The 448,365-nt window shown below is 37.2% G+C and carries 545 protein-coding genes, 59 tRNA genes and 2 pseudogenes (1 of these 606 cut by a window edge); 295 read left to right on the top strand and 311 right to left on the bottom strand.

The window, feature by feature from the left end; genetic code table 11:
• The 16 genes from JOD82_RS11450 to JOD82_RS11375 all read left to right on the top strand — a co-directional run.
• Window positions 1–2,655 (top strand): valine--tRNA ligase (locus JOD82_RS11450; RefSeq protein WP_280921443.1); only part of this gene is annotated, 2,655 nt, incomplete at its 5' end.
• 38 nt (window positions 2,656–2,693) lie between these two features.
• Window positions 2,694–4,070 (top strand): bifunctional folylpolyglutamate synthase/dihydrofolate synthase, encoded by a 1,377-nt coding sequence (locus JOD82_RS11445; RefSeq protein WP_209949105.1) that lies wholly within the window; start codon window positions 2,694–2,696, stop codon window positions 4,068–4,070.
• A gap of 6 nt (window positions 4,071–4,076) precedes the next feature.
• On the top strand, window positions 4,077–5,456 hold the full coding sequence (gene murC / locus JOD82_RS11440) for a UDP-N-acetylmuramate--L-alanine ligase (protein ID WP_209949103.1): 1,380 nt from the start codon (window positions 4,077–4,079) through the stop codon (window positions 5,454–5,456).
• A gap of 186 nt (window positions 5,457–5,642) precedes the next feature.
• Window positions 5,643–9,560 carry a DNA polymerase III subunit alpha gene (dnaE, locus tag JOD82_RS11435; protein ID WP_209949101.1) on the top strand — a complete coding sequence of 1,306 codons (3,918 nt, stop codon included), beginning with the start codon at window positions 5,643–5,645 and terminating at the stop codon, window positions 9,558–9,560.
• Between the two features lie 173 nt (window positions 9,561–9,733).
• Entirely contained in the window at window positions 9,734–13,198 is a 3,465-nt protein-coding gene (locus JOD82_RS11430) for an RCC1 domain-containing protein (RefSeq protein WP_209949099.1), read from the top strand.
• Between the two features lie 220 nt (window positions 13,199–13,418).
• Window positions 13,419–16,343 carry a coiled-coil domain-containing protein gene (locus JOD82_RS11425; RefSeq protein ID WP_209949097.1) on the top strand — a complete coding sequence of 975 codons (2,925 nt, stop codon included), beginning with the start codon at window positions 13,419–13,421 and terminating at the stop codon, window positions 16,341–16,343.
• Between the two features lie 288 nt (window positions 16,344–16,631).
• Entirely contained in the window at window positions 16,632–17,270 is a 639-nt protein-coding gene (locus JOD82_RS11420) for a hypothetical protein (RefSeq protein WP_209949095.1), read from the top strand.
• A 477-nt stretch (window positions 17,271–17,747) separates the two neighbouring features.
• Window positions 17,748–17,894 (top strand): hypothetical protein, encoded by a 147-nt coding sequence (locus tag JOD82_RS11415; protein WP_209949093.1) that lies wholly within the window; start codon window positions 17,748–17,750, stop codon window positions 17,892–17,894.
• 55 nt (window positions 17,895–17,949) lie between these two features.
• Window positions 17,950–18,315, top strand: a complete 366-nt coding sequence (locus tag JOD82_RS11410; RefSeq protein ID WP_209949091.1) for a hypothetical protein — start codon at window positions 17,950–17,952, stop codon at window positions 18,313–18,315.
• Window positions 18,302–18,598, top strand: coding sequence for a hypothetical protein (locus JOD82_RS11405; RefSeq protein WP_245248996.1), 297 nt, complete (start codon window positions 18,302–18,304; stop codon window positions 18,596–18,598). The genes JOD82_RS11410 and JOD82_RS11405 overlap by 14 nt, the downstream gene beginning before the upstream one ends.
• A gap of 147 nt (window positions 18,599–18,745) precedes the next feature.
• A complete protein-coding gene (locus JOD82_RS11400; RefSeq protein ID WP_209949089.1) occupies window positions 18,746–19,051 on the top strand; it encodes a hypothetical protein in 306 nt (101 codons plus the stop codon).
• 210 nt (window positions 19,052–19,261) lie between these two features.
• Window positions 19,262–19,459 carry a hypothetical protein gene (locus tag JOD82_RS11395; RefSeq protein ID WP_209949087.1) on the top strand — a complete coding sequence of 66 codons (198 nt, stop codon included), beginning with the start codon at window positions 19,262–19,264 and terminating at the stop codon, window positions 19,457–19,459.
• 210 nt (window positions 19,460–19,669) lie between these two features.
• Window positions 19,670–20,095: a hypothetical protein gene (locus tag JOD82_RS11390; RefSeq protein WP_209949085.1), complete on the top strand. Its 426-nt coding sequence runs from the start codon at window positions 19,670–19,672 to the stop codon at window positions 20,093–20,095.
• Between the two features lie 140 nt (window positions 20,096–20,235).
• A complete protein-coding gene (locus tag JOD82_RS11385; protein WP_209949084.1) occupies window positions 20,236–20,436 on the top strand; it encodes a hypothetical protein in 201 nt (66 codons plus the stop codon).
• 66 nt (window positions 20,437–20,502) lie between these two features.
• Complete coding sequence (locus JOD82_RS11380) at window positions 20,503–21,087, top strand: hypothetical protein (RefSeq protein WP_209949082.1); 585 nt, start codon at window positions 20,503–20,505, stop codon at window positions 21,085–21,087.
• Between the two features lie 66 nt (window positions 21,088–21,153).
• A complete protein-coding gene (locus JOD82_RS11375) occupies window positions 21,154–21,711 on the top strand; it encodes a transglycosylase SLT domain-containing protein (protein WP_209949080.1) in 558 nt (185 codons plus the stop codon).
• Window positions 21,712–22,226: 515 nt separating this feature from the next.
• On the opposite strand, the gene JOD82_RS11370 is transcribed toward JOD82_RS11375, so the two are convergent.
• Together JOD82_RS11370 and JOD82_RS11365 are read right to left on the bottom strand one after the other, a co-directional pair.
• Entirely contained in the window at window positions 22,227–22,544 is a 318-nt protein-coding gene (locus JOD82_RS11370) for a hypothetical protein (RefSeq protein ID WP_209949077.1), read from the bottom strand.
• 83 nt (window positions 22,545–22,627) lie between these two features.
• Window positions 22,628–23,503: a YitT family protein gene (locus JOD82_RS11365; RefSeq protein ID WP_209949075.1), complete on the bottom strand. Its 876-nt coding sequence runs from the start codon at window positions 23,501–23,503 to the stop codon at window positions 22,628–22,630.
• Between the two features lie 351 nt (window positions 23,504–23,854).
• On the opposite strand from JOD82_RS11365, the gene JOD82_RS11360 reads away from it, so the two are divergent.
• Window positions 23,855–24,403 (top strand): CRISPR-associated protein Csx16, encoded by a 549-nt coding sequence (locus JOD82_RS11360; RefSeq protein ID WP_209949073.1) that lies wholly within the window; start codon window positions 23,855–23,857, stop codon window positions 24,401–24,403.
• 67 nt (window positions 24,404–24,470) lie between these two features.
• On the top strand, window positions 24,471–25,712 hold the full coding sequence (locus JOD82_RS11355) for a hypothetical protein (protein ID WP_209949071.1): 1,242 nt from the start codon (window positions 24,471–24,473) through the stop codon (window positions 25,710–25,712).
• A 160-nt stretch (window positions 25,713–25,872) separates the two neighbouring features.
• Here JOD82_RS11355 and JOD82_RS11350 read toward each other — a convergent pair whose 3' ends face one another.
• The 3 genes from JOD82_RS11350 to JOD82_RS11340 form a co-directional block, all read right to left on the bottom strand.
• The gene (locus JOD82_RS11350; RefSeq protein ID WP_209949070.1) at window positions 25,873–26,409 is read right to left on the bottom strand and encodes a DUF5698 domain-containing protein; all 537 of its coding nucleotides are present in this window, start codon (window positions 26,407–26,409) and stop codon (window positions 25,873–25,875) included.
• Window positions 26,410–26,697: 288 nt separating this feature from the next.
• Window positions 26,698–27,363 carry a hypothetical protein gene (locus JOD82_RS11345; protein WP_209949068.1) on the bottom strand — a complete coding sequence of 222 codons (666 nt, stop codon included), beginning with the start codon at window positions 27,361–27,363 and terminating at the stop codon, window positions 26,698–26,700.
• A gap of 40 nt (window positions 27,364–27,403) precedes the next feature.
• On the bottom strand, window positions 27,404–28,426 hold the full coding sequence (locus JOD82_RS11340) for a ParM/StbA family protein (RefSeq protein ID WP_209949066.1): 1,023 nt from the start codon (window positions 28,424–28,426) through the stop codon (window positions 27,404–27,406).
• Window positions 28,427–29,071: 645 nt separating this feature from the next.
• Here JOD82_RS11340 and JOD82_RS11335 point away from each other — a divergent pair.
• Together JOD82_RS11335 and nrdG are read left to right on the top strand one after the other, a co-directional pair.
• Entirely contained in the window at window positions 29,072–30,934 is a 1,863-nt protein-coding gene (locus tag JOD82_RS11335) for an anaerobic ribonucleoside triphosphate reductase (protein WP_209949064.1), read from the top strand.
• Window positions 30,931–31,407, top strand: coding sequence for an anaerobic ribonucleoside-triphosphate reductase activating protein (gene nrdG, locus JOD82_RS11330; protein WP_209949062.1), 477 nt, complete (start codon window positions 30,931–30,933; stop codon window positions 31,405–31,407). Before JOD82_RS11335 ends, nrdG begins: the two co-directional genes overlap by 4 nt.
• Before the next feature lie 39 nt (window positions 31,408–31,446).
• Here nrdG and JOD82_RS11325 read toward each other — a convergent pair whose 3' ends face one another.
• Window positions 31,447–32,322, bottom strand: coding sequence for a hypothetical protein (locus tag JOD82_RS11325; protein WP_209949060.1), 876 nt, complete (start codon window positions 32,320–32,322; stop codon window positions 31,447–31,449).
• A gap of 185 nt (window positions 32,323–32,507) precedes the next feature.
• Here JOD82_RS11325 and JOD82_RS11320 point away from each other — a divergent pair, with 185 nt between their 5' ends.
• Both JOD82_RS11320 and JOD82_RS11315 read left to right on the top strand, forming a co-directional pair.
• A complete protein-coding gene (locus JOD82_RS11320) occupies window positions 32,508–34,502 on the top strand; it encodes an ATP-dependent DNA helicase RecG (RefSeq protein ID WP_209949058.1) in 1,995 nt (664 codons plus the stop codon).
• A gap of 89 nt (window positions 34,503–34,591) precedes the next feature.
• Window positions 34,592–34,777, top strand: coding sequence for a hypothetical protein (locus JOD82_RS11315; protein WP_209949056.1), 186 nt, complete (start codon window positions 34,592–34,594; stop codon window positions 34,775–34,777).
• Window positions 34,778–34,968: 191 nt separating this feature from the next.
• Here JOD82_RS11315 and JOD82_RS11310 read toward each other — a convergent pair whose 3' ends face one another.
• On the bottom strand, window positions 34,969–35,649 hold the full coding sequence (locus tag JOD82_RS11310; protein ID WP_209949054.1) for a hypothetical protein: 681 nt from the start codon (window positions 35,647–35,649) through the stop codon (window positions 34,969–34,971).
• Window positions 35,650–35,668: 19 nt separating this feature from the next.
• Window positions 35,669–35,935 (bottom strand): hypothetical protein, encoded by a 267-nt coding sequence (locus tag JOD82_RS11305; protein ID WP_209949053.1) that lies wholly within the window; start codon window positions 35,933–35,935, stop codon window positions 35,669–35,671.
• A gap of 1,021 nt (window positions 35,936–36,956) precedes the next feature.
• Between JOD82_RS11305 and JOD82_RS11300 the strand changes: the two genes are divergently transcribed.
• The gene (locus JOD82_RS11300) at window positions 36,957–37,493 is read left to right on the top strand and encodes a hypothetical protein (RefSeq protein ID WP_245248995.1); all 537 of its coding nucleotides are present in this window, start codon (window positions 36,957–36,959) and stop codon (window positions 37,491–37,493) included.
• 77 nt (window positions 37,494–37,570) lie between these two features.
• Window positions 37,571–37,759 carry a hypothetical protein gene (locus JOD82_RS11295; RefSeq protein WP_209949051.1) on the top strand — a complete coding sequence of 63 codons (189 nt, stop codon included), beginning with the start codon at window positions 37,571–37,573 and terminating at the stop codon, window positions 37,757–37,759.
• Between the two features lie 536 nt (window positions 37,760–38,295).
• Here JOD82_RS11295 and JOD82_RS11290 read toward each other — a convergent pair.
• Window positions 38,296–38,502: a hypothetical protein gene (locus tag JOD82_RS11290; RefSeq protein ID WP_209949049.1), complete on the bottom strand. Its 207-nt coding sequence runs from the start codon at window positions 38,500–38,502 to the stop codon at window positions 38,296–38,298.
• 223 nt (window positions 38,503–38,725) lie between these two features.
• The gene (locus JOD82_RS11285; RefSeq protein WP_209949047.1) at window positions 38,726–39,325 is read right to left on the bottom strand and encodes a hypothetical protein; all 600 of its coding nucleotides are present in this window, start codon (window positions 39,323–39,325) and stop codon (window positions 38,726–38,728) included.
• Window positions 39,326–39,878: 553 nt separating this feature from the next.
• Here JOD82_RS11285 and JOD82_RS11280 point away from each other — a divergent pair.
• Together JOD82_RS11280 and JOD82_RS11275 are read left to right on the top strand one after the other, a co-directional pair.
• On the top strand, window positions 39,879–40,139 hold the full coding sequence (locus tag JOD82_RS11280) for a hypothetical protein (protein ID WP_209949046.1): 261 nt from the start codon (window positions 39,879–39,881) through the stop codon (window positions 40,137–40,139).
• 76 nt (window positions 40,140–40,215) lie between these two features.
• Window positions 40,216–40,404, top strand: a complete 189-nt coding sequence (locus tag JOD82_RS11275) for a hypothetical protein (RefSeq protein WP_209949044.1) — start codon at window positions 40,216–40,218, stop codon at window positions 40,402–40,404.
• A 305-nt stretch (window positions 40,405–40,709) separates the two neighbouring features.
• Here JOD82_RS11275 and JOD82_RS11270 read toward each other — a convergent pair whose 3' ends face one another.
• Window positions 40,710–40,919, bottom strand: a complete 210-nt coding sequence (locus JOD82_RS11270) for a hypothetical protein (protein WP_209949042.1) — start codon at window positions 40,917–40,919, stop codon at window positions 40,710–40,712.
• Between the two features lie 384 nt (window positions 40,920–41,303).
• Here JOD82_RS11270 and JOD82_RS29140 point away from each other — a divergent pair, with 384 nt between their 5' ends.
• From JOD82_RS29140 to JOD82_RS11205, 13 genes are all read left to right on the top strand, one after another.
• On the top strand, window positions 41,304–42,110 hold the full coding sequence (locus JOD82_RS29140) for a hypothetical protein (RefSeq protein WP_245248994.1): 807 nt from the start codon (window positions 41,304–41,306) through the stop codon (window positions 42,108–42,110).
• Between the two features lie 203 nt (window positions 42,111–42,313).
• Window positions 42,314–42,835 carry a hypothetical protein gene (locus tag JOD82_RS11260; protein WP_209949040.1) on the top strand — a complete coding sequence of 174 codons (522 nt, stop codon included), beginning with the start codon at window positions 42,314–42,316 and terminating at the stop codon, window positions 42,833–42,835.
• Between the two features lie 566 nt (window positions 42,836–43,401).
• Window positions 43,402–43,845 (top strand): hypothetical protein, encoded by a 444-nt coding sequence (locus JOD82_RS11255; protein WP_209949038.1) that lies wholly within the window; start codon window positions 43,402–43,404, stop codon window positions 43,843–43,845.
• A 63-nt stretch (window positions 43,846–43,908) separates the two neighbouring features.
• Entirely contained in the window at window positions 43,909–44,952 is a 1,044-nt protein-coding gene (locus JOD82_RS11250) for a 5'-3' exonuclease (RefSeq protein ID WP_209949036.1), read from the top strand.
• A 17-nt stretch (window positions 44,953–44,969) separates the two neighbouring features.
• The gene (locus JOD82_RS11245; RefSeq protein WP_209949034.1) at window positions 44,970–45,818 is read left to right on the top strand and encodes a hypothetical protein; all 849 of its coding nucleotides are present in this window, start codon (window positions 44,970–44,972) and stop codon (window positions 45,816–45,818) included.
• 13 nt (window positions 45,819–45,831) lie between these two features.
• On the top strand, window positions 45,832–46,197 hold the full coding sequence (locus JOD82_RS11240) for an aminoacyl-tRNA hydrolase (RefSeq protein ID WP_209949032.1): 366 nt from the start codon (window positions 45,832–45,834) through the stop codon (window positions 46,195–46,197).
• Between the two features lie 18 nt (window positions 46,198–46,215).
• On the top strand, window positions 46,216–46,428 hold the full coding sequence (locus tag JOD82_RS11235) for a hypothetical protein (RefSeq protein ID WP_209949030.1): 213 nt from the start codon (window positions 46,216–46,218) through the stop codon (window positions 46,426–46,428).
• Window positions 46,428–47,387, top strand: coding sequence for a hypothetical protein (locus tag JOD82_RS11230; RefSeq protein WP_209949028.1), 960 nt, complete (start codon window positions 46,428–46,430; stop codon window positions 47,385–47,387). The genes JOD82_RS11235 and JOD82_RS11230 overlap by 1 nt, the downstream gene beginning before the upstream one ends.
• A gap of 209 nt (window positions 47,388–47,596) precedes the next feature.
• Complete coding sequence (locus JOD82_RS11225; RefSeq protein ID WP_209949027.1) at window positions 47,597–47,947, top strand: hypothetical protein; 351 nt, start codon at window positions 47,597–47,599, stop codon at window positions 47,945–47,947.
• Entirely contained in the window at window positions 47,935–48,312 is a 378-nt protein-coding gene (locus tag JOD82_RS11220; RefSeq protein WP_312887683.1) for an ASCH domain-containing protein, read from the top strand. Before JOD82_RS11225 ends, JOD82_RS11220 begins: the two co-directional genes overlap by 13 nt.
• Window positions 48,313–48,508: 196 nt before the next feature.
• Entirely contained in the window at window positions 48,509–49,228 is a 720-nt protein-coding gene (locus tag JOD82_RS11215; RefSeq protein WP_209949025.1) for an MjaI family restriction endonuclease, read from the top strand.
• Between the two features lie 207 nt (window positions 49,229–49,435).
• A complete protein-coding gene (locus JOD82_RS11210; RefSeq protein ID WP_209949023.1) occupies window positions 49,436–49,912 on the top strand; it encodes a hypothetical protein in 477 nt (158 codons plus the stop codon).
• A complete protein-coding gene (locus JOD82_RS11205; protein ID WP_209949022.1) occupies window positions 49,902–50,123 on the top strand; it encodes a hypothetical protein in 222 nt (73 codons plus the stop codon). Before JOD82_RS11210 ends, JOD82_RS11205 begins: the two co-directional genes overlap by 11 nt.
• Before the next feature lie 85 nt (window positions 50,124–50,208).
• On the opposite strand, the gene JOD82_RS29135 is transcribed toward JOD82_RS11205, so the two are convergent.
• The 3 genes from JOD82_RS29135 to JOD82_RS11190 all read right to left on the bottom strand — a co-directional run bounded on the left by JOD82_RS29135 (window position 50,209) and on the right by JOD82_RS11190 (window position 51,510).
• A complete protein-coding gene (locus tag JOD82_RS29135; protein WP_245248993.1) occupies window positions 50,209–50,709 on the bottom strand; it encodes a hypothetical protein in 501 nt (166 codons plus the stop codon).
• A 4-nt stretch (window positions 50,710–50,713) separates the two neighbouring features.
• Window positions 50,714–51,019, bottom strand: coding sequence for a helix-turn-helix transcriptional regulator (locus JOD82_RS11195; RefSeq protein WP_209949020.1), 306 nt, complete (start codon window positions 51,017–51,019; stop codon window positions 50,714–50,716).
• Window positions 51,020–51,264: 245 nt separating this feature from the next.
• A complete protein-coding gene (locus JOD82_RS11190; RefSeq protein ID WP_209949018.1) occupies window positions 51,265–51,510 on the bottom strand; it encodes a hypothetical protein in 246 nt (81 codons plus the stop codon).
• A 744-nt stretch (window positions 51,511–52,254) separates the two neighbouring features.
• Here JOD82_RS11190 and JOD82_RS11185 point away from each other — a divergent pair.
• The 13 genes from JOD82_RS11185 to JOD82_RS11130 all read left to right on the top strand — a co-directional run bounded on the left by JOD82_RS11185 (window position 52,255) and on the right by JOD82_RS11130 (window position 59,711).
• Entirely contained in the window at window positions 52,255–52,554 is a 300-nt protein-coding gene (locus JOD82_RS11185; protein WP_245248992.1) for a hypothetical protein, read from the top strand.
• 15 nt (window positions 52,555–52,569) lie between these two features.
• On the top strand, window positions 52,570–52,776 hold the full coding sequence (locus JOD82_RS11180; RefSeq protein ID WP_209949017.1) for a hypothetical protein: 207 nt from the start codon (window positions 52,570–52,572) through the stop codon (window positions 52,774–52,776).
• Window positions 52,777–52,966: 190 nt separating this feature from the next.
• Window positions 52,967–53,182 carry a hypothetical protein gene (locus JOD82_RS11175; protein ID WP_209949015.1) on the top strand — a complete coding sequence of 72 codons (216 nt, stop codon included), beginning with the start codon at window positions 52,967–52,969 and terminating at the stop codon, window positions 53,180–53,182.
• A 227-nt stretch (window positions 53,183–53,409) separates the two neighbouring features.
• A complete protein-coding gene (locus JOD82_RS11170) occupies window positions 53,410–53,919 on the top strand; it encodes a hypothetical protein (protein WP_209949013.1) in 510 nt (169 codons plus the stop codon).
• A gap of 55 nt (window positions 53,920–53,974) precedes the next feature.
• Window positions 53,975–54,415 (top strand): hypothetical protein, encoded by a 441-nt coding sequence (locus tag JOD82_RS11165; protein WP_209949011.1) that lies wholly within the window; start codon window positions 53,975–53,977, stop codon window positions 54,413–54,415.
• 286 nt (window positions 54,416–54,701) lie between these two features.
• A complete protein-coding gene (locus JOD82_RS11160; RefSeq protein ID WP_209949009.1) occupies window positions 54,702–54,929 on the top strand; it encodes a hypothetical protein in 228 nt (75 codons plus the stop codon).
• A 698-nt stretch (window positions 54,930–55,627) separates the two neighbouring features.
• Entirely contained in the window at window positions 55,628–56,296 is a 669-nt protein-coding gene (locus JOD82_RS11155) for a TerD family protein (protein WP_209949007.1), read from the top strand.
• Between the two features lie 64 nt (window positions 56,297–56,360).
• The gene (locus tag JOD82_RS11150) at window positions 56,361–57,086 is read left to right on the top strand and encodes a TerD family protein (RefSeq protein WP_209949005.1); all 726 of its coding nucleotides are present in this window, start codon (window positions 56,361–56,363) and stop codon (window positions 57,084–57,086) included.
• A 184-nt stretch (window positions 57,087–57,270) separates the two neighbouring features.
• The gene (locus tag JOD82_RS11145) at window positions 57,271–57,474 is read left to right on the top strand and encodes a hypothetical protein (RefSeq protein WP_209949003.1); all 204 of its coding nucleotides are present in this window, start codon (window positions 57,271–57,273) and stop codon (window positions 57,472–57,474) included.
• A complete protein-coding gene (locus JOD82_RS29765) occupies window positions 57,474–57,605 on the top strand; it encodes a DUF6440 family protein (protein WP_397376027.1) in 132 nt (43 codons plus the stop codon). The genes JOD82_RS11145 and JOD82_RS29765 overlap by 1 nt, the downstream gene beginning before the upstream one ends.
• Window positions 57,606–57,621: 16 nt before the next feature.
• A complete protein-coding gene (locus JOD82_RS11140) occupies window positions 57,622–58,437 on the top strand; it encodes an AIM24 family protein (protein WP_209949001.1) in 816 nt (271 codons plus the stop codon).
• 64 nt (window positions 58,438–58,501) lie between these two features.
• Complete coding sequence (locus tag JOD82_RS11135; RefSeq protein ID WP_209948999.1) at window positions 58,502–59,248, top strand: hypothetical protein; 747 nt, start codon at window positions 58,502–58,504, stop codon at window positions 59,246–59,248.
• Between the two features lie 79 nt (window positions 59,249–59,327).
• Entirely contained in the window at window positions 59,328–59,711 is a 384-nt protein-coding gene (locus JOD82_RS11130; RefSeq protein ID WP_209948997.1) for a hypothetical protein, read from the top strand.
• Window positions 59,712–60,357: 646 nt separating this feature from the next.
• On the opposite strand, the gene JOD82_RS11125 is transcribed toward JOD82_RS11130, so the two are convergent.
• The gene (locus JOD82_RS11125) at window positions 60,358–60,693 is read right to left on the bottom strand and encodes a hypothetical protein (protein ID WP_245248991.1); all 336 of its coding nucleotides are present in this window, start codon (window positions 60,691–60,693) and stop codon (window positions 60,358–60,360) included.
• 135 nt (window positions 60,694–60,828) lie between these two features.
• On the opposite strand from JOD82_RS11125, the gene JOD82_RS11120 reads away from it, so the two are divergent.
• Complete coding sequence (locus JOD82_RS11120) at window positions 60,829–61,479, top strand: hypothetical protein (protein WP_209948995.1); 651 nt, start codon at window positions 60,829–60,831, stop codon at window positions 61,477–61,479.
• Window positions 61,480–61,483: 4 nt separating this feature from the next.
• Entirely contained in the window at window positions 61,484–61,723 is a 240-nt protein-coding gene (locus JOD82_RS11115) for a hypothetical protein (RefSeq protein WP_209948993.1), read from the top strand.
• 138 nt (window positions 61,724–61,861) lie between these two features.
• On the opposite strand, the gene JOD82_RS11110 is transcribed toward JOD82_RS11115, so the two are convergent.
• Window positions 61,862–62,548, bottom strand: a complete 687-nt coding sequence (locus JOD82_RS11110) for a hypothetical protein (protein ID WP_209948991.1) — start codon at window positions 62,546–62,548, stop codon at window positions 61,862–61,864.
• Between the two features lie 449 nt (window positions 62,549–62,997).
• Between JOD82_RS11110 and JOD82_RS11105 the strand changes: the two genes are divergently transcribed.
• From JOD82_RS11105 to JOD82_RS11095, 3 genes are all read left to right on the top strand, one after another.
• Window positions 62,998–63,273 (top strand): hypothetical protein, encoded by a 276-nt coding sequence (locus JOD82_RS11105; protein ID WP_245248990.1) that lies wholly within the window; start codon window positions 62,998–63,000, stop codon window positions 63,271–63,273.
• Window positions 63,274–63,405: 132 nt separating this feature from the next.
• Window positions 63,406–64,959 carry a hypothetical protein gene (locus JOD82_RS11100; protein WP_209948989.1) on the top strand — a complete coding sequence of 518 codons (1,554 nt, stop codon included), beginning with the start codon at window positions 63,406–63,408 and terminating at the stop codon, window positions 64,957–64,959.
• Between the two features lie 93 nt (window positions 64,960–65,052).
• Window positions 65,053–65,325: a hypothetical protein gene (locus tag JOD82_RS11095; protein ID WP_209948987.1), complete on the top strand. Its 273-nt coding sequence runs from the start codon at window positions 65,053–65,055 to the stop codon at window positions 65,323–65,325.
• Between the two features lie 28 nt (window positions 65,326–65,353).
• On the opposite strand, the gene JOD82_RS11090 is transcribed toward JOD82_RS11095, so the two are convergent.
• Window positions 65,354–65,794 (bottom strand): hypothetical protein, encoded by a 441-nt coding sequence (locus JOD82_RS11090; protein ID WP_209948985.1) that lies wholly within the window; start codon window positions 65,792–65,794, stop codon window positions 65,354–65,356.
• Complete coding sequence (locus JOD82_RS11085) at window positions 65,791–66,201, bottom strand: hypothetical protein (protein WP_209948983.1); 411 nt, start codon at window positions 66,199–66,201, stop codon at window positions 65,791–65,793. Before JOD82_RS11085 ends, JOD82_RS11090 begins: the two co-directional genes overlap by 4 nt.
• 739 nt (window positions 66,202–66,940) lie before the next feature.
• Here JOD82_RS11085 and JOD82_RS11080 point away from each other — a divergent pair.
• The gene (locus tag JOD82_RS11080) at window positions 66,941–67,621 is read left to right on the top strand and encodes a hypothetical protein (protein ID WP_209948981.1); all 681 of its coding nucleotides are present in this window, start codon (window positions 66,941–66,943) and stop codon (window positions 67,619–67,621) included.
• Window positions 67,622–67,694: 73 nt separating this feature from the next.
• Here JOD82_RS11080 and JOD82_RS11075 read toward each other — a convergent pair whose 3' ends face one another.
• Entirely contained in the window at window positions 67,695–68,378 is a 684-nt protein-coding gene (locus JOD82_RS11075; RefSeq protein ID WP_209948979.1) for a hypothetical protein, read from the bottom strand.
• A gap of 158 nt (window positions 68,379–68,536) precedes the next feature.
• On the opposite strand from JOD82_RS11075, the gene JOD82_RS11070 reads away from it, so the two are divergent.
• From JOD82_RS11070 to JOD82_RS10965, 22 genes are all read left to right on the top strand, one after another.
• Complete coding sequence (locus JOD82_RS11070) at window positions 68,537–69,403, top strand: ATP-dependent DNA ligase (protein WP_209948977.1); 867 nt, start codon at window positions 68,537–68,539, stop codon at window positions 69,401–69,403.
• A 202-nt stretch (window positions 69,404–69,605) separates the two neighbouring features.
• Complete coding sequence (locus tag JOD82_RS11065; RefSeq protein ID WP_209948975.1) at window positions 69,606–69,938, top strand: hypothetical protein; 333 nt, start codon at window positions 69,606–69,608, stop codon at window positions 69,936–69,938.
• Window positions 69,939–70,232: 294 nt separating this feature from the next.
• Window positions 70,233–70,814, top strand: coding sequence for a helix-turn-helix domain-containing protein (locus JOD82_RS11060; protein ID WP_209948973.1), 582 nt, complete (start codon window positions 70,233–70,235; stop codon window positions 70,812–70,814).
• Window positions 70,815–70,883: 69 nt separating this feature from the next.
• Window positions 70,884–71,291, top strand: coding sequence for a DUF4262 domain-containing protein (locus tag JOD82_RS11055; protein WP_209948971.1), 408 nt, complete (start codon window positions 70,884–70,886; stop codon window positions 71,289–71,291).
• A gap of 941 nt (window positions 71,292–72,232) precedes the next feature.
• Complete coding sequence (locus JOD82_RS29130; protein ID WP_245248988.1) at window positions 72,233–73,213, top strand: HNH endonuclease; 981 nt, start codon at window positions 72,233–72,235, stop codon at window positions 73,211–73,213.
• The gene (locus tag JOD82_RS11045) at window positions 73,210–73,458 is read left to right on the top strand and encodes a hypothetical protein (RefSeq protein ID WP_209948969.1); all 249 of its coding nucleotides are present in this window, start codon (window positions 73,210–73,212) and stop codon (window positions 73,456–73,458) included. Before JOD82_RS29130 ends, JOD82_RS11045 begins: the two co-directional genes overlap by 4 nt.
• 284 nt (window positions 73,459–73,742) lie before the next feature.
• A complete protein-coding gene (locus JOD82_RS11040; protein ID WP_245248987.1) occupies window positions 73,743–74,075 on the top strand; it encodes a hypothetical protein in 333 nt (110 codons plus the stop codon).
• A 121-nt stretch (window positions 74,076–74,196) separates the two neighbouring features.
• Window positions 74,197–74,589, top strand: a complete 393-nt coding sequence (locus JOD82_RS11035; protein WP_209948967.1) for a hypothetical protein — start codon at window positions 74,197–74,199, stop codon at window positions 74,587–74,589.
• 148 nt (window positions 74,590–74,737) lie between these two features.
• Window positions 74,738–74,938: a hypothetical protein gene (locus tag JOD82_RS11030; RefSeq protein ID WP_209948966.1), complete on the top strand. Its 201-nt coding sequence runs from the start codon at window positions 74,738–74,740 to the stop codon at window positions 74,936–74,938.
• 76 nt (window positions 74,939–75,014) lie between these two features.
• On the top strand, window positions 75,015–75,350 hold the full coding sequence (locus JOD82_RS11025; protein WP_245248986.1) for a hypothetical protein: 336 nt from the start codon (window positions 75,015–75,017) through the stop codon (window positions 75,348–75,350).
• Window positions 75,351–75,614: 264 nt separating this feature from the next.
• Window positions 75,615–77,717, top strand: coding sequence for an AAA family ATPase (locus JOD82_RS11020; RefSeq protein WP_209948964.1), 2,103 nt, complete (start codon window positions 75,615–75,617; stop codon window positions 77,715–77,717).
• Between the two features lie 139 nt (window positions 77,718–77,856).
• Window positions 77,857–78,480 carry a hypothetical protein gene (locus JOD82_RS11015; RefSeq protein WP_209948962.1) on the top strand — a complete coding sequence of 208 codons (624 nt, stop codon included), beginning with the start codon at window positions 77,857–77,859 and terminating at the stop codon, window positions 78,478–78,480.
• 124 nt (window positions 78,481–78,604) lie between these two features.
• Window positions 78,605–79,639 carry a PDZ domain-containing protein gene (locus JOD82_RS11010; protein WP_209948960.1) on the top strand — a complete coding sequence of 345 codons (1,035 nt, stop codon included), beginning with the start codon at window positions 78,605–78,607 and terminating at the stop codon, window positions 79,637–79,639.
• Window positions 79,640–79,861: 222 nt separating this feature from the next.
• Window positions 79,862–80,491 (top strand): hypothetical protein, encoded by a 630-nt coding sequence (locus tag JOD82_RS11005; protein ID WP_209948958.1) that lies wholly within the window; start codon window positions 79,862–79,864, stop codon window positions 80,489–80,491.
• Between the two features lie 87 nt (window positions 80,492–80,578).
• Window positions 80,579–81,298: a hypothetical protein gene (locus JOD82_RS11000; RefSeq protein WP_209948956.1), complete on the top strand. Its 720-nt coding sequence runs from the start codon at window positions 80,579–80,581 to the stop codon at window positions 81,296–81,298.
• A 548-nt stretch (window positions 81,299–81,846) separates the two neighbouring features.
• Entirely contained in the window at window positions 81,847–82,023 is a 177-nt protein-coding gene (locus JOD82_RS10995) for a hypothetical protein (protein WP_209948954.1), read from the top strand.
• A gap of 83 nt (window positions 82,024–82,106) precedes the next feature.
• Window positions 82,107–82,442 (top strand): hypothetical protein, encoded by a 336-nt coding sequence (locus tag JOD82_RS10990; protein ID WP_209948952.1) that lies wholly within the window; start codon window positions 82,107–82,109, stop codon window positions 82,440–82,442.
• A gap of 36 nt (window positions 82,443–82,478) precedes the next feature.
• Complete coding sequence (locus JOD82_RS10985) at window positions 82,479–82,844, top strand: hypothetical protein (protein WP_209948950.1); 366 nt, start codon at window positions 82,479–82,481, stop codon at window positions 82,842–82,844.
• 58 nt (window positions 82,845–82,902) lie between these two features.
• Complete coding sequence (locus JOD82_RS10980) at window positions 82,903–83,139, top strand: hypothetical protein (RefSeq protein WP_209948948.1); 237 nt, start codon at window positions 82,903–82,905, stop codon at window positions 83,137–83,139.
• 186 nt (window positions 83,140–83,325) lie between these two features.
• Window positions 83,326–85,710, top strand: coding sequence for a DUF2726 domain-containing protein (locus JOD82_RS10975; protein ID WP_209948946.1), 2,385 nt, complete (start codon window positions 83,326–83,328; stop codon window positions 85,708–85,710).
• 160 nt (window positions 85,711–85,870) lie between these two features.
• Entirely contained in the window at window positions 85,871–86,452 is a 582-nt protein-coding gene (locus JOD82_RS10970) for a hypothetical protein (protein ID WP_209948944.1), read from the top strand.
• Between the two features lie 104 nt (window positions 86,453–86,556).
• Entirely contained in the window at window positions 86,557–87,156 is a 600-nt protein-coding gene (locus JOD82_RS10965) for a metallophosphoesterase family protein (RefSeq protein ID WP_209948942.1), read from the top strand.
• 56 nt (window positions 87,157–87,212) lie between these two features.
• Here JOD82_RS10965 and JOD82_RS10960 read toward each other — a convergent pair whose 3' ends face one another.
• Window positions 87,213–87,728, bottom strand: a complete 516-nt coding sequence (locus tag JOD82_RS10960) for a dual specificity protein phosphatase family protein (RefSeq protein WP_209948940.1) — start codon at window positions 87,726–87,728, stop codon at window positions 87,213–87,215.
• 390 nt (window positions 87,729–88,118) lie between these two features.
• Here JOD82_RS10960 and JOD82_RS10955 point away from each other — a divergent pair, with 390 nt between their 5' ends.
• On the top strand, window positions 88,119–88,871 hold the full coding sequence (locus tag JOD82_RS10955) for a helix-turn-helix domain-containing protein (protein WP_245248985.1): 753 nt from the start codon (window positions 88,119–88,121) through the stop codon (window positions 88,869–88,871).
• A gap of 2 nt (window positions 88,872–88,873) precedes the next feature.
• Window positions 88,874–89,392: a toxin-antitoxin system TumE family protein gene (locus JOD82_RS10950; protein ID WP_209948936.1), complete on the top strand. Its 519-nt coding sequence runs from the start codon at window positions 88,874–88,876 to the stop codon at window positions 89,390–89,392.
• 335 nt (window positions 89,393–89,727) lie between these two features.
• Here the strand turns inward: JOD82_RS10950 and JOD82_RS10945 are convergent, their stop codons facing one another.
• A complete protein-coding gene (locus JOD82_RS10945; RefSeq protein WP_209948935.1) occupies window positions 89,728–90,267 on the bottom strand; it encodes an RNA polymerase sigma factor in 540 nt (179 codons plus the stop codon).
• A gap of 284 nt (window positions 90,268–90,551) precedes the next feature.
• On the opposite strand from JOD82_RS10945, the gene JOD82_RS10940 reads away from it, so the two are divergent.
• From JOD82_RS10940 to JOD82_RS10880, 13 genes are all read left to right on the top strand, one after another.
• The gene (locus tag JOD82_RS10940; RefSeq protein ID WP_209948933.1) at window positions 90,552–90,854 is read left to right on the top strand and encodes a hypothetical protein; all 303 of its coding nucleotides are present in this window, start codon (window positions 90,552–90,554) and stop codon (window positions 90,852–90,854) included.
• A gap of 86 nt (window positions 90,855–90,940) precedes the next feature.
• Window positions 90,941–91,360 carry a hypothetical protein gene (locus tag JOD82_RS10935; protein WP_209948931.1) on the top strand — a complete coding sequence of 140 codons (420 nt, stop codon included), beginning with the start codon at window positions 90,941–90,943 and terminating at the stop codon, window positions 91,358–91,360.
• Window positions 91,361–91,577: 217 nt separating this feature from the next.
• Window positions 91,578–92,087 carry a DUF6036 family nucleotidyltransferase gene (locus tag JOD82_RS10930; RefSeq protein WP_209948929.1) on the top strand — a complete coding sequence of 170 codons (510 nt, stop codon included), beginning with the start codon at window positions 91,578–91,580 and terminating at the stop codon, window positions 92,085–92,087.
• A gap of 34 nt (window positions 92,088–92,121) precedes the next feature.
• Entirely contained in the window at window positions 92,122–92,523 is a 402-nt protein-coding gene (locus tag JOD82_RS10925; RefSeq protein WP_209948927.1) for a hypothetical protein, read from the top strand.
• A gap of 280 nt (window positions 92,524–92,803) precedes the next feature.
• Complete coding sequence (locus JOD82_RS10920; protein ID WP_209948925.1) at window positions 92,804–93,010, top strand: hypothetical protein; 207 nt, start codon at window positions 92,804–92,806, stop codon at window positions 93,008–93,010.
• Window positions 93,011–93,511: 501 nt separating this feature from the next.
• Entirely contained in the window at window positions 93,512–94,171 is a 660-nt protein-coding gene (locus JOD82_RS10915) for a hypothetical protein (RefSeq protein ID WP_209948923.1), read from the top strand.
• A gap of 3 nt (window positions 94,172–94,174) precedes the next feature.
• Window positions 94,175–94,576 (top strand): hypothetical protein, encoded by a 402-nt coding sequence (locus JOD82_RS10910; RefSeq protein ID WP_209948921.1) that lies wholly within the window; start codon window positions 94,175–94,177, stop codon window positions 94,574–94,576.
• 87 nt (window positions 94,577–94,663) lie between these two features.
• Window positions 94,664–95,077: a YopX family protein gene (locus tag JOD82_RS10905; RefSeq protein ID WP_209948919.1), complete on the top strand. Its 414-nt coding sequence runs from the start codon at window positions 94,664–94,666 to the stop codon at window positions 95,075–95,077.
• 27 nt (window positions 95,078–95,104) lie between these two features.
• Entirely contained in the window at window positions 95,105–95,683 is a 579-nt protein-coding gene (locus JOD82_RS10900) for a hypothetical protein (RefSeq protein WP_209948917.1), read from the top strand.
• Between the two features lie 146 nt (window positions 95,684–95,829).
• The gene (locus JOD82_RS10895; protein WP_209948915.1) at window positions 95,830–96,249 is read left to right on the top strand and encodes a hypothetical protein; all 420 of its coding nucleotides are present in this window, start codon (window positions 95,830–95,832) and stop codon (window positions 96,247–96,249) included.
• Window positions 96,250–96,306: 57 nt separating this feature from the next.
• Complete coding sequence (locus tag JOD82_RS10890) at window positions 96,307–96,501, top strand: hypothetical protein (protein ID WP_209948913.1); 195 nt, start codon at window positions 96,307–96,309, stop codon at window positions 96,499–96,501.
• A 148-nt stretch (window positions 96,502–96,649) separates the two neighbouring features.
• Window positions 96,650–97,240 (top strand): hypothetical protein, encoded by a 591-nt coding sequence (locus JOD82_RS10885; RefSeq protein WP_209948911.1) that lies wholly within the window; start codon window positions 96,650–96,652, stop codon window positions 97,238–97,240.
• 155 nt (window positions 97,241–97,395) lie between these two features.
• Complete coding sequence (locus tag JOD82_RS10880; RefSeq protein WP_209948909.1) at window positions 97,396–97,647, top strand: helix-turn-helix domain-containing protein; 252 nt, start codon at window positions 97,396–97,398, stop codon at window positions 97,645–97,647.
• A gap of 79 nt (window positions 97,648–97,726) precedes the next feature.
• On the opposite strand, the gene JOD82_RS10875 is transcribed toward JOD82_RS10880, so the two are convergent.
• The 6 genes from JOD82_RS10875 to JOD82_RS10850 form a co-directional block, all read right to left on the bottom strand.
• Window positions 97,727–98,026, bottom strand: a complete 300-nt coding sequence (locus JOD82_RS10875) for a hypothetical protein (protein WP_209948907.1) — start codon at window positions 98,024–98,026, stop codon at window positions 97,727–97,729.
• A 205-nt stretch (window positions 98,027–98,231) separates the two neighbouring features.
• Window positions 98,232–98,387, bottom strand: a complete 156-nt coding sequence (locus tag JOD82_RS10870; RefSeq protein ID WP_209948905.1) for a hypothetical protein — start codon at window positions 98,385–98,387, stop codon at window positions 98,232–98,234.
• A complete protein-coding gene (locus JOD82_RS10865; protein WP_209948903.1) occupies window positions 98,380–99,702 on the bottom strand; it encodes a hypothetical protein in 1,323 nt (440 codons plus the stop codon). Before JOD82_RS10865 ends, JOD82_RS10870 begins: the two co-directional genes overlap by 8 nt.
• Before the next feature lie 585 nt (window positions 99,703–100,287).
• Complete coding sequence (locus tag JOD82_RS10860) at window positions 100,288–100,905, bottom strand: hypothetical protein (protein WP_245248984.1); 618 nt, start codon at window positions 100,903–100,905, stop codon at window positions 100,288–100,290.
• A 59-nt stretch (window positions 100,906–100,964) separates the two neighbouring features.
• Window positions 100,965–101,390 (bottom strand): hypothetical protein, encoded by a 426-nt coding sequence (locus JOD82_RS10855; RefSeq protein ID WP_209948901.1) that lies wholly within the window; start codon window positions 101,388–101,390, stop codon window positions 100,965–100,967.
• Window positions 101,391–101,407: 17 nt separating this feature from the next.
• Window positions 101,408–101,719: a hypothetical protein gene (locus JOD82_RS10850; protein ID WP_209948899.1), complete on the bottom strand. Its 312-nt coding sequence runs from the start codon at window positions 101,717–101,719 to the stop codon at window positions 101,408–101,410.
• 155 nt (window positions 101,720–101,874) lie between these two features.
• Between JOD82_RS10850 and JOD82_RS10845 the strand changes: the two genes are divergently transcribed.
• The 12 genes from JOD82_RS10845 (at window position 101,875) to JOD82_RS10790 (ending at window position 110,370) form a co-directional block, all read left to right on the top strand.
• On the top strand, window positions 101,875–102,396 hold the full coding sequence (locus JOD82_RS10845) for a nucleoside 2-deoxyribosyltransferase domain-containing protein (RefSeq protein WP_245248983.1): 522 nt from the start codon (window positions 101,875–101,877) through the stop codon (window positions 102,394–102,396).
• A 117-nt stretch (window positions 102,397–102,513) separates the two neighbouring features.
• Entirely contained in the window at window positions 102,514–103,935 is a 1,422-nt protein-coding gene (locus tag JOD82_RS10840; RefSeq protein ID WP_209948898.1) for an RtcB family protein, read from the top strand.
• Between the two features lie 240 nt (window positions 103,936–104,175).
• Window positions 104,176–104,448, top strand: a complete 273-nt coding sequence (locus tag JOD82_RS10835; RefSeq protein ID WP_209948896.1) for a helix-turn-helix domain-containing protein — start codon at window positions 104,176–104,178, stop codon at window positions 104,446–104,448.
• 128 nt (window positions 104,449–104,576) lie between these two features.
• A complete protein-coding gene (locus JOD82_RS10830; RefSeq protein ID WP_209948894.1) occupies window positions 104,577–104,993 on the top strand; it encodes a hypothetical protein in 417 nt (138 codons plus the stop codon).
• Between the two features lie 166 nt (window positions 104,994–105,159).
• The gene (locus tag JOD82_RS10825; RefSeq protein WP_209948892.1) at window positions 105,160–105,654 is read left to right on the top strand and encodes a hypothetical protein; all 495 of its coding nucleotides are present in this window, start codon (window positions 105,160–105,162) and stop codon (window positions 105,652–105,654) included.
• 16 nt (window positions 105,655–105,670) lie between these two features.
• A complete protein-coding gene (locus JOD82_RS10820; protein ID WP_209948890.1) occupies window positions 105,671–106,141 on the top strand; it encodes a hypothetical protein in 471 nt (156 codons plus the stop codon).
• A gap of 126 nt (window positions 106,142–106,267) precedes the next feature.
• Window positions 106,268–106,552, top strand: coding sequence for a hypothetical protein (locus JOD82_RS10815; RefSeq protein WP_209948888.1), 285 nt, complete (start codon window positions 106,268–106,270; stop codon window positions 106,550–106,552).
• A gap of 237 nt (window positions 106,553–106,789) precedes the next feature.
• Window positions 106,790–107,221 carry a hypothetical protein gene (locus tag JOD82_RS10810; RefSeq protein ID WP_209948886.1) on the top strand — a complete coding sequence of 144 codons (432 nt, stop codon included), beginning with the start codon at window positions 106,790–106,792 and terminating at the stop codon, window positions 107,219–107,221.
• Window positions 107,222–107,413: 192 nt separating this feature from the next.
• Complete coding sequence (locus tag JOD82_RS10805; RefSeq protein WP_209948884.1) at window positions 107,414–107,869, top strand: hypothetical protein; 456 nt, start codon at window positions 107,414–107,416, stop codon at window positions 107,867–107,869.
• A gap of 215 nt (window positions 107,870–108,084) precedes the next feature.
• A complete protein-coding gene (locus JOD82_RS10800) occupies window positions 108,085–108,642 on the top strand; it encodes a hypothetical protein (RefSeq protein ID WP_209948882.1) in 558 nt (185 codons plus the stop codon).
• A 37-nt stretch (window positions 108,643–108,679) separates the two neighbouring features.
• Entirely contained in the window at window positions 108,680–109,486 is an 807-nt protein-coding gene (locus JOD82_RS10795; protein WP_209948880.1) for a metallophosphoesterase, read from the top strand.
• Between the two features lie 17 nt (window positions 109,487–109,503).
• Window positions 109,504–110,370, top strand: a complete 867-nt coding sequence (locus tag JOD82_RS10790; RefSeq protein WP_209948878.1) for a CCA tRNA nucleotidyltransferase — start codon at window positions 109,504–109,506, stop codon at window positions 110,368–110,370.
• Window positions 110,371–110,540: 170 nt separating this feature from the next.
• Here JOD82_RS10790 and JOD82_RS10785 read toward each other — a convergent pair whose 3' ends face one another.
• The gene (locus tag JOD82_RS10785; protein ID WP_209948876.1) at window positions 110,541–110,957 is read right to left on the bottom strand and encodes a hypothetical protein; all 417 of its coding nucleotides are present in this window, start codon (window positions 110,955–110,957) and stop codon (window positions 110,541–110,543) included.
• A gap of 292 nt (window positions 110,958–111,249) precedes the next feature.
• Between JOD82_RS10785 and JOD82_RS10780 the strand changes: the two genes are divergently transcribed.
• The 7 genes from JOD82_RS10780 to JOD82_RS10750 all read left to right on the top strand — a co-directional run bounded on the left by JOD82_RS10780 (window position 111,250) and on the right by JOD82_RS10750 (window position 119,682).
• A complete protein-coding gene (locus tag JOD82_RS10780; protein ID WP_209948874.1) occupies window positions 111,250–113,352 on the top strand; it encodes an AMP-binding protein in 2,103 nt (700 codons plus the stop codon).
• A complete protein-coding gene (gene lplT / locus JOD82_RS10775) occupies window positions 113,349–114,500 on the top strand; it encodes a lysophospholipid transporter LplT (RefSeq protein WP_209948872.1) in 1,152 nt (383 codons plus the stop codon). Before JOD82_RS10780 ends, lplT begins: the two co-directional genes overlap by 4 nt.
• A 147-nt stretch (window positions 114,501–114,647) precedes the next feature.
• Entirely contained in the window at window positions 114,648–115,502 is an 855-nt protein-coding gene (locus JOD82_RS10770) for a Gabija anti-defense Gad2 family protein (protein ID WP_209948870.1), read from the top strand.
• 176 nt (window positions 115,503–115,678) lie between these two features.
• The gene (locus tag JOD82_RS10765; RefSeq protein ID WP_245248982.1) at window positions 115,679–116,092 is read left to right on the top strand and encodes a hypothetical protein; all 414 of its coding nucleotides are present in this window, start codon (window positions 115,679–115,681) and stop codon (window positions 116,090–116,092) included.
• Window positions 116,093–116,333: 241 nt separating this feature from the next.
• Window positions 116,334–118,550, top strand: coding sequence for an ATP-dependent helicase (locus tag JOD82_RS10760; RefSeq protein ID WP_209948868.1), 2,217 nt, complete (start codon window positions 116,334–116,336; stop codon window positions 118,548–118,550).
• 206 nt (window positions 118,551–118,756) lie between these two features.
• A complete protein-coding gene (locus JOD82_RS10755; protein WP_209948866.1) occupies window positions 118,757–119,431 on the top strand; it encodes an S-layer homology domain-containing protein in 675 nt (224 codons plus the stop codon).
• Window positions 119,432–119,466: 35 nt separating this feature from the next.
• The gene (locus tag JOD82_RS10750) at window positions 119,467–119,682 is read left to right on the top strand and encodes a hypothetical protein (RefSeq protein ID WP_209949224.1); all 216 of its coding nucleotides are present in this window, start codon (window positions 119,467–119,469) and stop codon (window positions 119,680–119,682) included.
• A gap of 84 nt (window positions 119,683–119,766) precedes the next feature.
• On the opposite strand, the gene JOD82_RS10745 is transcribed toward JOD82_RS10750, so the two are convergent.
• Window positions 119,767–120,909 carry a DNA sulfur modification protein DndB gene (locus tag JOD82_RS10745; protein WP_209948864.1) on the bottom strand — a complete coding sequence of 381 codons (1,143 nt, stop codon included), beginning with the start codon at window positions 120,907–120,909 and terminating at the stop codon, window positions 119,767–119,769.
• Between the two features lie 338 nt (window positions 120,910–121,247).
• Here JOD82_RS10745 and JOD82_RS10740 point away from each other — a divergent pair, with 338 nt between their 5' ends.
• From JOD82_RS10740 to JOD82_RS10705, 8 genes are all read left to right on the top strand, one after another.
• Entirely contained in the window at window positions 121,248–122,660 is a 1,413-nt protein-coding gene (locus JOD82_RS10740; RefSeq protein WP_209948862.1) for a hypothetical protein, read from the top strand.
• 154 nt (window positions 122,661–122,814) lie between these two features.
• Window positions 122,815–123,564 carry a hypothetical protein gene (locus JOD82_RS10735; RefSeq protein WP_209948860.1) on the top strand — a complete coding sequence of 250 codons (750 nt, stop codon included), beginning with the start codon at window positions 122,815–122,817 and terminating at the stop codon, window positions 123,562–123,564.
• 886 nt (window positions 123,565–124,450) lie between these two features.
• Entirely contained in the window at window positions 124,451–125,419 is a 969-nt protein-coding gene (locus tag JOD82_RS10730) for a DUF5677 domain-containing protein (RefSeq protein WP_209948858.1), read from the top strand.
• Between the two features lie 12 nt (window positions 125,420–125,431).
• Window positions 125,432–126,778: a DNA cytosine methyltransferase gene (locus JOD82_RS10725; protein WP_209948856.1), complete on the top strand. Its 1,347-nt coding sequence runs from the start codon at window positions 125,432–125,434 to the stop codon at window positions 126,776–126,778.
• 181 nt (window positions 126,779–126,959) lie between these two features.
• Window positions 126,960–127,364 (top strand): hypothetical protein, encoded by a 405-nt coding sequence (locus JOD82_RS10720; protein ID WP_209948854.1) that lies wholly within the window; start codon window positions 126,960–126,962, stop codon window positions 127,362–127,364.
• Between the two features lie 250 nt (window positions 127,365–127,614).
• Window positions 127,615–128,343: a hypothetical protein gene (locus JOD82_RS29125; protein WP_245248981.1), complete on the top strand. Its 729-nt coding sequence runs from the start codon at window positions 127,615–127,617 to the stop codon at window positions 128,341–128,343.
• A gap of 719 nt (window positions 128,344–129,062) precedes the next feature.
• Window positions 129,063–129,737 (top strand): response regulator transcription factor, encoded by a 675-nt coding sequence (locus JOD82_RS10710; RefSeq protein ID WP_209948851.1) that lies wholly within the window; start codon window positions 129,063–129,065, stop codon window positions 129,735–129,737.
• A 448-nt stretch (window positions 129,738–130,185) separates the two neighbouring features.
• Window positions 130,186–130,479 (top strand): hypothetical protein, encoded by a 294-nt coding sequence (locus JOD82_RS10705; RefSeq protein ID WP_209948849.1) that lies wholly within the window; start codon window positions 130,186–130,188, stop codon window positions 130,477–130,479.
• A 44-nt stretch (window positions 130,480–130,523) separates the two neighbouring features.
• Here the strand turns inward: JOD82_RS10705 and JOD82_RS10700 are convergent, their stop codons facing one another.
• Complete coding sequence (locus tag JOD82_RS10700; protein ID WP_209948847.1) at window positions 130,524–131,534, bottom strand: ADP-ribosylglycohydrolase family protein; 1,011 nt, start codon at window positions 131,532–131,534, stop codon at window positions 130,524–130,526.
• Window positions 131,535–131,692: 158 nt separating this feature from the next.
• On the opposite strand from JOD82_RS10700, the gene JOD82_RS10695 reads away from it, so the two are divergent.
• From JOD82_RS10695 to JOD82_RS10470, 46 genes are all read left to right on the top strand, one after another.
• Window positions 131,693–132,562, top strand: coding sequence for an alpha/beta fold hydrolase (locus tag JOD82_RS10695; protein WP_209948846.1), 870 nt, complete (start codon window positions 131,693–131,695; stop codon window positions 132,560–132,562).
• Entirely contained in the window at window positions 132,562–132,804 is a 243-nt protein-coding gene (locus tag JOD82_RS10690) for a hypothetical protein (RefSeq protein ID WP_245248980.1), read from the top strand. The genes JOD82_RS10695 and JOD82_RS10690 overlap by 1 nt, the downstream gene beginning before the upstream one ends.
• Before the next feature lie 386 nt (window positions 132,805–133,190).
• Complete coding sequence (locus JOD82_RS10685) at window positions 133,191–133,445, top strand: hypothetical protein (protein ID WP_209948842.1); 255 nt, start codon at window positions 133,191–133,193, stop codon at window positions 133,443–133,445.
• Window positions 133,446–133,980: 535 nt separating this feature from the next.
• Window positions 133,981–134,073: transfer RNA gene (locus tag JOD82_RS10680), tRNA-Ser, on the top strand.
• Window positions 134,074–134,078: 5 nt separating this feature from the next.
• Window positions 134,079–134,153: transfer RNA gene (locus JOD82_RS10675), tRNA-Cys, on the top strand.
• 63 nt (window positions 134,154–134,216) lie between these two features.
• Window positions 134,217–134,291, top strand: a tRNA-Glu gene (locus JOD82_RS10670).
• A gap of 7 nt (window positions 134,292–134,298) precedes the next feature.
• A tRNA-Leu gene (locus JOD82_RS10665) sits at window positions 134,299–134,375 on the top strand.
• A gap of 6 nt (window positions 134,376–134,381) precedes the next feature.
• Window positions 134,382–134,456: transfer RNA gene (locus tag JOD82_RS10660), tRNA-Pro, on the top strand.
• A gap of 101 nt (window positions 134,457–134,557) precedes the next feature.
• Window positions 134,558–134,631 (top strand) — tRNA-Trp (locus JOD82_RS10655).
• 88 nt (window positions 134,632–134,719) lie between these two features.
• A tRNA-Gln gene (locus JOD82_RS10650) sits at window positions 134,720–134,793 on the top strand.
• Window positions 134,794–134,799: 6 nt separating this feature from the next.
• A tRNA-His gene (locus JOD82_RS10645) sits at window positions 134,800–134,876 on the top strand.
• Window positions 134,877–135,033: 157 nt separating this feature from the next.
• Window positions 135,034–135,107, top strand: a tRNA-Glu gene (locus tag JOD82_RS10640).
• 8 nt (window positions 135,108–135,115) lie between these two features.
• Window positions 135,116–135,189 (top strand) — tRNA-Gly (locus tag JOD82_RS10635).
• Window positions 135,190–135,199: 10 nt separating this feature from the next.
• Window positions 135,200–135,275 (top strand) — tRNA-Asn (locus tag JOD82_RS10630).
• Between the two features lie 4 nt (window positions 135,276–135,279).
• Window positions 135,280–135,368: transfer RNA gene (locus JOD82_RS10625), tRNA-Tyr, on the top strand.
• Window positions 135,369–135,377: 9 nt separating this feature from the next.
• Window positions 135,378–135,452, top strand: a tRNA-Ile gene (locus JOD82_RS10620).
• A gap of 85 nt (window positions 135,453–135,537) precedes the next feature.
• Window positions 135,538–135,613, top strand: a tRNA-Ile gene (locus JOD82_RS10615).
• Between the two features lie 5 nt (window positions 135,614–135,618).
• Window positions 135,619–135,694: transfer RNA gene (locus JOD82_RS10610), tRNA-Asn, on the top strand.
• Window positions 135,695–135,698: 4 nt separating this feature from the next.
• Window positions 135,699–135,772 (top strand) — tRNA-Trp (locus tag JOD82_RS10605).
• A 131-nt stretch (window positions 135,773–135,903) separates the two neighbouring features.
• Window positions 135,904–135,980, top strand: a tRNA-Glu gene (locus JOD82_RS10600).
• A 5-nt stretch (window positions 135,981–135,985) separates the two neighbouring features.
• A tRNA-Gly gene (locus JOD82_RS10595) sits at window positions 135,986–136,059 on the top strand.
• Between the two features lie 56 nt (window positions 136,060–136,115).
• Window positions 136,116–136,188, top strand: a tRNA-Phe gene (locus JOD82_RS10590).
• A gap of 22 nt (window positions 136,189–136,210) precedes the next feature.
• Window positions 136,211–136,283, top strand: a tRNA-Arg gene (locus JOD82_RS10585).
• A gap of 7 nt (window positions 136,284–136,290) precedes the next feature.
• Window positions 136,291–136,365, top strand: a tRNA-Pro gene (locus JOD82_RS10580).
• Window positions 136,366–136,373: 8 nt separating this feature from the next.
• Window positions 136,374–136,458: transfer RNA gene (locus JOD82_RS10575), tRNA-Leu, on the top strand.
• Window positions 136,459–136,463: 5 nt separating this feature from the next.
• A tRNA-Ile gene (locus JOD82_RS10570) sits at window positions 136,464–136,540 on the top strand.
• A gap of 5 nt (window positions 136,541–136,545) precedes the next feature.
• Window positions 136,546–136,622, top strand: a tRNA-Met gene (locus tag JOD82_RS10565).
• 5 nt (window positions 136,623–136,627) lie between these two features.
• A tRNA-Ala gene (locus tag JOD82_RS10560) sits at window positions 136,628–136,703 on the top strand.
• Window positions 136,704–136,780: 77 nt separating this feature from the next.
• Window positions 136,781–136,855, top strand: a tRNA-Glu gene (locus tag JOD82_RS10555).
• Between the two features lie 144 nt (window positions 136,856–136,999).
• Window positions 137,000–137,074 (top strand) — tRNA-Lys (locus JOD82_RS10550).
• A 6-nt stretch (window positions 137,075–137,080) separates the two neighbouring features.
• A tRNA-Gly gene (locus JOD82_RS10545) sits at window positions 137,081–137,154 on the top strand.
• A 172-nt stretch (window positions 137,155–137,326) separates the two neighbouring features.
• Window positions 137,327–137,403: transfer RNA gene (locus JOD82_RS10540), tRNA-Pro, on the top strand.
• A gap of 3 nt (window positions 137,404–137,406) precedes the next feature.
• Window positions 137,407–137,487, top strand: a tRNA-Leu gene (locus tag JOD82_RS10535).
• 13 nt (window positions 137,488–137,500) lie between these two features.
• Window positions 137,501–137,577, top strand: a tRNA-Ile gene (locus JOD82_RS10530).
• 8 nt (window positions 137,578–137,585) lie between these two features.
• Window positions 137,586–137,660 (top strand) — tRNA-Asn (locus JOD82_RS10525).
• A gap of 4 nt (window positions 137,661–137,664) precedes the next feature.
• Window positions 137,665–137,738, top strand: a tRNA-Trp gene (locus tag JOD82_RS10520).
• 34 nt (window positions 137,739–137,772) lie between these two features.
• On the top strand, window positions 137,773–138,129 hold the full coding sequence (locus tag JOD82_RS10515; protein ID WP_209948840.1) for a toprim domain-containing protein: 357 nt from the start codon (window positions 137,773–137,775) through the stop codon (window positions 138,127–138,129).
• Window positions 138,120–138,194: transfer RNA gene (locus JOD82_RS10510), tRNA-Asp, on the top strand. The genes JOD82_RS10515 and JOD82_RS10510 overlap by 10 nt, the downstream gene beginning before the upstream one ends.
• Before the next feature lie 11 nt (window positions 138,195–138,205).
• Window positions 138,206–138,292: transfer RNA gene (locus JOD82_RS10505), tRNA-Tyr, on the top strand.
• Window positions 138,293–138,396: 104 nt separating this feature from the next.
• Window positions 138,397–138,469 (top strand) — tRNA-Lys (locus JOD82_RS10500).
• A gap of 10 nt (window positions 138,470–138,479) precedes the next feature.
• Window positions 138,480–138,553: transfer RNA gene (locus JOD82_RS10495), tRNA-Val, on the top strand.
• Between the two features lie 6 nt (window positions 138,554–138,559).
• Window positions 138,560–138,633 (top strand) — tRNA-Gly (locus tag JOD82_RS10490).
• A 4-nt stretch (window positions 138,634–138,637) separates the two neighbouring features.
• A tRNA-Phe gene (locus JOD82_RS10485) sits at window positions 138,638–138,713 on the top strand.
• A 7-nt stretch (window positions 138,714–138,720) separates the two neighbouring features.
• A tRNA-Thr gene (locus JOD82_RS10480) sits at window positions 138,721–138,796 on the top strand.
• A gap of 9 nt (window positions 138,797–138,805) precedes the next feature.
• Window positions 138,806–138,894 (top strand) — tRNA-Tyr (locus JOD82_RS10475).
• A 76-nt stretch (window positions 138,895–138,970) separates the two neighbouring features.
• A tRNA-Glu gene (locus tag JOD82_RS10470) sits at window positions 138,971–139,047 on the top strand.
• An 87-nt stretch (window positions 139,048–139,134) separates the two neighbouring features.
• On the opposite strand, the gene JOD82_RS10465 is transcribed toward JOD82_RS10470, so the two are convergent.
• Both JOD82_RS10465 and JOD82_RS29760 read right to left on the bottom strand, forming a co-directional pair.
• Window positions 139,135–139,386, bottom strand: a complete 252-nt coding sequence (locus JOD82_RS10465) for a hypothetical protein (protein WP_209948838.1) — start codon at window positions 139,384–139,386, stop codon at window positions 139,135–139,137.
• 66 nt (window positions 139,387–139,452) lie between these two features.
• Window positions 139,453–139,752 (bottom strand): GIY-YIG nuclease family protein, encoded by a 300-nt coding sequence (locus JOD82_RS29760; protein ID WP_209948836.1) that lies wholly within the window; start codon window positions 139,750–139,752, stop codon window positions 139,453–139,455.
• A gap of 92 nt (window positions 139,753–139,844) precedes the next feature.
• Between JOD82_RS29760 and JOD82_RS10455 the strand changes: the two genes are divergently transcribed.
• Together JOD82_RS10455 and JOD82_RS10450 are read left to right on the top strand one after the other, a co-directional pair.
• Window positions 139,845–139,926 (top strand) — tRNA-Leu (locus JOD82_RS10455).
• A 3-nt stretch (window positions 139,927–139,929) separates the two neighbouring features.
• Window positions 139,930–140,004: transfer RNA gene (locus JOD82_RS10450), tRNA-Thr, on the top strand.
• A 56-nt stretch (window positions 140,005–140,060) separates the two neighbouring features.
• Here JOD82_RS10450 and JOD82_RS10445 read toward each other — a convergent pair.
• Window positions 140,061–140,345 (bottom strand): hypothetical protein, encoded by a 285-nt coding sequence (locus tag JOD82_RS10445; RefSeq protein ID WP_209948834.1) that lies wholly within the window; start codon window positions 140,343–140,345, stop codon window positions 140,061–140,063.
• 153 nt (window positions 140,346–140,498) lie between these two features.
• Window positions 140,499–140,801 (bottom strand): hypothetical protein, encoded by a 303-nt coding sequence (locus JOD82_RS10440; protein WP_209948832.1) that lies wholly within the window; start codon window positions 140,799–140,801, stop codon window positions 140,499–140,501.
• An 89-nt stretch (window positions 140,802–140,890) separates the two neighbouring features.
• Between JOD82_RS10440 and JOD82_RS10435 the strand changes: the two genes are divergently transcribed.
• The 4 genes from JOD82_RS10435 to JOD82_RS10420 all read left to right on the top strand — a co-directional run bounded on the left by JOD82_RS10435 (window position 140,891) and on the right by JOD82_RS10420 (window position 142,150).
• A tRNA-Thr gene (locus JOD82_RS10435) sits at window positions 140,891–140,965 on the top strand.
• Between the two features lie 424 nt (window positions 140,966–141,389).
• Window positions 141,390–141,466 (top strand) — tRNA-Val (locus JOD82_RS10430).
• A 58-nt stretch (window positions 141,467–141,524) separates the two neighbouring features.
• Window positions 141,525–141,601 (top strand) — tRNA-Arg (locus JOD82_RS10425).
• 108 nt (window positions 141,602–141,709) lie between these two features.
• Window positions 141,710–142,150: a reverse transcriptase-like protein gene (locus JOD82_RS10420; protein WP_209948830.1), complete on the top strand. Its 441-nt coding sequence runs from the start codon at window positions 141,710–141,712 to the stop codon at window positions 142,148–142,150.
• A gap of 199 nt (window positions 142,151–142,349) precedes the next feature.
• On the opposite strand, the gene JOD82_RS29120 is transcribed toward JOD82_RS10420, so the two are convergent.
• Window positions 142,350–142,745 carry a helix-turn-helix transcriptional regulator gene (locus JOD82_RS29120; protein WP_312887689.1) on the bottom strand — a complete coding sequence of 132 codons (396 nt, stop codon included), beginning with the start codon at window positions 142,743–142,745 and terminating at the stop codon, window positions 142,350–142,352.
• Between the two features lie 164 nt (window positions 142,746–142,909).
• Between JOD82_RS29120 and JOD82_RS10405 the strand changes: the two genes are divergently transcribed.
• The 7 genes from JOD82_RS10405 (at window position 142,910) to JOD82_RS10375 (ending at window position 143,871) form a co-directional block, all read left to right on the top strand.
• Window positions 142,910–142,986, top strand: a tRNA-Ile gene (locus tag JOD82_RS10405).
• Between the two features lie 111 nt (window positions 142,987–143,097).
• Window positions 143,098–143,187: transfer RNA gene (locus JOD82_RS10400), tRNA-Ser, on the top strand.
• 8 nt (window positions 143,188–143,195) lie between these two features.
• Window positions 143,196–143,283: transfer RNA gene (locus JOD82_RS10395), tRNA-Ser, on the top strand.
• Window positions 143,284–143,290: 7 nt separating this feature from the next.
• A tRNA-Leu gene (locus tag JOD82_RS10390) sits at window positions 143,291–143,365 on the top strand.
• A 3-nt stretch (window positions 143,366–143,368) separates the two neighbouring features.
• Window positions 143,369–143,456 (top strand) — tRNA-Ser (locus JOD82_RS10385).
• A 5-nt stretch (window positions 143,457–143,461) separates the two neighbouring features.
• Window positions 143,462–143,553 (top strand) — tRNA-Ser (locus tag JOD82_RS10380).
• Between the two features lie 108 nt (window positions 143,554–143,661).
• Complete coding sequence (locus tag JOD82_RS10375) at window positions 143,662–143,871, top strand: hypothetical protein (protein ID WP_209948828.1); 210 nt, start codon at window positions 143,662–143,664, stop codon at window positions 143,869–143,871.
• Window positions 143,872–144,063: 192 nt separating this feature from the next.
• On the opposite strand, the gene JOD82_RS10370 is transcribed toward JOD82_RS10375, so the two are convergent.
• The 3 genes from JOD82_RS10370 to JOD82_RS10360 all read right to left on the bottom strand — a co-directional run bounded on the left by JOD82_RS10370 (window position 144,064) and on the right by JOD82_RS10360 (window position 144,981).
• The gene (locus JOD82_RS10370; RefSeq protein ID WP_209948826.1) at window positions 144,064–144,345 is read right to left on the bottom strand and encodes a hypothetical protein; all 282 of its coding nucleotides are present in this window, start codon (window positions 144,343–144,345) and stop codon (window positions 144,064–144,066) included.
• A gap of 1 nt (window position 144,346) precedes the next feature.
• Window positions 144,347–144,580 (bottom strand): helix-turn-helix transcriptional regulator, encoded by a 234-nt coding sequence (locus JOD82_RS10365; RefSeq protein WP_209948824.1) that lies wholly within the window; start codon window positions 144,578–144,580, stop codon window positions 144,347–144,349.
• 224 nt (window positions 144,581–144,804) lie between these two features.
• A complete protein-coding gene (locus JOD82_RS10360) occupies window positions 144,805–144,981 on the bottom strand; it encodes a hypothetical protein (protein WP_209948822.1) in 177 nt (58 codons plus the stop codon).
• A 168-nt stretch (window positions 144,982–145,149) separates the two neighbouring features.
• On the opposite strand from JOD82_RS10360, the gene JOD82_RS10355 reads away from it, so the two are divergent.
• Together JOD82_RS10355 and JOD82_RS10350 are read left to right on the top strand one after the other, a co-directional pair.
• Window positions 145,150–145,224: transfer RNA gene (locus tag JOD82_RS10355), tRNA-His, on the top strand.
• A 181-nt stretch (window positions 145,225–145,405) separates the two neighbouring features.
• Complete coding sequence (locus JOD82_RS10350) at window positions 145,406–145,636, top strand: hypothetical protein (protein ID WP_209948820.1); 231 nt, start codon at window positions 145,406–145,408, stop codon at window positions 145,634–145,636.
• A 77-nt stretch (window positions 145,637–145,713) separates the two neighbouring features.
• On the opposite strand, the gene JOD82_RS10345 is transcribed toward JOD82_RS10350, so the two are convergent.
• Window positions 145,714–146,001 carry a hypothetical protein gene (locus JOD82_RS10345; protein WP_209948818.1) on the bottom strand — a complete coding sequence of 96 codons (288 nt, stop codon included), beginning with the start codon at window positions 145,999–146,001 and terminating at the stop codon, window positions 145,714–145,716.
• A 580-nt stretch (window positions 146,002–146,581) separates the two neighbouring features.
• Here JOD82_RS10345 and JOD82_RS10340 point away from each other — a divergent pair.
• The 10 genes and pseudogenes from JOD82_RS10340 (at window position 146,582) to ssb (ending at window position 154,512) form a co-directional block, all read left to right on the top strand.
• Window positions 146,582–146,938, top strand: coding sequence for a beta barrel domain-containing protein (locus JOD82_RS10340; protein WP_209948816.1), 357 nt, complete (start codon window positions 146,582–146,584; stop codon window positions 146,936–146,938).
• 643 nt (window positions 146,939–147,581) lie between these two features.
• Window positions 147,582–148,169 carry a hypothetical protein gene (locus JOD82_RS29115; RefSeq protein WP_245248979.1) on the top strand — a complete coding sequence of 196 codons (588 nt, stop codon included), beginning with the start codon at window positions 147,582–147,584 and terminating at the stop codon, window positions 148,167–148,169.
• Between the two features lie 49 nt (window positions 148,170–148,218).
• Window positions 148,219–148,698, top strand: a complete 480-nt coding sequence (locus JOD82_RS10330; protein ID WP_209948815.1) for a hypothetical protein — start codon at window positions 148,219–148,221, stop codon at window positions 148,696–148,698.
• A gap of 267 nt (window positions 148,699–148,965) precedes the next feature.
• A complete protein-coding gene (locus tag JOD82_RS10325) occupies window positions 148,966–149,247 on the top strand; it encodes a hypothetical protein (RefSeq protein WP_209948813.1) in 282 nt (93 codons plus the stop codon).
• Window positions 149,248–149,326: 79 nt separating this feature from the next.
• Window positions 149,327–149,620 carry a hypothetical protein gene (locus tag JOD82_RS10320; RefSeq protein WP_209948811.1) on the top strand — a complete coding sequence of 98 codons (294 nt, stop codon included), beginning with the start codon at window positions 149,327–149,329 and terminating at the stop codon, window positions 149,618–149,620.
• 327 nt (window positions 149,621–149,947) lie between these two features.
• On the top strand, window positions 149,948–150,805 hold the full coding sequence (locus tag JOD82_RS10315; RefSeq protein ID WP_209948809.1) for a hypothetical protein: 858 nt from the start codon (window positions 149,948–149,950) through the stop codon (window positions 150,803–150,805).
• 252 nt (window positions 150,806–151,057) lie between these two features.
• Window positions 151,058–151,495 carry a hypothetical protein gene (locus JOD82_RS10310; protein WP_209948807.1) on the top strand — a complete coding sequence of 146 codons (438 nt, stop codon included), beginning with the start codon at window positions 151,058–151,060 and terminating at the stop codon, window positions 151,493–151,495.
• Between the two features lie 293 nt (window positions 151,496–151,788).
• Window positions 151,789–152,238: pseudogene (locus tag JOD82_RS29110) on the top strand (NucA/NucB deoxyribonuclease domain-containing protein); the annotation flags it as partial.
• Window positions 152,227–152,484 carry an excalibur calcium-binding domain-containing protein gene (locus JOD82_RS29105; RefSeq protein WP_245249018.1) on the top strand — a complete coding sequence of 86 codons (258 nt, stop codon included), beginning with the start codon at window positions 152,227–152,229 and terminating at the stop codon, window positions 152,482–152,484. The pseudogene JOD82_RS29110 and the gene JOD82_RS29105, both read left to right, overlap by 12 nt.
• A 1,551-nt stretch (window positions 152,485–154,035) precedes the next feature.
• Window positions 154,036–154,512 (top strand): single-stranded DNA-binding protein, encoded by a 477-nt coding sequence (gene ssb / locus JOD82_RS10300; protein ID WP_209948805.1) that lies wholly within the window; start codon window positions 154,036–154,038, stop codon window positions 154,510–154,512.
• 440 nt (window positions 154,513–154,952) lie between these two features.
• Here the strand turns inward: ssb and JOD82_RS10295 are convergent, their stop codons facing one another.
• On the bottom strand, window positions 154,953–155,762 hold the full coding sequence (locus JOD82_RS10295; RefSeq protein WP_209948803.1) for a type II toxin-antitoxin system SpoIISA family toxin: 810 nt from the start codon (window positions 155,760–155,762) through the stop codon (window positions 154,953–154,955).
• A 275-nt stretch (window positions 155,763–156,037) separates the two neighbouring features.
• Here JOD82_RS10295 and JOD82_RS10290 point away from each other — a divergent pair, with 275 nt between their 5' ends.
• The 35 genes from JOD82_RS10290 to JOD82_RS10120 all read left to right on the top strand — a co-directional run bounded on the left by JOD82_RS10290 (window position 156,038) and on the right by JOD82_RS10120 (window position 174,079).
• Window positions 156,038–156,760 carry a hypothetical protein gene (locus tag JOD82_RS10290; RefSeq protein ID WP_209948801.1) on the top strand — a complete coding sequence of 241 codons (723 nt, stop codon included), beginning with the start codon at window positions 156,038–156,040 and terminating at the stop codon, window positions 156,758–156,760.
• 205 nt (window positions 156,761–156,965) lie between these two features.
• Window positions 156,966–157,172 carry a hypothetical protein gene (locus tag JOD82_RS10285; RefSeq protein WP_209948799.1) on the top strand — a complete coding sequence of 69 codons (207 nt, stop codon included), beginning with the start codon at window positions 156,966–156,968 and terminating at the stop codon, window positions 157,170–157,172.
• Between the two features lie 71 nt (window positions 157,173–157,243).
• Entirely contained in the window at window positions 157,244–157,624 is a 381-nt protein-coding gene (locus tag JOD82_RS10280; protein WP_245248978.1) for a BC1872 family protein, read from the top strand.
• Between the two features lie 2 nt (window positions 157,625–157,626).
• A complete protein-coding gene (locus JOD82_RS10275; RefSeq protein ID WP_209948795.1) occupies window positions 157,627–157,794 on the top strand; it encodes a hypothetical protein in 168 nt (55 codons plus the stop codon).
• A 110-nt stretch (window positions 157,795–157,904) separates the two neighbouring features.
• Window positions 157,905–158,351 (top strand): BC1872 family protein, encoded by a 447-nt coding sequence (locus tag JOD82_RS10270; RefSeq protein WP_209948793.1) that lies wholly within the window; start codon window positions 157,905–157,907, stop codon window positions 158,349–158,351.
• Window positions 158,320–158,577 carry a hypothetical protein gene (locus tag JOD82_RS10265; RefSeq protein WP_209948791.1) on the top strand — a complete coding sequence of 86 codons (258 nt, stop codon included), beginning with the start codon at window positions 158,320–158,322 and terminating at the stop codon, window positions 158,575–158,577. The genes JOD82_RS10270 and JOD82_RS10265 overlap by 32 nt, the downstream gene beginning before the upstream one ends.
• A gap of 4 nt (window positions 158,578–158,581) precedes the next feature.
• A complete protein-coding gene (locus JOD82_RS10260; protein ID WP_209948789.1) occupies window positions 158,582–158,947 on the top strand; it encodes a hypothetical protein in 366 nt (121 codons plus the stop codon).
• Between the two features lie 36 nt (window positions 158,948–158,983).
• Window positions 158,984–159,412, top strand: a complete 429-nt coding sequence (locus JOD82_RS10255) for a hypothetical protein (protein ID WP_209948787.1) — start codon at window positions 158,984–158,986, stop codon at window positions 159,410–159,412.
• 56 nt (window positions 159,413–159,468) lie between these two features.
• The gene (locus JOD82_RS10250; RefSeq protein ID WP_209948785.1) at window positions 159,469–159,636 is read left to right on the top strand and encodes a hypothetical protein; all 168 of its coding nucleotides are present in this window, start codon (window positions 159,469–159,471) and stop codon (window positions 159,634–159,636) included.
• A 358-nt stretch (window positions 159,637–159,994) separates the two neighbouring features.
• Window positions 159,995–160,198 carry a hypothetical protein gene (locus JOD82_RS10245; protein ID WP_209948784.1) on the top strand — a complete coding sequence of 68 codons (204 nt, stop codon included), beginning with the start codon at window positions 159,995–159,997 and terminating at the stop codon, window positions 160,196–160,198.
• Window positions 160,199–160,223: 25 nt separating this feature from the next.
• A complete protein-coding gene (locus tag JOD82_RS10240; protein WP_209949222.1) occupies window positions 160,224–160,403 on the top strand; it encodes a hypothetical protein in 180 nt (59 codons plus the stop codon).
• 5 nt (window positions 160,404–160,408) lie between these two features.
• A complete protein-coding gene (locus JOD82_RS10235; RefSeq protein ID WP_209948782.1) occupies window positions 160,409–160,636 on the top strand; it encodes a hypothetical protein in 228 nt (75 codons plus the stop codon).
• 3 nt (window positions 160,637–160,639) lie between these two features.
• Window positions 160,640–160,888 (top strand): hypothetical protein, encoded by a 249-nt coding sequence (locus JOD82_RS10230; RefSeq protein WP_209948780.1) that lies wholly within the window; start codon window positions 160,640–160,642, stop codon window positions 160,886–160,888.
• Window positions 160,881–161,051 (top strand): hypothetical protein, encoded by a 171-nt coding sequence (locus JOD82_RS10225; RefSeq protein ID WP_209948778.1) that lies wholly within the window; start codon window positions 160,881–160,883, stop codon window positions 161,049–161,051. The genes JOD82_RS10230 and JOD82_RS10225 overlap by 8 nt, the downstream gene beginning before the upstream one ends.
• Before the next feature lie 17 nt (window positions 161,052–161,068).
• Complete coding sequence (locus JOD82_RS10220; protein WP_209948777.1) at window positions 161,069–161,236, top strand: hypothetical protein; 168 nt, start codon at window positions 161,069–161,071, stop codon at window positions 161,234–161,236.
• Between the two features lie 5 nt (window positions 161,237–161,241).
• Window positions 161,242–161,475 (top strand): hypothetical protein, encoded by a 234-nt coding sequence (locus tag JOD82_RS10215; protein WP_209948775.1) that lies wholly within the window; start codon window positions 161,242–161,244, stop codon window positions 161,473–161,475.
• Between the two features lie 3 nt (window positions 161,476–161,478).
• Window positions 161,479–161,694, top strand: coding sequence for a hypothetical protein (locus JOD82_RS10210; protein WP_209948773.1), 216 nt, complete (start codon window positions 161,479–161,481; stop codon window positions 161,692–161,694).
• Window positions 161,684–162,085, top strand: a complete 402-nt coding sequence (locus JOD82_RS10205) for a hypothetical protein (RefSeq protein ID WP_209948771.1) — start codon at window positions 161,684–161,686, stop codon at window positions 162,083–162,085. Before JOD82_RS10210 ends, JOD82_RS10205 begins: the two co-directional genes overlap by 11 nt.
• Window positions 162,078–162,515: a YopX family protein gene (locus tag JOD82_RS10200; RefSeq protein ID WP_209948769.1), complete on the top strand. Its 438-nt coding sequence runs from the start codon at window positions 162,078–162,080 to the stop codon at window positions 162,513–162,515. The genes JOD82_RS10205 and JOD82_RS10200 overlap by 8 nt, the downstream gene beginning before the upstream one ends.
• A 21-nt stretch (window positions 162,516–162,536) precedes the next feature.
• On the top strand, window positions 162,537–162,767 hold the full coding sequence (locus JOD82_RS10195; RefSeq protein ID WP_209948767.1) for a hypothetical protein: 231 nt from the start codon (window positions 162,537–162,539) through the stop codon (window positions 162,765–162,767).
• A 3-nt stretch (window positions 162,768–162,770) separates the two neighbouring features.
• On the top strand, window positions 162,771–163,007 hold the full coding sequence (locus JOD82_RS10190) for a hypothetical protein (RefSeq protein ID WP_209948765.1): 237 nt from the start codon (window positions 162,771–162,773) through the stop codon (window positions 163,005–163,007).
• A 54-nt stretch (window positions 163,008–163,061) separates the two neighbouring features.
• Complete coding sequence (locus JOD82_RS10185) at window positions 163,062–163,424, top strand: hypothetical protein (RefSeq protein ID WP_209948763.1); 363 nt, start codon at window positions 163,062–163,064, stop codon at window positions 163,422–163,424.
• 151 nt (window positions 163,425–163,575) lie between these two features.
• On the top strand, window positions 163,576–164,013 hold the full coding sequence (locus tag JOD82_RS10180; protein ID WP_209948761.1) for a hypothetical protein: 438 nt from the start codon (window positions 163,576–163,578) through the stop codon (window positions 164,011–164,013).
• A gap of 144 nt (window positions 164,014–164,157) precedes the next feature.
• On the top strand, window positions 164,158–165,042 hold the full coding sequence (locus tag JOD82_RS10175) for a hypothetical protein (protein WP_209948759.1): 885 nt from the start codon (window positions 164,158–164,160) through the stop codon (window positions 165,040–165,042).
• 803 nt (window positions 165,043–165,845) lie between these two features.
• Window positions 165,846–167,066, top strand: coding sequence for a hypothetical protein (locus JOD82_RS10170; protein WP_209948757.1), 1,221 nt, complete (start codon window positions 165,846–165,848; stop codon window positions 167,064–167,066).
• 7 nt (window positions 167,067–167,073) lie between these two features.
• Window positions 167,074–167,685 (top strand): hypothetical protein, encoded by a 612-nt coding sequence (locus tag JOD82_RS29100; protein WP_245248977.1) that lies wholly within the window; start codon window positions 167,074–167,076, stop codon window positions 167,683–167,685.
• 165 nt (window positions 167,686–167,850) lie between these two features.
• Entirely contained in the window at window positions 167,851–168,150 is a 300-nt protein-coding gene (locus tag JOD82_RS10160) for a hypothetical protein (protein ID WP_209948755.1), read from the top strand.
• Window positions 168,151–168,439: 289 nt separating this feature from the next.
• Entirely contained in the window at window positions 168,440–168,835 is a 396-nt protein-coding gene (locus JOD82_RS10155; RefSeq protein ID WP_245248976.1) for a hypothetical protein, read from the top strand.
• Window positions 168,832–169,122, top strand: a complete 291-nt coding sequence (locus JOD82_RS10150) for a hypothetical protein (protein ID WP_209948753.1) — start codon at window positions 168,832–168,834, stop codon at window positions 169,120–169,122. The genes JOD82_RS10155 and JOD82_RS10150 overlap by 4 nt, the downstream gene beginning before the upstream one ends.
• 90 nt (window positions 169,123–169,212) lie before the next feature.
• Window positions 169,213–169,875, top strand: a complete 663-nt coding sequence (locus JOD82_RS10145) for a metallophosphoesterase (protein WP_209948751.1) — start codon at window positions 169,213–169,215, stop codon at window positions 169,873–169,875.
• A 662-nt stretch (window positions 169,876–170,537) separates the two neighbouring features.
• Window positions 170,538–170,969 (top strand): hypothetical protein, encoded by a 432-nt coding sequence (locus tag JOD82_RS10140; RefSeq protein WP_209948750.1) that lies wholly within the window; start codon window positions 170,538–170,540, stop codon window positions 170,967–170,969.
• 408 nt (window positions 170,970–171,377) lie between these two features.
• Window positions 171,378–171,878 carry a hypothetical protein gene (locus JOD82_RS10135; RefSeq protein WP_245248975.1) on the top strand — a complete coding sequence of 167 codons (501 nt, stop codon included), beginning with the start codon at window positions 171,378–171,380 and terminating at the stop codon, window positions 171,876–171,878.
• Window positions 171,879–172,130: 252 nt separating this feature from the next.
• Window positions 172,131–172,610, top strand: coding sequence for a hypothetical protein (locus JOD82_RS10130; protein WP_209948748.1), 480 nt, complete (start codon window positions 172,131–172,133; stop codon window positions 172,608–172,610).
• 273 nt (window positions 172,611–172,883) lie between these two features.
• Window positions 172,884–173,183, top strand: coding sequence for a hypothetical protein (locus tag JOD82_RS10125; RefSeq protein ID WP_209948746.1), 300 nt, complete (start codon window positions 172,884–172,886; stop codon window positions 173,181–173,183).
• Between the two features lie 158 nt (window positions 173,184–173,341).
• A complete protein-coding gene (locus JOD82_RS10120) occupies window positions 173,342–174,079 on the top strand; it encodes a DUF1643 domain-containing protein (RefSeq protein ID WP_245248974.1) in 738 nt (245 codons plus the stop codon).
• 120 nt (window positions 174,080–174,199) lie between these two features.
• Here JOD82_RS10120 and JOD82_RS10115 read toward each other — a convergent pair whose 3' ends face one another.
• Window positions 174,200–174,685 (bottom strand): hypothetical protein, encoded by a 486-nt coding sequence (locus JOD82_RS10115; RefSeq protein WP_209948744.1) that lies wholly within the window; start codon window positions 174,683–174,685, stop codon window positions 174,200–174,202.
• A gap of 18 nt (window positions 174,686–174,703) precedes the next feature.
• Complete coding sequence (locus JOD82_RS10110; RefSeq protein ID WP_209948742.1) at window positions 174,704–175,222, bottom strand: hypothetical protein; 519 nt, start codon at window positions 175,220–175,222, stop codon at window positions 174,704–174,706.
• A 1,356-nt stretch (window positions 175,223–176,578) separates the two neighbouring features.
• Between JOD82_RS10110 and JOD82_RS10105 the strand changes: the two genes are divergently transcribed.
• Complete coding sequence (locus tag JOD82_RS10105) at window positions 176,579–177,520, top strand: DUF4046 domain-containing protein (protein ID WP_209948741.1); 942 nt, start codon at window positions 176,579–176,581, stop codon at window positions 177,518–177,520.
• Window positions 177,521–177,923: 403 nt separating this feature from the next.
• Here JOD82_RS10105 and JOD82_RS10100 read toward each other — a convergent pair whose 3' ends face one another.
• The 9 genes from JOD82_RS10100 to JOD82_RS29605 form a co-directional block, all read right to left on the bottom strand.
• Window positions 177,924–178,193 (bottom strand): hypothetical protein, encoded by a 270-nt coding sequence (locus JOD82_RS10100; RefSeq protein WP_209948739.1) that lies wholly within the window; start codon window positions 178,191–178,193, stop codon window positions 177,924–177,926.
• 229 nt (window positions 178,194–178,422) lie between these two features.
• A complete protein-coding gene (locus JOD82_RS10095; RefSeq protein WP_209948737.1) occupies window positions 178,423–178,584 on the bottom strand; it encodes a helix-turn-helix domain-containing protein in 162 nt (53 codons plus the stop codon).
• Between the two features lie 209 nt (window positions 178,585–178,793).
• Window positions 178,794–179,126, bottom strand: coding sequence for a hypothetical protein (locus tag JOD82_RS10090; RefSeq protein ID WP_245248973.1), 333 nt, complete (start codon window positions 179,124–179,126; stop codon window positions 178,794–178,796).
• A 351-nt stretch (window positions 179,127–179,477) separates the two neighbouring features.
• Window positions 179,478–179,933: a transition state regulator Abh gene (locus tag JOD82_RS10085; RefSeq protein WP_209948735.1), complete on the bottom strand. Its 456-nt coding sequence runs from the start codon at window positions 179,931–179,933 to the stop codon at window positions 179,478–179,480.
• Window positions 179,934–180,023: 90 nt separating this feature from the next.
• Complete coding sequence (locus JOD82_RS10080) at window positions 180,024–180,197, bottom strand: hypothetical protein (RefSeq protein WP_209948733.1); 174 nt, start codon at window positions 180,195–180,197, stop codon at window positions 180,024–180,026.
• 107 nt (window positions 180,198–180,304) lie between these two features.
• The gene (locus JOD82_RS10075; RefSeq protein ID WP_209948731.1) at window positions 180,305–180,481 is read right to left on the bottom strand and encodes a hypothetical protein; all 177 of its coding nucleotides are present in this window, start codon (window positions 180,479–180,481) and stop codon (window positions 180,305–180,307) included.
• A 142-nt stretch (window positions 180,482–180,623) separates the two neighbouring features.
• Window positions 180,624–180,860: a hypothetical protein gene (locus JOD82_RS10070; protein WP_013386224.1), complete on the bottom strand. Its 237-nt coding sequence runs from the start codon at window positions 180,858–180,860 to the stop codon at window positions 180,624–180,626.
• Between the two features lie 479 nt (window positions 180,861–181,339).
• Entirely contained in the window at window positions 181,340–182,623 is a 1,284-nt protein-coding gene (locus tag JOD82_RS10065; protein WP_245248972.1) for a hypothetical protein, read from the bottom strand.
• A gap of 700 nt (window positions 182,624–183,323) precedes the next feature.
• Window positions 183,324–183,755: a helix-turn-helix domain-containing protein gene (locus JOD82_RS29605; RefSeq protein ID WP_312887679.1), complete on the bottom strand. Its 432-nt coding sequence runs from the start codon at window positions 183,753–183,755 to the stop codon at window positions 183,324–183,326.
• A gap of 328 nt (window positions 183,756–184,083) precedes the next feature.
• Between JOD82_RS29605 and JOD82_RS10055 the strand changes: the two genes are divergently transcribed.
• Window positions 184,084–185,238 carry a tyrosine-type recombinase/integrase gene (locus tag JOD82_RS10055; protein ID WP_209948728.1) on the top strand — a complete coding sequence of 385 codons (1,155 nt, stop codon included), beginning with the start codon at window positions 184,084–184,086 and terminating at the stop codon, window positions 185,236–185,238.
• 109 nt (window positions 185,239–185,347) lie between these two features.
• Here JOD82_RS10055 and JOD82_RS10050 read toward each other — a convergent pair whose 3' ends face one another.
• The 4 genes from JOD82_RS10050 to JOD82_RS10035 all read right to left on the bottom strand — a co-directional run bounded on the left by JOD82_RS10050 (window position 185,348) and on the right by JOD82_RS10035 (window position 186,540).
• Window positions 185,348–185,566: an alpha/beta-type small acid-soluble spore protein gene (locus JOD82_RS10050; protein ID WP_209948726.1), complete on the bottom strand. Its 219-nt coding sequence runs from the start codon at window positions 185,564–185,566 to the stop codon at window positions 185,348–185,350.
• Window positions 185,567–185,653: 87 nt separating this feature from the next.
• Complete coding sequence (locus JOD82_RS10045; RefSeq protein ID WP_209948724.1) at window positions 185,654–185,797, bottom strand: hypothetical protein; 144 nt, start codon at window positions 185,795–185,797, stop codon at window positions 185,654–185,656.
• Between the two features lie 3 nt (window positions 185,798–185,800).
• On the bottom strand, window positions 185,801–185,992 hold the full coding sequence (locus tag JOD82_RS10040; protein WP_209948722.1) for a hypothetical protein: 192 nt from the start codon (window positions 185,990–185,992) through the stop codon (window positions 185,801–185,803).
• Window positions 185,989–186,540, bottom strand: a complete 552-nt coding sequence (locus JOD82_RS10035) for a hypothetical protein (RefSeq protein ID WP_245248971.1) — start codon at window positions 186,538–186,540, stop codon at window positions 185,989–185,991. Before JOD82_RS10035 ends, JOD82_RS10040 begins: the two co-directional genes overlap by 4 nt.
• A 295-nt stretch (window positions 186,541–186,835) precedes the next feature.
• On the opposite strand from JOD82_RS10035, the gene JOD82_RS10030 reads away from it, so the two are divergent.
• The gene (locus tag JOD82_RS10030; protein ID WP_245248970.1) at window positions 186,836–187,384 is read left to right on the top strand and encodes a hypothetical protein; all 549 of its coding nucleotides are present in this window, start codon (window positions 186,836–186,838) and stop codon (window positions 187,382–187,384) included.
• 184 nt (window positions 187,385–187,568) lie between these two features.
• Here JOD82_RS10030 and JOD82_RS10025 read toward each other — a convergent pair whose 3' ends face one another.
• From JOD82_RS10025 to JOD82_RS09870, 33 genes are all read right to left on the bottom strand, one after another.
• Window positions 187,569–188,876, bottom strand: a complete 1,308-nt coding sequence (locus JOD82_RS10025; RefSeq protein ID WP_209948720.1) for a WGR domain-containing protein — start codon at window positions 188,874–188,876, stop codon at window positions 187,569–187,571.
• A gap of 519 nt (window positions 188,877–189,395) precedes the next feature.
• The gene (locus JOD82_RS10020) at window positions 189,396–189,920 is read right to left on the bottom strand and encodes a helix-turn-helix domain-containing protein (RefSeq protein WP_245248969.1); all 525 of its coding nucleotides are present in this window, start codon (window positions 189,918–189,920) and stop codon (window positions 189,396–189,398) included.
• 27 nt (window positions 189,921–189,947) lie between these two features.
• The gene (locus JOD82_RS10015) at window positions 189,948–190,130 is read right to left on the bottom strand and encodes a hypothetical protein (RefSeq protein WP_209948718.1); all 183 of its coding nucleotides are present in this window, start codon (window positions 190,128–190,130) and stop codon (window positions 189,948–189,950) included.
• A 69-nt stretch (window positions 190,131–190,199) separates the two neighbouring features.
• The gene (locus JOD82_RS10010) at window positions 190,200–190,892 is read right to left on the bottom strand and encodes a hypothetical protein (protein ID WP_209948716.1); all 693 of its coding nucleotides are present in this window, start codon (window positions 190,890–190,892) and stop codon (window positions 190,200–190,202) included.
• A gap of 225 nt (window positions 190,893–191,117) precedes the next feature.
• Window positions 191,118–191,546, bottom strand: a complete 429-nt coding sequence (locus JOD82_RS10005; protein ID WP_209948714.1) for a hypothetical protein — start codon at window positions 191,544–191,546, stop codon at window positions 191,118–191,120.
• A gap of 103 nt (window positions 191,547–191,649) precedes the next feature.
• The gene (locus JOD82_RS10000; protein ID WP_209948712.1) at window positions 191,650–192,192 is read right to left on the bottom strand and encodes a hypothetical protein; all 543 of its coding nucleotides are present in this window, start codon (window positions 192,190–192,192) and stop codon (window positions 191,650–191,652) included.
• 137 nt (window positions 192,193–192,329) lie between these two features.
• Window positions 192,330–192,863, bottom strand: coding sequence for a hypothetical protein (locus tag JOD82_RS09995; RefSeq protein ID WP_209948710.1), 534 nt, complete (start codon window positions 192,861–192,863; stop codon window positions 192,330–192,332).
• Window positions 192,864–193,094: 231 nt separating this feature from the next.
• On the bottom strand, window positions 193,095–195,503 hold the full coding sequence (locus JOD82_RS09990) for a DUF4046 domain-containing protein (protein ID WP_209948708.1): 2,409 nt from the start codon (window positions 195,501–195,503) through the stop codon (window positions 193,095–193,097).
• 177 nt (window positions 195,504–195,680) lie between these two features.
• On the bottom strand, window positions 195,681–197,495 hold the full coding sequence (locus JOD82_RS09985) for a DUF4046 domain-containing protein (RefSeq protein WP_209948706.1): 1,815 nt from the start codon (window positions 197,493–197,495) through the stop codon (window positions 195,681–195,683).
• A 481-nt stretch (window positions 197,496–197,976) separates the two neighbouring features.
• Window positions 197,977–199,542, bottom strand: coding sequence for a DUF4046 domain-containing protein (locus JOD82_RS09980; RefSeq protein WP_209948704.1), 1,566 nt, complete (start codon window positions 199,540–199,542; stop codon window positions 197,977–197,979).
• A 125-nt stretch (window positions 199,543–199,667) separates the two neighbouring features.
• Window positions 199,668–199,994, bottom strand: coding sequence for a hypothetical protein (locus tag JOD82_RS09975; protein ID WP_209948702.1), 327 nt, complete (start codon window positions 199,992–199,994; stop codon window positions 199,668–199,670).
• A gap of 84 nt (window positions 199,995–200,078) precedes the next feature.
• Window positions 200,079–202,631 (bottom strand): adenine nucleotide alpha hydrolase family protein, encoded by a 2,553-nt coding sequence (locus JOD82_RS09970; RefSeq protein ID WP_209948700.1) that lies wholly within the window; start codon window positions 202,629–202,631, stop codon window positions 200,079–200,081.
• 812 nt (window positions 202,632–203,443) lie between these two features.
• A complete protein-coding gene (locus JOD82_RS09965) occupies window positions 203,444–203,830 on the bottom strand; it encodes a hypothetical protein (RefSeq protein WP_209948698.1) in 387 nt (128 codons plus the stop codon).
• A 48-nt stretch (window positions 203,831–203,878) separates the two neighbouring features.
• Entirely contained in the window at window positions 203,879–204,229 is a 351-nt protein-coding gene (locus JOD82_RS09960; protein ID WP_312887678.1) for a hypothetical protein, read from the bottom strand.
• The gene (locus JOD82_RS09955; RefSeq protein ID WP_209949220.1) at window positions 204,222–204,485 is read right to left on the bottom strand and encodes a hypothetical protein; all 264 of its coding nucleotides are present in this window, start codon (window positions 204,483–204,485) and stop codon (window positions 204,222–204,224) included. The genes JOD82_RS09960 and JOD82_RS09955 overlap by 8 nt, the downstream gene beginning before the upstream one ends.
• Window positions 204,486–204,517: 32 nt before the next feature.
• Window positions 204,518–204,883, bottom strand: coding sequence for a hypothetical protein (locus tag JOD82_RS09950; protein ID WP_209948696.1), 366 nt, complete (start codon window positions 204,881–204,883; stop codon window positions 204,518–204,520).
• Window positions 204,876–205,283 carry a hypothetical protein gene (locus JOD82_RS09945; protein ID WP_209948694.1) on the bottom strand — a complete coding sequence of 136 codons (408 nt, stop codon included), beginning with the start codon at window positions 205,281–205,283 and terminating at the stop codon, window positions 204,876–204,878. Before JOD82_RS09945 ends, JOD82_RS09950 begins: the two co-directional genes overlap by 8 nt.
• Entirely contained in the window at window positions 205,261–205,665 is a 405-nt protein-coding gene (locus JOD82_RS09940; protein ID WP_209948693.1) for a hypothetical protein, read from the bottom strand. Before JOD82_RS09940 ends, JOD82_RS09945 begins: the two co-directional genes overlap by 23 nt.
• A 6-nt stretch (window positions 205,666–205,671) precedes the next feature.
• Window positions 205,672–206,187, bottom strand: a complete 516-nt coding sequence (locus JOD82_RS09935; protein WP_209948691.1) for a phiTE_072 family protein — start codon at window positions 206,185–206,187, stop codon at window positions 205,672–205,674.
• 468 nt (window positions 206,188–206,655) lie between these two features.
• On the bottom strand, window positions 206,656–206,790 hold the full coding sequence (locus JOD82_RS29495; protein WP_280921442.1) for a hypothetical protein: 135 nt from the start codon (window positions 206,788–206,790) through the stop codon (window positions 206,656–206,658).
• A 362-nt stretch (window positions 206,791–207,152) separates the two neighbouring features.
• Window positions 207,153–207,599 (bottom strand): hypothetical protein, encoded by a 447-nt coding sequence (locus tag JOD82_RS09930; protein ID WP_209948689.1) that lies wholly within the window; start codon window positions 207,597–207,599, stop codon window positions 207,153–207,155.
• 65 nt (window positions 207,600–207,664) lie between these two features.
• Window positions 207,665–208,105: a hypothetical protein gene (locus tag JOD82_RS09925; RefSeq protein WP_209948687.1), complete on the bottom strand. Its 441-nt coding sequence runs from the start codon at window positions 208,103–208,105 to the stop codon at window positions 207,665–207,667.
• A 445-nt stretch (window positions 208,106–208,550) separates the two neighbouring features.
• On the bottom strand, window positions 208,551–208,733 hold the full coding sequence (locus JOD82_RS09920) for a hypothetical protein (protein ID WP_209948685.1): 183 nt from the start codon (window positions 208,731–208,733) through the stop codon (window positions 208,551–208,553).
• Between the two features lie 24 nt (window positions 208,734–208,757).
• Entirely contained in the window at window positions 208,758–208,925 is a 168-nt protein-coding gene (locus JOD82_RS09915; RefSeq protein WP_209948683.1) for a hypothetical protein, read from the bottom strand.
• A 30-nt stretch (window positions 208,926–208,955) separates the two neighbouring features.
• Window positions 208,956–209,147, bottom strand: a complete 192-nt coding sequence (locus JOD82_RS09910; RefSeq protein WP_209948682.1) for a hypothetical protein — start codon at window positions 209,145–209,147, stop codon at window positions 208,956–208,958.
• Window positions 209,148–209,174: 27 nt separating this feature from the next.
• Window positions 209,175–209,582: a hypothetical protein gene (locus tag JOD82_RS09905; protein ID WP_209948680.1), complete on the bottom strand. Its 408-nt coding sequence runs from the start codon at window positions 209,580–209,582 to the stop codon at window positions 209,175–209,177.
• 38 nt (window positions 209,583–209,620) lie between these two features.
• Window positions 209,621–210,112: a hypothetical protein gene (locus tag JOD82_RS09900; RefSeq protein WP_209948678.1), complete on the bottom strand. Its 492-nt coding sequence runs from the start codon at window positions 210,110–210,112 to the stop codon at window positions 209,621–209,623.
• An 80-nt stretch (window positions 210,113–210,192) separates the two neighbouring features.
• The gene (locus JOD82_RS09895) at window positions 210,193–210,336 is read right to left on the bottom strand and encodes a hypothetical protein (RefSeq protein WP_209948676.1); all 144 of its coding nucleotides are present in this window, start codon (window positions 210,334–210,336) and stop codon (window positions 210,193–210,195) included.
• Between the two features lie 73 nt (window positions 210,337–210,409).
• The gene (locus JOD82_RS09890) at window positions 210,410–210,727 is read right to left on the bottom strand and encodes a hypothetical protein (RefSeq protein ID WP_209948674.1); all 318 of its coding nucleotides are present in this window, start codon (window positions 210,725–210,727) and stop codon (window positions 210,410–210,412) included.
• Entirely contained in the window at window positions 210,727–211,371 is a 645-nt protein-coding gene (locus JOD82_RS09885) for a DUF5052 family protein (protein ID WP_209948672.1), read from the bottom strand. The genes JOD82_RS09890 and JOD82_RS09885 overlap by 1 nt, the downstream gene beginning before the upstream one ends.
• A gap of 70 nt (window positions 211,372–211,441) precedes the next feature.
• On the bottom strand, window positions 211,442–211,849 hold the full coding sequence (locus tag JOD82_RS09880; RefSeq protein ID WP_312887677.1) for a helix-turn-helix domain-containing protein: 408 nt from the start codon (window positions 211,847–211,849) through the stop codon (window positions 211,442–211,444).
• Between the two features lie 12 nt (window positions 211,850–211,861).
• The gene (locus JOD82_RS09875; protein ID WP_209948668.1) at window positions 211,862–212,128 is read right to left on the bottom strand and encodes a hypothetical protein; all 267 of its coding nucleotides are present in this window, start codon (window positions 212,126–212,128) and stop codon (window positions 211,862–211,864) included.
• 242 nt (window positions 212,129–212,370) lie between these two features.
• Window positions 212,371–213,003, bottom strand: coding sequence for a hypothetical protein (locus JOD82_RS09870; protein WP_209948666.1), 633 nt, complete (start codon window positions 213,001–213,003; stop codon window positions 212,371–212,373).
• An 857-nt stretch (window positions 213,004–213,860) separates the two neighbouring features.
• Here JOD82_RS09870 and JOD82_RS09865 point away from each other — a divergent pair.
• A complete protein-coding gene (locus tag JOD82_RS09865; protein WP_209948664.1) occupies window positions 213,861–214,724 on the top strand; it encodes a hypothetical protein in 864 nt (287 codons plus the stop codon).
• A 221-nt stretch (window positions 214,725–214,945) separates the two neighbouring features.
• Window positions 214,946–216,250, top strand: a complete 1,305-nt coding sequence (locus JOD82_RS09860) for a type IV secretory system conjugative DNA transfer family protein (protein WP_209948662.1) — start codon at window positions 214,946–214,948, stop codon at window positions 216,248–216,250.
• 75 nt (window positions 216,251–216,325) lie between these two features.
• On the opposite strand, the gene JOD82_RS09855 is transcribed toward JOD82_RS09860, so the two are convergent.
• The 12 genes from JOD82_RS09855 to JOD82_RS09800 all read right to left on the bottom strand — a co-directional run bounded on the left by JOD82_RS09855 (window position 216,326) and on the right by JOD82_RS09800 (window position 226,267).
• Window positions 216,326–217,696: a nucleotide-binding domain-containing protein gene (locus tag JOD82_RS09855; protein ID WP_209948660.1), complete on the bottom strand. Its 1,371-nt coding sequence runs from the start codon at window positions 217,694–217,696 to the stop codon at window positions 216,326–216,328.
• Window positions 217,677–218,807 carry an SAVED domain-containing protein gene (locus JOD82_RS09850; protein WP_209948659.1) on the bottom strand — a complete coding sequence of 377 codons (1,131 nt, stop codon included), beginning with the start codon at window positions 218,805–218,807 and terminating at the stop codon, window positions 217,677–217,679. Before JOD82_RS09850 ends, JOD82_RS09855 begins: the two co-directional genes overlap by 20 nt.
• 538 nt (window positions 218,808–219,345) lie before the next feature.
• Window positions 219,346–219,633 (bottom strand): hypothetical protein, encoded by a 288-nt coding sequence (locus JOD82_RS09845; RefSeq protein WP_209948656.1) that lies wholly within the window; start codon window positions 219,631–219,633, stop codon window positions 219,346–219,348.
• A 74-nt stretch (window positions 219,634–219,707) separates the two neighbouring features.
• Entirely contained in the window at window positions 219,708–219,878 is a 171-nt protein-coding gene (locus tag JOD82_RS09840; RefSeq protein ID WP_209948655.1) for a hypothetical protein, read from the bottom strand.
• Window positions 219,879–220,113: 235 nt separating this feature from the next.
• A complete protein-coding gene (locus tag JOD82_RS09835) occupies window positions 220,114–220,278 on the bottom strand; it encodes a hypothetical protein (protein WP_209948653.1) in 165 nt (54 codons plus the stop codon).
• A 131-nt stretch (window positions 220,279–220,409) separates the two neighbouring features.
• A complete protein-coding gene (locus JOD82_RS09830) occupies window positions 220,410–221,024 on the bottom strand; it encodes a metallophosphoesterase family protein (RefSeq protein WP_209948651.1) in 615 nt (204 codons plus the stop codon).
• Window positions 221,025–221,090: 66 nt separating this feature from the next.
• A complete protein-coding gene (locus JOD82_RS09825) occupies window positions 221,091–221,978 on the bottom strand; it encodes an SIR2 family NAD-dependent protein deacylase (RefSeq protein WP_397376026.1) in 888 nt (295 codons plus the stop codon).
• 32 nt (window positions 221,979–222,010) lie between these two features.
• On the bottom strand, window positions 222,011–222,535 hold the full coding sequence (locus JOD82_RS09820) for a hypothetical protein (protein ID WP_245248966.1): 525 nt from the start codon (window positions 222,533–222,535) through the stop codon (window positions 222,011–222,013).
• 162 nt (window positions 222,536–222,697) lie between these two features.
• Window positions 222,698–223,519, bottom strand: a complete 822-nt coding sequence (locus JOD82_RS09815) for a transglycosylase SLT domain-containing protein (protein ID WP_209948649.1) — start codon at window positions 223,517–223,519, stop codon at window positions 222,698–222,700.
• A gap of 177 nt (window positions 223,520–223,696) precedes the next feature.
• Window positions 223,697–224,032 carry a hypothetical protein gene (locus JOD82_RS09810; RefSeq protein WP_209948647.1) on the bottom strand — a complete coding sequence of 112 codons (336 nt, stop codon included), beginning with the start codon at window positions 224,030–224,032 and terminating at the stop codon, window positions 223,697–223,699.
• Between the two features lie 168 nt (window positions 224,033–224,200).
• Complete coding sequence (locus JOD82_RS09805; protein WP_209948646.1) at window positions 224,201–224,461, bottom strand: hypothetical protein; 261 nt, start codon at window positions 224,459–224,461, stop codon at window positions 224,201–224,203.
• A 753-nt stretch (window positions 224,462–225,214) separates the two neighbouring features.
• Window positions 225,215–226,267 carry an AAA family ATPase gene (locus JOD82_RS09800; RefSeq protein WP_209948644.1) on the bottom strand — a complete coding sequence of 351 codons (1,053 nt, stop codon included), beginning with the start codon at window positions 226,265–226,267 and terminating at the stop codon, window positions 225,215–225,217.
• Window positions 226,268–226,763: 496 nt separating this feature from the next.
• Between JOD82_RS09800 and JOD82_RS09795 the strand changes: the two genes are divergently transcribed.
• Window positions 226,764–227,633 (top strand): hypothetical protein, encoded by an 870-nt coding sequence (locus tag JOD82_RS09795; protein ID WP_209948642.1) that lies wholly within the window; start codon window positions 226,764–226,766, stop codon window positions 227,631–227,633.
• A 216-nt stretch (window positions 227,634–227,849) separates the two neighbouring features.
• Here JOD82_RS09795 and JOD82_RS09790 read toward each other — a convergent pair whose 3' ends face one another.
• The 12 genes from JOD82_RS09790 to JOD82_RS09735 all read right to left on the bottom strand — a co-directional run bounded on the left by JOD82_RS09790 (window position 227,850) and on the right by JOD82_RS09735 (window position 234,484).
• Complete coding sequence (locus JOD82_RS09790) at window positions 227,850–228,743, bottom strand: DUF7666 domain-containing protein (RefSeq protein WP_209948640.1); 894 nt, start codon at window positions 228,741–228,743, stop codon at window positions 227,850–227,852.
• A 106-nt stretch (window positions 228,744–228,849) separates the two neighbouring features.
• Complete coding sequence (locus JOD82_RS09785) at window positions 228,850–229,209, bottom strand: hypothetical protein (RefSeq protein ID WP_209948638.1); 360 nt, start codon at window positions 229,207–229,209, stop codon at window positions 228,850–228,852.
• 252 nt (window positions 229,210–229,461) lie between these two features.
• On the bottom strand, window positions 229,462–229,938 hold the full coding sequence (locus JOD82_RS09780; RefSeq protein WP_245248965.1) for a hypothetical protein: 477 nt from the start codon (window positions 229,936–229,938) through the stop codon (window positions 229,462–229,464).
• 2 nt (window positions 229,939–229,940) lie between these two features.
• Window positions 229,941–230,591, bottom strand: coding sequence for a dTMP kinase (gene tmk, locus JOD82_RS09775; protein ID WP_209949154.1), 651 nt, complete (start codon window positions 230,589–230,591; stop codon window positions 229,941–229,943).
• 914 nt (window positions 230,592–231,505) lie between these two features.
• Window positions 231,506–231,760, bottom strand: a complete 255-nt coding sequence (locus JOD82_RS09770; RefSeq protein ID WP_209948634.1) for a hypothetical protein — start codon at window positions 231,758–231,760, stop codon at window positions 231,506–231,508.
• 194 nt (window positions 231,761–231,954) lie between these two features.
• The gene (locus JOD82_RS09765) at window positions 231,955–232,356 is read right to left on the bottom strand and encodes a hypothetical protein (protein WP_209948632.1); all 402 of its coding nucleotides are present in this window, start codon (window positions 232,354–232,356) and stop codon (window positions 231,955–231,957) included.
• Complete coding sequence (locus JOD82_RS09760) at window positions 232,356–232,685, bottom strand: hypothetical protein (RefSeq protein WP_209948630.1); 330 nt, start codon at window positions 232,683–232,685, stop codon at window positions 232,356–232,358. Before JOD82_RS09760 ends, JOD82_RS09765 begins: the two co-directional genes overlap by 1 nt.
• 9 nt (window positions 232,686–232,694) lie before the next feature.
• Window positions 232,695–232,883: a hypothetical protein gene (locus JOD82_RS09755; protein WP_209948629.1), complete on the bottom strand. Its 189-nt coding sequence runs from the start codon at window positions 232,881–232,883 to the stop codon at window positions 232,695–232,697.
• The gene (locus JOD82_RS09750; protein ID WP_209948627.1) at window positions 232,883–233,125 is read right to left on the bottom strand and encodes a hypothetical protein; all 243 of its coding nucleotides are present in this window, start codon (window positions 233,123–233,125) and stop codon (window positions 232,883–232,885) included. The genes JOD82_RS09755 and JOD82_RS09750 overlap by 1 nt, the downstream gene beginning before the upstream one ends.
• Window positions 233,126–233,247: 122 nt before the next feature.
• Window positions 233,248–233,631: a hypothetical protein gene (locus tag JOD82_RS09745; RefSeq protein WP_209948625.1), complete on the bottom strand. Its 384-nt coding sequence runs from the start codon at window positions 233,629–233,631 to the stop codon at window positions 233,248–233,250.
• Between the two features lie 75 nt (window positions 233,632–233,706).
• A complete protein-coding gene (locus tag JOD82_RS09740) occupies window positions 233,707–233,916 on the bottom strand; it encodes a hypothetical protein (RefSeq protein WP_209948623.1) in 210 nt (69 codons plus the stop codon).
• A 28-nt stretch (window positions 233,917–233,944) separates the two neighbouring features.
• Window positions 233,945–234,484: a hypothetical protein gene (locus JOD82_RS09735; RefSeq protein WP_245248964.1), complete on the bottom strand. Its 540-nt coding sequence runs from the start codon at window positions 234,482–234,484 to the stop codon at window positions 233,945–233,947.
• A gap of 271 nt (window positions 234,485–234,755) precedes the next feature.
• On the opposite strand from JOD82_RS09735, the gene JOD82_RS09730 reads away from it, so the two are divergent.
• A complete protein-coding gene (locus JOD82_RS09730) occupies window positions 234,756–235,133 on the top strand; it encodes a hypothetical protein (RefSeq protein ID WP_312887688.1) in 378 nt (125 codons plus the stop codon).
• A 44-nt stretch (window positions 235,134–235,177) separates the two neighbouring features.
• Complete coding sequence (locus JOD82_RS09725; RefSeq protein WP_209948618.1) at window positions 235,178–235,438, top strand: hypothetical protein; 261 nt, start codon at window positions 235,178–235,180, stop codon at window positions 235,436–235,438.
• Between the two features lie 31 nt (window positions 235,439–235,469).
• Here JOD82_RS09725 and JOD82_RS09720 read toward each other — a convergent pair whose 3' ends face one another.
• The 17 genes from JOD82_RS09720 to JOD82_RS09640 all read right to left on the bottom strand — a co-directional run bounded on the left by JOD82_RS09720 (window position 235,470) and on the right by JOD82_RS09640 (window position 243,594).
• Entirely contained in the window at window positions 235,470–236,216 is a 747-nt protein-coding gene (locus tag JOD82_RS09720) for a hypothetical protein (protein WP_209948616.1), read from the bottom strand.
• Window positions 236,217–236,229: 13 nt separating this feature from the next.
• Window positions 236,230–236,730: a macro domain-containing protein gene (locus tag JOD82_RS09715; protein WP_209948614.1), complete on the bottom strand. Its 501-nt coding sequence runs from the start codon at window positions 236,728–236,730 to the stop codon at window positions 236,230–236,232.
• Window positions 236,731–236,796: 66 nt separating this feature from the next.
• On the bottom strand, window positions 236,797–237,201 hold the full coding sequence (locus JOD82_RS09710) for a hypothetical protein (protein WP_209948612.1): 405 nt from the start codon (window positions 237,199–237,201) through the stop codon (window positions 236,797–236,799).
• 38 nt (window positions 237,202–237,239) lie between these two features.
• Entirely contained in the window at window positions 237,240–237,647 is a 408-nt protein-coding gene (locus JOD82_RS09705; RefSeq protein ID WP_245248963.1) for a hypothetical protein, read from the bottom strand.
• Window positions 237,648–238,044: 397 nt separating this feature from the next.
• Window positions 238,045–238,431, bottom strand: coding sequence for a hypothetical protein (locus JOD82_RS09700; protein WP_209949218.1), 387 nt, complete (start codon window positions 238,429–238,431; stop codon window positions 238,045–238,047).
• Between the two features lie 7 nt (window positions 238,432–238,438).
• Window positions 238,439–238,987 (bottom strand): hypothetical protein, encoded by a 549-nt coding sequence (locus JOD82_RS09695; protein ID WP_209948610.1) that lies wholly within the window; start codon window positions 238,985–238,987, stop codon window positions 238,439–238,441.
• Entirely contained in the window at window positions 238,935–239,084 is a 150-nt protein-coding gene (locus JOD82_RS09690; RefSeq protein ID WP_209948608.1) for a hypothetical protein, read from the bottom strand. The genes JOD82_RS09695 and JOD82_RS09690 overlap by 53 nt, the downstream gene beginning before the upstream one ends.
• A 16-nt stretch (window positions 239,085–239,100) precedes the next feature.
• The gene (locus JOD82_RS09685) at window positions 239,101–239,712 is read right to left on the bottom strand and encodes a hypothetical protein (protein WP_209948607.1); all 612 of its coding nucleotides are present in this window, start codon (window positions 239,710–239,712) and stop codon (window positions 239,101–239,103) included.
• Window positions 239,713–239,898 carry a hypothetical protein gene (locus JOD82_RS09680; protein WP_209948605.1) on the bottom strand — a complete coding sequence of 62 codons (186 nt, stop codon included), beginning with the start codon at window positions 239,896–239,898 and terminating at the stop codon, window positions 239,713–239,715.
• Between the two features lie 185 nt (window positions 239,899–240,083).
• Window positions 240,084–240,578: a hypothetical protein gene (locus JOD82_RS09675; RefSeq protein WP_209948603.1), complete on the bottom strand. Its 495-nt coding sequence runs from the start codon at window positions 240,576–240,578 to the stop codon at window positions 240,084–240,086.
• Between the two features lie 105 nt (window positions 240,579–240,683).
• Window positions 240,684–241,055 carry a response regulator transcription factor family protein gene (locus tag JOD82_RS09670; RefSeq protein WP_209948602.1) on the bottom strand — a complete coding sequence of 124 codons (372 nt, stop codon included), beginning with the start codon at window positions 241,053–241,055 and terminating at the stop codon, window positions 240,684–240,686.
• 40 nt (window positions 241,056–241,095) lie between these two features.
• Window positions 241,096–241,647 carry a hypothetical protein gene (locus JOD82_RS09665; protein ID WP_209948600.1) on the bottom strand — a complete coding sequence of 184 codons (552 nt, stop codon included), beginning with the start codon at window positions 241,645–241,647 and terminating at the stop codon, window positions 241,096–241,098.
• A 141-nt stretch (window positions 241,648–241,788) separates the two neighbouring features.
• The gene (locus JOD82_RS09660; protein WP_209948598.1) at window positions 241,789–242,241 is read right to left on the bottom strand and encodes a hypothetical protein; all 453 of its coding nucleotides are present in this window, start codon (window positions 242,239–242,241) and stop codon (window positions 241,789–241,791) included.
• A gap of 21 nt (window positions 242,242–242,262) precedes the next feature.
• Window positions 242,263–242,415 carry a hypothetical protein gene (locus JOD82_RS09655; protein WP_209948596.1) on the bottom strand — a complete coding sequence of 51 codons (153 nt, stop codon included), beginning with the start codon at window positions 242,413–242,415 and terminating at the stop codon, window positions 242,263–242,265.
• A gap of 66 nt (window positions 242,416–242,481) precedes the next feature.
• Window positions 242,482–242,730: a hypothetical protein gene (locus JOD82_RS09650; protein ID WP_209948594.1), complete on the bottom strand. Its 249-nt coding sequence runs from the start codon at window positions 242,728–242,730 to the stop codon at window positions 242,482–242,484.
• Window positions 242,731–242,927: 197 nt separating this feature from the next.
• Window positions 242,928–243,380 (bottom strand): hypothetical protein, encoded by a 453-nt coding sequence (locus JOD82_RS09645; protein ID WP_209948592.1) that lies wholly within the window; start codon window positions 243,378–243,380, stop codon window positions 242,928–242,930.
• Between the two features lie 13 nt (window positions 243,381–243,393).
• Entirely contained in the window at window positions 243,394–243,594 is a 201-nt protein-coding gene (locus tag JOD82_RS09640) for a hypothetical protein (protein ID WP_209948590.1), read from the bottom strand.
• 584 nt (window positions 243,595–244,178) lie between these two features.
• Between JOD82_RS09640 and JOD82_RS09635 the strand changes: the two genes are divergently transcribed.
• The 7 genes from JOD82_RS09635 (at window position 244,179) to JOD82_RS09605 (ending at window position 250,019) form a co-directional block, all read left to right on the top strand.
• Window positions 244,179–244,325, top strand: a complete 147-nt coding sequence (locus tag JOD82_RS09635; RefSeq protein WP_209948588.1) for a hypothetical protein — start codon at window positions 244,179–244,181, stop codon at window positions 244,323–244,325.
• A gap of 220 nt (window positions 244,326–244,545) precedes the next feature.
• A complete protein-coding gene (locus tag JOD82_RS09630; RefSeq protein ID WP_209948587.1) occupies window positions 244,546–244,770 on the top strand; it encodes a hypothetical protein in 225 nt (74 codons plus the stop codon).
• Window positions 244,771–244,927: 157 nt separating this feature from the next.
• Window positions 244,928–245,881 carry a tyrosine-type recombinase/integrase gene (locus JOD82_RS09625; protein WP_209948585.1) on the top strand — a complete coding sequence of 318 codons (954 nt, stop codon included), beginning with the start codon at window positions 244,928–244,930 and terminating at the stop codon, window positions 245,879–245,881.
• Between the two features lie 132 nt (window positions 245,882–246,013).
• Window positions 246,014–247,834 (top strand): ATP-dependent metallopeptidase FtsH/Yme1/Tma family protein, encoded by a 1,821-nt coding sequence (locus tag JOD82_RS09620; protein ID WP_209948583.1) that lies wholly within the window; start codon window positions 246,014–246,016, stop codon window positions 247,832–247,834.
• A gap of 181 nt (window positions 247,835–248,015) precedes the next feature.
• On the top strand, window positions 248,016–248,726 hold the full coding sequence (locus JOD82_RS09615) for a ribonuclease H1 domain-containing protein (RefSeq protein WP_209948581.1): 711 nt from the start codon (window positions 248,016–248,018) through the stop codon (window positions 248,724–248,726).
• Window positions 248,727–248,770: 44 nt separating this feature from the next.
• Window positions 248,771–249,136, top strand: coding sequence for a hypothetical protein (locus JOD82_RS09610; protein WP_209948579.1), 366 nt, complete (start codon window positions 248,771–248,773; stop codon window positions 249,134–249,136).
• Window positions 249,137–249,398: 262 nt separating this feature from the next.
• Entirely contained in the window at window positions 249,399–250,019 is a 621-nt protein-coding gene (locus JOD82_RS09605; protein ID WP_209948577.1) for an SLOG family protein, read from the top strand.
• A 43-nt stretch (window positions 250,020–250,062) separates the two neighbouring features.
• Here the strand turns inward: JOD82_RS09605 and JOD82_RS09600 are convergent, their stop codons facing one another.
• Window positions 250,063–250,440, bottom strand: coding sequence for a hypothetical protein (locus JOD82_RS09600; protein WP_209948576.1), 378 nt, complete (start codon window positions 250,438–250,440; stop codon window positions 250,063–250,065).
• Window positions 250,441–250,604: 164 nt separating this feature from the next.
• Between JOD82_RS09600 and JOD82_RS09595 the strand changes: the two genes are divergently transcribed.
• Window positions 250,605–251,237, top strand: a complete 633-nt coding sequence (locus tag JOD82_RS09595; RefSeq protein WP_209948574.1) for a Bax inhibitor-1/YccA family protein — start codon at window positions 250,605–250,607, stop codon at window positions 251,235–251,237.
• 334 nt (window positions 251,238–251,571) lie between these two features.
• Here the strand turns inward: JOD82_RS09595 and JOD82_RS09590 are convergent, their stop codons facing one another.
• Window positions 251,572–252,102, bottom strand: coding sequence for a DUF6557 family protein (locus JOD82_RS09590; RefSeq protein WP_209948572.1), 531 nt, complete (start codon window positions 252,100–252,102; stop codon window positions 251,572–251,574).
• 156 nt (window positions 252,103–252,258) lie between these two features.
• Between JOD82_RS09590 and JOD82_RS29600 the strand changes: the two genes are divergently transcribed.
• From JOD82_RS29600 to JOD82_RS09575, 3 genes are all read left to right on the top strand, one after another.
• Window positions 252,259–252,813 carry a YwbE family protein gene (locus JOD82_RS29600; RefSeq protein WP_209948570.1) on the top strand — a complete coding sequence of 185 codons (555 nt, stop codon included), beginning with the start codon at window positions 252,259–252,261 and terminating at the stop codon, window positions 252,811–252,813.
• A 106-nt stretch (window positions 252,814–252,919) separates the two neighbouring features.
• Complete coding sequence (locus JOD82_RS29085; protein WP_245248962.1) at window positions 252,920–253,384, top strand: hypothetical protein; 465 nt, start codon at window positions 252,920–252,922, stop codon at window positions 253,382–253,384.
• 682 nt (window positions 253,385–254,066) lie between these two features.
• Entirely contained in the window at window positions 254,067–255,101 is a 1,035-nt protein-coding gene (locus tag JOD82_RS09575; RefSeq protein ID WP_209948568.1) for a DUF262 domain-containing protein, read from the top strand.
• A 64-nt stretch (window positions 255,102–255,165) separates the two neighbouring features.
• On the opposite strand, the gene JOD82_RS09570 is transcribed toward JOD82_RS09575, so the two are convergent.
• From JOD82_RS09570 to JOD82_RS09485, 19 genes are all read right to left on the bottom strand, one after another.
• Complete coding sequence (locus JOD82_RS09570; protein WP_209948566.1) at window positions 255,166–255,570, bottom strand: hypothetical protein; 405 nt, start codon at window positions 255,568–255,570, stop codon at window positions 255,166–255,168.
• A gap of 48 nt (window positions 255,571–255,618) precedes the next feature.
• Window positions 255,619–256,722 (bottom strand): DUF262 domain-containing protein, encoded by a 1,104-nt coding sequence (locus JOD82_RS09565; protein ID WP_209948564.1) that lies wholly within the window; start codon window positions 256,720–256,722, stop codon window positions 255,619–255,621.
• 437 nt (window positions 256,723–257,159) lie between these two features.
• Complete coding sequence (locus JOD82_RS09560) at window positions 257,160–257,558, bottom strand: hypothetical protein (RefSeq protein ID WP_209948562.1); 399 nt, start codon at window positions 257,556–257,558, stop codon at window positions 257,160–257,162.
• Entirely contained in the window at window positions 257,555–257,755 is a 201-nt protein-coding gene (locus JOD82_RS09555; RefSeq protein ID WP_209948560.1) for a hypothetical protein, read from the bottom strand. The genes JOD82_RS09560 and JOD82_RS09555 overlap by 4 nt, the downstream gene beginning before the upstream one ends.
• A 176-nt stretch (window positions 257,756–257,931) precedes the next feature.
• Window positions 257,932–259,089, bottom strand: coding sequence for an IS200/IS605 family element RNA-guided endonuclease TnpB (tnpB, locus tag JOD82_RS09550; protein WP_209948558.1), 1,158 nt, complete (start codon window positions 259,087–259,089; stop codon window positions 257,932–257,934).
• A gap of 343 nt (window positions 259,090–259,432) precedes the next feature.
• Window positions 259,433–260,254, bottom strand: a complete 822-nt coding sequence (locus tag JOD82_RS09545) for a metallophosphoesterase family protein (RefSeq protein WP_209948557.1) — start codon at window positions 260,252–260,254, stop codon at window positions 259,433–259,435.
• A 26-nt stretch (window positions 260,255–260,280) separates the two neighbouring features.
• Complete coding sequence (locus tag JOD82_RS09540) at window positions 260,281–260,421, bottom strand: hypothetical protein (protein WP_209948555.1); 141 nt, start codon at window positions 260,419–260,421, stop codon at window positions 260,281–260,283.
• A gap of 34 nt (window positions 260,422–260,455) precedes the next feature.
• On the bottom strand, window positions 260,456–260,920 hold the full coding sequence (locus tag JOD82_RS09535) for a hypothetical protein (RefSeq protein ID WP_209948553.1): 465 nt from the start codon (window positions 260,918–260,920) through the stop codon (window positions 260,456–260,458).
• Between the two features lie 34 nt (window positions 260,921–260,954).
• A complete protein-coding gene (locus tag JOD82_RS09530) occupies window positions 260,955–261,179 on the bottom strand; it encodes a hypothetical protein (RefSeq protein ID WP_209948551.1) in 225 nt (74 codons plus the stop codon).
• Window positions 261,180–261,228: 49 nt separating this feature from the next.
• A complete protein-coding gene (locus JOD82_RS09525; RefSeq protein WP_209948549.1) occupies window positions 261,229–261,525 on the bottom strand; it encodes a hypothetical protein in 297 nt (98 codons plus the stop codon).
• Between the two features lie 905 nt (window positions 261,526–262,430).
• Window positions 262,431–262,553 (bottom strand): hypothetical protein, encoded by a 123-nt coding sequence (locus JOD82_RS29485; RefSeq protein ID WP_280921441.1) that lies wholly within the window; start codon window positions 262,551–262,553, stop codon window positions 262,431–262,433.
• A 31-nt stretch (window positions 262,554–262,584) separates the two neighbouring features.
• Complete coding sequence (locus JOD82_RS09520) at window positions 262,585–263,241, bottom strand: hypothetical protein (protein WP_209948548.1); 657 nt, start codon at window positions 263,239–263,241, stop codon at window positions 262,585–262,587.
• A gap of 444 nt (window positions 263,242–263,685) precedes the next feature.
• Window positions 263,686–263,934 (bottom strand): hypothetical protein, encoded by a 249-nt coding sequence (locus JOD82_RS09515; RefSeq protein ID WP_245249006.1) that lies wholly within the window; start codon window positions 263,932–263,934, stop codon window positions 263,686–263,688.
• 198 nt (window positions 263,935–264,132) lie between these two features.
• Window positions 264,133–264,573 (bottom strand): hypothetical protein, encoded by a 441-nt coding sequence (locus JOD82_RS09510; RefSeq protein WP_209948544.1) that lies wholly within the window; start codon window positions 264,571–264,573, stop codon window positions 264,133–264,135.
• Window positions 264,574–264,628: 55 nt separating this feature from the next.
• On the bottom strand, window positions 264,629–264,823 hold the full coding sequence (locus JOD82_RS09505; protein ID WP_209948542.1) for a hypothetical protein: 195 nt from the start codon (window positions 264,821–264,823) through the stop codon (window positions 264,629–264,631).
• Between the two features lie 445 nt (window positions 264,824–265,268).
• Window positions 265,269–265,439: a hypothetical protein gene (locus JOD82_RS09500; protein ID WP_209948540.1), complete on the bottom strand. Its 171-nt coding sequence runs from the start codon at window positions 265,437–265,439 to the stop codon at window positions 265,269–265,271.
• 67 nt (window positions 265,440–265,506) lie between these two features.
• On the bottom strand, window positions 265,507–266,286 hold the full coding sequence (locus JOD82_RS09495) for a DNA polymerase beta superfamily protein (RefSeq protein WP_209948538.1): 780 nt from the start codon (window positions 266,284–266,286) through the stop codon (window positions 265,507–265,509).
• A 91-nt stretch (window positions 266,287–266,377) separates the two neighbouring features.
• A complete protein-coding gene (locus tag JOD82_RS09490; protein ID WP_209948536.1) occupies window positions 266,378–266,830 on the bottom strand; it encodes a hypothetical protein in 453 nt (150 codons plus the stop codon).
• A 562-nt stretch (window positions 266,831–267,392) separates the two neighbouring features.
• Window positions 267,393–267,881 carry a helix-turn-helix domain-containing protein gene (locus tag JOD82_RS09485; RefSeq protein ID WP_209948534.1) on the bottom strand — a complete coding sequence of 163 codons (489 nt, stop codon included), beginning with the start codon at window positions 267,879–267,881 and terminating at the stop codon, window positions 267,393–267,395.
• A gap of 167 nt (window positions 267,882–268,048) precedes the next feature.
• On the opposite strand from JOD82_RS09485, the gene JOD82_RS09480 reads away from it, so the two are divergent.
• The gene (locus JOD82_RS09480) at window positions 268,049–268,339 is read left to right on the top strand and encodes a hypothetical protein (protein WP_209949216.1); all 291 of its coding nucleotides are present in this window, start codon (window positions 268,049–268,051) and stop codon (window positions 268,337–268,339) included.
• Window positions 268,340–268,400: 61 nt separating this feature from the next.
• Here the strand turns inward: JOD82_RS09480 and JOD82_RS09475 are convergent, their stop codons facing one another.
• The 22 genes from JOD82_RS09475 to JOD82_RS09370 form a co-directional block, all read right to left on the bottom strand.
• Window positions 268,401–268,589, bottom strand: coding sequence for a hypothetical protein (locus JOD82_RS09475; protein WP_209948532.1), 189 nt, complete (start codon window positions 268,587–268,589; stop codon window positions 268,401–268,403).
• A 66-nt stretch (window positions 268,590–268,655) separates the two neighbouring features.
• Window positions 268,656–269,078: a hypothetical protein gene (locus JOD82_RS09470; protein WP_209948530.1), complete on the bottom strand. Its 423-nt coding sequence runs from the start codon at window positions 269,076–269,078 to the stop codon at window positions 268,656–268,658.
• A 454-nt stretch (window positions 269,079–269,532) separates the two neighbouring features.
• Window positions 269,533–270,771, bottom strand: coding sequence for a DNA polymerase IV (locus JOD82_RS09465; RefSeq protein ID WP_209948528.1), 1,239 nt, complete (start codon window positions 270,769–270,771; stop codon window positions 269,533–269,535).
• A 224-nt stretch (window positions 270,772–270,995) separates the two neighbouring features.
• Complete coding sequence (locus JOD82_RS09460) at window positions 270,996–271,226, bottom strand: hypothetical protein (RefSeq protein WP_312887687.1); 231 nt, start codon at window positions 271,224–271,226, stop codon at window positions 270,996–270,998.
• Window positions 271,227–271,253: 27 nt separating this feature from the next.
• Complete coding sequence (locus JOD82_RS09455; RefSeq protein ID WP_209949148.1) at window positions 271,254–271,586, bottom strand: type I-C CRISPR-associated protein Cas8c/Csd1; 333 nt, start codon at window positions 271,584–271,586, stop codon at window positions 271,254–271,256.
• A 185-nt stretch (window positions 271,587–271,771) separates the two neighbouring features.
• Window positions 271,772–272,464, bottom strand: coding sequence for a hypothetical protein (locus JOD82_RS09450; RefSeq protein WP_245248961.1), 693 nt, complete (start codon window positions 272,462–272,464; stop codon window positions 271,772–271,774).
• A 187-nt stretch (window positions 272,465–272,651) separates the two neighbouring features.
• Window positions 272,652–273,782, bottom strand: a complete 1,131-nt coding sequence (gene tnpB, locus JOD82_RS09445; RefSeq protein WP_209948524.1) for an IS200/IS605 family element RNA-guided endonuclease TnpB — start codon at window positions 273,780–273,782, stop codon at window positions 272,652–272,654.
• Between the two features lie 386 nt (window positions 273,783–274,168).
• Window positions 274,169–274,642 carry a hypothetical protein gene (locus tag JOD82_RS09440; protein WP_209948522.1) on the bottom strand — a complete coding sequence of 158 codons (474 nt, stop codon included), beginning with the start codon at window positions 274,640–274,642 and terminating at the stop codon, window positions 274,169–274,171.
• A gap of 214 nt (window positions 274,643–274,856) precedes the next feature.
• Window positions 274,857–275,288, bottom strand: coding sequence for a hypothetical protein (locus JOD82_RS09435; RefSeq protein ID WP_209948520.1), 432 nt, complete (start codon window positions 275,286–275,288; stop codon window positions 274,857–274,859).
• A 167-nt stretch (window positions 275,289–275,455) separates the two neighbouring features.
• Window positions 275,456–275,782 (bottom strand): hypothetical protein, encoded by a 327-nt coding sequence (locus tag JOD82_RS09430; protein ID WP_209949214.1) that lies wholly within the window; start codon window positions 275,780–275,782, stop codon window positions 275,456–275,458.
• 97 nt (window positions 275,783–275,879) lie between these two features.
• On the bottom strand, window positions 275,880–276,068 hold the full coding sequence (locus JOD82_RS09425; protein ID WP_209948518.1) for a hypothetical protein: 189 nt from the start codon (window positions 276,066–276,068) through the stop codon (window positions 275,880–275,882).
• A 343-nt stretch (window positions 276,069–276,411) separates the two neighbouring features.
• The gene (locus JOD82_RS09420; RefSeq protein ID WP_209948516.1) at window positions 276,412–276,774 is read right to left on the bottom strand and encodes a hypothetical protein; all 363 of its coding nucleotides are present in this window, start codon (window positions 276,772–276,774) and stop codon (window positions 276,412–276,414) included.
• Window positions 276,775–276,826: 52 nt separating this feature from the next.
• Window positions 276,827–277,042: a DUF3797 domain-containing protein gene (locus JOD82_RS09415; RefSeq protein ID WP_209948514.1), complete on the bottom strand. Its 216-nt coding sequence runs from the start codon at window positions 277,040–277,042 to the stop codon at window positions 276,827–276,829.
• Window positions 277,043–277,083: 41 nt separating this feature from the next.
• Window positions 277,084–277,341: a hypothetical protein gene (locus tag JOD82_RS09410; protein ID WP_209948512.1), complete on the bottom strand. Its 258-nt coding sequence runs from the start codon at window positions 277,339–277,341 to the stop codon at window positions 277,084–277,086.
• A gap of 40 nt (window positions 277,342–277,381) precedes the next feature.
• Window positions 277,382–277,744, bottom strand: coding sequence for a hypothetical protein (locus JOD82_RS09405; protein ID WP_209948510.1), 363 nt, complete (start codon window positions 277,742–277,744; stop codon window positions 277,382–277,384).
• 127 nt (window positions 277,745–277,871) lie between these two features.
• Window positions 277,872–278,063, bottom strand: coding sequence for a hypothetical protein (locus JOD82_RS09400; RefSeq protein ID WP_312887686.1), 192 nt, complete (start codon window positions 278,061–278,063; stop codon window positions 277,872–277,874).
• A gap of 130 nt (window positions 278,064–278,193) precedes the next feature.
• Window positions 278,194–278,652: a hypothetical protein gene (locus JOD82_RS09395; RefSeq protein WP_209948506.1), complete on the bottom strand. Its 459-nt coding sequence runs from the start codon at window positions 278,650–278,652 to the stop codon at window positions 278,194–278,196.
• 14 nt (window positions 278,653–278,666) lie between these two features.
• Window positions 278,667–279,368, bottom strand: a complete 702-nt coding sequence (locus JOD82_RS09390) for a metallophosphoesterase (protein ID WP_209948504.1) — start codon at window positions 279,366–279,368, stop codon at window positions 278,667–278,669.
• Between the two features lie 388 nt (window positions 279,369–279,756).
• A complete protein-coding gene (locus tag JOD82_RS09385) occupies window positions 279,757–280,200 on the bottom strand; it encodes a hypothetical protein (protein WP_209948502.1) in 444 nt (147 codons plus the stop codon).
• Window positions 280,201–280,248: 48 nt separating this feature from the next.
• Window positions 280,249–280,509: a hypothetical protein gene (locus JOD82_RS09380; RefSeq protein ID WP_209948500.1), complete on the bottom strand. Its 261-nt coding sequence runs from the start codon at window positions 280,507–280,509 to the stop codon at window positions 280,249–280,251.
• Between the two features lie 181 nt (window positions 280,510–280,690).
• Window positions 280,691–281,632 carry an SPFH domain-containing protein gene (locus tag JOD82_RS09375; protein ID WP_209948498.1) on the bottom strand — a complete coding sequence of 314 codons (942 nt, stop codon included), beginning with the start codon at window positions 281,630–281,632 and terminating at the stop codon, window positions 280,691–280,693.
• Window positions 281,633–281,668: 36 nt separating this feature from the next.
• Complete coding sequence (locus JOD82_RS09370; RefSeq protein ID WP_209948496.1) at window positions 281,669–282,085, bottom strand: NfeD family protein; 417 nt, start codon at window positions 282,083–282,085, stop codon at window positions 281,669–281,671.
• A 128-nt stretch (window positions 282,086–282,213) separates the two neighbouring features.
• On the opposite strand from JOD82_RS09370, the gene infC reads away from it, so the two are divergent.
• Complete coding sequence (gene infC / locus JOD82_RS09365; protein ID WP_209948494.1) at window positions 282,214–282,720, top strand: translation initiation factor IF-3; 507 nt, start codon at window positions 282,214–282,216, stop codon at window positions 282,718–282,720.
• A gap of 93 nt (window positions 282,721–282,813) precedes the next feature.
• Here the strand turns inward: infC and JOD82_RS09360 are convergent, their stop codons facing one another.
• From JOD82_RS09360 to JOD82_RS09345, 4 genes are all read right to left on the bottom strand, one after another.
• The gene (locus tag JOD82_RS09360; RefSeq protein WP_209948492.1) at window positions 282,814–283,440 is read right to left on the bottom strand and encodes a hypothetical protein; all 627 of its coding nucleotides are present in this window, start codon (window positions 283,438–283,440) and stop codon (window positions 282,814–282,816) included.
• A gap of 535 nt (window positions 283,441–283,975) precedes the next feature.
• A complete protein-coding gene (locus tag JOD82_RS09355) occupies window positions 283,976–284,938 on the bottom strand; it encodes a hypothetical protein (RefSeq protein ID WP_209949147.1) in 963 nt (320 codons plus the stop codon).
• 74 nt (window positions 284,939–285,012) lie between these two features.
• Window positions 285,013–286,623 carry an AAA family ATPase gene (locus JOD82_RS09350; protein WP_209948491.1) on the bottom strand — a complete coding sequence of 537 codons (1,611 nt, stop codon included), beginning with the start codon at window positions 286,621–286,623 and terminating at the stop codon, window positions 285,013–285,015.
• Between the two features lie 173 nt (window positions 286,624–286,796).
• Window positions 286,797–287,699: a hypothetical protein gene (locus JOD82_RS09345; protein ID WP_209948489.1), complete on the bottom strand. Its 903-nt coding sequence runs from the start codon at window positions 287,697–287,699 to the stop codon at window positions 286,797–286,799.
• A gap of 232 nt (window positions 287,700–287,931) precedes the next feature.
• On the opposite strand from JOD82_RS09345, the gene JOD82_RS09340 reads away from it, so the two are divergent.
• Window positions 287,932–288,666, top strand: coding sequence for a metal-dependent phosphohydrolase (locus JOD82_RS09340; RefSeq protein WP_245248958.1), 735 nt, complete (start codon window positions 287,932–287,934; stop codon window positions 288,664–288,666).
• Window positions 288,667–289,043: 377 nt separating this feature from the next.
• On the opposite strand, the gene JOD82_RS09335 is transcribed toward JOD82_RS09340, so the two are convergent.
• Both JOD82_RS09335 and JOD82_RS09330 read right to left on the bottom strand, forming a co-directional pair.
• Window positions 289,044–289,394, bottom strand: a complete 351-nt coding sequence (locus tag JOD82_RS09335; protein ID WP_245248957.1) for a DUF5362 family protein — start codon at window positions 289,392–289,394, stop codon at window positions 289,044–289,046.
• Window positions 289,395–289,646: 252 nt separating this feature from the next.
• Window positions 289,647–290,135, bottom strand: a complete 489-nt coding sequence (locus JOD82_RS09330) for a hypothetical protein (protein WP_209948485.1) — start codon at window positions 290,133–290,135, stop codon at window positions 289,647–289,649.
• Window positions 290,136–290,321: 186 nt separating this feature from the next.
• Here JOD82_RS09330 and JOD82_RS09325 point away from each other — a divergent pair, with 186 nt between their 5' ends.
• From JOD82_RS09325 to JOD82_RS09315, 3 genes are all read left to right on the top strand, one after another.
• Complete coding sequence (locus JOD82_RS09325) at window positions 290,322–291,143, top strand: TerC family protein (protein WP_209948483.1); 822 nt, start codon at window positions 290,322–290,324, stop codon at window positions 291,141–291,143.
• Between the two features lie 351 nt (window positions 291,144–291,494).
• On the top strand, window positions 291,495–291,767 hold the full coding sequence (locus JOD82_RS09320) for a hypothetical protein (RefSeq protein WP_209948481.1): 273 nt from the start codon (window positions 291,495–291,497) through the stop codon (window positions 291,765–291,767).
• A 297-nt stretch (window positions 291,768–292,064) separates the two neighbouring features.
• The gene (locus JOD82_RS09315; RefSeq protein ID WP_209948480.1) at window positions 292,065–292,526 is read left to right on the top strand and encodes an AbrB/MazE/SpoVT family DNA-binding domain-containing protein; all 462 of its coding nucleotides are present in this window, start codon (window positions 292,065–292,067) and stop codon (window positions 292,524–292,526) included.
• 188 nt (window positions 292,527–292,714) lie between these two features.
• On the opposite strand, the gene JOD82_RS09310 is transcribed toward JOD82_RS09315, so the two are convergent.
• From JOD82_RS09310 to JOD82_RS09300, 3 genes are all read right to left on the bottom strand, one after another.
• The gene (locus tag JOD82_RS09310) at window positions 292,715–293,011 is read right to left on the bottom strand and encodes a hypothetical protein (RefSeq protein WP_209948478.1); all 297 of its coding nucleotides are present in this window, start codon (window positions 293,009–293,011) and stop codon (window positions 292,715–292,717) included.
• Window positions 292,977–293,252 carry a hypothetical protein gene (locus tag JOD82_RS09305; RefSeq protein ID WP_312887675.1) on the bottom strand — a complete coding sequence of 92 codons (276 nt, stop codon included), beginning with the start codon at window positions 293,250–293,252 and terminating at the stop codon, window positions 292,977–292,979. Before JOD82_RS09305 ends, JOD82_RS09310 begins: the two co-directional genes overlap by 35 nt.
• A 216-nt stretch (window positions 293,253–293,468) precedes the next feature.
• Window positions 293,469–293,684: a hypothetical protein gene (locus JOD82_RS09300; protein WP_209948476.1), complete on the bottom strand. Its 216-nt coding sequence runs from the start codon at window positions 293,682–293,684 to the stop codon at window positions 293,469–293,471.
• 211 nt (window positions 293,685–293,895) lie between these two features.
• Here JOD82_RS09300 and JOD82_RS09295 point away from each other — a divergent pair, with 211 nt between their 5' ends.
• The 3 genes from JOD82_RS09295 (at window position 293,896) to JOD82_RS09285 (ending at window position 296,612) form a co-directional block, all read left to right on the top strand.
• Window positions 293,896–295,071 (top strand): RNA-guided endonuclease InsQ/TnpB family protein, encoded by a 1,176-nt coding sequence (locus JOD82_RS09295; RefSeq protein ID WP_209948474.1) that lies wholly within the window; start codon window positions 293,896–293,898, stop codon window positions 295,069–295,071.
• A gap of 687 nt (window positions 295,072–295,758) precedes the next feature.
• Window positions 295,759–296,178, top strand: coding sequence for a hypothetical protein (locus tag JOD82_RS09290; RefSeq protein ID WP_209948471.1), 420 nt, complete (start codon window positions 295,759–295,761; stop codon window positions 296,176–296,178).
• Between the two features lie 11 nt (window positions 296,179–296,189).
• A complete protein-coding gene (locus JOD82_RS09285; protein ID WP_209948469.1) occupies window positions 296,190–296,612 on the top strand; it encodes a hypothetical protein in 423 nt (140 codons plus the stop codon).
• Between the two features lie 522 nt (window positions 296,613–297,134).
• Here the strand turns inward: JOD82_RS09285 and JOD82_RS09280 are convergent.
• The 28 genes from JOD82_RS09280 to JOD82_RS09145 form a co-directional block, all read right to left on the bottom strand.
• Window positions 297,135–297,983: a hypothetical protein gene (locus JOD82_RS09280; RefSeq protein ID WP_209948468.1), complete on the bottom strand. Its 849-nt coding sequence runs from the start codon at window positions 297,981–297,983 to the stop codon at window positions 297,135–297,137.
• A 136-nt stretch (window positions 297,984–298,119) separates the two neighbouring features.
• Entirely contained in the window at window positions 298,120–299,415 is a 1,296-nt protein-coding gene (locus JOD82_RS09275) for a hypothetical protein (RefSeq protein WP_209948466.1), read from the bottom strand.
• A gap of 31 nt (window positions 299,416–299,446) precedes the next feature.
• Window positions 299,447–300,109, bottom strand: coding sequence for a hypothetical protein (locus JOD82_RS09270; RefSeq protein WP_209948464.1), 663 nt, complete (start codon window positions 300,107–300,109; stop codon window positions 299,447–299,449).
• A 118-nt stretch (window positions 300,110–300,227) separates the two neighbouring features.
• Window positions 300,228–301,523, bottom strand: a complete 1,296-nt coding sequence (locus JOD82_RS09265; protein WP_209948462.1) for a DHH family phosphoesterase — start codon at window positions 301,521–301,523, stop codon at window positions 300,228–300,230.
• 478 nt (window positions 301,524–302,001) lie between these two features.
• Window positions 302,002–303,477: a DNA cytosine methyltransferase gene (locus tag JOD82_RS09260; RefSeq protein ID WP_209948460.1), complete on the bottom strand. Its 1,476-nt coding sequence runs from the start codon at window positions 303,475–303,477 to the stop codon at window positions 302,002–302,004.
• A 147-nt stretch (window positions 303,478–303,624) separates the two neighbouring features.
• Window positions 303,625–303,954 (bottom strand): hypothetical protein, encoded by a 330-nt coding sequence (locus tag JOD82_RS09255; RefSeq protein ID WP_209948458.1) that lies wholly within the window; start codon window positions 303,952–303,954, stop codon window positions 303,625–303,627.
• Window positions 303,955–304,150: 196 nt separating this feature from the next.
• Complete coding sequence (locus JOD82_RS09250) at window positions 304,151–304,672, bottom strand: DUF262 domain-containing protein (RefSeq protein WP_209948456.1); 522 nt, start codon at window positions 304,670–304,672, stop codon at window positions 304,151–304,153.
• Between the two features lie 291 nt (window positions 304,673–304,963).
• Window positions 304,964–306,337 carry a type I restriction endonuclease subunit R gene (locus JOD82_RS09245; RefSeq protein WP_245248956.1) on the bottom strand — a complete coding sequence of 458 codons (1,374 nt, stop codon included), beginning with the start codon at window positions 306,335–306,337 and terminating at the stop codon, window positions 304,964–304,966.
• Between the two features lie 124 nt (window positions 306,338–306,461).
• Window positions 306,462–307,010, bottom strand: a complete 549-nt coding sequence (locus JOD82_RS09240) for a hypothetical protein (RefSeq protein WP_209948454.1) — start codon at window positions 307,008–307,010, stop codon at window positions 306,462–306,464.
• A gap of 190 nt (window positions 307,011–307,200) precedes the next feature.
• Window positions 307,201–307,794: a hypothetical protein gene (locus tag JOD82_RS09235; protein ID WP_209948452.1), complete on the bottom strand. Its 594-nt coding sequence runs from the start codon at window positions 307,792–307,794 to the stop codon at window positions 307,201–307,203.
• Complete coding sequence (locus JOD82_RS09230; RefSeq protein ID WP_245248955.1) at window positions 307,794–309,140, bottom strand: ATP-binding protein; 1,347 nt, start codon at window positions 309,138–309,140, stop codon at window positions 307,794–307,796. Before JOD82_RS09230 ends, JOD82_RS09235 begins: the two co-directional genes overlap by 1 nt.
• 581 nt (window positions 309,141–309,721) lie before the next feature.
• The gene (locus tag JOD82_RS09225) at window positions 309,722–309,901 is read right to left on the bottom strand and encodes a hypothetical protein (protein ID WP_245248954.1); all 180 of its coding nucleotides are present in this window, start codon (window positions 309,899–309,901) and stop codon (window positions 309,722–309,724) included.
• A gap of 206 nt (window positions 309,902–310,107) precedes the next feature.
• A complete protein-coding gene (locus JOD82_RS09220; RefSeq protein WP_209948446.1) occupies window positions 310,108–310,338 on the bottom strand; it encodes a hypothetical protein in 231 nt (76 codons plus the stop codon).
• A 39-nt stretch (window positions 310,339–310,377) separates the two neighbouring features.
• Complete coding sequence (locus tag JOD82_RS09215; RefSeq protein ID WP_209948444.1) at window positions 310,378–310,539, bottom strand: hypothetical protein; 162 nt, start codon at window positions 310,537–310,539, stop codon at window positions 310,378–310,380.
• Window positions 310,540–310,573: 34 nt separating this feature from the next.
• Window positions 310,574–310,891, bottom strand: coding sequence for a hypothetical protein (locus JOD82_RS09210; RefSeq protein ID WP_209948443.1), 318 nt, complete (start codon window positions 310,889–310,891; stop codon window positions 310,574–310,576).
• A gap of 110 nt (window positions 310,892–311,001) precedes the next feature.
• The gene (locus JOD82_RS09205) at window positions 311,002–311,331 is read right to left on the bottom strand and encodes a hypothetical protein (RefSeq protein ID WP_209948441.1); all 330 of its coding nucleotides are present in this window, start codon (window positions 311,329–311,331) and stop codon (window positions 311,002–311,004) included.
• Between the two features lie 58 nt (window positions 311,332–311,389).
• Window positions 311,390–311,941 (bottom strand): hypothetical protein, encoded by a 552-nt coding sequence (locus JOD82_RS09200; protein WP_209948440.1) that lies wholly within the window; start codon window positions 311,939–311,941, stop codon window positions 311,390–311,392.
• Between the two features lie 253 nt (window positions 311,942–312,194).
• Window positions 312,195–312,464: a hypothetical protein gene (locus JOD82_RS09195; RefSeq protein WP_209948438.1), complete on the bottom strand. Its 270-nt coding sequence runs from the start codon at window positions 312,462–312,464 to the stop codon at window positions 312,195–312,197.
• A 137-nt stretch (window positions 312,465–312,601) separates the two neighbouring features.
• Window positions 312,602–312,742, bottom strand: coding sequence for a hypothetical protein (locus JOD82_RS09190; RefSeq protein WP_209948436.1), 141 nt, complete (start codon window positions 312,740–312,742; stop codon window positions 312,602–312,604).
• A gap of 711 nt (window positions 312,743–313,453) precedes the next feature.
• The gene (locus JOD82_RS09185) at window positions 313,454–314,203 is read right to left on the bottom strand and encodes a DUF1385 domain-containing protein (protein ID WP_209948435.1); all 750 of its coding nucleotides are present in this window, start codon (window positions 314,201–314,203) and stop codon (window positions 313,454–313,456) included.
• Window positions 314,204–314,320: 117 nt separating this feature from the next.
• On the bottom strand, window positions 314,321–314,605 hold the full coding sequence (locus tag JOD82_RS09180; RefSeq protein WP_209948433.1) for a hypothetical protein: 285 nt from the start codon (window positions 314,603–314,605) through the stop codon (window positions 314,321–314,323).
• A 238-nt stretch (window positions 314,606–314,843) separates the two neighbouring features.
• Complete coding sequence (locus JOD82_RS09175) at window positions 314,844–315,506, bottom strand: hypothetical protein (protein ID WP_209948431.1); 663 nt, start codon at window positions 315,504–315,506, stop codon at window positions 314,844–314,846.
• 58 nt (window positions 315,507–315,564) lie between these two features.
• Window positions 315,565–315,894, bottom strand: coding sequence for a hypothetical protein (locus tag JOD82_RS09170; RefSeq protein ID WP_209948429.1), 330 nt, complete (start codon window positions 315,892–315,894; stop codon window positions 315,565–315,567).
• Window positions 315,895–316,052: 158 nt separating this feature from the next.
• Complete coding sequence (locus JOD82_RS09165; protein WP_209948427.1) at window positions 316,053–316,397, bottom strand: hypothetical protein; 345 nt, start codon at window positions 316,395–316,397, stop codon at window positions 316,053–316,055.
• 122 nt (window positions 316,398–316,519) lie between these two features.
• Window positions 316,520–317,020 carry a hypothetical protein gene (locus JOD82_RS09160; RefSeq protein ID WP_209948425.1) on the bottom strand — a complete coding sequence of 167 codons (501 nt, stop codon included), beginning with the start codon at window positions 317,018–317,020 and terminating at the stop codon, window positions 316,520–316,522.
• A gap of 162 nt (window positions 317,021–317,182) precedes the next feature.
• On the bottom strand, window positions 317,183–317,470 hold the full coding sequence (locus JOD82_RS09155; protein WP_209948424.1) for a hypothetical protein: 288 nt from the start codon (window positions 317,468–317,470) through the stop codon (window positions 317,183–317,185).
• Window positions 317,471–317,618: 148 nt separating this feature from the next.
• Window positions 317,619–317,831 carry a hypothetical protein gene (locus JOD82_RS09150; RefSeq protein WP_209948423.1) on the bottom strand — a complete coding sequence of 71 codons (213 nt, stop codon included), beginning with the start codon at window positions 317,829–317,831 and terminating at the stop codon, window positions 317,619–317,621.
• 95 nt (window positions 317,832–317,926) lie between these two features.
• On the bottom strand, window positions 317,927–318,619 hold the full coding sequence (locus JOD82_RS09145; protein ID WP_209948422.1) for a hypothetical protein: 693 nt from the start codon (window positions 318,617–318,619) through the stop codon (window positions 317,927–317,929).
• Window positions 318,620–318,815: 196 nt separating this feature from the next.
• Here JOD82_RS09145 and JOD82_RS09140 point away from each other — a divergent pair, with 196 nt between their 5' ends.
• Window positions 318,816–319,094, top strand: a complete 279-nt coding sequence (locus JOD82_RS09140; RefSeq protein WP_397376025.1) for a zinc ribbon domain-containing protein — start codon at window positions 318,816–318,818, stop codon at window positions 319,092–319,094.
• A gap of 114 nt (window positions 319,095–319,208) precedes the next feature.
• Here JOD82_RS09140 and JOD82_RS09135 read toward each other — a convergent pair whose 3' ends face one another.
• From JOD82_RS09135 to JOD82_RS09105, 7 genes are all read right to left on the bottom strand, one after another.
• Window positions 319,209–319,856 (bottom strand): regulatory protein RecX, encoded by a 648-nt coding sequence (locus JOD82_RS09135; protein ID WP_209948421.1) that lies wholly within the window; start codon window positions 319,854–319,856, stop codon window positions 319,209–319,211.
• 118 nt (window positions 319,857–319,974) lie between these two features.
• Complete coding sequence (locus tag JOD82_RS09130; RefSeq protein WP_209948420.1) at window positions 319,975–320,187, bottom strand: hypothetical protein; 213 nt, start codon at window positions 320,185–320,187, stop codon at window positions 319,975–319,977.
• Between the two features lie 3 nt (window positions 320,188–320,190).
• Window positions 320,191–320,376, bottom strand: coding sequence for a hypothetical protein (locus tag JOD82_RS09125; RefSeq protein WP_209948419.1), 186 nt, complete (start codon window positions 320,374–320,376; stop codon window positions 320,191–320,193).
• Window positions 320,377–320,510: 134 nt separating this feature from the next.
• Window positions 320,511–320,816: a hypothetical protein gene (locus tag JOD82_RS09120; protein WP_209948418.1), complete on the bottom strand. Its 306-nt coding sequence runs from the start codon at window positions 320,814–320,816 to the stop codon at window positions 320,511–320,513.
• Window positions 320,817–321,261: 445 nt separating this feature from the next.
• Window positions 321,262–322,122 (bottom strand): hypothetical protein, encoded by an 861-nt coding sequence (locus JOD82_RS09115; protein ID WP_209948417.1) that lies wholly within the window; start codon window positions 322,120–322,122, stop codon window positions 321,262–321,264.
• A gap of 653 nt (window positions 322,123–322,775) precedes the next feature.
• The gene (locus tag JOD82_RS09110; protein ID WP_209948416.1) at window positions 322,776–323,342 is read right to left on the bottom strand and encodes a hypothetical protein; all 567 of its coding nucleotides are present in this window, start codon (window positions 323,340–323,342) and stop codon (window positions 322,776–322,778) included.
• 250 nt (window positions 323,343–323,592) lie between these two features.
• A complete protein-coding gene (locus JOD82_RS09105) occupies window positions 323,593–323,859 on the bottom strand; it encodes a hypothetical protein (protein ID WP_209948415.1) in 267 nt (88 codons plus the stop codon).
• Between the two features lie 251 nt (window positions 323,860–324,110).
• On the opposite strand from JOD82_RS09105, the pseudogene JOD82_RS29835 reads away from it, so the two are divergent.
• Window positions 324,111–324,191 (top strand): annotated as a pseudogene (locus JOD82_RS29835) (zinc ribbon domain-containing protein); the annotation flags it as partial.
• Window positions 324,192–324,676: 485 nt separating this feature from the next.
• On the opposite strand, the gene JOD82_RS09100 reads toward JOD82_RS29835, so the two are convergent.
• The 14 genes from JOD82_RS09100 to JOD82_RS09035 all read right to left on the bottom strand — a co-directional run bounded on the left by JOD82_RS09100 (window position 324,677) and on the right by JOD82_RS09035 (window position 339,240).
• Window positions 324,677–325,477: a hypothetical protein gene (locus JOD82_RS09100; RefSeq protein ID WP_209948414.1), complete on the bottom strand. Its 801-nt coding sequence runs from the start codon at window positions 325,475–325,477 to the stop codon at window positions 324,677–324,679.
• A gap of 507 nt (window positions 325,478–325,984) precedes the next feature.
• Window positions 325,985–326,521, bottom strand: a complete 537-nt coding sequence (locus tag JOD82_RS29830) for a hypothetical protein (RefSeq protein ID WP_209948413.1) — start codon at window positions 326,519–326,521, stop codon at window positions 325,985–325,987.
• A gap of 112 nt (window positions 326,522–326,633) precedes the next feature.
• Complete coding sequence (locus JOD82_RS09090) at window positions 326,634–327,071, bottom strand: hypothetical protein (RefSeq protein ID WP_209948412.1); 438 nt, start codon at window positions 327,069–327,071, stop codon at window positions 326,634–326,636.
• Window positions 327,071–327,505, bottom strand: a complete 435-nt coding sequence (locus JOD82_RS09085) for a hypothetical protein (RefSeq protein WP_209948411.1) — start codon at window positions 327,503–327,505, stop codon at window positions 327,071–327,073. The genes JOD82_RS09090 and JOD82_RS09085 overlap by 1 nt, the downstream gene beginning before the upstream one ends.
• Before the next feature lie 38 nt (window positions 327,506–327,543).
• Complete coding sequence (locus JOD82_RS09080; RefSeq protein ID WP_209948410.1) at window positions 327,544–327,684, bottom strand: hypothetical protein; 141 nt, start codon at window positions 327,682–327,684, stop codon at window positions 327,544–327,546.
• Window positions 327,685–327,720: 36 nt separating this feature from the next.
• A complete protein-coding gene (locus JOD82_RS29075) occupies window positions 327,721–328,275 on the bottom strand; it encodes a macro domain-containing protein (RefSeq protein WP_245248953.1) in 555 nt (184 codons plus the stop codon).
• An 18-nt stretch (window positions 328,276–328,293) separates the two neighbouring features.
• Complete coding sequence (locus JOD82_RS09070) at window positions 328,294–328,698, bottom strand: DarT1-associated NADAR antitoxin family protein (RefSeq protein ID WP_209948409.1); 405 nt, start codon at window positions 328,696–328,698, stop codon at window positions 328,294–328,296.
• A 223-nt stretch (window positions 328,699–328,921) separates the two neighbouring features.
• A complete protein-coding gene (locus tag JOD82_RS09065; protein ID WP_209948408.1) occupies window positions 328,922–333,076 on the bottom strand; it encodes a S8 family serine peptidase in 4,155 nt (1,384 codons plus the stop codon).
• 414 nt (window positions 333,077–333,490) lie between these two features.
• A complete protein-coding gene (locus JOD82_RS09060; RefSeq protein ID WP_209948407.1) occupies window positions 333,491–333,862 on the bottom strand; it encodes a hypothetical protein in 372 nt (123 codons plus the stop codon).
• A gap of 47 nt (window positions 333,863–333,909) precedes the next feature.
• Window positions 333,910–334,080, bottom strand: coding sequence for a hypothetical protein (locus JOD82_RS29070; RefSeq protein WP_245248952.1), 171 nt, complete (start codon window positions 334,078–334,080; stop codon window positions 333,910–333,912).
• 122 nt (window positions 334,081–334,202) lie between these two features.
• Window positions 334,203–336,743: an AAA family ATPase gene (locus JOD82_RS09050; RefSeq protein WP_209948406.1), complete on the bottom strand. Its 2,541-nt coding sequence runs from the start codon at window positions 336,741–336,743 to the stop codon at window positions 334,203–334,205.
• A gap of 256 nt (window positions 336,744–336,999) precedes the next feature.
• The gene (locus JOD82_RS09045; RefSeq protein ID WP_245248951.1) at window positions 337,000–337,812 is read right to left on the bottom strand and encodes a hypothetical protein; all 813 of its coding nucleotides are present in this window, start codon (window positions 337,810–337,812) and stop codon (window positions 337,000–337,002) included.
• Between the two features lie 145 nt (window positions 337,813–337,957).
• Window positions 337,958–338,164, bottom strand: a complete 207-nt coding sequence (locus JOD82_RS09040; RefSeq protein ID WP_209948404.1) for a hypothetical protein — start codon at window positions 338,162–338,164, stop codon at window positions 337,958–337,960.
• A 98-nt stretch (window positions 338,165–338,262) separates the two neighbouring features.
• Window positions 338,263–339,240: a thymidylate synthase gene (locus JOD82_RS09035; protein ID WP_209948402.1), complete on the bottom strand. Its 978-nt coding sequence runs from the start codon at window positions 339,238–339,240 to the stop codon at window positions 338,263–338,265.
• A gap of 177 nt (window positions 339,241–339,417) precedes the next feature.
• Here JOD82_RS09035 and JOD82_RS09030 point away from each other — a divergent pair, with 177 nt between their 5' ends.
• Window positions 339,418–340,083 (top strand): hypothetical protein, encoded by a 666-nt coding sequence (locus JOD82_RS09030; RefSeq protein ID WP_209948400.1) that lies wholly within the window; start codon window positions 339,418–339,420, stop codon window positions 340,081–340,083.
• Between the two features lie 138 nt (window positions 340,084–340,221).
• Here the strand turns inward: JOD82_RS09030 and dcd are convergent, their stop codons facing one another.
• The gene (gene dcd / locus JOD82_RS09025; protein WP_209948398.1) at window positions 340,222–340,743 is read right to left on the bottom strand and encodes a dCTP deaminase; all 522 of its coding nucleotides are present in this window, start codon (window positions 340,741–340,743) and stop codon (window positions 340,222–340,224) included.
• A 154-nt stretch (window positions 340,744–340,897) separates the two neighbouring features.
• Between dcd and JOD82_RS09020 the strand changes: the two genes are divergently transcribed.
• The 5 genes from JOD82_RS09020 to JOD82_RS09000 all read left to right on the top strand — a co-directional run bounded on the left by JOD82_RS09020 (window position 340,898) and on the right by JOD82_RS09000 (window position 344,111).
• Complete coding sequence (locus JOD82_RS09020; RefSeq protein WP_209948396.1) at window positions 340,898–341,785, top strand: ADP-ribosylglycohydrolase family protein; 888 nt, start codon at window positions 340,898–340,900, stop codon at window positions 341,783–341,785.
• 121 nt (window positions 341,786–341,906) lie between these two features.
• Window positions 341,907–342,302 (top strand): hypothetical protein, encoded by a 396-nt coding sequence (locus JOD82_RS09015; protein WP_209948394.1) that lies wholly within the window; start codon window positions 341,907–341,909, stop codon window positions 342,300–342,302.
• Between the two features lie 383 nt (window positions 342,303–342,685).
• Window positions 342,686–343,186: a hypothetical protein gene (locus JOD82_RS09010; RefSeq protein WP_209948392.1), complete on the top strand. Its 501-nt coding sequence runs from the start codon at window positions 342,686–342,688 to the stop codon at window positions 343,184–343,186.
• 281 nt (window positions 343,187–343,467) lie between these two features.
• The gene (locus tag JOD82_RS09005; protein ID WP_209948390.1) at window positions 343,468–343,650 is read left to right on the top strand and encodes a hypothetical protein; all 183 of its coding nucleotides are present in this window, start codon (window positions 343,468–343,470) and stop codon (window positions 343,648–343,650) included.
• Window positions 343,651–343,778: 128 nt separating this feature from the next.
• Window positions 343,779–344,111, top strand: coding sequence for a hypothetical protein (locus JOD82_RS09000; RefSeq protein ID WP_209948388.1), 333 nt, complete (start codon window positions 343,779–343,781; stop codon window positions 344,109–344,111).
• 117 nt (window positions 344,112–344,228) lie between these two features.
• Here JOD82_RS09000 and JOD82_RS08995 read toward each other — a convergent pair whose 3' ends face one another.
• The 12 genes from JOD82_RS08995 to JOD82_RS08940 all read right to left on the bottom strand — a co-directional run bounded on the left by JOD82_RS08995 (window position 344,229) and on the right by JOD82_RS08940 (window position 355,545).
• Window positions 344,229–345,326, bottom strand: a complete 1,098-nt coding sequence (locus JOD82_RS08995; protein ID WP_209948386.1) for a hypothetical protein — start codon at window positions 345,324–345,326, stop codon at window positions 344,229–344,231.
• A gap of 60 nt (window positions 345,327–345,386) precedes the next feature.
• Window positions 345,387–346,262: a hypothetical protein gene (locus JOD82_RS08990; protein WP_209948384.1), complete on the bottom strand. Its 876-nt coding sequence runs from the start codon at window positions 346,260–346,262 to the stop codon at window positions 345,387–345,389.
• Window positions 346,263–346,294: 32 nt separating this feature from the next.
• Complete coding sequence (locus JOD82_RS08985; protein ID WP_312887685.1) at window positions 346,295–347,074, bottom strand: alpha/beta fold hydrolase; 780 nt, start codon at window positions 347,072–347,074, stop codon at window positions 346,295–346,297.
• 47 nt (window positions 347,075–347,121) lie between these two features.
• Window positions 347,122–348,465 (bottom strand): hypothetical protein, encoded by a 1,344-nt coding sequence (locus JOD82_RS29065; RefSeq protein WP_245248949.1) that lies wholly within the window; start codon window positions 348,463–348,465, stop codon window positions 347,122–347,124.
• A 255-nt stretch (window positions 348,466–348,720) separates the two neighbouring features.
• Window positions 348,721–348,900, bottom strand: a complete 180-nt coding sequence (locus JOD82_RS08975; protein ID WP_209948382.1) for a hypothetical protein — start codon at window positions 348,898–348,900, stop codon at window positions 348,721–348,723.
• Between the two features lie 36 nt (window positions 348,901–348,936).
• Window positions 348,937–349,278, bottom strand: coding sequence for a BC1872 family protein (locus JOD82_RS08970; protein ID WP_209948381.1), 342 nt, complete (start codon window positions 349,276–349,278; stop codon window positions 348,937–348,939).
• A gap of 225 nt (window positions 349,279–349,503) precedes the next feature.
• Window positions 349,504–349,917 carry a hypothetical protein gene (locus JOD82_RS08965; RefSeq protein WP_245248948.1) on the bottom strand — a complete coding sequence of 138 codons (414 nt, stop codon included), beginning with the start codon at window positions 349,915–349,917 and terminating at the stop codon, window positions 349,504–349,506.
• A gap of 87 nt (window positions 349,918–350,004) precedes the next feature.
• Entirely contained in the window at window positions 350,005–350,775 is a 771-nt protein-coding gene (locus JOD82_RS08960; protein WP_209948377.1) for a vWA domain-containing protein, read from the bottom strand.
• Window positions 350,776–350,913: 138 nt separating this feature from the next.
• A complete protein-coding gene (locus JOD82_RS08955) occupies window positions 350,914–351,480 on the bottom strand; it encodes a metalloprotease family protein (RefSeq protein ID WP_245248947.1) in 567 nt (188 codons plus the stop codon).
• A gap of 336 nt (window positions 351,481–351,816) precedes the next feature.
• The gene (locus tag JOD82_RS08950; RefSeq protein ID WP_209948375.1) at window positions 351,817–353,457 is read right to left on the bottom strand and encodes an RNA-binding protein; all 1,641 of its coding nucleotides are present in this window, start codon (window positions 353,455–353,457) and stop codon (window positions 351,817–351,819) included.
• A gap of 451 nt (window positions 353,458–353,908) precedes the next feature.
• A complete protein-coding gene (locus JOD82_RS08945) occupies window positions 353,909–354,232 on the bottom strand; it encodes a hypothetical protein (RefSeq protein ID WP_209949212.1) in 324 nt (107 codons plus the stop codon).
• Window positions 354,233–354,549: 317 nt separating this feature from the next.
• On the bottom strand, window positions 354,550–355,545 hold the full coding sequence (locus tag JOD82_RS08940) for a 3-oxoacyl-[acyl-carrier-protein] synthase III C-terminal domain-containing protein (protein ID WP_245248946.1): 996 nt from the start codon (window positions 355,543–355,545) through the stop codon (window positions 354,550–354,552).
• Window positions 355,546–355,814: 269 nt separating this feature from the next.
• On the opposite strand from JOD82_RS08940, the gene JOD82_RS08935 reads away from it, so the two are divergent.
• The 3 genes from JOD82_RS08935 to JOD82_RS08925 all read left to right on the top strand — a co-directional run bounded on the left by JOD82_RS08935 (window position 355,815) and on the right by JOD82_RS08925 (window position 359,027).
• Window positions 355,815–356,639 carry a ribose-phosphate diphosphokinase gene (locus JOD82_RS08935; protein ID WP_209948373.1) on the top strand — a complete coding sequence of 275 codons (825 nt, stop codon included), beginning with the start codon at window positions 355,815–355,817 and terminating at the stop codon, window positions 356,637–356,639.
• 143 nt (window positions 356,640–356,782) lie between these two features.
• Window positions 356,783–357,322 (top strand): hypothetical protein, encoded by a 540-nt coding sequence (locus JOD82_RS08930; RefSeq protein ID WP_209948371.1) that lies wholly within the window; start codon window positions 356,783–356,785, stop codon window positions 357,320–357,322.
• A gap of 133 nt (window positions 357,323–357,455) precedes the next feature.
• Window positions 357,456–359,027, top strand: a complete 1,572-nt coding sequence (locus tag JOD82_RS08925; protein WP_209948369.1) for a nicotinate phosphoribosyltransferase — start codon at window positions 357,456–357,458, stop codon at window positions 359,025–359,027.
• A gap of 57 nt (window positions 359,028–359,084) precedes the next feature.
• Here the strand turns inward: JOD82_RS08925 and JOD82_RS08920 are convergent, their stop codons facing one another.
• The 29 genes from JOD82_RS08920 to JOD82_RS08790 form a co-directional block, all read right to left on the bottom strand.
• The gene (locus tag JOD82_RS08920; protein ID WP_245248945.1) at window positions 359,085–359,957 is read right to left on the bottom strand and encodes a TIGR02452 family protein; all 873 of its coding nucleotides are present in this window, start codon (window positions 359,955–359,957) and stop codon (window positions 359,085–359,087) included.
• A 97-nt stretch (window positions 359,958–360,054) separates the two neighbouring features.
• Window positions 360,055–360,603: a hypothetical protein gene (locus JOD82_RS29060; RefSeq protein WP_245248944.1), complete on the bottom strand. Its 549-nt coding sequence runs from the start codon at window positions 360,601–360,603 to the stop codon at window positions 360,055–360,057.
• Window positions 360,604–360,777: 174 nt separating this feature from the next.
• On the bottom strand, window positions 360,778–361,311 hold the full coding sequence (locus JOD82_RS08910) for a DUF4200 domain-containing protein (protein WP_209948367.1): 534 nt from the start codon (window positions 361,309–361,311) through the stop codon (window positions 360,778–360,780).
• 154 nt (window positions 361,312–361,465) lie between these two features.
• Window positions 361,466–361,666 (bottom strand): hypothetical protein, encoded by a 201-nt coding sequence (locus JOD82_RS08905; protein ID WP_209948365.1) that lies wholly within the window; start codon window positions 361,664–361,666, stop codon window positions 361,466–361,468.
• A gap of 89 nt (window positions 361,667–361,755) precedes the next feature.
• On the bottom strand, window positions 361,756–362,040 hold the full coding sequence (locus JOD82_RS08900; protein ID WP_209948363.1) for a hypothetical protein: 285 nt from the start codon (window positions 362,038–362,040) through the stop codon (window positions 361,756–361,758).
• Between the two features lie 50 nt (window positions 362,041–362,090).
• Window positions 362,091–362,336, bottom strand: a complete 246-nt coding sequence (locus JOD82_RS08895; protein ID WP_209948362.1) for a hypothetical protein — start codon at window positions 362,334–362,336, stop codon at window positions 362,091–362,093.
• 245 nt (window positions 362,337–362,581) lie between these two features.
• Window positions 362,582–363,373, bottom strand: a complete 792-nt coding sequence (locus tag JOD82_RS08890; RefSeq protein WP_209948360.1) for a hypothetical protein — start codon at window positions 363,371–363,373, stop codon at window positions 362,582–362,584.
• Window positions 363,370–363,717: a hypothetical protein gene (locus JOD82_RS08885; protein WP_209948359.1), complete on the bottom strand. Its 348-nt coding sequence runs from the start codon at window positions 363,715–363,717 to the stop codon at window positions 363,370–363,372. The genes JOD82_RS08890 and JOD82_RS08885 overlap by 4 nt, the downstream gene beginning before the upstream one ends.
• Before the next feature lie 157 nt (window positions 363,718–363,874).
• Window positions 363,875–364,237: a hypothetical protein gene (locus JOD82_RS08880; protein WP_209948357.1), complete on the bottom strand. Its 363-nt coding sequence runs from the start codon at window positions 364,235–364,237 to the stop codon at window positions 363,875–363,877.
• A gap of 146 nt (window positions 364,238–364,383) precedes the next feature.
• A complete protein-coding gene (locus tag JOD82_RS08875; RefSeq protein ID WP_209948355.1) occupies window positions 364,384–364,827 on the bottom strand; it encodes a YopX family protein in 444 nt (147 codons plus the stop codon).
• 53 nt (window positions 364,828–364,880) lie between these two features.
• Complete coding sequence (locus JOD82_RS08870) at window positions 364,881–365,135, bottom strand: hypothetical protein (protein ID WP_209948353.1); 255 nt, start codon at window positions 365,133–365,135, stop codon at window positions 364,881–364,883.
• Between the two features lie 45 nt (window positions 365,136–365,180).
• Window positions 365,181–365,315 (bottom strand): hypothetical protein, encoded by a 135-nt coding sequence (locus tag JOD82_RS29480; RefSeq protein WP_280921440.1) that lies wholly within the window; start codon window positions 365,313–365,315, stop codon window positions 365,181–365,183.
• 31 nt (window positions 365,316–365,346) lie between these two features.
• Window positions 365,347–365,664, bottom strand: a complete 318-nt coding sequence (locus JOD82_RS08865; protein ID WP_209948351.1) for a hypothetical protein — start codon at window positions 365,662–365,664, stop codon at window positions 365,347–365,349.
• A gap of 73 nt (window positions 365,665–365,737) precedes the next feature.
• The gene (locus JOD82_RS08860) at window positions 365,738–366,403 is read right to left on the bottom strand and encodes a hypothetical protein (protein WP_209948350.1); all 666 of its coding nucleotides are present in this window, start codon (window positions 366,401–366,403) and stop codon (window positions 365,738–365,740) included.
• A gap of 112 nt (window positions 366,404–366,515) precedes the next feature.
• Window positions 366,516–367,028 (bottom strand): NADH dehydrogenase subunit 6, encoded by a 513-nt coding sequence (locus JOD82_RS08855; protein WP_209948348.1) that lies wholly within the window; start codon window positions 367,026–367,028, stop codon window positions 366,516–366,518.
• 265 nt (window positions 367,029–367,293) lie between these two features.
• A complete protein-coding gene (locus JOD82_RS08850) occupies window positions 367,294–367,485 on the bottom strand; it encodes a hypothetical protein (RefSeq protein ID WP_209948346.1) in 192 nt (63 codons plus the stop codon).
• Between the two features lie 41 nt (window positions 367,486–367,526).
• Complete coding sequence (locus tag JOD82_RS08845; protein ID WP_209948345.1) at window positions 367,527–367,769, bottom strand: hypothetical protein; 243 nt, start codon at window positions 367,767–367,769, stop codon at window positions 367,527–367,529.
• 278 nt (window positions 367,770–368,047) lie between these two features.
• On the bottom strand, window positions 368,048–368,179 hold the full coding sequence (locus JOD82_RS29475) for a hypothetical protein (protein WP_280921439.1): 132 nt from the start codon (window positions 368,177–368,179) through the stop codon (window positions 368,048–368,050).
• 36 nt (window positions 368,180–368,215) lie between these two features.
• A tRNA-Gly gene (locus JOD82_RS08840) sits at window positions 368,216–368,286 on the bottom strand.
• A 248-nt stretch (window positions 368,287–368,534) separates the two neighbouring features.
• Complete coding sequence (locus tag JOD82_RS08835; RefSeq protein WP_209948343.1) at window positions 368,535–368,774, bottom strand: hypothetical protein; 240 nt, start codon at window positions 368,772–368,774, stop codon at window positions 368,535–368,537.
• 122 nt (window positions 368,775–368,896) lie between these two features.
• Window positions 368,897–369,003, bottom strand: a tRNA-OTHER gene (locus tag JOD82_RS08830).
• A gap of 77 nt (window positions 369,004–369,080) precedes the next feature.
• A complete protein-coding gene (locus JOD82_RS08825; RefSeq protein ID WP_209948340.1) occupies window positions 369,081–369,404 on the bottom strand; it encodes a hypothetical protein in 324 nt (107 codons plus the stop codon).
• Window positions 369,405–369,440: 36 nt separating this feature from the next.
• Complete coding sequence (locus JOD82_RS08820; RefSeq protein WP_209948338.1) at window positions 369,441–369,731, bottom strand: hypothetical protein; 291 nt, start codon at window positions 369,729–369,731, stop codon at window positions 369,441–369,443.
• A 401-nt stretch (window positions 369,732–370,132) separates the two neighbouring features.
• The gene (locus JOD82_RS08815) at window positions 370,133–370,339 is read right to left on the bottom strand and encodes a hypothetical protein (protein ID WP_209948336.1); all 207 of its coding nucleotides are present in this window, start codon (window positions 370,337–370,339) and stop codon (window positions 370,133–370,135) included.
• 24 nt (window positions 370,340–370,363) lie between these two features.
• Window positions 370,364–370,448, bottom strand: a tRNA-Ser gene (locus tag JOD82_RS08810).
• A 762-nt stretch (window positions 370,449–371,210) separates the two neighbouring features.
• Window positions 371,211–371,732 carry a hypothetical protein gene (locus tag JOD82_RS08805; protein WP_209948334.1) on the bottom strand — a complete coding sequence of 174 codons (522 nt, stop codon included), beginning with the start codon at window positions 371,730–371,732 and terminating at the stop codon, window positions 371,211–371,213.
• A 67-nt stretch (window positions 371,733–371,799) separates the two neighbouring features.
• A tRNA-Gly gene (locus JOD82_RS08800) sits at window positions 371,800–371,870 on the bottom strand.
• Window positions 371,871–371,964: 94 nt separating this feature from the next.
• Window positions 371,965–372,141 carry a hypothetical protein gene (locus JOD82_RS08795; RefSeq protein WP_209948332.1) on the bottom strand — a complete coding sequence of 59 codons (177 nt, stop codon included), beginning with the start codon at window positions 372,139–372,141 and terminating at the stop codon, window positions 371,965–371,967.
• A gap of 143 nt (window positions 372,142–372,284) precedes the next feature.
• Window positions 372,285–372,367: transfer RNA gene (locus JOD82_RS08790), tRNA-Leu, on the bottom strand.
• A gap of 1,010 nt (window positions 372,368–373,377) precedes the next feature.
• Here JOD82_RS08790 and JOD82_RS08785 point away from each other — a divergent pair.
• Window positions 373,378–373,827: a hypothetical protein gene (locus JOD82_RS08785; protein WP_209948330.1), complete on the top strand. Its 450-nt coding sequence runs from the start codon at window positions 373,378–373,380 to the stop codon at window positions 373,825–373,827.
• Window positions 373,828–374,097: 270 nt separating this feature from the next.
• Here JOD82_RS08785 and JOD82_RS08780 read toward each other — a convergent pair whose 3' ends face one another.
• From JOD82_RS08780 to JOD82_RS08730, 11 genes are all read right to left on the bottom strand, one after another.
• Complete coding sequence (locus tag JOD82_RS08780; RefSeq protein WP_209948328.1) at window positions 374,098–374,811, bottom strand: hypothetical protein; 714 nt, start codon at window positions 374,809–374,811, stop codon at window positions 374,098–374,100.
• Between the two features lie 146 nt (window positions 374,812–374,957).
• Window positions 374,958–375,440, bottom strand: a complete 483-nt coding sequence (locus JOD82_RS08775; protein WP_209948326.1) for a hypothetical protein — start codon at window positions 375,438–375,440, stop codon at window positions 374,958–374,960.
• A gap of 112 nt (window positions 375,441–375,552) precedes the next feature.
• A complete protein-coding gene (locus JOD82_RS08770) occupies window positions 375,553–378,132 on the bottom strand; it encodes a M23 family metallopeptidase (RefSeq protein ID WP_209948324.1) in 2,580 nt (859 codons plus the stop codon).
• Between the two features lie 193 nt (window positions 378,133–378,325).
• Entirely contained in the window at window positions 378,326–381,685 is a 3,360-nt protein-coding gene (locus tag JOD82_RS08765) for a hypothetical protein (RefSeq protein ID WP_209948322.1), read from the bottom strand.
• Window positions 381,686–381,709: 24 nt separating this feature from the next.
• Window positions 381,710–383,608 carry a VirB4 family type IV secretion system protein gene (locus tag JOD82_RS08760; RefSeq protein WP_312887672.1) on the bottom strand — a complete coding sequence of 633 codons (1,899 nt, stop codon included), beginning with the start codon at window positions 383,606–383,608 and terminating at the stop codon, window positions 381,710–381,712.
• A 43-nt stretch (window positions 383,609–383,651) separates the two neighbouring features.
• Window positions 383,652–384,650, bottom strand: coding sequence for a hypothetical protein (locus JOD82_RS08755; RefSeq protein ID WP_209948318.1), 999 nt, complete (start codon window positions 384,648–384,650; stop codon window positions 383,652–383,654).
• Window positions 384,650–384,958, bottom strand: a complete 309-nt coding sequence (locus JOD82_RS08750; RefSeq protein ID WP_245248943.1) for a PrgI family protein — start codon at window positions 384,956–384,958, stop codon at window positions 384,650–384,652. The genes JOD82_RS08755 and JOD82_RS08750 overlap by 1 nt, the downstream gene beginning before the upstream one ends.
• A gap of 99 nt (window positions 384,959–385,057) precedes the next feature.
• Window positions 385,058–385,489 (bottom strand): hypothetical protein, encoded by a 432-nt coding sequence (locus JOD82_RS08745; protein WP_209948316.1) that lies wholly within the window; start codon window positions 385,487–385,489, stop codon window positions 385,058–385,060.
• Between the two features lie 505 nt (window positions 385,490–385,994).
• On the bottom strand, window positions 385,995–387,182 hold the full coding sequence (clpX, locus tag JOD82_RS08740) for an ATP-dependent Clp protease ATP-binding subunit ClpX (protein ID WP_209948314.1): 1,188 nt from the start codon (window positions 387,180–387,182) through the stop codon (window positions 385,995–385,997).
• 119 nt (window positions 387,183–387,301) lie between these two features.
• Window positions 387,302–388,048, bottom strand: coding sequence for a sigma-70 family RNA polymerase sigma factor (locus tag JOD82_RS08735; RefSeq protein ID WP_209948312.1), 747 nt, complete (start codon window positions 388,046–388,048; stop codon window positions 387,302–387,304).
• Window positions 388,049–388,274: 226 nt separating this feature from the next.
• Window positions 388,275–388,784 (bottom strand): hypothetical protein, encoded by a 510-nt coding sequence (locus JOD82_RS08730; RefSeq protein ID WP_245248942.1) that lies wholly within the window; start codon window positions 388,782–388,784, stop codon window positions 388,275–388,277.
• 151 nt (window positions 388,785–388,935) lie between these two features.
• On the opposite strand from JOD82_RS08730, the gene JOD82_RS08725 reads away from it, so the two are divergent.
• Window positions 388,936–389,553 carry a peroxiredoxin family protein gene (locus tag JOD82_RS08725; RefSeq protein ID WP_209948308.1) on the top strand — a complete coding sequence of 206 codons (618 nt, stop codon included), beginning with the start codon at window positions 388,936–388,938 and terminating at the stop codon, window positions 389,551–389,553.
• A gap of 127 nt (window positions 389,554–389,680) precedes the next feature.
• On the top strand, window positions 389,681–390,010 hold the full coding sequence (locus tag JOD82_RS08720) for a hypothetical protein (protein ID WP_209948306.1): 330 nt from the start codon (window positions 389,681–389,683) through the stop codon (window positions 390,008–390,010).
• 91 nt (window positions 390,011–390,101) lie between these two features.
• Here JOD82_RS08720 and JOD82_RS08715 read toward each other — a convergent pair whose 3' ends face one another.
• From JOD82_RS08715 to JOD82_RS08665, 11 genes are all read right to left on the bottom strand, one after another.
• Window positions 390,102–390,563, bottom strand: coding sequence for a prepilin peptidase (locus JOD82_RS08715; RefSeq protein ID WP_209948304.1), 462 nt, complete (start codon window positions 390,561–390,563; stop codon window positions 390,102–390,104).
• Window positions 390,550–391,113, bottom strand: a complete 564-nt coding sequence (locus JOD82_RS08710; protein WP_209948302.1) for a hypothetical protein — start codon at window positions 391,111–391,113, stop codon at window positions 390,550–390,552. The genes JOD82_RS08715 and JOD82_RS08710 overlap by 14 nt, the downstream gene beginning before the upstream one ends.
• A gap of 5 nt (window positions 391,114–391,118) precedes the next feature.
• The gene (locus JOD82_RS08705) at window positions 391,119–391,706 is read right to left on the bottom strand and encodes a hypothetical protein (protein WP_245248941.1); all 588 of its coding nucleotides are present in this window, start codon (window positions 391,704–391,706) and stop codon (window positions 391,119–391,121) included.
• A gap of 39 nt (window positions 391,707–391,745) precedes the next feature.
• Window positions 391,746–391,931 (bottom strand): hypothetical protein, encoded by a 186-nt coding sequence (locus JOD82_RS08700; RefSeq protein ID WP_209948300.1) that lies wholly within the window; start codon window positions 391,929–391,931, stop codon window positions 391,746–391,748.
• Window positions 391,932–392,136: 205 nt separating this feature from the next.
• A complete protein-coding gene (locus tag JOD82_RS08695) occupies window positions 392,137–393,015 on the bottom strand; it encodes a type II secretion system F family protein (RefSeq protein ID WP_209948297.1) in 879 nt (292 codons plus the stop codon).
• A gap of 17 nt (window positions 393,016–393,032) precedes the next feature.
• Entirely contained in the window at window positions 393,033–393,974 is a 942-nt protein-coding gene (locus JOD82_RS08690; RefSeq protein ID WP_209948296.1) for a type II secretion system F family protein, read from the bottom strand.
• Between the two features lie 126 nt (window positions 393,975–394,100).
• A complete protein-coding gene (locus JOD82_RS08685; protein WP_209948294.1) occupies window positions 394,101–395,501 on the bottom strand; it encodes a TadA family conjugal transfer-associated ATPase in 1,401 nt (466 codons plus the stop codon).
• A 59-nt stretch (window positions 395,502–395,560) separates the two neighbouring features.
• On the bottom strand, window positions 395,561–396,961 hold the full coding sequence (locus tag JOD82_RS08680) for an ATPase (RefSeq protein WP_209948292.1): 1,401 nt from the start codon (window positions 396,959–396,961) through the stop codon (window positions 395,561–395,563).
• An 84-nt stretch (window positions 396,962–397,045) separates the two neighbouring features.
• Entirely contained in the window at window positions 397,046–397,867 is an 822-nt protein-coding gene (gene cpaB, locus JOD82_RS08675; RefSeq protein ID WP_209948291.1) for a Flp pilus assembly protein CpaB, read from the bottom strand.
• 13 nt (window positions 397,868–397,880) lie between these two features.
• A complete protein-coding gene (locus JOD82_RS08670; protein WP_209948289.1) occupies window positions 397,881–399,500 on the bottom strand; it encodes a CpaE/TadZ family protein in 1,620 nt (539 codons plus the stop codon).
• Between the two features lie 316 nt (window positions 399,501–399,816).
• Window positions 399,817–400,692 (bottom strand): helix-turn-helix domain-containing protein, encoded by an 876-nt coding sequence (locus tag JOD82_RS08665; RefSeq protein WP_209948287.1) that lies wholly within the window; start codon window positions 400,690–400,692, stop codon window positions 399,817–399,819.
• 370 nt (window positions 400,693–401,062) lie between these two features.
• On the opposite strand from JOD82_RS08665, the gene JOD82_RS08660 reads away from it, so the two are divergent.
• The gene (locus JOD82_RS08660) at window positions 401,063–401,308 is read left to right on the top strand and encodes a hypothetical protein (protein ID WP_209948285.1); all 246 of its coding nucleotides are present in this window, start codon (window positions 401,063–401,065) and stop codon (window positions 401,306–401,308) included.
• Window positions 401,309–401,579: 271 nt separating this feature from the next.
• Complete coding sequence (locus JOD82_RS08655; protein ID WP_209948283.1) at window positions 401,580–402,893, top strand: replication-relaxation family protein; 1,314 nt, start codon at window positions 401,580–401,582, stop codon at window positions 402,891–402,893.
• Window positions 402,894–402,961: 68 nt separating this feature from the next.
• On the opposite strand, the gene JOD82_RS08650 is transcribed toward JOD82_RS08655, so the two are convergent.
• A complete protein-coding gene (locus tag JOD82_RS08650; RefSeq protein WP_209948281.1) occupies window positions 402,962–403,261 on the bottom strand; it encodes a hypothetical protein in 300 nt (99 codons plus the stop codon).
• A 113-nt stretch (window positions 403,262–403,374) separates the two neighbouring features.
• Complete coding sequence (locus JOD82_RS08645; protein ID WP_209948279.1) at window positions 403,375–403,947, bottom strand: cation diffusion facilitator family transporter; 573 nt, start codon at window positions 403,945–403,947, stop codon at window positions 403,375–403,377.
• Window positions 403,948–404,508: 561 nt separating this feature from the next.
• Here JOD82_RS08645 and hpf point away from each other — a divergent pair.
• Together hpf and JOD82_RS08635 are read left to right on the top strand one after the other, a co-directional pair.
• On the top strand, window positions 404,509–405,042 hold the full coding sequence (gene hpf, locus JOD82_RS08640) for a ribosome hibernation-promoting factor, HPF/YfiA family (protein ID WP_209948277.1): 534 nt from the start codon (window positions 404,509–404,511) through the stop codon (window positions 405,040–405,042).
• A 142-nt stretch (window positions 405,043–405,184) separates the two neighbouring features.
• Window positions 405,185–405,928 (top strand): nSTAND3 domain-containing NTPase, encoded by a 744-nt coding sequence (locus JOD82_RS08635; RefSeq protein WP_209948275.1) that lies wholly within the window; start codon window positions 405,185–405,187, stop codon window positions 405,926–405,928.
• Between the two features lie 41 nt (window positions 405,929–405,969).
• On the opposite strand, the gene JOD82_RS08630 is transcribed toward JOD82_RS08635, so the two are convergent.
• The 6 genes from JOD82_RS08630 to JOD82_RS08605 form a co-directional block, all read right to left on the bottom strand.
• Complete coding sequence (locus tag JOD82_RS08630; protein WP_209948273.1) at window positions 405,970–408,135, bottom strand: type IV secretory system conjugative DNA transfer family protein; 2,166 nt, start codon at window positions 408,133–408,135, stop codon at window positions 405,970–405,972.
• A gap of 14 nt (window positions 408,136–408,149) precedes the next feature.
• A complete protein-coding gene (locus JOD82_RS08625) occupies window positions 408,150–409,019 on the bottom strand; it encodes a hypothetical protein (RefSeq protein ID WP_209948271.1) in 870 nt (289 codons plus the stop codon).
• A gap of 219 nt (window positions 409,020–409,238) precedes the next feature.
• Window positions 409,239–411,614 carry a type IA DNA topoisomerase gene (locus tag JOD82_RS08620; protein WP_209948269.1) on the bottom strand — a complete coding sequence of 792 codons (2,376 nt, stop codon included), beginning with the start codon at window positions 411,612–411,614 and terminating at the stop codon, window positions 409,239–409,241.
• A 189-nt stretch (window positions 411,615–411,803) separates the two neighbouring features.
• Window positions 411,804–412,379, bottom strand: a complete 576-nt coding sequence (gene lepB, locus JOD82_RS08615; protein ID WP_209948267.1) for a signal peptidase I — start codon at window positions 412,377–412,379, stop codon at window positions 411,804–411,806.
• A 79-nt stretch (window positions 412,380–412,458) separates the two neighbouring features.
• Window positions 412,459–414,708: an SF1B family DNA helicase RecD2 gene (gene recD2, locus JOD82_RS08610; RefSeq protein WP_209948265.1), complete on the bottom strand. Its 2,250-nt coding sequence runs from the start codon at window positions 414,706–414,708 to the stop codon at window positions 412,459–412,461.
• 12 nt (window positions 414,709–414,720) lie between these two features.
• On the bottom strand, window positions 414,721–415,218 hold the full coding sequence (locus tag JOD82_RS08605) for a hypothetical protein (protein ID WP_209948264.1): 498 nt from the start codon (window positions 415,216–415,218) through the stop codon (window positions 414,721–414,723).
• A gap of 262 nt (window positions 415,219–415,480) precedes the next feature.
• On the opposite strand from JOD82_RS08605, the gene JOD82_RS08600 reads away from it, so the two are divergent.
• The 4 genes from JOD82_RS08600 to JOD82_RS29745 all read left to right on the top strand — a co-directional run bounded on the left by JOD82_RS08600 (window position 415,481) and on the right by JOD82_RS29745 (window position 418,552).
• Window positions 415,481–416,422 (top strand): response regulator, encoded by a 942-nt coding sequence (locus JOD82_RS08600; RefSeq protein ID WP_209948262.1) that lies wholly within the window; start codon window positions 415,481–415,483, stop codon window positions 416,420–416,422.
• 22 nt (window positions 416,423–416,444) lie between these two features.
• Window positions 416,445–417,197, top strand: a complete 753-nt coding sequence (locus JOD82_RS08595; RefSeq protein WP_209948260.1) for a S1 RNA-binding domain-containing protein — start codon at window positions 416,445–416,447, stop codon at window positions 417,195–417,197.
• Between the two features lie 79 nt (window positions 417,198–417,276).
• Window positions 417,277–418,197 (top strand): hypothetical protein, encoded by a 921-nt coding sequence (locus JOD82_RS08590; protein ID WP_209948258.1) that lies wholly within the window; start codon window positions 417,277–417,279, stop codon window positions 418,195–418,197.
• A gap of 4 nt (window positions 418,198–418,201) precedes the next feature.
• Window positions 418,202–418,552 (top strand): helix-turn-helix domain-containing protein, encoded by a 351-nt coding sequence (locus tag JOD82_RS29745; RefSeq protein ID WP_209948256.1) that lies wholly within the window; start codon window positions 418,202–418,204, stop codon window positions 418,550–418,552.
• A gap of 24 nt (window positions 418,553–418,576) precedes the next feature.
• Here the strand turns inward: JOD82_RS29745 and JOD82_RS08580 are convergent, their stop codons facing one another.
• Window positions 418,577–418,921, bottom strand: a complete 345-nt coding sequence (locus tag JOD82_RS08580) for a hypothetical protein (RefSeq protein ID WP_209948254.1) — start codon at window positions 418,919–418,921, stop codon at window positions 418,577–418,579.
• 1,000 nt (window positions 418,922–419,921) lie between these two features.
• Here JOD82_RS08580 and JOD82_RS08575 point away from each other — a divergent pair.
• A complete protein-coding gene (locus JOD82_RS08575) occupies window positions 419,922–420,572 on the top strand; it encodes a helix-turn-helix transcriptional regulator (protein WP_209948252.1) in 651 nt (216 codons plus the stop codon).
• A gap of 5 nt (window positions 420,573–420,577) precedes the next feature.
• Window positions 420,578–420,709: a hypothetical protein gene (locus JOD82_RS29470; RefSeq protein ID WP_013385931.1), complete on the top strand. Its 132-nt coding sequence runs from the start codon at window positions 420,578–420,580 to the stop codon at window positions 420,707–420,709.
• Between the two features lie 373 nt (window positions 420,710–421,082).
• Here JOD82_RS29470 and JOD82_RS08570 read toward each other — a convergent pair whose 3' ends face one another.
• Entirely contained in the window at window positions 421,083–421,409 is a 327-nt protein-coding gene (locus JOD82_RS08570; RefSeq protein ID WP_209948250.1) for a DUF2085 domain-containing protein, read from the bottom strand.
• On the bottom strand, window positions 421,406–421,636 hold the full coding sequence (locus tag JOD82_RS08565; RefSeq protein WP_209948248.1) for a hypothetical protein: 231 nt from the start codon (window positions 421,634–421,636) through the stop codon (window positions 421,406–421,408). Before JOD82_RS08565 ends, JOD82_RS08570 begins: the two co-directional genes overlap by 4 nt.
• Window positions 421,637–421,846: 210 nt before the next feature.
• Between JOD82_RS08565 and JOD82_RS08560 the strand changes: the two genes are divergently transcribed.
• Window positions 421,847–422,404, top strand: coding sequence for a metal-dependent hydrolase (locus JOD82_RS08560; protein WP_209948246.1), 558 nt, complete (start codon window positions 421,847–421,849; stop codon window positions 422,402–422,404).
• Window positions 422,405–422,599: 195 nt separating this feature from the next.
• On the opposite strand, the gene JOD82_RS08555 is transcribed toward JOD82_RS08560, so the two are convergent.
• Window positions 422,600–423,091 (bottom strand): helix-turn-helix domain-containing protein, encoded by a 492-nt coding sequence (locus JOD82_RS08555; RefSeq protein WP_245248940.1) that lies wholly within the window; start codon window positions 423,089–423,091, stop codon window positions 422,600–422,602.
• Between the two features lie 183 nt (window positions 423,092–423,274).
• On the opposite strand from JOD82_RS08555, the gene recJ reads away from it, so the two are divergent.
• The gene (recJ, locus tag JOD82_RS08550; protein ID WP_245248939.1) at window positions 423,275–425,008 is read left to right on the top strand and encodes a single-stranded-DNA-specific exonuclease RecJ; all 1,734 of its coding nucleotides are present in this window, start codon (window positions 423,275–423,277) and stop codon (window positions 425,006–425,008) included.
• A 49-nt stretch (window positions 425,009–425,057) separates the two neighbouring features.
• Here the strand turns inward: recJ and JOD82_RS08545 are convergent, their stop codons facing one another.
• Window positions 425,058–425,495 carry a hypothetical protein gene (locus JOD82_RS08545; protein ID WP_245248938.1) on the bottom strand — a complete coding sequence of 146 codons (438 nt, stop codon included), beginning with the start codon at window positions 425,493–425,495 and terminating at the stop codon, window positions 425,058–425,060.
• Between the two features lie 183 nt (window positions 425,496–425,678).
• On the opposite strand from JOD82_RS08545, the gene JOD82_RS08540 reads away from it, so the two are divergent.
• The 4 genes from JOD82_RS08540 to recA all read left to right on the top strand — a co-directional run bounded on the left by JOD82_RS08540 (window position 425,679) and on the right by recA (window position 428,202).
• A complete protein-coding gene (locus JOD82_RS08540; RefSeq protein ID WP_209948244.1) occupies window positions 425,679–426,203 on the top strand; it encodes a hypothetical protein in 525 nt (174 codons plus the stop codon).
• A gap of 12 nt (window positions 426,204–426,215) precedes the next feature.
• A complete protein-coding gene (locus JOD82_RS08535; RefSeq protein WP_209948242.1) occupies window positions 426,216–426,668 on the top strand; it encodes a hypothetical protein in 453 nt (150 codons plus the stop codon).
• A gap of 30 nt (window positions 426,669–426,698) precedes the next feature.
• Window positions 426,699–427,037 carry a hypothetical protein gene (locus tag JOD82_RS08530; RefSeq protein WP_209948240.1) on the top strand — a complete coding sequence of 113 codons (339 nt, stop codon included), beginning with the start codon at window positions 426,699–426,701 and terminating at the stop codon, window positions 427,035–427,037.
• 118 nt (window positions 427,038–427,155) lie between these two features.
• Window positions 427,156–428,202, top strand: coding sequence for a recombinase RecA (recA, locus tag JOD82_RS08525; protein WP_209948238.1), 1,047 nt, complete (start codon window positions 427,156–427,158; stop codon window positions 428,200–428,202).
• A 390-nt stretch (window positions 428,203–428,592) separates the two neighbouring features.
• Here the strand turns inward: recA and JOD82_RS08520 are convergent, their stop codons facing one another.
• On the bottom strand, window positions 428,593–430,011 hold the full coding sequence (locus tag JOD82_RS08520; RefSeq protein ID WP_209948237.1) for a tetratricopeptide repeat protein: 1,419 nt from the start codon (window positions 430,009–430,011) through the stop codon (window positions 428,593–428,595).
• A gap of 382 nt (window positions 430,012–430,393) precedes the next feature.
• Here JOD82_RS08520 and JOD82_RS08515 point away from each other — a divergent pair, with 382 nt between their 5' ends.
• The 4 genes from JOD82_RS08515 to JOD82_RS08500 all read left to right on the top strand — a co-directional run bounded on the left by JOD82_RS08515 (window position 430,394) and on the right by JOD82_RS08500 (window position 438,242).
• Complete coding sequence (locus tag JOD82_RS08515; RefSeq protein ID WP_312887684.1) at window positions 430,394–431,842, top strand: hypothetical protein; 1,449 nt, start codon at window positions 430,394–430,396, stop codon at window positions 431,840–431,842.
• A gap of 1,160 nt (window positions 431,843–433,002) precedes the next feature.
• A complete protein-coding gene (locus tag JOD82_RS08510) occupies window positions 433,003–434,208 on the top strand; it encodes a hypothetical protein (protein WP_209948233.1) in 1,206 nt (401 codons plus the stop codon).
• Window positions 434,209–435,259: 1,051 nt separating this feature from the next.
• A complete protein-coding gene (locus tag JOD82_RS08505; protein ID WP_209948231.1) occupies window positions 435,260–436,570 on the top strand; it encodes a PhoH family protein in 1,311 nt (436 codons plus the stop codon).
• A 25-nt stretch (window positions 436,571–436,595) separates the two neighbouring features.
• The gene (locus tag JOD82_RS08500; protein WP_209948230.1) at window positions 436,596–438,242 is read left to right on the top strand and encodes a stalk domain-containing protein; all 1,647 of its coding nucleotides are present in this window, start codon (window positions 436,596–436,598) and stop codon (window positions 438,240–438,242) included.
• 698 nt (window positions 438,243–438,940) lie between these two features.
• Here JOD82_RS08500 and JOD82_RS08495 read toward each other — a convergent pair.
• Window positions 438,941–439,867: a hypothetical protein gene (locus JOD82_RS08495; RefSeq protein WP_209948228.1), complete on the bottom strand. Its 927-nt coding sequence runs from the start codon at window positions 439,865–439,867 to the stop codon at window positions 438,941–438,943.
• A gap of 609 nt (window positions 439,868–440,476) precedes the next feature.
• On the opposite strand from JOD82_RS08495, the gene JOD82_RS08490 reads away from it, so the two are divergent.
• From JOD82_RS08490 to JOD82_RS08480, 3 genes are all read left to right on the top strand, one after another.
• Window positions 440,477–440,698 (top strand): hypothetical protein, encoded by a 222-nt coding sequence (locus tag JOD82_RS08490; RefSeq protein WP_312887671.1) that lies wholly within the window; start codon window positions 440,477–440,479, stop codon window positions 440,696–440,698.
• Window positions 440,699–440,715: 17 nt separating this feature from the next.
• Complete coding sequence (locus JOD82_RS08485) at window positions 440,716–441,750, top strand: stalk domain-containing protein (RefSeq protein WP_209948224.1); 1,035 nt, start codon at window positions 440,716–440,718, stop codon at window positions 441,748–441,750.
• Between the two features lie 191 nt (window positions 441,751–441,941).
• Window positions 441,942–444,869: an Athe_2463 domain-containing protein gene (locus JOD82_RS08480; protein ID WP_209948222.1), complete on the top strand. Its 2,928-nt coding sequence runs from the start codon at window positions 441,942–441,944 to the stop codon at window positions 444,867–444,869.
• A 138-nt stretch (window positions 444,870–445,007) separates the two neighbouring features.
• On the opposite strand, the gene JOD82_RS08475 is transcribed toward JOD82_RS08480, so the two are convergent.
• Together JOD82_RS08475 and JOD82_RS08470 are read right to left on the bottom strand one after the other, a co-directional pair.
• Window positions 445,008–445,388 (bottom strand): hypothetical protein, encoded by a 381-nt coding sequence (locus JOD82_RS08475; protein WP_209948220.1) that lies wholly within the window; start codon window positions 445,386–445,388, stop codon window positions 445,008–445,010.
• 131 nt (window positions 445,389–445,519) lie between these two features.
• Entirely contained in the window at window positions 445,520–446,200 is a 681-nt protein-coding gene (locus tag JOD82_RS08470; protein WP_209948218.1) for a MerR family transcriptional regulator, read from the bottom strand.
• A 568-nt stretch (window positions 446,201–446,768) separates the two neighbouring features.
• Here JOD82_RS08470 and JOD82_RS08465 point away from each other — a divergent pair.
• On the top strand, window positions 446,769–447,464 hold the full coding sequence (locus JOD82_RS08465; RefSeq protein ID WP_209948216.1) for a methyltransferase domain-containing protein: 696 nt from the start codon (window positions 446,769–446,771) through the stop codon (window positions 447,462–447,464).
• A gap of 757 nt (window positions 447,465–448,221) precedes the next feature.
• Window positions 448,222–448,365, top strand: the 5' portion of a protein-coding gene (locus tag JOD82_RS08460; protein ID WP_245248937.1) for a DNA cytosine methyltransferase. Its footprint extends 1,104 nt past the window's final position; only the first 144 of its 1,248 coding nucleotides appear in the window; the start codon lies at window positions 448,222–448,224; its stop codon lies off the right edge, out of view.

Below are 448,365 nucleotides of genomic sequence, written 5' to 3'. Positions count from 1 at the left end.
GACAACAAGACAACCTTGGAAATGCCAACAACGTACGATCCAAAATCAGCAGAACAAAAATGGTACAAAACGTGGATGGAGAAGGGCTATTTCCGTGCTGGACAACATCCAGAGGCAGAGCCTTTTACAATCGTTATCCCGCCTCCGAACGTGACGGGTATGTTGCATATTGGGCATGCCCTTGACTTTACGTTGCAGGATATTATTATCCGCGCCAAGCGGATGCAGGGTTATGATGCCTTGTGGCTGCCGGGCGCAGACCATGCAGGGATTGCTACCCAGACAAAGGTAGAGCAGAAGCTGCGTGAAGAAGGACTGACTCGCTATGATTTGGGGCGTGAGAAGTTTTTGGAGAAAGTGTGGGAGTGGAAGGATCTTTATCTGGACAACATCCACAATCAATGGGAAAAGATGGGCTTCTCTCTCGATTATTCCCGTGAACGTTTTACATTGGATGAGGGACTGTCCAAAGCGGTACGCGAAGTCTTCGTTAAACTGTACCAAAAGGGTCTGATTTATCGCGGTAAACGTATCATTAACTGGGACCCTGCTGCACGTACGGCGTTGTCGGATATTGAAGTGGAATACAAAGAGGTTAACGGAAATCTGTATCACCTGCAATATCCTTTGAAAGACGGTAGCGGATTTATTACAGTAGCTACGACTCGTCCTGAAACGATGTTGGGCGATACAGCAGTAGCAGTACATCCAGAAGATGAACGCTACAAAGAAATGATCGGTAAAACGCTTGTGCTTCCCATCATCGGGCGCGAAATTCCGGTTATTGCGGACGATTATGTAGATAAAGATTTTGGTAGCGGTGCGGTTAAAATTACACCGGCTCACGATCCGAATGACTTTGAAATGGGACAACGTCACCAGTTGCCGCAAATTACGGTGATGGACGAGACAGGAACGATGAATGCCGAAGCAGGCAAATATCAGGGACTGGATCGCAGCGATTGCCGTAAGCAAATTGTCGCTGATTTGAAAGAACAGGGCGTACTGATTTTCATTGAAGAGCATGTGCACCAAGTAGGACACAGTGAACGTACAGGTGTAGTTGTAGAACCTTATCTGTCCACACAATGGTTCGTGGAAATGAAGCCTCTGGCAGCTAAAGCGATTGAAGTGCAGAAGGCTGGCAACGGCGTAAACTTTGTACCGGATCGATTTGAACGTACGTATCTGCATTGGATTGAAAATGTACGTGATTGGTGTATTTCCCGCCAGTTATGGTGGGGACATCGGATTCCAGCTTGGTACGATGAGGAAACCGGAGAAGTGATTGTATCGGCGGAGGATCCTACAACTTTACCTGAATATGCTGGCAGAAAGCTCATACAGGATGAAGACGTACTTGATACTTGGTTCAGTTCTGGTTTATGGCCGTTTTCGACCCTCGGTTGGCCGGAGCAGACAGAGGATCTCAAACGCTACTATCCGACGAATGTCTTGGTGACAGGCTACGACATTATTTATTTCTGGGTGTCACGTATGATCTTTACCGCCCTGGAGTTTACGGAAGAGATCCCATTCAAGGACGTACTTATGCACGGGTTGGTTCGTGATGCGGACGGAAGAAAAATGTCCAAATCCTTGGGCAATGGTGTTGATCCACTTGACGTGATTGAACAATATGGTACTGATGCTATGCGTTATATGATCTCCACCAGCAGCACGCCTGGACAAGACCTTCGTTTCCGCTGGGAACGCGTGGAGCAGGCGCGTAACTTTGCCAATAAAATCTGGAATGCATCACGGTTTGCGCTGATGAATTTGGAAGGTATCACAGCGGTAGATATAAACATTACTGGTGATTTGAGTACCGTTGATCGCTGGATTCTGCACCGTCTAAACGAAACATCACGCGACATCACACGTCTTATAGATGCTTATGAATTTGGAGAGACAGGTCGTCTTCTGTATAACTTTATTTGGGATGATTTGTGTGACTGGTACATTGAGTTTGCGAAGATTTCCTTATATGGCGATAATGCAGAGGCGAAAAAGAAAACACAATCCGTGCTTGCCTATGTATTGGATCGGACGCTGCGCATGATTCATCCGTTCATGCCGTTTATCTCCGAAGAAATATGGCAGCACCTTCCGCATGAAGGAGAAACGATCACACTGGCTGCTTGGCCTGTCTACGATCCTGCTTTCGAGGATAAGGATGCAGTCGCTGAAATGAATTTGCTGATCGACGTGATTCGGGCTGTACGTAACATTCGCGCTGAAGTCAACGTGCCGATGAGTAAAAAAATTGAATTACTCATAAAACCCGGCGATCAAGCTGTTCTTGATATCATTAACCGCAATGGGGAGTATGTGCGTCGATTCTGTAATACGTCTGAATTCGATGCGGGATTGGAGTTCACCGTTCCAGATAAAGCCATGACATCGATAGTTAGCGGCGCAGAGCTATACTTGCCGTTAGCTGGACTGCTGGATATCACTCAGGAGATTAGCAGACTGGAAAAAGAACTTCAGCATTTGAACAGTGAAGTGGAACGCGTAGAGAAAAAGCTTTCCAACCAAGGTTTCGTGGCAAAGGCACCAGCCAAAGTTATCGAGGAAGAGAAGGCGAAGCAAGCCGATTACTCAGATAAGCGCGCTAAAGTTATCGCACGTATTGAAGAACTCAAGGGATAATTTCACTCACAATAATAATGACCTGAAGGTGAAAAAGGATGTCAGATACAAACAGGGGCAGCGAAGCTGCTCCTTTACACAGTTATGGTGAAGCAGTGGAATGGATTAACGGGTTGATTCCGTTTGGCATTAGACCCGGACTGGAACGGATTGAACAGTTAATGAGTAGGCTGGGTGATCCGCAACGACATCTGAAATTTATTCATATTGCGGGAACCAACGGTAAGGGCTCGACATGTGCCTTTCTAACCTCTGTACTACTGAAGTGTGGGTATGATGTAGGCACCTTTACATCTCCTTACATCACACGATTTACGAACCGTTTTCAATTCAACGGGATTGACATTCCAGATGAAACGCTGGTTTCGCTCGCCAACTGCTTGTTTCCATTGGTGAAAGAAATCGCTGATAGTGAGTTGGGTTCGCCTACGATGTTTGAGGTATCCACAGCATTAGCTATTTTGTACTATGCTACCGTAGCTTTTCCAGATGTTGTGGTATGGGAAACAGGTCTTGGCGGAAGGATGGATGTAACGAATATCGTGAATCCTGTCGTTTCGATCATTACGAATGTTGGTTATGACCATACAGATATTTTGGGAGATACGCTCGAACAGATTGCAGGTGAAAAGGCTGGGATTATCAAGCCAGGCGTACCTGTTATTAGTTGTGCAAGTCAGCCCGAGGCTATTCAGGTCATACGTGAAACAGCGGCAGAGCAAGGGGCGACCTTGTATCTGGCAGGAGAACAATTTACGTATGAACGGTTACACGGGGATGAAACAGGACAGACCTTTTCATTCGTTGGACCCTTCCGACAGATGGAAATCGATATTACCTTGTTAGGCGAGCATCAATGTTCTAATGCAGCAGGAGCTATGATGGCACTTGAAGTTTTACGTCAGTATATGGCTTTTGTGTTGGATGATGAAGCATTGTTAGAGGGCTTTAGACAAGCTGCCTGGGCAGGACGTTTTGAGCAAGTAAGTACCTCACCAAGGATTGTCCTTGATGGGGCTCATAATCCAGAGGGGGCACAGACGCTGGCGAAGAGCCTTCCTCAAGTATATTCGTATAAAAAATTAGTTTTGATGATGGGCATGCTGTCCAATAAGCATCATGAAGCATATTTGCAACATATACTTCCACTTGTGGACGTACTTATCTTGACCGAGCCTGATTTTCGCCGCAAAATGAATGCGGCTGAATTAGCTAATCACGTGGAGAAGTTGCAACCGTCTTATGCTAAAACAGATTTGAAAATTATTGTAGAAGGTGACTGGAAAAAAGCTTTGAGCCTGCTTCAGTCACATACGGAAGCGGAAGATCTGGGGGTGGTGTCTGGTTCGCTGTACCTGATTGCGGATGTACGGGCTACCCTTATGTATCAAACCGATTCGGAAAAGGGTTGGTGAAATTAGTTGATTACTTCGGAACATGTTCATTTTATCGGTATCGGCGGCTACGGGATGAGTGCGATTGCTCGGGTCATGCTGGAGATGGGTTATACCGTGACTGGCTCAGATGTGGCATCACAATCGCTTACAGAGAAATTGGCGGCAAAAGGCGCAAAAATATATATTGGACACACGCCTGAACATATTGTAGGCGCGGATATCGTCGTCTATTCAACAGCATTGTCACGTGACAATGTAGAGCGGGTGGCAGCGGAAGAATTGAATATTCCAACGCTGCACCGTTCGCAGATGCTGGCTCGCTTGCTTAACGAGCGTAAAGGAATAGCGGTTGCGGGTGCGCACGGGAAAACGACAACCTCTTCCATGATCGCTCTGGTGATGGAGAGATGTAACGTCGATCCAACGTATATTATTGGCGGCGAAATCACGAATTTGGGAACGAACGCCAAAGCGGGTAAAAGCGAGTTTGTCGTTGCCGAGGCGGATGAGAGCGATGGTTCTTTTCTGCAATATCACCCTTGGCAGGGCATCGTAACCAATATTGAAGCAGACCATCTGGAAAATTACGATGGTGACTTCAATCGCCTGAAAAGTGCCTACGTACAGTTTTTGAGTCAAATTCAGCCGGATGGAGCGGCTATTGTATGTTCCGATGATCAGAACATCCGGGAAATGCTGCCTCAACTCCAGACTCGGGTCATTACTTATGGGATAGAACGTGATGCGGATTATATGGCGACAAATATCCAATTAGGTGACCGTCGATTAAGCTTTACGATGAACCATAAGGGAACAGCACTTGGAACGATCGAATTATCTGTACCGGGTAAACATAACGTATACAATGCGATGGCTACTGTGATTTCATGTTTGGAAGCGGGGATTCCATTTGATCAAATCGCCGCAACGATTGTGGAATTTCACGGAGCAAAACGTCGTTTCCAGGTCATTGGTGAACTTCATGACGTTTTGGTGGTAGACGATTATGCTCATCATCCAACGGAGATTATTGCGACTTTACAGGCAGCAAAGTCCACAGGTAAACGAATCGTGGCTGTTTTTCAACCGCAGCGGTATACACGAACCTATTTTCTGCTGGATCAGTTTAGTCGTGCGTTTTCTGATGCAGATGAGGTCATTATACCTGATATTTATTCTCCTGCGGGTGAGGAGAGAATTGAGGGAATCGATTCACAAAAACTTGTCGAGTTGATAAAAATAAATAGTAATAAAAATGCAAGATATCTTCCATCCAAGGATGAAATTTTAAGTTATTTGCTTCATGCTGTTAAGCCTGGGGATATCGTTATTACGATGGGAGCTGGAGATGTGTGGAAAATATCTACTGCTTTAGTGGCTGCTCTAAATGAGTCATCCGTTTGAGAATAAGATGATCTAAAATGTCATAGCAAGTGAAAAAAGAGTAGTGAGAGATTTAAACCTCACTACTCTTTTTTTGTTTCACTACTCTATTTAAAAACACCCTCTCATTTTAAAAATAAGTTTTTAAAGTGGACTATAGGCAATAAAATGATTTATAATGACTATAGTTTTAAAGGGGGTTATCGGATGTGTAAGTTGAAGTCTCATATGATCGAAATACCAGCATCCAATATCGAAGTTGGTGACTTTTATGATGCGGAGTTAAATGGTCTCAACGTTATGATTTCAAACAACGGAATTCACGTGGATACAGTAGATGCTAAAGATGTTATGTGTGTGTTTTCGGGACGGAGAAAGCTAAAAGCGATCGTCGAAAAAAAAGAAGATGGTCTTGCAAAGTTGCAAATTTTAGATGATTATTTCGTTGACATGCTTGGCTTGGAGACTGAAGTTGGCGAGTTTTATAACGTTGAGTATAACCAAAATAATTTGATTCTCATGAAGGAACAGATTGTGGTTGGCATTGTGCATGCAGCAGATGTCGCTCCCATCTTTTTAAATAAAATGAAGCGTAAAGCGGTTGTGCGGAAAGTGCAGAACGGAGTCGCCATTTTACAAATCATTCGCTGGGCAGACCTTCATAGACACAGCGGATACAGTCTTTTGGATGGAGGAAGTAAGATTTCTGACATCGTTAGAAAAACGGAATATGCTGGAGCCATAACAGATCATGGCGCTATGTTTGGTACGCTGGAATATTACAAGCAAATGCGCAAGGCTGGAAAATTACCGATTCTGGGCTTTGAAGCTTATGCGGAAACGATTCATGGGGAGAAAAAAGGAAATCATTTATTGTTATTAGCTAAAAATGAAGAAGGATTTAGAAATCTTGTTAAACTTACATCGAAATCACAGGAGAATTTTTTTCGAAAACCACATGTGAATTATGACATGTTAGGGACATATGGAAAAGGTATCATTTCTTCAACTTCTTGCATGGGTAGCGAAGTTTCACAGTTGTTGCTTAAAAACAAATATGAAGATGCAAAGTACGTGGTTAAATCACTTGCAGAGATTTTTGGTAAAGATGATTACTATGTGGAATTACAGCGCCATGGATTTGACGAAGAAAGTATTGTGAATCCTCAGCTTATACAAATGGCAAGAGAACTGGATTTAAAGATTATTGGAACCACAGACAGTCATTATACGGAAAAAGAGGATGCTTACGACCATGAGGTTCTGCTTTGCATCGGAACAAGCAAGAAAATGACTGATTATGATCGAATGCAATTTCCGGGTACGGGATATCATCTTCATACTTCGGATGAAGTTGAAGAGCTGTTTGCCGATATGCCAGAAGCACTTGAAAATACCCTTGAAATTGCAGAAAAATGCAGTGGTCTTAAACTGGAAATGGATAAAGTTTACATGCCTAAGTTTAATGTTCCAGCGCCATTTGTGGATGAAATGGATTATCTGAAACACTTGACGTGGCAGGGATTTAAGGAGCGATTTGAGGGTACGGAGAAAGATAATGCTGAATACCGTGAACGCCTGACCTTTGAACTTGAAGTAATTAAGGGGATGGGGTTTCCTGGTTACTTCTTGATTGTATGGGACTTTGTTGATTTTGCCAAACGCAATGGTATCTTGGTAGGTCCTGGTCGTGGTTCTGTGGTTGGAGCATTAACGGCTTATTGTTTACACATCACAGATTTGGATCCGATTCCTCTGGGGTTGCTATTTGAACGTTTCTTGAATCCTGACCGTATTTCAATGCCTGATATCGATTTGGATTTTCCTGATGATCGGCGTGAAGATGTAATTAATTACGTTAAAAATAAATACGGTGAGCATGCGGTATCGAGAATTATAACATTTGGTACAATGGCGGCAAGAGCAGCGATCAAGGATGTAGGTCGTGTATTGGACTATCCTGTTTCGATGACGGCTAAGATTGCAAAGAGCATTCCCGCTGTGCCAAAAATGACGATTAAAAAGGCATTTAAGGAGTCGCCTGAGTTTTTAAAGATGTATGAGACGGAAGTAGACGTCAAGAAAATTGTAGACATTGCGATGAAACTGGAGGGGCTTCCTCGACATGCTTCTATGCATGCTTGTGGTGTCGTGATCGCTCCTTCATCCATTAGTGATTACATTCCAGAAATTTTAATGGAGAACAAGGAGACAAAGCTCAAAGAACGTACAACTCAATTCAACATGGCAGAATGTGAGGAAATGGGAATTCTAAAAATGGATTTCTTAGGACTTCGCACGATGACTGTTATTTCTAAATCGTTAGCCAATGTAAACCCAAGACGTATCACCGAGGGGAAAAAGCCTCTACATTACTTGGAGATCCCTTTAAATGACAAAAGGGTGTATCAAGATATCGCAAGGGGAGAGAGTTACGGTATCTTCCAGTTAGAATCTGGAGGCATGCGTTCTTTCATGAAAGAATTGTTCGAAGATGCTTTGCAAACAGAAGAAAACACGATGGAATTGTTTGAGCGGCTGATTGCTGGAGTAAGCTTATATCGCCCTGGTCCGCTTGATTATATACCTGACTACTTGAAGAATATGCGAAACCCTGAGCACATTCATTACGATCATCCCAAACTCAAAAGTATTCTTGAGTTCACTTATGGCGTAATTGTTTATCAGGAACAGTGTATGTTCATTGTTCGGGAATTGGCAGACTTCACGAAAGGCGAAGCCGATAATGTCCGAAAAGCATTTTCTAAGAAGAAAGAAGAAATGATTAAACCCCTTGGTGAACAGTTTGTCTCAGGATGTGTGAAAAAAGGAATTTCACAAGAAGTAGCTGAACGTATTTGGGGGAAGATGAAAAAATTTGGCGAGTATGCTTTTAATAAAAGTCATGCGGGAGCATATTCAGTGCTCTCTGTTGTTACAGCATGGCTAAAATTCTACTATCCTGTAGAATTTATGACGGCTGTATTGAACTCCTATATTAATAAAGCGGATAAGTTGAAGCTTTTTCTTTCAGTTGTAAAAAAGATGAAAATCGAAATTCTTCCACCCGATGTAGATCGTTCAGGTCAAATGTTTACGGTTGATGGAGATCGAATTCGTTTTGGTTTGCAAGGTATTAAAGGACTTGGGAAAGCGTCAGAGAATGTGATTGAAGAAAGATCTGCCAATGGCGTATTTGAAGATTTTCAAGATCTTGCTGAACGGATGGCTAAGCATTCAAAAGTTGATAAAAAGATTTTGGAAGCGATGGTGTATTCGGGTTCAGTAGATGCTTTTCCAGGGACACGTAGTGCAAAGCTTGAAATGCTTGATAAAATACTCACTTCTGCTTCTGATGAGAAAAAAATGCATAACTCAGGACAAATGGACTTATTTTCGATGTATGAAGAACTCAAAGTGTATAAAAAAATTCCCATACCAGATAAACAGGAATTTCACAAAAAATTTAAACTGGAGAAAGAAAAGGAGTATGCGGGGTTTTATATTTCAGAGCACCCCCTTGATGAATATGCGAGTTATTTTGTAAGAGAGGGTGTGTATGAAATTGGATTTATTAAACATGAAGAAGATGAGGATGAAACGATAGAGGTTGAAGGAGAAGTCCTTGGAGGAGCTACAAACTATGATGGAGAGTTTGTTAAAGTAGCTGGTATCATTACGGATTTGAAAACATTCTACACAAAGCGTGATCAAAAAGAATTGAAGGTCTTTACGCTTGAAGATCGGTCTGGCGAAATGAAAGTTGTTTGCTTCGCAGATCGGATCGACGCCAATCGAGAAAAATTAGTTGAGGGTAAAGTTGTTATGATTCAGGGTCAAGTCAAAGTAGATGATTATGATACACAAATTATTGTGAAAAATATGTTTGATATTGAACAAATTGCAAAAAGTGAAAAACCAAAATCGGTTTGGGTTAAATCCCATAATCAGAATCAAGTGAAATCTCTATTCAATTTCGTAAAAGAAAATAAAGGAAGTCTCCCTGTCTATGTGTTGTATCAGGGGAAAGCCTATCAAGCCAACCATAGTTTTGATCTTAACTTTGCTAATTTTGCCAAGTTACAAGATATGTTTGGAAACAATGTGAAAGTCTTATATGCTTAAAAGGAGAGGGGTAACAAATTTTGTTACTCCTTTTTTGAATTTAAATTAATACAACTATATATAATAATCCATTAAATTGTAAGGAGGTGGAAGGTAATTTAAATCATTGTAGAGAAACTTAATAATGGTGGATTTCGAGCGCAGTAAACTAAAAAACAAGGAGGGATTTATGAATGAGATTTATTATCACAAAAAAACTAAAAAAAGTATTAACAGCAGTCATGGTACCCTTAGTCATTGTTACATTTTTACCATTTTCTCAAAAACAGATTGCACATGCAAGCGAGCTTCCGAGTACATTCATCAGCATTGCCGCAGGCGATAATTTTGCAATGGCAATTGCGTCTGATAAGACGCTTTGGGCGTGGGGTTCAAACTCTGGCGGAGCATTGGGGATTGGTCGTGATAGCGGGTATGAGACTAAGCCAGTTCAAGTTTTAAATATGAATAATGTGAAAAGCGTGTCTTTAAGTGGTAGTCATTCCTTAGCCTTAAAGGAGGATGGAACGGTTTGGGGATGGGGGAGTAACCGCTATGGTCAAACAGGAGTAGATAGTGCCGATAGTCAAAAGATACCTGTGCAAGTTGCTGGATTGTCGAATGTTATTGCTGTTTCGGCGGGTTCATCCTATTCCTTAGCATTGAAATCGGATGGAACCGTGTGGGCTTGGGGAGCAAATAATTATGGTCAATTAGGCAATGGTACTATAGATGAAAGGGCCATAAATCCATCGCCGAGACCTCAAAAGATCCCATCTTTATCTGGTATTCAAATGATTTCCGCAGGAACTTACCATGCTTTAGCACTCACAAAATCTGGAACATTGTGGGGGTGGGGTAGGAATGAAGATGGTTCTTTAAATCGTCAGGGTGCTACAGCATCAGCTCCTACTCCATTCCAGTTGGCGAATGGTTTTGGTTATAATATTATTTTTGCTGAAGCTGGTCATAATAGTACGCTTTATGGTCTGTTAGGATCTGATATTTATAATCATGGAAATTATATTAACATGTTGCTTTCACAGGGTCGCAATCTTTCGTCCACAATTTACGATTACAAAGACGTTTCATCAAACTATCATACTCTGATTGTTAAATACGATGGAACATTGTGGGGATGGGGAGATAATGAATCGGGGCAAGTAGGTGACGGTACTTACAATAAACCATCTGAACCCGTTCAGTCTTGGCCAAACCTATTAAGTGATGTGAAATCAGCAGCAGCGGGATATAAATTCTCGTTGGTGTTAAAAAATGATGGTACGTTATGGTCTTGGGGAGCAAATGACCGAGGTCAGTTAGGAATTGGAAATACGAATAACCAATATAAACCTCAACCCGTTAAAATAGAAGAAACGGATACGGTTCCACCTAACATTGAACTAAAACTGTCAAATACAGATCCGACGAAGGAAGATTTGAAAGTTACAGTGAATGTTACAGACGAGAAGGGGATTGCTCAGATTAAATGGGCGATGGGTGAACAAACCGCAGCCTATTTCAAAAATGGTGGAAGTGATATTACCGCAACCCCATCGTTTATAGTGTCCGCTAATGGTGTATATACCGTATGGGCTAAGGACACGAGTGAAAATGAAAATGTTAAGAATATTGTTGTAGAAAACATTGATAAGACACCACCTACTAATCCTTCCGTTGTCGTTTCGGGAAATATAATGACAATTGTTCCAGGCAATGATTCATTCGGGATTGACAAGACATTGTATCAACTCAATGATGGTGGATGGATATCTTATACAGGGGTAGTTACTCTGGTGGATGGATCATACACGATTCGTGCAAAATCGGTTGATAAAGTCGGAAACGAGAGTGCTGTGACAACGATTTCAGCGACGGTAAATGAACAAGCTACGGCAGCAGTTGAATTAGCCGAAATGAATCCTACACAAAGCAGGGTTGATACAGCTCAGGCATTAGTGAATGCGCTTCCTAATTCAACAAATAAGACAGCTCTTCAAGCTCGTTTAAAACAGGTACAGTCCCATATTAATCAATACAATGCGATTCAGACGGAAATCAATACAATAAATACGACTGTTAATAAAGGAAGCCTTACAAAAGAAGTTGTTAATCAGTATAAACAACGTATTGATGAGTTATATGTTCTTGTTGATTCGTTGCCAACTACAATGGATATAGCATCGTTGAATAAACAATTGGATGAATTGAAAAACAAACTTATCCTAATTGGAAAAATTTTAGAACTTATCAATAATGAAAGTATTAAAGAAGTTGATCTTGGAAAATTGGAAGATGAAATCAAGAAATTACCTGATGGTGATTTGAAGGATGATCTCCAAACACACATCGATCAAGCTAAAAATCTGCAAGATGCAATTAAAAAGGTAGAGCAAGCTGAACAGTCAAAATCACAAAAAGATGTAGATAGCGCAAGGGATGCCGTTCATAAACTTCAAGATGGGAAAGTTAAAGATGAATTATTAAAACGTGTTGATGAAGTGCAGAATCTTATTCATGCTGGAGAAGCACTTGCAAAACAGATTGAAGAAGCAACAAAAAAAGTCGAAAAAGCCGAAGTCTCTAAAACACAAACCGATGTAAATGCAGCGAGAGATGCTGTTAGCAAGCTGCCAGAAGGTCAAGTAAAGAAACAGTTAAATGATCGTCTGGATGCGGTACAAGATTTGATTGATGATCAAGCACTTGAGGATCTGATTGCAGATGCTACTAAAAAAGTTGAAGCTGCTGAACAATCCAAAAGGCAATTGGATGTAGACGCAGCAAGAGAGAAAGTAAATCAACTTCCCACAGGGAAGATCAAAACTGAATTGAGTGATCGTTTGGATCTGATTCAAAAACAGATCGACGATGTGAGTGTTAATCCTATTGATGAAGCTGTTAAAAAAGCAGAAAAAACCAGATCACAAGTTGATGTTAACACGGCAAGAGATATCGTGAACACGCTTCCTAATGGTGCTGAACAAGATGCCTATCACAAACGCTTGGATGCTGTGGATGAAGCTTTGAAAGCAGCAACCGTAAAAGTGGGGCAGGCAGAAAACTATCAACGTGATCCGTATGTCACGGAAGCTCAAAATGTAGTAGAAGCACTTAAAGAATCGCCTGCTAAACAGACGTTGCAAGATCGTTTGGATACAGTAACGAAAGCGATATCGGACAAAGCGTACAAAGACCAGTTGGATAAAGCTATTCAGAAGGTTGAACAAGCAGAATTATACAAACGAGACCCATATATTAAAAATGCCTATGATGCTGTAAATGCACTACCGGATGGTACAAATAAGTCAGAATTACTTGACCGTTTGGATCAAATCGGAAAGGGAACGTCAAATCCTGGGGGCGAAAAGGATGGACAGTTCAACCCTGGAGATCATGTTGTAGATGTAGCCAAAACCATTAAAGATTCAGAAGCCAAAAGGGTTTATGTGGAATGGGCAGAATCAGTTGAACGTGCAGAAAAATACTTTTCTAAAGGAAATATTGTTTTTGCACTCAATAAGATGAATGCAATTCCTACTGCAATTGGCGAAAATTCGAAATATAATTCGTTGTATGTAGAGCTTAAAAATCGTTCAGAAATTCTAAAAAAACGGTATAACGACTCTCTTTCAAGTAGTAGTTTAGATTTAACATGAAGATTTTCTAATTCTTTATTTTCTATAAGGGCTTACCAGCTACATGGGGTAAGCTCTTATTATTTTTGAATACATATGTAAGACCGAATAGGAGTCTCTAAGACGGTCAGATTGGTTATGAAATTTATTCATCTGTATAGAATACAATTATCAAAAAATAACTAAGATATTAACTGTGATTTGAATCATTCTAAGAAGTTAAATATTAAAAGCGAAAGGTGTGAATATTTTGAATAAAAATATGAAAAAGACTTTATTGATTGCTTTATCTTCTTCCATGATTATGGGAGGTGCGATTCAGATTGGTCAAAGTTTCATAAATCCGATTGTTGCTAATGCAGCTTCATCCGATGTGGTAAAAGGTTCGGACGGATTAAACTATCAGGTCTACTTAAAGGACGATGGTAGTGCAAGTATTTCCAGGGATAATGGTGGAGCACTGAAAAGAATAACTTTTCCTTTGGATACTGGAGAAACTCCTGACAAAATTACGAGTCTCCGTTTTGTGGGTAATGATGTTGAAGTTGTGTTTGCAACCAGTAAAGGAAATACAAAAACACTGAATTTCGTGGATGTAATACACATGCCAGATGTTATCCCTGATTTCAAATATGAATCGAATCCTAAATGGGGAACCGCTGTGATCTATCTTCCTATTTTCTCTGAAAAGAGAGAATATAAATACCAAGTAAAAGTTGGACCGTATGGTCAGTGGGTTGATGAAGATCGAAATATTGATGTAAAAGAAAATATTACACATTACATTCGAGCTGTTGATTTCGATGGGAAGGTTTTTGCAGAGCGGACTGTAGGTATCAGTGATTTGTTATTTATGACGAATATGAGCATAACCACACCAGATGGCTTGTACAGTGTGGAATTCCGTTCTACAAATGGCGGACTTTCATTGAAAAATGCAGAAAATAAAACGATTGCTAATGATTATGCGTCTAAGCAGGAATACACGCCTACTCATATGGTGGGCTATGCTTGGGATGGAAACGATTTGCTTGTTAAGGTTGCGTTCAAGAAAATTTCCAATGGAATAACAACGACCGATAACGTACGTTTCTATAATGTTCTTAAAGCGGATGTTGCTCCTGTTAAACCAACCATTCAAGCTAACACAAGCAATCCTACAAATAAAAATGTCCAAGTTACGATCTCTTACTCTGCTGATTCAGCAACCAAAGAATACAAGATCGGTGAAAATGGTGAGTGGACAGCCTATGCTTCTTCTTTTGAAGTTAGCCAAAACACAAAGATTTATGCACGGGCAAAGAATTCGAAGGGGACATTGAGCGAAGAAGCTGTTATGACTATTAGTAACATTGATAAGAATGCTCCTCAGACAACAAATATCGTTGTAGATAAAAACAAATTGACTATTTCGGGGGGAGAAGATGCGGAAGGTTCCTCTAAGCTTATGTATAGATTAAATACTCAGGATTGGGTGATTTATACGGAGCCTGTTGTTTTGCCAAACGGGGACTATGAAGTCCAGTCGAAAGCAATTGATTTGAGTGGAAATGAAAGCTCTGTAACTTCGAAAAAAGCTACTGTTTTTGTCGTTGATTTAGCTCAAGCAACGGAAGCGGTTGTTAAAGCTGAAAATAAACCTTCTCAAACCAATGTAACTAATGCTCAGACGTTAATTAATGCTCTACCTCAAGTGGAAGGGAAGGATCAGCTCCAAGCGCGTCTGGACAAAGTGAAAGATGATTTGGCTAAGTATGAAGCAATTCAGAAAGAAATTAACGCCATGAATGACACTCTTAACAAAGGGAATGTGAAGAAGGACGTTGTTCTGCAATATCTAAAACGCGTTGATGAATTGTACGTTCTTGTGAAAGAATTGCCTGATACAATGGACAAAGCAACGCTAAACAAACAATTAGATGAATTGAAAAATAAACTCATTCTGATTGGTAAAATTTTAGAGCTTAATAGTGATGGAGACCATCAGGACGTTGATCTTGGAGGATTAGAAGACACGGTTAATAAATTGCCTGATGGTGAACTCAAGGATGATCTTCAGAAGCAATTAGATCAAGCTAAAGATCTCCAAGATGCTATTAAGAAGGTCGAACAAGCTGAACAGTCGAAGTCACAAGAAGACATTGACCGTGCCAGAGATGCTGTGAATAAACTTCCTGACGGAAAAGTCAAAGATGAATTAAATGATCGTTTGGATAAAATTCAAAAAGAAGTTGATGAAGCCAATAAATACGAAAAAGCTGTTAAAAAAGCAGAACAAACCAAATCTCAAAACGATGTAAATACTGCGAGAGATGTAGTAAACACACTTCCTAATGGTGCAGAAAAAGATGCCTACCATAAACGCTTAGATGCTGTAGATACGGCACTCAAAGAAGCAACCCTGAAAGTAGGACAGGCAGAAACGTACCTGCGTGATCCATATCTGACAGACGCACAAAAACGGGTGGATGCTTTAAAAGACTCACCTGCGAAAAGAGCTTTGCAAGACCGCTTAGATGCTGTGAAGAAAGCAATCACGGATAAAGCATATAAAGACCTGTTAGACAAAGCCATTCAGAAGGTTGAACAAGCTGAGCAGTATAAACGTGATCCATACATCAAAAACGCATATGATGCTGTTAATGCGCTGCCAGATGGTGCAGACAAGACAGGTTTGCTTGACCGTTTAGATAAGATCAACAAGGGAACAACGAACCCAGTAGATGATAAAGATGGTCAATATGTGCCAGGTGATAATATTGGTGATGTAGCGGATACGATTAAAGATCCAATTGCGAAAAAAGCCTATGTGGACTGGGCGAAAGCTGTAGAACGTGCAGAAAAATATTTTTCCAAAGGAAACATTGTATTTGCTTTGGAAAAAATGAATGAGGTTCCATCCAGCGTACGCGAAAATTCCAAATACTCGGCGCTCTACAATGAAATGAAGCAACGTTCAGAGGTTTTAAAACAAACCTACAATCAAATGCTTGCCGATAAGGATTTGGAACAAGCAAATAAGGCAGCAACAGATTCCGTAGAACAGTACGAAAAATTCAAAACGGATATCTTTAAAGAAAAAGCTCAAACAGCCGTGAATAAATTGCAAAATGGAACAGTTAAAACTGGACTTCAAGCACGTATCGACGCAGTAAATAAAAATTAATTGAAGAAGGGCATACACTTAAAGTGTATGCCCTTTTAATATTGACTATAGGCGTTTAAAAACATACTATATATTATAGACAATTAAATTGATTAAAGGAGAACCATAGTATCCTAAATTATAAAGAGCGAACTAACCCAATAGAATGTAAAAAAAGCTATAGATAAGGATGCGATGGGATGGGCGCTATAAAAATATCTATTTAGGAATTGTAAGCTAATTCAGAAGTATTAAGATCAATCTACTAATTGGAAGTCAAAAAATGTACTCTAAAAGGAGATCAACAAGTTGACAATTGAGAATGTAATTGAAGCAGGGAAGTTGATTGTAAAACCAGATTTACCTTGGTATTCAGAGATTGGAGTAGTTGGCTGGAGCGTCATAATCGGTTCTTTTTTTGTTGGAGTGTTGCTTTATTTTTGGGAGTTTATGAGTAAAGAAGAAAGTATTTATGGATGGAAACCTGGTTTAGGTAATCTATTTTTCGCAATCTCATTTGTAGCCATTGTTATATTTATAATGACATCTTTAAGCAAAGAACAGGATATTTATGATACGAAGGTTGAAACCTGGCGGCAAACCGTTGCAAAACCATTCATTGAGTCTTTACCAAAAGAAAAGAAAGAAATCGTATATATCAAAATTGATCCTGAACTAAGCCAAAAGGTAGACGGTTTTAGCTATTGGGGAACTGGTTATACCAGGAGCTCAGAGCTTGCCCAAACTCCTCTGGTCATTTCGTATAAGGATCAGGGAATTAGGACAAAAACCAATTGGTATGATACCTTTATGGAACTGACCAGTGATAAAAAACCATATATTGAATATCAAAGAGTTTCAAAAGACTTGGGTCATGGTATTAAGGCAGGCGATTATAATACAAAAATTTATCTGCCAGAGTCTTACGAGTTCATGGAAATTAAATAATATTAATCAATAATATACGAAACGGGGAGCCAAACGGCTGCCCTTTTTTGTTTATCTATTGAATAATAAAATAAAAACAATTAGAATAAATTTATTGACTATAAACAATTATTTTAAGTGTTGAAGTTTCTTGAATGTAACTTATCTGCATCTAATCACTCAAAGAATAAGGACAAACACGTTGTTGGAATTCCATGTTTTCAAAAATTATGAGGTTTTCTTGTAAAGAGGTGTGCATTAAATGGAGGAATTTGATAGCTCTAACTCTGATAATTCTTAATTTATCAGGTGTGGTATTTTGCCTTCTCGTACTGTTCATTGCATTCGAAGAAGGGCATGTTGGAGGTATTTATTTAGGCACGATTGGAGTTGTTGTTAATTTGTTAGCTGTTATTTTTTTGTCAGATTCGCATTATGATCAACTAATCAGATTATCCCTTATGTAACAGAAATACAAAAAATAAAGGAGTGCTTACCATGTTCCCAAATCATTACACATTCATTCAACATATCTGTGATGCTGACTATCGTGCAAAGGATAAAATGAATCCATTTATAGAGCAATATAGTGTGGAGTATTTAGTGAAACTCCACGAAGCAATGCTTCGTCGTGAAGCGCAATAAAGACTATTGGTATTTTAATTGTTCTACGTTTAGTTTTAAGAAAGGTAGGGGCTATATGTTTGAGCGGATGTTTGGTAAAAAAGATTCAGTAGATGTATATGAAAAACAGAGGTTGGTAGCAAGAAAACAAGAAGAGCAAGAAGAACGAAAAGATAAGCAGGCGCAGCCTCTGTACAGTGTGATGATTCATTTTACACCCATGGCTCCATTTGTGTACATTTTGAAGAATGATACTTTTATGACAGACGACGGAGTTGTCATTGTCGCGAATTCTTTGCATTCTGAGATGCGTGTGGGGGGCTCATTCATCTATCAAAATGAGCTGGGGGGTTTACAAGAAGTTGAGATGTTTTTAAAGGAATATCATATACAAAACCCGATTCGTATGAATATCTGGAGGAATGAGGATGAAATGGTTTAAACAGTGGCGAGCAGAAACGAAAAATAAGGCTTTGTTAGAAATGTCTTTTGCTAAGTTGGAATTTTTAAGTACAGAATTCTTAAATGATCGGGATCGTAAGGTAGACGTTGTTCATTGGCTAAAAGAACTTAACGATGCAGAGTTATACTGTGACGGATCCGTAATTACTCGCTATGCGATCCAAGCTTATTATTTGATCTTTAAGCTTTACAAGCGCAAGCACGGTTTAACACTCGATTTGGAGGGTGTCGAACAAGTTATTGAAGAAATAGTAATCTCCTAATCTAATAATTGTAATAGCTATGAAGTCGCCCAAAACATGGGCGATTTTTTTGTTTGAATAAAGATGTTTTCAAACAACTATAATCTAATACATTTAATAAAAAAGGTAAATACACGTTTTTACATCTTCGATTAGGGAGGACTTAAAATGTTGAGATCTATAATCGGAAAATTTTATTCTAAAAAGGAAGAAGCAGTTAAAATTGATATGGGTTCTGTTATTGACACGCTGTCTCGACGTCTTTGGGATTATGAAATTGTTAAGCCAAATGTTGTAGTGGTTAAAGAAAAATATCGTAATCATCAAAGAGACTACTCTCGATTGTTTTTGAACTTTGTGGGGGATGAAGTTCAATTTAAAGATGAAAGAGGTCAACAGATTACGAAAATCCCAAGCACAGTCAAGGTTGAGAATATGTATAGTGTGCTTAAAAACATTACGAACGTAATTTAACAACCCATTCCGTAGATTTTTTTAAGTCTACGGTTACATATTGGAATCAAAAAGGTCTCTTCTTTCTATGATGTATTAGCGTCGTAGGGGAAGAGACCTTTTAATAGCTGGTGCTCGAACGCTATAGACTACAGACAATATTGAATAAACTATTGACTATGTTAGACTATCACTACACTAAAGATATGAACTTAAAGGAGAGAGAAACTTATGATGATTACCGAAGAATTCATGGAATCAGAGGAGCTTGTTGAAAAAACAAAAGAGAAAAGTCTTCACCGTAAACGTCGAGAATCTAAAGTACGTGATAAACAGGGGAAGGAAGATTTCAAACAAGACAGAAATAAGAATCGTTCAGCTCGTAAAATGAAAAAATCATGGGATGATGAAGAGGATTATAGAGATTAAGCATAGCGAAGAGGGTGTCCAAGGGGATGCCCTTTTTTTGTTTATTTCATTCAATGTATATGGAATGAAAGGATTAGTTTATGAAGAAACGATCTATAATCTAAGAGGTGAATAAGAAAGGAGAAAATATATTTTTTCTTTGAAATGGTTTTAAAAGAAACAGGTTAAAAACGAAACAGTAAAGATATGAAGTCAAGGAGAGTGTGATCAATGATAAAAAAAGCGATTTTGTACATTATAGGTATTTTGGTACTTGGAACGGTAGTTTCGGTGGGGATGTCACTACTACTTAGTTCGTTGCCTTTTTTAATCGTAACTTTAATATGTGTAGCTCCTTTTTATGGCGCGATCAGAAGACATAAGGAGTGGAACAATGAAGCATTGGGCATGAAAGCTTGGTTGGCATGGTTTATGAAAGTATTTAAATTCGGAAAGCCGAGCTTAACTTTCTATCTAATCTTAGGGTTAGCCGTCTATTTCGTTCATGAAGAGATTGCATTTATGTTATTAGAGACCATTATGTATGCTGTCGGGGGAGCAGCGGTTGTCTTTATCGTATGGGAAAGTGTAAGAGTTGTCTTGTCAAAAAAAATGGATATTCCATCATTTAGCCAGGCAATTAAAGGCGTTTGGTAACTATTTTAAAAGAGAAGAATTTTTTCTTCTCTTTTTTTGTTGCTTATGACAAACAATTCATCAATTGTGTAGTCCAAATGTTGATTAAATTGACTATAGGCAATAAAAATGATAAAATTGACCGAAAAGGAGGCGGGAAAATGAATGATAACGGGCACAGCTACGGAATTGGCGATTACGTATATGTTCAGTACGGTATAGATCAAGAATGTCCTGGGGTTATTCGAGAAAAAAATAATAACGATTTCGTTGTCGAAATACGTATAAAGAAAAAAACAAACAAAGGAAATGATGTTGATCGGGTGGATTGTAAGATTGGTCAGTTGCGACCTATGTATTAGGGCGGGGCATTTCACTTTAAACCAATGAAAAGGACAGGAATCTCGCGTAGGTAAAGGAGACACACCATGTCACTCATTAATGAGCTTGCATTAAGCGGGATAGGGAAACATAGAATCACTTTTTCTCGTCCATATCTGAATAATGAAAAAGAATTGACCTTTTTATATTGTAGTGAATTCATTAAATGTCCAGCGCTTGAGTTTGTATTAAATGAAGAAAAAAAAGCTATTGAGATACGAGATTTAAAGGGTCAAAAAGTTCTTATTTTGCTAAAGGGTTCAAACACTACCTTTCTTGGGCAGGCGTTAAAAATGAAAGAAGAAATCTTGAGTAAGTTGAAAAAGTATACACAAGATTTAAAAACGGGTAAAGAAATCATCTTTATTTTTGAAACCACTGATGCAAAGTGTCCATATTTCTTTACTTCTCATTCACTTCTTGAAGCTGGGCAATATTCGATTAAATTTGAAGTGGGTTTGAATTACTTTTTAAATCAGCATGCGAGTAAAGATCTTCCTGACTTTATGGATGTACAGCGAAAATTTTCAAAGAAGTTTGCTCTTATTAATAAAGACCGATTTTTAGTACGAAATAATGATGAGATGTATTACAAGATGACTTTTGCAGAGCTATATCAGATCTGTTCATGAGAATGGAACTTTATACATGTGTATAGATATAGGAGCTACATAAGTCATTCCATGGAAGGAGAAGCGATGAATAAAATACAAGGAAAAAAACTTATAAATAAATGCATCGTTTATTTTATGATCATAGTGATGACAATAGGGGGAGTTTTGTTTCCACAAACGATCAAGGCTCAAACACCGAAGTCTTTTAAGTATGTTAAAGAGATTCCAATGCCCAAGCAGGAACAAAAATACTTATATCAAAAGGTTAAGGCACGAGGCTTAGACTATGAAGAAACGCTGGCGACGATTCTACAGGAAAGCTCTTTTCACTCCAATGTTGTGGATTCGGGGAATTATGGTTACTTCCAAGTAAACAAAGTGAATCATGCATACTTGGCGCAGACCTTGAAGACAGCAAATAAACCCTTAGATCCGTATATAAATATGAATTGGGGCACGTATGTGTTATCTAATTTATATAAAAAATACGCCGCAAAGGGCTTGAAAAATAGTGAACTGAAGGAAGCTGTACTCAGCACCTATAACAAGGGTGAAGGCGGGTATAAGCGAACAGGGAAAGCTACCAAATACATTAAGAAGCATGATCAATCTTTAAAATATATACAGAAAATAATGAACTAATGTTTGGGTAAGCTTTCAACTTAATGCTTGTCCACCAAAGGGAGAGTTCTGACAATCGAAGAAATTGAGGCAATGGGCTATACATGGAAATTGCTCACAATGGCCTAAATGTTTTGGGATCAAGCTACTCAGTCTGTAGGTTCGGACGCTATGCATATTTCTGATTCTCTAAATGAATGGGTAGCTGAAAATCTTGTGTGCTGAATGAATAAGGGGATTCCTTAATAGACCAGAAATCTTTAAAGTGAGAATGAGAAAATGCAATTCAATAAAACGAGAATAAACGAGGAATAAAAAAAGATAACAAACGTACAGAGCCCTTACGACGGAATCGTAAGGGCTCTGTACTATCAACTTGAAGCGTGTCTATGAAATCGTGGAGGTACTGCAACACAACCACCTAAAGAAATGACCGCCAGGTAAAGAAAAAGCCTTTTACGTCATCACCGTAAGAGGCTCAAAACACCAACGAGGTCGGGGCTTGTTTGTTATTGTAGCGGCATTGCTATGGATATTCAACTGCCACTCTTGGACGTTTGTTTCCTTATTTCTATTTCATTTTTAATAATAGATTGTATTCGGAACAACTCAACCATATGGAACTCATCTATTATTACCATCGATTCAATGTTTGTTTTCTTATCAACATGTTTATTAACGGATTCAAATGATGTTCGAATGAACTCATCCAATTTCTCATGAAGTCCATCAAGTACCTTTATATCAGCTTCATGGACTTGGAGAGCTGCCATTTGTGTTCTGCCGAGCATAAACCATCCTTGAAATACCATGGTTTGATATAACTGTTGTTCCTTTTCACTTAATATGGTCATATCTTTCATTCCTTTGTCGTTTGTTTGTAAGGGGCTTGATTCGTATTTTTAATAGGTAAAAATCACGTACAGTTGCAGTTTAATTAGTGAATATCCTTCTTTTTGAAATTCGCTCCTCGAACTTCACTTACATGTGAGATCGAAAGAAGGGCCGCTTCATCAATTTCTTCAATGATTGTTTTAAGTTTTGCTTCCTCCAGGCGTGAAATGTAACAAACGATAATTTTCTTTCCATCACCAGAAAATCCTCCTTCACCATAAATATAAGTGGCTCCACGTCCCAATCGTTGAGAGATGGCTTCTTTCATCTCCTCAGGACAATCACTGATGATCCATGCCGACTTCATTTCATCCAAACCTTCTACGACGATATCAATGACTTTAAACGCAATGAAATAAGCAATAAGAGAATACATGGCACGATCCCATCCGAAAACGAAACCACCGCTGCCCAATATAAACAGGTTCATAAACATGATGATCTCACCGACAGAGAAGGGGAGCTTTTTGTTGAAGAGAATCGCTAATATTTCAACACCATCTAAACAACCTCCATAGCGAATAGCGATTCCGACGCCAATGCCTCCAATAATTCCACCAAATACAGTTGCAAGGAGTACATCATTTGTAAAGGCAAGAGATCCGTGCAGAAAGGTTGTACTTATCGATAGTATGGATATACCATACCCAGTAGACAGTGCGAAGGTTTTCCCCATTTGTTTGTATCCGATATAGATGAAGGGGATATGCAGGATGAAGAGGAATAATCCTAAGCTTAAACCTGATACATGAGAAAGAATGATTGAAATGCCTGCGATTCCGCCATCAAATACTTGATTTGGAATCAAAAAGATGTTCAAGCCAACGGACATGAGTAGTCCACCTATGGTGATAGCAATGATCCGTTTCAAAATATGAAATAAAGTAAGACGTTTGTGGTTTTTTGTAAGTGTGGTCATATCTGAACCTCCTATGTGTTTTTACTTATGTTTAATTTTAAAGATAAAAAAACGAAAGGGGAGTGATGACGGGTTTGACTTGGTTCGAGCTATAAAAAAGACAAGAGAGTTTGCACCTCTCTTGTCTTTTTTAACTATTAGTAATCCCAATGAAACGATCTTACAGTATTCATTCAACTTTAATTAAAAGGTTTGTAACTGAATATGATAGAGTTGAAGATTAAAAAAAGATGTCATCAAGTGACATTTAAACAGGGTGGATTTCAATCGGAAAGTTATTCAAAGGACATCATCAAAACGATATAGTGTAAGACCTGACCATATGGCAGGCAGCTAAAAGGAGAAATTGTTATGACTACAACAATTAAAAATCTTATTGCCAATCACGAGATCATCGCTTCCGGCTTTCCAGCAATCGCTGATTTGTCTAATTACGGTACAAAAGGCACTCCAGTATACTTAACTTCTCTTGCTCCAACCATTTTGCTGGAGCAAGGTATAAACGAGTATTACGCCTTGGAGTTGCCTCGAAACACTATATTTAATAGTGCTGAAGAAATCATTGCTGCGGATCTTCCAGTGCGGCAATACTGCGTTAGCAAGGTAGATAATGTTGCTGAGCTGGATGCTGTAATTGTATCCCGTCACCAAGGCACGGTAAATATTCTCAAGGAGCAATATCCTGATGCTCCGGTGCTGGAGAGCATTATGCCAGCAGATATCGAAGGTAAACACGTTGTCGGTACACTACCGCCACACCTTATTTCATCGGCTGAAGCGTATACTCCAGTAACTATTAAGGGGTTTAATTATGCTGTTGACGGAGACTTGTCTGGACAAGAGTTGCTTGACCGTATGGTTATTTCAAACAAGGCAATTAAACTTGTAGAGGTAAAATAAATGTAAAGACCATCCGTCCAAATGGATAGATGGTCTTTGTTGTAGATCACCATAAGGAGGAAATCAAATGGATAAAATTATAGCAACAGTTATCAATGGAAGATCAGGTGAGCTTGTAGGCAGAGTTCACAATGGGGAGCAAACTGGCAAGATTGTTTTTTTGCCTAAAGGTCATGCCTATAAGTCGGGGGACTTTATGGTTATAAATAAATTTGTCGATAAAGGTAAATTTATTATTGCACAAGCGGCATATGTAGCCAAACCGGAAAAAAGACTCTTTTGCAATAATGGGGATTATTTCAAAAATTTCGCGATAGAAAGCGTAGAAATTGATATTATCAAGCGAGAGCGTATAGCTTCCACAAGTAGCTTTATATACCTGTTAGAGCAAGCTATAAAAAAGAATCCTAACAGAACAAAAGACTCCGTATGGGAAGACATACAATCCTCATCTACAGAGGGCTTATGCGAGGTTCTGGATTTTATGAATCCAATATTGAAAGAACAGCTTTATATTCGAGCTGAACGTAAAGCCCGGAAAGAGTTAGAGAACGAAGCTTTTCGAGCTAAGGCACTCGAAATATTTAAAAATGCTATTAAGGAAGCTGTTAATCAAGAACAAGTTACACCCCATTTTCTACTCGAACAATTAAAAGCTTCTCCTGTTGGTTCATTTATAGAGCGTACCAACTTGTTTGAGGTGTGGCTCGATAACTTGAGTTTCTCAATGACAATTCAAAAGGGGAGTTATCGATTTGAGCTGCGAGATCATCTCTCTATCTTGACGGTAGCTGAAAAGATAGAGGAAGTGGAATTTGATAATCGTGATCATCATATGATTACGGTTACGCTCAGAGGCGGGTTCAAGCTTAAAATTTACGAGGCTGAAACGATATATAAATTAGCACGCCACACCATGCATCCCGGTTTAGTTTCGGTAGCTTTAACGATTTCAAACTCCCGTAAACAATTGTTAATGGAGTATGAGAAGTACAAGCTTTACCAAGCCTATAAGACTGGCAATCCAAAGGTTGCCCACAATTCAAGCTATAAAACACGAAACGAGTGTGTATCAGAGTCGGCTGACGGGTATCGACCAGCCGGATACTTGAAAACCACATCTCTTATTCATACCTTTCAAACCACATTTTCTGACGGTATGGAGGACTTCGAATTATTCGAATATGAAGCTCCTGAGGACTATGTAGTGTATCGATTAAACAGCCTCAAGGAAGCGGTTATAAGAAGAGCTAAAGAGCTGCCCTTGTTTGACATGTCTCCAGAGGAACTTGCAGATACTATTTTTTAATTCTATATAAGCTACTTGTATTATGACGCGAGTAGCTTTTTTACATATCAAAATAAAGAGGTTCTTGATCATTTCATCTCTAATGAACCTTCGTTGAAAGTGTGATCTGGTGTGAACAAATTAAAAAGCAAGAGAATAATCGGATTCTCTTGCTTTTTACCTACGCATCAACGCTGCTGACTGTTATTTTTCCATGTATATTGGAAATATCCTTAACTTGCATCGTCGGATCGTCGATATTAAATTCCTTTAAAATTCGTTCTAATACAGGGAACTCTTTTCGTAATATCGTGACATCAACTTTGTACCGTTTCACACCTTTATATCCATAAGAAACAAAAGTATTGACGGTGTAGCCTTTGTCGCGTAGAGTATCTGCAACTTCGATCATACGGTCTTTGTCATTTAGGAAAATTTCGGTTTCCAAAATACCCAGTGCCAACCTATTTTCCACTACATCGGCAAGATATACTCCAATTACTTTTCCGATTGCAAAAGCGATTAGAAATTCAACCCCATTACCAGAGGCAATTTGTTTCAATGCTGTTGCAAATATAATTGCATCCAAAAAGGTGATGACATAAGCAGGTTTTAAATATTTTTTGGATATAAAAATGGTTTTCAATGTTCCAATGGAGTTACTTAGCGCGTTGACTGCAATAACACCCAATAATTCTAAAATCAATATTGTACTCATTCTTCATTTCTCCTTTTTACGCTGTTCGTTCGGTTTCCAGTTGAGTTTACTTCCGCTTTTAATCTATTCACATAATGTAAAAGAACCTCCAGTAATATAAAATTAAAAGTAAACGCCTGTTCGATTTAAATAATCTTTTATTATATGCACGGGGTGTTTTTTTATGAAAAAAAGTAGAGAACAATGGATTTTTTTAAGAGGGGATCTACGTAGTACAATATCACTGGAGAATAACGTTGAATGAAAAAAAGAGAGCTTTGGGTTTTCTACCCAAAGCTCTCTTACATGTTATTTGTCCGTCTGTCCTAAGGATTTTCTTATTAAAGCCTGACCAAAACCCGATTTTTTACGACGTTTTGGTGGCTCATCAACGGATGTTGCATTCATTCCTTCAGCCTGTACTTCTTCTTTTGAAGAGTTCGTTGACGCATCAACAGGGGGTTCCGATTCTTCATTAGCAACTTGTTGCATAGCGTGTTCCACGACTTGCTCTGCTGTAGGGAATTCTCCCTCACGTACAGGCGGTAGAGAAGGCGACGGTTGCGCCGGGCTTGCGTCGACATTCTCTTGCACTCCTGGTTGCATATATGACGGATACATAGGTGCAGATTGTTGCATTGGAACTTGCTGAAAAGGAACATTATAAGGCTGCTGTTGCATACCTTGAGCAGGGTATGGGGGAGGCGGAGTAAAGCCTCCCCCAAATCCTGAAATCATTTGCTGTAATTGCGTTTGCATGGCGAAAATTTGTTGAATTTGTTCGCCCATCCAATTGGGGTTATTTTTCACTTGATGATAATGTAAGATCGCTTCACAAACAAATCGCGACATTTCGTTATCAGGTAAACCATCTAACACGTCATGGACTTCTTTAAATCCTTTACTTACAGAGAAAGTTCGTCGGCTATCTTTACGCTTTCCACTTTCATTATTCGGTTGATTTTTATCAGCCACAGGTTACACCTCCCTGTAAGCATTATTTTTTTATTCATCATTATTCTTCAAATGCATCTTCTGTTGCTTGAGCGAAGCCTTCGGCATTATCCCAAACTGCATTGTCGCTAATCAGGGAATCTTCAAATACAGGGATGGCAAGAATATGTTTTTTGAATAATAGACTTCCGCCACCTACCCACGCAAAGTCGAGGGTTTCAACACTCCAGCTATGTGCTTTCATTTTCCCGCGAATTTCGTCCAGGTAAGCATCTGTAAATTCTTTGATGATTTTTGCTGATTCTGTTTTGTCTACTTTAATATAGCCACGTTTGAAATGTTCATCCATTTCATAAGTTTGAATGTTGAGTCCAAAACGTTTATTCAAAGCTTTAGCAAGCTCAGTCATAAACACATTTCCACCTTTGTTTAGGGTGAAAAAGGTATCTTCATTAGGTTCCAATAAACCATCTTCACCTGTTGGCTGATACACTACGCCATTAACGTTCAAGCCACCAATATCGACAACGGCAATACTTCGCCCAGCAAATTCTTCCTCATTTTTAATCAGGAATCCAGAGGTTTCTGGATATACAATCAAATGTTCGATTTCAAACTTAAATGGCTCGCCGTTAACCTCAAATTCAACATCGAATGGACCTTCGTTTGGATCACGAGGATCGTCTTTAGGAAAGTTTAACATAAAGCGTCTATAGTCTTCTCGAAGTTGAGTGTTGAACCACACTGAAAGTGGGCAGCCAATGCTAAGAACAACTGGTATTTTTTGATCGTTAGCCAATTTACTAACTGCTAAGTAAGTAGCGTTGCGATGAACTTCTTGTGCTTTTGAAGTGTCAAAGTTGTATTCTCCTCCGACACCACCAATTAAGCTTGATTTTCCATTTAAAGTGACCACATATGAGGAACGAGAAGTTGAGAATTTTTCTGTTGTAGTACCTATTTTAGTAGAAACTTCAAATTTTTCAATTATTTTACCATTTTCACGACGAACGGCTTTTGTCATAAATTTTCCGCTGTCTACCGTAATGAAGGTTCTCTTTGTTGTTTTTGCGGCATTTGCCATGAGTTCTATCTCTCCCTTACAACTTGTTTTGGTTTTGACTCGTTTCTCCGAGTTCTCTATTAACATGGATAATTTTATCATAGGGTTTCTTAATAGACAAGAGATTTTATGAATGATATCTGAGTGATGTATGAAGATATTCATAATGAGTTATGTATACTCGAACATGCTTCGGTTTACATCGCATTGAGATTTGCGAGAGGGGGATACTTCTTGAAGTATGTGGGTCAAGATAAAAAGAAAATGAACTGGCAAAAGGTTGTTGCATGGTGATTCTTATCACAATGGTTACAGCAACGATCGCTGCGTCTTTTCAAGTATTTTAAAAACATTGAATATTCATTGTTTAGAGAGGTTTTATAGAACCGTTGATTTTAATCAGTTCTGGGGTTATATATAAATTTTGTTTGCCCAAACAAGATTAAAGATAAAGGTTTAAGTTCTCTATCTGTAAAGGTTGAAGATGCTCTTACAGTTGGCGTAGATATGGTAGTAATGGCCTTCGTATAATCCTATCCGTTTAGGTGTGCTTTGTAGTGTTTGAATACATTGTAAACCATTGTGGTTCAAACCTAAGCATTAACCTATGAATGAAATCTATAATACATAGATTTCATTTTTACTTATGAAGGAGTGTGTTTAGGAATGTATAGAGAAGATAGCTTTCTATCCGAATTAGATGATGTTATTCAAGGCAGCAATAAGGATCTAATCAATGAGAATGCAAATATAGATGGAATGTCTCCTATGGGGATGATGTCATTAATTGCATCCATTACAGCGAAGCGGTATACGGAAGAGAAACTTCTTTCCAAGGAAGCATGGGAAGCTTATCGAAATGGGTATATTCACATCCACGATTTAGACTTCTATACAACAGGGACAACAACCTGTTGCCAAATTCCATTAGCGAAAATTTTAAAGAATGGATTTAATACAGGACACGGACATATGCGTGAACCCAAAAATATCATGAGTGCTATGGCATTAACGTCCATTATCTTGCAATCGAATCAAAATCAGCAACATGGTGGTCAATCGATCCCTATGTTTGATTATGATCTTTCCAAATATGTAAGATTGACATTTGAGAAAAAATTATGTGAAGTATCCGAGCTGCTTGAGGAATTCGGAGAAACAGACTATAAAGAAAAAGCAATTCAGATTGCTTGGGAAAAGACGGATCAAGAGGTTTATCAAGCGTGTGAAGCATTTATTCATAATAGCAATTCGATGCATAGTAGAGGGGGATCTCAAACTCCGTTTATCTCAATTAACTTAGGTACGGATACCTCGACCGAAGGACGGATGATTACGAAAAATATTCTGCTGGCAACGCAAGCGGGATTGGGAGATGGAGAAACTCCGATTTTCCCCATTATTGTCTTTAAAGTCAAAGAAGGTATTAACTTTAATCCAGAAGATAAAAATTACGATTTATATAAACTATCTTTGATTACAACATCCAAACGGTTGTTTCCTAATTACGTATTTTTAGATGCACCATTTAATCTTAAATATTATGATGGAACACCTGAAAGCGAAATTGCTACCATGGGTTGTCGAACGAGAACGATTGGCAACGTGAACGGAAAAGAAACGCCTGTGGGAAGAGGAAATCTATCCTTTACCTCTATCAATCTTCCTCTATTAGCGCTTGAATCGAAAGATGTTGATCAATTTTATCAAAAGCTTAATTACTATACAGATGTTGCCGTGAAGCAATTGTACGATAGATATCAATATCAAGCTCAGAAAAAAGTTTCGAATTTCAAGTTCTTGTATGGACAAGGAGTTTGGCATAATGGAGAGGAGTTGGATCAAGAGGAGACCTTAGGTGAAATTTTGAAGCAGGGTACTCTTTCGATTGGATTTGTTGGGCTGGCTGAAGCTCTTGTAGCACTAACAGGTCAACATCACGGAGAAAGTGAGGAAGCCTGGAGAATGGGCCACAATATGATTCAGTTCATTCGAGATAAAACAGATGTAGCCTCGATCAAATATCAAATGAATTTTACAACACTGGCTACTCCTGCGGAATCCTTTGCTGGTAAAGCACTAAGAACAACGAAAAAACGGCATGGAGTAATTGAAGGGGTAACCGATCGGGATTATTTCACAAACGGATTTCACATCCCCGTGTACTACAAGATCAGCGCGTTTGATAAAATTAAAAAAGAAGCTCCTTTTCACGAACTGACCAATGCAGGACATATCACTTACATTGAATTAGATGGTGATGCGAGCAAAAATATAGAAGCATTAGACACGATCGTAAGAACCATGAAAGAAAATGGAATCGGATATGGAAGCATCAACCATCCTGTTGATCGCTGCATGAAGTGTAAATACAAAGGAATTATTCATAACGCTTGCCCTAAATGTCAAAACGATGATGAAAAGAAGATTGAGCGGATTCGAAGAATAACGGGTTATCTCGTTGGGACGATGGACAAGTGGAATTCAGCCAAACGCGCAGAAGAATCAGATCGAGTGAAGCATTCATGAGAGTAATCAATATTATAAAAGATAGCATTGTAGATGGACCAGGACTAAGGACAACCATTTTTTTTGCAGGTTGTCCTCATCACTGTTTGGGGTGTCACAATCCAAAATCTTGGAGTGTGTGTTCTGGAATCGAGATGAGTTCGAACGAAGTTGCAGAACATGTTTTACAGAACCCCATCAATCATGTGACGTTCAGTGGGGGAGAGCCTTTTTCTCAAAATGAAAAAGAGTTGATCCACTTGGCAAAGGAACTTAAAAATAAGGGGAGAAATATTTGGTGTTATACAGGGTATGTATTTGAAGACGTTGTAAACAAGGAAGTTTTAAATTATCTCGATGTACTCGTTGATGGAAAATTTGAACTTGAGCAGAGAAATCTGAGTTTAAACTACAAGGGTAGTGAAAATCAAAGAATCATCGATGTCCAGGAGAGTTTGAAATCCGGTCATCTCGTTTTACTTGAATTAGAATAAAATCAACTACGATATAGCAAATAACCCTCATGATGAGGGTTATTTTATTGTGTATTCAACTTGATTTAACTGTTGATTGATGGTGTATGGAATGTGGTTTGAATTTAGCACTTGGATTAACTCCGCTTGTTGTTTTGTAGCCAGTTCAGTGTCTATTTGGGAATACTGCTGGATTAGACTGTAAGTGCTTCCGGTATCCGAAGATAGCAATTGGGTTATTTCTTTTGTGAAAGCCACGGATTGTAGCAACCTTTTTTCGGTCGTATTATAAAGATCCATCATATGTTCAGCAGAAAAAAATGTTTTGTAATCTGATAGTGTAATGTAGAGATTTTCTTTTTCGGCTAAACTGTTTGTCAACGTGTTGCTAAGAGCCACTTTGTTTGCTTGTTTATGTTGATACTGATCAACATAACCGATTTCATTGGATGTCATCTGAACAAGGGATGTATTCACTTGATTTGCTATATTCAACAATTCACCAATGGATTCATGAGCTGTTTCTTCAGGTGAATTTGTTTTTTCCGTAAGAGGGGCATTGGATTCCTTATTCGTGGTTGGGGAACCGCTTGATTTTTCAGTCAACGACGGCAACGGTGCATTATGATTCGTTGGAGCTGTGGTTTGATTTGACATTTCCTCGCCCGACGGAGTTATAAAGAAAACTTTGTAAATATCAACTAAAGCCAATAGAAAACATATAAACAGAAGTATCAACCCCATAGCTTTTAATCGTCTCAATGTAAAGAAAGACTTTGCCTTTTCTTTTGTTTTATCAACGATGCTGACGCTTTCTTTGAATTCTTGCGGATATGGTTCAATCGGTTTTTGTTTTTGTTTTTGCTCCACTTCGATAGAAATGATTTTTCCATCCTCAAACTTCATATATTCCTTCGTGTCTTTTCTCTTAAACATGGATTATTCCACCTCCCTTTGCTATCCAAAAGCATATTGTTTCTAATTATAGATCCTAAGATCCCAGATATATCATATGTATTGTGTTTAGTGTTTACTAAAGGGTTTCGTTCGTGCATGAATATATGCTTTTGTGAAAAGTAAAATACAAGAATAAAAAATGTAACAGGAAAGGAAGGAATGATATGAAACTTGATGCGTTGGGCATATCCAAAGCAAAACTAAATCAGTTTGAATCCAAAGGAATCATGACCGTAGAAGAACTTTCGAGATATTTCCCACGAAAATATCATGATTTCAGAACCATCACACCAATTAAACAGCTAAAAGATGGTGAGGTGGTTGCTGTTGTGGGAACGATCAAAGAGATCAAGCCCTACGAAAAGAAGTTTATTAAAGTCAAAGTTTCAGACGATTCGGGCAGAGTTTTGCATGTCATATGGTTTCATAAACCTTATGTTCATAAATGGCTTAAAGAAGGGGAAACCTATATTTTTTGCGGAAAGGTTCAAGAGGATTTGAAGTTTCATTCTAAACAAATGATCAATCCGCTTTACTTTAGTCATGAAATTAAGCACTTGCAAAGACTGGTTCCGGTCTATCCTAAAATTCGAGGAATGGCTGAAGAGTATCTCATGAATTCGATTCAATCTTCACTCTCGATCATGAGCCAACAAGAGAGCCTCGAACCCAGTGTACTTGCGACATTCGGATTAATGAAATCGGGGAAAGCCTTGAAAGCAATCCACCAACCTGAAAATGAAGACGAGCTGGAGAGGGCAAAAAATCGTTTTATGTTCGATGATCTTTTCGAGTATTCGATGCAAATGCAACAGTATGAATCTCTGTCCAGTTCGATGTCTCCCTTTTTAATGAATCGATTTTCGGTTGTTACTGATTTTATGAATCGATTGCCTTTTGAATTGACGGATGGGCAGCGGGAAGTGCTTCGATCGATTAGTTTAAAAGCGAAGTTAGGGCATCGTGTGAATGCACTTGTACAGGGAGATGTCGGTTGCGGAAAGACCATTGTAGCGATTCTATTGATGGTTGTAGCGGCAGAAAACGGCTTTCAGTCCGCGCTTATGGCGCCAACCAATGTGTTGGCAAGGCAACATTATGAAGAACTGGCGGAGAGATTGAAAGATACGCCATTTAAAGTTGCTTTCCTGTCAGGTGAGACCAAGATCAGGGAGAAGAAAGCGATCTTAAAAGGGCTCGATACGGGTGAGATTCATATGATTGTGGGGACGCATTCCATCATCGGTAAGGATGTAAAGATTCCTAATCTTGCACTCTCGATCGTTGATGAAGAGCATCGTTTTGGCGTTGTTCAGCGGAATCAACTACGTGAAAAAGCAAGACAAGGGGTTCATCACATTTCCATGTCTGCCACTCCTATTCCACGTACACTGGCTTTAGCCATGTGGGGTGACCAAGTGGATGTGTATACGATCAAGACGCTTCCGAAGGGAAGAAAGCCTGTTAGAACCGTATTATTAACCGATGAAAAGCGTTGTTTCAATGGAATAGAACAGCAAATCGAAAAAGGGCATCAAGCATATGTTGTTTGTCCATTAATCGAAGATTCGGAATCGGAATCCATGTCAGAAGTTGATTCTGTAGAAAAGACATCTGAGAAGATGAAAGAACATTTTTCGAAAAATCCCAAGGTGAAAATTTCACTCATTTCGGGCAAAATGAAGCCTGCTGAAATTGCGGAAGAAATTCTACGTTTCACTCGTAACGAAACCAATGTCCTCATATCAACGACCATTATTGAGGTTGGAGTGAACGTACCAAATGCTACGATGATGGTTGTGAAGAATGCGGAGCGATTTGGCTTGGCACAGCTCCATCAACTCCGTGGTCGGGTAGGAAGAGGAAATTTTGAATCGTTCTGTGTTCTGTTATCGGAGAAGGAGGGGAATCCCAAACTTCAAGCCATGGTAGAGACAACAGATGGATTTAAAATTGCAAAGCGAGACTTGGAACTTCGGGGTACAGGAGATTTTATTGGAACAAAGCAATCGGGTGATAATAAATATGTCATGTTGATGATGGCAAATATGGACCTATATCTTCGGGTGAAAGAAGAGGTTCGAGCTATTCATAACGATCCAAGAAGGCTCAGCTTTTACAAATACCTCAATGTTCTCTCCTATGAGGAGGGTGCGTAATACGTTTGGAAGGTCGTTTACGCATAAACACTGTAGCGATATAATGAAACTAACCAATCCATAAGGTAGAGGAAAGGAAGTATTTTCTGATGAAGGAGAAAGTCACGGCTAAACAGGAGAGGATTGCAGCGTCTGGGAAAGAAGTGTACTCCTTGGCAATACAGGACTTTATTAAAATGACTCGTAATAACCCGTCCTTTTTTAAGCTTTCTCCTGAAGAGCAAAAGCAAAAGGCTATGGAATATGTTCAAAAGGCAAAAGAAAAAACTCAATAATGAGATATGGTATAAAAAAAGAGCCCAGGACATCTTCCAGGCTCCTTTTGTTGTTTTAAGCTGCACTTTTTAAACCTGGCTCGTTCAGGAGACCCTGTTTTAAAAGCGCTTCTTTTAAAATGGATTCTACTTCATTGATTTGAAGGATTGCATCTAAACTTGTTTGTTTTGCGAACTTAGATAAAGGGAACTTATTTTGAATAGTACATTTGTTGGACAGTTGACATACCCTGTGGATTCATGCCTTGACCCTGATAAGAAGGATGCTTGGGAAACTGTTGGATCATTTCATTAAAAATTTGTCTCCCATTGTCGGGTGAACAGACGCTCCCTATGTATAAAACGAAGGGAGCAGCCTGTCCAAAAGTCTGATAATCAGCATTTGGTTTTGTTTCAAAAGTGCGTTCCAACTCCACAATTTGCTCCCGCATTTCTTGAGCAGATTGGTACTTGCGCTCACGTATAATTTCGTCAACTAATGTAATAGATGGATCAAGCACATGTATATTTTTATACACCAACCAGGCATGATGAAGGGGGATGCCATTAATAATTATCCATCCAACATAGGACTCATACTCTGACAGTTCATATCTATTAAATGATTCCAACATTTTTTCTGTATTTGTATAGCAGAATCCCATCTTATAGGTGTTTTCGTTAAAAGCTTTTTCTGCTATTGGGTCATTGTTAATTTGCTGAGTGTTCACATAGCTGTATATACTCATAGTGGGTTTATTGCGTAATGGAAACAGAGTAGAGGGAATTTCCATTCGGTAAGGTTCAATAATAGTTACCTTATGTTTGTTGACTTTAACTTGCGGGTAGTATTGTTCCAAAAAAAGGCGGGTGCTTTCTGTTATTGGCTTCAACTTACGTACCCTCCCTATTTTACGGTCTAACTTGATTTGAGATCAGTTTTTTTTCAGCATATTCGATACCTTCTTGCAAAGCCTCTTCGAACGAGTCGCATGAAATATTGTACATTAAATCTTCAAGTGATTCATCTGTCACTTCTACAGTGAATGTAACTTTCGGCATGATTCCTTTTTTGACCAGGCCCTCGTTCCCATTTGAAATTTGGTTGATGGCAAATACACAAATAATAATCCCCTTTTGTCTCAAGGCTTCATGTCTTGTAAACAGATCTTTATCCACTAATGTCACTCTCCTATGTAAAATATGATTTTCCGTTGGTTCAATTTATTATAATATATCAATTATAACACAGTAAATTATAATTTACAAAATATATACTTTCAATAAATATGCTCGTACAGATTAAGATAAAGGCTGTAAAATAAAATACAGTTTAAAAATTATTCTTCATATGATGGCAGTATATCTAATAAATAAAAAAAAGAGGTGAAAAGGTTTGCCAAAAACATATATAAAAACTTCATATTGTGAAGGAACAAAAACACGTCATCAAGCCCAAAATGAAAGGCGCTGTGATATATCAGGACATTCGAAAGAATCGCATCGATGGTATGATTCTAATAAATGAAGAGGGCGAAGCACCACTTGCTGAACATGAATATCTCATTTTTGACATTCCGGTTGAGATCGAAGATGAACATTTTTCAGAAATTTGCAAGAGGGGATGGGGGGAATAGGGTCATTCGTTGGTATCCAGGTCGGATTGTAGTTGCCTGTCATTCTCCACAAGTGTTGCACTGAGGACTCCTTCGAAAGTTAGAAGAATTAGCTATGAAAGTTGCAAAAGTGATGTTTATTTTATTCAAAAAAGAAGAGTCTCTGGATATCGCCAGGGACTCTTTTTTTCATAAGTAATCTTAATGTAAAACATTTATATGATTCCCATTTAAGCAGAAAAGATGAAAAAGTTGAGAAAAAGATCGTCGTTCAGGAAGCTGAAAATGAAAAGAGTGCATTTCCTCCGCGAAAGGAAACGCACCAAAAGCGTTAAAGCTTCTCACAAACTAAGGGGGATCGAAAGATGATTCCCTTAGAACACATTTACATAATAACATACCCGAGTGGATCATTCAATATCGGATACGTTTTGCTTTTACCTCGAACGTGGTTCGACATGTTGAAAAGGTACAGTTAAGAAAATTGAATGTACAATGAAGAAAAAACGTAAATATTCTATTTTTGATCTTATAAATGCATATCGTAAAGAGTTTAAAATTGATGCAAAGAGAGGTGCTTGAAATTGTCAAACACTTATAGAGAAATAAATCAATGGAATTCTGGAACGATGAAGCATTTCATCAAAGCGAAGAAAAAAGGAACGCTAATTTATCAAGAGGTACGAAACATTCAGATCCAAGGAATGATCGACGAAGAGGACGGAACGACACGCTTAGAGCAGGAATATCTGGTGTTTGATATTCCCGACGAAGTAGATGATGAACATTTTCGGGAATTTAGTAAGAACTGGTATCAAGTTGAGTTTCGTTGGTTTCCTGGATGGACAGAGGTTGCTTGTCATTCTCCACATGTATTTCATAATGGACTCCTTAGAAAGTTAGAGGAATTAGGCTATATTACGTACACGGTAAAGGTGTATCCGAATGCGAAAAATGAATACCCCTATTATGTGAATCCTAAAGGATGGAGACTTGTTTATAATTTGATCAATGCTGTAAGAGAGGCAATCCAAAAAGGAAAATTCAATGTTTTGAAGAGAGAACGTGGGGAAGCGAATTCAGAAGATGGTGTTGAAAGAAATGATACTTATAAACCATGATAATGATATATAAGAGAACAAATTGAAAATGTATGTTATACTATAGTCAAAACTATGATTAAGGGGGTTTATAGTATATGAACGTCGAGTCTCCAATAAACATTATAAATGAAGAAGACAAAGTGCGTATCGTAGATGGATGTTTTGAAGGGAAAGTTGGAACCGTTCGAGTGGTTCGTACTGATAAACATTATCCTTACTTAGTAACCTTGCCCGACCACGAACTGCTTCCCTTCTTGGAAGGACAAATCAAAAAATATAATTAAATCTTCCGATAAGGAGTTGGAAATATAGTGATTCTGATGTGGATAGGCGGTTACTTATTGGTAGGATTGATCTTTACCCTTGGTGTATATTTGTATTACAAATTGAGTGGGCGTGAAACCGATTCTGGATTGTTTCCAATTCCTGAATGGGTGGTGTTTACCACCGCAGTTATATTGTTTCCTTTAAACATGATGTTACAGCTTCATGAATGGAGATATCGGAGAGAATGTCGCAGAGTAAACTTGCAGCGAGACAAAGAATGTAAAAGTTCAGTTATAGAAAGATGAATCCCTTTGCGTTTTCAAGTAAGGAGGACGGGACAGCAATTGTACTCTCAAGACGCTGTTAACCTAACCTGAATGACAAAGGGATTCATTAACTTACCCATATGGTCGGAGAAAATCTCCTTCCTTGTGGATATGATACTATTTTCACTCATCTTTGTAAATTAGGACTTTATTGGTGTTACATGTGAATGCTTTTGCACCTAACATAAAAAGAGGGTTAATCTTTAACCCCCATAATAAAGAAAAAATTACAGAGTGACCCAGGAAGGACCTACATCAAATACGCATATTTGTTTTCCTTCTTGATTAAAGGCTTTTAAACTGTATGCCTTATTTTCGATTGCAAATCGCATAAGCTCACTTGTCAAAGAGAGACCTCCTTTAACTGGATATGGCTTTTCGGTCTCAACCTCGATTCCATTGATATTCGCTTTTAAGACGACCTTTAATTCCATCGTTCACTTCTCCTTTTTAGATTTACACAGTTGTATACCCAATGATTTTTATTATCTTTATTATAGATCAAAAAGCAATTAATGATTGATAATTCATCCATTAATTTCTCGATTTGCCCTATTCGTAGTATTAAGGTACTTAGAATATTCGTGAAGGTTTATGTGGATTATGAGTAGAGAGTACATTCGTCTCTCCTTGAAAGTTAATGATACTTCCTTTGAGTCAAGAGCTCAACCCTTTCAGAATGGTTTGAATCCGTTTTTGAGTGGGTCCCTTGCGAATTTCATCTGAGAACTCAATAAGGAGCAGAGTAATAAGATCGGCAACCTTAATGCCGATTTTTTCTTTTTCTTCATCATACAGATCCATTAACAGAACTTCACCTCTTAGAACATACTTTTTCTGTAGCTGAATCGGATAATAGACGAAAGAATGAGATCGCGGAATAGATTCATGGATCCGACTCATTTGGTTAGGAGAAACCAGTTTCCACGTTTCTCGCATTTTAGGTTCTTTGAGGTCTTTATACATAGAAAGAAGCTTGTCTGCAAAAGGACGATTTTTTAGTTTTCCTTTACGAGCGTCCTGAATCAAGTTGCTATATAAAAATGCAATTAGATCTTCCATTGTAAATTGGATATCACGATCTAATTCATTAATGTCGTCAATAAAGGTTTGAAGGCGTAACAACTCTCTTTTGGGAACTTCTAATGAAACCTCCATGTAGGGGCTCTTTTCCATAAACAACTGCTTCCACGACTCGAATAAACCTTGAGGCTTTTGTTCTGGATAGATAAGCTGAAGTAAATGGCTTTGACTCATATTAATCTTCCTTTCGCACCATAGTCTTATCTCTACTCTATGAGACAACTCTCTTAATGATGTATAGAATTATCACTTTGTGGCAAAAATATATACTACATTAACTATGATTGGTGAAGGAGTAATTTAGAGATATGGTGAAAGAATCAGGTTGGAAAAAGGATTTAGCTGTTGCTTTAGCAAAAGCAGCTAAACAATCGAATAAACATGGTGTCGTGTTAAAGAAAAAAAGACCCATAAAATGATAAAAAAAAAGACAATGAGTTGTTCCCATTGTCTTTTTTGCTGCCCTGGGTTAGATTGTGAGTGATAAGCCAAACGAATCTTTAAAAATATTTGTGATGGGGACGGCGGCTGCTCATTGAATTATGGATCATATAAGTAAAGAATACTTTACAAATAAATAAGCAAAAAGTACACTTAATGGAATAAGTGTTTAAGGAGTACAAAGGACTTTAGGTAAGATTGAAGTCGATCGATACGAATACTAATAAAACAAGGAAAAGTAACATAAAAGAAAAAATGAATATGTTACACAAAAGGAGATGCAGGTATGCATAATATTGAGAATGGTCAAGACAGAGAAAAAATTAAGACACAGGAACCTGAAAGTTTAGATGAATTGATAAGACAGATGGATTCGAATAGTGAAAGATTTGACTTCCCAGATGAATATCTTTTGGAAAAAGGTTATCCTTTGCCAGTTATCGGGGAATATTCGTATGGAGTTTCATACACGCCTACTGCATGGGTGATACCATATTTAAGAGAATTAAAAAAGTTCAAAGAAAAAGAAGTTGTCCGCGAAAAGTAAACACGATCATTTGAGTTACGAATTAGTAGCTGAGAAACGAGTATACAAGATAGAAGGCAAAGGAGCGTTTATACTCATGAAGGATGTCAATATAAAATTATCTAAAGAACAGTATAAGAATACCATGTTGTTGCTTCATAACTGGATTGAAATGATACCATATATGAAACAAAAGGTAGCTGACAATCCAGATTTAAACAAATATTTTGCTGATTTGGAAAGCAGTCTTGTACAGATACAGACAACTTTAAGTACAGACAGTTGAATAAGAAGTGTCGGCATCGGTATGTATTTAGGTTTAACAGAGAGCTACTTGAAATGATGAACATATGATTAGGTTCATGAATTCTATATCTTATTCTTCTTGTTTTGTTTGTATTGTCATTTCGCATATCTTTCAAATAATGATTTGACACCCCACGGCTTTGGTTGATGATACGAAAAGAGGTAAGCGCATAATGCTTACCTCTTTTTAATCGAAGCAAGAAAAATAACAGTTGTTGCGTTAATTTCAAGAGTTTTCGTCGTGTGTGTTTTAGTTTTAATATGCTGACAACATGAAGGCGTAAATTAGAGGCTTGTATTTAGGATATGATGAATGGCTTCTTTAGGCTTTGCATAATGCGGTTTGCTTAAATTATTCAATAACTCCGTATAACGAAACAGAACAGGTGTGTGTGCTTGAATTTCTACGCGGTCTTTGTTCGTGATCCCCTCGGTAATATGATCAATTTCGTTATTTATTAACTTGACGAGTTCTCTCATTTGTTCAAACTCCATTTTATTGGCCCCCATCTACGTTAAGTTAATTTATTTATTTAATTATTAGAATAATGGATGTGACTACTCCCGATCTGAATAATACATATCAGTAGAAAAAGAAGTGCCAACATAAATATGCATATGAATAGATTACATGTTTAGCCATGGACTTTCAAATTAAATCAAACTAATTATGTTATTTATAGTCATATAAAGTTTATTTTTGCTTTCTTTTTTGATCACAAAATGTAATCTTGCCTATAATAAAAGGTCTATTAAAAACAGGTGTTTGTTTAAAAACAAATCGAACAATATTAACGAAAGATCGAAGTGCAAAGAAGTCATTAGTTAGAATTTTTTTACATGTTCGGTTGTTAATTTTTAAAAAAAAGGATGATTGAGATGAATAACGATCAAGAAATACAGGAATATGTAAATGAAACATTCGAACATGGACATTTTTTTCTCCGAATTAATCAGAAAATAGGAAATGAAAGAATTGTCCTTAATATCGAGCAAGAACTTCTCCCCTATAGTCATAAAATGGTTGATTTACATTCGCCTTATGAGTTTCATAACCGTACTTTACTTTTCATGTATGTGGAAGAACTGATTGCTTTGCTTTCAAAATTGAAAGAGGAAAAGCTGATTCAAGATTCTCTATTGGCTGTGCTGGAGACGCTTTTGCTCGGGCTGGATTATGTAACACATGAGCGATTTACGCATACTTCCTTTGAGAAGAATCATCGGGAAGAGTTGTATAGCATCTTGCAAGATTGCTTTCAAAAAACGAAGCAGCATGGATTATCGGAATTTGCAAATCGACCTGTGCTTAACAAGTCCTCTTGGATCCAAAACGGTGAGGAGATTTACTGTTTAGATGAGAGGACGGATAAAACACGTATTTATATGGCTGCGGTGTACAGAAAGCCGAAGAATGCTATGGAGCATTTCAAGAATGTTGCCCATATCATCTCTAAAGTGGATTTCAAACCAACTACAGGTAAAGTGTCTTTTGAAGAAATGCTGGAAGGAAAAACGGATCATGGTATTCATCAAGATACGTTGTATTTCTTTGGTATGATTCAGCGTACGCTATCTTGGTTGCTGAATTCAACTTCATGGCGAAATAATCAATTATTTGTTTTTGATGAACTTGAGATTTGCTGCAAACTCGGTTTGAAACAGAATACAGTGGGCTGCATTTAGAAAAAGTGAGCAAATGAGTCGATTTATTAAGTATTTTATTTAGAAACGAAAAACATAATTAATGTAAAAATCGCAGGTGCTATACTTTACCCTGCTTTTTTTCGTTGAATTGATTGTTTAAAGAAATAGTTGTATACGATATAAGAGTTTTTATGAAGCAGGCATTTTTTTTGAAAAAATACTTGGTCAAAGGAGAATTGTATATGAAAAAGAAATTGGTAGTTGTGATTGCAACAGAAGCTGAAGCGAAGCGTAAAGAACAAGGGCTTTCCAGTGAAGAAACAATAAAGTGGTTTGTAGAACAAATGAAGGATAAAAAAATTTCAGTTGATGGATGGTTTACAATGGACGATGAACTTCGAAAGATAAGTGGACATGCAGACTGGTTTTGGATCATCCGAACTGTTCGCAACAATTTGGATAAGTACACTTGGAAAATTGAAAATTCCGTACAGAAACCTAAATTGCACGTAACGAAGCAAAGTGAAAATCACTGGCTGGTGTGGGGAGTGTTGAAAGGTGAAACCCGTTCAGCCGAGATCATCTCTTTCAATGAGTGTGGATTTCATGGGAGTAAAAAACGATACCGTGTTGATGTGGAGGGTTCTACCAAAGAAAGTTTAATTGAACACTTCCAGACAGCAAAAGCTATTGCAATGTTTGAAGTGAAAAAAGCATTTGCCATGAATGATGAAATAGAATCTATTGATTTTATATCTAAATAATAATTTACAGAGTGGATCAGTGAAGTTGACTTTTATTGAGAGTTGGTGGAAATATGTATCTTGTAATAACGCAATATAGTCATGAAACTGATTTTGAAGAGATGAAAACGAAAAAGCAGGTTAAAGAACACATAGAAAAGAATAAAAGGGATGCTACTTGGGTCGGCATATATAAAGTTACTAAAAAGTTGTCTGCTGATGATTTTCAAGACTAAATGAAAAAAGAATATATTTTGATCGAAGATGGTGGAATCGATATGGCAGCTCTCGATTCGGATGTTGTCCTCGAACGAGTTTTAGAATTAAACTTGAAATGAGATGTTTCTATGATAGGACATCTCTTTTTTTTATCTATGCTGATAGTCGAGTATAAGATACAGAGTAACTAAAAACAACAGGGCTTGTTGATGGAGATTACAGACACTTGAAGGAAGATAATAGTGAAAATTTATCGCCTATATTGCCTGTAGACTAATTTAGTATTATTATTGACTAAAGTGTAAATGGGTTAATACTTGGAGCTACTCTTATGTGCGTTGCATAAGTAAATTGGGGAGTGATAAATTATGAAAACTCAAAAAACAGATTGGACTGTCATTAAGGAAGCAGAAGAACAAGGTATGATGGTAGCCATGACCTACTTGGTGGAAAGGAATCGGACAGCATTAAACGAGGAATTATCGAGATATTTTAAAGAGAAGTTACCCTCTTATAAATCACTTTTTGAAGATGATGAAGGGGAAGAAGTGTTGATTGGTATTAATGACTATCTCGAAGAATCAAAGAGTGGCATGCATGAATTGGACTTCCCTCTTCATAGTGGAGAAGACGTTTACTTGATTCCTATCAATGAACATATTCAATTAAAAATCCTTATAGCAGATCAATACCACGGGGATGGAGAATATAGTAAATATGTTTGTATGGATTTTTTCTTAATTGATGATCAAGCAACGAAAGAAGATGTTGCCGTTCTAATCGAAGTTATTCAAAAGTATTTTTGTTCATAATCGAACGTTTGATACTATTTCTACAAAAAATCAGGTCATTACGTAAAAGTGGAGGAAAAATAAATGAATTCATTGCTCTTAATTGATGGTTCGTCTTTGCTGACCACAAGTTTTTTTGCGACAGCTCCTTTAGACTACCAAAAAGCCAAAACCCCTGAAGAAATGGCTAAGTCGAGTAAGAAGTTGATGCAAGTCGACGGGGTGTATACCAATGGCGTTTACACCATGATCGATAAGCTGCTGAAGATTATAAAAAATCAGAGCCCGAAATATTTGGCTGTTGCTTGGGACTTAAATCGACAAACGTTCCGTCGTGACATGTATCCCGAGTACAAAGCAAATCGTTCAGAAACAAGACCTGAGCTAAAATCTCAGTACCCACTTGCACAAGAAGTTTTAAATGAGATGGGGATTGCCCAATTCATCTATGAGGGATATGAAGCAGATGATATCATTGGTACCTTATCCAACAAGATGAGTCGTGAGGTTCCTGTTTACATTTTAACAAAAGATCAGGATGCTTTGCAGCTTGTAAATGAACGGGTTCGTTTGTGGTATATGACGAACAAAGCAGAGGAGATGTATGAGCAAGTTGGTCTTAACAGTAAAGAATTCAATATTCCTGAGAAAGTATTTGAGTTTACGCCGCTTTATGTACATGAATTTTATCATGTGGAGCCCATTCAAATTATTGACCGGAAAGCGATTGAGGGTGACACCTCAGATAATATTCCTGGAGTGAAAGGCGTAGGGGAGTCCAGCGTGGTTCCTCTCTTGAATGAATTTAAATCAGTTGAAGGAATTTATGATTTTCTTGAAAACAATGATGAACTCACAGTGAAAACCATGATTAAAGAACTTGGTATTAAGCGTTCTCCTGTTAAATTACTAACACAATCTTCGGAGTCCGAACTGGTAGGTAAAGAATCAGCCTTATTAAGCAAACGCCTTGCGACGATTGATGTAAATATGGCATGCCTGCAAGATGTCAAACTTGAGGATCTTTATCTGCAAATTAATGAAGAGCGGAAGAAAGATATTTTTAAACGGCTTGCATTTAACAGCTTACTTGATTCAGTCGAATCGACTCAGGCGAGAACGGCATAGAAAGGAGAGTATAAGCGATGAAGGAGAGAGGGAAAGTCCTCTCCCCTACGCTTTTTCTTGAAGCGATAGAGGGAGCAAAGAAAGACTTAGAGTTGCAATATGAATTCCTGAAACAAGCTATTCAGAACCCTAAGCTTTTGTTTCAGCAGGCAGGTTCGAACCTTGGAAAGCAGTCAATAATTTTTCATATCATGAATGGTTTCTTGTTCCATGATGATAAACTTCTTGCACATGACTTTCAGATATTGCTTGCTAATGTAATCAATCGTTTTGTTCATGAATGGGCGAGCCAGAAGGGAATTCATGAAAAAATTACAGTTAGAGTGCGTAATGAAAATCAGTATCCTTCAATTTTTGCAATTTATGTTGAAGATATGGAGCTGATTCAATTTAGTCTGTATGAGAAATTCTATGGAACCCGAAATAAAGTATTTGATGAGAATGCCAAACAACTGGAATACAAACATAGGGAAGAACAAGTAAATAAGAATATTGAACTTCTACTTACAATGGTTCAAAAATATGAAAAAATTTTAGCTCATCCTCACCAATATGTTCGAGATTGTTATCAAAATAAATGGATGAATAATGATAAGTTGAATATGGTTTGGAAATTACCTTTCTCGGAATTGCGTGAACATTTTTCGCTACTTGTTAAAAAAGAAAATGTGATGATCAGAGTTCAGGAGAAATTAGAAAGTACACAAGCAACGATTAATTTTGAGCGTAAAAGTCTTTTACGTTATCCTACAATTCAAGAATGTATGCAAGAAAATCGTCTGCGTGAAGAATTGACACGGAAGCTTATGCCCTTATTCGAAGAATGTGGATATCGTATGGAAACAGAACAATATAGATTATATTAAGAGGGGATATTTCATGCATAACGATGAGGAACTGGTTCAATATTATGTTGTTAATTCAGAATTAATCATGTCGGCAGCTAAAACTTCGGCACAAGTTGGGCATGTGGCTACTTTGGTAGCTGATTATTGTTCAAAAAATGAGAACACAGATAATGAAGAAGTGCGATTTTACAGAGCATGGCTGAATAACGACCAGAAAAAAGTGATTTTACGAGCAAAAGAGCGTGAATTACTAAAATTAATAGAACAAGGGTGGTTTTATGTTCGAGATAACGGACATACAGAGATCCCAGCGGGTTCTCTAACGGTAGTGGGTTTTTACCCAATGCCAAGACACCTTGTGAAGGCAGTTGTCAAGCGTTATCAACTTTTGAAATAGGTGGGGTGGATTTTACAGATGTTTAAAATGAAAAAGCGATCAGGTGACTTTCATCGAAACTTCAAAGTTTTGGGGCTGAAATGCACACATACAGAAAGGTCAGATGATTTAAATCCTCCGTTTCCTTTTTACTTGCATGTAGCAGGTATGCGCATGGGTACTAAACAAAAGAGAAAATTGTATCTGGCGGCAATCAAGTATCGTTGTGGCATCAAGGAGTGGTATAAATAATGTCATCTTTAGGTAGAGCATCATCTAACTCTAAAAATACAAAAGCAAACAAATTAAAACGTATGGATGCGAGTCATAAAGCATTTCTTCTTGAAGATGAATTGGTGAGACGGATTAATGAACTGAATATACTTATTCCAGAATTGGTCGCTCAAGGAAAGACGGATGAGCATATGATTGCTGCTCATCGTCTCAATGAATTGGAAGACTTGAAAAAATGGATTCAAGGTGAGATTTTTGGATTGAAAACGCTCGGAACAAGACGCCCGCTAAAAATATGGGATATCCTCAAATATGGAGAGCATGGTGAGATTTATCGAGCAACGAATACGGTTGATACATGGAATGGTTGTGAAGTTCAATTGAAGCAAACCCACGATAGAGATCCCAACCTTGTTCTTATCATTGCAAAATCTCCTAAGGTTCAGAACCCTTCAGTTAATGTTGGTAATATCGTGAAATTAGTTGGTGCAGTAACAAGAGCTGACTGGGTCTATGTAGGAAAGCGAGAAATCGTGACGGCACCAAAGAGAAGCCAGTTAATAACAATGGCAATTGAAATGACACGAATCCTGGAATACTTAAAAGATAAAAAATTGTTCATGGGAAAAAATCCTGATGTAACTATTCGATTTGATTTAGCTAAGACCGTAGGTGACGTCATAGAGGTGATTGAAAAACATCCAGATGATTTTTTATCGAGCATTCAAATTATGAATGGGGATTTATATCCGAAAATGAACGATTTTGAAGTCTATAAAAGTCAACTTAAATCTGCAAGAGATACCATCACTTACTTAGATGATGACGAATTAGCTATGAGGATCGAGGAACTTTTGAGCCTTACCTTTTTCTTTTATTCAAGATGGTGGGGGAATGAAGAATGGGATGATAGAATAGGAGATAGTCTTACGGATAAAGAAATGCTTGAGATTGCAAACTTATTATTGAATAACTGATGTATTTTTAAAAAAAAAGAGATTTTCATGCAAAGAATGATTAAATAGTATTTTTATAGGTGGTGATTATGCTCATCTTTTAAATCAATGAACTTGTACACATCTTCCTAAAAATCATTAATGGCATGTATTGAAATTAAAAAGTATCCATATATGATAAAGGCAATGATGTAACAGATAGTTAAACAAAGGTAAAGGTGATGACACAAATGATTTACATTAACCTGATATATGTTCATTATAACAGTGAAGATAAGACTTGGGCTTCTGAACTGTTATGGGATTCCTTACAAAAAGATCAGTCGAGAAAAGCAGAAGGAAAAATCAAAGGTGATTTTTTTGGAGCAATTAGTACGCATTATTTTGAGAAATCCCTTCAAGTTGCTGTGGAAGCTGTTTATCAATTGGCAAAAGCATTTGGTATTGCAGAGAGCAATGGATTTGCTGCACCTGTCATTTGCTACACAGAAGAACCTGAATTATTGGACAAATTTCCTTGCAGTGATGAAATTGAAGAAATGATTGAGTTGGAAAACCGAAGACGAGGGTGGGTAAACTGAAGGGATTAATTATTAGACGACCTTGGATAGACTATATTTTCGACGGATTCAAGACGTGGGAGATTCGAGGATCAAAAACAAAAATTCGTGGAAGAATCGCGCTCATTCAAAGTCAATCAGGACTAATTATGGGAACAGCAGATCTTGTCGATTGTAAGGAATTGTCGCTCGTAGAATATCAACAATCTGAAGCACATCATTGTATCAAGGATTGTACCATGGCTCCATATAAAAATATTTACGCTTGGGTGTTGTCCAATGCTGTTCGTTTTGAAACACCCATATCTTATGTTCATCCACAAGGAGCGGTCATCTGGGTGAATCTTGACGATCATGAAGGTCTATCACTATTAAATGTATCTTGATTAAATTGAATAAGTTTCAATAAAGACTTAAAAAGTCGATTATGGAGAGGTCAAAAGACCTCTCTTTTTTTTGTTGTCAAAAAGCTCGAACGTGGTTCGACACGTTTCCTATGTTCTGTGGTCAATATTAATGATACGTTGACTATAGACAATAAAAGTGGAGAGATTCTACTCCACTAAAGGAGACGTATACGACATGGAGCTTTTTCAGAATCTCATTGAACTAAGAAAATTTAGATCCACCAATGCCATGTGGAATTCACTACAATTAAATAGTCCAATGTCTGTGGGTTATGTAACCAATCTCATTGAATCAAGAACATTTTCAAATAAAGAAGAATGGCGCGACTTTTATTATCAGTCTGGTCATGAGCGCATTCGATTGGCAAGTATAAGAGGTATGTCTAAAGAGTTGAATCTAAACTATGGCAGAACGGAAGAAGAGTTAAAAGGATATGGTCAAAAGATGTATGCTGAATTACAAAAATGCGGGAACCCTTTGAATATCACTTTGGCTGAATGTGTATTCATGGTGAAGTATCGCGTCATGGGAGAAACCTGGAATGGCGTGATTATGAGAGAAAAAAATACCATTGAAAACATGACTAAAATCTTCCCTTACTGCTCGTTTGAAAAAGTGGATGGGGAAGCTGATTATAAATATGCGATTGATTATGAAATATGTCTGGAAGGTCGTTTGGTTTGTGCTTTGCAAATCAAACCGATGAGCTATGAAAAGGGGTTTTCTCCTGAAATTATGAAAGCGAAGCGTGCCAATAAAGCAAAAAATGATCTTTACGTGAAAGAGAAGGGTGTACCTGTTTACTATGTCTATTCTAAAGCTGACGGAACGATCATTAACCACGATGTTGTATCTTTATTGAGACATTCATTGCAAATGCCTTCCGTAGCATAAGGAACCAGCTCCGAGAAAATCGGGGCTTTTATTTTTTTCAGCACAAAGGAGCATTTAACCATGATGATTTGTTTCGAAGCTGCTTACAATATAAAGATTGTACAAGATAGGCGGTTTTACTACGAAATTTAAAGGAGGATCATTCACTATAGAGTTAATTATTAAAACAAATTGGGTTTACACAACGTAAAAGGGAGTTGCTTATATATGAACGCAGAATTAGAGGTACGCTTAGAAGGTTTAAGGGATGCTATCGGAGTCTTAGCCGATCAAGCACAGAAACGCCGAGACTTTGATGCTAAGAAGGCACAAGTAGCTAAGCACATGACTGGGTTGCCTTACTACTGGGATAAGTATAGCGGATTTATCCAGGAGGCGAAGAAAGCAACAGAGGTTGAGGTTCATCTGACTCATCAAATTACAGGAGATGTCACGATATGGACATTGGATGCTATTCATGTTTATGAACACCTCTTGACGATCCAGGACTTTTCTTCATGGGAAGCGTATTATGAGAATCAAAAATTAGGTTTTGCTATTTCAATAGAAGATCTGCTCCTACAAATGGGTTTGTCGCAGAAAGAGATCGAAGAGAAAATGGGTGAGTATTGTTCGAAGTTTAATATTCCTTATAAGTCGTATCGTAAGGTGAGAAAGCAGAGGAGTGAGACGGTTGTCTTCTAAACTTAAAACTAAAACGTATATCGTTCATCATAGAGGTCAAGCGGATCACGGTGGATATACAGTATTGGGAAGATATAAGATCGGAGCAAGAAATGAGAAAGAAGCCGAACAATTTTTGAGAGAGAAGGTTGGTAAGCATGCCAAAGTTAAAGTATATTATGAGGAAAAAAATAGTGTAGTATCTCATGGTAGCGTCGTTAAAGAAAGTTAAAAATCAAAAAGGCGAGTCATACAACTTTGTTGTACTCGCCTTTTTTTTCTGCAACCTTTTTGAATTATATTTTTACATGTTAGTTTTAAGCCTTATTGGTGACCAATTGAAATTGTTCTCTTTCAATTTTCCTTGCAGAACGAAATGCAGATAAATCGGATACTTCAAACAGTGCTCCATGAACGTCTAAGAGCGTAAAACCATTTTCCTTGATAGCTTCAATTTGATAGGTTTCTTTTTTTCGATGATTGTGAAGGTATAATCCTTTTTCATATTGAATTTCAGATTCCTTATAGAAATCAAGATAGATAACCTTTTCCTGATGGTTACCTTTTGAAATCATAGCTCCTCGAAAGTGACTACCGTCTTCAATGCTGTTCGAATCACAATAAATTTCGGTTACGGGGTGACCTATAAACTGGTTGAGCTGAGTAACAGCTTCCTCCAGATTTATATCCGTTGTAATATACACTCCATCATCACAAGAAGTGACATTGATCAATTCAACATTTAGTTTATTCGGCTCAAATGGAGGTAGCGATATTTGCTTGAAACCATCTTGGTAAATAAAGAACATCGGTGTCATTGCCTTATTCAGCTACCTCCCCTCCCTTTACAGCCATATTCTGATCCCATAAACGTAGTAACGTTTCGTTGTAATTTCGCTCCAGATTGAGCCAAAATGAATGACCTATTTCAAGGAATTGTTCCAATCGAGTTGCAATATCATGCGTGATTCTAACACTTCCTGTGAGCAATCCTTTTGTTAGTTCTTCATGAAGTTCAATTCCTTTAGCAAGGCTGCTGACTGTGATGCCTCGATCTTCAATAACCTCTTGAATGGTTTCTCCTGGGGCAATTGCGATCCCTGGTTTGTACTGGTTGGATAGATTCATTATTTTACTCTCCTTATAGTGTTATTTACATAACGAGATTTGTGACGATCATTTCTCCACCTACTATTGGAATTTTGAGGTCTTTGCCTTTTTTTCCTTCGCTGTCCTTCCAAATCTTAAACCCATCGAGAAGTTCAGGATAATCATCGTTCGGCGAATATTCGTAGATCTGTACATCTACATTTCCCCCTGATTCCTGATGAAGCGCGACTTAACCCCTCTGGATACATAGACTCGGTAGCGACTTACTGCCTGTTGTTAGAAGGTTTGAGAAAGCTCATAATTAGGTTTCTTTCCTCTTTATCGGTTGTTGTGAGTTTAAAATCAAAGCTGCATTTCTGAGGAACAATTCGACCCACTTTAACATAAAGTCTTAAATGATTCTTTAGCAGGAAAGATTCAAAATCAGTCAGAACCTGCTCCAGAAAATCTTCATTTTCACAAAACACAACATAGTTGTTTGGATGTGGATTCAACAGAAGTTTAATCATAACAATGACATCTCCTTTCTTTTCTAAAGATTACCTTCTTTGATCTAATGAAACTCGTTAAAAGCTCCTTATATATGAAATCAATTATTATGATAGCCTAACCATATTTAATTATAACTTAACTCACATATTGTTAATGTACTATGAACAAATCATATGTAAATTATAGTTTCCAAATAAATTGGGTTTTAACGATTTCAACTTCCATAAACTCAGAAATACAGAAAGGGATAAAACTCACAACTCATTGTTTTAATTTTTCTACAGTCTATATTCTAATAAAAATGACTATAAGTAAATGAAAAGGGGGATTAGCTTATGTATACGAGTAATATTTTCACAAACATTGTTGTATTAATTTTAGCAATACTCACCTACAGCATCATGAAACATGATTTGGCTATGCTGAAAATGGGAATTCTGGGACTCGTCATCGGGATTGTAATTGTCATAGTAATGTTTATTGTAGAGATCGTAAAAAATAGAAAACGTGAAAATTTGAAAAAAACAATTCTATAGACAACTATCCTAACTCAGGACTTGAGCAAAAAGACGCTAAGCATAGTGCATCTTCGAGACAATCGCATCTGCAAAAGCGGAATGATACACCCTACCTTATCGCAGGCTCACCGGCTCAGAGACGGGATGACGACAACAAACTTCGTCATGCGCCACTTCTAATTTGAAGGATTTACTTTATTGAACCCATATAAAGAGCCTGGTAAGTAAAAGCGGACTTTTTATATGGGTTCAAATTACACAGCTATAAACAAGGAGTTAACTCAGTACAATATAAAATTACAAGAGAAAAGTTCTTTAACTAAAGACTTTGAAAAGGGGCGGTATGAAATGGAAGATGTAAAAAGGGTATGGGATCAAATAACAACATTAGCCAGTGGTATGGTTTTGTGGCAATGGCTTTTACTCGGAGCTGTTATTTTATTTCTTTTGAAGAAACCTATTCAACGGATCGCAAAACGTCAGATACGTAAAGTCAAAAAGTTGGTCATACATTTAATTCGTTTGTACTTTATAGGAATGTAGAAAAGGAGAAGAATTATGCAAAAAATGAACTTGTTTAATGTATTGCTGACGGGCGGTTGCATTTTGTTTGTCTACTGTTTAGTTCGTTTTATTATGGGGGAGTTATCAGATGCGATTCAGCATCCGATGGCTTATCTTCATCATTTGTATGCAGAGGGCAAGAAAGGTCATACGATCTTTGACTTTTTAGGGGCTTTACTGGATCAAATTATATTAGACTGAATACTTTTAATCCGAACAGTTTAGTCCGTTCATCATACAAAGGCAAAAAAAATGTTAACGCGATAAGTCTTGTCATATTCGACAAGGCTTTTCTTAACATCATTTTATAGTGGAATCAGGCTAAACAAACATTGTATTGACTATAGTCAATGTTTAAGTAAAATGAAATAATGAAGAAAGGCGGCGAGGTATGACAAACATGATGAGATCCCAAATCGAATATTGGTTCAATAGTAAAGCATTATTAACCATGAAAATATTAAATGCCAAAGGTAAAGAAGACTCGTTACATGGAAGAATCATTAGTTATGAACCTGATTGTAACAACATTTTGTTTTATGAAGATGATTTTAAAAGAGTGGACAATATTTTGCTTACTGAAATTTTAAATGTTGAAACTTCCTGATCATTATTTATCTGTTACAGTATTTATCATTATGAACTAAATCAATGAAGTATACAGGATGATCAGACTCTCTCGAAACATTCGTTGAATGCGTTATAATAGAAAACGATGAAGGATACAATTAAGATACTAATATAAAAAAAGGGGCTTAATTGCTGAATCACTACAAGGGGATCACTATGTTAAAGACTTAAAGGAAACCACTTTATGAAGGGGTGTAATTATCAGTGAGGCTAAAAATCTTTGATTTGTACGAAGTAATAGAAGATATTGATGATGGCAATGTAAATAAAGTTATGAATGAATTAAAAGAATATTGCCTATATGTGCCTGATCAACAAGGCATGGCAATTTACTTAGATGAAAGGAAGCAAGATATTTTAAATGTGATACAAAGGCATGCTAAAGAACTTAATTTGAAAGCTCGGATACGAGGGAATTTTGTTAACCTAACTTCACAATTAATTAGTGATAATGTGGACTGGGGCGATCTTGTTGTTGGAGGAAAACTTGTTGATAGTCAGGATTTTTGGACAGAAGTCGTCTCCCTAATTGCTGCTTATGAAGATCAATTATTGGAATCTACCAATTTTTGTGGTGAATGGAATCGTATAAAGAAAGAAGCCTTGAAAAGTGTGCTGGATAAATGGTATAAACAGCAAATCAACAAAATTCAAAGTGAATATGATTCTCTTATAAATGAATGGGGCGAAATGGAAAGTGTCCCTCTTTTATAAAAAAAGCATATAGAATTAACTATGGATAATATGAATAAGTAAGGATGTGCTCAATTTGCGTTGTGAATTATGTGGACAGGATATGCATGAAGGGGAGCTCGGTGAAAAAGCGTGGGTTTGTGGTAATAAAGAATGTGAGCGTTCGGATCCAATGTGGTTAAGCGATAGTGAGAAACAAATTAGTGAACTATTGACTGAAAATGATGAAAAGGTTAAAGCTTTGACCACTACTACTGTTGCAGGGATGCGCTGCGAAATCGAATTCCACAAAGTAAGATTTATGGGGGAAGGCTCGGGAACGTTATTGTTTGAAAATGGGGAAAGGGTACCATTTATGAAATCAAATGGCGCCTATATATTTTATACCATTGAAGAATCTATGATACATGCGTTGCAGACTAATACATTTTTAGAATATATAGAAAATTTGCGACACCTCTCTATCGATAGAGTTTCAGAAATTCTCGAACCATTAAAAAAGAGGACAACCTTTTAAGCCGGGTTGTCCTCTTTTTGTTTGAGGGCTGAATTTTCAGTGGATGAGGTTATCTATCATTATTGAACTGTTAAATAATGGCTCCCAGTTAAGCGTGAGTACCACCAGGCAGATAAAGAAAAAAACGAAAAGCTTGAGAAGAGTTATTTACACAGACAAACAATAATGTTATATTGACTATAGGCAACAAACACATAGAGAAAACTGATGATTTAAAATGTAATTATGAAACTACAAACAACATTTGATTAAATAAATGGGAAGCTGAAAGGAGAAGTAAGTACGTATGGTTATTACGATGACTCGATTTAAGCGATGTGAATTAGAGGCGGCAGTAAAAGAAAAAGAGGCTCAGGGTTGGGTTTGTATTGGGCAAGGTATTGTTGAAATCGGAACAGAGAAGAAGATCTGGGCTTTCGAAAATAGAGGGAGATCCCAATATTATGGTCGAACAGGACAAAACAAATTTGTCGTAAAAATGAAAGCTCCCGAAGAGATGAAAAGACCCGCATAATAAAAAGAGGCGTCTGGAGTGTGAACAGAGCCTCTTTTTCATGGCATTTCCTTATATAAATGAAGAAATTTCGTATAGCTCAAATCGTATGTAAGTAATGCTGGATAATCGCTCTATAGGTTTTTAAATGATTTATAAAAAGATTTCTTCTCTATACATAATCATATTTCTCTTAGAAGAATAGGGAAATGGTATAAGCTACGCCAAGACCAAGGACAATAGCGAACAGGTCGCCAGGAATATCTTTAATCCATGATTTAATCATAATCTCACCCCTTTTTTAGTTGATACCAATGTATAAAAAAAATACCATATTCGGGGCATTACGTCAATAATAATTTACAATATATTCTATATGTCTTCACTAATTTGATTCTCGCTTCATAGTATAGTTGACGTTAGAGAAACTTTTCGTTTCTTCTTACTCATTTTTAAAATTTGCATTTCAAAGGGACACTCTCAGAGTGTCCTATTTTTGCTTTAGAGCAAGTTAATATCAGTATTTATTTGTTGACTATAGGCAACGAGTTATTGTAAAATTCAGTAGTAGTCAATTTAGTAGACAATTTTAATTTTTAATTGACTATAGTGCATTATTGAGTTGTTTTAATGAACGCTATTGCCAAGGTTCATGGTGAGAATAAGTGATGTATTGCTCTAAAAGAGTAGAAACATAATTCTAAGGAGGAACATAACAAATGGGTATCGAAATTGGTGGGACTAATCAGGGACAAGGTAGAACCCTTACCTTAGGAGGCGTCATTCCAGCAGCTCCAACAGCAACTCAACCAGTTGTTCCAATGCTTCAATTATCAAAAGGCGAGAAGTTGGCTTTGGTAAAAACAACGGGCGTAGTTGAACAAGTCCGTTTAGGAACGGGATGGGATCCAAATCAGATGCCAGGTCAAACATGGGATATTGATGTAACTGCCATCATTCTTGATGCAAATGGAAAATCCAGAATGGGCAAATTCGTTTGTTTTGATCAACGTTTTCGTCTAACCGAAGAAGGAGGAATTAAACATAACGGTGATAACTTGAGTGGCAAAGGTGAGGGTATTGATGAAACCATTGACGCATTCCTTACGAAATTGTCTCCTGGAGATGTAAAAATCAAATTCTTTGCCCATATTTTTAATGGTAAAGCAAAGGGGCAACATTTTGGTTTGATTCGTAATGCATTTATTCAATTGGATGAAATCAATACTGGTGAGAAACTGGCTCGATTTAGCCTTACAGAAAACTACTCTGGTTACACAGCTATTGAATTTGGTGAATTGGTCAGCCTTGGAACGGCATGGCAGTTTAATGCAACAGGGATTGGATTGAACGAAGAGTGCGATGAGACCATTAACCGCTTTATGTAAACAATCAAGTCGAAGTACCACACTTCGATAATTCAATATAAATAATTGAAATGGAGGCGTTTATATGTTCAGATTCGGAAACAATCAACAGCAAAATAATGGTGGACTGGGAAGTCCTCGAAGTTTTGGTTTGGGTGGAGGTTTAGGCGGTTCACAGGGAGGTGGATTTGGCGGTGGTGGTTTTGGTCAAGGAGGAAGCCTTTCCTTAGCTAAACAAGCTACGACAGGAGAGACGCTTTCGCTAACCAAAGACAATCCCAATTTGAACGAAATTTTGATTGGGTTGAAGTGGGATATTAGTTCTCGACCTGGAGTAACCTTTGATATTGACCATGCCATTTTGCTGCTGGATCAACAGGGTCAATCTCAAATAGGGTATTTTACTTGTTTTGATCGAAATCATAAGCGAACACAAGATGGTTCAGTATTCCAGGGAGCGGACAATCTCGTAGGCGGAACCAATGGAGAAAAATACTCTGAACAATCGACAATCAAACTTTCCAATGTAGATCCTAATGCTGTTCGCATTTTGATTGTAACGCATATCTATGATGCCCGTAAAAATGCTCAGACTTTTGCACAAGTATCGAATGCAAGTATCACGATTGAGGATGTGGTTAGCCGAAGAGAATTGATTAACTACAACCTGACAGCCAATTATGGTCAAAGCATTGCAATTGAAGTTGCAGAGTTGGTTCGTAATGGGCAGCACTGGGACTTTAAAGCCGTTGGACGGGGACTTAATGAGGAATATCCTGAAATCTTTCGCAGATATGGACTCCCCATTTAAAACTCGGATTATAGACAGATAGCTTAATAGGAGTGCTACACAGCACTCCTATTTTGATAAATAGATTAATCATTTGTCTTTCCCTAAATTGACAAGGCGCTGATGCATATCTTTTTCTTGGAGATAGGTGTGTTACTAATGGATATATTACGCCTGCAAAGCATGCTCAGGAGTTGTATGAAGAATGAAAAAGTTGCTCGGAATTTTAGCCTTACAGTTGTTCGGAATTATAGCGTTACTGTTTGTTGCTGTGATGTTGGGCTGTACAACTAACCATAGTCAAACTCAATCTATAGCTGAAATTATGCCAAAAGAGTATTCTGATCGTTTTATAGGAAGCAAATTGCATAAACACAAAGCTGGTGACCATATAATTTTCAATATGTAATCACGGATAAAGAAACGAATGCGCAATATTTAGTAATATCAACAGCCAGACGAAATTCTGATGGGGGTATAGCTTTAACCCCTATTATCGACGAAAACGGGAAGCCATATATCAACAAACAAAAAGATTGAAGGGGCGATAGATCATATGCCATTTGAATTTAAGACGAATGGGGAGTTGTTCCTTAAAGCAACCGGAAACGGTCAATTTTTTGCAAAAAAAGGTTCTATGGTTGCTTATCAAGGGCAGTTTAAATTTACTAAGCGTTTACTCGGTATAAATGAGGGAAACATTGTAGGACAAGTTGTTAACCATCTTGCTCGTCGTGTGACGGGAGAAAACCTTGAGATCATGGAGGTTAAAGGAGACGGAGACGTATATTTGTCTGATCAAGAAACTCATATAGCCATCATAACCCTTGAAAGTGATGGTCCTTGGCAGTATGTAAATGTAGAAAGTGAGGACCTTCTGGCATTTACAGAGCAGTGTCATTACGGAGTGACCCTGGTAGGAAAAGGAGTTTTGTCACAGAAAGGTTTGTTTACGTCAAAGCTTAGCTATAATGGGCAGGGTGCTCAAGTTGCCATTAAAACAAAAGGTAATCCGCTCATGTTACAAGCTCCCTGTCGGGTAGATCCAGATGCCGTAGTTGCTTGGACGGGTTCTGCTCCAGGAGTGAAACTGGATGTGAACTGGAAAACATTGGTTGGACAAACCTCTGGAGAATCTTATATGTATGAATTCAACGAGCCAGGACAAATCGTTATTGTCCAACCATTTGAGCGCGAAAGCGGCGTAAAATTCGGGATTGATGATAAACGTTACCAACCAGAAGAGCAAAGTAGTGCTTTTAAAAATACCTTCGGCGGCGGACTTGGAGGAATGGTTCAGGGCAGTCAACCACAAGGACAACAAAGTGGGATTGGTGGACTTATTGGTAACTTGCTTGGTGGAGGTAAATAGAAACGGGACGAAGAGGGGAGCCATCATCCCTTCTTTTTTAATACAAATGAAAGGTGGCGATCACATGAAGAAAAACTTTCATGACAGAGTGACAAATCGCTCGAAACCTACAAGTGATCAACCCATGTATCAATTTTTCGGAGAAGAAGTATCTCTACAGGAAGATAAAGCAAATGTAAGGCAAGAAATTGAGGAGACTGTTGTTCGAGTTTTGGATCATTCAAGGATGCAGAAAGCGGGATATTGGTTGATGGTCGGCGTTCTATCCATTTTGTTGATCCTATTTGTGATTAAAACGAATCTCTCCGCTACAGTCGGTTCAATCATGATGATTTTCTTATTTCTCTTGGGTGTTAGGCGAATCCCTTTTTCGTACAATGCTGATATTAATTTTTATTTAGCCAATGTAACCGTTACATTAAAAGCAATGTTTCAGCATTTTTCTATCACTTCAAAGCTAATAAAGCATGCGGATAAGATCTTGTTCGTAAGCGTAACTGCCATGTTAATAGAGCATTTAACGCTCAGATGGTTTTTATTCGCCCCAATCTCCAGCGCTATTTACACCGTGGGCTTTTATGGAATGTGGCTTGGATGTATCCTGTGTTTCGCTAATCGAGATACAAGCAAGGCTTACCGTGGTTTTGCCTTGGCATATATATATCATTTGATTGTTATTTTGTTTAACGGGCTATTCAACAATGATCTCTATATATTTACGGTTGTATCAGCATTTGTGATTTGGACAATAGCGGGATGGATGAAGAAATGTGCCATTGAGGATATACAGATAACAAGAAAATCAAGTTAATTAATACACAAAATTGACTATAGGCAATATAAATGATAAAATTGTCTGTAGTTATAGTGGTTTTTAGGAGGGAATTCTCTTGGATCATATCGTAGTGAAAGAGCATATCATTCATCATATACACAAATGTGGTTGGCTGAGTTACACTCAACTGCTTCGAGTTTTGGCAGCCGAAGGCATACAGGTCAATGGATTTTATGAATTAAAATGGAGTGCTAAAAATTTGATTTTGTGGGATGGGCTGTCTTCGACTGTTTTTAAAGCCCTTTCTGATTTACTTCAAGGAGGAATCTTGGAAGCACATCCTGCTCCCATGGAGTTGTATCGAATCGATGAAATCCAGTTGACTCGACCTATTATTTTTAAAATTCCAAAACGGAAACTTAGACATCCAGCAATGTATTTAACATACTTGCGTTATAACCCAAAGCCAACTCCTAAAGTGCTTCCATTTGTAGGCTAACGTATAGTTCGAGAAGGGAGTTTATGGTTTTGGACAAAAAATTAGTGCATGTTACGATCCTGCTTGTATTAGCAAATATGAGCAGATTCATATTTTTTGATACGGAAAACATGCAACATTTTTCAAATTCCCCTCTATTGATTCGCTTCATTATATCCTGCATGCAAGAGCCGATTTTGTTTATTATCGTAGCCACAGGAACATTCATTTTGCTTCTAACAAAACGAAGCACTATAAACACAGATCATAAAGATCAGAAGAGGCAAAATAGTGCCTATTTGGGCGTAATCATTTCTTGCATGATTGTATATCATCAAGCTGAACATATATGTCAATACATTAAACTGTTAGTGTGAATTGAGGGGAAGGAATGCTTAAAATAGATCAGGTGCATATGATACATTCACAACTGCCCAGGCACCAACCAGTGATAACAGCCAAAAAGGAAATCCAAAATGAAAAACTTACGTTTCGCGACATCCTAATGCAAACCATTGCAAAAAAATAAATCCTATGTCTTTTTATGAGGAGTGAGGAGGGTGCCTTGCTATATACAGGACAAACGGAGTCAAAAAGGAAGTTCTCTATGAAAAGGAGAGCTTCCTTTTTGTGTTGGTATCACTTGGAGATATTGAATCATAGTGATTTAAAGATTGGGGTGATATTTCTTTTGTAAACGTTCGACTCCATCTTCATATAAGGCATTTCCAATACGTTGTAAGTTCATTTTTTGCTTCATGCTTTCTAATTGTTCAAGCATCTTAATCAATTGCGATTTGATTTTAATTTCCTCAATTGCGTCTCGACAATCACAACGAGCGATACTAAAACACTCTTTTTTTCTGAAAGTAACGTCCCTAATGATTTGCGATCCGCAATAAGCGCAGTGGGTCTTATGTTGATGTGGGTAAGTCGTAGAAGATAATAGGTTCTCCGACTCAATAAGTTCATTGACGTCTGGAAACAGATTCATATCGATCATTCCTTTACTCCAAAGTCTTTACGTTTACGATAACGTTTTTCTGTACCATCATCTATACTTTTAGTGTTTAATCAGGTTTAATAGATTAATGGACAGCCTTATGAATTTTTAAAAAAAGCGAGGTATCAACAAATCGTGAATAAACATGATTATTATGAGAAGCGAGCCGAGGCTTTTGATATAAATAAACATTTCGATATATTGCAAACTCTTCTGAAGGAAGATCTGGTTGCAAAGGAGTTAATTTTGCGTTGGAAGGAAGTTATATTGTCGCTGATAAGCAAAGAAGGGTACCCGCCTCCCATGGATATTACTCATGAAATTTACTCGTTGGTTGTTGGATATGATTCTGGTTCATTTGAATATCGGTTTAACATTGATCTTGCAAACACACTCTTGCCAGCTATGAATAAGCTTGCGGTTGAACTTCCTGTTCGTGAAGCTATCAAGTATGTCGACATCGACAATCTGAGCATAAAGCGAGCTGTAAAAAACCATAATAATCCCATTCTTATAATGAAAAGCCAACTTTTTGATCAACCCCAATGTATTAATGGAAACCATCGTATTTTTAGTGCTTATGAGAAAGGCCAAGAAACGATAACTTTGTATTATATTGAGGACAATGAATGTATCCCATTTTTGTCAACCCGTATAGGACGTGCAATGTACATGATGAATACAGACTTAAATAATACACTCCATCTGCCAGGTAAATTAGACACCAATTCACTTTTGATTGAACGAGCTGATGAATGGCTATTCATAAATAAGGGAAGCAGGTGAGGCAATGATTCCAGTTGAAGAATTGAAAAAAGGAAGCATTTACATGGGCGAGACCTCATTGAACCGTAAAATTTTAGATTTTTACAGGGTTAGAATGGGCAAAAGACCATACAAGGTGAAAAGTCCTGTTAATTCGATTGTACGATACATTCGTGTTGCTGAAGATGGGAGTGAAGTAGGCTCTCCTTATTCGTGTGAAGGAGCTACATTTTCCAAATGGGCCATTGAGGAAGTCATAAACTGAAATACAAGCAAGAGAGCGCCAGGCATTCACCGAGGCGTTCTCTTTTTATTTATAGATCAAAGCTGTAATGATATCTAATAAACTATGTGAAAGTTAATATCTTCTGTTTATTAGATCGATTCAATCATTGTAAAGATTCTATAGGTTCTCCGTAATATTGTTTTCATCGACAAAGTAGATCCCAATTTTATTTATATATAAATCTTCAAATTTTGGCGGAATGACCTGTTCTGTTAATTGTTGAAGATCCAAGTGGAACATGTGCATAGCCATGCTCAAATGATCATACATCAAATGTAAGTAGTCCATGGCAAATAGATAGTACACAGGCATATTTCCTTTGTTAGCTTTATAGGATTCGACAATTTTGAGATTTCCGCTAATGCAGAAAGGCTGATTAAAAAGGGAAGATTCGAGTACAATCACAGGTGCATTTTTATCATAGTCCTCGAATCGATGAAGCGGATCAAGTTGCTGCTGGTCTACATATTTAAGGAGTGTACGAGTTTTTAATTTAATAGGCTGAATCGCATTATCTGCTAAATAGCTCTTGAATTTTTTAGGATCAAAAAGATAAGCAAAAAAGCCAGTAGGGAATCCAGCGATCATAGGATGTAAACCAGCGGGAATACTCCCATTGGATAATTTTAGTTTTTCTTGATCTATGAGTTTTTTTAGAATACGTCTCCACTTGACGATTATGTCAATGTTAAATGCGGTGTTTTTCACAATTTTATAAGCTTCATTCACATGTTTCATCGGATCCATTTCAGTTAATCGCATGTGGAATGCGGCATTGATTTCAGATGCATCTAATTTAGTCATAACAACCTCCCACTATTCTATTCTTTAGGTAGGTCTATTTTATCAGTTCAGACATGAATGAAAATCATTTACCTGTCGTATCAAGTTTAATAGAAAGGTGGAACCTAAAAGGATGAAAAACACTTTAATTCTGGATAAGAATTCTTATATTTGTCATGAAACTTTTGAGGTGAACGCTGGAAAGTGATTAAATTCATAGTTTTATATTGTACCGGCTGATGTTTTCAAAAGTTAACAAATTAGTGTTTACAAGAATTTTGCCAATTGGTATAATAGACCTACCCAATAAATGAGAACAAATGTTCTTGACTTTCGGTAATAACCCTTCTTTTTCCGCTTAATCAACCCATGCTGAGTTGAATTATTAGGCGGTTTTTAATCAGCTCAAAAGCGAACTTATGTTCTTGTATTGGGAATTATGCCTAAAAATATGAAATGAAGGTGACTGTATGATGAAAATGTTGTTCTTATCTCCGTCAGAATTGTCTCTAAAGTTGAAGCACGTTATTGAAAAAAAAGAGGGTACTACCCTGGATTGTGAAGTTGGTTACTCTGAAAAATTACAAACGGATGTTGCCGAGATTACATATTTACAAATGACGAAAGAAGTTCCACTTCAACACTTTGTTACTGATCTAAATCGTGAATTTGAAGTTGAAATTCTAAGCTACGATGTTATAGAAGTGGGCGATTTTGGCGAAGGATTTGCTTTTACGATTAGATAGATCATTGAAATACCCCCTCGAAAAGAAGAAGCTTCCTTTGGAGGCTTCTCTTTGAACCGGAAAAGTCGTTAAGTGTAATAGGTATCATACATATGTTAGAATGAAATATAGTTTGTGAGTGGAGGTATAGAAATGACAGAACCATCTGTGAATATTCGCCATTTTATGATTGTTTCATTGGGCGGAAATTCATTTTTACACACATACATAGATGAAATTTATAACCTGCGCAAATGGGAATATTATGAATGCTACCGCAAAAGCGAAATGTACAAAGATGCTCTCATCCCAAGACATGTTACAAAAAACGAAGAGAAAATGAAACAGGTGGCAGGCATCGTTGAATGGTGCTATATCAATAATGATTTTGATCTTATTTACCGTTTGATTAAACGCGGTTACAAGTTTGTATATCAATATGTACAACAACATCGAATCAAAGGTATAGAGTTCGATCAATTTGAAGTGGCTTTTTTAAAAAAATACGGAGGAGCTGATAAAGTCACTGATCTACAGTTATTTTATGGTGCTTCTATCGCTCTTTATATATGCGTGAAAGAAAATATCAGGTTTGCGCTGAATGAATATGGAAAAATGTTGATTGCAGGTATGCAAGGTTTAGAGTTTGAGATCGTGGCAAAAGAGTTTCGATTTTCTAAAGAGCACAAAGAACGATATGAAAAGCGAATTGATACTTTATTTCAACATTACGATATCCCACGAAATATGCGCCCCATGAGTATGGGGAAATTTCTGGAACTTTTTATTGAAAGAGAGATTAGCTCTAAAGAAGTGGGCAATATATTCATCTCCATGCAGGAAATTCGCAGTGAAGTGTTCAAGGAAGGGATCTCTAAATATATAGGTTCTTTAAGCAACTGGATAAAGCTTAATGGAATGAACGAGATGGATCTAACAGAAAACGTGATGGTTACTAAGACAGATATTGAGAATGTATTTCTTGAATTCATCATGTGTAAACAATATGACGGAAACCGATTATCAGATAACGATCGTGATTTATACATCATCTCGCTTTTATACATCCAGGCACTATCGTCGACTTATATGGAAACCAAACGTTTGTATTTAGATGATTCAAAAGAACAACATTATCTTGAGCTTAAACAGATGGAAGAACGATTAAAGGAAAATGAATCTATTTTAATAAAAGAAAAATTAGACCTCCAATCCATTGAAAAAAGCAGAGAAGATCGTATTGTTCAACTCGAAGAGGAATTGAGAAAAGCGCAACGTACCTTACAACAAACGCAATCTGAACTGGAAAAGAGAGAAGATCATCGCAAAGAAGTAGCAGCTCTTAGAGCCTATGTATATAATTTAGGTGATGATGAGCATAAAGTTCGAAACGAACTGAGTTTGAATGAAATGGTCTCTCGTATTCAGAAATGGAATGTGGCGATCATTGGAGGTCATCCCAATTGGATTGGTAAAATGAAAGAGGTATTGCCAAAAGTAACTTTTATTGAGATTGATCATATAAACCGCAAATTAAGCCATATTGATAATTATGATGCTGTTTTTGTATACTGGTCGGTCTTTAACCATTCCTTTTATAAAAAGCTTATGGCTTATATGAATACAAATAAGGTAGCCCTTCATTATATTGGGCGTGAAACGAATATAGAATTGAGTCTACAAAATATTGAAACTGCCTTACGTTAAGGGCGAAAAGGTAATAACCCATCTTGAAGAGTATAAAATATAAAAATTAAAAAGCAGGCGTTAAAAAACAAACGAAAAGGAATGAGTTATAATATGAGTAAGACGCTATACGTTATTGAAACAGTAAAAAAAACCTTTTTGAAAACGGAATTCGATGGGGAAGGTACAGAGTATGTTTATGAAGAGCCAAACCTTCATTGCGCAAATATATACGATTCTGGAAAAGAAGTTTTAGGAACTTTTTTAGGTATTGAAGAAGGGATTGGAGCCATTCAATATAAAAATTATGAAGGACTTTCACCATTGAAAATCAAGTCTGTTCAATTCGTAATGAATGATGTTGATGTGAACGATTTGATCGAATAAATTGGCATGAAAAAGAGAACTCTTAGAATTACAATGAGTTCTCTTTTTCAATGCGATAACGTAACGAAGAGAGATCGAAATGAGTCATATGAGGATATAATGATTTTAGCTTCTCATATGCTTCTGTAATACTCCATGAGACGATTAGATAGTCATCTGGTTTGCACATATATTCATCATGTAGGATTAACTCTTTATTCTGATTCCATGTCATTTCTTTTATATTGATAGGTGGGGGTAATTTTTTAGTACAAACTTCAAATTCATATAATTTACGATCATTACTTTTAACGATTGAATATCGGTTATCGAAAATCAAATATATAAAATCGTTTTTTAGAATTGCTTTCGTTTCTGCTTTAGCTATCCGTTTCGCTTCTTTAAATGAATAGTTATTTGCAATGACAATTTCAACGAATACATCCTCGAAATGAAAATATTTGCACGATTTATATTTTTCAGTTTTCATTTTTTTAATATCTCGATAATATTTTCAATATTATGGGCAAAATACTGTCCACCTTCATTAAACATGACTAACTCTACACCGCTCTCTTCATAAGATTCAATATGCTTTACGAAATCCGTCATAGGAAGCTTCATCGCATAGCATTTTCCTTCAGGATCTGAAAGACCATAATAGTGAGAAAAATTATAAGCAAGCTGGGCATCTGTAAATACATAAAAACATGGAATCGTTTCGTTATGGTAACCGACAAAAGGTTCCATATCCTCCGCATTTTCTTTCCACTGACATGCAACCCAATACTCGTTTTCCTTAAAGAAACTACGTACGAAACGGCGAATCGTCGTTTCCTTCTTATGAGGGTCATTTGCTGCGTCCTGTATGTCTTGAGCAAGATCTTCAAAATTCAAAACAAACACCTCTTTCTTCATTGTCTTTAGAAATAATGTACTGAATAATGGTCAGATTCATTCTCTTTAAGTGTTTTAGTCGAATCGAGAGGTAGTAACGCTTTTATAAAAGGCTATAAGTACAATTTGTTACGACTATACTATAAAAGCCTTTATATTTAAGGAGTTTAATAAAAATAAATTCAAAAGGATGGTGTTGATTTGTTCCAAATGAATTGGTATCTGAATGAACAAAAAAAAAGAAAAGGGATCGAAGGAATGCGAACGATATTGCTATAGTTAATCGGAAGCTAAAAGAGATCTTGCAAGGAATCTCGTATAAGATTGACCGATCAAAATATAAACAAGAAGTAAATCAAGCAGATCGGAACTTAGTAAGCTGCTCCATTTGGGATGTTCATTATCGGAATAACATGGAAAACGCAAATGTTGCACTTAGTCAAGCCTTATTGATCTCATGTATTTTCAAATACGAAGATGTGAGTGGCAACGAACATGTCCAGCATGAAGTTGATATTCTTATGCGTCGATTAGGAAATGTCAATTGGGGAATATACCTGGAGTATAGCAAATTAAGAGAACGTATCGTTAAATAAGTGAAAGGGTACTCTTGTTGACGGAGTAAACAAACTCAGTGATAATTGTAATGACTCAAATGGAAGATTTAAACTCGATGCAAATTAAAATGTAATACACATGTATAATTACACATCTACAATAATGCGAAGGACGTGTGAATATGTGGCAAACAGGTTTGATGGGAGAATTCTATAACTGGAAAGATGAAAACATTTGCGAAGTTGTTTTAATAACGGGTTATAGTGACTTTTTCTTGTCGAGTGGCATTGTTGACAAAAGAACCATAGATCAAGAGAAATTCGAATCCTTCCTCAAGGAAAAAATGAATCAAAACGTAATTCCGTTATTATATGAATCTCAATTAATACAATATGCTGATGATGATGTGAAAACTCCGTTGAAAGTGGAGATGATGGAAGAAAATATCGAGGAAATCAACGATTGGCTAAAACAAAAAGGTCTGCCTGAACTTTTCTTCCCCACTGTAAGAGAACCGAGTACAAAATGGGTCAAATCAACTGGAATGAATAATCAAATCGTATTTGTGAGGAAGACAGATGAACAAACTTACGAAACGGTACAAGTTTATGAGCATCAAGAAATTTATTCGATTTATTATCGAATAAATGACTTTTACAATGTTAAAGAAAAGTATTTAGATGCACTTGAATTCGTGAGTAAGGTTGGACGAAATCCGACCGATGATCTTGAAATAGAGGCATATGAGGTTTCTACACATGGTGCAAGTGGAATGGATAAAGTTCATTATGATCTTAAAAATGAACAAGAGGTTGAGGATATCCTCTTAACCGTTTATGGAATAGATCAATCATGGAAATAGCAATTTAATGAATGATCAAGAAGTTAGATCAAATTAACGCTTAAATTCATACGCCTACAAGAAAAGAAGACCACTATAAGGTCTTCTTTTTTAATAACTCTCCCATATAAGAATTATGCTGACTTATCCAATCTGAAACCGACATGTTTCGTCGTTTCGCCATCTGCTCTATATATTTGTTAACTGTTTTTTTGAGTTCGGGAAATCCTTTAAGAGTCATTTCAGGAGGGACTTCACCTAAAATGATAGGATAACTATTAAATCGAAAAAAACGTTCTTCTTGCTTGATACTTATATCAATAACTGCCTTACCAATCGTAATCCATGCATGATTTCCAAGATGCTCATTACCAAATACACTCGATATCCAATCTACGGCATCTGCTTTGTGATGATAATATCCTTGGACGTATTTCATTTCTTTATCGTCAGCAATTTGGTTGTAAATAATTAAGGCATACGTGAGAACTGATAAATAAACACAAAGTTTACCCTTTTGTTCATAATGGATGACTTCATCTACTGCTTCAGGTGGAAGGTGTTCATTTCCATAATCATATGCAGCTTCAAAAAGCTCTGATACATACGTTATGATCCATAGAAACGTTGATCTACCTTTAATTATATTTGAAAGTGGGGCTCCTACATAAGAGTGAAGTTCCGAGATATTCTTCAAATCACTAAACCATTCTTTTCGGTGATGAAGCACCACCTTTTTCTCAAAATCAGCTATGTTTTTTGTATATTCAAATTGCACTGGAAGCAACCTTTCTTCGTATATTTAAATTTTATTATAGCACTATTACAGAAACCATTGGAGGTAAAAAAGGTATATGTACGAACACTGGAATGGATGGGAATAATTAAGCATGTGATGAAATCTTCATTGATGGTATGTTGTAATGGGTGATTATAATGCTAAACAAACCTTTTCAACCAATGGTATTACAAAAGTCAGAAAAAGTGCCTTCAGATAGGAGGTTCTTGCATCAATATAAATGGGATGGTCATCGTTTGCTATTCCACTACGATCGAGGTAAGGTGAGATTGTTCACCAGGGAATTGAATGAATGTACTCACCAATATCCAGAATTACAATCCATTCAGTTGCCAGTTGAAAGCTGCATTCTGGACGGAGAGTGTATTGTACTGGATCCATTGTTATCTCCGCCCATGCCTTGTTTTGAGAGCGTCATGACCCGCTTCCATGCTTCAAAAGAAAGTTCCATCAAAAAATATATGAATTCCTTTCCTGCTCATTTTGTCGTTTGGGACATGGTTTTCTTGAATGGCAAACCTCTTCATCAACTTGCTTTAACGGAGCGAATAGAGTTGTTAGAAGATGTAGTAGCCCCTGACAGCCGAATTTCGATCACCCCTTCTTATGATGACGGAGAAATGCTCTTCGAAAATATTACTAAGATTGGTGGGGAAGGAGTGGTGTCTAAACCAAAGGAGAGTAAATACAAATTTGGTTCATGCTCGGATCATAACGCTTGGTATAAGACCAAGAACTATCAGTACGAGATTGTGGAAATCGGAGGTATCCGAAAAGCGAAGTTTGGCTGGAGTTTGCTTCATAAAGGGAAATATGTAGGGGAGCTTGAATTTCCTCCATCAAAAGAAATATCGAAAGCTTTCTTTAAGATTGCAAAACAATTAGCGGTCAGAGAAACAGAAGATTGGATTATCCTTGAGCCCATTCTGAAATGTAAAGTGAAATTTCAATGCTATTCAAAATCGGGAAAAATGAGATCTCCAAGCTTTATTGAATTTATATAGATTATAGTTCAGTAACCCAACTGTTAAACAGTTGGGTTACTGTTTGAGTTATTCGATTTCCTTATTCTACTTGCCTTTCTTAAAGTCATTGGTAAAATAGAGAAGAGAAGTTGAAATACATAATTTTGGAGCTCTGAAAGTTGATAAGAAAGTATTTAATCTGTCCTTGTAAATAATAAATAAATTAGTTAGGAGTGTTTTGATGGGAGACAGTTTTACTATAAAGACACAAGAAGAATTTGAAGCCTTAAAAGCGGATGAAAAAGCCATAAAAGTAAACTTCGATTATCAGTTTGAAAGAGTTTTCGAAGAAGGTCAGATTGTTTTTTTTACTACATCTGATGGTTATGGAACGATAAGCAAGAAGAAGGGTTTTGGTTTTTCGAAACCTAAAGCAGAAGTCTATATACTCGAATATGCAATAGGAGTACCTCAACGCTTGAAAAATCACGAATCGTCGAAATCTGCAAAAAAAATATTCAATGATTTCCATAAAGATGGTGTTGATTTCTTCTATATTGATGGTTTGCATTAAAGTGAAAAGAAATATGAATATAAGAAAGCCTCCTTCAAGAATTACACTTTAGAAGGAGGCTTTCTTATCTCCTGCGAGCTCTTTAACTATAATATAGGGTCTTATATATATCGGGAGTCAAGTAACGATTCAATTAAAAAGGAGAATTGTCTATGCAATGAATTGAAGCTATGTTTCTGGTACACACTGAATAATTAAAGGGAATCAATTCAATAGGAAGGCAAGATTCGAGTATATTGAGGTATGATGCTTTTTACCATCAATTATGGAGTAAGTGGATATGGAGGTTTCTTAATGAACCATACGAATCGTGACATGTCGTACTTTGAAAAATATCAAGAAGAAAATCCTGTGAAATATTTAGGTAGGGGCATTAAGGTAAGTAGGTTTCGAAAAACTAAAAAACAGATTAGAAATCGAATCTTATATGCAATACTATTATCAAAAGATATCAAACTGTCTGACCTCGCAAAAAAAATAGGTGTGTCTTCGAGACGAGTAAATGATTGGGTTATGGGTGGTGCTCAACCCAATGACCATAATATGAGCAAAATGTGCGATGTTTTAAATTATCCTCATCACATTTTATTTAATGAAGAGGTCATGAAAAATTCTCCTATCATATGCATTCCAAGTCGATCAAAATATTATAAACGAGTTGTTGCTGTATCTCCGGCTCAGAATAATATTTTGCATGGTCTGTTAGTTGTGTACGATATTTCACTTGGGGACTTTGCAACATGGTTGGATTTAGATCCCACTACGATACGGAAATACATTCACCGTAAATTTTTGCCTGATCCTCAAATACAAAAAAGAATGGCTGACTTTTTCAGAATACCAGCAAACATATTGTTTTATGATGCATTACGCTAAATTGTAATCATCGTTCATAATATGGAATCGATTATGAAAAAATATATTATTGAAATGAGATGAGTTTAATTGCAGAACCGATTAAAACAGGTACAGGAATTTAAAGAAAAATGTATTCAAAAGTATGGTTTTTATGTTGATCTCGATCCGTCTGAAGGAAAAGACCAATGCAACTATCATACACATGGCGTATTAGAAAGCTTTGGGCATTTGGATTTACAAATTGTATTTCCAATCGATCCAAAAATCGCAGGAGCGCTGTTTCATAGCGTTGTAGATGAAATTAGAAAAGGGCAAGTCTTTCAACCAGACGTTGAATATTTTGGAATGGTAGCCGATCCGAACATGCCGATGGTCTTTAAGGAGGTATGTGAAACCGATCGAAAGGTCCTTCGGATGTTGATTCCAGACCGTAAGGGGATAGTTCCGGGCAAACAGGGCTGCGATCCTGTATTTGACGTACAGTGGCGAGAATAGGAGGATGCGGTTCATTGTAACCAAGGAGAGATACACGGTAACATTGTTAATTGAAGACCTATTTAACGGGTCTTTTTTTTGTAGTATCCAACTATTTAGTTTACGCAAGTTATTCCGATGGATGTGATGTAGGCGTAACAAGCGCAAAACCCACCGCTAATGTTGGTAGCCTACGGTGGGTTTTGCTGTAATCACAGTAATATAATGCGCGCCGTTAGGCACTTCGTTGTTCTGAGAGAGGGTAGCGCCTCCCTCAATTTCAAAAACTTTACCGATGGCTACGTAAAAGACGTGACCATCGTAAAACTCACCTCTAAAGGTTAGCGAAGCCTTTAGCGGATTTTGTGGTGCAACACAGTGCGCATCGTGAAGCACTGTGTTGTTTTGAAGGAGTGTTGCGCCTCCCTCAATTTCAGAAACTTTATCGTTGGATCAGGTTGAAATGTAACAAGCTTGGTGGGCTTTGCTAAGATATTGCAGTGCGCGCCATGATGCACATCGTTGTTCTGGGAGGGGTAGTGACAATACCCCTCCCATTATAAGCAAAAACCCACCGCTAAAGGTTGACATCTTTTATGTTATCATATCCATTTTATTCAAACAAGAGTTAAAAGGTATAGCAGTACGATTTTTTTACTTCATCAGAAAAAGGTTATAATGGTAAGAGTAATGCTGAGGATGAAGGATAACGATGAATGAATATACGGAAGAAGCAACTTTTAGCTCATATATATTTATTAAAGGTGATGAAGATGATCGAGAATGAACAGCAAACTGACGAAGCGTCATGTATCTACGTTAAGTGTATCATATGTGGTAACCCAAGACCTTTGAGTCAAATTTTGATGTCGATATCAAAGTATAGAACTTCGTTTTGTTTGGAGTGTGATTCGATTTATCAATTGCAAAATCGAGATAAACAATTTTGGAGAATTAAGGTTATGGAATATCAATTTCGTGATATGGAGTTAGATCCAACCTTTCAAGATATAGAGGTTGGTTCAATTCATTACAGTTTTAGTAATATCTCGGTTATGCCTTATGACAAAGCGATTAAATATATACAAGAAAAATCGGCTATAGCGGTTACTGGAAAAAAGATTCTTTTGCTTTATACCGATAAATTGTTAAAATCTTTTGTTTTAGAAAGAGAAAATTCAGTTTGTTACTATTGCGGTGATCATGGTTTAGATGTAATAAGACTTATACCTAAAAGTGCTGGAGGAATTAAGTCTCCCAAAAATATGATTTGTGTCTGCAAAGAATGTAAATTGGCTGATGTAACGGAGCGTTTAAGACGTATGGATAAGAACCCTTTCCGTGATAAAGGATTACATAGTTGGCTCTATAAAAAGTGTCCACTTTGTCTTCGTCTTAACTCGCGCAGGAACTTTACTCAATCGATATGTAAAATGTGCTGGAAGAGTCAGCTTCTTAAAAAAGATGAGCTTTCGATTAAAAAAATTCCATTTGTTGAAAGATTGAATGTCCAGAATGTTATCCGTTCGATGACCTTTATCAAGAAAAATCATGTTTTGGTCGATGACCTTAGTTTGCTTGACCCAGATCATTATGCATTTCAGATTTACCATGGTAATAAAAGTGAAAAACAAAAATGGGCTTGGAAAATAGTTCCCTTTGAGGATGCAAAGCTTTTAGTAGAAGAAGGATTTTGCAAAATTATCCCCTATTACAAAAATATAATCGTTAATGTAATTAGTCAAAACTATCAAACATTTCGAAAACATATTTTACGAAGAGATAAATTCACTTGCTATTACTGTGGGAAACCAGGGGACACGATAGATCATAAAATACCACTTTCAAAAGGTGGGCTTACCTCACCGAAGAACTGTGTAGTTGCATGTAGCACCTGTAACGTTGAAAAAGGAGATACTCATCATGATCCAGAAACCTTATGAAAAAAAGATACGCCAGTGACCTTAGAGATATCCAAAAAGAGTTTGGAGAAGAGATTACATCCTTGGTTGCGTATAACATTGAAGACAAGAGTAAAACCTGGGAGGAACGAAAAGCACACACGATTGAACAATCGAAGAAGGGTACACTTGAACAAAAAGCACTCGTCGTAGTAGATAAATATGCAAATTTGCTTGAGATGATAGAGAATTACCAAATGTACGCTGACTATATGGGAATCGTTTAAACGGGGTAAGGAAGATCAATATTGGTATTTTTCTGGTGTTGCTAAAAGTGGTAAGGCAAACCTCACGGTAGGAGAAATTCCAGCCTTTTTTCATCAGTATGAAGAAGCTGTAGAAGCATTTTTTAAGTAATGAAAATTGTCATATTGAGCTATCCATGGTTTATCGAAAAGTAGACTTAAAGAGGTCTGCTTTTTTTAGTTTCAACGGTATAATTGACTCCCATTATAATGTGAAGTCATTGACAGTATCATATGTAAATGAAAGAAGGGAAGGTGATTTGTTGTTGAACATCCATAAAGTCTTGAAATGGGTGACATTTGGGTTTGAGGCTTTTTTAGCAATTCCGTTAATTGGCGGCGCTTTTATTTTAGCTAATGGCTGGACACCACTTTTGATTGTAGGTGTTTTGCATTTGATTTCAATTGTTTTACTTCTTGCGAACAGACAAAAGTTAGTTGTAGGGAATCTGATCGGCATTGTAGGTGCAATGTTAGGCGCAATACCCGTTTTGGGCTGGATTCTTCATGTTTTTACAGCAATTGTTTTGTTTCTTGAGTCGATGTATCTATCAAAGAAAAAGGATGAACAAAGATTCGAATATGAAGCAGACCTATAAAGGTTTGCTTTTTTACATAGAAAAGAATTAATTCTTATTTTCGGATTTGCACGTGTATATAACAAAGGATGATGAACGAAAAAGGTGTAATTATTTATATTTTGGGAGGAGTCGGTTTTATATGGCGACGGAAAAATATCAGTTATCGGATGCAGAAGAAACACTAACTATAGGTAAGTGTGATTTTTGTTATGAAGAGGGGCGTTACTTGAAACCCTTACATGATAAATACGGTGATCATGTACTTGACCAGTGTTTTTATGGTTGTGAAGATAAAAGAAGTGTTCCCAATGAACCTAAAGAAAATTTCGAGATAATATCCATTGTAGAAACATATCGTTCTTATTGCCATGATTCTAAGTGGAAGATAAGTATAAAACTAAACGATAAAGTGTTAACAATGAATTTAACCCGTTTACATTCTGAGAATGAGGCTTCACTTCGTGAAAAAATCGTGCATTGTCGTAACCGTCATGAGATTAAGCGACTAAATTTGTATGTCTTTCATAATTAGGACGAGTGCATTTTCTAAATTGTGCATAAAAATATGATACCGATTTAAGTAGATGGGGTTCATTTTATGATGAGAAAATATCGTCCTGTTTTTTAAATGTTATATAAAGGTTGACTTTAAGAAAATAAGAGAGGTAGATGAATAAGACATGAATCGAAAAGTTATTGCGACAATAGAAAATTACTGCGATGCAAACGCAATTAAGTTGACGGAAGACGAAATGAAAGTTGTTAATGAAAGAATACTTGACCATCTCGTTGAGAATTACTCTGAAGAAAATATTGAAGAATTGGACGATATAGTGATTGCTGATTATGTAAATTCTGTGATGTCGAAAGAAGATTGCTGATGTTTTCTCGGAGATGTAGTGAAATGATAAGTCCAAATCCTAAAATTTCGTAAAAACAGAAGGAGACAATAAAATTATGATCACTAAAGAAGTGACGGCTTTTGGGATGAAAGTGATGATTGGTTGTGATGCTAAATGTGATCGAGCATTTGGCATTAACGGTAGACCTAAAGAGCAGTTAAGTGACGATCCTGATGATTATGCGTTTTTATCTGATGACAAAGCAGGAGTAGCACCAGAGAGTGGAAAAACCAAAATTGTATCTGAAGGTGGAGATATGAAACCAGTAAAACCAGAAGAACGATTAAATCGTTGGTGCTGTCGGGAGTGTGAACGATGTGAAATGGGAGCTATTGGAGAAGAAATATGGCTTAAAGATTGGAGTAAACCTGTATATAACATGATGATATAACATGATGAAGCCAATTGAGGGTTGAAAAAATGTTTATAGTTATGCTACGGAAATACCGATGCTAATAAGAGGTTTTCTATATTGTTCATTTTCGTATCTATTTATAGTTTGAAATCAAGAGAAGTCGTGATAATGCGACTTCTCTTTTTGTTTTTTTTGATATTTTAAGTTGAACAACTGCATAAAACAAAATATGCGATAAAAGAAAGGGATTTTATTTAATACATTTCATAAACCTATCTGGTTAAAGGGAGAGATGTTGTGATGTCAACATTATTAAAGTCTTTTAAATTGATTCAATTGATAAAAGTTCAAGTACAAGGATTCAGGGGGTTCAAAGATGCTATAACCATACCATTTGATCTTGGGAAGAATGAATTTCTTGGAGACAATGGAAAAGGAAAAAGTAGTATTGGCGAGCTTCTTGCATGGATCATGACAGGTCGAAACATTGCTGGAAAACAGAAGGAAATCAATGTTATAAATAAAGACACCAAGTCTGTTGTGGGTATTTTAACTTTTATGGATCAGGACGGTAACATGCATGAGTTGGAGCGGAAGCAAACATCTTCAATGTCCATTAAACTGGATTATGAAACGATCCCGCAAAAACGTTTGGAAGAACTCATTCCTATGGATTTGTTCCTTAGTGCGTTTAATCCAATGTTTTTACTTTCACTGGATGAGACCATATTGCGCAGAACTGTTGCAAACTTATTCCCTAATCAAACCAAGGAGGAAATCCTTGCTGAAATGGATGATTTCAAGTGTGAAGTTTTGAGGGATGAAGTATTTCTTCCTGACCAAAGCAATGAATATCTCAAGAATCGGAATGCAGAACTCAAAGAATTGGATGATAAGCGAAAGTGGTTAGAGGGTTACATGGGGAAGTTGATTGAAAAAGTTTTGATTCCTGAGCCGCATGTTTTTGATGAGACCCCACTTATAGCAGTTCAAAAGCAATTGGAAGAATTGAATGCGCGCAAGCCATTATTAAAAGATCTTCGTGAAATCTTGAAAAAACGAAATGAAATTCAACAAAAGTTAGCTCAAGCACAACACCAAACCTTTGAGCAGCAGACACAAAAATCGGAGTTGCTCAAAGAAAAAGCGCTGCTTGAACAGAAGCTCGAAGTAGAAATGAGTAAACAATATACGCCTTTTAATCCTGCTCATATTGAAGCAAAACTAAGTATTTTACGATCAGATTATAAACATAACTTTAGAGATGGAAAATTGTTGGAAGAAGAAGCTAACAAGCTTAGCACGAGACATGTGCATGTAAAAGAGGGTGAACAATGCCCATACTGCAAGCAAACGATCTCTGAAGCGAGTCTGAAGGTTCTTGCTACCGAATTGGCAATGGAAGTAGCTAAAGAGACAAAACAATTAGAAATCAAGAAAAAGGAAAAGCAAAAAACGTTGGCAGAATTAGAGAAGGAAGGAAATAATCTTCTTTCAGAAATTAAAAAGTCAAAAGAAGAAGACGAAAAAAAACGCAAACAATTTGAAGAATGCAGAACTAAAGCGATACAAAACATAAATAACAGACTTAAAGCTATTTCGGTTGAAGTTAATTCTATTGCAAATGCCGAGAAAGCTTTTGAAGTGAATAAGAATTCACTGATTAAATCCTTACAAGCAGAAATGCATAATCTCGGAGTAGACAAGCTCGAAGCGGAAAATTCACGTATTGAGCGTGAGTTTAATTCTCAAGTATCCATTGAGAAAACGAAATTACAATCCGAGCTAAAGGTTTTGCAAAAACAAAAGGAAGAGGTTTTTGCTCATGAGGCAGAACGAAAAGCATTGCAAAAAAGCGCTGACGAACGTTTGAAAGATCTGCAAGTTCGTGAGAAAGAAATGAATGAGTATATAGAGATGGAACAGATCATTCGAAATAAGATTTATTGCATCAAAGAATTTAATGCAAAGAAAATTGAAATTCTGACCCGTAAAATCAAAAAGCATCTGAAAAACGTCGAAATTCGTTTACAAAGACCTGTTGAATCTACAGGTTTGTTGAAAGATTGCTTCGAGATTTATTATGAGGGAAAGGAACTGAAAATTTGCTCCAATTCTGAAATCATACGTGCTGGTTTGGAAATCTCTAATATGGTGAGTTCTTTGTCTAACGTGAAGTTCCCTGTCTTTGTGGATAATGGGGAGTCCATTACAAGCTATGAAGATCCAGGATTTCAAACCATTGAGGTGCGTGTTGTAAAAGATAAGCCTCTCACTATGATCAAAGGTGGAAAGGAAATTGTAATTCATTCAATTAAAACACCTGTCAAATCTTCGAAACCAAAAAAAATAGTTCATTCGCACAATGGATCTTCCCCCGGAAGTTCTGTAGCAGCCGTATAATTTGGAGAACATGGGCATGATTTAATGCCCATTTTTTTTATTGCACTTTTTATAACCGGATAACTTCAAGCATAAAGTATTAATGAATTCGTAAAAACAGTTTGTGTTATGCTACACATCATATTAAGGGGGCATATATATGCTGCAAGACTTTCAAGGAACAGATGAGATTGTAAGTTACTTTAAGGATTTAATGGAGCGTGAGAATGGGAAATATGCATTAGCACGTATTTTTGGAATGGCTAAGCGTTATGAAGAAGAGCAGAACAAGAAAAACGAAATTGAAAAAGAATTAATGCTCTCTATAGGTGAATGTGTTCTTGATACCACGATCGTAAATGATGACATTGCGATTGTCGAGATTCAACGTAAACAAAAGGAAGGAAATTGGGTATACTTTCAGCCTGTTATTCATGGAAGACGTTACCATGAGGTGTCTGAAACGTTTGACTATGCTTTGATCCTTGCACTCGGGAAAAAGTATGATGTAAGTTCATTTGCTCCTCAGGCAATTTGTAACATTCTTCAAATGGATGAGTATGAGAAGAAAAATCGTCCAAAAACGTTTATTGAGAGGGTTAAATCAGGCGAGGCTAAGCTTTGTCAGTTGGACGAAGCTATAGAGGAATGGAAAGAATCGAAAAGTAAGATTATGGAGCTTCACGAATATTTGGGGCTATCCATTTTTGAATATCAGGAAGTCATCTTGAAGGACCAACATGATGTTTTACAGAAAATTATCGATCTACAAAAAAATCTTTAATCAATATTAAAGAAACCAGTTTGAATGGTGATAAAACAGAGAGTGATAACAACTCTCTGTTTTTTTCTTATCTTCCGATATTGTTATGTAGAGAACATTATTTTTAACTATTAGAGGTGTGAAAATGAAAGCAGTGAATAAATGGACTGCTATATATTTAGCTATAACAGCCCTGTTTGGAAGTGTTTTAATTGGAGGCATTATTTTATCCTATTTGCCACCTCAAGAAAAAATAGAAAAAGTCAAAGAAGGAGGACTTGTAGATGTAAATCAATTCATCCAGTCTGAAACTTTGGGTGGAAAAGAAGTTCCTAATGCTCATTTCTATTTAACCTATGTCTATTCCAATTCCCCTAAGAATCGACTTGAAGAACTGCGGAACAGGTGGATGGGATATGAGGGAAGGGCAGCTTCTCCTCAAGCATGTAGTTCATTCAGCTATGATGATGAGCAGGAATATGGGCACAGGATTTTGCCCTATATGAGTCAAAATGCGATTGCTGCTGCTCTCCATACAGTCCATATTGAACCGAATGGTATTTGGAAGGAACCCGTTGTTTTGACAACCTCCTATCATAGTAAAATAGCAAAGCTTTTTGAACCTGGTGATAAATTGATATCACTGAATGGAGAAGAAGTGACAACAGGGGAAGACTTCAATCTTTTATTAAATGAACATCAAGAAGGGGATCGTGTAACCGTCTTGATAGAAAGAGAGGGAACAAGAAAAGAGCTTTCATTTATTGCGAACGAAAGAGATTGTAATCATCAATTGACTGCTGGAATTATGCCTGAAACCACCTTAGACATCACCAATGTGGATGAAGAGAAGGTTGTTAATACAAAAAAAATGAGTTTTGCGGGAAATTCGGCGGGGTTAATGATTAGCTTGGGGATTGTTCAGCAATTGAAGCCAGAAGTAAATTTGACACATGGTAAAAAGATTGCAGGAACAGGCTCTATTAATGTTGTTGGCAATGTGGGTCGCATTGGTTCACTGGATATGAAAATAAGAACAGCAATTAAAGAAGGTGCCGATGTCTTCTTATACCCAAAATCGCAAATGATGGACATTCCTTCAGAAGATCATGAGAAAATAGATCTTATTCCAGTTGAAACATTGGATGAAGCGATTGAACAGTTAACCAAGCTTAAATAAGTGTAATGCGATGCGTAATGACTTGCTATTGTGAAACTTTAACAAACCTCTTCATTGTTAAATGACAGAGGAATAACAAACGAAATGGGCACTTTAAAAAGCTAAGGAATCCCTTAGCTTTTTCTATCTTCTATTCTTATGAATCGACCCATCCATGCGTAAGATAAATTATCTTATATATATTTGGAGATGCGTGATGCATCACATGGGGAGGATGTTTATATGAGTTTAGTTGCAAGAAAACGCACCGAAATTGTGGGGACGAAATCGGGCACATCGTATGGAATTCAAGAAGTTACTGTTAAAACACGGCTAACTGGGGAACTGGAGACGTATAAAGCGTTAAACGGGATCTACTATAATGGGGAGACTCCTGATTCGCTAATTCGTGTACTCGATGATGCATATCGTGCAGGGACGCGGTGCAGATTTTTTTATGGGGATCAAGAGACGGGTTACGATATGGCAGATGAGAACCTTACCATCGGGACGATTGGTTGTTCCATGGGTGAAGTGAAGATTCCATTACTACTTGCAAACCGTCGTAGTTATGGTGGTAGCCGTTTGCTGGATCAATGTATTGTAAAAGTAGTATCCACGAAAAGTGGAAAAGTTCTTTGGCAACATCAAAGCTACAAAAAGCCGGAATTCGAGATTATACAGCGTGGTCAAACAGGGTTTCCAGATTTTCTACCTGAAAAATACACAACTGCTGTAATCCGAACTAATCATTCCGACGGTCGCCGAAACTATGCAAACTTCTGCAATGAACAACAGGCGAAAGGATACGTTGAGTTTATGTGTGGCGAACGGAATAGCAGGGCATATGGGCTGAAAATAGCTAAGAAATAAATAGCTTTAAAGATGGGGAGGCTTGAAAACCTCCTCTTTTTTTAAGGAAAAGTATAGTTAACAATACAACAAGGGGATGGATATGTAATGGACGTAATGCATTTAAGGAATGAAGCTGAAACAAAGGAACCCTACCAACAAATTAGGTTGGATGCTGATGGTGGTATTGATATTGATGGAGAATGGCAATTTTCAGGTACTTACTCTGTTCTTGTCCCTGTAAATACAATAGGAAATTCTTATCCTTATAAAGGGTCGGTATACAAACCGTCCTCAAGTAAAGGAAAATCTCGTTGGAAAGTTCGCTTGGAAGCATGTGGAGGCGAGTACGGCTGCCTAAGTTTGCAAATACTGCACGAATCAGCAACATCGCTCAAGGATGGCAGAAAAATGATAGCTAACTCCATTATAGCGTTTGAAGCAACAAACCGTTACAAAGAAGAGTTATGGCCTAAAATTCTTGATTCAGACCGTCTTGTTCTCATTTTTAAAGAAGTAAACGGGGCAGTTCGATGGGTTGCAACGACTTGGGTAGGAGCTTGGGCAGCTATCCAGGGAAAAACGACTTGGTATTCGTTTGAGCTTCCATGTGGAAGTGGACAATTCTATTACCGAGAAATGAAATGGCGAAATCAATATAAGCATAACACAGATGGAACGAAAGATTGGAGTAGTTGTAAGAGAGTCAAAGAGCCTCGTTATGGTAGCATTAAGGTTAGTGGCGGGTGTTGCACTGGCAATATCGTAGATGATCATGAAGTAATAAAGAAAATTAACCAAGCTATTCGTGATCTTCTTGAAAAGTAAAAGGGCTGTTCAAATCTGCATAGAGGAAGGATTTATTCTTCCTCTAACAATGCTATATATTTTGAATTAAAAAAAAGCTAAAATTAGCAAAAGGAAAGCCATGTCAAGGGTTTGGGTTGATTTCTATTTCGTAGATCGGTTGAGGCTAAGGAAAATCAACATCCTAATGATCTGGTGATGCTGAAATAAAAAAACTTGAACGCACCGAGAGAAAATACTTAAAAGGCTTATTGGCGGAAGTATGTTTTTTAGTAAGTTCAATAGATAGGAGAAGGTATAATAATGTCTTACGTAAAAATGTTTGAAATGGTAAAAAACGAAATGATAGAGGTCTTAGAACATACAACTTTAGATGATTTTAGTGCGAAAATTGATGTAATCTCAGCACATATAGACTTTATGCACTCGTTGACTCGTAAGAGATAGAATCCTCTGGTGATCGTAAGCGTTTCCTATACAGTCTTGCTAAACGACCAGAGGAAGTTGCTCCAACGGATCGAGTTCAAATTAGTTTATGCATGCTTAAATCAAAGGGGAGACAATTAATCGTGAGAGAAAGTATGGATTCGACTGGAGAAGAATTTTTTAAAAAACATCCTGATCTTGAATTTGTGATACAAGAGAGAGATATTGCAAGGTTGTCCCTCGAAGAAGGTGACCTTGTAGATATCGCCTTTTATGAAAGAAATATCGAAAGTCAAAGAGTGATTTGGGTGCATCACTAAGATTAAGTGCTTCGAATGAAAAAATTGAATTTATTCCAATGAAGAAGTTGAAGGACAATACTTAAAGAGATCGGAGTGAGAAAATGTTCTGGTATCACGGAACAACACAAAGGCGACAGAAGAGTATCCTAAATAGCGATTTTCAGTTGGGCAAAGGGCTATGGGGAACAGGGCTTTATCTTACTTCAAGTAAAGAAGCTGCCCATATATTTGGGGATGCCATTTTAAAGGTAAGCGTAGATGAAAGTAAAGTCTCAACAATAGATTTTGAAGATTTTATTGAAAAATACCCCTTGGAAGAAACTTGGAGCAAAGTTATTGCTGCAATGAACTTTAAGGCTCTTGTTATTTCATATATTACGGGTGAGAAAGAACTTTGCATCTTCGATACTGAAATAATTAAAGAAATCCAATATTAATTATTTGAAAATGTACATGTAAAGGAAGAGATCGTTATGCCATATATGAATCCGATAGCTGTTGATAATCCTTTTTATGCTTTGGGTGGTATGCATAAGATCGCCAGAGGCATCTCGGGTCATCTTGTAGAGGAGCCAAATAATAGTGTGTGCATTCCCGCATTTTACGCAATGGTGGCTGGAAAGGGACATACAGGACGTTTTATTGATGAACTTAAAGCGAAGTATCGTGTAGTGAGATTTCCATCCATCATTAATCCAATCCTGGAAGGTATGCTTGAGCGAAGAGGATTTAAAAAGAAGCGCCAGTATATTGAGGTGTTGAAAGGAAAAACGGAAGTGTATGTATGGAATGCTATTGACAAAAAACATATTTTAAAAGAAAATATCTGTTCAATATAATGAAAAATGAAATTAACATTTGGGATATTAAAAAAATGTTAATTTGGAAGGATCATATATGACATTAGAAGAAGTGATAGCAGTATTAGAAGCAAAGCCATTTTGGTTTAGCCGCATTCATGATTATACTTTAAAGGGAGACCACGTTTCGATGTTGGGATTGTTTGAAGAAAGTATGGAATACTTGCGGACTCTAATTGGTGAAGATTGGATTTTTGTAGAAAGAAGGAGAAATCCTGATAATTATTTTTTAAGAATTGATATTGTTAAATCAAAATCTTCTGATAAATTATGATTGTGCGTTTACTTTTTAGTCATTGATCTGAAAGAGCCTTCTTATTAGGAGGCTCTTTGTATTTAATATGTTTGAAAGCAAAATTGTAGGATTTAATTTAAGAGAAGTGATCACACGTTCCATCTTTTTTTCTTTTTTAGTATAATGGAAAAAGCTGAAAAACTTCGTTGTTAGAGGAGCTAAATGATGATTGAAACGAAATTAGTGGCGAATTACCCTCAAGATCTCATTTTAATGTTAACTCCCATCAGTCGAAAACAATATGATGGTGATTATGATGAATATCTTTCTCAATTTTACTCCGAAGAACACCTCTTTCCGATAGTTGATTATATCGTAGACCACTTACATGAGTTGCTAATAAAACCTGAAGTGAAAGAAAAGGGATACAGTTGGGGGATAGACGTAGTCTATGCATTAAAAAAAGCCCTGGTCAATGGGAATCATTATCTCTTGGCTACTCAAAAATACGATATATTTATGAGTAGTTACATAGAGTGGAAACTGAAACCAGAAAATAGTGCCTTAGATCGATATGATATATTATTTTTGATATTGGAATCATTTGCTCAGCAGAAAGCATGCGGAAAAATCGACGAGAAGTTGCTTGAAATTTGGAACAACTTCCCGAAAGAAGAATTGATAAATGCCGTCATTTATCCTGTCGAGCAAGTATACTTATTTGATGAATCTGATGCCCATCTCTATATAAACCATGAAGGGAAAAACCCAGAACTATATTATGAATCACCTGGTTATCTCGAAACATTAGATGTATATCTTGAGATCCTAAAACAATTGGATAAAACACAAATTGGCAAACGAGAATATATAGAGCACACTCTCACATTTTTAAAAATCGCATATGATACCTCGGAATACTTCTTGTTCGAAAATAAGACGAGAATATCCTCGTATATCGAAGAATTGTATGGGGTTATAGATGATTATATACCCACAGAACTCATTGGTTTGTTTCAATTTTTCATAGAACTTTATCTGGATGAAGGGCAAACCTTATTCACGATTAAGATGAATAAAACTCAAGTCAAAACATTTATTAAGCAATATAATAAATGTTTTGATTGGTGTATCGCTAACGAATTTTATATGCCGTTAGAAACGATTTGGAGCAATATTTATTTTACAACCGAAGAAGATAAGTATTATGACATTGTTAAGAATGTACATCAAAGATTGTTCAAAATAAGTCCAAACAAGGCAAACAAGGTCACCGATGGTCATATACATTTGAATCTACTGTTCAGTAATAAAGAATATGAGATGATCGTTGATTTTTACACGCAAGGATATCTGACTGATGCAGATCATTATTCCTTTGAAATAGCTTATTCTCTATATGAAATGAGTTACTACGAAGCAGCTAAAGAGATGTACCTGAAATTAGTTGAAGCGGGGAACGCTCCAGCCTCAGTATATAATAATCTTGGGCTTCTATATAATGATATTGAGAACAATGACAATAAAGCAATTGAATATTATAAATTAGCTATTGATCATGGATCAGAAAAGGCTAAAGAAAACTTAGCTATTTTAGAGAAGGAGATACAGAAAAGGACTGAAAGAAGTCGGCAAATCAAGGAAGACTACTTTAAATCAACAAATAAGTATCACAAAAAAGTGTTATTTACCTTGTATAAATGGGGGAATCGTCCCTTCACCATAGAGGAATTAGCGATGGCTACCAAACAAAGTTTTTCTTATACGGAAAAAAATATCACTGACTTAATCCATCTCGGGATGTTGGAAGTCCATCAGGATCATTATAAAATAGATCCAACCGTTGAAAAACTGGTAGCTGAATTTATTGATCCCAAATTAGAACGACAAATTATTCAGGCCGATCGTTCCAATATTTCAAGACCCATTTTCTTTCACGAGTCTGAGATTAATCTATATCGAGTGTTGTTAGAATTGTTTCCTCAACAATTTGTTTTTCCTAATATCAGTCTTAAAACGATCATGGATGTAGAGAAGCTTCGGGAGAACTTGTCAAGTGAACAACTGAATTACTTGTTTATGGCTCATGTTGATTTTGCAATCATAAGCACGTCCAGTTATATCCCTATACTTGCTATTGAGAAAGATAGCACTTATCATGACTCTGTCCATTCTCTAAAAAAGGATGAGATGAAAAACAGCATTTTTAAATTAAGTGGAATTCCGTTGATTCGTATTCGCTTTAACAAAGGGATGACTGCTGAAAAGTTGAAACAAGAAATTCGAAATGCGACAAAGGAGATGCTTATTCTTTCTCAAAAGGATTCAGAGAGAGACCTGAACATTTTAGATGAAATTGATCTTCGAAATTTTGGTATTTCGCTTCATTCGGATATCGATCTGGATGTTCTTCAGGGATTATGGGATGAGATTGTTGGAGAAGGGGTGTCGAAGAAGTCACGAATCATTGATTTGAATAATGGTAACCAACTGCACGTTTCCGTTGCTTCCGAATTAGAAACATTAATTGATTTTTCGAGAGAACAAATTGAAACCAAATTGAAATCCGCAATCCCTCAAATGAAAGAACTTTTCATTACGTATCATTAATGAACTGCACCTAAGAGTCAAATGAAGACTTCCTAAAAATAGGGGAGTCTTTTTTTTCATTCATAACGTGTAAATTATAATTTACAAAAAAGGTTGAAATCATGGATATGTCTGATATAATTTAGGTAACACTATATATAGGATAAGGGATGAGTTAAGATTGTATATTGTAGAAGTCGAAACCAACAAAGGAAAAATAAAAGGGATTGCCCTTCAAGATCAAGATGGTTCCATTGTAATAATTACTAATGTACATATAGAAATAACAAAGAAATGGTTTAGACGTAATGAAAAAGTCTGTTACGAAGTCATTCAATTGGAAAATTCCGATTATACCTCTTACACGATTATTAGTGAGTTAGGTTCTTATGAAAAAACATGTATGTATCAATTGTTAAATGATGATATGAAAAATACGTTTACTTCTTATTATAAAAATGAATTATTACAAACTGATTTGTTCTGGAATAAAGTGAAACTCTTGATTATGGAACAAAAGCTAACCTTAACGGAACTTAGCGTGGTACATGAACTGTTTAGAGATGGTTTTGCCAAGGAGAATATTGTCGGTCTTGAAGTATCAAACGATGATCGTCGGCTTTCCTTCAATTTAACCGAACAAGGGGGAGTCCAACATTTAATGCAGTTAATTCAAAAAGCCGTACAGCATGGAGAGTTGGTTGCAAAGGTTAAAAATGTAGAAATTATAGATGGAATATCATCACAGTTAAACATTTCATAATGAATAAATAGGAGCTGGCTTACGCCGGCTTTTTTGAATGATATCGAATGGAAAGGTGTATAAGAGGGATAAAGAGCCGTTTGGCAGTGAAAGGAGTGAGCAATGTGAAAATACTGATTTTATCGGATTTACAGGGAATAGAATACCGAGAATGGATGAGGTTTATGCAACTGGACACGTCCCAGTTTGATGTTGTGTTTTTTCTTGGTGATATCGACCATATGGAACTTAGTGCGATCGTTACCAAGTTTTCTTCTAAGCAACAAATTGGTGTTTTAGGAAATCACGATTATTATGGAGACTTAGAGGCTTATGGGATTACAAATGTTCATGGCAACCGTATATCTTTTATGGATCAAACTATCGTGGGTCTTGAAGGGAGTATCAAGTACAAAAAAGAGAGGGCCCCTATGTTTACACAAGAAGAAGCATTAAAAATATGCGAAGAGCTTCCGGAAGCGAATATTGTTATTGCTCACAATTCCCCAAAAGGAATTCATGATAAAGAAGATTTAGCACATGAGGGATTCTTAGGGTTGGAAAGATATATTAGAGAAAAACGTCCTACCTTTGTTTTTCACGGACATCAGCATGTTAACAAGGTGAGTCGGCTTCATCATACCTGGGTGGTCTCTGTTTATGGTGGAATTATCTTTGACACAGAGACCCGAGATATTCAGCACGTGCTAAAGGTTCTCGATTAAACAAAATATAAAAGAAGTGCCGCTTATCCATTGGAATTGAAGCAGCACTTCTTTTTTTAAGTTGAGATGGTTGTCTTGTGACCTTGAATGGACAATATATTCTGGGAAATGAACGTGAAAAACGCTTCGTCAGGTTCAATAGCAGGGCGTTTTAGCTTGAGTATGCCCCATGCTTTTTCTGCATCGCAGAGCTGTTTAGCAAGAATCCACCAGGCAACAACAACGGAACGACTAATGCCTGCTTGACAGGAAAGCACTACTTTTTCTCCAGCCTTTATAGAAAGTTCAATAATATCTTTTGCCTTGGAGAAGACTTGATCCGCCCTTGCAGCGTCACCGTCATTTATGGGGATTCGTATATAAGTGATGTGTGAGGGAATTTCCACAATTCGATTCCAAGCTCCTTCACTTCGCAAGTCTACCCAAACTTGTACCTGTGGGAACACTTCTGAGACATCTTCTTCTCCACCTAAAAATAATTCGTCTGTAACCTGTGTAATACCGATTTTGTATTCATCATCTGAAGGATGTCCTGTACCTGATTTAAAAGAAAAGTCGAGTAATGTTTTCAATGTGACTCACCTCTATCATTCGCATTTTTGTCATATTAGTATATATTATAGGGTGTAAAATATAATTCCCACAAAAATAACTATAGACATTTATATCTATGAAATGGAGATGTCATGCCGCTATAAAGCAATGTTTTTGTATGGGCAGTTGACGGTTCATGAAAATGGCGATTGCTAACAAACCTATAGAATCGAAATCGGCTAAACGGAATATACCAGACCTATGCGGAAATCAGACTCCTGGAGATCATTTTTAGGGGTCTTTTTATATGATTCTTTTTTTGGCTATGTATATAAAGTTAATGATTATCATATACTGTTAGTTAACGATATTGAAAAAACGTTAACTATATGCTAAAATGAAGGAGGAGACGAGGGGGGATGATGTATATGAGTGAAGCCATATATCAATATACGCAAGATCAAATACAAAAAGGGTTTCAGAGTCAGAATCAACTCATTATTGAAAAAGAAACAGACTTTATTTTCAACAAGCTCATTACAAACATGATATCCGTTTTTCAAGATAAAATAGATGGTATAAAAATTAGTAACACAGGATTTTCATTTTCAAGCGAATATCTCTTCTCTGAAAAACACAAAAATAACTTACTGAAATGGTTGGATCGTTTGGTGAAATTAGAAGTACCTGCAACGGATCTGGATTTCGGGAAGATTAAGATTGATTTTGAGAACTGGTATTACCATCTGGGAGGTGAACATATTGAGTTTATTTATCAAGATACTTATTTATTAACACCTAAAGAGGCTGCTGCTGCGCTTGGCGTTTCCAAAGTTACGCTGAACAAATACATCAAGCAAGGGTTAGAGTGTGTAGAAAATGGAACACACAATAAGATTCCTAAATATACAATAGAAATCATGCGTGATCCAATCTACTCCATTTTGATGCAAGCAATTGCACAAGAGAAAAAGATTCGCAATCAAACGCCTGCTGATCGTTTTGTAGAAATCAATCATGAGCTGTCTGAATTACAATTAAAGTACAAAACAACATCATTTGAAGAAGCATTCCGACATGAAAACGGGGATGAAATGGATGACCCGACAGACTACTATCGATGGAAAGATCTTTTAGAAGAAATGAATGAGATTTTAAAATTGGGAGGAGGGAGTATTTAACATTGGCAGAAAACGATCACAATCAATTACTTTACCCAGCGGATATTTCAGAAATATTAGAAGATTTTGGCCATTTGTTGGCTGTCTACGATAAATTGAAAGATCAAAGTTCTATTTTTGGAAGCTATAGAAGAACCAATAAACGTTTAGAAGTTACCTTTCCCTTAAAAGAACATCCTGTCCATGGAATCACAGGTTTAACAGCTATAGAGAAATATGATGAGGCTGGTTATATTGAACGATATAGTTATACATGGAGAAGGTTGTTACCTAAGCAAGGAATCCAAACAAGCCATATAACATCCTGGGGAAATGACCCTCATGACGCGAGTTGGACCCCCACTGCATATCAAGTCATAACAGAGCCTCATCATCATCACTACGACCCAGCGGATCGAAAGAAACGTAGAGAGAACTATAATGTAAGAACTCTCCGACAAGCTTTCACCTTCGTCGGAGCGTACATAGAATCAGGGAAAGAATACGCTGCTGAAACCATAGAATCGTTGGACTCCGTATAACAACAACACCCCACTTCAAGGAGTGGGGTGTTGTTGTTTTGTTATCCATAGGAAAAACAATGAATAGATATTATGAATATAGTTATGCATTATATATGATGAAGTGTGGAAAAAAGATGTAAGTATATATGATAATAAAATTTGGAATATATGGAGCAATAAGCGAACGACAACACCCTTTTTGGGGTGTGTTAGGAAGCGGTTTACTAATATTTTTATATCATAACGGAAAAGAATAGAGATCTTGTTGGGAGTAGAGTTTCGTTAGAAGAAGAAAAAGCAACTTAGGAGGAAGAGATGAAGTTAGCAACAATGATAAGGTATTTTTCTTATTGCTATCCAGTCATTTTATAATCACTGAGTAGCCCTCGGAGAGTATGCCTTGATCGATGTATAATGGATTTGATGGTGTTCAAAGGAAGCTTCATCTTATTCGCTATTTCATCATAGCTTTTATCATGTAAATGTCTCATGATGAAAACTTCCCTGTGTTTTTCCGATAGGGTGTCAAGAGCATTTAACAATTCGATCGAGAATTCTGCTTTTTCCATTTGCGTCTCCATCTTTTCATTCGATTGAAGTGTAAGTTCATCGTCACCCAACAACAAAACCTGGTGGTACCTTTTCCTGTAGTAATCAATGCAGAGATTTTTGGCAATTTGCGTAACCCATGTCATCAGCTTTGCTTTTGACTCATCCTGTTTATAGATATGTCGATAGATCCTTACCATTACCTCTTGCGTGAGGTCTTTTACATCTTGTTCGTTGGATACTTTAAACGAAATAATCCGGCTTATTTTGGGTTCCAGCTCTTTTAGAAGCGAAATTAAAGCTTCGGCATTTCCCTCTTTTATTTGGTTTAGCAATACGTCCAATGTATACCATCCTTTCAGCGGTACAGCTTAAAACTCCAAAAGAAATTAAAAGGCTATTAATGCCTTGAAACACGGTATAGTATGATCTAATTAAAACCGTACCTCTATATCATATCCTTTAAAATAACTCTAAAATTGACTAAAGTCAATATATGAAATAAATAGCCTAAACAGCACGATTTCTTTTAATATTTTGTAAAAAATAATTGACTGAAAATAATGAAACCAATATAATTCTTATATAATGAAGATGAGCGAAAAAAACGATAAGGAGTTGAATGTGTATGGGAACTACACTGGTGCAAGTGGTCAATACTTTAAATGAGAAGGGGCTTCGTTACAAAGCCGTTGAAAAAGAAGGTTTGGCGGTTTTCCAATTTGGATTACTCGTCCCTGATAGCAAGAAGAATCTCTTGACCAAAGAGGGTGTTCAAATCACACCAAATGATGAATCAGTTTCTGTTTTGTTTATGGGGAAAGAGAAGTCACTGGATACTGAAGGGTTTGAAAAATTTGTTGACAATGTGATCAAACTTAAAGCATGTCAAGAAGATGAATTGAAGTTGATTTCCGAATTGAGCGCGTAGTGCAGAGGTCAATGAAAGCAGAATTAACCTCCCATGGTTAATTCTGCTCTTTAAATTTTACATATGAACGGAAGAGGTGTACTGACATGTTGTTTGATATTGATTTTGATCATACCTTATTTTTAGAATACGTTGAGGAGCTACAGCGACATTTATTTGGTTCAGCATCGTTTGATGATCTCATGACTGACATCAATCAACATCATCAAAAGCATCACCTGGTCACTTTACATCTTATAAAAGACCGAGCTTTTTTTTATCATTGCTACAATGAACGAGAAAAGCTTGGTCTTTCCTCCATCTTTGATATTGTTATTGGAGCCCTCACGGAAAATACATATGGGGACAAAATCAAGGAACATTTTGTTACTTTTTTATCTCTTACTCCTGAAATGGCGAGAAGCGATGCGTCGAGTTATGAGAAAAAGGTATTTATGAAAAATTTGAAGTCTTTTATGATGTATGCCAGAAAGAAAAAAGGATTGTTTGATAATAAACTGGATTAAATAAACTGTTTCTACATAGATTTGGTTTTATGCACGAAGGCTGACCTTTAAGGTCAGCCTTTTTTATTTGTCTCCACGCAAACATCCCTCATAAAAAATTGTAGAGATTCTATAATATATAGATTTTAAAAGTTAGGATGCACATTGCGGTGTTATTTTAAGTTTTACACTTATAGATTTTAACAGGAACTCAATTTATGACAGGAGCGATTTTATAATGAATACAGTGAATGAAGTAATGGAGAATTTTTTGATGGCAGATCAATTCATTAAACAGGTATTTCCAAACTTAGATCGATTGGAATTAGTCATTGTGGGTGGCGCATCTTTCTTGTTGAAGGGGTTCGATAATAAGTTCACGCTTGATATTGATACAATTGCACAACTCGATAGCGATGTTTTAAATTACTTGGAATCTTTCTCTATCAATAATGCTTCCTCTGAAGTGATAACTCTATCAGAGACATACTATGAAAGAACTGTCGCATTGCCAAGTCATTGTAAGGTTCTCGATCTTCGTATGCTAAGTAATGAAGATCTGGTGTTGGCGAAAGTAGGACGTTCCAAAAGGTCAGATATTGATGATATTTTGGAAACTGGAATTCTTTATGAGACAAACTTAGAGTTGTTGAACACCATTTCAACGGAGTTAGAAAGTAAAAATTACGACAATTTCAAAAACAAGTGGAATGATTTCAAAAGAACGGTTCTCTATTCATTTGAATGATCATTGATGTGAAATGAATAAAAGGGTGATGGATATGAACTATTATCAGTATGTGTTTAATCAGTATATTAAGGAACTTCATAATCATTTGTTTGAAAATGAACCGATCGATAGTATATTGAGATCGATCAGGAAAAATCATCGTAAAAGAAGATTTATGAACATGTATGTATTAAAAGACAAGGAAACATTTCATTATTATTATGTAAGGCGCAACGAAATGGGTTTGGATGGGGCTTATAATCAAATAGTTTCAGCGTTGTTTCATGAAGAACAAAAACTGTTGATTAAAAGCAAATTCATTTACGAGATGAGCATAAAAAGGGAAATGATCTCTTCACCTGTGTTAATTGTGGAGATAAAGGAGTTTACAAAAGATTTACAATCATTTGTTTGGTATGCTACCAAAAAAGTCTTATCGACTCCAGTAGTATAAGTATTTGCTAACCTTAATCGGTTAGCTTTTTTTATTATTCAAGAGAGATTACCTGTCTCTACAAGTTTTGAAGAATGATTGAAATTATATTACATATAGGGTACAATTATAATATTATTGACTATAAACAATAATAAAATGATTGTACGGATTAGGAGTAACCTGAAGATGACCTTCCAGACGAAAACTCCTTGTCTTGGACACTGGACTCTGTATGACATTAACTGTTGATATGCAAGGGGAATATGGATGAAACGAATATTTGAAAAAATGATGGTTTATGGCAAAAATGATGCAGATTTTTATTTTTAATGCTTATGAGGTTTCCTTAATAGATGAAGAAGGAAAGACGATCCTGAGTGGGGACGATTACCATGACAAAATAGATGCAAAAATTGAAGGGTTTCTTGAATGTCTCCATTATCAACAAATTGATTATGAACTTCGAATCATTAAAAAGATTGATGCAGAATGGATTTACGGATGAGTAACCTGGACAACAATAAGCTTCTGCTCTCTTGTTTTGTTAATTATGGATGGAGAGTGTTTATTTTATGAAGTGTAGCTACTTTATGGTTTTTTAAATAAAAATATAACCAGGACAAAACTGGTTTGAAAGAGCTTATAACAATCTACTGATAATTGATTGGCAACAGGTCATTCAACTGACGATTGTCTTTAATATTATGATGTTTGGATTTATAGGGTTATCTTTTTTAATTGAAAAGTTGATTGAATGGTTGATTGAAAAGTATTGGTGAGTAATGATTTTTCAAAGAAAGGAGGAGGGACTTTGGATTCGATTTTTATTATGTCGTGGATCATTCTATTGGGAGGGTTAAGCTTTTTGATTTCAGCAATAGCTGCATTCATTGTTCCTATTTGCTGGTTGGTTATTTCGATCTATTGGTCAGGTCGTTATATGTATGAACAATTTCTATATTGGAGGAATTGGTTGAAAATTCGACATCAAAAGGAAGGAAACTGAATGAAAGAGAGCGATTTATTTGAACCAGTCAAAAAATTCTTAGTAAATATTGTGGGCTGTTCAGATGTATATGGAGAAGTGGGGAGTTGTGATGTATTAGGTATTACAGGGGTCATTAACATTATCGTTGAGTTAAAGACATCATTGAACTTCAAGGTTATTGAACAAGCAATAGATCGTAAGCATCTTGGTCATTACATTTATGTTGCAGTCCCCGAAATAAAAACAGTATCGCGACTTGCAAAGGAAATATTGAAGCAGCACAGAATTGGTTTGCTTTTTGTCGTTAATCATCAACATGTTGAGCAAGTCATTCCTGCAAGGTTTAATCGGACGAGAAGTTCAAACATTCGAAAAAACATTCGAGAATACCATAAGACGCAAGTTGGCGGAGTAAAGTCTGGAGAAAGTAAGACAGACTACTTCGTATCGATGAACAATGTGAAAGAGTATTTAGCATTAACTCGACATTTTTCCAGGACTGAAGGATGGGTAACTGTGGATCAGATTTTAGAACATTGTGAAACTCATTATTCGAACCCAAAGCCCAGTGTTATGGCTACTTTGCAAGCATCGTGGAATCAATCCTGGTGTGAAACCAAACTTGAAAATAGGCGAAGATATTTCAGGTTTAAATTTCCTGAAACGAAGGAGGAGTAGGTTATGGTTGAATTTTTAATGCCTATTGGAGATTGGTCTGGAGAAGGTCACGGAATGTGTAAATACTATATAATCTGTTCTAATAAGCCTTTTAAAGAAGTAGAACGTGCTCATCATAAAATTAAAGACAATACAGGCATTGATCTCGAATCGATCTGTGCAGATTATCAAGAAGACGAGATTTCGTGTGAAATGAAAGATATGTTAGATGAAGCTGGCTTTAACACTGCTAATCTAAAAGTAAATCCATTTGATGAAGAAGAATATGTCATGACGGCAGATGATCTGTGCCAACTATGGATTTTTTTGTTGATGAAAGCCGATCCCGAATTACAACTAACCGTCAAGTCATTGGAAACCTTATCTGGGAATGTTGGATATGGTGTCTTTTTTGAGAATCCGTGAAGACTCTGGTGGTTCGTTGAATATTTTAATCGTTCCATGAGCTCAAAAAAAGCTTAACAAGACACACGAAGCGAGGGAGATAATCAATTGAACGAATTCAAGTTTAAAATATGGGATCAAAAAGAACATAAAATGTATGAGTGGGTCGACGGTGAGCCACAAGAAGAACTAATTGAACACTTTTTAGAAAGTGTTGAGATGCTGGGACTAACATTTTTTAAACACCCGGATCAAAAATACCTGCTATATTCAGGTCAAAAAGACAAGCACGAAAAGGAATATTGTGACGGGGATATCGTAAAGGTAAATAAATTAACTTTTGGCAGCTCCGCTCCATTGCCTGAATTTTTAATAGTCAGATATTACGGAGGCATGTTCCAATTGTTTAGAGGAAATGAGAGCTTGATGGGTTTGCATTTATTATATATTGAGGACGGAGAGATCGTAGGTAATATTTACGAAAATCCTGAAATGCTTGAACTTTTGAATAAAAACGATTAATCACAACGAAAGAGAGAGGTGAACGATATGAAAGAGTTCTATTTAAACTCACTCTACGGTAAGAAAAGAAAATACCCTGGAGTCTATAAAGATTTGCAAAAAGATTTTTTCGGAAAGACAATGCCATGGAAAATAATGCAGGAACAAGATATTGATGCGTTAAGAAAATTCATGATTTTGTTTTCTGATTTTGTATTATTGCATGAGTCCCCAATTGATGTAGATAAGCTGACCAGGGCTTTACAACATTCTCGTAGCGGAATTGGCGGGTGTGCCATGACCCCATTTAGATGTCATTTCTGCGGGGCCGAGGAAGTTTGGACAAATACAGCAGTACCTAATATTTGCAGTAGCTGTGCAAGGAAAATGGCTGAGAACATAGCGAAAAATACAATGGACATATTAAAGGATGAAGTTCAAGTGAGTGTTGATGTCGATATTACGAAACTGAAAGATGATATCGACAAACAGCTTGATGATCTCATCATAAAAGAGAGTTCACCTAATGAGCACACTGAATTTCAAGCAGGGTCAAAGTACACCCTCGAATTATTGAAGGAGCGCTTAGAAAAAGGAAAATATGATCGAATTAAAAACAAGAGGTAATTTCGAGGAGTTTGGGAGATGTTTCTGTAGCATTTTTAGAAGGGATACTCTACTATTGTTCATTAAAAACATGTACTAAATGATAATGCAGTTTTGTGAATTCATAATTGAGAACTATATAAATGGGTTGAGGGGGGAATGTAACGATGGATCAGGCTCGTCGTGAAGAACTACAGAGATTAATGGAACAAGATCGAGAAGAGATATATGAGTGGATTAAAGCACAGCCCTATGAAGAAATATCGCCACGTCAACGAGATGTCTTGATAGATCGATATGTAATGGGGAATAAGCCAAGTGTGAATATCCATACCAAACACCCAACAAGTGATCATCTACCACCTCAGTATTGCACTTGGGAAGGCATGGGAATGATTTTAATGAAACTGAAGGGGGAAACCTGGATGAAAGATAACTTCGGCTATCTCCTTCAACAATCGACTCATCCTGAATGTTTTGGGGATGATTGTGATCATCGAGCAATTGGTGAGTTGATGTTTAAGTTAACGCCAGAAGCCGTCATATATGCATCTTTAAAATCTGTTGGGATATATGTTGGGAGATAGCCTTTTTGAACGGATACAGCCTATACAACAATGACTAAAAGAAAGAGGTTGAATTGAATGGATATGATTGAATATGAAGAAGTTTTAGAAGGAGAAAATAAAGTTCTGGATGAAGTGTATTCTGAGTTTAGAAAAGTATTTAGTAGAGGTGTAAGATGGGGCATTTTCGAAGAAGATGGAGAATTCGTTTTGGGTTTGATTGATTTTGAGACAAGCCAAGTTTTGATTATTGGTAGAGAGGAAGAAAAATAACATGTTCATTGTTTATGCAGTAATCATTAGCATTTTCTACTCTAATGATTTTCATGTGGAAAATACTAACTCCCTTCTGTTAAAGTAAAAGAATAGTTCAACACGAGGGGATTATTCCTCTCTTATTTATTTGAAGGGAGGCAATATTATGTTTTCGTTTTGTGATGTTATATTGCATGATAAATCAATCATAAGAGGGGTCTTTCTACATCATAAGCCTGAAAAATCTATTTACATATTTTCAAGGAAACCTCTGATCAATGTAACGTTAAAGATGGAAGGAGCTGTAACGGAGATACCATGCAGTCAGATTCAGCACATTCGTTTCTTTTCCACGGTATATTTATTTGAAAGAATTTCAGCGATCCCCCTTCTAAATGAAGAGCAAAGGGGATATTTTGTTCAAGAGCTATATCGATTTATGAGAGAACGAGGATTGGTTGGAATTGAACACTTGTTGGAAAGAATAACGATGGAGGAGATGATGATTCTTCTAACTGAAGTGGAGCATGATAAGTATGTGGCTGTAAACGGTCAAGTCTTACGATATATCGATGATCAAAATCCTATCGACTTTGAGAATCCCGTTTGCTTATCAAAGTTAATTGCTTTCTATATGGAAGCCTGGTCAAATATTGAGCAGAAGGCTAAAAGTATTGAAGCTGACCTCCAAGAATATAGACAAGTATATTACCATATGAGTTATGAGGATATTATGAAGTTAAAATCAGATACATAACAAACTTTTGAGAATCAGGAACCTAAGTAAACCTACTAAATAGGTTTACTTTTGTAACATATACAAGTATAATAGCCATGATAAAACTTTTAGGCAAAATTGTTTTATTCATGGCTTATAGACGATATTAATTTTATTGAAAAGAAGGTGTTATTATGTCAACTGTGACAAATGATGTACACGAAATTTACAAAACAGATATGATTAAATTTGGGTATTGGGTTGAAGCCAAAAGAAAAGAACTCAAATTTTCATTGGATGACCTGGCTAATAAAACAGGTATTGATAAATCCTATCTCGCTCGGCTTGAACGTGGCGACCGAAGTAATCCAAGTTTTATCGCCGTTTATTCATTAACTAAATGTTTGGGTGGAAATTTAGATGACATTATAACACATCAAGTTTAACCTGACTTACATATGCGAATGGAATTCAATATATTTAGAACCCTCTTTTAGAGGGTTCTTTCTTTTTTTGTAGATGCAATTAAGCTACATTGGTGAATGTATTGAACCCTTCAAGAAAGAAAACAAACACTTCACCATCGTCGCCAACTTCCATAACATCGTAAGACTTAATCTTCGCATTAATATGTACGGAGAGAGGTTCAAAAATGGCTTCCATTTTCTTCGTATCGACCAACTGACCATCCTTGTATATATTTACACAATCAGTATCTAACGCTTCGGAAAAATCAATTTTACAGCGAACTGTGCTATCATTACCACTAAGCAATTTCGTTAAAATATCGTTCAATTCATAATGTTTAAAATATTCAAATATCATTGAAGGTCCTCCTTGAAAATTAGATCAGTCATTGTTTCAACCTTGTTCTTATTGGGTAATTCTTATTATAGATGACATATACATATAATAGAGTGGTCTTTTTTATTGTATGAAATATACATATTCGGACATCGTGCGACAACATTCGACATGATATTCAAAAAAAAGAAGCAGAACGAAATGTCCGCTTCTTTTTTCTTTAATCTTAACCACCTTCTCCGAAAGTAAGTGTTTTGATAGTTGCAGGTTTTTTAGCTTGAATTTTGCTGAAATCAATGCTATTTTCTTGGGCAAACGCTGAGACGCTAAAGCCCATTACAAATGTAACGATCATGATTAAACTTGCAATTTTTTTAACCATATTGTATTTCCCCCCTTTTTATAGATGCCTGAATTAAATTTAATTCGGCTTGTCTTATCATATGTATGTTCATCGAAAATAACAACATACATTTTTGAAATCTACTTAAATTTTTTGAATCAAGCGATAATTCTATCGCTTCAGCAAGATAGATGCAAGCTTCTTCTTGATTTCCCAGCTTAAAAAACAGCTCGGCAGCAGATAAAAATAGCCGAGATTTTCTACGTTGGTGCAAAAGGATGACGGAATGAAAAGGTTCGTCGAATAGATGTTTGTAGGATTGATACATGTGCAATGCATCTTTATAATTCTCATTCTTAACGAAGCACTCCAACATTATGGGTAAAAATAATTTCATTTCATCATCATTCTCAATCCATTTCAATACATCAGGAATCACGTCCTGATTTCCGTTCTCTACTTCAATTAGCCGCTGATTACCAACAGATAATCTTTCATAGGTAGAGCCGAAGATAGAGATTTTTTGATTTAATATGAGCGCTTCATTTAAATGACCTCTTTCGCGAAGCGATGATATCTTATAGATCATCGAGCTGGGATGATAGTAAGGATCACCCACAGATATTGTGCTTAATTTTGAAGCATAATAGTATACTTGTTCCCAGTCTTCTCTGGAATTAAAATACTTAACAATAAGAAAATAAGCTTGGCATTGATATTTGAGATTAACTTTGTGGTTATCATGAAAAATCAATTCACCGCACACGGGTAGATTTCCCACCATATCAATCAACTTATAGAGGTACTGACGAGTTTGTTCTACATTTTTTCGAAGTCGCACAATGGTGTACTTACGTAGTACGGCAATTGCCAATTTTTCTGATAGGGTCTCTTCACCCTGAATGATATAGTCATAATAAGGTTCCGTGACGTCTACTTTTCCAATCAGGAATAGTTGCTCAGCAATTTCCATGATGGTTTGGTTCACTTGTCTCTTGGAGGTGTCTTCCATTAAATATGCTTTCATTTCCTCCGCAAGATCCTCTTTGTTAAGCAAGTGACAGTGGACGATAAATTCACTGGCTCGACCATAGTGAACATGTCCATTGATAAAACACTCGTTAATGTAATCCTTATAAAAGTGGCATGGAGGAAAACTCAAAGCTTCAGTTATAATATCCAGCTTGTCCAGACTTAGAGCTTGTTTATCCTTAAAGATCAAACCTAATGTTCGTTCGTTAATGCCCGTGTGTCTTGAGAATCTGCTGATTGATAAATACTTTAAGCGAACTTCATTATGCAGGGTTTGTTTGAATTTCCCTCTGTTCAGACATCTCTGATATTCTTGATCCATCCTCATCCTCCTATAAACCCTATACTACCCGCCGTCTCATGGCGTGGAATTCATGAAATAAATCACTCCTTTTCATTTTTCAGGCAACGCATTTTAATTATAGAAATTCTATTCCAAAACATTCCTTATCCAGGAAATTGGTTTACTTTGGATTTAAAGTTCGGTAAAAAGTATAGACTTAAAACAGGCTAAAACGACACAAAGTTGTAGACCAATGATCATATGTTTTTTTTGTACATAACGCCATGATTTCCGTCTTAAATGTATTCCCAAGTTAAAAACCGTTAAAGGTACTAAGAATGTTATAAGTATATCAGATGAAGAAAAGATAGTGGATTTTAAATTTATTTTTGCATGAATATAATACATACGTAAAAAAGATAAAAATGATGCTGTTTAATAACCTTTAAAGTGTAGTTTAATTTATAAATTAACAACAGACAGTTAATGATGATTTATTGAGGCAAGAGAATGCCAAGGGTATGAGGAAAAACTTATCAAAATCATTTGCAGATTTAATACATAAGTATATAAGTGGATTGTTGCTGTTCAGTGAAAACGATCAAGGAGAGGGAGAAAGCCCCCTCACTTGTTCGAGAAATAATCTTTGCAAAACTCCAAATTATCTTTAAATCCCAGAATGGAACGATCCTGGATAAGGACGAAATCTGCAACAATTTTGTCGATGAGCTTTAAGGAACTTGGAATATACTCTTCGTTCGTTTCATCAGAGCTTGCAAACCAATAGGTTACATCGTTAACGACACTGCTATTTTTAAAAATAAAGTAGAGGTGTTTATCTGGGTTTAATTTCAAAATCTCAGCGGCAACCTCCTTAAACCTTCGATCGCTGACATCCTTTGCGATGATAGGATTACTTGAAATGAATCGTTGGAGTGACTCAGCAATAAAGTTTTTATCTTTAGTGAAAAAAAATTGTTGATTAGAGAACTCCCAAATGACTCGATCTTGCTGATCGTTACAATTGTTAATAATATTATTAAATCGACCGAATAGATCATGATCTAACCAACAAGCAAAATGAAACGACTTTTTCCCAAACTCACCATGAATTTCATCTGGCAAATATTTTTCATATAAAATATTCCATGCCATTGGTGACAATAGCCAGGAGTTTCTAAATTCGCTTATTTCCTCACCATCAAGGTTTGCATTCATGCCCCAAAGACTACTGAAACTCATACTTTATTCACTTCTTTCTTTGTTAGTGTATCTCGTTTGCTTCTATTTTCTGCAACCATCTATAAATGGTGAGGATAGTCAACGGTGCTGATAAAGCCTATTTGTTTTGCTTTTTCTCTAACTAACATTGTCGTCTCAAAGTCAAAACCCCAGATTTCCTTATAATCACGAAGTCGTCCTTCTTTGCCTGTCATAATAAACTGGGCGAAGCTTTGAACCAACCACCACATGTTTCCGCCATGACTAAAATAGTGATCTCGTTGATAGCGAGCAGAATCAATAGGACGTATTGGTTTTCGAGTATAACTATCGATGAAATAGAGCAGTCCATTCCCACCAAAAATAAAATATCCTTGATTAAAAGAACCCTCATCGTTTTTACTGTGTAATAAAGGTTTGTATCTGTTTTTATCTATTTCTCCAATGTATTTAATTAAATCATTGATTTTTGCTGCACGATCTAAACGTTCTTGCACGTTAATCATCCTTCCCATCGTGAATATTAATTTACATCCTTAAATCGCTGATCAAAGTAGCGATATTCTTTTTGTATTCGCATATCTTGTTGAGCTTTATCAGTAACAGGTTTAATGTCAAGACGCCAGTGTAGCATGAAGATAAAGGGGAGACTCGTAGGAAGTAATATAGCTAAACTCAACAATCCAAGATAAACGAAACTATTCTTGTTGCTTACAAATACGATCAATGCCATCAAGCTAAGTAGTCCGTATATCCAAGTGAGTTTCAACAAAAATTCCATTAAGTATTTCTTGTTGAAATAAAGAACACGTAGTTCATGAATCATCCTTTTCATACGTTTCTCCTTTATTTTATGTTGACTATATAATATGATATTATCACATTTGACTGTGTTTTCCAATGGGGATTGACCTATTGGATGATCTTGCATGAGATAAAAAAATAAAATGAACACGACAGTCCTGAGTGTTTAGATGGAGGTAAGAGGAGATGGGTAAGCTTTGTGTTGGGATTTTTGGAACCTGTGGAACGCAAATGCAGTCACCTTGGCGCGGTGAATTTAAGAAATTTTACAGAGAAAGAGGGGTTGAGTTCTTTGATCCTCAAAAAAAAGATTGGAAACCTGAAGATGCTGATATTGAAGCGGAACACTTAGCAGAAGATCAAATTATTCTTTTTCCTATTACGGCAGCTACCTATGGTCTTGGATCATTATCTGAAGTTGGATTTTCAATTTTGCAAGCTATTAAACTCGATGATCGCAGGGATTTTATCATTCTTATAGATAAAAACTTGGATGAGTCATTAAATGATGAAAAACTCGTTAAAGAATCCCTGAGAAGTAGAGCCTTAGTGCGTAAACATTTGGAGAAGCTTCGTCTTGATAATATATATGTAGTTGAAAGTCTCGATGAAATGCTGAAGATGAGTGTTGAGTTGTATGAACTTGCCAAAAGGAAAAATCAATTTGCAAAATTTAACCCTCATAAAATACATGAGAATAGATGTTAAAATGGGGAAATGAAAATAATGAACATATTTCTTATGTAAACAACGATTTTTGCGTAATATATTTTGTATTTAATAAAACAGGTGAGTATCAATTACTTTCTGAGGAGGATATTAATCATGAATAAAGAGGTAAAGAAGCATAATAATGCACACAGGGAAATTACATTACCAAATGGAAAATTACATGTTTTTGCAAATGAACGCGTATTTCATTCGTTAGAGGAAAAGGTTTATGAAATGGCGGACAACAATTTACGGATTCCAAGAAATGTCCATATGTCTTATACTCCTGATGCTCATGTAGGTGTAGGCACTTGTATTGGAACAACTGCTGTCTGGAAAATGTCAGATGGTTTTATATCACCTTCTATTGTAGGAGTAGATATTGGATGTGGGATGCGTGTTCATTTGACTTCATTGCACAAGGATCAATTAAAAGATAAAAATGTAAAACGAAGTCTGATTGAAGCAATTGAGAAATATGTACCTACAAACGAAAGAACAAATAGTCATTATGCGAGTATCGATCTTCAGGAAGTCGTAACCAATGGCTTAGAGGGGCTTCCTTCTTTATATAAGGATGCTTTTGAAGGTGCAGTGACGAAAGTTGAGAATGCTCAATTTAAGTTTGATGCACAGTATTTAAAAATACTTCCACAAAAAATTTGGAAGAATGCTCATGGTCAGTTGGGCACTTTGGGTGGAGGAAACCATTTCATCGAGCTGCAATATGTTGAAATTGACGAAGGTAATCATGAGGTTGCCGAAAAGTGGGGACTATTTGATGGTCAGGTCGTTGTCATGATTCATTCTGGTTCCAGAGCGTGGGGGGCAATGCTTGGCCGTGAATATACCAAACTATTCAAAGAAGCAATGAACATGTGGGGGATTGCAAATCCTGATCCTGCCCTCATGTATGCACCAATTAATAGTTCAGAAGGGCAGACTTACTTAAACCTCATGTACTCTGCACTGAATTTTGCTGTAAGTAATCGCCACATGATTGCTTATGGTGTTCAGCAAGGTTTCCGTGAGATATTTGGTTCCGAATTTCAAATGCCAGTTTTGTACGATCTCATGCACAACTACGGGCTGAAAGAATTTCATCGAAATCAACCGATGTTTGTTCATCGCAAAGGTGCAACGAGAGCTTTGCCGAAAGGTCATTTTCTAAATGTACCTGCGTATAAAGCAACAGGTCATCCTGCTTTAATTCCAGGCAGTATGGCAACAGCATCTTATATTATGCTTGGACAAGACGCTGGACAAAAAAACTTCTATTCCATTTGTCATGGAGCTGGACGGGTTCGAAGTCGTAGAGCTACGAAAGAATTGATTACGATCGACCAAGTGGCTCAATCGATGCGTGTGGGAGAGGATGATGAAATCCTTGTTAACCATCGGACATTGGAAGGATTGGTTGATGAATCGAAATACGCTTACAAAGACGTGGATCAGATTATAGATTCCATTGTCGAGTCAGGTCTTGCTAACGTCGTTGCCAAGTGTAATCCATTAGCGGTAATCAAAGGTATGTAAAAGAGTATATCCAAAGAGAGATCTAATCTATAGATCTCTCTTTTTTTTTATAAAATATTATTTTATTTATGGATTGACGTAATATATAGAGCCTATGTAGAAAAAACGGAAATACTATGTATTATTTTTGGAGTAAAAACGTGATAATGAACAAAAATGTAAATTATTATTTACGTATATTATGACATGTTGTATGATAAACCTAATAATAGGAAATTGAAAGGAAAGAGGTTGGTCCTTATGCGATTCGATCATATACAAACAAACAAGAATGAGATGAAGGATATCCATGAGTTTTTCAAAGGAGAAATGATTGCTTTTGGAAAATGGGTTTCAGAAAAAAGAAAGAATGAAGGCAAGACTCTTGATGAATTGGCAAAAATCACGGGGATTGATAAAAGCTATATTCATCGTTTGGAAAAAGGAGAACGAACGAACCCAAGCTTCATCACTGTTTACTCATTGGCTACAGCCTTGGGCAAAGATATACGTGAAATTATCAAGTTAGCCTGAAAAGGAGATAGAATGATAACATGAGTGCCTTCCTTCACTGGGAGGCGCTTTTTTGATGTAGATAAATTGACTATAGACAACAAAACTGATAAAATCGACTAAAATAAAAGAGGTTTAAGGAGAAACTTATGGAGGAACATGTGGATTCAAACATGGGAATGGAGCTCAAAATACAATTAAAAAAAGAAGTCCGAAAAATTCTTAATAGAAAAAGAAAACTCTACTCCTTTTTGAAAGATAAATATAAGGAGATTGGCATATTACCCTCTGTGTTGTTAACATTCGATGTTCTTCATAAGTTATGGCTACAAGAAAGTATACCGGATGCACTTATTGGTGAATTATTTGGAAAGTCTAAAAAGCAAATATCCAGGCTGCGTTCCAAATACGATATCACTATTAAAAGTAAATCATATTATCTTTTTATGCATGATGAAGTGTTAAACGATCCAAGGGGAATTGCAAAGCTTACAGGTAAAACACAACATTTAACGAGGAGAGAAAAACGAAAGCTCAAAAAGGAATTGTTAAAATGCTTAGGTTAGAATAGATGCAATTTACAGGTTGCTTTAATTGCGCTGAAAGATCAAATGAGAGCAAAACTAATCAAAACAGACGATTAGTTTTTTTATTTTGTCCTCCTTTCGCATAAGATGAACGGTTAAGTATAAAACAGGTTTGTCCAATCATTTGTTTGCGAGGGGAAATACAATGAAAAAGATTATTTATAATTATATTTCACGAGTTGAATTAGCGAATAAGGAATTAAACTTTATTGATTGTAGTATTGAAAAGAAACGAGATAAGATCAGTAAATTACAAGAAGGTATCAATAAACTTCAGAAGAGGAGGCAGAAAATTAAACATCCAAGCTGGGTCTCTGATATCATTGAAGTGCTTGCTCAACAATTAGCAACTAAAATGGATAAGCATTTCAAGCTCTTTGGTCCTTTTGGGTTACGAGCAGAAACAACGATATATTTGTTTGATGATGAAAGTAAATCGATTACCGAACAATCGACATGGAGCATTCGGATTACGCCAGGTGATTTAGATAAGGGTGAATTGTTCTATGATACAGATGAATTAACACAGGAAACCAAACCCAATTCATCTGGTCTTCTGAACGGAATGAAGATTGTCATTAAGCCACTTCCTGAAACGATTGACGAGATCATAGAACGTCTAATGTACCGTAAAAAATAAAAGGTGGGATTTGAATATGGATTTTGGGACATTGGTCTTGTCAGAGAAGGCGAGTCTTTTAGAAGAAAAAGTTAAGATCGAAGGAGTCTATCATGATGTAACGTTAATTCGGCTTGCGAAATTTATTTATCAACGACCTGACACAAGCAAGATGATATTAGAAATTGAAGGATTATTGTTTCAGGAAGACCCAGCAAATGTATATCTCTGCACTCCAGAAAATCTGTCACATTTCAAGGACAAGATTCGAGAGAGATATTCTAAAATAATACGGAATCACGAACAAAACATCCAAGACTTTATGAATAACCTAAGACAAGCACAGTTAAAAATTGATGCGCATCAATTAACGATTGTTATATTAAATGAAAGGTTGAAGGTTGAATTTACTGAAGGAAGAGCGAAGCAGATAGTGAGTCTATCCAAGAATCTTAGAAAAAAGCAAAGGATTGCATCAGCAATCCCCAGATGCAAAACTTCCGAGTAAGGATATATAAAGATTGCTCAGAAATCGATGGAGTTGTCGCTTAGTATAATCGAAAGTCACATTACTATGCCGACGTGATAGATCAATGAATATGCTTTGATGGCATAAAAGAAAAGGATGATAAAAATGGATCACGTAAAACAATTTGTTGCTAACAATACGCACCAATTAGGTTACATTATGCAAATCGCGAGTGACCAGTGGAAAGAAATTGATCCAATCGGTGCTTTAACCGTTGGAACGACCGCTTATTTTGAAGATAAACATGGCAACTATCATAAGATACTTGATGAACTTGAACTAAGAAAAAAATATGAAAGTTATTTGAAAAACATTATTCGGAGTGGTGAACCATTAAACGAGGAACAAACATTTGCATGGTTCTGTAAAGAGTGGAGTATTGAAAAGTAGCAAGTAAAGCACCATTTGATTCCAATAGATTTTAAATGGAAAGCCTCCTATTATAGGGGGTTTTTTTATTGTATTGACTATGGGCAATATAATAGTATAATTGACTGATGTATTTATATGGATTAAAGCTTTTATTAACTAATCATTACGTTTATAAGTTGCCACTAAATACATAGAATAATTCATATGTATATAAAACAGGGTTGGACTATCAAATTTCACAACGGGGTGTAATGAATGAGAAAAATCAAAGTAACAGAGAAAAACATTCGTTCGATTGCGGCACAATTGAAAAGATTCTTCAATAATTCAAATTATGGTTATCGTTACTTTCATAATTATGATTGCGGTTTTAAAAATATCAAACCTTATTCGGACGTGGGAATTGAATCGAGTGTCGATGGGATTAGGGTTTCAACTTTAATGAATGGAGAATCATACATTGAAGTTAACTATCAAACAGATGTAAGTAGAGAAGTAATACGTTTAGGTTCAATGATTGTTTTTAAAGGTGGCAATGAAATTATCCTTCAACAAAAATGGGTTTGTCCTGATCATTTTCAGTATTCGTATATTGTATTTAGATTACAAAAGTTGACTGATCAAGAATATGAAGAAATCGCCCGTGAAAGAGACTTCGAAAAAAGTATGAATGATTTATTTTTATGAGGATTGGAATATTAGGTTTTCTGCTCACTGAACATACAACCGGAAGTTGCTGTTTAATGTAAATCAGTATGAAAACATTCAATAGGAGAACAAATTACAGGATTCGATTTCAAAAAATATGAAGATAGTTTTGGAAATATAATTCAAGAATTTGAAGTTATTGAGTATGACAAAAGGTCTAATGGAGAATGGGTGGAAGAAAAGAGACATAGAAGCGGTCGACAATATTATGATGTCAATGGCCAACTATATTTAAAATTAAATAACAGTGGCATTAAATTAAACATGAATTTTAATAGTGAGACATGTGGAAGATGTTTTAAGGTTGGATCACTAATTGAAAACACCAGAAAAATTATTGGTAATTCTGAGCTTTTCAGAATTCATTCAAGTATTTTAGGTACAAAAAAACTTATGAGACAAATTTATGCTGACGGCACCACTTTCTATTCTCTTCAAGACGAAAGAGGAAACTGGAAAGTTGGATATGGAAACAGAAATTTGATAGAAGTTATTGGACAAATAAAAAGAGAGATTGAAACTTATTCAACATCAAAAGAAGAATTGAGAAGCGGCATTTATGAGAAAGTAATCAAAGAGAAAAAGGAATTGCTAATAAAGTTAATGGGTCATAGTCAGGGTTATTGAATCTTTATTTATCAGTATTCAATGAATAAACATCCATTTCCATAAGTATAAAGTCCAAATATCTCGATAATTTAATACAGAAATGTGAGTAAATATTATTTCGGTAGTAAATGAAGTTATAGGGGAATGTATTCATAAAGAGAAGGAGCGAGTTTCTTAGCTCCTTTTTATGACGAAGTATGAAAACTAAATTCGCAACAAGGAAGGGAAATATTATGGATAAAGAAATAGGTAGCATACTTCAGGCATTATCAAGTGCTTTCGTTGATGAATCCGATTCGAAACATGCAGATTGGATTCGTAGAGTTAAGGCGGATTATAGCCACTTGGATCTGAAAAAACCAGAAACCTTCTCGCTCTTGATTTCTATGACCGTTAAGGATCAAGCTCGCGCATTGATGCGCCATGTGCTTCCTACACTCGCGCCCAGTGACATGGAGTCAAAACTTAAACACAATATTGAATTTGCTTTTCTTCAATATGAGTTTATTACCCGTCATCTAAAGAGCGTAATATTGAAAGTAGAGGGATACGGCTGCTCCACGGATAAGACCCGTTGGCTGATTGACAGCTACGTAAAACATCTCCTCACCGGAGAGTTACCTTTAATGGAAGAAAGGGAGTATTGGCACCCAGCATGCGGCGAGATCAACGACTGGCTGGAGTGGATAGATTCAATGAATGATCTATATTTTGGAGACTTTGAGAGATATGCACTCGCCAAAACCAAAATCATCAGCAGTTATATAAAGGCGGCAAGCGAAAAAGAATAAAGCAAAGACTTTTTTTTGCTTTGCGGGAGGTGTACTCATGGATCAATTATTTGTTGTCGGCGATATCCACGGTGAATTAGAACGACTTCAAGTGTTACTGAGAAAATGGAATTCAGATTGTCAGCAGTTGATCTTCTTAGGAGATTACGTTGATCGTGGTAAGAATTCATGTGGCGTTATACAGTTGGTTCATCGGCTCCATAAGAAATATGGAGCAGTTGCTATAGGTGGTAATCATGAAAGTCGTTTTCTACAATGGTTAGATGAACCTGAAGACATAAATTTTTTAAAATGGGTTGAAGATGAATCGGTTCTGAATGATGAAGATGAAGTTGGGATGAGTGAGAGTGTTGCATATTATTCAAATGGAGGAAACAAAACCATTGATTCCTTTTATGAATATCCATGTGCGTATCGCTATTTGCCCAGTTTTCACGCTAACCACATTAAAGAACATTTTGCAGAAGAAATATCCTTTTTAAGGACTCTTCCAGATTATTATGAATGGAATGACTATGTCTGTGTTCATGCTGGAGTCAATCTCGCTCATTCAGATTGGAGAAAAACAACCGATGGCGAATTTCGTTGGATACGGAAGCCTTTTCATTATATGTCTAACGATACAAATAAAAAGTTCATTTTTGGTCATGAGCCGACGAAATATTTAAACAAAGACAAGTCCAATAAAGTATGGGTGTCTCCTTGTAAAACCAAGATCGGGATTGATGGTAGTGCTGTATTTGGAGGGCTTTTACATGGACTAATTGTGGGTGGAGAGCAATTGCTCGTTCATTCCGTAGATGCGTTTGGGTTATCTTCTGAGCAAAACATAACATTGATCTGAAAAAGGGGAATATTAGGATGTCTACACATCATGCTCTTATTATTGAAAAACTTATGGAAAAAGGGTTTGAAGCTGTTTATGTAGGGGGCTGCGTTAGGGATAAACTACGAGGCGCAACTCCTGATGATTATGATATCGCAACCAATGCTACACCCAAACAAATCGGCGAAATTTTCGATCCTTCATTGATTGATGAAGTGGGGAAAAATTTTGGCGTCATGCTTGTAGATGGGATTGAAGTTGCGACTTACCGTTCGGATACGTACCATAAATCTGGAAAACCGGAAGTGACTTTGGTGGGAACATTTTTTCAAGATTCTACCCGCCGAGATTTCACAATCAATGCGATGGCTGAAAAGATAGATGGGACAATCATTGACCATCACAAAGGACAGCAAGACCTCAATAAGAAGTTGATTCGGGCGGTATGGAACCCCCTTCACCGCTTCATTGAAGATCCAAGCCGAATTTTACGAGGAATGTATTTGGCAGCAAAATTGTCCTTTACGATTGAAAAAAGAACACTTCAAGCCATGAAAGACAGTGTGCGCTTGCTGGAGACCATACCAAATGAACGGATCGCTAAGATTCTGAGGAAAGTCATGAAAAATAACTGTTTACACCGTTTTATGGAGTTGCTTATGGATACAGGGGCTCTACAATATGTATTTCCTGAGTTAATACATACGGTGGGCATGTCCCAATGTACAAAATACATCTCCAAAGGTTATGACCATATCCTACGGAGGGTTAAAGCGGTAGAGGATCAGTATTCTGGTGACATATTGGAGTTGTTAGTAACTGGAAATATTCAAGACATCGATATGGTCATGAAGCGTCTTATCACAAGACAGGATTTATGTGTTAAATTTCAAACTGCTTGAAGCAAGTCACTTGTTGTAAAAGAACTTTATGAAAAAAGGGAATGGATCGCAATGACCCATTCTCTTTTTTGTTTAGATTGCACTTGGTCTTTGCATCGTTTCCTATATTTAAAGGTTCGTAGAAAAGAGACTTCTACTGTGTATGTTCATCTGATTACTTCAACAAAGAGTTATACATATGAAGTGAATTGAATGAGTTCCCATAAGTATTGGACGCTATCATGCTCTTGAATGACTGAACACAAAGCAGACTTTATAAACTGTTGAAAAATCAATTCTTGTTCTTCGTCACTTACAGATGGAAACAACTCAGGAATCACCAGACGAGCAAACTGAGCTGCCTCAATGAGTTGAAGTCTTCCAGGCATGTATAACCCCCTGCACTGTTCATCTTGATTAGAAAGAAGATAACCAAAACCGCTTTGGTTTCGTGAAGATGCATAAGTGATGATGCGGTATGCTGCCTTTGTCGAATTTTCAAATAGTGAATGGGTTTCAATTTCATGAACAAAAATGTCGTTCGTGCTAATGTACATATGCTTCAAAAGTTGATCCTGAACTTCTTTTTCAGAGCCTGAAAATCTCATTATAATCTCCCCATTTCAGAACAAAAAAGCACCTCAAATACAGCGTAATCGCCATATTCAAGGTGCTTCCTTGTTCCGTTCGTATGTAGTATATGCAATTCATCATATATCAAAAATGATTGTTTGTAAACCTGTTCTCATACCTTGTTTCTTGCGCGAGAAATTTGTCTTTAGATTTTTTTTATATTCATATTGTTTATAGTCAATAAAATGTGATAAAGTCTTATTACCAGATACCAAAATGTATATAAGACTGAAAATAAATAAATAAAGTCCATCGAGGAGGGATAGAGTGATTCCAATTGCACTATTAAAAACGTTTATTAAGTGTGACGTTTTCCACAAAGAAAGGCTGCTTCAAAACAATAAACCTTGCATTTATATGCCGAATCATACGAGCCTACTGGACGCTGTTCTACTCTCCATGCATTTGCCAAAAGATGTGGTTTTTGTAGCCAACACTATGATTGCAAGTAAATATAGTTGGGCTCTACAAGGAAGAGAAACGATTTCAGTGGATCCAATGAATCCATACTCAATCCGCTCTATGATAAAAGTATTGAGATCTGGCAAATCCTTAGTAATCTTTCCTGAAGGTCGCATCACGATCACCAATAGTCTAATGAAGGTGTATCCGGGTGTGGGATACATCTCCATCAAAACGGGTGCAGCCCTGGTTCCAATCGCGATTGATGGTGGAGAGAAAACGAAAAAGTTGACTTATTTGGAAGGGAAGATTCCAACGCAATGGTTTCCTCGAACTACTTTATATATTGGAAAACCGTTTCATCTACCTGAAATGAAAGGGCTGTTGATGCGAGAGAAAAAAGAATGGGGTAGCCATCTTATTTACAGAAAGCTGCAAGAAACTTTATTGAAATGTCGTATGCTCAAATCTGAACATTTGGCTGAAGTATTGCGTAAACGAGTACAAGAAGCGCCCGACATGGTCATAGCAGAAGATCCTACAGGGAAAATGACGATGAAGAAATTGTGGCAGAGTACCATTGGAATATCTCACCTGTTAGATCGCCGGCTTCGGGATGAAGAACGATTAGGTTTGCTATTGCCAACAAGCATCGCTGGCATGGTGGGGTTATTTGCGGCCATCTACAGCGGTCGAACGCCTGCTATGCTGAATGCATCTATGGATACAGACACCTTTTGTACGTGCTTGAGAATAGGAGAAATCAAAACCATCTTGACTTCGCGAACATTTATCGAGAAGGGAAGACTGGAATACCTAATTGAAGCGGTCTCAAAAGAAGTTCAAATAATGTACTTTGAAGATTTGAAAGTTGAAATAAATGGATTACTAAAATTAAAAGTGCTATTCAAAGAGAGACATCGAATAACATCACCTACTCATGATATTTTGTTATTTACATCCGGGTCAGAGGGAACACCAAAAGGCGTATTACTTACGCATCGCAACATCTATGCTAATATCCAACAATCCCGTCTGATGGTTGATTTGACAAGTGAAGACCGAATTATGAATGCATTACCGATGTTTCACTCCTTTGGACTTATCCTAACGTTCTTGTCGCCACTTTGCCATGTACCTATTTATATGATTCCATCTCCATTGATGTACAAAGCCATTCCTGAATGGACGTATGATCGAAAAGGTACCATTCTTTTCGGGACTTCCACCTTTTTAGCCGCTTATGGACGGTACGCTCATCCCTATGATTTCCACCGCCTGCGCTATGTGTATGCAGGAGCCGAAAAGCTTCAGGAGAGCGTGAAGTCGCTTTGGTTTGAGAAGTTCGGCATTCGTGTGTTGGAGGGTTATGGCTTAACAGAAACCGCACCCATCCTTGCTTTACAAACGCCAATGCTCTACAAAAGTGGTTCCGTTGGATGCCTCGTTCCAGGTGTTAAGCATCGTATAGAGCCTGTAGAAGGTATTTCTGAAGGGGGGAGACTGCAAATCCAGGCACCAAACCTAATGAGAGGCTACTTAATGGCTGAGGAGGGATTTGTACCTGCGCCAGAATGGTTTGATACAGGAGATATTGTAAAGCTTGATGGTAAAGGTTTTGTGGAGATATTGGGACGTGCAAAACGATTTGTGAAAATAGGTGGAGAGATGGTAAGTCTTGCAGTCGTTGAGCATCACGCAAAACAGGCTATCGGTGAAGGGACTGTGGTTGCTGTCTCCCTAAAGGATGAGAGAAAAGGAGAGCGAATTGAACTGGTTGCCACTTCAGAACATGCAACGAAAGAAAAGATTCGTTTGTACTGGAGAGCGCACAATGTTTCACCTCTGGCTTTACCTACAACCGTTCATGTGATCAAAGAAATTCCGATGCTGGGAAGTGGGAAAGCAGATATAGCCAAGGTGAATGAGTATATTCAAAGTTTGTATGCAAAGGGGGGAGCCATTTGAAGGTCAGTTCGATTCACAGACTATTAATGACTCAATTCCTTTCAGCATTAGCGGATAATATGATTTTAATGGCAACGATCTTTGTGATAACCGAACGAGCCTTGGGAAACGTTTATGTTGGGATCGTCCAAGCTTCTTTCTTTGTCGCTTATATCTTGCTGGCTCCATATGCAGGGGTGCTTTCAGAGAGAATCCCGAAAGCCAATATCCTGTGGCTTGGAAACATGATAAAACTCGTTGGAGCTGTCCTTTTACTCTGTGGACTTAATCCTGCGTTGTCATATGCGATGATCGGTGTAGGGGCATGCATCTACGGTCCGGGTAAATATGCAATTTTACGTGAACTAACAGACAATCCGCAATCACTCTATAAAGCAAATGGTTTAGTCGAAGGAAGCACCATCGTTTCTATCCTTTTAGGCACGGTACTTGGAGGATTTCTAACCACGGTTTCTTTTCATTTATCTGTGGCAGTTATTATCGGGTGTTACCTGTTGTCGTTCTTCTTTGCCTGGATATTACCAAGAGGAGGAACTACAAACGTTTCTTACGATCGTGCATGGAGAGATTTTGGTATAGATATCAATGTGCTCATTCGTAATCCCCAAGCGAAGTCATCACTTATGGGATCCAGTTCATTTTGGATGATGTCTTCGGTTTTGCGCTTAGCAATGTTAGCTTGGATACCCATTGCATTGAATCTTCAAGGCACAGATAAAGCCTCCATATTTATGGGCATTTCTGCTATAGGAATTATGTTTGGAGCCATTTTATCTCCCAAAGTTATTCCCTTGGCAAAATTAAGCCGTCTAACTTACGTAGGAGCTGGAATGGCAGTAGCCGTCTGTGGTGTATGTTTCGTCCCGAATATGTACGTGACAGCAATCATTTTATTTTTGGCTGGATTTTTAGGAGGATCTTATGTTATCCCGCTAAATACAATCTTGCAAAATGAAGGAGATTCTGTGGGATCAGGGAAAGTGATTGCGATTCAAAACTTTTGTGAGAATGTATTTATGCTAACCGGAACGCTGCTCTACACAGGTGCATTAAAGATCGGAATGGGTATTCCATTTATTCTTGTTTTCTTTTCAATGGTCTTCCTCTTGGTGGCTTTATATGTACGGAGATCGTTCGTTAAATCGTGAAAACATACAACAACGAAAAGAAGCTGACTTCACCAAGTCAGCCTTTTTTTGATCATTCTTTCTTATGAGAATATGGGTCTAAAACTATAATAAAAAGATTTCAACAACATGATAGAGTCAATCTAACTTTGAGAGGGGAAATACAATATGGAACCAGAAATGATCAGCGCGATTAAAGCAGATTTAAGAAAATCAGCAGAGGATTTTTTCAATTCCATTATAGATGAAGAAATACGAAAACTGTTTAAAGAGCATGCTTTTATTGCTGGTGGTGCCATAGCGTCATTAATCTTAGGGGAAACACCAAATGATTTCGACTTTTATATCGATGATTCAACCGCCTGCTTTAAGATCGTCCAATATGTTTTAAGGAACATGAATTCCGATATTATTATTGATGAGGTAGAACAAACGGATACAGGAATATCGGTATATGTACCCCATGGAATTTGTAAGGTGGAAGCGACGGATGAGAAATATCAACCATTAGTTGTAACCGCTAATGCGATCTCATTTTCAGATGGTGTCCAGGTTATTATCCGTTACACAGGGAGTCCAAATGAAATGGCAACAAATTTTGATTTCCTGCACAGCAAAGGGATCTATATGTACAAAAGAGATGAGCTCATTCTATCTCCTGAAAGCCAAGAGGCTATTCAAAATAAAAGATTAATCTATACAGGTTCGGATTACCCGCTTGCATCTCTTATTCGAACTCGTAAGTTTGTGAGTCGTGGATGGAAGATTAATGCTGGACAATATTTAAAAATTGCTTTAGATCTGAACAAGTTAGAACTTTCTGATCCGCAAGTGTTGCGTGAGCAGCTTGTAGGTGTTGATCTTCTTCATTTTGCAAACTTTTTGGAAAAACTTGCATCGGTTGGTATCGATAATATTGATTTTGATCGTCAAACAGAAGATCTGTTTAACCTGATTGATGATGCTTTTGATATACAACAAGCCTCTAATGTACAAGAAACAGATTTAGACACACCTTTTTGAAGATGATAAAAAGTGAACCTTCGTTGAGGTTCATTTTTTTTTACTAATGAAAACGAGAAGCGTATTGTTGGGGGAACATACCCGCTACTATTGGAAAAAGTTGACGTTTTAATGCTTCGCTGATATAATAGTCAAAGTTGGTCAAAGTCAAAATAAATACTGGGGGTTAAGATGAAATGGATAGAGAAATGAAGTTTGCATGGGGAAGACTCTTAGGTGAAACACTTCGTGTGCAGAAGCGTGTAGACCCATCCATGGTTCAGGCGTCGGATGCAACGATTTACGGGTTGTTGAATGGCTTTGAGACGGTTGTAGATGCACAGTTGAGTGTAAATGAGCCCATTACAGAAGATGATTTAAATAACATGGCAAGGATCTTGGAGCCATATCACCAAAACCCTGATACGTTGCGCGGCTACTATACGATTGAATCTGAAGTTGATGCGGCGAATATCTCGCGTTTAAAGGCTATGATGATTTTGACGTATTTCAAATCAGAGGGGCGTTTCGAAGAAGTGATTCGGCGCATGAACACTGAACATTCTCCTGGGGAATGTCGTGAGTTTGAAATTCGTCAGGAAGAAGTATAAGCATATTTATGAAAGAGACGTACTGTGCAGTAAGTACGTCTCTTTTTCAATCTTACATAAGATTAGATCAACGTCTTTAAGAAGCATCAAGGATTCCAATCAATACTGAAGTTAACAAAATTACTTACTTTATAGCTTAAGAGTCTTTCGCATATAACATAGAAGCGATCCATAGATAAGGGTAATTTTTTTGTTTACTTGTAAAGCGTTTATATATGCTCAGGGAAGAGAGGAATTTATTATGGAAGTTGATTTTTTTGAACAGAAAAAGCAAGAAACAGGGGTTAATCTTAGTGCTGTTCAACGGGAGGCTGTTGAACATACTGAAGGAGCTTTGCTTGTCCTTGCTTCACCAGGTTCAGGAAAGACAACAATGATGATCATGAAGATTGGCTACCTGATTGATGAAAAAGACGTAGACCCGTCTCGAATTCGTGCTGTAACATTCAGTAATGCTTCTGCAACGGATATGGACAACCGTTTCGACAAGCTCTTTCCTCATCTAAAAGATAACAAGGTGAAATTTTCGACGATCCATAGCTTCGCGTTTGAAGTGGTGAGGGCGTATTTCAAAAAAAACCATATTCGTTATCAATTGATTGAAGGGAATATGGACAACAAGCTAAACTCGGAGCCTTGTAGCGTAGTAAATAAGCTCAACAAAAGACTTATTTTGCGCAGAATCTTTCGTGAAGTAACACATGAAAACGTGACGGAAGAACAAATGGAAGAGTTACTTTCCTACATTAGTTATATAAAAAACAAGCTTATCCCTTTTGACCAATTAGAAGAAATTGAAACAAGCATTCCTTCAGCCTCAGAGATATTTTTAGCCTATGAAGAGTTTAAGTGTGCGGATTTTACAAATCGGTTGGTTGATTTTGACGACATGCTTGTCATAGCTAATGATGCCTTGGAAAAAGATGCTGGCATGTTGGCTGAATATCAAAGCATGTTTGATTATTTTTTAACCGATGAAAGTCAAGATAACTCGTTGGTTCAAAATCTTATTATTGAGAAGCTGGTCCGTTTAAAAGGAAATATTTGTGTTGTTGCAGATGATGACCAGTCGATCTATGGCTGGAGAGGGGCAGCTCCTGAATATCTTCTTAATTTCAAAGAAGTGTACCCAAATGCAAAAATACTTTATATGGTTCAAAATTATCGTTCCACAAAAGATATTGTCGAGGTTGCAAATCAATTTATTAAGCGAAACAAAAATCGATATGACAAAGAGATGTTCACAGAGAAGGAATCCTTTAAACCGATCCAACTATCACATTTGGATACGTATGAAGCACAAATCCGTCATATTGTAGAAAAGGTGAAGAACGCACCTGAAAAAAAGGAAGTTGCGATTCTATATCGAAACAACTCATCTTCAATTGCTCTCATTGATGAATTAGAACATCAAGGGATTCCTTTTTATATCAAGGATTCAGATAATAAGTTCTTTAGTCATTGGATCATTGAAGACATACTGAATTTCATGCGAATGTCTTATAGCGACAAATATCCAAGCTTGTTAGAAAAAATTCACACCAAGTTTAATGGATACATTAATAAGTCACAAATTGAATATCTAAAAGAGATTAACAATAAAGCATCTGTATTTGATAATCTTTTAAAGTTGAATGTTCCAGTATATCAACGTAAAAATTTAGGAAAATGTAAAGAGATGTTTGAGCGAATAAACCAGTTGCGTCCTGACCAAGCCATCCGCGTCATTCGCGATGAGCTTGGCTATGAAAAAAAACTCGTTAAAATGTGTGAAAGTCTCGGATTTAAAAAAGAATATTTGCTAAGTATTTTGAACACTTTGCAAGGGATTGGGTCAAAACTTGAGACTTTGAAAGAATTTGCAGAACGGCTTAACTATTTGAGAGAAGTCCTTAGTCAATCGAAGTTTAATGAAGGAAAAGATGTTGTGACCCTATCAACATTCCATAGCTCAAAAGGCTTAGAATTTAACCAGGTGATCATGATTGACCTTATTGAAGGCGTCATTCCGTCGAAGGAAGTCATCAAAGATTTTAAAAGTGGAAAAATCGACGAAATGGAAGAAGCTGTCCGCTTGTTTTATGTAGGAATGACCAGAGCAAGAACTGATCTTGAACTCATCAGTTACAAGCGAAAAGATGGCGAGTCAGTGCAAGAATCCTCGTTTGTAAAAGATGTAAAACAAATTATGTTCCCAGATAAAGGTAGCAAAAAGAAGAATGTGAATCAAGCGAAAAAAATAGCTTCCTCTGATCTACCTAATGCATTTAAAAATATCGAAGACGTGATCATTGGGAGCAAAGTTAAACATGCAACTTTTGGACTGGGGAGTATTGTAAATGTAGACCATCAGATTATCAGTATTCGATTTGAAAGAATAGGAATGAAGAACTTGTCTGCAAAATTATGTATTGAGAAAGGTTTATTAGAAGCAGATACCATTGCAGAGGTTGGCTAAAAGAGAGAGTAGGGAAACCTGCTCTTTTTTTATTTGACGAACTCCCTAAAAGGGTGAAGAAATCAGGCTACAGTATCCACTTATCCTTTAAATTAACGGAAACATTTGACAAAAAGTAAAGTTGATTGTACGCTCTAACTTGAATATCTACTTTATATTTTTCGTATCATTTATAGACTGTATTTAATGAAAAAGGAGATTATATCATGAGAATCACAAAGAAAAAGGGTATGCTTTTATTTACCATTGCATTTTCGTGCGCAGTTATGTTTGGAGCAACCGTTCCTCCATCTACTATTCACGCAGAATCGAGTTCAGCTTTTAAGGATGTTAGCAGCAAACACTGGGCTAAATCGGCAATTGATTGGGCTATTAATAAAAATATGGTCAACGGTTATCCCAATGGTACCTTTAAACCTGAAAATAAGGTGACTGAAGCAGAGTTCTTAACCATGTTGCTTCGCTTGTACGATTCAAAGATTGAAGGCACAACAAAAACACATTGGGCAGATGCGTATTATGATTATGCAAGCAAATATAAATATACGTTGCCAGGTCATAGTAATGTAAAACTACGTGAGAACATCATCAATCGGACTCAGGTCGCGGAATTGGTTTCTTCCACTGAAGGTGTCAATCTCAAAGGAGATGATGCGATTAAATATCTGCTCGTCTTTCATCTCGCCAAAGGAAAAGACAGAGATGTTTCAATCGCCAGTTATCGGGGGGCAGACAGTTTGACTCGCGCCGAAGCTGTTCAATTTGTAAGAAATATCTCGGAGTTTGGGCTGGGAACTCTTGTTGAAAAACAAGCAGAACCCACAAGTCCAAGTGAAATCCCTGAAATTAATTACGAATTGACGAAGGGATCGGAAGATTGAAGAGAATATAAAATTTACGTAGGGAGCAAACTTCGATGAAAAAAGAAGTAACCAACAGAGGGTTTTCCATTATTCATTTCACTGATTCGAGAGGTGTAAAATGTTCTTTGCAAAAGTCATCATCAGCGACTGAAGACGCGATTTGGTTAGGTGTTGATTACGCATCGACAACTCATATGCATTTAACCAAAGAACAGGCATCAGAAATAATTAAAGTTTTACAGGTATTTGTTGAAACGGGTGATTTGTGATTTAATTTTTCAATTTAGAATCCCAATACATGTAGAAAAGAGGAGTGACATCACTCCTCTTTTTTCATTCATAATGATCATGAGTTAAACGCGAGGTCTACCCATTTTAGGAGAAACAGTTGGCAGGTTTATTTTGTCCGACAAAGACTTGTAAATAGCTTTCGCTCCCCCTTCTCCAGCGGCAAATAAGATCCCGGAATTCCCCTCGGTTGCCCCATACGGAGACCAAGTTGTGATCTTATTTGTCCAGTCGGTTTCTTTGATGGCTTCATAAATAACATCATCCTTGATATTTGCTTTTTGGGCAGCAACAATAAATTTAACAATTCCCTTAAAGGCGTAGCTTCTTTCAAGCAAATACTTACCCTTTACATTCACGTCTTCAGGTAGTGATTCGAAAATTCGATCAAAGACCTCGTTGATTGCCTCTCTATAACTATTATACGTATCTTCAGATAAAGTTTCTTTTTCAGTGTCAATAAGTTCGTGAACAATAAAATAAATCGTCGTTAACAATATGAAATTCTTATTTTTTCGATGAATACTCATTTTATCCATCTCTACACCAAAAGAACTGAGATATTTGTTATGCTCCGCAAGTTCACGCGACAACTTAGAATACAAATCGGTTTGGGCCAAACGAATGGTAGCCGATCGGCTTGGGCGCTGAGCAAGATTATTAAGATCATGAAATAATTGCTTCTCTTCTGTTTCATCAATGCCATTAAAGATGACAATAGGTATAATCATATTTTTAAGCTCATCAAGATCAGCTAAAATGGTATTTCTTTCATTTTCATCTTCAGCTCGATTATACATCGCATTAAGTTCACCAATGGCTTCGTTGATTCCATAAAAGCGATGCTGTCCATCATTGATAGATAGCTTACTATTTTTTGTATCAATAGCCAAACGTTGATCTTCTTCATTATAAAATATGTTTCCTCTTGCTGTAACTGTAATCGAAGAGAAGAAACGCATGATTTTCTTTCTTTTTTTATTGTTTCTAAGATCCCTTAATCCAGAAAGTACGTATCTTTTGATAGAGATTACTTTTCGTTCCGAAACTTCACGTTGCACCTCTGGAAATACACTTAAAAAAGTCATTAAATCTTTAAAAAGAATGACACTGCTAAAGATTTCCCGGCCAAACTGTTTTCCTCGTACGCCGCTAATTGTGGCATAATTGTTGATCTCTAAATTGTGTCTTTCTTCCGTTTTATTCAATTTACATCCACCTTTGCTTCTTTTTTATGTAGTCATCCTTAGTTTACAAAGAAACATTCATTTGTACAATCCAAATAGCTTGAAAAATCTTTAAAAAAAGCAATACAAATAACCGATAATATATTATATGAATTGTACTTATTACATAGATGAGGTGCTATTTAGACTTTTTAAATATCTGCATCTCTGCTACCCTGGGAGGTCGTTGATAATATATCCATGAAATATTAGTAGCTTAGCCCCATTTAGAATATATTTTTCTTGAAATTATCACTTATGTATTATAATCATGTGTAAAAGTATCTATAGCACGAAATACATTTATCTTAGGAGGCATTATGAAAGATTTTATTTTTGAGCAAGAATTACAAAATTTGAGTAACAACATCATTCGAGACTACTTAGCGGAAGTAATCGCTTCCTATAACATGGGACACTACCGCTCGGCGATTGTCTCCTTGTACAATGTAGTTATATACGATTTGATGTTTAAATTGAAAACGTTAGAAGAAGTATATGAGGATAAAAAAGCAGCTAAGATATTAGAAGAGTTGGGTAATAACAATACAAATCAAAGCTATATTCAATGGGAAAAGAAACTGTTCGACCATATTGTCAATGAGACCAATTTATTGGATGAGCATGAACGGAGATTGGTGGAGAGACTAAAAGAGGATCGAAATCATTGTGCCCACCCTGCGATGAAGGATTTCAATATATTTATTCCTAACAAGGATCAAACACGAGCACATCTGAGAAATATGTTTGAAATGATTTTTTTAAGAGACGCATTGTTGGCTAATGAAATCGTAAATCCAATTTTAGAAGACATAAAAGGGTACAACAACACATTTGGTACGAGTATTAATCCTGATCGTTTCGGAAAATATCTAACAAGTAAGTATTACAAAAAACTGAATCAAAAAGTAGAGAAAAAACTCTTTGACACCCTCTGGGCGTTTACCTTTTTAAAACAAGGAGAAGAGTTTGACCAAAACCGTTTCGCTTGTTACTATGCCCTATGTTCATTGGTGGAAATGAGTCCAATGAGATTTTTAGATTATGTGAAAAATGATATCCAATGGTATAGCAAGATTAAAATTAATGACAAAGATGCTTATGATACGAATAGGGATGAATATGCTAAACTAAGAGCTATTGATATAAAAACGATAGAGTCTTCTCAAGCTTTTCTAATTTATTTTTGCAGTAATTTTAAGGAGTTTTATGATGTAATGAAAGAATATTTACAAGAAGCATTAACACATGAGGCAGAGAAAAATATAAATTTATATGTAAGAGCCATTTTTATGTCGAATAGTTTTGCAGATCATTTAAAAGCAATTAATGAATATAAAAATCAGGCATTCAGTGTTTTTGCTGGATCGTTTGGCTTCTACCATTATGAATTAAAAGATACTTCTATTGATCGAGAACAGATAACCTTTCTTTGTAAAGAAGCTGAAGAAAGGAATTGTACTGCATTTTTAGTGGATTTTGTGATTAATTGGATAAATGGTATTTCAAGTTACGATTCCACTTACAAGGTATTCCAAAATATTGTATTTCCTGTATTTAAATACTTCAACAATGATGATATTGATAGAATGGCGCAAACCATGTCCAATAACAGTCAAATTCATGGCGATACAAGAAATAGAAATCAATATATACCTGAGTTAAAAAATAAAATAATAGAAACCATCGGTCCTGATTTTCCTTTCGATAATTATTACGTATTTACAAAATAGATCTTTTGATCAAACACTTGAAATGAAATTTATAGGAATAACCATAGCTGATCTTTCAATGGATCGGCTTTTTTAACTCAATTATAATACATAGTTTCTATGAGTAAAAAATACCTGCTTTGCGAGTGATATGTATTAATAAGGAGAGGTATACGTGAGATATCAAATAATAAAAAGGTTGAAAAATTTTATTTACGAACAATTGAGGGATATGAAATTATACCTATATCCACTTCAAATCCAATTAGATGATATACGTTATGTAAGAGTTGTGAGGATTGCAAATGAGGGGTTCAACATCAAACCTTTCAAGGATATGGACATATTTAATCATTCAGGCGGTTTTATTCGAATTAAAATTAATACATTGGATGAACATTACGAAACTATCGATGAAAAGCAGATTATAGAAGCAGATCATCAAAATTTCTTAATGAAAGGCTGCCATTGTTTTATGTATAAATTTAATGCAAATCAAGCTAAAAAGGGAGGAAACTTACCTTTTAGAGTTCATCATAAGGCGAACATTGCTTATTTGCCAGAAAATGAATGGGTCTGGGTGAGTAATTGCACTCCTACCTTTACTCGTTATGTTGGTGAAATTACACATGTAGTAGAAGATCCGTTAACAAGTAAACCATATACTTTTACGAAGCGATACTCGAACAAGTTGGACTGGGTCAAAATGAGGGCTTATATAGCAATTCAAAGAACGGACGAACATCTAAAAACAAACGACACCGTTCAGGAAGCCATTAGTGAATTTTATTTAACGAAGAATCAAATGAATCAGGTTGTATTTTTAAATAAAATGCAATTGCTATCTTATTACTATTTAAAAATGAAAGAGGGTTTACTGAAATACTTTCCTGAAAGAGTAAGGCGTTACTTTGGTGAAATGTAAATCGCTTGAGTACGGATACGCATGTTTAACCCATTGCGAAAAGAATGCCTGGGGGCTTTGTTTGATTATCGCTCATAAATAATACATAGAATAAATTAGGATTAAAAAGGATGATCGTATTCAAATTATTGAAGGAGTGATGAAGTATGAATAAAGATGTATTGCAAACAGCAAAAATGTCCATTAAAGTTGACTCGAAACTTATAATTGGAATCAATAGATCACTGAATAGTCGTTCAGAAAGTAATGCCGAGTTGTGTTTTGAGTTGCGGTAGTCAATTGGACGAATGCTGTAAAAATAATGTGATCCAAGACAGCAAGAAAGCGACTATATACGGGTATCTTTGCTGTAGCTGTAAATCCGAAAATGAAGCATTAGATAAGGATTTAACCAATGACTTCAATGAATAGAGAGGATAAATTTTTTTTGTACAGATGGAGTATTTACGCCAAAACCCTATTATATAGAAGAGATTAAACTCATGGAACGGAGGTCAACTACAAGTTAATGTGAGAGGTCGTTTAATCGGTTATCAAGAAACGGAAACGGAGGCCGAGGCGATTACATTTCACTTCAATTTTCGTGAGTTTGAGTCTATTAATGTCCCTATGATGTCACCATTGTATTACGATGATAAAGGGATTCCTTGTAGACGAGCAATCGATACTCCACACTATCCAAAGAATGGATTTGGAGTGTTTTCTGTTCAATTTCAGTTAAATACTCGGCAGTATGATCTTTTTATTTAAAATAACGTTTTTACCATTAGGTCATGTATAATAAAATAAGATCGCTGTTAAATTGAGAAAAAGGGGTCATATCTTGCAATACTGCTTTTTTGGGTCAGGAAATACTTAATAAGTAACAGAAAGGGTGAATGAAATTTTGAATATACAAAGACACCTTTTAGACTATAAAACAGAAAAGAATCTAAATGAACTGGGAGATATGGTTGTATTTATAGAGAATATGATGGAAGAATGTATGAATCAAATAGATGGAAACGTTCCGAATGAGGTTGTTATCCCTATGCTAATTCATCGCCATCTATTGCAAAAAGCCGATTCAATCCATGCTAATATAGATGTAGGTACAGAGGATGCTTCCAAAGCCATTATGAGGACTCTTATTGAAAACTATATCTACTTAGCTTACATTTTACATAGCAAAACGGATGAAAAATCAAAAGCATATTATCTCGGTTGGTATAAATCACTAAAAGCAGAATTACTAAAATTTAAGTCAGATCACAAAAAATCGCCAATTATTAATTCATTCCTCGGGGGAGAGCTTGATCATTTGTTCCCTGGTGAAAGTGTTCAAGTGGAGATCGATTGGGTCGACAAGAAAATCAAAGCACCTTGGTTGAAAGAGATAAACAAAAAATGGAATAAAGTACAGAGAAGAACGAATCGATCATTTATCAATTGGCATGCTCTATTTGGTCATCCTAAGATTCGGCATGTTGCAGTATCTGTTGGCATGGAGGCTGAGTACGAGACGTTGTACTCCATTTACTCTCAAGAAACACACTCTACAAATGCAATGAGGTTGTTAGAACATCGAGATGGCATCAGTTATTTCAAACCTTTACGAGCATATGAAGACCCGGATACCATCATATCAATGGCTTCAACTTACTTGTGGAGAGCTACGGATTTAACTCTTAAAAAGTTATTCCCTGAAAAACAATCAGCCTTCCACCTATACTCTATAAACAAACAGGGGAGACTGCATGACGAAGAAGAAAAAGAAGCCTTGCAAAGGCTTCTTTTTTTATTGAATAAATATAAATGCCTTCTCTTAAAATATGAGGAACATAATGTCATAGGAATCTGTTTTGATATATTTTGAGGAGGAAATCATATGTCTACACGACAAGTTATTCATCAATTTAATGGGAAGATGACTTACAATGGGCAACGTATCTATATCGATAAAGCAACTTTGGAAAGCGCAGGCTTTAAACCAGGCACTAAATTTCAAACTATAACGGATCCATCTGAGCATACTGTAGAGTTTTTGGTGGATGCTGAAGGTTCTAATACCGTTTCGAAAAAAAACAAAAAGAATGGATGTATTCCTGTCATTGATCGTCAGGGGAAGGATATACGAGAAGCATTAGAAGATTGCGCCCAGATCAAAGTAACCTTTATTCAAGACCGGGTCATTATTGAGGGAATTAAGCAAACAGCTAAGGTTCGCTCTAAGGCGAAGTCAGATTCAAACCAGTTGAGAACCATAAGCTTTTGTGCTGGAGCTGGTATCAGTTCTGAATGCATGAAAAAAGCTGGATTTGAGGAAGTTGCAGCCGTTGAGTGGAATCCGAAAGAGGGAAGCGAGGATAAATTCTCTGGCATTTATCTCGAAAATCATCCCGAATCGGTTATGTTCAACATTCCCATGCAGCAACTCAAGGCAAGTGATTTGCCACATGCGGAAGTGTGGTTGGCAACTCTCGATTGTTCGGATTTTTCAAAAGCTTCTAATGGAACTAAAAAAGAGTACCATACGATGCATCTGTTCATGCACTTGATGCGTTTATTTTGGGAAAAGCCCATTCAAGAAAGACCTTTAGCTATCCTAATTGAAAATGTTACGGAATTTGAGAAAGTTGCAGGTGTGAGCTTGGAATTGTGTTTTAGAGAAGAAGGGTATCATGTATGTAAAGCTAAACTAAACAGCCTTGATTATGGAAGCCGAACGAAACGTGAACGATTCTTTATGGTAGCGAGTGTGTACCCAGGTTTTCAATTCCCTGAAAAGCTGGGTGTAAAACAAACATCAATCGCAGAAGCAGGTATCATATCTCCAGATGAATTGGAATGGATATCACCTGAAGAGAGCGGTACACTTCGGTATTTTCTCGAACGGGAATCCAAAGGCATTTCACACAATCACTATATGACAGTCTTTGATATTACAAAAGATGCCTACTTGGGTACAATTACAAAAAATCATTTCAAAATCCAGCCTGAAAACTGGATCAAACACCCTACAGAAGAAAATAAATATGCATATTTAAAAGGAGAACAAATTAGAGCTCTCCACCACATTGATAAGCACTATTACTTGGGGGACAGCAATAAAATGGTTGTAGAATGTATTGGACAATCGGTTTGTACTCAAACATTTACAGCTATCGCAGAATCACTCTTTACATTTCTATATGAACAGATTGTAAACCACGTGAATTCGAACAAAATAGCATAAGAACAAAAAGGAGTGATTATGATAATCGCTCCTTTTTTAATTGTTTATAGTCAAAAAATACTGCAAAATATACTATAAGTAATAAAAACACTTGATTTGCAAGTATCAATACATCCTTTACCGTGTATAGCATTGGAAAATTCATTATATAAAGGTATCTTACAAGATTGGAGAGAAATATATGGATTATTATATGGAAGATCGTAATGTAATCAACCGTTTGATTCGTGAATGGACTCAATATGGGAGGCTGGTCATAGCTTATGACTTTGACAATACCGTATTTGATTATCATGGGGAAGGTCACTCTTATGAAAACGTGGTGAAGCTATTAAGAGACTGTAAGGAAGAGGGGGCATATCTAATTGTGTTTACTTCCCGCAGTGAAGAAGAGCTTCCTTTTGTTTGCAGCTATCTGAATGACAATGAGATTCCTTATGACTCCATTAATGAGCAGCCACCTTTCTTGGACTTTAAGGGACGGAAAATATATTACAATGTACTGCTTGATGATCGAGCAGGTCTTCATTCTTCCTTTTCATCATTGAGTGCAACACTACAGTACATTCAACAAAGGAAAACATAAACGATGTAATCTTCATGCTGCTATTGCATATTATCCGACATGTTAAATAATAAAACAAAAATAACAACCGAAAAAATGATATTCTACGATGTTTCAGGCAACTGTCAACCATATTTTTTGGTCGAGCAAGTAAGGGGATGCGAATGTTTCTTTTTACGTAAAAGCTTGTAACTCCACACAGGGTTTGCTTCACAACGCACACAGCCTTATAATGATCCCATGATGAGATGCAAGCTAAAGGAGAAACTCGATGTTTGACTTAAAAATACCCAGAGAAAAGGCTTTTTTTCGTATGCTTGGAAATGTAGAAACTTTATATTTCTTAGCAAAAGAAGTTGATTATAGTCATCACCTTCAATCCGCATTTGAAATCCCATTTCGAACAGCATTAACACAGTTACACACTATTGCAAATTCCAAGCTTCCAAAACAAAATGAATCGATTCAGAATGTCTATTACAATGAGGCTCTGATAAAAATAGAACAATGGATACAAACAGGAGGAAGCACAGAAAACGGAGATGAGGAACAGTCTCCAGGCTTTTTAGCATTGTATGAATATTTTCAGCATGGATTTGGGATGAGTGACAAACTGTGTGCAATCGAAACAGCAAGTTCACACTCCAACACGAGATTAAATATCATCGGAGCCAATTTCCGTTTATACACGGAATTAAAACAGTTAGAACGAGAACTACAGCGTCATTCTATATTCTATGAGGTAGAACTACCATTTCGAAATGTTGTTCTTGATTCTGTTTTGTGTTGGATGTGGATTGAGAACAAACACTATAAGTGGAGCGAAAACATTAAGAGTGAGATTACAGAACTCTTATTTGAAAATAGTCTTGAGTTTTTCACCAATAGTGTTGGTTTTTTACCAACCTTTGATTATCAAGAGATCATTTTCTTGGAGATCGCAGTTGAATTTATAAGGATAGCGGATGAGTTAACCTTGGAGTACCGCTATAGCCCTTGACTTATAGAGCCGGGAATTATAAAATCTTATCTCCACACAGAAGACTTCTTTTCTTTAGTATGAAAAGAGGTTTTTTTGATTCTCTCTAAATTTAGGGATCGTCTGTCAGCTCAGAATTAAAACTCTTAAAGACTTGTGCTAAGGCTGAAGTTATGATTACATCTTGAAACGGAGTAACATTAAATCTCGTAACAATTAAAAGTACATCTCTCAAACAGCCACGATTAAGGTGGGGGGAGACTTTCAGAGTAGGTTTCTTACCTCATCATTTAGGCACGAAACGTATAAAGCTAAAAAGATTCCATTGCCCCTAAAGTACGCGAAGCAAAAAAATTGAAACCTTGGATCAGGCGGTATCGTATGGCTTATTATGGTATTAAATCAAAACAAACTCTGGTAGATGAATTCTATACTAAAGGAAGAAGATTAGAATTAAACTTTTCTGTTGATGATTGAAATATCTATGTGTGATGCACGTAAAAGAGGTTTTTAAATATTTTTGCAAAGAATATCCGATTGTGAAAGGACACATCACTTGGCTTTCAAAGTAATGAGGTTCTCTTAAACTGGAGATATTCTGTCAATCCTTTAAAAGAAAGCTGAATCGTATCCATAAGATGTAAGATTATGAGGTCTTTACATAAAGTTTTTTTGCATAAATACCGATATATAGAAAAAAGACCGAAAAACGAAGTCGTAAAGGGTTTGGAGGGAATACATTGAATGCAACAGTTAAAAAGATACAGGTCATGTTAGTAGAAGATGATGAAGATAGCTTTGTCATGGTTGAACAAGCTTTAAAGAAAGAAGCTGACCTTCTTCTAACAGGGCATGCCAAAGATAAGCAATCGGCTTTGGAATTGGCAAAGAATCTAAATCCCGACGTCGTAGTTTGTGATATTAACCTTACGCCAAAGGATGATCAATTTGGTGTGGATGTGGCTATAGAGTTATCTTTGATGATGCCTAACATAAAAATTATTATGTTAAGTGGATTTATTAATGAAGATACAATCCGAAGCACAATGGGGATAGGAGCAGCGTGTAACTATATATTAAAATCAGATCCTGAAAAACTTACTGAGGCCATTCGGGATGCATACAACAATATCCCAAACCTTGATGCAATCATTGTCGGATATATCATGAAAGATTACCGGGAGAGCCTTAAATCAACAATGGCAAAGCTGACTCCCCATCATATCAAGATTTTGGAGCTATTTTATAGAGGCTACTCGGTAGAAAACGTAGCCGAGATTTTAAGCTTGGAAGTGCAATCCGTACGAAACTTGAGGCAAGAAATTGCAAAGCGCTGTTTGGGATGGAAATGGAGGCTTCGCAAATTGACAAGCATGGAATTAGCGCAACGAGCTAAAAAACTGGGTATATTTTAAAGGTTTGACAACCCCACTGTTTTATTGATCTCTTACACGAAAGCAGGGTGAAAAAACCTATATCACTTGCCGCTAAAAATAGATCTACTCTCATTATAATGTTTGTAGTCAACTTTAACCATACTGCTTTTTTAGAGTATAAGTTAATTTAACTATAGGATGATAAGTCTATAGATCTAATTGGCTAACAGGGGATATACCGTCATTTCTAATTCCAAACCTTAAAAAATAATTTATTATGGTTGTAATGCGTATTCATTTGGATCAATAAAAACGAGAAGTGAACTGTATTGAGGTTTCAATAGGTATAAAGTAGCTATTTTTCACTTGGTCGAGCGATTTACTTGATATAGTTCGAAAAACCTAATATACTATAGACTATAGTCAACGTGATCGAGAGATATTTAAATACTCCACAACTCATTATAATTGAAACGGGGAATCATGAATGAAGCTTGCATTTTACAAGAAAAATGAACTGGAACAAATCTTAACTAAAATTTTTCAAAACGAAGCAAGTAACATAAATTGTCAAGTGAGTTGTTCGGAGGAATTGGACATGGATACAATAGAAGTTTATGAGAACGATTCGCTTTTGAAAGTGATTGACATTGAAGAAGCATATGATCAAATCGAAAAACATATTGGAGAAAAATTTACACATCACGATGTGATTGAAGTTGGTGATTTTGGCGAAGGATTTGCTTTTTTCATTCCTAAAAAGACAAGCAAAGCAGCCTAAATTCATAGTTTAATCAAGCCTCTATAAAAGAGGCTTTTTTGTTGTCAAGTAGACGACGGGGCTTGAGTTGAAAGTTGATTGTAAAATAACAGGCATAGATCTTGAATCTCGTCATGTCGCGCGAGTCGGTTAACCCATTTTGGGGGTATGTTTTGCAAACCATAATAAATTCCAGCTAAACCACCTGATAAAGCTCCAATCGTGTCTGTATCTTCTCCCAAATTCACAGCGAGCAGTACCGTGTCTTCAAAGGAGTGACCCTTCAAAAAGCACCACAAACTCGCTTCCAGTGTATCTATGACATAGCCGGTACTTTTAATCTGATCCCGTGGATATTCGGAAATATCATCTTTTAAGATACGATGAAAGCAATCGAATTCATTCATAGCTACACGTTCTTTATAATGCTCATACATACTCCATTTTGCTTTTTGATATGAATCTAAAGGTGTGAGTCCCTTCAGAAGATGAATGGCAATTTCAACATATAAACTACAAGCAAGTTTAGAGCGGATATGCGCATGAGTGATTCCTGAGACTTCTTCAATGATTGAAAATTTTTCCTTCTCATTGATGTCCTTTAAGTAAAAGGCAAGGGGGAGTACGCGCATAAGCGATCCATTGCCGTTGCTCATTTCTCCAGCAGCTCCTGTTTCTGCTTCATGAGCCAAGACTCCCGATTTGATTCTGGATAACACTTTAAAGGTGGAGGCTCCCATATCAAAAGGCAGTTTACCGTCAGGCGTCCAATGCCCATAATAATACCATTTGACGAAAATCTGTTTTAGTTGTTCGCAATTGTATCCATGGATAAGGTTTTCGATCAAGCATAACGTCATGGAGGTATCATCTGACCAAGTTCCAACAGGTTGATTGTGCGTACCAAAACCAATCATTTCGACAATAGGGGTGTAAGAATCTCTTTTTTTAAATTCCACAGGAACGCCTAAAGCATCCCCTACAGCAAACCCCATTACGCCTCCAAGCAATTGCTCGTACAGTAATGATCTTGGTTGTTTACTGGATATAAATCTTTTTTTAAACAAACCAAACACGTAAATCCCTCCCTCTTTCAATGTCTTGTATATTATTAAAAATGAGGTTGTTTCACACGGATTGTTTGCCGAATCATGTTCGAGAATCATTATAAGATCCTTCTTTGGTGTTTAAAATACATCACAATAAACACGAAACTGAAGGAGATGGCCTATAGATGAAAACACATGAATTATTACATCAAGAAGACATGGTATGGGTTAACGAACAAGGGATTGCATATACCTTAACGACAGCAGGTAAGGTTCGCCATGCAAGTGCCACCACATTTTTATTGGTTCATGGTGCCATGATGAATTCTCTTACAACGGCTGAACTTGCCAAGGAATTAGCAGTAGAATACCCAGCAGGTATGGTTTGTCAGGTTGATTTACCTGGGCATGGTCATTCGATCGGCAAATCACTACAATCGATTTCCGATATTGCGAGCGTACTAAAGCTGTTTATTACCGATATGACTACGAAAGGTCTTTTCACAGAGAACCTTGTCTTAGTGGGGCACTCGATGGGTGGGTCCATTTGTATGCAATTGATGCTGGATGGGGTAAAGGCGAAACAATTGATTCTATTAAGTAGCGCTCCTGAATGGAAAAGCATGATTCCTTTAAGTGAAATTCCTAATCTTCAAGGAGTCATGCAGGATACATTTGAGTACATGATGATGGAGGACTTTAAGATTAACATTTCTCCTGAGGAACAAAGCAAACTGAACACTCTGATTCCGAGAATGATGGCTTCCTCTCAAGCAAGCATTTATGATCTTCAGGCGATGGTTAAATTCGATCTGAAAGAACAGATTGTCGGGATCAATGTGCCTGTACTTGTTGTTTATGGAGATAACGACTCAACAGCAGCTCTTGAGAATCAAAATTTTATGATTAACACGTTTACAAATGTTTCGAACACAAAGATTGCTGGCGCTACCCATACAACAGTCATTAAAAATGTGATAGAAGTTTTATCTGCAATTAAACAATTTCTTGAACGGTTTAGTGTATCAAATCAATATATACCGGAGGATTTATGATGAGATTGGCACTGACAAGTGAAAATTTAATAGCTGCGGCTAAAAAAGCACAAACTTCTGGATTAACAATCTATATTGTAAAAAGTAAAGAAGGGAATAAAATCGATTTAAGAGACTATACCCCAATAATAGATGCTGAAAAGGTGCAGACTGATTCAGAAGTTGTTATCCTTATTCCTTTTAAGAGTGTACTTGAGAATACACGCACTTTGGTTCCTATCTATGTGAGTGAATATCAATAATTTTCGTCATGATGATATCAAGAAATAAGCATCACGTACTTTCGTAAGAAGAAAAAGTTAAATCCAACAAATCGGAGAAATGTTCAATTTCAAGCTTAAATTTCGAGGATGAATTTCGGAATGAAAAGTTGAAAAAATCGATGAAAAATATTCGAAAATCAAAGATGGTAAAACCTTGAAAAACCCTGTAGCCACGCGGATTTTAGAGGTACGACAACATAATTTTGGAAAAGTCGTTGACTATAATCAATAAGCATGGTAATATTACCTCATCAGATAACACCGAGCGACCTTGAACAAGGGTCAAACAACTCGATGGAATAATATCGAAATAAGCTGTATATGATGAATGACCATAACAAATTTGAAAGCGGAGGTGGAGAGACATGTTGAACACAATGATGGGGAAAGAGCAGTTTAGTCAGTCAGTATCAACGATAAATGGCATTTGCCCGATACATGCAACATGGCTTACACCAGAAGCTAACTATGATAGTAAACCTGAACTAAGAAGTTTTTATGTATATGAACAATTTTTAGGGTGGTATAACTCTAAAAGATTGGGTCGTTTTATTGAAGGTATATCCATATCTTTATTGCATCCAAAATTCTTTTCGACTTTTCGGAGTGCAATGACATAGGCGTATATTTTCGGCGTATCCTAAATGGCTACGAAAAGCACCCGATCTAAGGAATCTTACGAGATTTTCTTGCTGGGTGCTTTTTTGTAGCCATTTTTAATACCAATTAAGAACCAATCGTTCATGTAACTTGTAATCTTTCGAACAAAATCAAAAATAAATGGAGGTGAAACCTGTATGAATAACGCGAGCATAGCAAATTCAACACTACATCAATTCAAAATTCAGTCCGTGGGCAGATTAAGCCTGCTTATTCAAACATGGATTTTACCTCAAAATCAATTTGATTTTAGTCGGTGGGAGGAATGCCAGTCTTATTTGAGCATATCAAAAATGTCGTTTTGGGGAGGGCTTTATCCGAAAACAAGGGTTGTCTTATCGAAAATATATTTATATACCAGTCTTCTCAAAGGGGTAAACCCAAGAAGAAGAGAAGGCTTATATAAGTGAATTTTCATTGTAGCTAAAGAAGGCTGCAAATAAGACACCCATCGAAAAGATTGGGTGTTTTTTTTATAGGATTTTTCAAGAAAATGGATAGGTACTCAAGTGGTTAAGAGAATCCCCTGCTAAGGGATTAGGCGATCTAAACAATCGTGCGAGGGTTCGAATCCCTTCCTATCCGCCATATATGGGTGAGTAGCCAAGTGGTTAAGGCTGTTGACTGCAAATCTTCGATCGGTGGTTCGATTCCACTCTCGCCCTCCAATAAACAATAAAGAAAGGGGTGATTCGTATGGAACCTGGTGAGGAAAAAACGAAAATGAATTTCGCCTGTTGGACAATGGGTTAAGTCACCAGACTTTCAATCTGGCGTAACGGGTTCGAGTCCCGTACAGGCGACCATTAATATGCGGTTATGATGGAATTGGCAGACATACTTGCCTAAGAAGCAAGGTCTTGAGGGTTCAAGTCCCTCTATCCGCACCACATTATAGGGATGTAGTTCAGTGGAAGAACGCTTGCCTTGGGAGCAAGATGTCGTAAGTTCGATTCTTACCATTCCTACCAATCATTTGTTGAGGCGGCTACGACGGCGGAGTAGCGATGGGCTGTAACCCCATTACGTAAGATACGCAGAGAGTTCGAATCTCTCCCTCTTCACCAAATTTAGAGGTATCGTCCAATGGTAGGACTGCGGCTTCCAAACCCGTCAATCAGGGTTCAAATCCTTGTGCCTCTGCCAAATATGCTCCTTATTGCTCAGACAGGAGTGAGCACACGCATATAAGGCGTGATATCGCTGGTTCGAATCCAGGAGGGAGTACAAAAATAGGGGATTCGTTTAGTGGTAAGACATCACCCTTTGAAGGTGATTACGTAGGTTCGATTCCTGCATCCCCTTCCAATTATGGTGGTTGTGATGAAATGGCTAACATGTTGCACTGTGAATGCAATACGTGTCGGGTTCGATTCCCACCAACCACCCCAAATATTGTTCCGTAGCTCAATCGGGAGAGTGCTTGCTTGTCACGCAAGAGGTAGCGAGATCGAAACTCGTCGGAACCGCCAATCTAAACTAAAAATGAATCAGAAAGGATTTAATCATATGCAAGAGAGTGACGAGATCGTTTTAGAAATGTAATGTGGCACTGTTGACAAATTGGCTAAGTCACCAGACTTTCAATCTGGTCAGTGCGGGTTCGAGCCCCGTCAGTGTCATTATATATGCGGTTGTAGTTTAATGGTAGAACGCTTGCCTTCCAAGCAAGTCGTGAGGGTTCGATTCCCTTCATCCGCTCCAAAAAAAATATTGTCTCGTAGCTCAGAGGTAGTAGCAACTAACTGTTAATTAGAAGGTCGTAGGTTCGATCCCTACCGAGACAGCCAATATGGGCAAGCGGTCACGAAGGCGGAGTGGCACCAGACTGTAAATCTGGCACATAAGAAACGCAGGGGGTTCGAATCCCTCCTTGCCCACCACAACATTTTGCTCCTTTAACTCAGCCTGGTTAGAGCAAACGTCTTATATGCGAGAGGTCGCTGGTTCGAATCCAGCAAGGAGTATCAACATAGGGGATTCGTTTAGTGGTAAGACACAACACTTTGAATGTTGTAACGTAGGTTCAATTCCTGCATCCCCCACCATTATGGATCTTTAGCTCAGTAGGTAGAGCGTGCGGCTCATAACCGCTTGGTCACAGGTTCGACTCCTGTAAGATCCACCATATATTGATGTGTAGCTCAGAGGTAGTAGCACCCGACTGTTAATCGGGAAGTCGTAGGTTCGATCCCTACCACGTCAGCCAATATGGGGCAATAGTTTAACGGTAGAACAACGGCTTCCAACCCCGTTGGTGTGGGTTCAATTCCTGCTTGCCCTGCCAAAAACTTTTAAACATTTAGATCATTAATTTTAACATATTTTTTAACAAAAGCTACAGCCAAAGAAAGGAAGTGTTTTGTATGCGAGAGGGCGATGAGATAGGTGAAGAAGATATGGATAAAAATATCATGTGGCTCCGTTGACAAACTGGTTAAGTCACCAGACTTTCAATCTGGTCAGTGCAGGTTCGAGTCCTGTCGGAGTCGCCATATATGCGGATGTAGTTCAAAGGTAGAACACCAGCTTGCCAGGTTGGTGGTGAGAGTTCGATTCCCTTCGTCCGCCCCATAATTACTGTAGCATTCGTCTCATTTGTATGGGGAGTGCCAGAAGCTACAACATAACGGCTCGTAGCTCAGTAGGTAGAGCTTTGGTTTGAAGTACCAAGAGTCGGGGGTTCAAATCCCTCCGAGCCGATTTTAACAAATAGAATTATTATGCGTCTTTAGCTCAGTGGACAGAGTGCTTGGTTTCGATCCAAGTTGTCGGGAGTTCGAATCTCTCAAGGCGCATCATTTACTGGACTTAGCTCAGCTTGGTTAGAGTACGTGCCGTGGTAGCACGGGGTCGTTGGTTCAAATCCAGCAGTTCAGATCAAATATGCATGTATGATTGGAATGGCAGACATGACCGTTTCAAAAACGGTTGCCGTAAGGCGTGAGGGTTCAAGTCCCTCTACATGCACCAAATATACTGAATTAGCTCAGTTGGTTAGAGTATCCCTCTGATAAGGGGAAGGTCAGTGGTTCGAGTCCGCTATTCAGTACCAAATATTGCGGAGTGGAGCAGTCTGGTAGCTCGCTTGGCTCATAACCAAGAGATCAAGGGTTCAAATCCCTTCCCCGCAACCAAATATGGGATCGTAGCGCAAGTGGTAGAGCAACGGCTTTGCAAGTCGAAGGTTGGAGGTTCAAGTCCTCTCGGTTCCACCAAAACAAATCACGAAAGGAAGGTGGAGTTCATGACAGAGTTTGGCGAGGAAAAGTTTGATGAAACATGTAATTAACATGACGTGGTGGTGAAATTGGAATAACACACCGCACTTTCACTGCGGGATTTGCGAGTTCGAGCCTCGTCCACGTCATATTCTACTCAGTTCGCTCAATGGGAAGAGCAGCGGTATTGTAAACAGAAGGTTTTGGGTTCAAGTCCCTATCGATCATAGAAACAAACCAATAAAGCGAAGAGAAGGTGGAAAAGTGAAGGGCTGTAAATCAGACAAACGTAAGTCCTCGTAGCTCAACGGTAGAGCAAGGAGCTTTTAACTCCGGGGTTACAGGTTCAAATCCTGTCGGGGACACCAATTTATGCGGATGTAGTTTAAGGGTAGAATGCTTGCCTTCCAAGCAAGTCGTGAGGGTTCGATTCCCTTCATCCGCTCCAAGATACTTAGATTAACTAATGAAAGAGGTGAGAATAATATGCGACAGCATGGACGACAGTGTAACTCAGTTTTAATTGATCTCCCGTAGCATATTGATAATGCATCTGGCTTTGAACCAGAGGAACACAGTTCAATTCTGTGCGGGAGTGCCATGAAAAAGTTTCGAATTATCTGGACTTAGCTCAGTTTGGTAGAGCACATGCTTTGGATGCATGGGGTCGTTGGTTCAAATCCAGCAGTTCAGACCATATGCCTGTATGGTGGAATGGCAGACACGCTCCGCTTAGAACGGGGTGCGGTAACGCGTGGGGGTTCAAGTCCCTCTACAGGTATCTATAAAAATATGCTGTTATAGCTCAGTTGGTTAGAGTACCCGTCTGATGAGCGGGAGGTCAGTGGTTCAAATCCATTTAACAGCACCAAACCATGATGACATGTAGCTGAGAGGTACAGCAACCGACTGTTAATCGGAAGATCGTAGGTTCGATCCCTACCATGTCAGCCAATATGGGGGAATAGTTTAATGGTAGAACAGCGGCTTCCAACCCCGCTGGCGTGGGTTCAATTCCTGCTTCCCCTGCCAATCAAAACATAGAAGGGATTGATTGTAATGAAATATGGGATTTGTAGTTGAAGGATTGAACGATGAAAAGAACTTGAAGCAAGCAATGCCAAGTGCTTATTGTGTAGTAACAAACGGAACTCGAATGAATAACCGAGTAAAGATGGATCTTCGAAAAGCATTAGAAGAATGTGATGTCGTGTATTTACTAACGGATCCTGATGAAGCAGGAGATATCCTTGCACAAATGGTATGGCGGCAATGCCCTTCCTTGGAAAGAGTTTACCTCGATCAATCTCAATGTCTATCGTATCGATATGACCGTTTGAAAGTTGGCGTAGAGCATTGTGAGGTCGATTACTTGAGAAATGTTCTAAGCAAATACGTGAATGAACTGGATCTGGTTTTGTAGCTCAATTTGGTTAGAGCACTCCGTTGTCAGCGGAAAGGTTGCGAGTTCAAGTCTCGTCGAAACCGTCAAAATATATGGGGAAACGCCGAAGTTGGAGAGTCGGGGCAGACTGTAAATCTGCTGTCGCAAGGCTGAGCGGGTTCAAATCCCTCTTTCCCCACCAAAAAAATATTCAAAATATGAACCTTGTAACAAAAATCAAATGAAATCAGAAAAGGAAGTGCTCACGGTGAAGTCCGATAAATGCGGTAAACAAAGTCTACTTACACCCTTGTAATTCAATGGTTAGAATAACCGCCTTTTAAGCGGTAGGTTGCAGGTTCGAGTCCTGTCGAGGGTATTCATCTTATGCTTGCTTAGCTCAGTAGTGAAGAGCGTTTGCCTTACAAGCAAAAGGTCACTGGTTCGAATCCAGTAGCGAGCATCTTATGCGGGTGTAGTTTAACGGTAGAATGTCTGCCTTCCAAGCAGACGGTACGGGTTCGATTCCCGTGGCTCGCTCCAAAATGGACAGGTAGCTCAGTAGGTAGAGCATCGGACTGAAAATCCGAGTGTCGGCGGTTCAATCCCGCCTCTGTCCACCATAACTATGCCGCTATAGCTTAATCGGTAGAGCAATCGCTTCGTAAGCGAGAGGTTGGGGGTTCAAGTCCTCTTAGCGGCTCCAAAATCGTATGGGAGTATAGAACGTAATGGGTAGCGTCCCTGGTTGTAACCCAGGCATGCGAAAGCATCTTGGAGGTTCAAGTCCTTCTGCTCCCACCATAATTATTTTATGAAAGGAAGTGATTTCGTGCGAGAGAGCGATGAGGTACGAGAGGTAATAAATTCAACTTAATGAGGCGTGGTGGTGAAAGGGAATAACACACTGCACTTTCAATGCAGGATTTGCGAGTTCGAGTCTCGTCCACGTCACCAATCTTATTCCAGATCGAATCAGTGCTTATCGTATCGTTATGATAGGTTGAAAGTAAGCGTAGAGCATGACTTCAAATTTAGTTAAAGTTAAAAATCAAACTCTAAATTTTGAGGCACTTTATCATATTCTAAACGATATTGTGAGAGTTTCTTTTCGCGATAGCGAGGGAGTAATTCCAAAATGACAAATTCTAATTCTTCAGTAGTTAATGTATTCAAAATACTTTTTGTACCTCTTTCAAATACATCGGTTGAAAAGTGATGGTTTACTTGTTTATACAGATTGTGATAGATATATGACCCATTTCTTGTTTCATCTAATCTTAAAAAAGAAACCATACGATGAACTTCACATTTAAACCGTTTCGTAGTGAAAGAAGAAAAATCAGATTGACGCATATCGTCTTAAAAAAAAGACGTGGATACGACATGCCATCCTTTCGATTTATAGAATTTGTGCGCCTCATGTTCATACTTTAAGAAATCATTTTTTGACATGGAAGAGTCCAATTGCTTTAAAACGATGTATTTTGTGTTTTTATCAAGGTACAACTTGCTTCTATGAGGATCGTAGAAAAAGTTAGGGATTTTGTCTACATGTTCAGCCCATCGAACAGAAAAAGAAACCATAGTCTGACCAACATAGACGAGATTTAGTTTTTTATTGATAATCGCGTAAATTCCACAACCAGCATTTTTATGCATAGGGATCTCTCCTACAGCAAGGAAGATTATTGGAGGTAGTCTCCAAAATATTAAAACTTAATGACGAACAAATACTATTTTTTCAAATTTATGCGGGTATGCTGGAATGGCAGACACGGTGGATTTAAGACCCACTGCGAAAGCGTACAGGTTCAAGTCCTGTTACCCGCACCATATGCTGGCTTAGTTCAGAGGAAGAACGCCTGCCTTGTAAGCAGGATGTCGGGGGTTCGAATCCCTCAGCCAGCACCAGTTATTTATATTTAAGCTTTTAGGTTGCTCGCTTGAAAGCAGTTTGTCATATCAACTTAATTATCAATCATAATGGATAGAATTTGTTCTGCCGTGTATGTAGTTCCGTGAGTATACCGTCTTAAAACGTTTAAGAGAATCGCTCTTCCATGAATGCGACTTTGCTTCGCATCCAGCGTGTTTAAAACAATGCGATCCATCTCTTTGGATAACTCTTCATTGATTGCTTTTATGAACGCTGTATTTGTTGGATAATCGGGAACTCCTTTCGGGAAAGAATGGAAAGCATCATATTTAAGCCACCGTTCGAGCATCAATTTAGCTTTTTCGTATTCGATCATATGTTCACCAAGTTTCAATTTAATATATTTATATGCTATTACGTGAAGGATAATATATCAACCTTTTTGTATGTGGGTATGATAATGAGCTATACCAGCAGACTTTCAAAGAAAAAAAAGAAAAATGCCTGGCGTACTTCACCAGGCGTCAATCTAATTAAATTGCATAAAGGAATATAATCTTGGCTCTTCATCGATGTCCAATTCTTCAAGCAAAATTTCTTTAACCTGTATAAATTTCTTTTTAAGGTCTTCATTCGAAAGGCTTTTAATGTTTGAAAGATCTCCATGAGGTGGACATTCTTCATTAGCTATGGTTTTTCCTACGATGGCATAGATCGCATCACATGGGTGTAATACGTCAAATTTAAGATCAGGTTTATTGTATAACTCAAGATACTTTTCATAGCTAATGGGAACTCCGACAATTGCAACGCTATATCTTTGTATGGTCATGATATACAGCCTCCGAATATATAGTTTTTGTATAAACAACGGTTAGTCTTTTGTACAAAATTAATACCAATAAGAATATTCATTGATATGCTGGCTTAGTTCAGAGGAAGAACGCCTGCCTTGTAAGCAGGATGTCGGGGGTTCAATTCCCTCAGCCAGCACCATCTTTAAGACATCAAGAAGCTAAAATTAAAAAATAAAGAAGGACTATTCAACTATAGTTGAAATCGTAACAAGTTCAGCACTATTGCTCCAAAACGTGTTGACTTCTTTAAAATTGACTTTCTTTACATTGTTTCTTGAACGAACAATATAGCTAAACAATCGATCATTTGTATCACTTTTTTGAATGATTTTATAGTTTGCTAATTGATGATTAAGGATACGTTGCACGTCCTCTTCAACTGTATTATGTTCTTATAAATGATGCGTGGAAAAATCCATAGACCAAAATAAGCATGATATACACTTCAAAAGGAATAACTTAAAAAAATTTTATCATGTTACCCGCTCCTTATTTAAAAAGAGAAAGTTTATATTAATATCATAATTTTAATATTGACTATAGTCAAGTTTATTGGTTATTTTGCTCGCTTAGCTCAGTTGTAGAGAGCGTTCGGTTTACACCCGAAAGGTCATGGGTTCGAGTCCCTTAGCGAGTACCATGATGCGGTCTTGGTATATGGGTTGTGCCGTAGCCTTCCAAGCTACTGAAACGGGTATGTCCTCGTAGCTCAGTTGGATAGAGCATGGAGCTTCTACCTCCAGTGTCAGGGGTTCGAATCCCTTCGAGGACGCCAATATAGCGATAACAAATGTGCGTAAGATTTCATAAGTCTGACTTTCGAAGGTTCAAGCCCTACTATCGCGAATGAATATAAAATCTATGTTTAAGGTGGGTGAGAGAGGTGACTACATTCAAAGTTTATACTGATGCTTCCTCGCGCTATAAAGCGATTGTGGAGGATGTAGGGAGTGAAAGGGGACTACGAAAAGTCTACCCCTCATCGATCGGTGCAGTTATCAAAGATGGGGAACAAGTTGTAGGGGCGATATCCGAGAGAATTGGATTTTCGGACTCAAACTATGCTGAGTTTTTGGCTATGTATACAGCTTGCAGATATTTGATTGATCATAATATTTCAAAGGTTGATTTCTATGCGGACTGTTTGAACCTTGTCATGATGGTGAATCAGCAAATCATTAGTGGAATTCCTGAACTGCGTAAATTGTCTTATGCCATCTTGGATTGCTTAAATCAAATTGAGAATTACACCATTACATGGATCCCAAGAAACAGCAACAAGGAAGCTCACCATATGGCATCTCAAGCTTTTAAAGTCAGCTAACTTTCAGTCTATTATCCATAAAAAAATAAGAGCCGTTGAGGGTTTCCCAATCCTCAACGGCATAGGGGGAACATTGTTTATAAATAAACAACTTCCACCACAACCAAAGTGATTATAGCATGAAAAGAGAAGACGAACAAGCAAGATGCATTATGGAAAACGCAAACGAGGAAAGACCTTTTTCTCATTAAAGTGTCTACTATGACTTTTTGATTTGCTCAATAATCTCGGTGGGGATTTTTTCTAAGTAAGCAAGAGTCCGAAACTCAATGGGATCTATGTGAAGAACACTTGAAATAGCGATATTGATCTTGTCTCCAGCAGGTTCTATATTTCCGTTTTGAAGTTTGCTGAGATAGGAACGATTTGTTTTTACATCCAGTTTTCTAAGTGCAACTTCTATCTCCGTTAAACTCATGCCTGAACGTTTAATAGCTGATTTAAGCATTCTGGAGTAAGGGGTTTCTGTCGTATCATCTAACTCTACACCTTTCAAAAGATAATCGGTCGATACGTTCAGAACGTCTGAAATTCTGATGATCAAGTTCATGTTAGGAGATATGTTCCCTGATTCAATGTCTTGGTATTCTTCGATTGAAATATCTAATTGGTTCGCAAAATCTTGTATGGTAATGGATAAATGGCATTCGTTTGTATTTTAAACGATCATGAAACATTTTTTCACCTCAAGCTTATTATACAGGTTGATAAGGTGTTTCAAAGACTTCCTTAAAGTCGCTTTGTAGGATAGATTTATTTGCTGTTATAGCTCAGTTGGTTAGAGCGCTCGTCTGATAAACGGGAGGTCAATGGTTCAAATCCATTTAACAGCACCACCATATGTGGGATATGCAACTGGTGTGCCAGAGTCGCACTCTGAGTAGGGTTTGATTCCCTTTAATCATGATGACGGGTAGGTTCAATTCCTACATCCCACAAACGTATATGGAGTCATGGCTGAATGGCTAAAGCACGGTCTTGCTAAGACCGCGAAGGGTTAAAACCCTATGCAGGTTCGTGTCCTGTTGACTCCGCCATTTTTTATGGATCGTTGGCAGAGAGGCTTAATGCATCATCTTGGAAAGGTCACGGGTGTAAAAGCCCCGTAGGTTCGAATCCTACACGATCCGCCACAAATATCTGGACTTAACTCAGTTTGGGAGAGTACGTGTCTAAGACGCTGGGTCGTTGGTTCGAATCCAACAGTTCAGACCAATTGGAGAGTTGACAGAGAGGCTTAATGTACCAGTTTCGAAAACTGGAGGGTGTAACAGCTCCAAGGGTTCAAATCCCTTACTCTCCACCAACTTTGGAAGTATGTCCGAATGGTAAGGGGACGCTCTTGAAAAGCGTTTAAGGCGGTGCGATCCGCTGTGGGGGTTCAAGTCCCTCTACTTCCGCCATATACAGAATGAAAGGGGTGATATCCTTTGGACTTCATCGATGAACACGCATGGTGCAGAGGTGTCACCATAACCCTACACCTCAAATAAAAATAAGAGGTGATATATATGATGTATGTACAATGTAATTTAATGAGTCATGGTTTAGTGGATGTGAGATGGTTGCCCGAGAAATTTGCGAAGATTGGTCAATCCATCGTCGTAAAGGAAACCGGAAGGGCATGGGTTGTACAAGATACGTACAGCAAAGCAAATGAAAAGCAAGTCATTCAAATGCGTGATCTCCACAAGCATCACAGAAAAGGAACGGATATTTAAGTTATCTTGTTAGAGGTGTTATCCTCTAACCTATATAGGGTAGTATGTAAAACAACGTATCAAGGCTTGTTTGCGAGGGTTCGATTTCTACTTTACCTGGCAATGCTCTTTTAGTTGGATCACTGCTTATAAAGGAGGAGAGTCTATTCAATATTAGACTCTCTTCACATCTCTAAAGAAATATTAATTACTTTAGGATAATCTCTTTCTTTCAATGAAAAGAAACACAATGTAAAAAATTAATACACCAGCAAAAAGAATACTAACCCCATCCTTGTAGGTGGAAAAACTGAGATGGAAGAGCGTATCAACAATATTAATAGCAGCATATCCTACTAACAGAAGCGCAAAAGACAAATTTAAGGGGTTAAACATAATGCTCCTTCCTCTTTCATCCCTACCTTCACGTAATTGAAACATACTATTTATTAGAACTATACCGAATATTATGAACGAAAGTATCGCTGTTAACATGTTATTCATCCTCCTCATTATCTGATGGCTGGAATTGAAAAACCTCTTGGAGTTCTCGTTCAAACACATGAGCTATTGCAAATGCAAGTTCTAAAGACGGGATAAACTTATTGTTTTCAATGGCTGCTATGGTTTGTCTTGTGACTCCAAGCTTTTCGGCTAATTCGCTTTGCGACCACCTTCGTTCAGCTCTCAATATATAGACCTGATTGCTAACTTCACCAAAATAATGCATGTCATTCCCTCCTCTTGTTTTAATGTACACTAAACTTAACCGAATGTAAAGTACACTTCACATTATGTTTTCTTTAATTAACATTCAGAATCGATGGATGTTTGATTTCGGGAGTTAAGTAACTATTATCGAACATTAAAATGGAGGTCGCAATGAAGAGTGGATTCCTCTGCCATAAAATAAAAAAGCCAGCAAAGAATGCGGCTTTTCGGCGAAATGCTTTTTTAAACCCAATAGCGAAGCCATGTATTGAAACTTGTATCCGTTTGAGACTCTTTATGAAATAATTCAGGCTCGGTAGGATAGGGTAATGGCTTATACTCTAATTGCAGATACGTTTGTAGTCCATCGTCTGATACATCCCACAATCGAGTTTCATTGTGTTTTGTAGCCATGGGCATGACAAGACCTCCTTTGATTCGAATAGAAAGTAACTTTCTATATATAATAGATGGAAGTCATCAAACTATAAGAGAAAACAAGATGAATATGTAGTGAGCCGAGTTAGGAATTCTTTTTCTCATGCCGGCTTCTAATGAAGTAAAGATTTGATCATGCTTAACCTTATGGTGGTGGTAGCTCAATGGATAGAGTGCTGGACTGTGAATCCAGCGATGCGAGTTCGAACCTCGTTCATCACCCCAATCATTTATCAGATGTATTTAAAACTCATGCCCCATGGTGGGCCTGATAGAACCTCCCTTATTTAGCGTGGGGTTATTCAATTTTCCTCGTTGTTATCGTTATAGATTTGCAGATACTTATTGTTTATAATAAATTATTACCGAAATAAAAAAGGTGAATTTTAGGGGAGGCCGAGAATTGATGGGACTTAATAAAATTAATTGGATTAATTTTATGATTAAAATGTCGACTGCTTGGATTACGCTGAGTGTTTTAATCGTAATGTGTGTTATTTTAAATAATGTGTCATTAAGTGGTTTTTCATGGAGTGTCGTTTTTGCAATGGCTGTTTTGTCTTCTGTTTCTCTTTTGTACGGTATTTGGAATATCTATAAGGTTCTCTTTATTGATCCGTTTCATATAGCAAATTAAAGGTGCATTCTAAAACGGAATATATCCATAAAGATTAACTAATAGAAAAGACCTGGTGAGCACTCACCAGGTCTTTTTTATGCATAGGAATTCTTAACATTATGAATAATCCACATCACAAAGAAAGTGAGCAATTGAAGAATGATCGATATAAAAGCATATAAGATCGGCAGCGAAGACAAATGCACATACTCTATCGTTATCGCTAATGCTAACAAAGAAAGAATTAAAGCAGATGCCGGGATGTATTTCAGCAATACTTTGGAGAATTCATCCTTACAATTTTGGGCTTTGGTTTCTAACCTGTCAGTCAGAATGCCAAGGAATATAACAACAACTAACAAACACATAATAAAAGCAGTCACCTGTAAGCCTCCTAAAAGTAATAATCGATAATTAACTTGTTCAGAGTTTAAGGATTGGGGAGTTGAAGTTTTAAGGAGTAGGATAGTATAGGAGGTGTATTCAGGATAAATAAGAAAAACTAAAGTGAAGAGAACTGATCAGAGATAAGAGAAAGAAATGAAGACTTTGTGGATAGATATATATTACCACTTTTCTAATCTTAATGAAAGGAGGTAGAACGTATGGCAATAATCAGAAAGAAAAAAACGCTAAAAAACATAGATATTAAACAAACATTAGAATTTTTAAAGTTAGACTCCAAAGTCAAAAAACAATTGAAGAGTTAGAGAGATGATTAAGTTGAAGAAGAATTTTTTCTATTTTTATATGAAAAAATTCCAAGAAATCTAAGTAATGTTAGTGGTATACACCAACTTTTTTGTCTTTAAATCTCTCATTGTCACTACGAAGAATTTTTAAAACGAAATGAATACTTAGTAGTAAATATACGCTTTAGGAATGCATTGTAAACATATAATACATAATTAGTATTTAAAATAGGATGATAGAAATATCAACTTAAAAAGGAGAGAATCAAAGATGAAGCAATACCAATTTAAAAAAGAACAAAAGGTCTACTTAACATTAGGCGTTAACCGAAGCAGGGATAATAAAAAGGAATATATCGAAGGTGTAGTAACAAAGCTGGGGAGAAAATATGTGACAGTTAAAATAGGATACAGTGAATATCAGTTTGATCTTACCAACCGATTAAAACAAAAAACTGAATATGCACAAGATTACTATTTATACGAAACCTTAGAGGATCTTATAGACGAAAAAGAAAGAGATAAATTGGAAGCCGAACTTGCCTCCTATTTTAGTAGCACATATCATTTTGAGGGTAAATTAACTCTCGATCAGATGCAGCGCATTAAAGAAATTATCAGTGAATAAAAGATTTTTTCATAAGGATGTATAGAAAAGAGTTGGTGATGTTGCTTCCAACTCTTTTTCAGTCTCTTTTTTTTTTACATTGCCTATTGTCTTTATAGAGTGATAAAATAAATAGAGTGATTTGTGGTAAAAATTAGGCGCTTTATAATTGCGTTACAAAGTATATAATACGATAGTTTCAATGAAAAAGGATGATAGAATAATCGATTTGAGTTCATTGGCATGCATATGTGGTCAAAGCGAAAGGTGGAATTCCCTTGGAAAAAATATGTGGTTTGTGTTCGCAAGAGGCAGGGATGATTATCAAGGATCGTATTGAACTTGCTCTTTCACGTGTACCCCACGTTATCTACAAGTGTCCCATATGTGAAAAGAACCATTCACTTCATTGGATACCTGGAGACCTGAAGAGAAAAACGGTTCAAGTAATATCTTCAAATCAAGCTAAAAGTGTGAATGGAAAAAAGAGAACAAGAGAAGAACAGTTAACTTTGTTCTAAAAAGGAAACTTAGATTTTGATTATACATCGAGAAGGTTGAGTAAGAAGATTACATGTTTGAATGCATGTCATATGCATTTTTAAAAGTAATCTAACTTAACGCCGCAGGCTCAAAACGAAGCCAGGTATAAGGAGAAATTGATATGGGAAATTGGGATAGTTATGACGGTTTGGATTACTGTAATTGTGGAGCATCTATGCCCTACGGTGCTGGATTTTGTTCAGACACGTGTTACTTGGCAAGTCTCAATGAGGAACAGAGGGTTAAGGAGCGGTTAAGACGTAACCTCAAGCAAGCTCAAAAAGATCAAATCCGCGAAGCTCAAAAAATCCGCATTATGGATCGGGTCTTATCGCACAACTCAAGTTATAAGCTGCCTGGAGATGTAGTACGCTTTTACTTCACGAACAATATAGGTCGTGACTTTCTTGGCTTGTACCAAAAAGGGAAACGTTTTTGTTTTGGAAGGGTAGCGTATTTCAATTCCAGTCAGGGTGTTTCCAATTGTGATCATTATGAAAATCCATTGGCTTTTGAATCTTTTTTGTGCGGCAAAGGATACAAGTGTGAACATAAAATTTGGGATGACCAAGGTAACGAAGTAAGCTATTTTGATTTTGAGCAGTTAATATTTAGAAGCCTTTGGGATGATGAACAAAATGTAGTAGCTCATAACATACCTGTTTACAACGGGCACATGCAACTGTACAGATACGCAGGAGGTTTGTAAGTGACTGTCATTGGAGTCAACAAGAATCGTGAAGATAAGGAGCAAATAGATGAAAAACTATCATATGATCGCACGTGATGATATCGAGGGAATTATTCATAATTTAGAGAACGAACGCATTGAACTGAATGATCAAATGATTAAGGCACAAGAAAAGAATCTTGGTGATTTAGTAGCACTATATCGAGGACAATATTTTGCGACAGGAAAGGCTGTAGAAAAACTAAATGTACTGTTAGAGATCCCTTTTGAAGATGTAGTAATAGGAGTACAAATAGGGGTTGTTGATTGCAAAACAGTCGTAAAACAACTCGATTTAGTAAAAGAATTGAACTCAGAGCCGTTAGCATTAACATTTGCTGAGATTCTGGTGGCTTCATGGCAAGGTGATATAATTGATAGTCCTCAATTTCATGAATTCGAGAAGCTGCAACATCAAATTCTCAAAGGTGAAAAAGAGGCTTGGGCTTTGTCTTTAGCTTATGGTATATCAATTGAACTAAGCAAGAAAATTATACACTCATGGTAAGAACAAATAGGAATAATCAAATGACTAATAGAATAAACATGCTTTTTAATTAATAGTTTTCTTCCTCAAGAGGTCAATTCTTTGAATTGGCTTCTTTCGATTATAAGAACAAAGCATATAATTAAAAGATTATTCAAATAGTGTGGAGTCGATTGATTCGGTAATTTGTAGCTGTTGAGTGTGACTGTTTCTTCTGGAAACAAGTCATACATCTCAATCAGGGTCGAGAAAACAAAGTTCTTAAACAATGATGAAAGAAGTGATTTTGTGGATCATGAGATTATTATCTTAAACGCTTGGACAACTACAGACGGTGAATCTGGGTACGGAGAAGTCTTCACAGATGAAACCGAAGCAATGCGGGATGCGAATTTACGAGGAAGTGAGCTTATCAGTGGGTACACGATCAGTGGAGGAGTGGATATACGAGATCAGGTAGAAGACCTATTTGAGGATTTCTATCGGAACAAAGAAGATATGAATGCGATCCTGGTCGAAGGAGGTTTAGTTGATTTTGTTAATGATCTTAGCACGGATTATTTCATTTGAAACTTCGCCTATTAAATACGTGATATAACATATTGTATTACCCCTACCATATTAGAACTTGATAAAAGGTGGAAAAAGCATGAATAATGATTTAAATGAAACATTTATTGAAATGGTGGATACAAGAGTGATACTGGATAGAGAAGATCATCTTGTCTGTATCGTTCCAAATCATGAATTTACTTTAAAAAGACATCAAGACGTGCCGTATTTAACTCTTCAGGATATTTCAACTCAATTAGAAGTTCGATTTCCAATGGGGTTTTTCATTGTTGATGTTTGGTGCGAGCTTGGGCTTAGTGGAACCATTTATCGGTATAATTCATTTAACAAGATATGGCGAGAGCATGGTACGATTAAAGGATATGCTTAATTGAATAGGGTTTAAAAGGAGTCCATCATGATGGACTCTTTTTTTATTGAACTAACTTAGCTTTACTATAAGATTAATCGATTTTGCTCTATTGTCCAGTTGTCTACATACAAATTGCCTTTTTGAGAATATAAGTTCAAAAACATAACAGTCGAAATGGACCACGATGAAAACAAAAAAATACTGTTAAAAGAAACATTATTAGTACGATAAGCTGTGATTTTCGCGTTAATAGGCTATGAATATGAACAACCATAACGCGATACAATATGGAGTTAATAAAGATCAGTTTACATCAAAATGTAAGTTATATTAGGAGGAATTTTTATGAAAACAGTCGAACAGCGTAACGAAGGAAATCTTGAGGGCACCACTCTCAACATGATATTGACGAAGGTGTTTAATTGGGCTTATGAGAATGATCCTATTTTGTACAAAAACTTGGATTTTCATTTTAAAGCACATCAATGCCGAAGCGCTTTAAGTGAGGAAGAAATGCGAGAAGTGTTTCTTTTAAAACTTGTCAGCAAAGACGATGTTCTTAAACTTTTATCTAAGGCGATTACTCTGTCCGACTTTCATGACACGAATAAATTCAGTTGGGTATTCGGGAATAGCTTGTCGTATAAAGAAGCTGGAAGCGAGGAATGGAAAGATTCTTATCGTGATGTTATCTCACAAATTCAAACGCAATTTGGTTTATTGCGAGATAAAGGATTTGATTCCTGGCATAAGTCTACAGATCTGAAAAAGCACAAACATTTCAGATTTTGGATAAACAAATTTCTTGAAGACGATCAATTGTATTTTTTAAGATTTTTTGTTCAACACACTGGCAATGTTCAATCATTTGATACTTTATATGTGGGGACAAATGAAAGTGAATCTTACCACGCTATTATTCAATATATCTTGGAACAAAATATTTGTCCTGATCCACATCATAAAGAGCTTCAAGTTCCTGATTTCGTTAATCCAGATCTCTATAACCCACGATCTATTCAATCATCGGGAAGATTTGGAGGGTTTCACTATTTAGTTTATTTAACGGCAGCCGAACTTCAGGAGATTTATGAGACGTCTCTGTTAAACGAGCAATTTAAGGATATGGAGAAATCGATGTGGAGCTATATCAATGCTTCAAGCACGGATAAAGAAACGCGCTTTTTCTTATTCCTAACCTAAGATATTCTCAGGGTTTCCACTTCCTAAGATCGACACAGAATACTAAATGGAAGTTTACTTTTAATTGGAATGGAGAAAGTGAATATAACAAAAGAAGAAGTAAAAAAGAGATTAAATTATTGTCAAAAGGGAAATGTTGACCGGAAAACTTGGGAAGATTGATACCGTACATGTTTCTGGATGCGAAAACTGGAAACGTGATTGGAAATTAATTTAATATACCTACTTTCATTAAGAATAGGAGAAGTGAAAATGAAATATGAAAACTTTACGATATCAGTTGTTGAACGTCCAGACAGTAAGCAACATGGAGGTTATAAGTATTTAATTAAGGCATGGGGGTCAGTAATAGGTTACACCGCATTTAAAACTGAAAATGGCTATCATCAATGGCTGAAACGCTCTAATCTTAAATTAGTCCATACGGAAGATATACCTGACACACCTTATGGGCTTATTCAGATATTTCATGCCATAGGAACAATTGAAGAAAAATTGTTTTGGAGTCTTTCGGAAATTTCTGCCGATGCCGTAAAGTATAAAGATTTTAGTAATGGCAGTTTAGTTGACTGTTACCATCTGAAAACAGAATCGGGGTCAATAGTATTCCATCCTAACTCCAACGCAAAGGAAGTTTATAATCCTATGCCGATAAACGAGCATATAGCATACCTAAAAATTAATGGCTAATTATAGATAAAACTTTGATTCAACTTATATTAAATTCGATTTAGGGGCGAAGAGTATGGAAAGAAAGTGAACTTAGATATATAACAATATGACAAATATGGGAAGGTAAAACACAATTCAAGATCCGTCAACGTTGAAAGAGTTTTTCAAATAATAAATGTTGATTATAAGATTCTTGGCAATGGAGAAGGTATGCCTTGATTGAACACTTTAAATTGCAGATATGTATTAGGAGGATGTATTCATTGTTAAGATCCATTTTTAAAATAGGTTCTTTCGTAGGAATCATTCTTATGATTGCTATTCTAAGTGTGGGTTGCTCAAATACAGCTATAAGCACTCAAGAAAAATTTCAGGAAGATACTCAGAAAACCACGAGTACCTCTGCCGTACAACCTACGAAAGCGAGTACGCATAATTCCGATTATGATGTGCTTGTTGAGTTCCCAACAAACAAATATCCTGAAACGGCACAACATATCCAGAATGCAATCCGTAATGGAAAATCGTCTGTATGCACGATCGATCGTCACGGCGCAGCAGCCAATAGGGAGAAGTCGTTAGCAGGTGTTCCGACAAAGAAGGGGTTTGATCGAGATGAATGGCCGATGGCGATGTGTGCAGAAGGAGGTGAAGGAGCGAATATAGAATATATTACACCTTCAGATAACCGTGGAGCTGGATCCTGGGTTGGAAATAAACTGCATGACTATAAAGACGGTACTCGGGTCATGTTTGTTGTACCTGGTGGAAAAGAGCTGCTCCTTACAAAGGAACAAACACCTAAGGTGCCTTCTGAATCTTCGAAATCTTCGGTTCCAAACAACTCGTCAAAGCATGATACACAAAAGGCTAAGGCTACAGACAACGTGTCTTATACGAACTGTTCCGCTGTAAAAAAGGCAGGTTTAGCGCCTTTACATCGTGGTGAACCAGGATATAGTAAAAAGCTGGATCGTGATGGGGATGGCGTTGCTTGTGAATTATAAAATCTAAAAATATAAAAGTTCATTTCAATACGATATAATCGTAAAAGGCTATCCCGTCTGCGGACAGTCTTTTTTTTGCGGTTTGACCTTGAATTTTGGAATTTACTAATGTTTATAGCGAAGGCTTATAGTGAACTTCAAATTCAAATTTGCGTGTTTTGTGCAACTTTCGAAAGTTTTTTCACTATATATAGGTATATGTATTCCGAAAGTTGAATTCGTCTCAACAATTCATGAAGAATACCTTTGTTATTAGTTAAGTTTGCCGCTACAAGTGCAATCGGATCCCTGGGTGTTTGAAAATAAAAAGCCCCTTACGATGCACCGTAAGAAGGCTTGAGACACCAGCAGGGTTGGGGAGAAATCCCCTTCCTTGCTCCTTATTATATCCTTTTCAAACATTGGTGCAAATCTTTTCACAATATCAAAACCACTGGAGTTCCAAGTGTAGGAGTTCTTGATCTCATAAAATGGATATGCTAACATAAGAATAGAAAAAGGGAACGGTCGCCGCCGATCCCTTGCACGATTAACCGCTATAAGAGCGGTCGGCAGTGGCTTTGGGATTAACGAGATAGACCGTAAACCTTAGCAGAGGGGAGGTCTATTTTCGTTATAGGTGTGATAATGAACGCCCTCCATGTTACAAAGTTTTTATTGTTTTTTGATTTCGTAACATGGATATGATAAAACAATAATTAAATCATTAACTATTGCAAACTATAACTTACAAAAAAGGACCAAGCACGGTTCCCGCCGTCTTGTCTTGAGGTAACAATGCGGTTCCAGCCGCATCCACAAATCCTATTTCAAATCATTTTCTTGAGAATCCATCGTTTTCCCAGCGGTGGATTCTCGCCCTTATAGCAACATTCCGAAGCATACGTAAATATATATGCCATACTAATATGTATATTTAGTTTATCATGTACGGTACTTTGATTACTCTTGATTTCGTAAAATGGATATGATATTATAATGAGTGAATCATCAACATTAGCGTGTCTTTAACTTTTTTTAAGCAATGTATAATCCGATATTTTGTATGTACTTGTGATAGATGAACCATAATAGGACGGTAAAAGGATTGCCAAACTTTGGTCGGTTGGGGCGTCCTTTTACTATTTTACAAGGGTTATAATTGTTTAATTAACGCTAATACCCAATTAATAGCTGTAAATACGACGATAAAAATACTGGTTACGATAGAAACTCGTCAAATATTTACCGATTTTAGATTTAAAGAAGAGAACCTCATTGAGTATAAGAGGAGGAATCTCTTCTTTTTTGCTTTAACCGTTCTTTTTTATAGCTCACGATTGTACGTGTGTATTTTGATATGGCTGAGTGGATCAGGGACAGTGTATAAGAAGCAGGCATGCGTAATTTAAGCCCTGAAAAGAGGGATTCTACATATAGCAGTTAGTATTCAAACGATATAGAGCAAATATATTTTTTATTTTTTTTATAACAAGGATTTGAATAGCATATAAGAAGACATCAATAGATAATCAAGGAGTTTATCCAACACATATTAGGGAGGAATTTTAAATGTTAAATCGAGTAATCTTAATCGGTCGTTTGACCAAAGAGCCAGAGCTGCGCTATACACCATCAGGTGTGGCTGTTACCCAGTTTACCCTGGCGGTAGACCGTCCGTTTACAAGTCAAGGCGGCGAACGGGAAGCAGATTTCTTGCCCATTGTCACATGGAGACAATTGGCAGAAACTGTGGCAAACTACACTCATAAAGGCAACCTCGTTGCTGTAGAAGGACGTGTACAGGTACGTAATTATGAGAACAATGAGGGAAAACGTGTATACGTGACTGAAATTGTTGCTGATAATGTACGCTTTTTGGAAGGCAAGCGGAATTCAGAGGGAGGAAATTCAGCCCAAGGATCGAGTAATTCAAGTAATTCAAGTTACTCAAACAACAATAACAATTCCAGTTCGCGACAAAATCAAGATCCATTCCCTGAAGACGGTAAGCCGATCGAGATCTCAGATGATGACTTGCCGTTTTAAATGTCGAGCAGACGTACGCAAGAAGAGCCTACTTTATCTAAAGTAGGCTCTTCTTTATTTTCGCTTATTTAATAAGTCTAATGCTTTCTTGTTCTGATTCATCAAATCGCTGATGCCCCAATCCATGACTTTGGTCTTAGGCTTAAGATTTGTTTTGATTTTAGGAGTAAGCTTTTTCTTGATGATCTTCACCTTCCTTCTCGCTTTTTACTATCTTAGTCGAGAGGAAGTAAAGTTAGACTTCACATCATGAAAATTTATCGATTCTTCAAGATTTTTAAAGCCTGTTGATTATCTTGGATTAACTGTTTTAAACCCATATGAGAATGAACTGTAGTTTTGGGGCGATCCTTAATTGTTTGTTGCCTAATATGATTTCGAACGCTCGTTTTTAATTTCATTACCATAGTTATCACCTCAATATACATAATTATACCACATTATGACTCGGCAAACCATTCGAAGACTGTCAATAAATTAACAATGTGATACGCATCAATAGCATTGATCACCGATTCTTGTGCGTTTCCTTGAAGGGTTACAATATAACTAAACCGATTTCCAAAGAAAGGAACACCAACAATTTCTTGTTCTTTGATGACAGATACATTCGCGTTTGCCAAGGTATCAGCTAAATCTACCTTTTCTTTATCCGTTATGTTGATGCAATGAAATCGCTCAATTTGGACGAGTGATCCTTTAATATTCTGCTTGCGAACCTCAATATCTTCCTTGTAAGTAAACTGTGTAATGGATAATTTAAAATGAAAAGTATCTGTATACAGCCTTAGATAATCTTTCAACTGCATCATATACGGATCCCACTCAACGAAGTCGTCCGTATCCAATTCTTCAAAATGATTGCTCGTAAACTGAACAACATCCGTGAATTGCTCCGTTTTATGAAAGCTTTGTAGAATGGTTTTTTGGTTATCCTTTATGGTCTTTTCGATCTCTATGTCATTCTTCTTAAATTCCGCATTGCCAATTTTCAATATACTTGGAGTCTCTAATACCGCTAAGTCAATAAAAATGGCAATACTCGCAAACTGAACAGCCGTCCCCCAGTCTTTTAAATGAATATGACCTGCCAGTATCATGCCTCCGTACATCAAAATGAATAGGCTATACGATGTTTTACGAATGTTAATCAGATTATTTGCATACCAGACAGGGTTTGCCCAATGACTTATGCTTGCTAAGCCCACGATCGCAAAAAATCCAATAACTAACCAGCCAAAATAATACATTACGATCCTCCTCAAATTTTTAGAAGTTCTAAATCCTTTTTATTTTGTATCCATTTATCATATTCATATCTTGCTATTTACATAGCAAACATAGAGCTATTTTACCATAATTGCTCAGAGGCAGATTTGAAGATTATGTCATAAATATTCGAATCATATGAATGATTCGCCCAAGGTTTACATAACGAATATTTTTACACTCTATAAACCAATTGCTTATAGTCAATAAATATAATAAAATGACTATAACAAAAAATGAATTAGGAGTGAGAGTCATGTGTTCAAAATTGAAATCACTAATCATATGTATCACTTTATCGCTTTTAACTTTCGCTTTATCTGGGTGTACTCCTGAAGTTGTTCCTGTAGATGTAACGGTTCCCGTTATGAAAAAACTTTCTGGTGACAAAATGACCTTCACTCATGAACTCAATGGAAACACGATTACGACTTCATACGACTTGGGCGGATATAAATTGGAGAATTGGAGAATTACCGACTCGAAATCGATCAACATTTCCGTTGGAGTCAAGAAAAAGAACACAGGTTCAGAAATTTTAGTCGAACATGTTCATGCAGATGTCTCTATTAAGTCTACCGATCCTCAGCTCAATGGATTAACACAGGATACGATGGACAATTCTTATCATGGCACATCACAAGACGGCTTTTTCATTAATGAAAAATACTCTTATGCGAACATTTTTGCGATCGAAGGATTTTCAAAGGATATCATTGATGGTTGGATGTTTTATCAGGGTGATTATGGAAATGGTCAGATGCTAACGAAAAGACTTACGGAAAATACACTATTGGAATCTGGGACTTACGGGAGCCAGATTACGGTAGTCTACAACTTGCTGGTGAAAAACCCCGGAGATGATAAATATCATATTGAAAGCTTGGAAGATCGCATCCTTATTCCGACTGCGGCTGTTATTCAAGCAAGCAAAGAACAAGAAGCCTCAGAGCATGCCAAAACAAAAACTCAAAACTGACCGACAGGATCTTTCCTATTTTTAATTTAGACCTTACCATCCAGATCCCCATTCAGACTGAATTCCCCAACACCTAATGGACAAAGAACTTCTTCTTTTTAGCAGAAGTTCTTTCTTTGATTATCAATACACACATAAAAACATAAAATAAATGATTTTAAAAGTAAGGTGTTTGCTAAAAACAAATTTCAAGGAGGATCTGTTTATGTTGAAAGGATGTATTATCGCGAATATCGAGGAGAAGGAGCTTCTCGAAAGTTTGGGTGTCATTGTAGGAGCCTATAACGACAGTACAAAGGAATTTCAAAATTGCCTTGTTTCGGATGAAGCAATGGACAAGTTAGATGACCACTGGGGTACGTTTTGGTGGTCATTAGAACAGATCGACGAAGTTAACTCTGAATTTATCTGAAGGAATTTTGTCAAATATTTTTTAATAATAAACAAAACTGAAAAATACAAAGAAGGTGAGCGTGAATGCTTATGACTAAGGATGAAGTTATTTGCAAGTGGAACGGGATGAGTGCTCTTGAACGAAATGTTTGGGTAGCTACGGCTGTAATGGGATATAAGCCAGATCGAGTCCGACCAGGGATGATCATCGATAGTAATGGGTATTCAACTGCTGCAAGTAATTACTCTGAAGATTTCGCCGCAGCAGGGGAAGTATTCGAGAAGATCAAGAACTATGGCGCTTGGATTGAAGTTGCTTGGAACCCACGCAAACAACATTACCGAGGATTTATAGGAGCGAAAAACGTTATCGAACTAAAAAGTAGCTGTGACATACCAGGACGAACGGCACCTGAAGCCATTTGTTTACCAGCTCTAATTTCTATATTAACTGAAGAACAGGAGATATGAGGATGAATAAACCAATCAAAATTACACCTTGGGTGTGCGACAACTGCGATAACAAATGGGTAGACAACAATTTTGTTACTTGGGAGGAATGTCCTGAATGTGGTGGTGCTGCACTTCATGGATCTATTAGAGACTTGGAAGATGGCGACGAGTGGTATACGGAAGATTAGATAACTCTTTCGAAAAATGTAAGTGTAACTTATTAAATTTTAGAAAGTATGAAGACTGGCATCTCATATGTTTACGAAACAAGAAGGAAAAGAAAAGGGGAATCAGTTAAATGAAGCGTGATGCAATAATAACAAAATGGAATAGTATGAGTCCGCGTAAACGTGATGATTGGGTAGCCGAGAAAGTTATGGGGCTTGAATTGAGTGATAACATGCTTGCAGCATACCCAAAATACAGACTTCCAGATTATCCTGACTACTTTAGGGATGTACCTAACTACTCCACTGACATTGCCGCAGCATGGGATGTGATTCAGAAGATGAAGGACAAAGGGTTCTCTTTTACTCTCGGTGAAGCATCCGAGAAAAGTGGATCTGTCATTCTTGGTGAAGCAAATTTAGGAGACCAAATGTGTAATTTTCATATCGTAACTAAGAACATATTCATCCATGTGTTTAAAGAAACGATGCCTGAAGCCATCTGTTTAGCAGCTCTAATAGCTCAAGGAGAGGGGATAGAGGAATATGGGCGACTTCATTCAAAACAAAAAAGTTAAAACACGTAAAGAGCACCGATGCGAAGGATGTACTCAGAATTTCCCTGTTGATACTACAATGGTTTACGTTTCAGGTATGTGGCAAGGAGACTGGCAATCTTATTATCTTTGTAGTCCTTGCGATGAGTTTATAGCGAATGATGATAGCGTAAGAGAAACTGTATGTGAAGAAGGTTTTACGCTCGGAGATATAGGCGCATGGCGAAAAGAAGCGGTGAGGGGATAGAGGGATGAATAATAGATGGCGGCAGATTAAAAGGCTCCCGATTCCAGTCTCGAAATACTTCGACCTTTACTTCAATGAGCAGCCAGATCCACCATGTCCAGTGTGTGGCGGCAAGGTGTGGCATCGTCATTATTATGATGAACATGTCGGCATGGTTGAGACGGTGGATGAATGCACTGAATGTAACTATTACGAAACTGAATCGTACGGGGACACACGTCTTGAAGTGGGTAAATGGTCAGCAGTTTACAATTATACAACCTCTGATAAAGAGATAAGCCAGATTCGGAGCGAATTCGTCCGGCAACAGATCATTGAAAAGGAACGGCGCAAAACCGAGAGACGAAAATACTACCGCAAACGCGGGTAATACAGCCCCTAAAGGGCAAGGAGAGATAATCGAACAATGACAAATCTTGAACAGGCAAAGTACCAATTATCACATCTACTTGGTAAAGCACAATTTTTCGCCGCGATGATAAACTTAAACACCGATGGATACGCTTATGTAAGGTTTGATCCTGATTATCAGCTTGTAGAAGCAGAGTTTTACACTACAAAAAGCAGCTGGAATAAACGTACGGAGGATATTTCTGGCGAATGTATAGAGATTAGTGAATTTCTACTTTCCAAAAATGAAACTCGCGATTGGTCTTATGATGATAAAGACTGGAATAATCCTTACAAGAAAGTATTGAAGACAATAAAACTGCTACGCAGTTACAATGCAGTCCTCGAAAGTTTTCTACAGGATAACAATTTTGATTTGGAGAGTCATCCAAACGTACGTCCTTACGAAGAGATGATCAAGTATACAGTCTATGGCTTAAGATAGTTGCTGCTAACTAACAACTATATCAGCCCAAAAGGGCAAGGAGAAGAGTAAGGGATATGGAAATGACACTCGAAAGATTTACAGAATTGCTGGAGCAAAAGGTTTATGAGTTAGCTAAAGATATGATTGAAGAACACGGACTTACTAAACTTAAACTCGAACAAAACTCTATTTGTACAGAAGGTAAAATAACTATCAAATTATCTGAAAAAGGGAGAGTTTAGAGCATTGAAAATAGATATTAAATCATTGAGAGCCAGACTCGTTAACTATTCAGTGCCAGTACAGGTAACAAAAATTGATTTCAATAAGGGAACCTTCACATGGAAATATCAAGGACAGCATGAAACGGAGGAATCATTTGATTACGTTGAATCTTGGGAAGTTGAAGAGAGAGGATAGAACATGAGTAATAAAATCAAATGTGCTTCATGTTGTTACCTATGGCGGCTATTGCCAGAACCATCTTCACTATATGGGGAATACGCCTGTACCCTAAAACAACAAGATCTATACGGAATAAAAACAGAGGATGTCGAGGATTGCAAAGATTATGAATCGGAGGCAGAGAGGGGATAGAGGATGAATGACAGAGTGAGCACCCTGAACGACTTGATTGAATTATTGATTAAAGAACGTGATATATATGGAGGAGATATGAAAGTGGAGATTGCCCACGAAAGACACGGCGATGTGGATTGCGAAGCGATAGGCGGTGTTTGCGAGCTTGCCGACACGGACGGGAGCAGCACAGTAGTCATATACGGGATATGGTCAGATTTATAAGCCCTAAAGGGCAAGGAGAGGACTTATGGATATGGAAATGACACTCGAAAGATTTACGGAATTGCTGGACGAGAAGATTTTTGAATTGGCTAAGGAAATGCGTGATGAATATGGACTTCATAAGCTTGTAATCAACCAAGACTCTAACTATGTAAACGGGAAGATAATAGTCAAATTATCCGAGCGCAACAAAGGAGAGGAATAAGGGATATGAACAAGGTAATGGGACCAGCAAGTGAAATTAAAACTCACCAAATTGAAATTTTTCACGGGGCATTTACAAATAGCGGACCGATAAATACGCACATTAACCGCTGGTTGGCCTTGTGTCCGGAAGCGCAAATAATAGACATGAAATACACCACATACACGCTTCCTGATGCAAATGGCGAAATGAGTCTTGGAGAAACTGTCCTGATTATATACAAGGAGGTCTAAACCATGGATAAGCAGATACAAGAGATACGGGAAGATGTGCAGCAGGCTAAAAACGAAGCAAAGAAATATATTCAGTTTCCAGTTGCTGAGGTATCCTACCTCCTACAACAGATAGAGATTAAGGATAAGGTACTGGGGTTTTATGCAGACCGCGAGAACTGGAAGGTAGGACCATTCAGGGTGACAGAGGTGGAATTAGATAACGGCAAGCGTGCTCGTACAGCTTTGAAAGGAGAGGATACAAATGATTAAAGAAGGCGACTTGTGGGAGTGCCACGGATGTATTTACACGGTAACTTGGGATGAAGTCGAGTTGAAATATTATTTCAAACATCCAAGTGAGAAAGCGACGAAAGACGACCATATTGAAATTGACCATGCTGGGCTTGGTATATTCAGAGGAAATATTCGTTAAGGAGAGGAATAAGGGATATGGAAATAACAATCGAAAGATTTACGGAGTTACTGGATGAGAAGATTTTTGAATTGGCTAAGGAAATGCGTGATGAATACGGGCTTCATAATCTTGTAATCAACCAAGATTCTAATTTTGTAAATGGGACGATTACGGTTCGATTATCCGAAAAAGGAAAGGAATAAGGGATATGTCAGATAAAAGTGAAGTTTTTGAAGATATCGGCGAATATATCAACAGACAGATTTCGGATGGGTACATGACTGAGGATGGATACCCTTTAAAATGCCATCATTGTGATTCCGCAAAAATAAATATTGAGGATACCTATCGCGAAGACCATTTTGTTGTTGAAAAAGAAGCTTCCTGCAAAGATTGTGGTGGGCATGTAGGGCGTTGGTCATATGGAACGTGGGAGGTCTAAACCATGGATAAGAAGATACAAGCACCACCCCGAAATAAAATGAGACATGTGGTTTGTTGGGAATGTGACGGTAAAGGGTGGGACGTAACCATTGGGGCGAGCTTACTACCTGAACAGGAAACATGTCATCAGTGTAAAGGTGAAAAAACGATGTTTTGTACAGAAGAATTTTTTCGAGGCATGGGAGACTTGCAGGAGGTTGAGACGGATGGACGCTAAGATACAAGAGATACGGGAAGCACATGCGCGTGAAGATAATATGCTGCTGAAATACCCAACGAGCAGCACACGGAAGGCACACGAATATATTGGCTACCTCCTACAACAGATAGAGATTAAGGATAAGGATAGCGCCCAACATAAAGAGGACGAGCTAAGAATGATCCAGGAAGTTAGGGGAGTCAGACATTCGGCTGAACATAGACTTAAAAGAATCCGGGAACTAAAAAGAGAAAATATCAAGCTTAAAGAGGCACTGGAGTTTTATGAGGATGTACAAAATTATCTAACAGACGTAGGGGATGTAGGAGAGCACTATCCGCAATCTGTTTTGATTGATAAAGGCGAACGTGCCCGTGCAGCTTTGAAAGGAGAGGATACCCATGAGTAGACCATATAGAGTTTGGGATACAGAAAGTAAGTGTTTTTGGGAGAATGCTAACAAGGCGCATGTAGGTTGTATAGAACAGTTGTTCATTGGTTTATCAGGAGATTTTCTACTAAGGCAGAACGGCACAATCATTCATGAAAGTATGTTCCCTGGTAGATTTATCCGCATGGATTCTACTGGAATGAAAGACCACCTGAATGAACGTGAAATTTTTGATAGAGATATCGTTGAGTATGGTAATTCTGGCGAAAAGGAAAAACTCAGAAGGGGTTTAGTGAGGTACAAAAAAACATACGCGGCATTTGTGATCGAGTCAATGGATTCTCCAGGTCGCGAGTATCTTTTAGTGGATTGCCAGGATGAATGGTTAGCAGTAATAGGAAATGAATTTGAAAACCATCAGCTACTTTCTAATTTTCCAAAAAAATGATCACGGGAAAGGAATAGGGATATGTCAGATAAGAATGAAGTTTTTGAAGATATCGGTGCATATATCAACCGACAAATTGCGGATGGATACATTGCTGAGGATGGATACCCTTTAAAATGCCAGAATTGTGATTCCAAAGAGATAAATATTGAGTATTTCTACGATGAACATGTCGTGGTTGAAAAGGAAGCTACTTGTGGGAATTGTGGCAGTAGTGTGGGTTATTGGTCATATGGGACTTGGGAGGTCTAAACCATGTATAAGATAAAAGTCCACTTGAGAAACGGGAAAGAAATTGAAATTTGTGCTAAGGATTTTGAATTTGAACGGTCTATCAACGGTGCGAGGTTTTCAGCATATAGGTTTGGCGGTATAACCTCACACGCGAATATAGGCTTTGATATAGCTGAAATTGTTGCATATGAAGCATGGGAAATGACCGTAGATATTCCGGCTAATGAGCAAAGGGAAAGGGCCAGGAGAGTTGGATAAGAAGAGAGATACGAGAAGCTTTGGAAGCAAGAAGTGAAAAATGAGGTGAGTATCGTGTTTAAATCAGATGACATGTCAAAGCATATTCTCATATTCTTATTATTTATTTGTTTTTGTTTACAATGTCTCCTGCCCGGAGCCTTGTCTGATGGAAAGGAGAAGTTAGCTAAATACGAAGATCAGCTTACACAAGCCCCAATAGAACAGTTAGACATTATCAAGTATGTAATGAAAAGTGACGGCACATTAGATCTAATGGTGAATGATTCTCATGGGATTAAAAAGGTTAGTGGCGTTACTAAGTTTGAATATACTGACAAGAAGTCTTATATGGTAGGTAAGTATTTAGGCGAGGAATCGGATTTTTCTGGATATCATAATGTAGTGGCATATATAAATAAAAATTCGGATAAATAATGTGGATGGGTAGTGAAACAAGTTGGTGATCGAAAAAAAAAGGAGCCGATTTAACGAACAAAGCCACAAACATGGATGGATACCTTCACCTTTTTGCATGATAGGATATAATTCTGTATAGATTGAAAAAATAGAAGGTGGAGATTCGTCGATGAGATTGGTTCCATTGAAACAGTGGTATTGCGATCACTGCGGGAAAGTAATTGAAAGACCTGAAGACGGATATTTGGAATGGAAGAAGAAAGGCAATGATACCAGTTATGGTTTTAGAATCGTCCATTTCAAAACATGCCAATATAACGAAAACGCTCTTAATCCAAATGAAATTCTTCAAGACTTGCAATTAGATGAATTTATCGGTTCTGATGGTCTCGTACGTTTGCTTTGGCTCCTTAGAGAACTCAAATTTAGAAATGTTGATGAGATGTATGAAATATTCCAACGAATCCAATTACCCCATTATGAAGAAGCTCGAACCCATTTTAATGAAGCGCTTAATGATGGTTATATTGAGATGATCGGGGTACGCGAAAACAGTTTTTCACATAATCTTTTAACAATCATTGAAAAATATGCAATAGAGGACTAAGGTATATTGTAATATAAAAGGTGAGAGCTGGTCATTTGACGAGCTCTCTTTTTATTCGACTTTTTCCGTTTTCCAAATGGTATAATGAGGAAGTCATTGAATCTTGAAAAGATTGAGTCAAAATCAATAGGTAGGTGATGAATCGTGGCAAAGATACAAAAACAGGCGAATCATTTTGAAGCGCGTTATAAAAAGTATATAAGAAACTCAATAGCGGATAATAGTCGCATTCATATTAATAGGAGTAATGAAGATCGAAAAAACGAGAATGATGATATCAAAAAACATTTAATCGATTATGAGAATAGCAACCAAACCATTATAGGGAGTTTACTATTTACGCTGTTATACCAATCCAGGTTTGAAAAAGACAAATACATGCAGACACGTTTGCACACGCTTAAAACAATTTATCAATTTGTTGTTGATAATCACGCTTGGTATGATTTATGGAAGGCTTTTGTCACTATAGAAAACAAGCTAAACGCGAAAGGCGTTGTTATTAATCATCAGCTATCCACTGAAATTTTTGATTTGCTTCGTATGAATTTACCTTTATTTAAATGGGTAATCGGATTACATAATGACAATACCCCCATTATAAAACGCACTCCTTTTTTTGTTACAGAACAAGTTTTGAATATGTTTGAACGTGGAGAGAGAGGGATAGGCAGAAAAAAGGTCAGAGACCTAAGAACAATTCAATATCAAACCATCGAGCTACAGGATTATCTTTTATATTCTTTTGGTTTGTATTCCGATGATAATCTTGATTTATTACCAGTTCGGGGAATGAACTACGATGCTTTAAATAATGAAATGATTCACCTTCCACGGATTATAGGTGAATGGAGTGACCTTGCTGGATTTATTGAAGATAATAGGCATTATACCCTCAATCCTAATGGAGTAGTTGTTGATTGCTACAATTGTGGTGATATCGATCAAATCTTATTCATTGGTATTAAACGCTACAAATATTGTTTTCGTTCAGATTCATTAGTAAGGGAATTGCATTACTTTTTTTAAAAAAATCGATCTGAGAGGATCTCAGCGGAGAAAAGGAAGATGCATTCTGGTGAAGTATTTCTACTACAAAGGAAATAAGCTCATTAATATGGAAACATTTATTCGAATTTAGCCCTATACTTTTGTCGAAAACACTTCTTTTCGACAATTCTTTACTCAAGTACGACGATATCGCTATAATAGTGGAAAGTGCCTTATCAAAATCAATGGCTCAGATCTATGAGGAGGTTATTTATAATGTTTGTAGGTATTCCTTATGTATCAACTTTAGAAGATTTATCGGATTCAATAACCAAGGATACTTATCCATTTATCACTTTTCGTGTTGCAATAGGCAATGAAATTGTTTCGAATGTTACCATACCTCATTGCCGGTTCAGGTCTACAGAGTACGAAAATCTCATTGAGGCCCGAAGCTGCGACTGCGGAGGTTCAATATGTGGGCATCCAACCCAATCACTCTACTTATCCAAAAGTCAATTTAAAGATTACATATTAGTAGAGGAGCAATCGTCTGTTGCGTATGTCTTCGTTTACCAAATATCTAATCAAATGTAGATCCATGATAAAAGGTTAGAGGTTGAATCTTTCGTCGCCTCAACCTCGTTCAAAAGATGCTTTTAGAGATAGAAGTATGAGACAATGAATTTTGATTAGTATTTAAGAGTATAAAATCAATAAAGCAAGATTTGTTGCCTAAAAAAATAAAACGACAAATTGAATATAATAGGATAATATCTACGTAAAGGATATTATTTACTATTAAACACTTCATGAAACAGAGAGAATTAAAGGAGACAGATATGAAAGAGATTGCTGCACTATCTCAAATGGTAACACGAAGCTTAGAACTTGGAATGAATCTTCCACGTTATCCTCAAGAAACCCAAGATATTTTTGAGTTGGTTAAACGTAAAAGTGAACTACAAAAAATAAATCAATTTTTATTTAAAAATGAATCATTCCAGGATTATGTTGAAAAAAATGATTGCCATCAAGTGGGAGAATTCCTTGATGTAGACATTCGTTTTTTATCCACTCAAAAAGGATTTCGTTTTTCTGCAAGAAAGTTTATGATATGCACGGTTGAAAATGAAAGTGACATTTATAAATTGGTTATTCCTTTGAATAAAGAAAACTCGGAACTGTATCTATACGGGATCGTATCTCTTATGGAGCCCTCCCGTATGTTAGAATGGTCAGAATATGGATTTGTTTCGAAAAGTAAACTATCCAAAAAAGAAGTAAGGGTACATAATAAATTCGCCTATTCGCTTGAAAAAGGAAAGAATGGTGAGAAAGAAATAACGGCTCAAGAGTATTTTTACTTATGCCTACTCGAAGATGCAGCATTAGCATTTCTAAGTAAAATTAATAATGCGCGTCTTAAAAATACAAATTTGAATACCCAACAGCTTCATCTTCTCCGAATTTGGAGTGTGATGAAGACTGATTGCTTCAGCCAAAATCATATAAGTATCAGCAAACCCACCGAGGTTGTACACATATGCAATGAATGGGAAGATGTCGTGTCATTTATAGAGTGGGCGATACACCAAGGATATAACGATCAGATTGCTATGAAAAGAAAGGATCCCATGCATGAATTCTCACCATCTAATTGTTATTTTGTTTCTAAAAACGATCGCAACTGTTTAGCAGAACGCTATTATTGGCATTATTATAATCATTTTTTCTATGCTGCATCTGAAATCTCAGAAACCCCAATTGTCGTAAACGAAGTTAAAAGACCGCTGTTGGAATGGGCTAAGATGTATAACATTCCTGGTCACATCATCATTGGTCGAGTTTACAGTGGGTTAAGAGATGGAGATTTAATTGCTCCTGTAATCAAAAAACCGCAAACCTCCATGTACAAGGAAATTACGATAGATGGGGTAACTAAAAGTGCAAAAGAGTGGGCGGAGATTGCTGGAATTCCCGAGAAGACGATCATTTCACGTCTACGCTATAATTGGAGTGGAACAGATCTGATTAAACCTTCTGGTTATCGCAGAAAGTAGGTATCCTATGAAATTGACCTGGTATCGATGGATCGGAAAGTTGATTAACTTATCATTCCATAGTAAATTATCTATTTTTGCCTATCTCGGCTTTATCGGGTTAATTATTTCGGCTTGCACCTTTCTGATCACAGACGAATTTTGGGAACTCTTTATATATATCATGTTTGTTGCAGGGTGCCTGTCTCTCACAACGGTTCGATTGAGCAACAATATTATGTTTAGCCGACTGACTAAACATATGAGCATGAATATTAACAGCTTTAAAGTTTATCACGATTACGATTATGTTACACAGCGAGCAGCCATCGCAGAGCAATTTCAAGAAGAGTTTATTACTGCGATCGAAACAGCTTATAACAAGGGGTATACACGTATAAAAATGACAACTCATGCTTGGGTGTATCAGCATGTATTGCAGCATCCGCGTGTTAACGCTCTGTATAACATCGAAGCCAAAAAGTTGGGAATAAGAGCCATTCCACTTGAAACCTTACTCCTGGCATCCAATGTGACCTTTCAGCAGCATCCCGATCATTTGTTAAACCTTGCCGTGATGAAAAGACAACAATACCGGGTGAAGCTTACACTCAAAAGAACTGCGAAAACTACTGATTGATCTCATTTTAAAGTCATCCTTCAAAGGATGGCTTTTTACGTTGGAAAGAGTTATATGGGATTATTTTCCTGAAATTCTTATCGAAACATACAAATTGTTCCTTTTATTGTGATACACTGGTTTAGAAGAAGCTGAATAGGCTGACTCGAAAGGGGGTAACCTGCAATGTTCATTCGTCATATTTTAAATTCACAAGTGATTCAGGATCAAAATGTATATTTAACTGTTTTTTTTATTGCCATTATTGCTGGTGGCATACTGTTTAATATGTTCAAAAAAAGTAAAGGCAGAGGTAGCAAAGCGCCCGATGTAGTTTTAATTATAGGATTAGTGATCGGAGTTGTTATAGGTATCACGCCCATCTTTCTTAGTGGAATACAGGCGTGGACCTGGCACACTTCTGTCCTTGTACTTGGTTCTGCACTTATTATTTTCCGAATTCTATACAGTTGGGTAAAAGGGTAAAGATAATATAAGCGTTTCATGTGTGCGTTGCTCTTGTTGCAAGTGAAGACTTCGTTATTAAGAGGTGAGAAAATGAGGAAAAAGAAATTTTATATCGTAATTGGAGTTGTTATATGCATTCTATTATTCTTTTACTTGTTAAATTTATGGGCAGTAAATCGTCTCCATGTCCCAACTCAATAAATCGTAATTGATTAAAAGTAAATTGACGATCCTTTAATTGAGTGATACTATTTGTTTGGGTAAACTAAATCAAATTGATTCATAAAAGTTAGGGGAAGCAAAAAAAATGAGAGTACAAATGTCTCTGTCAGCTCTTAGCCAAATCATTTTAATAAAAGAAAAAGAAGATTATTTACAAAAAGAAGGGGCATCAATAACTTATGGTTATATTACAGGAGGTGCAATAAAGAATATTTTCAAACATGATATAAATCAAATTGATTGGTTGCATGTAAAAACGTGCAAGTTGGAAGTTGAAAATGCAATCATTGAAGATAAAGAATTTTCCACGATTTTAAATTTAGAAAATTCGGTTTTAGAAAAAATAACTGAGCTGCAAGTTTTTTTTAAAACATACTTTGGAGCAAAAAGAATCCATAGAGCTTTCGCAGTAAAATTAGCCTTAAAAGCTAATTATATGGAAAAAAACAGTATTAACATTTTTAAGGAGGATTATGCATGAGCATTGTAACAAAGCCTTTATCATTTTATGATTTAATAACGCTACATCATTTGAAGCTGCCAACAAGTTTATCTGATGCACGAAGAGTACAAAAGGAAAGTTGTTACCCATCTTCATTTTGGGGAGAATTCGATTTTACAGACTCAGATGAAAGAAAATTGAGAGAGCATTTATCAACCATATATGATGGTAAAATCACCGCTACCTTTATTTCAAACTTTGCTTTGCGTTTCCTCAATATATCCCAAAGGAACAACATAATTGAGAGAGGTACAAACAAGCGCTAACGCAATAGATCGAGGGGAAATCTATCCAATCGAGCAAAGCGGACTTTGACCTCCAGTCCATTTATAAAACGATGATACGGAGGAATACATGTGGCATATATCTACGCTATGAGCGACATACATGAGGAATTGACTCTGTTCAAAGAAACGCTAAGTCTTGTTGATTTGAGCGAAAACAATCAATTGATTCTATTGGGAGACTACATCGACATTCATTCACAAGATCTATCAATTTTGTATTTCATCAAAGAATTGCAAGAAAATTATAAAGAGCAGGTTGTTGTTATAGCAGGAAATCATGAATTTATGTTACTTGAAGACATAGAATCCAAAGCCAGTTCATTTAATGATACTGCTGTAATAGATTGGCTTAAAGGTTTGCCCTTTTATTATGAAACAAACAACCAAATATTTGTCCATGCTGGCGTTGATGAAGAAGCTGAAGAACTTTGGAAATGGGGATCTGAAGATTATTATTTCTGTAGTAAATACCCTCATACAACAGGCAAATTTTTAAAAGATATAATTGCAGGGCATGTATCGACATCTGAAATTACTGGCACCTCCGGTTATCATAACGTTTATTGGGACAAGCAAAGCCATTTCTATATCGACGGTGATACTCGTGTGAGCAAAACAATACCTGTTTTGAAGTACGATACTGTTTCAGGAGAATACTCCAGTTTTGAAAAGATAAAAAAAGATGACTGTAGCTTTGTTTGGCAAGAATATGTGTTAAAGAAAAGTGCATAAATTTGTATTGGTTCGAAAATGATTGCTGTTGAACCCTCCCTCCACTTGAAGAAGTGGGGATTCTTTTTGTCACGAAGTTTGCTATTACATTTCAACCTGTCCTACAGACAGGCAGGAAGCCTTATTCGCTTGAGTGTGTCCAAGTCACTCCTATAGCATTGCTTTTTGGCTTTGCTTTACATTCATATCTTTCTTTTATTATAGTTGAATACCAAAATTGGAAGCCAGAGTGAGCAATGAAACGATGTTGAAAGTGAGAATTGAATAATAACAACAGTCTTGCTTCTCGGTGTGGTGTGCTATATGTAATCGATCCACAAGTGTGAATCATTGCTGCAATAGCAAATTATTCTTTAAACAAGGTGATCCTTAGCGAGTAAACAGTTCAACAAAAAACACAATATTATTGTTGTGGGATGGGCAAATTTTATAGTCAAATTAGTTCTAAATAATCATTTTCCATTTTTATAATAATTCTATACAAATAGTTCCTTTTCTTATGGTATACTGGTTAAGTATTCCATATATTATAGAGAAGTGTTTTCAATTGTTGAGGTGTCTTAGCTCTTACCGCAGTAGCTCCATTAGCCGCATCTGCCGCTCCAACAGTTAGCAACAATGAAGCAGGTGGTACAACAATAGAACAAAAAGGGCAACCAACAGTGATCAATGGTGATGAAATCGCAGCAGGAGCAGCGAAAATTGAGCCATACATTATCTTAGGTGAAGATGGTCTTTATACTCTGGACGCAAAAGCCAAAGACGTGGTGGGCACTGAAACGTATGAAAAGCTCTCCAAATCCTTCGAGCAGATAAATACTGAAATAAAAGCAGGTTATTTGAGTACAGAAACTGGAGACATTACGGTTACTGCTAAAGGAAATAGTCATTACAATAACCAATTCAGCACAAGTGCGTTTAGTAATGTCTATCCGTGGGGTGTAGCTATTACCCTGTCGCACGACGAGACACAAACCCAGATAGGAGCAATGGAAGCGTCAGGTTCCGTTGCTGGATTTTTATCATTTCTTTTAAACGCTATTCCTGGTGGACTGGTTACTCCATTTCAACTAATTATTAATCATCTTTCTTAACAGCCCCTTAGCGGCGAGGAAAGCTTCATAATAGTAAGGGAGCTGATACTATTTATAACACATTTACCTCCATATTTTTTGTTGCATTATCTTCAATTTCTCTTATTATGCTTCCAAAATTGGAAGCGAGAGTGAGTAAAAGTACAATGTTAAGAGTGAGAGTTGCAATAACAGTAATAACCCTGCTTATAGGAGTCATTCTGTATATAATTGACCCTCAGTGGTGGATCATTGTTGCTTTTGCATTGTATTTCTGTCTCCTTCCGATAATTTTGAAACGGCGTAGAAAATCATGTTAACCTTAGTATAAAATCTACTATTTTGTATTTATGAGTTGCCACAATCAGCGTCAAAACAAAAGTCTTCCTTTAATGGAGGGCTTTTTCAATATAATCAGAAAGAGGTGTAGTGCTTGGCAAAGTATTAGCGAAGATAATCAAAGAACATAATGCCAATTTAAAAGACACAATTGCAGATACGATCAGTAAAATACAACGCATCAAGGAGGAATCTCATGACACCGTTTTTTTCTTCTTTATTGACATACTGCATACAAGCAATTGCGGTTTTACTCATTATTTTCAATTTATTAAAAAGAAACAAAAAAAGATAGGTTGGGGTTCACTTTCATTATTATTAGCTTTTTTGGGTATGGCTGTTTCTTTTAAGTTTGGAAATTACATACTTGGAGATCACTTATTTTCCCTTTTAGACTTGTCTGCAAGGTCTAACAGTGTTGATAATACTGGATTTCATTACACCATGTTTCTGTCCATCATTTTCTTTATTCCAAGCTTAATCATTGCGTATAAAAAACCGGAAGATTTTGGAGCAAAAATCGGAAAGTGGATTTCAAGTATATATCTAATTTTGATTATAATTGCGTTTATATTTTTTATTATAAGTTGAAACCCCAGAATCCATAATCGTTATTGTATGGGTTAAAATTAGGAGTATATTTTGGTATGAAAAGAATAATGGTTTTAACATCTCAGGCATCTCTAAGCACCCAAAATGATGTAGAACTAACGCTAAAAATTACTGAATGTTATCTTCCTATACTCACCCTACATTGGATGACTATCTTTATGAGATTTGTTCCCTTTGAGTAGTGTAATGATTAAGTATTCCACAAATTGTTGAAAAGGAAGTGCTTTTAAAGTGTTAAAGTTCAATAAAAAAGTAGTTATCCTTACAGGTGTGTTTGCTTTTACATCAGTAGCTCTTCTGACTGCTTCTGCTGAGCCATCTAAGGGGGTTAAAGTATCGAAGGATGGTGAAGACATAGCTGTCCACAAAACTGGTCAAAAGGTACGGGAGGTTCTTGGTGGGACAAGTCCGACGATGGACTTAACTGTTGAAAAAGGTTATGGACATGTAAAGATTAAAGTTCGGAATGAAGGAACATCAAATCTCACTTGGAGCTTGCAGGGTAACGGGAGAGAATACGTCCTTAAAACTGTTGGCAAAGGAAACACATTAACGTGGACCAGTCTTAATTCATTCCCTAATGGGATGCCTTCAGGGGAGTATGTGATTCAATTCCGAGCTGGCGGCAACAAAGTTGAAGGCGAAGCTTGGGGTACTACGGGTCAACACCCATCAGACATTAATAAACCGCACCACAAGCAGAGATCGTGAACGCTTTTTTGTTTCAATGTAAGCAGATTCAGAACAAGGGGGTATTGGATTGAATCAGAAGAAAGCATGGAAGATTGTAGGGTTCTCTGTTTTAGGAATTGTTGTGATTTATCTTTTTTTGGTTGTTGTAGGGATTTCGCAATTTGTTACCAGTGTTAAACCTTGACTTTGCGCTTCAACAAAACTAAGGTTAACATGAGTCCCATACTCAACGCTTGAAAGCCTTCATTTTATATGGAAGGCTTTTTCCGTATAAAAGAAAGAGGTGCAGTGATGAGCAAGATATTAGCGAAAATAACTAAAGAGAGTAAAGCCAAGATTAATTTAAGTGATACACTTTCAGACACGATCAGTAATTTTCATACCTATCTTGATAATCTGAACGAGTTAGCAAGAGATCAAAAGTTTAAAGAAGCTTACCATTTGCTGAGTAAAATGAGTAGCGATTGTGAAGATGCCATGAGAGAAATTGTTTTTAAATTGGATGGAGATATAGAGTTAGACGAAGAATATCAGCTTACGGATGCAGAATATGGACTCCATAAACTCCAACTATCGCCAGATCAATCCTAATTGTTGATAAAACACCTTAGTCGTCATATGGCGGCTTTTTATATTGTTGAACCATAGCTTCTGAGTTGAACTCACAATCAATACAGATTTAATGTTTTTGTTATAACTTTAGTATACCAATATGATTTTAAAGTAGTAGATATTGCACGGAAGATAGCATGATTTCAGTTGTAGTAATGCTCTCAGAAGAGGTGATTTCTGTGTTTATACCAGCTAAGGATATAAAAAAGAATTATAGTGTACGGGGAAGTTTTTATAGAATAGCTTCCGGTCATTGTGATTATCCAGAATTGAAATGCAGAAGTAAACTTGAGATCTATCTTCGTGATTATAACATTGAAAATAAGATACCTGACGCTTACGTGATTATGGAAAACCCAGGCAGCTCTTCTTCCTTAGAACCTATAGAAGGGTCCATTGATGGACCTTTATACAAATCGAAGAGTAGCCGGCTGGCCTCGTTAATCCAAGACACTCCAATGACAAAAACGAAACCTGATACGACACAGTATCAAGTCATGAGACTTATGGCTACATATGATTGGAGATATGTCCGGGTACTGAATTTGTCAGATCTACGCAACACCAATAGCAACGATTTCCTTAAAACCTATAAGAAACTCAATTGTCCCTATCTGAGCCTTTTTTCAACATGTCGAGATGAAGAGCGCAAACAGTTACTTCAACACGCTGAAGACAAACCTGTGATCGTTGCCTGGGGAATGAATGAAGGGCTTAAAACATTATCTGCACAGGCATTATCAAAACTCCCCGCCAACATACGAGGATTACAAACAGAAAACTCATTATCTTTTCAATACCTTCATCCTTGGTCAAGACAGAGGGGAGCGGGGCGGAAATGGTTTTTGAGATTTATTGATGAGATTCAATTTTAGAAAGAGGGGAAAGTGGTAAAGAGGTTGATCTATATATATTATGATCAGCAAGGTAGCATTATCGACAGGATGCTTTTAGTTAGATAAAAGGCCGTACTTTTTAGTACGGCCTTCATAGATTTATGCATATGCTTTAGAGCATTCCTCCTGAGAGACACGAGTCACATTATCTTTGAAATAAATAAACATTTCGCTGTCGGGAGCTTGGACTAACATCATTCCTATCTGTAACATAAGGAAGTCCCTAACCAAGGTGGGGCAACCTTCTGCCGTTCCTTCAGGGTCCGCTTTAAACTCAGCGACTACTCCTGATACCATTTGTTGTAACTTTTGTTCGTTGTTCATTGTTGGTTTTATTTCCTTTTCCATTATAATTCCCAATCGCGTAAGCAATTTTCCCAAGGTTATTGCTGATAAGTTTTTCGTTATATTATCCTTTGCTTTTTGAAAATCTTCAGGTAAATTCTTGATTTTTTCACCAACATCAGTTAAGTATCCAGCAGGATCCTTTGCAATATCTTTAAGTTGATTTCCAAGATCGCCAAGAGTTCCGCCGAGACTAATTCCTCCACCACCGCCAAAAATATCACCAATTCCCGGATTCATTTTTACATCTCCTTTGATTTATTCTTTATAAGCCTCTGAACAACCCCATAATGCCATCGCCGGACCATACGAGATTAAATAAGTGGCATAAGGATTCGGAATACCAGCAGTTGAAGCCTGAATAGCTGATCCAATTGCAACCAAACCGCCACCGACTACGGTAGAACATGCCACAATAGTACCAGTATTGTTGTTCACTTGGAATGTCTTAGCTAATTGCAAAGCCATTTTCTTAGCTAATTTTTCTGGTGTAGCAAATGACCCAGCAGATTCTCGAAGTGCGTCAAATGATTTTTCTAAAAAATCATTTACGTTCATGTTAAATCGTTTAAGCTCATTTGACGTATCATCTATTGCCTTACGCACATCTTCTGGAAAGTGGGAAATATCGGAACCAACTTTTTCAAAAAAATCATACATGTCGTTAATTTTAAGTTCTTTAAACCCACGTTTTGCGTCTTCAGCCCAATCTGCAAGAGAACCTCCAATTTCAATTTTAGGAAGACAGTCGCCAGGCGTTCGTATGCTACAAGCCAAAGAAATTCCCCCTTACGTAGAAAATTAGTTAAAAGCCTTAGACATTCTTCGGTTCAACCTAAGTAGTTGGAATTCACTCTCATTGCGACTTCGTTGTATTCCTGTTAACTTCAGGTATCAAAGAAAACTAACAGATAAAAATGTGATCAACTCCTTTTCTGATGATATACATATAATCCCCGATTCAATATGATTAATTCGTAATAAAAAAAGTCAGCAACTTGAGCAGCCGTAAAAAAAACTTAAATCTAAGTCGATAGCTAAATCGAAAAGATCTTAGGCTTTTACTTAAAAGGGGAATCAAGAAGTCAGTGTCCCTTAACATATATATGTTCTTGTCCTCGGACATAGGTGCAGCAGATGCGGCTAAGGGAGCCACTGCTGTAAGAGCTAAGACACCTGTAAGGATAACTGTTATGTTTTTCAACTTGTTACCATTCCAATTATTAAAAGAGTGAAACGTGAAACTTGTTATCACTAAACTGTACAGCGACACAAAGTTGCCTACTAAATTAGACTTATAACCGCTGAAAACAAATTTCCGTTCGAATAAATAGCTAAAATAGGGAACTTTGTATCAATGTAAACATGTATTGACAAGAAGCTTTTTTTGAATCCGAACAAAAGGTGAAACATAAAGATGGCCATCTAAGAAAAATCCGAAATATATGTATCAGGTAATCCGTTGATCATTCGGGTATGTGAAGGATTTCCTTTATAATAAATGACGTACCAATTAAAGTTGTTGATTTGTAAAACGAGCCTTATAATACTTCTTAGAAGTATCTAATCTGAAGGTAAATCATCAAATGTAAAGGTGATTGCTTTTTCTCATTGAAAAAAGACATACTTATAGAAGTATATATGAAGGCCGAAGGAAAAATAAGAATATCCATAGCAATTATTATGTTTGCGCTCGCTCCATTTATGACTGATGAATGGACACTCAGTATCATTTCCTTTGTAGGGTTATACTCACTCATAACCGGATTTATCAGGCTGAATAGAGCTGTAAAGTGAAGTAAGTATATTTACCAAGGATATGGTGAACAATAATAGTACACCTTAGAATTTCCTCTTTGATCAGACACGTCCAAATAGGGCGTGTTTTTCATTTTTTGTATTATATTTTTAATGAGTGATTAGGTTGAAAAAAGTCTTTTTTGACACCATAGAGAAGATCGTAAGAGAGTAATCTTGAAGCAAAATAATGGGTATGATACTATCAGGGTAAACCGTTTTAAAGAGCGGTGGTTGTATTCAGGTAATTTAAATAGACCGTTTACCTTACCAAAAAACAGGGCGGTCTATTTATTCCCAGGTAAATTTTAAAGAGACACAATAGGGGTGAATATAATGGTAGAAGCTGCGGACATTCTCTCGATTTACAGAGAGGTCTTGGAGGGGAAGCGTAAAACATTCCCAAGAGAGACCTGGTCAGTACATAATGATGGTCCAACTCATTTTTCAAAATGCTTGCGATACATGGTATTAGATGTGAATGGGTGGGGAAAGGAAGAGTTCCTTGAAAAATACAAAGGAACATTACTGACTAAGTGGAAACTAAGCGGTGGTCACGACACACTGTATCAGGGATCTACGTATTTATCGGCTACATTTTGTTTTCCAGAGTTTCAAATCAAACCATGGCAAATGACCCAAGCCCCACACGATTTTTGGACGGAAGAAACGTTAAAACTAACGCTAAGAGATTTGTTTGAAAATGAATTGAAGTGGGGAAGGGAGGAAATCGCAAGTAACATCACAACTGCTTTGTTTAACAAGTACAACTTACTTAAAGTATTGAATAAGCATAGAAAGCTGATGAAAGATACAAGTGATCCGTCATCCGGGCTGTACAGATTAATGAATTTCGTTTACCCTGAGTTCGGCTACAGACTTCATGAGTTTCAGAATGTAAAGAGATGGGACGATGATGATTTACTTGAGTCTTTAAAATGGCTGTTCGAGACCAAGCTGAATTGGACACAGGATGAAATAGAGGATAAACTTAATTTGGATGTCATTTATCAAGAAGGCTTTGAAAACATATTATGGAAAAGGTTTAATAAGAATATAAGCAGAATGGTTTCCTTTGTATATCCAGATAGAGACTGGGGAAGCTTGAAGAAGAAGTATTACACAAAGACTTTAACATCAGATCAATTAGACTCCTTAAATGAAGATATCCTTTCTGGACTAACCTATCCTGTTATTGCGAAAAAATATAGAGTTAGTTTGGACATGGTTAAGTATTATTCGAAACAGCTACGTACAAGAGGTAAAAGTGTAATTTAGTGAACCTAAATGGGTTAGACTAAGAGAAGTAGATCTAATCTCATTGGGGATTAAATAAATCGTGACATCTTCGATTAAAATAATGTATTATCTATGTAAGAAGTGGTAGTGCTTTTCTATACTTTAGAAATTTCCCCTCTGTAGATACGTCCTTGATAGGGCGTGTTTTTTATTTGTCCAATCCACTATGTATACAATGACATATATACATGTGTACAAATGACGACTTTTGTGCACATGTCTACAGGAGAAAAATAAAAGGACTACCTAATCGCTCAGGTAATCCTTTTATCGGGAAGTTCTTCTGTACTGTTATATATATTATACCCTATTTCAGAACCATTATTCAACTTCCGATTGATCACTGGTGGCTCCCAATCATTTAACTATTTAGAATAATTCATCAACCAAAACGTTCCAAAGCTTTTTCAGCGTCTCGTTGTAACTTCTCATATCTCTCGTCTTGGTCTTCTTCATTTATGTCGTAATCCGGTGTGGGATCAAAATAAGGATCAGTCATGTAGCCACAATCGCAGCCATAAACTCCATCCTCAATTGCATAAAGCTCACCTCTGCAATCAGGGCATTTTGACGCATAGTCACATTCGGGACATCTGTAGACATCCTCTGTTACTTTTTCAAGTTCATCCCCACATTCAGGACATTTTTTCATAGTGATTCCTCCCCAATATTTTTTTAAAACACAAAAGGACTGCCCAAACCCTTGTAAGGGTTAGACAATCCTTTTATTATGTTGATCTTGTATAAGATACAAGAACGAATTATATCGAATTATGAGTACATACATATTATACGGTAATATCATACGTATGTATACCATAAAATGTTACAGTTTTTCAATGCGCCCACGAGTTAACTTAATACTTGAGCTTCTGCACTCATTATAATGTCTTCTTCTCTTTGTGCTTCAAATGATAAGAAACTACATTGTAAGCAAACTGGTATCTTACGTCCATGTACTCGGCTATCTCAGACACAGACATGCCTGCGTCGATCAAGCGGCGTATTTGTTCAGATTTGTTCATCTTCTCATCTGTTTTCACATTAACCACTCCTTAAATAGAAAAATAGTGCTATGAAAATTAACCGAGTTTCTTCAGCTTCCCGTACACTCTTCTTATCCTTGTCGTCAATGAGTCACACGTTACAACACAATTAATATATCAAAGCGTTATGTAAAAAAATATACTTCACAGATCCGAGCTACTTTCTGTCAGGTAAACAAAGGCGCTTCCGGTTCACAGAAGCGCCTTTAATAATCTTCAACCCATAAAGATACATATATGAATAAGACGTAAGATATAAGAAAGAATGCAATCACACTAAGAAGAAGAATCCATAAAAGACGGGTTTTAAATAGAGACAGGATAAATTTCATGGTTTCAAAGGATTTCTGTTGGGTAGGCAGCAACTCATATTCGACCTCCCCTTCTTCTTCATCTGTAACTAAAAGTTCACTCGTTAACTTTTCTAAAATTCTTTCGGCTTCTTCCTCATCCCTCTCTAAAAGTTCATTCCAAACTTGTTCATAATGTTCTCGAATTTCTTCTTTATTAGGACTTTCTTTAAGCAAAACCATCTCCATTTGAAACCTCCTTTGAAAAGAGAGCGCAAAGAAAATTTGAAGAAAAAAGTTGCCCTACCCTGCAAAGTTTGGCTACCCTTTTCCCCCTGTTTCTACTTAATCACCAGATCATACAATAATACAAACTTTAAAGCTTCCCAACGATTGAGAGGTGCCACAATAGGCACTCTCTTTTTACAAATTATGTTATTTTGCTACTATACAATATATAATAGCGGTGTGTAAGGAGTCAAGTTCGTTTACCACTAAATCAATCAAATCAAAACATAGTCTATTTCCTAAACTCAATTAGATTAGCAATTAATTAACAAAAGACCAGCCACCGCTTTTGGTTGATCTTTTCAATTCGTGCTATTGTTCTTGCATTAATCGTTTAAGCTGTGAAATGCGTGGTTGAGAGGTGTTGAGTAGTCTTGCGTAGTCTTTTTGAGTGTATGTAGGATGTTTAGCCATCAGCACTTTTAACTCGCCAAGCAGCTCGTCTGAATTGCGGGTAGTTCTTCGTTCTTTCGGCTCAGTCTGAGCAGACTCTTCCTCAGCATATTGTAAACAATTTTTGCCCTCTTTCAAATCATGAACACAATTTGAGCAAAGAAAGCTGTTCCGAAAATAGGTCAATTGATCAACTGCACCACACATTTTACAAGCTACCCCAACATGTTTTCTTAAAGCAAGCATCTTTTCTTCACTATTTATAAATATTTCTAACGGATCGCCCATATGAATACCCAGTAAAACTCTCGTCTCTTTAGGTATAACAATACGACCCAGGTGATCTAATTCACGTATAATGCCAACGCTTTTCAACTATATCTCTCCTCGATTCAATAATAAAAAGGCAAAGCAATATATCCTATTTAGACTGTTTGCAGCTCTTTAATAGCCTCAGAAATGGATTCAAAATTCTTGATGCTTCGCTTTATACTCTTCGCCGTAAATAAGAGGAATGGAGAACTTTGAAGCCATCTCGCTTAACAAGAATTGGAGAGAGGTAATTTTTCTATGCATTCCAAAATCGTTGCTGTGTAAAAGCCTTTCTTTTTCATGTAAAAACTCAACTATTGTAATCATATTTCCTCCCTCACATTCTACGTAGACTTTTTTTGTTTTGTCTTAATGCTTTGCCAATCACCTGCTTCTATTTTCTATAATGGTCATATTCTTCTCACAACCTTAGGTTATAAAATTTCAATCGTTATACGAACCTTTTTGTCAAGATACATATGATATAATACATCCTGTAAATATTCGCCCTTATCAGTCAGAATATCTATCGTATCTTCAACTGTTTTCACTTCCCCTTCAAATATCTCAATTTCTTTTGGGGTATTTTTAAGAAAATTGTCTTTATTCATTTGAATGCCTGCTTTCGGTTAAAGTCATATTCTCTAACTGTAATAGTATATGCTGATTCAGCAATTTTGTAAATATTGGGAGTGTTGAAATTGACCAAGGGTTGTAAAATACACACGGCTAAATTCAATCTTATCAACTTTTTTATGGCTCATCTGGATTTTTGATACGATCTACACATTCCACAAGGCTTTCATGTGCATTTCGAATCAGATGATCGATGTCTAAATCCTTAGCTTTACGGTTATACATGAGTCTCTTCTTAGCCCTGTCGATCAAATCTGTAGCTTCCTGAAGCATGTGTAAGACAACCTGTATATCCTGTATATCCTCTAATTTCTTATCCAGCTCCATCTTTTCTTTTCTATAATCCCTTTCCACTTACAGGTTCCCTCCTTGTAGTTGACTATTTAATATAATAAAAGGACTGCCCTAACCCTGGTAAGTTTGGCAATCCTTTTACTGTTCTATTATTGTAGTTGTGTAACAGTTACACACATAATGATCTAAGGATCACTTGTATGTATATATGATATGTTAATCCGCTCTAATTTTCAATCATTGGGATGTTAATCCGAGGAAGATATATACCCAAATCATGCAAGGCTTGCTCTCATCAACAAACCATACATTAGACTATATAGATGGTTAGTATAAAAACATTTAATTTTTACTTTTTGAATGTAGAATAGTCCGGAACTGATGATTTGATGCGTTTTCGAGCTTGATAATCGTCAATTTTTTAGAAATAAGTCTTGCTGTTATATGCCACATTTTTTTGGTAGCAGCCATGCCAAAGCACGGCAACATTACAGAGACAGCGAGGGAAATGAAAGCCCCCCGTATCCTAAAAAATTCGGTCAAAATTCAGAATCAAGTGTCGAGTAATCAAGGATTTCTTTCATTTCAATGGTAAATTGAGGTTTGTAACTGATTATATTATTAATCTTAATATCTTCCTTAGATTCGATATTAAATAATGCATAGTTGGTATACGATAACTTTTCTCCGTGTACTCCTTCGTATTTAATTCCGTGATAGCCAATGTAGCTACAACAGGTTCCAATGAAATTAGGAAGTAGATAAGCTCCCTTAACGGTCTTTGTTTCTTCGTTCATCTCATTAAAAAAACCCTGAAACGTAGGTTCAAATGAACCCAGATCAAACATAAAAAGCTCATCTTTTATAATTTCAAACTCTCCGATGTCTATTATATCTTCATGGGTCGGGTGGATCTCATATGGGATACTTTCCAGACGATCGGAGACATACAGCACCGATACGCCAACACAGTTATATCGTCCATGTTGTGGAAGCCCCACGGGTGGAGCCCACATCTGATCCTTATCCCATTGGACAGAAGTGTCCATTTTTCGAGTACGACCACGGTACAACATGCCAACATCATTGGTTAATACGGTATATCCCTTAGCCTCAAAATGTTTTTTCAGCGTTCGAAAAATCGCGCGACCGGTTTCATGTTCCAACGCAAGCATTGGATAGTCGTTGAGGTGCATTTTAAAATCTCGCAAAGCTTTGACTTCGATCGTTTCCTCATATTGCTGACTAAATTTACTAAACGCTTCGTACTGGAACCCCCAATAGTCTTCGATATCACGCTTAGTATAGATTTCATCATTCAACTCGAAAATTCCGCCATAGAAGTCATCCGAGTGTCCCGCTTCCCTACCATAGGAACACTTACATTGAATATGGGTGCAAAGAATTTGAAATAGCTCCTCAGGAACGTCTTGTTCATAAAGGTAATGACTGATGCTAATCCCTTCAGGAGGGTCCATTCGGGAGCTTTTATCATAGGGATCATTGTTGTAGGCATTGACAAGATTCCACCGCTCTCCGCCTTCACAATGCTCGCATCCGCCAATTTCTTCGCCTACCCGATCTGCGATGTCGTCGATTATTTCATCATCCACGGTGAAAATGTAATAGTCGTCCCTTACTTGAATTTCTTCATCACAGCAGGCGCAACATAAGTCTTCAATGCCATCGTGTTCCTTTTTAACGCTTTCTGGTAACATTTCGACCAGTGTGTATCCGTATTTTTCAAAAAAAACGATCACAATCTCTCCGCAGTTAAAACAAAGAATTGTCTCTTGTAAGTCAGTAATAGCGCGCACATACATTCCCCTTATTTTTCAAATTGTTAGATCTCCTGCTCCTCCCACGTGGCTTTCGCCAATTTACCCTATCTGCTTATTTGAAGCATGGTGTCATAAGTGCTAATATAGCCGAAGTTGTAAACAGAAAATAAAATAAAAAAAATGACTCTATCCCAATTGAGTAGAGTCACTTTTTTGTTAAAAGTTGATTGTTCGTTTCAATCTACACCCTCATAAAGAGGGTGACATAATAGCTTCATTATATGCCAAAAGGAAAGTAATGTAAAGTGTAAAGCTACAAATTTAAGAGCAGCAGGGTTCTGCATGGAAGCATACTGTAACATTAATTTAATATTGAGAAAAGTGGTCTTAATGTTATTGATGAAATAGTAAAAGGACCACCTGTCCTTCACAAGCTCGGTAGCCCTCTTACAGAGAAAAGTTGAACATTGTAACATTCACAAGTATACACACTTTCAATTAGTTAAAACCAGATTACTTGTGCATATAATTGCTTTGTTAATTTGTTCATACTTACCCTACCCCGCCAGAAAATATTAGGAAACGTGAAGTAGGGTCATTAGACAACACAAGAGAATAGTCTTGTACCTTTTTACGATAGCGATCAGTGTACGAAACTGGTCACTTTCTTTATTTATTATATATCCACATCTTCCGCATTTCAAGTATTTACCCCCTCAAATAAAACATTTTATGCTCACATTCACTCTTTGAGGAAGATACATTCTACAACAGTTCTAACTCGATCCTTGTCTATGTACGTAATTTCCATGGGCTTATGTCGTACCTTATGTTGATGTGTACCCTCTTCGTAAGGACAATGGTTTAGGTAATATTTAAAATTATTGATTTCAAAGTTATGTTCCTCACAAATTTGGGCTACTTTTTCGGAACAAGTCACAATGATTTTGTAATTACACAGTTCAAGCTCTTCATTATATAGCTCTGGTATGTTTAGGATTTCAGCAACGATTTTTCTTTCATTTTTACAGCTCCGGGTTCCATAAATGATATTAGACAGTCTTGTTGTCCTTATATTATAAGCTTTACAAAATTCTTTTTGACTCATTTGCATCTCTGCCAGTTTCCTCTTAATTAGCCATCCCATATCGGTTGGCTTTGATTTCCCATGCAAGATAGGTACACCCTCTTTTGCTACATTAGATTAACATCCATCCCCCTTTGCCAGCTTGGGGAACATTTCATGATTGAAATTGATGCAGATAATCCTTCAATGTTTATAATTATATCCTTGAAATGAACGAAGAGCAATTTATTGTTAAAATCGAAACGATAGTTTGATAACATAAATTATATTATGTTAACCATTAATTCTCGTTATAATTTTTTTGTTTTTAGCGTAGAAATTTCTTTCTACCTTTCCTGTTCTAATCCATTCATATTTTCGAGTTGCGAACATCTGTACGTTAGCCTACTATAGATATAGCGGAGGTGAAACCAAAATGAAAAAATCGTTGGAAAACCAAGTGCGGGAAAAATTGAGGAAACGCATTTTTTTATTGCCTAATTTTGCTGTGGATTTTCTATATCTCTTAGAGAACTCCAAGGAAATACAAACCAGATTTGAATATGCGAAAGATATCAGCCTATTTTTAGAGTTCCTGCTCTATTCACATAAATGTGATAAATCCACGATTAAAGCGATTGAGCCAGGAGATCTGGATCAATTGGAGGATCGCGATTTAATTGATTTCTTTGATTATCTCTCATCCTATCAAACGAGCTATATATCGAATACAGGTAGGCAAGTAATGAAGGAATTCACCAATGCACCTGTAGGAAAAGCAAGAAAGTTGGCCACACTGCGAAAACTATTCGCCTACCTCTTTCAAAAAAAAATGATTTCAAAAGATATCACACCCAATATCGAAATTCGGGTTCCTACAAAAGTAAAAGTGAAGCAACGCTTGTCTCCTGACGAAGTCCAACGCTTTTTTACAACCATCATGAATGACTTATCGATTGAGAATAACCGTCTGCTTAAATTTCACGAAAAAGTGAAGCATAGAGACTACATCATGACGCTTCTACTTGCTTATACAGGTGTTCGAATTAGTGAATTGGTTCAACTCGATATTTCAGATATTCAATTGCACAAAAAAACGTTTGTCGTTACTCGTAAGGGCGGTGACGAACAAGAAATCACAATGCCTGAAAAGATCATTGAAGATATCTCAGCCTATTGTGAGCACCGAAAGAAACTGACCCATGTTGATCACAGAGATCAGAACGCTCTATTTATATCGCTACATAGAAAGCGGATTAAACCAAGCACCGTTCGTGCTTTGCTGGACAAGTACCGACTGAGAAGCAATGTCTCAATCCATGTTACACCTCACGTATTCAGAAGAACTTTTGGTACAAACCACTACAATACCTATGAGGATATGTATCTGACTGCCCAGGTACTTGGGCATGCTTCAGCGGAAACCACACGCAAGTTCTATGCCGACCCATCTGAAGAGCGTGTAAATCGATCCATGAAGCAGTTTGACTATGCACAAACCGAGACGACCTTGGATAACAGGGGCAAATTAACAAGCCTGGCAAAGAGATTGGGTATAAGTGTAGAAGAATTGATGAAGGAGCTGGGATAATCCCCGCGCCTTCTTTTTTTATTGAATAAAAGTTTATTCCCCTCTTGTATAAATGATATAAAACCTCAGACATAGGACTGAGGTTCATGGATTTGAGTTCTGCATATATTTACATTCTTCCTGCAATGGTTTCTTCTGCGATCTGTAGGAGCCTTCGAGTAAGGTTGCCACCAATTGCGCCTAAATCTTTCGTTTTCATCTTTCCATAATAGCCGTCGATCGGGAGCTCAATACCAAGCTCTTGAGCTACTTCTAACTTTAGTTGTTCAAACAGTTGATAAGCTTGGGGGGATCTGGTATTCTGCGTTGAATTTGATCGCTTCGTCAAGTAATATCGACCTCCATATTGTTACTATTCCCAAAAATGGTAACGATATGTGTTCTATACAGCTACATATCAATCCGCTGCCGGAGTTTAGTCGTTGATATCAGGTATCTTAATGCCAGCAATACTAAGTGCTTTTTGCATACCTAACTGAAAGGCTCCAGTCTGAGCTTCTTGTTGTTTGCCATGATGAACGATCCCTTTTAGATACACCTCCAACATACGCTCTTCCATGGTTTATATGACCTCATAGCCCTCGTCATGATACAAAGCACGTATGAGTGTATCTAAAGGAAGACCTTGAATGCTTTCAAATTGATTAGACCATTGATGCTTTGCATGGAGTTTCACAATGTCTGAATCAGGATATAGTTTTTTAAGCGAATCCAAAGCAGTTGCCTGAGCCTGAGTTAATTGAGCCTTTATCATGAGCCAACTTCTTCGAAAACGATCTTTTGTTTAAATTTACTTCTTATCGCATTCAACAATCCTTTAAGTTCTTCGCGATGCCTTAAATCGAAGTGGAGATTTGATCCGGGTAAAGTATATCTTACAGTTTTAATTTGATCTGTCACATGCGCATAGCGAATATAAAGTAATTCTCTTCCAGAACTATCTTGAACCACGATCCATACAGAACCGTATTTTTCAAACTCAACAGTAAAACTATTGTTCAATCGCAACTTTTTCTCATAAGAGCGTTCAATATATTGCATATGGTTATTAATAAGGTTCTCCAGGTCGACAAACGTTAGCAAATGCTCAATATCTATGTCCCTTTCCAGAAATGGTGTAGACACAAAACCGATCATAATATCGCTGCGTAGACTTTTTTTTCGCAAGAAATCTCTTAAACCTCTAACATTGTTCAAACCATGAAATTCATCAACATAAGCATTGTTTGTTGTTAGAAGATTACTGAGATAACTATTCTTATACGCTCTAAGAATTCCTTTCACCCTGGTCAAGATTGTCATATGTATCACCTTCCATATTTTTTCAAAAGCATTAGATCAAGTTTCATAAGGAATTTTACACAATCTATTTATTCAGGCAATTTTATTAAATAATTGACTATAAAATAATAATAACACTGAACTGCGAATTTTAGCAAGCAGTCTGTAAACATCGAGATTGAATGATGCTATGCCCTTCATCATCGTGTTAAACCGTCTGATTTGGACATATAACATAAGGTAGTCCTTACATTAAAATAAAGGGGATGATACCTTCTGTATTACGTATATATCAACAAATAATATGAATAAACTTTTGGATTTAGATCAAAAAGTGTTTTTGCCTGAGTTTCGAATTGATGAGGACACGACAAGGAGGAGACTTGAAAAGAACTCCTTTACAGATATCGCTGTGTTTCAAGGGGAAGCACTAATGGGCTATGTTTCTCTTTATCCGATACCTCGTAATATCTATACTGAAATTCATAGTGGTTATTTTGATGAGAGTAGAGTGGAACGATCAACCTTGCCCTATCAACGCATAGGTGTGTATGATACCTATTTATGTGGCATAGCCATAGATAAGGAGCAGTTTCCACGATTTAAGGTGAAATTTCTGATCATGCAACTGGAAAAGCATTTACAAAATCTAAAGAAAAAAGGCTTCTTTGTTAATCGGATTATTGCTCATGCTGTATCGGTTCCGGGTAGAAAGACATTGGAGAAAATGAGATTTACCGAAAGGTATCCCAATATCTTTGTCTACTTCTGTTTTAGGCAGGGATATTTATTCATAAAGGATCGTCAAGAAGATTATTCATCAAACAGAAAAACAAATATACACCCGAAAATGGTGTATGTTTAGCTTCTCTCGTTGTTACGATGGCATGATGACCTGGGATAACGACACATAGTAAAGAAGAAAGACAGCTTATGAATGGCTGTCTTTTTTTACAGGGTTGTATAATAGTTTATATAAATTCTTGTGGATTTCTATTTGCAATATAGGAAAAAAGGGCAGATATACGATCAACCCTTTTTCAAAATGATTATCGAGTTTTCTTGAACTCAATAATATACTTAATTTTAACCTGGTTCTCGTTGTAGATAATGTACTCATCGTGAATTAGCCCACCAGGGCTTTTTACTCCCCGTACTGAGTTGTAAGGACGCGGCGCCGCAGTCAAATGCGGCTGAGCATAAGTGTAATCCTTAATCTTACCTGTTGCTACTTCACAGACAAACAGATAATTTTCCTCGGCTGCTACACCGCCGTTAAATCCCCAGCAGTAGTTTGCTGATTTTGTAGACTGACTCGCAAAATAGATACCGCCACCAAACATAGAACCCGTATGAACAGCAGATGCTGGCTTAATTTTCAAACCGTTCTGCATAATACTTAGAATGTTTTCGTTACGAGAACCATGGAACAATTCCATTTCTTCAACCTTATAAGGATTGAAACGGTCATGGTTTACCATGTCCTGAACTTCGAAAATTTCCTTGATGTCAAAACCGAAATGGTGATTATGACCTTTGGTACTTTGGACGAAGTCAGACAAACGTTTGTATTCCTTTGAGCGTGAAGATAAAGCCTCAAGCTTAATTTTGAGTGATTTATATTTTTGCTCCAGGTTTTGTTCCAGTGTGCTTTGTGCTTGTACAACGGAACTCATAACGCCAAGAAGGTCTTTTCGATCGTTCAATTTCACATAGTCATCAATGATGAATCGCCGATAATCGACCCGACTACCAAAAGTCACAGGAATGTAAGAATAAAACTCATTGGATAGTCTTTCGACTTCCATCCCCGTTGTTGTCCCGCGATCCAGCATATGCTCAATTTGAGTCAAAATCTCCAAGCCTTTAGCTACTTGTGTAGCTGACAACTTACCAAGCGGCGTATCAATGGACTTTACCAAATAGCTTGTAGCATTTTGATAAAGTTTCCCGATGAGCTTGAGAACCTTATCCTTCACTTCAGACAGATTCTCCTTCTTGGTTTTGCATTTGACGTCAACTTGGGTAGGCGCAGATGATCCAACATCATCTACAATGATATCTTTATATTTTCGCTTTTTCTCGTTATACAAAGAATCATAATCACTATCCATTTCATACTCCGAATGATAATACCTTCCTTCTCTCGTTGGATTGGGTTTTCCCATTCTCCCGTATTCAGTGTAGATGCGATAAGGATAATCGCCTTTCCCCTCCTGCTTTTCCATGATAAAAAACTTATTAGAATTTGCAGATAGATCAGCACAGTTCAATACATTCCGATCCCATGATTTTACTGCATTGAAATTCGGACTACTTGAGTTGCTGAGTCTAATTGCTTTAGCTTTTGTTGCCACCTGAACATCTCTCCTTTGAAGTAAGTTCGCTGAAACAGCCAATTAAGAATTCGATCTATAAAGCCTTATATGCAGTTAAGAGCGTATTTAAAAAGGACTCCTGAAGTGGAGTCCTTTGTAGGTGGTATTATGAGTTTTTCAAGCAGCTAACTGCTAAAATTGCTCTTCAACGCTGACGAAAACATTGACTTTAATGATGATTGTAAGTACAATTCAGCGTTTATACTTTTCTTTTTTGCCTAAATCATTAAGCATGTCGGATAATATGCGCGATTAAAAAAATATGTTTACAGTGAGTTTGAGAAACTACTTAAAAATATTGAAATGTTAAATCTATTCTTTACCTTTGAATCGCTTTTATCAATGTGTGTTGATAACTGGCAAGATTGTAATGTTTATCTACATTCAAAACTATGTATCTTTAATGACGCTTTTACGTTATATTACAACAAAAAAGAGACACCTAAAGTGTCCCTGCTCCTCGATACATTCTTCTACTAAAATGCTTTTTGTTAGCTTTTAGCGTATCTGAGAAATTGCTTCCCAGCGTCTATCAGGTATAAGCCCTATGCAATAATTGAATTCATGTACTGAAATTTTGATCAGCTCACGTTTATGATAAATATACAAAAGCTCCGACTGATGATTGAACTCAATAATGTCTCCCTCTACAATCCCTTCTCCAAAGCGCTTAATATTATTCGCTTTTAACAGTTCTTTCTTTAACGTCTTTACTTCATTTTCAGCTTGTAAGGCTCTTTCCTTCCAAGTCAAATCATTATCAGTTGTGCCAGGAGGCTCCAAATAGCCAGCCTTGGTCATAAGCTGATGCAATGTTGTGCTCGGTAAAAAAGGAGCAATGATTTTTAATGTTTCGATAGTTGGTGTTTGTTCCCCTTTTTCGATTCTGGAAATCGTAGCGGCACTAATATTACTCCGATTTGCAAGATCCTTTTGGTTCTTATAACCACTATCTAATCTCATTTGTTGAAAGTAAGTGTGAAACAGAGAAATCTCCCCCTGAAACAATGTATCTTTATTCATGGTCTTTAACTTGCCCAACTCAATGAGTTAAACCATCTTAAATCTGTACTTCAATTCCTCATCACTAAGGGAGAACTTTTTTCCTGAATTCCCAATCAACTCGTATGTTTTAAAATCTATTTTTGTTACAATGTACTCTTTCCCTTTTGAAATATGAGTCCCTTCATTCCCCGATAAAGTATACAACGCTTCGACCTGAATCTTTTCCATAACTATATGTTCCTCTCTGTAGATAGGGCATATTATCCTTTTTTGTTGAATTGGCTTTGTTAACTCCAATTATACGTCAGTATTGGCACATAACACATGATCTATGATTTCAAAATATGCCATATTATAATTTTGAATCACATAAGGAGAGTTAACATCTACAACATCAGTATCTGCGTAGAGTCTTTTTGACAAATACTCTGAAATAGAGTCTCTAATAAACTCTTCATAAACATCTTTGTTGAACACGACTTCATTCTCCACATTGCCTCTACCCATATACTGATATATGGCAAAAGGTCTGTCTCGATATAGAAGAACATTCAAATCTCTGGATCGAGAATCATTGCAATGATCCCTAACATAGCTTCTTTCCGTCAAAGACTGTTGCGTTTCACTATCATAAGAATGCAAGTCACGCAACATATTGAACATACACAAATCATCTAAATTGTATACTTTATCTTCACGCATATATTTGAGATTTAGAATTTCCTGAATTGTAGTCTCCATCTTTTCTGATTTCAAATCCCGATTCGTCTGAGTCAGATAATTCCGCAACTCGTCTCTTGCACTCTGTAAATCATAATGAAAATCTTGTGCATCATCTGGAAGAAGATTGGTTTCATTATCGAACACACCATAGCCCTGAGTAAAATTCATTCCTTGCTCTTTTACATCATTAACATTGTCGAAAATATCTACATAATCACCATTTTCATCAACAGTTGCCCACAATTTTCTTATTTCATAACGTTCCATCTGATTCTCCTCCTAAAATATGAAGTCGATCTTCAACTATTGTTTATCTTAACCTCATATTATAGAGAGCCAAAATCAAACTATAACACCACCTAAATGGATGGTTAATTTTAGCGATTTATATTGAATTCCAACTAAAAGAGAGGCACTTAAAGTGTCTCTCTACCGCCTGAATCTTTTCCATTAATGTAACTCTGCATCGTAAAATGGTCAAATCTCAATGAATCATTTATTTATCACTTGCTTAGAGGTGGAATCTTCACCCCAAGGAGTCCTATCAACCTCACTAACATAAACTTTTTTACGTCCACTAATGCGATCATTAAAATTCATTGCTTCTTTTAAGAAGTTGTCTACATCAATCTTAATGACTTCAAAGAGCTGATCTTCGCATTTAGTTATGTTTTCCTTGTCTGACCCGATTAGAAACATTTCCGCGCCGAAGCCATCTTTAACGTAATGGGGCTTTATTTTGTTGAGAATGTTCTTGTATATTTTGAAATATGTGTTGTCAATGCAAAATCCTTCTTCGCTGAACTGTCTGGTGACAATATGTTTTGTAATATTGACTTTAAGAGACTCTTCCTTTCCCAAGGAAACAATTACCCTGGTCAACGTATCTCCAACTTTAACTTCTTTCAATGTACTATCCATTTATCTAAGTTCCTCCAATTCTGAATAGAAATCATGATTTATCTTCGCTCAAAGTATATCTTCAATCCCGAGACTAAGTAACTCGATCGATATAAATCTCCTCTTATATAAATTCCATAGTCATTTTTCGAATTGGTTGTACGTTGTCAGGTGAAATCATTGAACTAAATGAACCGGATTGATAAAAGTCAATCTGAGTACCATTTGGGTCATATTTGCCGTCCTTGAGTTTCCGACAGAAAACATGATGACCGTTTGGATATGGATCATGACCACCACATCCACCATCAAAAGTCGTGTTTATTACCAAATATTCACCGCAAAACATTGTGGTGTCCAGGGTTTCCTCCTCGTATGAGTTCATGACAGATGAAACCAAATCTTGAACAGCCATTGGATCAGCCACTGCACCACAAACCGAAGAGACAGATCTTGCAATGCTCTCCTTTAATTCATTGGCAGTTGCTTCAACATCCATCTTATTCTTTAAGAAGATCCCGACTACAATTTTAGTTTTGCTTGTCAAATTAGACATCCGACAATTTGTGAAAATGAATTTAGATGGCACTTCCGCATTAACCTTCATTCCCTTTTTAATCTCAAACACATCGCCTACTTGAAGAAAGCCCATTTCCTTTTGATTCATTTAATATTCCTCCTAAAATATGAAGTCGATCTTCATCTATTCTTTATCTTAACCTCATATTATAGGGAGCAAAAATCAATCTATAACAGTCCCGAATGAACGGTTTATGAAAGATGAATTCATCGTACACAAACAATCTATGACCTCTTAATGACCTTGGTTTTATCACCTACATATTGGTGTCCAATCAAATCAAGAGCTTTTAATGGTAGATTATGTTCTTGTGATATTAAATTTGCGAATTTGTCGAATAGATCAGAGTTTGCATTATACCAAATTCCTTGTACAATCTTAGGGGTAAGAATCGCTTCAGCAATATCGTCGTTAGGATTCGTAACAGGTTTGGCTAAACTGAATGCATGCCTGTCTGTATACCTTCTATTTGATGAATCCTTTCCAGTAGCAATGTCGCGGCTGGATACAAAATAAACACAGCCCGTTATATAGAATCCTATATCTCCTATATACAGCCCATTTCCTGTACAGCAGATCTGCATTTCTCCTACAGGGTTGTTTACATAGTCCAAAATCAATTGAGCATTTCTTTCAAGATTATTGGAATATGCAAATAGTCCATGCACATACGTTTTGTTTTGAAATAGATCCGATGGCTTAGGCAATTGATCCAAGTGGATATAATAATTGTCATTTATTATAAATTCTGTATCCATAATTTTCTCCTTATAATTTAAATATATTTATAATGAGATTATAACTCCATTTTCACTGACAGGTTTCTTTTTTACCTCTTCTTTTAACTTGGTATCCCGATTTCAAAATGCATGTTATGTATTTAGATCTTTCTCTAAAAAACAATTCATGATCAACGTTTGAGCCCGTTCATTTTTTTACAAAAAGGAATCCTGTATTTCACAAGATTCCTAACTTGATCGTTTATCCAATTAGCCTTTTCTCTTATCAATTTCTGGAAATGCCTCTTTTAAAAGTTCATCAAGTCCTTTAGTCTGACGTTCATATACACAGTGAAAGAGTTTATATTTCATTAAAAACGAAGTTGTCACTTCTAAGAGTATTTCTTGAGGTTCTATATTTAATTTTTGCAACACGACATATCGAAGACACAACTTTAATCGGTGCTGGACCTCTTTTTCACTGTTTCCCCAAAAACCATTAGGCAATTGAGCCAATTTCCCTTCGATGGCTGCATCATAAATGTTTATGATTGCTTCATCTTTATATTCAATTTCAGGAAATACTTCGAGTAAGAGCTCTTGAAGTCCTTTGGACTGACGTTTATATGCATAATAAAGTTTATATTTAATCAAAAAGGGTCTTGTCACTTTTAAAAATATTTCTTGAGGTTTCATTTTTAATTTTTGTAGCACGACATAACGAAGACTTAACTTTAATCTGTGCATGACATCTTCTTCATTGTTTCCCCAAAAACCATGAGGCAATTGTGCTAATTTCCCATCTATAACTGCATCATACATGTTTATAATCTCTTCATCTGTGGATCCGATCTCAGGAAGCTTAACATTTATAATACTTTTATGTCCAATCTCAGGAAATACATCGATGAGAAGCTCTTGAAGTCCTTTGGACTGAAGCTGATACACAACGTAATCAAGTTTGTATTTTCTTAAAAACGGTCTTTTCACTCTCAAGAGTATATCTTCAGGTTCCATGTTTAATTTTTGCAACACGACATGACGGAGACATAGCTTCAACCTGTGCTGTACCTCTTCTTCCTCTTTACCCCAAAAACCATGAGGAAATCGATCTAATCGGCCTTCTATTACTGCATCATACCTATTTATAATATCTTCATCTGTATATTCAATTTCGGGAAATATATCGCTTAAAAGTGCTTGAAGTCTTTTGGACAGACGTTGATATACAACGTAATCAAGTTTATATTTCACTAAAAACGGTTTTTGCACTCTCAAGAGTATTTCATGAGGTTTTATTTTCAACTTTTCCAACACTAAATAACGAAGGCACAACTGTAGTCTGTGCAGGACTTCTTCTTCATGTTTTCCCCAAAAACCTCTTGGCAATTGAGCTGATTCTCCCTCGATGGCTGCATCAAACACCTCTATAATATCTTTATCCTCAAATTCAATCTCGGGAAATATATTCATTAAAAGCTCTCGAAGTCCTTTAAACTGACGTTGATATACAACGTAATCAAGTTTATATTTAACTAAAAACGGTTTTTGCACTCTCAAGAGTATTTCATGAGGTTTTATTTTCAACTTTTCCAACACTAAATAACGAAGACACAACTGTAGTCTGTGCTGAACCTCTTCCTCATTTTTTCCCCAAAAACCATTAGGCAATTGAGCCAATTTCCCCTCGATGGCTGCATCATATATGTTTATAATAACTTCATCTGTGTATCCGTTCTCAGGAAGCTTAACACTTATAATATTTTTATGTCCAATCTCAGGAAATACATCGATGAGAAGCTCTTGAAGTCCTTTGGACTGACGTTTATATACAGCTTGATGAAGTTTATATTTTATTAAAAACGGTTGTTGAACTCTCAAGAGTATATTTTCAGGCTTTATTTTCAATTTCTCCAACACTAAATAACGAAGACACAACTTTAGTCTGTGCTGAACTTCTTCCTCATGATTTCCCCAAAAACCTCTTGGGAATCGAGTTAATTTCCCCTCGATAGCTGCATTATACAAGTTTATAATAGCTTTATTCTCGAATTCAATCTCAGGAAATACATCGATGAGAAGCTCTTGAAGTCCTTTAGACTGAAGTTGATATACAACGTAATCAAGTTTGTATTTACTTAAAAACAAGCTTGTCACTTCTAAGAGGATATCTTGAGGATGTATTTTTAATTTTTGTAGCACGACATAACGAAGACTTAACTTTAATCTGTGCATGACTTCTTCTTCATGGTTTCCCCAAAAACCTTTTGGAAAGTGAGCTAATTTCCCCTCGATGGCTGCATCATATATGTTTATAATCTCTTCATCTGTGGATCCGATCTCAGGAAGCTTAACATTTATAATATTTTTATGTCCAATCTCAGGAAATACATCGATGAGAAGCTCTTGAAGTCCTTTGGACTGAAGCTGATACACAACGTAATCAAGTTTGTATTTTCTTAAAAACGGTCTTTTTATTCTCAAGAGTATATCTTCAGGTTCCATGTTTAATTTTTGTAGCACGACATATCGGAAACATAATTTTAAGCGATGCTGGAAAACTTCCCCTTTTCCCCAAAAATTCCGAGGCAGTATAGCTACCTTTCCCTCAATGACTGCATCGTAAATATCTATGATATCTTGATCCTCTTTGAATGAAGCTATACCCTTTGTTTCCATTTGATTTTTCACCCCTGACACAGCTCATGGATCGAAACACTTTCTATTATTGTCGTTTCATTTTAACACAATGTATAGATATTCGTTTTTGAAGGCGTTTTTAGATTCCTGTTGATCCCTCTGACAGCCCTGGCTGATCATGAAAGAATCAGTTCCCTATCTTCGATCGTTAACCAATTATCCTTCTCTATTATCAATTTCCGGAAATATATCGGTTAAAAGCTCTTCAAGTCCTTTAGTCTGACGCTTATACATAATATAAGAAAGTTTATATTTCATTAAAAACGAAGTTGTCACTTTTGAGAGTATTTCTTGCGGTTTTATTTTTAATTTTTGCAAAACTAAATAGCGAAAGCATAATTTAAACCTATACTGGACAACTTCCTCATCGCCCCAAAAATCTCTTGGGAGTCTCGCGTTCCCTTCTATTGCTGCATCATATATGTCTATGACATCTTTATCTGTATATCCAATTTCAGGGAAAACATCCATGAGAAGTTCTTTTAGTCCTTTGGACTGACATTGATGTGCATAAAAAAGTTTATATTTTATTAAAAATTTTTTTTGCACTCTCAAGTGTATTTCATGAGGTTTTATATTTAATTTTTGTAACACGACATAACGAAGACACAACTTTAACCGATGCTGAACTTCTCCTTCATGGTTACCCCAAAAACCTGGAGGCATTTGTGCTAACTTCCCTTGGAGTGCTGCCTCATACATGTCTATAATCTCTTCGTCTGTATATTCAATCTCAGGAAGTATATTATTTATATGATGTTCATCTGTATGTTCAATTTCAGGAAATATATTAATTAAAAGATCTCGAAGTCCTTTTGACTGATGTTGATATACACCCTTAAAAAGCTTATATTTCATTAAAAATGAACTTGTTACTTCTGAAGGTATTTCTTGAGGTGCTATTTTCAATTTTTGCAACACGACATAGCGTAAACATAACTTTAACCGATGCTGTGCCTCTTCTTCATGGGTTCCCCAAAAACCATGTGGCAATTGTGCCAATTTCCCCTCGATCGCTGCATCATAAACCTTTATAATCTCTTCATCTTTATCTATATATCCAATCTCAGGAAACACATCGATGAGAAGCTCTTTCAGTCCTTTAGACTGACGTTGATATATTACGTAATCAAATTTATATTTCTCTAAAAACGGACTTTGCACTTTTATAAGTATTTCATGAGGCAGCATTTTTAATTTTTGGAGAACGACATAGCGAAGACATAACTTTAAACGATCCTGTACCTCTTCCTCATGGGTTCCCCAAAAACCATGAGGTAGTTTAGCTATTTTCCCTTCGATGGCTGCATCATACACGTTTATAATCTCTTCATCTGTAGATTGCTTCTCAGAAAGTATAGTGTTTATATTACGTTCAACTGAATATCCAATCTCGGGAAAGATATCCATTAAAAGATCTGTAAGTCCTTTTGTCTGACGTTGATATATAACATTGAAAAGTTTATTTTTTATTAAATAAGAAGTGGTCACTTTTAAAAGTATTTCTTGAGGTGCTAATTTTGATTTTTGGAGAACGACATAGCGTAAACACAACTTCAATCGATGCTGGAAAACTTCCTCTTTACCCCAGAAACTTCTTGGAAGTCTTGCAATTTTTCCTTCGAGTGCTGCATCATACATGTTTATGATTGCTTTATCCCCATATTCAATTTCAGGAAAAGTATCGATTAAAAACTCTTGAAGTCCTTTAGATTGACACTTATATACGACACTAAAAAGTTTATAATTAATTAAAAACGTCTGTGTCACTTCTGAGAGTATTTCTTCAGGTTCCATGTTTAATTTTTGCAACACCACATGGCGTAAACATAACTTTAATCTATGTTCGGCAACTTCATTGTTCCCCCAAAAATTCCGAGGCAGTCTCGCTATTTTCCCCTCGATAAGTCTATCGTAAATGTTTATAATATCTTGATCTTCTTTGAATGATGAAATAGTCCCTGTTTCCATTTGCTTTTTCACCCCTGATGCAGCTTATAGATCTAAACCCCTTTGCTTATGATAAATTTCATTTTAACATAATTTAAGGGTTGTGTTGTGACGTCACACGGGAAGAAATCCTGAATGACCGAAGTTGCGCCCAGGTGATTTAGAGCGCAGCATCAAGCCAACGAAGATAAATCAAATTATCCATTTTGGCTTGTCGGGAGAACCAAGGACGAAAGGGTTCAGGTATTTGAACATATACGTAGGGACATCACTCGGTAATAGGGTAATAGGGTAAACTGCTTGTTGTAACCCATTTTAGCAATAATTCCTTTCGTATGAGAACTTAGGCTAATCATCAGCTCGATTGGATATTTCTATGTAAGTTTAATCACACAAAAAAAGGGGGTTTACCCCCCAAGATCCATGTAGATCGCAATCAACGCTTGAGATGTTTATTAAATTCATAAAATACCTATCTTTGATCGTGAATCAACGACCCTTTTTAATTATCAATTTCAGGAAATGTATCGCCTAAAAGCTCTTTCAGTTCTTTTGACTGACGTAAATATGCACCGTGATAAAGTTTATATTGGATTAAAAACGGTCTTGTCACTTCCGAGAGTATTTCTTGCGGTTTCATATTTAATTTTTGCTGCACGATATGACGGAGACATAACTTCAACCTGTGCTGGACCTCTTCTTCATCGTTTCCCCAAAAGCCATGAGGCAATTGCGCTAATTTCCCCTCAATGGCTGCATCATAAACGTTTATAATATCCTCATCTGTATATTCCTTCTCAGGAAGTATAATGTTCACAACATATTCTTTTTGATCTCTAATCTCGGGAAATATATCGAATAACAGATCTGTAAGTCTTTTAGACTGACGTCTATATACAACATGATCAAGCTTATATTGTATTAAAAACGGTGGTGTCACTTCTGAGAGGATTTCATGAGGTGCTATTTTTAATTTTTGCAACACGACATAACGAAAGCATAACTTAAACCGATGCTGGAAAACGTCCTCTTTGCCCCAAAAATTTCTTGGCAGTTTAGCTATTTTACCCTCGATAGCTGCATCATACATATTTATAATATCTTCATCTGTAGATTCACTCCCAGGAAGTATTTTTTTTACAACATGTTCTTTTTTATTTCCAAGCTCAGGAAATACATCAAATAAAAGATCTGCAATTCTTTTAGACTGAAGTTGAAATGCATAATAAAGCTTATATTTTACTAAAAACGGTCTTTTCACTTTTAATAGAATTTCATGAGGCTGCATATTTAATTTTTGCAACACGACATAACGAAGGCACAACTTTAACCGATGCTGCAAAACTTCTTTATCTCTCCAAAAACCATAAGGCCATTCACCTATTTTCCCTTCCAGTGCTGCATCATATATGTTTATAATATCTTCATCAGTGGATACGATTTCAGGAAGCTTAACATTTATAATATCTTTATGTCCAATCTCAGGAAATACGTCAAATAAAAGATCTGTAAGTCTTTTAGACTGACGTTTATATGCATAATGAAGTTTATATTTCATTAAAAATGGACTTGTCACTTCGGAGAGGATTTCTTGAGGTTTAATCTTTAATTTTTGCAGCACGACATAGCGAAGACATAACTTTAGCCGATGTCGGATATTTTCTTCATTGTCTCCCCAAAAACCCTGAGGCAAATGAGTTATTTTCCCTTCGATCGTTCCATCATAATTGTTTATAATATATTCATCTTGATCTGTATATCTAATTTCGGGAAATATATCGTTTAAAAGCTCTTTGAATCCTTTAGACTGCTGTTTATAAACAGCATTATATAGTTTATGTTTTATTAAAAACGAAGTTGTCACCTCTGAAAGTATTTCTTGCGGATTTATTTTTAATTTTTGCAGCACGACATAGCGAAGACATAACTTTAACCGATGCTGGATATCATCTTCATGGTTTCCCCAAAAACCCGGAGGGAATCTCCCGATTTTTCCTTCAATGACTGCATCATAGATATCTATGGTGTCTTGATCCTCTTTGGATGTTGCTATATCCTTTGTTTCCATTTACTTTTTCACCCCTAATGAAACTCATAAATAGAAGCACCTTCTATTATTATTGATTTTATTTTAACACAATTTAATGTTGGGGTATTGTAACTATAAATAGCATTAAATCCACAACTCTCTATTTAAAATGAATCCAGAAATTCCTCAAGAGTACGGAGACTACCTTTTTCTCGATACTTCTCTTTTAATTCATTGAAAACGTCTTGATATTCCGATGGAGTTTTTGTCAGTTCGGAGTAACTAACAGCTTTCCATACATGAAGTTCACCGTCATCACTTGAAGGGCAAATTTCTAATACTCCATGCTCTACGAATTCAGACTCCTTATAAAAAGCGATACGAAACAGCTCATTACCTTTACAAACGATGGTATATACTGCATCATTACTCGAATTGTACATCCGTTGAATAGACTTCCCCTTGAAAAACAAGCCAATCAATTGGTCCATTATTCTCATCCTTTCGGGTACGTTTAATCACTCACAAAAAATGAAGTTTGGAGCAAGTAACCCCACTCCAAAACCCCTGGATATTTAAGCACTGATATCAAACTCCATTTGAACATAACTCACTTCTTCTGTAGATTCAAGCTCATCATGTTTCACAATCAATAAGTCAAGTGATTTCTGAACCTGCTCAAGAGGCATTCCTCTTTTTCTAAGCGATCTGGTAAAAGACCATGCTTTTTCATCAATCTTCATAAGTCGAGCGACCTCTTTAGGAATATCAGAATCGTCATAGTCATTTTGCAATAAGAACAACGTGAATTCCTTAGAATCCATTTCTTTAACCAAATCAGTCAGATGAAAATGACTCCAAAATGCTTTGCCTTTTATTCCATCACGATGTCGAAGTTTATTAGCTTTCTGTAAAGCCTCATCAGGAACGCGTGCATACGCCTTCACGTTCTTCGTCAATACATGTGGCAGATAAGCCTGATGGAGCAAGAACAGCTTGGCTTCATGCGGCTTCATCCCAGCTATGATCATCTGGCTTACGGAATCCCATGTTTCACCTTTCAAGTAAGTCCCGACAAGTTGCTTATTGTTACCATAGTATCTCATAACCCTGGCAGTCATGAGCTCAATATCCGTTACACCCGCATATTTTTTCAGCTCCACGGGTATGATGTCAGGATCTTCACCATTTTTAAGCATTTCTCGCTTTGCGACTACAGGTGGAAGTCCTCCATACTGTTTCATATATGAATGATCCCCATTGACTTCTTTTGAAGTCTGAGGTTTTCCAGCTTGATCGACATACCAATTAACATAGCTACTCGCTTCTTCATACGTTTTGATATTTGGATCACAAACAATAAAAACGACGGTGTTCCAATAGACAACATGATCTCTCGTACTAAACTTGCTCCAATCAAAACGCTTTTCAACATTAGAAGCAGGTAGCCAATAATACGGGAGGTAAACACCCGTTCGTACTGACGATTGTTCACATTGGGCAACGATTGTCTCCTCATCATATCCCCAATCTTGTAGGATATAAAAAGCTTCATGATGTTCTTTCTGGGTAGGATCGAGGTTAATGGTTTTGGGTGTGGGCATCGTCAGCATTGCCAGTTCCTCCGCTTTTGTCATTTTTCTGCGCTTGCGAGGTGACGGCGTGAGCTTCTTATTCTCAATCGGCGGGATGATCATCCCCAAACCAGTTTCGTGATCCACAACCTTCCCGTAAAGCGTTAGATTTGGTATTGTTGTTTCTTCGATATTTACCGTATAGTCAGGATTCAAAACAAGGCTCCCCGGATAGACAGGGAATTCAGGTTTTAAATCCTCTTCATTTTCCAACCATCCACATTCATCTGCCCATATCTTCTTGATGTACACCAGCTCTTCTTCAGATACAAGCTTAACGCCCGATACTTCTTGCGTGTATAAAAACGCTTTAAGGAGAAAAATGCGAGCTTGTAACGTGTAACCCGCCAACGAAAGATTCGGATAAACAGGTTTTGAATCAAAACATAAGCCTTCACTCATACGATTAAAATTTTCTTGCTCAGATTCAAATTGTTGATGAAATGCTTCCCTGCTTGCTTTTTTCTTTTTGGCTATTTTCCATTCATCATTTTTTTCATCATAATCCTGGATGAAGGGATTCACCCAGTCCAATTTGTTTTTCCGCCAGGTATTAACCGGTCTACGGAAACGAGCATCAAATAGTGACTCACAAATGAGCTTGCGAAGACGATTTATATGAATCGCCCAGTCCTCACCCTTGTCGATAAAAGATTGAAGCATTTTATCGTCTTGTGAGGTTGTCATCATACAAATCATGCATCCATTACGCGATGTCCCACCACAAGGTTTACTGGATTGCTTGTCCACTTGAATGGGACACTCGCCAGCTCCCTCATACATTTTACGTATAGTCGTTGCCTTAGTCCCCCACGGAAGGATGCGAGCATAGGTAATCGTTCTCCACACCTCTTCATCGCTTAAATCTACGATGGGATGACTCATGTATTTATCAAAAAAACCTGCGGGATTTTCTTTTGCACCCACCTTGGGGAAAATGAATTCCCCCAGAATGGAATGCTTTTTGATGCTACCTGCTCTTTTTTGGGATTCATCGTTTCGTACCCCAAGCATAAGTATGATTGCACCATGCTCTTCAATAAGCCGAGATTGAAGCTCTTCCATGGGTTTAAGCTTGAGCAGATCCGTACACCAGCGATTGATTGAGGATTTAGGCGTTGGAAGCGGGTTGCCATGAGCGATCATTTTCATGACCGCTGTCATTTTGGGCTTAACTAAAAAAGCTTCGATCGGCAATTGCGTCGCCTTTGCAACTTCATTCATGTTCCGAAAACTGAATTCCATTAATTCTTTCATATGTGGATGCTCTAAGAGTGTATCCGTAGTCGCAAAATAAACTTTTCGTTTCCGATCTTCCACAGCGACCCGCTCAACGGCTTTCCAAACACAGTAGCTTAATGTGGATGAATCTTTTCCATTGCTGTTTGCAACAAACCAAGGAAAGAGATGCCTTGGATCTAAGTAAGCCTCAATTAATCGCTCAATGATCGGCTCTATATAATCCAATTCTTTCTTATCAGATTGGACTTGCATTTTGATTCCCCCTTTACAAACTGTTCGTGAAAATTTTTCCGATGATGGATCCAACAAACATGCCAAACCATAGGGGATACCCAAATGTGCTATAGGAAGTGTTCAATTTCTTCCACGCAATTAAGCTTAGAGTAATTAGTGAAATAGCCACTAAGAGCACTACCCATCCGTCCATAGGAAAAGTCATTCTTTCATAGGTTCGGTTGAGATGCATGAAGATGAGCAACATAAAGCCCACGCTCGCTAAAATGCACTGGATCATTCTCTTTTTGACTATAGTAGTTTTCATATAAAACTTCTCCTTTGTTATGAATGATTGTTCATACATGTGATGAATATGTTTCATATATATCGGTCCCTTCCCTTTTTAATCCCTCCTTAAAAAGTAAACATTTGTTTTCTGCTATTCTAAAAACCTTATATTTTATGTACTTAGTTCTGCTTTTACAAAAATCTCGCGAATCTCAATTCAAATGGTGTGCAACATAAAAATAGGGATCCTGCATCTAAACGCAGAACCCCTATTTTGAGAATTGGTGTTGAGTCTATTTTGGTAATGACTCTTTATGATTCTATCCAAGCGATAACAGCATCAGCCACTTCATCTGGAATGGGCAACCCAATCTGTGCCTGTACCATATGATCCTTCTTTGTGTTCAAAATTTCTGCTAAATTTCCAAAATCGATGCGTAGCCGACCACGTTTCTGATACAGCTGTTCTCGTTGTTCAGAGTTGAGCGATTTAGAGATGGGTCATCCCTCCTGCTTTTTTATCTTTGGAAGATCTAAATCAAAAGTTCCTTTATATTTGCTTACTCTCGAATGGATAATGTCATATAAGCAGCCTCTGCGCTCTGTCGGGGGCTGGCGTTGAGTAAAAATGCTATATTAATTTCATCCCACACAGAATCTTTATCTCGTTTAAATTCGTAACATGCCTCATACAAGTTATTTACATAGGCTACTCGATCCGACTCTACAGCCTTTGTCTGGACCTCCAGAGAGGCGGCAGGATCGGTGCAATACTTTGGCCCGTACAGACTCCATACACCACTTTCATATGCACATGACTTTCCTATTAACTGTCCAGTTGGGTCAACCAGCCTGTAGTAAACCTTTGTTGTGTTCGTATTTTTCATGCTATACCCCATCAACTCACCAATCGCTCGGTTAAGCTCTTGGTCTGTCATATCCAACATATCTACCATCCTTCCAATGCTTTATAATGAGTGTTTCGTATTGATGGGTTAATCACCTAATGCGTGATTGATAATTCTCTCTGCCTGATCCACAGAGTTTTGCAAATCACCCCAACTTAGAGCCTCTTTCGCTTCCTCTAATGCGATTTGAAACTTATGTGCAGAATCACACGCATCTTCGTACATTCTTTTCCATTCATCTCGGTTGTTAGCGGTAATTTTAAGTAAGTTTTTTTTGGATTCAAACTTATCACACCATTTCTTTGTCTCCGCTTCAGACTCTTCCAGTTCCTTATGGATCAGAGCTATTGTCTTATCCCTCTCTGCAATCTGTTCCCTGAGTGAATTTACCAGGTCAAGAATATCTACGTTTTGCAACTCACATGTTCGTTTACTCACCTTTATCATCCTCTTTGATAAAATGTATTAAAAAAGCCTGAGATAGCATCGTATATTTATCCGTGTCAAAAGTATGGTTGCCCTCTATGAAGATATAGAGGGCAACCACGAGATATCCGTCTTCATCCACGTAGAAACGTTCTATTCGGCGTTTAAGCCGGAAAATCATGGTCACTTTCGTCTGGTTTAATCCATTAATCAACGTCTCCAACCAACTTTCAGCCGCGCCAATGCATCTCAAAACGGCTGAGTTCATTATTAAGCTGCTGATCCATCATTTTATAGTGATCATTCTCTACTCAGTGCTTGACGTGCCGTAAGTCGACATATCACGCCAGCCATATCATTTTTGGTATCTGCTATTTCTTCCAGCGCTCCACGTAGCTTGTTCCGTTCATCTCGGGCTTTCATCGCTTTCTGTTTCCACTTTGCTCCATACCCCAAGCTTTCGGGCGCCGTTTTTGCTCTGAAGCACTCCAATTCTTCCGTAAGAGCAGCTATTTTCCGATCCTTCTCTTCCATGACTCGAATAATGAATGGCATAACTTCGTTTGCGTCAATTTTATGCCCATCCTTTGTTTGAACATAAATAATACCATGTGCGTCATTTCCAATACTCTCACCACTAACCAATTCGTAATTACATTCACTCAACCGGAGCGCCTCCTTTGGATATGATCTCTACATCAGGACGGAATCCATAAGCAGCTCGATCATCAAATTCAACATGCCCTGAACCATCTATTTTGGTGATTACATGTGGCATTGAAAAATCAAATCCAGCATTGTGACCGCCGCTACCCAAGCGAGTAATCAAAACAGTGTCCCCAACATTGGCTCCGATACGTTCGATTTCCCGTTGTCGCTGTTGAGCTGCGTAATGTTCAGCGTCTATCTGGTCAGTAAGCAAATGATAAACCTTACCTTCTGGCGTTTTAACTTGATATAGATCAGGTCTTCCGCCGATGTGGTAATAATCCAAGTAAACGATGCCACCTTCAAGCTCTTGTCCAAAACATGGATGCTTCGGATCAATAATTTTCACTTTCATCATGTATTGCTCCTTTATATCGAGGATATGGAGAGCAGAGAAGTTGATCCCCTGCCAATTTGTACTCTTTGATCCACTTGCCATCCTTGTATATCCCTACGCACATGTATTTTCTTCGATTAAGTATCCTACGGGCTGTTTTTAAGGCACTCAACATACCCCCGTTATACTGGATCGTTTTTACAAGCTCACCGCCGTAATAAAGCTTAAACTCATATCCCTTTACCACGGTTATTTGTCTTTTAAAGATACATTCACCATTAACAGCCGTTACTAACTCCCATCCATCTTGTCCCAACTGGTTAAGATGTTTAACGTCTAATTGCGAATGGTATCCGTCCGTCAGATCGCAAAAGCTAACTTTTTTATACTCAAACTTTTTCATCCTCATTCACTCACTTTCTTCTGCCAGATCTGCGGCAACTGCTTCGCAAAAACGCGGCATCAGCTTCTCAACGAAAGCCTGAGCGTCAGATGGGTAACCTAATTTGTATAACTCTCCCACATCATTTAGGTTGGTTTCGTCATGCCAGCGCGTGAAATCAGCATCATTATCAAGCCAATCATACTGCTCAAGTAGATCCCATTCTTTTTTTGCAGCTTCTCGTGTTAAAGATTGATCTCCCCGAAGATGGAGAATGTATTCCTTCACGTTCTTTAATGTTTCATCTGGATCATATTCCCTCAAATGATAGAAAAGCGTATTCAGTAGACGGGTACTGCTCATTCCTTTGGCGAAGAATTGACGGAAATCTTTTTCGGCATGATAGTCCCATTTATAAGCCGCGTTAGCATAGTCCGTCACAGCAGAAAACATGCCTGTAGAGTCGAGCAGGAATATCCCCCAACCTTCTCCATCTATTGCTGGGATATAGTAACGCCAGAACTTGATATCCTCATTGTTCATGTGTTGTTTCTCCTTTGGTATAGGTAGTAGGAATAAGAGACTGTTATATCTCGTTGTGTGGGGTTGTATACGATACAAATCGCTGTGGCTCACTATACTTAGTCCCGCAGACAGGACAGAAATTCATGGGCGCACTCGCATATCTACGATGCTTTGACAGTCTCAGTTCGTTTTCTCCCTTTACATATCTTCTGATACCAACATCAATACGTAATTTCACATTTACTTTTGCTGCCCGACCATAATGCTCGTTCGCAAATTCGTGGATATTGCCTATACTTTGTAAGCAATCGCACATTGTTCTTTATTCCCCTTTATAGGTAATATGGGGAAGAGACTGTTATATCTCTTCCTGCTAAAGGCATAGAGCCTACATTCTTTTGGTAGTATCAACTTCAAAAAACTTTCTTCCACTACGTTGATGTAAGAATATGATTCGCAAAACCTCTTCGCCGTCCGCTGATTTAATTACTTCAAAGTCCAACTTATATGCAGTGCATATACCTTCAATGTTTCCTTTAGCTTGTGAATACGAGGATGAAATTCAATGTGTGTAACCGCATATCTAAAAGCAGCAGCTTCCAGAATCTCTTTTTTCGTCACAGGCAGCTACTCCTTATGGGTTAGAAACTGTTTAAGCCTAATCTAAATCAGCTTTATGCGACTTTTAATCAACTCAACAATCTCTTGCTTCACTCCATCTGGCATCGGAACATCCTCTCTGGCATTAGACCGAAACGATTCGTATTTAGTTGTTGTACGAAATTTATGACGTTTGCTTGGTCGTTTTGATCGTGTATAATAGCTCAGTCTCACTTCCAAGGCATCTGTAATAGTGTTTGATTCACAACTGAACGACCATATTTCACGTGTTAAACCGTCATTTGACATTCTGGTTACTTCCATGGGTAGCTCTCCCTTATTGTATGGGTAGTAGGGCTTAGAGGCTGTTATGCCTTATCCTGTTATAAGTTCAGTACAGCCAATAGCGCAGCCTTACATCGTTCCTCCGGGGTCGCGTGGATTAGTTTGAAATCTTCTCTGAAAGCTGGCTGTTTGTCTACCCATCCGGTTACCAGCCTCAATCTCCATAAATATCTTGTTTGCACACCAGGATGTTTCAACAGTAGATTCTCTTCTACTTCCCATGCTGCGGACATTGACCCCGAATAATTGCGAAACAGTTCTTTGCGCACAATTTTAATCCCGTGATCCTCATGCATCGCTGCCAACTCATCAAGCCATTCTTCCGCTTCTGACTTGTAGTTGCAATCTTTGAAAATAACTGTCTCTTCCTCATTAACAACCCACCACTTTATTTCTGGCGCATCATTTACAACTAATTTCCCTACGTGCGCATCCATTTTACAGCTCGGCTCCATATCCATTATTTGTCTCATTGTCAGTTCCATGTATATATCTCCTTTTAATTTGATTGGGTAGGGCAAGAGGCTGTCACGCCTCTCCCTTATGGTCTTTACAAATGAAACCCTTCTTCATCGAACCCATTTGCTACAGTGTATTTGAATACAAATGGAGAGATATCTATAATCGAACCCGATTCATCAGCATTCTCATCTATTTCACTGCTCGTCACACCGATTGATAACAATTTCCCGATGTTTTCAGCATCATAGATGATATTTATATACTCGATTGTATCTCCCTCGGAAGACCAGATTTCAACGGGGATGCTATTCAAGATGCTAATCGTATCTACCGATTCTCCTGGTAAATTTATGAATGCCCAATGGGTTATTTGCTCACCGAACAATGGACTTTTATCTGATGGATACCATTGGTATTCTGTAGCATTAAACAACTGATAAATAGCAATATCAGGTTCGTTACCATCCGAAACAAGGTATTTTCCTTCTTTTGGCGGCTGCTTCTCTGCAAGTTCAATCCATTTGATCATGTATACTCTCTCCCTTGATTAGGTAGTAGGGGGTGTATCCCTCGCTAACTTATTCCCTTCCAACTATTTTTGCTGTTGCAAGCATAAGGCTGTTATGCCTCAACCCGAATTTATAAGTTCAGTACAGCCAATAGCGCAGCCGGATATATTAAAATTTTAAAAAAACTACTCCTACGTATCTCCCCCCAGTGTCGCACGTCCACTTTTTTAAAAACTCAGCCACATCATCCACTTTTGAAATCTCTTTTGTGGTGGCCGACACCCAGTTGACGGGTTCCCTTTTCAACATTCTGTTTTTGCAATCTGCACAATCACAGTATTTGTATAATCCATATCTTTTTTCGCCTGTTTTGTCATAACAAACCCTATAAATTAAATGCTTGGGTGTCTTCATATATGTTATCTCTCCTTTATAGGTAGCAGGAGGGCTATTCCCTCCTTTATCTCAGTCTTCCAAGTCAAACCAATTCCCGTAATAGCCCTCGTCTTCTGGGTCCTTTGAAAAATAATGCAACCTGCCATGTTCGTTCAGAATCACGTATTCTTTCCCACTCTCATGTAGTTCGTATTTCTTTCCTTTTAAGAAAAAAGGCTGCATGATTAGATCCTTTTTACATTTACGTATCATGGGGTGTTCCCTCCTATTTATTTCTTATTGGGCTAATTTTTCTATTGCAGCATTAATGTTATCTCTCCAACGAACCAACGCTTCTTTTCTTGGTCCCATTGGTGCGATATATGCTGTTCTGATTGGACATCGTCCACAATTTGTCTTGTAATTGTTTTGGCATATTTGTAATGCCTTATCAATCAAACCCATTTTTTATGTCCTCTCCTTGGGATTACTATTTCAATTTGACCAAGAGCTTGATGCTACGATTTTCACACTGCCAGAAACATTGCGCAGCGTGTATTTCCGTTCTTCCTTGCCATTTTCTTGATTCCAAGGATCTATGTGAAAAGAAATGCCAGCTTGCTGCTTGTTAAGGTAATCAGCTACTATATTCCAAGCTCTCTGTACGTCTTTCGGTACATTGCCCATTTGTGTGTCCTTTCTGCCCTTGAGGGGCTATACTAATTTTGCTTTACTCCAAAAACCATCTTTATTAGCGTTTTCGAGTTGATTTTTCTTCATCATTCGCTGATATTTATGAACACCGTATTTTTTAAGCACATTATTTTTGTTGTTCAAAATATCATCTATCAACTTTTCAAAATCTTCGACACAGTAATAGCTTCTCTGGTACTCTCCATGTTCCACATAGCTTTTATCTATGTTTGTGAGGAGGTTGAACTTATACGAGAGATGCTTTTTACCGTCATGGTCGCCAATACGAATACTGTTTGCCACTCCATAATCAAGTTTGAGATAAACGCTATTCGTAGCATCATATCTTTGAACCACAAATCCCTTTTCTTTTGCGATCTTGGATAATTTTTTAGCCAATTTTTTTATACTTGGTTTATGAGTCTTCACAGTATATCTTTCCTCTCCGCTTTGAGGGATGATTAACACTATAAAAATCTTGACCAAAATATAAGGTCATCTCTTAGTGAATCCACGGTTGGTGTCACAGCATAACTATTATCATCATCTGCATCACCCCACCCGTTATAAGAATCATCAAACCGATATAAAGCCATTTGATCCATCAAGAAATCTTCCATTGGGTTAAATCTCGCTTGAGATACAACAGGATGATGTACAACAGGAGATTTTCTTCTCTCTTCTTCGATCATTTCCCAAACCTTCTTTTGTGCTGTCTCTATATGCTTATTGAGAAACAAAAAAGCGCCCTGCGCCGTTTCTTCTCCAGTGAATTTAATGCCTAAAATTTCTTCTATAGCTTCAATAGCAGCCCTTTGTTTCTTCGACATAGGTTTACGAGCTTTTTCTATATGCTCGTTCAGAAACAAGAAAGCCGCTTGAGCGGTTTTTGGACCTTCAAATTTAATCCCTGTATTTTTCTCAATGTTTTCAATAGCATTTCTTTGGGATTCTGACATAGGCTTATTGTCGTGTCTCCTTTATTCAAAACATAATTACCTATATATTTGTTTAGGATCTCCTTGCGTCTCTAAAGCTCTCAGTCTGTCTCCTCAAATTCCTCACAGGCAACGGTGTTAGATCCGATTTTCTCAGGTTCAACATCGATCGTACCTGTTTTCAGGCACTTTCCATCGACATAACAACTGCATTCTCCGCAAATGATCACTTCATTTGTTTTCATACATATCGTCTCCTTTGGTGTGGATGAGGTAAAAGTCTCACTCAATGCATAAGAGCAAACCTCCAACTCATTCTTAATCTGCTTCACTCACAAAAGGAGTATCATCTTCTGGATTGTATACGTCATCAGGATGATGTGAACCAGATTCGATCTCTTTTAAGAGTGCCTGAATTGTTACGATTTCTGATAACATGATTACCTTACTGACACGGTAATCTTCGGAAGCTCTTCCTCGTTTCGATTTTCCGTCTTTGATTCGTTGTTCGCAGATATTCGTATAGGTACTGTCGATTTCCTCAATTCTTCTACGAAGATATAAACGTCTTTTATAGAGTGCTTTCTTAAAAAGCAGTAGTGTCTCATCAGAGGATCTACTCAAAGTTTCACTCATCATTCCACGCCTCTATGAAGCAACGATAAATCAAAAACGGTATAATCACAGCGATAGATGAACAAGGCTTTCCCATCAATGAGAAACATCGTGCTTTTATCTACATCTGTTGGGAAGTAAGAAACATCATTCCCCACAAAAGTAGCAAGAGGTTTCCCTGTTTGCGATCGAATCAAAATGAGAAATTGCTTCCCTGTTGTTAAGTTCTTCACTGAATTAACCATTCGATTTATAAACGGGGTTGATCGATCTTGATTCTTGAATTCCATGGTCTTGGAATACTCATCAAATACATCAACAATCCCTTTCTCTCGCATAATGAGTGAACTACCCACATGCATCATGCTTTTCCCGCCTACAGTAAAGCTAATAACACCAGATTTTTCAGTTGTATTTCCTTCACTATCTGTGGTAGAAAACATATCTTCAGAACCGATATCAATCGATTTTCCCTCCACGCGGTCAATAATATTACTCTCTTCATCATAGGTTTGGATTACTGCTTCTCGACCTTTCCAGGCGCTTTTGAGATTACTAAACGAATGGCTGAAGATATTACATCCTGCAATCAAAGCGATCAGTGCTACAAGAACCATAAATATACAAATCTTTTTAACTCGACTTACCTTTTTTAAAATTTTCATTAGAACATACTCCCTTTTTAGATATCGTTTTTGCAATCAAGGTAATTTTAAAGTTGGCTGTGACTTGTATTTATTCCATCCCTATAAGGTCAAGCCAATCTCTCAAATTAAAACCATCATTATAGGCGACAGGTTCACCCAAAATAGCGGCAATTACTGCCCACAAGCCACTCCTATAATCACTGTTATCCGCAAGCCACAAAACGTGCAAAGCTTCTCTGAGTGCATTCTTTTCCTTCTCAGTTAGTTCTGTAAGAATCGTGATTGAAGAAAACTCTTTTAATTGGTTTGGACTTAGCTTATATAAGCTCAAGAGCTTATCCTTCCATTCCTTAGGAAGATTTCGCTTCCCTCTCTCTACAGCGGACAAATAACTTGGAGTTACTTCCAATTTGAGAGCCATGTCTTTTAATAGTTCGTTATTTTCAATTCGTAATTTGCGACAGAATTTTCCGAAATCTGTTAGCAACAATCTCACTTCCTAAAGGGATTATTTGACCCAAAATAAGACACCCCATTCGTCAAAACAACGAGTTTCCTTAGGAAAATCAAAAGAACCTAATACAAAAGCTCTATTTACTTCCATTCGCACTTGAAATGCATCCTTACAAACCATGACATAATCCTCCTGATCGCGAATATTCGCAGGCGTTGGAACCATGTCAATGGGAATGTTTCGGTCATCCAGGATATCCTCAATCAATTCTGCCTTATCACTCTCAAACCAAGTAATAAAAAATGGTTGTTCGGTTTCCATGAATACTCCTCCTCTACTAAACGTTTGTTCTCCTTTTTTTATAAAATCCTAATATCATATGTGCTTGAGCCTCTCTTTACAAAACGATAAAAGCGGGGATTTTTGATTGACATCTGCTAAAAAGGAATTTATCATTTCTCTTTTTTCGAAGATTTTTCATTTTCTCGTTCAGCATGTCGGATAATATGCAATATGTAAGAAGAAGAGCCTAAAAAAGTGACTCTCCTTGTTGCGACTCGTCTCTATCGATGAATCGTTTGATTTGTCATTTTTTCAACGGTTACGTTTGCTTCTTTTGTGTCGACAAAGCTGAGGTTCAACATATCGCCTTCTTTGATAAAGGAAGCAAAGATTGCTTCTTTCGGATTCAGGTTGAACACTTTATTACTATTTTCTAAGATAACTTGAACTATAGGAGCATCACCCATTTGAACGGTTCCAACACGAAGAACTTTACCTGTGATCTTCTTCAATTGAGAAACATTTGTTACCACTTGTTTCGATTCGCCTGTAGCTACAGCTTGAACTAAATTATATAAATCTTGTCTAATGGTTAACGGAAAAATAATTGTCATATATATCCAAACTAAAGCAATAGGAATGAATAGTCCCCATTTACTGGATGAGAATAAATACGACGTTTCCACACACAGCCATATTCCGTATGGAATCAAAATTGTTGAAAATAGGACTGAGTAAGTATGATCTTTCAAGACAAAGTACCCAAAGAGAAGAGCCAAAACGAAGAAATAAGCGATCTTTCCAAGTTGCCAAAAAGTAATCACAGATTTGTTTTCTTTAGTAACACACCATATTGATGGAGAGAGTAATAAAAATACACTCACGAAAATAAAAAACCAAAACCACATAGCCATGAATCCCCCTCATTCAGAATTCCTACCCTGATCATATTTCAATTCTAAATACAACATTGTCTTTAGTCAATTATTTTTACATATTGCCTTCAAATAATAAACTATATTTGCAAACAAAAAAAGACCTCCTATACAGGAGATCCTCATGTTAAAATGGCAGCGGCAAAGATCATCTCTCTGCGGGATAGGAGTAGAATGTTTTCTCACCTTTTCAGGTGCTCCCAAGCTGGTATGCGCAAATGCCTTGCTCGCATAGTCGAATCCATATGAATAGATCATTATATGATTTATGCTAAAGTATTATAAGTTTTTGTAAAATCGAAAATGGCATGCCAGCCCAATACGCATTCTACTTTCGTAGTTATTCGCCTCTGTACTTCCCTTTCTCCTCTCAATACAGCTCCTCTTCCTTTTTGGTGTGTAGAAATCTCTTGGTTTCTTCAACACAAATTTCATTTAATAGGTTTGAGCTTGTAATTTTAGAACAAGTGACTGTATTGTAAAACAATAATATTTATTAACTATAGTCAATAAAGTGATATTATTGGTTTATAAGTAATTTAACAGTTTTCAAGAGGAGGCGTAACGCATGCACTCGTTTGACTTAAAAGCTCATACAATTGAACGATCTTTTTTAAGAAAGATCAAAAACCAAGCTACCTACAAAACAGGCACGGGAAAACTTAACTATGTGACATCTTATAATCGATCTGTTATCAAGATCAGAACACTTACAGGGAAAACCGAACAATCAATTTCCCGAAATGGCTTGCGTAAAGCCATATCTTATTTGTTATATAAAAAAAACAGCAACAAGACGAGAACTCGAAAAATATTCAAATATGAATTCTGCCTTAATGGGATTACTTCAACGGATTTTTATCCAAACTGCTAAAATCGTAAAAACAGCTAAGGGCTTGCTTCGAATCACGATAAAAGGTGTTCGATTTTTCTTTTCAGGTTTGGATCGTGCAAGCATTCGCGACTTAGAAACCGTAGTTCAAAAGGGCGGAAGATATATCCTTTGTTCTTTCTATTATTTAAGAGAGTATAAGAGCAAGCGATTAATGGATTTTATAAAAAAGTTTAACCTGCAACTACTCGTTGATTCAGGTGAATTTTCTGCGTATAAAGCCAGAATGAACGGGAAAAAAATAGAGAAAATCTCATTAAAAGAGTATGCAGATTTCATTTTGACGTTTAAGGATTACATCTTTGGATATTTCAACTTAGACGTAACGAACGATGCAAAAAAATCGAAAGCTAACTTCGAAAAACTGAAGAAAGCAACTGGTATTGCTCCGATTCCGATCTGGCATCCAAACGTAAACGACTGGACGCAAAGTGATTGGATGGGTTTAGATCAACTTGTCAATGAAGATCATGCCGTTATAGGAATTGGAGCAACGGTTCATATGGGACTAAAAGCTGGACCACGCTTGATGACGACAGTAAAAGATTCATTATTTAATGAAATATTCACACGGCATCCTCTTCAAAATTTCCATTGGCTCGGAGGATCGTCAAAAATTATTTGTAAGTATCCGTTCTTTTCTTCCGATTCGTCAGGATATTTGCAAGGGAGAAGAAAACACCAGGTGTACTACTTTGACGGTAAAGATATCTCCACTCGCATTGATACAAAACAAGATCGATACGAATGCCTTTCTGATAACGTTCAAATCTTATCCTCTTTGGAATGTTTGACAGGAGGTTTTTGAGCTTATCATTTCATTGTTGCTCTAACTTCCAAATCAGTAGTTTTAATGGTAGTTTGCGACGTTGTTGCGGCATTTTAGAGCAAAAACCACTGTTTTTAGAGCAGTAATCTATAGACTTTGACAAAGTGCAAATTTTTAAAGCCAAAAAATAGTTTTCAGGAATACGTTTGAAAGCTATTCACTATAATGATGACAATAGAAATTAAGTAAGGGGGAAGTTGATGGCTACAAAAAATAGATTGATGATAGGTAATGACACAAAAACCAATGAGGATATTTTTCTAAAAGAAGGGAACTTATTAATTGTAGGTAAGGAAGGAGCTACAAAAAATGATACCATTGTTTATCCTGTTTTAAATCAGATGATCAGTCAAAAGGATGTAGGAATTACAATTTTTGATCATACCGGATTAGTATCCAAAGTGGCTTATGCCATAGCAAAGAAGAACCGAAGAAAAATTTTCTATGTTGACCCCATGCTTCGTACGGTAAAATTTAACCCTCTTCGCGGTAGTGAAGATGACGTCATTTCTAATTTTGTTCAGTTCTTCTGTAGTTACAATACGGAAAGTCCTCGTTTCTTCATAGATACGAACTCAAGATTGTTAACTTATTCGATTAAAGTGTTAAAAACAACCATGGGTGAAAATGCAACACTATTAGACTTACAAAGATTTATGGAGAACATCAAAGGATTCGGAAGGCACATGGTTGCTCGATTTTCACGAGTTTCCAGTTCAGACCCTATGACAATACAAGAGCAAGAACTGATCACCTCCTGGTTTCTACAGGACTACTTTAATGATAAAAGCAAAGTTTACGAATATACATCAGGTGTGCGAGCATTCCTCATGGATCTGCTTTCGAATAAGGCAATTGCAAAAATGTTTAATACCAGTGAAGAAGGTGAATTTCTGGAGCTTGATTTCAAGAAACACATTGAAAATAAAGAAGTGGTCATTGTAAATACAAATCCGGCTGACCTTGGAGGCGCTTATAGTAAAATACAAACCCTTATTGCGCTCCATTTACAAAATGTGATTCTTCATGAGACCAAACCTGTGCCACATATGTTATATTTCAAAGAATTACTTCATTTAAGACCCCTGTTTAGTGATCTGTTCAAAGCAAGTTCTTTTGATCACACGTTTGCCATGATAGCTGAGATGCAAAATGGGTTTCATTATGAATATCATCATAACGACTACAAAAACGGATCATTTATATCATCCTTCCCGAATGTAGTCATCATGCCAGGAACAGTGATGAAAGAAGAATTTCGAAATACAATTTTCTCCCGTAGGGAAGTAGAGATTATGGAAGATGCCGATGCGGACATGGATCAACACGAATTCTACTATCGCATGATTGATTCTTGTGCAAAGGGGTATACTGTCAGCGGGGCTGCTAAAGGTGCTATATTGCCAGCAGAAGAAAGTGAGTTTTTACAAAAACGAATCAAACGATACACAAGAGAGTTTGAGAACCAAAAGAGATTTTCAGGTGGAGTTGTATCGACTTTTTAATAATAAAAAGACCACTTTTATGTGGTCTTTTCCTCATTCTCAGCGCTCACATTTTTTGAGTTCTCGTAATATTCCTCAAACTCTAATTGGAACATCTACCTTTCCTTTCGCTACACATTCTCCACTTTTTATAATATAGCACTCCACGTAATGATCCCCTTTAAACGAAGTTTCCTCCACATGATATAAGGAGTCGGTTCTTTTAATTTGCCCACGAATACAATCCTTTTGCTTGGCAATATCTCCTCTGTTTCTCACCTTCCAATAGACTTCGTAAGGCATTGGCGCGTCTGTCTGGGCACGAAAATTCAAGCCATGTTCAGGAAGTAGGAGTTGTTTTCTTTGCAACATTGCCTGCAACCAACCGACCCGTTTATCATTTTTGGATACTACACAGTCTAATTCAAGATTGAATTTCAGATTGACAGGGAACATATTACTGATGTACTCTTCGGTTTCTCTGTAATCATAATATACCTGCGATTCGGACAATTGAGAATAAGATTTAGTCAATTGTGCTCGTTCTTCTTGTTTTAGATCTGTCCAGTATGAGTGATTGAAAAAGTTTTCCCAGGCTTCAACTGCATGCTTGTAGGTACAATCTGAGTCAAACAAAACATCCAACTTCATAAGCTTATCGTTAAGACGATTATATAGGTTATCCATTTTTGTGCTGTCAGCGCTCACCAGTTTCAGACTCTTTGTAGTATCCGTTGGATTATAGACTTCTTTATCAACTGCAAGTCTGTCTCGAATAGAAACCATTGTATAGTAAAACCGTTCATCCGTTCGATCATAGGATTGAAATTTTTCATCAGCCAGAACGCTTTGAATAAGTCCACCAGGCATATTCGCCCACCCACTTCTGGATTTGGAGAACATCTTCATCAATCGAACAATTTCTCTTAATTTATAATCCTTGTCTTTGTTTTGATCGAGAAACCATTTTGTTATTGCCCTGGGATTTCTTTCTCTCCATTCACTTCCACAATGCTCATATTTATATTCTCCGTTTTCATCTGTAAATCGACGGTAAATTGCAAAATCAATATGGTAGTTTTCCGCATACACAATTCGGACGCAATTGGTTTTTGCCTCAGGTTCTACATTAAATTGACTGCACTTTCTTTTAAGTGCATTAACAATGACATTCTTTGTTTTTGTAGTTCCTTCAGGAAGGTTGCTTTTATCAAACACAATAGCGACATCGATATCGTAGTCATTTTCTTCATTCTGTACAACCGTAGACATGGCAACACTTCCCTGTACAATGGGGGTTTCCGCTAATTTATGATTAGTTCCATTTTCGGCATTATATTCTTCTAAGCCCTCCTTTAACCGTTTAATATTGATGTTTTTTTTGTTAAATAGTTTTTGCTTTTCTGCTTTTGGCAGTACAACTTCACTATGATAAAATGTTTTAAATTTAGTATTCAGATTGTACAATATTAACCCTCATTTCGTTTATTTTCAATTCAGGTGAGGTATTTTCTTTAGGCAGTTTTATTCCCCACTTGTATTTAGGGCTTTCGATTCGGACATGGTTATATATCCATATGTCAACATCCATTCTTGAACTAATAGCACTTCCAAGGGTGTAAGCTAATGACGGTTGTCCCGAATAGAATAAATGGATAGTTTGTAACTGCGGGTAACGCTGATTGATTTGATCGAGGAGATCTCTAAAATTCTTTTTGTATGTTTTAAGCTGTTCTGAACTTATTACTGCATTTCTATGAGGCGGGTTCAAATGAAGATAATAGGAGTTTAAGTTCTGGAATTGGAGTTCTTGAATATCTTCATCCCCGATGGGATAGGTTATTCCGATTTTTATAACAACCTCTCTTGTTGATTGAATTTCCTGTTGCGTATCTTTTTTTTCTAACAACAACGATGGGAATTTAAAATTCGGTTTAGACTCAATCTGTTCCCATATCAACTCATTTTGATTCCATTCATAAAACGTTGGACTTGATTTGTCAGATAATTGATAACCCAATAGCATTGTTACAGGAATATGTGCGAGTCCCATGTAAGCCACTTCTACACCTGAACTACCGTCTATTCGTGAAGCAATTCGATTGATCGTTTTCTCCTGTTCCCTCAAAGCGTGGTAGATATGTACTCTATCCATGGATTTAAACTCTTCCAATTGATTAAGTGGATATTGTTCCAAATTATAATCGGAAAGATCTTTATTTATGTTTGAATAGCTTATCATTTGAATAGAGGAGTGTTGGATGAGTAACATAGGCTTTAATTTTTCTCTGTTTTTGGTTCGGAAATAAAAGTAAATCGCCAGTGCAATTAACGATCCCCCAGCCAAGAGAGAGAGAAGTACATTCCAAACTTGGCTTGAATCTACTGGATAAGGCATATTACAATTAAAGTGGTCATTATACATGTCGATGACAAAGTTGATCCACCAGTTTTGCGTAAATGACTGCCCTATAATCAGGATACCAAATGAAATCAATGACCATATAATTTTTTTCTCGAACCTTCCTTTTAAAAAACGCATAGCAATCGGTATTACTTGCTTAAATCTATTCTTCAATCTTTTTCCCCCTTGAGTCTCTAATATAGGTCTAAAGCCACAACACACGTGGCTATTATACCATAAACTTACATGAGAATCGGGATAATTTGATGAATCAACATCGACGGTGGAAAAAAACCTAAAAATATGTCCTTGGGATAAATTTCACAACAAAAAAAACTGAGCAACAGTCAGAAAAATATTCTGATTTACTCAGCTCTTTCATTTCTAATCTATTTTATCATTTATGATCGGCATTTAGCTCATTTATGCTTCGAGATGGCATAAGTCATAACCTACAACCAATCACACCTACTTCCTCCTTGTTCTAATTTATTAATTCAAAATAATTAATATCTAACATGTCTGGCGACCCGCTATCATTAATAAAGCAAAGATAAAAGAATGATTTATTATTTATTGGCATAAAAGTTTTATCTTTTGTGAGTTTACCAGCTAAATCGTCTTTTGATTTGTATATCATCTGTCCTCCCTGTCAAAGAATCCTTTTACTTGTTTTATGCAATAGCAACTTAACACTATCCCAAGTTGTCTCTTATCCTAAATATTCTTCATGGAACCTGATAAACTCCTCTTTGCTCATACATTTCTCTTCCGCGACCTCGATATTTTCATTTGGGATGTAATCATATGAAACTTGTTCATATTCAAGCTCATATTCATAGCGATCTTCACAATGTCCTCCGTCATAGTAGAATATAAACAAATCGTTATGAACGATGTTTTCTATTAGTAATGGTAAAGTGTATCGCGCTGAACTCTTTTTCCCAAGAGAAAAAATTTTCTGCATTGAAGGAACTGCGACTGAATAAGATTCTCCCATGTAATTAAACCGCCTCTTAAAATAATCTTTTTATAAACTACATTTTTCACACGTATTGTCGCTTTGCACCGTATTCATTTCACTATTCGTCTTGCCTTATTAAATTTCTCTCTGAATCGATCCAAAACCCAGTCTCTTTCGTAGTCGTTTTTATCTGCAACATCATCGCAAATCTCTAAAACCTCTTCTACAAGTTCATCAATCCGTTCCATCGCTTCTTTGTAGAGCCTGCTTTCATCCGACAAGCTACCACCTCCTATATTAAAGAAAGTCTGCGTAAAGGATCATTTTATCGTTGAATAATTGATTCCAAAATTCTTGCACTTGGATCTGTAATCTCTACAAGTAAGAAGCCCTCACTCTGACCTTTACCTGCCGTTCTATTTCTAATACGATCTTTTACAGGAAGGGAACGATAAATTTCACTATATCTATTTCTAATCAGATTTACTTCTGCACCTAATTCCTCAGACCACTTCTTTAGTTTTTCAAGAGTAATGAACGCTGATTCGGCTTTATCTCTTCCATAACCAGAGACTCCATTATTTTAAATTCATATGGCATATTGGTAACTGAAACACGATCCTTTATTAATTGTTCAAGTTGTTTATTCATCTTTACTCCAAGCACTGTATGAGCAAGCATTTTAATATCCCCCTAATTGTTGATAAAAAAAAGTTTTACACAGTTTTTTTAATCAAAATTCATGAAAACCATTACATCTTTATTTTTAAACTCGATTATCTGGTACATACCCATCTCACGATAGATTGTTTTCAAAAAGTCTTTTCCATAGACAATTCCAATACACATTCTTTCGATTTCGACTTGAAATCGTATATAATTACACCAAATACGCCAACTAAAATAGTATCCATATAATAGTCTACCGTATTTACATGATGGTGACCATGAAACAAAAACCGTGGATGGCAACGATCCATGTAATCATGTAATCCTCTGAATCCCTGGTATACAGGATGACCCGCTTGATCATGATACCCACTTGGGGAGTTATGACACAGTAGAATGTCTACAGGCGGCAGCTCCTCGCATAGCATGCTGATTTCCTCCTGCGTATGCATAGGATACGGTCCTCCTTTATAGCGATTCGAACCTTCTACTCCCGCCACTTTCATTCCTTTCAGCTCCACAACTCGTCCATGGCAATCGATTGCGCCATAATATTCAAGGTCACCTTCGTATCCAAAATCACCATGAACACCATATACTCCTTTATGCCCAAACACCTCAACAATCTTCTGTAAAAGCATTTGATTGATGTCGCCCAACAAAAAGACAACATCAAACTGTTCCTGATTGATCTCCAATAATTTTCGCCAGTCCTCCTGATCAATCCATTGTAAATCCGAAATCATTAAAGCCTTCATTCGAAGACCCCCTTTCGTGTCACATAATTTTTCATATAAACTATATGCACGAAATGAACTCTTTAGTTAATGGGATGAAGACAATAACTTTTGGTGAAGTTGTTGAAAGGTTTTAGAGATAGATCCATGGATCACCATTTTAAAACAGTGATCAAGCTTGGTTGGCTCTTTGTTAATAATCACACTGTTTTTATAAGCTGGGAACCGTTGTGGAATTTCATTAATAGGTCCTACTTGCAAAGAAGACCCCACAACAAGCAATAAATCTGATTGCATTGCACTTTTCTTTGCCTCTGGAAAATAGCGAATCGAATCTTGAAAAAGGACAACATCTGGTTTTAAAACATGGTTACATCTATATTCTCGCTTCTTTTTTCCTTTACATCGAATGGCGTCTGATGTTGCTTCGTGTATAACGTGACGGGTTCCACATTCCTGACAAACCACATGATGAAGTGAACGATCAGGTACTGGAATGTATTGATTGCAAACGTTCTCCTTTTGTTCGACTTTCCGACAGGTAGGTACAGCTTCACTTCGGATGTAATCTAAGTCGTAGGTTTCGCCACAATTGGTACAGTGGGCTATCCGCATGCTCCCATGAACTTCGCAAACCTTCTTACTTCCGGCAAGCTGATGCAAGCCATCTACATTTTGCGTAAAAATATCAATCATCTTACCCTCTGTTTCTAATTCAGCTAAAAATTGATGTCCGTAATTAGGCTTAAAGTCTCCAGCCAGTTTGATTTTAAAGATATCCTTATACGCTGCCCAAAACTCGCTCCGATGACGATTGAAGTAAGACAACGACATGATATACTGTCTGGATGTATCATTTGTCCAAACTCCAGCAGAAGAGCGAAAATCAGGAATGCCAGAATCGGTACTTATTCCTGCTCCAGACAATACGGTTATTTTCTTTGCTTGTTGAATCCAAGCTGCAAGGGTATTCAGGTTTTCCAAAATCAACACTCCTCTTTTGTTTCTCAGCATCTAATCACACTTGATAAAATACCAATAGGAAATGAATTCATGATCTCTTCAATATTAAGATTGTTTGTACTCGTTATCTGTAGTTCAGCTAAGGCTGAACAACGAATGAATAGTCCATCTATCACATATTCAATCGATTTCACATCACATCCGTTGTTCCATCCTCTCTCTAATATGCTTGAAACCATAAAAGCACTTTGACTGTGAAGTAGTTTATCAGACGTGTCCAGGGTTTTCTCTAACCGCTCAGGAAAAGCCAGCTCAACATCTGTCAGGCTCCCTCCAATAGATTCAAGCTGTTTAAGCAGACTGTGAAACCTTTGTTGATCAACTTCAAAATCTCTCAATTGATATTCTTGTACAATACGTTCTCGTTCCTCTTCTGTTATAACACCTGTATCGATCCCAATTAGAGAGGTTCCTCGCCGAAAATACAACCCAGAGAGCCTTCTTTGAACTAATTTATCAACCTTTTCTGGTTCGCCAAAGTATAAGTAAACATTACATTGTATTGTCATTTTTTAATCTCTCTTCCTACTTCTTTTTTCTACATTCGGATTAATATCTATACGATTAATTATATTGCTTTCGTCATATTTTGTAAATTTTTGTTTACACTAAATTGCTCTGAATTACAGTGAGCAAAAAAAAGAAGGATAAAAACTACCCTTCTTGTGGAACTACATCAATTGGTGAACTTCTGTATACGCGGCTCTAACCAATTTTATATATTTTGTTGCCTTTCCGTGGGTACGGAACCCGCCAATTCCCTTATTGTAAGAACTCCAAACATATTCGTCGAGCTCTCGTCCAGATATCCCTTTCGATTCCCAATAATTATATAGGTTAGATAGCATATAAGTACCCCACTCCATATTTACATAGGGATCTAAAGGTTTATTGGGTGTATCCAGGAGCTTGGATAAATTCTCATGATTGACTTTGTTGATTTGAAAATAACCGTAATCATAAGTCTCACTAATTTCCTTGGCATTATAGCCACTTTCATGTTGCATAACTGCCAAGGTTTTTTCATAATTTAGTCCTCTCTTTTGAGACAATTTGTATAAATATTTTTGCTCTTCTTTAGGTAAAGGGATATCGGCGTTATAAACAAATGCCTTAAATCCCTTGTTTGATGGAGCCAGACTCGTCGGTGTTTTGCTTTCTCGCACGATTTTTGAAGGTAGTTGTTGTATGGATTTTGGTTTTACTTTCTCCTTCGTCTGATCGTTACCTTCAGCCTTTAATGGCTCATTCCATTTCTGGAATAGGGGCAATTGTACCGCTTTAACTTGTGTCACGGTTTGTTTCTTCAAAGCTATATCTGACATCAATGGCTGTTTCTCTACTTTTATCATGCTATGATGACTGTTTTTCGTAGACTCATTATCGTTGAATTGTGCATAGGCAGAAGCCCCAATGAGAATACAAGCAAACAGCGCAACAGTTGTTACAATCTTGTGCTTTCTTCGATCTAAACGATCACTTTTTTGATTCATGATATGCCTCCTAAAGTTGAGTTTGAAATCATCCTGTTTTGCTTTAGCATCCTGTATGTTATGCACGAAGAAAAAAAATACAAAAGGAGAGTGCGTTTAGACGGTTCTATTTTTTTCAACAAAAAAAGAGAAGGATCTCCAAAATGGATCCTTCTCTTTTCGATAATTTGATCTTATCTATTTCATCATTCCGTATTCCTCAACAAATGGATCGTCAAACTCAAACCCTTTTGTTATTTTTAAATCAAGAATCAATTGCATTTTTAAATTGTACAAGCTGTCAGATAAACTCTGACAACTATGAGACGTATGTCTGAGCAAATAGCAAGCTTGCTTTAAAGCCATGATTTGGCTAACCATTTCTCCTATTCCCATTGTCTCAAAACTGTTGATTTCCTCCTCTGTGTACTTCTTAGCTTTGAAATAATCATAAGCTGTAACCAATCGATAAGGAATCATCCTTCCATCAATACGAATTCCTTCCCCAATAAAATCTCTAAGTTCTTCTGCCACTTTACTCAACCTCCTACAGATTTTAGACACTTCAATGCCCACAATCCTGATCATTTATTCTGTATCTTAACCTACTTTCAACTCATTCCCCGAACCCCCACATTGAGAACATAAGCAATCATTTTCAATTCTTTCGGAGTAGAGACTTCCTGTGCCTTGGCAACAGAGTCATATTTTTTTTACATACTCCAGCGCATCAATTGTCCATTCCTTCCCCCTAACAATACCTTTTTTCCACGCAATCGTGGCTATAATCCCTTCCACCTTTTGAATAACCCCAACTGCTCTATGATTGTCCTGACAACGTCCATATTTTACCTTCACTTCATCACCTGGAACAAAGTCAAAAACAATATTAACCCCATCTGAAATTGTGATGGTATTAACGATTCTTTTGTTTAATTGGTTGCCACTTAATTCTGTATACATAAACATTTCCCTCCTCAAAAATAAAATCTATGAGTTCAACCTTTTTTCTTTTGGATCTTGTATCATATGCGTTTATAACAAAAAAAAAGCTCACTTCGACAAGTGAGCTTGAGCTTGTTTTTAACTATTTAGTTGGGGTGTTCGTTTTCTTTTCCCAAAGCTTTAACTGTAAAAACTTAATGATGTTAGTATATATAGGTCTGTAAACATAGGTATACATATAACTGAAGTAATAATACAAGGCATACCCAATCATGACGAGCGCGAACACGGGAAGAAAAAATATGAGCTGGATTAGATGATGAACTCTAAATGGATTAGGAAATTTCAATATTTTTTCTATATCATCACCGTTAAAAGCACTCAACTGGAATGCGAACATAAACGAAGCTAAAAAGCACCAACTTGTCAGCCCCAAAAAGGAGATTGAATAACTCAATTTTTTCATCCTCTCTTATAAACGTATTAACAATAAAACACTTTATATAAACTTGAAGCTATCTTGATTTTGAAACCTCTAAAAGCCATCCCATCACAAACCATGCAAACATCGAAATGATAGAAACCATGTGCAGCTCCGCCCAACCAAAAAAAGAATATATCCAAGATGTCATCCATATTTCTCCTTTTATTCTTTATCAAAATCATATTGTCTATAGTCAATATTATAAACTAAATATACTTATGGTCAACAAAAAACTCGTCTTCCATGAAAGACGAGTTTTACACTTACAGCTTGTTTAATATAACTATTTATTGGCGAAACTTCTGCGTTAATACGGTATGTGGTATACGGGCATGTTTTACGATTTCCTCTAATTGAATCCCATCTTCCATTGAAAATGGTTGAGAGTTACCTACAAACAAGATGCGTATATTGGGTATCCTTTGTAGCGTTTCTACAAGAGCCTGTCTTTTCATCATTTGAGGATCATCGATAACGATCAGATCGCCTATCAATTCGTCTTTACTCAACTGATATATACTTTTTACTTCCTTTCCTAATTGCTGTGAAAGGTACGCTCTTTTTCTCCCCGTACCTGAAACGATAATGATATTAGCATTCGGTTTAGCTGTCTCTAAACAGCTAATAATCGCTTTTAACGTAAACGTAACACCTGTTCCTGAAGCACCTGAAAGTACACTCACGTTGCTCCGAAGAGCCATATGAATAGCTGCTTTCTGTTGAGTTGTAAGTTCGATATTCTTTTCAATAAAGGACAGTATGGAGTCATCCGAGATGATTGGTTCTTTTTTCTGATGATTTATTGCATGGATGAATTCATATATGCTTTTATCATCAATACCTAATACTCTCTCCAAAGCAGGTCTATACCGTTTTTTTATACGTTTCTTAGCCGCTGCACGAACTTCTGATGGTGAATCCTTTAGACGACTCTCGTCCATGTTATCCATTAGATCACACGCTTTACCCATTCGCGAAATTGGATTTTGTTTGGCTCGTTCAATAAAATCACGATACGACTCTCCCTCTCTTCGGGTCATCCCTTCTACTCCAGCAATAATCTCTTCATCCATTCCTTCATCTCGAAGGGACTGTGCTGTAACGGGTCTTGCCTTTGTAGCTGTATCTTCAATTACGTCGTGTAAAATGCATACACATCTAACCTTCTCTACAATCTCATCCGATAGGTCTTTAAATATTGGATATTCTCGTACCTTCTCCACATTCATAGCGACACGCATCACATGAAACATATAATGCTTGCCACCCTTATCCGTGTCCCCGCTGTGTGCCTTAGCTGCTATGATAATTGATTTATCAAATTGTGATAGTTGATTCATTTGATTTGCCCCTCTATTTATGAGAATAATGGATACTGCCCTATGTTCTATCCTAATGCATTTAATCATGCTATTAAATGCTCGGTGTGCATTTTGTGGAACAACAATTCTAATCATCATCCCTTTCCTTCAATTTGCTTGATGGGTTCATCAACCTGTGTTTTGTAACCTTTTCATTATATTCATATAGCAGACATTTAAATAAAGTTATATAACTATGTTTATTTGTATATAATTTAAAGAATTGCGGCGTCTGTCTTTGGACTAACGCCTAAGGGAATCGGATGTGTCCGGTTCTTTTCTTTTTATTTCTTCCACTAACCATACAAGATTGAACTCTCCTATCGTATTCACCAAATCTATGTATTTTCCTCTATCATCCTTAAATCACTTCATTTTTAATTGCCTATATTTCAGTAAACTAATTTCAAGTTGACAATAAATCATTTATTATTGTAATATTCATATGTTGTGGAATAAATTGGAGGTGTTATAGGTGTCATATCTGGACTTTGATGAAATAGACGACTTGGATGTGTTAGCAAAATTATTAAAAATGTCCTATTCACTTGACGACTGGAATAAAGTTATAGAGCTCAGTGAAAAATTAAATCAATGTTCACTACAACAGTTAAACGAGAAAACAGAAAATCAAATGAGATTAAAACGACCCTTAATCTATTACTGCGGGTATAGCAACTTAATGAAAAGTGAAGGGCTACAAAAAATAGGCAAGTATCAAGAAGCTTTAAAATATATTGATTTATATAAGGATATGAATTGGTATGGAACCATGACTCCTCAAGAAGCTGAAATCGCTAACGATTTCAAAAATTATGCAAAAGCGAATACGTTAACGATCAAGGTTTTACAAGGCGATCACATTGCTTTGATCGAATATGTTGATTATTTAAAAGAACACCCGCAGGAAATACTATGTGGACTTACGAATGTCACACGCGCAGCTACTTATCACCAATGGGACATAGATAACATACTGTCTTCTTTCCCTAATTACATAAATAATTACGACTCCGATGGGGATACCGTTAAGAATCACTATTATATAGATTTACTATACATGATAGCTTTATATAGATTTACAAGACAAGAATACGTTGATGCTATAGATTACACATTGCTAATTTTGGAATCCGCACTTACGCTTAAAGAGCACAACGGTTACAAAAAATCAACAGCGCTGTTTCAAATGTTTCATTCTAAAGCGAGTTTGCAACAAACTAATCAATACACAGGTTTAATGCAATCTATTTTAGAGGAGGAATTAAGGAATGAGAAAAATCTTATGTTTGACGGTCTTGACATTCGCCCTGGTAGTTTCAGCAACAACTCTAATCAGCAGTAATCCTTATATTACTCTACAACATGGGGCTGAATATTAAACATTAGCATAGGCAATGACATTGCCCGTATAAACATGTTGTGATAACATAAGAATATAAATAAGGGGAGTATCTGCACTCCCCCTGAACAACGATGTGCCTCACGGCGCACTCAGCAAAACCCACCAAGGCCCTAACCTTTAGCGGTGGGTTTTTTGTTTGTTACGTTTTTAGCAATTTTATTGATACCTACATTCAATAAATGCACCATTTTTAAGCTTATACCATGTGTCTTCTTTTAGAATCTTACCATCAATTTGAGCAGACTTAACACATACAGGCACATAACGTCCTCCGCTGCGTTTCCATTCTGCTAAGGTGATCCAATTACCTACTTTGCCCTTAATCTGACTATCGATTCCCATGGCGGCACCGACACTATCCTTACCATTTAAAGCAAGTCGGTTACTGTCTCCTGATGATACAACCATGCTGTTGTTTCCCAACGCAGTGAGTCGACTATCGTTTCCCGACGCGGCGAGTTGTGCGTTGTCTCCCATGGCGGCGAGCTGGCTGTCGTCTCCTGAGCTTGCCAATTGAGCATTGTTTCCCGTGGTTGCAAGTTGACTGTAGTCTCCTGACGCAGAAAGTTGGCTGTCATCTCCTGAGGCAGTGAGTTGACTGTTGTCCCCCGAGGCTGACAGTTGGCTGCTGTCTCCCAATACAGCAACTTGGCTATAGTCTCCTGACAGAGCAAGTTTACTGTCGTCTTCCGAAGAAGCCACTTGCTTTACATCCTCAGTACATTTCACCCAAAGCGCTTCATAGCCCGCTTTAATAAATCCTGGCAAATCAAGCTTTGCACCAATCCGTAGTTGGTTTGTAACCGATTTATTACCTACCGTTTTCGTCTCGCCGAGCGCTTCCACCTCAGCAAATTCGCTCAGCTCTCCGCTGGAATCAATAAGTGGATAGAAATTCAATACATCCAGCGGGTTTTTGCAAAAATGGAATCCTTCATCACATAGCACCGTGGGACCTTCATGCAGGAATGTTTTACCTTCTTCATATTGAAACCCAAGGCATACCATACCTTTTTCAAAAGCTTTATAACCTTTTATTTTTGCTTTCATTTTTGCTTCCCCTTAATCCTTATTAGAATAGAAGCTTTATATCATTCCTTTTCAGTACAAAACGAATATCTTTGTTAGAGGGGTAGACCTACAGCCGTTTTTCATCCTAAACAAATCTCAAATCACCACAATTGATTCGTTGTGTATAGGAGTAATCTTCTATTTTGCAATCTGCTATAGGAACCTGCATCGCGTAACCTGTTGGTGCAATGACCGTTAAAACATACTTTCCAGTTTCTAAAATAGGCAGTTGGAATAATCCAAAATACTTTTCATAGATCGCGTATTGCTCAATGATATGAACGAACTGCCACTTATCATAGAGTGTCCAGCCATTGTCGTTTGAGACGATATACCATTTACTTCGATCCACGGGATGCGCTTGTACTTCATAGACTTTCCCAAGTTCTAATCCCTCTTCATTAATAGTAGCTTGTACAAATTCAACTTTGGCACGTTCTAACATGTTTGTCCTCCTTAAAAATTATTCAGTAACTACTGCATCAGCACCACAGATTAAGCATGTCCACGTATTATCTTTGTTGGGTGCATGTGTGGTTTCTATCGTTGCTAACTCGTTTAGAAAAGTTCCTTTTGAGTCAACTACCCAATACTGGGTTACATGGGCAGTGGTTACAAACTGATCGTGTTTTTCATTATTTGAGCATATAGCCTTCAACATAATTTCCCCTTCCAATCCGTTATATGATGATTCATCTTATTTCTTCAAACTTTGAAGAAGTAACCATATGAATGTGTAGAGAGTAAAATCGTCACTCAATTCAACAGTAAATTGTTGATTATTAGCATGGAATGAATCATAAATCCAATGATGTTCAAATCCCTCACAATAATGATGTGACCATGTCTTGTTTCCATCAATCAAATCACCAAAATCACAAATAACTGGCTTATCTGATTCTACAGACAGTTTCCAATCATAAAAGTTACCTCTTAGAATGAGACGTAATTGCAGCTCTTTTACTTCAAAGAGATAAACAGGCAGACGAACTGACTTTGATACATGATCACTTATGACACCTCTAAATGGTTCACCGTCAATAATTGAACCATAGATTAACGACGTAAGCTGATCCCGCACAAACATAATTTGATCCCAATAGGCAGAATAAAAATGCATGTCTTTTGGTGGTTTATTTTCGGTCGCCCATAGTTGCAAACTCATTTTTTCCATCATTACGCTCCCCTTTGATCCATATTTGTAGTCTTGTTTAAAATCACCTTTATTACATCCTTAACTACATCTTCAGGCGTTTGATTCGCATCAATTTTATGAATGCGTTCTGGATACATTGCATGCAGGATTTGATATCCCATATGCACTTTTTCATGAAATCTAACGCTTTCCAAGTCCAAACGATTCACTTCACGCTCGTTATTACGTGAAATACGTTCTAATCCAACCTTAGGATCAACGTCTAACCAAATCGTTACATCGGGCATGCACCCCTCAATAGCAAATTGATTGAGTTCGAGAATCGTCTCAAATCCTAATCCACGAGCATATCCTTGATAGACCAAACTACTATCCATAAAACGATCGCATATCACGGTAATCCCCTGGTTGAGTGCTGGAAAGACCTTTTCCACTAAATGCTGTCTCCTCGCCGCTGCATATAGAAGCGCTTCAGTTCTTCCATCCATGGATGTATGGCTTGGCTCAAGAATGATCGTTCTAATCTTTTCGGCAATTTCAATACCTCCAGGTTCACGCGTAATAAGAAATGGTTTTCCGCTTTCTGCAAAATGATCCTTAATCGCCTGAATAACCAAGCTTTTTCCCGCACCTTCTCCACCTTCAAGTGTCACAAAAACTCCCCTTTTAATGTGAATCTCCTCCTATAAAAATAATGTTTAATCGATAAACACCAACTTGCTATGAATCTTATATGATATGCATCAATCCAATGGATATATTATAGACTATTTATAATTAATATTGTTTATAGTCAACATTATAACACTTCTCTATGTATTGGAACACAATATAAGAACTAAAAAATTTTTATTCATATTATTCATGTATAAGATTATAGTCATCGGATGTGATATAATGAGAATAGCCATGATGTCTCACCATCGTGACTTAACAAAGGCCAGTGGGCGACCACGGCGAATCCCAATTAGTTCATTGAAAAACCACCGGATACAGGGCCCAACCTATCGCCGGTGGTTTTTCTTAGCTTTACGGGACTTCTTCTGTCAAACGTCATGTCATGTCCCCCGATAATACAAATAGATTTAGCCTTTTCTCTCGCAAAGAAAAAGAGCCACATTGATTGTGACTCTTACCTTTTACTACATATACTATTGGCATCTATCGAGAGCTTGAACATGAGGACACTGATTTATTTTTCAAACTTAAATCTTTAAACATTAAGCTCTTTAATCAGGCTATAAATATTCCTCTTTATCATAGTCAATTAGGACACAATTGCAAGTTTCACATTCAATTGCTACATTATCATTCTCTCCATACGTTACACATGCAATCTCATGTCCAACATGATGTATTAGTTCTTTGTAATTGTTTGCACTCATATTCATTTCTCCAATCTCAATAAAAGTAAAATGCCTCTTTCATCCTTGTTTTAACAAGTTTTATTACGTTCTCACTCATGCGATAATTAGAGAATATCTTTATGAGAGACATCGGCTATTTTTGGTATCCTGAATAACCATTGTATTCCCTGCCCCTCTCCACCTTCATAATATAAATAACCCTTTTTTAAACTCGTATATTATTTACTCGAAATATAATCAATAACTTCATCATCTTTGTTTCTTTCTAACGTTTTTGAACTATCTGTGTTAAGTATTAAGCAAGGAATCGATTTACCAAAAAATCCATATGTTGAAAATTCAACCTGTTCTAATTCTTGAATATTACCACATGGATTAACTGAATTTCTAATGAATACATCCATATCATCATCAACATCTGCTAATTTTTTATCTAAATTTGCTAATATTTCTTTTAAACTTTTTGCGTTCATGCCAATTCATCCTTTCACTTTACCTAAAGTTTTTTAGTATTTAGTACAGCTCACCTAATCATCGTTCAAATCAAAACCTGATCGGAAGGCTATCAGAATTTCTTCTGTTCTCGCTTCACTAATACACATATCTTCTCTTATAAGCCAATAAATCTACAATCTCAACAATGGAATGTTTCTTTGTATGAAAGGATCTAAGAATGTTTTATACGAATCATTGGAAGCCCACCAGGACAAAGGCTCCACATTTCTTTGGGTAGAACATATTCCAGCAACTTTAAACCGATACCAAGCATGATAAGTTCATCACATGTTTTATGATGCCCCGTCCACTGTTCACCATTTGTATCTTGGCATACATTTAGAAAAGAAACACCATTGAGTGTTTGGATTTCAGATGGAAGATTCGAAATCATAGTAGTCACTTCTTCCTTGTACGAAGCCAGTCGATTAGGATGAAATCCCAGCCAATTCATCACGCCTTCCACTCCAACACAAGGAATAACTGGTTTCCCATCTTTAATTTCATCATTCTTATACAAACAATCCAATAGAATTTCATTTACGCGGTGAGCGTTGATCAACAGTAATCTCATTAAGAACCTCCTGTGTGGTTAATGCGAGCTACGTGATACGGAATATCGCAAGGTCTTGTACCCTTATACTGATTGACGACTTTCCATTTACCTTCTCTCCAAACCAAAACATCGTACCCAAGCTCATCAAGTGTCCGTTTGTCATTAGTGGTGGAGTAAGGGTCACATGAGTATTTCGTCAACTCTAAATCGGCAGGTATATTCACACGTAATGCGATTGAACCATCGTACTTGGACTTTACGTTGTTACCTGCAATCAACCTGAAGTCAGAGATGGGGTCACTGCCTACAGCACAACCATTCAAGACGTATCTGCATTGTTTTCGCATTACAGCACCTCACTTCTTAAGATGTTTCAACAGGCGTTTTGCTTGCTTCTCGGCGGCGCGGCGGGTAGCACGGCTGTAAGCCATAAATGGGATAGAAGTCTTTAGCTCATCCTGCTTAATCAGGTCAACTACGTCACGCACCATGAGGTTATCTACGCTACTGCCTTGAATTATTGCGTTTCCATGTCTCGATTGCATTAGAATCTACCTTCTTTCGCATTAGGGTCTTGTATAACAAAGTAGTGGAACGAACCTCTGACCATACTCTTCGACTCGAATATGCCTTCGCCAAGTACGTATTGGGCGGGAATACTAACTTCCACCACTAAATCAGAATGATTGAAAATGACTGACTTGGATTCCGCAGGGGCGGCTTTAATCTCCTTACCATTTAAATAATCTTGAATGTTTTCGTATTTGACGTACAAGGTAAGTCGCATTATCCGAAAGCACCTCCATTAAAGTGTGATTTAAAATCATCCTTTGCTATAATCTGCTTTAAGATTTCCTTCAAGATAATTGTGTTACTTTTGTATCAGTATTTTAAAATTACAATGGGTGATTAAACTAATGTACGATCTATTTGATCAAACAGACGATTCTTAAAGTCCTCATCGACATCGGCATATTGTTTGATGTACATTAACGTTTTCTCCTTCATTTCTGTTCTCTTTTTATCTCGTTCGATCAACCTTGGATCATTTACACAAAAATACCCTTTTTTCATTTCTGTTGTTCTGAAATTTGGACAATATGAAAGCACTAATCCGCAAATAAATTTACGATGCTCCCACTTTCCACCATGAGCATGCTCTCTTACTTCTGAGCGCTCTCTCCAACCATCTACTTCAACAGATTCCTCAATGACAACATGAGTTCCGCAAATGGGGCAGCTATCCCCTTCTAAAAATTCAAGCTGCAATCCTTTATAAGATTGAGTTGACAATTTCAATCACTCCTGTTTATAAGATTTAACACCTAAACCAAATAACATCTCTTCTCTGCTCTTCATTTCGATTGCTTATGAGACTTGCCGAGTGACATATGCAACATAGAGCAAATATTCCTCCACACTGCCGTAATCTTCTATCATTTCTTTCTCCGATTTCACTTGGTATCCTGAGAAAGTAAAAGCTTCTCGAATCGTTTGTGGATCCCATATGACAAAGTGCTGAAGACCTGTCTTGTATCCCCTTTGATCAGCTATCTTAATAGCCTTTCTTTTTCTCATCCGCCTCCCTCCTTAAACGTTTGGAATATTATGCTGCTTCTCGTGCTAAGCGATATAACATCTTTAGCAATTGTCCTGTCTCACTTTCAATAGGAACCAGCCTTTCCACCACATGCGCTTCTTGATGGAGAACATTTCTATGTTCTTCTAAGTAAGCTTCTGCTTTTTTGCGCGTAAAAAAGGGTTCTACGTCTTGGGGCAGTAAATCGTTAAACTTTTTGCAAAAATTGAGTTTTGAAATCATAAATTTTTCAAAATATGAACAAAAAGCAGGATCATCTGCGCGATGCCACGCAAAAGAAGGGGACAAACCCTGCTCATCCATAAATCTTTCAAAATGCCACCTTTGATTATTCTTGACGAATTTCTTGATCTCTTCTAACGAATCCAATGTTATTGATGATTCTGGATCAAAATAGGTGCATTTTCGGTTTTCATGTTTATCAACTTGAATCTGCTCGTAGGTGACAACGACATAGAGTCTTGGGTTGTCACTATGACCTTTTATTTCTGTCTGTAAATCAGCCAAACAACTCATTTCTTCATCTGTAAAAATCAAAGAATTCATTCCTTTCGACGTGTTTTTTTTCAACCACTGATATATAAGAATTCATTCATCATATGCATTTAAGAACTCATTCAAAAGTGCAAATTCACCAAAGCACAATATTATCTTTTCCGTTCAGAAAACACCTTTGCCTCCGATTAGTTTTAGATCGGTTCTGCATATACTAATTGGAAGAACATATGAAAGTTGATTTATTAATCATTCTGAGGAGGTTAGCTTAAAAACTTCTGCTGGTTTTCAAAATATAAAATGGAGTTGATCTGCGTTGAGTGTGAACTACTACTTTAAAGATCTGAAAGTTCAACAGGCAAAAATTGAATTGGAGCAAGCAATCTCTGCCATGAAAACAACCGATCTGTTGTTTATAGAGAAGGCAACTCTGCCCTCCACGGTACGCGTGCTAAATGAAGTGAAAGAACTTCATATCGGACAGTATGCATTCGGAACACTTCTTCTCAAGCGAAATGAATTATTCTATAGTTCGGTTCCCGAAATGAAAGAGTTCTATACGAAAAACCAAGATCGTTTGATAATCGAAAATGAATATGGTGTCGTATATACTTGGGAAGAATTTGAAAAAGATGTCCTTTCTGACCCACCTCGTCATGGGAATTTCATTCAAGATGCGCAAGGGTATGTTTGGATATAAGAATCTCTTAAAAACATGAATCAATAAAGGAATGGAGAATAAACATGGAAAGCAAATCAAAATGGATTATTTTTAATAAAAAAGGCAAGAGGGTATCCACTCAAACTCTTACTCATACAGACGGTAGACATTATTTACAGTTAGAGCCGTTTGAGCAAGATCTAAAAAAGAAAGGTCTTTATGCGCAACGGGCAGAATGCTTTGAAAAAAGAAGTAATGTATGGAATCAATACTCTTTTAAAAAGAAACTTGAAACTTTGGGCTGGAAATTTAATCAAAACGGAGATATTATTGCTGATTGGTAGTTTCACAATAAAGAAGGAACGAACCCCTTTTTCAGAGAGGATTCGTTCCTTCTTTATATTGATGTATATCCGATAAATCGAAAATGGTTGCATCTATCCCCGTCAGTATATACGTATCATCATTTTTTCCTACAGCCTGATTACGAAAGCTATTCATACGTATAGAGGGAAAGCGAGCAATCAGCAAGGAACGTAAAAGTGATCGGTTATTTGGCGTATCCAGAACTTTAAGACCATGTCCTTCAATGTCTTCAATTTCATATCCATCATTTTTAAGTTTATCGATATAAGCTTTTTGGTTCAATCTTTCTGACATGGGGGATTGCCTTGTCGAATAACCGTATTTCATCATGAAACAAAACGTCATACCAGCACAACCACTGGAATAAAAGCGAAAATCCTTTACATAGTGAAAACCATCCGTTTTCCACCATTCACTCACCACATCACTCAGTTGACATAACTGCTCCTTTAATCCATCAATGGGCTTTAATGAAGCTATTTTTTGCTCCAATTCATGATTACGCTTATTCACTTCACAGATTTCAACATACCGTTCTTCACGTTCTTTAGTTACATAAGACTCATAATCAACCATTTTTGCTATATCCGTGTGATTAAATTCGATCAAAGCCGTTATCTGATGAGCCACACCATAATCCAATTCATTCTGTTGAACGAGGTTAGCCATCTGATGAGCTGACTGTATCAAACTTTTCAAATCCTTCAACAATACTTCCTTCTGGTCAGTATTTAACCGTACAAAATCGAGAGACATCCTGAAAACCTCCTTAAACTTTTCTAAAAATGATAATGTCTATTCCCTGAACATGAGAGAACTCCTCTTTAAAAAGAGCGAGAACTTCTTCTTCATTTAAGCCACCCGTTCCCGTTCCAAGAAGGGGGATTGCTATGGATCTTGCTTTTAGTAACTGTGCTGTCTTGATAATTTCGGGTATTAGCAATCGAACTTTTCGAATGGTGGTTCTCATCCCTGGATACGGCATGGTTACTGCATGGATAATCCATTTACATGAAAGAGATTCTGCGTTCGTGACATAACACTCTCCACTGCAATGACCATATAAGAAGCTGGGAATCCATTTATGTTTTCTTGATTTCTCCTTTGCTTCTTTCTCCACATCTCCCTTAGTTGCATAATGAATGGATTCTGCGACACCTGGAAGTTTGATGAATCGTCCCACAATACCACCCATAAATCCAATACCATTCGCTGCATTAACAATCACATCGACATTCGCTTTTGTAATATCTCCATATATAATGTTCATTTTGCGTCCTCACTTCAGATTCCTAAGGCGATCCTCTCTTAACCTTTAAATATTTCATTAAACTGTCTACATTTTGCTTTTAGATTTTTTGGCATAAACAACCATATTGCCGCACTTTTTTAATTTTTTAAAAGCAGCCTTGATAACAAAGTAAGACGCATAAGCTATAAGCTCAACAATCCAAATCGGCAAGTAGAACAACATTACTAAAATATCGCTAATAGTATACACTTCTTTATAAAGATACTTCTCAAAACTTAACCATTCTTTTTTACGATCAAGTTCCCGATTCTGCTTTGCAATAGACAAGTCATCAATAACAACTTCTAAATATAAGAAGAACACCAATATGTTTATAAAAATATATAAACATACTTCGAGGTAAGACCAACCTACAAAGAATCCCAAAAACATGGCAATAAAACTGTAGCCAAGAGATATTAAGATAGAATGAAACAAACGAATAATCATATATATATATATCCTTTCACACTACCGTATTGAGCTGTCTAATCTTTAGATCTGCTCTTTACATATACTTTTATATTGATAAATGTAATGATCATCTTTCGAACATAGCGAGCCACAAAGCGAATCAGATAACCAACCATATAAAGCATCCAAACAGGTAAATAAAACAGCATGACGAAGATGTCCGCTATCGAATACTCATTCTTCCGATAGTATTTTTGATAGCTCAGTGGCTCAATCCTATTCCTTCTCAATGGATGATCCTCTTTGTAGAACCGATTCTCTTCTGCTGTTGTCATATCTCCTAAAATAAGACGGGTATAACCCGCTAAAAAAAAGGAACCGATCAGCATATACGGAAGGAAATTAAAAAAACTAAGGTTGGGTTCTACGACTATATACCCCACCATAAAAATACAGAAATAAAGAAGATACAAAGCTATCATTTTCGTTTAGCCTCCTTTTTTTATTTTCCGACGCTTAGGCATTGTAAGCACTGAGGAAATAAACATGGCAAGCAACATTCCTACATAAAACCCTGGTCTCATGACCGAAAAAATAATGTCATGTCTATATTCTCGAAATGGAAGAATTTTATGAACAAGCGTTTGGGGATACCAATCAAACAATATAGAAATCCTATAGGCAACAGCAAGATCATGAACGGAATGGTACAAATCCATAACAATGGTTTCGGTATAAAATCAGTAGGATCAAAACTCAGCATCATATAACTCCTTTATTTTGTTCTCTTCATTCATGGTGAATAATGTGTTATGTAAAACTGCCTCATGTAAATAGATCAAATCTATTCCAGCAAGACAGTTGAAAATTCCATATATGTTATTGGATAACTGTTTCAACTTGTATACCTAAAGAACGCAAAGTCTCTATTTCTTTTGAAGTAATATTTTCTTTTTTCAATTTCCAACCATGCAATGTTGCTCCATAATAAAGATCTGATAATTCAGCCTCATCATCATTGATATTGCCTTGCAACCGAACCATTCGATCTTTAAATGATTCACCATCCTCATCGCAGAACTCGATCTCTTCATCATCTTTAAATGTGGTCGTAATGTACTGTTCATTTGATAACAACGGATTCGACTTTAACCATTCGTACACATCCTCATCTGATTCAGCTCCAAGATATGATAAAATTCCACCTTTTGAGTCTTTCGGCGCAAAATGCTCAAATCTAATCTCATACAGATGTATGGTAATCATCTCCCGCTTAATTATTAATGTTTGTGAGCGCAAATGATTTAGGCAAATGAACTTTTGCGTTATAAGCCCCAGCATTTACACCGTGCCCTAAATCTCGCTCTAAATTTTGAAATTCGATGTATGGCTTATCTTCATTAGCTAATTCCATAGAGGTTTGTAGCGACTCCGTTATGGTAAATACCTCGCCTCCTACTTTAAAAGATAGGGTAAGCGGCGTTCGTCCAAGCTTATTATCATTAACATCACGAAACATCTTAAATCTGTTCGTTTTTAATACTGCTTCGGGATCAGTCTCAATCTTCATAACCTCAAGCTTTTCTATCGGCAGAGCTTTAATGTAATGATAAGCTTGTTCCTTTTTCCATTTCTCCACCTCAAAATCATACTTGTTTTGTATTTTTACATAATCTTGTCTAAATGTGATATACGTAAATGCGAATGAGACAATGTATCCTACAATAAAAAGTCTAAAACACCCATCCCATCCAATTCGCTGAAAACCACTAAACAATCCAAAGCAGATAGTCAAAACCAAGAAAAAAAATGACTGCTCCAATAAAAATGCTCCATCCTGTGGCAGCCGAGAGTGGCAGAAAATGCTGTTCCTTTAAAACAATTTTTTCACCAGCTTCGATAATTTGATTGATATTCAAGAAGATGTTCCCCTCTCTACTTAATGTCTGTAAAGGTGTATGATTTCGGAAGATGTATCTTCGCATTATAAATGCCTGCGTTCACATCATGACCCAAGTCACGATCTAAACGTTGATATTCAATGTATGGCTTTTCCCCATCAGATAGTTCCATGGAAGTCGTTAGCCAATCTGTAGTTGTAGTCACTTCCCCTTCCTCTTTAAAAGACACCACCACAGGTGTTCGCCGAACTTCTTTGCTATTCGTTAAGTTATAAAACGGATCTATGTTCATCACATCCGTTCCGAGTTCAGGATCGATTTTGATATATATAACTTCGCTTTTCTTCACAGGTAAGGAATGAATGTACGGCATTGCAATCTCTTTTTTCCAATGTTCAATATCCGAGTCATATTGTTTGGTACTTGCATGATAATCATGTAAAGATGTTGGGAAAATTAGAAAAAAACCAATGAGAAGCATGATAGGACCAACCATATAACATAGTTCAATTTCACCGCTTATAAGTAATGCGATTAAAATGGCTATTGCAATGCATAAAACAATAGAAAATATGGGTTCGGGAAAAAAGTTGAACTCCGCAGGTACAATCTTCTGTCCAGTCTCGATCACTTGATATACATTCATTTAAATAACATCTCCTCCTGAATTGCCGTAAGGAACAATGATAATATCACATTCACCCTCCGCTTTTTTCAGCATGTTGTATTCCCCTTCTGGGTCAATGACAATGACATCCTTCAATGCAGAACAAACATTTTGCTTTTTTAGATTCGATTGCACAATGAAATGATTAAGTATATCCCTGTCCATCGTTACCTCCATTTCATTAAACCTTTCAACTATCATTATTTTAGTCAATGTTACCATTAAATTTGACTATAGGCAATATTTTTTGAGTGAAATTCCAAACACAAAAAAGGCAATAGCGAGTGCCATTACCTTTTCTTTATTATTAGATTTTCACTTAGTAAGCTAATTATCCATTTAACAGTATGTTACCAAATGCGTTGAGAAATGAAACGATACAAATCGATAACTTTCTTCCAGAACATCTCCGGAAGTAGTATAAAGGATACAAGAATAAAATAATCCTCTAAAATTACGATGATAAAGGGGAAAGAATTTAATGTTACATCTGCTATAGACACTACCAGGAATCCCACGGTTTCAATAAGTCCAAATAATAAAGAAAAACAAATGCCTTTGAAACCTGGGAATCTTTTATTGAGCAAATGTATTATTGCCAAGGTCAGAATTGAGAAAAAAGCGAAAAGAGTAGCAATGCTACTGATCAATTTACCAATACCTACCTCAGTATAAAGAGACTCTATGTCGCTCCAGTTTTTTATTATTCCAATGAAGGCTATTATTGTTATTTGAATAATAAAAAATGTGAACCAGATTATTCGCAATCGATAAATTTTAATTATCTGATTAAGATAGAGTGAATTTTGAAGTATTTCTTCTTTATTAGTAAATAATTTTTTCATAATAACCCTCTTTTTCAGATTTTTTAAGATATGGCTCGTACTGGCTCTTGAAATCTATTTATATTTTGTTGAGACAACACTTGCCTGATTATTTTGGTACTTGACTCATGATATAAGAAAAATGAAGTCATTTACCTCTTTAACTATCGAGTCGTTACTTGCAATAATATAACCAAGCACATTAGGGAAGTTTGAAATGTCAAATTGATTCGAGGAATGTATCAAAACAGGTAACTCAATCTTGTTCCTTCTCATTTCCTCTAATATCAATAGTCCATGATCTTCTTCATAACGACAACCATCATCGAATTTAGGAAGTCCCATATCCAATATGACTCCATCATATACCGTCTTCCTTCCCAATAAATTGCGAAGCCCCGAGTTATAAGATCGCTCTCTCTCATAATCATGCCCTTCGAAGCAATGAATTACTTTGTCTGCTTTAAGATCATCGTCTTCAATAATCAGCAACCTCAAGAAAATCTCCCTCCCCATAAAAAACCAAATGGAAATTATTTTAATCATAGTTTAAAATATTTTTGGTTTTCTCAAAAAACTTTTCAACTCGAAAACCCTCTTCAACCGTTTCCCTAAGTTCCTTTTTCCATTCTTCATACAAACGAGTTGTATAATCGAGTGTAAACATGCGATCCATGATATCTGAATTCTTTTTCATATTCTCAATGTATCCAAAACGTTTTTCAAAGTAAAAAGATGATTTGTTTGAAAATGTAAAATAGATGCGATTAGCGGTTTCCTTTAAAGTGACGCCCCCTTTTTTTCGCAAAGCTCTTCGAAATGCCTCTACTTTTTCTGCATCAGGTACCGTATGATTGATCGTATTCGGCTTCTCTGTGTTGGACAGCTTCTCAAAAAGGACGGCGATGTCCGTTATTCCTTCACTAAATGTCTCCCATTCATGAGCATGTACGAGGAAATTTGAATGCTGCTTGGCATAAGGAAACGGCACAACAACCAAATAATACTCTTCATCGTTCTCAATAAATTGTCCACAAATACGACAAGCGTTCTTTTTGCCTGCTTTCTCCCAATCTCTACGACTTGTCATTTCAAGTTTCTTTCCTAATAGCATGAGCATACCAAACCTTTCTTTTATGAGCTGAGAAGGGCGACCTTGGTATTCGTTTGATGGACTACCAAGGTCATCACCTTCCCGTTACTTTCTAAACTATTTCAAAAAATCAACGATCTATGCAATTTTTTTGTACAAACATGGACTCCCCCACCGATTTGCGATTGCATATCCGTTCTTCTTTAGACCGTGGGTGTAAACCTTTTTTCTCCTGGAATCAGTTGGGTAAATGATGATTGTAACCTTTCCTTGATCCTTTCCATTTGGGTATTCCTTTTTTAAATTCTTTTCAAAAGCGCTCAACATTGTCTTTCCCCAAATCAAACCCTCTAATCCGCATTTTCCTGTGCTCTTATCAGACAATACATCTCTCGTTCCCAGTATCCATTCTCTTATGTGTTTTTTCTTGTTCGCGATGGCTAAAATCACAGAGAATTCCAAGTCTTGATACGTACGATGTTGAACAAAAAACATACATATCGTCTGACCATTGCTCAATACACCTTTTGCAGAGTACCCACAAAAGACATCGTCAATAATCAATCGAGAGAAATCCGTTTTATTGTCCATTTCAAATTAAAATCTCCTTTTTTAAAAATCACCAGGCAACTTTTTGGTCGCCTGGCGGTTATAAGATCCTTTTCCTTTTCGATTATGGACGATTTTAGTTTGAGGATTCATCATCCATACGTGACGGCTCTCGCTCATTTCTCCAATGGTTTTCTTTAATTTTTTATCATTCATTCCTTTTCCTCCATCACATCACGAATGCTTTCGGCTCTACCTATGAATCAGCCTTACGATCAAGCGCTACTCCGTTTTCGTCAGTCTGTCTGCAATTTCTAACGCGATCTTTATTTTCGCTTCTTCGTAGTGTTGGCATTGCTCCATAACCTTCTTTTTGCCCTCTTCAGAAAGCAAAGACGACATATCAAGGTGCTCACAGCATTTATTTATATAGTTCTGATCTTCGCGTATATATATTTCCAATAGTTTTGCAACATTAGCATCTGCCATTTCCTTGTCTAATTCATAATGTTCCCATCCATGTATACTCACAATTTCCCCTCCGAAGTTAGTCCTTGTTATTTCACTCAGTAATCTTTAAATCTTATGATTCATTTCCAATGTAGTCAAAATATTTAAACCATTTTCTATAGTCAATGTTATAAGAGTAAGTTACCATCCTTCCTATTTTAAGTCAAAGCGAAAATAAAAGAGCAGATCTTAAAAACCTGCTCTGTAGTTCGTATTTGCTAAACACCTGTACTTATCAACGCTTTAACTTCATTTTCTAAATGGTGAATACAATCTTTCATCGAATGGCTCAAATAACAAGGACTTTCTTGATATTTTAGATACTGAGTTACAATATCTGAAACTGAATAGGTATATCCTCGATTTACCAAAAAGAGTTGAATACGAGTATGAGGGTTAGTTTCCATTTCGTATTGACGCTCTCGTTTATACGCTTCCCATTCTGATATGGATGCTTGTTCCAAATAGCCAAAAGCTTCATCAGCTTCTACACTGACGACCACGTGATGTGGCACTACTTTATATCCCTTTCCACACTCCGTGCAGCATGTAGACGTAAACTCATATTTCCCATCGACTACATCTGGATGCATATAATCGAAATCAGCATTATCGAAAATCACAAAACCCTTACAATCTTTAACATTGCAACGATGGAATTCTACTGACATGTATATCTCTCCCTTAACTTATGTTTACTTTATTCATTTTGGACAATACACTTTGCAAGGCATGATAGTAACCTGTCTGATATTTGCTTCTTTCGCTACCATGTTGTTCAAGAAAAGACCACAATCTATATTTCCTGAGTTCAGCTTTTAGATATCTTTCAAGCTTTCTTTCCTGGTTCACTTCAGCCTCTCTGTTGCTTTTCTTTTTGTCCATATTAAAAAGAACCCTCCTTCGAAAACAAACGTATGTTTTCCTGCATGTATAAGATATTGTATTATAGACGAATTTTTCATGATCATATCAATCTATAGCCTAAAAAAATAATTTCCTTGCCTATATAGGCATATCATTAATATTCAGTAAATAAACAAGGTTTTCCTAATTTCTATAGAGAAGGGATGGAATTTGAATATGAATTTTTAATGCAAGCTGGCTATAGTTATGAGGAATTCCATGAGGCAGTTATGCTACTCAAATCACATATACCTCATTATGGTCATGTAAAAACGATCGATTTGATGATCTTACGTGGAGCAATCTGACCTTTGATGAGAATTGGGAAGAGAAGTGATTCTTTTATATTAAAAAGATTTTCAACTCCTGGATAATGGAACAAATCAAACTGAGGTTCGAACAAAAAAACAAACTTTCATTTCACAAGAGATGATAGCTATTTAAGAAGAAAACAAGCGACATTTCACTGTTACAGGGAAAATGTGTGAGGACGTCATTTATCGTGCTTGGTTCATTTGTTGGACTAATACGGGGGCTACGAGTCCTCTATAGGAGGAATAACAATGTTGGTTTATAACGGTGAGACAGTAGCAATTACAGTAGTAGCGGAGGGCAACCCGTTTACGGTGATTCAGCCTGGCGAGTGGTACGCCAAGCGGGAACACAGTCATTCTGGGGCGGACATAGAGATTTACAATGCTGCAAAGTAAAAAAGCCCCTCGGAAAAGGGACTTCTTAGATACGCCAATGCGTTACGGTTGATTTAATTCAAAAACAGAACTAAAAATTTCAATACACCATGTGTTACGGTTTTGAAATTGATTTCTTATATTAAAACAAGAAATATAAATTTCAATACACCTTAGTGTTAAGGTTATTGTTATCATAACCCATTTTCAAGATCCTGTCTATCAGTATGGATTTTCAGGAATGAACAAAATCAAAAGCCGTCTGGATGTTAGAGCACTCAAACGGCTGGACGGGAGAACTTCGACGAGCTACTCGTCCTCCATTATAACAAAATTGGAGAACTTAAAAGTGTGGAAATGTACAAGGAGAATGCTCCAGAGCATCTGCACCGACACATCCCAACGTAAAGCAGAGGGTATCGCTCTGGATGGACTGATAAATATCCTGACGAAGATGCATACATGACGTTCTTCAGCTTGCAGATTAGACGGTAGGAATGAATGTAACCACTCTCATAATCGGATAGACTTTTATCAAATCCTCACCTTTTCTTCTACTTTCTAACTATCCTTGCTTTTTTGATATACTGTACATAAGCCCAAAGTTAGTTAAGGAGGTAACTATGAGTGTTATCAAGTGGATACGGTATTACTCATTAGAATTACAAGCTTTACACAGATCTTCACACACGGTAAGAACCTATGGGTATGACTTGCAACAATTTGTTCTCTATATACGAGATCAAGGGCTACCAAGCCAAATGGACACCCTTCAATTCAAACAAGCCTGCCAATCCTATCTTCTCTCGCTACAAACATACCACGATGAAGATCGTGACGAAGAACTACCTTATGACGAGGCTACAATCAATCGAAAACGCTCCTCTTTACGTAGCTTTATCCGTTTTCTATATCGATTGAACTACATCTCGGAGGACTTTTCTTCTGAAATTGAGCTTTCAAATTCCCTCGCGCAGCCTCCACAGGTTTTATTAACGTATGAAGAGATCAATGAAATGACCAAGATATTGGATCAACGTATTTTCTACGGCAAAACCGAAGAATTAAGATTGATGCATCGACGAAATAAAGTAGCTTTCCTGACCTTATTGGAAACAGGAATAAAAGTGTGGGAACTTTTAATCCTCAAATGGGGAAATATCCTTTTGGATCAAAACACCATTGTCATTCCCAAACGAACAAGCATTGAGACAAGAGATGTCCCATGCTCAACTTTTTTGGTCCAAGAATTTCGGTTATATCTTGAACATATGAGGAAATTAAAAAGTTTTGATCCCTCGTTTTTAGATGGATTTTTATTTTTTGGTGCTGGGAAATCCCCCATGATTGCCATTAACCCTAAGACCATAGAGCGTATGTTTGATTCGCTCGCAAAGGAAGCTGGCATTGAAACCAAAAACGTGACTTCCCAATCATTAAGACATACGATGGTCCACTATCAAATTGGGCACCAAAAAAGTATAGATGAACTTACTCGTTTGCTTGGGTACAGCCGAAAATCCGTTGCCAAACATATGTATAATCCAAATGAATTCATAAATATCATAAGCAAATAGTCATGCCGTTGGTGTGGCTATTTTTTTTTGCACACTTGTTTGAATATTAATATACTTATTGCTTATAGACAATTAATAATAGTATAATGACTATAAATATTTTTGATATAGATATGAAATGAGGGACTATACGTGAAAGAACTTTGGAAAAAAATGAAATATGGGATCGTAAAACATCGAAAAAAGTTAATTGTTTTAGGGATTCTTTGTATGATTTTAATTCCCCTTATTTTGTTCTTATCCAACGCTCCAGAACCTAAAAAAATTGAATACACGGTTTTTACCAAAATGCTGGATGAAGGGAAAATTAAATCTGTAAATATAGATTTCTCCCTGCCTTCTTTTAATTTTAAGGACAAGAAAAATCAATTGTACACAACAGACAATCCCAGACGTGAATCGTTTAAAGACGAACTTCTCAAAAAAGGTGTGGAAGTCGACGAATCCAAAAAACAAGGAGGTCCAATACAAAATATCATTGTAAATCTCGTTAATACACTCATTTTGGTCGCTATTTTATTCGGCACATTGACCTTTCTTCAAAAGCGTATAAGCGGGAACTCACATATCAAGGAATTTGATTCTACTGGGAACGAAAATCGTGGCGGCAAACATAGTCCAAAGGGTTCCAAACGCACCACGTTTAAACAAATTGCAGGTCATGAAGAAGCCAAGGAAGATATGCAGTATCTCGTAGACTTCCTGAAAAATCCACTGAACTATACGATGATGGGCGCAAAACTACCTAAAGGTGTTATTTTCTATGGACCTCCTGGTACTGGTAAAACTTTATTCGCCAAAGCACTCGCAGGTGAAGCTGGCGTTCCTTTTTTCTCCGTGAGTGGCTCTGACTTTGTAGAAAAATACGTAGGCACAGGTGCCAGCCGTGTTCGTGACATGTTTAATCTTGCTCGCAAGAAAGCTCCTTGTATTATTTTTATTGATGAGATTGATGCTATTGGTCGAAGCCGAGACAGCGATTCTCATGCTGAACAGCTCCAAACCCTAAATGCCATTTTGAAAGAAATGGATGGATTTGATTCCAATGAAGGAATCATTGTGATTGGCGCTACGAATCGTTTAGATGATTTGGATTCTGCCTTTATTCGCCCAGGTCGTTTTGATAAACATATTGCCATTCATCTTCCTGATCAAAAAAGTCGATTGGATATCCTGAAGATTCATGCGCAGAACAAGCCTTTAGCGACAGATGTAGATCTTGAAAACCTATCTAAGCTTACCGTTGGGTTATCGGGTGCATCTTTGGAGTCGATCTTAAATGAATCGTCTATCCTTGCAACATCTCGGCGACTAAAAGAAATCACAGCAAAAGAAATTGATGATGCTTATTTCAAAATCGTCATGAAGGGGCATAAGAAAAAAGGTGGAGATAAGCGACACAAAGACGAAATCCGTTTGGTTTCTTGGCACGAAGCTGGTCATGCACTGGCATCTAAGCTTTTAACTGACAACGATGTTCCTAAAGTTACAATTATCCCTTCCACCTCTGGAGCTGGCGGCGTTGCCTTTATTGTTCCGAAGAAAATGGGTTTAAACAGCAAGCGGGATTTAATTAATGATATTAAAATTTCCTATGCTGGACGTGCAGCCGAGTATCTTTTACTGGGAAATGAGATGGAAGTCACAACAGGGGCCTCTTCTGACATTAAAACGGCAACCAAGAAAATTAAAAGAATGCTCGCCGAATTTGGTATGAGTGATACGCTGGGTATGTTGAATTTGGATGAAATAGAACCCGACTATGTATCCATCCTTGATGAAGCATCCACATTAGCGAAACAACTATACGATGAAACCGTAGAATTACTCACGAAACATCTTGTTACGCTCAAAGCAATCGCGGAAGCCTTGGAGCAAAAAGAAAGTCTAAACGAAGATGAATTAAACACCATTATCGAAAAGACGAAGAATGAAGTAGTTGAGGCATGTTAATGCCTCCCTTGCTTCATTTTTTATCTTGTCAGAGGATAATTCTTTTTTGAGAATACGCTGCCGCCTCTGATATGACTTTAAGCTGTTCAACTCTTATAATTCAAGTTACCTGACATACTATATTTTTATGAATTATATAGAGGGGCTTCAGTTGTGAAGTTATTTTGAAAGGAGCTTTACGGTGGCTAAGAAAAAAATAAAGTTTTATGCCATACGATCAGGACAGGACCCGATCACCAAGAAATCAGTTGGAGGTCTCATTTTAAATTCATGGGATCAGGCAAAAGAATACGTAACAGGTGTCAAAGGCGCAGAATATAAAAGCTTTGAAGATGAAGAGGCAGCGAAATCTTTTCTTCAAGGAGATGGTAGCCAGGTAACAAAAGCATTAGAAATGCAACCAGACGTTCTTTATTGCTATGTCGATGGGAGCTACAACAAAAACATTCCAAACTACTCATTTGGCATTTGTGCAGTATTGAATGAAAAAGTTGTGCATATTCAAAATGGTCCAGGAAACAACCCTGACGCTATCGACATGCAACAAATTGGTGGAGAGCTGCTTGGGGCAATCATGTCGCTACAGTATGCTAAACATCATAGGCACCTACAAGTTGTGATTCTACATGACTACTTAGGCGTTGCTCATCATGCAACCGGCTTCTGGAAAAGAAGTAATACGTATTCTGAACGTTACTTTACTTGGATGCAAAATTTCTTTTCGTCGAATCCTGATATGAACGTGAACTTTGTTAAAGTCGCCGCTCACACAGGAAACGATTTCAATGAAATTGCCGATGGTCTGGCGAAATTAGCGCTCGGTATTAAACCCGATGCTATTTTCTATCGTATGGTTGAAAAACATCATGTTAACCTAAGGGATCATGATTAATAGTTGGATTATTAAATTATCTTTTACTAAAAGGGGAAATGTTTATGAATACCATTACTATTAACGGTCAACGCATAACGGTTTCAGGTAAGAATGTCTCCATTGTAGGCAACTGTGTGATGGTTGATGGACAAACCGTAACCAGTGGTTTGTCAGGCACTGTGCATGTACAGTTTGAAGGAGATCTGTCATCCCTTCGGGCTGACGGGAATGTTACGATTCACGGCAATGTGCAAGGAAATGTAGATGCTGGCGGCTCTGTCACCTGCGAGCAGGTTGGACAAAATGTTGATGCTGGCGGAAAAGTGACCTGCCATGATATCCAGGGAAATGTGAATGCTGGCGGTTCAGTTAGCTGCGGGAATATACGAGGACATTTGAATGCTGGCGGAAGTATTCGTCATCAATAATTTGAATTACGAAAGGATAACGTCAAAGGTTATCAATAATTTCCCAAATTATTTTACCATGGGAAAAAGGAGGGGAAATTATAGCTACAGCACTTAAAGATGAAATTGAATTTGAATTGACAGAGATTCTTGAAGAATATCTGGGAATGATTGAGGATGGAAGTCAACATCAAAAGTTTGCACGAAATTTGCTAACTGAGATATACCAAAATCGAGCAACTACAGGCTAATAAAATAATTTCTTTACAAGGAGTGATCCCCATTGCGATTACAGGAAATCGATGATTGGAGAAAAATTACCGTTGGAGCAACTGGACATCGACCTGACAGAATGGGAGGTTATAGTAATGCTCTCGGTGGTTACAATCGGAATCATCCCATCGTTACAAATCTTCGCGGTATCACTTTAGAAGTCATGGAAGATTTAATTGCAAATCATGGAATGACAAGATTTGTTTCAGGAGGAGCTTTAGGATTTGACAGTTTGTTCTTTTGGTGTGCAAATCATTTGAAAGCAAAATACCCTCACATTGAAAATGTGTTAGCTGTTCCATTCCTGAATCAATGGAAAGCTTGGGGTGATGAGCAAGTAATCTACTGGTACCATAAAATGGTGGAATACGCAGATGTCATTATTGATGTGGCTCGGCATCCCGTTTATGGAACTCGTGAAGAGCACGTTCCACTTGATGATTACAGTAAAACGAAGATGTTCAAGAGGAATGAATACATGGTTGATCAATCTTGTTATCTTCTTGCGTTTTTCGATGGGTCAAGAAGCGGTACTGGACAGTGTATTCGTTATGCTCAGCGCGGCATCATCAACCGTCCATCCATTATTAAACTGGATCCACGTTGTGCATGTAAGCCAGAGTATATCTGAGAGGATTCAACTGTTGCTCTCTCTTCATAAAAACAGCTCTCCTTTAAGGAGAGCTGTTTTTATCACCTATTGTCATCGTCATTACATTGTAACCATAGTCTTTTCGTTCATAGCGAATATTTACATAACGATCCTTCGGTATTTTTATGAGAGGCATATCACTAAGTTCCCTAATCATATGTCCTTGCTTTGTCACGAAGTCATTTGGAATACAATACATTAAATATCGATCACCACACATCCCAAATACACTCATATCATTGATACCAGGAAAGACGATTTCAACGTCTCCATTCACGATTGTCACATTAGTGGGTATTCGATCTTGTTTTTCATAATATATGTCCAAGATATAACTTGATTCTTTTTCAATACGTTCAGCTAACTCGATTATGGAAAGATTAATTTCACCGAATCTCATTCTCCTTCTCCCCTCCATTCTTTCATGGTATTATTCACGCTTCTCAAATATCATAAATGTTTCTTCTAATTTTATTCCTACAGGAACTCATTCGTCTTTGCTCTGTTATAAGCTAAACCCAGAATGAGTAAGATACAACATCTTAAAAAACAAGGAGGATTGAAATGGACACACACGCTGCCATTCAACAAAAAATCTTATCTACTTTTGTAATCTCGTTAATAGTCGCAAGTATTGGAGCTATACTGGGTCAATTCGTACCCGATTTTCTGTTTTTACCCTTAGCTATTTTTGAGTTGGTTATACTCGTTATTGCACTATTCTCTCGAAAAAATAAAGAAACAATCGGATACCCATTCCTGTACTTTTTTACGTTCTTAACCGGGGTGACTACGTTTCCGGTCATTGCCCATTACACCAGTAAGCTTGGTGCAGCTTTGGTTTGCGGCGCTTTTTTAACAACAGCCATTGTCTTTGCCGTGTTAGCTATTTATGGTACGGTTACGAAGAAAGACCTATCCTTTTTAGGCGGTATATTGTTCTCAGGGTTAATTGCACTGATCATCCTAAGTATTCTCAATATATTCTTTCCATTGGGGAGTATTGCTGTGTGGGGAATTACGATTCTCGGGATCATGATCTTTTCTGGATATGTCATCTATGATTTTAATAGGATCAAGCGCTTATCACTTACCGAAGAAGACGTTCCACTCATGGCACTAAATATTTACCTTGACTTCTTAAATTTATTTTTAAAAATTCTACAGTTATTTGGACTCCTTTCCTCAAAAGATTAAGGATACACAAAAAGGACTCTATCAATAGAGTCCTTTTTCATTTAAGCTTAGATTGTCTTATCTTTATAAAAGAATGCATTTTCGATTGAAAGAGAAAGTAAACTGTATTATAATGATATACATCAATTATTTCTCTTTGTTTTTGAGGGTTTCTTAAAACCCTTTACAACCTGTTTTTCTCTTAAAGGGAAAGGGGCATTTCGATCCCCTCTCCCTTTCTTTTTTTTCTGTGCTTTATAATACAACGATCATGAGCTGTTAGAGATCGTCGCCTCTCCGCAAAAACTGGTCGTCTCCGCTTGTTACATAGAATAAACACTAAAAAACTTACTCTTTATGAGTAAGCCTTTTTTTGTTCAATATCTTCATCTGATTCAAACCCTTTTGTTTGATTCTCCACAGAAGGATAATCCGCATGATCATTAAAAAGAGGTAGATGGTTTTTGGGTTCAACCGAGCGAATACCATCTTCTTGTTCCTCCATTTGACCCTCTCTCATAATATCAAAAACGATATGAGCAACATATTCTTCAGCCGACAAAACCTGTAGATCTGGATCATTCACAAGAGCCGATACGATCTGTCCCCTTGTGGCAAATTGCAATCGATATTGATGGTGAAATCTACGATTCAAGGAGTACGTAACATTCCACATATATTGTTCTGCTCTTTCGTATTCTTTTACATATTGTACATGGATGGTCATCCGATCAGGGTTTTCAACTGGTACAAGTTCCTGTAGCTCATCCCATAGCTCTTTATAAATACCTTCTTCCATGCGTTGATGTTCATTGGGATATAACTTCAGAATTGCCTCATATAAATGTTCATATTCCATTCGTTTTAAGATATCTTTTATAATCAATGTTTAACCTCCTCTTTTCGTTCCCGTAATTGAATTTCTTTTTGTATTGTAGTACATATATCTTCAAATTATATTGGATTTTGTACGCCAAACGAGTAGAAATCAGCCGAACCCTTGTTAACTATAATAAGTCATAAAAAACAAGGAGGGATTGAAGTGTTAGATGGAACCGTAAGGAAAAATATTAAAATTGGCATGTTAGTGGATATTGTAAAAAAGAAAGATCAGCCGACTGGAAATCTGACCAGGGGTTATGTGAAGCGCTTATTAACGAATTCCCCAAACCATCATCGCGGAATTAAGGTTGAACTCATAAACGGGGACATTGGTCGTTGTCAGCGTATTTTAACCAAAGATGATATCCGTTTAGAAAACTTTAAATTTTATAATCAGTTCTTTTTTTTGAACAAGATATTTTCGATATGGGATTCATCCCAAAATCACTATCTGATTATTGATCACAACAATGTATCAAGCGGCACCCTGGAAAAAACATCTTTTCTGTTCGATACGTTCGAAGATGCCAGTGCCTTTATCAAAGGTACGAAATATGATAGCAAAGATTATCCCATTCGAGAAATTAATCGTCGAAAATCAATTTTTGATAATTTCTGCAACATAGGAACGCAATTTATTCGGATTAACAAAGAACGGAAGTTATCTCTGGATAAATTGAATGAGTGGGAAAACTATTTTAAAAATATGCGCTAACTTTCCATATACACATGGTTTTATTTTTTTGATATCAGCAGCATACAATACATTGGTCATAAAACTCAGTATACAATGGTTAGATTGAACAGGAGGAAGTTACATTATGGGAAGTGGAAGCCGTGAAAGTGCAATCTTTAAATTTGTCCAAACATTTGGAGAACGATTTAACACCCATTTTAAATCATTGGTAGGTCTTCAAGTGGAATGTTTGAAAGAGGTTAAGGTGGATTACTATGTAAAGGGTGTCGTGAAGCTTTCAAATGAGTCGGAACTTCCCGTTCATTATCGATGGTCCAGTCAAGAAGATGATGACGAAGGTAAAGAGCTGGATGAAGACTTCGTAAAAATAAATGACTATTTTACGAACTGTGTCATAGGAAAAACGATCACTTCTGTGGAACTTGGATATGCGGATCGTGACGATGAGGTTTATCTGATTTGCAAACTGAATAATGAAACACGATTTCATTTTGAAATACCCATGGGATTTGATCCTGAAATACTCGAAATAGACTCATTCGCCAGCCAACTCATTACAGAAGATGAGTTTAATGCTTTCATCGAGTGATGTAAGAGCATAGAAAAGGACTTGTTATTCAGTCCTTTTTTTGTACATATATTTTTATCACATTATGTTTTTTTGAAGTAGTATAGCAAGATGATAAATTGGAGATGACTTATATTATAAGAAGACGAATAATTGACTGAATAATATGAGGAACTTCAACAAATGGTTGTCAAAAAAATATAAATGTTTATTTTTTGATTGGCATTTTTCAAAAGATTAATGTTATACTATTTCACAGGTGCGGGATGTCAAGTATTAAATGATTCTGATTTTATTGCATCGCTAATTCCATGGAAATTAAGCCCATTTTCGAAAAAATGTATGATGGAGTGGAATGTATTTCTTGTATCTAATTAAGCTAATATTTTGTAGACTATAAAACAAATGATATTTACGTAAATCGTTGTACATGTTAAGAAATTTAGTACATTCGAAAAACATCTTTTTTATTTACGTAGCATTGCTCAATGCAATAACAAACATCTACTTTAGCTCTTCAGCCTGAAGAACTCAACGTTGCTCTTATATTTAAACTTATATATTCAAAAAACTTAGTAGAAAATGATGTGAAACTCGTATATTTTTTACGAAGTGAACATACGCTAACCTCTAAGAGGCTTGTTTTCTCATCAATTCATGTTCGCTTTCACATATAAGTTTATATTAAAAAGGAGGAATACTTGTGAAGGTAAGTACAAGTAAGTTTAAAATTGAGAGAATTATAAAGGATCATAAAACAAAACGGCTTAACTTTGATTTAAAAATTCAACGCAGCGCAGACATTTGGGATAAGAAAAGACGTTCTAAAATGATGCATAGTATATTGAAAAAATGGCCGACAAATTCTATTTTTGCTTATAAAGAGTCTAATATTCTTAGCATCATAGACGGTAAACAGAGACTTACTGTTGCATTAGCATTTTTTAATGATCAGTTTGCTCTGGAGAAATCTACTCCAGATATTAATGGTGTAGAGGTTCACGATAAAAAATTCTCTGAGCTTCCCGATGAACTCAAAGAAATCTTTTTGTCCTATGAATTTGAAATGACCATCGTTCAAGAAGCTTCCATGGAAGAGGTCGAAGAACTATTCTTCCGGTTAAACGGCGGTATGCCAATGCGTCAAATCGAAAAAACAAGAGCACTTCTTGGCGGGAAAAAGCTGAAGATCGTTGAAGATGTATCGAATACTCCGTTTTTCCAAACCAAAGCGAATATAACGAAGACTTCGAAAAAACGGTATGTCGATCAAGAGTTAGTATTCCAAATCCTTGCGATGATTCATAAAGACGAAACAGGCTTTAGTGGTAAAGAAATTGAAAAATTCGTCTTGGAGTTGAGAAATCAACGGATTCAGGATGAACTTAAAAGTAAAATGCAAAATGCAAGCTTCTATCTGAACCAAGCTTTTGTAAAGAAAACACCATATCTTCGTAAGGTTCACATTCCAACTCTGTTTAAGTTGGTTCTTGAACTACAAGAAAGTGCTCTACTCATTTCACCCTCTAAGTTTGAAGAGTGGGCAAACGATTTTTTTGAAAATATGCCTCCAGCATACAAACTTGCAACTGAAAGTGGAAGCGCAAAAAAAGATAAAGTCCAAACTCGCTACAAAGAAATGAAAAACCATTTCTACCTTTATTTCGAAGATACGATCAATAACAAAGAAAATGGATCAGATAGCCAAGAGGAACGCGATGTCTCCGACGTATCTTGAGATACAAAAAAAAACTCACCTTTATTTAGGTGAGTTTTTCTATTTTAATAATGCATAAGTAAATCTAAGACTTCACATTTTTAATCTCTACGCCGCGACGTTGTAATTCAGAAATCAGATCTTCTATGCTTACAGAAGAAAGAGGGGAAACAACTTCTTGGTTATTCACCAGAGCTGCTACTTCGTCGCGGATTTGTAGTGCCCAATCCATTCCACTGACCTCTTCAACGGCAACAACTTGTTCTCCATTTTGAATTTGATACAAAGTCACGTAGAGTTTGTGGTGAGCTGCGCTCCCAACTTCTTCGTATACTAAAATATAATCACCTTCTCGCACTTCTACGAGTTGATTAACTTTAATAAAATCACCTATGAACGCAAATCCGTTTGTTTTTGTAACATCAACTTTCGTCACTCGTTTAGCCCAATATTTCCACCGTATACTTGTTTCAAAAGTAGTTTTGACCACTCTATCTACTCCCTTGTTTTGTAATTGCTTAATCGGCTTTAATTATAATTAAACAACCGCAGCTTCAAAGTGCTTTGTATAGTGTTTAAGGACGATTTCATTCCGTCTTCTTACATTTTCAAGTTTTGTAGTGCCAGATTGAGAACCATATCCACTCTTTTGGTAGTCTTTCACAAAGAATTGATGCATCCACTTCGCAAAAGCCTGAATGTCGATCCCTTCTCTTTTAGCTAATTTTGCGATGTACAAAAGGGATACCGTTTTCGAGGTACCAAAAGACTTAGCTTGTGCTTTTTCATCCAAAATCGGATAAACTTCACCCAAAAAATCAATTACACTCTTGGTTTCTTCCAACAATGCTGGTATGAATGCTTTTTCATCCAACATCTTGTTCAGCGTTTTGTTATCCAATGCCGTGTTATTCTCGGTTAAGAGAACAGCCATCGCTTTCAGCACCATATCATTCTGAACTTCATTGTTGATCCCTTTAGGTGTAAAACCAGCAGTAATTTGCGGGAGATCTTTAACCGATGCGATAAAATGGATCATTTCATAAGACATTTTTGCCTTTCTGATTTGCGCAGGTTTAAGCGCAACCCCATTATTCCAACGTTTGAATAATTCAAATTTCATAGAGTCGTCAACATCATACTCTTCAATTTGTATCAAAGTCCCCTTGATCTTACGTTGGTAGGCTTCAGGAAGATCATTGAAATACATTCCATTCACATCAATCCAAATGAGATTTCCTTCCTCATCGATTGAATTCACATATCGAGCACATTGAATAGCGAATTTTCCTTTCAGGTAATCTCTAATCGTTGTAAGTCTCTGTTTTCCATCGAGGACATTCCGGTATTTTTTTTCACTTTTACGAATCACTTGCACCTTGATAGCACCTATTGAAATGCCTTCAATCAGCGAGATAATCAATAAAGACTTGCCTTCAATATCCCAAGCATCGGCATTCCGCTGGATAGGATCGTTAAACTTGAATACACTAAGCATCCCCATATATTGATCGACACTTCGGTGATCATGAGTGATTGGAATTTCAAAGTATTCCATATCCATGTCACTTGTTGCTTTTACAATTTTGCGTTTAACTTCTTCTTCACTTAGTACATTTTGAGCCAGAATGGTATTATTCATTCGAATCTCTCCCTAATTGATTGATATTTTCGCCTAAACTCTATATTTTAGAAACCTTAATAAACAATCCGATAAGAGAAGCTATAATAATATTATAAACCAGACAGGAACCATTCGTACGTTGATTTATGGGTACCACCGTAAAGAAAATGTCCTCAGAAACTTTCAATTGATAATCACTTTCTTACAAGCTAAAATGAATATGCATAGAGCTAAAAGCCCTTTTCCTCATAAAACCCAAAAATGAATAAGTCCTCTTTGAATATTACATGTCTCAAATAAGCATTAGTCATTAAAAGACACTCCCTCTTTAATGTTTTAAAAAAATCCTATTTTGTACTAATCCCTGTATGTTATGCCTGAATCAAATAAATATAAAAGACCTGTCAATATTTCAACAGATCTCGTTTTACATTTCTTTTTTTGGTTCTATTGGTTTAATTCCTTAACAAAGCTTTTTTTAAATCTTCTACTGTAAACTCTTTTTCCATTTCGGTGTCTTCATTCATTAGGAATAAAGAGTTCCCTCCACCATCGGCTTCTATGATCCAAGCATTCTCTCTTAATCTCACCATGTAACCACCGTCACTTATTCCTGTTCGCAATGCAACACCATGGTTAAGGATTTCAGTAAAACCATCCCCAACCGTTTTAAGTCTAAAATACTCTTCGCGATCACGGTTATAAATTAACACATCGCAAATCTCAAAACCATTGTGATCTTGCTTAGGTTCATCTTTGGGAAACATATATATAACGGTATCGCCACTTGCCCGATAAGGCAAATAAAGCTCTTGCTCTTTAAATGTTGGCAGTTGGTCTAATAACGCCTTCACTTTTTTATTTTTAGTAGGCTGCTCATTGTACGTCTATAGGTTCGGTACGCTTTTTCTTTTAGCCTCATCTTTCTTTCGCATTCTTCTTCAGGTAAATCTGATAAAAATACCTTACCTTCCCTATATTCAAAATGAATTCCCCAAAAACCAACTCTGCTTAACACGGCTTCGCGATTCATAGTGTTATCCCAGATCATTTGGTCTTCAACCTTGAACACTCCCACCACTTAGCTAACGCTTGAAGTGGGGGATTCTTGGGTCATCAAACCTATCGGTTTGAAATGTTCGATATTTTCTCTTAGACAATTTGTGTTTTGAGAAAATTCAACAACCAAGCGATCCCTGCGGTTCCCGCAGTTCTGTAGGCACATCTTTATGTGCCGACTAATCGTAAGCCTTCTTTCAAAATGTTCTTGCTGGCATTTGCATCACGGTCATGGATTGTTCCACAGTTCGGACAAACCCATTGTCGCAAATTCAGGTTTTTCACATCTTTGTGGCGATGACCACAACCGCTACACAATTGACTACTTGGATAGTTCTTTGCCACCACGCTAATGATGCGTCCATACCACAATGCTTTGTACTCCAGCATCGTGCGTAACATCAACCAGGACGCTTCGGCAATTGATTTGGCAAGCTTATGATTCTTCATTAGGTTTTTTACTTGTAAGTCTTCAAGGCAGATCACTTGGTTTTCGTGAATCCACTTCGTTGACAGCTTATGCAGAAAATCGTTGCGGCAATTCGCTATCTTCTCATGAATGCGAGCGACTTGTAGCTTTGCTTTCTGCCAGTTCGCCCCTCCTTTGGTGCGGCGAGATAGTCGTCGTTGCCAAAACACCAATTGTTTTTCGTATTGACGAAGATGTTTGGGATTGGCAACTTCTTCACCTGTTGAGCAGACCGCAAAGGTCTTTACGCCGAGGTCGATACCTACGGCTTCACTACGTTCGGATAAGGGGTGAATGTCCACTTCGCACAGGATTGAAATGTAGAATTTACCGCTTGCGTTTTGACGAACCGTTGAATTCAGAATGCGTCCTTCAACTTCTCTTGATTTTGCAAACTTTACAAAACCAAGCTTCGGGAGCTTCACGAAATTTTCTACAACCGCTATATTGCCGTTGACGCACTTCGTTGTATAGCTCTGCACAAGGTTTCGTTTGCTCTTAAAGCGTGGAGCGTTATTCTGCTTTTTGTAATAGCGAGAATAAGCATCTGCCACGTTTTCTACAGCATGTTGTAACGCAATGCTATCTACTTCTTTAAGAAATGCATGATTCTGCTTGAGTTCTTTGACTTCTTTGATCGATGCATACTTATCGAAGAAGGGAGATTTCCATTCGTTGGACGGAAGCATGCCACTTTGGTACAGTTCGTTGGTGATGTGCCAGTATTCATCTTGTTTCTTTTGTTTTGTCACGAAGAAATTAAAGACGAAGCGAGCACATCCAAACGTTTGCCGCATGATCTGTGACTGCTCCTTCGTCGGATACAAGCGAAACTTGTAGGCTTTGTGACGAAACATGATGTCACCCCTTTCTATTTGAGAACAAAGTATATTATGCAGAATCAAAAGCTTTAAAAAGAAAAGAGCAACGATTCAACCCCCATCTAAGAGGATGGGGTATTCTCGCTTTCGTTGATAAAATCATCAAGCTTATCTAAAAATCTACGATCCGTCACTTCGTTTACCATTTTCTTTACGTCTTTATGATTCATAGTCATTCCCCTTTAAGTTTATTTAAGATTTACTTTGTATTCATTTCTTTTTCAGAAGCCCTTGTTCCTAAATCTTTTATATTGCTGACCTACATCAAATATAAAAAAGCAGGCATCCTCTACAGAGTTGCCTGCTTCAAACTTACCATTTATATCATAACCGTTTTAATTTTTGAGCCGGGATTGTCACGAGGATACCCTTTTGCATTGTTGATAAAGCGGCAACCGTTACGTGTATAATCATAATGGTCATGAACGTGACCAAAACACCATATTTTCCCACTCAATCGATCAAACCAGTTACTTCCATCAAAGAAGTAAAAGCTTGGAGTTAAATCTTCTCCTTTTTTAAAATAACCAGAATTTTGCAATAATTGTGACCAATCCCCACCTACATGAGTGACGATGACATCAGATTCATCGATAATACGGTCAAAACGAAGCTCTTCTTTGGTGAAGTCTGGTTGTTTCTTGATGAATTTACGATCCCTCATCTCTTTACTCCAAAGTTGATACAGTTCTTCTCTCGTTTTGCCACATTCGATAATCCCATAACTAAAATCATACCACATTCCTGTACCTCCGAAAGTGATTCCATCTAATGTGATGGTATCCCCTTCAAGAACAAAAACGTTCGGAATATCATTAGCAAATGCTTTCATTTCAATCCAGCGATTTTCGGAGAGGGATCGATATTTTTTATTCTGCTTTCCCGATACAAGATATAAATCGTGATTCCCTCGAACCACAATAATCGATTCATAAAAACGCATGAAACTCTTCAACATGAACACATTCTGATTGTTGAAATGCCCCAAATCTCCTGCAATGACAAGAACATTTGAAGGGGAAAAAGGAATAAGGGAGTCGACGAATAAATCAATTTTCTTTTCCATCTTCCTTAAATTTGAATCAGGCTTCACCCAAAAATCAAGATGAATATCTGATATAAGATCAAAAAAGTTATACATATAAATTCACCTTCTACCATTTCTCTTTATTCTTTAATTTCGATGTGTCTCTTAACTGCTTCGATAAATTCCTTGAATATTTTATATGAATCTGGTGGAATATCACCGTAATCGTCTAAATCCTTAAGTTCTTGTTCTGCTTTTTGGATATGCTCATTTATATTCATAGAGCTCCTCTTTTCTCAACATGTATTTGCCTAATTAATTTTCTGGTGGTTCATCAAGCCTACCCGTAAGATAATCTAACACATCCAATCTTCCGCCATACTCTATTTGGATTTGTTTCATTTCAAGAACAACAGCAGCAGCAATTCGATGCCATCCATCTATGATTACTGCATTTGGCAAGATATAATTATGGAATGTTTGGTTATCGATTTGGATACCTATTAGTTCATTAGGATTCTCAATGAAATAGAGAATTCGTCTTATATGATATTCATTGTTCTCAACTCGATTAACCTCATATTTCCAAGTATCTCCCCATGGTTGACTGGTCGGTTGAATTTGGTTCCTGATCACTTTACGAATATCCTCAAGCTTCACAGGATTACTTGGGTTCCATTCAAAACCAACATTCAAATCAATCATGGCACTCTCTATCAATCTGTCTAAATAGACGGTTTCGAGCATGATCTCTGATTCTACATTCAAATTAGAAGCCAAGCCTACAATCTCCTTTCGGACACCCATCACAAGGTTATTGAGGATTTGTGTTGTCAATCACTTTTTCCAATGGTTGACTCATATTTGTAAGAGCGTTAGTTGTCATCCAAGCTCCCTTTACATCAGCAGTATGCATGAGATGAGCATCGCAACCTCTTGGGTCTACAATGGTTTGAATCCCTGTTATTCTATCCTCTCTTATTGTGAATCCTTCAGGTAACCAATACCACTGACGATTGAATCTTATTTTTTCTCTCAACTATATCCTCTCCTTTGGGATTGTTTTGCCAGGTTTTAAGTTTTCGCCTTTATTTATTAACAACTTGTACATCCTTAATATGTCTCGATTCTTGAACTGTTGAAATGACCATATCAATAAATGCTTGAACTGTAAACTCTCCAATATGATCTGTGTTAAAATTGACATTAAACTTATTTTCAAGGTCCGAAATCATACTACGTAATTCATCATCAGATCCATACGTATATAAAATAGCCTTTGGGGATATGGGCGTGCTGGAGCTGAGATAGCATGCATCTGTTCGGTGTTCTTGAATTACCTCTAACACCTTCGTTGTTATCTTCATAACGATATCCTTACTCATATATCTTCTCCCTCCTAAGATTTTAAATCTAAAACCTAATTCATCAAAACTCATATATGATATGCATAGAGAACAAAATAAAAGCAGATGTTTTAATTACATCTGCCAAGAAAATACGGATCAACACTACTTTTTCTATCTTTAATAACACTCAATAAACAACCATCCATTAAGCATGCTTTCATTTTCATCGTTGGCATCCTAATTATCTTTTTGAGGCATCCTTTTGTAGCGGTTGTTTGGCTAAGAATGCCTATTGTTATTTTGTATGGATATAGAGTAGTCAAGTTCCCCCACGAGGCAATCTTCTGGCTACAAAGAAAATAAAATTGTAGACTGACGTTGTTTCTATGCGGTTTTCAATTGCGAAATCGTCAGCCTATCAATAATAAGTTTTAGACTAAAGTGTGTACAGCGGATGAAATAGGACTTTTACACACCGCCCGTAACACTTCAGCAGTATCGTTTACGGAGTAGAATACCAGGGCATCTTCTTCCGCAATGGACCAAAGTCTGACAGAGAAATATCCGTCAGAATCTAATACTTAATTTTTCAGTCTAATACTTTATTTTAACTTAACACCTATATTGATGTTTGTTTTTATATGCATTATACTTATGGTTAAGTTAGAGGGTATCAGCCCCTATGTTTTAAAAGTCACCGTCTTCTTGGTCGGAGTGGGGTGACTGGTTTCAAGTAGAGTCGCTTTGTTAAGCGGCTCTTTTTTGCATCATCCCATTCTCATCAGTGTTTGGTTTGGTACCCATGGACGCTACCACTACATAAAGACGTTTATTTAAGCTGGTCTATTTGTCATGCAGCACTTTGCGCTTGCAAAATCAATGGTCAGTTAAATTTACAACATAACTAAAAAGCAGATGCAATATTAACATCTGCTAACAACTTATCTGACCTTTGTATAACTCAATATATTGGGTTCAAACTGTTCAATCAACATGTAACGATCTACAGTGCCTACGCCTACAAACAACAGAGCTGCTAATATAATCATTATATAGTTGATCATGATTGATTCCTCCATAGTAGAGTTAGTATGTTTATACCTTGTCTCCTTCTTTTAGAAGGTCAGTTAGTGCAGATTCGTATTCATCCATGCCCACTCCGTTAAGCATGCGTTCATTTTCATCGTTGGATTCCTTTATTATCTTTTTGAGCCTGGCAATCTCTGCATCCTTTTCTTGCAGTTGATTGGTTAAAGAATGTCCATGATTATTTTGAATGGTTATAGAGTAGTCATGTTCCCCCATGCCAATGTCAAAGGTTAAATAGTTTTTTCCGCCATTCTGTTCAAAGAATTGCACCAATGAGTACATAAAAAATTTCCCAGCTTCACCGCTCAACTTGAAATCCAAGCCGTTCCCGTTGATATCAATCTTGTGAACCATAAGATTCTGCAAATTCTTAAAATCCATTTCTGCTGCATCGGCTCGTTCTCTTTCCTTCTGCACCTGTTTGAGCCAATAGGGTAGAGCTTCGCGGCATGCTATGATGAAATCGATATCATTCTGGGATATATAAATGAATTTGCCCTGTGCTGATGTTCCCATGGTTATCACAGGAGCATGGCTTTTGAGCTGTGGATGAATAGCCACAGTACCAATACTAACACCCTCACTATCTTTAAACTCCCACCATGCCCCTCCTGTAGCCTTACAACACAATTCCATATCACTGTTCCAGTTTCGTTTTTCCATGCTTTCACCTCAACTATCAGTAGTTTGTCAATTTCCGTTTTTTATTAAAAGGCTCCCGTTGTTAGAAGAAAATAAAGTATTAGAATAAAAAAGTAAAGTTGTAAACTAATCCAGACTTTTGGGAGCTGGAAGGGTCGTAACAAATTTCATATTTAGATTATTTAATAATCTTTTATCTGGGAGTGGAGTTACTGGACCGACTCCCCTTTGTCCCACATAGTTACAAGGAAAGCATATATAGAACTGGGGGTTCGTCTGGCTTCCATCTTGAAGTAGATTTACAGGTTTATCACAAAGCGGACAGCAACTTTTTTCTGTAAGAATTAATTCGTACATGCTCAACACATCCCTTTAATTGTTCAATGAAACCTGTGCAGTCTAATCTGACTTTCTTTATTCAGCCACCATACTCCGTTTAGACTTTTGCAGATCTCTTGCATTCGTTTAAACCCCCTGCCAATCTTTCATCGCTTTTTTCAGGTCAACAAACTGTTCTGTGGTAAATCCCGTTCCAGCACGTTCATGCAGATCGGCAACAAATTCCTGACTTTGTTCAATCGGACACATGTTATTGTACTGGACGACTGATCCTATAAGAAACAATAGTTCCTCCGTTGTCATCAATACATTCTCACCGCGCAGCACCTTGCCATTTTCAAAATCAATGGTCAGTTCTTGTTCCACATCTATCATCCTTTCAGGTTTAATAGGGATTTGATCTTTGTCATACCTTACAGTCAACTTTATCATTTATATTGCCTATAGTAAATACAAATATCCAATTTCATAAATAGAGCTAAAATAAAGAAAAATAAGAAAGAGACTGAACTTCAATAAGAAGTTAGCCCCTTTCAATCGTTTATTACTATTTAATAAGCCTTCGTAATTATCTTAACTGAATTCATGTACTTTCCACTGATAACCATCTTCATCATAAAGGATATCACTACCTTGATGTATACGTTCTCCCTTCCAATGAATGAGTTCAGTTTTTAGACCATTCCAGTCAATTACTTCTCCGTATTCATTCACAATTTCATACTTATCTTTATTCTCGTAATAAAATGTTTGTAATTGATTCAGAGTTGAAAATTCTTTTTGCACTTTAAAAAGAGGTTTCAAGCCTAATGAACGTTTTCCAATATGAATTAGACTGCATTCCATGTACGTTGCCTGTTCTATTTTGTGTGTGATCTCTTGCACTTCATCCCCATCCCTAACAATGTTTCCAATTTCATTGACAATATCTTTGATTTTGTTTTGAACCAATTGATTTATTTTAGTAATTTTTGAGTATTCTTCTTTATTTCTGAAATAATAATTTGTACTCAATATAACCGCCCTCTCCGTTTTTTACTCAACTTATATGATTAACCAATCCACTATTTTAACGATTTTTTCTTGTAAATTTAACTTTAAGACTTCTGAAGTCTTCGATTGTTAAATAAGGATGTCTAACGAGAAACTCATCTTCTTTCATCATCTGATACGTATCTCGCAAGGCTCTAACATCGTTTCTATTCCCACCATACTTCCGAATCACTCCGCGCATACTGGAAATCGTCACGTAGGCTGCTGACATGTTCTTCATTCAACTCCTTGTATGTTAATCCATCTACACATATACTTTAAGCTAAAAAACTATAAACCACGCGTTAAATGTAGCACCTCCGAAACTTCATTCTCCTTCAAAATTCGCTTCTCTTTAGTTAGGAGAAAAAAGACTTCATTTATTACATTGCGTTTGATGTGATGGAACAAATACACCTTTTGCCCATTTGCGAAAAGTATCTAATTTCGACCACCGTGAGTTGTTTTTTGGAAATCGATAGTATTTTACCGGTATGCCATTTAACATATTGTATACCGTTCTCCCGCGTCTCGATATCAAGCACCATCCGAAGAGTTTCATATTCCCCGACATTCCCCCAGTATATCTTTCCTACCTATATAAGCTCTTCTGTCATCTTGTCCCCTCCAATATTAACGTTGATTCATTGAATTATATTCTTCAAAATATTATGAAATTAAAATTCATGTATTTGATTTGAATCATCCCAATGAGGACAAATGCCATGTTCATTTACATAAAATTCTATTACTTTAAGATTTGTCCCATGTGGAAGATCATCACCACAATATGGACAGAAACATATTTCTTCATCTTTATTGGAATCAGATCTTCGAAAATCATCCATAGATTAACCTCCATTTTAAGTAGTAAACACCTTTGCCTAATGTAGAACAAAGGTGTCATATCTATTTTTATACAGTCCCATTTTCACATATTTTTGATAATTCGAGAGTCAATTGTTCTCGTACATGTTTCTCCACAATTTCGATTACGTATTTATTAACATCTTCTTTTACTTTCTGTTCTTTAAAGTATCCCTTCAGCTCTTCAGCCATGGTTTCTTGATTTTTTAGAATTTCACACATTTCAACGTGTGAATATTTTCCATCTCTCATCGCCATATAGCTATCGATAAACACTTTATCTGTATTTGCTTGCGGGTCATAGGCAATGGCCTTAGCAAAGTCTTTAAAGCCCTGATTTGCATAACGCTTCATAAAATCTGTGATCCGATAAGCACTACTTGCATGTTTCCTTGCCTTAATTTGGTTTAATTCGGGGTCTTTGAAATCTTCAGGGCTCACATAATGGCTATCCCGCTGAAAGTTACGATAGTTTCGTTTATACATGCCCATACACCCCTCGTATAAATAGGGAATATTCATTGAGGAAATTTCTTCACGAATTGCTGCAAGTAAATCATACAATCCGTCATAATGAATAACCGAACACGAAAAGAGGATTTCTAAAAAGTTTACATTTGCCTTATAAAACAGATTAGGTAATTTGCGTACATCGTGGTGTTTACGATCCGTGCTTCCATCCTGGATATTGTCTTCTGCCTGTTTGCCATTGTACAAATCTTTAAACGAAGGATTGTAGTAATACATCATATCCACATCTGAATCCGGTCGATTCAATTTGTAGTTATGACTACCATATACGGCTTCAAATGATAATGCTGGCTTCATATAACCATCACCTTTCCTATTTATATTTCATTGTCTTATATGCTTAGCTGGACATCTTCAATCAAACTTTCCCCTAAGAGTCCCAATGTGTTTAAAGAACAACTCTTGATTGCACTCTGCTGTATTTGTTCTCAAGCGTTAAAATCTGCTCAGGCAATTTGGCATACCAAGCTGGAAGTGAAAACTTAAAGAGATAATGACGACAGGCTTTGTAATTTTTTTGTATAAGTTTATTCTTATGTTTGTTGACATTGGAGGCGTAGCAGCCGTGAATCCTCTCCAAATAAGACAATTGACGATTAAAACACCGCTGAACAACATCCAAAGAAGGTTTTGTAGCGTTCTTTTCTCTTACAAAGCTAAGTTGGCATCCGATCAAATATCGCAAGGCTTCTCGTTCTTCGATCAGAAGTTCTTTTTCAGAAAGGTCGATACCCCAACTTTCCAGCATTAAATGCCCCCATCTCGGTTCTTCAAAGTGTTTCAGCAGATCATCGTAGTGATTTCGGATATCTGCAATAGCCTGGAAATATTTCATTTGCATACCCTATCCCTCATTTCTATTTCTTTTATTTTTACTTTTAACCATGCTTCACGAAGCTCCAGCCTGTTCTTTTCCATTGCTATCATAGCTATATTATTTTTGTTTTAGTAGGAACACGTTTTTTACTGGCTGGATGGTTCATTGATTTTAAGGTAAACAAAAAAATAAGAGCCAATCATTGAGAACAATGACAGCCCTTTAACCATTATTTTATGTAATTTTGAAGTAAAGCAAAGATTGAAGTTCTATTTTCTCTGAAATTTATGAATGTCTTACGTAATAGTTATGAATCATATTCATAACCTATATGCATCTTGTTCGTAAAACATAAATAACAATGATGAAAGTCGTTTACACTTATGCTTAATTTGTAGGCAACATAATCCAATAAAGTGATTTTAAACATTCAATAATCCTTGAAATATGTCCATTGATAGCTCAATTATACTGAAAATAAGAATGCTTAGCAATACATTTTGCATCCGACTTTTAAATTAATTGCTGCATAACAATTTGATTCATTTTAGAGTATATTTTTAGCTGTAAGAGGACTCCTTTAGATTTAGGTCTCCTTTTGTTTTGTTTCCAATTTCTTTACAAGAAGATTCAAACTGAGTTGACTAAACTCTTCACTTCTCATGAAGTTTACGAGTTCTTCTCTAATTAAATGTTTTAAATACTGAGGATCTGGAGCTGGATTGGTTTTATCCTGTTCGTGATCAGCTTTTTTTTCAACCATTGTTTCACTGCTATTTAGACCTTGGTTTTCGCTTGGTTCATATTCTTTGCCTGTTAACAACCAATCTGAGGAAACACCAAAATATTTACAAATTGCAATAATGATATCTGATGAAGGTCTGTTAATGTCCTTTTCGATATTATTTATTGTTGATTGAGCAACTGCTTTGTATGCGATAATTTCCTTGTTTTCTTCATCATAAAGTGGAATACGTAGTTTACTTGCTAATTCTTGCATCGACAAACGAGCATTCCTACGAAGAAAATACAATCTTTCTCCAATTGTATTTAAATCACTCTTGATAACAGACATTCTTATCCCTACTTTAACTTTTGTTTCGTCCATTATAACAAAAAGTATGCACCATGTTTAAATGTTATGTAGATAATAATAAAGCTATGTCCCGAGCAAATAACCGAACCACGTTCATAGTTTTTCTAAAATCGGGCATCCTAAGCTAAAAGAAGGGAGGACATGATGTGGATTACACCTATAACCAAATAGAACATGAAGTGGATCTTTTGTTTAAACAGCATGGATCAACCAGAATACAAAGAGATGCTTTCTATTTTGGTTATAAAGCTGGTCAAGAAATTCGAAAGAAGCAACAACAACAACCCTCTTTGACGGATTTCCTTGGTGAAATACAACCCGAGAATGATATATTGTTACAAAACAAGCTGAATCGATTCTTTGCTGAAAGTGGATTTACCACAAAAGAAAAACTACATTTTCGCAAAGGTGTGGAGTTCGGTAAAATGGAATTCTAACATAGAAAATAAAAAAAAGCATTCACGCGATGCGTAAATGCTCTGCCCCCAATTTTAAAACCTAAACAACGTCTTTTAACATCTTTTGAATTAAGATTTCACCATTTTCTACTACTCCGATAATCGCCACGTTTTGCAGGATCGCAAATGGTTCGCCTTCTTGAATGTTTTCGCTTTGAACGGCATCTTGTACTGCCTCTTTAAAACTATTATTCAGTAAATTGGCTTCGATAACTACTTTTTTCATCATTATTGTTATTCTCCTTTTTTTTCTCTGAATTATTTTAAACATGTTATGTTTTTTTGTAGGAAAGAGTTATACCACTTTCGTATCTTTCGGTATTGGAACTATTTTTTTAAACTCCATTCCTTCAATCATAATCACTTTACGAATAACGGATTCAAGTATTAATACCAAATCTCCATTATAAGGATGCAATTTACAAATAAGCACCAATGTCTTATCCGAATTTTTCAAAGCAAATTCTTCATCAGTCTTTAAATCGAACAATAAATGACCTTTCTCAAGAATCAAATCCTCAATCTCTTCCCAATCACATTGACGACCAAAATTGTTATTCATGCGATAATGAGCATGCTTTGTCAAACAAACCTTAACAAACATTTCTTCTTCTTCTAACCCTTCCATCAACTCTTCTTCTGACAATTTTTCTTTAATAATTAGCTCGCGCACTTCTCTAAAGTCATAATTAAAGTCGAACTCATATACACTCTTCATCTCTTAAAATCCTCCCTATGTATGTCATATTCCCAATTGGAATGCCTGCTTCTTTTAAATTGCTATATTATAGTCATTGGGAGAGCGTTTTATAGAAGGTTGAACAGGAAAGCTTAATAAGAAATGTGTAGAAAGTAACAAACCGTAAAAAATTTCGATAAAACTTTTGTATAATTGAATCTGAGTTCTTTTGCCTGGATTTTTTAAACGTCTACGCTATCAGATATGGCAAATAAACGATTGTGACCGTCTATCTTTTGACTTAATCCTCGCAAAAATAAAAATCCCCGCCAACCAATTAACTGGTAGGCAGGGATGCTTTAACTTTCATCTGTTCTGGTTACGATATACTCTTGCGCATTCACTTCCTGAATTTTTCGCTTTGATCGTTAATGTATATTCCTTAGATGGAGAAAGCGCAACCCACAGACTCCATGCTCCATTTCCATAATTCTCATTTATAGTGACCTCCTATTTTAGCAGCCCGATCAATCGCTTGACCAGCTTCCATAAATGAGCTTGCTCGTAAAATGGCCACTTCTCCAAAACGGTCTTTAATTTGATCCATGACTTTATCAACTGCTCGTTGCTTCTCGTTGTTGTTGAAAAAAGAAAGTTGATAGACATCTGCATCCGATAAATCGGAGAGTGATACATGAAGTCTACGTACAGGCTGCTTATCCCAATGTGTATGAAACAATCTCTTTACCGCTTCATAAACAGTCATTGTAGCATCTGTGGGGTCGCTTAGCTTCACTTGTCGGCTGAACCCTGTGGGATAATCGAAATCGGCACCAGCAGCACCTACAGAAACAACGGATGCCATCACATTTTTAGCTCGGAGCCGACGACAAACCTGTGAGCACAAATCTAAGAGTACAATGTCAATTTCGGAAGCATCACAATAATCCTTAGGCAAGGTCATTCCATTGCCCACCATTTTCTGCTTGTCGTGTGTATATGGAGATACAGGTGAATTGTCAATCCCATTCGCTACTCGCCAAATCACTTCTCCATTGACTCCCCACTTTTTCCTGAACCGATTTACGGACGTTTTCGCGATACCACCAATCGTATAAATGCCCATACGGTTGAGATGCTTTTGCATCCTGCTCCCTATGCCCCACATATCCCTTACAGGCTTATCCCAAATATGTTGTTCTAACTCGTTTTTATGCAGGATAAAAATGCCTTCTTTATTTTTCTTCGCAATCAGATCACAGCTTAATTTTGCGAGGACCTTGTTTTCTCCGATTCCTACCCTTGAGTAGACACCTGTTTCAATCTTGATTTGATTTTGAATGTGACGTGCCATTGCAATGGGATCATGATTGAAAAAATGAAGAGATCCTGTAACATCCACGAATAATTCATCAATCGAGTAGGATTCAACCAGGTCACTGTAAGACTTCAAAATATTTGTAATATGCAACGAAACTTCAATGTAGCGTTCCATGTGTGGTCGCACGATCATGAGGTGAGGACATTTTTGCAAAGCTTGCCAAATGGGTTCAGCCGTCGAAACCCCGTATTTTTTGGCTAATGGACATGCCGCTAAAATGATTCCCGACCTTCGCTCTGGATCACCCGCCACCACAAGGGGTTTGTCTTCCCACTCAGGATGAGCGGATTTTTCGACGCTGGCATAAAAACTTTGCATATCGATTAGAAAAATGACTTTTTTCATACTCATGATAGTAATCCTCCTGATGCAAGAACATATGTTTGCATTACCCATTATACATTAGTCCTATATAACTATGGCAAGAGGAAAATATCTCCCACATGGTTATCATTCCTCAATAAAATGAAAAAATCCACGTTATGTAATCAGATAGGTAAAACAAAAGGAGCTGCCTAAGTAGACAACTCCTGTAAATCTGAAATTTCACTCTTAAATCCATACATCGAAATACATTAGTCCGCAATGCGTGTAAGGAAATTTGTCGCTAACTCGATTTTACATTTATAGGCTATTCGTTGTTCGTTCGCTTCGTAGCTCGTATTATAAGCAAGGTGCCGAAGTTGGCTATTTGCATCATCAATAATGGCTTTGCAAACCGATCGTAAATCTGAAAGCGAATTGATAGAGCTCATACTAATAAGCTCTTCAAGGTTCATTTTATCCTGAATATCCAATGGTTTCACCTCCCGGTACAAAGTAAGCCTTCACGGTTATCTCCCCATAGCATGATTAAGTTCGTGTTGTTTAGCCCCATACGCCTGAAGATATCTCCCTTGAAGAGGTGTATCTGTAAACTCCTCTTCATCAATAGATGCCACAACCTCTGTCAGTTGGTCAAACAGCATCATTTCTTCCTCGCCAAATTTATATGAATGTTGCATTAAATCCTTGTGAATATGCTCAAATGTTGTTGCTGGTTTAAACCCGTATCTTTCCATATGCTTAGGTGAAATTCCGATCTCACCTTTATCCTTTACTCTTTCTCCAAGAACATTTGCAATAGCTAATATCTTACCAAATTTCATCTCGCGTTCCACTACCATAATCCCTCCATTGCCAGATTGGTTTTTTCGATCCATGCGTTTCTGTTTTCTTTATTATAATGCATAATGTGGAAAATAGCATGTCAACGGAAGCCATTTTTATGATTTTAGAAATTTACACGTTAGAATAACTATGCTATATACATGTAGCACCCCAAAAAAGCTTGTCCATTTATCCAAGCAACTTATAGCGATAGCTCGATTTGTTCCGCCTCGCTATCCTCCGTGAGTTCTATAACTTTAACAGATATGGTTACAATGGTATCGTTATGCGCCCCACCATGTGGAACCAGTCGAATACGATTGATATGAAACAACTCTTTATTACTCATACCTCCGCTGTTCCAACCAAATGATATCGCCTTACCTCCTACTCGCAAGATGCGCGCGATCTCCTTTTTCATATTGGACCAGTACGAGGCTCTTGTGAGAACACCGCCCTGTGTATCAAGCCCGACGGATTCATAGGCTTCTTTGATCTGGCGAGCCGAGTAAGGAGGATCAAAGAGTACCACATCTACTGATCCATCTGGAAATTGCTCGAGAAACTCCAATGCATCCATATGAAAGTTGGTGTCATATTTCTGATTTAAGTCATTCGTGATATGCCCGTACCGATTACGGTTAGCAAACGGATCAATGATAAAGCCGCCTCTGAGCTCCTCTTTTAATAAGTCTGCTACAGGCTTCATATTGAACGTGTTTTTGTTTGGCATTGACCATACTCGATCCATCTGTAGTGCTTCTACTGGATAATTGTACGGCTCAATGCACTGCCATACCGCCATAATGGATTCAAAATCTACGGACTTCCCGAATATACAAGATTCCCATTCCTGGTGATAAAAGCGTAAATCATAGAAATGAACGTTCGTCACAAAATCTTCGCTGGGAAGTGTTCATCCTCTTCCAAATGCTCCAGATCATAATATTGAACTCTCCCACCACTTAGCTTTCGCTTGAAGTGGGGGATTCTTGGATCATCGAACCTATTGGTTCGAAGTAAACCAAGCGATCCCTGTGGTTCCCACAGTTATTTATAACGAATTGCGTTTTAATCGAAGATCAAATGCTCCAGGATCCTGCCATCTGCTTGATGTTATGGGCTGCATTTTCGTCCCGATCATGCGTGGTGTGACAGGATGGACAAATCCATTGCCGCACTGATAGATTTTTGACTTCTTTATGAATGAAGCCGCACACACAACAGGCTTGGCTTGTCGGTGCAAACGTATCTGCCATCTTTACGATGCGTCCGTACCATACTGCTTTATAGATCAATTGGCGTTTGAATTCACTCCACGACGCATCAGCGATGGATTTTGCCAGCTTATGATTTTTCAGCATGTTTGCGACACGTAAATGCTCGATGCTAATGGTTTGGTTTTCACGAATCAGCATCGTCGTGAACTTGTGCAAAAAATCATGGCGAATGTTGACAATCTTCTCATGGATTAGAGCTACTTTCTGCTTGGCTTTGCTCCAATTGGAACCGCCTTTTGAGCGGCGAGCCAGGCGGCGCTGCCAGAACGCCAGTTTCTTTTCATATTGCCGAAAAACTTTGGGGTTAGCAACTCGCATCCCATCGGAACAGACCGCAAAGGCTTTAAGTCCGAGATCGATACCAATTTCTTTAGCAGTCTGTGGCAGGGGCCTGGTCTCCACTTCGCAAACGATCGATACAAAATACTTGCCTGCCGCGTTCCGACGAACGGTTGCAGAAAGAATGCGACCTTCACATGTCCTGGAGTTGGCGAATTGAATCCATCCGAGCTTCGGCAGTTTGAGTTGATTATCTTGGATGGCAATATTGCCATTCGTAAATTTAGTGGTGTAACTTTGCACCGGATGTTTGCTGCTTTTGAAACGTGGTGCTTGATTCTGCCTGATAAAGAACCGCTCAAAACTGTCTGCTACGTTTCGTACAGCAGATTGCAGCGCAATACTATCGACGACTTTGAGCCACTGAAATTGTTGTTTTAGGGCAGGAAGCTGTATGGCACAGGCGTGGTACGACAGGCCCTTGCCCGTAGAGGCAAACGTATCCTTCCATTGTCCCAGAAAATAGTTGAACACAAAACGGCAACAGCCAAACATTTGATGGATCAGTTGTTGCTGCTTACGATTGGGATAGATCCGATACTTATAGGCTTTATGTATAAGGTTTTTCGTAGATAAACCCTGACTATGTTGCATACCATACACCTCCGTTCCTTGATTTATTATAGCACATATGTTCGGCTTCAAATACAAAAAGATGGCGATTCATCCCCCACCTAAAGCTAACGCCTTTGAGGAGGGAGTCTTCTCGCCTTCAACGATAAAAACCCGTCAGTCGCTCCTCTTTTGTAAAGGGTGACTTTTGGGCAACGACCATACTACCCTCATACTCAAATATAATGTATTTTTCCATTAGCCTCTCCTCTACATATCCTTAGTGGATGCCTAAATTTTTTGAAATAATACATTATAGTTCATATTTTTACCCTTTAAAGCCCATTCTCCCCTGCATTTTGTGCAAAAAAAAGACACCTACAATGATTGCAAGCGCCTCACGTTAAAACAAATTCGTTAAACCTTCCCTATCGAGAGGACTTAACATTTATAAAGACAGGTACAATCTCACTGCAATCCAAGGACATACGCCGATCGGGTTGTTCCAGTGAAGGAATCGTAACAAAGACAACTTTATAAGTCTTAAATAAGATTTGTTGCTCAATTCCCCATTCGCTAAACAACTTGCCTTGAAAAGTAAACTTATCATCTAAAAAGTCACATATTGACACAAGCATTTTTCCGCCATCAATTAACTGTCCATCTTCTGTTTGTACAATTTCAATTGCTGTTTTCGCATGTGAGAAGACTATCCCAACAACGGATTCAATTAAAGATCCCCTTTCTTCTGTACCCCAATACTTTGAATCCACCACCGAGTTTGAACTATCAATTAACAAACTTTTTAATTCAGAGATAGAAATTAGTTTTGAGCTTTCTGTTTTGACTTCTCTGTTTTGAAACGGTTTTTCATTAGTTTCTCCGTTATTCATGTCCTTCATTTCAATAACCTCTCCTTTATAAATAAAATTCCGTAATTCCCTGATTGATGGTAACAGTATATCATATTCGGGTTTATATCGATTATCAACATGATGGACAAAATCCAGCTTGGGCAAGTTGATCTGCAACTATAAAAACAAAAATAGACACCTCTAAAAAAGAAGTGTCTTTTCATCCTAAATATTTAGTTAAAATAATCTTAGTCAGAACAGATTAGCTATACTGAGCATCCGTTTTATAGCAACCCTCTATGTTCACTAAAGGTTTGTACTTAAAAGGATAAAATAGTGCCAACTCTGTTTCTGTCGCGATCTCTTTCATTCTGCTAAGTGTGACCCAACCATATGGCTTCGTCAGAAATTGAGTGCACTCAGCATTAAGTTCTCCACCATCAAGAACACAGATATCTACGAGCCCGACAAACTCCATACCGACTGAGTTTTTAATAAAACACGGAATTAAAGCATACCCATCATCACTTACGCAATCGTCCGCATTGACTGAACTTTTGCCATAGACACTTACAAAAGCTGTTTTCAAATCATTAGCAAGCGTTTGCTGATAACTTAACTCCTCTGTTTTTTCCCGATCTACCGATCGCATCAAAATATCAACAATATTTGTGAAACGTTCGATTTTACTCATCTTAATTGCCCCCAATAATCTCATTTTTATTTACTATGAAACGAATCCCAGCATGTAAATTCACTCCTGGTACATACAATTTTGAGCAAATTCCTGTTTCATATTTTCAATTCATCATATACTCTCTAAACAATTATCATTCCATATCCAAAGATAGATTACAACCTTTACTTTGTAAGCCCCTCATCAATCAGCAATTGTAACATTTCTTTTTGCTCATCTGTTGTAGGCGAGCCTATATAAAATTCGCTCCACATGGAAATACATCCCGTGTACTCAATCAACCAATGAAGGGGAGAAGCCGTAATTGGCATCTTGTCATATATTTCGTCTCTCGGTTCCTTTGTAATAGACAATAATTTTTCCACATGACTTGGTGTTGCGTATACGACTTGTCCGTTGGGTAGAAGAATCGCCTCGAAATAGTTCACAAACGTTTGTTTATGTAGCGTGATGTCAAAATCTGAATACATATCATACTTTTTGTTCAACATAAACATCTCCTTATCCTGATTACGATCAAAGAAGCAAGGACTCCCCATTCAAGCTGAACGTGAGTTCTTGCTTCATTACTTTATAGTTTACAATTTTTTAGTTTGATACAGAAGGATTGACAACTTGCCCCACTTTTAAAGCTTTGAATAGCTTTTCGTTCATTTTTTGAGACAAAAAGAACGTCACTCCATTAAATACAATAGTATCATGCACATGTAAATCAACATCTGAAAAAAAATTAAATTCAATATCTTCATTTTGTACATTGATTCTATATTTCCCCATAGTTGTCCTCCCAATTAAATAACTTCATGCTTTTTTGGACTGTAATTCAGTCTAACGTTGCGCTCTTAAATATCAATCGCCCACTCGCTAAATAACTTACCTTGAAGGAAGCTTATCTTTAAGTAATCGTATAAAGTTTGTTCACTGGAACATCTCCCCTTTAAATATCTGACAATTTATCCACGTCTCCTTTTAATGAAATCTCCGTAATTTCCTTTTTGATGGTAACTATATATCATAGACCTATTGGGTTTCGATTATCAGCGCAACGTAAAAAACTATCCATTGGGATAGTTTAATGTCAACTTTAGTTAACTTGTTACTCTTCCTTGTGATTCAAAGTCTACGATGATTTAACGAGCGCTTTAGGATCATTCCAATCTCCAAGTATAACGTCTTTCACTGTCTCACCATCAGCATCCATGCAAGGTATCGTATCAGGGAAGTCCTCGTAGGCTTTTAACGCCTGTTCAGCACATAGACGAGTAACTATATCGATCATTCCTACATCGTTCGTATGTCTACAAAAACATACATGCCGCCCTGTTATGGCTAAAGTTCTTCTCCCATGCCAATCCCATCTTTCAAACCAGATACTATACACATGTCCATTAATCCACCCACCTTTGGTGATCTGATCGTTTGAATCCCAACCAAGCTCTTGCATCTTTAGGCGGATTTCCATTGACGTCAAATTCGCAAACATATTAAGCACCACCATTTTCGTTTTTTTGCAACATAGGGCTGATAACTTTGAATCACTCTACTTTTTCAAAATAGAGCTCTTCTTCCCAACCACATTTACAAGTCCTTTTGTAATATGCACGCACACTACTACTATCAAAATCAAGAGTACCCTCACCATTTCCGATATGTTGATTACCACATACTTCACAAGTGTTGTATTTTTTCGAAAGCTTCGTAAACAGTTCAAGACTACTCAGTTTTTGCTTACCATATTTAAATAGAGACATTGAAATCCTTCCTTTACTTGTAGTTTTGAAAGATACTACCTTTATTTAAAGACGTTAAAGTTGACCTTTTCATGAGAAGTTAAATACATCAGTTCCGATCCTTCTTTGTAAAACTCTTTCACATGTGTATCAACGAAAATATATACTCGATCCCATGTGATTTGAACTTTTTCGATCAATCCATAGTCAGCAAAGCCATTTAGCATCATTTTCGTAAACAGAAACATCATGCCTTTTAAACGTTGATCCTCTATGCCCAGTGGATATTCAATGATAAAGGAATTACTCTTTTGACTCATCCTTGCTCCTCCTTGAAATGTCATACTTAAATCAATTCGGTTATCTTTTCAACAATGACAAATCGTAACCTGATTCAATGAAATTTATACATAATTTTCTGTTGCAGTCATTTCCTAAATATGTGTAGATTATGCTCATTTGATCTTTAGTAAAGTTTGTTCTCAAATGCGTATTGACTATAGCAAGCATCCTCTTCTGCCAATAGGGGCTAATTCCTTTGCAACTTGGTCTGGATAACCAAGCGATCACCCTGCACTTTAAATCTAAATCACTTTGCATATCATCTAACCTAAAGTAAATGTTATTTTTAGGAACTATAATCAACTCGTTTTTTTCATTGATAAAAGATTTAGGAGATACTTCTTTAACAATTTCTAAAAATCTATTCATCTCGTTTATCATAAGAGTTTCCTTTCGCTTATATCATTGATAATCCATTGTTAGACGAATATTTTTTAACCTACTTCCGCTACCTATAAGCCTAAAAGTATTAGGGAAAAATAGATCCGTTTAATCATTCTTTTAAGGGTTATTGTTTGTTGAGTTCCTTTAGTCCATCGGTTCGAAAGATCAATTTTTCGTGGTCGTTTAGATAATGTTTGAATCCTCCCTTATAATAGAGACAAATATTACCTGCTTTCGTTGTGCTATATGCAATAGGAATTAAGTTATCTTTTTGGGTATGATACTCCGCACCTTGTAGTCGTTTCAACAAGATCACTCCTTTACTACACATTATGTGTCTATTCTTCACCTTGAAAGTTAAAGAAAGCTCTTCGTTCCTACTTTATTCGATTGGGATATATTTCACCTTCATAGTTCAATTGCCGTATTTTTTAGATAACTCCCAATCACTGAGGGTCATAGCTTGAGAGGAATGCCTTCACTTGCTCATAAGTGATAGCAGACGACTCTCGCCAATCTTCATCGCTAATATACACTTGCACACAGGTGCCTTGCCCCCACATAACAAAAAAGATCAAGTTCACATCATGTTTGAGATAACAAAGCTTGTTCGGGAAGAAAATGTTTTCGTCCGTATCGATTTTATTCGTTCTCTTTGCAACATCCATCATATTATCCACTAAAAAGTGAAAATCTTCGGGTTCTATCGCTACAGGCTTGTTTTCAGTATCATAAAGATCGTCGCTATCCAGGTGTCGATGTTGCTTTAAATAATCAATGAGCAGCCCCATGATTTGGTCTTGACGTGCTTCCGTGAATTGAGTACGCCGTACATCCCTTTCAAGAAGCTCCTCAACCAAATGTTCTGCCATGACTTCGGTCTCTTTTTCTGTAATGTCTATCATTTGGCAAGTCTCCTTTATGCGGCATAAACTTCATAGCCATCCTTTTGTATAGACAATCCCAGCAAGTAGCCACCAAATACAGCTCCACCATCAATTCCAAACTTGGTTTGACAAGGAGATACCCAGACACCACAACTCCCATCAGGGTTTAAATAACAGGTAGGTGTATGACCAAATACAAAAATCTTTCCTGTTTCATTCTTTGCTTCATAAAACGGTTCGCGAATCCATCTAAAATCACTTTGATTGGTATGTTTCCAATCCTTTAAGTAGAGATTAACGCCAGCATGAACAAACACATAATGTTGATGCTCATAATAATCAGGCAAATTTCTAAGAAAGTTCAGCTCGTTAAAAAATCGCTCCTTCATTAGACTTGCCATTTTTTCAGGTGATTTATGAATTGCTGAATCTTTAATGCCTAAAAAGCTTTGCAGTGTGTTTCTTCCTCCCTTTTCGAGATAGTATTTTGCATATACATTTGGTTTATCGATGAAATCAAACAGGTTCCATTCATGATTGCCTCCAAGAATTTTCGCCCCATATTCTATTTTAAGTTCCATACATCTTCTAACTACAGGTAAACTATCTGGTCCTCGGTCGATTAAGTCTCCTAATATTACTAATTGCTGTTTGTCAGGATTCCAGTGTTTCATTAACGTTCTGAACTTATCATAGCTGCCGTGAATGTCACCAATTACAAAAATGTCGTTCATATAGTCACATCTTTCTGGTTGAATGATTCGTATATTATAGTATATTTATTATTTTAATTGATTATAGTCAACGTGTAAAGTAAAAAGAAGGGCAAAGCATTATGCTTTACCCTTTCCTACTTGTTTTAATTATTGGTATAACGCTACATCTCAAATCATGTTATACAACTAATGGTGTTGGTTTCTATTGAAATACATCATTACGGTAGTTTTTCAAGCTTGTTTTGTAATTATGAATCTGTCCGAGCGCTCGCCAAAGCGTTAGGACTACATCGCAAGTTACGTATTTTAACTATGGCGCACCCGTTTGTTTGTTGTCAAGCAAGGGCGCACCAGCTACGACAAAGTTTTCTGTCGTGCAAAAGCCCTTGCATTACTGGTATTTATCTTAGTATTTTACTGCATACTCACCCAAGGTATTATCGATAATCCTCTTTACCTTTTGAAGATTTTCCATAAGTCGACTCTCGATATCTTCATTGTTCAATTTTACACTGACAGTTCCACGACTACTTTTTTCTGATGGTTCAAAGATGCTGCTTTGATTCTTTCTTCTATCAAACATGGAAAGAGAAGAAGATACTTCCCCATCATTACTGGTAGCCTCAAAGCCGACATGGGAAATCCATACCCGATCCACACCCAAGTTCTTTCTCATTTCTTCAATCATATCAGGACTCACTTTAACAAGAAACTCTTTTAATGAGGAAAATGTATCACTTTCAAACTGAGTGTCTGGATCATTTGTGTCTTCTTCAAACATGCCAACCTTGTAAGCATAGGCATATTCAATATATCCTTTAACGGTATCCATCGATTTGGTAACGATCATAACGATTCAACTCCCTATGTTAAATATTGTTTACCTGAATGTTTGTTTCTATAAAACGTGAGAGGAAGGTATAAGACGAATCAATTCGATATTCCCCTCTGTTCGAACACCTTCTACGGAGTATTCATCACCCACTAAAAAGAATGATTCTCCTATTATGGCAGAAAGTATCTCTTCTTCACTACGTTCCAACATGAAGATGACCGACTTTAATGTATTCGTTGGTTGCTCCTCAAGTTTATTTAAGAACAATTCCGTAAACTCAACAGAGTATAAATTCCCATTTAGATTAGCATGTAGAACTGTCATACAGCACGCTCCCCATTATTATTATGTATCATTAACATTATCATGAGTTATTTTTTTTGTAAATAATAATTTACACCTCAATAACCCCTTAACTCATATACTTCGGCACTACTCATTTCTTCCTGAATATCAGTAAAATAGAGGAAAACCTTTCATACGGAAACGTTCCCCTCCACTTTTTCTACTGTTCTTCTTTGAATGGCGTTTGAAGCGTATCTTTCAACGAAACAAAGAGACTTGTCAGGTCTTGGATTTGGGATGGAATGATGATTTTGGTTGCCTGACCTTGCGCAACTTTCTCGAACGCTTCCAATGCCCGAATTTGGGTATATTCAGGAGACACTTGCGCTTGATTAATACGTTCAATCGCCTCAGCTTGTGCTGAGTTGATAATGCGAATGGATTCCGCTTCTCCCTTCGCTTGTGTGACTGCTAACGTTCTTTGAGCTTCAGCACGAAGCTTTGCACTCTCCAGATCAGCTTGAGCTCTTAGAATCACACTTTCCTTTTCCCCTTCGGCTCTTGTGATCTCAGAAGTCTTGTCCCCTTCCGCTTTCAAAATCTTCTCTCGGCGTTCCCGTTCTGCTTTCATTTGCTTTTCCATAGATTCTTTAATCTGCTGAGGTGTAACAATATCCTTCAGTTCGACCCGATTTACTTTAATGCCCCATGCATCTGTAGCTTCATCCAGTTTCATACGAAGATTGGTATTTACATGGTCTCTGGAGGTCAAAGTTTCATCAAGTGTAAGCTCTCCAATCAAATTTCGAAGTGTGGTAGCCGTGATATTTTCAATTGCAAATAAAGGATTTTCAGCTCCATAGGTGTATAACTTACTATCCATAACCTGATAAAAAATGACTGAATCAATCTCGATCGTGACGTTATCTTTTGTAATCACAGCTTGTGCTGGAAAATCAATCACCTTTTCTTTTAATGAAACCTTTTTGGCTACCCTTTCAATAAAAGGAACTTTAAATTTAAGTCCAGTATTCCAGGTCTCCTTATAAGCCCCTAACCTTTCGATTACATAATTCTCACTCTGCGGAACAATACGAACATTTGAGGCAACCAAGAGAACGATCACACCTACGATAATTACAACAAAAACAGTCGTTAACATATTTATTTTTCTCCTCTCACATGCAATCAATTCTACTTACAAAGGGCTTACATAGAATTTAACTCCTTCCACCCGCTTAACAGTAACCTGTGTTCCCGTTGGAAGATCCTCACCATTTTCACTACGAGCTGAGTATGTGATCCCCTTTACCTTGACGGCTCCTCTAAAATCGAGGTTAGAGATGGGTTCAATCACAATACCCCATTCGCCAATCATGGCATCAACATTGGTTTTCACAATATCTTTACTCAAGTAACGATCCCTAAGGGGTTTCAGAAGCCAAATGGCCAAACCTGTTGCAATCAAGAATGACAGAATCTGTACTACCAAAGGTGCATGCAATAGTAATGTTAAGAAGCCGAAAACTGAACCGGCACTAAAACACAACGCTACAAAGGTTGTGGTAAATAACTCCACTAAAACACCAAGTACAAATACAACAATCCAAATCAATGCGTTCCCCCCTTTCGTATCTCATTATAGACAATTTATATTATATTGTTGCCTATTGTCAACAAAAATCAATTATGTTAAACTACATTTCAAAGAAACATGAATTTATTTTTAGGAGTGGGTCGACAGTGGATTACCAAATCAATGAACAAATTACAGCCAAAGAAGTTCGTCTTATCGGGGCAGATGGGAAACAGCACGGCATTTATAATCTGGCAGACGCATTATTGATTGCAGAGGAAGCCAAGCTTGATCTCGTCAATATATCGCCAACAGCCACTCCACCTGTTTGCAAGGTTGTGGATTACGGAAAATTTCTTTATGAGCAAAACAGAAAAGAAAAAGAAATTCGAAGAAACCAAAAAATTGTTGAAACTAAAGAAGTTCGTTTTTCCGCTCGGATTGATGAACACGATTTTCAAACGAAAAGTCGCAATATTCAGAAGTTCCTTAAAAACGGAAATCGAGTGAAACTTAGTGTTCAATTCAAAGGAAGAGAAATCGCACACTCTGAAATTGGTCTAAACATTCTTCTACGTTTAGCCACTGAGGTTGAATCATTCGGATCTCCTGAACGAACCCCGAAACTGGAAGGACGACAAATGATCATGTTCCTTAATCCAAAAGTAAGCTAAACAAAAACAGCCACATGACATTTCGGTGTGTGGTTGTTTTTTCTTTACTCCAAGTAACATATATAGCTTTTCGCATTAAAAATAAAATGACCACTAAGAAGCGGTCATTTGCATAGGTTGAAGTCTTGCTAAGGGATCTTTGCTCCAATGATTGCATGTTACCGTTTTTCGCAATTCGGAAATTCGCCGATTAATAAACCGCTCTACAAAACTATAGTCATATTTCCCTTCCGGATGATAGAACAGCCAATCCGATGAAAGATGAATTCGATCTTGGTGTGTCGCATGTTTTCGCAACCATTTGATCAACATGTCACGTTTAACAAATAAATCGAAATTAGAATTTTCAATCTCTGACCAGTGCAAACGCTCAAAGACATCAGATATATTGGCTTCCGCTTCAAACACGCCCATATCCAAACCAATTACACTCATTTCTCGAAACGAAAAACACATTAACCATTCCGATGCAATATCCATCTCACATTTTAGCTGCTGCTCACTTGCCTTTTCTTGGTCATTGGAAACGTGCTCCACAAAGATACCTTGATGATTTTCTATAAAACGAATCTTGCCAAAAAGATGAGGATCGATTCCTTCATCTTTCAAAACTTTTTCTATCGACTGCTTTGACTTCTTTGCCATGTACAAATTCCAATACAGTGATTGTTTTTCATGATCCAGCTTCTTTTGAATCGTTAACAAGGCAAATTCACTCATCTGTTATCACCCTTTTTTCATATATTGATATAGTAAAAATCACCCTTACGCTATGAACTACACTATTCTATGCAGCTCCATAAAAAAATAAGCAGACCGTTCCAAGCGCTCGAATCTGCTTATTTCAATAGTATCAATCCGTTTTCAAAATAGGCGGCACAAATAAAGCAACCTATTAAAATTGGGTATTCGGGTTTTATAGTTAAACAAACGATTTAGTAACCAGTTGATGAGTTACATATTCAGCCCAGTTCTTTGAATCTGTTCGCTCGATAAACGCTAACTTCGCTATCATCACACTTTATTGCTACATCGGATAGCCTGCATGTGGATCTGGGAATGACCTTATGACTTCGTAATCCTTGCCTATGGTTAATTTATTTCTCCATGTATAACTATTATCAATACATATAACCACATGTTTCATCTAAAAGACCACCTTTCATCAATTCATTTTCTTGTAATTATGAATTCTGCGCTCTATCGTTCTACCAAATAATCCGAAAAGCCTTAAAATTTAAACACCATCTTCAATTCATGTAGCCATCTTATATTTCAACAGCTTATTTAGAGGTACAACCAGATGACCTTCGCTGATCCGTGGAACAAGCAGCGGGAATACAAGCGATATTTCTTGATCAACCTCAGCTTTTCCTTCCGGGGAATGTATCCAGCGACGAGTCTGATTATAGACACCTAACCCATCGTACCCTTCTTCAGATACAGAAGATTTTATGTTATTGAATTGCCGATCCATAACTCGTTCTTCCGCTATTCTACGGGCTCTATCTTCAAGTGTCGGAATTTTCACCATCACATCTTCAATGGGGATAGCCATTCGACCCGGAAATCCACAAACAAACTCGGCGAATAACCCATTTTCAAACGGGTACCCACTGCCTTGAAGTGCATGCTCCCAATCTTTTGCTCTATTCTTCCATTCCGCTTCTAAACAAAGTTCATCAGGATCGACGTTATCCCAGTATCCATAATAAGATACTTCCTCACAATCTTCCCATAGTTGTTTCAACTCTTTTTGTTCAGAGTAGAAGAGTGCAACAATTTTATCCTCAAGAGGAATAAAACACGCTTTACAATCATAATCCACTTCGGGATCGCGAGTTTGTGTCGCTTGGATTTCTCGGTAGCGTTGTTCTGCTTTTCGCCAAGCAATTGAATATATAGATCGATTAGGATACGCATCAAAAGTAAGCTTTACTTTGTCATCTTCAGGGATGACATATCCAATTTCTTTCATTTTAGTGTGCTCATAATTCTTACTTGATTCCTTTCGGTATAGTACATGTCTACGAACATATAACTCTTGCGGCAAATGTTGAAAATCATCTACCATCTTAGCAACCTCATGAGCCAAAAAACCTGTAACCAATTCACGCACTTTATCTTGTGCCTTTTTACGAAATTTTTTCGAAAATACCTTTAATTCATTCAACTTCATTAAAGGCAATTTATACCCGTTATAGATCGTCTTACTCATCAAACAACTCTCCCTTTTAAAAAATGAAAACAAAGGGAAAGAAGCTGGCAATCACCCAGCTTCTCTCTAATGACTTACTTCTGATATCTGAGCTTTTTCAACTCCATCACCGGAAATGAAGATGCCATAGCTTGAACATCAAAACCGTAATCTCTCATCGCATACGGATTTCCCACAATAAGGACTCGACTATCATAATCCAAATCATCCAAATGACTCACAAGCTTAATCAAGTCTTCTTCATTCATCTGTTCTGGGCTATCAATGATACATAGATTCACCATTACTTCACTGTCCAGATCTGACGGTAGCTTGAATGTTGATACTCCAATCCTTTTGGAGAAATAGGAACTTGAATAGGTGCTATGACCGAAGAGACGAATGACACTTTCGCCGTCGATATGCTTTATGCATTCTACAATCCCTTTAACGGTTTCAGTTAAACCAGAGCCTGGTACACCTGTCAAAAGAAGCACGCGATTTTGAAACGCTTGTTTTATCGCATTCTTTTGATCCGTCGAAAACTGAATATCTCTTGCTTGTTCATAATTATGAATTGCTGATGCAACCACTTCATTTTGTAGTGGATTCGCAATAGATTTATTTGAAAATCGGGTTAATACTTCAATAAATCCCGACTTTTGACTGCCATCCTCTTGGAGCGCAGCATCGCCCTGTTCAGCATTCACTTTTCCCTGTCTATCGTCTTTGTCCGTTGATAGAATCTCTGGATTTTTCAGTTTTGTCAATGATACCGAAGGAATCATAGGGAATTGTGTTATATCCATTCCATTTTCACCTGTCGTTTGTTCAGTATGATCGATAAAAATAATTCGGGTTTTAGGATTAATCTGTTCATAAAACCGAATTAATTCTCTCGGACCCACCTGGGAAAAAGCATGAACTACGATAACTTCATAGAAGTACAAATTTTCCGCCTCACGAATGTCTTCAACTTCAAAATGAATCTGCTTTTTCAAGCATTCACGCTCGCTCATAGTACCACCACTAACCATCCCAACATATGCATGGGGCGTATTTTTCTTTAAGGCTTTTAGAATGACGTCCATGGTTTGAGCAATTTCCGTACCTGTTCGCCCTTGAATAAGGCATGTTTTCGAGGTTAATGCTAAGCGAACTGCTTCTTCCTGCTCCTTATTTAACTGAACACCGACAAACATTCGGTAATTAGAAAAGAAATCGGCGAATTGATTTTCACTGATAGCTTTCGTATTAGCTTGAATCTGTTCATGTTCTAAAATCATTTTTTTTAATGTTTCGTGTTTATCTTCCATCAAGATTTCGAGCATCTTGTCGCATTTTTTTAATTCTTGATCATCCAACAATCCCTCATTTTTCAGATCTTTCAAAATGGCGATCTCAACCTTTTTGGCAAGTTCTGAATGCTTAATTCGATCTGCAAACTTCTCCAACGGTTCTTCACCTCTAATCGTCAAGCAATCCAGGGCATCTGCAACCTGTCTGGAGATCCCTACAGAAAGCAGCATTTGTTTCGTGAACAACGATAATTGCATAGCAGACCGTAAGACGGCTGTAACCTGTTCTTCCTCTGTAGTTAGCCCCATAGCAACCCGAAGTGGATGAAAAATCAGAGGTCGTCCTTGATTATCTCTTTTCCCTGCAAATACTAAAGTCGCTAAATTAATGGCTGTTTCCAATTTCATATAAGTTCCCTCACCTTTTTTATAAAATATAAGTCTACATATCTTATTCAAACAATCCAATAATATTTAATTAGTAATTACAATTTACACAATAAATTGTCTATAGTCAATTTTATATTATTTTTTGACAACAAAAAAGAGGCTACTAACAGCCTCTATTTTCTTTGAACATTTTACGCAGCATTATTGGAGTTATAACACAATGACCACATTCCTCTTTTTACTGGAACAAATTCATTGCCCAACTGAAGCGTTTGGCGTACTTTTGCTTTCCAATGTTGATTTATACTTGTTTTATCCGAATGTGATACCACCTCATAAATAGCGGACAAACTTGCACTCCCTCCTAAATCCTCCAATGCAGATTGTACAAGATCTCGCCAAGTGATCAATTTGCTTTGAAGCAAATTCCGCTTTTCGGTTTTAGTGATTTTTAGAGTTACGCCCCAAACTTCATTTTTGCGAAAGATCAGCAAATGTTCATGCTGGATTCGAATCAATGGATTACGATAGGTTTTGCGGTCACTTACTGTGTTATGTTGCGTTTTTATGATATGTACATCCAGATCGCCATACCAAACCAAATCTTTAATCATGCTATAATATCTACCCTCCCGTCGCATGTCACCAATCAACATAGCGTGCCTACCACCCTTGCGAAGTGAGTTGTAGATTTTAGCGTTTACCAGATTAAGTTTATGGATGAATTCGTCATATGAGCAACTGCGACTCAGATCGTCAGGATGAGATTCGCCCCACATTTCACCTGAATAAATGACCATATCCGCATAGGGTGGGTGTGAAAACACCAAATCTCCACCTGTAGGTATTTCATCTCGCAATGCATTCCACCCACCAAATTCAGGACGCAAATCCAGGTGAATGGACTCTTGATTTAATTCTTTGCAGACGTCAAATCCCGTACCTCCTCCTGCAAAAATTTCAATAAACATTTTCGGTTTGTAATGCTCAATAATATCTTTAATAAGATGTCCAGTACAATTTCCTCTGTATTTGTTGTTGCCCCAATGCCCACGATCGGGATAAGACACTACACTGCTGGATAATTGACTCATAAGTAAACATCCTTTCAATTTTTCTCACTTACTTTCACATTTGATACGACAGTATAATCTATTCATTCAAAAATGCCTTTTTAATTGAAACTGTTATATTTTACGTTTTTTAAACCCAGATATTCGACATGACTCTTGTATATATATTTGATAAAATAAATCTGTCATCATCTCAAAACCCAACACTTCCTGTGTTGCCATGTACATATTAAAAAGGGGTTGTAATGTAAACATGTCCTCTACTGTTCAACATATATCCAGCGTCATTTCGCCTGAAGAAAACGAGTTTTTAAAAGATTATTTTGGCTGCCATTACCCCTATATTTTCTATAACTCTTCTGGGATGCCGGAAGCCTTTTACCAAAAAGAATTTGCTTGGGTGGATATATGGGGATTAGAAAAAGAATTTCTCGTCATGAGCCGTACGCTTGAACTCATCCATCAAACGAATCAGCGTATCGAGAAGTGGAAGTCACAAAACGATTACGAATCTATTTTTTCATTCATTGACAAAAAAGTCGCACTCCAACTATTTACGCATTATGTAGATACCATTCCAGAACCAATACAGTATGATATTTTCCGAGATGTATATTCAAAAACGGAATACAACTTCCACACCCTTACTCCTGAGTTTTTGGAAGAGCTATCTTACTTGCGAAAGCATTCTCAAAAGTGGCACTATCAAATGAAAGAGTTAGAGTCCTTAGTGGACTCAGAAGGTTGTATTACGATTTATAGAGGTGAGTGTACGAAATCTTCTCCACTGAACAAAGCCTGGTCATGGACGCTTTCTTATCAAACAGCCCTATTCTTTGCTACACGATTCTCCGCAGAAGGAATTATTTATCAAACGAGAATTCCATTCCAGGACGTGTATGATTATCTGCCAGATAGAGACGAACAAGAGGTTCTCGTAGATCCTGAAAAAATCAAAAACTATTCCCAAAAAAACGTGTCAGCATAGATTGGGAAAAGATCACTTCCAGCGTATAAAAAAGAACCCTCTTTACTCATATAAAAGTAAAGAGGGTTCTTTGCAAGCTTGCTATGGAGATGCTTATAAACGGGAATACAGCTAATCCCGTCGTTGGCGTGACCCATTACGACCACACTAAGCTTTTGTGAAACATGCGTGTCCTTTTGCTCTCATGTTCAACCCAGCCCCCTTGCCAATCATTAACGCAGCAGACCTCAAGGACACTTTCAGCATGGGTCTGCCAAGTATATGATCGCAGTTGCAACAAAGCAATCTTGTATTCTTTATTTCCACAAAGCATTCATCTCATACCTTTCAGGCAGACAAGCCTCCCAGGTTTAATCCATTTATTCCTTTGAAAATAATCAGCTTCCTGCTAAAATGCTAAAAACCGCAAATACAATAAACACAGTCACACAAACTGCTAATGCAACCATCGTGTATATCCCTTGAAGCTTGAAGTATTTTGCTAAATATTCAAGCATACTTTCCATGGACTGCTCTGTTGAATTTCGTAAGAACTCGCTTGCCATCTTTGCAGCTCTTAGCAAAAACACGCCTAATACAATAGGGATTACACCTAATAATGCAGGAAGGATAAAAGGTACAAACCCAGCAAATATAGAAACGATCCCTGAGGCGATGGTCACGTATCCCAAAAACCTACACCAAAAAACAAGGCTTTTGATATGCTTTGTCACGTTAAATTGATCCAATGTAATGATCACCTCCTTTCATCTTCATCTATTATCGTAAGGTTAATTTCTCAAGGATGGTTGTCTTACCTGTATGTTGAAACGCTTCTTGAATACAAGACCCTATTTCGAATAGATGGTCTTCAGATTCAGTAAATCCAAGAGAACCAATATCATGAATAAAGGGACAAAAACAAATAGCTCCTATCACGACATTCCGAGTCCCTTCTAATTTGGATAATCGTTCATGATTCACAAAGAGCCTCGAATCTGTTACTTAGAAAACATAATATAATGAACAAATTCAATATGAGCTGCTTTAAGGAATCCCTCGACTTTTTCGACAGCGGCATAATTTGCAGTTTGATTTAAAACCTTAACTCCTACCAGCTTTCCTTCCCGATTCATGAATGCGCCATCAACCGTTCCAGGTAGTCTATACTTCTTGATCAAATCATCCTTTGTAATCCAAGACTTCTTCTCATCTACATTTCTTCTTAAATAGAAATCACAAAGCGCTAAATCTTGTTCGACGACAAATCCTCGATAGATTTCTTGAATTTCGGGCATATTCTGCTTGATATACACCTCACCTTTGTCAGTAAGCATATAAATGGTCTTCCGACTTGATTCCTCCCCAAAATCCTTTTGCACAACAAGTTTTTCCTCCGTCAATTCCTTGACAACATCTGATGGAATGGTCATCTCAGATGAGGCCACCACCCTACATCGAGCCAAAGTTTCTAACAATTCAAATTTCATTTCGATCTCAGCTCCTTTATTACATCTGTTAAACCATAAGTTTATATATTGACTATAAACAATAATGTATTATATACTGACTACAGTTGTTAAGTCATTTGATGATGTTTGAGTATTCAAGTATGAGATTAGAGGGACAACCCCTTTGACATAGATTCCAAACAGCAACCAAGGAGGCAAAATATTTTGGGGATTTTACACTTAATCGGAGAAACATACGCGCAGTTTTTTGACGGGAAAATGTGGATTGATATTCTCACACATCCTGCAAACTGGGGACTGATTGCGACACTTGTTGTTATGGAAGGTCTTTTGTCAGCAGATAACGCTATTGCTCTTTCCCTTCAAGTACGGCATTTACCTGTCAGACAACAAAAAAAGGCTTTAATGTACGGATTATGGGGAGCCTATTTGTTCCGCTTTATCGCTATCGGGCTGGGTACCGCGCTAACCAAACTCTGGTTCATTAAACTTATCGGAGGAGCTTACCTGTTGTGGATGATGATCAGTTTCTTCACAAAAATGTACAAAGACCGCAAGCAAAATAATACCGATGATGAAGCTGAAGAGTCTCATAGCGGTTTTAATAAAGGAAGTTTCCTTGTTCGTATGTTCGGTGTATTCTGGGCGACAATTATTTCAGTAGAAATGATGGACATTGCATTCTCCGTGGATTCCGTACTCGCAGCATTCGGGATCTCTGACTTGGTAGGCATCCTTCTTCTTGGTGGCATGCTTGGAATTTTAATGATGCGGGGAGTTGCACAGCTTTTCACCAAATTGCTTGCAAAAGTTCCCGAGCTTGAGGTCACAGCTTATGTTCTCATTGGTTTTATCGGATTAAAAATGCTTTTAAGTACCGTTCATGAAATCGTTGCTCTATTCGGAATCACTATGCATGAAATTCATATTACACATCTTCAATTCTTTATTTTCGTAGCCCTTTCCTTTGCTGCAACCTTTATCGTGAATCATTTCAAGAAGCGTAAAGAACTCTTGTCCTCATAAAAAGAAAAACACCCTTTCCCTTTAATTGGGAGGGGTGTTTTTACTTCACAGGTCATTGAATGGAGTTAATTTTGAAGCGCTTCAAAGACAAACGTGTTGAACTGATTCATGTCAAAGTCCTAATCCGTTATTAAAAACAAGTCAATTCACATTAACGCAAGACTATTGAATCACATTATCACTATTAAAGTCCTATTCCAAATATCATCATATGACCTTATGCTCATACTGGAAAAAACAAGTATAGGCATATATCATCATATCTTTTATAATGAATCTACAAGCATTAAGACGTTTATAGTCAATACAATAATATTTTTACTTAAATTATAGACAGGAGAGTTACCTTATATGAAAATGGCATTTTTCAAACCAAACAAACTTAATGAAATGATGCAAGAAATTATCCAAACCAAAAACACTTCGATTCGTTGCGAAGTTGAATACTCCGAAAAGCTCGAAACCGATGCGATTCTTACCTACGCTGAAGATGGAAGACTGGTATCTGAACAACCGTTATCCGACGCGTTGTCAGCAATCAGCGATGTTTTAAAAATTCCTGTAACAAAATATGATGTCATCGAAGTTGGCGACTTTGGCGATGGGTTTGCTTTTTTCGCATAAACGATGTTGATAAAAATAGAGCTATATACATAAAAGGAGCTTCTTTTCAAAAGAAGCTTCTTTTTTATTGCAATATAACGACATCAATATATCAAATTTCATTTTAATTCTGTTAAACAGATTGTATTTACATATTTTTTCCATACCCGCTATAATAAAAGAGTATCTTGCAATTCTTATCCATACTTCATAGCAACTTAGAAACATAAATCTTTGAAATCAACAGTTTCATATCCATAGTTAAACTTTGCGTAAAACCATCGGCTCCATATGACTAATAGCAAAGGGTGAATTACTTTGAAAAACACTGGAATGACGCGCCCCTTGGATCACCTGGGACGAATTGTTATACCAAAAGAGATGAGAATCTCGATGAACATCGATCGGGGTGACCCCTTAGAATTATTTATCGATGCAGAAAAGAAGATGTTGGGTTTCAAAAAATTCACAGGTGTATCTTGTAAAATGTGTAGTTCAATTGAACAGTTAACGTACTTCAAGGGAAATTTTCTTTGTCACGATTGTGTTCGGGAACTGAAAGAAGGTAGAAACTGCCAAGAGTACCCTTCTGATATTAAAACACCATCGAAGAAAATACGTACGTACAAGTCTGATATATTGATGAGCAAGTTACGAGAGTTGATGGTGAAGCATCCTGCTTTTACTCAAAGCGAATACGCAAAGTTATTAGGCATTTCTCAATGTCGTGTTTCGCAACTAAAGCGAAGGTTAGAAGAAAAGAATAAATTTTTTCGCTAATTCTTTTTCCCATCCCCCATCTAACAACAATGGTCAATACTGTCTGTTCACACCAAGGAATATGTAGTGCCGGTCCTTGTAAGCAACGCATATTTTTACATCACCACCAACGAAAAAGTGATACATCGCTCATTACTCTCTCTCATGAACAAGAGAAAAAGCTTGAGTAAAAAATAATACTCAAGCTTTCAATATCTTACGTCGTTATTATCAGGATACCAACTTCCTTCATTATGAATGGATTTGATTTGATTCGGTTTAAAAGCAACAAAGACTCTTTCCGAATGTTGATTGAATAAATCAATCAGATCTTCATAACCTGTAATGTATTCCTCGCCCCCGCATTGAATGCGATAGAGATCTACACCCCCTAAATCGTCGTATTTCTTCAATTTATATTGAAAACCACGGTTGCTCCAATAAACCGTTTCTCCCTTTTCTTCAAACTCCTCACTTAATTTCAGGAACAACTCGATGAATAACACCGTCGTATCCCATAACCTTCAATTCATAACGAACGGCATCTGCCCAACTTCTAAAACCATTTTCAATCGAATACTTCAGGTAACTTTGCTCATCTGCTTTTATTTTCGTGAACAGTTCCTTAATAACCATATGCGGAGCTGGGTTTTGTACCGACAAATAATAGGCATTGACGTATTTGGGATCTTTCCATGCTGGAGAGGCATCATCCTTTTGGGATGAAAACCAAAACCCATTATACACAGCATCCGTTTCGTTAGCTTGAATCCTGCTTGTATCGAATACACTAAACTCCTAAATGGATCCATGATAGAAAATTTGTGGATTGCCTTTGGCATCGATTGCTTTGCTATGTTTAAACCATTTAAAAAACGCCTCATTCACGATGATTCCCCCGTATTGTAGAATATGCTCCTGATTTTTTACAATTACCTGAATGAGCCCCTTCTTAAAGCCTAATTAGGCAACTTCTTTTGCTACCACTCCAATTTGATAACCACCAAAATCCTTTTCATTAAGCGCTTGGTTAACATCTAATACACGAACTCCACCAGTATTTCGCGGAGTATTTGTGGTTCCAAAAATAGCCCAAAATGATTCGATCGCTTCTCGTTCCTCTTCTTCAAAGAACATCATATCTAACAAACCATAATTCAAATAAACAATCCTCACCATCTTAAATCCTCCCTTTATATAAATAATCTGTACAATTACCTGCTGTATGAAATATGTAATGTATTATATGTACCTTCACCAGATTCAAAAATACATACGATTTAACTGAACCTAAGCGAGAATTCCCCTACCTCTACAGGTGGGGGATGAATTGCTCTTTCTTTTCTCTTTATAATAGAAGAAACCACAAGCAAAAGGAGGTGAATTCACCATGTACAGAGGAAAGAAAGTTACCTTTACGGCTTCAAAAGAAGTGATTACGAAATTATTGGCTTGTAATCGTACTTCCGCAGACATTTGGAATGCGTGTTTGGCTGCATCCAAACAACATCACATACGAACAGGTACATGGATCAATCAAACACAGCTTCAACAAGCAGTGAAGGGCAAATTTCCACTTCACAGCCAAAGTGTGCAAGCCGTCTGTCATAAGTACCTATTTAGTCGTGACAGTGCAATCCAATCAAAGAAAAAAGGCATCACAACGGCTCGTTATCCACATCGTCAGAAAAGGTATTTCAATACGAAGTGGGTAGACAAAGCATTCACCCTTCATCCGAATGGCAAAATTGAACTGTCGCTTGGCATTCAAAACGGCAAGCGTGTCAAACCATTGGTACTGTTTGCGAAAAACTTGCCTACGGGTGACATCAAAGAAATTGAACTTTGCTTTGATCGTAAACTGTACTTATCTGTCACCTATGACGATGGTCAAGTCGCGAAGCCACAAACAGGAACCTATGGTGCAGGCGTAGACATGGGCGAAGTCCAGGCCATCGCTTCGGTATGTGAAAACGGTGAAGGCATTTTGCTCTCAGGACGTAAATTACGCAGTATTCATCGGCTTCGCAATAAGAAGATCGCACAACTTCGGCGGCTGATGAGCAAATGCAAAAAAGGCTCTCGTCAGTGGAAAAAGTACAACCGTGCGAAGCAATACATCTTATCGAAAAGCGATAGACAACTACGAGATGGATCACACAAAATAACCAAGGCATTTGTGGATTGGTGTATCGCTCAATCCATCAAAGAAATGTTTGTCGGCGATGTCGGAACGGTTAGCAAAGGAACCAAGAAGAAGCAAAAACTTCGCAGACGAGAGCGACAGAAAATCTCGAACTGGAATGTCGGACAGCAAGTGCAGTATCTCACCTATAAGTGTCAGGCGCAGGGTATTGCGGTCACCAACGTGAATGAAGCTTACAGTACGCAAACGTGTCCCGTTTGCCATCAGCGTCACAAACCCAAAGGACGCATGTATCGTTGTCGATGCGGATATGTATCGCATCGAGATACACACGGAGCGAAGAATATCCTAAGCGAACAACTTTACGGCATTTTCACACCCATCGAGGAGAAAAACCTCACGTATCTACGAGTAGCTTAATGGCTATATTTCGCTATCGAGACTTTGTACAAACAAAGCTCTAACGCTGGCGGGATGTGCGATATACGCCCTATAAGTAGTAGAAGGTGCGAACCCACCCTGTTAGAAGACAGTTGCTTATGAAAGTGCAAGCGGTCATTCCCTTCTTGTAAGAAGGAGAAAACCGAACGGTTTTCGTGAAGGCACGTAAGCATGGGTCATAAGAAACCCCCACTTCAAGCTTTAGCTAAGTGGTGGGAGGTTCATCCATACTGATATGCATTACTGGCTTAATAAGACATCGAGAAAAGAGTTCAAAAAAGAAGGCAATTCACTAATAAAAAAAACATCTCTGAATGGGTGGTTTTTTTATTAGATTTAATCTATGAATAGTGTTTGCGCTGTAACTTGATCATTGCTTGAAATTTTTATCGTTGATTTGTCACTTGGTTTAATCTTGCTGGCTATAGCACTTTTAGCTAAAGCTCAGATTGAATCGAGCTATTTGGCATGAGACAGAGACTGATATGCCCCTAAAAAGATTGACCGGAGTTGGATTATATGTATCAACTTTATAAATATTGTTAAATAAATGAAGAAATTAGCAGGATATATATTGCTTTATGTAGAAAGTAAGACTTAGGATGTTTTTGGTGCAAACACAACCTAAAAACATCGAATAAAAATTTTGAAAAAGAGGTGTTTTAATTGAATTTAGTAAAGAAAGTAGCATTATTTTCTTCTGCTGGTGTTTTGGCCCTTGCAATTGGAAGCGCAAGTGCTGTAATGGCTGCTCCGGTTGAAAACGAGAGTCTGAATAAGGAAGGTAGAGTGGTTGTTCCGTATGTAAATTGGTCAGGTTCAGCTTACTTAACTTCAGGTGCCTATAGTAACATTACATCTTCTAACAATTTTTTTAATGATTCACCTACTGTTACAAACAGTGCAAATAACCCAGGTTCTGTTACTTTTAGGGTTGTAGATGATACAGGCGCGCAAGTAGGAAGTACCAAAACAGTTGCGGCAGGAAAATCTACTGTACTTGATCAGATTCCTTGGAATGCCGGGGATTATACCCTGCAAGGAAAAGGTAGCAAAACTGGATATTATAATATTTCTATTGATTAAGGAGTTGAAATATGGTTAATAGTAAACTCAAGAAAATTGGTGTAATAAGTGCGATTTTCGTTACATTAACCATTATTTTTGTTTGTTCTTATCAGGTTTATCAAAACGTAGAAACTGTCCATAATTACATTTCTCCTAAAATGACATCAGTTATGGCTATTGAAAAAGAAACTGATGAATGGAATAAGGTCAAATTTGATGATCAAGATTCTATCAAATTTGATAGTGTTTTTTGGGATAAGACAATCATAAATGATGCGAACAGTACAGGTAATGCGCTTATGAGAGTTAAAGATGTTAAAGGAAATGTCGTGATTGATGAGTTTCAAGTGTCTCCTGGGAATAGCCAACAATTAAGTGGTTTAAATAAAGATCAAAAATATTACTTTGAGATCAAAGCTTCAAAAGGACAGTTCATCATTAATGCAATATAGAAGATAAGTTAAGGTGTTTAACTCAATATCAAGAAAAAGAGCAGGTTATCGATAACCTGCTCTTTTTTACAGTATGAGAAACAGAACTTTTCAGGTCATGGAAATGGTTGGCGAATCCCCTTGAATAACAAGGAGGACCAATGAATGAGTATGCAGACGCACTAAAACAATCACTGCCATCCCCGTAACGATAAATTTTCATACAAAAAGACAAGAGCTCATCATCCAGGAGATTTTCGTAAGAATGATCCTGTACAATTTTGTTGAAATGATGACCTCCACGTCGTCATTACTCAATTGGACAAACGGCACCCATACCAAGCCAACCTTACGGTTGCCGTTCACGTGTGTAGATACTTCCTGCGCTCACGGAACAATGAACCCCCGCCCAATGCTGAAGCACTGATTCGCCCCCTTCGCTCAGGGCAGAAGACTACGCGTAAATTCCGCTACAAATCAGTCGTTAACTTCGTTTATAGTGTAGCTGACATTGCTCAGAGAAGTATTTTTTTACTATTTGACTTAATCAATGAAAACGGTTTTCGATGTAACCTGGTCATTACTTGAAATTTTTATCGTTGATTTGTCACTTGGTTTAATCTTCACTTCTTCGACGGTATAATTACTGGTTATATTGAACTTGTGGATATGCCCAGCTTTGAACGTTAGGTACTCACCATCCCACATCCATTCTTCATTTAATTCGGGATAATTATTGCTCTCATAATGTACAAGGGATGGCTTAATCGTTCTTAATAATGCTGTTCTGCCTACGTAATCCATCTTCACGTCAAACTCCGCATGGTTAGCAATGAACTCATCATATTTCTCGGGTATAACCTCTTTTAAATGGGCTATAAACATGGGTACAATTTTTCTACGATATTCCATGATTTCTCCACCCATGACTGCCTCTGGTCTAAATGAACATATCCGATGTATCAGCTCAGGAGTAAACTTGTCCCAAGGAATAAACGCTGTTTTGTCACTGAACAAAAGGGGATCACTAATTTTAATTTCACCATCTTCTTGTTCTTTAATATGAATATATGGATAGGGGAATACAACAAAGTTATCAATATGCCCCAACTTTGCAGAAGGCTTTCCCAATTTTCGATATTGTTCATGATCCTTCCAGCTTCTCTTAAATTGATGATATTTTTTCGCCTTGCTGGTATATCCTCTGACGGTATCCTCTTGTCCAAATCTACAAGTCGAGCCACCTATGCTTCTTACTTTCAGACATTGGTTGTTTTCGTAATAGGAACAACTTTTGTACTTATCACACCTTATAACACTTGCTTCTAACGGCTGTTCTCTCCCGCCAAACAATCCTTTGCCGCCATACAGTTCAACATGAATCACATCCATAGTTACTCGCTTCTCCCTTTTGATGTAATTTAAATATCCTGGATTCTAAAATCCTTATATTATACCGTCCAGCTCTCAAAACATAATTCATTTAGCCCATTTACTTGTTATGTATAGAAGGGAAATGATCCCTCCGTTATGCACCAATCTTTATAACTTCCGTACCATTAGTAATCGAATCGATAAAATGAATATAGAATCTTTCTTTCGAATGGGCAACATGTTCCATTACAAAATTCATGGTTGAATCTTCCTTCAGTCCCGAACTGATTTGAAATGCTGGGAAGGCTTCTTTCATCTTCTGAATCGCTTGTTCCTCGCCCATCCACTTTGGCTTATGTTCTCTTTCTTGTTTTAATTTTTCAAAATACTCCTTTTCAAGTTCCATATAGCGAGATATAAATTTCTTAGAATACGTCAAGGATATTAGCTTCACAATATCTTGAAACACTTCTACTTTGTCTCCAAATGCATTCTTGATTTGAGCCAAGGAATGAATCAGCAATCGAAACCCTTCGTACTTACCCAAGAATTGTTCCATCGGTTCAAAAACAGTTGGGTCATCGTGCACATCACCTTTTTGATTAACGGAAACCCTAAAAAGGTTTTTCGTTTCGGATGAGGTTAGCTTATAAACAAAATCTTCCCTACTTACATGAATAATGAACTTCTTTTTTGCCATTTCCATAAAACCGAGAAGCTCACGCTCGAACACCGAAAATTGACGTTCTGGATCGTCATAATCATAGTTGTTTTGATTATTCCTTTCCTTAAATAGTTTCACAATCTCTTTTCGGGGATATCGTACGTTAACTTTATCCTGTCCAAAAAAAGCTTGAATTCGTTTACTTAATTGTTTCATGTAAAACTCCAGCAACAGGGAAAGCACCGAGCTCTCTACATGCTTAAACTCTTCAGAAGCATTTTTATAGTGCTTATCCATCGCATAGACCACCCTGGACGCCTGTTCAGCTCGGTTCAACTTTTCCTTTGATGCTTGTTCATGAAACTCGTAAATGGAACGTAGCGCTTTTTGCACCCTATCATACTGACTATCCGTTACTTTCTTCGTCTCACTGTCACTCCAATTACTTTCCAGGCTACGTCTCACTTTATACCATTCATCTTGTGCATCTTTACAGGCTTTCACTCTACGGTTCGTATTTTCTCGAACATCGTAAATCTTCATTCGGGTATCCCGTGGCTTCTTTTGACTAAGATGGTTTGCTACAAAAGATTCAAGTCCATATCGTCTCTCAAAACACTCAAAGCAACCTTGGTCAGAATTCGATATGAAGTTGAAATGTACGTAAATTCCTTTATTATAATAAAAAACATAACGTTCAAGTAGTTTTGAAAAGTATCGTCTTGTCCCCAGTCGCTTTAGATATTCTATGGTTTCTGAAAATACTTCATCCACAATATTGTTCACTATACATGCTCCTGTTCTTTTACGTATTCGACTAACATTTCTGAATGACCAGCACCTCTTCGACATCCTCCAGAAGCTGAAGAAAGTCAGGACGATAGTTAACATAGTGAGCCAACCTGACAATATCCAATCCTTCAAACCCCTCTTCAATAACACGATCAAAAGGTTCCTTTTGAAGCTCTATATTCGATTCTATAAATTGTTCAGGCGTGTAAGTCTCCACACTTCCGTCTTCTTTGTTCACATTCCCGAATGCGATTTGAGCATAGTTTTCCAGGTTCTGAATACCGAATCTTGATTTCGACCATGATTCAATACAATGAACCGTTTGTTGCCGTCTAATGATTACAAAAGGATGGTAAAATCCTCGAAATAAAGAACCTTCATAGCTAAAATGTGGTATAAGTTTTGACACCAATTCAATGGCGGACGCATCGTACTTCAATGCGCCTGCATTTACAAGCCATCGATCTAAAAACGAAACGACCTCACCATCGGACACTGGGATTTTTTCAGGATCACAAATCTTATTGTTTATGATTCTAACCTCATGATAGCCCCTATCATGTTCATTTTCTAAAACATATACTCCATTAAGCATCGCCAGCTCACACGTATCACATTGGTTATGAGTATCATGAACTTGCTCAAAAGAACCTCCACAAGCAGGGCATTTTTCTGGAAACTGTACCATTATCGAATCGATTCCTTTCTGTCTGGGCTCTACCTATATGCAAATTCATATATTCTCTCTTAGGGAAAAGAGATGTTGGTCTCAATTCCCGTTTATTCAACAAATATGGTGACACCCTTTAAACAACCAATAATGGATCTAAAAATAGATGCTTAGTTTGTGCATTCAATGGGCAACCCGCTGTAGCTGGACGACCACCCCCGCCAAGACTTAGGGCAATTGCTCCCACATCAACAGGTTTATGTTTATGGCGACGCAAGCTCATTCTTTTACTGCCGGCATCAATCAATACTACAAAATCCATCTCATCCATGAATTCTTTGCAAAGAAAGTTTCCAGCTTCGGATTGATATTTCTCAGCAAATACAACACCATACTTGTATATCCGATCGGTATTATCGATGCTTCCTTCGAATAACTTAATTTGTTTTTTCTTTTTCTTACAGTACCCTTCAATCTGTTTATGTTCGATGTCTAACATGTATTCAATGTTCTCATCAAATGTAAACAATGTCCTAACACCAGATTCATATTGCGCCGTTGTCTCCTGGATGATTTCGGGGTTTGTTAAACGAAGTATGACTTGCTCATCAAATTCTTCCCAGTTAGACATGAAGAAATAGTCATTCAGACGTTTAGCACGAAGATGTTCAAGCTCTTCCCATTCCCATGTATCATACAAGCGAACAAGCTCAATATAATCTTCTAAAATTGGAGTAGGCTCAATCAAATCGTATGAACACAGGAAATCATAATACATGCTTGTAGCAGCCGTACCACGTCCATCAGGATAGGTCTGATCCAGTTTCATCCAAGATTTATACTTTGTCTCTGGAACCTCGGGTTTTGCATCATGGTGATCGATTAAAAGGATGCGATAACCTTCCTGCACCATATCATGTATTTTACTTAGAATTTCTGGACTTGGACTGATATCTGTAATAAACATAAGGCTCGTTTCTTTTTCCAATTCGTTATTTAGCAGATCTTCGATGATGTCATCCACCCTACTATATGAACAGGCCTTCGTAATCAACTCCTTGTCGCTAAATGCAATGCGCGATAGGATCAGTGGAGATCTTCCGTCTAAATCGTCATGACTAACATGTACGACTTTTGTAAAGGACCTCGGATCCAAATAAAAACAATAATTTGCAGATACTGAAACTCGGACAACGGAAATTTTTCCATCATTTTTCGTAATATCTACACACAAATAAATATCACGACAAAAAGTTACTATACAAGTGCAGTCTATCGGCGAAGTTTCAAGGTATTCATCAGAAATTTGAATGTTCTCCATTCTCCCAAAAGCTTCACGAATACGATCTTCAAATTCTTTTTCGTTACAGTTTTGAATCTTCCTCACATATTTAGCTGCCTGATTAAAGGAATAGACTTGAGTCATATCCATGAATAACCGCTCCTTTTAAACTGTTTTGTTAACACCTATGATTTAAAATATATTTATCTTATGCAGTTAACAACAACTATAAAATAGTATTATAGAGTCAATTACTATTAAATTCTACACTATAGTCAATTTGTAATCAAGAAAAAGGAGACGATATCGTCTCCCCCATTCTTAAATATTATACGTTTTCTATTTACTTGTCTCTGGAAAAACACCATCGGTCGAAACCTTAACCTGGAATTTATCCGTCAACAAACTTTGAAAAGTCCAATATTCTGAAAGGACTAATTTCATCCAGCCATTCAACACATTCATATCATTTAATGTACAAATAAAAATACACCTTTCAAATCACCGATCCACTTGCTATTGCATCCGATTTGTGAAAATCAAACCATTCTTCAATATGGAATTCATGTTTTTTTTCCGAGTGACATGATAAGATTTCACAGTGGATTCTTCTAACTCTCACACAAATTCACAAGATAGGCATGAGTTGATTCCTCACCGTCTTAGCCAGAAATGTTGACACCCGATAATCAACGGCGTTTTTCAACATTTCAAATTTCGCTGTCATACTCCCCTTGAACTCAAACTCATCTGGTAAACTGAATAACCGAGATGTTTCTCGCACCGTTAGGTAACGCTCTTTTGTTGGATGAAAAAATACATCATCTTGAACATGAGTAATTGTAGGAGCCTGGTTACGTTCGGAAAGCCGTTGACAATAGTTACTAAATGTTTTTCTTGGTGCTCTTAATTCTACAGGAACATCAAGCACATTGCCGCCTTGTGGTACATGTTTCATACGTTCTAAGATTTTCGGTGTTGGCGTGAAAAATTCATCTTGTTGTGTCGCCAATTCTACGCCTTTAAACGCATCCTTTACCGTTCGCACTTCATGTACAAGTGGCAAATCAAGTGAAGGCATTGTATCGTGAATGGCTAACACAAAGGCTCGCTTCCTTTTCTGAGCCGATCCTAAGTCTGTCGCATCAATAACCTTGGTTTCAAACAAAAAATCAGGAAACCTTTCTTTTAGGCGTTGTAGTATTAGTCCTTTCTTTACCTTTATAAAGTTAACGACATTTTCAAATAAAAATGCTTTTGCTTTGCTCCAACGGATAATATCGAGCGTCTTTTCAACAATAGGATGAAGATCACTTTCACTATCACGGAAATTGTTTTTCGTGTTCAATGCGCTGAACGTTACACAAGGGATACCCGCACATACAAAATCAGTTTCTGGAATATCTTTTTCTGTAAGTTCCATCACATCCCTCATCAAAATATGATCGCCGATATTGTGCTTGTAGGTTTGTACGTGATAGTCTTTTAAAGCTTTTTTTTCATACCTATCGTTTGCAAATTTAATATCAAACCCCTGATCTAAGAATGCTTTGTCCATGGTTCCACAACCACTGAACAAAGAAAGCATCGAAATTGCTTTCTCCTTCCCCTTTTCTTTGTTTGAGATCGAATTCTTTGAATCGTTTTGAAATAAATCAAAGATTGTAATTTGTTCAAAATTCACAGCTTTTGCAAACTCATTTAATCCAACTGCATAGCGATTGAAAACCGTTTTTGTTTCTCTAACAGAATCAAGAGAAACCACATTGTCACAAATCTGTTGTTCTTCGACCACTTCTTCTATAGAGAAAATAATTTTACCTTTTACAATTTCTACAAAAATTCGACCATGTGAAGCAAAAAAACTTTTAACTTCTGTAGCTTTAATATCGATAACAGGAACGGTTTTTCCTGTTTTTTGAGTTGTTTTCGCAACCCGCTTCTTGTTTTCCTTAACCGACTCTACTGTAATTGTGCCATTTTGCTTGTCGATATCGTAGCGAATGGGTTGTCCAATTCCAAAGCCATAATCAGCTAAATATTTAGCCTCTAAGTACAAACGATCTTTCAGTTTATATAATCTACGTTTGATTGCCTCTCTCATACAGCACTCATCCTCTCGGCCTTTTAAAATAGTTGGAGTAACTCCTGTCTTAGTAAATCCACCATTCTTATATGCCGATCTCATACTTATAAATACAAAACACTTATATAGAAAGGGAGAAGGCTATTGCCCTCTCCCCATTTTTACTTATCCCTGGTTAACCATATCATCATCTTCAATATGAATAATGATGTTTTCTGGATTATTCTCTGGATGGCATTTTTCTATTCCGCCTTGCACATGAATCGTAACCTCTGGTACTCCGTCTGTCTCAGTAAACGTCAATTTTGTACCGATATACTCACCCAGTAGATCTTCTGCTGTTCCCAATTCTTTTGCTTGTACGAAGTCTTCGTAGGAAACAGAGGTGAATGCTTTAAAAGCCGATTTCGCTTTATTTGCTGCCTCTCTCCCCGCGAAAACCGTTACTTCCCCAACTACGTCCTCATACACTTCAACCATTACAACAACCTTCATCTTAATATCTCCTTTTTGATTAATTTTTCAAAAATCCTTTTATGTTATGGTCTTTGTGTTATATACCTTTGTCCTGTCTATTACTACGCGAAGGATGAACTTTTTAAAAGGAAAAAGACCTCTTTAACGCAAGAGGTCTTTTCGAGATACCGTATTAAGAAAATAACAGGTTGTAGCCTTCCTCACAACGAAGGACTTATTGCTCCTTTTCAAGTAGTTTTTTTACCCTATTAATTTCTTCTTCACTGTGAATTGTACCTCCAGAGTTGAATTCAATATACCATTGAAGAACATCTTTTCTCGTCTGCAAATCATTTATATGAATAAAAATCCCTTGAATCATACGTGTATTTCCTTCAAATTCTTTAAACAACAAACCAAACACTCGGATTTCATTGTTAATGAATCTTCTGATTGCCGTTGCCCTTTGCAATCCGTCAACACATACATAAAAATGTTCAGAAGAAGTGTCACTTAATTTATTCCAACTTGAATTATTAAGATAAATCGTTCTGGCAGTTTTTCCACCACGAAGCAAAAACTCTATATAACGAACTTGTTGCTCCTCTGTCCAAACGTGGCCTCTTTGAAAATCTGGATTCATTTCCAAGCCTTCTTCTTGTTCCGCCTCTTCAATGAAACGAACGAAACTTACTAAACTAAAATGGCATTCCCATGTACCCGACCTTGTAAATTGTGGGATATCTAAAAAATTCATATACAGTCGCTCCTTTTAAATTATTGCAAAAATTTTAGGTAATCTGGATTTTAGTTATGCAATACCTGCTTTCAATTCCACTTCTCTTATATGCTGATCTCAATATCACAATAAATCTATATTCATACTCCTCAAGTTAGCACGTAGAACCCAATATTATCATTATAAATGAAACGAGATTGTATTGTGTATTTTCTTAAAAGAGAAGCATCCCCACATCGGCAAGTTTATTAAACAGTCCAATGACAAAAAGAGAATCCCTCTTGAAGATCCTCTAAAACTGGTCTGATATTATTTACACTCCCGACTAAATTCATTGATTGCCTTATGAAAAACAGACATCACTGATCCTTTGCTAATCCCTTGATTCGTGAATACATCAAGCAATTCTTTAGGTGGACTTTTAATCATGCTTTTTACTTGTCCAATTTGCTGAATTCGGTTAGCTTCTTCCTTTAAATGCACAAGCAGTCGTGGTTCATCCTCTTTAAAGATACTCTCTTTTGCAAAGCTCTGTAACAAGGGGATATTATGATTATTTACGCTTAAAGTTGCAGAACCCAAATAATATATCTCTTTTCCTTCTCTAACCCCATAAATAAGATATTCACTTCCATTGGTTCGAATGACATAGGCAGCGTATGGTGCGTTGCTCAAAACCGTTTGATATCGATTTTCAAATTCCCGCTGCTCACTGCTCACTACAATAAGAATGAAAGGCTTGTTATTTTTCATAATGGAAAAATCGATTAATTGGTTTCCGCACGGGTATTCTTCATAAACTTCTGTAGGATTCTCGATATCGTATCCAAGCATTCTAAGCAAAGGACGAATAAGTACACTCTTCGTATTTGCCTTATTTAAGTTTGTATATGCATGTTTACGCTGTTCAAGAAACAACAAATTTGCTTCAAAATTTCCACGTCTTTGATTGTCTCCTGTATCGGCTACCTTCTGTAAATTGGCAAAAGCAACATCGAGGTTCTTCTCCTGAAATAAAGGGGCATATATAATCCCTCTACTTAAATTCCCCATCAGAGCACTTGCTGTATTTCTTTTTAAAACATGTAAATTGGTGATGGCTATCCCCATTTTCATGCATAAATTTTGAATCACTCTGATTTGTTTTTGATTGGCTTTTCTTCCAGGTTCAACAATAGGCTTTAACTCAAGTTGAATTAACGGATCATGCATTGATTGACTGTTTGTATGATCCTTTGAATCACGACAAAGCAAGGAGTGCTGAATCCAATGTTTTTCACGTTCAATATTTTGGTGATATTTAAATTTCAAACCTGGAAACATTCGAATCCCTTTGTAGCTTTTCTTGAAGCGAATCCAGTCATCTTTAGGGTGTAGCATCGTTTGACGATAATAATATAGCGGAATTTTCAAATCAATATATTGAACAATGTCTTCGAAAAACTCATTTTCCGTATATGTGCGAGTCGTTTTGTACTTATATTTGTGAGTGAGAAAAGATGTAGACTGACCATTTTTTCTTAGAATTTCCTTTGCTAATTCGATACGATTAACTTCGTTGAACATTTCAACGGTAGGCGCAGGAAATTGTTTTTTTAAGTGTCGGCTAATATATTGACTCAACAATGTGTGCAGACGCACCTTAGATGCTTCATCTAAAAACGAGAAAAGTTCTTTCATCATCGTATCCCTTTCCTACAAAACTTAGTTAATAAGTTTATATTAATTGACTATAGTCAATGAGTCAATAAGAATTGCTCTATTTAATCAAAAAAAACCTCCAAGGTAACTACCCTGTAAGGTTTTGTTAGAATGATTCTAATAATTTCTTCTTATATTTTAACTTTTCCTTTATTTCTTCGAGATCCTTTATTGCTTCTCTTGTAAAATAAAATAAATGATGAGGTCTTTGGTTTATATATTGTTCTATGGCTTCTATATTTTCTTTTTCTATATAATCTAATAGCTCTTTTCCAAGAAACGTTCCTTTTGAATCGAGTACAATATGATTAGCGTAGGAAAGTATGCCTTTCATTTTCAACTTTTTAATATACTGCACTAACCTCTTCAGTAGCTTACGATCATTTCTATGCTGTAATTTGTACCAAATACCACTATCCAATCGCTCGTTAACTCCTGTTGGCTTATGGGAACACATGAACATATCAAACCCCAGATAAGTATATACACAATAGGCATTTACACAATAGGCATTTTTGTCAAATACAATCTGAATACCTAACATTTCGTTCAAATCAAAAACATAGAGTTTACCGAAATGGTTCACAAATTCTGTTGGAACGATTTCCTTTTCCAGTATAAGCTGAATCCCTGCTCTCAATTTTTCTTTTATCATAAACAACCTCTCTTCACTTCGAATTTACATCAGTATAATTCTTTAACGGATACGAGGAAATCGGTTTCAGCTCTGATCAGGTATGACTCTAAATTCATAACTTAAAAAGAGGATGTTCCCATCCTCTGTATCTTAACGATTCGGCCTCTAACCACACTATATGAATAGCGGTTTTTCGCATTAGCATCTTTTATGATTCTGTATTTCTTTCTTTGTTCAGTTTTTTCTTCACCTTAATTTGAATTTCAAACTCTAAATCATCTTTAAATCCTTCAAATGGATCATCTATAATCTCCAACAAATTTTCAAGTTGTTTGATTTCGTACTCTTCTGCAACTTGACCTCGCTCTATACAATCTCCAACCATGGATAGAACCGTATAAGACTCTTGGTGGTTTAGTTTTAAAGATGTTTCTTCATATTGTGGAGCTGAATCATCTTCTGTTTCTTCATTTGCTTTATCTACATTTTGAATAATTACATAAAGCTTCTCATCCGTTGGATGCTTCTGATCATGCAGTATGATATAGCTCCAATCACCAAACCTTACAATATCCAAAATGCTGTTACGTTCGAATTTGTCCTGCTTTAAGAACGTTTCATATCGATATTGACCTCCAAGGAGAGCATGAATACATGCTCTCTCAAATTGGATCTGCCCTAAAAGATCTCTAAATTCATTGGCAGTTCGACTCTCCTCTTCAAAACCCTCTTCAAATACAACTGTAATGTGATTTTCCAATGCAATGACCTTTGCAGCTTCTTCTGGACTCATTTTTCTCATTATAAATTCCTCCGCTTTTCTTTTACTTGTTCTCTATATTTCGTCGGCAAAAATTCTAAATCGTTACACTCTTCCAGTGCAATCTCCGTCATCTCTTGAATCCGATGATTTTGTGTAGAAATAATGTAATCCATGGCTAACACCACTAATGCATCATCTATTTTTTTATAATTTTTTCGCTTAGCCAGCTCCAACGTTTTGACTACGATGTTTTCAATTTCTGCTTGTGTGTATCCTGCCGTCCTTGCCGCTAAAACCTCATAATTTTGAATTACACAAGAAATTCCCGTTTTACCAAAATGATATTTAAACACTTGTACACGCTCTTGATCTGTAGGTGCAAAGAATGGGATCTTCTTATCAAACCGCCCTGCTCGTTTTAGTGCCTCATCTAATTTATTCGGATAATTCGTCGCTCCAACCCATAAAATCTGACCACGGTTCGAGGGATCTGACAAAAAGGCGAGAAACATACCGAAAATATTTTTATTAACGGGATTCCCATCTTGATCTCCGCCCCGCTGCAATGCTTGATCAATTTCATCAATAAACACACCTACGGGGGCTAAAGATTTAAAACAGTTAAAGGCTTTCTCTAAATTCCGTTCGGCTTCCCCTACATACTTGTTCAAGATTTTGCTCATCTTAAACTCTACAAAATTGATGTTTGCTTCGCCTGCCAAACACCGAGCGAAAAAGGTTTTACCAGTTCCTGGTGGACCCATGTATAACAATCCCTTGGGTACGAACGAGGTATCCCCTTCTATGATTGGTTGAATAACTGCTTCTCGGTGATACTCTTTGATATGCTCCTGTCCTGCAAAGTCATCGAGAGAATACCCCTCCGTATCAAAGATTTCAATCACTTCACCGAATTCTTTTCGAATGAGCTCCTCCTTACGCTCCATGACCATCGCTTTAGCCAAGATCCCTTTATCCTCTGCAAGTAAATATAAATCTTCTAAATGAACCCTGGATAGTCCCGCAGTTAATTTAGCAAATTGGCTTTCTGACAATTCCCACGTAACCGAGTTAAAACTGGAATCTTTTAAATAACGTATCATGTCTAAGCGCTCTTCTACATTTGGAAATTCGATGAGAATGGGAACGGTACGTGAGTTTGCATTTAAAAACATTTCATGCACGTCTGCCTGTGCCCGAGTCACAAAGATCAGCATGTGGTTTGAATCCAAAAAGCCTCGATGATTCATCATTTTATGCAAGTCAATAAGCCTTTTCTTTGTTTCCTGATCCAAATATCCTTGAGTCGATTTTGGAATCAAAAACTCAGGATATTCAATGATATACACGGACTTACCGATGGGAATTTTCATTTCATTAAGCATGTTAACCCAATCCCCATTAACGGTTTGGACATATGAAGGAGACTGCTCTCCCTCTTCCCCGTGTAACGACTCACCGACATGTAGAATGCTACCCTCTGAAAAGTTGAAAGTAACAATGCGATCAACATTCATTTCTTGAAGTTGCTGTATCAGATAATCGACAATCAACACTCCTGGCACAACATAATCTCCAATATTACCTGTTATCAGAAACGTATTTGCAATCCCTGCTTCATATTTTTCCTTCAGTGTTTTAAACCATCTTGATTCATCCATATATTCCTCTCCTGTTTATCGGTGATTATATCACTTGATTCAATTTTCGTAAATTATAATTTACATATTAACTTTGTATAATGACCTTTTTATTTTCCCTCATAATGTTGTGTCACAAATGGATTTGCCTCCTTATTATTTTTATTTAATCTATGTTACTTTCTTGCTTCATCTTTTATCATGATTCGATTTAAAAATCATAAGAACATATACCGCATGTGATTCAATAAAAAGAACCCCCAAATATAGTTTGGAGGTTCTTTTCAAATGATTCTATTCATAGCGAGATAAAAACCGTATATCAATTAAACCTTTTCACAATACTCACAAATAACATCTCGCTCTTTACCTTCAGCCGTTTTTATTCTTGCGCGACTTTTATCACTTACATATAGATGAATAACTTCACCTTCGACAAACCTATTTTCGCTCGTCTCGTATTTAACTTTGTCTCCAATCTCCAGCCCTTCCCATCCTCTTGCCATCATCAAAACTCCTATATAATAGACATTTTTCAGAAAGTAGTTTTATTCTCTAATAAGCTATAAGATTCGATTATAATATTTCCTTAACATTTCAATAAGATGATAATGATATTCATCTATTATGCATGTTTATCAATGAATTTATAGTGACATCTAAGATGAGCAAGACCCTCTCGAAAAATCACTAAAGCTAAATTCTAATTTGATTATTCACTTTTGGGCTTGTATATTTTCAAATTTACTCCAAGAGAATTCTCTTCTCTGCTAAAAACTAAATCTCCACTTTTGATTAGTTTTTCCGCTTTCGCTTTAGCCAATATAGGAGCCGACTCATTCCATTGCTTCTTCGTGATAAGCTGATAACATGCACCATTAAACTTGATTTCATCAGTTGCATCTAAATCATATTCATTTCTTCCACACTTTACAGTTAGCATTATTAATTTCTCCTTATTCTAAATTAAAATCATGCTTTATTAGCTTAATCCGTCAATAACTAACTTACCTACTGAAGCGAAGCAATCTGCACAAAGATAATGGGCTGTATTTTCAATTTGCAAGACAAACATGGTTTCCTCTTCTGGGTGCTCTTCACACATTTTTTTCGTAGCTCCTTCGGGATCATATACAAATAACATAGATGATATTCTCCTTCCTCTTCTAATCTATCTTCTAAAGATGGTATTGGTATATGTTCAAGAATTGCTCAAGTTCTGCGTCTGATAATCCTGGATCAACATAATGAACGACCATTTCGTAGTGCCAAAAATGCTCTTGAAAATCTTTTATCAAATTGGGAACATCACCTTTAATCTCAGCATCCTTATTTTCATACTTATGAATCAAGTACAGGATTTGCTCTATTCGTTCTTTCCCGTAAACAATATGATGCATTGTTTTAACATTCAGATTCACATCATTCTGACGTATCACCACTACTGGCATCATGGGTACATTGTAAGAAACAGTTTCAATTAAGTGTTGCTCCACTTCATCTTCAACAAAAGCAGGTATTTTGAGATCTTGGTATCCACCAATTAAAAATCGCTCATATATCGTTTGACTGTCATCATACTCAGTTCCTCCACTCTCAATGAGATTTAGTTTTGTTTAAATGAACTAACTTTTTCTGAGTAAACCTGCATAAATACGTATGGATAAGCATGTATAGGAGAAAATCTTTTGGCGTTCCAATTTTTAGACATTTCCACAATCCTTCTATCAGCTTCTTGTTTAATCTCGTTCAATACATTAGATTTTTTGAATAGCTTTAGGAATGATTTATTGGAGAAGTAATAGGGTTTCTTCTCTCCTAAGCGATTCATGATCCAGGTATCTTTGTCTTGACGATGCTCTTCCCATTCCGATCCCTTCGGGGAAGTGTCAGATTGGAAAATCACAACATCCATTTTAGCCGTATATCTATCCATAAATAAAACCTCCGCTCTCAATAGCGTATGTGACCCTAAAGTAAAAGCACACGAACACTTATAAATACGAATCCAGTCTTTTACTTTCTCCAACAAGCTCAAAATTGTTCAATATAAAACTCTCTACTTCTTCTCGGGTATAGCCCTCATACTCATCTAATGATGAGTTAAAATACAATTGATCTAACGCTTTGAACATAGGAGTATATTTATATTCAACGATTTCTCTTATCTTAGACCAATGTTCAACCTGAGCGCAATCGTAGAATACATCTGCATTTTTATCATATACGCCTAAACCCGTTGTTCCAAAGCCTTGCCGCTTATACTTGATTTCAAGTCCTTTATAATCTTCCCGATCATAAATGACGTCAAACATTAATTTGGCTTCTTTCTGCCAGTCCTCCAACGTAATTTCGGATAATCCTTCTCTTTCAATATATATTAAAAGTATTTCATCCTTCAGGTTTTCTAAAAATGTATAACAGGCCAGCTCCTTTGCCTTATAAAACTTACCCTGCACCTTCTCCTCCACATGTTGAACCAACGCCACTCTCACCAAAGCAAGTGGATTGCTTTTAAACGGTACTTTACTTTTCTTGATGAACATTGTCTGTTCCTCCTATTATTCAGAATGTGAATTTATACAGAAAATCTTCTTTCTATTACATTTCATATTCCTCCAAGAAGCATTTGATTTTAATAAATCCTATTTTGTTTTTAAACTTATGTATCATATGCACCAATGCAAACAAAAAAAAGAAAATCTCTAAATGGAGATTTTCTCGTAAAGTATGAACAATTTTATTATTTCGCTTTTAATTTTCATATTTGAAGCTTCTAAATGTAATTAAAATTGAAGATTATATATATACATAACCCACAAATTCATTCGCATAACTATATTGTACAAAGCCATCGAAATCCCTTTTAACTGAGTAGAAGTCTCGACCAGAGACGTTTCCATATTTATGCCTACGCTGTGTAATCTCAACAACTTCGCCTGTCCACTCATTTGTGTCTGCTGGTCTATCAATGCCGTTTCCGCCAATTGTATATGTTTTTCCGAAAAATTCGATATCGTGCCACACTTTAAACCTAATTTTCTTTCCAACCGAAGGCTTAATTGCCACGCTAAAACCACCTCTCACTTGCAACTTCAGTAAACGTCCAACCTTGTTCATCAATCCACAAGAACATCTACAATTCCATCAATGAGAATTTCTTTCACTTTACGTCCTCCATCCTCAATAAAGCATACTTTATTTTATTATTCCAATTTATCCTTTGCTCTCTCGTAATATGATTCATGATACCACAATGGAAAATCTTCAAAATTCGAATCATTGATCATGTTTTTCACATCATCAATTTGATTGCACCATTGACACATACCGTTTACTTTATCCATTTAATCATGCTCCTTTCTAAAACACTTCACAAATCAATACGACATTAAACATCCACTTACATCGCCAGAAAAATTTTATTTATAATTAGTTGCACAATATCCGATTGCTTGAGGGCATCCATATAACGCCATGTTGTCTTGTTCGCCAAGACGTTTAATAGTGACCAACCTTACATCATTCCAGCCTATTCGATCATCTTTATGTGCATCTATTATCAATTTTTATGCACTTCAACTATACTTACGCTCATTCCAAGCTTGTTGCCTTTCACTGAACTGAGGATCATCCTCATTAAATATCCCCTCATTCACACCACATTCACATTCCCACGTAATGCGAGCCTCTGACTGACACACCAAACGCTTTGGTTGTTCATTTTTTCTTGAATAGCTTGGATAATCTTTATAGATCGGATAAACATGTTCAAAATGTTTTTTTTACTTCTCGATCGGTCAGAGTATACATCGACATAACGTAGTCAATACCCCTTTTGTCTGACAACCATTCGAGTCGAGATTTTCTTGTATTGGGTATAGTCATTTCATTACCTTCTCTCCATTATACTCTTTAAACATACCCATCAAAATCCCTTTATATAGCATGCTGATCACGTTCATTCCAGCCCTGCTTTGTACACTCTACCCCTATTCATTAAAAATAAATGGGATTCAGGACTCCGTATATCTCACAATCTGTTCCTTACTTTAATACTATTCATTTTTTACTTTCTTCTCATCTCGACGGATGAGCTCTTTTAATGATTCCATTGCAACCAACACTTCTTTTTCTGTGGGTTTAGAAGTGAATAGTAAATATTGAGCCCCCCAACCAACCCAATAGAACGGCATAACCACTTTTTTAATCCATCCTTCTTCTACACGAAAGATCTCGTAACTAATGGACCACGTGAGTATAAAACAAATCCATACGTCCAAATTGAATAAGGACAACAAGAAAAATATCACTACCATAAAAACAACTAAATTGGTTCCACAACTCTCATAAACTCGGCTTTGCTTCATCACATTATCAACCGTGAGATCCATTCCTTTGGAGAACGTTTTAGCAGCCATATGCTCAGCCGCATGATACCTACCGATCTTCGTGCTGCGAATAAACAAAGCAGTTACGAGAAACAAACCTGGCAATATATACGATTCGATTATACTCAAAGTGCTGACTTGTTGAGGTGAACCAGAAACTTCATCGCTTACACTTAACCAGAGCACTGACATGATACAGATAAAAATGAATGGGATCGGATTCATCAGTAACATTTCTACCAGAAGCATGACACCGCGTAGGAAAGGTATACGATCGTAAAAGTGAGATTTCATCTTTCTTTCTTTTACACTAATCTTAATTTCGTCCTTTTCTCGATAAGCTTTAGAAATGAATTCATTCGTGTAAAATGTAACTCCGTTAAGATGGGCTCTTCCCCCATGTAATTTAACACTCATGCTATTTCAGCATCTTTTCTTTGATCCAATACCCGAATCATCGACATACCAATTTCAAATGCTTCAGACTCTGTCATATGAATACCATCCATTCTTAAAAGTAAATTAAATCAAGGTTTATTTAGAGTTGTAACTGTAAAAGAATAGTTCGATGTTGCCTAAACATCGAACTATTCTCTCCTGTACACTTAATATCCCTGCTATCTCAATTGATTCACAATCTCCCTGTTTTAACTGTGCTGAAAATTCGTTATGCATTTTGAGTAATCCACCTTTTAATACATCACGAATCCAATCATGACCGACCATATGATCTACATCTGTAGGCAATTCAGACCATTCCTCTTTCGCCCAATCTGGAAGTATGTCCCCTACTAAATCGACAATTTGAGCAGATTTCACATTCTTCCCCCGCATTCCCAAGGTTTTATTTAAAGTCTAAAAATTCAATTTCAAAAGTGTAGGTTTGAAACGTCAAACGTACCAAATCCTTTTAAGTGATCCGTAGTTTTTGTCTGTTCCTTCCAAAGTGACAAATCCCCATATACTATTATATATGAGGATCAGAGTCACACAACAAGTGGAATGTTTACTTCATTTATCTAAATCGTCACAAATAAAAAGAATCGATAAGAGCCCTTTAAATATCTTTGGCAAATTTAGAAATGCCCAAAACATCTTTTTTTAGATAATCTCGAACATCAAAAGAATTTTTGAGATATTTAATTTCCGCCCATATTTCATTAGTTGGTAAATAGCGAAATTCTAATCGCCGACCTCCTAATGTAAATATAAAATAAGAATTGTTCAATTTCGATCTTTTCCAACGTATATCATCTCTTTTGTTCAGTGTTTCGATGATCGGGTACAAATCATAATATTCTTCATAAATATCATCAAAGTGAATGGGATGCATTAAACGATCTCCATCCAACGTATAGAGATTGTGAGAGTAACCCTCACTTTTCAATAGCATGACTTCTTCCGTACCAAATTCCTCAATATAGCTAAACGGCTTTTGGATATAAAATTGATTATACCGTGTAGAATCCACAAAAATGTTTTCTTCTTTGTGCGCCTCCTCAACTCCTTTTTTAAACAAACAGAGTTTTTCCATTTTGGGAACAACCTTATCGTTGTTGACGGAAGCTATTTTCTCGGGCGTACTAATCCCTTCTGAAATAGAATCCTGTTTTCCTTCGATTTGAGTAACATCTCTAAAGGCGACAATATCCTTTTCTATGTCGATGGTGAATATTTCGCGAACAACTTGGTACGTAATATGAACGCTTTTATTCTTCATTGTTCTTCGGCTCCCCTATTAGGTTTATGAATTCAAGAGTGTTTACTGATTCCTTAGTTCAATTTAACCAAATTCGTTTTCCATCTAAGCTAATGTAATCAAGTTCAACCATCATACGAAACTTAAAAAGTGTAACGAAACCTTTTGGCGTCTTTATTTCCCTTTTATCCACAAAAGAATCTTCCGGCAGATTGGGCAATGCACAATACCAAATATCCATATACAGGTTACCATTCTCCAGCCGAGCATTATGATCTTGATCCACCAAATCAAACCAAACCCACTCGATGGGTTCTTCGTCAGGTATGTCAGCAAAGACAGCTCGTTTCACACCAACACGCTTCAACTTTCCTTCTAACAATAATGAAATCGCTTCTTCCTCTTTCATCCGTATCTCTCCTTATATAAAAATTACATATAACACCTTTTTATTTTTAACTTTCATATCATATGCATGAATATATACAAATAAAAAAAGAGGAGGAATATCTATCCTCCCCTCATTGTCCATATACACTTTTTCTATGTTGCGAGAATGGTTAACTCTCAACTGATGTGTTTGGTTCCTCTTGGTAATGTTTTTATCTTTTTAGATTCATGATTCCAATCCATTGTGATTTCCGAATCGAAGTATCTCACAATATCTTCTACTATACTCCGAATCTCTTCAGGAGGAATGTATCCATTCTGCCAATTGCCGTTCGAAAAATCGTAGGCAATAAACTTACCCGATAATGGATGCATAATTAAAGACCTAATCGACCCGCCTCCTAAACCTTTTTGCAGATTTGCTTGCGATGCAACTACAACTATAATCCTAAAGCCTTTGTAAGCGTTACAAACATAACGTTTACCGTTATGCGGTTGATATTCATCTAAATTAAATTCCATTTCATCTTCCTCCAGCAATAGAGTTAAAGATATCTCAAATAAAATAAAGTAGGAGCCAGCAATGGCTTCCCTTATTCTACCATACCAACCCTTTTTGGGATACCTATTGATCCTCACGAATATCAAAACGATAGATTACCATCCGTTTCAAGAATATCCTTTGTTTTTACTTCCACAACAACGCCATTCGAAAATTCCAGCAAATGAATCCATGGCACATAAGGTTTTGGACAAATGACCACATGCTGATAAGTTCCCTCATTTGTTTCCACATCAACAAATTTTCCTGCTGATGAAAAAACACGAAAAGCGCTATCATGTCTTGAGGTCTCAAGTTCACAATCAATAAAAATCTCGATACCCGTTACAGTCTTATACGTTTTATCCGTCCGCTCATGATCAAAATCCTCGCAAAGTTGTCTTGCTGTTTTCCCAACGGCGTCCAGGTGCTCATCGACATTAGGTAAAGTTAAAAATCCATAAATGGTACTATTGTTCGCAGATGTTCCAAATGGAATGAGCAGTTCACCATCTTCAAGCTTCCCCAGAAGAGAAACCATTTGATTCTTGGTGAGTCCACCCTCTAACTCAACCATCATACCTACAGCTTGATACTTTTTCATATTAAAAACTCCTCCTCGAAATAAATGCAAAGCATCTCCAATATATTTAAGCACCTTCTATAGTAGAAAAAAGAGTTAATTATATAACGATAAACATGAAATGTACTGATCTAATAAAAAAAGAGTTTCCCTTATTTAGAGAAACTCTTGGTTCAATCAGTTTTAAATCATATTTCCTACGTTTGAAATCATGAGGAGCATATTAATCGCATACTCTTCTTGATTTTCGGAATTCATCATATTTGAAAGTTCAGCATACTTAACTTCCTGCAATTTATTTTCTGCAACGGAAGTCAATATACGAACGAGATCAGATGGTTCGAGTTTTAACAAGGTTTTTTCAAGCACCATTTCATCTATTTCAACATGGTCTTTTCGAGTATAGAACTTGTCTATATCCGATTCTTTTAGATAGTTAGTACCGTCGAGATTAATTTTTCCGATGTCCATTTTTAGCTCTTCCCCTTTTCTCTCCTTCTTGATTGCAATCGTTACATGTTCGAGGAAAGCCCTGAGGTTCCCCATCCTCTATATAAGATCCGCAAGTTTCACAAAGAATTCCTTCTATAATCATTTCAGCGATTTCACCCACAAGCGTTCACTCCTCATCCTTCATTGGTGAAACCAAGATGCTTAATCCACGTTCTCCATAGTCCCACATTTTTACCCATGGGTATGTACCTTCGGGAAGGTTAAATACACACATTTCCTTGGGTAGAATCTTCTCTTTATCCGCAATACAACCATGGGTAAAAGTTGCAGGATGAATAGAGACGACTCGATTCGTATCATTGATATATTTGAATTTCATGGTAGACACCCTTTCATATATTACAATTTTCACACTTTACATTAGAAGCAGGGATACACATCTAAGGTATCCCCGCCTTACTGTTGCAAAATGAATTATATTTGCATTAACCGACGCACGCCAACTATCTGCCCTCCAGCATCTCGAAAAACACTTTTAGGTCCTGTGTCTGGTGTATAAACATCGCGTCTACTCCCTCCAAGTGCTTGGGCTACCAATACAGATACGAGATAAATGGTGTTTGGACGAGACTCTGGTAATCCATCTACGTCCGTGTACTCTACTCGTACTACTGGCACTTCGTCTACACTTGGTAGCTGGATATCGTTCGTATTAACTCTCACCATTTTTCCAGTTGCAGGATATGCCTTGATCACAGCACCAGCATCATCCACGATTTTGACTTCATGCGGTGTGAGATTCACAACCTGTACAGGTAGTGCTTGATCATTTGCCAATCGTTTAAATCCTTCTAAATCGTTGCCTTCGAAACTTTTAAAATTAAACACAAATTGAATATCTTCAAGTGAAGAGCGAACATCCGACAAGAGGCTTTCATTTCCGTAGCCACCGAACTTGATCTCCGTTCTTTCGTCTTCTGACAAATAAATGGCCCAAATGTCAAAGTTGTCACCATCCGTTTCCCATTCTTCCGATCCGGTGCTTAGTATAAAAGCATCAAATATTTCTTGCTTTTCACGTTTTTTCAGATCATTAAAGAGTGTCTCTCCAGACGCCTGCATCACTTCAACCGCTTTTTGAGCTGCTTCCGCCAGTGTATTCATCATTTGAATTTCTCCTTTTTCTGTCTCATTTAAAGAGACGTTTTATTTGTTGTTATGACTCAACTCCAAATTTTTAAAGTCCCTATATATTAGGATGGATTTTTAAATTTATTCATGGAAGGCAAGAAGACCTCCTCCTCAAAAGCGTCAGCTTTAGGGGGGATGAATCAAGCATTTTTCTGTATTTAAAATCGAACATATGTGCTATAAAAACGGCAAGGAACGGAGGTGTAGGGCATGCAACGTAGTCAGGATTTTTCTTCGAAAAACCTTAAACATTTGGTACTGGCGCACCCTCAAGATTGCGGATCCGTTTGCTCCGACAAGTCAAACCTGCCATGTTTGTGGCGCTATGAACACTGAAGTGAAGAATCTCCAGGTGCGGCAATGGACCTGTCCATCCTGTCATACCACGCACGATCGGGACGAAAATGCAGCCCGAAACATTGAAAATGTTGCCATACCGATCGTAATGTAATCTCTTCGAGAACTGTGGGAACCACAGGGATCGCTTGGTATACTTCAAACCAAGAGGTTTGATGACCCAAGAATCCCCCACTTCAAGCGTAGGCTAAGTGGTGGGAGTGTTCAATCAGCAATTATTATTGGCAACAACATTCCTAATTGCTTTTCCAGCAACATCATAAGAATAACCTTTTCGAATTAAAAATTGAGTTAATTTCTGATTTATTTTTGGAGCGATATCTTTCCCTTCAAGTGAGCGATATCTTTTCTCACACAATACAGTCGCTTGCTCCAGCTCCTTTTCCTCTGTACAAAGTTCATCTACAACTTCCGTTATAATATCGGAATGAATTCCTTTTTGTTTGAGCTCAGCTTTCAGCGCTCGCTGACCAAGTTTCTTCATATTTTGACGATCTTTTGCTAATGTTCGAGCAAAGCTTTCATCATTGATATAGTGATAACTCTTGAGCTTTTCTAAAGTAGCATCAATCCAGTTTTCTTCATAACCCTTTTGTTGTAAACGGTTTCGAAGTTCTTGCTCACTGCGATTACGGAATGATAAAAGATGGAGCGCACTGTCCATTGTCTTTTGTATTTCCTCTGCCGTTATTACCTCGTCTATAAACGACTGACTGATATCGCTGCCAACTTCTAAAGATTTACGATGACGTAAATAAACATCTTCCGATATTCCAAATGCAAAGGTGTCATCAATATAAAGTGAGTAACGGGATTGATTTCGTTTTTGTGGTTCGATTTTTGTGATTTTAGCCATAATACATCTCCTTTTTGTAAATTATATTTTACTATATGTAAGAAACACTGTACACATCATCCATTCTGTTGATGTAAAACAAAAAAAGAAGCTTCTAACGAAGCTCCTGTATCATTGGTTATACTGGCATCAAAATAAGATGATGTTCATTTATTTCTTCAAATGTAAAGAATAACGCACCATTAACCCTAATTACACCAGCATGATTCTTGAATTTCACAGCTTTAAAAACACCCTTAAAATGTTCTTCAGAACACCCTTGCTTTTTAATTCTAAACAAATCGCCCTCTTTGATCTCCAGATTATTATAGCAATACATGAAATCAGTCACCTTTCATCGCTCCTTTAACTTACAAGAAGATTGTTTGATCAACATCGCCGCTTCAGAAGCGGTTATTAATGTCTCAACGCCTGTCCCTTTAATCTGAGGTGCAATATTATAATCAATCGCATACCAAAGGTCATTTTCATTTTCAACAAAATCAATTGCGTACAGTGGCGCACGGATCGAAAGGTTCATCCATGAGACATCCTCTTGTTCAATTGAGATTTTGCTCGTATTCCAATTCGAACGCCAATCTTCACTTTCGTACCGAAGCAAAAAGGATCGATTTCCAACCTTCAAATACCGCCAAGATACCCCATTGAATGCACTTACATACCTGACCATAAAGAAATCGGGGTACTCAGCCAACGCCGCTTTATACGGCAGCAAGAGTTTTGTTCCCCGCGATGACTTGCTATGTCTGTATGAACGACAACATACGTATCATTGGTTAAGGTGTCTTCATTCACCATTTCTCTTACCCAACCAAATATGGGGACAGTAAGCCCTTGAACCTTCAAAAACTCAAGCATTTTCTGACGATTCATCCCACCATTCGTCATTCGTCTGAATACTTCACCATGTAAATCGAAGTGGTGATCATAATAATCAAGAAAATTACTAATTAACCTCATTAGAAGTTCACTCCTTTCATTGTTCATGTCATTAACATTTCCTTTTTATCGATACCTCCATATCCTATACAAAAGCTTAGCAAACAATCAAAAGAGGAGGCTTTCGCCCCCTCCTTACGTCGACCTATATTTCACCACTAATCACCGAGAAATGCCTGTGCATCAAATTCTATTATGGTTTCCCATTCTACATAAGGGGAGTCATCCGGATCTTGTTTGTAAACAGCTCTTTCTACTCCCCCACACACATTTCTCCACATCCATGGTAACCCGAACCTCACAGGCTGCTAATGGTTCATACAACTTATTGATATAGATCAAATTGCTACCGTGCGTATGAATTCTTAGTTTCTGATCAGGTTTCGCGTGGATCTCTTCATTTTTTGCAACAACCTAAAAATTCTCAAACTCTTTTGCGAATATCTCATCCTTTTCAACAATCCATTTAACGCTCAAAAACAATAGCGATGGTATTGCTTGATGGATTTTTCCCGATTTGTTTGATTTCCTTATTCTTCGGAAGTTGATTCATGAACCAAGAACCGTTCATCGTCGAACGATCCTCTCTTATCATTAGATCCAGTAATTTTAGATCGCCCTTCCCTTTCCCAGTTGCCCACTTTTTCAAATCTTTTTGATAAGCGCTCTTGTCGAACATTAGCTCTTTTTGAAGTTCTAATTCGCCTAATATGCTAAACGATTTGATGTAATCCGCTGGAATCCCGCCAACAACACCTACGGTTGCATAATGAGCAAGTGATTCTTCCCAGGTCATTTCAATAAAATCGATTCCTTTTTTCACTGCGGACTTAATTTTTTGGCTAATATATTTCGAATGAAAAAAGTCTTCATCTGGTACAAGCAATGCTTTGGGAACTTCGCACTCGATATAACAAGGTATCGTCTCCCAACTCATCCACCAAGGAAGAACCTCTCGCCCTTCTTGCTCAGCTTTTTTTTGAACATACACATCTGTTGCTTTGTACGCATAAAAATAATGCCATTTATTAGTAAGGTAGATTGTATTTGAAGCTGAGCTGCTTATTTTTTCATAGTTATCGTTATGAGTCTCTTTTCGAGGCAATAATCCATGCTTCAAAATTTGATTCAGATATGCCGTAGTTGTCCCATGATATAACGTAATCGTGTCTTTGATCTCTGAGTTTGAAATCATCTCTTCATGTTTAAAGGATTCCAACACTTTCACATGGGAATCTTTCAAATAATCGGTGATACCATATTGACCTGACTCTGTTCGGTAATCCTCGATATCGAGTATCCCGTTGTTTTGTATATGAACTATCATCGCTTAACTCCTTGTATCTGGTCTATTTTATCTCATTTTAACAGAAGATCGACTTGGTTAACCAGCGTACAAAGGGTATTCTTCTTTTTCATGTACATCAAGTAAGTTTAGGCTCAGGAGGTAAAGTACATCAACATTGTCTATGAACGGATATGTGACCCGTGAATATTGGCTGATTTAGTAAGACTCATGACATTGTCAATCGTGCTTTGTTCATGTCCAGCCAACCAACCTATTATGCTCTCTAATTTTTCTAATCTTTGTTTGTATGCATTACCCAAACAAAGTATCAAATATGACTTATTTCATATGATTACGTGTCTATCCCCTCGTTCTTCTCCTCATTTTTCGATTAAAAATTTTTCTAAAAGCTATTCCTAACGCAAGATAGTTTCATTTTTATGATGTTTTTGTAAATTATAATTGACATGTTCTATATACAGTAGTATGATTCAATTATCGGTACAAGATATGGATGCCGAGATTAAAAAAAACTACCAGATGTTGAAAAGAGAAAGGAGTGATTCTATATGTTGAAACGTATGAAGAAAGAAATTGCTGTAGACATGCTTTATCTGGCTGCCGGTCTTATTCTCGCCCATGTTATTAAGGTGTTCATGTAATGCCTGGCTACTTGGATGTTCAAGCAAGTTTTATGCGGCTGCGTTAGAATCAGTCGATTCCAATATAATTTGTTCTAATGGAGTCTCATAGATTATGGAGTATTTTTTTACTTTTTCATAAATTGACGAATCATTTTCATCACTAATAACAACAAAAGAACGATTACCCTGGTCTCTGTGATTTAAAGATAAGAGTGTTTTCGTGCTTAGCAGAATGTCTTCACCCATACATAAAATTGACGATGCTTTCTGAAGATAGTCGAACCATGTTTTTACGTTCTCTGCTTCCTCTTTATGAAGAGTTGGTTTCATTTCAAAAATGATATATGGTTGCTGCTCAACATTTACACGGTGAACATCCTCCAGACCAAAATCCATCAGTAGATTTTTCAATGCAAGGATTTCTACTGGTGGGTCAACTTTCACCCCAAGCTTCCCACCTTTTGAAATGAGCTCCAATAATTTATTTATAACAAACCTGCTATCTATCAATAACGTGGCTGAAGAAAGCAAGATCATATCAAATTCACGAATTCCCTCCAGCAGTTTTAGTGTAGAGTTCATATTTCCCTTAATAAAAGCATTTCCTTTTAGCAACTCAACCCACATCTCCCTTTATTTTTTTCATTTCTATACAAACATCTTAAATAAGAATATATAGAGCAACAATGCATCTTATGTACAACCTTGTTCGATTCAAAAATGATAGACATTTGTATATAAACTTATCGGTATTTTGTTATGTATAATACAAAAACACCATGTACCCCATGGATAATGGGAAAACATGATGTCATTCATACTGGGATTTGAATGCACGCTTGTATGTGGTACTCAGACGCAAGGTTTATGTGGCTGCCGTACATTCTGAATACGGTTGTTCAAGCTTACGAGTAGACTCTTCCGGATTCCCCTCTTTTTCTGGATAGACATAAATATGAATAACCCCATTTCTCTTCAACCTGTCAATATAAGACTCTGTTAGTGTAAGTCCTTTCCTAAGTAACAACATATCCCTATCTTTGTAAACATCCCTTCCCAGTGTATAACCGATATAGCGATTTCCAAGCTCTACTCGCTCGTTTTGAATAGGTATTTCTGTGTTCTTAATCATGATTCAAACCTCCTTTTATTCTCAACTCCTTTTTTATCGTTGAAGGCAGGAAGACTCCTAACATGCTTAAAAATCATAAGCTGGCGAAATCGATCGCCGATGCGTCATGGAGAGCGTTCAGCAGACAACTCACTTATAAAGCGGAATGATACAGGCGCACTCTCAAGATGGCGGATGCGTTTGCTCCGACAAGTCAAACCTGCCATGTATGCGGAGCATTACACCATGAAGTTAAAAATCTGTAGGTACGGCAATGGGTGTGCCCATCCTGCCAGACCCTCCATGATCGGGATGTAAATACAGCCCGAAACGCTAAGGATGTTGCCATATAGATCGTAATATCTTCGAAAAACTGTGGGAACCACAGGGATAGCTTAGTATACTTCAAAGCAAGCGGTTTGATTACCCAAGAATCCCCCACTTCAGGGAAGGCTAAGTGGTGGGAGTGTTCAATACTTCTTCTATCTTATGAAATAATAGTTTAAACATTCCCTGCATTTCAATTGTGAGCTAAATGGGGGATATTTGTTTCAACGGACCGATTCGGTTCACTTTGAACCAAACAGCAGCACCATCATCATGGAGAGGATGGCAAGATCGGCATCTCCACAGTAGGGTTGATGACTTACTTTATCTCCAGCTTTAACCACCCAATTACGTTTCTTATGATATGTTTTCCAGGTTGATAGGCATTCCAGCGGTAGTCATTATAGATACTTTCATTACTCAACTGATCGGATATCTGTGTAAACAAAAAAACGTATTTAGTTCACTCGACTAAATACGTTTTTTCCTTTTAAAAATGCATATTTATGTTTTAGCTACGACTTCCGAATGAACCCACATATGTAAGATCATCGCTGTCAATGACTTGACCTGGAGTTACAAAAGCCTCTTTATTTGGAGTATAGTGACCGATAATATAGTCTGTGTCATAGTTTCCATAATAGAAAGCTTGCCAAATAAATTTAGAGCAGTAATTAGGGTTTATAGTTTTAAGTTGAAAGTTATCCCAAGAATAAATAGGTATATGGTAACTTGTTACCGAAGAGTAATTGTTTTTTGCCCAATTAGCTGCGTTACGACCGTGAGTCGCTCTATAGACAGCGATTGATTCATTAGGATTATGCCTCGTTTGGTAATAAGAAATGGTATCCCTTTTTCCGCCTTCTCCTTGATTATCATTAACTGCATTTACATGATAAACCATATAATCAGGTCCAATGATACCAACATGTCCAACAATCATTGCGCTTCCGCCTAATGCTTTTGATGAATAAAGTACATCTCCTACCTTAACTCTGATATTGGTTCCTGGGTAGGTTGAATCTGGCTCTAACGCTGATGGAGATAAGCCATACGTGGCCTCTGGAGCACTTATAGAAGGATCAACTTCTGGAGCACTTATAGAAGGATCAACTTCTGGAGCACTTATAGAAGGATCAACTTCTGGAGCGCTTATAGAAGGATCAACTTCTGGAGCACTTACAGAAGGATTAACCTCAGAAGCACTTACAGAAGAATCAACCTCAGAAGCACTTACAGACGTTATACCAAAAAAAGAGGTAAAGAAGAGAAACATTAGTAGAGCAGGTAAAAAAACTTTGATTTTTTTCATAATGCACCGCCATTTTCCATAAATTTAAATGCAATACTTATTATACACAGAATGTACTGGAAGTAAATAGAATAATAAGGTATGATTATCCTAAAAGAAGATTTGTTTGTTTGAATAAGAGAGGGAGATGAAAAATTGAATTTTTATAATAATAGATTGGTTCAGATATTAAGCGTAATACTCTATCCCATTTCGGCATTCATCATATTAAGCAATGGTGATAAGATAGTTTCATGGGGTATACCAGCAGTCATTGCAATTTTGTTTTGTTTTCTTTGGAAAAATGTTCAACATCTAATGATTTCCAATGCATTGTTATGGATTTTATCAGTACCAATTTGGTTGTTTTTGATTGAGGGAGGGCAGGGAGCAGAAGTTTTCATTGCATCTTTACCATTCATCATACCCCTATATATATTTATTGTGTTTCTACCAGAAATTATAATTGTTTCGATTAGGAATTCCCTTCTCAATAAATTTAGACATCGAAATAATGAGCAGAAATAATTATTTTGAAAAATAATTGCATATTAGTTGCTCTTTAATAGGTATCCTGCAAAGACTGAGAAATCCTTCACCAAGAGGTGAAGGATTTCTCATACGTGGAAGCAAAAGTGTCGGCAATCTGGAGGGTACGCCCGTACCATCCTGCTCTATAACAAACTGTCGTCTGAATTCAGTCCAGAACGCATTGGCGATTGACTTCGCCATCTGTAGTTCTTGAGCATACTTCTTTTCATATTGGCTCAATATACAAATAATCCCTTGCCCGTCGCTGCATACGCATCGCCAAAAAATGATTAAAAACAAAACGGCAACAACGTTCACTTTGAAAACAAAAATAGCGTTCCATCCTCCACTTGCAGATGATGGGGATTTTTTCATGAATATTGATAAAAAGAAGAGGTTTAACCTCACCAGATTGTCGAGAAAGTCCAACGGACTTTCCGGCACTTTATTTTTTATTTGGGGAGACTCAACTTTTAAAACAAAAATCGATTTAAAACGATCTGAGGACCCATTTTTATTGATCAAAACGGCCATTTTAAACCTCATTAAAAAACAGGGGGTTTCACGACAGCCTGAGAAGAGGTTAACCTCTTCCTTTATACTTCAACTTATTCTACCGTTAAAAAGTCATGAAGTTTTTTGAGTTTCATTCATCCTCTTCGTTTTCAATGTTTTCAGGTACTCCAATGCGATTCATGTCTACTTTATAAGGTATGTTCCATGCATCAAGAAGAACGCGAAAAGACATGGACCACAAGGCTTCTTCTTTTCTTCGATCCCTTACTTCAATCCAAAGTCTACAGAGCAAAGAAGATGTGACTCCCTCCAGTTTTTCATTGGATTGATTATCTTTGGTAATACGTCTATAAAAATCAAAAAGTTCATTACGATCCATCACCAGTAGACTGTTAAACAGGACAAAAAGGTCATCCCGATCATACAAAGCATCCTCCTCAGATACTCGTTGAAACAGATCCATAAGTAGTTCATTAAATTTAACAAAAATACTGGGTTCTCGTTTTAGCAATGCTCTTTGAAGAAAAACATATTCCATTGTGTTGAATTTCATTGTTAATTGTTCCATTAAAATGAACATCCTTTCTTTCCGAAAATGTTATAATACATTTCTTTTTGTGAATGATCGAAGAATCCAATGTGTTCCGTTACCCATTGTTCTTGCTGTTTGGTTAGAGTAAATCCTGCCTTGCGAAAAGGCGACAAGCTCACAACACCGCTTGCGTCTCCAACAAGGGTACTGGAAAAATACAGACACGCATGCTGAACAATTGGATCAATGGACTCTGCGATAATGTAGTGTTCAGCGTTGCCGCACTTATGGAATACTCCATCAGGTGTTAGTACACCGCTAACGCCTCTACCAAGTTGGAAATGATAATCTGTTACTTTAGGATGATATTTTTGCTGCTGCTTCCTAAAGTCCAAGTATTCATGAATAACATCCATATGGTTAACGGAAATTCCCATTCCTTTTTTCAAAGAAATATCGATGATACGCATGAATACCTCTGCCATGGAAGGGTCATATTCGAAATCGATCAATGGGTATTCGTCTTGAATCTGCTGGAAAATTTCCGGATTTTCATTCGTCTCAAATCGAAAGCATCTGTTAATTGCTCTTCCGTAAGGTTATACGGATATTTTGTAGCTCTGAAATAGACTTCAGTACCTTCTTTCATGAAACAGCCTCCTTAATTGAATATACAAACTCTGTTTTACATCGGTAAACGATAAATCGTTACAGGATAATCATGAAATACTTCTTTAATGATGCCGAGTATTTCACTCCAATCACCACCGCCCAGTCTGCTTCCAAGTTCATAGGGCAGTGCACAAGAGTATCCTTTCTTCTTAGCCTTTTCCTTCATCGCCTCAAGAGCTTTCCAAAGGAATGCCTCTTCTGTTCGTTTCCGGTCAGTTCCAATCTCGTGTTGACCGAACAGATTGGCAACGATTTTAACAATCTTCCCCTCATTCTCGGGATATACAAACAGGGTGTCGTTCTCCTCGACAATATCCTCTTTGACCTCAACCCATTGACAATGCCCCATCAGGCTACGTCCTTTAGGATCGACCTCACAAAGGGCAACATATTCCTTGAAAACAATAGGATATTTTTCTTTAATGTATTTAGCCAGTCCGCCTCCCATAATACCCAGACAGTTCACCTGTTGACCGATAACGAGTTCTTTTGCTTCAAGCAAGTCACCTGTTACCTCATGGACAAACACGCCTCTAAGAGCCAATAGGAGGGGTTCACACTCTTTCATAATTGAAGCTCTTCCCTCTTACACGTATTGGCGTATTACATCTGCCTGGCAATTCTGAGACTTTCCTCTGAACATATCCGTAAAATCATCGAATTGTTTGGCGAATGCAACTAACTGAGGATTGGCATCCAAATATTTGACCCACAGCAACTTATAATAATAAGTAAGATAGTCAATCGGTAGTACAGTTCCTCTAATATTGACTCGAACAATTTGACGCCCTTCTTTTTGCCATGATTTCGCTTCTCGCCAATCTTTGGCTTTTACGAAATGACCTACATGATCAACGAATTCTTTTGCATCCTGATAATGAGCTTCAATGGTATCTAATCGTTTGATTCCTTTGATGTTCACTTCAACCTTGGCGTTCAGAGCAGAGAATCGCTTGTCTCCACGTGATGAACATTCTAAAATACCTGGCAATGATTTTACCCCTTTCTTCAGTTCATATTGTTTAAAACAAAACCTGGTTATGAATTGATCTAATATCTTATGTAGAAAAAAAATGATTAAAACTATAGGTACGTTTAAACATATGATCATTCTCTATGTATTTCCGTTGAACATCGATTTTCAATATGTCCATTCAAGTATAAAAAAAGAAAAAGAGCCGAAATACATCGGCTCTTTCTTGTATAGTTCTAACTTAGCGAATGACAAACTGCATCATCAATGGATTTTTTAATGAGCGTCCAAAAGGAGCCTTCGAAAACATTTTCGTCTTTACGGATTTGTCAATAAAAATGGTGTACATCTCACCTGACTCGAACTTATGATCTTTCGACTTCACGTAGATCAACCCATTGGCAATCTGAACATCAATATTTTTCATCACTTCGCCTTTGTTATTAATCACAAAGACATTTTCAGATGTGATGGAAGAAGCATCAATATAACTGTAACGAGCGTTAAACGTCACCGTTGCTACATTTGCGCTAATATTTTCAGTATCCGTAATATTGGACTTTCTCAGCAATTCTTTGATGCCAAGAGTTTCTTTCAGCTTATCCAGCTCTTTTTGATGCTCTCTTTTCTCTGCTCCATTAGGCATAGCATTGATTTCTGCCATTGCTGTTACATAAGCAAATGCTGTTTTACTTTGTGCAGCACTTGCCAATGCTTTGGTTGCCTGCTCATTCGAGGTGGTCACATTACCTACGCTGCTGCTACCACCACTACCACCACCGCCATCAAAACTTTCGTTTTTCTTTTTCTTACTTTTACCCGTAGAAGGAGTTTCCACAGGTGTAATGACAGGTGGATTAATAACCACTGGAGGGTCAACAACGACCACCGGAGGATTAACAGGTGGTTCTACAGGGAGACTACTTGTCGTAGCTACAATACTTTTCCCTACAGACTCATTTCCATTCATATCAACCGTTTTGAAAACAAAAGTGTAATTCGTAGAAGGTTCCAATCCGTTAACCTGATAAACACTATCTGTGACGGTTATCGCTTTAGCTCCATCTACTCCACTCATATAGATATGGACAGATTTAAAATCACGATCTGTTGGATTTGTCCAACGGAAGGTGACAGCATCGGTTGTCACTTTCTCTACCTTCAAGCCACTGACTTCAGCAGGTGGTGTTATATCTACTGGAGATACGACCACTTCGTTATCCGTTTGAGCAAGAAGATCAACACCTAAAGATTCGTTACCTGCACGATCCATGGTTGTTGCCTTCATTTTGTATTTTCTTCCTGGTACAAGTCCAGTAAAGGAATATTCCGTCGAGTTGGTATCACCCACCTTAACGTCATCCAGATACAAAATCACTTTTGAGAAGTCGGCATCCATTGGATTTTTCCAAGTCAATTTTAAGGTTGTAGCTGATTTTTCTGTAGGAGATAAACTCAACACTTCCCCAGGTGCTGTTGTGTCTGCTGGAGGCACAATCACTTCTGGATCTGTAGTTACCTTTACCATCTGTCCTACAGACTCATTGCCATTCATATCTTCTGTTCTTGTCTCAATGGAATACTTCGTATCGGCTTTCAGTCCAGTCACTTGATACTCTGTCCCAGCAGTATCACCCACTCTACTTCCATTCACATACACATTCACTCTTGCAAAATCTGTATCGACTGGATTCACCCATGTCAACCGAATGCTTGTTGGAGACTTTTCAGTAACTGTCAAATCTTTGACTTCCGCTGGAGGCGTAGTATCCGTTGGTTCAGTAGGGGTAACAACATCATCTTCTGTCGTTACACTTACAGTTTGTCCACCGGATTCATTGCCTGTAGCATCAACTGTTTTCACAGTCAGCACATATTTTTGATTTGGATTCAGTTTTGTAAACGAAAAATCTGTCCCCGAAACACTGCCAACCTTCACACCATCGAGATATAGATTTACACCTACAAAATCGGCATCGATTGGATTTTTCCATTGTAAACGAATCGTCGATTTAGATTTTTCGGCAACATCCAAATCACCAACTTCTGCTGGGGCTGTCGTATCCACTGGAGGCGTAACGACTTCCGATTCAGTGGTCACATTTATCATTTGTCCAACGGATTCATTACCTGCGGTGTCTACTGTTTTGGCGGTGACTGTATATTTTTGATTTGGATTCAGTTTTGTAAACGAATATTCTGTTCCTGAAACTTCGCCAACTTTCACACCATCTAAATACAGATTTACCTTCGCGAAGTCCGAATCAACTGGATTTACCCACGATAAACGAGCTATGCTTGAAGCTTTTTCGCTAACCGTCAACTTACTTACTTCTGCCGGAGCAGTCGTATCTACTGGCGGTGTAACGACTTCAACATTTGTGGTCACATTTACGGTTTTTCCAACGGATTCATTACGCGAAGTATCTTCCGTCTTTACGGATATAACATAATCCGTATTTGGTTTTAGATCACTAAATCTATATTCAGTTCCAAGCGTATCGGCGACTTTTACACCATTTAAATATAAATTCACCTTTGCAAAATCAGTATCTGTTGGATTCATCCAAGTTAGCTTAACCGTGGTTGTTGTTTTTTCGGTCGTATTTAAAGCTGATACCTCCGCTGGAGCTGTCGTATCTACTGGAGGAATCACGATTTCATCGTCCGTTTTCGCATTAACCAATTGTCCAGCCGATTCATTACCAGAAGAATCAACTGTTTTTACAGTAAGCATATAGCTTTTGTTTGGTGTTAGTCCTTTGAAAGTATATTCTGATTCGGTAGCCTCTCCAACCTTTACACCATCCACATACAAATTTACTTTTGAGAAGTTTGGATCGGTCGGGTTCGTCCACTTTAATGTTAATGATGTAGTTGATTTTTCCGTGACCGTTAGGTTGCTGACTTCTTCAAGAGCTGCATGAGCCAAAGTCTTCGCATCAATGCTCAAACCAGTGGATTCGACTCCATTTGCGTCAACAACTTTTACCATAATTTGATATGCGGTATTTGCCTTTAAGCTATCCAGTTTAATTTGACCATCTGTTACGGTTCCAACTCTTACACCGTTTACATACACATTTGCGTATGTAAAGTTAGAAGTCGTAGGATTCGTGAATGAAATGGACATCGAAGATTCCGTTATTTCAGTTGCCTTGAGATTGGTTACTTCACCTTGGACTTGATCATCCGTCTCATTTGCAAAAGTGACCATACCATAACCATATTGATTATCGCGCCCAGGAACTCCTAAATCTTTGATATGATGTCTTAGCTCTTCACGAAGTTGGACATTGCTCATGGACGGGTATTCCTGCTTTAGAATTGCAAGAGCACCTGCAACGTGCGGAGCTGCCTGCGACGTTCCACTAACCTTAGCATATTTGCCACTATTCCAAGTGGAAACGATAGCTACGCCAGGTGCAGAAAATTCATTTTCTGGTCCCATTGCAGATGAACTGCTACGAACCATATTTTGATCCACAGACGATACTGCAATCACACTGCTGTATTTACCAGGATAATAAACACTATCTTCTGGATTTGCTACTTTTTCCGCGTCATTGCCTGCGGATGAAATGACAATGATCCCATCGTTGTAAGCACGATCAACCATATCATGCAACAACTCTGAATCATAATTCATCGAGAGTGAGAGATTGATAATATCCATCTTGTTTTGGATCGACCAATCTAAACCCTCTAAAACATCCCCTAATGTACCGTCTCCATCTGCTCCCATCGCCTTTACAGCGTAAAGTTTAGCACCTGGAGCTACACCAACCATGCCAATATTATTTTTCTTTGCGCCAATAATACCTGCAACATGGGTTCCGTGCCCGTTATCATCTTCGTATGAGGTCGTATAGTCTACCGTCGAGACTCCCCCTGCAACAGCGAGATCAGGATGCGTAGTCATGATACCTGAATCAATAATGGCAACCTTCACGCCGGCTCCGGTATAACCTTTACTCCACATGTCTGAGGATTTTACGGATTGGAAGCTCCATTGGGATTCTTCAGCAGGAATAGTTGTTTGCTGAACTTCTCCACCATTAATTTTCAAAGCAATATTCGCTTCGATATGATCAATATTAGGATCTTTACTCAATCGGTTCAGCTCATCCCTTGTAATCCTTGCAGAAACGGCTGGAATTGCTTTAAACTCGTGATCTACGTCTAAACTTTCATGAATAGCCTTCTCTTTTCCTTTATTATTCTTGTACACAATAATGACATCTACCATGTCTTGTGACCCCAAAGAATAACTTGAATACGCTTCTCCAGCCAAACTTCCGTCTTTCGCACCTGCATGCACTGTCGCTATCCCCGTATTCATGATCAGAGATACGACAATCGCTGATGTAATCACGATACCTGTTTGTTTTTTCATTCAATTCCTCTCCCTGTTTTTAACCTGTTTGTTGGGTTTAACCCATCTGTTTCTAAGACCTGTAGCTAATTCAACATTCAACCTAAATGAAACCTTTTTTATATAAACAAAATATCATATGCAAATTGTTATGAAAGATAATAAACAAAGGAATCGAATCTTCATTCTTGAATCAATATAGCATATTGGAATAATGTGGGGGAGACAAAAAATGACAAATAACAGACTTTTTCAATATTTTTTTAAAATACCATCCTGCTTTAGTTCTAAATTGACTGTATCATCACAGTTCTTTTGAACCAATATAAAAAAGCGAATTCATCATGAATTCGCTCAACAGATTACAATCAATAAGTCACTTGTCCCCTAATGTTTTTAAAAGTCAGAATCACGGTTATTTATCCTTAAATACGTTCAAATTCGAGAATCACTTTTGTTAACCTGCTCACTTTTCCAATTATTTTTCAGATATTGCTCAAATTTATTACTTTCAGAAGCTTTTTTTAGTTTCAATATTTCGATTTCCTTTTCTACACACAGAACATTCTGGTAAAGGGAACATGCTATTTTTAAAACATTCTTTTCTGCTTCTGAACAGATAAGCAATTCTACTTCTTTAATATCATCGATAAGATAGCTTACTAATTCAGGTGATCCGAATTGATACAACTCAATGATCGTAAAATCTTTATCCGTCACTTCGACGAGGATTCCTTTAAACTCGGTAACTCCTGACAAAGTTTTCGCAGTAATCTTCACAATGTTCATAGGTTTAAGTAATTCCATATAATAACCTCCATATTGTTTAGAGAATAAGAAAATGATATATCAGGTCACTCCAATTTCATAGTGTTGTGGATATATTTCAATCCAAATCCATACCAACGTGGATTGCCCAAACCAAGAATTTCAGAACAAATCTTTTCGATCAGATTATTCGGCTTAATCTGAAAACTAACCTGCATGGGTTCTTTAAAATGAACTGGAGTAGTCGTTGCCTCCATGACTACTCCAGTATATCCAAGGCGATGTAGTTCCTGTTGAGCAACCGCTATGCGCCTCTCGGTAACTACATTTTCAAGTTGACTTCTATCGAGTAACTTGTATCCTATTTTATCTATACTTTTCAGCTTGCCTCCGCGAGAAACCTTTGTTTCAGACTTGTAAACCGTCTTCTATTTTTAAATGTTCGAATAGCATGAGCAATAGCTTCCGGTTGACCAATGACGCAGTTAAAGTCTACAGAGCGAGTATACCCTGTATAGAAGATACTGTTATCAAGCATGTTATAGTTCTCCATCATCACAGGCATAATGACGGCAGGCCATTGTGAGCCCTGGCTTTTATGAACCGTTAATGCATATGCATGATCCAATTCTTCAAAGTTATCGGTGTACTGCACATAGCCATCTTCATAACGGACAACCATGATCGTTTGATTCACATTCGTTACTTTTTCTTTTCGAATTTCTTCAATGACTCCGCATTCTCCATTGGTTATACCCATAAGACTCGAATCCTCTACCAGGTTACCTGATGGATCTTTTTGATACCAAGGCATTGAATAATTATTCGCAATATGAATCACCTTATCACCAGTTTGAAAGTAAAGTGGAATGTCCACAGGATCCTCGCTGGGAGAAAGCTTCTTTTTGATATAGCGATTTAACACCTTTTCCCCTATGGGTTCTGCATTGAATGCTTGCTGTATCATCCAATTCATCACATAAGTTCCGATCTCACCTATGCGCTGAGGGCAAAGAATTTGAATATCTTCAAACGTATATTTATTCCCGCTCATTAAACGTTCTATAGATCGGATGATTGTTTCATGTACAACATCAACCTTGTGCTTCAGAATGACGTAAGCATCTTCAGTATCCTGACAAGAAGAGATCATTTCTGCATTGATAATCTTATTGGCGTTACGGATAATACCCGAATGATCAGCCTGGCGCTTCACTACATTTAACGTAATGACAGGGATCATTCCACACTCAATCAAATCGTATAGCACATTGCCCGCACCCACAGAAGGAAGTTGCTTCGTATCTCCCATAAATATCACTTTACAACCCTCAGGGATCGCATCAAACAAACTACTCGTAAGTAAAATATCAAGCATAGAACTCTCATCAATAACAACACAATCGGCTTCCAAGGGGTTGTCTTCATTATATTGAAAACCAACACCTCGAACATACGCTAAGCCTCTGTGAACAGTTGTACATTCTCTTCCTGTCGCTTTCTTAGCCACTTTGGAGGCTTTCCCCGTGGGTGCGAAAATTTTAACACGAAAAGGTTTCTTCTTTTTTTTGTACTGTTGCTCCATGAGTGCCAGAATGACTTTCAGGGTAAACGTTTTTCCGCAACCCGCGCTTCCATTTAAAATGTACATTCCGCCCGTTCTGCTCACAAACTCTTCAACGGCTTTTTTCTGCATCTCTTCCAAGGTAAGTCCATTGGTTTCTAAGTAATGCTCAACGTCTTCTCCAACACCTTCAAATTCATTCTGGTTTTCAAGCATTAAATGGATAATTTTTTCTGCTACTTTTAATTCAGCCTGATGTAAGTAACTAAGGTATACAGAGTCATTCTCCATAACAATTTTCATATTTGATTGCAACGTTAATAGCTGCTGCTCAATTTCCATCAACTCAAAAGAAATGACACGATAGCGATACTTCTCACGTCCTCTGGCAGAGGATTCTCTTTGATAATGGTTCCAATGATTGTATAAAGTTGAATAAGGGATCATGTAGGTCTTTTCACCAAATGAATAAGGAACCTCAACAACGCCTCGATTACGATCGACAAGCTGTTTCATTTCAATAGCCGTAAGTTTAAAGTCCAAACAATCCCTCGCTCTTTTCAGCAGCATTTCTCTTGGCAAAAAGCAATGACCATCATTCATAGCTTCTTTTAAGATATACAAAAGTCCTTGTTGAATCCGTTCTTCCCCTTTGGGATCATATCCAACTTGGCGAGCAATTTCATCACATCTTAAAAACCCAAAACCTTTTACTTCATTCATAAGCATATAGGGATTACGCTCAATCATTGAAATAATTTGACCATGAAAACGTTCAAGTAATTTTTTGGCTTGGCGCATCGATATTCCCCAGGCAAGAAGCTCGCTCAATACATGATAATCCTCTTCCAACAATTGAAGCTGGGCACTCCAACTCTCGACACTTTTCTTTCCAATCCCATTAACTTCTTTAGCGATTCGCATAGGATCTTTCATTAAGATTTCAACAATTTCTTCGCCATACAAATCGTACAATTGCTCTGATCTCTTATTCAGCCCTTTGAGCGTTTTCAAAAATGATATAATTCCTTTTCGAGACGTAGGTCTTTCTAAACGCGCAGACTTTAATGTAACCTGCTTTTCTTTTCTATAGATAGCAACTGTACCTTTAATGAAATATGTTTGTTCATCCATGAGTTCAATCGCAAACGTACCCGAAAGCGTAAAGACATCACCATTTTCGTCTTCACAAACATAGACAGAAAATCCAGTGTCCTCACTATAAAATTTCCGATACAAAATAACGACCTTACAGTTTACCTCTTCATTCACATCAAGCGATTCTAACCAATCTGGCTGGCTATTCAGGTTACTCGAAAATGAAGCTTCTTTGTTAAACCAACTTGCAAATCCCATTCCATTCACTCCTTCCTTCCACTCTTGTTTTAACTCATATATATAAGAAACCACCCATCACAATAATAAGTTGTTTTTGACAATAGACCATTCTTTTAAAACTATATACTATATACAATAGATATTCAACAAATAAGGTAAATTATAATTTACGCATCTAATTATGGATAACATCGCAATAAAAAAAGCGGGGAAACCCCGCTTTCAATTCATTTTGCCTATTAAATTACACCATAACTACAGCCCTTCCACAACTTTATTTTGCACCCTTTTTAAGGATGGATCCATCGTTAACAACATCAACTGTCTGCACATTTGCGATTCCAGTCAGAAACACCTGTATATCGTCCGTAACTTGATTGTGAGACAACTTCAATTTTCCAAGATACGCATGGATATCTTTAGATAATTGAGACTGTGGGTATTCCTTTGACGTTCGCTGATAGTGGTCTATTACCTCTTTCAATACAAACTTCTTGCTGTCTACTAAAAATTCATTATTCATTCCAAAATAGATTTGATAGTAGTATTCCTTGCTTTTCTTGAAAGTCTCCTCGTAATACGTGTTAGCATACTTCTTCAGGTTGTCTTCCAACAGGAGAATACGTTTTGCAACGATATCTAAATTAAACTTTTGTGTTTCTGCATCATAGAAAGGATGTTCAAATTCCTCTTCACTAAACTGTATTGTGGCTTTTAGCGAATCTGTCATATACGGTTCATAGTTTTTAAGCATATAGGACATATTAGGCTGCACTGTGATTCGTCCATTTTCTTCAACAAAATAAAAATGATCCTTTAATACTTCACCGACAAAAGCTTTTAACGTCTGATCCTCGATTTTCTTCACATCTTCAGTTTGATTCAAATCTATCTTTTCCGCTTTAGCAGCAGCCATGACATCTTGTAAACCATCTGCTTTACTCGTTAACGTTGGCAGTTTTTGATACATGGCATACAGCAATCCATCAATGGCATTGGACGAACCTTCTTTACTCAAACGATCCAAATTAGGCTTCATTTTCGCTTCCAAAACTTGAGGCTCCGAAGGCTTTGTTGCCATATCCATATATTCCTTCATAAACGTTTTTTCATCTTCTTTCGTAAACGGTCCTTTAAAACTAAACACAAGTACCAGGGTTAGCGCAAAAAAACACACACCCAACCCTATTTGTAAGTGAATTCTGCTCAATTCATAAACACCTTCTTCTTTTTTATGATGAGGTTACGACATCGAACCATTTCCGGTACAAACCAAAGCCTGTATCTAAGCGTTCCTTCACTCGGTACAGATATACTCCATATCCAAATTGATTGTTCGTCCAGGTTGAGTCGTGAACCGTATAGATTTTTCCGTCTTCTCGACTTCGGATCTTTGTTCCCTCTGGTAGTCTTATTTCAATATTGCAGTTATATTCCAAGCCAATTCCCTCCGTTTTCCAATTTATAAAAATTTGATTTGTTAATCCTTTATGAAACAATCCTATGAAGAATGCCCCTCTTAAACAATGATATAAAGTTAGACCGCTACCTTCCCTTTAATGTGGGGATGAGCTTGGTATCCAACAATTTGAACATCGCTCATTGTAAAATCCTCGATACGCCGAATGAAGGGATTCAGTTTCAAACTTGGAAGTGGATAAAATTCTTTTGTTAATTGAAGTCTGATCTGTTCCAAATGATTGAGATAGATATGAGCATCCCCGATCGTATGAATAAATTCCCCCACCTTAAGACCCGTCACTTGAGCCACAATATGTGTTAACAATGCATAAGAGGCTATGTTGAAAGGAATTCCTAAAAAGATATCTCCACTTCTTTGATAGAGCTGACAAGACAGTTTTCCATCCTCCACGTAAAATTGCACCATGGTATGACATGGCGGTAGACTCATGAAAGGAATCCGAGCGACATTCCAAGAATTCAATATTAGTCTTCTGGACTGTGGATTCCCCCTGATTTCTTCAACAATCCAATGTAATTGATCGAAGGTCTCACCATTTTGTCCTTCCCAAGACCGCCACTGCTTACCATAGACAGGACCTAAATCACCAAAACGATGAGCAAATTCATCATCTTCCAGAACACGCTGTTTAAAAATATTCATTTGTTCCAAGTATAATTGTTTGAATACTGGATCGTGCTGAGAACGAATACCGAAATCCGTCATATCGATTGCGTCGTAATCTTCACTCTCCACCCAATTCTTAAAAGCCCACTCGTTCCAAATATTGTTTTTATTCTCCAATAAAAAACGAATATTAGTATCTCCTTTGAGAAACCAAAGAAGTTCAGAAGCGATTAAATTAAAATTCAATTTCTTTGTAGTCAAGAGAGGAAACCCTTCTTGCAGATTAAATCTCATTTGATACCCAAAGACTCCAATCGTCCCAGTCCCCGTACGATCTTTACGTACTTGAATATCTTTTTCATTTAAATGTCCCTGGATGTTCGCTTTTTTTAATACCGTTTTACACAAATCATGATATTGCTTCAATCAAGATAACCCCCTTAAATCGTAATAGGTTATCTTCTATGCAATAAAATAGATTTGTAACGCTAAAAAAGACATTTCTTTTGCCTATAGTCCATTATATATAAAACATAATTTATAGTCAATTTTAATGATCACTGCATATCATATAGAAATGCAGATTCGAAAGGAGTGAAATGTTTGAATACAATCTATAAAATAACATCTTTCACCTTGTTGGCAGGTGTACTATTCCTTACGGGGTGTTCTCCATCGGACACTGAAAAACAAACACAGGAGGTAGCTCCTCCGAAACAACAGGAACAGTCCATGCAAAAAGATTTTGAAAAACAACCTGCCAAGGGAGAATTAAAAATCACAGATGCGCAAAAGGTACAAGCCTATGTAGATGAACAAAATCGAAAAATGGAGGCTATGAGTCAAGAAGTCGATTACTATAAGCAGTATGCTAAAGACATGATCTTGATATTACCTTCAGATAAAGTTCAAGAGTTAATCAATAAGGAATATCATTATGCGGTCACCATAAATAATATTCAATTTCCACAAAGCGGCATCCTTGAAATCAGAGAAACCGCATTTGATATTGTCTTTACCGAAGACCGAGTCAAATTTTCAGTTTTGCCTGAAAGTGAAAGTGTAAAAGGAAAAATTCCTACAGATCTGGAGGATGCAGTATCTACGTCCGCTTCGCCTCAAACCAAAGATGAAGATGGTAAAACGATCCTGACCTACTCCTATAAAGACTTAAAACCAGGAGAACGCATTTCGTTTAAAATAAGTGATGAGTTAAAGAAAAAACTCAGCGTCAATACAAATGAGCTGGTAGTAAAGGTTTTGAAATAAACAAAAACGAGGCACATTCCTATGGGAAGAACCTCGTTTTTGTCATTTTGCTATACTTAAAAATACGATAGTACACGCGAAGCGAACCTTTAGTATTGGCTCGCTATAGTAATCCAAAAGGCGTTATAAACCTTTAATTTACTTCTCAAAATCTTTGAACAACTGGCTACTTTGAATACCTTGATTGTTCTGATATTTCCCCTCTTTATATTTCTCGAATTCTCCCTCTATTGTATGGTAGAATATCTGACCAATTTCCACATTCGGATAGATTCGAAGAGGTTGAATCACGGAAATCTCCAAAGTCCAAAACCCATTAAAACCAACATCTCCGAAACCCGCCGTAACGTGAATATAGCAACCCAATCGCCCTATAGATGATCGACCCTCCAGCATGGGCACCAGATTTTCGGTGCTTGTATGTTCTACCGTTCGCCCCAGGTACAAGATGCCTGGTTCTAATACCAATCCTTCCTCTGGAATAATCATCGTCCGTGTGTGATGGTTTTGTTTCATGTCGAGAATTTCCTCGTCGTATACGACTAATTGATTATGCAATCTTACATTATAACTGTTCGGATTAAGTCTTTTTTCACTAAAATCGGAGATTAATATATCATTCCCCAAACGTTTCTTGATTTCAAGTCCTGACAAAATCATACCTCATCCCTCCTCCTATTTTGTTGCCTACTACGTATTCTATGCATTTGAAGTTCGTCTTTTCCCATCATAGATCACGATCAGGCTTTACCACCGATTAGCGAGGTGTTCACGAACTATAATCTCTTAGACCATCAATAAAGGAGGCAATGCTATGAACTTAGAACAAAGCATAAAAGGTGCCCTATATGGGATACAAATCGGCGATGCTCTTGGAGCTGCTGTCGAAGGATTAAGCAAAAATGGAATCCGAAAACGTTATGGCAAAGTTGAAGATTATAAAAGTGGGATCTGGGGAATTCCGTATTTTCTAAAAACAAGAGGTTCGGGTACAGACGATACCCGTTTGTCATTTGCCGTTTTACGAGGGCTATTGAAGGACAGTCCTGAAACTGGCTTGACTAAAGAATTCAACAAAGAAAGATTTAAGATTTTGCATATCGGAAGAACCCTGTTTTATGCATATCTTTTACATGGTATCAACTGGAATTGTACTGCTAAACGAGTACATTTAATGTTAAAGGGTAAAACCGCTGGCAATGGAGCATTGATGCGAACTCTACCCGTCGCATTACTCTATGAGTCTTGGGATGATATCTATCGATTGACCACAATACAAGCCGAAATGACTCATCTACATCCAATTTCTACTCAATCATGCTTGATCTATAATAGAGTCGCCATGCTCATCATGGATCAAGTTCCGCTTAGGGATGCTATAATGGAAGCAACCAAGCGCACGGATTATGAGGATACTTTTTTACAAACCCCTAAATTACCTCCAAATGGATACGCGTTCCATACGTTAATATGGGTACTCTATTGGCTCTACCGCAGCGAGACTTTTGAAGAAGCTGTCATCGGGGCTGTGAATGAAGGTGGAGATGCAGACACGATTGCATCACTTGTAGGTGGTATTGCAGGGCTCTATTACGGATTTAATTCAATCCCTGAGCGCCTCCTCTCTTTAAAAAGAAGAGACCGTCTTGATGATCTCACTCTAAAGACCTGTCTGGCTCGTTCATCCCGACATCAGCGTTAATTCTCCAATCAAAGCAATGATCTGTAATTTATTATAAAATGAAAGGATTTCCATAGAATAAACAGATTACAATACAAAAGGTTGTTTATTCACTTACTCACTTTACGGAGGGATTTTTAATATGAAAAGGGAATTCAAAGTTAACGAAACAATCGTACAAGTTGAAGAAACAAAACAAAAAACAACGACGATTCACATTGAGACAGCAGATGCCGAAATATACGTAAATGGTGTGCTTCTTTGGCAAAGATACAAAGATCCGAAGTTTGCTAAAATCCCGCCACTATTTAGAGCATTTGTTGCCGATAGAACCGACTATGTTGAAGAAACAGGCGATGGAAAAATAGCGGCTGATTTGTACATGGAGAATTTTCATACCAGTGCTTTATTCTTCTTTCCTGAAAATGCGCGCTCACCCATCCATGTTCGGCTTCCAGCCGTCACTCTTCTGGAAGAGCTGAAATCGGACTACATTCGAAACAAAACGTACATTAACGAAGAACTGCTGACCAATTAACTTAAGAATTCAAAACACATTGGGACAAAATTCAAGATCATGTCGCCGCTGCTGGATGGAAACTTGAATATTCGCACGACTTAAGTGAGAACTGTTTTGCTTGGGGAGATGTTGTCTTCACCCAAAGCCAATGGAATGAAGAAAAGTTCCTGGATATTTGGAGACTTTTTTCCGATTTCAATAAACACGTAAATAAAGTCTTTAAGCAGTACCATATGTAAAGAACGTCAGGTTGATTTCATTCGAAAAAATTGCTTTCACTAACGAAGAAGAAATCTTACGATCTAATTGTTTGATCTTGGAATACATTTTTGTATATACTGATGGCGAATGGGCTGAAGACTGAATTAAACTTTGATTTTGATTGAGAGGAAAAACCAATTATGAATAAATATGAAAACAATTTGATTCGAGGAAATCAATTGAAGCATGTGATAAAAAAATTACATGATTTATTGAAAGAGAGTGAAGCAATTTCTCCAAACTATCAAAAATATTCGATTAGAAATGCAGAAACTTGTTTATACCTCTACTTTAATCAATCAGAAGGATATGCAGAGAAGTTGAGATTTGATTTCTATTCTTCAAAAGAACCTTTACAGGTCGACGAAATAAAAATGTATTCCATAATCAATTATATGGATGATATTATTAATACCTCACGTAACGCAACCAAAATTGAAAACTTACCGATCGTATTCGTAGTCGCAGACAAAGCAATAGAAAATGGTATGAATAAAAAGGTGTTCACAGCAAAGGTAAAAGCATTTTTTTCTGAGGATGAATACCGGAAAACGGAATACTGTTCATATACTATGAGTGCATCAGCGAGGAAAGATCATGTTCAAAAACGTATTAAACTGTTGTGGGATACAATTAAATAAACATTTATAGGATATATTTAAAACAGCGACGATAGTTCCTGAAGATTTGATATGTATATATGATATAATTATGGGTATGATGATTATCTCACTTATGTATAACAAGTAATTACTACAGAATCTATGTTTTTCGACTTAAGCGACCCATCTTGAGTACTTCTATGAAGAGTGGGAAAAAAGTATATTCTACGATTTGGTTGATGAACAAATCGTAGAGAGCAAAAGACAAGGAATTAAATACTAATTTCAATAAAAAGATTATTTCATAAGGAGATGAAATGATGAAGAAAGTAGTGGAATATACCAATGTTACGTATCATTATGACAGCAGAGAAGAGCGTGATGAACACGTAGAGTACATGGAGTCTGATGGGTGGGAGTGTAGTGGGCAAATTAAAGAAACGCTCTCATTACATGATAACGAGTTTGTGTGGTGTGGAAAATTCACGAAGTACACTCAATAGGTTGATGAAAGGATTCATTTATCAAGCAGGGGAGGCATAGATTTGAGTAATAGCTAACTATCACTTAACCATAACAATAGTTTGTAAACATTGAAGTTTACTTTTTTATTGAGAATGGGGTGGCGAAAATGGAAGAAAAGAAAGTCAAGTTTATTGAGTTAGTCAAGATGAATCTTGAAACAAGAACCGACGCTAATCAATTTATCGAATGGGAACTTCTTCATAAGCTGAATTTTATTGTGCCAATTATCAATACTGGAAATACTGATGGCATTCAAATTGCTATCAATAATGGAGTTATAGCTGATGGAAGACAGATATTCCTTACGTTGAAGCAATACATTAACGATGGAATTTCCAGCGAACCAATCGGGAACTTCATTCCATATGGAATGCTTTCTAAGGAAGCAAAAATGTTTGTGGATAATATTGAGTTCAAAGTAATGCTTGATTCAATTTAGAAGGCTTACTTTCTATTTTATTTGATCTAAGCGTAAAGGCATAACTATAAGAGTAACTTTATCGACAAATAAACAGAAGACCCCTGTGCCAAATACACATTAAGGGGCTTCTTTTTTTTAGACAATCTCTTTCTTTTCCAACCATTGCTGAAAATGACGATCTGCATGGAATGTAGCATGTAAATGCATCGGAAAGTTGGTTAGAGTCACTTTTTCTTGAATGATATACTCTCTATTTCTATTTTCTAAGGTGAATAAAGTGAAATACCTCTGTTTGCGCCCTCTACATAACTGTTCGTCTTGTTCCGTGAACGTGGTTAAGTTAAATGAGTCCACATTAGAGTTTCGAGAGATACGCTGCTCACTTGAAAACAAATTTCCGTCATGTCCTAATGTTTTAAACTCAATTAATAAGTGATGAACGACAGTCATCTTATCTCCAACCGTCCATCTCAGGGTAACATCAAGCTTTTCGGGAAAGGAATCCCTATCAGAAATTATAGGATAAAAACCAGCGGATGTTTTTTCTTTGCCAAACTTGCACCCTGCTACAACATAACGCTTATTCGGATATGGTTTCATCAGAATCATCTGCTCTGGGGTATCAATCCCTTCCATTTCAAGTGTAACCCTTTCATTCATCCACCTCTTTGGAAGAAATAGCTTAGGCTGAAAGTGAAAGATCTGTTTATCTTTAATGGACTCATATCCAAAATGATGTAGCAGATATTCATGATATCCCAGTATACTCTTATGATAATGATTCATTTTAAAATAATGCTGGCAAATATATTCAACCGTTTTCCCCTGCCAATACAAACTCGCTACAAGCATCCTTTTTAAAGGCAACTCGCTGAGCTCTTCTGTTTTGTTTCGCAATTCGTTTTCAAACGAAAGAAAATCACTCCAAAAATCGCTTGTGTAAGTCTTCATCATGGATTCAATCCCCTTTGGGGTAATCATGATCTCTCGACTGTTTTCTCTGAAAGAATAAACACGAACTAAATCCTCATGTATCGCCTCATCTATAACCGTTGAGATTTTTACTCCTCGTTTTTCATAGATATTTAAACCTTGTCCTATAATTTCTTCCCTGGTTAATCCAACCCGTTTTTCTCTACAGTCACGTAGCACCTCTTCTTGAATACGCTTTTCTTTTATAGGGGAAGCATATCTGTTTAAACGTCTTAATACATTTAATGTTTTCAAATCCATATTAACGATCTCCCATCAGTGTAATAAGTTTTATTATTAGGTATATCTATAGCCGACCTTTTAAGCTGCTACATATCTTCTGTTGTTGTTCTGTAATAGTTTAGGTGTGTTCTTCTTGAGGAAGACCATGACCATGCTTACAATGGCTAAAAACCCCAAGCCGATAAGTAAATTCCCGAGTAGACTTCCATCATTCATATGAGTTAAAACAGAATAGATCAATAGCCCCATTCCGACGATCGTATCCACGATAAGTTTCATTCCCTCAAGAATAAACTTCCCCCATAAGACGGAACCTTTTTCAAATCGTGATGCATACCATATTGGAAATAAAACGGAATATATGATCAAATTAATAAAACGAAAAGTTTTAGTTAAACCGAATCCAGCAATGAGGATAGCGCATAAACCTTTATGAACCACATTAAACACTGTCAGATTCTCAAAAATGATTAAATAACTTCTTTCGTTCATTTCTTTTGGATAAATGAAGTCGAAGATATCTTTAAAATTATTGATAAAAAAAGGATAAAGATAGTTTTCAATCGAACTACTCCAATGAGCAATTATAGCAACACCTACAAAAATCCCAAAGGAAGTTGCAAAGGTGATCAATATCCCTCTCATAAAGGATTGGGTCTTATCTATCAAACGAACAGATGAAAACAGTTTAAGCATCACGCCAATACCTGCAAATACAACCCAAAATAGCGATAATTTTCTTACAATGAATTCGAATTGAAATCCTATAACTACGTGATAGCTAAGTTGCAAGAAGTCATTTAAAATGTGGTTTTCCGTTGCAGGGACATCCATTATGGTATCCATTATGAAAATTAAAAACGCAGGCATAAAAAAGCAAAGCCCCAACAGAAAAGAATACCATACATAGTCAAATACAGATACAGAATCATCTAATTGTTCTGACATTCCCATTGCCTGTTACCTCCTTTTTTGTGTTTTAATTTCTAATTTGCTGTGCTTGAATACATATCATTTGAGCGTATAAAATCGATACAGCGATGATTAAATACCTTTTCCCTTTCAATATTGCAAACATGTCCACACTTATGGATGATATAAAGTTGGCTATTTTTCAGGTGATAAAAACGGGTTTTAATCGTAGGCAAGAACATAAAGTCCTCGCCACCCATGATGTATAACGTGGGCGTTTCATCATATATTCGCTTTCTTTCGAAAAAGGGATTGAGCTCACGACAAAGCAGGTTATACCAACAAAAAAACTCCTTTTGACCCAATTGAACAGCTTCATGGATAAAAACCCGCCTGGCTTCCGCATGTCGCTTCCTTGGCATCAACAGGTATGCTGCCATCCGATATAGCCACATATAAGGAACCAAAAATTCAATCCATTCCATGAGTTTTAAGAACGTTAGTAAAGGCTTATATATTCGTTCAACTGCCCCTCCCAAAATCATTGTTTTTACCCTCTCTGGAGACAGCTCCTGTACCGCTTGAATAATAATGGTACCCAGTGATATCCCTACAAAATGGGCTGCATGGATTTGACGGCGATCCAGCACCATTAATATTTGTCTGGCAATTCGAAATAACGAACGATCATCATCGTCACATATTCCTTGTTCATTCCCTCCGTGACCAGGCAAATCAATCAGTATTAAATTAAATTCCTTGCGCAACTCTCGAATTTGCTTAAACCAAATTGAAGAACTGCCACCGATCCCATGAATCATAACTATCCACTCTCGGGACTTCGAATGACCAATTACCTTGTGATGAAGTAGTATTTTTCAGCACCTCCCTTTATAGGTTGTTACAATAAAGATCGATCTTTCGGGATTGCGATGTACTCGGATGTACTTAATGCAAACTCTTTTTTCATTTGAGACGTAGGTTTGATATATTCGCAATGGTATTTCTCCATGAGGTACGTCCAAATTTGATTCAGATGATGTTTTTTTTGTTTCTCGGTTAACTCCCCAACTTCTTGTTCCAACACATTACTCTTCGTAACAACAGACGCTCGGCGCGCTTTTTCCAAAAAGTTTATTTCCAATTGGTGTTGCACAACTTCGAGGCGCTTTGCTTGCTTTTTTTTATTTTTTTGAATGGTTTGCACATAAATCGATTCAGCAAACTCAAGACCGAAAACTTTGGAAAGAACCGTTTTGCTGATATTCGAATACCTAATTCCATTCTGGTTTAGAAGAGCAGCTCTTCGTTCTGCTTCCTCAGCCACTTGTTCAAAGGAATGAACGATATAAAAACTCACAGTATTTCCCAGACATCTTTGCTCCGATATTTTCAAAGATTCTTTTAAAAATAATGGATGAAGTTCAGACGTTGGTACCTTTTCAATCAAACCTAAAACAGCAAATACATTTAAAAGCTTCGCAATTTTAGATGAGGTATACATACCCATCACATTTGTGATATGGGAACTGGAGGCAAAAAAAGAGTTGTGATTTTTATATGAATACTCTTTTTTGTGTATGTGCAACGTCGCTAATGCATTTAATGCTTCCAATAGAGGAGCAAATTCACGAAGATAGCGATACAGCATTGGATATTGATTTTCGTCTTGAATCTCCGACTGGATAAACTGATAGTTTCGAATATATTTTTCTTTTTGTTCTTTTTTCCACACTTCTTCCATAAATCGAATCGAAAAAATCTCTGTTGCCTTTTCAACGGCTTCCATGGTGGGAATGCCATAGGCAATTTCAATCAAATCCAGTAAATCAAAACTAACCACATCACCAGATTTCTTTTTTGAGAAATATCGATAATGACCATTGGAGTCTTGTGTAATCCAAGCATAATTTCCAAAAATATATTTACAGGGAAAGTAAGTGTCGAGAGTAATAGCAGGATTCATGCATTCGTGAAACGGCAATTGCGATAGAAATCTAAATAACTCTTCATAGGATTCGATCCTGAGTGTTTTATCTACATATCTTCGGAGCACTTTGAAATCAAACAAGCACGTATAAAGCGCGCTCCCATTTTGAACCAGTCGAGCTTTCTCCGTCGGAAAAACGCGCCTTACCAGTTGAGGCTTGTACTTTCTTTGTTTCCGTTCACTGCGTTCATAATCTTTCATCGTCATGTAGTAGAATAACCCGGTTGTATCCAAGATGTCAGACAATGCCTGCATGCCTACTATCCCTCCCCTCTTTATGTACTCTGTCAATATTTATATTTTATTGCCTATAGTCTATAAAAGTGATTATATCACAGCTTCATATCGAATCCAATATAATTAATTCTCTCAAAAGGAGACATCTCAACAACAGACATTTAAATAAACACATCTTTCAATTGCGAACACGTATAAGTTCCACTAAAACAGCTTTATAACAAAAAAACAGGGATTGGTAATGTCACCGACCCCTTCGTAACTCTCATGTATTTATTGCCAAACTTCTGTAGCTTTCCTTCTAACATCCCAAAAACGGTCATATTGCTCGGCGATATACTCATAATACTCTTCCTCCGAGCAAGCCGGTTGCAACCTCCGCTTTAATCTTTCACGTGCTACCTCTTTATCCTCAGAAGTAGATTTATATACCTTGTTCCGATCTACTTTCATCCTTTTTCCATCCATTCTTTAAAGATTATTAGACCGTTACTTCTTTAATCCACTTTTAAGCAGACAAGCCATGCAAATGGCTAATGCTGGTGTATCCCCGGAGGTGAATCCCTGGATACCATCTTCAGTAACACTGGATATCTGCCAAACCCATCTTTGTGTAAAAGCCCCCTTAATATAATGAAGAATATACCCATCCTCAAATAAATGAACGAATTTAGCCGCTTCCATAGCATCATCCATGGATTGCGAAGGTTTGAATGCACGAACCTCTCCAGAAGGTTCTTTCAGTCCTATAAAATCTTCACCTACAACCATAAGGTCTTCCATTTGCAGCACATCAACAATAATCAATCTATCCATATCTACGTCTCTCATCTTTTAAGATCCTCCCGAAAAGTCTTAATCTAAGCCCCGCATAAATCTATCAACTGCTCCATTGATGAACTGGCGAATACCAATTCTTCTTGCTTACACGCAAAAAAATGCCATACTAAAGCACTCCTTCTGTTCTGTGATTTTGTATTATATGCACGAGAGACTCATCCAATAGAAAAGCGATCAACATTACGTTGACCGCCACAATTTTGTATATCAATGAACTTAATAGAGCAGATTTCCCGTGTCTTGATCAATAAAGCTAAGTGGTATGGAAGCAGGAACAGAAATCTTGCCAAGCAAATACGGTGTATAGGATTTTGGGGTCGGAGGATTGTGTCTTTCTTCTACATTGACATAGATGCGAACTTCATTTGATCGTGTCTCTTGATGAACAAAGGAGATTTTTTGATCCGTAGATTGCTTTCCCATGGAAAGAATGACGATATCATCTTTTTGAAAAACACCTCGGTCACGCTTTACAGTATTTACAAAATCACGTTCATTCTTGTTTAGAATTTCTATAGATATAGAAGTATATTTTCCGATTTTCACAGGTTTTACGTCTGCATTGTAAATTCCATTCATAACATGTATCTGATTTTTGATCCCTTGGTTAGATGGGGCAATTCCTTTCAAATAAGGAACTCCCCCGTACACAACGCCGACCATCATCAGAATCGCAGCGAGATAAACAATCAATCTCTTACTCATTCTGAAAAATACTTAACGCAAAATGCCTTGTTGACGGGCGATGCGTTCCCAATCTGGATATTCATTCATCAATCGAGAATACAATTCTTCATCCGAAATTTGGTTAATATCATTCAACTTGAAGAAATTTGCGTTATCAATGACACGCCCCGTAAGTTCATCGAGTTTTTGAAGAAATGAAAACTGCTCATGTCCGATACCAATAAACTGCCAGAAGATTCCGTGGTTAGACAATTCCTTCATTAATTTCACGGTTGCAGCTTCATCGCTGTTGTTTCCATCCGTGATAAATGTAATGAAGGTTGGCACATTCGAGGGCTCTTCAACAACATACTTTTGATATACATCGCGCATAACAGGTGCGTAAGAAGTTCCTCCCCAAATTTGATTTTCACGTTTACTCATAATCTCACGATCTACATATTGGTAAAAATCACGGTCGGACACCGGATTTAGACGTTTACTCCGATCAGCAAACAACCACACATCCAGCTCACCATTGTCATCTAAACGAAGGGCAACAGGTAGTAATCGTTCCACTACCGATTGAACCGTCCCGTTTCTATATAACGAACTCATCGAGCCTGACTGATCCAGCACGATTCCAACTCTTGCAGGACCTCCCGAATAACCATTTTTCGTAAGAACCAGCTCAAACGTATCTTTTCGAAGGTTCAGCACCTGCACAGCTTCATCTTTCGACAGATTCAACGTTTGTGTTGCCTGGACACCATTGTCAGCCTGGCTATTCTTATTACCAAACAAATTCTTCAAAAAACTCATCACTGCATTCCTCTTTTCATATGATTAGTAATCAAATTGTATACTCTTTTCTATATAGTCAACTTTACATTTTTAATACACTATAGTCAATAGATATATGTAAAAAATAAATGGAAAAAACGATCTTATGCAAGATCGCTACAGCTTTCCGTTTAAACTATATACATTCATTTTGATCATACTGGAATCAAAATTAACTACAATTTTTTGATGACCTTTAAATAACAACTTCAAGGAAGCATACACATCAACCGAGCTTCCTATCGCATTCAATACAATATTAACAACGATTAAAAAGGGCATAGATATATATAAATGCAAACCGAAGAAGAATAGGGACAACAAAATGAGTGGAGACAGAAGAATGGTGATCATTTCCCAACGTTTATAAAAAACCTCTTCATTGACCTGGTGCATAACCACTGCTCCTACAGATTTTTCACGACTTACTTTCATTCTTGCTTTTCCCTTTCCAAAGAGTTTAAAGAATGCAATATGAATACATTCGTGGATAACAAAAGCGATTAACATTGTCGGTAAAACCAATAACACTTCCCAAATCTTATCTTTTTGCAAATACACAGAGAGATTTAAGTCTAAAGTCCATATGGAAAGCCATAACGAAATAACCGTTATGGTTAATGCGATCCCAACTCCGCACCAGATACTTGTATTTCCTCTGTGTATTTCTCCAATTTTTTGCATGCCTTCATACCTCCTTATAGAAAAGGGTTTCTCCAGATCTGGAGAAACCCTTTAATTTTATTCTTTATTTTCTTCCATTACTTATGGGGGATAAGCAATGGTTGGCACAGGTCATCCTATTGGCAATGGTTGTCCCCACAACATCTTGCCCTTAAAATGATCCACACCCTCCTCCATGTTCATAAGCTCTTTTATTGGGGGAATAATTGAGACTTAAAAAACAAAGGAGTAATTTTACAGGTTATGGGGGAATAACCTGTACTTTTATAGTGTTTGTGCATGCTTGCAAACACTTCATATACTACGTTTGGCTTAACACATTTATAACCACTTCCATCAAGCCGCAGGTTTAACCATTTCAGCTTTTGCTTGTTCGTTGGTGAAAATATTCATTTTTTCAACTTCTTCAACTTGTCCGCTCTTTCCTTCTATGATGTTTTTCACTAAACCAAGAATGCGATCGGAATAGCCAGCAATTTGGACAATAGAAGGATTTTTTGAAATTTTAATTCCATACGGAACAAGTTGCCACACAATAAGTTTAGCGCCTGCTGGTTTTTTCGCTTCCAGCCAACGTTTTTCCAATTGATCTGCCGCATTGTTATCCGTTAACAGAATGACATACTTTTCCCCATGGTAAACTTGCATCAATTGCTCAAAATAGGTTCCATATCCAACCTGAGCTTGTTCAATCTGGCGAGCCATATCAAACACATCATCTTGCTTTGCAAGATTTACCTGTTGAATACGAGAAGCTACCGCATGAACATTCGTCTTCGCATGAGACTTCTTTATCATAGCTCCAAAAATAGAAGCGATATCCATGGCAGACAAGGAACCCGTATCGGTTACCATACAACCACTCATCGAAGCAGACGTATCGACACCTACCAATAAGTCGATAGATTCGTCGATTTTAAAGACATCATGAGCAACATTACGCAACATATCACCAATCGCTCGTTTAAACTCTGGCGTAGTGACCATTTTTTCGGCATTGAGTAATGCAAATGGCAACATGTTGGATTTACGATACAACTCAACGTCTCTAATGCGTGCAGCAATCATATCCAACACATATGGTGGAATATCTGTTTCATCCACTATGGTTTGTTTTAGTTGCTGAAACTGTCCATCCTTATGAATACATTTCACTTCCACATGAGTACGAGTGGCATAAACACGCTCCAAGGCAACCAAATTTAACATCAAAGCTGTATAATTAAGCCCTTTATACATGACTTCATACAACTTTCCCTTATCTTCTTTCGTTAGATTTTGGGTTGCATGCTTCAATTCTTCCAACTGTAGACGGTTGTTTTCGATAAGCACAAAAGTCGTCTCATTAAGCTCACCCTTTTCCATGAAATTAATGACTTCCTTGAGCGCAGCCGCTCTCGGGAACGTGAGCTCACCCTTAGAAATATATTTCATGTAATTTTGAAAGGTTTCATCTTGGGAATATGGACGTGTGACTTTTATAATATTCTCCAGTTTCCCTTTATTACGGGACACTTGATATTCATTTAAATGATTAATCAACCATTCGTTCATCACTTTCTTCGTGTTACGACCCAAACCTTGACGAATACCCCCTTTACGAGCAATTTCCATAAAGTCATGGAGCATCTTCGGATTTCTTATAATTCGAGGGAAAGCGGTTTTAAACAAATGCTTGTCATCCAATGTTGACAGATATACAAGCCATATCGTCGGAACAAGTTTCAGGCTGTTTACATGGTTTCCATAGATCGCAGCTTTTGTGGCAAACTCTGGACATTCCCCCAGAGCTCTTTCAAAGAGATCCTTTGCATTTTTAAGAACTTGCTCTTCGCTTTGATAAAAATTTCCGTTAAGCAGCCCCAAGCTAAAAAACTCTGCTAATCGTTCTTTGAATGACAAGTGATAGGCGACTCCACCTTCATAGGTGTTCGTTTTATCCCCTGCCATTTGTTGAATCTTATTTATTCTTCCCATCTATATCATCCCCCTCATAGTGTTGTAATGTACCTCATCACCATCAAGAATGGTTTTAGAGGTTATGTATAAGGATTTTGGTCTTTAAAGCCTATGGGAGCTCTTACCTAAAAAAGAGAAATTAAAAAGAGGAGCTAAAACTCCTCTCGCTTTTCGGTTAAGCCAGGTCATGTAAGGAAATAGGAAAAGACATCTGCCGGACGGCTAACAATATCTCAAATAGTGTAATGTAGTCTTTTCAGCACCTCATATGCTTGTGTTGGCTCAATCCACCAAGTAGGGAAAATGTATTAAGACATTGGATGGAATCACTGTGATCACCACCCGATAACCTTGGTATTTGTAATGTAGTCTTAACTGCACCCCACGAGGCTTTATATTATCACATATATTAGGTGATATTTAGATTTGTATTATAGTTATGAAATAAAGTATTTATTCCGATTATTTTTTAATAGAGAATAAATTTCACTTTATTATTCACATCATATTCAATGTAAACTAACTTAAAAACATCATTATGAATAGATTGATACCATGAAGTATACTTTCTTCCATCTTCATCTTCGATGAAGTCTTCGTTTCCAGGCCCAAGCTTCTTATCTACTTTTGCTTTTTCCATTCCCACGCGTACACTTTCAACTTGAGTTTTTGTTACCTCTGGATATTCATCAGACTCATAAGTATAAGAGCTACACATTAAGAACGAAAGAATACATAACAATAACATCCCAATTGGCACGATAACCATGAAAAAGAATTTATCTATTTTCATCACCACCTATTAAACAGATGATAGATCGCAAGTCGTTTAACCGCTGGGTTGCTTACCCTCATGAGGGATGAACGCTAACTCCGACTTGCTTGGAACTTCGCGGTACAATCGCCATGTGCCGTGAACGATATGGTTTTCAAGACCTGTTCCAAGTTTTTCCCCATTTTGCATCTCTCCAATTAGGCACATTCGTCATTTAAGGAGCAGGGAGCGGTATGAGGGGTGCCAAACTTATAAGTTATAACACCCTATATGGTAATTGAATCAAGCATAAGATAATTATACACATTTTATTGACTATAGTCAATATTAAAATATTATCGTCTGAACAATGTGCCACACGATGTTTGACCTGCTCCCACAGACCAAAGAACGAATGCATCTCCTTTATTCAATAAGTTGTTTTCAAATGCATGATTTAACGCAAACAATGGGCTGCTTGTACCTGTATATCCGAATTCGTCTCCGATGTATACGAATTTATCAACGTCTTCCCCCAGCAATTGGCTGAACAAAGTCCCGCCTTTAACACTGACTTGTGAAAAAAAATATCTTCGCACATCTGTCTTCGTGACATCATTTCGGATCAGCATGTCTTCAATAAGCTCTTTCGTCTCTGGCGCAAGACGGAGTGCTTGATAACCAGGAACCATAAAAATGAGATGTTCCTCAAGCAACCTCTCCCCTTTGATAGCTTCAGACAATCCTTTAGCGGGAAATAGTAGTTGGTCGGCAACGCTTGTATCTGTGTGGTAAAAGGAGTCTATAAATCCTCGCGCCTCATCATCAATGGATTCCAGCAACACAGCGCAAGCACCGTCACCGTAAACTCCTCGATTGATCTCATCCGTTTTCTTTGAATATTGCGCCATCCGCTCTGACCCCACAATGATGGCACGCTTCATCTTCCGATTTCCCTGCATCGAACGAATAACCTGCTCTATAGCTACAACCATGCCAACGCAGTTTGCATTCATATCATAAACCGTACAATGCGCTTTTCCTCCAATAGCGTGGTGAACAAACATTGCATTTGCTGGAATGGTATATTCAGGAGTACCAGATGAAAAAACGATAATGTCCACATCTTCCCCCCTTAAATTCTCCTTTTCTAACAAAGCTATGGTAGCATGAATCGCCATCGTTACCGATGTTTCTTCTCCCGTATGATCCAGGTAACGATTCTTCCTGCCAATCGTTTTTAAAAAGTGATCAATATCCTTACCATATTCTTTAAATTCATTCACCAACTCTTCGTTCCCCACTTGCTGCTTTGGATGATAAATGGCTGTGTTTTTAATAATTACTGACAATGGACAACCCTCTTTCTCTGTTCATTTATGAAAATAAAAAAACGCCGATCGCTCAGCGCTTCTATACATCTTATTTCATTGTAGAATCCAACTTTCAAAAATATTCGGCTTTACAGTTCAATAACAACGAGCAACGCTTGTAAGTTAGGAAACGACTTAAAGTCTGTTTGCAAAGAAGTTTTCATATGATATTATTGACTATAGTCATTAAAACCATAATTTAGCCTATAATTAAATTAGAATTTATTTTAAAACAGGAGTTGAAAAACATGATTCTTATGAATGGAATTCCCGTCCACTTCACTACATTCCCAAACGGTGAAACCAAAGTTGATGGGAGTCAAATTGCTGGGCTTTTGCGGTCTGTTGGCAACCTTAGGGTAGATTTAACTCTCAAATTTGAAGATGATGGCGACCTCATCAAACTCTTGTTTGTCAAAGAATTTATGGATGAGCTTGGTCTTTCTGCATCTCTATTGATTACCTACATGCCCTATAGTCGCATGGATCGCCAAGAAGGGAATTCTGTCTTTACGCTAAAATCGGTTGCGCGTTTTATCAATCAAATGAAATTTGACTCCGTAACGATTATTGAGCCACATTCTGATGTTACGCCTGCCTTGGTCGATCGTTCTCGGATACTTTATCCCACACTCACGCTACTGAAAAAGGTATTAAAATTGATCGAATTCGATCCAAATAAAGACTATATCTATTTTCCCGATGCTGGAGCAGCAAAACGCTATGGTAAAGGCAAGGAATTAAAAGGATTTAAACAACTTGTTGGACACAAATCCAGAGACTTCGAAACAGGAAAACTCGAAAAGCTCGAGATTGTTGGAGACGTAGATCGGAAAGATTACAAAGTTCTTATCATTGACGACCTTTGTTCCTTCGGGGGAACTTTCTCTTGGGGATCTGAAAAATTGCGTGAAAAGGGTGCATTTGAGGTGTATCTCCTTGTGACTCATTGCGAAGAATCTATTTACCAAAAGGGTCTTCTTGATTCTGGACTCATTCAAAAAGTGTTCACGACGAACACAATGCTAAATGAATCGAAACATAAAAATTTAGAGATTATACACCACTTCTAATCAAACGAAACAGTAAAAAAAACAGGATATTGAACTTTAAGGGTGAAATTCACACAAATTTATGGTGTAACAATACAAAACCTTCTTGAACTTTGAAGGTGAAGAAAAGACTGATATTGTGAAACAAGAAAAGGAGACTTAGTATGAACACGAAATATTCAAAAATTGAGTTTTTGGCGGGTAATACGATTGAAAAAGCAGTTAACCAACTATTGGACTTCAAGGTAAAAGGCATACTGGTCTGCGGTGATTTTAACGGCACTACTCTGTACTCGGATACAGTTACGATGGACGGAGCGTATAAAGCAATCACTGGAAAAACTAAATCCGAATTCGATGACTTTCAACGAAAAAAAATCGAGGAAAGCAAAAGAGCCAAACATCAGGAGAGTATCCCTTCTTTTTGCGAAGAATGGAAAGCAAAAGGCAGAGAAATTCTCGACGAGGATAAATGGGAATATTGGGATAGAATTGTCCCAATTAGGTTGGGTGATCTGTATCAGGGAATGGAACTTGGGTGCTGTTTAGAGATTGCAAAGATACTAAATAACAACGGAAGCCTTGACGATGCGAAAAAGGAAATTGAGAGTCAAGGTCATTCGGGAATGTCCTTCGGATTGGTCTGCTCCATGGTCAGAGAGTTTTGCAGTAGAGGCGAAGAATTCGTTAACTACGTGAGGTAAATGTGACGCACTACAAAGATTAACCACACTTACAGACATTTTTGAGATGGATTATTTTTAGTGGCTAATCCCACTATTTTCACCTCGAAAGTTAAATACCCAAAAAACACATGCTAAAGGAGATGTCATTCAAATGACTATTTTACCAGTAATCAATAATCCACTATATCAAGCTCGCTACAACATGTTTCTTAACCCTGCATTGCTTATTGATTTTTATAAAGATGCTCATCGGGTGCAGTATCCTGAAGGAACAGAAATGGTTTACTCGACTTGGATTCCACGATCGAGTCGCAAAGAAGGGATTACCAAAGTTGTTGCATTCGGTGTGCAGGCATTTGTCAAAGAATACCTCATCGATTATTTTAATGTGATGTTCTTTGCTCAGCGTAAAGAGGATGTTGTTTTTGACTATCAATATACAATCTACTTTACTTTGATCAACCCTGGCAACATCTTGAAGGTACTTCCCGCGAAAATTGAGGAAGAAATACGGAAAGTTGATGCTTCTCATATTGCAGATCTTCATGATCTCGGTTATCTGCCCCTTAAAATTAAAGCAGTAAAAGAAGGCACACTCGTTCCTATTAAGGTTCCAATGGTCACGATTCAAAATACACAGAAGAAATTCTTCTGGCTGACCAATTATGTTGAAACCTTGTTCTCAAATCAAAATTGGTTACCCGCAACGGATGCGACAATTGCGTTTGAATACCTCCGAATCTTTACAAAATATGCGGATCTGACCTGTGATGATCGCGAACACGTACCTTTCCAAGGTCATGATTTTTCGATGCGGGGTATGTCAGGACTGGATGCGTCTAAGGCTGGCGGGGCAGGACATCTGCTCTCATTTAAAGGCACAGATACCGTTTTAGCCATCCTGCACTTAATGCAATACTATCAAGCAGACATCGCCAAAGAAATTGTCGGGACATCTGTAAAAGCTACCGAGCATTCTGTTATGTGTGCAAATGGTCGTGATGAGCGAGCAGTCATTAACCGCTTGATTTCTAAGGTTCACCCTACAGGAATCACTTCGATCGTAAGTGATACATGGGATTTCTGGCATTTGGTGAAGACCGTCTATCCGTCCCTTAAACCCAAGATCATGGAGCGTGATGGGAAAGTTGTGATTCGTCCCGATTCGGGCAATCCGGTTCTTATTCTGGTGGGTGATCCTAACGCTAAAACAGAACACGAACGTAAAGGCTTGATTGAATGTCTTTGGGACACCTTTGGCGGGACTACAAATCAAAAAGGATTTAAAGTTCTTGATCCTCACATTGGAGCGATATACGGAGATTCCATTACACTTGAACGAGCAGAAACGATCCTTCATGGTTTAATGGAAAAAGGCTTTGCATCAAGCAATGTTGTCCTTGGCATTGGATCCTATACGTACCAATATAACACTCGTGATACCTTTGGCTTTGCGGTCAAAGCCACACATGTTATCATCAATGGGGTTGAACATCAAATTTTCAAAGATCCAAAAACCGATAACGGGATGAAAAAATCCCTCAAGGGAATGACCGTTGTTGTCGAGAAAGATGGAACACTGGAGTACATTGATGGGCTAAACATAGAAGAACATGCAAGCTACGCCAAAGTAGATCTTTTGGAAGATATGTTTGTTGACGGCGTATTGGTTCGGGATGAATCGCTGAGCGACATTCGCAAGCTTCTCCACAGCCAACTGTAAGAATAAACAAAATCATAAAAAAAGAGTCACCTAATCGTATAGGTGACTCTTTTACTTTTACAGACTACCATTTTTGACCTCAACAGGAAAAGCCATTTGAAAGGGTGTTAAGTTTTCCTTTGTCGGTGTGGGATCAAAAACAGCAAATACGATTTTCTTAAAAGCACTTCTAAAACGTGTTTCATCTAAAACTTTTTTAAATAAGTTTGCTACATCACTTGGCTCGTTTTTAAATACTCCACAACCAAATGCCCCTAACACCAATACTTCCTGTTGATGTAAAATTGCAATTGATAAGATCTTTTCAATCCTTAGCTTCATCACATCAAGAATCATATGTCTTTCGTTCCATGCCTTATCTTTTATAACGGCAGCATTTACGGCTGGAGCTGTTATAAATGATATCAAGTAGGGTTCATCCCATAACGCTCCCTCATCATCTTTTACAATGGGAATATCGGGTGAAAAGATCATATAGTCCGAATAAAATCCTGAATGAAGTTGACGATTATGATCATACATTTCCTGCATCTGTGATATGCAAGAGAATAAACCTGACGACCTTGCAATGCTCTCTTCTTGAGCTGATGAACCTCTTTTAAACCCACCTCCTGGCGTTATGGCTGAGGCGAAGTTTAGGCAAGCGACTTGTCCATACCCTTCTTGAGAAAGCCGCTTCATGGCTTCCAACGATGTCTCATCCGTTACTTCAATGGTTGTATTGTATTTAGGAGAAAAAGCCTCCCTCATACTTATATCGAATTCAATTTTCGATTCATCGTCAGGTCGATACAATACAGAGTTTTGAATTGCATTGTTCAAAAGCAGTTCAATTTCAACTCGTTCAGCCCTCTGATTTATATAATACCCTTGCTCCAGAATCGACAAAGTATCTTCTGCAATCTCCACCATTCTTTTTCTCTTATCCATTGATTCAATCATCCAATCTCTTTTTGAAATTATCTTATGAATTGAAAAGGTATATTCTTCTATGTGTAGTTGGTTCTCTTGAATCAAAATCATGATTCTACATACAAGCACATTCATCATCCAAAGAATCAGCGAATAAATTCCCGCAAAAGTAATCTCCCAGTCGATCAATCATATCTGGAGAAACTGCGTAGCATTTTTGAGAAAGTTCCGTATAATGAATGTCTTCCCTATCTGCAACAATGCAGTTGGAATCCGACTTTGGATCATTGTCCACACCTTCAAAAACCATCCCTTGATCAAGTAATGAAAGAAATTCTTCGTAGGTAACTAAAAGACGAGACTGTCTTTCTCTTAAGTGTAAAGTTAAACCCACGACTTCTCCCTTATCATCCACAATTTTATTGCAAATATGGTTCACACGTTGGATAGACTTGTTTACATTGAAGTCTACCGTGTACTTTAATTTTTTAAGATAAGCCCAATGTTTATGTCTCTCAATATGGGCGGTTCTGTTATAACAAATATGACAATATAGGTGTTTAATATGGTCAACTTCCTTTTGACGTCCGATAACGCGATGAATTGTTTTTACATCCCCACACTCTGAACATGTTAAGTAAGTGGGGATCGTTTTGAGTCTCAACTTCAAATCTTCCTTTCTTTCACTTTTGAAAATAAAGCTTCATAAACCTGGATCGGTTATAACATTCTGCTTTTTTAAGACCGCTTTTGTCTCACGCTGTAAATAGTTCGCTTGGATAAGCATGAAGCGATTAGCCACCTCGTCAAACAACGATGTGAGATATATCGTTACCAATCATAAGATGTCTCCTTCATCTTGCAGGCGAGTCGAAGATTCAAGCTGAACATCATAAGCCTTATCTAACCAAGTCATCATGCATTCAGCAGCAGACGCTGGATCTTCCCATAATTCATGTTCGGTTCGCGCCATGCTTATAATGTGCTTCAGCCGTTCTATTTCTGAGTCCCTTTGTTGTATAAGGGACTCAGCACGATCTGCGCGCTTCTTATGCTCTGTCCTCTTGCTCTCCCAAAAGTCTTTTTCCTTCTTCAGTTCGTCGTAATTATCACTTAACGCCTGGAAATCAGCTTCTGCTGAATCAGCACGTTTTTTCTCCTGCTCCAGACATTTTTGCCAATTACGTTTTTCAATCTGTATATCGGGTTGCAGTGATGGATCTGGAGCAAAGGAACCTGACTTTACTTCACTCATTAAATCTTCATAAGCGATTGCTCTCTCAATTCGATAATCATTGTAGGGTTCACTGTTTGAAGCAATTTTGCCCTTTAGCCAATGAATCAACTTATTCGTATCTGTGAAACGTGTCATTATTATTCACCCTTTTCATTTCGCTTCTTTACTTTTCTTATAAAGATAGTTCCAACAATTGCTACACACAAATCTCTTATCATTTGGAATTGGAGACTGTATCAATTCATATCTTTCACGACTACATTGTTCGCGTTGACATTTTTGCTTAACATCATCTGGATGACATTTCATCTATATGATCCTCCTCGATAACCTCAAATTCTTCATTGCGGATAAGGAACAGTCCTGTTTCTCCGAACGAAATCATTACTCCTTGCTTGTTTTTCTCTTTAACTTCGAACACTTCTCCAATCAGACGATTTATGTCACTTTCATCTTTTCTTGGCTTACTATCAACAACTCGTATTTTCATGACTATATTTCCTCCCTTCGTATCATTACGAGCAAATGCACGATATGATCGGGATGTAGGTGTTACCTATACCCTGGTACAATCGTGGTTTATTGCGACACCCTTTTAAACTTGCAGCAGTCAGTGTATTCACCGCCTGTAATTTGGAGCTCATAAACTCGACCATGTATTAACACTTTGTCCCCTTCTTGCAGTGGAATAGAGTCAATTACTGATGAGTCATGTTGCATGCAATAGTAAATTGATCCATCCCATCTTGCTGTGCTATACGCAGATACGTCTCCCGGCACGCCATCTACTCTAAATCTGCGTGAATCCTCATGGTTATAAATATCCTGCGGCACAATTACAGGCATTTCTAAATCCATTTGCATGTTATATCCTCCTTTAGTGGGTGCAGGTGTTACCTACACCCTGAATTGGTTTAATCCTCAGTTCGCTTGCCTATAATTTTACCAGCTGTAATTGCCGCATCTACTTCGCTCTGCATGGGATAACGCAACATGCCTGATGCAAGACTGTCCTGTAACTTTTTCGCATTCCAGTCACCTACTGAGAGATCATTGATTGTGTTTTCAGGATCAAGCGAGAGACATACATACCCTCGATTAACCTCATCTACTTTAACTGGGTTCGTTTTTTTTCGAAACGGATTCCACATTTTTCCCATCCTCACTTATCCCATAAGAAAATTGCATATCCACCTGGCTGGTCTTCACCAGTCACGTCTTTTATCGCTTGGCCCTCGTATTTGCCGCCCGTCTGATCATCTAATCTGGCAAACAAAACAGGCTGGTCTCCAAAGTAATCAATCTTTGATTGGATTTTTTTATTAGTTCAGATGCTAACAACATATCTATCATCCTTCCCCGTATTGGTTTAATCCTCAAGCTTTGTTGTTGACTATGCTTGGAGTTACTCCCTACCTAATGCCTTACGGGCAATATGACGCATCTTTACTGGTGTGCTGCCAATTAACATTTCTTCCGCTGCTATTTCTTCCAGTGCCTTACGGAGTTCATCTCTGTCCATTCTTAATGTATGCAAGTCCTGGACAAGCTGTTTTGCCCCTGAAGTATGGAGTGCATCCATTTCTTGTAACTGGGCTATTGTCCGGTCCCTCTCTGCAAGCTGCTTCTTGAGATCATCCCGTTGCGCAACAACCCTATCAAAACCAGCAACAGTCTTGTCCATCCCATCGTCAATGAATTTAAGTCTTTCAGATACATGTGACATTTCACGGTCTTTCTGGATTAACTGATGCTGGAGTGAGTCTATTTGTGCATAAGCCGCTTCGAGGGCGTTGACTAAATCGAACACATCATCACTTAGATAAGCTTCGTCACTCCGAGCATTGTCGGCTTTGTTCCAAATCGTTTGCAAATCATCCCCTGACATAGGCTCCAAACCATCTGGCAAAGTAATTATTCGTTCGTCTGCCAACCTCTTGTGTTGTCGAACGATCAATTCTGCTGTTTGAGCATCCACGACCATTGCAACCAATACACCTCGATCGTCGTTGATGATATGTTTACCATCATGTTCGCTATATTTCCAGTTTCTCACCTTTACCGCTTCTGCCAACTCCTTGTGTTGCCTAACGATCAATTCTGCTGTTTGAGCATCACATACCATCGCCACCAATACGCCTCGATCGTCGTTGATAATATGTTTGCCGTCATGTTCGCTATATGTCCAGTTTCTCATGACTGTTTTTCCTCCTTAGTGTGCTGTACCCAGCTTGATAATGTCATATAAGCAGCCTCTGCCCTCTCTCGGGGGCTGGCGTTGCACAATTGTGCTACCACAGGCAATGCAAGATGCCGTATTTCGCAAGCCATTTTTGTACTCATGCCCCTTACAACAAGCATGTTTCTCGACCATAATGAGGCATCTACCTCACATGCTGCCGCCTGCACCTCCAGAGAGGCGGAAGGATCGGTGCAATATTGAGGGATTTGTCCATAAAAAACAGTGGTTACATCCATCTTTACATTTCCCATTAGCTTTGCTAATTGTATGTTTAGGTGCTCGTTTGTCATATCCAACATACCTATCATCCTTTCAGTATAGACGCATGTTCATGATGGACACGCGTATTGCATTGATGGTTACTCTCCTAATGATTTACGAGCACGATACCCTCCATCTTTAATCACTGGTATTTCTGGACCCCAACCAATTATGTGTTCGATGTAATTGCCCTTTTTAGCGTAAAATTACCAATGTCTCTCTTAGCTCGGCTATTGTCCGATCCCTCTCTCGTTGCATCTCTGCCAGTTGATCACGAAGCTGAATGGTCTCCTCCAGTAAAGCACGGTAATTATCATCCGCTTTCTTTTTGTTACTCTCGTTTTGTCGCACTACTGAAAGGGCTTTATCGTAAAGTTCTCCAAACTGCTTAGAAGATACTTTGTATTCCGATAACTTTTTAACCTGCTGCTGAAGTGAGTCTACCAGGGCAAGTACATCAGACGGATGTAATGCTAATCCACAACCCTCCTTATCCTGAGCAATAAAAAATGTCGTCGCTGATCTCAGCGTATCAATTACGTGTTGATGTTCACTCATGACTGTTCTTCCTCCCCTAATTTCTTGCCGCATTTACCGCAATACTCATAATCAAGAATAACTGGATCATCAAGGTCTAAGTATTTTGTTCAGTCATATCTTTTGGATGCGGACACTGTTCTTGTAATTCATACAAGGTCTGTCGTTTACTCACCTTTACCGCCTCCTTGGGGCTGTAACAGCTCCGGGTTATCGTGTATGTTGCCTATGACCTCAAGCTGTCTATTATCGTTCTGAGGGCAGTTGTCCCAATGCCAGAGCGGAAAAATCAATCCTTTCGATAACGCTCCACCCTGCAACACCTTTACTCCCCACTGATGGTTTTTAGTCCACACGATTTGCAATAGGGATTTTCCATCTCCATCCTTACAAAGATCACCGTCGTAAATCTCTACCGCTTTCCGATCTGGCAGACCCGTGGACCACATCAATTCAAAGTCACTCAGTCGCAGCCGATGAAATCCCTTATAGTCAATCTCCATGTACACGCCTACCGTATCCGTATCAAAATTAATGCTCACAACACTTTTAGGATGGATCATAACTCCAAGTGGCTTATACCATGCACGAGGCGCTTTAATCTCTCTCATAACTATCCAATCTCCTTATAGGTCGGGTATAGGGTAAAAAACCAAAAGATCCCCTATTCAACTCGCTCAACTTTTGCTGAATAATAATTCTCAATGCATATTTCTTTCAATGACAAGGGCGTGATCTTGTCAGATTCAATCGTTTCTGGCGAGTAAATACATGGTTCAACTTTTATGTCTTTAACTTCACATACCCCGTCGTCGTACTGACTTTGGACCTCCTTTTCAAAATCTTCTTTGTTCGTAAACTCCGCTTGACGTCCATATGCATATTTATAACATTCTGACCACAGAACTTCTTTAACCATGGATTATTCGCTCCTTTGAAATAGAGTAAGAGGTTGTTACGCCTCTTACCCCTCGAATTCAGTTTTGTTATCTTCCTTGGCATAGTCTCCTATTTCCAATACACAATCAGGGCATAAGCCGTCATAATGCACTTCCCAGTCATGCATTGTGCCACCGCAATGGGTAAATTGATGTATCACAGTTTGTATACCTCTCCTTCGGTATAGGCGGTTACACTTCGTCTTTGTTTTTCAAAATGTTGTCTTCAATAATATCCGACCATAACGTTGTGCTTATGATTTTCCCCGTATGTTTAGCAGCCGTTTCCTCACTCACGAGCACAGGCACATCATTTTCATACTCAGCCTGAGAATCACTACTGTGTCCGCTTGCTAAAATGCGGTAAGCCTCCGTTCGAAAAAATTCTTGCATATATTTTTCATCTGCTGCCTGCTCAGGTGTAACTAATGCCCTTAAATCATCGCAATTAATACGAAACTCTGCACTTCCCTGTACCAAAACACGTTTAACTGTTAATTTGTTTGTCATATATATCTCTCCTTATAGGTGAATAGATTCCTCTTATTAATGCTCTCGAAAAAATTACCAAAGCCGTCTCTCATTAGACATTATCGTACGTGGTATCCCGACTCTTGATTAATTTCAATGCTTTTTTAACCACAATGCGTTTTTCATTTTTAAGCAGAGAAAGATCGATTTCATCATCACATTCCATACAGTAAGATTCTAAAAATCCCTCATCAGTTAAAGAATCAAAGTCTTCTTCATCTTCCATCGATTGAATCCTTTTCTTTAACGCATCCCATACCTCTGTTGTCAAAGGCTCTGATAAATGCCCATGTGTACAGCAAGGGCATTTAACAATAAACATTTGCTCGACAATTCCTTTATCAACCAGAAAGTCTTCCAACATAAGCACTTTTTCACTGCTGCTAATGAAGCGATAAAAGCTATTCAAATATTGTCCTACACGAAAAGAAATTAAGTGTTTATCTATTTCCAACTTAGTAGCTTCATTCAAGAATGTGATTTCTTGTAACTCAGGATAATGATGAATGCCTAAAATCTGTGGAAATTCATCTTCCTTTTTCTTCGCAATTATTTTCCCAATCTCATAAGGCAAATTGCGGTGGTTCACCTCATGAAGTTGTTTTTTTAATGTGCTTAAATCTTCACGAGATAAAGATTTAAGTTCCTCCATGTTAATGCCGTCTAAAAACCTTTGGAATTCAATGTACTTACTCAAAATATCATTTTGAACATTCATTAAATGACCTCTTTTCATTGTCTATAGTCATTATAATATCATTTTTTGACTGTATTTAAAACAAAAAAGACGGATTCATATCCGTCTTCATAAATAATGCAAGTTCTGTGTTTTAAATCGTTTGTGATTCAATGTGTTCTTTTTGGAAATATAACAAATCATCAATTTTACTTTCTGTTCTTTCGATCGTAATCAAAAGTAAACTTCTCTCGCATTCTCTTAACAATTCATTTTCGATATAATCACCAATATGACAGGTGAAATTATACGTATTAAGTCGTCTTGCGTTAGCAAGTTGATTGTAAAAGCAACCATCCCCTATCTCACTTACAGGAATAGATAGATATTCGCGTTTACAACCTTCTTTATCGATACCAAACATTTTCACACCATACCGTAAGCCTGCAAAACATTCATTAACATCACAAAACCTCATGAATGATTGAATTTCGACCTTCTCAATTCCACTTCTTATAAATTGATTGCTAATAAAATCGAAATCCATATTTGCAAGAGAGCTGAATGCACCCATGATTGTTTTCTGCTCATACGACCAGGATTGGGTCTGCTTTAATTGCTCGTTTTCAGCAACAAGAGCTTTATTTTTGTTTTTCAATTCATTCATTTTCTTAAAAAAAATGAGGTTCACCTTCTCTCTATTAAGACGCTCGATCTAATGGTATACTCAACCCCGTCAAAGATACGTCATGTTTAACGTGAGGTACATTTTTGATACGTAGTTGTCCTGTAAACTCCACTTCGAGTGGAACTTCATCGAATCTTCTCATTGCACCTTTTTCCCTTCAAGTCATAGTTAAAAAAACGTCCTAAGAGAACGTTTTTGAATGCTGGGATGAAACTCCATAATTTCGACAGAACTCAATCTATTTTCACTTCCGTGTAAGAAGGTATCGCTTATGAACATCAATCGCATCCAGCATAAAGGATTCATTATCCTCATTCGGGTGTTTTTTGTTTTGATAAGTTAGAAAAGAGCTAACCCATTTAAAGTTACTTTTTTGTGTTTTATCTGTAAAATCAATCAACTCTTTGTATTGATTTAGTAATGCTTGGATGCTCACATTTAACTCCCTCCCTACTCCTTAATAGATTGTCTTTTCTTTCAAATCTCCTTCTTGAAAACGATCGTAATGTGTTGGCACATCACCATAATCATAGTCGACGCGTTTACAAACCCTTCTGTACGTTCTACAGATGAAACCCGATCAAACACTTTATACTTTTGAAGCACCGACATCCACTGTTCGGCATATATAGGTTCACCCGAAGTAACCTGAATTCCATTTACATAGAGCCATTCCAGTCCTGTATCAGGTTCCGTAACAAGAATTAATGGATTGGACATATTTATAACCCCCAAAGAATCTTTTCATTTCACAATGATGAGTATGGAATTCTCCCTACTACCACCACACGATATCGTCCCTATGATTGACGACTTGTCCACTTACTGTTTTCTATGCACCCGTAGATGCGAATTCGGTCATCGATGATCAGTCGACATACCCAAACGGAATACTCCCCTTCACCGTTTCATGCTGCCCCCTGCTAATCTCCATGGCAGCTTTCCAAAGACTCATATAAAAAAGCCACTTCTGCTCGTGGCTTTCCTACGAAGTTCTCTCATCCATGAATGCTATCAACAATAAAATAAATCAAAACTAATGACCACAAACAACCAGGCTCATGCAGCAAGTATGTTACTGCACCCACAACCACAAACCCCACACATGCCGCCATAGCTTTATATTTCAATATTTTTCACTCCTAAATTGTAATGTAATGAAAAGAAGCGGACGAAGGGAATCGAACCCTCACTCTCTGCTTGGAAGGCAGAAGTTCTACCGTTAAACTACATCCGCAAATATCAGCCCACGAATTAGCTACTTCGTGAACCAATATTGATGAGGTCAATCATGGGTCAAGCTTAACTCAGAGAACATGAACCTCTGGCTCGCTTTTTAATGCTTGTGTTTAGGTCAAGGATTGCTACACATGCATTACAATTCCCTGCTTACACTCTGCAAACCAACATATGTTCAAAACCTGCGATCCTTCCCCACTGTTAAGAGAAGTATCATATAAAACATATGTAAACACTTGAAGGTAACTATGCTCGGCTTCTGCTTTGAATTAAAGCATTGACACTCACCTTATATTCCTTAGGACACGAATCTTCATGATCTGCGATATCTTCAACATCTGAGAATAATCGATAAGTCAAATCATAAAACAATTCGATATTAGTTAAAGGTTCTTTAAATGCTTTGATTCTATTTTTGTACTTATATATTTCCTTAATTCCACATTCCGACCACATGTTCAAGAGCATCAATTCTAATTCTTTCATGGCTGTAAACTCTCCCTTGTATTTCATCATTTATGTTTTTCTTTCTACCATCGGTGAGCGACGAATTCTGTTTGTTTTTTATGGTCATTTCGCCCTGGTAGAAAAACTTTTATCCAATGCAATGCTGACGAAGGGACTCGAACCCTCCCAACCTAACATTTGTGAACCAGCCGACATATTGTACGTACAGCACACAAATCACTTGCTCTACCCATTGAGCTATATCAGCATAATGGCATCGCTTCTTCAAACGATGCTTATCTTTAACTTTATTGAAAAGACCAAAATAAAATACTCAGTCGGAACTTACACCGCCACGGTCTTCTTTTTCACCGCTTGATTTAGATATTTAAGTATTGTTCGATACATAGCAGGAACCTTACCTTCAAGGGAATGCTTAATCGACTGCTGATCCACGTCATTTTGCAGTACAACAAGCTTATTCTCCTTCTCGCCATGTAAGAGTAAATCCAAAACATCTTTGATCAAAGCAGGAGACTTGATCAACTCTGAAACAAGAACGTGTACCCTCTTCATGTTCTCGTAATGGTAACCATTTTGGGTTTCAGCTACCGCCACAGCTTCATCTACAGATAATTCGCATCGATCCGTATACACATGATAAAACAAAATAATTCACCCCTATCTCTATTGTTTCTGTAACCTTCATTTGGGATATCTCTCTGATGGAATGATTTCTAAGATGGGAAAGTCAAAAAGTCCATGTGTAACTTGTACATCCACCAGTGCCCCCTGATTAACCAGATCAAAAACCGTGCGTTCAACCGAATAACTATACCGACTGCCATTTTTATCGAGTGTGATTAAGTACGTATCTCGATCGGCAGCATGTGATTTCGAAACAACTTTCGCATGATTAATCGTGTAATCTTCTGAACACCCAGCTAACAAAATTAAAACAAAAAGGCTAAACAACGCCAGACTTTGTTTTTTCAAAAAGAATCCACCTCAATCCTTAAATCCTTATTAAAAACATGGGTACTTATACGCCCATGTTTTTAATAAAAAAGAAGTTTAAAAATCAATACTACAACTTCCGCTGTCAAAACTTGAACTACTTGAACAGTCTGGACTGCTACTGATTGTGCTTGAAATGCTGGAGATTGTACTGTACGTCAAAAGATCACTACTTGATACACTGGATGTCGATTTTACATGGGAAGAAGTATTACATTTTCCACAACGACTCCCACTCAATTTTGTATTACACCGGGTACACACATTCATCATAAAACCTCCTCAACTATTTTATTTAACAAGAACCTCTCCCTCCCTCTTGTTAAACAGAGTGTGCCAATACACTCCTACCCTCATTCCGAAGAGTCTATTTAATTGAATTAGGAGTTAGAATCGTAATGACTCTCACTCCCTTGTAAGATATAACTTAAATAATTCATGCTCAAACAAAATAAAAGCGTAATAAACCAAGTGAAAACACCCGTTCGTTCGTTTCCGATGATCGTCGTTGTAAGGTAAGAAAGAGCCAGCACGGTTACTGCTCTCCCAAGCGAAATGTCATACAAAAACCACTTAAAAAAGTTCACAATTCCACATCCTTATTTAATGGAAGGAGGGTGTGGGATTCGAACCCACGGAAGCTTTCACCCCTACGGCTTTCAAAACCGTTACCTTCGCCCACTCGGTCAACCCTCCAAATTAACAACATCAGTTCACGACTTCACTCCTGTATAGTAGTGAAGAATGATGCATATCGCGATTACAATTATCCAAACGAAGGCATTGATTAAGTCGATACCATTGACAGCTTCCGTTACACTTACGTAAAGAGTAACTACAATTGAAACTATTTCGAATAAACAGAGCAGTACAAACCAAACGATGTTAAACCAATTAGGCAACTACATCACTCCTAACAAATTTCACTGTAAAAACAAAGATTCTCAAGTGAATTGCATCGAAGTTGAGAATCAGCAAATCGCAAACTATCTTCGGTCTCTAAGCCAACGCTTCACTAAAACAATAATTATTAAGCAATCCCCAGCCTGTAGCTCTACTTTTGAAAGGTTAGAGTCAACCCATCTTGTGTTGTTGGTTATCCTGGGTAGCCGCCTCCAACATCCGCCATATTGCTCAACTTTAATCATCACAAAAAAATCGGGGTAAGACGGAGCTTTCTTTCGTTTGGATTTTATCCACCAAATTTAGATAGCGTTCGTTATGCGTCATGCCGTAACCTCGTTCATCGTCATCCGTTCAGCGTTCGACCTAATACTTTTTTAGTCAAAAACATCTTAAAAAGATGTGACAAGTACGAATGTCATCGCCACTGATACCCCCAGTGAACGGGTCGCTCTCAATACTTACCCCTACTGGTTCTCACCAGTAGACAAAACATCAAAAATGAATATGATGATGTCGTCTCTACTGGTGAGAACCAGGTTTATGAATTGCAGTTTAGTCCATATAGACAGAGTATCTTGGATACAAAATCATATTCTGCAAATTTGCCTCATCAATCAAGTCCGAAATCTTGTTAGCTTTACGAGTCAGCTTTTGTGCCTTTTCCGCATAATCTTTCGGTCTATAAGTAAGGACTTTTAAAACGGGCGTTGTCAACATTCTTGAACGATCAATGTCATTATCTCGCTGAGAACCATAGTCCCCATACTCACGAGCTTGCTCACGAAACAGCTTAGCCAATCGGAGCGCTTCACCAATTGTCATATGTCGTCCATCCCATTCGACACCAAATGTTGAGTTTGCTTTTGCAATCTTGCTTTCGATTTCAAGCAAATCCATTTGAGTCGCCTCTATTTCAATGTTGACTTGATCAAATGTTCGATCCTCAGGAGTATCAGGTTGATCTCCTTTTGCAACAAATAAATAAGCCAATTGATCTCGCTCCTGTTTAAGTTCACTGAGTCGTTTTTTAATGATCGATTGTAGAGTAACTGCTTGAGAAAGCTTAATTTGCATATGAACCCCTCCCTTATAAAGAATCACAAAAATTTGTTATGGTTTATTAAAAATTTGAATTATAAAAAGCGGACGATGGGAATCGAACCCACACTCACAGCTTGGAAGGCTGGAGTTCTACCATTAAACTACATCCGCATTTTTTTGGGGGTCGGTGGTCACACTTCCCGCTTCCTTCGCCAAGTCTACTTGGAACCCCCATAATAGACATACCGTCAACAATTTGTTAAGTTCAACCAAAAAGCGATTCGTTAAGCTTTCCTCTTACTTCATTTTTAACTTCATCCGAAAGGTTCTCAAATATTTTTGTAATGAGCGTGACTTCCGCTCGATCCACACCTCGTTCTCCATCTGCTACATCAAACCATTCAAGAATTGTAAGAAATTCTTCTTTATTTAAACTCATCATGATTTCACACTCTCCTTGTGTCTATATTCCAGAATGGCTGCTACGCCCTCTCCCCAGATATAATTGACAGATTGGAAGATTTGTTCGTTTATATGCACAGATTTTAACCTTGTATCACATTTTCCGACAACATCATTTCATGATGCGGAGAGAGGGACTCGAACCCTCACGTCACAATGACCTCGGATTTTAAGTCCGATGCGTCTGCCTATTCCGCCACCCCCGCAAATAGAGTGCAGGTGAAGGAAGCTAAATCCTCACGATCTTGACCCATAGATTTTGAGTCTAACCTATCGGACATTCCATCACTTCTGCATCCCACAACCAACAAAGTTGGTTAGGAACCATATTGAATCTCTCACCCTATAACCCCCTACCCGAATAAATTCAAAGATTCGAGAATGCCTTACCAACGCTACATCTGATCATTGTTAGATGTATTGATGCAAGGTCTTACACTTCGGTGAGATGTCTTCAGGGAGGATTCGCACCCGCCGAGCGTTGATCCACTTTTACGCGCCCTAAAGAAAGTTTTTATCCCTGCTGTCTTGGGTTGGCAAGTTCTCAATTCACCGCAAGGACTTATTATAGAGGTAAGTAAGTTGTTCATTTAAAACCCTAACAAAAGAAATCATGCACCCTGCAAGGAAAGTAACGTTAAGACAATAATAGATGAGTAAAACCGGGTGTCGTCTCTTAACGAGAAAACTTAAAATCAATTCATTAATATTTTTTGATATTTGTAATGTAGTCTTAACAAGCACCTCGCAGGGTGATGATTGATGCACTTCCAAAGAAAATATTTCACAAGACCGTTAAATTAAAGATTGCTCATCCAATGATTTTTTCAATTATCCGTAGAAGCAGACCCCTAATTATCATTTCATTCAAAATGATAATTTGCTGTAATGTAGTCTTATGCTGCACCTCGAAAGTTTTGAGGGTAACGTCATTATAGATATGAGCGATTGATGTTATTCCAAAATCAATTTATAGTCAATTAATAATGTATATTGCTTATAGTCAATGACTATATGGTTATTATATGAAATGTTATGTTCATTGTCAAATGTTTATGAAGCGTGACAAGTCTGATCTTATCTACAAAGCTCAAACCTAATCAAACATGTATTTCCTCCCTTTTATATTCAAAAGTAGATAGGATATAGAAGGAGGGAATCTCGTTGTTGACAAAGCGCGTAAAGATGATAGCTGAACTGAAAGGAGTGTTTTAGCATGGAATTTCATAAAAGAATTTTGAAATGGATACTTGCGTTTGTTGTCATTATCGTAATCGCATTTTTTCTTACCCAAATGCACACAGATAAAAGTTTGGAGAAATCTAAAACAGATAAAAAAGAAAGTACAGTTACTTCATTGAACCAGGATTTCAACAATCTTAAACACAAGAAACAGATCATACCTTCTCCAGAAAGTGCAAACATTGATGCGGTCATGTATGAAACTGCTTTAGTCGAAAAATCAAACAATAAAGCCATTTCACACATCATTGCTTCTGGAACATCTGGGTCTGTGGCTGAATTCGCTTATTCATATGTTGCTTTTATGAAAAGCCTGAATAACGACATGGATAAAGTAACCCTCCAAATCTATAAATCTCAGGATGCTTATGCAGCAAAAAAACCAGCATGGACATTTTCGGAAGGTATACTTTATGAGTTGTAAAGACACCTTATGATCGTTTAACAACAAAAAAGCCCAGGGGAAACCCCCTGGGCCTTTTTTATCGACGGGACATATACATTGAATCTTTACTGGTGCAAAAAACAAAACTTCTTAGCTTCTTTCTGGCTTCGCAGACCTCTAACTGAATCGTTTTTCGCACGCTATCCACATCTCCTTCTTCATGTAAACGAAGTATTTTCCTATCCCTCTTTTGAGGAATCCATTAGGATAATGTATCATAAGCATTTGGGTCATTACTAATCACCCTATTCACCTTTTCTTCAAAAAAAGATTCATTGCAAATTCAATCAATGCTTCATGTAAATCCGAACCTCCCGTCAAAAGGTGTTCAGATTCTCTTTGCGCCTTCAATTCAACAGCCTGCTTACCCTCCTTGATAACGGGTTGAAAATTCAGGCAATAGCCCATCGAAAGGGCTTTTGCACTTAATTGTTCAATCGTTTCTTTTAAAAGTCTTTCTCTAAGAACAACTTCAACCCCCTTTCGCTTAATGTTACGAGTCGTCTCCGTATCATAAGCATAAGCCGCCATCAATGTCGTAAGCTGAAAAGCATCGGACACATGTTTTACAGGATGTGTGTTATACGTAAGTCCATATAAAAATGTCAATTGCTCCAAATTGAAGTGTACTGGACATTTTAAGCGATAAACGATTTCACTTTGCACATTCCAAAACCGACTTTTTAAAGCTCGAATAAAATCTTTTGGGAGCGTCATAGCAATTTGATCCATACGTTTAACAAATGTCATGTATTGCTCAGCATTAACACTTATCAAACGACATTGCCCCTCCTGTTCAATCCATCCAACCATTTCTAATGCTGATTCTTTTTGAGATAGCCTCACCTCCAACACATCCACAATTTCAATTTTTTTATTCACTTTCATCAAGGTCAAATGCTCACTGTTTTCATAATCTAAAGCGACTAATACAAGCGTCTTTCCATAAGTCAAGTTTTCCACACTTCAACACATCCTCTCTAAAACGATTTACATTATTCTAATCATGTTTACTTATTTACTAAATGAAATCCTGAACGAACCTCGTCCAACCAAAGGGAAAAAGAGCATCAGCAATATGCTGACACTCTCCTGGATTTCATCTTTCTTTAACTTTTCAACCATGCATTCATAAAATCCATCAGCTCTGGAGCCGAAAGGACAATGGCATACATAACAATCGCAATGACCATAGCGATGATACCTTTACCAATTAAATTAGAGTTGCCCAATGATCCAACGGCTGTTAGTATTGCTCCGACAATAAAAATAGCAATGGCAAAAGGTTGTACAAAAGTTTGCAAAAATCCTACAACATCATACCCTTTTCGCTCTACCCACTTTTCAGCTTGATCTATTTGAACATTTGGAAGTCGAACTATCGGCATTCCATCATGTACTTTTGGATCGGTTGTAACCTTAATTTGATCTAATTTCCCATTATCCGAAGGTGTTGTAGGCGCACTAACTCCTTGCGTCGAGAAATTTTGTGTTTGTCCTTGTGTTGTTTGAGCAAAAGCAATGGATGTGAAAGACATCATCATCACAACAGACATGACCACAAACATCAACAAGCTTGTTTTTCTTTTCATGATGCTCACCTCCTGTGGAAATTTGATATGATATTATAGTAAGGCTTCCATCAAGTTATAAGAAAAACAAAAAAGGATTAGAGAATCTCCCCTAATCCTTTTTCTGCTATGCTTATGGTTCTGGAGGCAATGAATTCTTCTCTTCATCTCTCACAACAATAGAGTAAGGATCTGTTGGTTTACCATTCAGATGGTATTCAAAGTGCAAGTGAGGACCTGTCGATTTCCCTTCATTTCCTGAATATGCAACAATCTGCCCCTGACTTACTTTGTCTCCAGCTTTAACCGCCCATTTACTGATATGACCGTATACAGTTTTCGCTCCATCATCCAGCCGAATCACCACCCATTGTCCATAGCCGCTTGCCTTCCCAGCCGCTTCAACGGTGCCATTGGATATAGCATATACAGGAGTTCCAATAGGCAGCGGTATATCCACACCTTTATGGAATGCACCCTTTTTATGTGTCACAGGGTCAATCCGAGATCCAAAACCTGAACTAATTCGAATCGTATTCAGTGCAACAGGAGAAATATAGCCATCTGCACCTGGAACCATTTTAGCGAATTGATCCCGAGATAAGTTCCCATTTGTAGTCGAAAAGGCATCATCCCAGAACTCCAACTCCTCTGTATTCCCAACCTCAGAGAATAGAACCTTTTGGCTAAAAGTAGTCACCGATTTAATCGTCATATCGATTTCTCGATTTCCCATGTTGTGTGTAAATTTAGTTCTCACTTCGTTATCTTCATATTTTTTTTGTTTAATATTGAACAGTTTATTAAAAAAGTCTACTACGGCGTTTGATTTATCGCTATCATGCTCTTCAAGACCATTCATAGCCTGACCGCCATAATAACGAAGTACGTGTTCAACATAGCAAACATCCCCGTATACCTTTCCTGATGACTTCTGCAAATTAGGCGCACAATCATAGCTCGCACTTCTGGTTTCCCCGTACCCTTCTTTTTGTCCATAATAAAGGCGCGCTTCTTCTCGATAGTTCATCCAATCTGTAGTTTGCCAAGCCTCAGGATAATGTTTTTGGATATATCCGCTGACATCAACATTATAAGCCTGGAGTGCTTTTAATGAATCTCCATCAAACTTATCAAGCTTGGTTGCAAAATACATGACGGCCCACCGGATCGCTTTCTCTGGGTCTTCGCGATCCGACTGATTCGACACCGCAAATGTTTCAGTCTGCCCTGTTCGGACATTTTTTGCACTAATGGCTCGATAATTACTTGTATAACTAATTTGCATTAATCCTTGCCCGTTACTTGGATTGGGATTTCCCCCCGATTCTTGAGCCATTTTAGCGATGATAATATATGGATCTACCCCATAATCCTCAGCATATTTTGAAACAATATCGAAATATTGCATTGATCTTCTGAAGTTTTCACTGTCCAATTGAGAGCCAACGTCTAAATCGGTATCTAAAATGGAACCTACGCGCTCATCAAAATTAAATTCAGTCATCACGGATTTTGGAACCCAAGCATTAAAAAAGAACATATAATCTTTAATATATTTAGTCCCATATTTATTTTCAATGTTGTTTTCGGGTGTAGGCACAGGCTTCGTCTCATACACATACCCTTTGCGGTACTTATACAAGTCAACCTTGCCGACAGGCTGTCCATCCTTATCATAAATAATCTGTGTTTTATAATAGACTTTGGACAAATTCGTTTTCGGATCTTTCGTTCTCCCATCTTTTAATCCTTCCAAGGGAGTTTTAACCTTTTCATAGGCGAGCTGCACGTCTAAAGCAAACGTAATAGCCTTATCAATCAAATGAATCTCTTTGGGATAATCATGCATCACTTCTCGATAGGGTTCATTGATAGGAACAACTTCAACATGCTCTCCTCGTACAACTTCGGCTGCATAGTAATTCCCTTCTACAGTATTAAGGATTTCATCTTTTTTGTATTTAAATATAGAACCAATACCGTAATCATGAACTGACTTTTCCTTTTCTTTTGTTTTTAACCCTGTTTTTTCATCATATTTCATTGACTCAGCCGTTACTTCGTATTTGTCATTCACAAGTTGCTTCAGCTTTAATTCTTTTGGGTCATAATTGACAGGTTGAATAAACTGCTCAGGATATTTAAATTGTCCTTTAAAAACGTACTCGTCCAATACAAATAGAAAGTTTGGATTAATGGAGAATAGTTTTTCTTGATTATAAAAATCTTTAATCTTTGTATCTTCTGGTTTTTCAAGCTTTGTATTATCGTTACCTACAATTTGCCTATAGGCTCTTGTACCAAAGTAATTGTAAAACTCTAAGATCGCTTTATTTTTACCAGACATTTTTGAGGTTGAAAAATATCCTTTATCATTCATCTTCGTTATATTGTCATCTTCTTGATTGAGTGAATAATGGCTCTCCGCTCCTCTGGTTTCGAATAGAACATAATATCCAGCTACAATGACGAAAAGAATAACAATTCCTAACAATATATAGGGTATGAGGGGAGCAAGTGCAGAAGCAATAGCTTTCATCGCTACCGCCATCCCTTTTTTTGCAGCCGATAACAGAGCTTTCCCTGCCATTTTTCCCGCTTTTTTAGCAAGTGCTTTCGCTCCCTGCTTCCCTGCTTTGGCGGCTTTGTTACCGACTTCTTTTGTTATATTCTCTAATGGATTTTCTTCATGATTCCCGTTTATATTCATCGCTTCACCCTCCTTTTCGAGTTTTTCGTATTTACTCTTGTACTCGAAAAAGAATTGAAACATAACCGTTTGGCATACCTACCTACACTTAGAACAAGGAAGATTCATTGTCACACCTTCACTTCTCCTTTATTGACTAAAAACAGCCGATAACATATAAAAATGGAGTTCCGAATTCGGAACTCCATTTGGCTTATTTTATGATGTTGTTATTTAATGTTCCACCCGTTATGATGACATCATTATTGACTACAACATCTCCGGTTCTGATCTTTTGATTAATCTCATCCATCATTGATCTCGAATGATTCGATGCTTCACTTGGCGATGTATTCCGAATGGAGGAATTGTTTATCTCTCCTCCGCTAATTGAAACGCCACCTGATTTATTTCTGATTGAGGAATTATTAATCTCTCCCCCACTAATTGCAACACCGCCTGATTTATTTCTAATGGAGGAATTGTTAACTTCTCCACCGCTAATGGACACACCGCCCGATTTATTCACAATCGAAGAGTTATTAATCTCTCCTCCACTAATGGAGAAACCTTCTCCGCCTTTCGATGCACCCGTTGATGCATTGGCAGAATGGTGAAGAGGCACTTGAAATGAAACTCTTGTCGATTCTGGTTGGTTCGAACGTTTCGTTTCCACGATGTTTCCGCCAACGGTGTCCACTCGTTGAATCCCCAATCTCTCCTTACCTGTTTGGTTGTATGCAACCCCGATACTGCCATCTTGATTTTTCCAAGCACCTTCCACTCCACTTTTTCTTAATTGGGCCATTTGATCTTGGTTATTCCCACTAAACGTGTTGGCATACGTATTAATATTATTACGATCTCCATCACTCAGTTTTGAGGTGTCGTAAGAATACACGGAGGTTCCGTTTGAGTTTTCGCTGGCTTTAAGAATACCTTGCTCTCGTAAAGCTTCTCCATCTCGATACACTTGGAAATCTCCATCATTACCTATCGATCTTTGACCCATATTCTCAGTGAGTGTTCTGTAGTTAGCGGCATTAGCACTATCCAGATTCCCAGAATGTGATGTGCCAGGAGTTTCATGAGATTCTGTTTCACCCTGACTCGATGGAACATTCGAACTTCCCTCGCCCATTTTTCCAGCACCTTGAGGGTTAAGCGAATTTGTTGCTGATCCCTTGGTTGAACCTTTGTTCGCTGAGCCCATTTTTGCGGCAACGAATCCTGCACCTACTGAACCCGCCATTAGTGCAGCTTGACCTACGGAAGGAGCTACTTTTGTAATGCCTGCTTTAGCTGTTTGGTAAGCAGTTCGACCACCCATGCCTGCAACTCTCGATCCCATGGCTATAGCTCCAGCATTTTCTCCGCCAAATGCCATTGCAAATCCAGCACCTGCCATCATAGCCGAAGTACCAAGCAGCGCTTTTCCTGTGCCCATAGCCATATTTTTAAGACCCGTTCCAGAAACTGCATTCTGAATCCCTGATTTCAAATCTGCTTTAAAGTTGTCTTTCAGATCCTCATATTTTGCTTGGTTTTCACTTAGTATCGGTGCTCCCATGTATTCCTGATATTCTTTGGAATCCGTTCCCTTACTTGCGATTTCAGGCGGAACTTGTTTTTGAAGCTGAGCGTTGCGCAGATCTTGATGTTTTGTGCGCGACTGCATAACTCCTGCTTCGGCTTTATTGCGTAAGTTATCGCTATTGCCCAGTTTCAGGTCATTCATATTCATTTGGCTCATCGCATTTGAGCCATCCGATGTAGCACCCCCATTGGATGAAGAAGGAGATCCCGATTGTCCATTGCTATTCTGAACTCGTTTTTGCCCCATCGATGTCCCTTTTTGTGCTGCACCCATGGCAAGACCAGCCCCCGCAACAACCGATCCCATCCCCATTCGACTTGCTATTCCTCCAGCTTGTCCCATAATCATACCTCTAAAAAATTCGGTTAATGGAATCAAGGCAAAGCAAATCACAATCGCTTCAATACCGCGTGACGAAGTCGTTGAAATAAATAAAAAACTTAAAATAAAGGAATGAAAGCTTTGTAGGAAAATGTTTGAAGTCAATTCTTTCATCCATTGTGAGAACAAACCTTTCCACTTTGCCCCCAGCGACAGTGTCACTACAAATAACGGAGCCATTGCCGTTAAGATGGCAATCGTGATGGAACGAATGATATAGGTAAAGTTCATGTAAATCATAATGAACAAGAAAAAGAATTGAATAATGATTCCTGCCAACATGTTAGAGTAATTGTTCACACCCATAACCGAATCCAAATCAGGACCCACAGCCGCAAAGATATCAACAATCTTTGCATTAATATTCAGCAACACATTGATGATGGGCATAGTAAAAGCCAAAATCATTCCGGTTATCATCAAATCTTGAATACCTGATATTAATGACACCCTCATCGATGGATTAATGGTCGAGATGTTTCGAGTTATTAACAGCTTGGCAATCGAGAAACTTATAACAGTCCATGCAATCAATTGGAAGATCCAATGGTATAAGGTTACATTTTCCTCCCAATTCATAGGCATTGCGCCATAATGCCACGCAGCAGAACCACGTACGCCATCGTTATAAATCAGCTCCCCCAGATCATACAAACCCAGAAGATTTCGGATTCCGTTATACAAACTTTCGAACATCCAAGCAACCATTTCTTCCAATTGCCCTGGTTTAGCAACTTCTCCACCGTTCTTAGAAGTCATACCTTTCGCGCTATATGCATAAACACCTTGATACATGATCATGTTCCAAGTAATATATTTGGTATCATTCGGATTTTTGTAGGCTTCATTGTAAACCTTGTTATCCCAATTCCCCTTTTCCGTGTACCCTTTTACAACACGGTAAATAAATTCGTATTCAAGCGTTTCTCCATTTTTCATTTGGCTAATGGTTATATAGTCCTTGCTTTCAACACCCGTTTTTTTATTTATATCTGGATCTTTATTGAAAGACGCTCGTCCCTGTCGGATGGTGAACCCATTAACGGTTGCCGTTGAACCATTTGCCGCCTGTCTTATCGCATTGCCGAGTTCATTGGATTTTGTAAGTAATTCTCCCATATCTTCAAATGGTTTATTCTTGTTCAAAATACGTAGAGCATCATTTAAACCCGTCACTAACGTGTCTTTTACAAAATAAGCCCGATTGACATCATCCTTCGTTGCGTTATTTACAGGCGTATTATCGAACCATCCATCTCCTTTTTCCTCTGGACTAAAAGAAAAAGGTAAAGCTTGTTGTCCTAAGACTTTTGTTTCTTTCACCTTTTCACCTTTTTGGGGGATCGCGGTGTAATTATCTTTAATGAGTGGTGTGAAATCGCCAAATTGTGCTTCCATATGGCCTTCCTCATTGCTTAACCAATCCGCTTCATCTGCTAAAACGTTACCCTGATACGTGTATTGGTTTTCATCAATCAGAACTTGGAAAAAGTAATTCTCATGAGCGTAGGATTTAATAGGTGATATAAAGACACCAAAGATAATAAGGAATGCCACTAAAGCGGCAATTCCTCTTTTGGTCGATTGAATATTCATAAAGGAACCTCCTTTCTATCCGTTTTAATCTTTCGAAACATATGCTTTCGAAATGAGTTCCTGCTCGTAAGGGAAAGACATCGCATAGGCGACAGAACTTTCACCGTTCATCTTGATAAGGAATTCCCCTTTCTTTGCACTCAGCAGGAAGTTTCGTTCCCCATCAGACAATTTGAAGGTATCTTGCACGGCATCAATATCGGTTGCATCTTGTCTCAGGAAAATATTGGTCATTGCATTTGTCAGTACCGCCTTGCCTTGATCGTTATTGGCAAATTCAATAAAGTTTTGTGAAGCAACCAACAATCCACCATTCCGCTTCCGTATACGACGAGCCGCAGTTTCAAGAAATTGAGCCGTATATTCAAAACCAGCCATATTCTTATTCACAAGCATCCAGGCTTCATCGCAAACAATACGTTTTTTGATTTCAGGATTCTTTTTGATAAATTTCTCCCACGTCCATGAAAGTGCAATGTACATCCCAATTGGACGAAGAACACTTTCTTCGAGTCGAGAAATATCGAACGTTACGATTGGAGAATTCTTAAAATCCTTCAAATCATCCGAGGTTTGGCAGTCAAACATATCGTAGACGCCGCCCTTTTTAAACATATTGAGCGCGTTGGCTAATCTCGTCAGCCTGTCGTTATTTTTTTCATTCGCCCACTGTACTAACTTGTTATGAAATGTCGAGAATGTTGGCATTGGTTTTTTGACGCCATCATGATAGAACTCTCCAGTATCTTCATTAAAAATCGGTTCAGTGACATACAAACTCTGGCGTGTCTCATTAAAACCTTGATCCTGATACACTTCATTAATAATAGATGAGACACTACTTTGCTCTTCTCGGTTCAGTCCTCCTGCCATAACCGCAATCAGGTTCAAGACATCAGAAACCTTACCTTTAATGTCAACCTCTGGTTTTCCTTCTGCAATCTCTTCATCTGTAAGCTCAGATTCTTCCAAATCGAATGGGTTAATGTGGGTTCGACTATCTGGAGCAATATAAATGTGACTACCACCCACCGCTTTCGTGAGCTTTTTGTATTCACCTTCTGGATCGATAATAACGGTGCGTACACCCTTCAAAGCGGAACGAAGTGTCAGCAAGGAGACCAAAAAGGTTTTACCCGAACCTGCTTGTCCAAATACCGTTAAATTTCCGTTCAGCAATTTATCTCGATCGTAAAAATCCACAAGCATAGGAGTCATTGTAGACAAATTAACTCCCAAGAAAATACCCGTTTCATGAGATATTTCAGAATTATAAAATGGGAAGCAAGCCGTCAATGCACCCGAGTTGAAATTTCGAAATTTATCAGGAATATATGATTTACCGAAAGGAAGAACGGTTTTGTATCCATCATCCTGCCTCAAGTAGACAGGCATGTGAAATATCTTTCTACCTTTCAGTTTGTTATCCAATTTTTGAGTTTCTTTCTCCAATTCTTCTACGGAGTCCGTATATAAGTTTGAGGCGATTTGCACATGGAACAAATTTTCGTAGTTTCGTTCCAACCGTTCACGTTGATCGTATAGCTGAGTAACATTATTCTTTAAACGGGTTATATTTTTAATATTTCCCTTTTGGTATTCCATCTGAAGTTGCGCTTCAAATTGTGTAATTTTTGCTGTTAATTCATCAAGGGCGGTGCGTTCATCTGTAGGTTCAACATATATAGCTGTATCCATATCCCCGTCATAATTAAAAAGCTGATCCAACCAACCGACAGATACGTTTGCGGGAAATCCGTTCATAATAAATGAACGAACATATTTGTTTCCCACTTTCATATAATTTTCGTTTCCGCGATCAAACGAAGGCGGTGCAAATAAATCTTTAACCGTACGAATGCCTTTTCCCAAAACGCTAACTTCGCTCATAGATTTTTGAGATGGTTTTTCTTTAGCATTCACTCCTTTATTTTTTTTGAATCTTCCCATGCTTTAGTCCCCTCCTTTATTCTTGGATCGAATTCGCCGAATTGTTGCCTTCATTGTCAATAAGATCAGATGATTGATTATAAGCAACATCGCGCTGTTTATAATATCCACTCGTCTTATCACGCAGGACATCCAGTTCACGAATACTATCGTCAAACGTCTTTTTCATAAAATCAGGGACTTGGGCATTTAACAATTCCGTTTGAATCCGCATTTGTGCTTCATACAAAATCCAGTCCAGCCGTGCATCTTCGGTCATTTTTTCAAGATGGTTATTCTCACCTTGTGTTAAAAGCGTTAAAAATTCGCCATTCACTATATTTTCCACATGTGTGTAATTGTCTTTGTGGTAGCTTGAAAAGACCAATTCAGCAAGGTCTTTTGTATCTAAAATTCTTGCTTTCACATCTACACCACTGAGCCCTTCAACGATGATGGAAGCTCGATTGCGTAACTCATTAGCGGAGAACTCATATTTTTCAGAGTCTGAAAGGTCTGTTAAATTAACCGCTTCATCATATGGAACAATGATGTATTTCTTTTTTTGCTTGTTGTTCCCAATGTATGAACTAAGCCCCGCCATTTCGTTAAAATAAAGACTTCCGTACTCTTTTAGCTGCGGAAATACCTTCATAGATGTTTCAATCTCTTCTTTTAAAGCTTCCAGCATCTTGCTGTTATCAATGACTTTTGTTTGGATGTAGAACGTAATTGGAAACGAAATTGAATTAATAAATCGTTGGAACGAACTTTCAATCATGACTTTTTCGCCATCTGTTTTTAAGTTGTAATTTGTAGAGGAGCACTCAATAACTGCCCGATAACGATGAGCTCCAAGCAGAATCATCTTGTCTCGAATATCCTCAAATGGAAGAAACTCTTGTGCAGATGAAATATTGTCTCCAACGGAAGTGTCCATTTTAGTGGGGTCTGTTTTTTGCAATTGACGATAAACTACAAATCCCATCACGCCGATCAATCCAAAGAAAGCAATAATTACGATAATAGCCAGCATTAAAACTTCACCTCTTTCTGAATATTTGACAGTTTATGAGTCTTCTTTTTAAATTTCCTTTTATAACTTAAATACTGATAGAGGGTTAATTCATTTTTTTTGTAAATGGCAAATGGCGTCCCAATTAAACAAATCGGAATGGCTAATATCAATCCGATTACGCCGCCAAACAATTTCACGAAAATGGCAAATGAACCCGCACCTATCAGCAATCCAGCTAACACCCAAAAAAATTGATTGATGTTAAGGATTCCGCCAATGACCTTTTCTTTTTCATTCATGTCTGGTGGAATTTGATAGTTTCTCATAATAAAAAAGTGTCAATAGCCTCCATATAGGAAGCCATTGACACTGTTCACCTCCTTCAGTGGCTTAAATTCTTTCATATTGGCGACGTAGCATAATGCTTAAATCGCGTTGTAGAAAAGACCTACAATCAGGGATACAGCACCAAGCCCTGCGGCGGCGATACCTGACCATAACACACCCGTTAGTGCCTGACTTCGTGCTTGAGGGTTACCTACCGATGCCCCTAATTTTAAGAAATTAACAATAAAGATAACGATCATCGTGAGTGCCGCAACACCAGATATCCCCGCAATGAATCCACGGTATTTTTCAATGATGCCTGCAAATCCACTGGATGTTCCTTTTTCTCCAAAACCATCCCCTTTTACAGTTACACTTCCATCTTCACTGATGGTTACACCAGGGATACTTGATTTAGATTCTCCTTCGGCTGCAAACGCTAAAGTGGGAGAGAAAAACACAAACAACATCGCCATCAACATCCCAATTGCAACAGTCATTTTAAATCCTTTATTCATTGTTGCTACCATCTGATTCACCTCCTCCTGTAGTAATGTTTTACAATGTAGTTCATCGAGATATCGGTATAACAAATGATGAAATTGCTCATTGCTCATTTACTATATGCAATAAAATTCTCTTCAAAACTAATCATTTAATCTTTTTGATATGTTAGTCTTTTACTCGCTTTATGCCGACTTTATAATTAACGTCGAGCTGAATCATGCCTAATACATACAAAAAAAAAGCGTGAGAACAATGTCTCACACTCTTTCGTTCATTTTTATATTCAGTTACATCAATCTCATGACGAGATTCATTAGGTACCCCTTCACTTAACTTCGGACATATCTACTTCAACAACGTAGAAATGTAACAACTTACACAAAATAATGATCGCTTTTATTACGGTTTCACATAACCTATGACGTAAACAATAAGCATAGCTATAACGAAAACTGCCATACCAACCGATAGGGCAAAAAGAAGTCCTATCATCATCCCACCCCCCTATAAAATACTAACTCGTGGATGTCACCCTGCTATTTTCTTTTCGACAGGAATCATCGGTACATCCCCCATCAACATTTCTTTGGTGATGGTCAGACTTTTAATCTCCTCCTTCTGAGGAAGAGAATACATCAAATCATACATTCGTTTTTCAACAATACCTTTAAGCCCCCTGGCTCCCACATTCTTTTTCATAGCTTCTTCTGCGATATGTTCAACAGCTTTATTGTGGAAACTCAGCTTAACACCATCCATTTGCAACAGTGCTTGATATTGTTTCAAAACTGCATTTTTCGGTTTCACAAGAATGTTCATCAGGTCTTCTTTACGCAAAGGATTTAACACCGCAATAACGGGAATACGACCGATAAACTCAGGGATAAAGCCATATGAAACCAAATCTTGTTGACTCAGCTCCTGATCTTGCTTTTCGTCCTTCAGAATGGCAGGCGTTGTAAAGCCTACGGTTTTCTTAACACCTTTCGTCCGTGACTGCAAAATATCTTGCAAACCAACAAAAGCACCGCCAAAAATAAATAATATATTTTTCGTGTTCAGTATCACTCGCTGTTTGGTTTGCCGTTGGTTCCCCATTTGAAGGTGAACCTCATTTCCTTCAATCATTTTCAATAAACTTTCTTGTACAGCTTGTCCCGCAATATCTTTCGTTCGTTTTCTACCATCTACTTCATAAGAAGCAATCTTATCAATTTCATCGATGTACACAATTCCTTGTTCTGCTTTGTGAACATCTCCCCCTGCTTTGATGATCAGTTTTTCTAAGATGGTTTCTACATCATCACCAACATAGCCAGCTTGTGTCAAAGAGGTGGCATCTGCAATCACCAAAGGAACATCAAGGATTTGTGAAAGTGTTTCAAGTAAATAAGTTTTGCCTGACCCTGTTGGTCCAACAATCATTATGTTACTTTTCTGTATATCCACCTTTGTCTTCGTTGTAATCCGTTTGTAATGATTGTAAACAGCTACAGAAAGCAGCTTTTTTGCCTCATCTTGACCAATCACGAATCGATCCAGTTCCTCTTTGATTTCATGTGGCTTCAACCCTTGCTTAGATGGCATATTTAAAGGTGTTTGCATTTCTTCAACACATGTTTCTGCGCACTCTTTACAAATCAATGCAGACGCACCTTCAATTACTGGCAATTGGGGACTCTCCATTCGTCCACAAAAAGAACATCTCTTTTCCATTGTATAGCTCCCCTCTATTTAAAAGAAAATTGTTTATCTTATTGTTTATAGTCAATGTAATATGACCCATTATAGCATTTTCTTGGACCACACAACAATCAGAGGATCTTATATATGGTTTAAGAAGCAAACAGCTCCTCTGTCATATGATAGCGATCTTTTAAGATCTTCTTCACTTTATCAAGTATATTCTTTTCAATTTTGCTAACATTAGCCTGGCTCATGCCAATTGTGTCTGCGATTTCTCGTTGCGTTTTGGTAATCCCGCGATCTAATCCGTAGCGATACGTAATAATATATTGCTCTTTATCCGACAAATCGCTTAGAGCGGATCTTAGCAGTTTGATTTCATCACTTAATACGATATTATCTTCAACGCTCCGCTCATCTTTATCGAGTGTACTTACCGTGTCTTCTAAAGAGAGACTATTTCCATTCTTGTCAACAGAAAGGACACAGTTCATCGAAATACTATTTTTAACATGATTCCGTTCTTTACGAAGGAAAAACAATATTTCATTTCTAATACAATTAATCGAATAGGTCGAAAACTTCACGAGTCTATTTTTATCGAATGCGTGTAACGCTTTAGCAAATCCAACCATCGCAATACTCACAAGTTCGTCATAATCCACACCCGAATTCTCAAACATTTTTACAACATAAAAAACGAGTGACTCGTCTTCTCTTGCATATTTATCTTTCTCCGCATCCGTTAAAGGCAATTTTACATATTCAACAACTTCTTCTGAGTCTTCAGTTCCCTGAGCATTGAAAGACTCTCTCGCTTTTGTATCCTCCCATGGTGTTTGTTCTGCAACTTCATTGGAAATCAATACCGCACGCTCTTCGTTATGAAATGTCAAAATTTACGCCCCCTTCTTCTCTTTTTCTTCTCTCTATGGATTAGCATATAAAAAAACAAGACGACTTCCTATACGGTTTATGTCGTATTCGTATCGACAAAATTGCTGTTGACAGTGGTTGTCCTTTTTATGGATAAGACCATATGTTATGTACTTTGACGCTCGTTTATTATCGATTTTCAATAAAAAAAGGAGCCCTCTTTTTAGGCTCCTATTATCCTTTTAATCATGCGATTTCTCCATCCTTGTCTTGGCTTCGAAGGCTTAAATAACAAGCAATTTTGGATTCCTCCAAATATACGCTTAATTTTTCAATCATTTTATTCATTGTGAACAAACCCGAATCGTATAAACAAGCAATACTGGTGATGACCGGAATTTGATGTTGCGGCACTTCATGTAGAAGGTAATCTTCCGCTATGGTCCTCATCTTTCTTTCGGCATTTCCATGTATTCGATCGTACACTTTCTTAAACTTGGCATAGTAAACACTTGAATGATATGCCGATTCTAAAAAATATACTTTACCTTTCAGATAAATGCCCTTGCCTGCATTTAAGTATTCTTCAATAAGCTGATTCTCCTTTTCAATTCGAAATCGACCATTACCTTGAGGAATACCTACATCAAAGTTCGTACCCGTGTACTCTCGTATAGCAAGGCTTTTTCGAGCAATCATATGACTCGACACGTCAAACGTAACACATGGTAAATTCAGCAATTGTCCTTTTTCCAAAGCGACATCCCCCTTTATAGTCACCATCTCATGATGATTCCTGTTACATCGTTTTCATTTATTTTATACAATACAGACTATTTATATTATTAATTGACTATAATCAACGTTAAAAGTATAATGAAAATCAACACAAGGGAGGGTTTTACTGATGAAGAAAACATGGGCTATTGGAGCCTTATTAGGCGTACTTCTTATTGCTGGGTGTGCCAATGAACCTAAAACTGTCGACAATTCTACTAAAGCTGCACAAGAGAACGTTCATTCAAGCGTAGAAACACGTAACACTACGAGCAATTTAAACCTGGACGAACTTTTTCCTGATGAAACCATTCGAACCTATATTAAGGAAAGCATCGGCAAAAAAGCGCCAGATTTCACACTCACAAACCTTAATGGTAAGGATATTTCTCTTTCTGACTTCAAAGGAAAGAGTGTAATCCTTGAAATTGCTCAAACCACTTGCGGAGCTTGCATTCAAGCACAACCCGAAATGGACAAATTCAAATCGAAGCACCCTGAGATCTCAGTTATACAAGCCTTTCCTTTTGAAAATAAAGCCGCCGTCCATACTTTCCTGAATAAATTAAAATCGCCAGCAACGGATAACATCCTTTCTGACGAAAAAGGCAACACCATGATTCGAGATTACAAGGCTAAGTGGACTCCAACGATGTATTTCATTGATAAGGAAGGAATTATCTCCTTTGTGTATGTGGGGAATACGGATGTTAAACAAATTGAAGAGATAACTAAACATGCATTTTAAAATCAAAATCCTCTTAGTGGAGGATTTTTTCTCTTATAGCGATTAACACGACGTTATTCTTGTTCCTTTTTTTCTATGTATTTGAAATAATATCAGTCGACAAAACGAGGAAGGAGTGTAGCCTATTATGAACCAAGAAAATGATTTAATGCCATTAATTCATATTGAGAATGATTTACTTAACGTAATTAAAGATAAAGGCTATGAAATACTAACAATCGACCCAACAGAAATACCACATTATTACAACCCATTCGAAGGCTCAATTATGGATGCTGATGAGCACCTTGTAAAAATTCGCGTTTTTTTCAATACGCTCCGTCAGTATGGATATGAAGGAGCAAATGATCTATATCATTGTATTACCAACATTGACTTAACGGACGCCGATAAAAGACGGAAATTTGAACTGTGGAGAACGAAAGATGTATCCAAACAAGGATTGATGGAGATTTAATTGCATACTCTATTTTTTACAAGACAAAACGCAGGGTTATAATTAACCTTGCGTTTTTCATGTGTATTTTTTCCGCCTACGTTTTAACTACTCACATAAGTACATAATAGGCAACCATCAGCGTAATATGTGACGCTAAAAAAAACGGAGCAAATGGCAGCATTCGTTTATTCATGCCTACATAGACCATAAAATAGATGCAGGCAAGAAGAATAAATATCGGTACTAAGTACATCCCCATATAAAGTCCCACTACACCAGCCATCTTAATATCTCCACCCATTTTATGATTTTTCACCATAGCAGGTATCAATAATGCTATAAAAGCAATGACTGCCCCTATGAGATCAAGAATCGAAAATGGAAACCAAGGAATCAAGATCAGTCGAACAAGTACAAAGCCTAAATTCAGCTTATTGGGGATTTTGCGGAATTTTACATCGATGATCGTAGCGATGAACAGATATAGCGTAAAAAGCATAGCGATATAGCCATTCTGGTATACATGCTCCACAGACATTTGAACATTTTCCAAGTAATTATCGATAAACAAGTCGGGACACACTCCTTACTGCCAACTCGATATTGCCATCATTGTTTGTTCCAAGATACGACACCTCAAAGTCACTACCTCTTCTGGAATTGTAAAATTTTTCAGCAGTACCAGGAATTAAATCGAAAATCGTTGATCCTGAAACAACAATAACTACACTGCTATCAAGCAATACCTGTGGACGCGCTTTTTTGGTTTCACCTGTCCCCCATTTTTCGGTGAAAGATTCAATCTCAATTGGATTAAAATGAACACTTTTGATTTTTTTTGTATCTTTCAATCGCATACTGACAAGCTTCTTGTATTCAGAAATAGCTACGTTTTTCTCCACATCAAATTCGCCAATTCGCAGCTTTGTTTCATCCACGCTTGCACGTAGCGCAGAAACACCCGATGTATCCATAACCGATTGAACCTCTTGCATAGACCAACTCTCAATCAGAATATCCACGAAAGCTGTTACCATCATGACCCCAATGAATATCAGAATGACAAACAGAATGCTAAAGCTTCCTTTTTTATTTTTAAGTAATTGCTTTAGTCGATTCACCTATATCACTCTCCGATCCAATAATCATAGCGGTATTTAAATTCGGACATAACCGAACGTTTGGAGGAGATCCAATTTTCGATATTTCCTGGAATAAAGTTACTCACCATCGCCCATTTATACTTCACTTTCGTTTCTACATGAAGGTATTCGCGGTAATCGACTTTAACTCCTGAACCTAAAGGAACTCCGTTAATTGTGACGGTATATTCTCCATTTTCAATCCCACCTGATTTGAAGTTTTCAGCAATATTATTGGCTAACTCCGATGTCGAAACATATGCCGCATTCCCCCCTGGGAATCCATCAGGGGCGGAACTTAATACTCCACCTTGCAAACCGACTGTACGCGCAATATACGAGTTGGTTTGTGATACGACCGCAAATCGCCAACCCAGCATCGTAACGTCCACCAAGAAACACAGGACAATCAAGAATACGAAACAACCAACAACAACCTCTAATGCCAAAGAACCTTTATTGTTTTTTCGAAGTTGATCAGTTAGACTCAAGTGTTGTTTTTGGAATAGTAATTCCCTCACTATTTCGCACCACCCTTCCGTATAATTTAAGAAAGGGGAGATGGAAACCATCCCCCCCCTCCTTTCTTTTGTTAAATCAAGATCGTATGATTAGCTAACTCTGAAACTATCTACAGCATTCTTGGCTTTGCTAATGAAGCTTACAATCGCATCACGGAATAACCATAGTGCTGTTGCTACGACAAGAACGACAGAGATCCATACGATAATTTCAACATTCGATGCTCCATCCTCCCCAGCCATAGCAAATTTTGCTCGACTAACCCATTCGTTCATTCGATCAACCCCCTTTAAATTTAAATAAATCTCGGTAAAGCAGATGATGTTTATGCATTAGCAATATCATTCACGGAACAAGAACAATCCTTTTGTAATGGCGAGGATTAGCTATACATAAATCAGACTACTAATGATTATAAGAGGCTGAAACCTCTATTATTCATTGACTATAATCTAATCTTGACCGGATACGGTTCAACCCTTACATCGAGGTAAAGCTTGTCATGGAGCCTACCGTTGGTAAACCAAATACCATAAGATTACATAACAACAATGGTCCTTGAAGTATAATCCCCATTGTTTGGCGTTTTCCGATTTTGATTGCGATCATATCCATTTGCAATTCGCGTATTTTATCTGCCTGTGCGGTAAAACCGTCTTTAGCATCGCCGCCTTGTTCTAAAGTCAACTTTACAAGCGCAACAAATTCACGAACTTCAAACATATCCACATCCCGCTTTAATCCATCTAAAGCTTCATTTAAGCTTTTTAGTTCACAATCAATAACAAAACGTTGGAGAATTGGTTTCCATTCGTCTCCGACATACTTCACACATTCCGAAACAGCTTTGGCAAATGGTACATTCGCCGTTAAATATCCCTCGGTAATTCGAATGAAGTCTGGAAAATCCGCAATCAACTTTGCTTTGCGATTGTTCGTTGAATTCATAAATAAAAAATCCATCCCAAAGATCAAAACAATTGCCCATATCAACGCAATCACTAATGAAGCTTTGACTAAGACCAAAAAGCATACAATACCCACAACTTTGAGAAGCAGACTCAGCGCGCGATATTGAATCGCTGTAAAGTGCTTGTCCCATTGAGCCATTTTTAATTGGGATTCAATCTGATCTAACCGTTTCGGTTTAAAATGTGAAAACACATGCCGAATCACGGGTTTCGTGACGGTATCGATTAATTCGGAAATATCCGCGTCTTCTTTCTTTCTTTTAAAGTCTAATTGTTTCAGCCGTTTACGGTGAACGCTGTAATTTTCCATCGAAAATATCATCATCAAAATATTCTTAGCAAAGAAAAAAAGTAACACGAGGAATATCCCTGCACATACATATTGCAAGATGTACCCCCTCCCTTCTATTCGTCAATCGGAGCAGAAATTTTATTATTTATAAACCAGACAGCTCCCATAAATACGCCGATAATGATAACGGAACCCACTTTACCCAAGAACGTTCCAGTCATGAATCCAATATAATTATCATTTGTCATGACTTGATATATAGCAAACATAGGAATCGAAACTAACATGATGTATGCTTCACGTACCACAGTTGCCAGTTCTTTTTTCGTCGTTTGTTTATTAACGCGATTTTCTTCAAATTGCGTATAGGCTTGTTCCAACAATTTCTTGCGGATTTCATCTGTACCGATGGCAGATGCAATTTTGTAATAATCGGAAAAGCGAGCCAAATACTTGTTACCCGTCCGTCTCGCAAGAGAATCCATAGCATCCGTAACAGGTTTTCCCAAGCTAATGTCCAAAACCGTCTTTCGAAGTTCAGTATATAAGGGCTCTTCCCCTTTAAATTCGATCGTCGACAATTCCAGCGCTTTACTAAACTCTCTTGTCGTTTCATAACGCTTAATGACCATGTGCATGAATGAACCAATTTGTTTTTCCATCATTACAACCCTTCTATTTTTCCGGAGTGTAATGACTTGTTTAGGGATCATATAGCCGACAAACAAAAAGATGATCCCCAAAATGGGATTGTTCATGACCATCCCAACAAAGATGGCAACAATTAGACCAGAGGCAACCGAGATCATTAAATACTCAGCGTATGTCAACGGGAAACCCGCTTGCATACACAGGGTTTCAATACCATATCGCTTAGAATATCGAACTCTTCCCTCGGCTATTTGCTCAATTCGTTGTTTTAGAACATTTTCTCTTAATAAATTTTTTGATTGTTCTTTTCGATTTTCAAATTTATTTTTTCCTCGCATTGAAAACAAAGAAGATCCAATAAAAAAGAAAAGCGTTATCGCAAACATCATCCAATGAAAATGCATGTTATCACCTACCTTTTTTTGATATTTTACGTTCGCGACATATTGTTTATAAGCTATTTTTGTATATCATAGCATGTAGTCGATATTGTAAAAGGATAAATGGGGCGAAGTCGGTTTTACCTTTGTTTAGGCTGCGGTTTTCTCATCTTCAACCCAAGGTTCTAATTGATCCCAAGTTACCCCACGACTCATCATCATATCTGCCTTTGTTCTTGATATCTTATTTTCAAACTCGAACTCTTTTGTTCTGAAATCATATCTATAGATTCGTTTTAATTCGATTCGTCTGGTCTCGAAATTATACGTAACCTCTGAAAGAGATGTACATTTACGACCCGTGCCAGGAATGTCGTCTTGAATAGCGATGTAATCCAATGAGCTACCAATGATCCGTTCCACTACGTCAATGCCAAGAGACGGCATAGCCATGAGATATTTTGTGACAAGTCGATTAATAATGTTCCATGGATTGCCACCATGCATGGTGAAAATGGTCGAGTGTCCTGTTTCCATACCCTCTACGGCAGCCTGGGCTTCTTCACCACGAACCTCACCCACAATAATATACTTGGGTTTTAAACGAAGAGCGGTAATGATCAATTGACCTAAAGTAACACGAAGTGATGCATCATCTGATTTAACAGAAACCAACTCCAACGTATGTTCGTTTTGAAGGAACAACTCTTGTGTATCTTCGCAGACCAACATACGTTTGTTCGCTTTGGCTACATAATGATCCAGCAAGGCACGAATGGTTGTTGTTTTGCCTGATCCCGTTATCCCTGCATAGATAAGATTACTTTCTCCCGTAATCAACAACCCAAACAAATCCGCCATTTTTTCATTCAGCACTCCATTTTTCACGATGTGCTCTTTCGTAATTTGCTTTTCGGTATGTTTACGAATGGTTAACGAACAATCTTTTGGAGAAACCTTTTTAGAAGTTGCACATCCACGATCGCCAAAGAGCTCAAAATCAACAATTTTCTGGTCACCGTCATTAATGGCTTTTCCCGATTCCCGTAGAAAACGTTCAATCGTATCTTTCAGATGTTTGGGGTTTCGGAATGTGTATGGGTATTTTATATTTATTTCATTTTTCTCTACAAAAATTTTATTCCAACTGATCACGTAAATGTCCGTAACGCCTGGATCTGCAAATGCTTTTGAAAGAATGGAGTACCCCGCAAACTCTTGTGCCATTTCATCAATAAATCGCTCTATTTCATTGGTTCCCTCAAATTGGCGTACTCTAATATTATTGGTGTGTACGATGTCTGCAATGTGATCTCTGTACATTGAGATCTTTTTTCGTAAAAACTCTTTATCCTTAACGTTTTCATCAACGGGTTTGTCGGATTTATTGGTTGTGTCACCTTGGCTCTTTAATATATTTTCAAGTTTTTCCCCCAGCTTTGTCCGAACTTCCTCCAAAGCCTCTTCATAGGTTAATAACACACTACCTTCTTGCTTTGCATTTTTAAATTTCGCAAGATCTCTGCGAAATGAATGAAAAGACTGTTCCATGGCTTCACCCTTTCTTTTTGGTTGGATTTGAACCTCTATCGAGTTAGAAAAGAAGATTGTTAGAAGAACAATCCCTTTTTCTTTTTGGTTTTTGAATTTATCACTTCTTGTTCTATTTCATTGAAATTTTTAATGGGCCAGATTTGGTTAGCGACCTTCATTAATTCGTAGCGAGCCTTTAATGTGTAAGGAATATTTTTATCCAGCACAACAGGTGTTCCCTCGTACAATCGATTGAGAAACACTGTTTTGGGCAACATAGGTACTCTGGCTTCCAGCTTAAAATCCGAATCATCCAAATGGTCTGCTGTAAATATGAGTTCTTCCAAGTCATTGCCTGAACCAGGGCTATCTTTCTCAACATTCTCATTCAGAATGTACTTCACTTTATCCAAAACGCCAATTTCCTTTAAAAGATCTTTGTATCGTGTATTGTTTCGAACATTATTAAAATCAAGATTGACAACGTAATAACAGTTCTTTGACATATGCAGGAGTGGAAATGTTGTAACGTGAGTAAATGAGGAGTTACTGTCAACTATGACAACGTCGTAATCATGAATGATGCTATCAATGAGATAGACATAGTGATACGGCTTCACATTCTCTATTTGGCTGAAACTAAGCTGTGAACCGACCAAGGCTTCCAAGTTTTTTGCGTGATAATACGGCTTAAAACAGCTTTTGATAAATTCGTTTACACGTTCAGTTTCTTTCATATCTCCAATAAGGGTTCCGTTTTCGTTTACAACCGTAGAAATTTTATCAATCACTGTTTTCAGGTTTTTTTTATCATCATCAATTTGAAGTATGGTTCCCACAGACAAGTTCTGAAGATCTCCCTCAATCAAACCCACTTTTGGTTTTCTTCCATTTACTTCAACTCCAAAGTGGGCAATCGCTGCGGCAATATTGGCAGACACAAAACTTTTACCTGTCCCAGGCTTAATGGAAGATATAAAGGTTAGATTTTTATATACGTCTTCATCTTGTTCCAGATCCTCTTCTGGAATCTCGAATTCAATCATATTTAGATTTTTGGCACTTTGTTCTTTCACTCGTTTCGTAAGATATGCCATTTGTTCTTCGTTCTTCGGATGATCCAAAATATTGCGGAGTGATGGAACCGTAATTCTTTGTTCATGTACAATGTCGTAAATGCCAGCCATAACCATCACACCAAGCGCACTCACTTTGGACTCATCTCTCAAATCAACAAAACCTGCCAAGTAGACGATACGTAAATGAGGATAATCCTTAACGATTTTTAGCATGAGCTGCATTAAAGATTCCTGACCTACTAATCCTTCTCCAATGAGTAAAATTTCAGGTTGATGAGCTTCAATCGCCTCATATACTTCATTTTTATATTCAATAGCGCCTACAACTTCATAGTTCTCGAATTTTCGAACTGCATCATCAATGCCCCGTTGTCCACTTGCCACTAAAATTTTTTTCATATAAGGAAGACACGCAGGGTAGCCATTGTACAAAAGTGACCAGCGTGTCTTCTTTCCACCTCCTTCTTCTCTTTCTTGACCCAATTATTGATTTGCGTTAATGGTACCTCTGCCTGTCTCCGCATTAGCAGGAGCAGAATACACTTTAGAATAATCACCAAGAACAAATCCAAGCGTTTCGTAAGATTCATTGTCAGAAAAACGAGATACCAAACGAACATTTCCCGCATTCATACGAGCTGTGATCTCTTCCGCTTGATCAAGGGTTACAGCAAGCGTTACAACAGCCAGTTCATCTGAATTCGCAGAAGTATCGATTTTTTCACCGGATTGACCCGAAGTTTTTGTCAAATCATTCGTCGAATGGTCTTTAAACTCAAAACCATCTGAGGTTGTTACATTGTAAATAAGCACATTTTGTAAAAAGGCTTTTGAATATTGAAAGCTTTGTTCTGTGCCTTTGTCATCCTTTTTCTTACCTACTCCAGTGAATACAAGATCTACCGCATCGCCACGCTTCACATTACCGCCGAAGCCTTCTACATAAGAAATAGGAATTGAAATTTTACGATATTTGGTCAAGTCCATACTCATAAAAGGATCCAATTGACCTTTGTCTTTAATTTGTTTCGTATAAATAAAAGAGCCTGCATATACTTCAGTGCCAACATATTTATTTAAAAATTGCTTGGTATCCAAAGCAAAGTCTTGAGTTACTCCACTTTGTGGAACAGATACTTCCTTTACATCTGCTGCTGTAATTTGTTGATTTACTTTTAAATCTTTATTAAAGACATACACTTTAACGGGTTGCAGCTCACCATTCGTGTAAGCCATAAAACCAACGGCGGTTCCGATAAGTAAGAGCAATTGCAAAGCAAGTATTAATATTTTTTTCTTCTTCAACGATAAGCACCCCCTATATAATTGTCTTTTCTATTTTTTGAAATGCGGTTTTTAACTGTGAATTTCTGGTGTACAGAATCACGGGAAGACCTACAAAATTAGCATTTATAAAGTCTTTATTAAAGCATGGAACCGTCAGAACTTCGTCAACTTGAACCCACTCGGCGATCTCCTTCATACTTAAATCCGCTTTCTCAAAACGGTTTACAATGAATTGAATATTTTTTGATAATTGAAATCCGCTTTTTCTCATTTCATTCAACATATACACGGCATTTCCGATGGCACTTACATCCTGAGAAGTGGTGATCACAGTTGTATTGGAGTATAGCAATGCATTAAGCGTCGCTGGATTTTCCAAATTGGAAGGTACATCAAGAATGATAAAGTCATACTCAAGCTGAAACATCAGATACAAATACAGCTCTTTAGTCAAAGATAAATCGAGTTCCTCACCATCCGCCGATCTTCTTGTTAAGTAGCGATTGGAGAAAAACATGAAATCCAGTGTATTAGGGAATTTTTTATAGTTCTTCTGTAATGCAGATTCTTTTACAACAAGGTCAGCCGAACATATAATTGCTTCCTTAATCTTTTCAAACTGATTCTCATCAAAAGCCTTCAAAGCACTATCAATTCCATCATTGACCATTCCCATTTCATACCAATAGTTCACTGCTGGCGTCCGATCATTCATCTCAATATAAATGACACGCTTCTTCTTTTGACTAAGCTGGATCGCTGTATTTAAAGCCAACGAAGTATTCCCTACTCCAGCTTTAGAACCCATAAACGTAATGATTTTCTGTTTATCTGATGGAAGGGAATCATCATTTACACGGATGTCTCCACTCTTTCCTCCTAACAGTTTATTCAGAAGTCTAATTTTTTCTTTCGGCTGGGAACTTTCTGTGCTGGTAGATTCTCCGTTCGTTTTTTGGTTTGTTTGATCCTCAAAAGTCTCACTCTCAGCACTTGTGGCGTCAGAGGATGGTTTTGGCGATCTTAGCTCTGGAGCGGTTTTTTGAGTGTCTTCACTTTCGAAGCTATTCGTTTCTACACTTTTAATTTCACTTGAAGATTCCTGGAGTATTTGTTGATTTGCTTGTTGGACTCGCGTTTCAGCTCCCGTATCAATGTAGACCTCTTTCAGAACTTCTTTAACAATCTCTTTTTCGATCGTATGAACATCTGGTTTTTCAAATAATACTTTGTTTTTACGTTCATCCAAGACAGGTTTGGGCTGTAAGTGCTGAACGTCTTTGTATCCATTAGGTTGACGAATTAAGCGGATAATTTCTTGCGAAAGAATTTTTTCACCATAAAGTATGTCGTATACACCGTAGCTCACCAAAGTTGCAAGTAAGGCGTCTCCAGGTACACGCTTTTTCGCGAGGAAAATAATTCGTACATTATGAAATTTCGTCCTAATTTCATAGATAATATCCATAATATTTTCATTACCTTGAAGAGTTTCACGGATCACAACAATGTCAGGCATTGTTTGCCCCATTTGACGGATTACACCATCCCGATAGGTGGTTACACCCACAAACATAAACTCATTTTTCAGACTTTTTTTTATAAACTCTTCAAGTTGACGAAAGTCTACAGCGAGCAACACTTTTTCCATATTTTTTTAGACACCCCCTTTTTCTCATGTACTATAAACCATTTTTCTTATATTATTTCATCACAATACGGCTCCAACAATTCAATAAAGGTTCAAGCATGTTCGATAACGACAACCCTTACTCCAAAGCCATTGATCCATTATAGGTTTTTCATTATATGCATCTTTTTTTGAAAAATAAAAAGCATCGAACTGTATTCGTTCGATGCTCCTTTAGCTGAAATGCATGTCAACAACAATACCGACCGTCAAGCTTTAAAAAACAAAAAAGCATGTGAGGATATGCCCCACATGCTTTATACATTACATTTCTCTCTTATTTTAATGAATTTTTGTATTGCTCAATAGCATCCATGATTTCAATCGCTTCCAGGTGCTTCTTTTGGTCCCAAGAACTATTATTAATTTTACTAATAATATCCACAAGCTTTTCTTTCGATTTCTTCCCCAGTCGCACCCCACCGACGGTATAATTTGTAGACAAAAGGTGTTCTTCCAGCGGTTGCAATTCAGTGCTTTCATTTTCAGGATTTGCAACATTAAGCAAATCCTTATAATCTATATCAAGCGCCGCTGCAAGCTTCGATATAACTTTAACACTTGGCGATTTGCGCTCACCTTTTTCGATACGATTAATATAGGAGGAAGATATACCCGTAGCGACATACATATCATCAAGTGTGTACCCTTTTCTCTCTCTCAAATGCTTAATCAAAGATCCAAAATTATCAGAAATCGCGCGTTCAGTACGCTTTTTCAGTATACGCAGCTTTCGTTCGAAATTAGCTTCCCAATCAGAAGGAAATTTAGCATATTTAATGGCATGTTCAATGTCCTTAACATTCTCTTCCGTTTCATTTCCTTCAATGGACTGAATTCTACGAAGCAGTTCTTTTGCTTCCTCATTGTCAGAAGAATCGATTTTTGAGATAAAGTGCTCTTCCCAACTCGATAAATTCTTTCCGTCCCCTTCAACCATGAACTTCAGTTTTCGGTGAAGGCTCTTACGGGTACTCACCTTAATATCTTGTAAAGCATCAATGGCTGCCTGAAGCTCTTCCACTTTTTCATCAGTGATCATTTCAGCACCAGAATCATAACTAAGAATAGTCTTAAGCACTTTCTTAGCCTCTGTATTATCTGATTCTTCGATTTTTTCAATCATCTTCTTTTCCCAATCAGGAATGTTCATCACAGTCACCTTCCGTGGTTTAATGATCAATGGATCAAAGAATTTGTGCCATCAATCTCATATGTAACTTTTTTTTCACTTTATCTATCACTTTATAGATCACGTAGATAAACGAATTTGTTTTTAGCTCAACTATCCACTCAGTTAATATATTTTATAGTTTGTTTATAGTATCGACTACCCTAATTCGTTATATACAATCTCTCATGCTGTTAATACGTAAAATAAAACACTGAAAAACATTCAATATCAAACCTAAATAATATTGACTATAGGCAATAAAATAAATATAATGAATTATAGTCAAAAGAAAGATGTTGTTCGGTAGAAACGAACATTCATATATATACACGTTAGGAGGGACATTGTCATGTCAACTACAAATTTCAAACTTACAAGAGGCACCAAACAACTTATTAAGTCCGCAATAAACGAAACCCAATCCAATAACCGTTACGTTTTATGCGCCAAGATTGCAGATAATGTTGTATCCAGATATAATGGTTTAAATTTAGACTACCAGTTGGAACGAATGGGACTTCAAACCACTGGGCAAATTTTAGAAGCCATTGATACTTTTTTCTTTAAGCATATGAGCCATAAACCTCAACAGTAATTTTTACAGTCAATTAAAAAATCAAAAACCTTATATCATCAACTATTTTGTTTTATCTGAGACTATATTATCAAAATTATAGACTAAAGTCAATAATACCAAATTGCATTTCATAATGCATAATCTCTATTTTATTGACCAATGTCTACAATTTACACCCTCATTCGATCTACGATGTAATTTATATTATTACCCATAGCCTTTCCACCTATAATGTGGGGAGGCTATTTTGTTTCATATTTCTATAAAGATACCAAGGGAGGGAACCGAGATGAAAAAATCTCTCAATGAACTGATGCGATCCCTTTCTACAAGCAATGTAGACACGCTGATGTCCATTTACTCATTTCGTTGTTTAAATGATAACCAAATTTACCAGATTCATTTTCAACATGTCACACCCATTAATGAAAAACTTTCAAGAGAGCTTGCTAAGGCATGCATTCATGACCTCCTCTCTTTCGAATTAATTAAAGAGGTTAAATATAAGGGAGAAGAACACGTATATTTTCTAACACCATCAGGTATTGAAGTCATTCGTCATTTTTTTGAACTACCTACCAATATCTACGACGCACAAAAAAAGGTAGTCAAGCGTGGGTACTACCGTGCATCTGAACTTGAGATCTACCCCAAAAATATCAACCATCAAGCTCACCTTAATCAATTTGTAATCGACTTTCAACAGTTAAAATTAGACGTCAATTGCAAATACTTTGATGAAAAACATGTAAGCCAGTATACAAGCATACGTCCGGATGGCATGCTTTCTTTATTGGATACCGATTTCTTCTTGGAGATGGATATGGCTACCGAAAGTAAAAAACAACTATTCGAGAAATGGGAGAATTATCGCAATTTCTTAACCTCCAGGGAATATGCTTACCGAGAAAAACGAATTATCGTTCTTTTTATTGTTGAGGGCACTTCCAAAATTAAAGAGCGCATCAATCTTATTAAATACACCATTTACGAACGTTTGTTAGATGTTCTTGATGATGAATTCGAGATTTTTGTAGGAACCCGTGAAGATTTACTTTGTTTAATGAAAGAAAGACTAATTCCAGCATGCAAAGAATCTGATCCTTATACGGCTAAGATTAAACACGTACTGGAAGAAAAGCATGGTTTCTATGCCAATGATGCTGAACAAACTCGCTCCATTTTTCAAGGTACAAAATATGCACTTTATATGCGGAAACTTAACCAAAACAATAAAATACTTATTGAAGAAGGTAAAATTCAGGAATTTGTAGTTGATGATTACTTTTTTGAACCTACATCTACTGTAGCTAAGATCGCATATATGGATAAAAGTAATAGTTTCTTCAAATCTCAATTCAATCGGGAAATCTCATATCTGGTGATTGGAGAAACCGAAGAACAAATATATACCGATCTTAAAATGATTGACTTGATTGGTCTTAAAAACATTTACTTTTCCACGTATCAGCGTCTAAAAGAAAAACCTTTTCATGAGGCTATATTTCAATTTGACCTGCTGGGAAACATTCATCACTTTGTGAACAATGGATTTGAAGAAAGAGTCTTCGAGGAAAACCTTGAACATGCTCACTTATTCTAATTCATTCATTAGCTTTTATACCAACCCAGGAATCAAAAAATGGACATAAAAAAAGACATGTAGGCATTTTACATGTCTTTTTTAGTTCGATACATTTTTTTATCATCCTTCTCTATATTTAAACTTTTTCTCATTTGGATATATAAAAGCAATCCAATGATTACAAGAACAATCGCTAAAACGGAGCAAACCATAAGTACATTTTTATTCGTTATAAACCATGATGGCAAGGCCATGAAACCAAAACCAATGGAAGTAAAAATAATGTATCTGTTTTTGCGGCGATCATCTTTTTTCATTTTAAACATGTAATACACGAATACAATAAGCAAAATAGCAATACTACCAATATATTTAACAAGGATCAATGATTCTTCCCCCTTCATTTTACAAACGGTTTTTACCTAAGAGATGTACGTGATAAACAACTTTAATGCCACCTTTAGCGATCAATAACGCTAAAATTATACTGATTAGAGGATCAATCCACATCCACTTTAGAGAAGATGATTACGCCAACCGAACTCCAAGCATCCATTAAGACATGTAGATATGCACTCCTTACGTTTAAATTAGACGATACATCTGAGATTTGCGACATATACCATGCACTACATAAATTTGCTATTAAACCCACAATAGCAACAACTACCAGCAAGTCTCCTTGAACATGCTGAGGTTCTTGTAGTCGGCAAAAGGCTTGCCAGATCACCCATCCAGAGAGAACAATTAAGGTTACGCCATTAAATAAGGAGGCTGCTATCTCAAAACGGGAATAACCATTTATTTTTGTTGTTGCACGATGACTTAAATAGATTGCAATCATACTCAATAATAGGGATGCCAAATCACCAACCATATGACCTGCATCCGATAACAATGAGAGTGAATTGGAAATCCAACTCCCCATGAATTCAACGCCAACAATACCAAGTGTAATCAAAAAAGCTACCCTCAACCCCTTCTTGTTCTTCATGACATGGTCAGGATCATGAGTAGTATGATTACAAGTAGCTAAATGCATATGTTCATGCACTTTTTTTTGTTCATTCATAACGTCCTCTGGTATCGATAATATATAGGATTACACATATTATTAAGGCTGCTATACATGGCACGAGAAACCATAGACTGATTCGAATTGAGAGTATGATCGTTGAAATCAGCCAGCCGACAATCCCTATTCTCGTTTGGTATATCCCTTTTTTTCGTAAATGAAACCCACCGGATACACCTAAAATAGATAATCCCTTGATCATAACTAATATCGATATTACATAAACGAACACACACGCTATGTTCACCCACATCCTACATTCCCCCTTCATTTTTATTTGGCTAATGCCTACAACAAATCACTCCGTACTCGCCTCCTCCAAGAAAGAGCAACCGTTCACGTACAAATTAGGTTACCGCCAAGTCTTATTCCATCTCCTTTCCTTCGAATACCTTCTTCAAACGATTCACAAATCAACATCTAACATGACTCAGACCCTTTTATAGTCTATAAGAGTTATACAATTTACTATAAACAATTATAATTCATTAAGATTTCTTCTATAAGAAGATATCGAGTTAATGTAGTCTTACTCCAAACAAGGAAGGGGAATTTGTCATGAACGTACAATTGATCGCAAAAAACTTTGAACTTACAAAGGGTATTAGGGATGCAATAAATAAACGATTAGAGAAACTCGAAAATTTCATCGAAAAAACAACTCCAATCCGTATCACCATGGAAACCTTTAAGTATGGACAAAAAATTGAAGTCATGTTCAATCTTCATGGATCATTCGTAAAATCAGAGGAAACAAACGAGGATTTATATGTTGCAATAGATATGGCGACAGACAAGTTGGTAAAGAAATTAGGAAAACTTGCTCGCAAACATAATGATCAAAGACATAATTCTCAACCGTTTAATCGCGAATTGTTAAACGAAGATTGTCATTGCGAAACAGAAGAACGAAGACAAATTACAAAACGCAAGAAATTCACTATGAAACCAATGATGGAAGAAGAGGCTGTACTGCAAATGAAGATGTTGGGGCATGAAACATTCATGTTTTTTAACGGAGCTACTCAGCGCATGTGCCTATTGTATCAACGTAAAGATGGAAACTATGGGATTATCGAAAGCGTCTACTAAATGACTCGAAGAAACCTTGGGTAAACCCCCAAGGTTTTTTTATTAAACCAAGTTAAACCTCAACTATATTGCCTATAGTCAATATAATTGGTAATGTTACATTGTAACAATGTTACAAACTAATATAAGGGAGATGAATACAATGAAAACAAATAACTCTAAAGTGGTTAGGCTCAATCCCAATGAACAAGCAGTCATTGAACTGTTTCGAAAAGAAGGTGAGAATGCCGTTTTAAATGAATTAAAAGGATTGATGTCTAATTCAAACATGTTCTCGCAAGAGTCCCCTATCATCAAACAACTTATTCATTTGTTAGACAATCCAACATTTTATAGTTTGAAAAAATTAGTTGATAGCAACTTTATTACAAATGAAGATTTCTATAAGCTAATAGATGCCATGGAGAAATATAAGAATATACTTATTGTTGGACCTACTGGCTCAGGGAAAAGTACATTACTACGCGCCTTGCTGGAATATCAACTAAATACATTTCCTAAACATAGAGTTGTTCTTTTGCAAAGATACAATGAATTAAGTGTTGAAAATGAGGAGTCAAGCAGAAATATACGTCAAGTCTTCAATTTGAGTATGGATGAAATCAATTTCCTTCAAGAAAGTGAGGATCAATCTCTCCTTTGTATAGCAGAAACTACATCTACAAATGATGCATTGGCGCTTGCTATGGGTTTAAATGCTGAGAGCCGAATTCTCACCTCTATAAATGGAGTGAACTGGAAAGTTCGATTAAAAGGCTTTGTAAATGGTCGTGCAAGGAATATGTATGAGAGTACGCTATCAAATCGTTCGTTCGTCATCGTAAAAACAGACTTTTCTCCTAAATTGTGTGTTTCGGAAATTTGGGAAGAACAATTACAATTTTAATGATACAAAAAAAAGACAGCAGATCCGCTGTCTTTTTAATATTATATGAGTTCATCTTCTTCATCAGACGGGAAATCAAACTCATTTTCCTTTTCCCCATTTTGTATTTTAGGAGCAACTTCTCCTCCAACAGGAAGAACAAAATCGTCCGTAAACTCTTCGTCACGATTCAAAACCTCTTTCCCTTTATACAAATGTTCTTTGTCGTTTTTACGTGTTGTTGCCGCCTCAACCACACTCTTAGCAATCACCGGATCAGCTTCTACAACTTCAGAAACTTCTTTCTCCATAGAGGTCGGTATTGCATGCGCAGCTTTTGCAAATACACTCTCTTTATATTCGACAACCATCTTGTCGAGCTTTTCATTTAATTCTACAGGAATATATTGAATCTTACCTACTCCTGGTGGCGTAATGCTGTTGTCTGTGATTATACAATAGGTAATCTCTCCAAAGGGACGATAAATAATATCGGATGGAGAATAGCGAGCTTCTTTCGTTTCCGTCTCCCGAATAGATTCCGAGTCATAATTTAACGGCTTAATTCCTTTTAGTGGATTAAATTTTTGACGAGTAATTCCCTTTTGAACTTCTTTTTTCACGATTTCTCCAAACTGGTCAGAGTAATACTTGGCATCAACTGCATTACCGCCCGGATAGATGATGATATTCCGTGCATTTGTAGACACCAACTCAATAAAGTCTTTTCCGTCTTGACCACTCCCCATTCCGATTAATGCACGGTTTTGTGTTGCCAAATGAGAGGCGACTCGATAAGAACGTCCTTGCGTCAACATATCTGCAAATCCTGGATTCGCATAGACTTGGAATTCGTCAATATACAGAAAATGAGGTCTTCGAGTAAACTCAGTCCCTGGTCTTCTAAATACAGAGGATTGCAACTGCAAGATAATGAAATATCCCAGGAAACGTCCAAGGTCACGTAAAGCACCCTGAGCTGTGGTGATTGCCAGAACTCCACCTTCTTCAAGGATCTTATCAAAATCCACTTCATTTTCACCGTTCGGGGGATTTAGTACCCTTCTCAAATGACTATTTGAAGTGATTTTAGCAACTTGAGAACGGAGCCCCGAGCAATGTTCATAAGTCTTACTTTTCTCATTCAGATATTCATTCAGGAACCAAGATGCAATATCCGCATTTTCTTTGGTCATTTCCTCACTATCTGAGCTGAGACGCGAAAATAGGGATACCATTTTTCGTCCCATCCCACCAGAGTTGTGCAATAACCGTGAAAGCTCTATCAGATTTGCCTTGTTACCATATAAACGTTTCAACACCTTCAAAGCATTCCGAATGAGCGTCTCATTCATATCCAAAAAGAATTGTGGAGAATCTGGATTAAGCATCTTAAATGTCGTAGCCATATTTTCAATGACATCTTCTTCTTTACCATAAAGCGGATTAAAATACGGGCAATTCGGCAAAATGGGATTGAAATACACCGCTTTTCGCCCGTAATGCTCCGCCATTGCATAAATTTTTTCCGCAAGATCAGATTTTGGCTCCAATACAGTAATTCCGCAGTCCATATTTTGCATATCTTGATCTATCATGGGGATGATCGTTTGACTCGTTTTACCAGAGCCCGTAGGACCCAGAACGAGCATATGAAGAAAACGATCTTTATATTTAAGATGTACAGGTTTTTTTGTTTCTGCATTAACTGCAATTTGAACGTCTCCAAGTTTCTTCTCATCAGATGTAGTTACAATTTTCAACTTTTCAAGCATAGATTGTGTATACACGTTGTTAAGTGCTTCTCTTACAGAATCCATACGAAAAAAAGCTACGCTTCCGACCAATAGACCTATATTGATAAAGTAACTCATTCTAAATAATGCCATTGCCTTTTCAGGACTTCTTGATCCTAAGGTTGTGGCTAATTCCAAAAACAAATGATTTACAGTGGAACATACAAATACAACTAATGCTATCTTGGCGATCCAAAAGCCTACTTTACGATGCTCATCAGAAGCCTTATCTTTAAAAAGTACAAATCCGAACGCCACAAGAACAAAAGTTACAACCGTTACCGTAAAGTTGCTGCTAAAAAAAATGTATCCTGCAATAAAGTTGGCGATCTGTAACATAAAAGTCGCAACCATAATCGTTAAAAAATTTTTTCCGGCTGCTTCAAAAAACTTGGCTTGCTTCTCTCGTTTTCCCTTTTCCTTTTCGTCCATAAATTCCCTCCTTCTTATCTGTTTTCAATAATTTTGTAAATTTTTTGCCATTCTCGTATCGTCTTATAGGGTGGCTTCGCTCCATCGGCTGGAAGTATGGAATATAACTTCGAGGTTCCATCTGCGAATTGAATGACATAACCGACAAGATGATGACCTTCAATCTCGAAGTCGATTTTGTATAATGTTTTCGCACTCTTGTACATGTTGAAGACATCCACAAAAATCTTCCCTTCCGTTTTCTTCGAAAGCTGTAAGATCCGAACACCGCCATCAAAGATCGGATTAAGACTGTCTTGTTCCAAAATAATTTCAGCTCGATAGCGATCGTTAAGTGCCAAAGCTCCAAGCAGTGCATTTTCGGGGTCTTTGATCATACTTAAAATCCCGACCATGCCGTCAAATTCAATGGTTTCTCCATGATCTCCAGAGATTTCATCCTCTTCTGTTGGAGGAACCAGGTTTGCAAGCATCGAACCCTCGAAATACAATTGATGCAACATTGCCCCATCATCTTTGTCTTCAACCTCATTCACAATCGATTGAAGTTTCTCAATCCCGTTCATAAACTCCAGATTTCGAAAGGCTTGTCTCGCTTCTTGTTCAAACGGTTCCGCTTCCAGCGATTGAATGCTACGCAATTTTTTTTCTGGTGGCTTTTCATAGATTGATTTATCTGAATCTTTCTGTGGCTTCTTCTGAAGATCTGAATGAGAATCTTTCAAATCAAGACTTGATGCTGCTGTCGATGCTTTAGGTTTCTGTGTTTTATGTGTTTGTGTGGGGTTACTCACTTGCTTTTCCGAAAAAGATAGATACAGACTTATTGATAATCCGACAACTATTCCAACGCCCAATAGACCTATCAAAACTTTTTGTTTCACTTATACACCTCCCTTCGCTATGAAAATTCGAACTTAAAAATCACTTTTGCTAATGTGTAATATAGATTTCTAACTATTGGTTTATAATTGTTGGATGACGTAACTACTTAGAACAAAAAAAAAGAACCTTGCTTTTAAAAGCAAGGCTCCCTTTGACGGAAAATATTAGTTTGATATATTAGCTACATTTTTCTCTATCAGAATAGCGTTTTACCATTCTTATTTATTTTTGGATGGGAACACAAAACTGATTTTGTCATCTTTCCACTCTAATTTCGCGGTACCCGTTTTTCCACTGTTCCAAGTGAACTCTAATTCTTTGGATTGCTTTCCGTTTAAAATAGCCTTCATATTGGCTTCACTAATCTCAGCTCCGCAAAACACTCTTTTTTGAATAAATGTGCAGGGATTCTTATAGTCTTCACACTTGTAATAATCTTTTGTCACAATCACTTGTTTCGAACATTTTGGACATGTACCGATTACTTTTCGTTCACCCGCCTGAACGGACGAGCCCGTACTGCTCCCAGACGGCACAACCTTGAATTCCGGGCTTAACATGAGCTTAGCTTTTCGCGTTGCACCTGACTTAAATTTAAGCTCCAGTTCTTTAGTCTCTTTACCCGAAAGTAGTTTTTTCGCTTCTGTCTTCGACACTTTTGCGCCGCCAATTTCTTTTGCAATTAGAAAATCGCATGTATCCTTATATTTTGTACAAAGATAAAATGATTTTCCTTCAATAACATCTGAACTACATTTTGGACATTTGCCGATGACTTCTTTATCCGTTTGTTGAGATACAGACACTTTGGTATGTTTGAAGTCTTCGATCATGAATTTGGTATATTGAATCATTTCTGAATAAAACACCTTCGGATCATACGTTCCTTCTTCGACCTGAGAAAGCTTCTGTTCCCATGTCGCCGTAAGCTCAGGCATTGTAATGTCTTTCCCATGTAAGCCTTCAATGATTTCCACCCCAAAATCAGTTGCGAAATAAGATTTCACTTTCCCAGATCCTTTGCGTTCAATCATTGCTAAATAAACAAGTTTCTCTATAATCCCGGCTCTTGTGGCAGGTGTTCCCAATCCTTTTTCACCTTTAAACACACTGGAGAGTTCTTCATCCTCAATCAATTTACCTGGATTCTCCATTGTTTTACCTAATAAATAATCATTGTATCTCTGCGGAGGCGTTGTTTCTTTTTGAATAAGCTTTATTTCATTAATTTTAAAAACTTCACCCTTTTTAACAGATGGAAGTATGTTGTCGTTATTTTTGTATTCATACAATCTCATGAACCCAAGATCAACAAGTACACTTCCTGTTGTTTTAAAGCGGTGACCATTACTCTCTGTAATGATACTCGATTTATTCATAACCAGAGGAGGCAAGAAAATCGAAAGAAAGCGTTTCGACACGAGCATGTAAATATTCTGCTCACTGGTACTCAATTTCGAAAAATCAACAGATAATCCCGTTGGAATAATAGCATAGTGATCCGTTACTTTTGAATCATCAACATACTTTTTATTATTAACTATGCCTTCAAGAATCGCTGTGTTGCCCAAAACTTCTGATGTACTATCTTTTAGCCCTGCTATCGAGAGTAATGGCTGTAAATTCTTATTAAACTCTTTTGCGATTGACTTAGTCACAAAAGGACTGTTCGTACGTGGATAACTAAGTAATTTCTTTTCATACAGCACCTGAGCGATTTTTAGCGTCTCAGCCATGGTATAACCATACGTACGGTTTGCCTCATTTGATAACTCTTGTAAGGAATGAAGCTTTGGTGCGTATTTCACTTCTCTATTTTGATCTACTGCAAGCACGACACCTTCTTCACCAAACTTGCTACACATCGATTCAGCTTTAGATCTATCAAAAAATCTGGATTCATTTTCATTGTTGTGATCATAATAAAGCCCTTTATATTTCCCACCAAAATTAGACTCAATCTCCCAAAAATCTTTAGGCACAAAATTGCGCAACTCTAATTCCCGATCTACAATCAATTTTAAAACAGGAGTCATAACTCGACCTACGTTTATCTTTTTGTTTGCAATCATCGTTACTGCACGCGTAGCATTTAGACCAATTAACCAATCAAAATAAGCACGATACTTCGAAGCAAGGGTCATGTTGATTAACGCTGGTTCTTTTTCGTCTCTCAAGTTATTTAACGCATGACTCAATTTGTTTTCCGTTAAATCTGTAGACCATAAACGCTTCACAGGAAGTCTTGCTCCGATATGATGATAGAAACTGAAAAATATATGTTGCCCCTCTCTACCTGGGTCACAGGCATTGATTACATAATCGTACTTTTCACTCAGTATCTCATCTTTAAGTTCCTTATACATTTTCAACTTGTCTTTGCTTGGCTTATAACGGAATGTCTCTGGGATCATTGGCAACATAGATAAGTTCCACTTTTCCCACTCCTGTTTATACTCATGTGGTTCCACTAATGTCATCGTGTGACCTGCAAAAGTTTTAAATGTAATTTGGTCTGCATGTCCAAATTTATCGTAGACTGCTCTGATTTGTTTCATTAGATCCGGTTTCTCTGCAATGAGCAAAGCCCTCATATAGCACCCAACTCCTTTAGTCAATTATTTATATTAATTATACTATAGTCAATTTTATTTGTAATTAATAATTTCGTTTTTTTTACAGTCCGATTCATATGAATCTCATCTAAACTTCAATACTCCTACCTGCTTAAAAACAAAAAGAAGACATCCACAATGTTAGATTTGCAACATTGATTCAGTCTTCTACTTAAAAAGTTTAAATTTTGAAAAAGGAAGTAACACTCCAATAGCCTTCCCGTTGACGTTCTCCGCTTTTAGAAAACCCCAATGCGTCGAGTCTTCCGAGTTGTTTCGATTATCTCCTAATACAAAGTAATAACCCTCTGGAACGGTAGCTTTGTCAAACGTGTACAACGGTTGTTCCAATAGATAATCCTCTTCTAATGGGTCACCGTTCACATAAACAGCTTCGTTCTTTACTTCAACCTCATCTCCGGGCAAACCAATAATCCTCTTTACATATTTCAACTTCTCATCAAGGGGATATGTGAAGAAAACGATATCTCCTCGCGTTACATGTTTGGTGTTAACATATAACACTAAATCGTCGGGTTCTAATGTCGGAGCCATGCTTTCACTTGGCACAATTCCAATGGAGAAGAAATGAAATATAATGACCAACATGACTGCCGTTCGAACAACACGACGATCCTTTTTCCAAACTTCTGCAAAAAATCTGTGATCAAATAACTCCATCCAAGTCCAATTTCTTGTTTGTTTCAGATTTTCACGATCTTCCTTTTCTTTTTTTGTTTGCATAACAAACCCCTGCCTTTTTAATATTCATCTTTTCATTCTATGTGAATTTTGGCAAAAAAAATAGCCATCGAAACGACAGCTAAGCAACAAGATTAATTTCTTTTCGTACTTTTTCCTCAATTTGTGAATTACGATCATTATCAGCATTAAGAGCTGCTACTTTAAGTGAAGACTTCATACCAATGTTAACAACCTTTTGTTTTGCTCTGGTCCATCCTGTATAAATCAGATTCTTGGTAAGCATATTTTCCTGTGAAGAATGAATTGGCATAATGACAACCGGATATTCACTACCCTGACTTTTGTGAATCGTTGTTACGTAGGCAAGTTCAACTTCTTCAATGGATAACTTGTCATAGACCACGCTTTTTTCATCATATTCAATCTCCACTTGTAGACCATCATCAGCATCTTCCCAAATCTTAACGATTCTACCGACTTCACCGTTGAATACTTCTAAATCTTTGTTATTCACCGTATGAATGACACGATCGCCTTCACGTAGAAAATTCAGTTCGTCAAGCTTGATTTCAACTTTATCGTGTGAGGGAGGATTAAACGTTTTTTGCATCAAACAATTAAGACTCCAAACCCCTAAATCGCCTTTTCTCATAGGAGTTAGAATCTGAATATCATCCAGTTTGTAATGATGATTAGTCACAAAGCGTTTTACACACTGAATAATAGTTTGTTGCGCTTGAATTCTATTGGAACGTTCAATAAAGAAGAAATCTCCTTTACTCTCATCGAATGTAATGGAGTCTATTTCCCCGTTTATAATACGATGTGAATTCATAACAATTTGGCTATTCTGCGCTTGTCTAAAAATTTCAGTTAAACGAGTCGTCGGAATTTTTCCCGAGTTAATTAAATCGCGTAATATTAAACCAGGACCAACTGAAGGTAATTGTTCGTAGTCTCCAACAAATAACACTCTCGTATTCTCGTGGATCGAAGATAACAATCGATAACATACATATGCATCCATCATCGAAATTTCATCGATAACAAGTAAATCACCTTCGACAATAATTTCTCGATCTGACTCTTCATCATGCCCTAAGCCAATTCCCCTATGTATCGTCATGGCTTCCATCCCTGTTAATTCAGACATGCGCTTGGAAGCCTTGCCTGTAGGGGCAAACAAGTGTATTACAGCTCCTGGTTTTACATATTTCAAACATTGGATAATCGAGTTAATGGTTTGGGTCTTACCCGTACCTGGGCCACCCGTTAATATACTGATTCCATTGAGCAATGCCATATGAATTGCTGATTTTTGTTTTTCCGCAAACTTAAAATCATAGGTTGCTTCATAGTGTTTAATAAATCGGTCAATATCCAATGCTGTACATAATGGCGGCTTCGATTTTTCCACCAAATTTTTCAAAAGTGAAACAATCTTACTTTCTACAAAGTGATTATTATTGAGATATACACATTGAACACTTTTTTCATTGGTTTCTATGACAATTCGATCTTGCGATTTGAGTTCAAGAAGAGCATGTTCAATGTCATTCTCTTCCAAACGATATTTCTCGCCTTCATATGCACCTACTTTTAATAAAAAATCAGACAAACGGGTTCGTATCTCATCTCCTGAAACATACAAGTCACCCCTTGATTTTGAACACCAATTTAGAAAGTAAATGATCGATTCTTTAATTCGTTCTTGGTTACGGTGCGAACCCGATAAATTTCGAGAGAACTTGTCTGCAACGATAAAACCAACCTTGTCTATTGCACACAAAATATAAGGATTCTCTTGGATTTTCATAATGGAGGCTTCGCCAAATTCCTCATAGATCCGTAAAGCAACTTTATGATTTCCCCCATTACTTAATACAAAAGTACCTACATCCTCAAAACGCTTATGTCTGAATAATTTATCCTGTATTGCCTTTGCTCGAACCTCGCTGATTCCGCCCACTTGCAGTAAACTTCGATGATCCTCTTCAATTCGTTTTAATGCTTCTTCACCAAAATAATCGACGATCTTCTGAGCAGTTTTCTTGCCAATTCCCTTAACATATTTTCGGATAAACATCTCAATCCCTTTTTGGGTTTGAGGAACAATTCGTTTTGGAAGTTCAACTTTGAATTGATATCCAAAGACATTATGATTAACCCATCTGCCCTCTGCCTCAAATTCATCTCCCTCAAATATAGAAACAAAGTTCCCTACAACTATAAGCTCCGAAGTAGGTGCATTCGAAGCTGAATACTCTGTGAATTTAGCTTCGGCGATGGTATAACCTGTATCCTCATAGTGTTTTCGAATCTTTTTTATCTCAAATTTAGCATGTATAGTCTCTTTCCCTTCTACCATAAAATCTACCCCTTATTGCTCTCTGAGCTTCAATGTTGTATTCGTCGTAATGGAAACTTGCGTTATTGCATCCGTTCTCAACCACATATATTCACGATTTTCTATAACAACAGGCTTCAATTCGATGCTAAATGTTTCACCTTCCTCAGGATATTTCTCAGAATGAACGGTCATTTGCATTCTCAACTGATCACTTGTCGAACGCAATTGGTTATTGGTAGGTCGTCTCATTACACGAAAAGACGAAACTTTCCTTTGGTCAACCTTACTTTGCGCTTCATCTTCAGAAATCAACTCGTACAGATCTTTGCTAATCACTAACGGAATCGTAACATCCTGTACGTCAACAACGATCTGTTCCTTTCCCGTAGATACATCATAGTCTAAATATATCTCGACCTTAAATTCATACATTCCGAGAAAATTTGACTTATATTTAATTTGAAATTCATATCCTCTTTTTTTAGATAACTTTGTTATTTTCGTTGGTCGATACATTCTGCCAAGCAAAAATATTACCTCCTTTGAATTGCTACATAATATATTTTAAAATTTAAGTTCTTTAAAATGCCTTTTTTGATTTTGATAGAACGATAAAACTATCCTATCAAAGCTTATATTTTTGGTCAATTATAATTTACACTTTTTATTGTGAGGTATACGACATAGCTTTTGAATATTCGTGAGGAATCCTACATAAAAGAATTATTGACAATAGTCAAAAAGTGAAAACAGTTAGAGCATAACAAAGGGAGAAAGGAGGGAGATTCTTATGAGTAAAAGAGTTCTTATTGTAGATGATGCTTACTATATGCGTAGCCTGATTAAGAAAACATTGAAAGAGGCTGGATACGAAGTCGTTGACGAAGCCAAGAATGCGCAAGAAGGAATTGCCAAGTATTTTGATTTAAAACCTGACTTCGTAACGATGGATATTAACATGCCTGATATGTCAGGGATTGAAGCAACCCGGCAAATCGTAAGCCAAGATCCTCAGGCACAAATTATCGCCGTCACAGGATGCAATAGTGAGGACATCAAAGCCGAAATGCTTCAAGCCGGCGCCAAGCAATACTTAAAAAAACCTTTTCAACCTGCATTTTTATTATCCAAAATTGATCATTTACTTGCTGATATGAAAGATACTGAAATCAATCTAATTGCCGATGTTGAGGAAGAAGATTTTTTCGAAAAAATGGTTTTTGTATTACCCGAAAAAACAGATCAGCCGCAAGAGGAAGTCCTGGTCATTAAAAATGACTTAGATAATTTTGAATTTCCAGATGATTTCAATGTAAATGAACGAGAACAATTTGCACTTACCCCAGACTTGACTTTCGATGATGTGGCTATTCAAGAAGAGTCATCTAAAATAGAAACCAATATTTTAAGAAACGAGGTTGTTGATGAAACGATAACAAGCAATACAAATTACGAAAATGATGTTCATCAAACGGAGAACAATGAAGTTGAAGCAACTCCTACTCCGACACCACCATCCTCCCCATCTCAACCAAAAGAAGAAATCAACACTTACATGCAAATTCGTCCACCACGAGGTAAAGTTTTGTCTCAACTGGAACATGATCAGCATGAAACCGTTGAAGAACTGGTCGAGCCTATTATCGACAACATGACTGATGACAACTCGATTTCATCATCCAACGGAAAAGGGTTTTTAGCTAAAATCGCAAGCTTATTTAAAAGAAAATAAAAATTTTAAGGAGGAATTTCACATGAAAAATTTTGCTCAATATGAAAAGGCGATGAAAGAAAATACAGTTTTAAAAGGTCTGGTAAAGGTGGTTCAATTCGATCATGAACTAAACACCGATGTCCTTATTCTTGACCTTGATGGAACAAAAGGAATGATTGTTCGAGAGGACGTGGATTTGGAGGTGAATTGGAAATCACTGGTTGGATTTATTGGTCGCGAGGTGAGCTTTATCGTGAAAGAAATCGACCGAGACAACGGCGTAGTCATTTGCTCTCGCAAAGATGCTCAAGAGATTATGAAAAACATTATCACTGAACGCTTAACAGAAGGCGAAGTCTTTAATGCTAAAATTGTTAACATCCTGAAATATGCTGCCTATGTCGAAATTGAAGGCGTAACAGGTTTGCTGAAAAACGTTGATTTTGCTGACGACTATACAACCATCGCAGAAAAACTAAAAGTCGGAGATAGCGTAAATGTAAAATTGAAAAAGATTTCAAGCAACGGACGACTCATTTTCGAAGCTGTAGAAAAATTCAGAAATCCAACGATCATGGAATTTTCCATGTTTGAGCGGGATCAAGTTGTATTCGGTATTGTACGAAACGTACAACCGTCTTGTGTATATGTTTGCATTGCCCCAGGCTTCGATGCGTTAGCTCCTCTGCCGCTAACGGGTGAGATTGAAGAAGGAATGAAAGTTTCGTTCCGTATTACGCAAGTACGGGCAGACGAAAATCGCGTTCGCGGTAAAATCGTAAGAATCCTGTAAATAAAAGCATTTGGAAGGGCAGGAAATAATATTCCTGCCCTTCTTAAAAAATACGCACATATGAAAGGAGCGTTGTTTGATGTACCTAAAACAAAGGGATGGGGAACTGGTGATTGTTCCCGCTGATTTAAAACAAACATTTCAGAATAAGTTTACATTGAATATCGGCAAAAATGAAATTATTAAAATGAAAGATAACAATGTCATTACCGATCGTGACCTTAAAATCGCAAAATTTCTTTTTCGTTTTAAATTCGCGACTGCTGAACAAATTCATAATTATCTTGGAGAAGAATCATCTAAGGTTAACATTAAAAATCGATTAGATAAATTGGTGAATTACCGCGTACTAAACAAATTCATGTTGTCCGAATTTGAAGAAGAGCGAATTGCTGCTGATGCCTTTGAAATCTATTGTTTGGATTTGGGTGGTCGATATTTGTTATCTCATTATTCTAACGAAGACACCACTGATTGGTATAGTACCGTCAACATGAAAACTTCTGAGATCATTAGCAAAAATTTAGTTGTATCTGAATTTTATATTCGTATCATGCAAACCTGCGGGTCTAAAATAGTATACTTTAAACCTGAACCCGAATTGAGGGTTGGGAAGAAAAACGTGATACCATCATTTGAAATGTGCATGCAGTCCAATGGCATCACCAAATACTTTATCGGTGAAATCGTTCGAGAATATGATTTTCCTATTTTCATAAGAGAAAAAGCCGTAAAACTGGAAAGCCTATTGAACACAAATGCATGGAAAAAGTATTACTATGATTCAGAATCCGAACCTGTATTGTTTATGTTTGCAGATACCGACCTAACAGCTCTCGAAACAGGTAAATTAATTACTGAAACAACGGAAATTAGAAATTTCCGCCTATCGACGGATGAACGTATTGGACGAGAGTTGTATGAGACAGGAGCTTTCTTAAAATATGTAGAGGAAAAAGATTCTTTGCAAGAAATTAAAGCGGGAACCTTCAAGCCTTAAATATATGATAGATGAACTTACAAATATTCATCAATACATTCATCTACTACGATTAGAACAGCGGTTATCTATACAAGAGCTTGCAAAAAAGAGTGGAGTTTCAGCATCTTTTATATCACGTATTGAGACACAAGACCGAAACCCCTCTTCCAAAACACTCGAAAAACTCGCGCCTCATTTAAATATCAATTACGTAAAACTTTTAGAAGTTGCTAACTTATTGGCTAAAGATAATTCGGAGATTTTACACTTAGAAGAAGTATTACAACACGCTAATCTGTATTGGCAAGGTAAAATCATAGATGAAAATACGAGGAGATTACTCCTCCATTCCATTGCATACCAAGAAGACTGAACGATGATCCGTTCAGTCTTTCTTTTACACTAACATGATTTGATAAAATAGCGCCGTAATCACTCCCAAACCACCTAAGAGAGCCGTACATATCATTGAGATCATTAAGTTCATCATTGCTTCTCTACGCTTAATTGGGTGAGATGATAGGTTCCCTAATTGAACCATATGAAAGATAAAAATTAAAACGCTTGTTAAAGCTCCCATTCCAGCGATCCAAGCCATAATAATACGGTATTCAAGAATAAAGGCATTCCATGCATTGATCAAGGTTTCTTTGTCTGCTGCATATACCTCAGTTGAATTGAATACGAGCAACAAACCCACAAATAGTGAAAACATCACTCCTTTGAATACATATTTCTTCATATCTCTCGCCCCCTTTCTCTACTTTTTTCTTCCTACTCTTCACCTAACATAATAGGAATTTCTGGACTCCTTTATTCCGCTTTTGCTTGCTTAGAAAACGCAAGGTCTAACACGACCTTTCATTCTTATATTGTTTCATTTTTTGTAAATTATAATTGACGTTTAATCTTCAAAATGATATATTTAAGTAGAGCTTATTTAAGGAGGTTTTCATCGAATGAAAGCAACATCGCTCCCCGTACGTTCTTCCATGAGACGTACATTCGCAAAGTATAAAATCATACGCCGATGCACTTTTTTTGCTATTGGTTTTATACTTTACTTCCTCTTTCATGATGTAGTTGGATTTTAAAATTTGTACAAGAAGATTCACGCATCCCTTCTCCATTCAAACTAAGCGACGTTTATGGAGAGGGTGTATAAATAGAGGATAATATGGGCGCATTGTTCGAAGAAACATTTGAATAAGCCGACAGGAAGTTTCTAAAGACCATTTTCTTGGCATGCGATTTGATTACCCTGTGTAATGCTTTCATATTTCTTTTGACTTAGACCTGATGGTTTGAGCTCCATTTGCGATTAAGCTATCTAAGTTCTATAAACTATCTTTGAAGATGGATCTAAATATCAGCTTTTTTAAATTATTCTTTATTCTCTAATTTTCTATATCATCCTGACTCTACACCGTAATTTATGTAAATGATGAAGTGATATGGGTTTTGAAAAGTCGGAGACACTCATCTGATTACGAACGCCTCTTAAAATTTAAAACATTTTACAATAAAAAAATTACTACGAATAATATAGCTCTACTCGTACCAAAATAAAGCATGTGACTAACTTTTCCTGATTTATTTTTGTAAAGAATACTTGACAATAAAAATACAATACGTTAGTTTTTTGATATACTTTACATATTACATTTAAATATCTTATTGTTCATATGGCATTCCTTTTATGGTATTCCATAGGCCAATTCGAATATATGGAGGCACATGAAATGGAAGATTTCTTCGATGTACTGAAGAAAACAGGCAAGCAGCCCATAAAAAACTTATCCGAATTGAAAGAAAACGATTTGTATATCATAGAGAATGATACAGATGTGGTAGAAGTGTTCATTCCACAACTGCTAAATGAAAAAGGGTTGCTTATTTCTGAACTGGCAAAACTAACAGGTACATCAAGACAATATATAACCTCTGTCATCCGCAACAAGATGAGACCAGGAATTGATTTCGCTCTAAAAGTAAGCTTTGTACTTGGTGAGCCCATTGAAAACATTTTCAAACTTACTGAGAATTATTGGTTCACTCCGGTAAAATTGGCTGGAGATTCTCCAGTGTATATTGACCTTTTTCATATGCAGCTCATTGATAGTGCCGAAAAGAGAAGAAGAATCCAAGAAGATAAATTCGAGTATTTTAACAAAACAACAAAAGAAAAGTACAGCAAAGCGGAATATGAAAAGATGCTCAAATCTTATGTTGATCAGAAGATTCAAACCAAGGACGAGAAAAACAAAGAAGACGATTCAACCTTATTTAAGAATGAACTAAAAACAGAGTTTAGTTGTAATTACAGCAAAATCTATAAAAAGATCGGACGAAAAATGACACCCTATTCGTTGGATATGTACAAAAGGTGGTGACTTCAATGAAACAATTCATGATTAAGTGTAAAGAAAAAACGTTTGTTCAGAATATACTCATTGAGGTAGTGGCTGATTTACTTATGATCGGCATGGGAATCATTATAGCGTACTATATAAAGACCATGTTGTTCTAAATTGTACTTTCATAAAAAAGGGAGGCTTGCTAAAAAGCAAAGCCTCTTTTTTATTTCTTCCAATATATCTATCTACTTTTCTTCTACCTTCTCTAATTTAGAAAGCAAATACTCGAAAAGATAATACAAACAAACCAATATGAGAAATAGAAGGACCCAATATCCGAATATACCCCCTCCTCGCTTCAAAGCTTCTTCAATTGCTATATTTCCAACCATTAACTTATCAATGATTGAATGTTTTAATAGAAACGTTAATATTATCGCATGAAATAGTACGCCCGTATGCGCAAACTCATCCCCTATAAGCCAAGCAAATAAAACATGCAAGTTTGTCAACACCTTTTTGAGCATCCGCCTAACTCACCCTCTTTCAGTTCAGAATCTCTACTAAAAACCACACGATATTCGATATGAGTAATGCCTGTCCAATACCAAAACTGAATCCTGTTAATAATCGGAGAACATTGTTACTCTTTCGCCACTTCCACAACTGAGTGTAACCATCGATTAACAACGGCAACAGCAATATAACAATCCAAAAATACGATGTTTTTACATGAAATCCTACCATAATGGGTGAAATGGCATACCCCAGCAAAACTGAAGTGCACCTTGCACATAACATCATTGGTTTACCATGAATATGAAGCGAACGATCAGGCCGACGATGACAAGGAATCCAACGCATAATTCTCATGGTGTACAATCTGGAGCACCATCACAATCGGGCGCTGCATCACAATCTGGAGCGTCATCACAATCGGGTACTGGATAACAATCAAACCACACAGGTGCAGGCGTCCCCTTAGCCGAAAGGTTCTCTTTCCTCACTTCTTTTTTCTTGTAATACAAAATCATGATGATCAGCAGTAGTACACCTATGCTGAAAATAACACTTCCCCACATCAAATTACCTTGTATCATGCATGTGATCCCTGCTATCCATGCTATAAAACATAATGTTAAACCTATAAAAAACATTGAATGATCACCTCTTTATTTTTCAGATTAACTTCCCTTTTTCGAAAAAACGATATGTATCAGGCTTAACTGCGTTTGATAACCTTGATCATCAATTAATCCCAACCTCTATTGCATATAGTGTATGAACACTTAAACAAAAGGAGGTTGACTATGAAATACCCTGCGCACGTTGTTGGCGGCTTAACTTTTGGTATTGCAGCCAATCAATACATCCTTCAGCATTTACCTTTTATGAAATCAGGAGAATTCTCAACCCTCATGATCTCAGCATTGTTTATCTCAGGATCTGTATTTGGATCTCTTCTTCCCGACATTGATCATCGAGGGAGCTATCTTGGTAGAAGACTTCCACTGCTGTCCCACTTAGCCAACGCTACAATGGGGCACCGAGGAGCCACTCATGCTCCCTTCATTACGGTTACCTTAACAACAATCTGTGCGCTCAGCATTAATTATCTGCTACATGGAACCGCACAATGGTTTGCGCTAACTCTACTCGCTGGAATCACGACGGGTTCATTGAGCCATATCTTCTTAGATGCTTTAACTAAAAGTGGAATTCCCCTATTCTATCCTTTAAGCAACAGACACTTCCGTTTAACCAGCATGAAAACAGGTGGAATTGGTGAAATCATCGTTACTTTTCTTATGATGTTTGTGATTGTTTGTATGTGTGCAGGTAATATTGCGTCTCTATTTAAATCGTAAGAAAAAAATTCATAAGTAAACCCCAGATTGATAGACATGCGCTTTTAGCATAGGTTAATTGTCCAAAATAAAAAAAGTCGCTCCTTTTTTGGAACGACTTTTTTACGTATGGAATATTCTATTTGCAATAATTTGAAAATAGAGTTGTTAAACCCATCTCTTCCTCATTTGAAATTCTCTATTGCCTTAAAAATTTTAGTTATTTCTCGCTTTGTTTTTCAGAAAAATAATCTCTCCTGGTAATTTTAAAATCTGTAGTTTTTTCAAACAATTTGGACAAACGGCAACCATTTTCTCTGTGGGAGACAAGTGCTCTTGCTTTGTTTCCAGGACAAAAAATTCTAAATAAGGCTGTCCGTCCACATGAAACGGTGCGTTATTGCCACATAGTTCGCAAATCCCTTTTGACCTTTCCAAAACTTGTTTCTTGTAATGGGCATATTCATCGCTCAATAATTCATAATTTTCACTCATTACATCCATTTCATTAAAAAAATAGTCCACATCTACAGAAAAAAAATGAGCTAAACGAAATAATGTTTCAAAATTGGGGCTACGCTCTCCACGTTCATACATCCCAATCGTAGATGAAGATTTACCTAATTCATCAGCAAGTGCTTTAATCGACATTTCTTTTGATTTTCGAAGCTCTCTTATTTTCGTTCCGTTTATCGTAATCATACCCATATCATAACTCAACGGTACTACTTGTCAATAAACGTCAAACGACTTTTCTGATCATTATAAAAACTACGTGGTTAAAAACTTCGTTCTATTAATGTTCCTTGGGTTTCTTGTAAATTATAATTCACATATAATAATTTATCAATTATACTGTTAACTATAGTCAATTTTTATTGGAGGTATACTATGGTCAAGTTGTTGGTGAAAAAAGATGTAGACATCACTCCATTCAGACATCATCCCGATCTCTATGGAATTAGTGATTTAACCCTTAAAATCCTTGTGAGTAGAGGTTTTAAGACACCAGATGAGATTAAACATTTTATGTATGGCGGTATCAAAGACTTACATGATCCAAGGACTATGAAAGATGCTTTACTCGCTGTAGAGATTATCATGGAGGCTATTCATAATGGCGAGTTTATTATCGTCTACGGAGATTATGATTGCGACGGTGTGGGAAGTACCACTGTTATGACGGAGTTACTTCAAAAAGCAGGAGCAAAAGTTTCCTTTTTTACAAACAACCGATTTATTCATGGATATGGTCTTTGTCCTACTGGGGTAGATGACATGTTAGCCATGTATCCTGAGACGAAACTCATTGTAACCGTCGATAATGGGATATCTGCTTTTGCCGGCATAGATTATGCTAAATCTTTAGGTCTTAAAGTTGTTGTCACCGATCATCATGATCCAGGGGAGTCTATTCCAAACGCAGATGCTGTGGTGGACCCCAAACGTCATGATTGTGAATATCCTTTTAAAGGTTTGTGCGGAGCTGGTGTTGCCTTCAAACTTATGCTTCTCCTCTATTGGACGATGGATTTAGATCTAAGCACAGTGTATGAAACACTTGATATCGTTGCCCTTTCAACTGTTGCTGATGTTGTACCCTTAGTTGATGAAAACCGCATTCTCGTATCACTCGGAATATCTAAAATTCAAAGTGAAGACCGAGCGGTTTTTCGGATATTTCGGTCTGTTACGGGCGTGAAAGTAATAAACGCCCATTACACAATCGGGATGGTGTACGGTCCCATGATCAATGCCATAGGCCGTTTAGATGGAGATCCAAGGAGAGCCATTGAAATGTTTTTCGAAGACGATGAAGAAAAAATTGAACAAACCGTTCTTTATCTTAAACACGTCAATGAGACGCGAAAGAAAATGACAGTTGAACAAACTGAACAGGCCATCTCCATGGTTGAAGGAGAGCTTGATGAAGAAACTGGTCTTAGAGAGCCAGGTGGAAAAGGTCTCCGTTTGATCAACGTGGTTTATCATCCTGACTTTCACGAAGGGATTGTAGGATTAATTGCGGGGCGTTTAAAAGAACACTATAATCGTCCGTTCTTTGTACTTACTAAAGAACATGGTCTCATAAAGGGGTCAGGTCGCGGGATAGATGGCTTTCATTTAAAAGAAGAAATGGACAAAATCAAACATCTCCTTTTAGGTTATGGGGGTCATGCTAAAGCGAGTGGCTTAACTCTAAAAGAAGAACATCTTTCAGAGTTTGAGGAAGAGATGAATAAACTTGCTGACGGGGTACTAACTGAAGACCATTTTCACAAGATTTACCGCATTGAACACATTTTCGAACCTCACGAATTAACGACGGATATTGTTGAGGATCTCAAAGAACTGGAACCATTTGGTGAAGCTTTTCCAAAACCAGTGCTCGCCATTGATAAGTTCAAAGTAGACAAAGCTTTTTATATGGGCACGGAAAAGCAACATATAAAACTCAAATCTGGCAAGCTCGATCTCATCATGTGGGGTATGGCTGAAAAATATAGGGAAATGGGTGAACCCAAAATCATAAAGGCAGTTGGTTATCCTAATTTGAACATTAGGAACAATGTTACTTCTGTTCAATTTATCCTTGATAATGATAATTTTCGCATAGTCTCTTAACTTACAACCATACAAACAAGAGCCAAAGTTTTAAACCCTGGCTCTTGTTTTACTTTTGGTCCCTAACTTGAGATTTAGCCTGTGTCATCCAAGTGGTGACCAAGTGAAGGATAAAAGCAAAGGTAATTTGTCCATACGTTGACAATTCAACTGCTTGGATCGCCCCATCAATCTTGTGAATCAACCAAACCAATAATAACAACTCCATCGTTTTACTTACAAATCGAAATACAAAAGTAGGAACACTCAATATCCTTTCAGTCAAAATAGATATAGGGATTTCAATCAAAAAAGTTAATGGATTTAACATTGTGACAACCGCAACCAATATGAATGTACTCCATACTGAATTCAGTTCAATGTGTAAATTCGTCGTTGCCTTGATGATATACATTGCGATTGTTAAGAGCATCGCTGAAATTGGCATAGAATATAGAGCAAGCAGCGAAACCCTCTGATGCTCTTGTGACGCTTTATTTCTTTCCAAATAACCCCCTCCTTCTTTTTTATAGTTTATCTATCCTATGCTTGTAAAAGCATGTACACCAAGCGTCAACACTCCAACCTGATCGGACAATTTCAGTAAATTATTTTTTACATTGATCAAATTGACTATAGTCATTTTGAATGATATTATATTTTATAAGCATATGAAAGGAGCGGTTTAAATATGGCTAAACCTCCGGTGTATCCTCTTAAAACCACGGACGGAAAAAGTACAACCTATTTCAGAATACTGGTTCGGTGGGCGAGGGATTATGTGCAGCCCGATGGTATTGAATTGAATTTTAGTGGTTACGAGAAAACGTTAGAGGAGTATGCAGACCTCAACGAAAATGAACTTAATAAAGCATGGAAATTAGCAAAGGAATTAAACACCTGGGCTGAGTATTTTTCCAGCATTGCCAACCTGATACAAAAGGTATACTTGGATGCAGAGACGGAGAAAAACGAAGTGAAGGCATTAGCTTCCCTTGAGGCAGATAATAAAAAAGTTACTAATGGAGATCGTCTGTCGAATAAAAGTGAAAGGGTCGTACAAGCTCGAAAGAAAAGAAATGTGTTAAAAGCATTCCATGAAGAGCTTTGTGCAAAAGTGAAATTTTTGGAACGTGCTCACTATCATTGCAAAGCAACATACGATGCCCATGTTAAAACAAACACGATGAATCAAAATCGTTCTTTTGTAAGTTAGGCGGGGATCTTTATGGCGAGAAGAAAAAACGATAGTGGCATGTCCTTTGAACATTTAGCAAAAGTCATTCATTCCTACTTGCTTGAGCAAGGTTGGGAACTGAACTTTCGTGGATTCCGTGAAGTCTTGAGACGCTATTTTCGTTTACAAGACCATGACATTGTAGAAATCCACGAGCTGATGATTGAGTGTAACCTTTGGTTTAACTATTTCAGTGAAGTGCAGTCATTCATCGACCTCAAAAAAGAAGAATGGAGTCTTGAAGCAGATTGGCTTATTGCACAGGAAAAAATGGCTGAACCGAGCGAAGCATTAGAAGACCGTATTCAAAATGCGAAATTGCGAGCAAAACAGTTTGGCATATTCTCCAATCAACTTGAATCACAAAAAAAATTCTTTTCGAAAGCATCAGGTCATTGCCAGTCACTTTACAAAAATGCAACGATCCGTTTACTCCAATCATAAGTAAATTTAACGACGAGAGGAAAATTGACTATGGTTACAATCCGGCGATTACTAAACGATAAAAAATACAAGTTTAAACATATCGAAATTCAAGCGATAGAGATAGATGATGATTCAAATGTGCTTGTTTTTTCGGCTAACTATACAAAAACAGCTATGCCAGGAAAATCATTAAGCGACGGGCTCATGGAAATTAACAACACCCTTTGGACGGAAACGTCAGTCAAACGTCCTCCAGGTTATTTCGTTTTTGGTGAGTCGGAAGAAAACGGAGCTGCTACATGCTTTATGGTTTCGAAAGAATGGTTGGAACATACACCAAAGAGCATAAGAGAAACTAAACGTAAGCAATGGAAAGTCAAAGTTTAAGTCGATTTCATCAACTTTACGAATGATATACATAACTTATTCATAATAATTCTTATTTTATATGATGAGTTCTGAATGTTATACTAATATTTTTCATATACAGTGAGGGGAACCAAACATGGCAAACGACAGAAAATTGGCATTGGAAAGCGCATTGCGTCAAATCGAGAAACAATTTGGCAAAGGCTCCATTATGAAACTTGGTGAGAAAAACAACATGGCTATTGAAGCCGTGTCTTCGGGATCCCTTTATCTTGATCTCGCACTTGGCATTGGAGGGTTTCCTAAAGGTCGTATTGTTGAAATTTATGGACCAGAATCTTCGGGCAAAACGACTGTTGCTCTTCACGCCATTGCAGAAGTACAAAAAGCAGGCGGACAAGCCGCTTTTATTGACGCAGAGCATGCACTTGATCCTGTTTACGCTGCAAATATAGGTGTTAATACGGAAGAGTTACTCATCTCTCAGCCAGATACAGGTGAACAAGGGCTTGAAATCGCCGAAGCTCTTGTTCGTAGTGGTGCAATTGATATTATCGTCATTGACTCTGTGGCTGCACTCGTTCCCAAAGCTGAACTTGAGGGAGACATGGGCCAATCTCACGTAGGCTTACAAGCTCGATTGATGTCACAAGCTTTACGTAAGCTTAGCGGTGCAATCAACAAATCTAAAGTCGTTACCATCTTCATCAACCAGTTGCGTGAGAAAGTAGGCATTATGTTTGGTAATCCAGAAACGACTCCTGGTGGTCGGGCATTGAAGTTCTACTCCTCGATTCGACTCGATGTCCGCAAAATTGAAACCGTCAAGAAAGGCGATCTTGTTATTGCTAACCGTACTCGTGTTAAAGTCGTGAAAAACAAAGTGTCTCCTCCCTTCAAACAGGCTGAATTCGATATCGCATTCGGTAAAGGGATTGACTTTTACGGTGAGTTGCTTGATCTTGGTGTTACTCATAACATTATTGACAAGTCAGGGGCATGGTTTTCTTATCAAGGGGAGAGACTTGGTCAAGGACGCGATAATGCGAAGACGGCTCTTAGCGAAAATGAAAAATGGAGATCAGAAGTTCACAACAAAATTCTTGAGATCATCAACGGAAGCAAAATCGTTGAAATGAACCACACCGAAGAGAAAGATACTGATTTATTTCTTGAAGAATAACGATTTAGAGGATGAAAAGATAGTACATCCTCCTTTCGATTCTACGAATAACTCACAAATCAAATGCCCCGTATGTTTGAGATTAAAAACAAACATACGGGGCATTGTTTTAGATTGTTTCTTTACAATTAAGAACCTCCAACTTGTACATAAGGTTCAGAGCTATTACTAAATGTGAGTAACCCGGTATTAAGACCATAAATAAGAAACTGCAAGCGATCATGGATAACACCATCTTTTTCTTACCCCACCTTTAAATAATAACTTACCTTGCGTTTAGAACAGTTTACTAAGCCTACTTACATTTAAGCACCTCCGTGTTGTACATTGGGTTCGATTCCATGACTTTGAACATATGGTTGAAAAGATACGGTTAGCAAAAACAAGAAGCTACTCGCAACGATTAACATGGCCATTTTTTTCAACATTTTTTTCCCACACCTTTTCAATGAGATTGTAGAACTTAGTTTTGACTTCAGGAACCGTATGGGATTTGAAACGTACAAACAACCCCATACAATTTATAAAATACGTCTCATTATTTAGTGTATGCGCTTTTACCATTGAACAAAACAAAAGATTAAAACCATCACTGTATGTGCCCTGATTTAAGTAATAGTAGGCTAATTCGTAACCACACCAAGCGTAATAATCCGGTACCACTTGTTGAGTATACATATCACCTGACACTAATGGTTGGGATAATGACGCAATGTCTTTTTCAAAACGTTTAATTATATGATGTACATCTAAGTTGTATTGGTTAGCAGCAATCATAATGTTCAGTAGTTGAATAATCCGATCTTCTTGGGTTGTATCTACCGACGCATCAATATAATCAACATAATCTTGTAATACATTTATATCACCAGATAAAAGTGTATTCACAATAAGATTAGCTTTTGCCCAGTGTTTAAACAAGCCGATCCAGTGTTGAGTATCCTCATCAGTCTCCTTAACCCAATCCAATTCTTCGTAGGCGTATGTATATTGTAAAGCTCTCTGATAATCGCCTTGGGCTTCACAGACACTGGCACACAACAGGTCGGCATAGGCTATATACACAAACATGGGGCGACTTAGATTTCTGATAGCCTCATCGTATTCCCGACTCTTGTCATGGTGTTTCATTGAATATTGGATTTCCGCTTTAGCTCGCATTTTGCGAGATACCTCATCAACCTTGTCCCATTTACGTAAAGACCTGTACACGTTTGCCAAATCCTTCAATGCGTCAAGCTGGTTTACTTCATTCAAACGCTCAACATAAGGCTCAAACAGTATAGCAGCTCTTAGATTACGGTTTTGGTCCTCACCAATTTGAATCATAAATATACGATATTGACAGACGGCTAAGCGTTCCGAATGTTGATACTTTTCCGCTTCAGCTACACCTTCATAGAGTATTTGCGCGGCAGGGTATTGCCCCTGTGAATAAAGGTTTTCTGCAATTTCAAATAGCTTAGGGCAATACAGAAGATTGTCCATGATGGCTCCAACCACTCGACGAATCGAATCAAACTTTTCCAACTCCACACAACGATACAAAAACGGCTCAATACGCCTCATATTCGGTGGGTGATCAATGATGTAGTTTTCTATGAATAAATCATAAAAGTAGCCTTCTGGTAAATCCATGGCTTCAGTAATACGGTCAAGCTGATTAATTGACATCGACTTGTTTCCAGTCACAATGGCACTTATTATTCCTCGATTCATACCTGACATTTGCCCAAATTGTGCTAAATTCAACCCTTCCTTCTTTAAATATTTGTCTAATTCTGTCCGTATCGTAGGTGTTTGCTCCATGCCGTATCCACCTCTCGCATAAAAATTCCAATAATTTTAATTTCATCCTCTATTTTCGACTCTAATTAACCAATTGTCAATATATTATGCAACTAATGTCAAATGCGAGATTTTCGAATAGTTTACATGAAAATGTGCTGGTGTGACTATATGTTGGCTCATGATTTTGTTCTATTGGTCAATGGTCTCCAGGCAAATTAGCGCAAAGAATTATAAATATACGTTTTTACTTAAAGTAAGATAACCTTATAGAGAGCTAATTTTTGTATCTTCTTCATTCGTTTCTAAATATAATGCTTCTGCATTTGAGAAACTTCTAATCATCTATGCTATTCTTACCAATCAATATATTCTTACTTTATGGTATGATAACCACATGGAGGTGTTTCTTTTGAATGAACAACGCGTACCTCACTATTTTCTCAATCAAGTCGTTACTGAATTAGGAGAAAAATGTGAGGAACTTTTTAATGAATTAAATCAAGGAAATATTCGTGATTTTCTCAAAGACATTATTTCCTACGAATTTACTCCTACAAATACTAATGAAATTCGAAGAATTACTTATAAATATACGCAGGCAACAAAAAAAAGATGGTATGAATCTCTTTCTCAAACCGTAAACTCAAACAAAAAGTCTGCGAAAAACACAGAATTAATGAAAGAACTTGAACTGTTAGAAAAATTGGTTGAAATGTATGGTCCCGCAGAACTTAAAAAGTTACACGATGTAGACACCGTTAGTGCTTTGTTACAAAAACGATTAGATGAGGTGCTGAAATGGTCTGTTGACAAGGATTCACGCCTTTTTGATTATAAGTACATACGCGACAAAACCCCTGTCCAAATCCAAAAAGCGATTCGGTCAGATGCGATTATCATCGTCGCTGATATCTTAATCAAAAATTTCGATGGTAACCTCAATAAAATCATCGTGGATCAGCCATTAAAGTATGCTGACCACCCTGTTAGCAATGCCGGTTTAACGAAAATGAACTTAACGGATAAAAGTGTAGTGATTGATAACAAGGTGCATTTCATTAGCGAATATCAACCCGATGAACACTACTCTCTTTTAACCCTGGTGAGTCAGGATATCGTTAGTGAAGAAAAAATCTTGCGAGCGATCGACAATACAGATTTAAACATATTTCGTTCGGTTATCTCCATGCGAGATCGCAAGCTGTTTTTCGAAGAACGCAAAGTGTATGTGACCATTGGCGATTTGGTACGCAATACTTATGGGTCAGATAACAAGCAGAGCTATGATGCCGTTAAAGAACGTTTAATGAAGATGGCTAATGTAACTTTCAATGTAGTAGATCCCAATCGAACTTTGGTATTCGGCATTTTTGATCGCTTGGATATTCAACCTCACGGTAATGGTGAGATTGCCGAGATTACGATAAACGAGGAAATCCACCAAAACTATGTTAAAGGACAAGTTATCCGTGCTTATAGTGATAGACTGGGTGCTTTTGAAAATAAGGCTTCACAAAGCTTAATTTTCCCTCTGCAAAAAGAACGCTTTTTATGTTATTTTAGGCAATCTGGATATTCGTCGGATTTTGATTACACCTACTTCATCCATAAAGTTCAATTTCGGAGCAAACGTAAAGATGTTAACTTATCAATCATCGAAGAATGCCTACAAGATTTTATCAATCATAAAGTAACCGTTGAATCTTATGTACGAAAAAAAGATACTTTTCATATTACTTTTCTTCCTGTTGAACCTTATGAAGTCGCTGACTTACTTGGAAATCAGGAGCTTACACATTTCATTGAAGATCTTGCACCGGAACAACTTAGTCTTCCACTTGAACCATAAAAAACCACTAACCAAGTGGTTTTTTTATTTTTATATTCCTTTAAGCGGGAATATCTTGTTATAATGATGAGTTTTCGAATACGGCATGATCAAAAACTCTCTATGCCGCTCATCTCGTTGCTGGCATTCTATTACTCACAATCAATATGTTAAGAAAACAAATCTTTAGCTCGTTTTTTCTCGTCCATTTTTCCGCTATTTAAATTAGCTATTCTCAATTTTACCTATCTGCTCTGATGATCAATATATCAGTCAAAACAAACGGTTTAAAAAAATCGCCTATTTTTCCGCTATTTTATGAATAGACTCGTCAGATTCAAGACAAAAATATCGTCCGATTCTCCGCCTTTTTATTACAATACCTTCAGATGAGTCACAAACATTGTTAAAAATTTTATCCAAGACAACAAAATGTTAGATCAATGATCAAAAAAATCGCCCATATCTCCGCTTTTTACGGATTATTGATTTGTTTGAACACTACCTTTTAATTAATTCGTCCATTTTTCCGCTAATTAAAAAAAATCGCCCATTTTTCCGCTATCTATCTTTCATGCTCATCAAGCAAGGAAATTTTTTATGGGGAAATAGACCTATATTTAGCGTTAAAATCACCCTAATTCGCCCAAGTCTCCGCTAATTGCCTTTCTATCTAAGGAGCACTTTTTCTCATCCACAATATGACTAAATATTTCGCCCAAATTTCCGCTTGTTTTTTTTATATTTTTTTTTCTAACCATAAAAATCCTTATACATCAGGTCTTTTATAAAAACTCGTCCATTTTTCCGCTAAGAAACCAAGCAAATATTTTATTGAACAAACAGGCTTCGACGTTTTTTCGCCTAAATTTCCGCTATTTACCTATGTATTTACCGACTTTATCCACAATGCTATAATATTCGTGAGTCTAATAGATTCTCTATTTTACATATATCTGTGTACCGATCTAACATACAACAATGCAAAAAAGACCCAACCTCACAAGTCTAATAAGTGGTAAGTTTGGCGACTGGCACTTTTTAGACTTCGAAAAATCGGGATCTGTTTTTGCTTCTTTAAAGATGTGTTTTTATTATAACACGCTACGAAAAGAAGTGAAAGCCAGTTCCCTGTATTTCCTATACACATTTTTTGGGTTGGAAATAAGGAGTGGCTATCCATGAAACATCATCGCAATCTATTCGATGCACGATCCCTTCAAAACGACACCCGTCTGCTTTTTAAGCTCAAATTGTTACTTGGCACCGTCTGTGCTTATGGTGGAGAAATCCCGTTAACGAACGCTGAGCTTGCCAAACGTATGGGAACTTCCAGCTATCGCATTTCCGTTCTCTTGCAAAAATTAGTTTGCGAAGAGATTGTTCACTATGACATTCGAGGTAAACTTTTTTTCAATCAATATGTTTTTATCAAAGAAAACGAAGATATAGGCAAAGACGATCTGTATGCCAAAAATTTCGTCTTTTTCAATTCGGAAAGCTTTCTCCAAGAAGATCGCAACGTGCAACGTCTCGTTCTGCATTATGTGGGCAAAGAGCTGGTTTACCTCCCTGGAAACTTTCGGTGGGGGCATATTCATGATCTCTATGGACCCTTAGGTCTACTTAATATCCGTACACGAAAAGAAGCTTTAGCCGTTTTAAAAAAGGCTGAAAAGTATCTTAAAATGAAAATTTACAAGGACAACTTTCAGGTGCTAAATGTGCATCAGGAGTGGTTGGATATGGGCGAAGTCTACTCTGAAGGTGCTGAGTTGTGGGTCATGAAGCAACTAAAAAAGCATCGTTTTTGTTGTGATTTTTTATCCCGCAAAGCCGTTTGGCAAATAGCTAAAGTAATGGAAGACTACTATGCTAAATTCGACTACGAATATGCAACCGAAATTTTCGATACAGCTCTCTTCCAAATTCAGAAAAATAAAATGCGCTCTCAAAACTTCTTTAAACTGATCTATCGTGAAGATGACGAATACATCGTTAGCGATGAGAAAAATGAACTGGATGAGATTAGTGCTTATTTTCGCGCTGTAATGGAATCTGCCGAGCTTAATTATGCCGTTCAGCTCTCCTTCGATCTTCATGAAATTAATAGGAAAAAACAATTGGCGGAATCCAACTTATTCTCTGATAAGCAGATTACACAAAGAAACCAAGAAGTTATTCAAGAAGCAAATCAGCAGCGTGAAAGAGTATGGGATAAGCTTCGCCAAATAAATCGCCACTGGCTTGATCGTTTTCGTCAAGATCCAGAATGGTTTATCAAGCATGCTTATCAAATCAAGTCCCTGCCCGATCCGATTTTAGAGATCAAAACCGAAATTGAAAAAGCTCTCTCCAAACAGAACCGGAAAAATTGGGCAATTTAATTTAGCAGCTACAAGCAGGCTTATTTGCTATGTCTGAATTGTCTTTTTTCGAATTCATCCAATAAAACTAACAGTGGCTTACATCCTTATGAGGCGACTGTTATTTAGCATGCCTTCATTTCCTCGTTTCGCCCCCTCCTCAAAGTTCTTTTTCGACTTTTCTTCATTCATTGAGAGAATTTGCAACCTTATCTACCAATCTTATCACTCTACAAATAGACAAAAAATAGATTTTTTCATTAAAAAGCTGTGGATAACGTTTTATGTGATGTGGTTAGTCAAATATGAATTGTTAATAAGGATCATGACTGCTGGGGATGATTCTTACATTCATGTGTAAATAGAATTCATTTGATTGGATTCCGTAGTTTTAGGCGTGCACGAATACTCAAGTCCTATGGACGAATAAACCGGTCTTCCATATCCAAATTCTTGCAACCCGAAAAAGCCTATAGCCGCAAGGGTTACGGGCCCCCAATTACGTCTCTAAAAAGGTGTTAAAAAAAGGTGTTATCTTTATGGTTTTAATTCATTGTTTTAAAAAAGGGTGTTAACAGATGGTGTTGAGGAAGGGTGTTCACAAGGCAGAAGTGCCATCACCACAAGATATGTAATACATCTGAAAGATAGAACCTCTCTTCTGCTAACGATACAAATAAGGCTCGAACTTGCTTCCACCGCAAAGTTATACCTGATCCTTTTTATCAATGAGATGATTAGTGCGTATAATGAAACATTCTATCGAGTATTAGCAAGAGGACGTCCATTTCTTTAAGTGGGGGGTAAATCGCCTTTTTGGGTTGTCTTTTGTTATACATGTAGATCGAAAACATGTTCATCCCAAGAGAATGATGATTTCGTAGTATGAATGTAAAACAAAACCAAAAAGCAATGCTATAGGAGTGACTTGGACACACTCAAGCGAATAAGGCTTCCTGTCTATAGGACAGGTTGAACGTTAATAGTAAACTTCGTGACAAAAAAGAATCCCCCACTTTCAAGTGGAGGGAGGGTTCAATTCTAAATTCAGATATGAGAGGGGATCTGCCTTTTGAAACTATTTACTCTTGATACCAGCGTACTCATTTATGACGTAGACAGCCTTTATAAGTTTGGTGAAAATGAAGTGATTATTCCAAGTATCGTTTATGAAGAGATCAATCATCTTAAAGATGAAGACTCTGAGCGAGGCTTTTATGCTCGCAAGGTAGCAGAGCTATTAGACAAACTATCCGAAGAGGCTCCACTACGCAATGGAGTCATGCTTGGCAAAACCAAAATTAGTACAAGCTATCAGGTGCATAATACAGCAATCGATAAGTCTTTCTTTATGAACAAAAACGATTACAAAATTATTGCTTGTGCCAGAAACCATAATGCTATTTTAATTACAAGAGATCGCATGATGCGTGTGATGGCAAGAGATTTTGTTGACGTAGAAGAATACAATGCAGATAAAGTGCAGGTTAAAGACTTCTATAAAGGGTATCGATTTATGGAAGTTTCCCCGGCTGAAATAGAAAAAATGTTTGATAACAAGCTTAAAAATAACTTTGGCTTATTTCCAAACGAATTTTTAATCCTTATAAACAATCAAAATCCAAAGCATACCGCCGTAGGCATCTGCAAAAAAGACCATATCCTCCCTGTTGATTTCAGTAAGCTGGACACCCAGGGCATTAAACTCAAGCTTACACCGCTGAATTTGGAACAGAAAATGTTAATGTATCTGATGCTGGACAAATCCATTACTTGTGTGACAGCGACAGGAAAGTCAGGCAAAGGAAAAAGCCTTCTGGCGGTTGATTATGCTCTTGGAGCTGTACAAAGCGGTTTGTATAACAAATTTATGTATACGAAGTCCACGATAGCTGTCGATAAAAAAGAAGAACTTGGGTTTTATCCAGGCGACTTAGAAGAAAAATTAAAACCACATCTTCAGCCCCTATACTCATCCATTGAGTTCCTCTTCAAAAAGGAACTTTATGGGAACGGAAAACAGCGCCGCTCGGTGGATCAGAAGGTAGACGAGCTCATCTTAACAGATCTACTCCGTTTCTATCCCCTTGCCAATATTCGTGGCATGTCCGTTGATGAAAAGATCGTCATGTTGGATGAAGCTCAAAATACCACGAATCATATGATGAAAAGTTTAGTCACACGAATCAATGACAGCTCCAAACTTCTCGTTACAGGTGACATTGAGCAAATTGATGATCGTAATCTCAACAAGTTCAATAACGGTCTCTCTCACCTGATAGAAGCAGGCAAAGAAGAAGAATTCATTGGACATATTTGCATGGACATCTCCGCTGAATCCAAACGTGGAAAACTTGCGACATTCGGTTCAATGAAGTTATAAACCAAACCAGAAAGGAGGTTATGTAGTGCTTAAATGGACACGGACATGGCTCCCTTCTCTGCTGGCGGCGATGCTATTATCAAGCATCGCCGCCAGCACTACGTCTCTAACTGCACACGCTGCTGATGAAACGGTGCAACAGGTAAAACAGGAGTTAACCTACGAGCAAAGCCGTAAAGCCATACAGGACGCTTTAGAGAGCTATAAGAAGGAGCCTGCAAAAGAATCACTCATTGGGGCAATTGATACTTTTTTAAAGCTACCAACATTGGAGGACTACCCGAAAGTTGAGTATGTTAACGATAAAAAAGATTTTGCCGAATCGATTCTTAGCGAAATCGGCAAAATGCCGAATGCTGCTGATCAAGTTGAACTTAAAACATATTTTGCTACACAAGCTGTAGACTTGATTTCGAATTCAAAAAGTTTTAATGATTATGCCGTCGCAAACAGTTTGATTAAATTGTTACCAGAGAGTCAAGAAAGAACGGATCTGGTAGCAAAGCTGGAGAAAGCAAGAAATGAATTACCTAAAATAACGGACGAATATATCGATTGGAATAATCCTCCTGAAAATATAAATGATTATTTGGATCCGATTCCGACGCCTAAATACGATAATTTTCCGCCCGAATTCAATAAAGAAGCATATGAGAAAGGAATAAACACTACGCCCATTCCATCCTTATCGGAGTATGATCGAACCGAAATGAATTATCGCAAGATCAACGGAAAGTGTTATAAAGTAACTGATTACTATAAGGATGGAAAGATTGCAAAAACAGAAAAAACAGTGCCGGATCAAACGGAATTGCTCTTCTGCGGTGCAATATCTGATTCAACAGCGTCAAATGCATCCACTTCCTTCCCAGGAGGCGGGTCTACTATTGGAGCAGGCAGCACTCCAACCAGAGGTGTTTTTAAGGGATTTGATCCTTACTCCGAAACGGCAAGAAGTAAAATTCAGAAGGAAGAACAGGCTGAAAAAGCAGCAAAACCTGAACTTATAACGATTCAGTATACCTTTGATAAAACTTCTGAGTCTCCGTATTATTACGATACTGGAATTTCTATTCCGAATAACAAGACCGTTACGTATGCCCAAGCCAAAGACGCCCTACTCATGATATCCATTCAAGCCAAAGGTAAATTCGTTGAAGATAAAGATAAATCCATTGCATTAATCGATGGAAAAATTATTCGAGTTGCAGATCATGGGAAGGCATTATCTTTTGATGAGTTTACTGCATCGTTTGATCAGACGAATGTGAGTGTTCGAGCATTGGATACCCGTAGTGGTGAACAAGTCGAAATCGCTGATTTGGTGGAAATTAAAGGAGTTCACTCCGTGGTTATTAAGAATAAAGAAGTTCAATTGAGTTCAAACGCTATCGTGGATAACTCGATTGTCCTCTTCCCGATCGAGCAGGTTGCGAAGGAGCTGGGTAGTTCCGTAAACAAAACAAGCAATAAAATGACCATTGTAAACGGAAAGAACACGTTCAACTATGAGGTTGGAAGTACAACGGTGCTGAAGAATGATAAAAAAATCGATCTTCAGGTTCCAGTTCGCGTTAACAAAAATGGTATTTGGATGGCTCCGATCCGCTCATTTGTCGATCCGCTTGGTTTAACTCTTGAAGTCTCTGATTCAAAAGTAACTATCAAGTAACACAAATAATAGAGACACCTCAGCATAGAGAGAGGTGTCTCTATTTGATTAATATGGCTCTAACGGGTCTGATTTCTTTGTTGATGTACTTGAACACGCTTTACAATTAACAGGAAAAAGGATTACTCCCACCGCCAAGTTTGAGTAATCCTTTTTAGACGATTTTTTATGCCGGTGATTCATTGTGCATTTTTCCACCAAACATAAATCTGTACCGTAGCCCATATAGCTGCGGTTATTTTTTTTGATCAAAGATAACGGCGTACTTATAATCATTTTTACATGTTTCAATTCTCTAAATACACTTTACCATAACGAACTAAATATTTCTACCTGATAAAAAATGATTGCATTAAGAAAAGAAAAATCCTTTACTTTTTGGGCACTTCATCCCCTGAGCATTTCTTAATTCATTTTGCTGGGGAGTTAGGATGAACAACAAATTCATATTCATCCTGACATCGGAAGATGCCTCAACTTAAAGCTAAGTCTATATCCTTCAGAGTTCGCTTCAAAGATAACACCATATTGTATTTGCTCTATATTTTCAGTGACATTTGTTAGTCCTTTGTTAGTTGCTCTTTCATATTCCTCTTTCAGAGCATTTGAAAAAAACAACAATTCATCATCCCTTATTTCAGTCGCATCAACCTCCTAAATGTCTCATTTAATCCGCTTGGTTTGTAGTCTTTTATTATCTAACCGAAATAATTGATCAGGGATCGTAACGTTTCTTCCTCAAGAACTTGATCCACTACATGCTTCGGTGTTTTTCCTCCAGCAACAGCATTCACAATGAAACATGTCTGGTGATGAATGTTGTCCAAAATGAAAATATCAGGATATTGTTCCAATTCAACTGCATACAGCAAGGAAGAAGCTTTTACATCCAGAGAGTGTTCTGAAAATCCAGGACATATGGAATAAAAAAAGTTTAATTTCGAATTAATACCTGTATCCAGGTAAATAAAATGATCTATTAATCTCAGCAGTTGAACCATTGCTACCCTCATGTTCATTGGAGAGTCCGTCTGAACCCTATCAATCACTGTTTTCATCTGCTCAAAAAGGATAAAAGCTACAGGTTTTTTTTCAAATATTAATCCCTTCATTCCGTGGAATAATTGCTCATCTCTGATACTTAGCTCTAAAAAATTAACAGCATGACAAAGTTCAGCAATGGGGACTTCCGAATCAATCGTTTCCATAACATCTATAGCAAATGCCTCATTTAATTCCTTTTGGTATACTTCCATTTTCCGCATTTCTTCGAATATATGGATATGACCAAGCGTATTTCCCAACGATTTGATTGAATCCGTAATCCACATTGGATACTCAATCGAATTGAATTTGCTAAATGATGGGAATCCCAAAATTGTCAATTTTGCATGTAATAACTCATGAACATATAATTCTCTTTTGTTGATTTCTGATGATTTTATAATAATATTGATCTTGTCTTTTTTTGGATAAGATGTAAGAGCGGATTCTTCCATATCACTTTTTTCGTAAAAAGAAATAGTAGTATTCTTGGATGCGGCGGCTGTGATAATTTCACTAAAAAAATCTGAAGATTTTATATCTGTAGGTGGGTCTAACGTTTTAATGTTGATCTCCTCCATCGTGCTTTTTTTTACTATACCAATAAGTCGTATCTTCCGGGTCGGTAACGTGGAAGCTTTACATTGATTTCCTAACACATTTATGAAGTTAGAGCTCATTCGGATATATATACTTTTCATATAACCGAAGACTGATATAAATAAAGATTAATTCTATAACAGAGCACTTCCAAAACAAAGGACTAAATCTCTCCGCAAAATTAATCACGCATACAACGACTAAACCAATCACGGAGCAGTAGAAGCTAAAAGCTATCAACAGAAAGCTGATAAAAGAACGGATTGTTTTTAAAATATGAATATAAATCTCCCCTTTTTTTGAAACTCCAATGAACTTCAGCTAACTTGCATTCTATCATAATTTTACACCATAATTATCAATAGTGTAAAATATAATTTACACTATATCATGTGGTCTATCTACGTGATGCTACTACTTCGAAGCTACATGTATAAATTGTGATGGTCATGCTGTCAGTTATGTCCGAAAGAGCTTCAAGTTGCAGGTCTTCTATGTTATTATTTCAACAGGAATAATCTACTATATACATAGTTAGTTCCACAAAAAAGGTGTTTATGGAAGCGAATTCGTTAAAAGGGGTGAAATCAGTGATTAACGCTGAGAGTATAATTAAAAAGCTATCTGACGAGCAGCTAAAACAAGCATATGAGGAAATCAAAGCATGGAGAGACAGCGGCATGTTAGAAAATGGTATTATCCGTGAAGTGCAGAACGAACTTCAATCTGCTAATGGATCCAATGTTAATATTTTTACACTTTCTGAACCTTTCCTATGGGAGATTTGCAAACGTCGATACGAGGAGATTTAAAACAAGGAGGTTTTAATATGAAAACAGAAAATATAAAAAAGGTAATGTTCGACTGGAGAACACTAACCATCGCATTTATCGTTGCTATCCTGGTTGTCCTCAGCACTTTTGCTGGCAATACCACCTCTCTTTACGTTAAAGGGAAGGATATCACTAAAAATGGCGAGCCTACTTATCGTGGTGGGGTGCTGTATTTGCCCGTTGAAACCATCGTAAAAGGGATGGGCGATACCTTTATCTGGGCAAAGAAACCATACATCGCGAACGTCACAACAAACGATGGACGAAAAATTGGAATTACCGTTTCTCAATCGACAGTCAATGTTGACGGAAAAACGGTTCCTGTTTCCATCATGGAAATAAAGGGCACAAAGGTTCCACAACAGGCGAAACCCGTTACGATTAACAACAGACTGTATGTACCTTATGACTTCTTTAAAAACGTGCTAAAGTACCCGATTGAAACCAAGAAAAACGGTACGAAAGAAATCATTTATGTAGGAAATACGAATGTGGCGACTCCTTCCACGCCAACCGCTGAACAGACACCGACTTCTTCCGTGAAAGAAGATCCACGCTATCCGTTCCCTAAGGGTTGGACGCCTCCACAGCTTCAATCGAAATGGTCTGCTGATAAACAGAAAAACATGGAGATTTTAGCAAACGAATTGGAGTTCAAGAATCTTGGTGCAGGTGCCAGCTATAGTCCTTATGGATTTGGTGCGTCTGCGATCCTAATGTCAGCACAAAATTACGAAGAATATGATACACGCATTCAATTTGATGTTTGGAAAGGTTCGAAGTATACAGTAGAGGATTACAAAATACCTTATATTGCAAGAGAGTTGTTTAAGCTTTACTTCCCGACAAAGTATAATGACATTTGGACGATTGTCGATAATGCCTACAATGACAAAAATGTAGACAAGTATCTCAACAAGATGCTTCAATACGATAATCGCCAAATTAAATTTATGATTGTCAAAGAATCGCTTGTGATCATCGTCGGTAAACCAGGCGTAAGTTATGATTCAAATTGGAAAGTAAAATAACTGAAAACGGATGTTATAAGAGAGAGGTTCATGTGAACCTCTCTCTTTTTGTTGTCTATTGGACTAATTAAATGAAATCAATTGATCTATAATATACAACTTTGGTAGTCAGACGGAGTCGGACTTCAATTCTATATGTTTTTATTTCAAAACAATCATAATGAATTAAGAAAAGGAGGGAGCTAAAATCGATGAAGAAATTTAGAGTGATAAGCGCCTTAGCATTGACTGCGCTTATAGGTCTTGGTTTAACGATGTCTTTTAACACAGATACGATAAAAAGTAGTGCTCTGGGTAACGTACGTAAAACGATCCCCAATTATACAGGACGGGATCCCAGTGTAGACCCACCCTACTCATTTCGATTTAACCCAGCAGCCAATACTCCGCAATCCGAATATTACGGTGGTTCAAAAGTGTTTTATGAAGAGCTCTACCGTGGACAATTTCTTTGGTACTCTAAAGTAAAACCAACGGACGCTACTGAAGCAGACAAAGATATGACGACCATGTATGAAAACCGTTTGCGAGTGTGGGGGAAAAACCGAAGTGATTGGTTGGTTAATAAAAGTTATAGTTTAAACTTAAAAACGGGTCAATCTGAACCTGGTAAACAAAACTATACTCCGGGGGGAACCACTTATATGGTTTCGGGTCCTTACGCGGGTAAATATTTAGAATGGCGATATCTCGGCTACGCCTTTGACGGAAGTCCTGTAAACAATCCATATTTCCCGCCCGATATCACACCTGAAAAGTGGGAACCTTGGACCAAAAACTGGATTTCAGAACCATGGGATCAAGGATTAACCGCTGGAACAGAGTATGATCAAATGAATGAGAAAGTTCAGTGGTTTGTGGATTACTTTTTCCCTGAAAATCCGAAATTTAGACGTGCATGGATGCCGATTGAAAAAGATGCCGCAGATTGGGCGAAAAAATTTACACTCCAAACGGACCCTACTCGATCGACAGGAATTCTGACTGGATTTCATGTTTCAAATGGTAACACGTATTATGCAACCCTCTTAATGAAAACGCCAGCTCAACCGAATTTACGAATGGTTGAATACTCTGTTTATGATAAAGAAACAGGCAAGTTGGTTGGGAAACAAACTATGAATGCGAATGACAATACAGATATGACGGAAACTCGGAAATACTACGATCAAAATGGCAAAGAGACGAATAAAGGAATCATTGAGCAAGGGAAAACCTATGTCATTAAAGCCAAGGTTAAAAACATGATCGTCAAGGGGTTGGATGGAAAGAATACGACCTATACTCCAATCCGTCTGAACCAAAAATATTCTTATGACCTGACTTCCCATGAGATGGGACAGTGGGATGAAGAATACGGAAACTCTGTCTTAACAACAAAACCAGAAACGACAATTGCTTATGGAAAAACCGTTGATTTTTCAAATCAAAAAATGGAGGGTGAAAGCGAAGAAACATGGGAATATACTGTGCCACCAATGGTCAAGAAAGAGATTGTCTTTCATTCGGATATTGTAGAAGGTTTTAAAAAGAAACGGGAAAATACTTGGGCTCAAGACGATGTAGGTCGTTTACGTTTCTTTATTCAACCTGAGGACATCGGGACTCCTGATGAAGCCCTCTTGATTGACGCTAAGGGTGTTCCTGTTGAACATGTCGTCCCTAAAGAACCTTATAGTTTGCGTTTTTATGTAGACAAGGTACTGGGCGAAAAATCAGTTGGCGACCCGAAGGATCCGAGCAATCCTTATGCAAGTCTCCAAGTCGTGGTAAGTGACAAAAAGACGAGCAAAACCATAACGGCTGTCGCAAAGGAAGTCCTTACTCCTAAGGGGAAACGAGTTGCAATCGATGTGCCGAATGCGATTACGCCGCAAACTTCGATCATTGAAGCTACTTGGCAAATTCCACAGAAACATCGTGACAACAACCAAAGTATGGATCCATCTAATGATGGACCACACAAGCATATGTGGGCTTCGGACATTAATATTAGTGTGAGCAACTTCAATATTAAACCTTCATCCTTTATCCTTCCCGCAGGCAAAAGTTCGTCAAACGAAACATTGACCTTTGATTTCAACATTTTGAGCGAAAATGCTGAAAATCAGGATAAAGATATTGACGTGGTGATCAGAAAAGACGGGCGCGTGATCTGGAGAGATACGGTCTCTGTACCTGCCAATCGCAACTACACAATGCCGATGGTTACAGTGCCAGGCATTGATGTGCGTGAAGGGGAAAACGTATTTACAGTCGAAGTGAATCCTCAACCAAGAAAATGGATTGAATTCTTGAGTAATGCAACAGACCCGAATCAAGTCTACAAAGATAATGTGGCGACGAACTCCATTATGGTTCACAAAAATATACCAGCTCAAAACTGTCAGATTTTGAATAACCAAAACAACTGGACAACCATACACTATATTCGTGAGTGGCATGGATATCGGGAGTATACGGAGCACGGTAGTTACTGTGTAACAACCAGTGATCGACGCTGGACAGAGAAAATCAATTACTACGAACGTTATAAAATTACAAACGTATTTTTCCGTAGTAAGCTGACAAAAGACCAAGCCCTTCGAGATGGTAACAACGGAGATGGATGGGTTGATCTATTGAATGGCAAAGCGGGTGAAGTAAAAGCGGGTTACGGATTTGAAATTAAATACGTGGTCAAATACCAAACGAACACGTATACAGATTCACCAAAACCTTGGAGAGCGGACTGTAGTGGGAAAACTGTAGACCCTACTCACGGAAGCTATGTCGATGCACCCAATACACTACAAGTTACGATGCCGTTTAAGGATACGTCAGGTCAACCAGTAAGATATGATGCAACGACAACATCCGAATCAGGAAGTTGGGATAACTTAACCCAAAACTATGAAATGCCAGTACGTAAGGCATTTAACCTGAAGGATACCCGAGAAATCTTTATTAACGAAACTGCAAAAGATGGAGAATATCCGGTTCGCATTGATACCTACAGCTATTTCTATGGTAGTTATGATAAGAAACCAACTTCAAAATATCTTTGCGATTATGTCATTGTAAAGATTAAAGTCAATGGTAGTGATAAGGATGATGTGAAAACTCACCTCACACAATAATGACCATACAAAAAAGAGAGTCAATTAATTGGCTCTCTTTTTTTGATACGCCCGTATCGGAAACAACTGCTACCCTACAAGAAACCAGTCACTTCACCATTTACATTATAGCCTTGTTATATGCACTTTTCAAATTAGCTATAGAATCTCAGCATACTCAGATCCATCATCTCTCTTTCCGAACTCAACTCTACCAGGAAACATTTTAGTGCCACTTAAACTAAAGGCAGTGATCTGATTAACCCAACCTTCAAAGGCAGCCGGTAGACGAAACACTTGAATTTCGTTATTCAGGCTGACCGTTATTATAGGTTCAGCCCCATGTTTCCCAACAGATAATACGTCATATACTTTGCCTACTTTAGGAATTTCAAGGTAGCTATGTTTTGTGATGTCTTTATATACCTTTCCTCCACGTGCATTCATGATGAATTCCTCTTTACCCGACATTTGAACTAAATCAAGACCACCTACTTTACCCAAAACATTTTTGCGGTAACTCTGCCTGTTATTATTCATACATTTATCCCCTCATCATTAAGTGAAATACCATAGTAAATTTTACCACGTGCTAAGCTTAAAAAGATAGAAAAAAGACAGTCCCCTTTTGGAACCGTCTATGTCCTACGTTTTTACGTTAGAAGCTAAAATTATAAAGAAATGCTTTGTATCCATTTGTCCATTCTTACCCACATCCAATAAGGCCAGCGTTTTCGACGCTCTCTCTTGTAACGGCTAACATAGCATCGGGTATAAAGAATTTCAGCTTCGATATCCACATGATCTATATGATCTATAGGTTGCTCTGTCGCATCCATATAAAGCTCAGTGGGTTCATATATGGAAAGTTCATTCACATCTTTTTCTGCACGCAATAAGGCAACTTCTTTTCTTAACTGAGAAACCTCTTGCAATACACTTTGTATAGCAACGCGGAGTTCTACAGACACTTGATTTAGTAATCCTTGATAATCAAGGCTTTTTTCTGGAATTTTGATATGAGCAGAATCAATTACAGATATTTTTCGATTTCCATTTGTAACTAAGTAATACTCGATTTCCTTCATTGAATAACCTTTTTCACGATGCAGTTGTTGGATAATCTTCATGATCCGAACAGCTTCTTCGTTAAATAAATTATGGCCAACTTCATTTTTAGAAATGGGTATATGAGGACGTAAGTCTCGTATCCAATTTCGCAAAACATATACACTCTCATGTAATTGATTCGCTAAATCACTTATCGAGATTAAGCCCTCTTCTGAGGGCATATCAACTGAACGCGATCCCGTACCTGCTTCTTTAAAAATAGGTTGCTGGTTGCTATTCAAATTAACGCCCTCCTTCATGCCAAGCCTCAAATCAATGCTCGATAATCCAAAGAAACTAACTCTGTATAACTTCGACACACACCCTCGGAACCCTTTCGCTATTCGCCTATTCACGAAGAAATATATAATCACAACACTTATATACGGTTGTTCCCTAATTTTCGATGCAACTCATAAGCAGACCCTTAAAAACAACCCCTGAAAGGTAAAGTAAAACCATTTATAATCCAATATAATCCAACAAGCGATGGTTGTGGGCGTTTTTAGGAACGCATGTACCTAAATCATATCTACTTATTGAAAACATATGAATAAGTTATGAATATATGATGAGGCGAATTTATGTTCTGAACTTAGTAATGCCTTAGTAAATAATGTTACTAAGCTGCTCACCTACTAAAAGTTATGAATGATTGTATTACTTTATATGAATATGTACGTATATTTGATTTAACATATTATGATTTTATTCTCTTATACTCTTCGAACGGGATAAGATCAGGGTTTTGCTTTCTTCCCCTTACTTTTGAATATCATATTGAGAAAAATAGCAAAAGGAGAAAATGTTATGTACAAGAAATCATCGTGGACATTCAGCGAAGAAGTAAGTCATCAATTTGATCATCATGTACGACAAAGTGTACCGTTTTACGATCTCATACAATCATCCATCGTAGAGCTCTCCGATTATTTCGTAACCCCCTCTGGTTTGATCTATGATCTTGGTTGTTCAACAGGTGAAACTATCGCTTTAATTGAAAAACGTCATCCAACACAGAAACTCCGTTATATCGGGATCGACAATTCAGAAAGTATGGTACAACAAGCCTCGATGAAAAATAAAAATAACCATCGTACAACCTTTAAAGTCCAGTCTTTAGAGACCTATTCTTTCGAAGAAAAAAGTCGCTTCATCCTATCCATCTTGACACTGCAATTTATACCAATAGAGAAACGCAAGCAAATTATTCAAAATATCTATGAAAACCTGCATGAAGGCGGCGCCTGTGTGATTGTGGAGAAAACTTTGGCTTCTTCCTCCCTCTTTCAAGATATCTTTACGCATCTTCAGTACGATATGAAAATGCAGTCTGGTTTATCGCCTAAAGAGATATTCTTAAAAGAAGAGTCCCTTCGCGGAATAATGACCCCGTTATCACTTGAGGATAACATGCAGCTTCTTGTCGGAGCAGGTTTTGACGTGGAAATTTTCATGAAACATTGGAAATTCACTGGTTTCTTAGCTGTAAAACCGCATAGTTAACGACGCATTCTTTTAAAACTTCCGTATTTAGCTGATGTCTAATGCGGAAGTTTTTACGTTGCATCATAATTCCAACTGTTTGATGAGCTATTTCAACGTTGAATGGAGAATTACCTACTCCCGGTTAAAACATCCTTATGCGACTTTGCCTTTTGTAATGCGTTTGCATCTGGATCTTCTAAGCGTCATTTTTTCGTAAATCAAAAATGGTTTGATCGAGTGCTTCTGTATACGCAATTTGTAGACCAAATGAGTAAATTCCTTTATGTATTCCGAAAGTTGAATGTTGATTATATTTATTGGCTCCTCTTGGTAGAGCTGACGCGCAATTTTTTAGTGTGCTAATGATTGAGCTTTTTGATATAAACACAAACCCTTTATGTATTCCGAAAGTTAAAAAACGATGTCTATTAAAAACTTCTTTTGCTGCAATTCGCTAAATGTAAATTCTTTTATCTTTTTTCTTTTAGCGAAGGCGTTTAGTGAACTGAATTTTCATTCTTTTTAAATTTGGAAGTTGATTTTAAAAATTACAATTCTTTCGATTCGTTATCTTTTAAAATGGCAATTTGCATAAAGAATTGTTCGATTAAATCGCTTCAAAAAACTTTTGATCGCTATATATAGGTATATGTATTCCGAAAGTTGAAAGTGAAAAAATTCACAAACATTTATATTATGTTTATGCTCCCCTCTCTATATGATAAATGACTTTGTGATTGTGAATTACAAAGCCATTGACGAAGGGAGAGAAGCTATGAGACAAGACAAAGAGCTGTCTGAGTTACGTTGGAACATGCATCAGTTAAGCCCTAATGGGTTAACGATGATGGATCTATTTTGTGGTGCCGGCATCGGTGCATCCGGTTTTTTGCTCGCGGGTTATAAAGTTATCTATGCT

The organism is Paenibacillus sp. 1182, from assembly GCF_017833915.1.
GTDB classification, from domain to species: domain Bacteria; phylum Bacillota; class Bacilli; order Paenibacillales; family Paenibacillaceae; genus Paenibacillus; species Paenibacillus polymyxa_D.
This window is presented reverse-complemented; position numbering and strand designations above follow the sequence as displayed.

Excerpts from the sequence above, each read along its gene's own strand:
- JOD82_RS11445 (WP_209949105.1), top strand. The coding sequence starts at position 2,694 with ATGTCAGATACAAACAGGGGCAGCGAAGCTGCTCCTTTACACAGTTAT.
- dnaE (WP_209949101.1), top strand. The coding sequence starts at position 5,643 with ATGTGTAAGTTGAAGTCTCATATGATCGAAATACCAGCATCCAATATC.
- JOD82_RS11430 (WP_209949099.1), top strand. The coding sequence starts at position 9,734 with ATGAGATTTATTATCACAAAAAAACTAAAAAAAGTATTAACAGCAGTC.
- JOD82_RS11415 (WP_209949093.1), top strand. The coding sequence starts at position 17,748 with ATGTTCCCAAATCATTACACATTCATTCAACATATCTGTGATGCTGAC.
- JOD82_RS11410 (WP_209949091.1), top strand. The coding sequence starts at position 17,950 with ATGTTTGAGCGGATGTTTGGTAAAAAAGATTCAGTAGATGTATATGAA.
- JOD82_RS11405 (WP_245248996.1), top strand. The coding sequence starts at position 18,302 with ATGAAATGGTTTAAACAGTGGCGAGCAGAAACGAAAAATAAGGCTTTG.
- JOD82_RS11400 (WP_209949089.1), top strand. The coding sequence starts at position 18,746 with ATGTTGAGATCTATAATCGGAAAATTTTATTCTAAAAAGGAAGAAGCA.
- JOD82_RS11395 (WP_209949087.1), top strand. The coding sequence starts at position 19,262 with ATGATGATTACCGAAGAATTCATGGAATCAGAGGAGCTTGTTGAAAAA.
- JOD82_RS11390 (WP_209949085.1), top strand. The coding sequence starts at position 19,670 with ATGATAAAAAAAGCGATTTTGTACATTATAGGTATTTTGGTACTTGGA.
- JOD82_RS11385 (WP_209949084.1), top strand. The coding sequence starts at position 20,236 with ATGAATGATAACGGGCACAGCTACGGAATTGGCGATTACGTATATGTT.
- JOD82_RS11380 (WP_209949082.1), top strand. The coding sequence starts at position 20,503 with ATGTCACTCATTAATGAGCTTGCATTAAGCGGGATAGGGAAACATAGA.
- JOD82_RS11375 (WP_209949080.1), top strand. The coding sequence starts at position 21,154 with ATGAATAAAATACAAGGAAAAAAACTTATAAATAAATGCATCGTTTAT.
- JOD82_RS11370 (WP_209949077.1), bottom strand. The coding sequence starts at position 22,544 with ATGACCATATTAAGTGAAAAGGAACAACAGTTATATCAAACCATGGTA.
- JOD82_RS11365 (WP_209949075.1), bottom strand. The coding sequence starts at position 23,503 with ATGACCACACTTACAAAAAACCACAAACGTCTTACTTTATTTCATATT.
- JOD82_RS11360 (WP_209949073.1), top strand. The coding sequence starts at position 23,855 with ATGACTACAACAATTAAAAATCTTATTGCCAATCACGAGATCATCGCT.
- JOD82_RS11355 (WP_209949071.1), top strand. The coding sequence starts at position 24,471 with ATGGATAAAATTATAGCAACAGTTATCAATGGAAGATCAGGTGAGCTT.
- JOD82_RS11350 (WP_209949070.1), bottom strand. The coding sequence starts at position 26,409 with ATGAGTACAATATTGATTTTAGAATTATTGGGTGTTATTGCAGTCAAC.
- JOD82_RS11340 (WP_209949066.1), bottom strand. The coding sequence starts at position 28,426 with ATGGCAAATGCCGCAAAAACAACAAAGAGAACCTTCATTACGGTAGAC.
- JOD82_RS11335 (WP_209949064.1), top strand. The coding sequence starts at position 29,072 with ATGTATAGAGAAGATAGCTTTCTATCCGAATTAGATGATGTTATTCAA.
- nrdG (WP_209949062.1), top strand. The coding sequence starts at position 30,931 with ATGAGAGTAATCAATATTATAAAAGATAGCATTGTAGATGGACCAGGA.
- JOD82_RS11325 (WP_209949060.1), bottom strand. The coding sequence starts at position 32,322 with ATGTTTAAGAGAAAAGACACGAAGGAATATATGAAGTTTGAGGATGGA.
- JOD82_RS11320 (WP_209949058.1), top strand. The coding sequence starts at position 32,508 with ATGAAACTTGATGCGTTGGGCATATCCAAAGCAAAACTAAATCAGTTT.
- JOD82_RS11315 (WP_209949056.1), top strand. The coding sequence starts at position 34,592 with ATGAAGGAGAAAGTCACGGCTAAACAGGAGAGGATTGCAGCGTCTGGG.
- JOD82_RS11295 (WP_209949051.1), top strand. The coding sequence starts at position 37,571 with ATGAACGTCGAGTCTCCAATAAACATTATAAATGAAGAAGACAAAGTG.
- JOD82_RS11290 (WP_209949049.1), bottom strand. The coding sequence starts at position 38,502 with ATGGAATTAAAGGTCGTCTTAAAAGCGAATATCAATGGAATCGAGGTT.
- JOD82_RS11285 (WP_209949047.1), bottom strand. The coding sequence starts at position 39,325 with ATGAGTCAAAGCCATTTACTTCAGCTTATCTATCCAGAACAAAAGCCT.
- JOD82_RS11280 (WP_209949046.1), top strand. The coding sequence starts at position 39,879 with ATGCATAATATTGAGAATGGTCAAGACAGAGAAAAAATTAAGACACAG.
- JOD82_RS11275 (WP_209949044.1), top strand. The coding sequence starts at position 40,216 with ATGAAGGATGTCAATATAAAATTATCTAAAGAACAGTATAAGAATACC.
- JOD82_RS11270 (WP_209949042.1), bottom strand. The coding sequence starts at position 40,919 with ATGGAGTTTGAACAAATGAGAGAACTCGTCAAGTTAATAAATAACGAA.
- JOD82_RS29140 (WP_245248994.1), top strand. The coding sequence starts at position 41,304 with ATGAATAACGATCAAGAAATACAGGAATATGTAAATGAAACATTCGAA.
- JOD82_RS11260 (WP_209949040.1), top strand. The coding sequence starts at position 42,314 with ATGAAAAAGAAATTGGTAGTTGTGATTGCAACAGAAGCTGAAGCGAAG.
- JOD82_RS11255 (WP_209949038.1), top strand. The coding sequence starts at position 43,402 with ATGAAAACTCAAAAAACAGATTGGACTGTCATTAAGGAAGCAGAAGAA.
- JOD82_RS11250 (WP_209949036.1), top strand. The coding sequence starts at position 43,909 with ATGAATTCATTGCTCTTAATTGATGGTTCGTCTTTGCTGACCACAAGT.
- JOD82_RS11245 (WP_209949034.1), top strand. The coding sequence starts at position 44,970 with ATGAAGGAGAGAGGGAAAGTCCTCTCCCCTACGCTTTTTCTTGAAGCG.
- JOD82_RS11240 (WP_209949032.1), top strand. The coding sequence starts at position 45,832 with ATGCATAACGATGAGGAACTGGTTCAATATTATGTTGTTAATTCAGAA.
- JOD82_RS11235 (WP_209949030.1), top strand. The coding sequence starts at position 46,216 with ATGTTTAAAATGAAAAAGCGATCAGGTGACTTTCATCGAAACTTCAAA.
- JOD82_RS11230 (WP_209949028.1), top strand. The coding sequence starts at position 46,428 with ATGTCATCTTTAGGTAGAGCATCATCTAACTCTAAAAATACAAAAGCA.
- JOD82_RS11225 (WP_209949027.1), top strand. The coding sequence starts at position 47,597 with ATGATTTACATTAACCTGATATATGTTCATTATAACAGTGAAGATAAG.
- JOD82_RS11215 (WP_209949025.1), top strand. The coding sequence starts at position 48,509 with ATGGAGCTTTTTCAGAATCTCATTGAACTAAGAAAATTTAGATCCACC.
- JOD82_RS11210 (WP_209949023.1), top strand. The coding sequence starts at position 49,436 with ATGAACGCAGAATTAGAGGTACGCTTAGAAGGTTTAAGGGATGCTATC.
- JOD82_RS29135 (WP_245248993.1), bottom strand. The coding sequence starts at position 50,709 with ATGACACCGATGTTCTTTATTTACCAAGATGGTTTCAAGCAAATATCG.
- JOD82_RS11195 (WP_209949020.1), bottom strand. The coding sequence starts at position 51,019 with ATGAATCTATCCAACCAGTACAAACCAGGGATCGCAATTGCCCCAGGA.
- JOD82_RS11190 (WP_209949018.1), bottom strand. The coding sequence starts at position 51,510 with ATGATTAAACTTCTGTTGAATCCACATCCAAACAACTATGTTGTGTTT.
- JOD82_RS11185 (WP_245248992.1), top strand. The coding sequence starts at position 52,255 with ATGGGTTCAAATTACACAGCTATAAACAAGGAGTTAACTCAGTACAAT.
- JOD82_RS11180 (WP_209949017.1), top strand. The coding sequence starts at position 52,570 with ATGCAAAAAATGAACTTGTTTAATGTATTGCTGACGGGCGGTTGCATT.
- JOD82_RS11175 (WP_209949015.1), top strand. The coding sequence starts at position 52,967 with ATGACAAACATGATGAGATCCCAAATCGAATATTGGTTCAATAGTAAA.
- JOD82_RS11160 (WP_209949009.1), top strand. The coding sequence starts at position 54,702 with ATGGTTATTACGATGACTCGATTTAAGCGATGTGAATTAGAGGCGGCA.
- JOD82_RS11155 (WP_209949007.1), top strand. The coding sequence starts at position 55,628 with ATGGGTATCGAAATTGGTGGGACTAATCAGGGACAAGGTAGAACCCTT.
- JOD82_RS11150 (WP_209949005.1), top strand. The coding sequence starts at position 56,361 with ATGTTCAGATTCGGAAACAATCAACAGCAAAATAATGGTGGACTGGGA.
- JOD82_RS11145 (WP_209949003.1), top strand. The coding sequence starts at position 57,271 with ATGAAAAAGTTGCTCGGAATTTTAGCCTTACAGTTGTTCGGAATTATA.
- JOD82_RS11140 (WP_209949001.1), top strand. The coding sequence starts at position 57,622 with ATGCCATTTGAATTTAAGACGAATGGGGAGTTGTTCCTTAAAGCAACC.
- JOD82_RS11135 (WP_209948999.1), top strand. The coding sequence starts at position 58,502 with ATGAAGAAAAACTTTCATGACAGAGTGACAAATCGCTCGAAACCTACA.
- JOD82_RS11125 (WP_245248991.1), bottom strand. The coding sequence starts at position 60,693 with ATGATCGATATGAATCTGTTTCCAGACGTCAATGAACTTATTGAGTCG.
- JOD82_RS11115 (WP_209948993.1), top strand. The coding sequence starts at position 61,484 with ATGATTCCAGTTGAAGAATTGAAAAAAGGAAGCATTTACATGGGCGAG.
- JOD82_RS11110 (WP_209948991.1), bottom strand. The coding sequence starts at position 62,548 with ATGACTAAATTAGATGCATCTGAAATCAATGCCGCATTCCACATGCGA.
- JOD82_RS11105 (WP_245248990.1), top strand. The coding sequence starts at position 62,998 with ATGATGAAAATGTTGTTCTTATCTCCGTCAGAATTGTCTCTAAAGTTG.
- JOD82_RS11100 (WP_209948989.1), top strand. The coding sequence starts at position 63,406 with ATGACAGAACCATCTGTGAATATTCGCCATTTTATGATTGTTTCATTG.
- JOD82_RS11095 (WP_209948987.1), top strand. The coding sequence starts at position 65,053 with ATGAGTAAGACGCTATACGTTATTGAAACAGTAAAAAAAACCTTTTTG.
- JOD82_RS11090 (WP_209948985.1), bottom strand. The coding sequence starts at position 65,794 with ATGAAAACTGAAAAATATAAATCGTGCAAATATTTTCATTTCGAGGAT.
- JOD82_RS11080 (WP_209948981.1), top strand. The coding sequence starts at position 66,941 with ATGTGGCAAACAGGTTTGATGGGAGAATTCTATAACTGGAAAGATGAA.
- JOD82_RS11070 (WP_209948977.1), top strand. The coding sequence starts at position 68,537 with ATGCTAAACAAACCTTTTCAACCAATGGTATTACAAAAGTCAGAAAAA.
- JOD82_RS11065 (WP_209948975.1), top strand. The coding sequence starts at position 69,606 with ATGGGAGACAGTTTTACTATAAAGACACAAGAAGAATTTGAAGCCTTA.
- JOD82_RS11060 (WP_209948973.1), top strand. The coding sequence starts at position 70,233 with ATGAACCATACGAATCGTGACATGTCGTACTTTGAAAAATATCAAGAA.
- JOD82_RS29130 (WP_245248988.1), top strand. The coding sequence starts at position 72,233 with ATGGAATATCAATTTCGTGATATGGAGTTAGATCCAACCTTTCAAGAT.
- JOD82_RS11045 (WP_209948969.1), top strand. The coding sequence starts at position 73,210 with ATGAAAAAAAGATACGCCAGTGACCTTAGAGATATCCAAAAAGAGTTT.
- JOD82_RS11035 (WP_209948967.1), top strand. The coding sequence starts at position 74,197 with ATGGCGACGGAAAAATATCAGTTATCGGATGCAGAAGAAACACTAACT.
- JOD82_RS11030 (WP_209948966.1), top strand. The coding sequence starts at position 74,738 with ATGAATCGAAAAGTTATTGCGACAATAGAAAATTACTGCGATGCAAAC.
- JOD82_RS11025 (WP_245248986.1), top strand. The coding sequence starts at position 75,015 with ATGATCACTAAAGAAGTGACGGCTTTTGGGATGAAAGTGATGATTGGT.
- JOD82_RS11020 (WP_209948964.1), top strand. The coding sequence starts at position 75,615 with ATGTCAACATTATTAAAGTCTTTTAAATTGATTCAATTGATAAAAGTT.
- JOD82_RS11015 (WP_209948962.1), top strand. The coding sequence starts at position 77,857 with ATGCTGCAAGACTTTCAAGGAACAGATGAGATTGTAAGTTACTTTAAG.
- JOD82_RS11010 (WP_209948960.1), top strand. The coding sequence starts at position 78,605 with ATGAAAGCAGTGAATAAATGGACTGCTATATATTTAGCTATAACAGCC.
- JOD82_RS11005 (WP_209948958.1), top strand. The coding sequence starts at position 79,862 with ATGAGTTTAGTTGCAAGAAAACGCACCGAAATTGTGGGGACGAAATCG.
- JOD82_RS11000 (WP_209948956.1), top strand. The coding sequence starts at position 80,579 with ATGGACGTAATGCATTTAAGGAATGAAGCTGAAACAAAGGAACCCTAC.
- JOD82_RS10990 (WP_209948952.1), top strand. The coding sequence starts at position 82,107 with ATGTTCTGGTATCACGGAACAACACAAAGGCGACAGAAGAGTATCCTA.
- JOD82_RS10985 (WP_209948950.1), top strand. The coding sequence starts at position 82,479 with ATGCCATATATGAATCCGATAGCTGTTGATAATCCTTTTTATGCTTTG.
- JOD82_RS10980 (WP_209948948.1), top strand. The coding sequence starts at position 82,903 with ATGACATTAGAAGAAGTGATAGCAGTATTAGAAGCAAAGCCATTTTGG.
- JOD82_RS10975 (WP_209948946.1), top strand. The coding sequence starts at position 83,326 with ATGATTGAAACGAAATTAGTGGCGAATTACCCTCAAGATCTCATTTTA.
- JOD82_RS10955 (WP_245248985.1), top strand. The coding sequence starts at position 88,119 with ATGAGTGAAGCCATATATCAATATACGCAAGATCAAATACAAAAAGGG.
- JOD82_RS10940 (WP_209948933.1), top strand. The coding sequence starts at position 90,552 with ATGGGAACTACACTGGTGCAAGTGGTCAATACTTTAAATGAGAAGGGG.
- JOD82_RS10935 (WP_209948931.1), top strand. The coding sequence starts at position 90,941 with ATGTTGTTTGATATTGATTTTGATCATACCTTATTTTTAGAATACGTT.
- JOD82_RS10930 (WP_209948929.1), top strand. The coding sequence starts at position 91,578 with ATGAATACAGTGAATGAAGTAATGGAGAATTTTTTGATGGCAGATCAA.
- JOD82_RS10925 (WP_209948927.1), top strand. The coding sequence starts at position 92,122 with ATGAACTATTATCAGTATGTGTTTAATCAGTATATTAAGGAACTTCAT.
- JOD82_RS10920 (WP_209948925.1), top strand. The coding sequence starts at position 92,804 with ATGGCAAAAATGATGCAGATTTTTATTTTTAATGCTTATGAGGTTTCC.
- JOD82_RS10915 (WP_209948923.1), top strand. The coding sequence starts at position 93,512 with ATGAAAGAGAGCGATTTATTTGAACCAGTCAAAAAATTCTTAGTAAAT.
- JOD82_RS10910 (WP_209948921.1), top strand. The coding sequence starts at position 94,175 with ATGGTTGAATTTTTAATGCCTATTGGAGATTGGTCTGGAGAAGGTCAC.
- JOD82_RS10900 (WP_209948917.1), top strand. The coding sequence starts at position 95,105 with ATGAAAGAGTTCTATTTAAACTCACTCTACGGTAAGAAAAGAAAATAC.
- JOD82_RS10895 (WP_209948915.1), top strand. The coding sequence starts at position 95,830 with ATGGATCAGGCTCGTCGTGAAGAACTACAGAGATTAATGGAACAAGAT.
- JOD82_RS10890 (WP_209948913.1), top strand. The coding sequence starts at position 96,307 with ATGGATATGATTGAATATGAAGAAGTTTTAGAAGGAGAAAATAAAGTT.
- JOD82_RS10885 (WP_209948911.1), top strand. The coding sequence starts at position 96,650 with ATGTTTTCGTTTTGTGATGTTATATTGCATGATAAATCAATCATAAGA.
- JOD82_RS10880 (WP_209948909.1), top strand. The coding sequence starts at position 97,396 with ATGTCAACTGTGACAAATGATGTACACGAAATTTACAAAACAGATATG.
- JOD82_RS10875 (WP_209948907.1), bottom strand. The coding sequence starts at position 98,026 with ATGATATTTGAATATTTTAAACATTATGAATTGAACGATATTTTAACG.
- JOD82_RS10870 (WP_209948905.1), bottom strand. The coding sequence starts at position 98,387 with ATGGTTAAAAAAATTGCAAGTTTAATCATGATCGTTACATTTGTAATG.
- JOD82_RS10865 (WP_209948903.1), bottom strand. The coding sequence starts at position 99,702 with ATGGATCAAGAATATCAGAGATGTCTGAACAGAGGGAAATTCAAACAA.
- JOD82_RS10860 (WP_245248984.1), bottom strand. The coding sequence starts at position 100,905 with ATGAGTTTCAGTAGTCTTTGGGGCATGAATGCAAACCTTGATGGTGAG.
- JOD82_RS10855 (WP_209948901.1), bottom strand. The coding sequence starts at position 101,390 with ATGATTAACGTGCAAGAACGTTTAGATCGTGCAGCAAAAATCAATGAT.
- JOD82_RS10850 (WP_209948899.1), bottom strand. The coding sequence starts at position 101,719 with ATGAAAAGGATGATTCATGAACTACGTGTTCTTTATTTCAACAAGAAA.
- JOD82_RS10845 (WP_245248983.1), top strand. The coding sequence starts at position 101,875 with ATGGGTAAGCTTTGTGTTGGGATTTTTGGAACCTGTGGAACGCAAATG.
- JOD82_RS10840 (WP_209948898.1), top strand. The coding sequence starts at position 102,514 with ATGAATAAAGAGGTAAAGAAGCATAATAATGCACACAGGGAAATTACA.
- JOD82_RS10835 (WP_209948896.1), top strand. The coding sequence starts at position 104,176 with ATGCGATTCGATCATATACAAACAAACAAGAATGAGATGAAGGATATC.
- JOD82_RS10830 (WP_209948894.1), top strand. The coding sequence starts at position 104,577 with ATGGAGGAACATGTGGATTCAAACATGGGAATGGAGCTCAAAATACAA.
- JOD82_RS10825 (WP_209948892.1), top strand. The coding sequence starts at position 105,160 with ATGAAAAAGATTATTTATAATTATATTTCACGAGTTGAATTAGCGAAT.
- JOD82_RS10820 (WP_209948890.1), top strand. The coding sequence starts at position 105,671 with ATGGATTTTGGGACATTGGTCTTGTCAGAGAAGGCGAGTCTTTTAGAA.
- JOD82_RS10815 (WP_209948888.1), top strand. The coding sequence starts at position 106,268 with ATGGATCACGTAAAACAATTTGTTGCTAACAATACGCACCAATTAGGT.
- JOD82_RS10810 (WP_209948886.1), top strand. The coding sequence starts at position 106,790 with ATGAGAAAAATCAAAGTAACAGAGAAAAACATTCGTTCGATTGCGGCA.
- JOD82_RS10800 (WP_209948882.1), top strand. The coding sequence starts at position 108,085 with ATGGATAAAGAAATAGGTAGCATACTTCAGGCATTATCAAGTGCTTTC.
- JOD82_RS10795 (WP_209948880.1), top strand. The coding sequence starts at position 108,680 with ATGGATCAATTATTTGTTGTCGGCGATATCCACGGTGAATTAGAACGA.
- JOD82_RS10790 (WP_209948878.1), top strand. The coding sequence starts at position 109,504 with ATGTCTACACATCATGCTCTTATTATTGAAAAACTTATGGAAAAAGGG.
- JOD82_RS10785 (WP_209948876.1), bottom strand. The coding sequence starts at position 110,957 with ATGAGATTTTCAGGCTCTGAAAAAGAAGTTCAGGATCAACTTTTGAAG.
- JOD82_RS10770 (WP_209948870.1), top strand. The coding sequence starts at position 114,648 with ATGGAACCAGAAATGATCAGCGCGATTAAAGCAGATTTAAGAAAATCA.
- JOD82_RS10765 (WP_245248982.1), top strand. The coding sequence starts at position 115,679 with ATGGATAGAGAAATGAAGTTTGCATGGGGAAGACTCTTAGGTGAAACA.
- JOD82_RS10760 (WP_209948868.1), top strand. The coding sequence starts at position 116,334 with ATGGAAGTTGATTTTTTTGAACAGAAAAAGCAAGAAACAGGGGTTAAT.
- JOD82_RS10755 (WP_209948866.1), top strand. The coding sequence starts at position 118,757 with ATGAGAATCACAAAGAAAAAGGGTATGCTTTTATTTACCATTGCATTT.
- JOD82_RS10750 (WP_209949224.1), top strand. The coding sequence starts at position 119,467 with ATGAAAAAAGAAGTAACCAACAGAGGGTTTTCCATTATTCATTTCACT.
- JOD82_RS10740 (WP_209948862.1), top strand. The coding sequence starts at position 121,248 with ATGAAAGATTTTATTTTTGAGCAAGAATTACAAAATTTGAGTAACAAC.
- JOD82_RS10725 (WP_209948856.1), top strand. The coding sequence starts at position 125,432 with ATGTCTACACGACAAGTTATTCATCAATTTAATGGGAAGATGACTTAC.
- JOD82_RS10720 (WP_209948854.1), top strand. The coding sequence starts at position 126,960 with ATGGATTATTATATGGAAGATCGTAATGTAATCAACCGTTTGATTCGT.
- JOD82_RS29125 (WP_245248981.1), top strand. The coding sequence starts at position 127,615 with ATGTTTGACTTAAAAATACCCAGAGAAAAGGCTTTTTTTCGTATGCTT.
- JOD82_RS10705 (WP_209948849.1), top strand. The coding sequence starts at position 130,186 with ATGAAGCTTGCATTTTACAAGAAAAATGAACTGGAACAAATCTTAACT.
- JOD82_RS10695 (WP_209948846.1), top strand. The coding sequence starts at position 131,693 with ATGAAAACACATGAATTATTACATCAAGAAGACATGGTATGGGTTAAC.
- JOD82_RS10690 (WP_245248980.1), top strand. The coding sequence starts at position 132,562 with ATGAGATTGGCACTGACAAGTGAAAATTTAATAGCTGCGGCTAAAAAA.
- JOD82_RS10685 (WP_209948842.1), top strand. The coding sequence starts at position 133,191 with ATGTTGAACACAATGATGGGGAAAGAGCAGTTTAGTCAGTCAGTATCA.
- JOD82_RS10515 (WP_209948840.1), top strand. The coding sequence starts at position 137,773 with ATGGGATTTGTAGTTGAAGGATTGAACGATGAAAAGAACTTGAAGCAA.
- JOD82_RS10465 (WP_209948838.1), bottom strand. The coding sequence starts at position 139,386 with ATGGTTTCTTTTTTAAGATTAGATGAAACAAGAAATGGGTCATATATC.
- JOD82_RS29760 (WP_209948836.1), bottom strand. The coding sequence starts at position 139,752 with ATGCATAAAAATGCTGGTTGTGGAATTTACGCGATTATCAATAAAAAA.
- JOD82_RS10445 (WP_209948834.1), bottom strand. The coding sequence starts at position 140,345 with ATGATCGAATACGAAAAAGCTAAATTGATGCTCGAACGGTGGCTTAAA.
- JOD82_RS10440 (WP_209948832.1), bottom strand. The coding sequence starts at position 140,801 with ATGACCATACAAAGATATAGCGTTGCAATTGTCGGAGTTCCCATTAGC.
- JOD82_RS10375 (WP_209948828.1), top strand. The coding sequence starts at position 143,662 with ATGATGTATGTACAATGTAATTTAATGAGTCATGGTTTAGTGGATGTG.
- JOD82_RS10370 (WP_209948826.1), bottom strand. The coding sequence starts at position 144,345 with ATGTTAACAGCGATACTTTCGTTCATAATATTCGGTATAGTTCTAATA.
- JOD82_RS10365 (WP_209948824.1), bottom strand. The coding sequence starts at position 144,580 with ATGCATTATTTTGGTGAAGTTAGCAATCAGGTCTATATATTGAGAGCT.
- JOD82_RS10360 (WP_209948822.1), bottom strand. The coding sequence starts at position 144,981 with ATGCCCATGGCTACAAAACACAATGAAACTCGATTGTGGGATGTATCA.
- JOD82_RS10350 (WP_209948820.1), top strand. The coding sequence starts at position 145,406 with ATGGGACTTAATAAAATTAATTGGATTAATTTTATGATTAAAATGTCG.
- JOD82_RS10340 (WP_209948816.1), top strand. The coding sequence starts at position 146,582 with ATGAAGCAATACCAATTTAAAAAAGAACAAAAGGTCTACTTAACATTA.
- JOD82_RS29115 (WP_245248979.1), top strand. The coding sequence starts at position 147,582 with ATGGGAAATTGGGATAGTTATGACGGTTTGGATTACTGTAATTGTGGA.
- JOD82_RS10330 (WP_209948815.1), top strand. The coding sequence starts at position 148,219 with ATGAAAAACTATCATATGATCGCACGTGATGATATCGAGGGAATTATT.
- JOD82_RS10320 (WP_209948811.1), top strand. The coding sequence starts at position 149,327 with ATGAATAATGATTTAAATGAAACATTTATTGAAATGGTGGATACAAGA.
- JOD82_RS10315 (WP_209948809.1), top strand. The coding sequence starts at position 149,948 with ATGAAAACAGTCGAACAGCGTAACGAAGGAAATCTTGAGGGCACCACT.
- JOD82_RS10310 (WP_209948807.1), top strand. The coding sequence starts at position 151,058 with ATGAAATATGAAAACTTTACGATATCAGTTGTTGAACGTCCAGACAGT.
- JOD82_RS29105 (WP_245249018.1), top strand. The coding sequence starts at position 152,227 with ATGTTTGTTGTACCTGGTGGAAAAGAGCTGCTCCTTACAAAGGAACAA.
- ssb (WP_209948805.1), top strand. The coding sequence starts at position 154,036 with ATGTTAAATCGAGTAATCTTAATCGGTCGTTTGACCAAAGAGCCAGAG.
- JOD82_RS10295 (WP_209948803.1), bottom strand. The coding sequence starts at position 155,762 with ATGTATTATTTTGGCTGGTTAGTTATTGGATTTTTTGCGATCGTGGGC.
- JOD82_RS10290 (WP_209948801.1), top strand. The coding sequence starts at position 156,038 with ATGTGTTCAAAATTGAAATCACTAATCATATGTATCACTTTATCGCTT.
- JOD82_RS10285 (WP_209948799.1), top strand. The coding sequence starts at position 156,966 with ATGTTGAAAGGATGTATTATCGCGAATATCGAGGAGAAGGAGCTTCTC.
- JOD82_RS10280 (WP_245248978.1), top strand. The coding sequence starts at position 157,244 with ATGACTAAGGATGAAGTTATTTGCAAGTGGAACGGGATGAGTGCTCTT.
- JOD82_RS10275 (WP_209948795.1), top strand. The coding sequence starts at position 157,627 with ATGAATAAACCAATCAAAATTACACCTTGGGTGTGCGACAACTGCGAT.
- JOD82_RS10270 (WP_209948793.1), top strand. The coding sequence starts at position 157,905 with ATGAAGCGTGATGCAATAATAACAAAATGGAATAGTATGAGTCCGCGT.
- JOD82_RS10265 (WP_209948791.1), top strand. The coding sequence starts at position 158,320 with ATGGGCGACTTCATTCAAAACAAAAAAGTTAAAACACGTAAAGAGCAC.
- JOD82_RS10260 (WP_209948789.1), top strand. The coding sequence starts at position 158,582 with ATGAATAATAGATGGCGGCAGATTAAAAGGCTCCCGATTCCAGTCTCG.
- JOD82_RS10255 (WP_209948787.1), top strand. The coding sequence starts at position 158,984 with ATGACAAATCTTGAACAGGCAAAGTACCAATTATCACATCTACTTGGT.
- JOD82_RS10250 (WP_209948785.1), top strand. The coding sequence starts at position 159,469 with ATGGAAATGACACTCGAAAGATTTACAGAATTGCTGGAGCAAAAGGTT.
- JOD82_RS10245 (WP_209948784.1), top strand. The coding sequence starts at position 159,995 with ATGAATGACAGAGTGAGCACCCTGAACGACTTGATTGAATTATTGATT.
- JOD82_RS10240 (WP_209949222.1), top strand. The coding sequence starts at position 160,224 with ATGGATATGGAAATGACACTCGAAAGATTTACGGAATTGCTGGACGAG.
- JOD82_RS10235 (WP_209948782.1), top strand. The coding sequence starts at position 160,409 with ATGAACAAGGTAATGGGACCAGCAAGTGAAATTAAAACTCACCAAATT.
- JOD82_RS10230 (WP_209948780.1), top strand. The coding sequence starts at position 160,640 with ATGGATAAGCAGATACAAGAGATACGGGAAGATGTGCAGCAGGCTAAA.
- JOD82_RS10225 (WP_209948778.1), top strand. The coding sequence starts at position 160,881 with ATGATTAAAGAAGGCGACTTGTGGGAGTGCCACGGATGTATTTACACG.
- JOD82_RS10220 (WP_209948777.1), top strand. The coding sequence starts at position 161,069 with ATGGAAATAACAATCGAAAGATTTACGGAGTTACTGGATGAGAAGATT.
- JOD82_RS10215 (WP_209948775.1), top strand. The coding sequence starts at position 161,242 with ATGTCAGATAAAAGTGAAGTTTTTGAAGATATCGGCGAATATATCAAC.
- JOD82_RS10210 (WP_209948773.1), top strand. The coding sequence starts at position 161,479 with ATGGATAAGAAGATACAAGCACCACCCCGAAATAAAATGAGACATGTG.
- JOD82_RS10205 (WP_209948771.1), top strand. The coding sequence starts at position 161,684 with ATGGACGCTAAGATACAAGAGATACGGGAAGCACATGCGCGTGAAGAT.
- JOD82_RS10200 (WP_209948769.1), top strand. The coding sequence starts at position 162,078 with ATGAGTAGACCATATAGAGTTTGGGATACAGAAAGTAAGTGTTTTTGG.
- JOD82_RS10195 (WP_209948767.1), top strand. The coding sequence starts at position 162,537 with ATGTCAGATAAGAATGAAGTTTTTGAAGATATCGGTGCATATATCAAC.
- JOD82_RS10190 (WP_209948765.1), top strand. The coding sequence starts at position 162,771 with ATGTATAAGATAAAAGTCCACTTGAGAAACGGGAAAGAAATTGAAATT.
- JOD82_RS10180 (WP_209948761.1), top strand. The coding sequence starts at position 163,576 with ATGAGATTGGTTCCATTGAAACAGTGGTATTGCGATCACTGCGGGAAA.
- JOD82_RS10170 (WP_209948757.1), top strand. The coding sequence starts at position 165,846 with ATGAAAGAGATTGCTGCACTATCTCAAATGGTAACACGAAGCTTAGAA.
- JOD82_RS29100 (WP_245248977.1), top strand. The coding sequence starts at position 167,074 with ATGAAATTGACCTGGTATCGATGGATCGGAAAGTTGATTAACTTATCA.
- JOD82_RS10160 (WP_209948755.1), top strand. The coding sequence starts at position 167,851 with ATGTTCATTCGTCATATTTTAAATTCACAAGTGATTCAGGATCAAAAT.
- JOD82_RS10155 (WP_245248976.1), top strand. The coding sequence starts at position 168,440 with ATGAGAGTACAAATGTCTCTGTCAGCTCTTAGCCAAATCATTTTAATA.
- JOD82_RS10150 (WP_209948753.1), top strand. The coding sequence starts at position 168,832 with ATGAGCATTGTAACAAAGCCTTTATCATTTTATGATTTAATAACGCTA.
- JOD82_RS10125 (WP_209948746.1), top strand. The coding sequence starts at position 172,884 with ATGAGCAAGATATTAGCGAAAATAACTAAAGAGAGTAAAGCCAAGATT.
- JOD82_RS10120 (WP_245248974.1), top strand. The coding sequence starts at position 173,342 with ATGATTTCAGTTGTAGTAATGCTCTCAGAAGAGGTGATTTCTGTGTTT.
- JOD82_RS10115 (WP_209948744.1), bottom strand. The coding sequence starts at position 174,685 with ATGAATCCGGGAATTGGTGATATTTTTGGCGGTGGTGGAGGAATTAGT.
- JOD82_RS10105 (WP_209948741.1), top strand. The coding sequence starts at position 176,579 with ATGGTAGAAGCTGCGGACATTCTCTCGATTTACAGAGAGGTCTTGGAG.
- JOD82_RS10100 (WP_209948739.1), bottom strand. The coding sequence starts at position 178,193 with ATGAAAAAATGTCCTGAATGTGGGGATGAACTTGAAAAAGTAACAGAG.
- JOD82_RS10090 (WP_245248973.1), bottom strand. The coding sequence starts at position 179,126 with ATGGAGATGGTTTTGCTTAAAGAAAGTCCTAATAAAGAAGAAATTCGA.
- JOD82_RS10080 (WP_209948733.1), bottom strand. The coding sequence starts at position 180,197 with ATGATTACAATAGTTGAGTTTTTACATGAAAAAGAAAGGCTTTTACAC.
- JOD82_RS10075 (WP_209948731.1), bottom strand. The coding sequence starts at position 180,481 with ATGAATAAAGACAATTTTCTTAAAAATACCCCAAAAGAAATTGAGATA.
- JOD82_RS10065 (WP_245248972.1), bottom strand. The coding sequence starts at position 182,623 with ATGTATGTGCGCGCTATTACTGACTTACAAGAGACAATTCTTTGTTTT.
- JOD82_RS10055 (WP_209948728.1), top strand. The coding sequence starts at position 184,084 with ATGAAAAAATCGTTGGAAAACCAAGTGCGGGAAAAATTGAGGAAACGC.
- JOD82_RS10045 (WP_209948724.1), bottom strand. The coding sequence starts at position 185,797 with ATGGAAGAGCGTATGTTGGAGGTGTATCTAAAAGGGATCGTTCATCAT.
- JOD82_RS10040 (WP_209948722.1), bottom strand. The coding sequence starts at position 185,992 with ATGATAAAGGCTCAATTAACTCAGGCTCAGGCAACTGCTTTGGATTCG.
- JOD82_RS10035 (WP_245248971.1), bottom strand. The coding sequence starts at position 186,540 with ATGACAATCTTGACCAGGGTGAAAGGAATTCTTAGAGCGTATAAGAAT.
- JOD82_RS10020 (WP_245248969.1), bottom strand. The coding sequence starts at position 189,920 with ATGAATAAAGATACATTGTTTCAGGGGGAGATTTCTCTGTTTCACACT.
- JOD82_RS10015 (WP_209948718.1), bottom strand. The coding sequence starts at position 190,130 with ATGGAAAAGATTCAGGTCGAAGCGTTGTATACTTTATCGGGGAATGAA.
- JOD82_RS10010 (WP_209948716.1), bottom strand. The coding sequence starts at position 190,892 with ATGGAACGTTATGAAATAAGAAAATTGTGGGCAACTGTTGATGAAAAT.
- JOD82_RS10005 (WP_209948714.1), bottom strand. The coding sequence starts at position 191,546 with ATGGATAGTACATTGAAAGAAGTTAAAGTTGGAGATACGTTGACCAGG.
- JOD82_RS10000 (WP_209948712.1), bottom strand. The coding sequence starts at position 192,192 with ATGAATCAAAAGGAAATGGGCTTTCTTCAAGTAGGCGATGTGTTTGAG.
- JOD82_RS09995 (WP_209948710.1), bottom strand. The coding sequence starts at position 192,863 with ATGGATACAGAATTTATAATAAATGACAATTATTATATCCACTTGGAT.
- JOD82_RS09990 (WP_209948708.1), bottom strand. The coding sequence starts at position 195,503 with ATGGAAACAAAGGGTATAGCTTCATTCAAAGAGGATCAAGATATCATA.
- JOD82_RS09985 (WP_209948706.1), bottom strand. The coding sequence starts at position 197,495 with ATGGAAACAGGGACTATTTCATCATTCAAAGAAGATCAAGATATTATA.
- JOD82_RS09980 (WP_209948704.1), bottom strand. The coding sequence starts at position 199,542 with ATGGAAACAAAGGATATAGCAACATCCAAAGAGGATCAAGACACCATA.
- JOD82_RS09975 (WP_209948702.1), bottom strand. The coding sequence starts at position 199,994 with ATGGACCAATTGATTGGCTTGTTTTTCAAGGGGAAGTCTATTCAACGG.
- JOD82_RS09970 (WP_209948700.1), bottom strand. The coding sequence starts at position 202,631 with ATGCAAGTCCAATCTGATAAGAAAGAATTGGATTATATAGAGCCGATC.
- JOD82_RS09965 (WP_209948698.1), bottom strand. The coding sequence starts at position 203,830 with ATGTTGGATATGACAGACCAAGAGCTTAACCGAGCGATTGGTGAGTTG.
- JOD82_RS09955 (WP_209949220.1), bottom strand. The coding sequence starts at position 204,485 with ATGAACTCAGCCGTTTTGAGATGCATTGGCGCGGCTGAAAGTTGGTTG.
- JOD82_RS09945 (WP_209948694.1), bottom strand. The coding sequence starts at position 205,283 with ATGATGAAAGTGAAAATTATTGATCCGAAGCATCCATGTTTTGGACAA.
- JOD82_RS09940 (WP_209948693.1), bottom strand. The coding sequence starts at position 205,665 with ATGAAAAAGTTTGAGTATAAAAAAGTTAGCTTTTGCGATCTGACGGAC.
- JOD82_RS09935 (WP_209948691.1), bottom strand. The coding sequence starts at position 206,187 with ATGAACAATGAGGATATCAAGTTCTGGCGTTACTATATCCCAGCAATA.
- JOD82_RS09930 (WP_209948689.1), bottom strand. The coding sequence starts at position 207,599 with ATGGAACTGACAATGAGACAAATAATGGATATGGAGCCGAGCTGTAAA.
- JOD82_RS09925 (WP_209948687.1), bottom strand. The coding sequence starts at position 208,105 with ATGATCAAATGGATTGAACTTGCAGAGAAGCAGCCGCCAAAAGAAGGA.
- JOD82_RS09920 (WP_209948685.1), bottom strand. The coding sequence starts at position 208,733 with ATGATACGTAAATGTAAAAAGGATCTAATCATGCAGCCTTTTTTCTTA.
- JOD82_RS09915 (WP_209948683.1), bottom strand. The coding sequence starts at position 208,925 with ATGGGTTTGATTGATAAGGCATTACAAATATGCCAAAACAATTACAAG.
- JOD82_RS09910 (WP_209948682.1), bottom strand. The coding sequence starts at position 209,147 with ATGGGCAATGTACCGAAAGACGTACAGAGAGCTTGGAATATAGTAGCT.
- JOD82_RS09900 (WP_209948678.1), bottom strand. The coding sequence starts at position 210,112 with ATGTCAGAATCCCAAAGAAATGCTATTGAAAACATTGAGAAAAATACA.
- JOD82_RS09895 (WP_209948676.1), bottom strand. The coding sequence starts at position 210,336 with ATGAAAACAAATGAAGTGATCATTTGCGGAGAATGCAGTTGTTATGTC.
- JOD82_RS09890 (WP_209948674.1), bottom strand. The coding sequence starts at position 210,727 with ATGAGTGAAACTTTGAGTAGATCCTCTGATGAGACACTACTGCTTTTT.
- JOD82_RS09885 (WP_209948672.1), bottom strand. The coding sequence starts at position 211,371 with ATGAAAATTTTAAAAAAGGTAAGTCGAGTTAAAAAGATTTGTATATTT.
- JOD82_RS09875 (WP_209948668.1), bottom strand. The coding sequence starts at position 212,128 with ATGGAAACCGAACAACCATTTTTTATTACTTGGTTTGAGAGTGATAAG.
- JOD82_RS09870 (WP_209948666.1), bottom strand. The coding sequence starts at position 213,003 with ATGGCTATGTGGTTTTGGTTTTTTATTTTCGTGAGTGTATTTTTATTA.
- JOD82_RS09865 (WP_209948664.1), top strand. The coding sequence starts at position 213,861 with ATGGGATTACTTCAACGGATTTTTATCCAAACTGCTAAAATCGTAAAA.
- JOD82_RS09860 (WP_209948662.1), top strand. The coding sequence starts at position 214,946 with ATGGCTACAAAAAATAGATTGATGATAGGTAATGACACAAAAACCAAT.
- JOD82_RS09845 (WP_209948656.1), bottom strand. The coding sequence starts at position 219,633 with ATGGGAGAATCTTATTCAGTCGCAGTTCCTTCAATGCAGAAAATTTTT.
- JOD82_RS09835 (WP_209948653.1), bottom strand. The coding sequence starts at position 220,278 with ATGCTTGCTCATACAGTGCTTGGAGTAAAGATGAATAAACAACTTGAA.
- JOD82_RS09830 (WP_209948651.1), bottom strand. The coding sequence starts at position 221,024 with ATGAAGGCTTTAATGATTTCGGATTTACAATGGATTGATCAGGAGGAC.
- JOD82_RS09820 (WP_245248966.1), bottom strand. The coding sequence starts at position 222,535 with ATGACAATACAATGTAATGTTTACTTATACTTTGGCGAACCAGAAAAG.
- JOD82_RS09815 (WP_209948649.1), bottom strand. The coding sequence starts at position 223,519 with ATGAATCAAAAAAGTGATCGTTTAGATCGAAGAAAGCACAAGATTGTA.
- JOD82_RS09805 (WP_209948646.1), bottom strand. The coding sequence starts at position 224,461 with ATGTATACAGAATTAAGTGGCAACCAATTAAACAAAAGAATCGTTAAT.
- JOD82_RS09800 (WP_209948644.1), bottom strand. The coding sequence starts at position 226,267 with ATGAATCAACTATCACAATTTGATAAATCAATTATCATAGCAGCTAAG.
- JOD82_RS09790 (WP_209948640.1), bottom strand. The coding sequence starts at position 228,743 with ATGAAAGCAAAAATAAAAGGTTATAAAGCTTTTGAAAAAGGTATGGTA.
- JOD82_RS09785 (WP_209948638.1), bottom strand. The coding sequence starts at position 229,209 with ATGTTAGAACGTGCCAAAGTTGAATTTGTACAAGCTACTATTAATGAA.
- JOD82_RS09780 (WP_245248965.1), bottom strand. The coding sequence starts at position 229,938 with ATGGAAAAAATGAGTTTGCAACTATGGGCGACCGAAAATAAACCACCA.
- JOD82_RS09770 (WP_209948634.1), bottom strand. The coding sequence starts at position 231,760 with ATGAACGCAAAAAGTTTAAAAGAAATATTAGCAAATTTAGATAAAAAA.
- JOD82_RS09765 (WP_209948632.1), bottom strand. The coding sequence starts at position 232,356 with ATGAGATTACTGTTGATCAACGCTCACCGCGTAAATGAAATTCTATTG.
- JOD82_RS09760 (WP_209948630.1), bottom strand. The coding sequence starts at position 232,685 with ATGCGAAAACAATGCAGATACGTCTTGAATGGTTGTGCTGTAGGCAGT.
- JOD82_RS09755 (WP_209948629.1), bottom strand. The coding sequence starts at position 232,883 with ATGCAATCGAGACATGGAAACGCAATAATTCAAGGCAGTAGCGTAGAT.
- JOD82_RS09750 (WP_209948627.1), bottom strand. The coding sequence starts at position 233,125 with ATGCGACTTACCTTGTACGTCAAATACGAAAACATTCAAGATTATTTA.
- JOD82_RS09740 (WP_209948623.1), bottom strand. The coding sequence starts at position 233,916 with ATGAGAAAAAGAAAGGCTATTAAGATAGCTGATCAAAGGGGATACAAG.
- JOD82_RS09735 (WP_245248964.1), bottom strand. The coding sequence starts at position 234,484 with ATGAATTCTTTGATTTTTACAGATGAAGAAATGAGTTGTTTGGCTGAT.
- JOD82_RS09725 (WP_209948618.1), top strand. The coding sequence starts at position 235,178 with ATGGAAAGCAAATCAAAATGGATTATTTTTAATAAAAAAGGCAAGAGG.
- JOD82_RS09720 (WP_209948616.1), bottom strand. The coding sequence starts at position 236,216 with ATGTCTCTCGATTTTGTACGGTTAAATACTGACCAGAAGGAAGTATTG.
- JOD82_RS09715 (WP_209948614.1), bottom strand. The coding sequence starts at position 236,730 with ATGAACATTATATATGGAGATATTACAAAAGCGAATGTCGATGTGATT.
- JOD82_RS09710 (WP_209948612.1), bottom strand. The coding sequence starts at position 237,201 with ATGATTATTCGTTTGTTTCATTCTATCTTAATATCTCTTGGCTACAGT.
- JOD82_RS09705 (WP_245248963.1), bottom strand. The coding sequence starts at position 237,647 with ATGATAGCTTTGTATCTTCTTTATTTCTGTATTTTTATGGTGGGGTAT.
- JOD82_RS09700 (WP_209949218.1), bottom strand. The coding sequence starts at position 238,431 with ATGATTACCATACATCTGTATGAGATTAGATTTGAGCATTTTGCGCCG.
- JOD82_RS09685 (WP_209948607.1), bottom strand. The coding sequence starts at position 239,712 with ATGAATGTATATCAAGTGATCGAGACTGGACAGAAGATTGTACCTGCG.
- JOD82_RS09680 (WP_209948605.1), bottom strand. The coding sequence starts at position 239,898 with ATGGACAGGGATATACTTAATCATTTCATTGTGCAATCGAATCTAAAA.
- JOD82_RS09675 (WP_209948603.1), bottom strand. The coding sequence starts at position 240,578 with ATGAAAAAATTATTTACTAATAAAGAAGAAATACTTCAAAATTCACTC.
- JOD82_RS09665 (WP_209948600.1), bottom strand. The coding sequence starts at position 241,647 with ATGACAAGTCGTAGAGATTGGGAGAAAGCAGGCAAAAAGAACGCTTGT.
- JOD82_RS09660 (WP_209948598.1), bottom strand. The coding sequence starts at position 242,241 with ATGGACAATAAAACGGATTTCTCTCGATTGATTATTGACGATGTCTTT.
- JOD82_RS09655 (WP_209948596.1), bottom strand. The coding sequence starts at position 242,415 with ATGAATGATAAAAAATTAAAGAAAACCATTGGAGAAATGAGCGAGAGC.
- JOD82_RS09645 (WP_209948592.1), bottom strand. The coding sequence starts at position 243,380 with ATGTCAGTAGAATTCCATCGTTGCAATGTTAAAGATTGTAAGGGTTTT.
- JOD82_RS09640 (WP_209948590.1), bottom strand. The coding sequence starts at position 243,594 with ATGGACAAAAAGAAAAGCAACAGAGAGGCTGAAGTGAACCAGGAAAGA.
- JOD82_RS09635 (WP_209948588.1), top strand. The coding sequence starts at position 244,179 with ATGTTGGTTTATAACGGTGAGACAGTAGCAATTACAGTAGTAGCGGAG.
- JOD82_RS09630 (WP_209948587.1), top strand. The coding sequence starts at position 244,546 with ATGAACAAAATCAAAAGCCGTCTGGATGTTAGAGCACTCAAACGGCTG.
- JOD82_RS09625 (WP_209948585.1), top strand. The coding sequence starts at position 244,928 with ATGAGTGTTATCAAGTGGATACGGTATTACTCATTAGAATTACAAGCT.
- JOD82_RS09610 (WP_209948579.1), top strand. The coding sequence starts at position 248,771 with ATGAATACCATTACTATTAACGGTCAACGCATAACGGTTTCAGGTAAG.
- JOD82_RS09600 (WP_209948576.1), bottom strand. The coding sequence starts at position 250,440 with ATGAGATTCGGTGAAATTAATCTTTCCATAATCGAGTTAGCTGAACGT.
- JOD82_RS09595 (WP_209948574.1), top strand. The coding sequence starts at position 250,605 with ATGGACACACACGCTGCCATTCAACAAAAAATCTTATCTACTTTTGTA.
- JOD82_RS29085 (WP_245248962.1), top strand. The coding sequence starts at position 252,920 with ATGGGAAGTGGAAGCCGTGAAAGTGCAATCTTTAAATTTGTCCAAACA.
- JOD82_RS09565 (WP_209948564.1), bottom strand. The coding sequence starts at position 256,722 with ATGAATAATACCATTCTGGCTCAAAATGTACTAAGTGAAGAAGAAGTT.
- JOD82_RS09555 (WP_209948560.1), bottom strand. The coding sequence starts at position 257,755 with ATGATCTGGGATAACACTATGAATCGCGAAGCCGTGTTAAGCAGAGTT.
- tnpB (WP_209948558.1), bottom strand. The coding sequence starts at position 259,089 with ATGTTTCGTCACAAAGCCTACAAGTTTCGCTTGTATCCGACGAAGGAG.
- JOD82_RS09545 (WP_209948557.1), bottom strand. The coding sequence starts at position 260,254 with ATGTATAACTTTTTTGATCTTATATCAGATATTCATCTTGATTTTTGG.
- JOD82_RS09540 (WP_209948555.1), bottom strand. The coding sequence starts at position 260,421 with ATGAATATAAATGAGCATATCCAAAAAGCAGAACAAGAACTTAAGGAT.
- JOD82_RS09525 (WP_209948549.1), bottom strand. The coding sequence starts at position 261,525 with ATGAGTAAGGATATCGTTATGAAGATAACAACGAAGGTGTTAGAGGTA.
- JOD82_RS29485 (WP_280921441.1), bottom strand. The coding sequence starts at position 262,553 with ATGATCAACTATATAATGATTATATTAGCAGCTCTGTTGTTTGTAGGC.
- JOD82_RS09520 (WP_209948548.1), bottom strand. The coding sequence starts at position 263,241 with ATGGAAAAACGAAACTGGAACAGTGATATGGAATTGTGTTGTAAGGCT.
- JOD82_RS09515 (WP_245249006.1), bottom strand. The coding sequence starts at position 263,934 with ATGATAGATGTGGAACAAGAACTGACCATTGATTTTGAAAATGGCAAG.
- JOD82_RS09505 (WP_209948542.1), bottom strand. The coding sequence starts at position 264,823 with ATGTCAGCAGCCTACGTGACGATTTCCAGTATGCGCGGAGTGATTCGG.
- JOD82_RS09500 (WP_209948540.1), bottom strand. The coding sequence starts at position 265,439 with ATGGATGATTTTCGAAGATCTGATTCCAATAAAGATGAAGAAATATGT.
- JOD82_RS09495 (WP_209948538.1), bottom strand. The coding sequence starts at position 266,286 with ATGAAGCCAGCATTATCATTTGAAGCCGTATATGGTAGTCATAACTAC.
- JOD82_RS09490 (WP_209948536.1), bottom strand. The coding sequence starts at position 266,830 with ATGCAAATGAAATATTTCCAGGCTATTGCAGATATCCGAAATCACTAC.
- JOD82_RS09485 (WP_209948534.1), bottom strand. The coding sequence starts at position 267,881 with ATGTCTGTTATCAAGAGTGATTTAAATACAATTGGAGAAAGATTGTAT.
- JOD82_RS09475 (WP_209948532.1), bottom strand. The coding sequence starts at position 268,589 with ATGATGAAAAAAGTAGTTATCGAAGCCAATTTACTGAATAATAGTTTT.
- JOD82_RS09470 (WP_209948530.1), bottom strand. The coding sequence starts at position 269,078 with ATGAAGAGTGTATATGAGTTCGACTTTAATTATGACTTTAGAGAAGTG.
- JOD82_RS09465 (WP_209948528.1), bottom strand. The coding sequence starts at position 270,771 with ATGAGTATGAAAAAAGTCATTTTTCTAATCGATATGCAAAGTTTTTAT.
- JOD82_RS09455 (WP_209949148.1), bottom strand. The coding sequence starts at position 271,586 with ATGGTAGTGGAACGCGAGATGAAATTTGGTAAGATATTAGCTATTGCA.
- tnpB (WP_209948524.1), bottom strand. The coding sequence starts at position 273,782 with ATGCAACATAGTCAGGGTTTATCTACGAAAAACCTTATACATAAAGCC.
- JOD82_RS09440 (WP_209948522.1), bottom strand. The coding sequence starts at position 274,642 with ATGAAGGACATGAATAACGGAGAAACTAATGAAAAACCGTTTCAAAAC.
- JOD82_RS09435 (WP_209948520.1), bottom strand. The coding sequence starts at position 275,288 with ATGAGTAAAATCGAACGTTTCACAAATATTGTTGATATTTTGATGCGA.
- JOD82_RS09430 (WP_209949214.1), bottom strand. The coding sequence starts at position 275,782 with ATGTTGAACAAAAAGTATGATATGTATTCAGATTTTGACATCACGCTA.
- JOD82_RS09425 (WP_209948518.1), bottom strand. The coding sequence starts at position 276,068 with ATGGGGAAATATAGAATCAATGTACAAAATGAAGATATTGAATTTAAT.
- JOD82_RS09420 (WP_209948516.1), bottom strand. The coding sequence starts at position 276,774 with ATGTTTGCGAATTTGACGTCAATGGAAATCCGCCTAAAGATGCAAGAG.
- JOD82_RS09415 (WP_209948514.1), bottom strand. The coding sequence starts at position 277,042 with ATGTCTCTATTTAAATATGGTAAGCAAAAACTGAGTAGTCTTGAACTG.
- JOD82_RS09410 (WP_209948512.1), bottom strand. The coding sequence starts at position 277,341 with ATGAGTCAAAAGAGTAATTCCTTTATCATTGAATATCCACTGGGCATA.
- JOD82_RS09405 (WP_209948510.1), bottom strand. The coding sequence starts at position 277,744 with ATGATAAACGAGATGAATAGATTTTTAGAAATTGTTAAAGAAGTATCT.
- JOD82_RS09395 (WP_209948506.1), bottom strand. The coding sequence starts at position 278,652 with ATGATAGACATTACAGAAAAAGAGACCGAAGTCATGGCAGAACATTTG.
- JOD82_RS09390 (WP_209948504.1), bottom strand. The coding sequence starts at position 279,368 with ATGAACGACATTTTTGTAATTGGTGACATTCACGGCAGCTATGATAAG.
- JOD82_RS09385 (WP_209948502.1), bottom strand. The coding sequence starts at position 280,200 with ATGATCGTTACCAAATCGATGGATACCGTTAAAGGATATATTGAATAT.
- JOD82_RS09380 (WP_209948500.1), bottom strand. The coding sequence starts at position 280,509 with ATGACAGTTCTACATGCTAATCTAAATGGGAATTTATACTCTGTTGAG.
- JOD82_RS09375 (WP_209948498.1), bottom strand. The coding sequence starts at position 281,632 with ATGTTAACGACTGTTTTTGTTGTAATTATCGTAGGTGTGATCGTTCTC.
- JOD82_RS09360 (WP_209948492.1), bottom strand. The coding sequence starts at position 283,440 with ATGAGTGAATTTGCCTTGTTAACGATTCAAAAGAAGCTGGATCATGAA.
- JOD82_RS09355 (WP_209949147.1), bottom strand. The coding sequence starts at position 284,938 with ATGAGTAAGACGATCTATAACGGGTATAAATTGCCTTTAATGAAGTTG.
- JOD82_RS09350 (WP_209948491.1), bottom strand. The coding sequence starts at position 286,623 with ATGAAATTGGAAACAGCCATTAATTTAGCGACTTTAGTATTTGCAGGG.
- JOD82_RS09345 (WP_209948489.1), bottom strand. The coding sequence starts at position 287,699 with ATGAGTCAATTATCCAGCAGTGTAGTGTCTTATCCCGATCGTGGGCAT.
- JOD82_RS09340 (WP_245248958.1), top strand. The coding sequence starts at position 287,932 with ATGTCCTCTACTGTTCAACATATATCCAGCGTCATTTCGCCTGAAGAA.
- JOD82_RS09330 (WP_209948485.1), bottom strand. The coding sequence starts at position 290,135 with ATGAAATTTGAATTGTTAGAAACTTTGGCTCGATGTAGGGTGGTGGCC.
- JOD82_RS09320 (WP_209948481.1), top strand. The coding sequence starts at position 291,495 with ATGAAAATGGCATTTTTCAAACCAAACAAACTTAATGAAATGATGCAA.
- JOD82_RS09300 (WP_209948476.1), bottom strand. The coding sequence starts at position 293,684 with ATGGTGAGGATTGTTTATTTGAATTATGGTTTGTTAGATATGATGTTC.
- JOD82_RS09295 (WP_209948474.1), top strand. The coding sequence starts at position 293,896 with ATGTACAGAGGAAAGAAAGTTACCTTTACGGCTTCAAAAGAAGTGATT.
- JOD82_RS09285 (WP_209948469.1), top strand. The coding sequence starts at position 296,190 with ATGGTTAATAGTAAACTCAAGAAAATTGGTGTAATAAGTGCGATTTTC.
- JOD82_RS09280 (WP_209948468.1), bottom strand. The coding sequence starts at position 297,983 with ATGGATGTGATTCATGTTGAACTGTATGGCGGCAAAGGATTGTTTGGC.
- JOD82_RS09270 (WP_209948464.1), bottom strand. The coding sequence starts at position 300,109 with ATGGTACAGTTTCCAGAAAAATGCCCTGCTTGTGGAGGTTCTTTTGAG.
- JOD82_RS09265 (WP_209948462.1), bottom strand. The coding sequence starts at position 301,523 with ATGGATATGACTCAAGTCTATTCCTTTAATCAGGCAGCTAAATATGTG.
- JOD82_RS09260 (WP_209948460.1), bottom strand. The coding sequence starts at position 303,477 with ATGAGAGAGGCAATCAAACGTAGATTATATAAACTGAAAGATCGTTTG.
- JOD82_RS09255 (WP_209948458.1), bottom strand. The coding sequence starts at position 303,954 with ATGAAGGTTGTTGTAATGGTTGAAGTGTATGAGGACGTAGTTGGGGAA.
- JOD82_RS09250 (WP_209948456.1), bottom strand. The coding sequence starts at position 304,672 with ATGAATTTTTTAGATATCCCACAATTTACAAGGTCGGGTACATGGGAA.
- JOD82_RS09245 (WP_245248956.1), bottom strand. The coding sequence starts at position 306,337 with ATGATGAAAGAACTTTTCTCGTTTTTAGATGAAGCATCTAAGGTGCGT.
- JOD82_RS09240 (WP_209948454.1), bottom strand. The coding sequence starts at position 307,010 with ATGATAAAAGAAAAATTGAGAGCAGGGATTCAGCTTATACTGGAAAAG.
- JOD82_RS09235 (WP_209948452.1), bottom strand. The coding sequence starts at position 307,794 with ATGAGAAAAATGAGTCCAGAAGAAGCTGCAAAGGTCATTGCATTGGAA.
- JOD82_RS09230 (WP_245248955.1), bottom strand. The coding sequence starts at position 309,140 with ATGCTTAATGAAATGAAAATTCCCATCGGTAAGTCCGTGTATATCATT.
- JOD82_RS09225 (WP_245248954.1), bottom strand. The coding sequence starts at position 309,901 with ATGGCAAGAGGATGGGAAGGGCTGGAGATTGGAGACAAAGTTAAATAC.
- JOD82_RS09220 (WP_209948446.1), bottom strand. The coding sequence starts at position 310,338 with ATGCTAACTGTAAAGTGTGGAAGAAATGAATATGATTTAGATGCAACT.
- JOD82_RS09215 (WP_209948444.1), bottom strand. The coding sequence starts at position 310,539 with ATGTTATTTGTATATGATCCCGAAGGAGCTACGAAAAAAATGTGTGAA.
- JOD82_RS09205 (WP_209948441.1), bottom strand. The coding sequence starts at position 311,331 with ATGGATAGATATACGGCTAAAATGGATGTTGTGATTTTCCAATCTGAC.
- JOD82_RS09200 (WP_209948440.1), bottom strand. The coding sequence starts at position 311,941 with ATGTTCATCAAGAAAAGTAAAGTACCGTTTAAAAGCAATCCACTTGCT.
- JOD82_RS09190 (WP_209948436.1), bottom strand. The coding sequence starts at position 312,742 with ATGGATAAAGTAAACGGTATGTGTCAATGGTGCAATCAAATTGATGAT.
- JOD82_RS09185 (WP_209948435.1), bottom strand. The coding sequence starts at position 314,203 with ATGAGTGTTAAATTACATGGGGGAAGAGCCCATCTTAACGGAGTTACA.
- JOD82_RS09175 (WP_209948431.1), bottom strand. The coding sequence starts at position 315,506 with ATGAAGAATAAAAGCGTTCATATTACGTACCAAGTTGTTCGCGAAATA.
- JOD82_RS09170 (WP_209948429.1), bottom strand. The coding sequence starts at position 315,894 with ATGAAAGAGGAAGAAGCGATTTCATTATTGTTAGAAGGAAAGTTGAAG.
- JOD82_RS09165 (WP_209948427.1), bottom strand. The coding sequence starts at position 316,397 with ATGGAATTTAATTTAGATGAATATCAACCGCATAACGGTAAACGTTAT.
- JOD82_RS09160 (WP_209948425.1), bottom strand. The coding sequence starts at position 317,020 with ATGAAAAAGTATCAAGCTGTAGGTATGATGGTTGAGTTAGAGGGTGGA.
- JOD82_RS09155 (WP_209948424.1), bottom strand. The coding sequence starts at position 317,470 with ATGGACATCGGAAAAATTAATCTCGACGGTACTAACTATCTAAAAGAA.
- JOD82_RS09150 (WP_209948423.1), bottom strand. The coding sequence starts at position 317,831 with ATGAAATTCAAATATATCAATGATACGAATCGAGTCGTCTCTATTCAT.
- JOD82_RS09145 (WP_209948422.1), bottom strand. The coding sequence starts at position 318,619 with ATGATGAATACACTGGCGGAAGCAGCTCAAAAAGCGGTTGAAGTGATG.
- JOD82_RS09140 (WP_397376025.1), top strand. The coding sequence starts at position 318,816 with ATGTGCTATAAAAACGGCAAGGAACGGAGGTGTAGGGCATGCAACGTA.
- JOD82_RS09135 (WP_209948421.1), bottom strand. The coding sequence starts at position 319,856 with ATGGCTAAAATCACAAAAATCGAACCACAAAAACGAAATCAATCCCGT.
- JOD82_RS09125 (WP_209948419.1), bottom strand. The coding sequence starts at position 320,376 with ATGAACCTTTCGATCCGTGCGCCACTGTACGCAATTGATTTTGTTGAA.
- JOD82_RS09120 (WP_209948418.1), bottom strand. The coding sequence starts at position 320,816 with ATGAGGTTAATTAGTAATTTTCTTGATTATTATGATCACCACTTCGAT.
- JOD82_RS09115 (WP_209948417.1), bottom strand. The coding sequence starts at position 322,122 with ATGATAGTTCATATACAAAACAACGGGATACTCGATATCGAGGATTAC.
- JOD82_RS09105 (WP_209948415.1), bottom strand. The coding sequence starts at position 323,859 with ATGATTAAGAACACAGAAATACCTATTCAAAACGAGCGAGTAGAGCTT.
- JOD82_RS09100 (WP_209948414.1), bottom strand. The coding sequence starts at position 325,477 with ATGAAAAAAATCAAAGTTTTTTTACCTGCTCTACTAATGTTTCTCTTC.
- JOD82_RS29830 (WP_209948413.1), bottom strand. The coding sequence starts at position 326,521 with ATGGCCGTTTTGATCAATAAAAATGGGTCCTCAGATCGTTTTAAATCG.
- JOD82_RS09090 (WP_209948412.1), bottom strand. The coding sequence starts at position 327,071 with ATGGAACAATTAACAATGAAATTCAACACAATGGAATATGTTTTTCTT.
- JOD82_RS09085 (WP_209948411.1), bottom strand. The coding sequence starts at position 327,505 with ATGCGTATCATCGATATTTCTTTGAAAAAAGGAATGGGAATTTCCGTT.
- JOD82_RS09080 (WP_209948410.1), bottom strand. The coding sequence starts at position 327,684 with ATGAAAGAAGGTACTGAAGTCTATTTCAGAGCTACAAAATATCCGTAT.
- JOD82_RS29075 (WP_245248953.1), bottom strand. The coding sequence starts at position 328,275 with ATGAAAGAGTGTGAACCCCTCCTATTGGCTCTTAGAGGCGTGTTTGTC.
- JOD82_RS09065 (WP_209948408.1), bottom strand. The coding sequence starts at position 333,076 with ATGAAAAAACAAACAGGTATCGTGATTACATCAGCGATTGTCGTATCT.
- JOD82_RS09060 (WP_209948407.1), bottom strand. The coding sequence starts at position 333,862 with ATGGAATTACTTAAACCTATGAACATTGTGAAGATTACTGCGAAAACT.
- JOD82_RS29070 (WP_245248952.1), bottom strand. The coding sequence starts at position 334,080 with ATGGAGGCAACGACTACTCCAGTTCATTTTAAAGAACCCATGCAGGTT.
- JOD82_RS09050 (WP_209948406.1), bottom strand. The coding sequence starts at position 336,743 with ATGGGATTTGCAAGTTGGTTTAACAAAGAAGCTTCATTTTCGAGTAAC.
- JOD82_RS09045 (WP_245248951.1), bottom strand. The coding sequence starts at position 337,812 with ATGGATATGGCAACAAAGCCTTCGGAGCCTCAAGTTTTGGAAGCGAAA.
- dcd (WP_209948398.1), bottom strand. The coding sequence starts at position 340,743 with ATGATTTTGTCAGGACTTGAAATCAAGAAACGTTTGGGGAATGATATA.
- JOD82_RS09020 (WP_209948396.1), top strand. The coding sequence starts at position 340,898 with ATGAACTTAGAACAAAGCATAAAAGGTGCCCTATATGGGATACAAATC.
- JOD82_RS09015 (WP_209948394.1), top strand. The coding sequence starts at position 341,907 with ATGAAAAGGGAATTCAAAGTTAACGAAACAATCGTACAAGTTGAAGAA.
- JOD82_RS09010 (WP_209948392.1), top strand. The coding sequence starts at position 342,686 with ATGAATAAATATGAAAACAATTTGATTCGAGGAAATCAATTGAAGCAT.
- JOD82_RS09005 (WP_209948390.1), top strand. The coding sequence starts at position 343,468 with ATGAAGAAAGTAGTGGAATATACCAATGTTACGTATCATTATGACAGC.
- JOD82_RS09000 (WP_209948388.1), top strand. The coding sequence starts at position 343,779 with ATGGAAGAAAAGAAAGTCAAGTTTATTGAGTTAGTCAAGATGAATCTT.
- JOD82_RS08995 (WP_209948386.1), bottom strand. The coding sequence starts at position 345,326 with ATGGATTTGAAAACATTAAATGTATTAAGACGTTTAAACAGATATGCT.
- JOD82_RS08990 (WP_209948384.1), bottom strand. The coding sequence starts at position 346,262 with ATGGGAATGTCAGAACAATTAGATGATTCTGTATCTGTATTTGACTAT.
- JOD82_RS29065 (WP_245248949.1), bottom strand. The coding sequence starts at position 348,465 with ATGCAGGCATTGTCTGACATCTTGGATACAACCGGGTTATTCTACTAC.
- JOD82_RS08975 (WP_209948382.1), bottom strand. The coding sequence starts at position 348,900 with ATGAAAGTAGATCGGAACAAGGTATATAAATCTACTTCTGAGGATAAA.
- JOD82_RS08970 (WP_209948381.1), bottom strand. The coding sequence starts at position 349,278 with ATGAGAGACGTAGATATGGATAGATTGATTATTGTTGATGTGCTGCAA.
- JOD82_RS08960 (WP_209948377.1), bottom strand. The coding sequence starts at position 350,775 with ATGAGTTTTTTGAAGAATTTGTTTGGTAATAAGAATAGCCAGGCTGAC.
- JOD82_RS08955 (WP_245248947.1), bottom strand. The coding sequence starts at position 351,480 with ATGCAAAAAATTGGAGAAATACACAGAGGAAATACAAGTATCTGGTGC.
- JOD82_RS08950 (WP_209948375.1), bottom strand. The coding sequence starts at position 353,457 with ATGGGAAGAATAAATAAGATTCAACAAATGGCAGGGGATAAAACGAAC.
- JOD82_RS08945 (WP_209949212.1), bottom strand. The coding sequence starts at position 354,232 with ATGAAAATAGATAAATTCTTTTTCATGGTTATCGTGCCAATTGGGATG.
- JOD82_RS08935 (WP_209948373.1), top strand. The coding sequence starts at position 355,815 with ATGATTCTTATGAATGGAATTCCCGTCCACTTCACTACATTCCCAAAC.
- JOD82_RS08930 (WP_209948371.1), top strand. The coding sequence starts at position 356,783 with ATGAACACGAAATATTCAAAAATTGAGTTTTTGGCGGGTAATACGATT.
- JOD82_RS08925 (WP_209948369.1), top strand. The coding sequence starts at position 357,456 with ATGACTATTTTACCAGTAATCAATAATCCACTATATCAAGCTCGCTAC.
- JOD82_RS08920 (WP_245248945.1), bottom strand. The coding sequence starts at position 359,957 with ATGGATAAGAGAAAAAGAATGGTGGAGATTGCAGAAGATACTTTGTCG.
- JOD82_RS08910 (WP_209948367.1), bottom strand. The coding sequence starts at position 361,311 with ATGACACGTTTCACAGATACGAATAAGTTGATTCATTGGCTAAAGGGC.
- JOD82_RS08905 (WP_209948365.1), bottom strand. The coding sequence starts at position 361,666 with ATGAAAATACGAGTTGTTGATAGTAAGCCAAGAAAAGATGAAAGTGAC.
- JOD82_RS08900 (WP_209948363.1), bottom strand. The coding sequence starts at position 362,040 with ATGCAAATGGATTTAGAAATGCCTGTAATTGTGCCGCAGGATATTTAT.
- JOD82_RS08895 (WP_209948362.1), bottom strand. The coding sequence starts at position 362,336 with ATGGGAAAAATGTGGAATCCGTTTCGAAAAAAAACGAACCCAGTTAAA.
- JOD82_RS08890 (WP_209948360.1), bottom strand. The coding sequence starts at position 363,373 with ATGAGAAACTGGACATATAGCGAACATGACGGCAAACATATTATCAAC.
- JOD82_RS08885 (WP_209948359.1), bottom strand. The coding sequence starts at position 363,717 with ATGTTGGATATGACAAACGAGCACCTAAACATACAATTAGCAAAGCTA.
- JOD82_RS08880 (WP_209948357.1), bottom strand. The coding sequence starts at position 364,237 with ATGAGTGAACATCAACACGTAATTGATACGCTGAGATCAGCGACGACA.
- JOD82_RS08875 (WP_209948355.1), bottom strand. The coding sequence starts at position 364,827 with ATGAGAGAGATTAAAGCGCCTCGTGCATGGTATAAGCCACTTGGAGTT.
- JOD82_RS08870 (WP_209948353.1), bottom strand. The coding sequence starts at position 365,135 with ATGGTTAAAGAAGTTCTGTGGTCAGAATGTTATAAATATGCATATGGA.
- JOD82_RS08865 (WP_209948351.1), bottom strand. The coding sequence starts at position 365,664 with ATGACAAACAAATTAACAGTTAAACGTGTTTTGGTACAGGGAAGTGCA.
- JOD82_RS08860 (WP_209948350.1), bottom strand. The coding sequence starts at position 366,403 with ATGAATGTTCAAAATGATATTTTGAGTAAGTACATTGAATTCCAAAGG.
- JOD82_RS08855 (WP_209948348.1), bottom strand. The coding sequence starts at position 367,028 with ATGAATGAATTGAAAAACAAAAATAAAGCTCTTGTTGCTGAAAACGAG.
- JOD82_RS08845 (WP_209948345.1), bottom strand. The coding sequence starts at position 367,769 with ATGTCCAATCCATTAATTCTTGTTACGGAACCTGATACAGGACTGGAA.
- JOD82_RS08835 (WP_209948343.1), bottom strand. The coding sequence starts at position 368,774 with ATGAAAGAATTAGAATTGATGCTCTTGAACATGTGGTCGGAATGTGGA.
- JOD82_RS08805 (WP_209948334.1), bottom strand. The coding sequence starts at position 371,732 with ATGCAAATTAAGCTTTCTCAAGCAGTTACTCTACAATCGATCATTAAA.
- JOD82_RS08795 (WP_209948332.1), bottom strand. The coding sequence starts at position 372,141 with ATGATGAGTTTAAATAAAGAAGAATTTCTTACAATTCTTGAATGGTTT.
- JOD82_RS08785 (WP_209948330.1), top strand. The coding sequence starts at position 373,378 with ATGGAATTTCATAAAAGAATTTTGAAATGGATACTTGCGTTTGTTGTC.
- JOD82_RS08775 (WP_209948326.1), bottom strand. The coding sequence starts at position 375,440 with ATGAAAAGAAAAACAAGCTTGTTGATGTTTGTGGTCATGTCTGTTGTG.
- JOD82_RS08770 (WP_209948324.1), bottom strand. The coding sequence starts at position 378,132 with ATGAATATAAACGGGAATCATGAAGAAAATCCATTAGAGAATATAACA.
- JOD82_RS08765 (WP_209948322.1), bottom strand. The coding sequence starts at position 381,685 with ATGAATATTCAATCGACCAAAAGAGGAATTGCCGCTTTAGTGGCATTC.
- JOD82_RS08755 (WP_209948318.1), bottom strand. The coding sequence starts at position 384,650 with ATGCTGGCTATTATCGTAATTATTGCTTTCTTTGGATTGATCGGCGTG.
- JOD82_RS08750 (WP_245248943.1), bottom strand. The coding sequence starts at position 384,958 with ATGAGAAACTATCAAATTCCACCAGACATGAATGAAAAAGAAAAGGTC.
- JOD82_RS08745 (WP_209948316.1), bottom strand. The coding sequence starts at position 385,489 with ATGGTAGCAACAATGAATAAAGGATTTAAAATGACTGTTGCAATTGGG.
- clpX (WP_209948314.1), bottom strand. The coding sequence starts at position 387,182 with ATGGAAAAGAGATGTTCTTTTTGTGGACGAATGGAGAGTCCCCAATTG.
- JOD82_RS08725 (WP_209948308.1), top strand. The coding sequence starts at position 388,936 with ATGAAGAAAACATGGGCTATTGGAGCCTTATTAGGCGTACTTCTTATT.
- JOD82_RS08720 (WP_209948306.1), top strand. The coding sequence starts at position 389,681 with ATGAACCAAGAAAATGATTTAATGCCATTAATTCATATTGAGAATGAT.
- JOD82_RS08705 (WP_245248941.1), bottom strand. The coding sequence starts at position 391,706 with ATGGTTTCCATCTCCCCTTTCTTAAATTATACGGAAGGGTGGTGCGAA.
- JOD82_RS08700 (WP_209948300.1), bottom strand. The coding sequence starts at position 391,931 with ATGAACGAATGGGTTAGTCGAGCAAAATTTGCTATGGCTGGGGAGGAT.
- JOD82_RS08690 (WP_209948296.1), bottom strand. The coding sequence starts at position 393,974 with ATGCATTTTCATTGGATGATGTTTGCGATAACGCTTTTCTTTTTTATT.
- JOD82_RS08685 (WP_209948294.1), bottom strand. The coding sequence starts at position 395,501 with ATGGAACAGTCTTTTCATTCATTTCGCAGAGATCTTGCGAAATTTAAA.
- JOD82_RS08680 (WP_209948292.1), bottom strand. The coding sequence starts at position 396,961 with ATGAAAAAAATTTTAGTGGCAAGTGGACAACGGGGCATTGATGATGCA.
- JOD82_RS08670 (WP_209948289.1), bottom strand. The coding sequence starts at position 399,500 with ATGGAAAAAGTGTTGCTCGCTGTAGACTTTCGTCAACTTGAAGAGTTT.
- JOD82_RS08665 (WP_209948287.1), bottom strand. The coding sequence starts at position 400,692 with ATGAACATTCCTGATTGGGAAAAGAAGATGATTGAAAAAATCGAAGAA.
- JOD82_RS08660 (WP_209948285.1), top strand. The coding sequence starts at position 401,063 with ATGTCAACTACAAATTTCAAACTTACAAGAGGCACCAAACAACTTATT.
- JOD82_RS08655 (WP_209948283.1), top strand. The coding sequence starts at position 401,580 with ATGAAAAAATCTCTCAATGAACTGATGCGATCCCTTTCTACAAGCAAT.
- JOD82_RS08645 (WP_209948279.1), bottom strand. The coding sequence starts at position 403,947 with ATGAATGAACAAAAAAAAGTGCATGAACATATGCATTTAGCTACTTGT.
- hpf (WP_209948277.1), top strand. The coding sequence starts at position 404,509 with ATGAACGTACAATTGATCGCAAAAAACTTTGAACTTACAAAGGGTATT.
- JOD82_RS08635 (WP_209948275.1), top strand. The coding sequence starts at position 405,185 with ATGAAAACAAATAACTCTAAAGTGGTTAGGCTCAATCCCAATGAACAA.
- JOD82_RS08630 (WP_209948273.1), bottom strand. The coding sequence starts at position 408,135 with ATGGACGAAAAGGAAAAGGGAAAACGAGAGAAGCAAGCCAAGTTTTTT.
- JOD82_RS08620 (WP_209948269.1), bottom strand. The coding sequence starts at position 411,614 with ATGAGGGCTTTGCTCATTGCAGAGAAACCGGATCTAATGAAACAAATC.
- lepB (WP_209948267.1), bottom strand. The coding sequence starts at position 412,379 with ATGCAAACAAAAAAAGAAAAGGAAGATCGTGAAAATCTGAAACAAACA.
- recD2 (WP_209948265.1), bottom strand. The coding sequence starts at position 414,708 with ATGGTAGAAGGGAAAGAGACTATACATGCTAAATTTGAGATAAAAAAG.
- JOD82_RS08600 (WP_209948262.1), top strand. The coding sequence starts at position 415,481 with ATGAGTAAAAGAGTTCTTATTGTAGATGATGCTTACTATATGCGTAGC.
- JOD82_RS08595 (WP_209948260.1), top strand. The coding sequence starts at position 416,445 with ATGAAAAATTTTGCTCAATATGAAAAGGCGATGAAAGAAAATACAGTT.
- JOD82_RS08590 (WP_209948258.1), top strand. The coding sequence starts at position 417,277 with ATGTACCTAAAACAAAGGGATGGGGAACTGGTGATTGTTCCCGCTGAT.
- JOD82_RS29745 (WP_209948256.1), top strand. The coding sequence starts at position 418,202 with ATGATAGATGAACTTACAAATATTCATCAATACATTCATCTACTACGA.
- JOD82_RS08580 (WP_209948254.1), bottom strand. The coding sequence starts at position 418,921 with ATGAAGAAATATGTATTCAAAGGAGTGATGTTTTCACTATTTGTGGGT.
- JOD82_RS08575 (WP_209948252.1), top strand. The coding sequence starts at position 419,922 with ATGGAAGATTTCTTCGATGTACTGAAGAAAACAGGCAAGCAGCCCATA.
- JOD82_RS29470 (WP_013385931.1), top strand. The coding sequence starts at position 420,578 with ATGAAACAATTCATGATTAAGTGTAAAGAAAAAACGTTTGTTCAGAAT.
- JOD82_RS08570 (WP_209948250.1), bottom strand. The coding sequence starts at position 421,409 with ATGAGAATTATGCGTTGGATTCCTTGTCATCGTCGGCCTGATCGTTCG.
- JOD82_RS08565 (WP_209948248.1), bottom strand. The coding sequence starts at position 421,636 with ATGATACAAGGTAATTTGATGTGGGGAAGTGTTATTTTCAGCATAGGT.
- JOD82_RS08560 (WP_209948246.1), top strand. The coding sequence starts at position 421,847 with ATGAAATACCCTGCGCACGTTGTTGGCGGCTTAACTTTTGGTATTGCA.
- JOD82_RS08555 (WP_245248940.1), bottom strand. The coding sequence starts at position 423,091 with ATGGGTATGATTACGATAAACGGAACGAAAATAAGAGAGCTTCGAAAA.
- recJ (WP_245248939.1), top strand. The coding sequence starts at position 423,275 with ATGGTCAAGTTGTTGGTGAAAAAAGATGTAGACATCACTCCATTCAGA.
- JOD82_RS08540 (WP_209948244.1), top strand. The coding sequence starts at position 425,679 with ATGGCTAAACCTCCGGTGTATCCTCTTAAAACCACGGACGGAAAAAGT.
- JOD82_RS08535 (WP_209948242.1), top strand. The coding sequence starts at position 426,216 with ATGGCGAGAAGAAAAAACGATAGTGGCATGTCCTTTGAACATTTAGCA.
- JOD82_RS08530 (WP_209948240.1), top strand. The coding sequence starts at position 426,699 with ATGGTTACAATCCGGCGATTACTAAACGATAAAAAATACAAGTTTAAA.
- recA (WP_209948238.1), top strand. The coding sequence starts at position 427,156 with ATGGCAAACGACAGAAAATTGGCATTGGAAAGCGCATTGCGTCAAATC.
- JOD82_RS08520 (WP_209948237.1), bottom strand. The coding sequence starts at position 430,011 with ATGGAGCAAACACCTACGATACGGACAGAATTAGACAAATATTTAAAG.
- JOD82_RS08510 (WP_209948233.1), top strand. The coding sequence starts at position 433,003 with ATGAAACATCATCGCAATCTATTCGATGCACGATCCCTTCAAAACGAC.
- JOD82_RS08495 (WP_209948228.1), bottom strand. The coding sequence starts at position 439,867 with ATGGAGGAGATCAACATTAAAACGTTAGACCCACCTACAGATATAAAA.
- JOD82_RS08485 (WP_209948224.1), top strand. The coding sequence starts at position 440,716 with ATGAAAACAGAAAATATAAAAAAGGTAATGTTCGACTGGAGAACACTA.
- JOD82_RS08480 (WP_209948222.1), top strand. The coding sequence starts at position 441,942 with ATGAAGAAATTTAGAGTGATAAGCGCCTTAGCATTGACTGCGCTTATA.
- JOD82_RS08475 (WP_209948220.1), bottom strand. The coding sequence starts at position 445,388 with ATGAATAATAACAGGCAGAGTTACCGCAAAAATGTTTTGGGTAAAGTA.
- JOD82_RS08465 (WP_209948216.1), top strand. The coding sequence starts at position 446,769 with ATGTACAAGAAATCATCGTGGACATTCAGCGAAGAAGTAAGTCATCAA.